At 46.6% G+C, this 461,373-nt stretch carries 379 protein-coding genes, 11 tRNA genes, 3 rRNA genes, 5 pseudogenes, 3 riboswitches and 3 other annotated features (2 of these 404 cut by a window edge); of the genes and pseudogenes, 326 read left to right on the top strand and 72 right to left on the bottom strand.

Annotated features, from left to right (window positions below; all coding sequences use genetic code 11):
- Together AC4E8D_RS25910 and AC4E8D_RS25905 are read left to right on the top strand one after the other, a co-directional pair.
- On the top strand, positions 1–1,679 hold the 3' portion of the coding sequence (locus AC4E8D_RS25910) for a M3 family oligoendopeptidase (protein WP_339305584.1). It extends 121 nt beyond the left edge of the window; only the last 1,679 of its 1,800 coding nucleotides appear in the window; its start codon lies off the left edge, out of view; the stop codon is at positions 1,677–1,679.
- 274 nt (positions 1,680–1,953) lie between these two features.
- Positions 1,954–2,364 carry an O-methyltransferase gene (locus tag AC4E8D_RS25905; protein ID WP_221823612.1) on the top strand — a complete coding sequence of 137 codons (411 nt, stop codon included), beginning with the start codon at positions 1,954–1,956 and terminating at the stop codon, positions 2,362–2,364.
- Positions 2,365–2,443: 79 nt separating this feature from the next.
- Here AC4E8D_RS25905 and AC4E8D_RS25900 read toward each other — a convergent pair whose 3' ends face one another.
- Both AC4E8D_RS25900 and AC4E8D_RS25895 read right to left on the bottom strand, forming a co-directional pair.
- Positions 2,444–2,677: an alpha/beta-type small acid-soluble spore protein gene (locus AC4E8D_RS25900; protein WP_076211017.1), complete on the bottom strand. Its 234-nt coding sequence runs from the start codon at positions 2,675–2,677 to the stop codon at positions 2,444–2,446.
- Between the two features lie 193 nt (positions 2,678–2,870).
- The gene (locus AC4E8D_RS25895; RefSeq protein ID WP_036673298.1) at positions 2,871–3,845 is read right to left on the bottom strand and encodes an aldose 1-epimerase; all 975 of its coding nucleotides are present in this window, start codon (positions 3,843–3,845) and stop codon (positions 2,871–2,873) included.
- Between the two features lie 245 nt (positions 3,846–4,090).
- Positions 4,091–4,358: a binding site (T-box leader), on the top strand.
- Between the two features lie 73 nt (positions 4,359–4,431).
- On the opposite strand from AC4E8D_RS25895, the gene trpS reads away from it, so the two are divergent.
- The gene (trpS, locus tag AC4E8D_RS25890; protein ID WP_221823610.1) at positions 4,432–5,424 is read left to right on the top strand and encodes a tryptophan--tRNA ligase; all 993 of its coding nucleotides are present in this window, start codon (positions 4,432–4,434) and stop codon (positions 5,422–5,424) included.
- Positions 5,425–5,547: 123 nt separating this feature from the next.
- Here trpS and AC4E8D_RS25885 read toward each other — a convergent pair whose 3' ends face one another.
- Positions 5,548–5,748, bottom strand: a complete 201-nt coding sequence (locus AC4E8D_RS25885; RefSeq protein WP_221823608.1) for a hypothetical protein — start codon at positions 5,746–5,748, stop codon at positions 5,548–5,550.
- A 120-nt stretch (positions 5,749–5,868) separates the two neighbouring features.
- Between AC4E8D_RS25885 and AC4E8D_RS25880 the strand changes: the two genes are divergently transcribed.
- On the top strand, positions 5,869–6,090 hold the full coding sequence (locus AC4E8D_RS25880) for an alpha/beta-type small acid-soluble spore protein (protein ID WP_056702318.1): 222 nt from the start codon (positions 5,869–5,871) through the stop codon (positions 6,088–6,090).
- A 115-nt stretch (positions 6,091–6,205) separates the two neighbouring features.
- On the opposite strand, the gene AC4E8D_RS25875 is transcribed toward AC4E8D_RS25880, so the two are convergent.
- Complete coding sequence (locus tag AC4E8D_RS25875; RefSeq protein WP_221823605.1) at positions 6,206–7,186, bottom strand: metal-dependent hydrolase; 981 nt, start codon at positions 7,184–7,186, stop codon at positions 6,206–6,208.
- A gap of 424 nt (positions 7,187–7,610) precedes the next feature.
- Between AC4E8D_RS25875 and AC4E8D_RS25870 the strand changes: the two genes are divergently transcribed.
- Complete coding sequence (locus tag AC4E8D_RS25870; protein ID WP_076319831.1) at positions 7,611–8,222, top strand: SCO family protein; 612 nt, start codon at positions 7,611–7,613, stop codon at positions 8,220–8,222.
- 68 nt (positions 8,223–8,290) lie between these two features.
- Here AC4E8D_RS25870 and AC4E8D_RS25865 read toward each other — a convergent pair whose 3' ends face one another.
- Entirely contained in the window at positions 8,291–8,638 is a 348-nt protein-coding gene (locus AC4E8D_RS25865; protein WP_062837991.1) for a toprim domain-containing protein, read from the bottom strand.
- Positions 8,639–9,169: 531 nt separating this feature from the next.
- Positions 9,170–10,345 carry an MFS transporter gene (locus tag AC4E8D_RS25860; protein ID WP_221823603.1) on the bottom strand — a complete coding sequence of 392 codons (1,176 nt, stop codon included), beginning with the start codon at positions 10,343–10,345 and terminating at the stop codon, positions 9,170–9,172.
- Between the two features lie 190 nt (positions 10,346–10,535).
- Between AC4E8D_RS25860 and AC4E8D_RS25855 the strand changes: the two genes are divergently transcribed.
- The 8 genes from AC4E8D_RS25855 to AC4E8D_RS25820 all read left to right on the top strand — a co-directional run bounded on the left by AC4E8D_RS25855 (position 10,536) and on the right by AC4E8D_RS25820 (position 20,541).
- The gene (locus AC4E8D_RS25855; protein WP_221823600.1) at positions 10,536–11,021 is read left to right on the top strand and encodes an ATPase; all 486 of its coding nucleotides are present in this window, start codon (positions 10,536–10,538) and stop codon (positions 11,019–11,021) included.
- 18 nt (positions 11,022–11,039) lie between these two features.
- Entirely contained in the window at positions 11,040–12,185 is a 1,146-nt protein-coding gene (locus tag AC4E8D_RS25850; RefSeq protein ID WP_221823598.1) for a transglutaminase domain-containing protein, read from the top strand.
- 105 nt (positions 12,186–12,290) lie between these two features.
- Positions 12,291–14,327 carry a peptidoglycan D,D-transpeptidase FtsI family protein gene (locus AC4E8D_RS25845; protein WP_221823595.1) on the top strand — a complete coding sequence of 679 codons (2,037 nt, stop codon included), beginning with the start codon at positions 12,291–12,293 and terminating at the stop codon, positions 14,325–14,327.
- A 368-nt stretch (positions 14,328–14,695) separates the two neighbouring features.
- A complete protein-coding gene (locus AC4E8D_RS25840; RefSeq protein ID WP_076211027.1) occupies positions 14,696–16,672 on the top strand; it encodes a peptidoglycan D,D-transpeptidase FtsI family protein in 1,977 nt (658 codons plus the stop codon).
- A gap of 236 nt (positions 16,673–16,908) precedes the next feature.
- Positions 16,909–17,853, top strand: coding sequence for a metal ABC transporter solute-binding protein, Zn/Mn family (locus AC4E8D_RS25835; protein ID WP_076211030.1), 945 nt, complete (start codon positions 16,909–16,911; stop codon positions 17,851–17,853).
- 31 nt (positions 17,854–17,884) lie between these two features.
- The gene (locus AC4E8D_RS25830; protein ID WP_260632921.1) at positions 17,885–18,706 is read left to right on the top strand and encodes a metal ABC transporter ATP-binding protein; all 822 of its coding nucleotides are present in this window, start codon (positions 17,885–17,887) and stop codon (positions 18,704–18,706) included.
- A gap of 3 nt (positions 18,707–18,709) precedes the next feature.
- Positions 18,710–19,669 (top strand): metal ABC transporter permease, encoded by a 960-nt coding sequence (locus tag AC4E8D_RS25825; RefSeq protein WP_221823592.1) that lies wholly within the window; start codon positions 18,710–18,712, stop codon positions 19,667–19,669.
- Positions 19,669–20,541 carry a metal ABC transporter permease gene (locus tag AC4E8D_RS25820; RefSeq protein WP_221823591.1) on the top strand — a complete coding sequence of 291 codons (873 nt, stop codon included), beginning with the start codon at positions 19,669–19,671 and terminating at the stop codon, positions 20,539–20,541. The genes AC4E8D_RS25825 and AC4E8D_RS25820 overlap by 1 nt, the downstream gene beginning before the upstream one ends.
- Positions 20,542–20,691: 150 nt before the next feature.
- Here AC4E8D_RS25820 and AC4E8D_RS25815 read toward each other — a convergent pair whose 3' ends face one another.
- The gene (locus AC4E8D_RS25815; RefSeq protein ID WP_221823589.1) at positions 20,692–21,825 is read right to left on the bottom strand and encodes an SMP-30/gluconolactonase/LRE family protein; all 1,134 of its coding nucleotides are present in this window, start codon (positions 21,823–21,825) and stop codon (positions 20,692–20,694) included.
- Positions 21,826–22,054: 229 nt separating this feature from the next.
- On the opposite strand from AC4E8D_RS25815, the gene AC4E8D_RS25810 reads away from it, so the two are divergent.
- The 4 genes from AC4E8D_RS25810 to AC4E8D_RS25795 all read left to right on the top strand — a co-directional run bounded on the left by AC4E8D_RS25810 (position 22,055) and on the right by AC4E8D_RS25795 (position 25,985).
- Positions 22,055–22,750 carry a TetR/AcrR family transcriptional regulator gene (locus tag AC4E8D_RS25810; protein ID WP_221823587.1) on the top strand — a complete coding sequence of 232 codons (696 nt, stop codon included), beginning with the start codon at positions 22,055–22,057 and terminating at the stop codon, positions 22,748–22,750.
- A 300-nt stretch (positions 22,751–23,050) separates the two neighbouring features.
- Positions 23,051–23,800: a Cof-type HAD-IIB family hydrolase gene (locus tag AC4E8D_RS25805; protein WP_076211034.1), complete on the top strand. Its 750-nt coding sequence runs from the start codon at positions 23,051–23,053 to the stop codon at positions 23,798–23,800.
- Positions 23,801–23,803: 3 nt separating this feature from the next.
- A complete protein-coding gene (locus AC4E8D_RS25800; RefSeq protein ID WP_036673315.1) occupies positions 23,804–24,295 on the top strand; it encodes a DUF456 domain-containing protein in 492 nt (163 codons plus the stop codon).
- A gap of 61 nt (positions 24,296–24,356) precedes the next feature.
- Entirely contained in the window at positions 24,357–25,985 is a 1,629-nt protein-coding gene (locus AC4E8D_RS25795) for a putative polysaccharide biosynthesis protein (protein ID WP_221823585.1), read from the top strand.
- Between the two features lie 197 nt (positions 25,986–26,182).
- On the opposite strand, the gene AC4E8D_RS25790 is transcribed toward AC4E8D_RS25795, so the two are convergent.
- Positions 26,183–27,469, bottom strand: a complete 1,287-nt coding sequence (locus tag AC4E8D_RS25790) for a DUF2515 family protein (protein WP_221823584.1) — start codon at positions 27,467–27,469, stop codon at positions 26,183–26,185.
- A 141-nt stretch (positions 27,470–27,610) separates the two neighbouring features.
- On the opposite strand from AC4E8D_RS25790, the gene AC4E8D_RS25785 reads away from it, so the two are divergent.
- From AC4E8D_RS25785 to AC4E8D_RS25760, 6 genes are all read left to right on the top strand, one after another.
- A complete protein-coding gene (locus tag AC4E8D_RS25785) occupies positions 27,611–27,955 on the top strand; it encodes a thioredoxin family protein (protein ID WP_017692403.1) in 345 nt (114 codons plus the stop codon).
- A 483-nt stretch (positions 27,956–28,438) separates the two neighbouring features.
- Entirely contained in the window at positions 28,439–29,377 is a 939-nt protein-coding gene (locus AC4E8D_RS25780; protein WP_221823582.1) for a COX15/CtaA family protein, read from the top strand.
- A gap of 191 nt (positions 29,378–29,568) precedes the next feature.
- Positions 29,569–30,285: a Cthe_2314 family HEPN domain-containing protein gene (locus AC4E8D_RS25775; protein WP_221823580.1), complete on the top strand. Its 717-nt coding sequence runs from the start codon at positions 29,569–29,571 to the stop codon at positions 30,283–30,285.
- Between the two features lie 136 nt (positions 30,286–30,421).
- A riboswitch (SAM riboswitch) is annotated at positions 30,422–30,563 on the top strand.
- A 126-nt stretch (positions 30,564–30,689) separates the two neighbouring features.
- Positions 30,690–31,724: a methionine ABC transporter ATP-binding protein gene (locus AC4E8D_RS25770; RefSeq protein WP_221823578.1), complete on the top strand. Its 1,035-nt coding sequence runs from the start codon at positions 30,690–30,692 to the stop codon at positions 31,722–31,724.
- On the top strand, positions 31,725–32,384 hold the full coding sequence (locus AC4E8D_RS25765) for a methionine ABC transporter permease (RefSeq protein WP_036673326.1): 660 nt from the start codon (positions 31,725–31,727) through the stop codon (positions 32,382–32,384). It abuts the gene before it with no gap.
- Between the two features lie 75 nt (positions 32,385–32,459).
- Positions 32,460–33,299 carry a MetQ/NlpA family ABC transporter substrate-binding protein gene (locus AC4E8D_RS25760; RefSeq protein ID WP_036605748.1) on the top strand — a complete coding sequence of 280 codons (840 nt, stop codon included), beginning with the start codon at positions 32,460–32,462 and terminating at the stop codon, positions 33,297–33,299.
- Positions 33,300–33,417: 118 nt separating this feature from the next.
- Here the strand turns inward: AC4E8D_RS25760 and AC4E8D_RS25755 are convergent, their stop codons facing one another.
- Positions 33,418–34,377, bottom strand: a complete 960-nt coding sequence (locus AC4E8D_RS25755; protein ID WP_221823576.1) for a DUF2167 domain-containing protein — start codon at positions 34,375–34,377, stop codon at positions 33,418–33,420.
- A 212-nt stretch (positions 34,378–34,589) separates the two neighbouring features.
- On the opposite strand from AC4E8D_RS25755, the gene AC4E8D_RS25750 reads away from it, so the two are divergent.
- Positions 34,590–35,369 carry an SDR family oxidoreductase gene (locus tag AC4E8D_RS25750; RefSeq protein ID WP_221823574.1) on the top strand — a complete coding sequence of 260 codons (780 nt, stop codon included), beginning with the start codon at positions 34,590–34,592 and terminating at the stop codon, positions 35,367–35,369.
- Positions 35,370–35,507: 138 nt separating this feature from the next.
- On the opposite strand, the gene AC4E8D_RS25745 is transcribed toward AC4E8D_RS25750, so the two are convergent.
- A complete protein-coding gene (locus AC4E8D_RS25745; protein WP_053783253.1) occupies positions 35,508–35,753 on the bottom strand; it encodes a NifU family protein in 246 nt (81 codons plus the stop codon).
- Positions 35,754–35,833: 80 nt separating this feature from the next.
- Between AC4E8D_RS25745 and AC4E8D_RS25740 the strand changes: the two genes are divergently transcribed.
- Positions 35,834–36,088, top strand: coding sequence for a YuzB family protein (locus AC4E8D_RS25740; protein ID WP_036605750.1), 255 nt, complete (start codon positions 35,834–35,836; stop codon positions 36,086–36,088).
- On the opposite strand, the gene AC4E8D_RS25735 is transcribed toward AC4E8D_RS25740, so the two are convergent.
- Positions 36,085–37,146, bottom strand: a complete 1,062-nt coding sequence (locus AC4E8D_RS25735) for an NAD(P)/FAD-dependent oxidoreductase (protein ID WP_036673332.1) — start codon at positions 37,144–37,146, stop codon at positions 36,085–36,087. The two genes, AC4E8D_RS25740 and AC4E8D_RS25735, sit on opposite strands and share 4 nt — an antisense overlap.
- 233 nt (positions 37,147–37,379) lie before the next feature.
- Complete coding sequence (gene mqnE, locus AC4E8D_RS25730; RefSeq protein ID WP_047841294.1) at positions 37,380–38,486, bottom strand: aminofutalosine synthase MqnE; 1,107 nt, start codon at positions 38,484–38,486, stop codon at positions 37,380–37,382.
- Between the two features lie 628 nt (positions 38,487–39,114).
- On the opposite strand from mqnE, the gene AC4E8D_RS25725 reads away from it, so the two are divergent.
- A complete protein-coding gene (locus tag AC4E8D_RS25725; RefSeq protein ID WP_036605753.1) occupies positions 39,115–39,471 on the top strand; it encodes a HesB/IscA family protein in 357 nt (118 codons plus the stop codon).
- Positions 39,472–39,947: 476 nt separating this feature from the next.
- Here AC4E8D_RS25725 and AC4E8D_RS25720 read toward each other — a convergent pair whose 3' ends face one another.
- Complete coding sequence (locus AC4E8D_RS25720; protein WP_221823572.1) at positions 39,948–40,325, bottom strand: hypothetical protein; 378 nt, start codon at positions 40,323–40,325, stop codon at positions 39,948–39,950.
- Positions 40,326–40,850: 525 nt separating this feature from the next.
- On the opposite strand from AC4E8D_RS25720, the gene AC4E8D_RS25715 reads away from it, so the two are divergent.
- The 5 genes from AC4E8D_RS25715 (at position 40,851) to AC4E8D_RS25695 (ending at position 44,645) form a co-directional block, all read left to right on the top strand.
- Positions 40,851–41,492, top strand: a complete 642-nt coding sequence (locus AC4E8D_RS25715) for an NAD(P)-dependent oxidoreductase (RefSeq protein ID WP_339185451.1) — start codon at positions 40,851–40,853, stop codon at positions 41,490–41,492.
- Between the two features lie 286 nt (positions 41,493–41,778).
- Entirely contained in the window at positions 41,779–42,144 is a 366-nt protein-coding gene (locus AC4E8D_RS25710; RefSeq protein ID WP_221823570.1) for a hypothetical protein, read from the top strand.
- A gap of 372 nt (positions 42,145–42,516) precedes the next feature.
- On the top strand, positions 42,517–43,068 hold the full coding sequence (locus tag AC4E8D_RS25705) for a hypothetical protein (RefSeq protein ID WP_339179128.1): 552 nt from the start codon (positions 42,517–42,519) through the stop codon (positions 43,066–43,068).
- Positions 43,069–43,218: 150 nt separating this feature from the next.
- Entirely contained in the window at positions 43,219–44,097 is an 879-nt protein-coding gene (gene rarD, locus AC4E8D_RS25700) for an EamA family transporter RarD (RefSeq protein WP_339305563.1), read from the top strand.
- Positions 44,098–44,303: 206 nt separating this feature from the next.
- Positions 44,304–44,645, top strand: a complete 342-nt coding sequence (locus tag AC4E8D_RS25695; protein ID WP_339305561.1) for a hypothetical protein — start codon at positions 44,304–44,306, stop codon at positions 44,643–44,645.
- 8 nt (positions 44,646–44,653) lie between these two features.
- Here the strand turns inward: AC4E8D_RS25695 and AC4E8D_RS25690 are convergent, their stop codons facing one another.
- From AC4E8D_RS25690 to AC4E8D_RS25680, 3 genes are all read right to left on the bottom strand, one after another.
- The gene (locus tag AC4E8D_RS25690; protein WP_221823564.1) at positions 44,654–45,109 is read right to left on the bottom strand and encodes a hypothetical protein; all 456 of its coding nucleotides are present in this window, start codon (positions 45,107–45,109) and stop codon (positions 44,654–44,656) included.
- A gap of 600 nt (positions 45,110–45,709) precedes the next feature.
- Complete coding sequence (locus AC4E8D_RS25685; RefSeq protein WP_490205373.1) at positions 45,710–46,759, bottom strand: glycoside hydrolase family 53 protein; 1,050 nt, start codon at positions 46,757–46,759, stop codon at positions 45,710–45,712.
- A 347-nt stretch (positions 46,760–47,106) separates the two neighbouring features.
- Positions 47,107–47,334 (bottom strand): hypothetical protein, encoded by a 228-nt coding sequence (locus AC4E8D_RS25680; protein WP_017692425.1) that lies wholly within the window; start codon positions 47,332–47,334, stop codon positions 47,107–47,109.
- Between the two features lie 248 nt (positions 47,335–47,582).
- Between AC4E8D_RS25680 and ppk1 the strand changes: the two genes are divergently transcribed.
- Positions 47,583–49,664: a polyphosphate kinase 1 gene (ppk1, locus tag AC4E8D_RS25675; RefSeq protein WP_221821024.1), complete on the top strand. Its 2,082-nt coding sequence runs from the start codon at positions 47,583–47,585 to the stop codon at positions 49,662–49,664.
- Here ppk1 and AC4E8D_RS25670 read toward each other — a convergent pair.
- Together AC4E8D_RS25670 and AC4E8D_RS25665 are read right to left on the bottom strand one after the other, a co-directional pair.
- On the bottom strand, positions 49,624–51,153 hold the full coding sequence (locus AC4E8D_RS25670) for a Ppx/GppA phosphatase family protein (RefSeq protein WP_490205372.1): 1,530 nt from the start codon (positions 51,151–51,153) through the stop codon (positions 49,624–49,626). The genes ppk1 and AC4E8D_RS25670 overlap by 41 nt on opposite strands.
- A gap of 25 nt (positions 51,154–51,178) precedes the next feature.
- Positions 51,179–51,433: a hypothetical protein gene (locus AC4E8D_RS25665; protein ID WP_017692428.1), complete on the bottom strand. Its 255-nt coding sequence runs from the start codon at positions 51,431–51,433 to the stop codon at positions 51,179–51,181.
- A gap of 238 nt (positions 51,434–51,671) precedes the next feature.
- Between AC4E8D_RS25665 and AC4E8D_RS25660 the strand changes: the two genes are divergently transcribed.
- Entirely contained in the window at positions 51,672–52,331 is a 660-nt protein-coding gene (locus AC4E8D_RS25660; RefSeq protein ID WP_221821022.1) for a YheC/YheD family protein, read from the top strand.
- A gap of 355 nt (positions 52,332–52,686) precedes the next feature.
- Entirely contained in the window at positions 52,687–52,830 is a 144-nt protein-coding gene (locus tag AC4E8D_RS25655) for a sporulation histidine kinase inhibitor Sda (protein WP_017692430.1), read from the top strand.
- A gap of 21 nt (positions 52,831–52,851) precedes the next feature.
- On the opposite strand, the gene AC4E8D_RS25650 is transcribed toward AC4E8D_RS25655, so the two are convergent.
- Both AC4E8D_RS25650 and AC4E8D_RS25645 read right to left on the bottom strand, forming a co-directional pair.
- Positions 52,852–53,103 (bottom strand): hypothetical protein, encoded by a 252-nt coding sequence (locus AC4E8D_RS25650; RefSeq protein ID WP_074096361.1) that lies wholly within the window; start codon positions 53,101–53,103, stop codon positions 52,852–52,854.
- A 76-nt stretch (positions 53,104–53,179) separates the two neighbouring features.
- Positions 53,180–54,154 carry an NAD(P)/FAD-dependent oxidoreductase gene (locus AC4E8D_RS25645; RefSeq protein ID WP_218639193.1) on the bottom strand — a complete coding sequence of 325 codons (975 nt, stop codon included), beginning with the start codon at positions 54,152–54,154 and terminating at the stop codon, positions 53,180–53,182.
- A gap of 551 nt (positions 54,155–54,705) precedes the next feature.
- On the opposite strand from AC4E8D_RS25645, the gene AC4E8D_RS25640 reads away from it, so the two are divergent.
- Both AC4E8D_RS25640 and AC4E8D_RS25635 read left to right on the top strand, forming a co-directional pair.
- On the top strand, positions 54,706–55,899 hold the full coding sequence (locus AC4E8D_RS25640) for an NAD(P)/FAD-dependent oxidoreductase (protein ID WP_036605766.1): 1,194 nt from the start codon (positions 54,706–54,708) through the stop codon (positions 55,897–55,899).
- Positions 55,896–56,150 carry a hypothetical protein gene (locus AC4E8D_RS25635; RefSeq protein ID WP_017692433.1) on the top strand — a complete coding sequence of 85 codons (255 nt, stop codon included), beginning with the start codon at positions 55,896–55,898 and terminating at the stop codon, positions 56,148–56,150. Before AC4E8D_RS25640 ends, AC4E8D_RS25635 begins: the two co-directional genes overlap by 4 nt.
- A gap of 332 nt (positions 56,151–56,482) precedes the next feature.
- Here the strand turns inward: AC4E8D_RS25635 and hemQ are convergent, their stop codons facing one another.
- On the bottom strand, positions 56,483–57,229 hold the full coding sequence (gene hemQ / locus AC4E8D_RS25630; RefSeq protein WP_036605768.1) for a hydrogen peroxide-dependent heme synthase: 747 nt from the start codon (positions 57,227–57,229) through the stop codon (positions 56,483–56,485).
- A gap of 274 nt (positions 57,230–57,503) precedes the next feature.
- On the opposite strand from hemQ, the gene AC4E8D_RS25625 reads away from it, so the two are divergent.
- Positions 57,504–57,797, top strand: coding sequence for a YuiB family protein (locus tag AC4E8D_RS25625; protein WP_215075686.1), 294 nt, complete (start codon positions 57,504–57,506; stop codon positions 57,795–57,797).
- A gap of 386 nt (positions 57,798–58,183) precedes the next feature.
- Complete coding sequence (locus AC4E8D_RS25620) at positions 58,184–59,719, top strand: replication initiation and membrane attachment family protein (protein ID WP_036605770.1); 1,536 nt, start codon at positions 58,184–58,186, stop codon at positions 59,717–59,719.
- A 128-nt stretch (positions 59,720–59,847) separates the two neighbouring features.
- On the opposite strand, the gene AC4E8D_RS25615 is transcribed toward AC4E8D_RS25620, so the two are convergent.
- Positions 59,848–60,957, bottom strand: coding sequence for a hypothetical protein (locus AC4E8D_RS25615; RefSeq protein WP_490205371.1), 1,110 nt, complete (start codon positions 60,955–60,957; stop codon positions 59,848–59,850).
- Between the two features lie 234 nt (positions 60,958–61,191).
- Between AC4E8D_RS25615 and AC4E8D_RS25610 the strand changes: the two genes are divergently transcribed.
- The 3 genes from AC4E8D_RS25610 (at position 61,192) to AC4E8D_RS25600 (ending at position 64,273) form a co-directional block, all read left to right on the top strand.
- Complete coding sequence (locus AC4E8D_RS25610) at positions 61,192–61,653, top strand: hypothetical protein (RefSeq protein ID WP_490205370.1); 462 nt, start codon at positions 61,192–61,194, stop codon at positions 61,651–61,653.
- Between the two features lie 151 nt (positions 61,654–61,804).
- A complete protein-coding gene (locus tag AC4E8D_RS25605) occupies positions 61,805–62,359 on the top strand; it encodes a hypothetical protein (protein ID WP_307416197.1) in 555 nt (184 codons plus the stop codon).
- A gap of 336 nt (positions 62,360–62,695) precedes the next feature.
- Complete coding sequence (locus AC4E8D_RS25600; protein WP_490205369.1) at positions 62,696–64,273, top strand: class I adenylate-forming enzyme family protein; 1,578 nt, start codon at positions 62,696–62,698, stop codon at positions 64,271–64,273.
- 143 nt (positions 64,274–64,416) lie between these two features.
- Here AC4E8D_RS25600 and AC4E8D_RS25595 read toward each other — a convergent pair whose 3' ends face one another.
- On the bottom strand, positions 64,417–67,239 hold the full coding sequence (locus tag AC4E8D_RS25595) for an endo-beta-N-acetylglucosaminidase (RefSeq protein ID WP_221821012.1): 2,823 nt from the start codon (positions 67,237–67,239) through the stop codon (positions 64,417–64,419).
- Positions 67,240–67,451: 212 nt separating this feature from the next.
- Here AC4E8D_RS25595 and AC4E8D_RS25590 point away from each other — a divergent pair, with 212 nt between their 5' ends.
- From AC4E8D_RS25590 to dnaI, 11 genes are all read left to right on the top strand, one after another.
- Positions 67,452–69,281: a sensor histidine kinase gene (locus AC4E8D_RS25590; protein WP_397376257.1), complete on the top strand. Its 1,830-nt coding sequence runs from the start codon at positions 67,452–67,454 to the stop codon at positions 69,279–69,281.
- A 1-nt stretch (position 69,282) separates the two neighbouring features.
- Positions 69,283–70,797 carry a response regulator transcription factor gene (locus tag AC4E8D_RS25585; RefSeq protein WP_221821010.1) on the top strand — a complete coding sequence of 505 codons (1,515 nt, stop codon included), beginning with the start codon at positions 69,283–69,285 and terminating at the stop codon, positions 70,795–70,797.
- A gap of 281 nt (positions 70,798–71,078) precedes the next feature.
- Positions 71,079–72,551 carry an ABC transporter substrate-binding protein gene (locus AC4E8D_RS25580; RefSeq protein ID WP_036605779.1) on the top strand — a complete coding sequence of 491 codons (1,473 nt, stop codon included), beginning with the start codon at positions 71,079–71,081 and terminating at the stop codon, positions 72,549–72,551.
- A gap of 77 nt (positions 72,552–72,628) precedes the next feature.
- A complete protein-coding gene (locus AC4E8D_RS25575; RefSeq protein WP_036605780.1) occupies positions 72,629–73,558 on the top strand; it encodes an ABC transporter permease in 930 nt (309 codons plus the stop codon).
- A gap of 23 nt (positions 73,559–73,581) precedes the next feature.
- Positions 73,582–74,502, top strand: a complete 921-nt coding sequence (locus AC4E8D_RS25570) for a carbohydrate ABC transporter permease (RefSeq protein ID WP_221821009.1) — start codon at positions 73,582–73,584, stop codon at positions 74,500–74,502.
- Positions 74,503–74,538: 36 nt separating this feature from the next.
- On the top strand, positions 74,539–76,893 hold the full coding sequence (locus tag AC4E8D_RS25565) for a glycoside hydrolase family 3 N-terminal domain-containing protein (RefSeq protein WP_490206510.1): 2,355 nt from the start codon (positions 74,539–74,541) through the stop codon (positions 76,891–76,893).
- A gap of 4 nt (positions 76,894–76,897) precedes the next feature.
- A complete protein-coding gene (locus AC4E8D_RS25560) occupies positions 76,898–80,113 on the top strand; it encodes an alpha-mannosidase (RefSeq protein WP_221821008.1) in 3,216 nt (1,071 codons plus the stop codon).
- A 255-nt stretch (positions 80,114–80,368) separates the two neighbouring features.
- Positions 80,369–81,688 carry a glycoside hydrolase family 125 protein gene (locus AC4E8D_RS25555; protein ID WP_074096344.1) on the top strand — a complete coding sequence of 440 codons (1,320 nt, stop codon included), beginning with the start codon at positions 80,369–80,371 and terminating at the stop codon, positions 81,686–81,688.
- Entirely contained in the window at positions 81,685–84,864 is a 3,180-nt protein-coding gene (locus AC4E8D_RS25550) for a beta-galactosidase (RefSeq protein WP_490205368.1), read from the top strand. The genes AC4E8D_RS25555 and AC4E8D_RS25550 overlap by 4 nt, the downstream gene beginning before the upstream one ends.
- Entirely contained in the window at positions 84,861–87,644 is a 2,784-nt protein-coding gene (locus AC4E8D_RS25545; protein ID WP_221821006.1) for an alpha-mannosidase, read from the top strand. The genes AC4E8D_RS25550 and AC4E8D_RS25545 overlap by 4 nt, the downstream gene beginning before the upstream one ends.
- A 264-nt stretch (positions 87,645–87,908) precedes the next feature.
- Positions 87,909–88,859, top strand: coding sequence for a primosomal protein DnaI (gene dnaI, locus AC4E8D_RS25540; RefSeq protein ID WP_076319793.1), 951 nt, complete (start codon positions 87,909–87,911; stop codon positions 88,857–88,859).
- Between the two features lie 128 nt (positions 88,860–88,987).
- Here the strand turns inward: dnaI and AC4E8D_RS25535 are convergent, their stop codons facing one another.
- The gene (locus AC4E8D_RS25535) at positions 88,988–89,143 is read right to left on the bottom strand and encodes a hypothetical protein (RefSeq protein ID WP_017692450.1); all 156 of its coding nucleotides are present in this window, start codon (positions 89,141–89,143) and stop codon (positions 88,988–88,990) included.
- Positions 89,144–89,405: 262 nt separating this feature from the next.
- Between AC4E8D_RS25535 and trxA the strand changes: the two genes are divergently transcribed.
- Together trxA and uvrC are read left to right on the top strand one after the other, a co-directional pair.
- Positions 89,406–89,723, top strand: a complete 318-nt coding sequence (gene trxA / locus AC4E8D_RS25530; protein ID WP_017692451.1) for a thioredoxin — start codon at positions 89,406–89,408, stop codon at positions 89,721–89,723.
- Positions 89,724–90,195: 472 nt separating this feature from the next.
- Positions 90,196–92,283, top strand: coding sequence for an excinuclease ABC subunit UvrC (gene uvrC / locus AC4E8D_RS25525; protein ID WP_221821005.1), 2,088 nt, complete (start codon positions 90,196–90,198; stop codon positions 92,281–92,283).
- Here the strand turns inward: uvrC and AC4E8D_RS25520 are convergent.
- The gene (locus AC4E8D_RS25520) at positions 92,252–93,949 is read right to left on the bottom strand and encodes a CPBP family intramembrane glutamic endopeptidase (protein WP_221821004.1); all 1,698 of its coding nucleotides are present in this window, start codon (positions 93,947–93,949) and stop codon (positions 92,252–92,254) included. The two genes, uvrC and AC4E8D_RS25520, sit on opposite strands and share 32 nt — an antisense overlap.
- 445 nt (positions 93,950–94,394) lie before the next feature.
- Between AC4E8D_RS25520 and AC4E8D_RS25515 the strand changes: the two genes are divergently transcribed.
- Positions 94,395–95,714 carry a TrkH family potassium uptake protein gene (locus AC4E8D_RS25515; protein WP_405132472.1) on the top strand — a complete coding sequence of 440 codons (1,320 nt, stop codon included), beginning with the start codon at positions 94,395–94,397 and terminating at the stop codon, positions 95,712–95,714.
- A gap of 54 nt (positions 95,715–95,768) precedes the next feature.
- Positions 95,769–96,440 (top strand): potassium channel family protein, encoded by a 672-nt coding sequence (locus AC4E8D_RS25510; protein ID WP_017692455.1) that lies wholly within the window; start codon positions 95,769–95,771, stop codon positions 96,438–96,440.
- Between the two features lie 61 nt (positions 96,441–96,501).
- Here the strand turns inward: AC4E8D_RS25510 and AC4E8D_RS25505 are convergent, their stop codons facing one another.
- Positions 96,502–97,425 (bottom strand): LysR family transcriptional regulator, encoded by a 924-nt coding sequence (locus AC4E8D_RS25505; RefSeq protein WP_221821003.1) that lies wholly within the window; start codon positions 97,423–97,425, stop codon positions 96,502–96,504.
- Between the two features lie 295 nt (positions 97,426–97,720).
- Between AC4E8D_RS25505 and AC4E8D_RS25500 the strand changes: the two genes are divergently transcribed.
- The 6 genes from AC4E8D_RS25500 to AC4E8D_RS25475 all read left to right on the top strand — a co-directional run bounded on the left by AC4E8D_RS25500 (position 97,721) and on the right by AC4E8D_RS25475 (position 104,138).
- Positions 97,721–98,389 (top strand): succinate dehydrogenase cytochrome b558 subunit, encoded by a 669-nt coding sequence (locus AC4E8D_RS25500; RefSeq protein ID WP_036605792.1) that lies wholly within the window; start codon positions 97,721–97,723, stop codon positions 98,387–98,389.
- 43 nt (positions 98,390–98,432) lie between these two features.
- Complete coding sequence (sdhA, locus tag AC4E8D_RS25495) at positions 98,433–100,175, top strand: succinate dehydrogenase flavoprotein subunit (RefSeq protein ID WP_221821002.1); 1,743 nt, start codon at positions 98,433–98,435, stop codon at positions 100,173–100,175.
- Between the two features lie 458 nt (positions 100,176–100,633).
- Positions 100,634–101,398 (top strand): succinate dehydrogenase iron-sulfur subunit, encoded by a 765-nt coding sequence (sdhB, locus tag AC4E8D_RS25490; RefSeq protein WP_036605794.1) that lies wholly within the window; start codon positions 100,634–100,636, stop codon positions 101,396–101,398.
- Positions 101,399–101,573: 175 nt separating this feature from the next.
- Complete coding sequence (locus AC4E8D_RS25485) at positions 101,574–102,548, top strand: metallophosphoesterase (RefSeq protein ID WP_221821001.1); 975 nt, start codon at positions 101,574–101,576, stop codon at positions 102,546–102,548.
- Positions 102,549–102,605: 57 nt separating this feature from the next.
- Positions 102,606–103,337 (top strand): metallophosphoesterase family protein, encoded by a 732-nt coding sequence (locus tag AC4E8D_RS25480; RefSeq protein WP_221821000.1) that lies wholly within the window; start codon positions 102,606–102,608, stop codon positions 103,335–103,337.
- A gap of 168 nt (positions 103,338–103,505) precedes the next feature.
- Positions 103,506–104,138 (top strand): GNAT family N-acetyltransferase, encoded by a 633-nt coding sequence (locus AC4E8D_RS25475; RefSeq protein WP_221820999.1) that lies wholly within the window; start codon positions 103,506–103,508, stop codon positions 104,136–104,138.
- 445 nt (positions 104,139–104,583) lie between these two features.
- On the opposite strand, the gene AC4E8D_RS25470 is transcribed toward AC4E8D_RS25475, so the two are convergent.
- Complete coding sequence (locus AC4E8D_RS25470) at positions 104,584–105,393, bottom strand: histidinol-phosphatase (protein ID WP_221820998.1); 810 nt, start codon at positions 105,391–105,393, stop codon at positions 104,584–104,586.
- 30 nt (positions 105,394–105,423) lie between these two features.
- Positions 105,424–106,326, bottom strand: coding sequence for a LysR family transcriptional regulator (locus AC4E8D_RS25465; RefSeq protein WP_036605798.1), 903 nt, complete (start codon positions 106,324–106,326; stop codon positions 105,424–105,426).
- A gap of 457 nt (positions 106,327–106,783) precedes the next feature.
- On the opposite strand from AC4E8D_RS25465, the gene AC4E8D_RS25460 reads away from it, so the two are divergent.
- From AC4E8D_RS25460 to AC4E8D_RS25440, 5 genes are all read left to right on the top strand, one after another.
- Positions 106,784–107,242 carry a chemotaxis protein CheX gene (locus AC4E8D_RS25460; protein ID WP_211082998.1) on the top strand — a complete coding sequence of 153 codons (459 nt, stop codon included), beginning with the start codon at positions 106,784–106,786 and terminating at the stop codon, positions 107,240–107,242.
- A 56-nt stretch (positions 107,243–107,298) separates the two neighbouring features.
- Positions 107,299–108,072 (top strand): SDR family NAD(P)-dependent oxidoreductase, encoded by a 774-nt coding sequence (locus AC4E8D_RS25455; protein WP_221820997.1) that lies wholly within the window; start codon positions 107,299–107,301, stop codon positions 108,070–108,072.
- Positions 108,073–108,468: 396 nt separating this feature from the next.
- Positions 108,469–109,842, top strand: coding sequence for a DEAD/DEAH box helicase (locus tag AC4E8D_RS25450; RefSeq protein ID WP_221820996.1), 1,374 nt, complete (start codon positions 108,469–108,471; stop codon positions 109,840–109,842).
- Positions 109,843–109,869: 27 nt separating this feature from the next.
- Positions 109,870–110,622: an ABC transporter ATP-binding protein gene (locus tag AC4E8D_RS25445; RefSeq protein ID WP_036605802.1), complete on the top strand. Its 753-nt coding sequence runs from the start codon at positions 109,870–109,872 to the stop codon at positions 110,620–110,622.
- Between the two features lie 2 nt (positions 110,623–110,624).
- Positions 110,625–111,842, top strand: coding sequence for an ABC transporter permease (locus AC4E8D_RS25440; protein ID WP_221820995.1), 1,218 nt, complete (start codon positions 110,625–110,627; stop codon positions 111,840–111,842).
- Between the two features lie 169 nt (positions 111,843–112,011).
- On the opposite strand, the gene AC4E8D_RS25435 is transcribed toward AC4E8D_RS25440, so the two are convergent.
- The 3 genes from AC4E8D_RS25435 to AC4E8D_RS25425 form a co-directional block, all read right to left on the bottom strand.
- Positions 112,012–112,137, bottom strand: a complete 126-nt coding sequence (locus tag AC4E8D_RS25435; protein WP_206759599.1) for a YjcZ family sporulation protein — start codon at positions 112,135–112,137, stop codon at positions 112,012–112,014.
- Positions 112,138–112,354: 217 nt separating this feature from the next.
- On the bottom strand, positions 112,355–113,653 hold the full coding sequence (locus AC4E8D_RS25430; RefSeq protein WP_221820994.1) for an aminotransferase class I/II-fold pyridoxal phosphate-dependent enzyme: 1,299 nt from the start codon (positions 113,651–113,653) through the stop codon (positions 112,355–112,357).
- Positions 113,654–113,831: 178 nt separating this feature from the next.
- The gene (locus AC4E8D_RS25425; protein WP_221820993.1) at positions 113,832–114,449 is read right to left on the bottom strand and encodes a pyridoxamine 5'-phosphate oxidase family protein; all 618 of its coding nucleotides are present in this window, start codon (positions 114,447–114,449) and stop codon (positions 113,832–113,834) included.
- Positions 114,450–114,603: 154 nt separating this feature from the next.
- On the opposite strand from AC4E8D_RS25425, the gene pdxR reads away from it, so the two are divergent.
- Both pdxR and AC4E8D_RS25415 read left to right on the top strand, forming a co-directional pair.
- On the top strand, positions 114,604–116,064 hold the full coding sequence (pdxR, locus tag AC4E8D_RS25420; protein WP_313771448.1) for a MocR-like pyridoxine biosynthesis transcription factor PdxR: 1,461 nt from the start codon (positions 114,604–114,606) through the stop codon (positions 116,062–116,064).
- Positions 116,065–116,433: 369 nt separating this feature from the next.
- The gene (locus AC4E8D_RS25415; RefSeq protein ID WP_036605807.1) at positions 116,434–117,219 is read left to right on the top strand and encodes an AraC family transcriptional regulator; all 786 of its coding nucleotides are present in this window, start codon (positions 116,434–116,436) and stop codon (positions 117,217–117,219) included.
- 347 nt (positions 117,220–117,566) lie between these two features.
- On the opposite strand, the gene asd is transcribed toward AC4E8D_RS25415, so the two are convergent.
- Both asd and AC4E8D_RS25405 read right to left on the bottom strand, forming a co-directional pair.
- Positions 117,567–118,358: an archaetidylserine decarboxylase gene (gene asd / locus AC4E8D_RS25410; RefSeq protein WP_047841263.1), complete on the bottom strand. Its 792-nt coding sequence runs from the start codon at positions 118,356–118,358 to the stop codon at positions 117,567–117,569.
- Between the two features lie 85 nt (positions 118,359–118,443).
- A complete protein-coding gene (locus AC4E8D_RS25405; protein ID WP_339179072.1) occupies positions 118,444–119,655 on the bottom strand; it encodes a YheC/YheD family endospore coat-associated protein in 1,212 nt (403 codons plus the stop codon).
- 295 nt (positions 119,656–119,950) lie between these two features.
- Between AC4E8D_RS25405 and AC4E8D_RS25400 the strand changes: the two genes are divergently transcribed.
- Positions 119,951–125,143, top strand: a complete 5,193-nt coding sequence (locus AC4E8D_RS25400; protein WP_221820990.1) for a WIAG-tail domain — start codon at positions 119,951–119,953, stop codon at positions 125,141–125,143.
- 170 nt (positions 125,144–125,313) lie between these two features.
- On the opposite strand, the gene AC4E8D_RS25395 is transcribed toward AC4E8D_RS25400, so the two are convergent.
- Complete coding sequence (locus tag AC4E8D_RS25395; protein WP_221820987.1) at positions 125,314–126,879, bottom strand: M4 family metallopeptidase; 1,566 nt, start codon at positions 126,877–126,879, stop codon at positions 125,314–125,316.
- A gap of 34 nt (positions 126,880–126,913) precedes the next feature.
- Between AC4E8D_RS25395 and AC4E8D_RS25390 the strand changes: the two genes are divergently transcribed.
- From AC4E8D_RS25390 to AC4E8D_RS25235, 32 genes are all read left to right on the top strand, one after another.
- A complete protein-coding gene (locus AC4E8D_RS25390) occupies positions 126,914–127,213 on the top strand; it encodes a hypothetical protein (protein WP_339305530.1) in 300 nt (99 codons plus the stop codon).
- Positions 127,214–127,649: 436 nt separating this feature from the next.
- On the top strand, positions 127,650–128,606 hold the full coding sequence (locus AC4E8D_RS25385) for a glycosyltransferase family 2 protein (protein ID WP_221820984.1): 957 nt from the start codon (positions 127,650–127,652) through the stop codon (positions 128,604–128,606).
- A 41-nt stretch (positions 128,607–128,647) separates the two neighbouring features.
- Positions 128,648–129,760: a glycosyltransferase family A protein gene (locus AC4E8D_RS25380; RefSeq protein ID WP_490205367.1), complete on the top strand. Its 1,113-nt coding sequence runs from the start codon at positions 128,648–128,650 to the stop codon at positions 129,758–129,760.
- Complete coding sequence (locus tag AC4E8D_RS25375) at positions 129,760–130,533, top strand: glycosyltransferase family 2 protein (RefSeq protein WP_449004096.1); 774 nt, start codon at positions 129,760–129,762, stop codon at positions 130,531–130,533. The genes AC4E8D_RS25380 and AC4E8D_RS25375 overlap by 1 nt, the downstream gene beginning before the upstream one ends.
- Positions 130,530–131,261, top strand: a complete 732-nt coding sequence (locus AC4E8D_RS25370; RefSeq protein ID WP_036673416.1) for a sugar phosphate nucleotidyltransferase — start codon at positions 130,530–130,532, stop codon at positions 131,259–131,261. Before AC4E8D_RS25375 ends, AC4E8D_RS25370 begins: the two co-directional genes overlap by 4 nt.
- A gap of 707 nt (positions 131,262–131,968) precedes the next feature.
- Positions 131,969–132,808, top strand: a complete 840-nt coding sequence (locus AC4E8D_RS25365; protein WP_313771447.1) for a GT-D fold domain-containing protein — start codon at positions 131,969–131,971, stop codon at positions 132,806–132,808.
- Positions 132,809–132,874: 66 nt separating this feature from the next.
- Complete coding sequence (locus AC4E8D_RS25360; protein ID WP_221820977.1) at positions 132,875–134,602, top strand: glycosyltransferase family 2 protein; 1,728 nt, start codon at positions 132,875–132,877, stop codon at positions 134,600–134,602.
- Between the two features lie 346 nt (positions 134,603–134,948).
- Positions 134,949–135,902, top strand: a complete 954-nt coding sequence (locus tag AC4E8D_RS25355) for an aminoglycoside phosphotransferase family protein (protein WP_221820975.1) — start codon at positions 134,949–134,951, stop codon at positions 135,900–135,902.
- A gap of 217 nt (positions 135,903–136,119) precedes the next feature.
- Positions 136,120–136,398 (top strand): glutaredoxin family protein, encoded by a 279-nt coding sequence (locus tag AC4E8D_RS25350; RefSeq protein ID WP_221820974.1) that lies wholly within the window; start codon positions 136,120–136,122, stop codon positions 136,396–136,398.
- 322 nt (positions 136,399–136,720) lie between these two features.
- Positions 136,721–138,064: an LLM class flavin-dependent oxidoreductase gene (locus AC4E8D_RS25345; RefSeq protein WP_490205366.1), complete on the top strand. Its 1,344-nt coding sequence runs from the start codon at positions 136,721–136,723 to the stop codon at positions 138,062–138,064.
- A 173-nt stretch (positions 138,065–138,237) separates the two neighbouring features.
- A complete protein-coding gene (locus tag AC4E8D_RS25340) occupies positions 138,238–139,881 on the top strand; it encodes an ABC transporter substrate-binding protein (RefSeq protein WP_221820969.1) in 1,644 nt (547 codons plus the stop codon).
- Between the two features lie 41 nt (positions 139,882–139,922).
- Positions 139,923–140,855 (top strand): ABC transporter permease, encoded by a 933-nt coding sequence (locus AC4E8D_RS25335; RefSeq protein ID WP_036605816.1) that lies wholly within the window; start codon positions 139,923–139,925, stop codon positions 140,853–140,855.
- A 61-nt stretch (positions 140,856–140,916) separates the two neighbouring features.
- Positions 140,917–141,834, top strand: a complete 918-nt coding sequence (locus AC4E8D_RS25330; protein ID WP_221820967.1) for an ABC transporter permease — start codon at positions 140,917–140,919, stop codon at positions 141,832–141,834.
- A gap of 123 nt (positions 141,835–141,957) precedes the next feature.
- Complete coding sequence (ssuE, locus tag AC4E8D_RS25325) at positions 141,958–142,506, top strand: NADPH-dependent FMN reductase (protein ID WP_221820966.1); 549 nt, start codon at positions 141,958–141,960, stop codon at positions 142,504–142,506.
- A gap of 69 nt (positions 142,507–142,575) precedes the next feature.
- Positions 142,576–143,448 carry a LysR family transcriptional regulator gene (locus tag AC4E8D_RS25320; RefSeq protein ID WP_449004606.1) on the top strand — a complete coding sequence of 291 codons (873 nt, stop codon included), beginning with the start codon at positions 142,576–142,578 and terminating at the stop codon, positions 143,446–143,448.
- Between the two features lie 240 nt (positions 143,449–143,688).
- Entirely contained in the window at positions 143,689–144,747 is a 1,059-nt protein-coding gene (locus AC4E8D_RS25315; protein WP_449004607.1) for an LLM class flavin-dependent oxidoreductase, read from the top strand.
- A gap of 50 nt (positions 144,748–144,797) precedes the next feature.
- On the top strand, positions 144,798–146,024 hold the full coding sequence (locus tag AC4E8D_RS25310; protein ID WP_405130779.1) for an amidohydrolase: 1,227 nt from the start codon (positions 144,798–144,800) through the stop codon (positions 146,022–146,024).
- A gap of 295 nt (positions 146,025–146,319) precedes the next feature.
- Entirely contained in the window at positions 146,320–147,180 is an 861-nt protein-coding gene (locus AC4E8D_RS25305; protein ID WP_339179045.1) for a histidine racemase CntK family protein, read from the top strand.
- A 43-nt stretch (positions 147,181–147,223) separates the two neighbouring features.
- Positions 147,224–148,018, top strand: a complete 795-nt coding sequence (locus AC4E8D_RS25300) for an SAM-dependent methyltransferase (protein WP_221820963.1) — start codon at positions 147,224–147,226, stop codon at positions 148,016–148,018.
- A 56-nt stretch (positions 148,019–148,074) separates the two neighbouring features.
- Positions 148,075–149,376: an opine metallophore biosynthesis dehydrogenase gene (locus AC4E8D_RS25295; protein WP_339179041.1), complete on the top strand. Its 1,302-nt coding sequence runs from the start codon at positions 148,075–148,077 to the stop codon at positions 149,374–149,376.
- 227 nt (positions 149,377–149,603) lie between these two features.
- Positions 149,604–151,232: a staphylopine-dependent metal ABC transporter substrate-binding lipoprotein gene (gene cntA, locus AC4E8D_RS25290; protein ID WP_490205365.1), complete on the top strand. Its 1,629-nt coding sequence runs from the start codon at positions 149,604–149,606 to the stop codon at positions 151,230–151,232.
- 13 nt (positions 151,233–151,245) lie between these two features.
- The gene (gene opp1B, locus AC4E8D_RS25285) at positions 151,246–152,178 is read left to right on the top strand and encodes a nickel/cobalt ABC transporter permease (protein ID WP_133387061.1); all 933 of its coding nucleotides are present in this window, start codon (positions 151,246–151,248) and stop codon (positions 152,176–152,178) included.
- Positions 152,178–153,074, top strand: coding sequence for a staphylopine uptake ABC transporter permease subunit CntC (gene cntC / locus AC4E8D_RS25280; protein ID WP_145325175.1), 897 nt, complete (start codon positions 152,178–152,180; stop codon positions 153,072–153,074). Before opp1B ends, cntC begins: the two co-directional genes overlap by 1 nt.
- A complete protein-coding gene (gene cntD, locus AC4E8D_RS25275) occupies positions 153,055–153,864 on the top strand; it encodes a staphylopine uptake ABC transporter ATP-binding protein CntD (RefSeq protein ID WP_221820960.1) in 810 nt (269 codons plus the stop codon). The genes cntC and cntD overlap by 20 nt, the downstream gene beginning before the upstream one ends.
- Positions 153,865–154,617: an ABC transporter ATP-binding protein gene (locus tag AC4E8D_RS25270; RefSeq protein ID WP_339179032.1), complete on the top strand. Its 753-nt coding sequence runs from the start codon at positions 153,865–153,867 to the stop codon at positions 154,615–154,617.
- 14 nt (positions 154,618–154,631) lie between these two features.
- Entirely contained in the window at positions 154,632–155,825 is a 1,194-nt protein-coding gene (gene cntE, locus AC4E8D_RS25265; protein WP_221820958.1) for a staphylopine family metallophore export MFS transporter CntE, read from the top strand.
- Positions 155,826–155,866: 41 nt separating this feature from the next.
- Positions 155,867–157,087 carry a staphylopine family metallophore export MFS transporter CntE gene (gene cntE / locus AC4E8D_RS25260; RefSeq protein ID WP_339179028.1) on the top strand — a complete coding sequence of 407 codons (1,221 nt, stop codon included), beginning with the start codon at positions 155,867–155,869 and terminating at the stop codon, positions 157,085–157,087.
- Positions 157,088–157,399: 312 nt separating this feature from the next.
- Entirely contained in the window at positions 157,400–158,596 is a 1,197-nt protein-coding gene (locus AC4E8D_RS25255) for a GTP-binding protein (protein ID WP_221820957.1), read from the top strand.
- 280 nt (positions 158,597–158,876) lie between these two features.
- Entirely contained in the window at positions 158,877–159,146 is a 270-nt protein-coding gene (rpsN, locus tag AC4E8D_RS25250; RefSeq protein ID WP_036605831.1) for a 30S ribosomal protein S14, read from the top strand.
- Positions 159,147–159,187: 41 nt separating this feature from the next.
- Positions 159,188–159,523, top strand: a complete 336-nt coding sequence (locus AC4E8D_RS25245; RefSeq protein WP_169480557.1) for a DUF3024 domain-containing protein — start codon at positions 159,188–159,190, stop codon at positions 159,521–159,523.
- Between the two features lie 208 nt (positions 159,524–159,731).
- Positions 159,732–160,208: a DUF2975 domain-containing protein gene (locus AC4E8D_RS25240; RefSeq protein ID WP_221820956.1), complete on the top strand. Its 477-nt coding sequence runs from the start codon at positions 159,732–159,734 to the stop codon at positions 160,206–160,208.
- Between the two features lie 9 nt (positions 160,209–160,217).
- Positions 160,218–160,451, top strand: coding sequence for a helix-turn-helix domain-containing protein (locus tag AC4E8D_RS25235; protein WP_076211193.1), 234 nt, complete (start codon positions 160,218–160,220; stop codon positions 160,449–160,451).
- A 79-nt stretch (positions 160,452–160,530) separates the two neighbouring features.
- Here AC4E8D_RS25235 and AC4E8D_RS25230 read toward each other — a convergent pair whose 3' ends face one another.
- Entirely contained in the window at positions 160,531–161,382 is an 852-nt protein-coding gene (locus AC4E8D_RS25230) for an AraC family transcriptional regulator (protein ID WP_221820955.1), read from the bottom strand.
- Between the two features lie 181 nt (positions 161,383–161,563).
- Between AC4E8D_RS25230 and AC4E8D_RS25225 the strand changes: the two genes are divergently transcribed.
- Positions 161,564–163,636 carry a beta-galactosidase gene (locus AC4E8D_RS25225; protein ID WP_339305522.1) on the top strand — a complete coding sequence of 691 codons (2,073 nt, stop codon included), beginning with the start codon at positions 161,564–161,566 and terminating at the stop codon, positions 163,634–163,636.
- Positions 163,637–163,777: 141 nt separating this feature from the next.
- Here AC4E8D_RS25225 and AC4E8D_RS25220 read toward each other — a convergent pair whose 3' ends face one another.
- Positions 163,778–164,821: a helix-turn-helix transcriptional regulator gene (locus tag AC4E8D_RS25220; RefSeq protein ID WP_339179014.1), complete on the bottom strand. Its 1,044-nt coding sequence runs from the start codon at positions 164,819–164,821 to the stop codon at positions 163,778–163,780.
- 237 nt (positions 164,822–165,058) lie between these two features.
- Here AC4E8D_RS25220 and modA point away from each other — a divergent pair, with 237 nt between their 5' ends.
- The 24 genes from modA to AC4E8D_RS25100 all read left to right on the top strand — a co-directional run bounded on the left by modA (position 165,059) and on the right by AC4E8D_RS25100 (position 185,886).
- Positions 165,059–165,931, top strand: coding sequence for a molybdate ABC transporter substrate-binding protein (gene modA, locus AC4E8D_RS25215; RefSeq protein WP_221820952.1), 873 nt, complete (start codon positions 165,059–165,061; stop codon positions 165,929–165,931).
- Positions 165,928–166,614 carry a molybdate ABC transporter permease subunit gene (gene modB, locus AC4E8D_RS25210; RefSeq protein ID WP_221820951.1) on the top strand — a complete coding sequence of 229 codons (687 nt, stop codon included), beginning with the start codon at positions 165,928–165,930 and terminating at the stop codon, positions 166,612–166,614. The genes modA and modB overlap by 4 nt, the downstream gene beginning before the upstream one ends.
- A gap of 273 nt (positions 166,615–166,887) precedes the next feature.
- Positions 166,888–167,220, top strand: coding sequence for a hypothetical protein (locus AC4E8D_RS25205; RefSeq protein ID WP_017692504.1), 333 nt, complete (start codon positions 166,888–166,890; stop codon positions 167,218–167,220).
- Positions 167,221–167,518: 298 nt separating this feature from the next.
- A complete protein-coding gene (locus AC4E8D_RS25200) occupies positions 167,519–168,358 on the top strand; it encodes a transporter substrate-binding domain-containing protein (RefSeq protein WP_490205364.1) in 840 nt (279 codons plus the stop codon).
- 23 nt (positions 168,359–168,381) lie between these two features.
- Positions 168,382–169,137, top strand: coding sequence for an amino acid ABC transporter permease (locus tag AC4E8D_RS25195; protein ID WP_036605839.1), 756 nt, complete (start codon positions 168,382–168,384; stop codon positions 169,135–169,137).
- A gap of 85 nt (positions 169,138–169,222) precedes the next feature.
- Positions 169,223–169,933 carry an amino acid ABC transporter permease gene (locus AC4E8D_RS25190; RefSeq protein WP_036673453.1) on the top strand — a complete coding sequence of 237 codons (711 nt, stop codon included), beginning with the start codon at positions 169,223–169,225 and terminating at the stop codon, positions 169,931–169,933.
- Entirely contained in the window at positions 169,930–170,682 is a 753-nt protein-coding gene (locus tag AC4E8D_RS25185; RefSeq protein WP_017692508.1) for an amino acid ABC transporter ATP-binding protein, read from the top strand. The genes AC4E8D_RS25190 and AC4E8D_RS25185 overlap by 4 nt, the downstream gene beginning before the upstream one ends.
- Before the next feature lie 121 nt (positions 170,683–170,803).
- Entirely contained in the window at positions 170,804–171,091 is a 288-nt protein-coding gene (locus AC4E8D_RS25180; protein WP_017692509.1) for a hypothetical protein, read from the top strand.
- A gap of 23 nt (positions 171,092–171,114) precedes the next feature.
- On the top strand, positions 171,115–171,456 hold the full coding sequence (locus tag AC4E8D_RS25175) for an alpha-helical endospore appendage domain-containing protein (protein WP_017692510.1): 342 nt from the start codon (positions 171,115–171,117) through the stop codon (positions 171,454–171,456).
- Complete coding sequence (locus tag AC4E8D_RS25170; RefSeq protein ID WP_076211204.1) at positions 171,453–171,752, top strand: hypothetical protein; 300 nt, start codon at positions 171,453–171,455, stop codon at positions 171,750–171,752. Before AC4E8D_RS25175 ends, AC4E8D_RS25170 begins: the two co-directional genes overlap by 4 nt.
- A gap of 1 nt (position 171,753) precedes the next feature.
- Positions 171,754–172,095, top strand: a complete 342-nt coding sequence (locus AC4E8D_RS25165) for a FliH/SctL family protein (protein ID WP_051446920.1) — start codon at positions 171,754–171,756, stop codon at positions 172,093–172,095.
- 251 nt (positions 172,096–172,346) lie between these two features.
- The gene (locus tag AC4E8D_RS25160; protein WP_211084627.1) at positions 172,347–173,441 is read left to right on the top strand and encodes a CgeB family protein; all 1,095 of its coding nucleotides are present in this window, start codon (positions 172,347–172,349) and stop codon (positions 173,439–173,441) included.
- 60 nt (positions 173,442–173,501) lie between these two features.
- Positions 173,502–174,641: a CgeB family protein gene (locus AC4E8D_RS25155; RefSeq protein WP_091020900.1), complete on the top strand. Its 1,140-nt coding sequence runs from the start codon at positions 173,502–173,504 to the stop codon at positions 174,639–174,641.
- A 66-nt stretch (positions 174,642–174,707) separates the two neighbouring features.
- Positions 174,708–176,333, top strand: a complete 1,626-nt coding sequence (locus tag AC4E8D_RS25150) for a glycosyltransferase family 4 protein (RefSeq protein ID WP_221820945.1) — start codon at positions 174,708–174,710, stop codon at positions 176,331–176,333.
- A 14-nt stretch (positions 176,334–176,347) separates the two neighbouring features.
- Positions 176,348–177,439 (top strand): non-hydrolyzing UDP-N-acetylglucosamine 2-epimerase, encoded by a 1,092-nt coding sequence (gene wecB / locus AC4E8D_RS25145; protein WP_406881563.1) that lies wholly within the window; start codon positions 176,348–176,350, stop codon positions 177,437–177,439.
- Positions 177,432–178,418, top strand: a complete 987-nt coding sequence (locus AC4E8D_RS25140) for a polysaccharide biosynthesis protein (protein ID WP_221820943.1) — start codon at positions 177,432–177,434, stop codon at positions 178,416–178,418. The genes wecB and AC4E8D_RS25140 overlap by 8 nt, the downstream gene beginning before the upstream one ends.
- On the top strand, positions 178,415–179,242 hold the full coding sequence (locus tag AC4E8D_RS25135; protein ID WP_036605842.1) for a dTDP-4-dehydrorhamnose reductase family protein: 828 nt from the start codon (positions 178,415–178,417) through the stop codon (positions 179,240–179,242). The genes AC4E8D_RS25140 and AC4E8D_RS25135 overlap by 4 nt, the downstream gene beginning before the upstream one ends.
- On the top strand, positions 179,224–180,165 hold the full coding sequence (locus tag AC4E8D_RS25130) for an NAD-dependent epimerase/dehydratase family protein (protein WP_221820938.1): 942 nt from the start codon (positions 179,224–179,226) through the stop codon (positions 180,163–180,165). Before AC4E8D_RS25135 ends, AC4E8D_RS25130 begins: the two co-directional genes overlap by 19 nt.
- A complete protein-coding gene (locus tag AC4E8D_RS25125) occupies positions 180,162–180,878 on the top strand; it encodes a glycosyltransferase (RefSeq protein ID WP_221820936.1) in 717 nt (238 codons plus the stop codon). The genes AC4E8D_RS25130 and AC4E8D_RS25125 overlap by 4 nt, the downstream gene beginning before the upstream one ends.
- 95 nt (positions 180,879–180,973) lie before the next feature.
- On the top strand, positions 180,974–181,690 hold the full coding sequence (locus AC4E8D_RS25120; protein WP_490205363.1) for a glycosyltransferase: 717 nt from the start codon (positions 180,974–180,976) through the stop codon (positions 181,688–181,690).
- A gap of 286 nt (positions 181,691–181,976) precedes the next feature.
- The gene (locus tag AC4E8D_RS25115; RefSeq protein WP_405130764.1) at positions 181,977–182,306 is read left to right on the top strand and encodes a hypothetical protein; all 330 of its coding nucleotides are present in this window, start codon (positions 181,977–181,979) and stop codon (positions 182,304–182,306) included.
- An 88-nt stretch (positions 182,307–182,394) separates the two neighbouring features.
- On the top strand, positions 182,395–184,431 hold the full coding sequence (locus AC4E8D_RS25110) for a hypothetical protein (protein WP_490205362.1): 2,037 nt from the start codon (positions 182,395–182,397) through the stop codon (positions 184,429–184,431).
- On the top strand, positions 184,428–185,075 hold the full coding sequence (locus AC4E8D_RS25105) for a putative bacteriocin export ABC transporter (RefSeq protein WP_405130761.1): 648 nt from the start codon (positions 184,428–184,430) through the stop codon (positions 185,073–185,075). Before AC4E8D_RS25110 ends, AC4E8D_RS25105 begins: the two co-directional genes overlap by 4 nt.
- A 280-nt stretch (positions 185,076–185,355) precedes the next feature.
- Entirely contained in the window at positions 185,356–185,886 is a 531-nt protein-coding gene (locus AC4E8D_RS25100) for a GNAT family N-acetyltransferase (RefSeq protein WP_490205361.1), read from the top strand.
- A 144-nt stretch (positions 185,887–186,030) separates the two neighbouring features.
- Here the strand turns inward: AC4E8D_RS25100 and AC4E8D_RS25095 are convergent, their stop codons facing one another.
- Both AC4E8D_RS25095 and AC4E8D_RS25090 read right to left on the bottom strand, forming a co-directional pair.
- Positions 186,031–186,201 carry a hypothetical protein gene (locus AC4E8D_RS25095; RefSeq protein WP_405130759.1) on the bottom strand — a complete coding sequence of 57 codons (171 nt, stop codon included), beginning with the start codon at positions 186,199–186,201 and terminating at the stop codon, positions 186,031–186,033.
- Positions 186,198–187,436: a glycosyltransferase family 4 protein gene (locus AC4E8D_RS25090; RefSeq protein ID WP_405130757.1), complete on the bottom strand. Its 1,239-nt coding sequence runs from the start codon at positions 187,434–187,436 to the stop codon at positions 186,198–186,200. The genes AC4E8D_RS25095 and AC4E8D_RS25090 overlap by 4 nt, the downstream gene beginning before the upstream one ends.
- A 186-nt stretch (positions 187,437–187,622) precedes the next feature.
- On the opposite strand from AC4E8D_RS25090, the gene AC4E8D_RS25085 reads away from it, so the two are divergent.
- Entirely contained in the window at positions 187,623–187,982 is a 360-nt protein-coding gene (locus AC4E8D_RS25085) for a hypothetical protein (RefSeq protein ID WP_339305506.1), read from the top strand.
- 248 nt (positions 187,983–188,230) lie between these two features.
- A complete protein-coding gene (locus AC4E8D_RS25080; RefSeq protein ID WP_339305504.1) occupies positions 188,231–189,715 on the top strand; it encodes a DHA2 family efflux MFS transporter permease subunit in 1,485 nt (494 codons plus the stop codon).
- A 65-nt stretch (positions 189,716–189,780) separates the two neighbouring features.
- Here the strand turns inward: AC4E8D_RS25080 and AC4E8D_RS25075 are convergent, their stop codons facing one another.
- Positions 189,781–190,854: a glycosyltransferase family 4 protein gene (locus AC4E8D_RS25075; protein ID WP_490205360.1), complete on the bottom strand. Its 1,074-nt coding sequence runs from the start codon at positions 190,852–190,854 to the stop codon at positions 189,781–189,783.
- 433 nt (positions 190,855–191,287) lie between these two features.
- Between AC4E8D_RS25075 and AC4E8D_RS25070 the strand changes: the two genes are divergently transcribed.
- From AC4E8D_RS25070 to AC4E8D_RS25030, 9 genes are all read left to right on the top strand, one after another.
- The gene (locus tag AC4E8D_RS25070; protein WP_237177818.1) at positions 191,288–192,421 is read left to right on the top strand and encodes an ABC transporter ATP-binding protein; all 1,134 of its coding nucleotides are present in this window, start codon (positions 191,288–191,290) and stop codon (positions 192,419–192,421) included.
- Positions 192,418–193,134 carry an ABC transporter permease subunit gene (locus AC4E8D_RS25065; RefSeq protein WP_017692528.1) on the top strand — a complete coding sequence of 239 codons (717 nt, stop codon included), beginning with the start codon at positions 192,418–192,420 and terminating at the stop codon, positions 193,132–193,134. The genes AC4E8D_RS25070 and AC4E8D_RS25065 overlap by 4 nt, the downstream gene beginning before the upstream one ends.
- Positions 193,135–193,138: 4 nt before the next feature.
- The gene (locus AC4E8D_RS25060; protein WP_490205359.1) at positions 193,139–194,533 is read left to right on the top strand and encodes a GldG family protein; all 1,395 of its coding nucleotides are present in this window, start codon (positions 193,139–193,141) and stop codon (positions 194,531–194,533) included.
- Positions 194,530–195,561, top strand: coding sequence for a DUF4340 domain-containing protein (locus tag AC4E8D_RS25055; protein ID WP_490205358.1), 1,032 nt, complete (start codon positions 194,530–194,532; stop codon positions 195,559–195,561). Before AC4E8D_RS25060 ends, AC4E8D_RS25055 begins: the two co-directional genes overlap by 4 nt.
- Before the next feature lie 253 nt (positions 195,562–195,814).
- Entirely contained in the window at positions 195,815–196,804 is a 990-nt protein-coding gene (locus AC4E8D_RS25050; protein ID WP_237177821.1) for a YhcN/YlaJ family sporulation lipoprotein, read from the top strand.
- A gap of 360 nt (positions 196,805–197,164) precedes the next feature.
- Positions 197,165–197,773 (top strand): type IV toxin-antitoxin system AbiEi family antitoxin domain-containing protein, encoded by a 609-nt coding sequence (locus AC4E8D_RS25045; RefSeq protein WP_076211329.1) that lies wholly within the window; start codon positions 197,165–197,167, stop codon positions 197,771–197,773.
- Positions 197,773–198,693 carry a nucleotidyl transferase AbiEii/AbiGii toxin family protein gene (locus AC4E8D_RS25040; RefSeq protein ID WP_100529708.1) on the top strand — a complete coding sequence of 307 codons (921 nt, stop codon included), beginning with the start codon at positions 197,773–197,775 and terminating at the stop codon, positions 198,691–198,693. Before AC4E8D_RS25045 ends, AC4E8D_RS25040 begins: the two co-directional genes overlap by 1 nt.
- A 172-nt stretch (positions 198,694–198,865) precedes the next feature.
- Positions 198,866–199,090, top strand: a complete 225-nt coding sequence (locus AC4E8D_RS25035) for a helix-turn-helix domain-containing protein (RefSeq protein WP_017692532.1) — start codon at positions 198,866–198,868, stop codon at positions 199,088–199,090.
- 231 nt (positions 199,091–199,321) lie between these two features.
- Positions 199,322–199,876, top strand: coding sequence for a DUF4303 domain-containing protein (locus AC4E8D_RS25030; protein ID WP_237177822.1), 555 nt, complete (start codon positions 199,322–199,324; stop codon positions 199,874–199,876).
- A 154-nt stretch (positions 199,877–200,030) separates the two neighbouring features.
- Here the strand turns inward: AC4E8D_RS25030 and AC4E8D_RS25025 are convergent, their stop codons facing one another.
- Positions 200,031–200,378, bottom strand: a complete 348-nt coding sequence (locus AC4E8D_RS25025; protein ID WP_490205357.1) for a hypothetical protein — start codon at positions 200,376–200,378, stop codon at positions 200,031–200,033.
- 146 nt (positions 200,379–200,524) lie between these two features.
- On the opposite strand from AC4E8D_RS25025, the gene AC4E8D_RS25020 reads away from it, so the two are divergent.
- The 4 genes from AC4E8D_RS25020 to AC4E8D_RS25005 all read left to right on the top strand — a co-directional run bounded on the left by AC4E8D_RS25020 (position 200,525) and on the right by AC4E8D_RS25005 (position 203,880).
- Positions 200,525–201,388 (top strand): MurR/RpiR family transcriptional regulator, encoded by an 864-nt coding sequence (locus AC4E8D_RS25020; protein WP_289390265.1) that lies wholly within the window; start codon positions 200,525–200,527, stop codon positions 201,386–201,388.
- 9 nt (positions 201,389–201,397) lie between these two features.
- Complete coding sequence (gene nagB / locus AC4E8D_RS25015; RefSeq protein WP_210109933.1) at positions 201,398–202,126, top strand: glucosamine-6-phosphate deaminase; 729 nt, start codon at positions 201,398–201,400, stop codon at positions 202,124–202,126.
- Complete coding sequence (gene nagA, locus AC4E8D_RS25010) at positions 202,123–203,343, top strand: N-acetylglucosamine-6-phosphate deacetylase (RefSeq protein WP_490205356.1); 1,221 nt, start codon at positions 202,123–202,125, stop codon at positions 203,341–203,343. The genes nagB and nagA overlap by 4 nt, the downstream gene beginning before the upstream one ends.
- Positions 203,344–203,508: 165 nt before the next feature.
- On the top strand, positions 203,509–203,880 hold the full coding sequence (locus AC4E8D_RS25005) for a hypothetical protein (protein WP_490205355.1): 372 nt from the start codon (positions 203,509–203,511) through the stop codon (positions 203,878–203,880).
- Positions 203,881–204,707: 827 nt separating this feature from the next.
- Here the strand turns inward: AC4E8D_RS25005 and AC4E8D_RS25000 are convergent.
- The 3 genes from AC4E8D_RS25000 to AC4E8D_RS24990 all read right to left on the bottom strand — a co-directional run bounded on the left by AC4E8D_RS25000 (position 204,708) and on the right by AC4E8D_RS24990 (position 209,393).
- Positions 204,708–206,294 carry an oleate hydratase gene (locus AC4E8D_RS25000; protein ID WP_490205354.1) on the bottom strand — a complete coding sequence of 529 codons (1,587 nt, stop codon included), beginning with the start codon at positions 206,292–206,294 and terminating at the stop codon, positions 204,708–204,710.
- Positions 206,295–206,448: 154 nt separating this feature from the next.
- A complete protein-coding gene (locus AC4E8D_RS24995; protein ID WP_490205353.1) occupies positions 206,449–207,024 on the bottom strand; it encodes a TetR/AcrR family transcriptional regulator in 576 nt (191 codons plus the stop codon).
- 1,013 nt (positions 207,025–208,037) lie between these two features.
- Positions 208,038–209,393, bottom strand: a complete 1,356-nt coding sequence (locus AC4E8D_RS24990) for a dipeptidase (RefSeq protein WP_076319745.1) — start codon at positions 209,391–209,393, stop codon at positions 208,038–208,040.
- Positions 209,394–209,707: 314 nt separating this feature from the next.
- Between AC4E8D_RS24990 and AC4E8D_RS24985 the strand changes: the two genes are divergently transcribed.
- From AC4E8D_RS24985 to AC4E8D_RS24950, 8 genes are all read left to right on the top strand, one after another.
- Complete coding sequence (locus AC4E8D_RS24985) at positions 209,708–212,014, top strand: AraC family transcriptional regulator (protein WP_490205352.1); 2,307 nt, start codon at positions 209,708–209,710, stop codon at positions 212,012–212,014.
- A 335-nt stretch (positions 212,015–212,349) separates the two neighbouring features.
- Complete coding sequence (locus AC4E8D_RS24980) at positions 212,350–213,279, top strand: ABC transporter permease (protein ID WP_221821028.1); 930 nt, start codon at positions 212,350–212,352, stop codon at positions 213,277–213,279.
- A 12-nt stretch (positions 213,280–213,291) separates the two neighbouring features.
- Entirely contained in the window at positions 213,292–214,179 is an 888-nt protein-coding gene (locus tag AC4E8D_RS24975; protein ID WP_017692544.1) for a carbohydrate ABC transporter permease, read from the top strand.
- A gap of 18 nt (positions 214,180–214,197) precedes the next feature.
- On the top strand, positions 214,198–215,703 hold the full coding sequence (locus AC4E8D_RS24970) for an extracellular solute-binding protein (protein WP_221820893.1): 1,506 nt from the start codon (positions 214,198–214,200) through the stop codon (positions 215,701–215,703).
- A 129-nt stretch (positions 215,704–215,832) separates the two neighbouring features.
- Positions 215,833–219,186, top strand: a complete 3,354-nt coding sequence (locus tag AC4E8D_RS24965) for a glycosyl hydrolase (protein ID WP_221820892.1) — start codon at positions 215,833–215,835, stop codon at positions 219,184–219,186.
- A gap of 12 nt (positions 219,187–219,198) precedes the next feature.
- Positions 219,199–220,815 (top strand): glycoside hydrolase family 43 protein, encoded by a 1,617-nt coding sequence (locus tag AC4E8D_RS24960; RefSeq protein WP_221820891.1) that lies wholly within the window; start codon positions 219,199–219,201, stop codon positions 220,813–220,815.
- 32 nt (positions 220,816–220,847) lie between these two features.
- Complete coding sequence (locus AC4E8D_RS24955) at positions 220,848–221,669, top strand: polysaccharide deacetylase family protein (RefSeq protein ID WP_490205351.1); 822 nt, start codon at positions 220,848–220,850, stop codon at positions 221,667–221,669.
- 57 nt (positions 221,670–221,726) lie between these two features.
- Entirely contained in the window at positions 221,727–223,904 is a 2,178-nt protein-coding gene (locus AC4E8D_RS24950) for a glycoside hydrolase family 88/105 protein (protein WP_490205350.1), read from the top strand.
- A 181-nt stretch (positions 223,905–224,085) separates the two neighbouring features.
- Here the strand turns inward: AC4E8D_RS24950 and AC4E8D_RS24945 are convergent, their stop codons facing one another.
- Positions 224,086–224,961 (bottom strand): DUF72 domain-containing protein, encoded by an 876-nt coding sequence (locus tag AC4E8D_RS24945; protein ID WP_339305488.1) that lies wholly within the window; start codon positions 224,959–224,961, stop codon positions 224,086–224,088.
- A gap of 232 nt (positions 224,962–225,193) precedes the next feature.
- On the opposite strand from AC4E8D_RS24945, the gene AC4E8D_RS24940 reads away from it, so the two are divergent.
- The 5 genes from AC4E8D_RS24940 (at position 225,194) to AC4E8D_RS24920 (ending at position 229,292) form a co-directional block, all read left to right on the top strand.
- Positions 225,194–225,937 (top strand): class I SAM-dependent methyltransferase, encoded by a 744-nt coding sequence (locus tag AC4E8D_RS24940; RefSeq protein WP_339305486.1) that lies wholly within the window; start codon positions 225,194–225,196, stop codon positions 225,935–225,937.
- Between the two features lie 27 nt (positions 225,938–225,964).
- Positions 225,965–226,948 (top strand): MBL fold metallo-hydrolase, encoded by a 984-nt coding sequence (locus AC4E8D_RS24935; RefSeq protein ID WP_490205349.1) that lies wholly within the window; start codon positions 225,965–225,967, stop codon positions 226,946–226,948.
- A 197-nt stretch (positions 226,949–227,145) separates the two neighbouring features.
- Positions 227,146–227,562 carry a hypothetical protein gene (locus AC4E8D_RS24930; protein WP_490205348.1) on the top strand — a complete coding sequence of 139 codons (417 nt, stop codon included), beginning with the start codon at positions 227,146–227,148 and terminating at the stop codon, positions 227,560–227,562.
- Positions 227,559–228,602 (top strand): FAD:protein FMN transferase, encoded by a 1,044-nt coding sequence (locus tag AC4E8D_RS24925; RefSeq protein ID WP_449004637.1) that lies wholly within the window; start codon positions 227,559–227,561, stop codon positions 228,600–228,602. The genes AC4E8D_RS24930 and AC4E8D_RS24925 overlap by 4 nt, the downstream gene beginning before the upstream one ends.
- Before the next feature lie 36 nt (positions 228,603–228,638).
- On the top strand, positions 228,639–229,292 hold the full coding sequence (locus tag AC4E8D_RS24920) for a ferric reductase-like transmembrane domain-containing protein (protein WP_449004638.1): 654 nt from the start codon (positions 228,639–228,641) through the stop codon (positions 229,290–229,292).
- A 161-nt stretch (positions 229,293–229,453) separates the two neighbouring features.
- Here the strand turns inward: AC4E8D_RS24920 and AC4E8D_RS24915 are convergent, their stop codons facing one another.
- The gene (locus AC4E8D_RS24915; RefSeq protein ID WP_017692570.1) at positions 229,454–230,020 is read right to left on the bottom strand and encodes a phosphatidylglycerophosphatase A family protein; all 567 of its coding nucleotides are present in this window, start codon (positions 230,018–230,020) and stop codon (positions 229,454–229,456) included.
- Between the two features lie 272 nt (positions 230,021–230,292).
- On the opposite strand from AC4E8D_RS24915, the gene AC4E8D_RS24910 reads away from it, so the two are divergent.
- The 9 genes from AC4E8D_RS24910 (at position 230,293) to AC4E8D_RS24870 (ending at position 240,499) form a co-directional block, all read left to right on the top strand.
- Complete coding sequence (locus AC4E8D_RS24910; RefSeq protein ID WP_210109903.1) at positions 230,293–231,348, top strand: GerMN domain-containing protein; 1,056 nt, start codon at positions 230,293–230,295, stop codon at positions 231,346–231,348.
- A 119-nt stretch (positions 231,349–231,467) separates the two neighbouring features.
- On the top strand, positions 231,468–232,223 hold the full coding sequence (rph, locus tag AC4E8D_RS24905) for a ribonuclease PH (RefSeq protein ID WP_017692572.1): 756 nt from the start codon (positions 231,468–231,470) through the stop codon (positions 232,221–232,223).
- A gap of 1 nt (position 232,224) precedes the next feature.
- The gene (locus tag AC4E8D_RS24900; protein WP_017692573.1) at positions 232,225–232,848 is read left to right on the top strand and encodes an XTP/dITP diphosphatase; all 624 of its coding nucleotides are present in this window, start codon (positions 232,225–232,227) and stop codon (positions 232,846–232,848) included.
- Positions 232,849–233,201: 353 nt separating this feature from the next.
- Positions 233,202–234,044 (top strand): STM4015 family protein, encoded by an 843-nt coding sequence (locus AC4E8D_RS24895; RefSeq protein WP_221820882.1) that lies wholly within the window; start codon positions 233,202–233,204, stop codon positions 234,042–234,044.
- Positions 234,045–234,065: 21 nt separating this feature from the next.
- The gene (locus AC4E8D_RS24890; protein ID WP_221820881.1) at positions 234,066–235,319 is read left to right on the top strand and encodes an STM4014 family protein; all 1,254 of its coding nucleotides are present in this window, start codon (positions 234,066–234,068) and stop codon (positions 235,317–235,319) included.
- Complete coding sequence (locus AC4E8D_RS24885) at positions 235,312–236,097, top strand: STM4013/SEN3800 family hydrolase (RefSeq protein ID WP_221820880.1); 786 nt, start codon at positions 235,312–235,314, stop codon at positions 236,095–236,097. The genes AC4E8D_RS24890 and AC4E8D_RS24885 overlap by 8 nt, the downstream gene beginning before the upstream one ends.
- A gap of 47 nt (positions 236,098–236,144) precedes the next feature.
- Positions 236,145–237,533, top strand: a complete 1,389-nt coding sequence (locus AC4E8D_RS24880) for an STM4012 family radical SAM protein (protein WP_490205347.1) — start codon at positions 236,145–236,147, stop codon at positions 237,531–237,533.
- Positions 237,530–238,390: an STM4011 family radical SAM protein gene (locus AC4E8D_RS24875; protein ID WP_221820878.1), complete on the top strand. Its 861-nt coding sequence runs from the start codon at positions 237,530–237,532 to the stop codon at positions 238,388–238,390. Before AC4E8D_RS24880 ends, AC4E8D_RS24875 begins: the two co-directional genes overlap by 4 nt.
- 411 nt (positions 238,391–238,801) lie before the next feature.
- Positions 238,802–240,499, top strand: coding sequence for a methyl-accepting chemotaxis protein (locus AC4E8D_RS24870; protein ID WP_449004639.1), 1,698 nt, complete (start codon positions 238,802–238,804; stop codon positions 240,497–240,499).
- 145 nt (positions 240,500–240,644) lie between these two features.
- On the opposite strand, the gene asnB is transcribed toward AC4E8D_RS24870, so the two are convergent.
- Complete coding sequence (gene asnB, locus AC4E8D_RS24865; protein WP_221821026.1) at positions 240,645–242,489, bottom strand: asparagine synthase (glutamine-hydrolyzing); 1,845 nt, start codon at positions 242,487–242,489, stop codon at positions 240,645–240,647.
- Positions 242,490–242,681: 192 nt separating this feature from the next.
- Between asnB and AC4E8D_RS24860 the strand changes: the two genes are divergently transcribed.
- Together AC4E8D_RS24860 and AC4E8D_RS24855 are read left to right on the top strand one after the other, a co-directional pair.
- Entirely contained in the window at positions 242,682–242,981 is a 300-nt protein-coding gene (locus AC4E8D_RS24860; protein ID WP_145325243.1) for a hypothetical protein, read from the top strand.
- Positions 242,982–243,011: 30 nt separating this feature from the next.
- Positions 243,012–243,368, top strand: coding sequence for a hypothetical protein (locus AC4E8D_RS24855; protein WP_145325244.1), 357 nt, complete (start codon positions 243,012–243,014; stop codon positions 243,366–243,368).
- A 177-nt stretch (positions 243,369–243,545) separates the two neighbouring features.
- Here AC4E8D_RS24855 and AC4E8D_RS24850 read toward each other — a convergent pair whose 3' ends face one another.
- Positions 243,546–243,839 (bottom strand): magnetosome magnetite crystal formation protein family, encoded by a 294-nt coding sequence (locus tag AC4E8D_RS24850; protein WP_449004640.1) that lies wholly within the window; start codon positions 243,837–243,839, stop codon positions 243,546–243,548.
- A 280-nt stretch (positions 243,840–244,119) separates the two neighbouring features.
- On the opposite strand from AC4E8D_RS24850, the gene AC4E8D_RS24845 reads away from it, so the two are divergent.
- The 3 genes from AC4E8D_RS24845 (at position 244,120) to AC4E8D_RS24835 (ending at position 249,525) form a co-directional block, all read left to right on the top strand.
- Positions 244,120–244,193 (top strand) — tRNA-Arg (locus AC4E8D_RS24845).
- A gap of 199 nt (positions 244,194–244,392) precedes the next feature.
- Positions 244,393–245,163 (top strand): class I SAM-dependent methyltransferase, encoded by a 771-nt coding sequence (locus AC4E8D_RS24840; RefSeq protein ID WP_490205346.1) that lies wholly within the window; start codon positions 244,393–244,395, stop codon positions 245,161–245,163.
- 393 nt (positions 245,164–245,556) lie between these two features.
- Positions 245,557–249,525, top strand: a complete 3,969-nt coding sequence (locus AC4E8D_RS24835; protein WP_490205345.1) for a S8 family serine peptidase — start codon at positions 245,557–245,559, stop codon at positions 249,523–249,525.
- Positions 249,526–249,654: 129 nt separating this feature from the next.
- Here the strand turns inward: AC4E8D_RS24835 and AC4E8D_RS24830 are convergent, their stop codons facing one another.
- On the bottom strand, positions 249,655–250,884 hold the full coding sequence (locus AC4E8D_RS24830; protein WP_036605884.1) for a CynX/NimT family MFS transporter: 1,230 nt from the start codon (positions 250,882–250,884) through the stop codon (positions 249,655–249,657).
- A gap of 633 nt (positions 250,885–251,517) precedes the next feature.
- Positions 251,518–251,591 (bottom strand) — tRNA-Arg (locus AC4E8D_RS24825).
- Positions 251,592–251,823: 232 nt separating this feature from the next.
- Here AC4E8D_RS24825 and AC4E8D_RS24820 point away from each other — a divergent pair.
- From AC4E8D_RS24820 to yajC, 66 genes are all read left to right on the top strand, one after another.
- Entirely contained in the window at positions 251,824–252,759 is a 936-nt protein-coding gene (locus AC4E8D_RS24820) for a hypothetical protein (RefSeq protein WP_076216956.1), read from the top strand.
- 138 nt (positions 252,760–252,897) lie between these two features.
- A complete protein-coding gene (gene tig, locus AC4E8D_RS24815; protein WP_490205344.1) occupies positions 252,898–254,238 on the top strand; it encodes a trigger factor in 1,341 nt (446 codons plus the stop codon).
- 379 nt (positions 254,239–254,617) lie between these two features.
- A complete protein-coding gene (clpP, locus tag AC4E8D_RS24810; RefSeq protein WP_076216932.1) occupies positions 254,618–255,208 on the top strand; it encodes an ATP-dependent Clp endopeptidase proteolytic subunit ClpP in 591 nt (196 codons plus the stop codon).
- Between the two features lie 12 nt (positions 255,209–255,220).
- Positions 255,221–256,474 carry an ATP-dependent protease ATP-binding subunit ClpX gene (clpX, locus tag AC4E8D_RS24805; RefSeq protein WP_076216933.1) on the top strand — a complete coding sequence of 418 codons (1,254 nt, stop codon included), beginning with the start codon at positions 255,221–255,223 and terminating at the stop codon, positions 256,472–256,474.
- 120 nt (positions 256,475–256,594) lie between these two features.
- Positions 256,595–257,692 carry a flavodoxin-dependent (E)-4-hydroxy-3-methylbut-2-enyl-diphosphate synthase gene (gene ispG, locus AC4E8D_RS24800; protein WP_076216934.1) on the top strand — a complete coding sequence of 366 codons (1,098 nt, stop codon included), beginning with the start codon at positions 256,595–256,597 and terminating at the stop codon, positions 257,690–257,692.
- A 167-nt stretch (positions 257,693–257,859) separates the two neighbouring features.
- The gene (gene lonB / locus AC4E8D_RS24795; RefSeq protein ID WP_221820871.1) at positions 257,860–259,614 is read left to right on the top strand and encodes an ATP-dependent protease LonB; all 1,755 of its coding nucleotides are present in this window, start codon (positions 257,860–257,862) and stop codon (positions 259,612–259,614) included.
- A gap of 86 nt (positions 259,615–259,700) precedes the next feature.
- The gene (gene lon / locus AC4E8D_RS24790; RefSeq protein ID WP_339297842.1) at positions 259,701–262,040 is read left to right on the top strand and encodes an endopeptidase La; all 2,340 of its coding nucleotides are present in this window, start codon (positions 259,701–259,703) and stop codon (positions 262,038–262,040) included.
- 157 nt (positions 262,041–262,197) lie between these two features.
- Positions 262,198–262,854, top strand: a complete 657-nt coding sequence (gene yihA / locus AC4E8D_RS24785) for a ribosome biogenesis GTP-binding protein YihA/YsxC (protein ID WP_221820869.1) — start codon at positions 262,198–262,200, stop codon at positions 262,852–262,854.
- 266 nt (positions 262,855–263,120) lie between these two features.
- Positions 263,121–263,708, top strand: coding sequence for a non-ribosomal peptide synthetase module (locus AC4E8D_RS24780; RefSeq protein WP_076216938.1), 588 nt, complete (start codon positions 263,121–263,123; stop codon positions 263,706–263,708).
- 336 nt (positions 263,709–264,044) lie between these two features.
- A complete protein-coding gene (speD, locus tag AC4E8D_RS24775) occupies positions 264,045–264,446 on the top strand; it encodes an adenosylmethionine decarboxylase (protein WP_091011877.1) in 402 nt (133 codons plus the stop codon).
- A 340-nt stretch (positions 264,447–264,786) separates the two neighbouring features.
- On the top strand, positions 264,787–266,172 hold the full coding sequence (hemA, locus tag AC4E8D_RS24770; RefSeq protein ID WP_221820868.1) for a glutamyl-tRNA reductase: 1,386 nt from the start codon (positions 264,787–264,789) through the stop codon (positions 266,170–266,172).
- Between the two features lie 14 nt (positions 266,173–266,186).
- A complete protein-coding gene (gene ccsA / locus AC4E8D_RS24765; protein ID WP_371129100.1) occupies positions 266,187–267,014 on the top strand; it encodes a cytochrome c biogenesis protein CcsA in 828 nt (275 codons plus the stop codon).
- Positions 267,015–267,019: 5 nt separating this feature from the next.
- Complete coding sequence (locus AC4E8D_RS24760) at positions 267,020–267,670, top strand: precorrin-2 dehydrogenase/sirohydrochlorin ferrochelatase family protein (RefSeq protein ID WP_221820867.1); 651 nt, start codon at positions 267,020–267,022, stop codon at positions 267,668–267,670.
- Positions 267,671–267,672: 2 nt separating this feature from the next.
- Positions 267,673–268,629 (top strand): hydroxymethylbilane synthase, encoded by a 957-nt coding sequence (gene hemC / locus AC4E8D_RS24755; protein ID WP_036605896.1) that lies wholly within the window; start codon positions 267,673–267,675, stop codon positions 268,627–268,629.
- Between the two features lie 4 nt (positions 268,630–268,633).
- Positions 268,634–270,196 carry a uroporphyrinogen-III C-methyltransferase gene (gene cobA, locus AC4E8D_RS24750; protein ID WP_221820866.1) on the top strand — a complete coding sequence of 521 codons (1,563 nt, stop codon included), beginning with the start codon at positions 268,634–268,636 and terminating at the stop codon, positions 270,194–270,196.
- Positions 270,197–270,301: 105 nt separating this feature from the next.
- Positions 270,302–271,303: a porphobilinogen synthase gene (gene hemB / locus AC4E8D_RS24745; RefSeq protein ID WP_017692601.1), complete on the top strand. Its 1,002-nt coding sequence runs from the start codon at positions 270,302–270,304 to the stop codon at positions 271,301–271,303.
- Positions 271,304–271,329: 26 nt separating this feature from the next.
- Positions 271,330–272,634 carry a glutamate-1-semialdehyde 2,1-aminomutase gene (gene hemL / locus AC4E8D_RS24740; RefSeq protein ID WP_221820865.1) on the top strand — a complete coding sequence of 435 codons (1,305 nt, stop codon included), beginning with the start codon at positions 271,330–271,332 and terminating at the stop codon, positions 272,632–272,634.
- Positions 272,631–273,539 (top strand): RluA family pseudouridine synthase, encoded by a 909-nt coding sequence (locus AC4E8D_RS24735; RefSeq protein WP_221820864.1) that lies wholly within the window; start codon positions 272,631–272,633, stop codon positions 273,537–273,539. Before hemL ends, AC4E8D_RS24735 begins: the two co-directional genes overlap by 4 nt.
- A 367-nt stretch (positions 273,540–273,906) precedes the next feature.
- Entirely contained in the window at positions 273,907–275,490 is a 1,584-nt protein-coding gene (locus AC4E8D_RS24730; RefSeq protein ID WP_221820863.1) for a LysM peptidoglycan-binding domain-containing protein, read from the top strand.
- A 155-nt stretch (positions 275,491–275,645) separates the two neighbouring features.
- Positions 275,646–275,927, top strand: a binding site (T-box leader).
- Positions 275,928–275,988: 61 nt separating this feature from the next.
- Positions 275,989–278,655 (top strand): valine--tRNA ligase, encoded by a 2,667-nt coding sequence (locus tag AC4E8D_RS24725; protein ID WP_221820862.1) that lies wholly within the window; start codon positions 275,989–275,991, stop codon positions 278,653–278,655.
- Positions 278,656–278,733: 78 nt separating this feature from the next.
- A complete protein-coding gene (locus AC4E8D_RS24720; protein WP_036673600.1) occupies positions 278,734–280,110 on the top strand; it encodes a bifunctional folylpolyglutamate synthase/dihydrofolate synthase in 1,377 nt (458 codons plus the stop codon).
- A 5-nt stretch (positions 280,111–280,115) separates the two neighbouring features.
- Positions 280,116–281,486, top strand: a complete 1,371-nt coding sequence (gene murC / locus AC4E8D_RS24715; RefSeq protein WP_036605902.1) for a UDP-N-acetylmuramate--L-alanine ligase — start codon at positions 280,116–280,118, stop codon at positions 281,484–281,486.
- 116 nt (positions 281,487–281,602) lie between these two features.
- Positions 281,603–282,832, top strand: coding sequence for an SPOR domain-containing protein (locus AC4E8D_RS24710; protein ID WP_490205343.1), 1,230 nt, complete (start codon positions 281,603–281,605; stop codon positions 282,830–282,832).
- A gap of 145 nt (positions 282,833–282,977) precedes the next feature.
- Positions 282,978–283,220, top strand: a complete 243-nt coding sequence (locus AC4E8D_RS24705) for a DUF4321 domain-containing protein (RefSeq protein WP_036605903.1) — start codon at positions 282,978–282,980, stop codon at positions 283,218–283,220.
- 94 nt (positions 283,221–283,314) lie between these two features.
- The gene (locus tag AC4E8D_RS24700) at positions 283,315–283,926 is read left to right on the top strand and encodes a Maf family protein (RefSeq protein ID WP_036673538.1); all 612 of its coding nucleotides are present in this window, start codon (positions 283,315–283,317) and stop codon (positions 283,924–283,926) included.
- 37 nt (positions 283,927–283,963) lie between these two features.
- Positions 283,964–284,653 carry a RadC family protein gene (radC, locus tag AC4E8D_RS24695; protein ID WP_036673540.1) on the top strand — a complete coding sequence of 230 codons (690 nt, stop codon included), beginning with the start codon at positions 283,964–283,966 and terminating at the stop codon, positions 284,651–284,653.
- Between the two features lie 183 nt (positions 284,654–284,836).
- A complete protein-coding gene (locus AC4E8D_RS24690; protein ID WP_017692612.1) occupies positions 284,837–285,871 on the top strand; it encodes a rod shape-determining protein in 1,035 nt (344 codons plus the stop codon).
- Positions 285,872–286,056: 185 nt separating this feature from the next.
- On the top strand, positions 286,057–286,929 hold the full coding sequence (gene mreC / locus AC4E8D_RS24685; RefSeq protein WP_210109919.1) for a rod shape-determining protein MreC: 873 nt from the start codon (positions 286,057–286,059) through the stop codon (positions 286,927–286,929).
- Positions 286,929–287,462, top strand: coding sequence for a rod shape-determining protein MreD (gene mreD / locus AC4E8D_RS24680; RefSeq protein WP_091037552.1), 534 nt, complete (start codon positions 286,929–286,931; stop codon positions 287,460–287,462). The genes mreC and mreD overlap by 1 nt, the downstream gene beginning before the upstream one ends.
- A gap of 74 nt (positions 287,463–287,536) precedes the next feature.
- Entirely contained in the window at positions 287,537–288,199 is a 663-nt protein-coding gene (gene minC, locus AC4E8D_RS24675) for a septum site-determining protein MinC (protein ID WP_017692615.1), read from the top strand.
- Positions 288,200–288,202: 3 nt separating this feature from the next.
- Positions 288,203–288,997, top strand: coding sequence for a septum site-determining protein MinD (gene minD, locus AC4E8D_RS24670; protein WP_053783092.1), 795 nt, complete (start codon positions 288,203–288,205; stop codon positions 288,995–288,997).
- A 148-nt stretch (positions 288,998–289,145) separates the two neighbouring features.
- Entirely contained in the window at positions 289,146–289,994 is an 849-nt protein-coding gene (locus AC4E8D_RS24665) for a peptidoglycan DD-metalloendopeptidase family protein (RefSeq protein ID WP_449004650.1), read from the top strand.
- On the top strand, positions 289,987–290,847 hold the full coding sequence (locus tag AC4E8D_RS24660; RefSeq protein ID WP_339178851.1) for a M50 family metallopeptidase: 861 nt from the start codon (positions 289,987–289,989) through the stop codon (positions 290,845–290,847). The genes AC4E8D_RS24665 and AC4E8D_RS24660 overlap by 8 nt, the downstream gene beginning before the upstream one ends.
- 106 nt (positions 290,848–290,953) lie before the next feature.
- Positions 290,954–292,204 carry an Rne/Rng family ribonuclease gene (locus AC4E8D_RS24655; protein ID WP_036605911.1) on the top strand — a complete coding sequence of 417 codons (1,251 nt, stop codon included), beginning with the start codon at positions 290,954–290,956 and terminating at the stop codon, positions 292,202–292,204.
- A 56-nt stretch (positions 292,205–292,260) separates the two neighbouring features.
- Positions 292,261–292,345 (top strand) — a sequence feature (ribosomal protein L21 leader region).
- A 14-nt stretch (positions 292,346–292,359) separates the two neighbouring features.
- The gene (gene rplU / locus AC4E8D_RS24650) at positions 292,360–292,671 is read left to right on the top strand and encodes a 50S ribosomal protein L21 (RefSeq protein WP_017692620.1); all 312 of its coding nucleotides are present in this window, start codon (positions 292,360–292,362) and stop codon (positions 292,669–292,671) included.
- Positions 292,672–292,685: 14 nt separating this feature from the next.
- A complete protein-coding gene (locus AC4E8D_RS24645) occupies positions 292,686–293,015 on the top strand; it encodes a ribosomal-processing cysteine protease Prp (protein ID WP_036605912.1) in 330 nt (109 codons plus the stop codon).
- 23 nt (positions 293,016–293,038) lie between these two features.
- Positions 293,039–293,350, top strand: coding sequence for a 50S ribosomal protein L27 (gene rpmA / locus AC4E8D_RS24640; RefSeq protein WP_017692622.1), 312 nt, complete (start codon positions 293,039–293,041; stop codon positions 293,348–293,350).
- Positions 293,351–293,500: 150 nt separating this feature from the next.
- Entirely contained in the window at positions 293,501–294,238 is a 738-nt protein-coding gene (locus AC4E8D_RS24635) for a Spo0B domain-containing protein (RefSeq protein WP_026081503.1), read from the top strand.
- 17 nt (positions 294,239–294,255) lie between these two features.
- A complete protein-coding gene (obgE, locus tag AC4E8D_RS24630) occupies positions 294,256–295,566 on the top strand; it encodes a GTPase ObgE (protein WP_076216952.1) in 1,311 nt (436 codons plus the stop codon).
- A 228-nt stretch (positions 295,567–295,794) separates the two neighbouring features.
- Entirely contained in the window at positions 295,795–296,232 is a 438-nt protein-coding gene (locus AC4E8D_RS24625; protein WP_017692625.1) for an ACT domain-containing protein, read from the top strand.
- Positions 296,233–296,293: 61 nt separating this feature from the next.
- On the top strand, positions 296,294–297,580 hold the full coding sequence (locus tag AC4E8D_RS24620; RefSeq protein WP_221820856.1) for a homoserine dehydrogenase: 1,287 nt from the start codon (positions 296,294–296,296) through the stop codon (positions 297,578–297,580).
- 115 nt (positions 297,581–297,695) lie between these two features.
- On the top strand, positions 297,696–298,766 hold the full coding sequence (gene thrC, locus AC4E8D_RS24615; RefSeq protein WP_036605915.1) for a threonine synthase: 1,071 nt from the start codon (positions 297,696–297,698) through the stop codon (positions 298,764–298,766).
- Entirely contained in the window at positions 298,763–299,731 is a 969-nt protein-coding gene (gene thrB, locus AC4E8D_RS24610) for a homoserine kinase (RefSeq protein ID WP_221820855.1), read from the top strand. Before thrC ends, thrB begins: the two co-directional genes overlap by 4 nt.
- Positions 299,728–300,600 (top strand): prephenate dehydratase, encoded by an 873-nt coding sequence (gene pheA / locus AC4E8D_RS24605; protein WP_221820854.1) that lies wholly within the window; start codon positions 299,728–299,730, stop codon positions 300,598–300,600. The genes thrB and pheA overlap by 4 nt, the downstream gene beginning before the upstream one ends.
- Positions 300,601–300,748: 148 nt before the next feature.
- Entirely contained in the window at positions 300,749–301,633 is an 885-nt protein-coding gene (gene ilvE, locus AC4E8D_RS24600) for a branched-chain-amino-acid transaminase (protein WP_017692630.1), read from the top strand.
- A gap of 195 nt (positions 301,634–301,828) precedes the next feature.
- Positions 301,829–303,457 carry a LysM peptidoglycan-binding domain-containing protein gene (locus AC4E8D_RS24595; RefSeq protein WP_221820853.1) on the top strand — a complete coding sequence of 543 codons (1,629 nt, stop codon included), beginning with the start codon at positions 301,829–301,831 and terminating at the stop codon, positions 303,455–303,457.
- 549 nt (positions 303,458–304,006) lie between these two features.
- Positions 304,007–305,559 (top strand): 16S ribosomal RNA (locus AC4E8D_RS24590).
- 312 nt (positions 305,560–305,871) lie between these two features.
- Positions 305,872–308,799: ribosomal RNA gene (locus AC4E8D_RS24585) — 23S ribosomal RNA — on the top strand.
- Between the two features lie 78 nt (positions 308,800–308,877).
- Positions 308,878–308,994 (top strand): 5S ribosomal RNA (rrf, locus tag AC4E8D_RS24580).
- Together the 16S, 23S and 5S rRNA genes with 9 tRNA genes alongside form the textbook arrangement of a ribosomal RNA operon.
- A gap of 84 nt (positions 308,995–309,078) precedes the next feature.
- A tRNA-Asn gene (locus AC4E8D_RS24575) sits at positions 309,079–309,154 on the top strand.
- Between the two features lie 4 nt (positions 309,155–309,158).
- Positions 309,159–309,230: transfer RNA gene (locus tag AC4E8D_RS24570), tRNA-Glu, on the top strand.
- A gap of 122 nt (positions 309,231–309,352) precedes the next feature.
- Positions 309,353–309,428 (top strand) — tRNA-Val (locus AC4E8D_RS24565).
- A gap of 17 nt (positions 309,429–309,445) precedes the next feature.
- Positions 309,446–309,519 (top strand) — tRNA-Met (locus AC4E8D_RS24560).
- A gap of 27 nt (positions 309,520–309,546) precedes the next feature.
- Positions 309,547–309,624, top strand: a tRNA-Asp gene (locus AC4E8D_RS24555).
- A gap of 23 nt (positions 309,625–309,647) precedes the next feature.
- A tRNA-Gly gene (locus AC4E8D_RS24550) sits at positions 309,648–309,722 on the top strand.
- 6 nt (positions 309,723–309,728) lie between these two features.
- A tRNA-Arg gene (locus tag AC4E8D_RS24545) sits at positions 309,729–309,805 on the top strand.
- A 16-nt stretch (positions 309,806–309,821) separates the two neighbouring features.
- A tRNA-Leu gene (locus AC4E8D_RS24540) sits at positions 309,822–309,900 on the top strand.
- A gap of 7 nt (positions 309,901–309,907) precedes the next feature.
- Positions 309,908–309,981 (top strand) — tRNA-Pro (locus AC4E8D_RS24535).
- A gap of 204 nt (positions 309,982–310,185) precedes the next feature.
- Positions 310,186–310,878, top strand: a complete 693-nt coding sequence (locus AC4E8D_RS24530) for a BofC C-terminal domain-containing protein (RefSeq protein ID WP_221824769.1) — start codon at positions 310,186–310,188, stop codon at positions 310,876–310,878.
- Positions 310,879–311,186: 308 nt separating this feature from the next.
- Complete coding sequence (gene ruvC / locus AC4E8D_RS24525; protein ID WP_017686765.1) at positions 311,187–311,690, top strand: crossover junction endodeoxyribonuclease RuvC; 504 nt, start codon at positions 311,187–311,189, stop codon at positions 311,688–311,690.
- Entirely contained in the window at positions 311,687–312,301 is a 615-nt protein-coding gene (gene ruvA / locus AC4E8D_RS24520) for a Holliday junction branch migration protein RuvA (RefSeq protein WP_036616866.1), read from the top strand. Before ruvC ends, ruvA begins: the two co-directional genes overlap by 4 nt.
- Positions 312,302–312,356: 55 nt before the next feature.
- On the top strand, positions 312,357–313,367 hold the full coding sequence (gene ruvB, locus AC4E8D_RS24515) for a Holliday junction branch migration DNA helicase RuvB (RefSeq protein ID WP_221824768.1): 1,011 nt from the start codon (positions 312,357–312,359) through the stop codon (positions 313,365–313,367).
- A 104-nt stretch (positions 313,368–313,471) separates the two neighbouring features.
- On the top strand, positions 313,472–315,559 hold the full coding sequence (locus AC4E8D_RS24510) for a SpoIID/LytB domain-containing protein (protein ID WP_339178841.1): 2,088 nt from the start codon (positions 313,472–313,474) through the stop codon (positions 315,557–315,559).
- Positions 315,560–315,565: 6 nt separating this feature from the next.
- Entirely contained in the window at positions 315,566–316,594 is a 1,029-nt protein-coding gene (queA, locus tag AC4E8D_RS24505) for a tRNA preQ1(34) S-adenosylmethionine ribosyltransferase-isomerase QueA (RefSeq protein WP_221824766.1), read from the top strand.
- Positions 316,595–316,637: 43 nt separating this feature from the next.
- Positions 316,638–317,774: a tRNA guanosine(34) transglycosylase Tgt gene (gene tgt / locus AC4E8D_RS24500; RefSeq protein ID WP_076212514.1), complete on the top strand. Its 1,137-nt coding sequence runs from the start codon at positions 316,638–316,640 to the stop codon at positions 317,772–317,774.
- Positions 317,775–317,840: 66 nt separating this feature from the next.
- Positions 317,841–318,152 (top strand): preprotein translocase subunit YajC, encoded by a 312-nt coding sequence (gene yajC, locus AC4E8D_RS24495; protein ID WP_036616875.1) that lies wholly within the window; start codon positions 317,841–317,843, stop codon positions 318,150–318,152.
- 125 nt (positions 318,153–318,277) lie between these two features.
- Here yajC and AC4E8D_RS24490 read toward each other — a convergent pair whose 3' ends face one another.
- Positions 318,278–318,670 (bottom strand): TIGR04086 family membrane protein, encoded by a 393-nt coding sequence (locus tag AC4E8D_RS24490; protein ID WP_017686772.1) that lies wholly within the window; start codon positions 318,668–318,670, stop codon positions 318,278–318,280.
- Positions 318,671–318,897: 227 nt separating this feature from the next.
- Between AC4E8D_RS24490 and AC4E8D_RS24485 the strand changes: the two genes are divergently transcribed.
- Positions 318,898–319,617, top strand: coding sequence for a YetF domain-containing protein (locus AC4E8D_RS24485; RefSeq protein WP_221824799.1), 720 nt, complete (start codon positions 318,898–318,900; stop codon positions 319,615–319,617).
- 7 nt (positions 319,618–319,624) lie between these two features.
- Here AC4E8D_RS24485 and spoVB read toward each other — a convergent pair whose 3' ends face one another.
- The gene (spoVB, locus tag AC4E8D_RS24480) at positions 319,625–321,247 is read right to left on the bottom strand and encodes a stage V sporulation protein B (protein WP_405130703.1); all 1,623 of its coding nucleotides are present in this window, start codon (positions 321,245–321,247) and stop codon (positions 319,625–319,627) included.
- Positions 321,248–321,474: 227 nt separating this feature from the next.
- On the opposite strand from spoVB, the gene AC4E8D_RS24475 reads away from it, so the two are divergent.
- The 6 genes from AC4E8D_RS24475 (at position 321,475) to AC4E8D_RS24450 (ending at position 327,989) form a co-directional block, all read left to right on the top strand.
- On the top strand, positions 321,475–321,714 hold the full coding sequence (locus AC4E8D_RS24475; RefSeq protein ID WP_036617497.1) for a post-transcriptional regulator: 240 nt from the start codon (positions 321,475–321,477) through the stop codon (positions 321,712–321,714).
- A gap of 91 nt (positions 321,715–321,805) precedes the next feature.
- A complete protein-coding gene (gene secD, locus AC4E8D_RS24470; RefSeq protein WP_405130702.1) occupies positions 321,806–323,056 on the top strand; it encodes a protein translocase subunit SecD in 1,251 nt (416 codons plus the stop codon).
- Positions 323,046–323,954 (top strand): protein translocase subunit SecF, encoded by a 909-nt coding sequence (gene secF, locus AC4E8D_RS24465; protein WP_221824764.1) that lies wholly within the window; start codon positions 323,046–323,048, stop codon positions 323,952–323,954. Before secD ends, secF begins: the two co-directional genes overlap by 11 nt.
- Positions 323,955–324,027: 73 nt before the next feature.
- Positions 324,028–324,987 (top strand): cation diffusion facilitator family transporter, encoded by a 960-nt coding sequence (locus AC4E8D_RS24460; protein WP_145150218.1) that lies wholly within the window; start codon positions 324,028–324,030, stop codon positions 324,985–324,987.
- 40 nt (positions 324,988–325,027) lie between these two features.
- Complete coding sequence (gene recJ / locus AC4E8D_RS24455) at positions 325,028–327,436, top strand: single-stranded-DNA-specific exonuclease RecJ (protein ID WP_490205342.1); 2,409 nt, start codon at positions 325,028–325,030, stop codon at positions 327,434–327,436.
- Positions 327,437–327,473: 37 nt separating this feature from the next.
- Complete coding sequence (locus tag AC4E8D_RS24450; protein WP_405130701.1) at positions 327,474–327,989, top strand: adenine phosphoribosyltransferase; 516 nt, start codon at positions 327,474–327,476, stop codon at positions 327,987–327,989.
- Positions 327,990–328,144: 155 nt separating this feature from the next.
- Here AC4E8D_RS24450 and uraA read toward each other — a convergent pair whose 3' ends face one another.
- Positions 328,145–329,461 carry a uracil permease gene (gene uraA / locus AC4E8D_RS24445; protein WP_405130699.1) on the bottom strand — a complete coding sequence of 439 codons (1,317 nt, stop codon included), beginning with the start codon at positions 329,459–329,461 and terminating at the stop codon, positions 328,145–328,147.
- Positions 329,462–329,835: 374 nt separating this feature from the next.
- Here uraA and AC4E8D_RS24440 point away from each other — a divergent pair, with 374 nt between their 5' ends.
- From AC4E8D_RS24440 to AC4E8D_RS24385, 12 genes are all read left to right on the top strand, one after another.
- Positions 329,836–332,013 carry a RelA/SpoT family protein gene (locus AC4E8D_RS24440; RefSeq protein WP_036616894.1) on the top strand — a complete coding sequence of 726 codons (2,178 nt, stop codon included), beginning with the start codon at positions 329,836–329,838 and terminating at the stop codon, positions 332,011–332,013.
- 12 nt (positions 332,014–332,025) lie between these two features.
- Complete coding sequence (gene dtd, locus AC4E8D_RS24435; protein ID WP_221824761.1) at positions 332,026–332,487, top strand: D-aminoacyl-tRNA deacylase; 462 nt, start codon at positions 332,026–332,028, stop codon at positions 332,485–332,487.
- A 76-nt stretch (positions 332,488–332,563) separates the two neighbouring features.
- The gene (locus tag AC4E8D_RS24430) at positions 332,564–332,731 is read left to right on the top strand and encodes a hypothetical protein (RefSeq protein ID WP_221824760.1); all 168 of its coding nucleotides are present in this window, start codon (positions 332,564–332,566) and stop codon (positions 332,729–332,731) included.
- A 265-nt stretch (positions 332,732–332,996) separates the two neighbouring features.
- Entirely contained in the window at positions 332,997–333,503 is a 507-nt protein-coding gene (locus AC4E8D_RS24425) for a type 1 glutamine amidotransferase domain-containing protein (protein WP_221824759.1), read from the top strand.
- Positions 333,504–333,607: 104 nt separating this feature from the next.
- Entirely contained in the window at positions 333,608–334,054 is a 447-nt protein-coding gene (locus AC4E8D_RS24420) for a hypothetical protein (RefSeq protein ID WP_221824758.1), read from the top strand.
- Positions 334,055–334,685: 631 nt separating this feature from the next.
- A complete protein-coding gene (locus tag AC4E8D_RS24415; protein ID WP_221824757.1) occupies positions 334,686–335,954 on the top strand; it encodes an SEC-C metal-binding domain-containing protein in 1,269 nt (422 codons plus the stop codon).
- Between the two features lie 784 nt (positions 335,955–336,738).
- Entirely contained in the window at positions 336,739–337,992 is a 1,254-nt protein-coding gene (gene hisS, locus AC4E8D_RS24410) for a histidine--tRNA ligase (protein WP_221824756.1), read from the top strand.
- A gap of 214 nt (positions 337,993–338,206) precedes the next feature.
- Positions 338,207–339,985 (top strand): aspartate--tRNA ligase, encoded by a 1,779-nt coding sequence (gene aspS / locus AC4E8D_RS24405; RefSeq protein ID WP_076329184.1) that lies wholly within the window; start codon positions 338,207–338,209, stop codon positions 339,983–339,985.
- A 17-nt stretch (positions 339,986–340,002) separates the two neighbouring features.
- Positions 340,003–340,761, top strand: a complete 759-nt coding sequence (locus AC4E8D_RS24400) for a tRNA threonylcarbamoyladenosine dehydratase (protein ID WP_145324006.1) — start codon at positions 340,003–340,005, stop codon at positions 340,759–340,761.
- 243 nt (positions 340,762–341,004) lie between these two features.
- Complete coding sequence (locus AC4E8D_RS24395) at positions 341,005–342,303, top strand: NCS2 family permease (RefSeq protein WP_221824755.1); 1,299 nt, start codon at positions 341,005–341,007, stop codon at positions 342,301–342,303.
- Positions 342,304–342,387: 84 nt separating this feature from the next.
- Positions 342,388–344,166 (top strand): ABC transporter ATP-binding protein, encoded by a 1,779-nt coding sequence (locus AC4E8D_RS24390; RefSeq protein WP_221824754.1) that lies wholly within the window; start codon positions 342,388–342,390, stop codon positions 344,164–344,166.
- 226 nt (positions 344,167–344,392) lie between these two features.
- On the top strand, positions 344,393–346,573 hold the full coding sequence (locus tag AC4E8D_RS24385; RefSeq protein WP_221824753.1) for a HelD family protein: 2,181 nt from the start codon (positions 344,393–344,395) through the stop codon (positions 346,571–346,573).
- A gap of 125 nt (positions 346,574–346,698) precedes the next feature.
- Here AC4E8D_RS24385 and AC4E8D_RS24380 read toward each other — a convergent pair whose 3' ends face one another.
- Both AC4E8D_RS24380 and AC4E8D_RS24375 read right to left on the bottom strand, forming a co-directional pair.
- On the bottom strand, positions 346,699–347,559 hold the full coding sequence (locus tag AC4E8D_RS24380) for a DMT family transporter (protein WP_490205341.1): 861 nt from the start codon (positions 347,557–347,559) through the stop codon (positions 346,699–346,701).
- Positions 347,560–347,597: 38 nt separating this feature from the next.
- Complete coding sequence (locus AC4E8D_RS24375) at positions 347,598–348,341, bottom strand: SDR family NAD(P)-dependent oxidoreductase (RefSeq protein ID WP_221824751.1); 744 nt, start codon at positions 348,339–348,341, stop codon at positions 347,598–347,600.
- Between the two features lie 136 nt (positions 348,342–348,477).
- Here AC4E8D_RS24375 and AC4E8D_RS24370 point away from each other — a divergent pair, with 136 nt between their 5' ends.
- From AC4E8D_RS24370 to crcB, 4 genes are read left to right on the top strand one after another with little or no spacing between them, the layout of a single operon-like run.
- The gene (locus tag AC4E8D_RS24370; protein ID WP_221824750.1) at positions 348,478–349,368 is read left to right on the top strand and encodes a LysR family transcriptional regulator; all 891 of its coding nucleotides are present in this window, start codon (positions 348,478–348,480) and stop codon (positions 349,366–349,368) included.
- Between the two features lie 42 nt (positions 349,369–349,410).
- Positions 349,411–350,718: a replication-associated recombination protein A gene (locus AC4E8D_RS24365; protein WP_091027662.1), complete on the top strand. Its 1,308-nt coding sequence runs from the start codon at positions 349,411–349,413 to the stop codon at positions 350,716–350,718.
- A gap of 33 nt (positions 350,719–350,751) precedes the next feature.
- Complete coding sequence (locus AC4E8D_RS24360) at positions 350,752–351,153, top strand: fluoride efflux transporter FluC (RefSeq protein ID WP_221824749.1); 402 nt, start codon at positions 350,752–350,754, stop codon at positions 351,151–351,153.
- Entirely contained in the window at positions 351,150–351,509 is a 360-nt protein-coding gene (gene crcB / locus AC4E8D_RS24355; RefSeq protein WP_221824746.1) for a fluoride efflux transporter CrcB, read from the top strand. The genes AC4E8D_RS24360 and crcB overlap by 4 nt, the downstream gene beginning before the upstream one ends.
- Before the next feature lie 131 nt (positions 351,510–351,640).
- Here the strand turns inward: crcB and mnmA are convergent, their stop codons facing one another.
- On the bottom strand, positions 351,641–352,765 hold the full coding sequence (gene mnmA, locus AC4E8D_RS24350) for a tRNA 2-thiouridine(34) synthase MnmA (RefSeq protein ID WP_221824745.1): 1,125 nt from the start codon (positions 352,763–352,765) through the stop codon (positions 351,641–351,643).
- Positions 352,766–353,087: 322 nt separating this feature from the next.
- Here mnmA and cymR point away from each other — a divergent pair, with 322 nt between their 5' ends.
- Positions 353,088–353,507 carry a cysteine metabolism transcriptional regulator CymR gene (gene cymR / locus AC4E8D_RS24345; RefSeq protein WP_076212458.1) on the top strand — a complete coding sequence of 140 codons (420 nt, stop codon included), beginning with the start codon at positions 353,088–353,090 and terminating at the stop codon, positions 353,505–353,507.
- 178 nt (positions 353,508–353,685) lie between these two features.
- Here cymR and AC4E8D_RS24340 read toward each other — a convergent pair whose 3' ends face one another.
- A complete protein-coding gene (locus AC4E8D_RS24340; protein ID WP_490205340.1) occupies positions 353,686–354,060 on the bottom strand; it encodes a hypothetical protein in 375 nt (124 codons plus the stop codon).
- Between the two features lie 132 nt (positions 354,061–354,192).
- Here AC4E8D_RS24340 and AC4E8D_RS24335 point away from each other — a divergent pair, with 132 nt between their 5' ends.
- The 14 genes from AC4E8D_RS24335 (at position 354,193) to AC4E8D_RS24270 (ending at position 370,218) form a co-directional block, all read left to right on the top strand.
- Positions 354,193–355,344, top strand: a complete 1,152-nt coding sequence (locus AC4E8D_RS24335) for a cysteine desulfurase family protein (RefSeq protein WP_490205339.1) — start codon at positions 354,193–354,195, stop codon at positions 355,342–355,344.
- Between the two features lie 164 nt (positions 355,345–355,508).
- Positions 355,509–356,030, top strand: a complete 522-nt coding sequence (locus AC4E8D_RS24330; protein ID WP_017686814.1) for a PRC-barrel domain-containing protein — start codon at positions 355,509–355,511, stop codon at positions 356,028–356,030.
- A 10-nt stretch (positions 356,031–356,040) separates the two neighbouring features.
- A complete protein-coding gene (locus tag AC4E8D_RS24325; protein ID WP_017686815.1) occupies positions 356,041–356,250 on the top strand; it encodes a hypothetical protein in 210 nt (69 codons plus the stop codon).
- A gap of 295 nt (positions 356,251–356,545) precedes the next feature.
- Complete coding sequence (locus AC4E8D_RS24320) at positions 356,546–357,613, top strand: AI-2E family transporter (RefSeq protein WP_074096208.1); 1,068 nt, start codon at positions 356,546–356,548, stop codon at positions 357,611–357,613.
- 435 nt (positions 357,614–358,048) lie between these two features.
- Positions 358,049–360,679 (top strand): alanine--tRNA ligase, encoded by a 2,631-nt coding sequence (gene alaS / locus AC4E8D_RS24315; RefSeq protein ID WP_105601814.1) that lies wholly within the window; start codon positions 358,049–358,051, stop codon positions 360,677–360,679.
- Positions 360,680–360,921: 242 nt separating this feature from the next.
- Positions 360,922–361,182 (top strand): IreB family regulatory phosphoprotein, encoded by a 261-nt coding sequence (locus AC4E8D_RS24310; RefSeq protein ID WP_036616950.1) that lies wholly within the window; start codon positions 360,922–360,924, stop codon positions 361,180–361,182.
- Between the two features lie 128 nt (positions 361,183–361,310).
- Complete coding sequence (gene ruvX / locus AC4E8D_RS24305; RefSeq protein ID WP_036616953.1) at positions 361,311–361,727, top strand: Holliday junction resolvase RuvX; 417 nt, start codon at positions 361,311–361,313, stop codon at positions 361,725–361,727.
- Positions 361,728–361,739: 12 nt separating this feature from the next.
- Positions 361,740–362,039, top strand: a complete 300-nt coding sequence (locus AC4E8D_RS24300; RefSeq protein WP_017686820.1) for a DUF1292 domain-containing protein — start codon at positions 361,740–361,742, stop codon at positions 362,037–362,039.
- Positions 362,040–362,354, top strand: coding sequence for a DUF1292 domain-containing protein (locus AC4E8D_RS24295; RefSeq protein ID WP_047844066.1), 315 nt, complete (start codon positions 362,040–362,042; stop codon positions 362,352–362,354).
- 76 nt (positions 362,355–362,430) lie between these two features.
- Positions 362,431–363,471: an endolytic transglycosylase MltG gene (gene mltG, locus AC4E8D_RS24290; RefSeq protein WP_490205338.1), complete on the top strand. Its 1,041-nt coding sequence runs from the start codon at positions 362,431–362,433 to the stop codon at positions 363,469–363,471.
- A 14-nt stretch (positions 363,472–363,485) separates the two neighbouring features.
- Positions 363,486–364,415: a peptidase U32 family protein gene (locus tag AC4E8D_RS24285; RefSeq protein ID WP_339305442.1), complete on the top strand. Its 930-nt coding sequence runs from the start codon at positions 363,486–363,488 to the stop codon at positions 364,413–364,415.
- A 17-nt stretch (positions 364,416–364,432) separates the two neighbouring features.
- Entirely contained in the window at positions 364,433–365,761 is a 1,329-nt protein-coding gene (locus tag AC4E8D_RS24280) for a peptidase U32 family protein (protein WP_221824739.1), read from the top strand.
- A 234-nt stretch (positions 365,762–365,995) separates the two neighbouring features.
- Positions 365,996–368,284, top strand: coding sequence for a methyl-accepting chemotaxis protein (locus tag AC4E8D_RS24275; protein ID WP_339305440.1), 2,289 nt, complete (start codon positions 365,996–365,998; stop codon positions 368,282–368,284).
- A 122-nt stretch (positions 368,285–368,406) separates the two neighbouring features.
- A complete protein-coding gene (locus tag AC4E8D_RS24270; protein WP_221824736.1) occupies positions 368,407–370,218 on the top strand; it encodes a peptidoglycan D,D-transpeptidase FtsI family protein in 1,812 nt (603 codons plus the stop codon).
- Here the strand turns inward: AC4E8D_RS24270 and AC4E8D_RS24265 are convergent.
- The gene (locus AC4E8D_RS24265) at positions 370,197–371,393 is read right to left on the bottom strand and encodes an AI-2E family transporter (RefSeq protein WP_221824734.1); all 1,197 of its coding nucleotides are present in this window, start codon (positions 371,391–371,393) and stop codon (positions 370,197–370,199) included. The genes AC4E8D_RS24270 and AC4E8D_RS24265 overlap by 22 nt on opposite strands.
- Before the next feature lie 174 nt (positions 371,394–371,567).
- On the opposite strand from AC4E8D_RS24265, the gene AC4E8D_RS24260 reads away from it, so the two are divergent.
- Positions 371,568–372,971 (top strand): polysaccharide deacetylase family protein, encoded by a 1,404-nt coding sequence (locus AC4E8D_RS24260; protein ID WP_339305436.1) that lies wholly within the window; start codon positions 371,568–371,570, stop codon positions 372,969–372,971.
- Between the two features lie 84 nt (positions 372,972–373,055).
- Here AC4E8D_RS24260 and ilvD read toward each other — a convergent pair whose 3' ends face one another.
- The 3 genes and pseudogenes from ilvD to AC4E8D_RS24245 all read right to left on the bottom strand — a co-directional run bounded on the left by ilvD (position 373,056) and on the right by AC4E8D_RS24245 (position 376,465).
- Positions 373,056–374,741, bottom strand: a complete 1,686-nt coding sequence (gene ilvD, locus AC4E8D_RS24255) for a dihydroxy-acid dehydratase (RefSeq protein ID WP_074096200.1) — start codon at positions 374,739–374,741, stop codon at positions 373,056–373,058.
- A gap of 317 nt (positions 374,742–375,058) precedes the next feature.
- A pseudogene (locus tag AC4E8D_RS24250) lies at positions 375,059–375,301 on the bottom strand (KGG domain-containing protein); the annotation flags it as partial.
- 123 nt (positions 375,302–375,424) lie between these two features.
- A complete protein-coding gene (locus AC4E8D_RS24245) occupies positions 375,425–376,465 on the bottom strand; it encodes an acyltransferase family protein (RefSeq protein ID WP_221824732.1) in 1,041 nt (346 codons plus the stop codon).
- 222 nt (positions 376,466–376,687) lie between these two features.
- On the opposite strand from AC4E8D_RS24245, the gene AC4E8D_RS24240 reads away from it, so the two are divergent.
- The 6 genes from AC4E8D_RS24240 (at position 376,688) to mgrA (ending at position 382,158) form a co-directional block, all read left to right on the top strand.
- The gene (locus tag AC4E8D_RS24240; RefSeq protein WP_221824731.1) at positions 376,688–377,653 is read left to right on the top strand and encodes a sugar kinase; all 966 of its coding nucleotides are present in this window, start codon (positions 376,688–376,690) and stop codon (positions 377,651–377,653) included.
- A gap of 87 nt (positions 377,654–377,740) precedes the next feature.
- Positions 377,741–378,406: a bifunctional 2-keto-4-hydroxyglutarate aldolase/2-keto-3-deoxy-6-phosphogluconate aldolase gene (locus tag AC4E8D_RS24235; RefSeq protein WP_017686833.1), complete on the top strand. Its 666-nt coding sequence runs from the start codon at positions 377,741–377,743 to the stop codon at positions 378,404–378,406.
- 94 nt (positions 378,407–378,500) lie between these two features.
- Positions 378,501–379,265, top strand: a complete 765-nt coding sequence (locus AC4E8D_RS24230; protein WP_221824730.1) for an alpha/beta fold hydrolase — start codon at positions 378,501–378,503, stop codon at positions 379,263–379,265.
- A gap of 64 nt (positions 379,266–379,329) precedes the next feature.
- Complete coding sequence (locus tag AC4E8D_RS24225) at positions 379,330–380,097, top strand: HAD family hydrolase (RefSeq protein ID WP_221824729.1); 768 nt, start codon at positions 379,330–379,332, stop codon at positions 380,095–380,097.
- A 234-nt stretch (positions 380,098–380,331) separates the two neighbouring features.
- Positions 380,332–381,072 carry an NAD-dependent protein deacylase gene (locus AC4E8D_RS24220; protein ID WP_221824728.1) on the top strand — a complete coding sequence of 247 codons (741 nt, stop codon included), beginning with the start codon at positions 380,332–380,334 and terminating at the stop codon, positions 381,070–381,072.
- Positions 381,073–381,150: 78 nt separating this feature from the next.
- Positions 381,151–382,158: an L-glyceraldehyde 3-phosphate reductase gene (gene mgrA, locus AC4E8D_RS24215; RefSeq protein WP_221824727.1), complete on the top strand. Its 1,008-nt coding sequence runs from the start codon at positions 381,151–381,153 to the stop codon at positions 382,156–382,158.
- Positions 382,159–382,238: 80 nt separating this feature from the next.
- On the opposite strand, the gene AC4E8D_RS24210 is transcribed toward mgrA, so the two are convergent.
- Entirely contained in the window at positions 382,239–383,213 is a 975-nt protein-coding gene (locus AC4E8D_RS24210; RefSeq protein ID WP_260632992.1) for an AraC family transcriptional regulator, read from the bottom strand.
- Positions 383,214–383,366: 153 nt separating this feature from the next.
- Here AC4E8D_RS24210 and AC4E8D_RS24205 point away from each other — a divergent pair, with 153 nt between their 5' ends.
- The 11 genes from AC4E8D_RS24205 (at position 383,367) to ptsP (ending at position 396,992) form a co-directional block, all read left to right on the top strand.
- Positions 383,367–384,548, top strand: a complete 1,182-nt coding sequence (locus tag AC4E8D_RS24205; protein ID WP_221824726.1) for a galactokinase — start codon at positions 383,367–383,369, stop codon at positions 384,546–384,548.
- A gap of 1 nt (position 384,549) precedes the next feature.
- Positions 384,550–385,539: a UDP-glucose 4-epimerase GalE gene (galE, locus tag AC4E8D_RS24200; protein ID WP_017686840.1), complete on the top strand. Its 990-nt coding sequence runs from the start codon at positions 384,550–384,552 to the stop codon at positions 385,537–385,539.
- A 14-nt stretch (positions 385,540–385,553) separates the two neighbouring features.
- On the top strand, positions 385,554–387,152 hold the full coding sequence (locus AC4E8D_RS24195) for a UDP-glucose--hexose-1-phosphate uridylyltransferase (protein WP_221824724.1): 1,599 nt from the start codon (positions 385,554–385,556) through the stop codon (positions 387,150–387,152).
- 150 nt (positions 387,153–387,302) lie between these two features.
- Complete coding sequence (locus tag AC4E8D_RS24190; RefSeq protein WP_260632990.1) at positions 387,303–387,890, top strand: MSMEG_1061 family FMN-dependent PPOX-type flavoprotein; 588 nt, start codon at positions 387,303–387,305, stop codon at positions 387,888–387,890.
- Positions 387,891–387,982: 92 nt separating this feature from the next.
- Positions 387,983–389,146, top strand: coding sequence for an iron-containing alcohol dehydrogenase (locus AC4E8D_RS24185; RefSeq protein ID WP_047844049.1), 1,164 nt, complete (start codon positions 387,983–387,985; stop codon positions 389,144–389,146).
- Between the two features lie 276 nt (positions 389,147–389,422).
- On the top strand, positions 389,423–389,959 hold the full coding sequence (locus tag AC4E8D_RS24180) for an NfeD family membrane protein (RefSeq protein WP_221824722.1): 537 nt from the start codon (positions 389,423–389,425) through the stop codon (positions 389,957–389,959).
- Between the two features lie 63 nt (positions 389,960–390,022).
- Positions 390,023–391,576: a flotillin lipid rafts scaffold protein FloT gene (floT, locus tag AC4E8D_RS24175; RefSeq protein ID WP_145323943.1), complete on the top strand. Its 1,554-nt coding sequence runs from the start codon at positions 390,023–390,025 to the stop codon at positions 391,574–391,576.
- Between the two features lie 165 nt (positions 391,577–391,741).
- On the top strand, positions 391,742–392,596 hold the full coding sequence (gene glcT / locus AC4E8D_RS24170; protein ID WP_047844046.1) for a glucose PTS transporter transcription antiterminator GlcT: 855 nt from the start codon (positions 391,742–391,744) through the stop codon (positions 392,594–392,596).
- Positions 392,597–392,882: 286 nt separating this feature from the next.
- A complete protein-coding gene (gene ptsG, locus AC4E8D_RS24165) occupies positions 392,883–394,934 on the top strand; it encodes a glucose-specific PTS transporter subunit IIBC (RefSeq protein WP_105601795.1) in 2,052 nt (683 codons plus the stop codon).
- A gap of 77 nt (positions 394,935–395,011) precedes the next feature.
- A complete protein-coding gene (locus AC4E8D_RS24160; protein ID WP_024633102.1) occupies positions 395,012–395,287 on the top strand; it encodes an HPr family phosphocarrier protein in 276 nt (91 codons plus the stop codon).
- A complete protein-coding gene (ptsP, locus tag AC4E8D_RS24155) occupies positions 395,280–396,992 on the top strand; it encodes a phosphoenolpyruvate--protein phosphotransferase (RefSeq protein ID WP_221824718.1) in 1,713 nt (570 codons plus the stop codon). Before AC4E8D_RS24160 ends, ptsP begins: the two co-directional genes overlap by 8 nt.
- Positions 396,993–397,228: 236 nt before the next feature.
- Here ptsP and gcvPB read toward each other — a convergent pair whose 3' ends face one another.
- The 3 genes from gcvPB to gcvT all read right to left on the bottom strand — a co-directional run bounded on the left by gcvPB (position 397,229) and on the right by gcvT (position 401,291).
- Complete coding sequence (gene gcvPB, locus AC4E8D_RS24150; protein ID WP_221824794.1) at positions 397,229–398,668, bottom strand: aminomethyl-transferring glycine dehydrogenase subunit GcvPB; 1,440 nt, start codon at positions 398,666–398,668, stop codon at positions 397,229–397,231.
- A 134-nt stretch (positions 398,669–398,802) separates the two neighbouring features.
- Positions 398,803–400,158 carry an aminomethyl-transferring glycine dehydrogenase subunit GcvPA gene (gene gcvPA / locus AC4E8D_RS24145; RefSeq protein WP_490205337.1) on the bottom strand — a complete coding sequence of 452 codons (1,356 nt, stop codon included), beginning with the start codon at positions 400,156–400,158 and terminating at the stop codon, positions 398,803–398,805.
- Entirely contained in the window at positions 400,155–401,291 is a 1,137-nt protein-coding gene (gene gcvT / locus AC4E8D_RS24140) for a glycine cleavage system aminomethyltransferase GcvT (RefSeq protein ID WP_339305423.1), read from the bottom strand. The genes gcvPA and gcvT overlap by 4 nt, the downstream gene beginning before the upstream one ends.
- 216 nt (positions 401,292–401,507) lie before the next feature.
- A riboswitch (glycine riboswitch) is annotated at positions 401,508–401,608 on the bottom strand.
- A gap of 3 nt (positions 401,609–401,611) precedes the next feature.
- Positions 401,612–401,734, bottom strand: a riboswitch (glycine riboswitch).
- A 344-nt stretch (positions 401,735–402,078) separates the two neighbouring features.
- Here gcvT and gcvH point away from each other — a divergent pair.
- The 5 genes from gcvH (at position 402,079) to AC4E8D_RS24115 (ending at position 408,059) form a co-directional block, all read left to right on the top strand.
- Entirely contained in the window at positions 402,079–402,471 is a 393-nt protein-coding gene (gene gcvH, locus AC4E8D_RS24135; RefSeq protein ID WP_047844042.1) for a glycine cleavage system protein GcvH, read from the top strand.
- Between the two features lie 419 nt (positions 402,472–402,890).
- The gene (locus AC4E8D_RS24130; protein WP_339178744.1) at positions 402,891–404,345 is read left to right on the top strand and encodes a PTS mannitol transporter subunit IIBC; all 1,455 of its coding nucleotides are present in this window, start codon (positions 402,891–402,893) and stop codon (positions 404,343–404,345) included.
- 38 nt (positions 404,346–404,383) lie between these two features.
- Complete coding sequence (locus AC4E8D_RS24125; protein ID WP_339305419.1) at positions 404,384–406,486, top strand: BglG family transcription antiterminator; 2,103 nt, start codon at positions 404,384–404,386, stop codon at positions 406,484–406,486.
- Entirely contained in the window at positions 406,483–406,917 is a 435-nt protein-coding gene (locus AC4E8D_RS24120) for a PTS mannitol transporter subunit IIA (protein WP_017686856.1), read from the top strand. Before AC4E8D_RS24125 ends, AC4E8D_RS24120 begins: the two co-directional genes overlap by 4 nt.
- Positions 406,914–408,059 (top strand): mannitol-1-phosphate 5-dehydrogenase, encoded by a 1,146-nt coding sequence (locus AC4E8D_RS24115; protein WP_339305417.1) that lies wholly within the window; start codon positions 406,914–406,916, stop codon positions 408,057–408,059. Before AC4E8D_RS24120 ends, AC4E8D_RS24115 begins: the two co-directional genes overlap by 4 nt.
- A gap of 60 nt (positions 408,060–408,119) precedes the next feature.
- Here AC4E8D_RS24115 and AC4E8D_RS24110 read toward each other — a convergent pair whose 3' ends face one another.
- The 3 genes and pseudogenes from AC4E8D_RS24110 to AC4E8D_RS24100 form a co-directional block, all read right to left on the bottom strand.
- Entirely contained in the window at positions 408,120–408,371 is a 252-nt protein-coding gene (locus AC4E8D_RS24110; RefSeq protein WP_076212388.1) for a cysteine-rich CWC family protein, read from the bottom strand.
- A 139-nt stretch (positions 408,372–408,510) separates the two neighbouring features.
- Positions 408,511–408,756, bottom strand: a pseudogene (locus AC4E8D_RS24105) (endonuclease MutS2); the annotation flags it as partial.
- A pseudogene (locus tag AC4E8D_RS24100) lies at positions 408,751–408,849 on the bottom strand (helix-turn-helix domain-containing protein); the annotation flags it as partial. The pseudogenes AC4E8D_RS24100 and AC4E8D_RS24105, both read right to left, overlap by 6 nt.
- A 555-nt stretch (positions 408,850–409,404) precedes the next feature.
- On the opposite strand from AC4E8D_RS24100, the gene AC4E8D_RS24095 reads away from it, so the two are divergent.
- The 7 genes from AC4E8D_RS24095 (at position 409,405) to AC4E8D_RS24065 (ending at position 424,042) form a co-directional block, all read left to right on the top strand.
- A complete protein-coding gene (locus AC4E8D_RS24095; protein ID WP_490205336.1) occupies positions 409,405–410,016 on the top strand; it encodes a BrxA family protein in 612 nt (203 codons plus the stop codon).
- Positions 409,994–410,545 carry a BREX protein BrxB domain-containing protein gene (locus AC4E8D_RS24090; RefSeq protein WP_490205335.1) on the top strand — a complete coding sequence of 184 codons (552 nt, stop codon included), beginning with the start codon at positions 409,994–409,996 and terminating at the stop codon, positions 410,543–410,545. Before AC4E8D_RS24095 ends, AC4E8D_RS24090 begins: the two co-directional genes overlap by 23 nt.
- Positions 410,546–410,557: 12 nt before the next feature.
- Positions 410,558–414,148 (top strand): BREX system P-loop protein BrxC, encoded by a 3,591-nt coding sequence (gene brxC, locus AC4E8D_RS24085; RefSeq protein ID WP_490205334.1) that lies wholly within the window; start codon positions 410,558–410,560, stop codon positions 414,146–414,148.
- Between the two features lie 48 nt (positions 414,149–414,196).
- The gene (gene pglX / locus AC4E8D_RS24080) at positions 414,197–417,580 is read left to right on the top strand and encodes a BREX-1 system adenine-specific DNA-methyltransferase PglX (RefSeq protein ID WP_490205333.1); all 3,384 of its coding nucleotides are present in this window, start codon (positions 414,197–414,199) and stop codon (positions 417,578–417,580) included.
- 173 nt (positions 417,581–417,753) lie between these two features.
- Positions 417,754–420,258 (top strand): BREX-1 system phosphatase PglZ type A, encoded by a 2,505-nt coding sequence (pglZ, locus tag AC4E8D_RS24075; RefSeq protein ID WP_490205332.1) that lies wholly within the window; start codon positions 417,754–417,756, stop codon positions 420,256–420,258.
- Positions 420,259–420,429: 171 nt separating this feature from the next.
- Positions 420,430–423,618 carry a helicase-related protein gene (locus AC4E8D_RS24070; RefSeq protein ID WP_490205331.1) on the top strand — a complete coding sequence of 1,063 codons (3,189 nt, stop codon included), beginning with the start codon at positions 420,430–420,432 and terminating at the stop codon, positions 423,616–423,618.
- Positions 423,619–423,730: 112 nt separating this feature from the next.
- Positions 423,731–424,042 (top strand): hypothetical protein, encoded by a 312-nt coding sequence (locus AC4E8D_RS24065; RefSeq protein ID WP_490205330.1) that lies wholly within the window; start codon positions 423,731–423,733, stop codon positions 424,040–424,042.
- Between the two features lie 107 nt (positions 424,043–424,149).
- Here AC4E8D_RS24065 and AC4E8D_RS24060 read toward each other — a convergent pair.
- Positions 424,150–425,712: pseudogene (locus AC4E8D_RS24060) on the bottom strand (endonuclease MutS2); the annotation flags it as partial.
- Between the two features lie 527 nt (positions 425,713–426,239).
- Here AC4E8D_RS24060 and AC4E8D_RS24055 point away from each other — a divergent pair.
- From AC4E8D_RS24055 to AC4E8D_RS23990, 14 genes are all read left to right on the top strand, one after another.
- Positions 426,240–428,576: an AraC family transcriptional regulator gene (locus AC4E8D_RS24055; RefSeq protein WP_339305413.1), complete on the top strand. Its 2,337-nt coding sequence runs from the start codon at positions 426,240–426,242 to the stop codon at positions 428,574–428,576.
- Between the two features lie 282 nt (positions 428,577–428,858).
- Entirely contained in the window at positions 428,859–429,812 is a 954-nt protein-coding gene (locus tag AC4E8D_RS24050) for an ABC transporter permease (RefSeq protein ID WP_145323915.1), read from the top strand.
- Between the two features lie 45 nt (positions 429,813–429,857).
- Positions 429,858–430,730, top strand: coding sequence for a carbohydrate ABC transporter permease (locus AC4E8D_RS24045; RefSeq protein WP_076212380.1), 873 nt, complete (start codon positions 429,858–429,860; stop codon positions 430,728–430,730).
- Between the two features lie 62 nt (positions 430,731–430,792).
- Positions 430,793–432,292, top strand: a complete 1,500-nt coding sequence (locus AC4E8D_RS24040) for an extracellular solute-binding protein (RefSeq protein WP_339297767.1) — start codon at positions 430,793–430,795, stop codon at positions 432,290–432,292.
- A gap of 24 nt (positions 432,293–432,316) precedes the next feature.
- The gene (locus AC4E8D_RS24035) at positions 432,317–433,429 is read left to right on the top strand and encodes a glycoside hydrolase family 88/105 protein (protein ID WP_405130674.1); all 1,113 of its coding nucleotides are present in this window, start codon (positions 432,317–432,319) and stop codon (positions 433,427–433,429) included.
- Positions 433,430–433,650: 221 nt separating this feature from the next.
- Entirely contained in the window at positions 433,651–435,162 is a 1,512-nt protein-coding gene (locus AC4E8D_RS24030; RefSeq protein WP_490205329.1) for an extracellular solute-binding protein, read from the top strand.
- Between the two features lie 349 nt (positions 435,163–435,511).
- Positions 435,512–436,780, top strand: a complete 1,269-nt coding sequence (locus tag AC4E8D_RS24025) for an S-layer homology domain-containing protein (protein ID WP_490205328.1) — start codon at positions 435,512–435,514, stop codon at positions 436,778–436,780.
- 164 nt (positions 436,781–436,944) lie between these two features.
- Complete coding sequence (locus AC4E8D_RS24020; protein WP_490205327.1) at positions 436,945–440,472, top strand: DUF5704 domain-containing protein; 3,528 nt, start codon at positions 436,945–436,947, stop codon at positions 440,470–440,472.
- A gap of 171 nt (positions 440,473–440,643) precedes the next feature.
- Complete coding sequence (pulA, locus tag AC4E8D_RS24015; protein ID WP_490205326.1) at positions 440,644–442,692, top strand: type I pullulanase; 2,049 nt, start codon at positions 440,644–440,646, stop codon at positions 442,690–442,692.
- 434 nt (positions 442,693–443,126) lie between these two features.
- A complete protein-coding gene (gene pulA / locus AC4E8D_RS24010) occupies positions 443,127–446,003 on the top strand; it encodes a type I pullulanase (protein ID WP_490205325.1) in 2,877 nt (958 codons plus the stop codon).
- Positions 446,004–446,282: 279 nt separating this feature from the next.
- Positions 446,283–446,912 (top strand): 50S ribosomal protein L25, encoded by a 630-nt coding sequence (locus AC4E8D_RS24005; RefSeq protein ID WP_339178710.1) that lies wholly within the window; start codon positions 446,283–446,285, stop codon positions 446,910–446,912.
- Between the two features lie 158 nt (positions 446,913–447,070).
- Positions 447,071–447,592 carry a hypothetical protein gene (locus AC4E8D_RS24000; protein ID WP_490205324.1) on the top strand — a complete coding sequence of 174 codons (522 nt, stop codon included), beginning with the start codon at positions 447,071–447,073 and terminating at the stop codon, positions 447,590–447,592.
- Between the two features lie 272 nt (positions 447,593–447,864).
- Positions 447,865–448,836: a helix-turn-helix transcriptional regulator gene (locus AC4E8D_RS23995; RefSeq protein ID WP_076212352.1), complete on the top strand. Its 972-nt coding sequence runs from the start codon at positions 447,865–447,867 to the stop codon at positions 448,834–448,836.
- A gap of 42 nt (positions 448,837–448,878) precedes the next feature.
- A complete protein-coding gene (locus AC4E8D_RS23990; protein ID WP_490205323.1) occupies positions 448,879–449,241 on the top strand; it encodes an HIRAN domain-containing protein in 363 nt (120 codons plus the stop codon).
- Positions 449,242–449,261: 20 nt separating this feature from the next.
- On the opposite strand, the gene AC4E8D_RS23985 is transcribed toward AC4E8D_RS23990, so the two are convergent.
- Positions 449,262–450,365, bottom strand: coding sequence for a glycosyltransferase family 4 protein (locus AC4E8D_RS23985; protein ID WP_490205322.1), 1,104 nt, complete (start codon positions 450,363–450,365; stop codon positions 449,262–449,264).
- Between the two features lie 214 nt (positions 450,366–450,579).
- Here AC4E8D_RS23985 and AC4E8D_RS23980 point away from each other — a divergent pair, with 214 nt between their 5' ends.
- The 6 genes from AC4E8D_RS23980 to msrA all read left to right on the top strand — a co-directional run bounded on the left by AC4E8D_RS23980 (position 450,580) and on the right by msrA (position 456,516).
- Positions 450,580–450,891, top strand: coding sequence for a DUF3817 domain-containing protein (locus AC4E8D_RS23980; protein WP_076212347.1), 312 nt, complete (start codon positions 450,580–450,582; stop codon positions 450,889–450,891).
- A 274-nt stretch (positions 450,892–451,165) separates the two neighbouring features.
- A complete protein-coding gene (locus AC4E8D_RS23975) occupies positions 451,166–451,987 on the top strand; it encodes a TerC family protein (RefSeq protein WP_083657153.1) in 822 nt (273 codons plus the stop codon).
- Positions 451,988–452,488: 501 nt separating this feature from the next.
- Positions 452,489–453,952 (top strand): RtcB family protein, encoded by a 1,464-nt coding sequence (locus tag AC4E8D_RS23970; protein WP_339305397.1) that lies wholly within the window; start codon positions 452,489–452,491, stop codon positions 453,950–453,952.
- Positions 453,952–455,256: an ATP-binding protein gene (locus tag AC4E8D_RS23965; protein ID WP_221824693.1), complete on the top strand. Its 1,305-nt coding sequence runs from the start codon at positions 453,952–453,954 to the stop codon at positions 455,254–455,256. The genes AC4E8D_RS23970 and AC4E8D_RS23965 overlap by 1 nt, the downstream gene beginning before the upstream one ends.
- A 308-nt stretch (positions 455,257–455,564) precedes the next feature.
- Complete coding sequence (locus tag AC4E8D_RS23960) at positions 455,565–455,822, top strand: GlsB/YeaQ/YmgE family stress response membrane protein (protein WP_062835823.1); 258 nt, start codon at positions 455,565–455,567, stop codon at positions 455,820–455,822.
- Between the two features lie 178 nt (positions 455,823–456,000).
- Complete coding sequence (msrA, locus tag AC4E8D_RS23955; RefSeq protein ID WP_221824692.1) at positions 456,001–456,516, top strand: peptide-methionine (S)-S-oxide reductase MsrA; 516 nt, start codon at positions 456,001–456,003, stop codon at positions 456,514–456,516.
- A 93-nt stretch (positions 456,517–456,609) separates the two neighbouring features.
- Here the strand turns inward: msrA and AC4E8D_RS23950 are convergent, their stop codons facing one another.
- The 3 genes and pseudogenes from AC4E8D_RS23950 to AC4E8D_RS23940 form a co-directional block, all read right to left on the bottom strand.
- Entirely contained in the window at positions 456,610–457,311 is a 702-nt protein-coding gene (locus AC4E8D_RS23950) for a methyltransferase domain-containing protein (protein WP_260633008.1), read from the bottom strand.
- A gap of 9 nt (positions 457,312–457,320) precedes the next feature.
- Positions 457,321–457,422, bottom strand: a pseudogene (locus AC4E8D_RS23945) (putative RNA methyltransferase); the annotation flags it as partial.
- Positions 457,423–457,774: 352 nt separating this feature from the next.
- A complete protein-coding gene (locus tag AC4E8D_RS23940; protein ID WP_405130665.1) occupies positions 457,775–459,043 on the bottom strand; it encodes a hypothetical protein in 1,269 nt (422 codons plus the stop codon).
- A gap of 262 nt (positions 459,044–459,305) precedes the next feature.
- On the opposite strand from AC4E8D_RS23940, the gene AC4E8D_RS23935 reads away from it, so the two are divergent.
- The 3 genes from AC4E8D_RS23935 to AC4E8D_RS23925 all read left to right on the top strand — a co-directional run.
- Positions 459,306–459,902: a restriction endonuclease gene (locus AC4E8D_RS23935; protein ID WP_221824687.1), complete on the top strand. Its 597-nt coding sequence runs from the start codon at positions 459,306–459,308 to the stop codon at positions 459,900–459,902.
- A gap of 120 nt (positions 459,903–460,022) precedes the next feature.
- On the top strand, positions 460,023–460,250 hold the full coding sequence (locus tag AC4E8D_RS23930) for a hypothetical protein (protein ID WP_339178692.1): 228 nt from the start codon (positions 460,023–460,025) through the stop codon (positions 460,248–460,250).
- A 121-nt stretch (positions 460,251–460,371) separates the two neighbouring features.
- A protein-coding gene (locus AC4E8D_RS23925) for a DNA glycosylase AlkZ-like family protein (protein ID WP_405130664.1) crosses the window boundary here: on the top strand, positions 460,372–461,373 show its 5' portion. It continues 246 nt past the right edge of the window; only the first 1,002 of its 1,248 coding nucleotides appear in the window; the start codon lies at positions 460,372–460,374; the stop codon falls past the right edge of the window.

Raw genomic sequence — 461,373 nt, 5'->3', positions numbered from 1 at the left:
TGTTGAACGAAACACCTGCACCGACTTCATTAGAAGAGACGGCTGCATTTGATCCGATTTTGGAACTGCTGCAAAGCTGTTATATCCGCATATCGGAAGGTTCTGCGTTTGTATCCTGCCTCTCATCGCAAAACCAGAAGGACAAAAAGGCAACCCAGCTTCAGGGCGCTATCAGTTCTATTGCAGCGATGCTGAACGGCAGCAAATCGAAGTTCGATAATACACTCAGTCAGACATCGGATTCGGTGTGGGATGCCTGGATTGCTCGGGAAGATATTAAGCCGCTGGCATTTGTACTGAACGAGAGTCGCACGCTGGCTCGTGAGAAGCTGTCGCCTGAACTGGAAGGTCTTGCTCTGGATCTGGGTGTAGATGGTTACCATGGTTGGGGCAAATTCTACAACACGATTGTCAGCAAGGTGAACATTCCATTTGAGCAAGATGGGGAAACGGTGATGCTCTCCGCAGGACAGGCTGCCAACAAGCTGAGCGATAGTGATCGGAATGTACGCGAGACGGTATTCGCAAACTGGGAGCAGGCTTGGACCGATGTCGAAGATTTCTGCGCTGACACGCTGAATCACCTCGCGGGATTCCGTCTGAAGTTATATGAGAAACGTGGCTGGGATGATATCCTCAAAGAACCTCTGGCCATCAACCGGATGTCACGTCAGACACTGGATACGATGTGGGATGTGATTAACGGTGCCAAACCTGCGCTTGTTCAATATCTGGAGCGCAAGGCAGAACTGCTGGGGGTAGACAAGCTCAGCTGGAGCGACGTAGATGCACCTGTAGGTAAATCGAGTGGCAAAATCACTTACGATGAGGCAGCCATCAATATTGTTGAGCAGTTTGCCAAGTTCAGTCCTAAACTTTCCTCGTTTGCAGAGATGGCTTTTGAGAAACGCTGGATCGAAGCAGAAGACCGTCCTGGCAAGCGTCCAGGTGGATTCTGTACGTCTTTGCCACTTAGCAAAGCAACTCGAATTTTTATGACCTTCTCTGGGACACCGTCTAATGTGTCGACCCTTGCGCATGAACTTGGTCATGGATATCATCAACACATTATGGAAGAGTTGCCTGCATTGAATCAACGTTATGCGATGAATGTGGCTGAGACAGCTTCCACGTTTGCTGAACTGATTGTAGCAGATGCCCTGGTGCAGGCGGCAACAGATGAGCAAGAGAAGCTGGCTTTGCTGGAAGACAAGATACAGCGAAGTGTGGCTTTCTTTATGAACATCCATGCCCGGTTCCTGTTTGAGAATCGTTTCTATGAACAACGCAAAAAAGGCTTGGTCAGCGCGGATGAATTATCCAAATTAATGGTGGAGGCGCAGCAGGAAGCGTTCTGCGGTGCACTTGCATCAGATCACCCTCATTTCTGGGCATCCAAACTGCACTTCTATCTAACTGGTGTACCGTTCTATAATTTCCCATACACGTTCGGTTATATGTTCAGTGCGGGAATCTATGCAAGAGCGCAGCAGGAAGGTACAGCATTTGCAGATAAATATGATGATTTGTTGCGGGATACAGGGCGTATGACGGTCGAAGAACTTGCTCAGAAACATCTGGGTACCGACCTGACACAACCGGAATTCTGGCAAAATGCTGCGGACTTGGTTATTGCCGATATTGAGCAGTTTCTACAGATGACAGCAACCCAAAAATAGGTTGAACATATATAAAAAGGCTGAAATCCCGTGTTAACAGACACTGGATTCCAGCCTTTTTTTGTACAGAATCCTCATTTTCGATTCTCGAAGATTTTGTCGTAATTAAGTGAAAAAGCTCAGTTTAAGGAAGTGAAATGGCAATTAATTGTGCAAATCATAGTTAGAAATACCCAACTTTGCCGTTCTTTGTTGAATGAGCACATATGATGTCATATAATGAGTCGTAAGTCCTTGATGTATAGGACTATAAGCATATAAGGAGAGTGTTAATATGAAAATTAATGAGCTTTCATTAGCGAGACAGTTGGATCTGGTATTCAAAGAACTTGATCATGAGTTATCAGGGTTAGATTCAGGGGGAGTTTTTGTGCAAATACGAAATAACGTAATTGGGAAATTCGGTATTCGACATAATCCGATAGCTGGACGAGATGGGCAGATGGATGTGGAGGAAGGGGGGCTAAACGAAACCCAGAGAAATTCTTTCCGGGCAATGGCATTGGAGACGTTGAAATTCAAACGCAATTGGACACATGGCGAAATATCGTACGATTTCACAGTAAGACAAGGTATGATTTTGGTAGATGCAACGATGGAGTCTAATTACAATATGGCAAGCTTGATGATTCGTTACCCTAGAACCAATACATACAAGGATTCAGATATGGAGTCGACCTCATAATTAGTTACACAAGAGAAAGCGGCACTTCCGAAGAAGGCCGCTTTTGTTTTTTAACGCTACTTAAGCATTAATTACGAGCTTACGAACGACCCGATAATTGCTGCTCAGCGATTTGTACCAGACGTTTAGTGATGTATCCACCCAGAGAACCTGTCTCACGGGAAGTATAGTTACCGTAGTAACCATCTTGTGGAATCGTTACACCCAGCTCTTGTGCTGCTTCCATTTTCAATTGTTGCAATGCAGCATTTGCTTGGGGAACGACCAGGTTGTTGGAGCGGCTACCGCTACCTTGGTTTTGACTTCCGTACATATGTGTCACCTCCTTATGGCTTGGTGATGTTAGTATGGTTAGAGAATAAGGAAATATACATGATATGGCGTAAGGGAAAATATGGATAACTACAGAGCGCAGGGCACATAAAAAAGCCGACCCAATGCGGGTCGACAAGTTGTATTTGGATATCAAAATATAGGGTGATATGCGTAAAAGATGATCAGCTCGCTTAGTCTGTAGGAGGTATAACCTCAATACGTGTAAATAACTCAACAGGCTGTTCCGGTTCCAAACGAATCAACCCGGTTTGTTCATCCGATAAAGCCAAATTAGGTGCATCCGGGAGCCAAGTGTACGGTTCAATGCACAAGAACTGATCGGATTCACCTTTGGTAAAGAGAACCCAATGTTTGAAAAATGCTTCATCTGCTGAATATTTCAATGTATATCCATCTTGCCTGCGTAAGTAAGCCGTAGCCGGTTCACCTTCGGTAGCTTTCAACAGGGTATCCCAGTTACGTCCCTGCAAATTGATGCCTTCGTTCAGAGCAGACCATTCACCCAGGGATTCCAGTTCACCTGTCGGTAGTTGTTCTTCATTCTGTCCGTATATTCCGGAAACAGGCAGTTGCAGTGTCCAGTCGGCAGGTTTGCCGTCTAACAAAAACCATGTATGATATCCCATCCCGAATGGAGCAGGTGTTGAGCTCAGATTGGTGACTCGCAGACGCTGGCTAAACACAGCGTTTTGCAGACTGAACGTCATCTCAAGTTTCAGGGGAATCGGGAATTGAGCCATCCAATGCTCTTCATTTTCGGTCAGTAATTCAGTCGTAATTGCACAGCCGTCTTCATCTTCCTCAATGTCACTGACACACCAGGATTGGGTACGGTGGAGACCGTGAATATGGTTGTCATTCGCCGTGTTCTGATCGAACTGGTAACGAACACCTTCATATTCGAATTGTCCACGATGAATGCGCCCTGGTGGAATCAGAAGAGGAACGCCAAAATGGTACGGCTTCTGCAGATAAAAGGCAAGATCGTCTTCATCCGGACGGCGGACGACATCTCTGTCCTGCACTAAATCGCGAATAGAAATAATATTATTTCCAAGACGCGGCAGCAGGGTGATTTCCAATTCACGGCTATGTAGGATATACGTGTCGTAACCATTCCATTGGCCTTTGGTCACTTGTTTCATATCGATGCTCCTTTTCCCACTTGAAATCTGTCTGCAAGCAGTCGTGATGAAGCTACTGCTGCAGGCGTGTCGTTGTGTACATGCCAGCTATTTCCTGCGCTATTTCGTGTGAAGCAGGCAACAGGATAAGCAATTCCATCATAACAGATTTTGATGTCTCGGGTAAAAAAGTTCAACTCATTTTGACATTCGCGCCTGTGCGCATTAAGATGGAACTCTGAAAGCATTTATTAGAATTGAATGACTTGAAATCGATGACAGGGATAAGTAGGCCAAGAGAATCCTCTTCAGAAAGCCGGTGGTTGATGTGAACCGGTGTGAGCTCTTTACCGAATGGACCCTTGAGTGTAGGTTTGAACAGGTTAAGCCAGAGATGGGCTTGCCCCACTAGAGTCTGCCGTATAATCCACGTTACGGAACAATGAAGGCATTTCATCGGCTTGACTTGATTCAGAGTCAGGAGCAATCGAAGAAATGCGAATAAGGGTGGCACCACGGTCTCACGTCCCTTGCGGATGTGGGGCCTTTTTGCGTTCGCAGAGAATAGCAGGAGTTTATATATATAATCAGGGAGGCGTTATGGGTAATGAAAACAGTACTTTCAGGTATTCAGCCAAGCGGTAAGCTCACATTGGGCAACTATATTGGTGCAATCAAAAATTTTGTAAAACTTCAGCATGACTATCAATGTCATTTCATGGTAGTTGATCTTCATGCCATCACCGTGGCTCAAGAGCCAGCAGCATTGCGTGAACAGTCGGAAGCAGTAGCTGCACTGTTTATTGCAGCAGGTATTGATCCGTCGAAATCTAACGTATTTTTGCAATCCCATGTACCGCAGCACGCAGAATTGGGCTGGTTGATGACAACGCTGACCTCCATGGGTGAGCTTGAACGGATGACTCAGTTTAAGGATAAATCATCCGGTAAAGATTCCGTTGGTGCGGGACTGTTCGTGTATCCATCATTAATGGCGGCTGATATTTTGTTATACAATGCTGACCTTGTGCCAGTAGGTGAGGACCAGAAGCAGCATCTGGAACTGACACGTGATCTGGCAGGCCGTTTTAATCACCGTTATGGAGAGTACTTCACCATTCCAGATCCGTATATTCCGCAGGTGGGTGCTCGGGTCATGTCACTTGATGATGCCTCTTCAAAGATGAGCAAAAGTAACCCTAACGCTGGCAGCTATATTGCCCTACTGGATCCGCCGGATGTGATTCGCAAAAAAATCAGTCGTGCCACAACGGATTCCGGGCGTGAAGTCGTATATGATCCGGCAAACAAACCGGAGGTCAGCAATCTGATGAGTATCTATGCTGAATGTGCAGGTATGACGCTTAAAGAAGTGGCTGAGCGTTATGAAGGCAAGATGTACGGTCCGTTCAAAAAGGAACTGGCTGAAGTGGTTGTATCTGTAATTGAACCGCTACAACAACGATATAATGAGATTCGTGAATCTGGCGAATTGTCGGATGTTCTGGATACGTCAGCCCGTCGTGCAGAAGAAGTTGCTGCTCAAACGTTGGATGCAGTGAAAGAACGTATGGGATTTGTTCCAAGACGTAAACAGTAGTCCTGAACAAGACCTTCATATTTCACGCAATGAATAGTTAACATGAATAAAGAGGAGCCCTATTGAAGGACTCCTCTTTATTTGTGCGTTCATTATTGAACTTTATTGAACTATATGACCCGCTTAAGAAGTGGGCTCTGAAACAGCCGATTGAACTTCCTGACGTTCTTTTTTGGCACGAATCACAAATCCCCAGCCAATGTTGGCGATGGACAGGACAAACAGTAGTGCAGCAAACCAACCGGAGTAGGAGATCATAATTGCTGAAACCGTTAACAAGATAATCGAAGAGAATGCGAACCATAGGGACAAGCCTTTACTCATTGGGAAAAACCTCCATCTACAAATTTAGTGAAATTCCGTATAACCTGAAGCCTACGAGCCATAATAATCTTGCAAGCTTGCAATACATTACAGACACAGATTGAAAGGAGATTATAAATTATGGCTCAAGGATCTCGTTCTTCAAACAACTTGGTGGTACCTCAAGCGACTGCAGCACTGCAACAATTGAAAATGGAGGCTGCACAGGAACTGGGTGTAACTATCCCACAAGACGGTTACTACGGTAACTACACTTCCCGTGAAACAGGATCTTTGGGTGGATATATCACCAAACGTCTGGTACAAATCGCTGAGCAGTCTCTGGCTGGGTCTGGCAAATAATTTATTTTAACCAACAGCAACAAACAGGATAAACAGAAAGCCCGGGGCGGAAACGCACCGGGCTTTCTCGCGTATCAGTTCCTAAGTTTGATTGTGCCTTGCCATGCTCACTTCGTCAAGGGCGTGCAGATAAAAGTTTTTTATCCATCTTCTCATCGCTTAACCAGCCTACATACGTATCAATCGTTTCAAAATTCCGATCCATCACAATCACAGCGACAAATGGATATTGTTTCCGGTGTCGATAACGTACATCTGCCCAGCGGACCTTGTACCCAGCAGGCAGTTCTTCAACCTCTGCCACTGCATAGGAGGTGAAATAGAGGAAGGCACTGACTTCCGGTGATTTGCGTGAAGCAGCAACGGCCGCATGAGTAGAAGAAGAGGCGTGCAGACTCCATACCAGATTAGAACCATCCATTTTACCGATCACATAACTGCCGTCCTCAACTCGTTTAACCACATGCCAGCGGTTCCAGGATATCGTTGGAATGACGATGTATCTTGCCTGCTCTGGGCTGTTGTCGAGACGTCTGACTTTTCTGACTGCTTGTGCACGAGCAATCGTTCGCCATATATAATATAAAGCGGTCAAACTATACAACGTAACGAAGAGTGGTGCAGGGGCGATCAGATCAAAGGCCCATAACAGGATAGCTATGACATGTGTAGTGAATAGAAACGGATCAAAAATATGAATGATGTTCCAGGCGATCCAGCGTTCCGTAAAAGGCCGGGCGGCTTGGGTTCCATAGGTGTTGAACAGATCGGTGAATACGTGAAAGCCTACGGCCACAGCGGTCCAGGTGGCAACGTGTCCAATAGGGACATCAGGGAATATCAGTGCAATGACGCCGGTGATGAGCAAAACCCATAACAGGAGAAATGGCAGAGAGTGTGACAAGCCCCGATGATTCCGGATGTAAAGCGAATTGCTTTTGAGACGTAAAGCAGTATCAATGTCAGGGGCCTGGGAACCGGCGATCGTGCCAATCATTACCGCAGCTGCAAGCATGGGACTCGCTGCGACGACAGGATCGACATAAGCCAGACCGGCTAGACCAATCCCCATGACAAAATGTGTAGAGGTATCCATAAACGTCTCCTTTGTGTGGTGTATCGTTCTAAGGCATATTACTTCTCTATCTAGGTGATACCCATATATAGTGTATAATATCCGTCTGTCAGGATGCAAAACATCCCTAATTTCAAATTTATGACAATAAACTGTATTATACCCAATAAATGTACGTAGTTTGTCAAACTATTTTGGTGTTTCCTATGATAAACTTTATATCGGATACTGAGAGAAGTTGCATCAGAGAATACGCGGTCGGATATGTTACATAAATATTTATGGGCATTGTTCCTTTTAACCGTTACAATAATATAGAATCTCATAAAAAGTAGGTTTCTTTGAATACATATGTCACAGTAGATGGATGAAGCGAAACAAAGGTGATTTTGGGTTCACATATGTATGCGTATTCATAAGAGAAGATACAGAAGGGACGAGGAAGATGCTGAAAAAGTACAAATGGACATGGATGCTGCTCGGGCTCGCACTGATAATGGCTGTGTATCTGATGTGGGGCACTGTATTTGCCAGTAAGGAAAAATTACCCGAGATTCGTGAAATCCAATCCTTTTCTATGGAAAATGTAGATGGCAGTACAGTATCACTGGAGGATACGCAAGGGAAAGTCCGCTTGTTCTACTTTTATTTCACCAGTTGTCCGGATGTCTGCCCGATTACGACCTTTACGTTATCTCAGGTGCAGGATCTGTTGAAAGAGGACGACACCTTTGGTAAAGATGTCTCATTTGTATCCATTTCATTCGACCCCAAAGTCGATACAAGAGAGAAGATTAAGACGTTTGCAGACCGTTTTCACGCGGATTATTCCGGATGGTACTTCTTGCGAGGGGATATGGACAAAACAAAACAGTTCGCCAGGGACTCATTCCAGATCTTGATCGAAGGGGAGAATAAGGACGATTTTGCCCATATGAACATGATCGGGTTGGTGGATGAGAATAACCAGCTGCGCAAGGTATATAACGCATTTAATACAGAGGACGTTGTGCCAGCTGTCATTGCTGAGGATATTCGCAATCTGATTAAGGAATAATCATCTGATACTCATATTGTAAAGGCTGCCTTGGATATCAACCCAAGGCAGCCTTTTGGTATTTCATTTTAAAAGGAAGGATGTTCAGGGTATTGGATGTATGTCTCTAACCCTGCTTTCTCCAGCTGGGCAATGATATACTCATCAGGTGTTCCTTCCACACCCGCATATCCTCGTCGTGTATACATCTGTACTGCATCCGGGAAAGCATCCCGAAGTACACCTCTAATTTTTTTGCCGGAACTGTCATTATCCATAAATAAAAAGACTTCATCGTAACCGACTTGCTTGCGCAGGGTCTCCAGCTTGAGTGAATTAAGTGTTCCAAACGTACATAGAATGTTGATCTCGGGTCCAACCAGACGTTTCAGTTTGCTTCGGTCATTCTTACCTTCCACAATGACATGAATAGGCATGATATTCACCTCTTGTTCGAGAGCTTATGTCGACATTCCCCGGGAAATGTTGCAGCGAAAATCGACTGATTATATAAAATGGACTCCTTTCTTTACACGATTGCTAACTGGAGAGAACAACCCATCAAGACAATTCTCTGAAATCTTATCTCATGTGCATCATTAGGTCAGTAATAGCTTGCAGTGGCCGTTCCGGTTACGGATCGTTCTTCCGATCGCTGTTGTCTCCATATATTTCTGATTTGCTTTTATAAAGTTAATATTTGGAGACAAAGGCGAACGCTACCGCTTCTTCAAAATCGATTACGTCCCCTTCACTACTTTTGGCTAATTGTTCAACTTTAATGATCTTCAATAAGATAAAACCTTCGGTGATTGTAAAAGATAGATTTCCCAGTTAGCTTTTATCAACGTGTAAAACGTCAGTCCATTTTATATAGTTTAGCTGTAAATGGGGGAATGATGCAAAGCTAATGAAAATACAGGCCTAATTGCTGTTATAACGGTAGGAAAGCAGAGCTTGAAACAGGCCTAATTTAATATACTTTTGGGATCGGCGAGGGAAGCTTCGCGTCTGGATGTATAGTATGGAAGCAGCAGCATACCAATCATTAATAAAACAAAGGCGATGAAATAGGGTGATAACCCGATACGAAGTTGTCCAGCTGTGATGGGACCGATGAAAGAGCCGATGGAGGTGGCAATGGATTGCAGCGAGAAAATGCGGCCCAACTTGCTTCCTCCGCTCAGACGGATAAATAGGGTAGCCATAGCTGGAAAGATGATGCCTTTGGACATCCCGAGTACAAACAATACGGTGGACAACGGAATTTGCGGAATGGCTGCCATCACAAAAAAACACAAGGACATTAACAGCACGCCCGCAACCAGACGCAGCTTGGGGGAATACCGGTTTAGAAATAACATGCTGAGGGTGAAGAGTGCCCCAATACTGATAATAGAGAACAGCAGTCCGGTAGACATGATGGACGATTGTCCTCCGCCCCGCAGGGGTAATTCGAAGAAGAGAATCCCTTGGGCACAGGCAATCACCAGAGGCAAGGCAAAGTATCGCCAAGACACCGGCAGGAATGCACTTGTGGCATCTGCTGGTGAAACAGCAGGTTTAGCAGGTTCCGTTACTCTCTCATGCTGCTTGATGATGCCACGAGGCATCGTCATGAAAGCAATAACACCAGTGAGAATAAGCAGATAGCCCAAGCCTGAAAATGTAGCTGAGAATCCCATGGAACCTACAATGATCGCACCGGCTGCTGGTGATACGACAGACGCGAGGGTATGCACTACCCCGTGACCCGACATATACTTCCCCTGTTTCACCGGATCGCTGGATAACTGTGCAAGCAGGGCGAGACATGCAGGAGACAGGAAGGCCAGTACAAACCCGCTGATGGAACGCAGCGCCAGCAGTTGCCATGGTGTCTGGACATAGGCTTGCAGGAGCAGGATGAACCCTGCACCGAGCAGACTGAATACAATGTAGCGGCGACTGCCATGTTTATCGATTTGTGTTCCAGCAATCAGATTGCCAGGAAGATGTGTTAAGGAATAGATGCCCATCATCCAGCCAATGAAGGTAGGGGCGGCTCCCAGCGAGATGGCAAAAGGAGTCAGAATGGGATACTGGGCGTGCAAATCAAATACGGCAAGGAACAAAAACAGGTATAGCCAGATGGCCGTTTTCACATAAGCCCCTCCTTGTTAAGCGATGCATGTTCAAACTACAGGTCTTGAACGTGTTCCCCGTTCTCCCGGAAGAACCTCATGGTACTACTTGTACGCCCGGCGGGACGAACTTAGACCGTTTATTTTTAAGGGAGAGGGCTTAGCTGACAGCAGCTTCGGAAATCATGTATAATATTCGGGAGTGTTACGAATGAATTCTAATACGGAAGGTGTAGTCATGAACATAGAAGTAATCAAAGAGTTTGTGATGCAGAACTGGCTGGTGATCGTGGTTGCATTGATCATATTGTTCTTTGTTCTGAATGTGGTCAAAACCGTATTGAAATGGGCGATTGCCATCATCATTATTGCGGCTCTACTGATATACAGCGGCATCTCCATTGATCAGATCAAACAGACAGTAACAGACGTACAATCCAGCACGATGGATACATTGAAGAAGGAAGCAACCAGCATGATGCTTAAGGAGGCTTCCAAAGCGAAATACGTCAAAGGACAGGATGGAGCGTTCACCATCACAAGTCCCAATGTGGAGATTAAAGGCAGAACTCAATCGGATAAAGTCGATGTGACCTTCCGCGGAATTTCACTTGGCGAATGGAAACTCGACAATGAAACGATACGTACGTTTGTCGAACAGGCACAGGAGAACAACAAAACAGCACCAGCATCGTAGTAAAGGGGGAATCGGTACGTGCTGCAGAATTGGCTGGACAGCCTGAAGGAATTGAATGGCATCACGATTATGCTGCTGCTGATTGTAGCTGCTTCATTATTGCAGGGTTGGTCCAGAGGGGCTTCGCGTTCAGCAGGCAGACTCTTTGGGTTCCTGATGGATGGCATTATGGCGGTCATTGGTATTCTGTTGTCGATCGGTTTAACGTTGTGGCTTGCGCCATATGTACAGCAGTGGCTGTCTGAGTATGCTTCAGCCATGCCTAACCGTGAGTTGAACCGGTGGGAACAGATGTATTATACGTTGGTTACGGCGATTGCAGATTTTCCGCTAATGCGGTTCGCTGTATTATTTGTACTTAGCTATGGACTCATCCGACTGATTCTCGGGTTTCTCTCATCATTTATTTTTAGCAGCAGGCAGGGGTCAGCTGAGGAAAGTGCGCCTAAAGGTATGTTTAGTCGGTTGACGGGTGCAGTCATTGGCACGATCATAGGCTCCGTCCGCGGAATGATTGTCATTGCGGTTTTGTTCATGATTGTCAGTCTTTACCCTGGAAGCATGTTCAGCCGATATGTGGAAGCATCCCCGATCTATATGCAAGGGGCCAAATCGGTTATCGAACCGTTGTCTGGCACGTTCATCAAGGACAAGCTACCCGTCTTTACGCAGGCTGTGCAGAAGGAACTGGGCGGCATCCTGCAACGTAAATATGAAGTCATCGACCACAATATTCCGACGGATATTGAATCTGCAGCGAGTGAGATTGTCAAAGGCCAATCGACAGATGAAGCCAAAGCAAAAGCGCTATACGACTGGGTAGGTTCACGTATTCAGTATGACTATGGTAAAGTGGATGACTATGAGCAAAAGGGCATATGGCATGAACAGAATCCACAGAATACATTTGACACACGCAAAGGCGTATGTATTGATTATGCCCGTCTTTATGCCGTGATGGCCCGTTCACAAGGACTTGAAGTCAAAGTGGTTACAGGACTTGGTTATAACGGCCAGGGAGGGTATGGTCCGCATGCGTGGAATGAGGTGTATTTGAGTGATTCCGAGAGCTGGGTTCCGCTTGACCCGACATGGGCAATCAGTGGAGACTGGTTTAATCCTCCGAATTTTGCCGACACCCATCTAAAGGATCAGTCAGCTTAACATTACAACGGACATGGGTCCGGAATATGACGACGTTGCCAGGTTATCATGCCGCGAAGAACCAGTTTGAGCGGTATGCATCAAGTCATGAAAGAGGTAGGATGGATGAAAAAGCATTCCAATGAGAAGGATGAACTTACAGACAAACGGCGCTTTAGTTACCGAATGAACGTATTTTTCTTCGCTTCCTTTGTTATTTTTAGCGTTATTATTGTACGCTTGGCCTTTTTGCAATTTGTGGAAGGGCCTGAACTCAGTCAGGAAGAAGCAAGTAACATTACCAAAGATGTACCACTTCCTCCTGTGAGAGGCACGATCTATGATTCTACAGGTGAGGTGAAGTTGGCTTACTCCAAGCCCATTCAGTCTCTCTACCTGACGCTTTATAAAAACTATGGGGATGTTGATGGGAAACCGAGTCCTAACATAGGAGAAGTACAGGATATTGCAACCCGGTTGCATGATGTGTTTGAACAGTACAAGCTGAAGGATTCAGAGTCACTTACGGTGGAGAAAATTATTGAAGAGATGGACTTGAACTCCCGCAAAGCGAACGGTTTTATGCCGCGTCTGATCAAGAGTGATCTGTCCGAGGAAGAAGTTGCTTATTTCCTACAGCACAAGGACGAGTTCAAAGGTATTCAGATCGTCGAGGAGAGTGTGCGATTCTACGATCCGGATACGGTAGCGGTTCAGACCATCGGTTATCTCAAGAAGTTCAGAAGTTCGAAGTCCTTGAACAAATACAAAGAGGTGGATGAGGCCAATAAAACGCAAACGGATCCGGGCCTGGTGTATACGGAGAATGAATTTGTAGGTTTTGATGGACTGGAGTTGCAATATCAGGATGCACTCCGCGGCAAAAGCGGATATACATCCGTTGATGTTGATTTGCGTAATTTGCCTGAAGGTGTAGCAGGTTCTACCCCGCCGCAGAAAGGTTACGACCTGATTTCCAGCATTAACAAGAACGTTCAGGTGAAAACAGAACAGGCTATTACAGACCAGCTGAGCTGGCTCCATCGGAATCCGGTATCCGGTAAATTGCATCCAAATGCGAAGACGGGATATGCCGTGGCGATGGAAGTGGATTCGGGAAAAATTGTAGCAGCTGCCAGTATGCCTGATTACGACACCAATGTGTGGAAAACAGGCGGTGTAAGTACAGAAGATTATGAAAAAATAAAATATATTTATCAGAATGGTACGATTCGGGGCTTCCCGCCGGATGACTCTGGTAAACGGGCGGAATCTGTTGTGTTGCTCGGTTCAACGATCAAACCACTTAGTGTATTGATCGGTTTGAAAGAAGGTTTCTTCACTACAAATACCGTATATTCGGATAGAGGTTCAACGACCTTTGGTGGAGACAATCGCAGAGTGCAGAACTCATCAGGGCATGTGTATGGTGCAATGTATCCTCGTGATGCGATTCGTCATTCCTCAAACGTGTTTATGATCGACGAGATCGGGAAGAAACTGTATTCGAAGTATGGTGCAGAGGGTGTTGACGTATGGGATAAATATATGGAGCAATTCGGTCTTGGTGTATCTACAGAGGTAGATTTGCCTAATGAGCGGCCTGGTCTCAAAGAATACATGGAAAGCTCCGAGAGTTCCTTGACCAAGTTGGTATATGCCTCCTTTGGTCAGCAAGGAAAATATACAACTATGCAGTTAGCACAGTACACCACAATGCTTGCGAACAAAGGAAAACGGATGGAACCACAACTGGTTAACGAGTTCCGGGATTCGGAAGGCAACGTGGTCAAGAAAGTAAAACCGAAGGTACTGAGCACGGTGGAGTTTAACGACGCCTACTGGAACGAAGTGCAACGAGGCATGGCTACCGAAGTTTCGGCATTTAGCGGCTTCCCTTATGATTTCGCCAGAAAAACAGGAACATCGACGCAACTCGTCGGCGGTAAACTGGTGGATAACGGGGTGTTTATCGCCTATGCCCCACGTAATAATCCAAAGCTTGCTGTCGCTGTAGTTATCCCCGAAGGGGGCTTTGGATCAAGCAGTGCGGCTCCGGTTGCACGTGCGATCTTCGATGCCTATGACGAGGAATTCGGTCTCGACGGTGTACCGAAAAAGGACAAAAATAAAGAATCAGATTCGGAATCAGGCACACAGTGATGTGAGGCATTGGTTACAGAGGGGACCCTTCGTGGGTCCTCTTTTTTGTTTTTACGCGGAGAATGGATCGTAAGAGTGAACTAATTAGTTGCATTAATATGTAACCATATGAGCTGTACCACGTTTATATAAGGGAAGGGTAAACGCGATCCGGAGAACGGGATAACGTTGATATGTCAGTGTTTACATTGAAATCCGTAGATTGGGTAGTGTAACGGTTCTGTTTACGAAAATGTAACCAAATATTGAAAGACGTGACAGCTAACCTTTGGTAGACTTGTATGAGAAAGGATTAAATATGGATTGAACACGTTCACAAGACGGATTAAATATTTTATTTTTATAGAGGAACGGGAGAGGCTTAAAACATGTTTAACCGATTGAGGAAGAAACCCATGACTGAGGAAGATACACCCGTCAACAAGCCTTCCACCGCAAGGCTGAATCTGTTTTTTTTCGCGGCATTTGTCATATTCAGTATCCTTATTTTCAGGTTGGCCTTTGTGCAATTTGTGGAGGGTCCTGAACTGACGTATATGGAAACGAGTCGTAATACCAAAGACATTCCACTCGCACCTGTTCGTGGTCCCATCTATGATGCGACAGGGGAAGTCGCGCTGGCTTATTCCGAACCTGTACAGTCCCTGTATGTGTTGTTGTACGAGGATTATCGGAATGATGAACGTAGACAGGAAGCAGAGGAGCTGGCTCATGATTTGGCGGCTGTGTTTAAGCAGTTTAATCCAGGGGACAAAGAGCAGCCGGACGCGGAAGAGATCATCAAACGATTGGATCTGGATTACCAGAAAACGTTCGGGTATGTGCCAAGATTGGTGAAGTCGGATCTATCGACTAAAGAAATTGCCTTTTTTATGGAGAAAAAAGCAGAATATCCAGGTGTTATGGTGCTGGAAGAAAACATAAGAAAATATGACCCGGATGGCGTAGCGGTTCAGGTTGTCGGTTACACAAGAGAGTTCAAACGGGCACCAGATTCCATTGCCAAATATAAGGCAATCCGCGAGGGGGCAAGTACCCAGCGTGATCCTGGTCTTGTGTACCATGAAGAAGAGAAGGTTGGCTTCGATGGGCTGGAGCTTCAATATCAGGAAGAACTCCGTGGACGAAGCGGATATCAGTCCATTGATATTGACGCACGTAATCTGCCAGATGGGACGATGTTACAAACACCACCGGAGAAAGGCTACAGTCTGGTTTCCACCATTAACAAGGAAATTCAGATGGCTGCACAAGAGGCGATAACGGACGAATTGCGCAGACTTCCCAAGGCAATTACCGGATACGCAGTAGCCATGGAAGTGGATACGGGGAATGTGGTAGCTATGGCAAGTATGCCAGATTATGATCCGAACGATTGGGATTATGACAAAATCAAATATGTATTCCGGAACGGAACCACTGAATCGTTCCCACCGAATGATGCCAAGCCTAGTCGGGCGGAATCCGTTGTACTCCTTGGATCAGTAATCAAGCCGCTAAGTGTGCTTATTGGATTAAAAGAGGGATTATTTACAGCAGGAGAGACCTATCATGATCAGGGATATGCGGTTTTGGGGAAAGACGGGCGACAAGTGAAGAACTCGCATTCTGCGTATAATGGTTCTATTACGGCGAGAAGAGCGATTGAGAAATCCTCCAATGCCTTCATGATTGATATGGTGGGTAAACGTTTGTTACGTAATTATGGCTCAGAGAAAGGCATCGATGTCTGGCACAAACACATGCAGGAATTTGGCTTGGGTGTGTCTACGGGAGTAGATTTACCAAGTGAATACCTGGGTACACTGGAATATAAAAAGGATCATGAATCAGCTCTAACACGTTTGGCATTTGCCTCCTTTGGACAACAAGCCAAGTACACCACGATGCAACTCGCCCAATATACCACGATGCTTGCGAATAAGGGTAAACGGATGGAACCACATCTGGTGAAGGAAATTCGTGACGCGGACGGTAATGTGGTGAAAGAGATCAAACCTAAGGTGCTCAATGAAGTTGATTTTGCCGATGCGCACTGGAATGAAGTGCACAAAGGTATGGTTACCAAAGTAAGTTCATTTGACGGTTTCCCATACGATTATGCACGGAAAACAGGAACATCAGAGCAGGGGACCGGACCGAACAAAAAAGAGAATGGTGTATTTATTGCCTTTGCACCACGAGATAATCCGAAGCTTGCTGTAGCTGTTGTTGTACCGGAAGGTGGATTCGGGTCAGTCAGTGCTTCACCGATTGCACGGAAAATTTTCGATGCATATGATGAAGTGTATGGTCTCGATGGAACGCCGAAAGGTAAGAAAGACGAAGGAAAAGACAAAGAGTAATGCAAAAGAACCTCGCGGAAGTTAGCTCTTTTAACATCGTGACCGAAAGGTTTATGAAGTGAATTAAATATATTTGGACAGGCAGGGGAAATAATCCCTTGCCTTTTTTTTTGGCTTCGGATAAAATTTGCACAAGGGAAACATTATTAGTCTTGATTAAAATTTAATACCTTGTACAACAAAATTAGATGTAGACAAGTATTTTAGGAGAGGGAAAGGGGACGATTGAATTGTTAATGGTGAAAATGAGGAGTATTCAGAGGGGGGTCATTACGCTAGCGGCTCTGGTTCTGGTTATTGTACTTACGGCATGTTCCAGTGATGCAGAGACGAGCAGTGGTGGCAAGTTACAAGTAACCGCTACAACGGGAATGATCGCTGATGTAGCACGTGAGGTAGGCGGGGTATATGTTGATGTTACCGGGCTAATGGGCCCGGGAGTTGATCCCCACTTGTACAAGGCATCCCAAGGTGATATTCGCAAGCTGGAACAAGCAAAAGTCATTTTCTATAATGGACTGCATCTTGAAGGCAAAATGACAGACATTTTGGAGAAAATGTCCTCAAGCAAGCTGGTTACTGCTGTTACAGAGACTATTCCAGTCGAGGAGTTACACTCAGGCAAAGATACAGGCGGCACCGAATATGATCCACACGTCTGGTTTAACGTCAGCCACTGGATGCATGCGGCAGAAGCCGTACGCGATACGCTCGTGGAGGCGGACCCGGGCCATGCGGAAGAGTACAAGGCTCAGGCAGAGGCGTATCTGGCGAAGCTCGAAGCACTGGATGCCGAGGTGCGTGAGAAGATTCTGGAGATTCCGGAAGCAAGCCGGGTATTGGTTACGGCGCATGATGCATTTGGATATTTCGGTCAGGCTTATGGCATGAAAGTGATGGGGCTTCAGGGCATCAGTACAGCAGCCGAATATGGTGCAAAAGATGTTAGCGAACTGCGGGATTATCTCGTGGATAACCATATCAAAGCAGTATTTGTTGAATCGAGTGTACCTGCAAAAGCGATGGAAGCCATCATTGCCGGAGCAGCTCAAAAAGGCCATACGGTCAGCATTGGTGGAGAACTGTTCTCGGATGCCATGGGGGCTGAGGGAACGGAAGAAGGCACATACATCGGTATGATTCGCCACAATGTTGAGACGATTGTAGAAGCCCTGAAATAATGAATCACATGAAGAGAGGAGTTACAGGATTATGGAAGATACAACTTTATTGGAACAAACTCCTAAGAAACTGAACAATAGTCACTTGCAGGGAACGCAGCCAACATCGGCTCCTCTCAGTGTGAGGGATCTGGCCGTTGCGTATCACAAAAAGCCGGTGCTTAGCAGCGTATCCTTCGATATTCCGGAAGGACAGCTCATCGGAATTCTCGGACCAAATGGTGCAGGGAAATCAACACTGATCAAAGCGGTTCTGGGACTGGTACCGAAGATGCATGGTGAGGTACGGATCTTCGGACAATCGTACAGGGAGCAACGTCGCCGCATCGGTTATGTGCCCCAACGGGAATCGGTGGACTGGGATTTCCCTACACATGCGCTCGATGTGGTGATGATGGGACGGTATGGTCATCTGGGCTGGTTCCGTCGTCCGGGGAAAAAGGAGCGGGACTTGGCGGCACACTGCCTGGAGCAAGTAGGCATGGGCGACTACATGTACCGCCAGATCAGTCAGCTGTCCGGTGGACAGCAGCAGCGTGTCTTTCTGGCACGGGCACTGGTGCAGGACGCAGATCTTTATTTCATGGATGAGCCGTTTGCAGGTGTGGATGCTACAACGGAGAAAGCTATCATTTTACTTCTGGAACAGCTGAAGAAAGAAGGAAAGACGGTACTGGTCGTTCACCATGATCTGGCGACAGTCGAGGAATACTTCGACCATGTGCTGCTGCTCAATGGACGACTCGTGGCTGGCGGACCGACAAGCGAAGTATTTGTACCGGATACACTGCAAGAGACGTACGGAGGCCGGATTGCGATGATCGGAAGCCGGACGGAGAAAGGCCAGGTGTAGTGCATGTGGAACTGGATCATTGCCATCTTATCTGACCCCAATACACGTTGGATATTGCTTGGCTGTCTGTTGTTAGGATTCAGTAGCGGAATTATTGGCTCCTTCACCTTTCTTCGTAAACAGAGCCTGATGGGGGACACCCTTGCTCATGCTGCTCTGCCCGGAATCTGTATTGCGTTTATGTTAACGGAAACGAAGTCCGTAGGCTTATTTCTGTTCGGTGCTCTGGTGGCTGGCATTGTGGCTACATTTGGAATTTCGTGGATTACACGTTACTCCCGGATCAAGCAGGATGCGGCGATGGGGATCGTGCTGACCGTATTTTTCGGGGTTGGCGTAGTCATGCTTACGCGCATTCAGCATGGGGCGAGTGGAAGCCAAAGCGGACTCGATAAATATTTGTTTGGACAGGCGGCATCCATGGTCATGACGGATGTCTATGTCATGGGGGGGGTATGTCTCGTGTTACTGATTGCCTGTCTTGCCTGGTTCAAGGAATTTAAGCTGGTGAGTTTTGACCAGGGTTTTGCACGAGGCATGGGTCTGCCAGTTGCCATGCTGGAGCAGCTCATTCTGCTCTTGACGGTGATCGCGGTGGTTGCCGGGATTCAGGCGGTGGGTGTGGTGCTTGTCGCGGCCCTGCTGGTGACTCCGGCTGCAGCGGCACGCTGCTGGACCGACTCCCTTGCACTCATGGTATTATTGGCAGGCATATTTGGTGCATTGAGCGGAGCGACGGGTACCATCTTCAGCACGCTCGTGCCCAATCTGCCGACAGGACCTGTAACGGTTCTTGCGGCTACGGTGCTGTTTGCCGGATCAGCCTTGCTCGCCCCACGTCGTGGATTGTTAGCCCGACGGTTGCGTAGTATTCAGGCAAAGTCCGCATATATGCGTGAAGAGCGAGCTACACTCCAGACTCTCGCCGCACAGCGAAATCAGCAGGAACGGGGGGAAATGTAATGGCAACGTTTTGGATTATCTTGACGGCCGTTTTGGTATCTTCTGCTTGCGCCATTCTGGGTTGTTTTCTGATTCTGCGGCGAATGGCTCTGGTCGGTGATGCGATCAGCCATGCGGTTCTCCCCGGTATTGCGATTGCTTTCCTGTGGAGCGGTTCCAGAGATTCGTTATGGATGCTACTTGGTGCAACAGTGTTTGGATTACTGACGGTGTTCTTCATACAGAGTTTGCAGGCAGGTGGACTGTCGTCTGATGCCTCGATCGGAATTGTGTTCACAGCACTCTTCGCAGTAGGAGTCATTCTGATTAGTCTGAACGCCCAGCATATTGATTTGGATCTGGACTGTGTCTTGTTCGGAGAGATCGCTTATGTACAGTGGGATACGCTAACCCTTGGAGGTACCGATGTCGGTCCGAGGGCAGTCTGGATGCTGGGTATCACTTTGCTAGTCATCCTCGTCGTTATTGGGCTGTTCTACAAACAGTTCAAGCTGTGTGCCTTCGATCCGGCGCTGGCTGCGGCCTGCGGCATTCCAGTAGTGCTGTTCCACTATCTGCTCATGGGACTTGTTTCGATGACGTCCGTAGCTTCATTTGAAAGTGTTGGTTCGATTCTCGTGGTGGGCATGCTGATCGTACCAGCGGCGACGGCTTACCTGCTCACAGATCGTCTGGGCAAAATGATACTGTATGCCGTCCTGATCGGAGCAGCATCTTCGGTTGGAGGTTACATCATGGCATACGCCCTGGATGCTTCCATTGCGGGCTGCATGGTAGCTGTTGCTGGAATTCTGTTTGTTCTTGCACTGCTTCTGTCACCGAAACATGGCATCGTATTCCGTTACGTTCGTCGCAAATTCGCGGCACGTTAATTCATAGAGATTGTTAGCCGCCTGCTTTGCAGGCGGTTTTTTATGATTGGACTGTGAACGAAGAAAAATTCAATAGCAGCCCCTCCTGCTGGAGTGAGCTGCTATTGGGATGCCTAAAGGTGGCAATGAGGTAGATGAATATAACAATCCTTACGGTTTCAAAGGCACCCGATGAACCCCTTGGCTTCCTCCCGGTGCGGTTCCGAGATACACATATTTCCCTTGGTTTACGGCCGTGGTGATGCCATACAATGTTCCTTCTGGATCATGCCAACTACGAATAAGCTCTCCTTCTGGTCCATATTCTGCAACAAGTCCGTGTTTCACCGGGGCACTGGCTCCATTTAACAAGGACTGTGGAACTTTGGACATCGTCGCTGCTAACCAAGGGTGACTATGCATGTAATCGGCAAAAGACAGACGGGTTGTGAATACCCCTACCCAGAAGTGTCCCTCTGCGTCACGGGTGATATTGTCCGGAAACCCAGCCAGATTCTCCGCAAAAATATCAGAGGTGCCTTGTTTGGGACCCTTCAACCAGTACCTGGTCAACTGGTAATGATACGATTCTGCGACTAGCACGAAGTCTTCTTCGGCAGACAGTACCACCCCATTGGCAAAATATAAATCCTTAAGCAGAACGTTCGTCTGTTTGGTCAGTGGATCATATTTCAACAATCGTCCATGCGGTTTATTCTCGGCAATTTCTTTGAACATGACTTTGCCATAGTTAGAGGTATCGGAGAAATAAATAGATCCGTCTTGCGCGATGTCCAGTTCGTTCGCCAGGTAGATCGGCCCCCCATCTACTTCAGTGGTTAGTACTTCGATGTTTCCGTTCGGGTCAATGGACAGGAGCCCTTTCTGAATATCCGCCACAATCAAATTTCCGGCAGCATCAAATTTCAGGCCGTTAGGTGTTCCATGGGTATCAGCGAATACCTCTGCTGGCTGTGCCTTGTCTTCGGCGTCAAAGGTTACTCTGTAGATTTTGCCGTCGGAGTCACCCGTATACAGTCGCCCTTCTTTGTCAAAAGTGATAAATTCCGGGAACTTCGCGCGGCCGGTAACCAATTCAGCGGAGCTAAGTTTGTTGTTCTCTTTCCAGGGACCCTCCTTCTCAAAAGAAGGAGCAGCAGGTGCAGACCAAACAGCGGGTTCTACCGGGGCGGGCATTAGCAGGAATACAACGATTCCCAGCACAATTACCCCTAGCAGAGTCAGGCTCCATTTACGAATTTGTTGACCAGTGGATCGTTTGCGTTGTTTTTGTTCTGTTGACATATTAATCCTCCTTAATACACTGTTTCTTTTGGGGAACAACGTTACCGAAACTCCAAAAAAATATAAAATGAACTCAAGACCATTTTCAGTAACATTGTTTCCTATAAGAATCATAGTAACCAAAAGAAAACGATTGTGTCAAATTCTTTTTTTTATCATGATGACTTCATTGACAACTTTTCTGCTAATGGTTAGAATGCCTGTTAGAAGTCGGAAACGTGATAACTAATTGAAGGTGATCCTTATAAGTAACGAAGACAAGCCCTCACCATCCAAGAGGCGGGCATTAAAAACATATCAGCAAGCTCGCCTGCAAAATACGGAAAATCTCCGTAAGCTTGTGGTTGATGCGGCTGCAACCATTTTGCAGGAAGAAGGTCCGGAGGCTGTTACTGTACGCAGAGTATCGCAAAAGATGGGCTGCTCCACCAAGATCATTTACAGTTTGTTTGTCAATAAAGAGGGCCTGGCCCAGCAGTTGTATCTGGAGGGCTGCAAATTGCTCGCCAAGCGTTTGGAAGAAGTGCCGCCGTCCTCTGACTTCTTGCAGCATTTACTGGATTTGGGGGAAGCCTTCTGGCAGTTTGCGCAGGATTATAGTAGCTACTATAAGCTGATGTTCGGAGGGGCTTTTGCAGAGTTCAAGCCGGATGCAGAGAGTATGCAGGGAACGATGACTGCCATACACCGCTTGCTGATTCTAATTAGCACTGCCCAGAAGCAAGGACAGATTTCGGACCAGGAAGAGACCGAAACTCTTGTTAGTACTATATGGGCATCGCTGCACGGTGTAATCCACCTGTATATGGGCGGGTTCCTTGGTGATGTAAAGGCAGCCCATACCGTATATAAACAAACCATGAATCTGATGTCCCAATCCTTGTTTGCAGTATCCAAGCAAGACAGAGGAGCGGACAGGGGATAATTGGATTTAATCTTGGCTACGGGTTAGGCAGGGAAAACAGGCAGATTGACTAAGGTTAAGCTAAAAGCGGTTCATCTGTAGGAGATGGATCGTTTTTTATTTAGGAAATTATATATTACATAAAATGTAATAACTTCGAAGTGTAATCCTGAGCGGGTTATTTTGTTGCAGGTCGACGATCTGTGGTAAAATGTCGTTAGCTGTGACGTCCGGAGCGTCCGATTTTGCGGATGCCGGGCGATCTTGTTGTGAGTTTAAAATTAGGGAGAAATAGAGAGACAACCTAGGAGGAACTACTGTATGAGTGAATTGAAATACAAATTGCTTGCATTGGATATGGATGGAACATTACTTAACGATAATCATGAAATTACACAGGAGACCGCCAAGTGGATTCAGATTGCCATTCGTCGGGGTGTACATGTGTGCCTTTCTACGGGAAGAGCTGTATTCCATGCGATGCCTTATGCGGTCCAGCTTGGGCTGGAGACACCGATGGTAACCGTTAACGGTAGTGAAGTCTGGAAAGCACCGCATGATCTGCATATGCGTCATCTGATGGATCCGGCATTGATTCGTAAAATGCAGGAGATTGGTGAGAAATATAACAGCTGGTACTGGGCATACTCCGTGGAAGAGCTGTTCAATCGTGATCGCTGGACGGACAATATTGAAGGTCTGGAATGGCTAAAATTCGGCTTTAATACCGAAGTGGATGAAGCTCGTCACCAGATCATGATGGAACTACAACAAATGGGTGGTCTGCAGATGACGAATTCTTCACCTGTTAATATCGAGATCAACCCTGCTGGAATATCCAAAGCCAGTGGTGTAGCTGAGGTTTGCAAACTGCTGGGTATCGAGATGTCCGAAGTTGTTGCTGTCGGAGACAGTCTGAATGATCTGGCTGTCATTGAGGCCGTAGGTCTGGGTGTAGCGATGGGCAATGCGCAGGAGCAGGTCAAGGAAGCGGCTGATCTGATCGTAGCGAGTAACAATGAAGACGGCATTGTTGAAGTGATCCGTGAACATATTTTGAAGGGGGAGTAACCTTTGCTCGCAACCATTGCCTGGATTTTAATTGTGCTGCTGTTTGCAGTGGGGATGGCTGGAACGGTATATCCCATATTGCCTGGTGCTGTAGCGATTTTCTTTGCGTTTCTGGTCTACGGCTGGTTCTTCAGCTTTGATCCGTTTGGTGTGTGGTTCTGGATCATTCAGATTCTGATTGTTGTTGTGTTGTTTGTGGCTGATTATGTCGTCAGCGCATGGGGTGTGAAGAAGTTTGGTGGCTCCAAGTTATCGACCACGCTGAGTACCATTGGTGTTATCATTGGTCCATTTGTCATTCCGGCATTTGGACTGGTACTAGGACCATTTATCGGTGCTTTTATCGGTGAACTGATCGGAGGTTCTTCACCTTCCAAAGCGTCGAAAGTTGGATTTGGTTCCGTCGTGGGGCTATTTACGAGTACTGTGATGAAAATTATTTTGCAAATCGTCATGATTGTTCTCTTTATTATTTGGGTGGTAAGATTCGCCTAAACGTTCAGGATTAGCTTCAACGGGATGCACGTCCGGTGTGGAGGAAAGAAGGGGAATTCGTTTGTCTAAGAAAGAAACATTCATTAGGGGTACGCTCATTCTGGCGGCCGCTGCACTGATCGCAAGAGTACTCGGATTGGTTCAACGGGTGCCGCTTGAGCATATCCTTGGAGATGTCGGTAACGCATCGTTTACGATCTCCAATACGGTATATTTAATGCTGTTAACTGTAGCAACGGCGGGCATACCGAGTACTCTGAGTAAAATGGTATCGGAACGTTATGCGCTCGGACGCGCGGGTGAAGCTCAACAGATCTACCGTGCAGCCCTGATCTTTGCAGCTGTTGCCGGGGTAGTCATGTCTGCTTTATTGTGGTTCGCGGCACCTTATTATGCTACGTATGTCTCCAAAGTACCGGAGTCGGTCAGCGCCATTCGCGCCTTGGCTCCAGCCTTGCTGCTGTTCCCGGCCATTGCGATGATGCGTGGATATTTCCAGGGACGCGGCAACATGACAGCGGGGGGTATTTCACAGATTGTTGAACAGTTCGCCCGTGTAGGTACAGCCATTATCGTGGCTTATGTCATGCTGCAATGGAATTATGATGACCAGACGATTGCTGCGGGAGCCTCATTTGGTGGGGTATTGGGAAGTGTGGGTGCCTTCGGTGTCATGCTGTACTTCACCTTGAAGCTGCGTCGTAGCGACCGTGCTGCCCAATTGAATTACGAGCGTGCAGAGCAGTTACCAATGCGAGGTATCTACAGTGATATCTTCAAGCTGTCTATTCCAATTGTGCTGTCTTCACTTGCGGTTCCAGCCATTAACTTCATCGACTCATCCCTTGTGGTACCACTGCTTAGTGGCCAGATCGGACTCGAAGAAGCGACTGGTGTACTTGCGATCCTGGGTGCGAAAGCCCAAAGTATTGCGGGTATTCCTCCGATTCTGGCTATCGCTTTGAGTCAATCATTGGTGCCTGTCATATCGGCAGCATTTGCCCGCAAGGATGAAGCTCATCTGAAAAGTCAGGTTACACTTGCCTTGCGCATTTCGATTCTGACTGGTATGCCGATTGTCATTGCACTTTGTGCGGCAGCATATTCGGTCAACGGATTGCTGTTTACCAATCTGGATGGAACGCCGATCATTGCCTTGCTGACATTCGGTACCATTTTCCAGATTACGATGATGACCACCAACTCCATTTTACTAGGGGTAGGGAAACCGCGGATTACGATGATCAGTGTCGCAGCAGGAGTTGTGATCAAACTGATCGCAAGTCTGATTCTGGCGCCGATCTTCGGCATTTACGGCATCATTATTGCAACGGCCCTCTGCTTCTTGGTCATCACGTACCTGAATCTGCGGGTCCTTCGTAAAATCGTTGATTTCTCCATCATGGGAGATCGTTGGAAAGGGTTTATCATTACAGTGTTGCTTGCAGCAGGTGTAGGATTTGCAGCGAACTGGATTGGCAATATGATCTTTGGACTCTTCCTGCCAGCACGCGTATCCTTCTTGCTTACCTGCCTTGTGGTTGGTGTGCTTGTTGTGGTGGTGTATCTGGTTCTCATGGTTGTGCTGCGTGTATTGCGCAAGGACGAACTGGGCAGTTACCCACGTATCCTGCAAAAAATTCTTCGTCCACTTATGCGTCTTCAACGTGGAGCTGGGCAAAGAGCTTAAAATGCAAGGAGTACCATTCAAGCATTACTATTTTGTGAAAATAGGATACAAGCTCTGTCTGCTGTTAAGCGGACAGGGCTTTTTGTATAGATAAGGAGAGCTGAGCGACTGAACTTTACATTAGTCCAGCAAGCGAGGATTAGCGGTACATCGGTGTTCACATCATCCGTCTTTGCCTGCTCTATATGATCTTTAGATTAGTGTGTGATGGCTTTAGCATCATGAGCCAGTGCTGTTTTCAGCATGCCATACCGGTGTTCGTGACTCATCTCGAATAGCCATGGACGCCGCGGTGCCGTCAGATAACCGAGGCAATCCCGAGTCTGAAGCCAGTCCTGTCTGGTGATCGGTTCATAAGGCGTGTCTCCCCATACGGAGAGCAGTTCCGGACTATATAATCGTTGCCCTTCTGGAAGCCATTCCTCATCCAGTAACGCCTGAGCGTATAATGTATGTTCACCCGCCTCGTCTTCACGATTGGTAAACAGGCCAGGCCAATATTCAGCGCGCGAGCCACGATGGGGAACCAAACGTGCGAACTCCAACACTTGTGTGTGTACTTGCTCCACGCCAAACAACAGAGCATATAGGCCTTTGCCAAACATGATTCGCTCATCCAACTTGCCAAAATGTTCAATGACGCGTCCTGCGAGTCCTGCTCCTCGTCCAAGAGGGAAGACGATATGATTCAGACCGGCCAGATTATGCAGATGGAATGCGGGTTTGGAAAGTACTTCTTTTTGAAAATAAGGATGCTGCACGACTCGGCTCTCGATATAGTTCTGCTCATTAATAATTAATGCCACACTTAGCAGTGAACTGCATCGTTCCAGCCAAAAGCGTTCCCAAAACGGCGTCATAAACGCCGATACGTGAAAGTGCGACAAGAGATGGAAACAGCTTCGTCCGATGCGACGGCTGTTCATATACAGCAGAAGCTGGGGATATGCATCCTGGAAAATGAGTGCATTGCATCGCTCCAGCAGCCGATACATACGCTCGCGATCGCTTTGATTCTGCAGATTATGCATCAAGTCACTCTGAAGATCTGTCATGTGATATCCGCCGTTGCGAGAGACCATATGGGCCAGCAGTGCCCAATGCAGTTCGGGATATTGCTCATAACATTCCAGATAGGCTGCCGTGCGGGTGATATTACTCCGATTGTGCTCCTGGGTCAGTGTCTTAATCTCTTCCAGAATGATGCAATCTTCTTCACAGACGAGTGCGCTTTGAACCTGGTCCGTGCGTGCAAAAGATTTGCTGCTGGCAGGTAACAAACGCTCCACCTCAGACTGTAAGGCAGCTGCCGTATCGGTATCCCACTCGATGTCACGCAAAGGGTGACGAAGCTGTGCTGAAGCTTGCCATGCAGCCTGTTTGCCACGCCATATTTCCCGGGCAGCACCCGGAATGGAACGAACCATCTGCAGGAGGGACCCGTGATGTTGTTCGCTGGAAGAATCGGTTCTGGTGGAAGTCATGATGTGACATCCTTTCATGATGTTCTGGGTTTAATTTCACAGACCATGTGGTTATTCTAAGTATGCGCTGATTATTTGACTTCCACTCGCCAATTTGCTTCACTTAGGGTAAGACAAGGTACAGAAAGGGAGATGAACCGAATGGAACAGATTACTTCCAAACCGGCTTTTGATGTAGCCATCCAATCCCCACGTTTGACGATTGCCGTATTCAAGGCAGACTGGTGTGGTGACTGCAAATACATCGATCCGTTTATGCCTGAGGTTGAAGAGAAATATGCACGTGAACTGACTTTGATTGAGGTCGATGTGGATCAGGTTGGAACTGTTAGTGAAGAACAGAATATTCTTGGCATCCCAAGCTTTGTGGCGTATACAGATGGCCGCGAACTGGTACGGTATGTGAACAAGCTGCGCAAGTCGAGAGAAGAGATTGAGCAGTTCCTGGATCGCGCAGTTGAGGTGTACAACACGATCCATAAATAATGTTATATAAGTTTGATAAATTTACATAGACACTCCGATGACAGAATAACCTTCCGATCGCTGTTATCTCCAGATTTCTTTGATCCCTTTTATAAAGGGGGAAATCTGGGGATAAAGGCGAACGCTTCGCTTCTTCTGGTTATTTCTGTCCTCTCCGCTATTGTGTAAATGTTTCATTGAACTTATATAAAAGTATGAGAGGTTCATGTTGTAAAAGGGTATAATACAAAGAACGCCATTTCTCTTGAAATAGGGAAATGGCGTTTGTGTGTTCGACTTGTTCTATATAAGAAACGTTTCTGTACATATCACCAATGACCTGTGGGTCATTATTTCACCAGACGTTAACATTTTGTCACAAAGCGCGACGTCAATGAACATTTTATCCGGTATAATGAATTTAGTTGTGAAATAAGTGTCAAAGTACCGAAACAAGCGGAGAATATTCTTCGCCATCTTAAACCAACAGCGGGTGAGAAAAAATTGAAACACTTAACTTTGTTTAAATGGTTAACCGTATTAACCTGTCTTGTCATGTTTCTGGCCACTTTTGGTGGAGGCATTGTAACCAAAACGGAATCGGGCCTTGGCTGCGGAACGGAATGGCCTTTATGTAACGGAAAACTCGTTCCCGCACATACTGTGGCTTCACTCATTGAATATTCCCATCGCGCTGTAAGTGCACTGGCTGGACTGTTGTCCATTGCCTCGTTTGTGGCTTTTCTGCGATTCGGCAAGTCACGCCGTGACCTGCAATTGTTTTCTTTCTTAACTCTGGTATTTGTTATCGTCCAGGGAATCATGGGGGCTTTTGCCGTCGTCTTCTCCCAATCTTCAGCAGTCATGGCACTGCATTTCGGCTTTGCACTGATTGCTTTTGCCAGTTCCCTAATGATGGCGCTGGGCATAAGGCAGGAGGCCAAAGATGGTGGATTGGAGCGCCTGAATAAATACCCTCGGGTCACTAAAAAATTCAGGAATCTGGTCTGGTTCTCCACCATTTACACATATCTCGTGGTATACACGGGTGCATTTGTGAGCCACACGGATTCTGCCGGCGGATGTTCCGGATTTCCGCTCTGTAACGGGCAGATTATTCCTGAGCTTTCAGGTGGGGTAGCGGTTGCTTTTGCTCACCGTGCAGCAGCTGCGTCGCTCGTGATTGTTATCGCAATCCTGGGTCACTTCGCTTACCGTAATCATCCGGACAACAAGGAAATGCGTACTCTTGGTGTGGTATCCGTTGTTCTTATTCTGATGCAAGTAGTCATTGGTATTTTCATGATGGTGACAATGAACCGTCCGGAAGTATACATGTTCGTAGCTCTTGCTCATATGCTGGATATTGCCCTATTGTTCGGAATCTTAACGTATATGAGTTTCCTGGTGTACAAGCTGCATCGCCCGGTTAATCGATTCTAAGACATAGCTCCATTCTTTTGGGCTAAACATGAAAGTCCACCACCCAGTGATGTACATCATTGGACAGGTGGACTTTGTTTGATGTCAGTGGGATCAGGGCAACCTATGGCATGCAGCAATTACACGGAATGGATGATGTTTTACGTTTACGGTGATGAATTCTTGTTGATTTGGAAAAGAGGAGGTTAGATATGCTACGAACGTTGTTGGGGGAAAAGCCACGTATAAACGAAGGTAAATTGAAGGCAGCGATGGACGCAATGGCGCATACGCTTGAGCTATTTCAGCGACAAATGCATGTAGACCATGATCCCACGCATGACTATCGAAAGCTGTATGTGTGGACGCAGGGACTCATCTCCTCACTGGATGAACTGGAGCAAAGCTGTTTCGCTGCTGCTCATTTTCGCAAAAAGGTCGTTGCAGGTTCAACGAACGATATGACGCCGACTGAAAAAGCCGAGTATGCCCGATATGTGTATTTCTACAAAGATGGCTTTATCCGCTGCTTTGCCATTCTGGATAAAGTGGGCACGGTATTAAATGAAATATTCCAGCTGAATACTTCCAATACCAAAGCGCATTTTTCTTATTTTACGGTGTTAAGGCAGTTCGATTATGCGAGGGAGCATCATGATCTTGCGTTGCAATTAATACAGATCAAGGACTCTTATCGTGAACCGATGAGCAAGCTGCGCAAACGACGTAATATGGAAATTCACTACATGAACTCTGAAATGCATGATGACCTGTGGCAGTTACATCAGACCCTGCAAGGTAAAGTGAAATTGGAGGATCTGAATCAGCATGTGCAGGAAATGCGTCAGGGCGTGGATATGGTCTGTGAAACGTTAACAGCCTCTTATAGTTATATCAACAAAATATGGAAAAGAAATAATTCCCTTTGACAAATCGGAATACTTGGAATATACTGAGTTTCAATTAGAATGTTACAGTGACAAAGATTGAACTGATATTTCAAAAGTTACGTTCACATTATAAAGCATAAACTACATGAACTTATAAAATCCTACAACAACATATTTCTTATCGAGAGCGGCGGAGGGACAGGCCCGATGAAGCCCGGCAACCGATTTGTAACGACATGATACATGTATCATTCGTTATAGATGTTAGGTGCTAATTCCTACAAAATGGTGCGAGACACGATTTTGGCAGATGAGAAGGTATATTCTTTCACGTAAAGAGCCCTCTTTGTATCTGCAAAGGGCTCTTTTTTTGTACTTTAAGGGGAGTTTTCCTTTAGATCGGGTAAAGATACATGTAGGTGGTTGGAAAGGGGCAAGTGCGATTGATTGAATTAAAAGGTTTAACGAAAACGTACGGCAAAGGGGCAAAATCTACAACAGCGTTGTCCGAGCTGAATTTAAGCATCCAAAAGGGCGAAATCTACGGAGTGATTGGCCATTCCGGAGCGGGCAAAAGCACATTGATTCGCTGTATTAATTTGCTGGAACGGCCTACGGAGGGTGAGGTATGGGTCGACGGAATCAACCTTACTGAACTAAGAAAAACCGAATTGCAGCAACAGAGACGCAAGATCGGGATGATTTTTCAACACTTTAATCTGTTATCTTCGGCAACGGTATATGACAATGTAGCTTTTCCACTAAAGCTTGTGAATACACCCAAGGAAGCCATTGATCGCAAAGTGAAGGAAATGCTTGCACTGGTTGGTCTGGAGCACCACAGCAGCAAATATCCGGCTCAATTATCGGGTGGCCAGAAACAACGTGTAGGGATTGCGAGAGCACTTGCAAGTGACCCAAATGTTCTTCTCTGTGATGAGGCTACTTCGGCACTTGATCCGCAGACGACAAATTCAATCCTTAAGTTATTACTCGACATTAATGAAAAGTACAACCTTACGATTGTGCTGATCACACATGAGATGCATGTCATTCAGAACATCTGTGACAAGGTGGCTGTCATTCATCAAGGTGGCATTGTGGAACAAGGACCTGTAACAGACGTGTTCCTGAAGCCGCAGCATGCGATTACGCGGGACTTCATGATGCGTGACCATGAAGCTGGACTTGCTCTGGAAGAGACCGCTCTGGCAAATGCAGGCGTTGAATTGCAGGCAGGTGCTGCTTCCAAACTTGTGAAGATATCATTTCTGGGTAACAAAACGTATGAAGCGATTTTGTCTAGAACGGTACGTAAAACAGGCGTGGATTTTGCCATCCTGCAAGGTACAATCTCTACGATCAAACAGGTTCCTTATGGGCAACTGACCGTTCGGTTCGAGGGTGATTCAAATGCGATTGATCGGACGATATCAGAATTAACCGCTGAGGGACTTGATGTGGAGGTGCTTCGTTAGATGGATTTTTCAACCGTACGTTGGGAAGAGGTTGGCAAAGCTTCCATAGAGACACTGCAAATTTTGGGTGTATCAGGCTTGTTTACCGTTATCTTAGGTTTACCGCTCGGAGTACTGCTATTCATGACAGCCCGATCTGCTTCGATTAAGTCACGGGCAGTGTACACTATACTATCCCTGATTGTGAATATTTTGCGCTCAGTCCCATTTATCATATTGATTGTTGCTCTTATTCCATTCACTCGTATACTCGTCGGTACAGCTACGGGGGTGCTTGGTGTTATACCACCTTTGGTTATTTCGGCAGCTCCTTACTTCGCTCGTTTGGTGGAGACGACGTTGCGAGAAGTTGATCGTGGTGTCATTGAAGCGGCACAGTCGATGGGTGCATCGACCGGACAGATTGTAAGACGGGTATTACTGCCTGAGGCACTGCCTGGACTGCTTGCTGGTATAACGATCACCATTGTTACGCTCGTCTCCTATACGGCGATGGCGGGCATGGTTGGCGGTGGAGGTCTGGGAACACTGGCAATCAACTATGGATACTTCCGTTATCAAAATGAAATTATGATCATATCCGTAGTGTCGATGATCATTCTAGTGCAAATTCTCCAGATGGCTGGAGATCGCTTGGTTACATTTTTCACCAGGAAATAACACATAGATAACATGATGGATATGCATTAATGCAGATGCCACATGACAAAAATGATTAGAGAAGGGGTTTTACACATGAAAAAATGGTCTTTTGCTCTACTTAGTCTTATGTTGATTGCGGTTCTCGCAGCTTGCGGAAACAACAAGGACGCCGATAGCGGCGCAGACAATTCAGCAGGTGCACCTCGTACAGTTGAATTGAAAGTTGGAGCTTCACCTACACCACACGCAGAGATTCTGGAAAGCATCAAGCCTGAACTGGAAGCACAAGGTATCCGTCTGCAAGTTGTCACGTTCAATGACTATGTTCAACCCAATCAGCAACTTGCTGACAAAAAATTGGATGCAAACTTCTTCCAGCACCAGCCTTATCTGGACACAGAGAATAAAGAACGTGGATTCAACCTCGTTTCTGTAACACCTGTTCATGTTGAACCTTTTGGTGGATACTCCAAAAAGATTAAGTCTTTGGATGAATTGGCAGACGGCGCAAAAGTAGCAATTCCAAATGACCCATCCAATGGTGGACGTGCACTGTTGTTGCTTGCGAAGGAAGGTATCATTACGCTGAAAGACAACACAAATATTACATCTACGATTCAAGATATCACAGCCAATCCGAAGAACCTGGATATCATCGAGCTGGATGCAGCCATGATGCCTCGTCAATTGGATGAAGCGGATCTGGTATTTATCAACGCTAACTATGCGCTCGAAGCGAACCTGAATCCGGCGAATGATGCTTTGCTGATCGAAGATCTGCAAGGTAACCCATACGCAAACATCCTCGTTTCCCGTGAGGACAACAAGGATGCAGATGCAATCCAAAAACTGGCTGCTGCTTTGCACTCCGAAGAAGTAAAAACATTCATCAAAGAACGTTATAAAGGTGCAGTTGAACCTGCAACTGAATAATTCACGATATGTATGATATGATGTGAAGCTATTAAGAATAAGCCGTATATCTCTTCTGAAGAGATATACGGCTTATTTTATGTTTCCTAATCTGTGCTGACGTGGGGATCAACATAAGTCAGAGCTTTTCCGGTTTATCCACGTCAGATTGATGTCCAGATTGGCGGTAATAGGATAATTCATTTTGATCAGCATGCTGCTGTTCATCTGCTTCTTGCAGGTACGTCCTCTCGGAGGGAGAGAGTTTCTCTTCTTCTCCGTGTGAGCTTTTGATCTTGTATCTGATCCAACCGATCAGCCCAAGGACGACAACGAGGATCAACGCCCATCCTTTTTTGATCAAAAGAAGAGCACTGAATTTCTGGGAAGCTGTGTATCCGATCCCGCCCATCAGAAGACTGTTGAGCCCTATGGTGGATGTTTTGTCAGTCGAAGCATTGTACTCCTCGTAGGTGTATCCTGCATTGATGCTAAGCTTATGAAGTACGGTTTCCTCGAATGCCTGACGGCTCTGTTGAAAGTTGGCCGTATCTGTAACCAGAATGGCTGTGACGTACCCTTCGCGTGTCAGGAGTTTTACATTGTAATTGACCATGGATTGCTGATCAGCATTCTTGAAACCAAGGGAGTAAACCAACTGATGTTTGGTACTGTCATATGCCGGTTCGATTTCCCACCCCGTTATGTACGTTCTATATTCAGGATCAAGTTCTCTGTTATCTTCTTCTGTGCCTCGGATATAACTGCTTAACAGTTCTTCAGCACTCAAATTCTGATCGTCATCATGAATATGATCTGTTTTCACGTATTCAAACACAACATACCACGAGCCGAATTCACTATTGCTGGTTAGGCTTCCGATTTCGTTCCCATTAGGTTTTCCATCACTGTTAAGTATCGAGCGTTGGGTATTGGGCTTATCCAGATAGGAATGGCTTTCAGGGACTTCCAGGGTGGCCTTACCGTCCAGAGAGACAGATGCTGGTCCAGTAATCCAATCATACTCATCAGGTGCTTGTTCAGTCTCATTTGCGGCTGATACCTGTAAGGCACTAAAGACTGTGAATAAACTCAACATTAAAAGTGTAAGAAATGCTATCCATCTTTTGTTCTTCATATTCATGTAGAGGTCCTTTCGGGTTATATCCTCGACAGTACCATAGGTGTTTGTTTTCAATCAAGATATATTTGGAATTAAAGGTGGATAATCCCTTGTGGATAAGTGAGTTGTAGGAGGACGATAAATCTTTTATACTGGATAGTGACTGCTCTTTGAAGAGGGGGATGAACGTGAAGGGAAAGATTGCCCTCATAACGGGAAGTGCCAAAGGTCTTGGTAAAATGACGGCCCTCAGTCTGGCAGATCAAGGGTGTCATATTGCCCTTAACTATGTACACAGTAGAACAGAAGCTGAGGCTTTAAAGGCTCAGATTATAGCCAAGGGTGTGCGGTGCATTGCCATCCAGGCTGATATATCCAAGGTGGAAGATATCTCTTCATTGGTTGAGCAGGTGGAAGGCAACCTGGGCAGCATTGATATTTTGGTGAATAACGCGGGTCCATTTGTCCGTGAACGACGATTATTTGCGGATTATTCTGAAGCTGAGGTCCAGATGCTTGTGCAGGGAAATCTGTTGGGACCGATGGTACTGGATCAGCGTGTATTGCCAGAGATGAGACGCAAGCAATGGGGACGCATTATCCATTTTGGCTTCAGTCATGCTGGAGAAGCAAGATCTTGGCCTCATCGCGCCGTATATGCGGCTGCCAAGGTGGGTCTGGTATCTTTTACAAAGACACTCGCGGTTGAAGAAGCCCCGTATGGAATTACGGTTAACATGGTATGTCCAGGTGACATTCGTGGTGCGAACAAAGAGAAAACGATTGATGAAATGGCAGGCATCACCGATGTCGAAACGCCAAGAGGGCGACCAGGCAGCGGTGAAGATATTGCACGAGTGATTACGTATCTGTGCCTGGATCATTCCGATTTTATAACAGGCAACATTATGGATGTATCTGGAGGACTTGATCCGATTCGTCCAACCATACAGCGCGAGGATACTTAAAAGGTGAATTGAAGGATTGTTCGTGGAAACCCGTCAAAGGGACAGATGAAATGGACTCTCTGCATATGCACACAAAAAAAGAGCCCTCCGCTTCATGCGAAGCGAAAGGCTCTTGAGGTTTATTTCGTGAAGGATTGATTAGAATACTTGTACGACTTCTTGTACACCCTCTACTTCTTCGAGAAGGGCACGTTCAATCCCGGCTTTTAAGGTAATGGTGGAGCTTGGGCAACTGCCGCAGGCACCGACCAGTTTCAGCTTAATGATGCCGTCCTCCACGTCGACCAGTTCCACGTCACCGCCATCGCGCTGCAGGAACGGACGAAGTTTATCAAGCACATCAGATACCTCATCATACATGGTGCTTTGTGCGTTTTCGCTCATATTGTTCAACTCCTTTCCTTCCTATATTATATTACAAATGGCCACAAATTAAAATGGTCAAACAAAGCAGGTGAACCTAAATGAGACCGATTATTGAATTTTGTGCCAATAATATGCATTTTGGCACAGATGAAGTCATGGATCAACTGGAAGAAAATCCAGACTATGACGTGATTGAATACGGCTGCCTCACCAACTGCGGCCAATGTTCCATGACTCCATTTGCACTGGTGAATGGTGAAGTTGTCATCACGGACAAAGTGGAAGATCTATATAACGCCATTCTGGCCAAAATTGCCGAAGCCGATGTCTGGGACGAGCTCGATCTCGACTAACCGAGATGGCGCTTGGACATCCAGAGCACACCACTTTTCAAAATACGAGGTACACGTCCCATCATGGACGTTTTGCCCATCAGCCCAAACCCAGACTTCTTGCCGAGAGCACCCAGTGTGCCACGAAGCTTGAGTGGATGTGGATTGGGCTTTTCGCCTTTCCAGAGGGCATGCTGAATATGGGCGATCTGCTCACCCTGTACTTCCGCAGCTTGACCGCTAGGTGCATAAGGTACACTGGCACAGTCACCAACGACATACACATCGGTATATTCCGGGATTTGGTAGTATTCATTCAGGACGACACGTCCTTGAGGGTCTTTGGTCACGTCCAGATCCTGTACCACTTTTACGGGCTGAATGCCTGCAGTCCACACGACAGCATCCGTTAGAATCTGTTCATCCCGGTTATAGATAGCATTAGGTTCAACACGTGAAATGGCGATATGCCCGCGTGTCTCTACCTGATGTTCGTTGAACCATTCATGCACATACACGGATAGACGTTGCGGGAAAGCGGATAATACACGTTCACCACGATCCAAAATGCTGATGTTTAGATCCGGTCTGCTCTCACGAAGTTCGGCTGCCATCTCGACACCACTTAGTCCACCGCCTACGATATGCACATTGCCATAGGCTTTGACTTCATTAAGGCGAAGGTAGGTCTCGCGTGTTTTGCTAAAGCTCTGAATGGTACAGCTATAATCTTCGGCACCTGGTGTATTGTGGAAACGGTCCGTACAACCAAGTCCAATGACAAGTTTGTCATACACGAGCGGGTCTTGGCCTTCAAATTCAATCTGACGCTGTTCCAGGTCAATCGAAGTAACTTCTCCATAACGGTAAGTGACTTTATCGCTCACTGGAAATTGGATACGCAGGTCATAATCAGATACGGTTCCTGCTGCGAGTGCGTAATATTCGGTCTTTAATCCCTGAAAGGGGCTGCGGTCCACCAAAATAATTTGTGTATCGGATGGAATTTTACCCTCCAGAAGTTCCTTGATGATGGTGAGGCCGCCATAACCGCCTCCAAGAATGACGAAATTTTTCATGACTCGGCTTCCTTTCTGCATCAGTCCCACTGAAATGGGGCTGTAAACTGTGGAGCAGCTATGCAATAACATAGCTGCTCCTTTTGTTTGGTTTTGAATAATTAAAAAGTAGACGTTGAAAATTGAAGATATTATTCAGCAGTTTGCACCACTCGAATTCAAACGTCTCCCTATAATGAAAGCTGCGTTCTGGAGTGGTGCTGGTGCAATATTGGTTGTGATGGAGTTATATCCTATTCGTACACTTGAATTTCATTGTAGAACGTATCACGTTCTACCGGAATACGTCCTGCACCCTTAATGAGCCATATGAGCTCTTTACGTGTAAGGCCTTCAGGAGTGAGTGCACCTGCCGCATGACTAATCCGTTCGCGGACGATTGTGCCGTGTGCATCCGAAGCACCGAATCCAAGGGCAACTTGAGCTAGCTGTGGACCGATATTAATGAAGTATGCTTTGATGTGATCGATGTTATCCAGCATCAGACGGCTGATCGCAATTGTTTTGAGATCCTCATAAGCCGAGTTACGACGCATAATGCTCGCGTTTTTACTTTTTGGCTGCATGGAAAGCGGGATAAAGACCATGAATCCGTTGGTCTCGTCTTGCAATTCACGGATCTGCACCATATGGTTGACCCGGTCCTCATAGGATTCAATCGATCCATACAACATCGTAGTATGTGTACGCATGCCCAGGTTATGAGCAGTACGGTGCACCTCAAGATAACGATCGACGTTCGCTTTGTCTACACGCATTTTTTTGCGATATTCATCCGACAGAATCTCAGCGCCGCCACCAGTCAATGTTTTCAGACCTGCTTTTTGCAGCTCCTGCAGAACTTCCTTAATACTGAGTCCGCTGATGCGGGTGAAGAAATCAATCTCGGCTGCCGTGTAGGCTTTCAGCGTAACATCCGGATATTTCTCGTTTAAAGCACGCAGGGAATCGACATAATACTGAAAAGGAACATGGTTATTATGTCCGCCTACAATATGGAACTCACGCACGCCCGGATGAATATGCTGTTCTACATAATCGATCATTTCCTGACCAGATAATGTATAGGAGCCTTCTTCACCCTGGTCTTTACGGAAATTACAAAAAGCGCAGTGGGCTTCGCATACGTTCGTAAAATAAAGACTCATGTTTTCGATGAAATATACTTTCTTACCATTTTTCCGCAAGTTGGCCTCATTGGCCAGCTGGCCCAAAGTCAGCAGATCATCTGTTTCATACAGATATACGCCGTCTTCTACGTTCAGCCTTACGCCGTTCTGCACTTTCTCAACGATTTCAGCCATTCTTTTGTCTGTGAACGGTGTTACCAATGTAGACATACTGTTTCCTCCTGTTCTTAACCGGATTTGAGTTGTGTGTAGGATCTGTATACAGAACTACATAGCAAAGATGCGGTCAACTGCCGCCTTCTTATATGGACTAACTCTTATTTACCCGGTGCAGCGTGTGCTGCGTACGTAAAGCTAATTTTTTCATTAAAGTGAGTCCTGTGACTCTATATGCATTGGGGACTGCGGACAGTCTCGAAATGTGAAAAAAATTACAACTCTATATATGATCGTCACCTGAATAAGTCATGACAAAATATCGACATTTCAGTGCGACCACCTATTCATTATAAACCTCGTGTCGCGGGGGTTCAATACACTGGGAAGAAAAAGGAGTAGAGGGGGAACGCGGAAAGAGGCAAACATGACTTGAGACCCTTGACGGGGTGGAGTATAATTTAAAGAAGAGTTAATGAAAGGTTGTTCAAAAAGTACGCTTTTGATTACGAAGGATGCCTAGAGGCATCTCAGCGTCGAATATGGGATTCAGCCGAAATGTCCGTTGCTACGTAGTTTTGCCTACGCTCCGCTACTCCATTTCTATCTTCATCCCATCTTCTTGGTACTGAAAAGCGCCCTTTTGAACATGATTTTATATGAAAAAGGAGAGTGACCTGGCATGATTAACATCAGCGAAACGGCTGCTGACAGATTGAAAGAGATGCTTGCACAGCAAGAGACACCTGGTATGTTCCTGCGTCTTGGCGTAGCACCGGGCGGTTGCACCGGATTTTCGTACGCCATGGGCTTTGACGATAAAGAGTCCGATGAGGACTTGTATATGGATATTCAGAGCATGAAGGTTGTAGTCGAGAAGGAAAACCTGAAATACCTGGATGGACTTGAAATTGATTTTGAAGAGTCTGGTATGACGGGTGGTTTCACTATCCATAATCCGAACGCGGTAGCCACTTGTGGTTGTGGATCTTCTTTCCGTACGAAGGAAGACGCGGGCGTACCTGATAAAGATTGTTAAACTGGCGCGGGTTTGAGCGCATTCGGTAACGGATAACGGACGCAAGCATGTAACGGTAGCCTTACCAGTGCAGATTGTGAATTGCGCAGATATTTCGGTAGGTTAACAACCCGGGAAGATGAACGTTATCAATCCTTGAAATGCCATTTCAGGGTTGTGAATCACGACCTCTATGACGTATTAGTCTCGTACTAATTACGTTGTGGAGGTCTTTCTTTTATGGTCCGAAAAAAGGAAGGGTTCCACTCTCAGGCGGAAATCACCACTATTTTTCTAATGTACATAGAAATTCGAATGATATAGATTAAAACAACCACTCAAGGTTTTTCTAATTTCAGTCCTGTTTTCTATAACAATATGTAAGTATCGCTGAAACAAAAAAAGTACTGATTGAAGTTGTAAGTTGCAATCAGTACTTTACATTAGTTAATATGTTGTTCTCCAAAATATTCTTTAGCTAATTAACTTCATTTGAATTATGGCTGCACGATTTTGTCGAGATAATAATTCTGAATCCATCCCCAGGCTTGATATTTGTAACTATAGACATAGAGGTATGTCATCCCTTCTGCAACAACACTTTCCGTTCCGCCATAAACTACATCTCCGTAAACATGCGAACCAATATTTACTCCAGTTGGTGAAGGTGTTTTTCTAAAATTAGAATAGTCATTCACTCTATAGTATGAAGATAGAGCCAGTATGGATACATCTGAATTAGGTAATTCTTGAGTGATAGATGTTGCCTGTGTAGGTTGGATTACTGTATTACTAACATCTTCAGAAGCAAAGACTCCAGAAACAGGGATTAACATCGATGCAACTACGGATGTTGCGATGAATTTTTTTAACATGGCTAAACTCTCCTTTTTTTTGAATAGATTATAATTCGCTAAAATGAGTAAAATCACCGAGTGAGATGAAATAGAGTTATCTCTGATTACAAACAAATGCAAAAGAGTAAACTTAAATTATAAAATCAATTAAACCTCCTTATATTTACTTTTTTTTCTTTTATATCCCATCCCACATATATAATGTAACATATATATGATGGAAAAATATTGTAAAATATGTGTCATTTTTTTCATATAATCTAAGGTTATCTATTCCAGATTAAAATGTCATTTTTATAGTTGTATGTGGAAAACTCTATAACTACGCTCTTTTTCATAGTCTGTAAATGGATAAAACAGGAAAAATATCGAAGTGATTTTATTCATATCTTTATAAATTAGAAGATTGAGTTCAGTTTGTGGGTATCCTTTAATAAGAATACTGTCTGAGCGAGAAGAGTTGACAAACCTAGTTGTAACAACTATAGTTACAATATAAAGTTCAAACATAAACAATATCGATAATTTAAAGGAGAGATCATGATGAACATTGCAATCATTGGTGCAACAGGCAAAGCAGGAAGTGTAATTTTGAAAGAAGCAGCAGACAGAGGGCATAAAGTAACGGCAATCGTTCGTAATGCATCCAAATTGGAAGATAAAAGCCTGAATACGCTGGAGAAAGATGTATTCGATCTTACAGCAGAAGATGTTAAAGCATTCGATGTGGTTGTAAATGCATTTGGTGCACCAGCGGGTAAAGAAAACCTTCATGTGGAAGTAGGACAAGCGTTGATCAACATCCTGAAGGATGCACCAAACACTCGTCTGATCGTTGTGGGTGGAGCAGGAAGCTTGTTCACAGACGAGTCCAAAACATTGCGTGTCTTTGAATCCCCAGGATTCCCTGATGCTTATAAAGCAACTGCAACGAACCAAGGCCAAAACTTGCAGGATCTGCAAGCATCTTCAGGTATTCAATGGACATTCTTGAGCCCGGCTGGATTCTTTAATCCAGAAGGCGTACGCACCGGCCAATATCAAGCAGGCAACGACGTTATTCTCGTGAATAGCGAAGGCAACAGCTACATCAGCTATGCAGACTATGCGATTGCTTTGGTTGATGAGATCGAAAATCCACAACACAAAAACGAGCGCTTTACCGTTGTTGGCGAAGTGAAGTAACACTTTTAGATTATAATATGGAACATACAAACGGACGCCGATCTCAACAGATCAGTGTCCGTTTTTTTTATGTTATCGAAGAGGGATGCTCTGCAATAACGTTAGACAGGTTAGATGAGTATCGTTCAACTTCCAACTACTCCTTTGAATCTATGTTATATTATTCTAAAGATGGGAAGGAAATGTGATTGGGTGAAAACCATCTTCTCTTCATTGGAATTTCTGCGAGTTCAAAAGTATAAGGGAGTGAACAGTTGTGAAGATGTATTCTAAAGGAGTCATACTATTGATATTTGTGGTTTTAATGATTAGTGTATCGAGTGGTTCAGGGTTATCCCAATATACAAACGTTAAAAATACGATGAATCAATTTCACATTACTTCTCTTTATCCGAAAAATAAGAATGGACAGACATATGGTTCTGCCGCATATGCGACTTCTCCAGAAACGGAACCTGATTTAATCTTGGCTACTGGTGTGGATGGTACAGAAGGATATCTGCTGAAAAAAGACATGGATGGCGAGCAACCAAAAACACCTGAAGAAGCTATTGCGATACAGAACAGCAGATCACCAGACGGATGGGATATTCCACTGTATGACAAAGATGGTGAAACCGTAATTGGCGTGTTTCATGTTGGAGGAAAGTGAAAGTAACCAAAATAGGATCAAATGTGATGCTACCATACATAGACGATTCTTTTCTGAATGGCTTCCTACTACAGGATATGAACAGGTCGACGGAATGGAATTTGAAATTACTGGTGGTAAAGATGGACTGAATTTTGTTGAGCTATGGTTTGCTGTAAGAAAAATATCTTAGTTTTATTTCTTTTAGATTAGTCTTGAATGGTAACTTAATAAAGACAAATGGAGCAACCAACTGTGTCCGATTGGTTGCTTCGTTGTTCATTCACCTAACGGCCAGGGGAAATGCAACATTTTTCCTGTTAAAGAGGTCAATAAAGATGTACGAATTAATGTTATGAGAAGAAGGTGGATAAACTGAAGCTTCGTATAATCATGTTGATTTTTTTTATCTCTACCGTGTTTTTTATTTCTGATGTACAAGATGTTAAAGCCTTGTCATGTGCCGAATCGGGAGGTCCCCAAGAACAGTTAGAAATATATGATGGAGCTGTTTATGGTGAAGTAAAGCAAGTAAAGGTCGACTTGAAGCAAGAGGGATTTACGGGGACCAAAGAGAAAATTAGATATATTTTAGTGGAAGTTGAGAGGAGTTGGAATACTGAAGTTGACTCTCAACTAATTATTGCAACTAACTTCACATGGGGATTTGATTTCAAGGAAGGTAACAAATACTTAATATACTTTAGCGAAGTGGATGGTGAATTAAGTAGTAGTCCGTGCAGTTCAACCATCGAAATGAACAATATTAATCAAGCAACTGAACTATTCGGGGAAGGCTTTCCACCAAAACAACAAGTAAACGTAGAACACAAAATGTGGTTTATGTTTGAGCAAGATATTGATTTGTTTATCGTAGGTGTAGTCGTATTTGCGGCGATCTTTATCTTCTTCATGAGAGTAAGAAAGAAAAAACGCAAAGTATAATTTGGTAGCGCTAAACGGGGAATTTTGCTCAAAGAAAAAGTCATTTGAACTAGGCATGGATTCCTGTATGACCTATTACCCCCTTTACTTAAACGAGGATCGAGGCGTATAATCCGTTGAGATATCAGAGCAATAAGAGGGGATACAGTTATGAATAGTGGATTAATCAACGCGATCATTGCGTATATCATGTGGGGAGTTCTCCCGCTGTATTGGAAGTTGTTTGAAAATGTACCAGCAGGTGAGATTTTATCGCACCGGGTTGTCTGGTCATTTGTCTTTATGGGGATTTTCGTTGCCGTCCAACGTCGTTGGAGTGACATGAAGCGCATTCTGGCCAGTCGTTCGACCCTGCTGTCCCTTACCGCGAGTGGGCTGCTAATTGCTATTAACTGGCTTATCTTCATTTGGGCGGTTAACAACGGTCATGTCGTTGAGACAAGTCTGGGCTATTATTTGAACCCGTTGCTGAACGTGTTACTGGCGGTTGTCTTTCTTCATGAAAAGCCAAACCGTGGACAGTGGCTCGCGATTGCCATCGCTGGTGTCGCGGTGCTTATCATCGCCATCGACTACGGACGTTTCCCATGGGTAGCGATCTCGCTGGCCGTGTCATTTGGCTTGTACGGTCTGGCTAAGAAAAAGATTAAGCAAGACGCTTCTGTGGGTTTATTTTCGGAGACAGCTGTAGTTCTACCCGTCGCACTGGGCTACTGGATCTACTTAGCCATAGTAGGAAAAGCAACGGCATGGACGTTACCTGCGCCGATGTTCTTCGAACTGCTGCTTTCCGGTGTGGTGACGGCGCTGCCGCTGCTGTTCTTTGCAAGGGCGGCTGCTCGGATGTCGTTGTCCACACTAGGCTTCGTACAGTATATTGGGCCGACAATCATGCTGATCCTGAGTGTGTTTGTGTTCAAGGAAACGGTCTCGCCAGTTCTGCTTGTTGGTTTCGCACTCATCTGGACAGCGCTTATCGTATACGCTGCCGCATCGATACGTGCTACGAGACTCGCTAAGGTAAGCTGAACAGAGGTATCTGAATCGTTATAAATGCCCTTTCTGCCAATGAGGTGGAGAGGGCAATTTTTTGTTTGTTGGGGAGCGATAGGTCGATAAAAACTAAAAAGGAAGGCTGATCAACGTTATGGTAAAATACAGGAGTAGTAATCAAAAATAGTAACTAAAAATAGTAACCAAAAAGAGTAATCGAAAAACGAGGAGGCGACAGATATATGATCGTTAATGACCGTTACCGCAAACATGATCCATTCTTTGTAAAGAATGCTGTAGTTCAGATACTATTTCAGTTTGCAGTTTCAGCGATAATCGGTATTATATATGGGTTCATGATGGTCAACGAAACGATAGGTAGATATATTAATAAACTATTACCAAGCACGGATGGTCCGGATCTTCATTTATATCTGCCCGTTGTGGTTACAGTGTTTATCTACTCGTGTTTAATTCAAAAGAGACAACGGATTTTACTTGAAAAAATCTCATTTAGTTGTCTTCATATTTTGGTTGCCCTGCTAGGCTGTATTTGTTCAGTTGTTGTGTTATTAGTGATCTAATCTAAATCCTACGTATCTACACCTTCAGCCCCATCAACTGCATCAATGACACCGACAGCGAGTGTTGTTACCGCAGCAGCAGCTAAAAGATTCTTGGCACCAAGCTTCACTCTGTCCTTATCTTCCTCTTTCATGCCCACAACAACATCTTTACCGCTGTTATATACATACTTGGCTGATATCGCTACACCTTTTGCAGTATTGGTTACAGCACCTCCAATATCGGCAAGCCCCGCGTCTATGGCGGTATCATCTTTTCGAATTGCACCACTGGCAAGATCATATGTCCCGCTAGCCAGTTGTCCAACGGTTTTGCCTGTATTAATCGTAGCTTTTTCTACGCCGTTCCCGATTTCTTTGATAAAGGGGCTTCCTGCAATTTCACCAACAACCCTCACGCTGCCGCCCAACACTTTCCCAGTAACTTCCCCAGCTAACTGACCGAATCCTTTTAAAAAACTCATCCTTATGCCTCCTCTCCAATTAGAAGTTGATCCTATGTGTTATCTCAATAAACTTATTATATTCATATGTAAGCCAAAAGAACATCAGTCTCCAGCCCGAGTGATGCACCCCTCCTCGATTGATTGCGACACGCTTTAGGAGTGCCCGATCAGGAGCAGCAAGGTAGTGGAGGGGGCGGAATCGATTCTGAAGAAGCGGAGCGTTCGCCTTTATCCCCGGATTTTCCCCTTATCAGGGAATTCATAAAATCTGGGGATAACAGCGAGCATAAGAACGATCCGCCACCGGAACGCCCACCACGCTACCCCCTCAACGCAATCCAACGTAAAAAAAGGCGCTACTCCCACCGGGAACAGCGCCTTCCGCCTTTCGGTACCCTAATAACTTGCCTACACACGGTTTTAGAAGTATCTCAAGGAGCAGCAACGTAGTGGAGGGGGCGGAATCGATTCTGAAGAAGCGGAGCGTTCGCCTTTATCCCCGGATTTTCCCCTTATCAGGGGAATTCATAAAAATCTGGGGATAACAGCGATCATAAGAACGATCCGCCACTGGAACGCCCACCACGCTGCCCACCAATTCACTTCTACCCACCGTACCTAGTCAATAAATCCTTCCATGACAACAGTCGGCATCATATTGGACTGCCATGCGCCTTTGCCGTAGCCGCCGTTGTATCCTGGTGTAGCCTGAGGCTCCCAGTAGAATACACCTTTACCTTTGCCATTAGGCAGATTACGGATTTGGTTTTTCATCGCAGCAACAAAACTTTTACCAGCTGCAGCCTGGTTATTGTCCATGCCAATTTCGGAGATGATGATCTCTTTGCCATAACGGTTAATCATATCCTTGGCGTTATTTACCGTATTTGTCACAGCGGTGTTCCAGCCGGAAGCTGAAGGATAGAGGGACATGGCAATCATGTCAAAGTTAGCTCCGTTATTGATCAAACCACCAATATTCCATACATAGAGGGCGTTATCATCCCCACCTGCCAGATGCACAATCGTTTTGGTGCCGCTGCTCAGGGATTTCACTGCGTTATGGCCTGTGTTCACCAACCACGCATAGTTTTTCATGTTGGTGGATGCTTTGCCATCTTCCCATAACATGCCGTTACTTGTTTCATTCCCGATCTGTACCCAGTCCGGGGTAACGCCTTTGCTTTGCATCGCCGTCATAACTTCACGAGTGTGGTTCCATACCGCATCCATTAGCTGTTGGAACGTATAGTTTTTCCAGGCAGCAGGTTTGGTTTGCTGACCAGGGTCTGCCCAGGAATCGCTGTAGTGCAGGGTAAGCATTACACTCATGCCAGCATTTTTGGCACGTTGTGCGAGTGCAGCCGCACGCTCCTTATTCATGTAACCGTTCCCATAATCATTCGAAGGATTAACGAATACCCGAATGCGAACGGAGTTGATTTGATAGTCTTTTTTCAAAATATCAATGATGTCGCGTTGTACGCCGTTTTTATCTTTCCATTTGTAACCTTGGGCTTCCATTCCGGGAACCCAACTGATGTCGGCTCCTTTGGCGAAACTTGGTGCTGCGCTGGCATGCTGACCTGCGGGCAACATGATGGAGGTGAATAACAAAACAAAAGCCAACATGATGGATGTCTTGAAACCCCTTACATTTTTGAACATTACAAGATGCCTCCTCGGATTTAGGTTGAGTTGCATCCTAATTATAGCCATCCTGGTTTGCTCTACTAAAGGGTCCATTTCCAATATTTTGGGTGTTTTCTCAACCTCTCTACAGAAAAAGAGAAAACAAAAAGCCGTCCGAAGACGGCTTTTCTACCCGTGGCGCTTTTTGAAACATTGATCCGTATCCCGCGCCTCCACCAGACTCTTTTAATTTGAGCTAGTGGATCGGGTAAGGGACACGTTCAACATGACATTAGAAATGTTGACGCACCTCCTTTCCTTGTGGCAAGAGTATACAACACCTTGTTTCGGAAAGCTAGTCTTTTTTACGTATTTAAGCAAAATTATTTTTCAGTCTGGAACATCGTGATATCTCGTGCATAATGGCTCTTTGTTCCGTCATTGTTTCGGATGCGCACACTGTCTTCACTGATCCGCTCCACAATGCCACAACCGACCTCGCAATAGACACCAGCCGGGTCTTCCTGCCACGCGCTTACCATACATTGGGATAGTGCAGCCGTGAAAAACTCTATATTTTTTTGTAATGTTCTAGGTTTGTTGGATTTCATTATATACTCCTTTAATCAACTATATTTGGAATGAGAACAAGCAACCGGACCAAATCACACTGTACTTCACTTTACTCTGTCTATTGACCTTTGTAAAGGGATGGAAAAAGTTGCGGCCATGAGGTATCATTTACATAAATTTTACGTAGCGTTTACACTGCGCTGACGCTTGATGTTGATTACGAATAGTACAATTATATGAGAACTTCTAACCAAGAATAGATATGCAACACATTCGGAGGCCATACATGCATAGAGACGTCAAAACAGGTAACTACGTTAATCGTGATTTGAGTTGGGTTGAATTTAATCGGCGCGTACTTCAGGAGGCCCAGGATCCAACAACGCCTCTGCTGGAACGCATGAGATTTCTCGGCATTGTCGCTAGTAATCTGGACGAGTTCGTCAGTGTAAGGGTGGCGGAGACAAAAGAGAAGATCAAGGCCGGATTCACGCAAAAAGATTTTACAGGATACACGCCTTCGGGATTGTACCGCAGATTGATCAAACGAACCGGGACCATGGTCGCCGAACAGTATAAAACGTATCGTGAACTCATTCGTATACTCGCCAAGAAAGGCGTGAACATTCAGGAATATACAGATCTTAATGTGACACAGCAGCGCGCAATGGACCAGTACTTTCATGAAATTATTTTTCCGGTACTCACACCGATGGCGATTGACCAGAGTCGTCCGTTCCCGCTGGTACACAACAAGTCTGTCTATCTGTCCGTGATGTTACAGAAGGAAGGGGAGCAAGAGGGCGAGCCGTTTATGGCTATTGTTCAGGTACCTTCCAATCTGCCGCGGGTAGTTCAGGCTCCCATTCGGGCGAATAGCAAAAAGAAGACATTCATACTGATTGAAGATCTTATCAAACATCATATCCATACGCTCTTTAGCGGATATATCTCGCTTGCTGCACAGGAATTCCGAGTGACCCGGAATGCGGATCTGTTTATTAATGAAGAAGAAGCGGAAGATCTGCTTGAGGCTATTGAGAAAGAATTGCGCCGCAGACGCCGCGGGGCTCCTGTACGACTGGAAGTCTGCAAGGATTTTCGTCCGGATGCCTTATTGGAATTGCAGGATGAATTCGATATTCAGGACCCGGTATATGAAATTGATGGACCACTTGATCTGAGTTTTCTGGCGGGATTCGTGGACAGTCTGGAAAGTTTCTCACATCTGAAATACAGTCCGGTGAAGCCAGTCTACCCCCTTGAGTTTCTGCCAAGAGAAAGTCATTTTGAGCTGCTGCGCAAACGCGATGTACTGGTGCATCATCCATATGAATCGTTTGAACCGGTCACTGATTTTATACTGGAGGCTTCGGAAGATCCAAGAGTACTGGCCATCAAGATGACATTATATCGGGTCAATGGCGATTCACGCCTTATTCCGGCACTTGCACTTGCCGCTGAGAGTGGTAAGCAGGTCACGGTGGTGGTGGAACTGAAAGCCCGGTTTGATGAAGAGCGCAACATTGCTTGGGCCCGTAAGCTGGAGAAGGCCGGATGTCACGTGGTATATGGACTGGTTGGACTGAAGACCCATGCCAAAATCATTCTCGTCGTACGCAGGGAACAGCAGGGGCTGAGACGTTATGTTCATGTAGGAACCGGTAACTATAATGAGAGTACAGCCAAAGTGTATACGGACGTGGGACTATTCACCTCTAATCCAATTATTGGGGAAGATGCATCCGAATTGTTCAATGAGATTACCGGATACTCCGGTCCGAAGGCATTGCAGGCGTTCCGCGTAGCTCCAGATGGGATGAAGGATGAGCTGTTTGCACTGATTCGAAGAGAAACAGAGCATGCGCTGAAAGGCAAACCTTCCAGAATCATTGCCAAGATCAACTCCTTATCCCATCAGGAAATGATTGATGAATTGTACGAGGCTTCTCAAGCCGGCGTTCAGATCGATCTGATTGTGCGTGGTGTATGTTGTCTGCGTCCAGGGGTGGAGGGACTCAGTGAGAACATTCGGGTCATTAGCATTGTGGATCGCTTCCTGGAGCATTCCCGGTTGTTTTATTTTGAAAACAGCGGCAATCCCGATGTATTCATCTCCAGTGCAGACTGGATGACACGTAACCTGAATCGAAGAATTGAACTGATGTGTCCCGTATTCGATCCAGAGTTGAAAAAGATGCTGGTGGATATTCTTAATCTGTCGCTTATGGATAATGTCAAAGCCAGAGAACTTATGCCTGGTGGCAATTATGTATTTGTAAAAAATGAAAAGCCCCCGCTGAGAAGTCAGACGGAGGCCATGGGTATTATCCCTTGGAAGCCTGCTGAATGGAGTGCGTTAACGTAACTCCCCAGGCTTCCTTCAGATCCTTGACGGCCTCTTCCAGGCCATCAAGTTCCAGTAACGGCTCAGCTGTACAGGTGAATTGCACCTGCAGCGAGTCGTTTTCTTTTGTTGCTTTGATCGCAGCGATGCTCTCAGATCGATTAATGGCTTCGACTACGCGCAGCAGAGAGCCAATTCGATGAGCATGCCGCTCATCCGAGTTTTTCAGAATGTCCCGGTGCTTATTCAGCAGCTGGGGCGTTCTTTTTTTGGGATGATAATCAGCTGCACTGGCACTTAGAATGGTCTCCCGATGAGAAAGTCCATAGATGCTTGCATTCATAATCCAATAGGCCGAATGCTGTGTATAACGGAAATAGTTAATCTGCTTACCTGCCATGTGCAGCATGGAGGATGCATACAGGATTCGGGCATCTGCTTGATCAGGAGGGGTACCTTGTAATGCCGTATACAGGGTAACCATATCCTGATGAATCCGTTGCAGACGTTTCTCTGGAATAGGCGGACCAAAATGGATAAAGTTGCGGATACTGTCCTTCAGCGCGTCTGGAACGACCGGCTGATCTCCAGCCATGTAATCTCGCAATAACCCGTCTCGTAGACCCGCGCCACTAACCACATAACGATCTCCCTGTATTAACTGGAAGATTGTTCGCAGGATCAGTACGCCAGGCACAATGATGTCTGCGCGATCTTTGGCGAGCCCAGGTACCTTTTTGCGTTGTGCTGAGGTGAGATGTGGCAAGGAGCGAGCGATGTTCTCCATCGCTTCCTCACTGATCTCATAATGATGGCTGACAGGCAAAGAATACTGGGTACGCTTTTGTTCCACTTTGGCGAGTGTACGCATTGTGCCGCCAAGTCCGATGAGTGGCAGACCAGGATGCTCACGAATCCAATCCTGTCCACGGAGAGCCTCAATGACTTCGTTGCATAATGCATGTGCATTAGTCTCGGTCCACTGATCTTCGCCCCCGTAACGGGCATGTGAATTCACTGCACCAATGGGGAGGGAGATGCTATGTAACCTTTTCCGATCCCGAAAGACCGTGATCTCTGTGCTGCCACCTCCAATATCCACGACGTAACCGTCTGCCAGATCAATGGATTGAGTGACACCAAGGAACCCATAATAGGCCTCCCGATCTCCCGATACACATTCAATGGTAAGTCCCGTCTCTGTCTCCAGCCATTCAATAATCTCCAGAACATTGCTTGCATTACGAATGGCAGCGGTAGCTGCTGCGCGAATCAGTTTGGTCTGATACGCTTCACAGGTCGCTTTGAATTGACGCAAGATGGTAATGGCTTTATCCAGAGAATGGCGCAGAATGGTTCCATCGGACTCAACAACGCTGCTCAGACGAGCGGCATATTTGTCTTCATGAATGATGCGATAGGCTGCGTCCTGATCCAGTTCATATATAACTAGACGAATGGAGTTCGAGCCGATATCAATAATTCCTAAGGTTTCATTAGTACGTGTCATAAGCATCTCCTTCTACAGAGTTCAACTACCCAAAGTGAAGAAGGGCAGCCATGGCTTCCGGTGAACCCGGCGGTGTGGCAGAGAAGGGCGTAGTTAACATAACAACAATGATAAAGACGATGAAACAGGCAAATATAAGACAACTCACGGCAAAGCCGCGATTACGCTTTTGCATAAACAGTCGAATACCTGTGACAAAGAGAAGTACCGTAACAGCTACCAGAACGATCGACATTGCAAAATAGGCTACGCCATAAAGTGATTTGAAAAATGCTTCCATTTGTTCTTAACGCTCCTTAGATCCTCATATTTAAGCCCTTCCAAGCCATTCCTTAGTAGCATACGACAGATTGACTTGTTTGAAAAGCAAACCGGGCGCTTGTTCCCGTTTCCGCCATCACCCCTGAGACAGGTTACATGGAAAAGGGGCCTTTGCCGTGGACAGACATCCAAGAAAGCAAGGCTTCTGTTGAGTATGTATAAGGAAGGACTATTGTTTCAAGGAAGGAGATCAACCCATGTCGAGACAACTTGCAAGCAAATGGCGGAAGACAGCGGCTCTGATGAAATACCCGATAGCTGCTGTCCATATCCCACAGACCAAGGCATTCAACCCGGGTAATCTGCTGCAAATGCTCAGTCGTTATGGAATGGTGTATGTCAAACCTATTGTCGGTGGTGGAGGTTACGGTGTCATCCGGGTATCGGCGAGCGGTGGGGCTTATCGATACACCCATATGAAAACGACCCGTTCTTTCGCCAGTTTCAGTCAGATGTATCGCTCTCTGGTGCGTGTAAAGGCTAGACGCAGGTACTTGATCCAGCAAGGCATTCATCTGGCAACGATTCAAGGGAGACCTGTTGATTACAGAGTCAAAGTTGTCAAAACCGAACGAGGCTGGGTATTCCGTTCTTTAGTAGGACGACTCGCTCGTCCCGGGCTCTGTGTGACGAATCTGAGCAAGGGTGGCACCATGTTATCAGGAAGGCGAGCTCTTGGTTTATCCCTGCCACATATATCCGGTCGGCACAAACGCCGGGAGATGCGTTCACTTACACTGACGTGTACGTACATTATGGAGAGTCAGTTCCCTGGTGTAGGTCAGCTTGGATTTGATTATGGACTGGATTATTCAGGCAAGATCTGGATTTTGGAAGTAAATACCAGACCCCAATAGAAAATGAATGGGAAAGCTCAAGAAAATCCAAGAAAAACCGATAATATATAGAAGAAAACGTTATGAAAACCGTTTGAAATTTTACATTACCGGGTAATTTACTCGCAACAAGTCTTGAAACTATGAATTTATTCCAAAAAAAATACGCTGATAAACGTTCTGACAGTAGTACAAACTTCCTGTGCATAAATATTGTCCACACTATACACGTTGATTACTCTATATATTTTCCATTTATCAACAAACTATGCACAGGATTTCCACATATCGTTGTGGATAACAAGAACGCTTGTTCTCTATATGAATCTCTGATATGATAGTTTTGAGGAAAAAAAAGGAAAGGTTGTGGCGGGAAATGGCTATGTTATCCGATGAGATGTTGTTGGATTCCTACCATAAAGCGATTGAGTTGAATCTCGAACGAGATTTCATCGCACTGCTGTTGGCAGAAATCCATAAGCGCAAACTGGGTACCGACGTATCTGCCATTCTTCACTAGAGATCCTCATTGCAGGCAATGTTACAGGTTTCCGGACAAGTCCCATAGTGAGACAGGCCATGGCGTGCTCGTCTGACAATGGTGACAGTACATCACATGATTGCAAACGTTTTCGACTTCGTCTGCCGTGTCAGAGGAAGGTTGGAATACGTAGGGGCTGTATGGTCCGGTGTAATCATCCAATTTGCCGCATTCTAACAGTCCCTGAAGGCAGTGGGGGCAAGCCTGCTCCGGTACAACCAGACCGTTACACAGCGGGCATATATAAGACAAGGGTATCCCTCCTGATATGGATTCACTCAGGAGTAAGATACCCTTTTTTGTATCAATATATGTTATTTCAGCAAAACTAGCGTTTCATGTTACTGCTGTGTCCTGGGGACAACTTGGCATCCGGATCGAAGTATACCTTCGCATTGTTGACAGCTGTTGGAGCTTCGCCGAATCCGACAGCGATCAGTTTCAGTTTACCCGGGTATGTTGTGATATCACCGGCAGCGAAGATTCCTGGAATGGATGTTTCCATGCGGGAATCAACAACGATGGAGTTACTATCAATTTCGATTCCCCACTCGGCAATTGGTCCGAGAGAAGAGACAAATCCGAAGTTAACGATCACATCATCTACTTCGATTTCCTGAGTTTCTTTGGTTTTAACATGGGAAAGGGTTACTTTGGTAATCGTGTCATCTCCGTGAAGTTCCGTGATTTCGGTCGGTGTAACGACATTTACCTTGGAATTCATCAGGTTTTCGACACTGTGCTCATGCGCACGGAACTTGTCCCGGCGATGGATCAGCGTCACTTGCTCAGCGATTGGCTCCAGCATGAGTGCCCAGTCTACCGCGGAGTCACCGCCGCCACTGATCAGTACCTTTTTGCCAGCGAAGGCATTCAGATCACTGATGAAGTAGTGCAGGTTGCTCTTCTCGAACTTGGCAGCACCTTCAAGCTCCAGGCGACGTGGTTCGAATGCACCTACACCAGCTGTAATAATGACGGCTTTGGCATGATATTCATTCTCATCCGTCTTCACGATGAAATGTTGTTCATCCTTTTTCTCCACCGATACAACCTTTTCTTCAAGGCGGATGTTCGGGTTAAAATGATTCATTTGCTCAACGAGGTTATTCACCAGTTCCTGAGCTGTTACTTTCGGGAATCCGGCTACATCATAGATGTATTTCTCCGGGTAAAGAGCGGCAAGTTGTCCGCCAAGCTGTGGCATGCTTTCAACCAGTGTAACGGATGCCTGACGCATCCCACCATAAAACGCGGCGAACAGACCCGCAGGGCCTCCACCGATAATAAGTAAATCAGTCATATCATGACTGGAATTTTGTGCAGTCAAGAATCAACAACACCTTTCATATTTTAATAGGTAGTTAACAGAAAGAATGTGCAGGCTACGGATCGTAACCGGCATGGGTGCTGAACTGTCTTTCCTATTATAAACGGTGTACTCAGGGTTGCAAAGTTAGCTACATCACGAATCAGAGAATAATTGATGAAGATCAGATGAGAATAGGATGAAATTGGAAATGAAAGGTTATGAAAAATAACAAAAAAAACCTTGATCTTTACTTGAAATACAGATATCCTTGACCTGTACTATGTGTTTTTTTGTCTAATTTAGAGTCAATATGTAATAAGAAGAGAGATCCCGTGTTTTGTAGAATCTTGTGGTTAATTTCACAACTTAAAACGATAACTTGCATACAAACGGATCAATTTTGATGCAAACGTTTAAATAAATTCGCGAAGTTAACATTTGTCGTCATAATGGGCAAGACCTCATCAATATTTGTAAGTATGTGCATTTTGCATCTCACCCAAGATCGGGCTGATGCAAGTGAAACCGGAAGGGGTATAGACATGAGCAGTATTCCCAAAATCGTCATCCTCGGCGCGGGCTATGGCGGGATTCTGACAGCCCAGCGGCTGCAGAAGGAATTGAACTATAACGAGGCCGATGTCACATTGGTGAACCGGCATGATTATCATTATATTACTACACATCTACATATGCCGGCAGCCGGCACGGATACCATTGAGCATGCAAGAGTGCCCATTTCCAAGCTGATTGATGAGTTCAAGATTGATCTGGTCAAGTCTTCCGTGAAGGAGATTCGTCTGCAGGATCGTAAAATTATTCTGGAGGATGGTACGTTATCCTATGATTATCTGATTATTGGACTAGGCGGTGAGCCTGAGACCTTCGGTATTCCGGGGATGCTCGATCACGCCATGACAATCCGCAGCATTAACTCGGTCAGACTGATTCGTGAACACATCGAATATCAATTTGCGATGTACAAAAACGATAACAAACGAAATCGTATTCGGTTTGTCGTAGGTGGAGCGGGTTTCAGTGGTGTTGAATTCGTAGCTGAACTTGCAGATCGTATTCCACAGCTGTGCAAGGAGTTCGACGTGAATCCGAAACATGTGCACATCTACAATGTAGAGGCAGCGCCTTCGGCCTTGCCTGGATTTGACCCGGAACTGGTAGAGCATGCGATGAATGTGCTCAAGAAGAAGGGCGTTACTTTCAAAATTGGTGTTCCAATCAAGCAATGTCTCCCGGACGGGGTTATTGTGGGTGAGGGTGAAAAGCTCGATGCGGCTACAGTCGTATGGACCGGCGGTATTCGCGGTAACTCACTGCTTGAACAGGCAGGTCTTGAAGTGATGCGAGGACGTGTGAAGGTAGATGATTATCTGCGTGCCCCTGGACATGAGCATGTTTATGTCATTGGTGATAATTCGCTTGTGTTCAATGCCGAAGGACGGCCTTATCCGCCAACAGCCCAGATTGCGATGCAGCAGGGTGTGAACTGCGCCAAGAACGTCGTGGCATCCATTCGCAAGAAACAGCCACAACCTTTTGTATTTACGAGCAAAGGCACAGTTGCTTCATTGGGTAAAGGGGAAGCCATTGCTGTTGTAGGCGGCAAGAAATACAAAGGCTGGAAAGCGGCTCAGTTGAAGAAGCTGGTTGATCTGCGTTATCTGTTCATCATAGGTGGTATTCCGCTAGTCCTGAAGAAAGGGCGGTTTTTTGGATGAGACATTGCAGTGTTCAGGTCCGGGGACTATTAACACGTGAAGAGCTGGATCGATACAACGCCCTGATGCAGGTCGGTGGTTATCTGGAGGAACAGGATCAGTATGATCTGGCCTATATCGTGCAGAAAGAAGTGGATATTCTCATTATGCCTGCGATTGAGCGGCTTAAAGAGAAGGGACGTGACCGTGACCGGGCCACAGCCGAGTTCCTCGAGTCGCTGAAAGCGGTAGATGAAGAGGACGAGGATTAGAGACATAACCTTCCAATCGCTGTTATCCCCAGATTTTTTGATTCCCTTTTGTTAAAGGGAAAATCCGGTGATAGCGTATGCTTCCGATGCAGCTTTCTTTCAGAAAGCTTTTAGGCGAAGTGGATGCTTTCGAAGTAGCTTTCTTTCAGAAAGCTTATAGCTTCACTTTTTTAGGTTTTTTCTGTCCTTTCCGTTTTTATGTAAATAAATAGTTCAAACAATATAGATCTAAATCAAGCTTGAGGTAGTAGAATATTGATAGATAATAAAGCACCGCAGACAATATCCTTAATAGGAGATGTCGCGGTGCTTTATTGTGCTTTGTGCTATTTTTACAGCTTAAGCATGTCTTCCAGTGTTCCTTCGTTCAACAGACTTCCCACATAGAACGAACCGAATTCGCCATAACGGGCGCTAACTTCATCGAAACGCATCTCATAGACGAGTTTCTTGAACTGAAGTGCATCATCCGCAAATAACGTAACGCCCCATTCCCAATCGTCGAAACCGACAGAGCCGGTAATGATCTGTTTCACTTTACCCGCATAGCTGCGGCCAATCATGCCGTGACTACGCATCATGGTGCGACGCTCGTCCATGGACAGCATGTACCAGTTGTCATTCAGCTCACGTTTTTTGTTCATCGGATAGAAGCAGATGTATTGTCGTTGTGGCAGAACAGGTTTCAGACGGGCGATAATATCCGGATTCTGCATCGGGTCTTCGCCTTCTTTGCCAAGGTAGTTGCTCAGTTCCACTACACTGACGTAGGAGTACGATTTGGTTGTGTATTGGGCAAACATCGTTTTGTTAAACGCGTTCTCAACAGCCTTCAGATCTTCCAGCGTTTCACGCAGGTGCATCATGACGAGGTCTGCTTTTTGACCTACAACCGTATATACAACGGTACTTCCTTTGGATGAATCCTCGACTTCTTTCCATTCTTTCCAGAATTCCTGAAGCTCGTCCAGTGCTACAGCGCGTTCTTCATCATCTGCTGCTTTCCAGGCGGCCCAGTTAATCGAGCGAAAATCATGCAGGGCATACCAGCCCTCCAGTGTTGATGCGGCTTCGTTCATTGGTTGTGTTCCTCCTGCAAGGTATATTTCCAAATCCCTATAAGAGGTTGTTCAAAAAGTCCGCTTTTGATTTTGAACACGCACTATAAGGGACGGGTGAGTGCTTTATCGTTTACATTGTATCCCAACATGAAGCAGAAGGGCAAATGAACAGAGTATAAATATAGGGAAATTTGTCCAGAAAGTTCGTTGCTTCGCCACATTTTTTGCGGTACACTAACTACTATCCAGAAGTGAAACCTGAATGTGTGAAAGAAGAGGTGAATGTCGCCCGATGCAATTTATACCTGTGTTGGTATTGATGGTATTATTTTTCGTTATGATGTTTGGTATCGGTTTCATTCTGAACATGCTGATGAAGACCACCTGGTTTCCTTCCTATCTGTTCATCATTGTGATATTGCCTGTTGTCGTGTACTCTCTATGGGATCATTCGTCATCTCTGATGTCACATCTGGGTTCTTTCCAGATTGTAGACTATATGACGGGCATCGCTGGACTGGCTGGTGCGGTAATCAGTGGCTGGACGATTCAGAAGTTACGTTTGGGTGGGTACAGAATGTTTTAGATTGATGGAAAGAGGCAACACATGTGCCACTGTAATCGCGTGAAAGTCTTGTCTTTGTCGTAAACGCTTACGAGTACAAAGGGAAGGCTTTTTTGCTGTTCATTTTTATTAGAAGGATTATTGTAGACTTGTACTTCATATACATTTGGAGAACATTCTCTTTAGATATTCCCTTGTATTCTGCGGCTACAGCTTTTATAGTATTCTAGCGGCTCTCGACATTTTTATTTTAGAATTTGCTAAATTCGGCGAAAACGTGAATGATGTCGACCTAGGACGAAACGGAGCGAGAACAGGCCATCTTTTTACCTGTTTTTGAGCATTTGATGATCTGACATTTATGATAGAATAGATAAACATACTTTTGGGGAGAAGGAGATCAGGCTATGCGCATGAAGAATCTGCACCATTATACTGAACATCATCGCTACTGCGTATACAGGGAGTTTGGACTTAGCGCCCTGGATGACCGTATGCTTACAGGAGCATATCAGCCCATGGTAGGTGCTTTTGCGGTTGGCTTGTATCGGCTGTTGTTTCAGCATCTTCCCGGTGAACAGGTCGGTTATTCGCCGCTTGAACAGCAACGGAGGCTGTTCATGACACTTGGGCTAGAGCCAAGTGAGAAAGGGCGCAAGTATTTGTTAGAGCAGACATCCAAGCTTGAGGCAGTGGGGCTACTTCAGACTTCACGGCTATATATACCGGAAAATGATGATTACATCTACGAATATGAGCTGCAACCGCCGCTCTCTCCGGCAGAGTTTTTCCGGACACAGCATTTGACACTGCTGCTTCGTGACAAGATTGGCAAATTCGCCGTCCTTTCCCTGCGTTCGGGTTTCTCGGCAGTGGAAAATGGGGACGCGCCTTATCCGGCAGCCAATAAAGAGAATATTTCGGTTCCCTTTTACGATATATTTGAATTGAATACCCATGTAATTGATTACGAGTTGGAGCAAGCATTGTCGGAAGTATCAACTACGGCTCAGCGGACAGGCACGAATGATGCAGCGGAAGAAAACAGTTTGAACTATGCCGACATTATTTTGCGTTTCCCGCGGGAGTCGGTCAATCGTCGTCATGTGGAACAATTGCGATTCGATCATGAACAACTAGGCATTGTAAATTATGTCGTGAACAAGTTTAATCTCAGTGTGCAGGATGTATGCCGTCTGCTGGATGAAGATGATATTTTCAGTCCACAGGGCCAGCTGATTCTGGATGATCTTCAGCATAAGGCGAGTATGCAGTTCAGACAGACGAAGAAGCGCCATGAGCAACAGACTGTACAGGCAGCCAAGGTCGTGGCACTGAGACAGCATATGGAGGAGCCTGAACGGAAAGAAGACTCCGGTGAACCACCCGTTGAGCATGGAGTGCAGATGGAATATTACGTCGAAGTGCCTCCACAATTTATGACCAAGTGTGATATTCATCAATATAATATGATGCTGCGCAATGAGCCATACACACGTCTGTTGCAGACATTTTTCCCGGGCGCAGTACCGGACAATCTGATCGATATATTTGAGAAAATTGATCTCAGCTACAAGTTACCTGGCGAAGTCATCAATGTACTGATTCATTATTTGATGGCATTACTTGTATCCGGCGGAGAGCAGCGGATTAACCGTAACTTCGTTGAGGCCATAGCCTCCAACATGTTGCTTAAGCAGGTAAACTCATATGAGAAAGCTGTGCAATATATTCGTGATCAGGCCAAGGTCAAAGGCAAACAGGCTGCTGGTGCAGCTGGAACCCGTACCCGTACATACGGCAAAGGAACCAAAGCCAAACCCGAAATTCCAATTGTACAAGACATAAGCACCGATGGGGACGCCGTATCCGAGGAAGAGTTCGAAGAGATGATGCGATTTGCCCAGCAGATGCAGGCGAGTAAGCAAAAAGGCACTTCTTAAATTTAATAATAAAGACAAAAAAGCGAGTCCCCGATTAATGGAGACTCGCCTTTTTGTTATATAAGTTGAACGAAAGAAACGTATTTTCCGTCCAATCCAATTTATTATTTATTTTGTAGGATATTTATCTAATTTGAACCACTGCTGAAATTCTTTTTTTGTGATTTTTTTACAGGTTTAACTTTTTTGGTTTCTGTATCATATCTGAAAAGAATCCATTGATCTGAAGGATACTCACTAATATAATCCATATTTTTTCCGTTTTTATGCCATAAAATTAAACCGGTGCTAATATAGTTGGTTGTACGAGGGAGATAAACAAAACGGTCTTTCTTAGTGTCGTATATTGCTAACGTGCTTTTCTCCGTATTTCCATAAGAAAATGCAATGATGTCTTCTTTTGGTGACCAATTATATGAGGAAATGGTTTCTACATTTTGTTTACCTGCCGTTTCAAGACGTTCGTTAATAATCGTGTACTTTCCTGTTTTAAGGTTCATGAGAATGAGGTTGCTACCAGCACTTTTTTCTACTTGGATAGCAATCCATTCATTAGATGGAGATTCAGCAACACTAGTTATATCCAATAATTTAACTTCAAAATCTCCTGTTTGTAGGGTGTGCTTTTCTTTACCATGAGTAACTACAATGGTGTCAATTATGTTTTGCTCAAAGTCGGCAGCAGCATCTTGCTTTAAGGTGTTCGCGGTTATCGTGATGTTGTCACCTTTCCAGACAATTTTATTTGAGCCGGTCGTTTTTTTTAACTTAGGTATACTCTGGTATGTCGAAGAGTTCACAGAAGTTGATTTAGCAGCAATTGGAGCTACTGACTTATCAAGAGTATGTAATGAAGCTGATGCAGTTGATAACGTGCCCAGGCTTCCTAAGACAATTACGCTTGATAATAAAACATTGGTGTATTTCATTATTATCTCTCCTTCAATTTTGGGAAGGCGGTTACATGATGTGATTCCCTCCAGATCGTTGTCACATTCCAGAAAACTAGTTAACTTAAAGGCATTACTTCTCTCTGCATGCGGAAAATCAGACAACACTGATACTCTTTCCAATAGCGAAGAACCTAGCAAGTAAACAAGACAAGCCCCACCAATCAACAATACACCAACAAACACAGAAAAACTTATTGAACCAGCAGAGAAAGAAGAAATTAAGGACATCACAGCCACCGATTTTAAAGAAGGACTTTCTATTGACTTCGATAAATATAAAGGCAACTTTTTTGACGAAAAAATTATCTCCAGTTGCCGAGAAAGCAACTGTACAATTAGACAACAAAAGAAGATTTAGATGTATCCATACTAGCCGAAGCGAAGAACTATATTAAAGGTACTGTTAGGGGGGAATAGTTGATGGATTAGTAACGGACAGGTTAGCTGAAGGAGGAGTTTCAAACCTCTCATAGAAGGTCTTTTAACTAGAGGTTCCAAACAAGGTGGTAACGAGTAGAAATGTTAAAAAATGATGAAGAGTTCGAGAGTTTATTATCAAAGAGGAATTCAGGTAAAGTTACATACGGTATAGAATTAAAAAATAATATTGAGAAAGGAAGTATATTGGAGGCATTTTTGAAGCGAATGGGCCATAATTCAGATAAGATAGCCGGTAACTGGAGAATAGTTGACAAAGATTATGCTAAAAAAATTATAGTTTATGTTCTTTCGAAAAACATGACTTATGATATTGATTTGAAGACAAAACCGATGGCAAATGAATTAAGTGAATATTTTTTAGATCAATTTCAGAAAGAAGCCTCATTCTATACAAACGCAAAGTTTGATTCGAAATCTGGTTACTTTAAGCTCTACTCTTGGACAACGATAAATAACTCACAGTGGCATACGTTTGATACGGAAATAGTTGCAATGGACAATATACATATTGGAATTCTATGGGCAACAGACCCTTTATAAGTGGATTTAAGACTGATTAATGATGAGCCAATCTAAATTCATGTTCAACTAACGGGCAGGTTAGTTCCAGTATGTGTTAAAATGAGTTTGTTAGGAGCAGTACCTTCTTATACAGGAGGTTTTTGAAATTGATTTAAGGGAGCGGAATAAAATGGGGGCAGATTTCACAGCTTTCATAGGCCATAAGTTGAATAGAGATAAAATTGAAATATTATGTCATGCACTAAATTCTAGATCATTAAAACACGTTGATGAATTTATTAACTTCCTTCTCCCACATAACTCTAAGGATGAGGATAAGCCTTTTACGGTTCATGAAGGAATTGGTGGCACTTTGGAAATCAGTGGACCTTGCGGGATGGATTTTACATTCTCGGAAAAGGTCTGTTATTTTCATCATTATATAAGATGGAGAAGCTTTCTCCTAGAGGAGGAGCTTCAGCTTTATTTAAAGAAAGTTACTTTCGATTTAGCCCGTTATTTTTCATCAGAATATGCAATTTATGTACCGGACAGTGGAGCAAGAGAGTCAGGGGTTCTAGATTTTATTTGGGAAGATGAAAATAAAGATATCCATTATATAATGAATTGGCTTCTTGGACGTTGCGGAAGACCTAAAGAGAAGATTATTGATATTTTTAAAGAATACGATGATTACTGGGATTCTGAAGGATACTACGTAGACGATTTTAGTGATTTAAAGTAGGGTCTCATCCTCAAACGGGAAACATTAGTTCATGAACGAGAAGGCATAAACGTGATAGGCCGCTGTTTTCAACTAGCGGACTGACAATAAGGATCGTTGCAAAAATGCTAACGATCTTTTTTTTCATACCTTTAGAGACGAGAATCATGATGCCTGATTAAGCTAGAGAGTAGGTAAATGGCAAGGATCGTATGTTGGCAGAACTGTAATATCAGAAGAATTTATGATTTTAATAGGGGATAATGATTACTTATTATTCCAGATATATGCTACTCTCTTTTTATTCCATAGTTTTCTTAACGGAGAAATGGAAATTTAAATGTTGGGGGTAATTGCTTGCTTCTATCCGAACGATTGCCAATTGCAGCAAGTCTGTACCCTGAGGAACCTGCGTTAATGAGACATGGGCAAACTATGAGTTATGGGGAGCTTTACGGTCTGGTTGAAAGACTCAGTCATACCCTGTATGTTGAAGGACTCCGGGCCGGTGATCGCTTTGCCCTTTTAGGTGATCCAGATCCCCAGCTCGTTGTTGCGTTTTATGCAGCAGTTGGGATCGGCGCTATACCACTCGTTCCTTCTCCTATGCTAACAGTACCTGAACTCGCTGCCATATTTCAGGATGCAGAACCACATATGGTTATTCATGATAACCAACATGCTAAAGCAGCTATTGCCACGGTAAAGCTTCTTGGGTATTGTCCAAAACTGTTCACGACAGACGAAGAAGGGACGAAGAGCAGTTCGCTCGCTGCTCTTTTACAGCAGGAACCTGCGTTCTCTCCAAAAGACCATTTCAAACGAAGTGTAGACGATACGGCAGTCCTGATTTATACGGGCGGGACAACTGGTCGGCCAAAAGGGGTAATGCATTCGCATCGTGGTATGGCTGCTTGGAATCAACTTACGCCTTCTGCAGGCTTCGGTCATGATCTCAAGCGTCGTGTGTTAGCGCTCAACTTATCCCATCTGGTGGGTCAGTTCCAGCTGTGGGCGACGATGGCTGCTGGAGGCTGTCTTGTATTTCTAGACGAATACCCGGCGGATGTACACCGCATTATGGAAGCTATTGAACGTGATCAGATTACACAACTCAGCACAGTAGGCCAACTGCTTCGTGATCTTACCCGCGAGGCATCCGTAGGAGGTAGAAACTTGAAGAGCCTGTCACTTATTGGATGCGGAGGATCCATTATTTCCCCGGATACACTACAGGAGGTCGTATCGCAATTTCCTGAAGTTATCATTGTGAACAACTACTCACAAGCGGAATGTGGAATGTCCATAAGCCGCCTTTTTCCTGCTCAGCATATGGGCGATCCTCATCGCCTTCGATCCGTAGGTCGTCCTGCTGACTTGGCTGCCCAAGGTGAGCAGGCCTTCGAAGTTCGGATATTAGATACGGACGGAAGTGAGACAGTTACGGGCGAGGCTGGAGAAATCGTTGTTCGAGGTGCACAGACCATGCTGGGGTATTGGCGCCAGTTGGAGGTTACTGCCGAGACCATGCCCGATGGCTGGATTCGAACTGGGGATGTCGGTTGTCTGGATGCCGAAGGTTACCTTTATGTGTTTGATCGCTTGAAGGATATGGTTATTGTGGGCGGTTCCAATGTGTTCTGTGCCGAAGTGGAGCATGTTATTGTGAGCCATCAGTCGGTGAGCGAGGCGGCCGTAATCGGACATTCTCTTCCTGACGAAGGCGAGGAACTCGTCGCTTTCATAGTGTTACGGGATGGTGACAGTTTGGATCTGACGCGGGTGCGGGCGTTTTGTGAGCCACACCTTGCTCCGTACAAATGGCCGACTCAACTGTTCATTGTGGATACTTTGCCGAGAACAGCCGTGGATAAAATAGACAAAAAGCAGTTGCGCAAGCATCTATCCTCAATTTCATCCGAAGGACTATGCTAACGGGAATGCTGTTTAATAGCTGTTGGGCAGAATATTTATTGTTAGATCAACAAGAACAGCCCTTCAACTTCCTTTCGGAAGTGAAGGGCTGTACGTTTTTATCTCAACTGGTATGCAGGCGGGCGCGAAAATACCTTGTAGTGTTACCTCAAAATCGTAGCGGCCTGATTGCCCGCATAATCCTCAATAACCAGCTTCAAAGAGCTGTTGCTGGATGATGGCGTGAAGGTCAGTTCACTCAGCTTTGTTCTTCCCCGAATGATATACGGGAATTTTTGCGATACGTAAGTGACTCCGAACTCGCGTGCCACCCCATTTTCATATACATAGATCTTATACCAGTCCTCCAGATCCGGGAGGGCTAATGTGTACTTTCCATCTTTTACCGTGACCTTTTCCTTGGCGTATGGTGTAATCTGAAGATCTGCCAGCTGTCCGGTATGGGTTACCGGGTTCTGCCCGCCAATGGCGATGTTCAGCACGTAATGCTCACCGTTGGTCGGAAGTCCGGTCAAGACGGCAGACTGTTTTCCTTTTTTAACCTGAAGTGACTTGGTGAAAGGTTCTTTTGTGTATTCGGCTTGTAGTGTGAGTTGAATAGACTCATTGCCTTTACCTTTGTCTTTATTTTTATCCTTGTCTTTACCGGTATTCTTATCTTTGTCTTTGCCCGAATCTTTTGCTTTTTTCGGGTTTTTCCAGCTTACGATGGCATCGCCATTCTTTTTGAATTTCACATCCATATTCTGAACGGCTGCATTCAGATCGTAAGGCAGGACGGTTGCTTCACTCTCGGTACCATCTGCACCCACCGCACGTATAGACAGTTCACCAGACGGCTGTTTTAGCGATTTGATATAAAAAGTGGAATCATACACGCCGCCTACATAGGCGCCATTTTCATATAAATTGTATTGCTTGACCTCTGAATAGTCCTTCATGTCCCATGCAACAACCAGTTCGTCGGTGTTGGTCAGTGCTTTGGCAATATGGAATCCGGTCGGTGCATCCGGTACAGCCGCTGAACCGTCGGAAATGCGGATCTCGCCAATGTTCATCTGGTAATTCTCAATTGCTTTGCCATTCGGGTCAAAAGATAATCCCATAGCGGCAATGGTTTTGCCTTGATAGGCACTCAAATCCAGCGAAGTTGTCTTCCAGCCTTCTGTATGCTGGCCTGCATTAGGCACATTTACGTTGACCACGTTGGATGGATCATCTTCGAAGATCAACCCAACATGCAGGGAGGAAGCGTCACTAGTCGACGGTTTGTTATACGTCAGTTCCAGTTTCGATTGTCCGTTGACGGACAGGTCGGTCTTGTACAGGCGCAGGAAGTTCTCCGCGTTCAGTGTGCCGTTCACCACGAGAGAGCTGCCGCCATTAAACGCGCCAATGGAGTCATAGTTGTACCTTGCGCCTTTCTCATAAGAGGGACCATAGTCAAAATCAACACTGAGCTTGTCACCTTTACTATCCATCCACCATTGCCAAGTGACAGGGATATCCTGAATGTTGATGTTCGACCATTCTTTATCGTTCGAGACAGCGCCGTCTTCATAATATTTCAGACCGTGGCCCGTATTGAAGCTGGTCGCAAAATTAGAGCCGTTGATAACGGAGCGTTCGGTCAGATACGCAGCGATTCCATCCCAATTTGCACCGGAAGCATACACATCCGACAGATCGGCAGACGCATTACGACGTGCATCTGTCGGATCTTGATTTGGACCAGACCACCACGCACGATCGCGCACAAAGGTCATCCACTGGTACTCATCCTCAGCTCTGTGATTGGTGCTGCCGTCGCCCATCTCTTCATCCAGGGCGTTGTGGGTGAAGTCGGCACCCAATGTCGCGATGCTGTTCATGGGTTGACCGTTCTCATCCAGGTTATGGCGCAGGTCATAGGATTGCTTCCAGCGGCCGAACTTGTCATGTCCACCTTCGACACCAGCAAATACGGTTTCCAATGGATCCAGTCCCAGACTAAGGGCATGATCACGGGAATCGCGGAGCATCTTGTGGTTCCATACATAATTCAGGAAGATGGAATCCGAGACTCTGCCGAGAACGGAATCTTGTACAAAGGGGCTGTTGAGCCCATTGAATTGGTTCTGGTATTGAATTTTGCCTGTTGTATTGATGGTGGAATCATACCACTGAACGTACAGGCCTTTATTTCTTAGATATTTCATGAATTTCTTGTAGGAAGCGATATCCTCAGGGGCTACACCCCGGGCAACCTCTTCCTGATTGAAGAAATATCCATCGTAGTTGTAGTATTCTGCCATCTCGGCCAGTTTCTCGGCCACAGGGAAGTTACCGTTTTCATCCTGGATCAGCATTTGTTTATAGGTTTGTGGTCCACGGTCATTGTCCGAGAAAAAGATGTTAGCAATGGACTTAACGCCGTTCTTGTGGGCTGCATTGGTGTAGGCCGGATTCGGAATGTTCAAAATGCCAAACTCGAAGTATTTCTCCGTCCACTCTTTACTCGGATCGTACAGCTCCTCAGGTACTCCCGCAGAGGCCATGCCGTGCCAATAGCTGTAGTAATCTGTATATTGCCAATAATTAAATAGATACTGGCTGAATTCATTGGTATAAGGTGTGCTATCGAAAAATGCATTGCCGTAATCACCACTCATTGTGAACAGTTGGGTGTCCGGGCTAAGCTCGGGATAAGCTTGGGTGGCGGCGAAGGCTTCATTACGGGGCTGCAAGGGAACATGGGCACGAAGTAAATCGCCATGGATATCACTTTCGGGTGTCCAGTTCAGAATCTGGGCCGAGGTGTATCCGTGTTGATAGGGCTGATTAACCCCTTTGGCACTTTCACCGGTGTAAGGGAGCGTGTCTCCGGCATAAACGGATGATGCAACAACTTGTCCAAGCAGAGCCGTGGTCAGGACCATGGCAGTGACCTTGGGAATGAGGCCTTTTGGTTTGAGTTTGCGTGTCATGCTGTTCCTCCTTCAAGTGGAATGAATGTAAGGTATTCTTTTACACAAAGCTAAACTTATGGTTAACGATAGTGGATGAAAGCGTTTTTAAATAGGGTGAAATTAAAGAAACACAGATATAAACTAAAGAAAAGTTCCAGGTGACAAGTTAATGTCAGAAGCCTGGTGATATAATTCAAGTCAGGAAAACAGCATCGGAGGGAACATGCGAATTGAAAATTGTTAGCGTTTACAATAATTTCTTCAAAAATAATATGTTTATGAAAATGCTCCTGATTTTCTCGATGATATCCATTGTCACGATCATTACATTGTCTTATATCATCTTCCTGTCGGTGTCTGACTCCACGATTCGCCGGGAACTGGCGATCCAGAAAGCGGCGATGGAACATGTGGATCGGTACATTCATCAGCAGTATGAATCGGTACAAAACATGGTGAGGGACATGCATCAGAATGAGGCGCTTTCCGCCAACATTACTTACCTGATGAATCATTCGTACGCTGAATATGTTCAGCACATGACCAATGGATATTACGCCAACCAGGACGACTATTCGGCCGATGTATTGAAACATTTTCAGAACATTATGGATCGCAATTCGCAGATTAATCAACTCATGTTGTATAGCGCCGAGCAGCAGGATCTGTCTACCTTCAATCAACACAAGCAGTTCCGCAAGCTGGACGCGAATGTGGCTCATTCCTATATTCCGGACGTGATGGCGATGGAAACGCCCAATATCAGTGCACCCAACTACTGGATTCGCAAAGAGATTAATCAATGGGACCCTGCGCTCTACTCTATCCGCGTACCAATTAACAATACACAGACTCTTCGGAATCTGGGCCAATTTCTTGTTTTCTTTGACTCAGAAGGAATCGGTAACGCGCTGGATAACTACGAGAGTAATCTCAAGGGAGAAATCGTGGTGTTATCGGCGAAGGGGACAGTGTTATTTGACTCCAACAATCATTATTACGGGAAGAAGTACCCCTACGTGAATGTGGCCGATTCGCTGTTTGATCAGACGGATATGGATTCAATGAAAAAGGAGCAGAACATGTACGTGAACAAGTTTGTCTCCGCGGATCAGGGTTATGTGGTCATTGGTACCGTTCCGGTGGAAGAGATGGCTGAAACCTATGCGGGCATTCGCAATACCATCATCTCGATCAGTATTGTGTGTATTCTGTTTGCCGTGCTGGTTCCGGCGTTTTTCATTATTAACTTTGCCAAACGAACCCGTCGAATTATTCGCTTTACGCAAAAAGTGAAATATGGCAACTTGACGGCTCGCATCGACGACGCACGTGATGATGAACTGGGGCAGATCTCACATAGCTTCAACGACATGCTGGATGAGCTGAATCTGTATATTGAACGGGTCTACAAAGCCGAGATCAAACAGAAGGAGACCGAGCTGGTCGCATTACAGGCGCGCATCAACCCTCATTTTCTCTACAATACGCTTGAAGTGATTCGGATGAGGGCGATATCCCAAGGGGCGAGAGATGTTGGCGAGATGATCTATAGTCTATCCGTATTGTTCAAGAGCCTGGTACAGCAGAAGAAAAATTATACGCTGAAGGATGAGATGGAAGCTTGTCGATTGTATCTGGAGTTATTCCGAATCCGCTACAAGGATATTTTTATATACACGATCCAGATCGACGCTGCTTATTATCAGCACCCTGTGGTCAAACTTTCGCTGCAACCTATCATTGAGAATTATGTTGTACACGGCATTCAGACAGAACGTTCGGATAACCGATTATCGATTGTTGTGGAAGAGACAGATGATGTGGTGCAAGTGGAAGTGAAAGATAATGGCAAAGGCATTGATCCGGCACGCCTGTCGGAAATCCTTGAAGAACTGGAACGTCCTGAAGAGTCTGGTCAGATGTTCGGGCTGCGCAGTGTCCATAGTCGATTGCGCTTCCTGTATGGACCAGAGTTCGGTATCACCATAGAGAGCACCCTCGGAGAAGGAACACGAATCAGGGTGCGTTATCCACATACAGAAGGGACAGGTGTGTAATATGTACAAGGTGTTTATTGTGGACGATGAGCCATTCATCATTGAAGGTTTATACGATATTGTGGATTGGTCTTCATTTGGTATGGAAATTGTGAGCCATGCAGGTAATGGGCAGGCAGCGTTACAAGCGCTCTCCACTCAGCCTGTGGACATTCTGATCACGGATATATCCATGCCACTCATGAATGGTCTTGACCTGATTCGGGAAGCAAGGCGAGTGCAACCTGAGATCAAGGTCATTATCCTGAGTGGTTTTAATGAGTTCGAATATCTGAAGGAAGGCATGCAGCTGGGGATCGAAAACTATCTGCTCAAACCGATTAATGTGGAGGAACTGGAATCCACGCTGAGCAACACGGCGTCCAAGCTGGATCATACGTTATCACCTCAAGCCGATGATGCGTATGGTATCCAGATTCTAAAAGATAACATTCTTCATCGATGGCTTACGGGACAGATTGCAGCTACCGAATTTGAAGAACGTGCCCAGTTTATGAACCTTTCGCTAGATGCACCTTACGTTGCTGTGGCTGTCTTGCGGGACAAAGGGCAGACAGCTGGCATGTTTGAACGCGTTGAGGAAATGCTGAGAGACAAACGCCATTTGAACGTATTTCATGATATCGATGGAGACATCGTCATTATTGCCAATATTCAGGGTACGAGTGACGAGGAACAGGAGCTAATGGATGGCCTTCAGGCATTATCTGATGCGATAACCCTAACCCATCCGGCGGCACGCATTGGAGCAGGCAGATTGATGAAAGGGTTATACCATGCGCCGACCAGTTATGCGGAGGCCAAAAAAGCACTCCAGTATGTGATGATTTATCCCGACCTTAAAGTCATCGACCATGCCATGCTGGAAAGGTGCGGAAATTCAACGGCGACCTTTTTCATTGAATGGAGGGAGTATGCCAAACTCATTCTATCCCGCAATACAGAACAACTTGCCGACCGGATTCGCATGGATTTTGAACAGCATCGCGATGGGCTTACACCTGGGGAGTTACAGAATACCGCATTGGAAGTTGTGATTCGCTTCAAAATGGAACTGGAGAGCATCAAACACTCGGATGAGTCTGCCATATACCAACAAGGGCTTCAACTTGTACTGGACAGTGGCACTTTTGATGAACTCGTGCGGGCACTTCAGCAGGTTGGGTCGCAGACGATCCAATCCCTATTGCAGGATCTGAAGAATCCGATTGTGAACCAGGTGCTTCAGCATATCGACAAACACTACGCAGAAGAGCTTTCCCTGAAGCTGCTGGGTGCCCATTATCATCTTCATCCGGTGTATTTGGGACAATTGTTCCATAAGGAGACCGGGGAGACATTTGCCGAATATATCAACAAATACCGGATTGAACGTGCGAAGGAGCAACTACGTAATTCCAATCTGAAGGTACATGAGATCGCCCGAAATGTAGGGTATTGGGAGACGGGGTATTTCTATAAACAGTTCCGCAAATATGTAGGGATTTCACCGACTGATTTCAAGGTGTTTGGTTAATTCGGTGACGGGTAGATCCAACCATGCGGACAGAGAGCCAAGAGACATATCGGGAACAGGAATGGCATGGATGAAAATCATGGCATACGTTACCCGGCATGTCTCTTTCATGTAAGCGATTTATTTAAATAGGTACAAAATAGATGCCCAAGGACGATTTCTCTTTAATTTGTACCTCGAAAACTTAAGTTTATCTTCTTTTTGTAAATGCTTTCATTCGATAAGGTTAAAGCAGTTAGTAAGTAGAGCCTAAGGGAACACGAAAAGGGAGGATCAAAGAAATGAGTAAACAAAGAAAACGCTTCTCACTCGTTCTTGCATTGTTAATGGCCGTTACACTTGTTCTTAGTGCCTGTGGAGGAAGCAAAGATGCTTCAGAATCCGGGGGAGCTGGAGATGACGCGGTAGAGTTGATCTGGTATACCATCGGTACCCCTCAGAAAGACGTCAATAAAGTGATGGAAGAAGTGAGCAAGTATACCAAAGAGAAAATTAATGCCACGGTAACGATGAAGATGGTTGACTGGGGTGACTACCCGCAGAAGATGCAGGTTAACGTAGCATCCGGTGAGCCAATGGACATTCTGTTCACTTCTTCTGGTGGATTCGATTATGTACAAAATGCTAGAAAAGGTGCATTCCTTGAACTGGATGACCTGCTTGCTGAATACGGTCAGGATCTTACCAAGACCATCGATCCTGCATTCCTAAGCGGTTCCAAGGTAGATGGACACAATTACGGAATTCCAGCCAACAAAGAGTTGCCACAACAAGAGGTATGGCGCTTTAACCAAATGCTGGTTGATAAATACAAGCTGGACATCTCTGGCGTTCGTACGTTAGACAGTCTGGAGCCTCTGCTCAAAACAATTAAGGAAAACGAGGCGAGTGTAACACCATTTGCCATGGATAAAAACTATGTTCCTTACGTGCCTTATGACTATGTCATTCAGAATCTGCCAATGGCAATCAAACTGGATACAACAGACTATAAGCTTGTAAACATACTGGAAACACCTGAAATGAAAGAAGCACTTACCACGATGCACAAATACTACAAGGCTGGTTATGTATCGGCAGAAGCGGCAACAACAGGTTCCACGAACGACCTGACAACATCGGGTAACTGGTTCCTGGATCGTGCACAGACTCAGCCGCTCGCGGACAATCAATGGTCTGCAAGTTACGGTTATCAAGTCGTTTCCACACCTGCAAGTGAAGCAATTATAACAAATACATCTGTACAAGGTTCCATCATGGCCATCTCGGCGAACTCGGAATATCCGGAGAAAGCGATGGAATTCCTGAACCTGCTCAATACAGATCCTGTGCTGCGTAATATGGTGGACTCCGGTATTGAGGGCACACACTACAAAAAAGTGGATGACACACATATGGAAAATCTGCCTGAATCGAAAAACTACGATATGCCTTCATACTCCCTTGGGAACAACATGCTGCTCTATCTGAACAGCAATGACCCGGATAACAAATGGGATGAGTTCAAGAAGTTTAACGCTGAAGGTGTCAATTCCCCGATCCTCAGCTTTAACTTTGATGCAAGCAATGTATCGTCCGAACTGACAGCGGTACAGAACGTGAAAGAGCAATATTGGGCAGCACTGATGACAGGTACACTGGACCCGGCAGCCAATCTGGATCAAGTGATTGAGAAGTTCAATCAAGCCGGACTGGAGAAAGTAATGGCTGAAGCCCAAAGCCAGCTGGATGCCTGGAGAGCGGAAAACAAGTAACAGTACATCGTAAGGATCGGGCGGCTGCTTATCGCGTCCGGTCCTTTTTCATTCAAGCCTGAAGGAGGATATCCACAATGACTACATTTTTGAAAAACCTGATTAGAAACCGAGTCATGCTGCTCATGGTGCTGCCAGGCGCCATCTGGTTCTTCTTCTTCTCCTACTTGCCACTTGTGGGCACAGTGGCTGCTTTCAAAGAATATCGATTCAGCCGTGAAGGGTTCTGGGCAAGTCTGATGAAGAGTGAATGGGTTGGTTGGGACAATTTCAAATTCCTGTTCAGCACAAGTGACGCATGGCTCATTACACGCAACACCCTCTTTTATAACATCGCCATTATCTTCCTGGGACTGGTATTTGCTGTGGCATTGGCAATCCTGCTCTCGGAACTAGTGAATAAACGACTCGCCAAACTGTATCAAACCGGCATGTTTCTGCCGTATTTTCTATCCTGGGTTATCGTTGGTTACTTCGCTTTCAGCTTCTTGAGCATGGACCGCGGGATGTTGAATCAGATTATCGGCTGGTTTGGGATGGAACCGATTCAGTGGTACTCTGAGGCAAAATATTGGCCGTATATTCTGGTATTCGTAGCGTTATGGAAAACCATCGGGTATAGCAGCGTTGTCTATCTGGCTTCCATACTGGGGATTGATAAATCACTCTATGAAGCAGCCATGATTGATGGAGCAAGCAAATGGCAGCAGATTCGTAATATTACGATTCCGTTGCTGTCACCCATCATCACGATTATGACCTTGCTGGCAGTAGGCCGCATTTTCTATGCCGACTTTGGACTGTTCTATCAAGTCCCAAGGGATTCGGGAACGTTATACTCCGTGACCAATGTTATTGATACGTATGTATATCGAGGTTTAAAAACTAGTGGTGAGATCGGCATGAGTACAGCAGCGGGATTGTATCAATCCGTGGTGGGCTTTGTGCTTGTTATTATCTCCAATTATGTTGTTCGCAAAGTAGATAAAGACAGTAGCCTATTCTAGGACAGGGAAAGGAGTGAACCACTATGGCTCAAGCAAGGCTCGTTAAAAAACGCGACTTCCACCACGTATCCAACGGATGGAACGTGATCATGAACATCATCGCCGGTCTATTTGCTCTGATCTGTGTATTTCCTTTTATATTTGTAGTTATCATCTCGTTTACAGACGAGAAAGCACTGGCCCGTGATGGGTATCGTCTGATTCCGGCAGAATGGAGTCTCGCGGCATATCAGTTTGTCTGGCAGAGTGGGGACACGCTGCTGCGGGCGTATGGAGTTACCATTCTGGTGACGGTACTTGGTACCATCATCAGTCTGATTCTCATGTCGCTGTATGCGTATGCGATCTCCCGCAAGAGCTTCAGGTATCGGAGATTTTTCTCCATCTTTGCAATTCTGACCATGCTGTTCAACGGCGGGATGATTCCAACCTATATGGTCGTATCCCAGCTGCTTGGATTGAAAGATACGTTATGGGCACTGATTCTGCCGCTGGCGATGAATGCCTTCTATATTATGATTCTGCGTACATTCTACTCGACTAGTGTACCGGATGCAGTCATTGAATCGGCGAAAATTGATGGCGCTGGTGAGTTCTATACCTTTATGAAAATCGTGGTTCCACTTTCCTTGCCGGGACTGGCAACCATCGGGTTGTTCAGTACACTCGGTTACTGGAATGATTGGTTCAATGCGCTGTTATACATCGATAATCCGAATCTGGTACCACTGCAATCTATGTTAATGCGGATTGAGTCGAGTATCCAATTTATCCAGCAGAACTCTGCTAACAGTTCGATGAGTCTGGCAGCCATGCAGTCCATTCCGCAGGATACGTCCCGAATGGCGATGGTTGTGCTTGCTACGTTGCCGATTATATTCGCTTATCCGTTCTTCCAGCGTTATTTCGTACAGGGTCTGACGGTGGGCGCGGTCAAAGAATAACCGGATCACGTTATAGAATTGGAGAGATGCAGATTGATGACTTATAAGGACCAAAGCAAATCCGTAGAGGAACGGGTACAACACCTGCTTAGCCTGATGACTACGGAAGAAAAGGTAGGTCAACTTACGCAGCCATTTGGCTGGCAGACCTATACGAATGATCAAGGGAACATCACGTTAAACGAATCCTTTAAACAGCAAGTGGAAAATGGGGGCGTCGGCTCCCTCTATGGTGCACTTCGCGCAGATCCGTGGACGGGCGTTACGCTGGAAAATGGACTATCCGCCAGAGAAGGCGCTGAGGCGGTCAATCTGATTCAACGTTATGCAATAGAACATTCCAGACTGGGGATTCCCATTCTGATCGGGGAAGAGTGCTCGCATGGTCATATGGCTATTGACGGAACGGTCTATCCAGTTCCTCTTTTATTGGGGAGCACCTGGAATGTGGATTTGTATCGGGAGATGTGCCAGGCAGTAGCACGAGAGACACGTGCCCAAGGTGGCGCGGTCACCTATTCTCCGGTACTGGATGTTGTGCGTGATCCGCGCTGGGGACGTACGGAGGAATGTTTTGGTGAAGATCCGTTTCTCATTGGAGAACTGGCAGTTGCTTCGGTAGAAGGACTTCAGGGTGGAAGTCTTGACCGTGGAGATACAGTAGCGGCAACGCTGAAACATTTTGTTGGTTATGGCAGCTCGGAAGGTGGACGTAATGCAGGGCCTGTACATATGGGCTGGCGCGAACTGCTGGAAGTGGATCTCTATCCATTCCGCAAAGCGGTGGAAGCTGGCGCTGCGTCGATCATGCCAGCGTACAACGAAATTGATGGCACGCCTTGCACCGTGAATACGGAATTGCTGGAAGATGTTTTGCGTAAGGATTGGGGCTTTGACGGTCTGGTCATTACGGATTGTGGTGCGATCAACATGCTGGCAAGTGGGCATGATGTCGCGGCAGATGGAATGGAAGCTTCCGTACAGGCGATTGAGGCAGGCATCGATATGGAGATGTCCGGTGAGATGTTTGGGCAATATCTGGTGCAGGCGGTGGCAGAAGGCAAGCTTGATGTGCAGGTTCTGGATCAGGCTGCTTCTCGCGTGCTGGCGTTGAAGTTCAGACTGGGCTTATTCGAACAGCCTTATGTGGATGCAGATCGTGCAGCAGAAGTGATTGGCAGTGAAACTCATGTTGAGCTGGCACGCCAGTTGGCAGCGGAAGGTGTTGTACTTCTCAAAAATGAGGCTGACACGCTACCTCTATCGATAGCAGATGTGGGCCAGATTGCCGTGATTGGTCCTAATGCAGACCAGGCTTACAATCAACTGGGCGATTACACATCTCCGCAACCGAAGTCGAAAGTGGCAACGGTACTGGATGGGATTCGCAGTAAGCTGGCTAATCATGTGGATGGGCAAACGGAGAAGAGTTCTGTTGGTGCTTTGACTGGTGACAGCAGTACAGATCAGGTTCTTTATGCACCAGGCTGCCGGATCAAAGGTGATTCGAAAGAAGGATTCGAGCGTGCCCTTGAAGTTGCCAGCCAGGCAGATACAGTCATTATGGTGGTTGGTGGCTCCAGTGCACGTGACTTTGGAGAAGGAACGATCGATCTGAAAACGGGAGCTTCCAATGTGTCCGATAACTCCTGGAATGATATGGAGTGTGGCGAAGGGATCGACCGGATGACGTTGGGTCTTGCCGGAGTACAGTTGGAACTCATTCAGGAGATTCACAAGCTCGGCAAAAAACTTGTCGTTGTTTACATTAATGGTCGTCCCATCACTGAACCTTGGGTGGATGAACATGCCGATGCAATTCTGGAGGCGTGGTATCCGGGCCAAGAGGGCGGGCATGCCATTGCAGATATTTTATTCGGTGATGTGAATCCATCGGGTAAATTGACGATCTCCATTCCGAAGCATGTCGGTCAGTTACCGATCTATTATAACGGCAAACGGTCCCGAGGCAAAAGGTATTTGGAAGAGGATTTGGAGCCACGTTATGCATTTGGATACGGACTGAGTTATACCACATATGAGTACAGCGAACCGAAGCTGAGTTCTTCGTCCATGACAACTGATGATTCAGTTAAGGTATCGGTGAATGTGACCAACACCGGCCGTTATGCAGGTGCAGAAGTTGTACAGATGTATATCTCTGACGTGGTCAGCTCACTAACTCGTCCGGCCAAGGAACTGAAGGGGTTTGCAAAAGTGAACCTGGAGCCAGGAGAGACACAGACCGTGGAATTCCGAATCGGAGCCGAGCAACTGCAGTATATTGGTCGTGATTTGAAGCCTGTCGTTGAACCGGGACAATTCCATATTCATATCGGCAGCAGCGTTAACGATACGCAAATAGCCGAACTGACCGTAAGGGAGGCGTAAGACGTTGGAACGTATCAGACGATTTATTCGCGAGTTGTCCGAACATCAGTGGCTGGAGCAATTACAGCTGCGCAGCTGGGATATTACCCGCGCTTATTATAATGTGCCAGGACAGTATGAGGATCAGGGTGAGTACCCCGAAGGGAAAGATTTTGAGCGTTTTCCGAGCAAACAGGGAACGACTTATTTTTTCAGAACACGTTTGGAGATCCCTGCTACATGGCAGCAAGCAACTTATGGGCTTGTATTTGAGACAGGCGGAGAAGGCTTGCTTCGGGTAAATGGGCACTCTTATCAGGGTCTGGACCGCAATCATACCTACGTCACGCTTGATCCATCCAAAGTTGGAACCAATCCCGAACTGGAGATCGAGATGTTTGATCCGGTACCTGAACCTATAGACCCGTTGAATCAACAGGCGGTTATTCAGCCACCGATCACATCAATTACGAGCCTGCTGGTGAGACCCAATGAAGCGGTTCGTAGTCTGATGTATACCGTCATTATTGTGCGTGATTCGGCTGTGTTGTTACCGGAAAGTGACTTTCGGCGGGTTCGCCTGTTAGAACTGGTATATCGTGCGATGGATCAATTTGTAGGCATGTCAGCAGAAGAGATTGAGCAGGGAGAGGGTATTTGTCAGATTGAGAATAATCTGAAGCATCATGTGCGTGAGATTGGCGGAAACGCGGAAGGTCTGGAGCATATGGTGGGACAGTCCCATATTGATATTGCCTGGCTGTGGCCTGTACGTGAGACGGTACGCAAAACGAGCCGTACCTTCTCCACTGTAGATGCACTCATGAATGAATATCCGGACTATGTTTATTCCCAGAGCCAACCCTTACTATATGCGTTTCTGAAGAAGCATGATCCCGAGCTGTACGCGCGGGTGAAGCAGCGGATTGTAGAAGGCCGCTGGGAACTGGTGGGCGGCATGTGGGTTGAGCCGGATCTGAACATCCCGAGCGGGGAGTCCCTCATTCGCCAGATGTTGTATGGTCAGCGTTTCTATATGGAGGAGTTTGGCAAGACATCACAGATTGAATGGCTGCCGGATACATTCGGGTATTGTGCCTCCCTGCCACAGATTTTGAAGCATGGCAATGTGGAATATTTCATGACAACAAAGCTCGGATGGAACGACACAAATGTGTTTCCATACGATCTCTTCCACTGGGTGGGCATTGACGGCACACCGATCCTGTCTTACCTCAATCATGGTGTTAACGAGCATACGTTGCCGAAGGACATTCATGATCACTGGCAGTCCTACCGTGAGAAAGCGGCTCATCCGGAGCATATGCTTCTATACGGACACGGAGATGGCGGCGGTGGCGTAACACGCGAGATGCTGGAGTATGTGAATCGCGCAGACCTGATGGTTGGACAGCCTGCGAGCCGATATAGCACAGCTGGAGCTTTCTTTGCCGGGATTGAAAAGGAGCAACCTGTACTGCCGAAGTGGCATGGGGATCTGTATCTGGAGTTACATCGGGGAACCTACACGACCCATGCGCGCAATAAGCGTAACAATCGGAAAGCGGAGGTTCTGTATCGTGAAGCCGAGCTGTGGAATACACTTGCTCTTCCAGATATGGAGGCAGATGCAGAAGCTGAAGTGCGTTCAAATCTGCATGACGGCTGGAAATTAATTTTGCTGAATCAATTCCACGATATTATTCCGGGATCGGCGATTACGGAATCCTACGTCACTTCGAATGAAGAATATGTACAGGTATTTGAATTGGGCAGAACCGGACTGGATCAAGGCATTGCAGCATTGACTACGGGTATCAACACAGAGGGACCGGAAGGTTCATTAGCCTATGTTGTATTCAACAGCCTGGGCTGGAAACGGAGTGCAGTTGTTCAATTGGCTGTGCAGGATAGCTTGGATCGCTACGGCATCGATGAAGAAGGTCAGCGCTTGCGGATGGATCGGGAGGATGGCAGCATGTCTATTCTCGTGACAGACATTCCGGCGTTTGGATATAAGACGATTTGGCTGGTACCGGAAAATACAAGGGAAACGAATGTACGGGAAATGACGACCCTTGCCGCACAACCAACCTTTAATGATACATGGGATACCGCCTTTTATCATGTGCAATTCAATGAACGTGGGGAGATCACCCGTCTGTGGGATAAGACCGCGGAGCGTGAGATGTTGAAGCCGGGTGAACGAGGCAATCAGCTTCACTTCTTCCACGATCGTCCAACCCTATGGGATGCATGGGATATCGACAGTCGTTATGAGGAACAGATTGCTGGCGAAGTGGAACTGTTGGAGAAAAAGCTGGTGCTGGCGGGTACAACGAAGGATATCCTGCGTTTCCGCTGGAATCTCCATCAATCGGAAATCACACAAGATATCGTCTTTTATCATGACTCACGGCGAATTGATTTTCAAACACAGGTGAACTGGAACGAAAATCACAAACTTCTGAAAGTTGGCTTCCCGATTGATGTGGTGACCTCCAAGGCCACATTTGAAATTCCATTTGGCGCACTGGAACGTCCAACACATCGCAACACAAGCTGGGAACAAGCGCAGTATGAAGTCTGTGGACATCGCTTCGCAGATGTGTCCGAATATGGATACGGCGTGAGCCTCCTCAATGACTGCAAGTACGGGTACGACGTGCAGGGAAGCACTATTCGTTTGTCCCTACTGCGTGCACCCAAATGGCCGGATCGCACAGCCGATCTGGGAGAACATGAATTCACGTATTCCCTATATCCGCACGACGGAGACTGGAGAACTGCACACACCGTACGTCAGGCAGCTGAGCTGAATCATGAGGTGACGGTACAGCAGGTGAACCAAAAGGGTCAGATACAACAAGAGCAACAGATAGAGCAGGTACAGCAGAGGGAAGAAGTACAGCAAAGCACAGGGACTGGAGTTGATCCAATTGCAGATGCAACTGCAATTGCGGCACCTGTACGTCCAGCAACAGGCTCCTGGATTAACTTTAATAGTAACCATGTTATTCTGGATACCGTCAAAATGGCAGAGGATGGACAAGGCACCGTGCTGCGTTTCTATGAATCCTCAGGCAAACGCGAAGACATCACATTGCAATGGCCACATGCCTTTGAGCAAGCCCATCACTCCAACGCACTCGAAGAACCGGTTCAACCACTGGCCCATACCAATGGCCAGATTACACTATCTTTTAAACCTTATGAAATACAAACCGTGCTACTGCGGTAAACCTTTTTGAAATATTTTTGAGCTATACATGTTCAACTAAAAATTTACACGATAACGGAGAGGACAGAAAGAATTCGAAGAAGCGAAGCGTTCGCCTTTATCCCCAGATTTTACCCTCTAGAAAAGGGAATCAAAAAAATCTGGGGATAACAGCGATCGGAGGATATTTCTGACCGCGCAGTGGTCCCGTGTAAATTTTTTGTTTCATCCTGTATAGCTACACCATTCAATTTGTTTAAGGAGTTGCACTCATCCATGGAACAGTTCAGATTACCCAAAATACCCATGCCGCCTGTTGCTTTGCCACAATCCATTCAGGCCGTGCTCGAAGAAGCGGAACAGAAGCTGGCTCACCGACCGAAGCTGCTTCAATTATTCAAAAACTGCTTCCCCAATACTATCGAAACAACAACCAAGTTGATGGAGGACGGTACCACTTTTGTTATCACGGGAGATATTCCGGCTTCCTGGCTGCGTGATTCCGTGGAGCAGGTAGTACATTACATTCCGTTTGCAAAAGAAGACGAGGACCTGCAACGCATTATTGGCGGGCTGATCAAACGTCATATCCAATATGTTCACATCGATCCGTATGCCAATGCCTTCAATGAGACGGCCAACGACTGGCACTGGAACACCACGGACGAGACCGAGATGTCACCTTGGGTGTGGGAACGCAAATTTGAGATTGATTCATTATGTTTCGTTGTGCGCCTGGCCTATTTATATTGGAAGGAAACCGAGCTAACTGACATTTTCGATTCAAGCTTCAAAGCAGCGATGCGTAAAATCGTTGACCTGTTCAAAGTCGAACAGCATCACATGGAACAATCTCCATATCGCTTCACTCGCAATAACGGTATCCCAACAGATTCCCTGCGCAATCACGGAAAGGGTATGCCAGTCAATTACACGGGTATGATCTGGTCCGGTTTCCGTTCCAGTGATGATGCGTGTGATTTCCACTACAATATCCCTGGCAACATGTTCGCGGTTGTAGCTCTGCGCCAAATGCAGGAGTTTGCCGAGTGGGTGTTCCGGGATATGGAACTTTTGCAGGAATTGAAGGATCTGGAGCAGGACGTGGATCACGGCATTCAGTTGTACGGGATTTATCGTCATCCGGAATTTGGACCGATCTATGCATACGAGACGGACGGTTATGGCAACCACTGTCTCATGGACGATGCCGGTACACCAGGATTGATGTCCATTCCATATCTGGGTTACGTCACAGCGGATGATCCAATCTACCAGAATACCCGCCGCTTCGCTCTGAGCAAAGAGAACCCATTCTATTATGAAGGCAAGGTTGCCAAAGGGATCGGAAGCCCGCACACACCACCAGATTATATCTGGCATATGGGCTTGTCCATGCAGGGACTGACTGCGCAGTCTGCCGAGGAGAAACTGGAGATTATTCGCATGCTTGAAGCGACAGATGCAGATACAGGTTATATGCATGAAGGCTTCCACGCTGATGATCCGACGATTTTTACACGAAAATGGTTTGCATGGTCCAACAGCCTGTTCTCCCAGTTGGTCTATAAATCCATGAAGGATGGCCTGTTATGAGTATCCAACCTAATGATAAAAAGCTGATTATCCTCGCTGACTCTACGTTTCCATTGGATGGTACTTTTCCAACTGAGCAGGCTCTGAATACATGGAAAGCAGTAGAAGAGATCACCGTTGTAAACGCCGAAGAACTCGCAGAGACTTTGAAGACTACAGCAGGTGAAGGATGTCTGGTGAATCTGCATGCACCCTATTTCCCAAAATCCGCCTGGACGGAGATTGCAGCTTACTTGCATCAGGGCGGAAGCCTGATCAGTGTTGGTGGTGCGCCCTTTAAACGTCCGGTTCGATATGAGAATGGGGCATGGGTCGTAGAGTCGGAGCAGACCGCATATCACCAGGAACTCTATATTCATGAGGCACTGAACGTATCTTCTGCCAATGTGCAATCGTACACGTCATCCGAACAGATCCCGCTTCTCACTGGGAAAGAAGGACTGTTTGAGAAGGCAGATACATGGAATCTGGTTCCACATACAACCAAAACAAGTGATCTGCCTCATCAGATGGGTTCATCCGGCCCGATGAGTACTCAGATTTACCCATTACTTCGTGGCATGAGTAAGGATGGACGCAGTGTCGCCGCTCCGGTCGTTCTGTGGGAGAATTCCCGCGGGACTTTCGTTGGTTCACGCTGGATGTTTGTGCATCTGCCGCTGACCACCTCATTCTGGACGCAGGATGGAGCTGACGAGATTGTGAAGTGGGCGCAATTCTGTGCGCAAGGTGTAACCGAGTTATCCCTGAAAACAAATTATGCTTCGTACGAACCAGATGAGCGGGCTGTTCTCACACTGCAAGGCCAGATTTTACAGCGTGCAGGCAATAGACTTACCGAGTCCGAGCTGTGGACGTTTGACATTACGGTCGAGCATGAGGATCGCACAAGTGGCATGAGAGAGAAGGTATGGAGCCATCGATTGGAGATGGAACTTTCCGGTGAGCAGTGTTTCGAACGCATACTTCTCCCGGTTTCCATTGAAAGTGGGCTGTATCGGATCATATGCCACGCGCAGGCACCTGACGGGGAAGTTCGGACCTTGCGTCAAGGCTTCTGGGGACAAGATGCAGCACTGCTGGCAGAAGGAGAAGTGATTAGCCGTAGCAGAGATTATTTTGTAAAAGACGGACGTCCTCTGCCTGTTGTGGGCATGACCTACATGACCTCCGATGTGGCACGGAAATTTCTGTTTTTGCCAAATGCGGATGTCTGGGACCGAGACATGGCTCAGATGGCAAAAGCCGGCATCAACTGGATTCGGACGGGAATCTGGACCGCCTATCGCAACATGATGCAGGTGGACGGACATATGGCAGAGGATGTGCTTCGTGCCATTGATGCATTTATTTTAACGGCGAAACGCCACGGCTTACAGGTTACGTTCACTTTCTTCTCCTTTACACCGGAGACATGGGAAGGCACGAATCCGTATTTGGACCCGCAGAGTGTCGAGGCTCAGAAACGTTTTATCCGCAGCATCGTAAGTCGTCACACGCACACAACGCATGTGGACTGGGATCTGATTAACGAGCCATCGATGTTCGATCCAGTACGTATCTTCTCAGCTGGCCCACGCTCGGCGAGGGATTCGTATGAACAGCAGGCTTTTGTCGAGTGGCTTCAGCAACGTCATGAGACGATTGAAGCGTTGCAGGAGGCATGGAACATGTCGCCGAAGCAGCTCCCCAACTTTGCAGCCGCGGTGATCCCGGAGGCGGAAGAGATTAATTTTGATGTACAGGACATGCACAAGGCCAAAAAAGGAACACGCTGGCTTGATTATTGTCTTTTCTCCATGGAAATGCACAATGTTTGGGCAAGAGAGCTTGTAGGTACGATCAAGGATCTGGTGCCGAATCATCTGGTCACCGTGGGACAGGACGAAGCCCTTGGTGCGCAGCGTCCTTCACCATTCTTCTATGAACGTGAAGTGGACTATACAACGGTGCATTCCTGGTGGTTAAACGATGATCTGATCTGGGATGGCATTTTCGCTAAAACGCCACATAAGCCAAATCTCATTCAGGAGACGGGCATCATGTATGTGGAAACCCCGGATGGACGAGCCAAACGTACGGAAGAAGAGCTTCGTGGCATTCTCGAACGCAAGTACGCCTATGCGTTCTCGACAGGCGGCGCAGGAGCGGTGCAATGGATCTGGAACACCAACTTCTATATGGATAATGCCAATGAGTCTCATATCGGAGCCCTTCGTGCAGATGGTACGGAGAAGCCAGAGGCGGATGTGTCTTATGATTTTGGCCGATTTATGCATGGCATTCGTGATCTCTTTGAAGACCGCGAGCTTGAGGATATTGCAGTGGTGTTCCCGTATTCCAATGACTTCTCCAACCGTGCCCTGGCCTATGATGCCACAACAAAGCTTACTCGTGTGATGTCCTATGATCTGAAATTGCCATTCCGTGCATTATCCGAATATCATCTGGAAGCGCTGGAGCAGCAGCCACCGAAGCTGATTATCGTGCCGAGTCCACACAATATGGACAGCGATGCACTTCAACAATTGCTCACGTTTGCAGAGAAAGAAGGCGCGAGCCTGCTCATCACTGGACCACTGGGGCTGGATGCGTACTGGAAGGCAACTGACCGTGCAGATCATATTGTAGGCAAACGCAGTCTGGGTAACGTACAGCGGGAAGAACTGCTGAATATTAATGGCGTGAATCACCGGGTGACCTATGGACGGCGTCGTATCGCCGAGGTGACAAAGGAGACGTTGCTTCATGGGGATAATGGTACAGCAGATGAAGTACACGTTCTGCCTTTGGGCAAAGGGAAATTAATCTGGACTCCACTGCCGCTTGAGTTAAACGGACGGGACGAGCCACTAGCTGAATTATATCGTTATGCGACTGAGATTTCGGGCATCGAACAGGAGTTGGAATGGATATCTGGCGGAGATATCGCTGGGATCTACGGCCGGCAGCTGAGTTTTCCAAAGGGAAATCTGTATGTATTTGTATCGGAGTTTGCCTTGAACCATGAAGTTCATGTGAGAGATCAACGTACAGGTGTATCGTACTCGTTCCAATTGGAGAAAAATCGTTCCGTGCTGTTTGCCACGGATGCTTCCGGAAAGCTGACTGCGGTGTATCGCCCGGATGAGGTTGAGATTGTACAACAAGACGAAAGAGGTGGGATAACACGATGACTAAGAAAAAGAGAGCACATATTATTTCGCATACCCACTGGGATCGGGAATGGTACTTGCCGTATGAGAAGCATCATATGCGACTCATTCAGCTTGTCGATTCACTGTTGGATCAGCTTGATGAGGGATCGGACTACAAAAGCTTTTATTTAGATGGACAAACGATTATCATCGAAGACTATCTTCAGGTTCGCCCTGAGCAGAAGGAACGACTGGAGAAACATATCCGCAATGGGCGGATTGTGATTGGACCATGGTACATTTTGCAGGATGCGTTTCTGACGAGTGGAGAAGCCAATGTGCGCAACATGCAGGTTGGACATAAGGACGCTAAACGTTACGGCACACCTTCGAAAATTGGTTATTTTCCCGATACATTTGGATTGGTCGGACAGACTCCGCAGCTGATGCAGCAATCAGGCATTGATAATGTGTTCTTTGGTCGTGGTGTGAAGCCTACGGGATTTAATAATACGGTGTCGGATGCCGGATATGAATCAAGCTTCTCGGAGTTGATGTGGGAAGGACCAGACGGATCAAAAGTGCTTGGTGTATTGTTTGCCAACTGGTACTCCAACGGAAATGAAGTTCCGGTAGACGAGGAATCGGCCCGCAAGTTCTGGGAAACCAAGCTTGCAGACGCTGAGAAATATGCATCAACGAATGAGTTGTTGTACATGAACGGATGTGATCACCAGCCGATTCAACGAGACCTGCCAGAAGCCATCCGTATGGCTGAGCAATTATATCCCGATATCGAGTTCATTCACTCCAACTTTCCAGATTATCTGGAAGCTTTGAGAGCATCGTCTGAACATGAGTTGTCCACGGTCAAAGGTGAACTGCGCAGTCAGCGTACTGATGGCTTGGGAACTCTGGTGAACACGGCCTCGGCTCGTGTGTATCTGAAACAGATGAACCAGCTAGGCCAGACTATGCTGGAAAAAGTGGCTGAACCCTTGGCATCCTACGCCTATCTGCTTGGACATGCCTATCCACATGATCAATTGACATATGCCTGGAAAACGCTGATGCAGAATCATCCGCATGACAGCATCTGTGGATGCAGTGTGGATGAGGTGCATCGCGAGATGGTGACACGGTTTGATAAGAGCCGTCATGTGGCAGAGGCGCTGATTGAAGAGAGCACCAGCCAGATTGCTACAGCTGTCGATACCTCCATATTTGAGCGCTACGGCGAAGGTGCCCGGCCTGTCGTGGTATTTAATACAACGGGGTGGGAACGCAGCGGTGTAGTTCAGATGGAACTGGACGCGGCTCGGTTGTATTTCCGGGATGGATATACATTGGAGGAAATGGCGGCACAGATGAAAGCCGTTGACCTGTCAGATCGCATACTGGTAGATGAAGATGGTAATCACATTCCATGTACGGTGGAGGATCTGGGTCTGCAATTTGGCTATGATCTGCCAGATGATCGCTTCCGTCAGCCGTATAGCTGTCGGCGCGTTCGTATTCGTTTTGAAACAGAGCATGTAGCCGCATTTGGCCTGAAAACCTATGCGTTGGTCAACGTTGCGGATGATGCTAAGAGTGGTACTCCGTCGAAAACGACTACGCTGTTGCGTGGTGAACGTGGCATGGAAAATCAACATATGATCGTCACGATTGCAGACAATGGTTCATTCACACTCACAGATAAACGAACAGGTCGGACTTTTAAAGAGCTCGGCGTGTACGAAAATGTGGGCGATATCGGCAATGAATACATGTTCAAGCAGCCAGAGAACGAAGTGGCGCGAACAACACGCGAGCTTCAGGCAGAGATTCGGGTCCTTGAGAATACATCATACTTGGCCTCATTCGAAGTGATCCATCATTGGGAAATACCGGAGTCTGCGGATGAGATGCTGGATCAGGAACAGCGGGAACTGATTTATTATCCACATCGCAAAGCCCAGCGTTCAGCGAAAATGACTCCACTTCAGATCCGTACAGTGATATCGCTTAGTCGTAGTGGAAAAGGTGTCCAGGTGGAGACAACCTTCAACAATCAGGCGAAGGATCATCGGGTGCGTGCTCTTTTCCCAACGGATCTTGTATCTGCTGTTCATCATGTGGATTCCATGTTCGAAATTGCAACACGTGATAACAAGCCTGCACCGGAGTGGCAAAATCCAAGCAATACACAGCATCAACAGAATTTTGTAGATGTAAGTGAACAAGACGTCGGATTGGTCGTTGCCAATCTGGGCCTGAATGAATATGAAGTCCTTCAAGATGGACGTAACACGGTTGCCGTAACGCTGCTTCGTGCGGTTGGCGAACTCGGAGACTGGGGTTTGTTCCCTACACCGGAAGCACAATGCCTTGGTGAACATACATTTCAGATCGAGATCATTCCGCATGATGGAAATGGTGCAGCATCAGGTGCATATATCGAGGCCTATCAGTTCCAGGTTCCTTGGACGCTGGCACAAACCGAAGTACACCCGGGTTATCTGACACCTAGTAACACACCATTTGCATGGCAAGGAGACGGATTGGCGTTTTCTTCACTCAAGGTAAATGAGGATTCCGGTGATGTGATGCTACGCTGGTTCAATATGACCACCAACTCTGCCACGTTAAATCTTGCTGCATCACAGGCGAATCCACAGCCATTCGAAACGGCATACAAGAGCAACATCTTGGAGGAAGAGGGCAAAATGCTCCATTCTCACAGCATAGAAGAGGCATCGACATTATCATTTGCCAGCAAGGAATGGAACATACAGACAGGTTCATGCGAGATCATCACTGTTGGCTTACGGCTCTAATAAAGGTTGTTCAAAAGGCCGAAAAACAGACTTTTGACCACGCACTAAAAGGTACCGGACTGCAAGTGTGCTCTAAACTAGGCATTACGTACGGTGGTGGAAGGGTTACGCTATTTACCAGATGTATCTGTTGAGTTATTGGTTGTTTTTCTATAGAATGAACAGTAGAATTGCTAATGATCGAAAGTTCCTATGCCATCAAGATGGCCATGGGTACACTTCAATTGTTCATTCTATATTGAAACATTAAGGGGGCTTGAAGCCATGGAATCCTTGGGAGGACTGCTTCAGCAGCTGAACCCTGCCTTTCGTGAGCAATCGCGGCGGATTGCGGCGGAATTGATGGAAAATCCGTACGTACGCGAATTCCGCGCAGGTCATCCTGAACTGCAAGATGCACAGCTCATGACCGATCTGAGCAAGCTGTTTCAGTACGCCAAAGACTCTAAGAACTGTGCGAATTGTCCGGGACTCGACAACTGTCCTAACGATTTTCAGGGCCACTTTTGCAAACTGGAAGTAGAACATTTTAACGGTAAACCCGAAATCATAGATATAAAAGCGCCTTGTTCCAAACATATCGCCCGGCAAAATGAACATATCATTAAGCAACGCATTCGCAGTTTCTATGTGGACGAGCGTGCGCTCAGTGCTGGATACAACGACGTGGAGATTATGGGCAAGGATCGGATGCGTGCTCCGGCAGTGAATCAGGTGCTTCGGTATATTAGGGAGACCAAGGAGAACGGATTATCTCCGCAAGGACTGTTTCTTGAGGGAACTTTCGGGACGGGTAAGACGTTCCTGATGTGTTATCTGCTGCATGAACTGGCGGTTGCAGGGCACACGGGTGTCATTATCTATATGCCTGACTTTGTGGAGGATCTGAAATCCATGATTAGTGAAGGGCAGAAGCTGAAGGAAATGACGGATATTTTGAAAAGCTGTGATCTGCTCATTTTTGATGATATTGGGGCAGAGAATCTGAACCCTTGGGTTCGGGATCATGTGATGGGGTCCATTCTGAACTATCGGATGAATCGCAAACCAACGTTCTATACGTCCAATTACAATCTGGATGGGCTTGAAAAACACCTGAGTTTCACCAATCGGGATGGCGAGGAAATGAATAAAGGTCAACGTTTGATGGACCGGATTCGTCCATTCGTGGATGTCATCTCCGTTCGGGGTGAGAATCAGCGTGGCAAACGTTAAACCGGTTAGCTTTTGGTCTGATTTACAAAATGTTCTTCTTAAACGATAAGTAGTCCCAAAAAAAGCCTGGCTTTCGCATTGTTGCGAAAACCGGGCTTTTCTGGTCCTGCGTGAGACCTGTGAGTGTCCTATTCGGTGAGGAATTTGAAGATAACCATACCGAAAAAAATCACTGTCATGAGACCGGCCATGCCGGCAACACCCGCGATCAGATCAAATAGATCGTTCCGGGGTTCCTCGTTCACATGTTCACGCGGGTCGCTGATCCGCACATTTGCATCCATGTTATTGCCTCCTTATGGGGAAACAGCTTGCCCTTATGGGGGCTGAAACCCGGAGTAATTTTAGTATACTTGGAAAAGAAAGCGTTTGTAAAGATTTTGCAGTTGGTATGCCATATCCTCTAATTGTGAAGATTTGATGTTGGGAAGATGAACATTGCAGCGTTCAATTCACAAGTTTGACGTACCTGTGTTATACTGGAAGTGTCGTTCACGACGTTACAGGTTAAAATAAACCGTAAGTATATATAAGGAGGACAATTTCATGGCTATTGTTAACGTATCCGATCAATCCTTCAACGCTGAAGTAGAAGGCGAAGGAACGGTTCTTGTTGATTTCTGGGCGCCTTGGTGTGGTCCTTGTAAAATGCTCGCTCCAATCCTGGAAGAGCTGTCCACAGAAGTTGGCGATGCAGTGAAAATTGCTAAAGTTAACGTGGATGAAAATCCGGAATCTGCTTCCCGCTTTGGCGTAATGAGCATTCCAACTTTGATCTTCTTCAAAGACGGTCAACCGGTAGATAAAGTGGTTGGTCTGAACTCGAAAGATGCGCTCAAAGGAATTATCGCAAAACACCAATAATTTACAGGCTTACACATACGCCTCCGGTTTACATGCCGGGGGCGTTTTGCGTCGAATACCTTTATATAGGGCAATATAAAGTAAAAATATTTTTTATACTTGAATGTAGAGTACAGAACCGATCTGGAGAAGCGAAGTGCTCGCGTTTATCCCGGATTCATCTCTGATATAGTTGGAACTATGTATTTACACAGTAACGGAGAGGACAGAAAAAACCTGAAGAAGCGAAGCGTTCCCCTTTATCAACAGATTTTTCCCTTGAGAAAAGGGAATGAAAAAAATCTGGGGATAACAGGGATTGGAAGGTTGTTCTGTCATCGTAGTGTCAGTGTGAATTATCTTTAGTTTCTTCTTATAGAAAAAGGTGACTCAGAGACAATACGATAACGGATTGGAAGACGGTACTGTAATCAGAATGGCTTAGTGTAACCTTTTATTTATACTTTTTTCGGGAAGGAGGATTCACCGAATTATGGATCAATTCATGAATGATTTGCAGGATCAGGAGAAGGCATTGGAGCAGATTCGCCACAAGCTCGCTTTGCTGCCAGACATGTCTGGTTGTTACCTGATGAAGAACAGTGAAGGCACCATTATCTACGTAGGTAAGGCCAAAGTGCTGAAGAACCGCGTACGCTCTTATTTTATCGGCAGTCATAATGGAAAGACTCAGCGTCTGGTGTCTGAAATCCGTGATTTTGAATATATCGTGACGGGCAGTAACATGGAAGCACTCATTCTGGAGTGTAACCTGATCAAAAAACATATGCCGCGGTATAACGTGTTGCTCAAGGATGATAAGACATTCCCATATCTTAAAATTACAAATGAAAAGCACCCCCGTCTGGAAGTAACCCGGCGTGTGCTGAAAGATAAAGCCAAATACTTCGGACCTTATCCGAACTCGTATGCGGCACACCAAACGAAAAAATTGCTCGACCGCATGTATCCACTGCGCAAATGTGGTGTAATGCCCAAAGAAGTCTGCCTGTACTATCACATGGGACAGTGTCTTGCCCCTTGTGTGAAGGAAGTGGAGAAGGAGCAGTACGACCAGATTTCACAAGAAATTGGTTCATTTCTGAGCGGCGGTCACGAAGAGATTAAGAAGGATCTGCAGCGTAAGATGCAAGAGGCTGCGGAGGATCTTTATTTTGAACGGGCCAAGGAACTGCGCGACCAGGTAATCGCCATCGATGCGATGATGGAAAAACAGAAAATTACGATGGCCGATGCCAGAGACCGTGATGTATTTGGTTTTGCCATTGATAAAGGCTGGATGTGTGTCCAGATTCTATATATGCGTCAGGGTAAAATGATTGAACGTCACGTATCAACCTTCCCGTTTTACGGTGAGGCGTACAGTGATTTCATGTCCTATGTAACACAGTATTACAGCGATAATCCGGCATTGCCACAAGAAATTTTGTTGCCGGAAATGCCCAAGGATCTTGCAACGGATAACGACAGTTTGGATACGGGTTCTGATGCTGATGGATCGGTACCTGCCGCAGTTACGGTGGAGTTCGATCAGACGGGACAAGTGGAGCACAGTTACGCTTCCCAGCCACTGGTTGCTGAGACTCGTGCAGCTTACGGAGGTTCCGCTGAGGCAGAAGGTGAACAACCTGACAGTATGCAAGAGGATGCTCCAATAACGGATACAACTGCTTCTACTGAAAAGCTTCCATCAGGACTGGAAGACCCAACTCAGGTTGCTGCTGCTTTACAGGAGTGGTTGGAGATCAAAGTGCTCATCCCGCAACGTGGATTGAAACGCCAGATGATCACCATGGCCGTGGATAACGCACGTGTGGCATTGGAAGAAAAGTTCCGTTTGATTGAGCGAAATGAAGAACGGACATCCAAAGCTGCCGAAGGGCTGGGACGTTTTATTGGATTGGATCAGCTTCACCGTATTGAAGCGTTTGATAACTCGAACATCCAGGGTACAAACCCGGTATCTGCCATGATTGTATTTACCGATGGTAAACCGGATAAGAAGGAATATCGGAAGTACAAGGTTCGTTCGGTTGAAGGGCCGGATGATTATGAAACGATGAGAGAGGTCATCCGTCGCCGTTACGAGCGAGTATTGAAAGAAAACCTGACCCAGCCTGACCTGATTGTGGTTGATGGTGGTAAAGGACAGATCTCGGCTGCGGTCGATATTTTGGAAAATGAGCTGGGGCTGTTTATTCCGGTATGTGGTCTGGTGAAGGATGCGAAGCATAAGACTTCACAGTTGATGATCGGTAATCCACCAGAAGTGATCTCCCTGCCTCGGGATAGCCAGGAATTCTACCTGTTGCAGCGGATACAGGAAGAGGTCCACCGTTTTGCGATCTCGTTCCACCGGGAACAACGTGGCAAATCGATGGTGACATCACGTTTGGATGCCATTCCGGGTATTGGAGAGAAGCGGCGTAAGTTGCTGTTGAAGCATTTTGGCTCTTTGCGCAAAATAAAAGAGGCCAGCGTCGAAGACTTCCGGCCTCTATCTATTGGTGACAAACTGGCAAATCAGATTATTGCAGCACTTCGTGATGAGGAGTCGTAACATACGGCTTCTCTTTTTGTTTTGGATTGAATTTGTAGACCACATATCCAACGATGGCCGGCAGTACAATCCAGAAGAGTCCGGCAGCCATATTCAGGGCATCGCCCATAAAGACCAAGCTGAGTCCCATCAGCAAGCTGTCGAAGATCACATGGGCAAATACAACGGCAATGAAGCCGTGACGCAGCATGATCAGACTGAACAGCAATCCAATCACCATCAGTTCAATGGGACGAGTGATTACTGGATAGATCGGATACAATGTGTGTCCAAGTGCCCAAATGATGGTTGGGATCAGACAGGCAATAAACGTGTTACGCACAATCTTTTGCATCATGCGAATGCCGAACAGTCGATAAACAGTTTCTTCACCAATACCGGCCATCCAGGCCATGATCGGGAAGAGCCAGGCATAGGTCATATTAAATGTAGATTGATCTGCTGACGTCGTTGACCATGTGCCGATGCTTCGCTCCAGAATGAAGAACAGGATGGATTGAACACCCAGTAGAATGAACGCCCACAGGTAACCAGCAACCATGCTGTGAAGTACATATTTTCCATATCCGGGTTCCTTGGCACGAGGCCATGGGTTCAGACCTATTTTACGCCACATGCCGTCACCAGCAACGAGAGACAGATAGATGGTTGCACTCATAACCAGTGTAATTCCTGCCTGCATTAACATCAGGAACGCTAACATGAAGCTGGAAAGTCCTTGTGCCTGAAAGAGTGGAATCATGTTCAGTGTACCAATTACTGAAGCTGCGAAATACACCAGCGAGAGAATGATTCCGCGTTTGAAAGATGTATGTGCTCGGGTCAGAATGCTATAGATGATTGCCAGCACGCCCAGAACAAAGGTCAGGAATGCATAGCCGCCATAAGTCATCCAATTGGCCTGACGTGTTTGATCTTTCACATAATCGGTATGGGATTCAGGGACCGAGAAGCCAGGATCGAACGATCGTACCGCACCCTCTTCAAACGTAAAGTTCAGTTCAAGCTTGGAGTCTCCGATGGCTTTTGCAGAATCTGTATACTTCAGTCCCGCTTCACCATCGCGAGTCTCCAGTTGAAGTGTAGGCACTTCATAACCGAATTCGGTCAGAACGCCAGCCGCGAGCTGTTGTTTCTCGTCCAGAGATATATTGCCTTCAGCAAGTACTTGCGATGTGGTCACTCGTCCACTAACCTGCTCCGCCTCAATGGCGGTATAGAGGGAAGAAGGCAGTTCCCGTTTGAAGCCGACTACTTTTCCTGTTTTCATATGTACGTCAACATTAAGATAACCGCCTTTGTGTTGATCAGGCAAACGAACGCGGAATACATCGTAAGGATAGCTAGTTTCCCATTTCTGGTTATAGGTATCAAGTTGTTTGGTTTTGGCCATATACCCGTAGATATCGGAATGTGTCTGGTAGGTTACCAGAGTTTTTTCATCATCATTTGGCAGTGAATAGTCATTCACAGAAGCTGCGAATGATCGTGCGGATTGCTTCGCCTGCTCCTTGGTTATGAAGGAGGTGGACGGAATTTCTGTCGTTTGTGATGAGGTAGCTGGAAAGATCTGAAATACAAAAAATAGAATCAGGCCAATCGCCGCAAGCAACCCCAGCCGCTTGAAGTTAGCCTTGAGTAGCAAAGGCTGCCCTAAGGGATTCATGTAATGGTGTTCCTCCTTAATCTAATATGGATATTAAAGTTAACATAGCACAGGGCAAGCACCGAATGCCAATGATGTAACGAAAACAGGTGTAAATCCTTGAAAATGAATGAAAAGGACCGAAAGAATCTGATCCATCCGTCGCCATATCTGAGTTCTTCCCTTTTTGGCGGAATTCGATGCTATTTACACAAAAAACGTTTTGTCTACAAACGTCGCAGCGCTTATAATTTTGAAGCAAATGTGCAATGATTCGCATGTCTTTCGCCCAACAAGGGAACGAATAGAATATATTCCAACTTCATTATATATGTCGTATTAATCTGAATCATACTTGTTTAACGTTTGGCAACAGCATTTCAAATGAAGAAGGCTCCACGGGTGTGGAGTTATTTTCATTTTAGAAGAGGTGGAAGATACTCAAGTGAAACTGAATGTTCAATGGATGCGATTATCGCCACCCCGTATTCTTGTGTTAGGATTTGCTGGCATCATATTGGTAGGTACACTATTGTTAATGCTTCCGGCATCCAACCGTAACGGTGACAGTCTTGCATTTATTGATGCGCTCTTTACAGCAACTTCGGCTGTTTGTGTCACCGGTTTGGTAGTGGTGGATACAGGGACTCATTTCTCGATGCTGGGTCAGGTTGTGATTGCGATTCTGATTCAGATTGGTGGACTGGGCTTCATGACAATGTCCACATTGGTTGCCATTGCGTTCAAACGGCGGATTTCGCTTAGAGAACGGTTGATTCTACAGGAAGCGATGAATCAGAGCACGATGGAGGGCATCGTCCGGCTGATTCGGAAAGTTGTGATCTACTCACTCATTATTGAAGGCATATGTGGCACACTGTTTGCCATCCGCTGGTCGTTCGACATGCCGGTCGGACAGGCGATCTATTATGGCTATTGGCATGCGATCTCCATGTTCAACAATGCGGGCTTTGATATGTTTGGCGATTTCCGCAGTCTGACCGGTTATGTGTATGACCCGTTGGTTAATTTTACAGCAATGTTCCTCATTGTCTCTGGCGGTATCGGTTTTGTGGTGTTGTCAGACCTGGTAGATTACCGCAAAACGCGAAAGCTGTCTCTGCACTCCAAAGTTGTACTGTTAACAACTGGATTGTTGATTGTGTTTGGTGCACTTGTCATTTTCGTATTTGAATTCAGCAATCCACGGACATTGGGTGGCCTGAACTGGGGTGGCAAAATTCTCGGTTCATTCTTCCAATCCATTACGCCGCGAACAGCAGGAGCCAATACGGTAGATATTGCGGGGCTGAGACAGGCAACACAGTTCTTTATGATCATTCTGATGTTCATTGGTGCTTCGCCGGGTTCTACCGGAGGCGGGATCAAAACAACGACATTTATGATTATGGCTGGAGCGGTCATCGCCATGATGCGTGGACGTGAAGATATCGTGTTTTTCCGCTATCGGCTCGTACAGGAACGGATTTTCAAGGCGCTTACCATTACATTGCTGGCGCTTTTGTTCATCATAGCTGTAACGATGGCACTGAGTACCACAGAAGACGCCAGTTTTATGATGATCTTATTTGAAACGACATCAGCTTTTGGTACTGTCGGATTATCGCTCGGACTGACGCTGAAGCTGACTACTTTGGGCAAACTTCTGATCTGTTTTACGATGTTTGCAGGAAGGCTTGGACCGATCACATTAGCGTATGCACTTGGGCAGAAAAAGGGTAAAGAGTTATACAGGTATCCGGAAGGCAAAATGATTATTGGATAAATCTATTATTAGTGAGTTATGAAATTGATCTGGATAAGGGGTTCGTGAAGAACAATGAAAACACAGCAGTTTGCGGTGATTGGGCTTGGGCGGTTTGGCTCCAGTCTGGCGCAGGAATTAATGGAACTCGGCTACGAGGTGCTCGGGATCGATAAAAATGAAGAAGTCGTCGAAGACATAAGTGAACTGGTCACCCATGCCGTTGTAGCTGATGCCACAGATGAGGAAGTGCTGCGCTCCCTGGGTATTCGAAATTTCGACTGTTGCATCGTAGCCATCGGGGATGATATTCAGACGAGCATTCTCACTGCCATCCTGCTGAAAGAGCTGGGTGTCAAGACGGTCGTTGCCAAGGCGATCTCCGTTCTTCACGGACGGGCACTCGACAAGCTGGGCATCGATCGTGTCGTTTATCCTGAGCGGGATATGGGCATTCGGGTTGCCCACCAGCTGGTTACCCCGAACTTGCTGGATTACATTGAATTATCCAATGATTACAGTATTGTTGAGATGAAGGTTCCCGCCTGTCTGCACAACAAAACCCTTTCAACCCTGAATGCACGCGTACGTTTTGGTTGCAGCATTGTGGCGTTACAGAAAGAAGCCGGGGTCATTATCGCTCCGACGGCATTGGACTCGCTTCAAATGGGGGATATCATGGTCATCATTGGTAATAATGCAGATATCGACCGATTTGAAGAAGAGGTTATCAGCCAGGAGAGCTGATAATTATCATAAGTTAAAATGGAAGAGCCAGGCGTTAGAGCCTGGCTGATTCAGATCAAAGCTAAGGCGTCGTAGTCCTCCGTGAGGGCAATGGCGCCTTAGCTGTAAAGAGTGCAGCCGTCTCCTTGACCCATTGTCTGGAGGTCTCGCTGAGGTCCTCTTTTTCCCCATATATCATGCAAGTTGTTCTGCGGGTCTGCTGTAATTGAGGCAAATGAACAGAAACCAGATCATTGTCCGCGAGCAATTGTGGACGAAGATATGACTTGGGCAATAGAGCAGCTGCTTTGGCGGAAGGCAGAAGTCGGATGATCGCTTCAAAGGAATCAATCTCCATGCGAATATCCGGCATCACGGCACAGCGCTGGAAGAGATCGTCCGTTAATTTGCGGTACCAGGTACCTTTGGAGAACGTGATCATCGGCAGATCCTGCAAATGCTCCATCCCGGCTTCCTTGCCGGATAAGGGGTGCGTGAGCGGTACAACCAGCTCCAGATGATCATCAAATAGCGGTACGCAGTTCAGCCCCACTTCGCTGATGGAGGAGGCGACAATGCCCACATCGGCTTTTTTGTCACGCACAAACGAGACAATCTCATGTGTTTTACCCGTCAACAGTTTCAGTTCGGCATTTGGATGTTTCTCCATAAAGGCATTGACGAGAGGTGGTAACGTAGTTTGAAGCGTCGTCAGACTGGCTCCGAGTGTAATGGCGCTCTGTTCTTCGTCTTTATACTGGGCCAGCATGGTGAGGAACTTCTGTTGCTGCTGCTTCTGTTCTACAGCGTAGGTATAGGTGAACTGGCCCACACTCGTTAACTCCAGCCGTTTGCCACGGCGGTGGAACAGTGCAACCCCGAGTTCATCCTCCAATTTGGCAATTTTACGTGAGAGTGCGGGTTGGGACAAGTTCAGTAACTTGGATGCACGGTTCAGGCTGGACTGCTCCACGACCGCTGCAAATGCATTTAACTCCTCAAACATGAACAATAACCTCTTTTCCATGAATGTGATTCTTGCCCTTGTTTAATCGTTTTCCATGTTGTATGGCCTGTAAACCCAATGTTTCACTGCTTATACCTATAGGTTATAACATTTAATAATTATATTGCAATTCCATTATAAGAAAAAAAGGAGTAACATGAACCGTGACACAAGTTGTTCACACCTGGGGAAAACGGAACAATTTGTCGAACCTTTTCAGGGAAAAGGATTCGTGTCATGATAAGTGAAATCATTTATGAAAACGTTGTATTTAGCGAAAGGGGATCGACATTTTATGAAAGGGTTTTACTCCAGAAAGCTGCACTCCTTGCTTGGCGTCATTCCGCTCAGTCTGTTTTTTGTTGAGCATTTGGTGACGAACTTCACGGCAGTTGAAGGCGGCAAAGAAGCTTTTTACGGTGCCGTTGCATTTCTGAACGGTTTGCCTCTTGTTATTGTAATTGAGGCATTACTTATCTGGCTGCCGTTGTTCTATCACGGTGTTTATGGTCTTTACATTGCCTATCAGGCCAAGCCTAACGTTGGGCGTTACGGTAATGAGCGCAACTGGCGCTACACGTTACAGAGGGTAAGCGGTATTATTACGTTTGTATTTGTCATCTGGCACGTATGGGAGACGCGAGTACAGATTGCGCTGGGTAATGTATCCCATGAAGAGATTGGCGGCGTTATACATGATGCGGTAACGAATCCGATAACCTTTGCGATATATATGATCAGTGTGGTTGCGGCGTCATATCACTTTGCCAATGGTCTGTGGTCGTTCCTCGTTAGCTGGGGAATCACAGTTGGTCCGCGTGCGCAGCGTGTATCCTCTTACGTATGTATGAGCTTGTTCGCTATTGTTTCCATCATGTTTATTGCTTCACTATTTGCTTTCCGGAGCATTGATTTCCAGACAGCTACTTCGATGATTGACGCAGTAAAAACAGTTCTAATTTAAGCATTTAGCGTATAAATGCTGACTTATAAGGGAGTGAACAGCAATGGCATCAACGAATGTAATTATTGTGGGCGGCGGTCTCGCAGGCTTGATGGCGGCGATCAAATCGGCTGAAGCCGGAGTCCATGTTCATTTATTTTCACTGGTTCCTGTTAAACGATCCCACTCTGTATGCGCACAAGGCGGCATTAACGGAGCGGTAAATACTAAGGGTGAGGGTGACTCCCCATGGGTACACTTTGACGATACGGTATACGGCGGTGACTTCCTTGCGAACCAACCTCCTGTTAAAGCGATGTGCGAAGCAGCACCTGGCATCATTCACTTGATGGACCGTATGGGCGTAATGTTCAACCGAACACCAGAAGGTTTGCTTGATTTCCGTCGTTTCGGGGGAACGAAGCATCACCGTACGGCGTTTGCCGGAGCGACAACAGGACAACAATTGCTCTATGCATTAGACGAGCAGGTACGTCGCTGGGAAGCAGCCGGACTGGTTACGAAATATGAGAACTGGGAGTTCCTGCAGGCGGTTTTGGATGATGAAGGCGTATGTCGCGGGATCGTGGCTCAGGATCTGAAAACGATGAAGGTACAGACCTTCCCGGCAGAAGCGGTTATTCTGGCGAGTGGTGGTCCGGGTATCATCTTCGGTAAAACGACCAACTCTGTAATTAACACAGGTACAGCGGCAAGTGCGGTGTATCAGCAAGGTGTAAACTACGCCAACGGGGAGTTCATTCAGATTCACCCAACAGCCATTCCAGGGGATGACAAGCTACGTCTCATGTCTGAATCCGCGCGTGGTGAAGGTGGACGGATCTGGACGTACAAAGACGGCAAACCTTGGTACTTCCTTGAAGAAAAATATCCATCCTACGGTAACCTGGTTCCACGTGATATCGCGACTCGTGAAATCTTCAGTGTCTGCGTAGACATGGGTCTGGGTGTGAACGGTGAGAACATGGTTTATCTCGATCTGTCGCACAAAGATCCGAAGGAACTGGATGTAAAACTCGGCGGAATCATTGAGATCTATGAGAAGTTCATGGGTGATGACCCGCGTAAAATCCCAATGAAAATTTTCCCGGCAGTCCACTATTCCATGGGCGGTATGTGGGTAGATTACAACCAAATGACTAACATTCCGGGGCTGTTCGCAGCTGGTGAATGTGAATATCAATACCATGGTGCGAACCGTCTGGGTGCAAACTCACTGGTATCTGCGATCTATGGTGGTATGGTGGCAGGACCAAAAGCGGCTGAATATATCAAAGGACTAAAAAAATCGTCCGCCGATATCCCATCTTCCGTATTTGAGAAACACACCAAACAACAAAGCGACAAATACGAAGGCATCTTGAAAATGCAGGGCACGGAGAATGCCTATGTCATTCATAAAGAGCTTGGCGAGTGGATGACAGCCAACATGACGGTTGTACGTTACAACGACAAGCTTGAAGCCACGATTGGCAAGATCAAGGAATTGAAAGAGCGTTATGGCAAAATCAACATGTATGACAGCTCCGGTTGGAATAACCCGAGCGCAGCATTCACTCGCCAACTGTGGAACATGATTGAATTGGCAGAAGCAATGACTCTCGGCGCACTGCTGCGTAATGAAAGCCGCGGCGCGCATTACAAACCGGAATTCACGGAACGTAATGACGAAGAGTTCCTGAAAACGACAATTGCGAGCTGGTCGAAGGAAGGCCCGAAAATCTCGTACGAGGAAGTAGACGTATCTCTGATCCCACCACGTATCCGGGATTACTCCAAGGATTAAGAAGTATCACACTATTCATGTAATGAATAGTTAAACACCTGAACGGAGAGGCAGGAGAACTTTGAAGAAGCAGAGCTTTTTCAAAGTTACTGCCATCAACGTGAGGGAAATGCCCAGAAGAAGCAAGCGCTTAGCGATGGTTCAGAACTTCAATACTGCCATCCACAATGAATTGGAGAGCAGTTTCCAGCAAAGTGACCCTGTATGCACGACGTAGCGGAGGAAGCGGAAATGCCCAGAAGAAGCGAAGCTGAAAGCTTTCTGAAAGAAAGCTACTTCGAAAGCATACTCTTCGCCTTTATCACCGGATTTTAACCCTGGGAAGGGTTGATCAAAAAAATCCGGGGATAACAGCGATCAGAGGGGCATTCCGCTGACGAAGCGTCTCCCGGGCACCAAACCAGTAACTTTGCGCATCAGCAACACCAATCATCGTCACCAGAGGAGGGGACAACGATATGGCGGAACAAGCTACAGCCAACAAAACCGTCAAGTTTATCATCACCCGTCAGGATAGCCCGGAGTCATCTTCGTACAACGAAGAATTTGAGCTTCCGTACCGTCCCAACATGAATGTGATCAGCGCCCTGATGGAGATTCAGCGGAACCCCGTCAATACAGATGGCAAATCCATTGCTCCCGTGTGCTGGGATTCCAACTGTCTCGAAGAAGTCTGCGGTGCCTGCTCTATGGTCATCAACGGCAAGCCACGTCAAGCATGTGCAGCCTTGATCGACAAGCTCGAACAGCCCGTTCGTATCGAACCGATGAAGACATTCCCGGTGGTTCGTGACTTGGTCATCGACCGTAGCCGGATGTTTAGCGCCCTGAAACGCGTAAAAGCATGGATTCCGATCGATGGTACCTATGACCTTGGTCCAGGTCCACGGATGCCTGAGAAGAAGCGTCAGTGGGCATACGAGCTGTCCAAATGCATGACATGTGGTGTATGTCTGGAAGCATGTCCGAACGTCAATGAGAAAACAGACTTTATCGGTCCAGCAGCACTGTCCCAAGTGCGTCTGTTCAATGCTCACCCTACAGGAGAGATGAACGCCGACGATCGTCTGGAAGCATTGATGGAAGACGGAGGCATTGAGGGCTGTGGTAACTCACAGAACTGCGTGCAATCCTGTCCAAAAGGCATTCCACTGACAACCTCCATTGCCGAAATGAACAAACAAACGACCAAGCATATGTTCAAACGCTGGTTGGGAGTTTAATCTCGTCATAACATGTGCAGAAGTGTAATCTGCAACTTAGAAGAAGTCGTGATCCCGTGCAGCAACATGCCGGAGATCCCGGCTTCTTTTTGTGATGAAGCAGAGGAACCGGGCTATCCATGCAGAATATGGTATACTAAGGGGATGGATTAAGAGCGTAGAAGGAGGGGGAGATATGGCAGAGACACCGCGTCAGGGCAGCAACAACTCGCCGTCCCAGCGCTCGCACAAAGCACCAGGTGCAGAAGAGTCTGTGTTTCCTGGAGAAGAAAAGGATCATGATCCCTCTCGCCGAAGTTTCTTATTGCGTATGGTTTTGATGACAGCAGGTGCCAGTTTGCTCACAGGAGGTTATGCCTGGCTTTGGGAGCCGCGTCGTCTGGAAATCAAGCAAGTGGAACTGAAACTTCCGAAGTTTCCAAAGGCATTTGACGGTTTGCGTGTAGTTCAGTTCAGTGATGCTCATCTTGGTTTTCATACTGGGGTGAAAGAGATGAAGAAGCTGGCAGCAACGATGGAGCAGTTGCAACCAGACTTGATTTGTTTTACCGGAGACATCGTCGAGAGGGAAGCAGAGCCGATGCGTGAATGTATTCCGATACTCGCCTCCATGCAAGCCAAGTATGGCAAATTTGCTGTTTTGGGGAATCATGATTATCGGGGCGGACAGCAGAATGAAGTGACAACCATGTTTCGTGAAGCCGGATTCACTTTGTTACGGAACGAACATGTGGTGATTAAACAAGGGGGCGAACGTCTGGCCATAGCTGGTCTGGATGACGCACTTACAGGCAGGCCTGATCCTGCGCAAGCCATCAAGGGATTGGATCATGATGTGTGGAAATTGTTACTTATGCATGAACCGGATTATGCCGATATTGCCACTCCCTATGGTTTCGGATTACAACTTTCCGGTCATAGTCATGGTGGACAGGTACGTTTCCCCTGGATCGGGGCACTGACAACTCCGCGAGGTTCACACAAGTATGTTCAAGGGTTGTATTACACGGATGTTCAGGGGGTATATTACACCACCCAGACACAGATGCCAGTGTATGTGAATCGTGGTTTTGGCATGACTCAACTGCCCATTCGTTTTCTGTGCAGACCAGAATTAACGGTGTTTGAGCTTAAAGGATTAACCACATAAAAGAATATAAGATGAATGTAAAACATAAAGGATTTAACATGAATGGAGGTTATCCAGATGGAACGAATTGCGATTGTATCCGACATTCATGGCAACATGACTGCCTGGGAAGCAGTGTTAGGAGATATCCGAAGTCGTGGCGTGGAGCGAATCTTTTGTCTTGGTGACCTCGTGGGCAAGGGGCCAGAACCAGTACAGGTTGTGGATCAGGTGAGAGCGACGTGTGAACTTGTTATCCGTGGCAATTGGGATGAACTGGTTGCGGTTAACCAAGACAACGAGAACTTTACGTGGCAAGCAGAGCGGCTGGGTGAGGAACGATTGGCTTACTTGGCGGGCCTACCCTTCAGTCATCAATTTCAACTGAGTGGTCGCACCATCCGTCTGGTTCATGCTTCACCTCAAAGTGTATACCATCGTGTACAGCCGTGGGACGCGATGGAAAAGAGGTTGGCAATGTTTGATCCTCCGGCTGATGAGCCTGAGCAAGGTGTTGCAGATGTTGTAGGTTATGGGGATGTGCATAACGCATACTTGCAGTATATGAACGGCAAGTTACTGTTTAATGCAGGCAGTGTTGGTAATCCACTCGATCTTCCCCAAGCTTCCTACTGTATTCTGGAGGGTGAAGACTGCAACGATAACAACACCCCATTCAATGTTCAATTTGTGCGGGTGCCTTATGATATTGAGCGAGAAGTACAGGTTGCGCAGTCGGCGAATGTTCCTGCATTGGATTTCTATATTCGTGAGATTCGTACGGGTATCTATCGTGGGCTGCAGGAGTAGTCAGCATCTGGACCTTTTAGCGTGAGAAATTGAATGATGCAATATATTAATACTAAAATGCGAATACTAAAGTTCGTGGATCAGTTCAAATGGTATTACGCCGGATCATCTTCAGAGCATGCTTGTCTTACCGGACTAGAGCCCGTTTAGGCAAAAGGAGCGATTGTCATGCTTACCCGAAAAATGCTGGTTCAAGGTCTGCCGGTTTTGTGGACAGAGCGTCTTGTCCTGCGATCATTACGTCAAAGTGATTACAGCACATTATCGGAACTCTTTTCCGATCCTCAGGTCATAAGATATGTGAATAGGGGAAGCCAGCCCACGCCAATCAGGGCGAGACGGTTATTGAACCAGATACGGAGCAGTAGTGCCAAGCTGGATTCGTTACATTATGGGATCTGCTGGAGAGGCAAGGAACAGGTGATTGGGATCACCTCATTCCAGCACTGGAATGATCAGAATGGTACCGCACAGATTGGTTATATCCTGAACAGGTCCTGTTGGGGCAAGGGTGTGGCTACCGAGGCGGTACAGCGGCTGCTGCAGTTTGGATTTGACGATCTTCATCTGGGGAGGGTGGAAGCACGTTGTTATGAGGCCAATGTATCTTCACAACGGGTGCTAAGCAAAATAGGGATGTCTTATGAGCGGTCTCTTCCCTCGTTTGGACTGCATGATGAGGATGACGAAGGATCAGAATCCCTGATGGATGTTAAAGTGTACAGTATGTACCGGGAACAATACGCCCGCCCTCTTCAGGAAAAAGACCTGCAAACCCTGGTATCTGACAAGCCGCAATGACATAGAGTAAGAGTAGTCAAACGTGAATGAATCGAACTTCAATCATTTGTTACACAATTGAAATATAGCTGCAATTGAACTCTAACAGACAGGGGGTAAACTTATCTCATGACCCCCTTTTTGATAATAGATAATGCTGTTGGGACCCGCGCGAGCGGGTTCATTTTTTTTGCCCATATAAGTTAACTGTGAAGTATTTACACTGGCCACTCCGATGACAGAATAACCCTTCGATCGCTGTTATCCCCAGATTCTTTGATTCCCTTTTGAAAAGGGTAAATCCGGGGATAAACGCGAACACTTCGTTTCTTCTGGTTATTTCTGTCCTCTCCGTTATCGTGTAAATATGTAGTTTAACTTTATATAATATTTTTTATTTAGAATTAAACCCAAAACCCCCACTGCGCTTGTTAACGCTGTGGGGGTTTCTATGTGGTCCTATATTTTACAGTGATACAACCTGCATCTGTTTCTGCTTGAAGTATACCCAGTCGGTGAATCCGATCTCCTTGAGACGTGTACGAACGTCATCCAGCTCGTCTGCAACGCGCTGTGGTTTATGAGCGTCCGATCCAAATGTCACCTTCACTCCATAATGATGGGCGCGTTCCAAAATGGCATCTGAAGGGTACCAGCCTCCGCTGAGTTTGGTTTTGCCAGATGTGTTAATCTCGATCGCTACGTTGGATTCTGCAATGACCTGCAACGTTTCATCAATAGCCTGATCAGCGATAATTTCGGAGAAAGGTGGATAATTTCCTTTCATTGCATCAATGTGTCCAAGAATCTGGAACATACCACTCTGAGCCGATTGCCGGATCAATGAATAATAACTCTCTTTCACTTCAACTTTGCGAGCATCGCTCAGTCCTTTCCACCGGGTTTTGTTGAAGATACTCACATCCTCGGTATGATGAACTGAACCGATAATATAGTCAAAAGGATACTGTCCCAGTGTGGTACGGTACAATTCTGCATAAGCAGGGAAGTAGTCGGATTCAATGCCGAGCAGTACATCGATTTTACCAGCGTACTCTTCTTTCAAAGCAAGGACTTCTTCCACATAATGCTGCAATTCCGACTTGCCCATTGCGATCCGGGGAAATGCCTGCTCAAGCTCACTGCCAAAGTATGGCGTATGATCCGAGATACCGATGGCCTGAAGTCCTGCCTTAATACCTGCCTCTATATAATCGCGGATGTTGCCGTCTGCGTGACCACAACGAAAATGATGTGTATGAAGATCAAATTTCATATGGAATCCTTCCTTTCTCATGGCTCATAGTCATTCTGAACTGATGAATTGAGTTTCCGGCATACCTTTGAGGTCACTTATGAATTGCTGCATCGCTGAATTAAGGTACCGACTGGACTTATAGATGACACCAACAGGATGACTGACCTCCAACTCACTTAAGGGTATCATTCGCAATGTACCTTGACGCAACTCATGCGCAACAGATTGTTTGGAGATGACAGCTGCTCCGAGATCAATCTCGACCATCCGTTTCACTTCTTCGCTGCTAGACAACTCCATTACAATATTAGGTTCAATGTTATGTTTCTTGAAGATGGTTTCCGTAAACCGTCGGCCTACTGTGTCAGGGGACAGCAGAATCAATGGTGTACTGCGGAGCACATCCACTGCAGCATGTTTTTTCTTCGCCAGCGGATGGGAAGGCGATACAACGAGTTCAAATGTGTCATAGTACAGCACAGATGTATTCAGGTTGGGATTACGCTCCGTGAGATAACCGATACCAATATCAACCAGACCATTCTCGACCTGGGTATAGATCTGTGATGAAGGAAGGGATTGGATACTGGTTTTGATCAGCGGGAATTGATCTTGGAAATAGGATAACACCCTTGGCAAGATCTGAATCGCAATGGAAGTTGTTGTGCCTAATACGATACGTCCCTGAGGCGTTTCATCGAGATCGGACAATTTTTGTTTCAACTCATCAACGATGTCGAGCATCCGTTCAGCGTGCTCCAGGAATACCTGTCCACGGTCTGTCAGGGTAACGGGTTGGTTCCGATCTACAAGAACGGTGCTGAATTCGTCCTCCAGACTTTTGATCTGGGCTGAGACGGCAGGCTGGGTCAGGTTCAGAAGTTCTCCCGCTTTGCGAAAGCTCATCGTTTTGGAAATGGTAATTAGTGTCTCCAGTTGGCTTATGTTCATAGGTGACCTCCTTGCAGGCAAAATAACTTGATTATGTAGTGTTTGGTGCGATGTAATCCCGTAACTGGTTATTGTTCCGTTATCTTAAATTATAGGTGATTCAGGACAGCAGAGCAATGAAGGTAATTCTCAGGATCAAAAGTAGTTCAAGAGACTGTGAAAAAAACGCGAATACAAGAATTTGATTTTTTTAACAGTTGTGAGAAAACAGTAATAAAGTCCTAAATGCCTTTTACCACGCACAATGAACGAAAATCTTTCTTCAAAAGAAGTAAAAAGCTCTGTTTATTCGCTAGAATCAGCTATAAACATTTGCCCCACGGATGACGATAAATTATAGTACACATGGTTTAACGAATTCTTAATGAATTCTTGTACGTGATAAAGTATAATAAATTTAATGAATATGGGACTTTTGGTGTGTGACCAATAACCCAGTGTGAGGGGGACATAGACAGTGAAAGCGGAAGTGATTAATCCTTTCCTGGAATCGGCACGGAACGTATTCGAACAGCTCATCCAGGTTTCGCCTTCCACCGGGAGTCTTGGCGTGAAAAACGTAGAGTACATTGCAGACCATGTCTGGATCGTGATCGGAATGACCGGACAACTTAGCGGAAACATTGTATTTGGAATCAATGAACAAGTTGCATTGAAAATTGTATCTGCGATGATGGGTGGTTTTGTCATTACAGAAATGGATGAAATGAGCAAAAGTGCGATTTCCGAACTGGGTAATATGATCAGTGGTAATGCCAGCACCATCCTGTCGAATCAGGGGGTTGTGGTCGATATTACACCTCCACAAGTAATGAAGTCCGAACACCTGACTGCATTTAGTGCAACGAAAGCACTGAGCATTCCTTTGCTGATGGACGGCATTGGTGAGATGGATATTCAGGTCATGATCTCGTAGAATAGAACCATACGCCTCAAAAGGCAATATGTGTTCAATACGGGAGGACATCACGGATGCTGAAAGATAAGGTAGTGTTTATCACAGGTGCATCGAGTGGTATCGGTGCGCTGTGTGCGCAGATGCTGATAGAAGAAGGAGCCATCCCAATTCTGGCTGCCCGTTCACGGGACAAGCTGGAAGAGATTGGTGCCTCGCTGAAAGGGCAGCATGAATTACTCACACTTGATGTTACGGATAGTGAGCAGGTTCAGGCAGCTGTGGATGCGATATTGCATAAATACGGACGAATCGACATTTTGCTGAACAACGCAGGTTACGGGAAATTCGCAGCGATGACTGAGATGTCTGTACAGGAATTCGATGAGATGATGAACGTTAATTACATGGGCATTGTCCGCTGCACCAAAGCAGTGCTTCCACAAATGCTGGAACGTGGCAAAGGTCAGATTGTGAACGTGGCCTCCATGGCTGGCAAAATTGGTACCGCCAAATCCGCTTCCTATACAGCTACGAAACATGCTGTACTCGGATTTAGTAATGCGCTGCGTCAAGAGCTTCGCAAGACTGGCGTCATGGTGACAACGATTAATCCAGGTCCGATTGATACACCATTTTTCCATCGGGCTGACCCTTCTGGCAATTATGTGAATAATGTACGCTGGATGATGTTGAAACCGGAAGACGTTGCGGGTCATATGATTCGGGCGATGAAAAAACGCAAGGAAGAAGTGAACCTGCCAAGACTTGCTTCTGCTGGCATATGGCTGTACCAGCTATTTCCTCGTCTTGCAGATCGATTGTCGCACGGTGTAATGAATCAGAAGTAAATGTGATACGAGGCATCATATACGGAATGAAAGAAAGGCTCCGCCGAGGGGCTTTTCTTTTTTTTGGCGTGTATATATACAATTCTGGAATAAGATTTGGTACACGGGCTTTTTTCGCATATAATGAAAGGTAATGTGATGACAGGCTTCGGTTTTATACAAGCAACTTATATGTTCAACTAAACTTTTTACACAATAGCGGAGAGGACAGAAATAACCTGAAGAAGTGAAGCGTGCACCTTTATCCCCGGATTTTTCCTTTTGGAAAAAAGGAATCAAAGAAATCTGGGGATAACAGTGATCGGAAGGTTGTTCTGTCCTCGTAGTGTCAGTGTAATTACTCATTAGTTGAACTTATATAACATCAAAATGAATAAATTAAAAGGATGGACATACATGACGAATCAAACATTTGCTTCAATTGGCGTGGAACAGGATCTGGAGGCCATTTTGGCGAAACATGGCATTAACGAACCTTCACCTGTACAGGCTCAGACGATCCCGGTTATTTTGGAAGGCCGTGATGTCGTATCCAAATCCCAGACGGGAACAGGAAAAACGCTGGCATATCTGCTGCCACTGTTACAATCCATCAAAATGGATATCAAAGGTACGCAGAAACTCATTATTGCACCTACGCAAGAGCTGGCGATGCAAATTGTACGTGAAGCGCAGCGTTATGCGGAAGAACGTAAGATCGGTGTATTGGGTCTAATTGGTGGTGCAGCGGCTAAACGTCAGATCGAGAAGCTGCGTGAGCATCCACAATTGGTTGTGGGTACACCGGGACGACTGAAGGAATTGATTACACTCAAAAAACTGAAAATGCACAATGTTTCCACCATTGTTATCGATGAAGCGGACCAAGTGTTCCAACTTGGCGGCGTAAGTGACGTAAACTTTGTACTCAAGAGCGCATTGCGGGACCGTCAGTTGATCTTCCTGTCAGCAACCATTGATGAGCATACGGCTGGACTCGCCAAGCGTGAGATGAAAGAGCCTGTTCAGATCGGAATTGAACCGGATCGAGCTACGGCTGCGGGCCTTGAGCATTATTATTTTGTAGAAGAAAACCGGAACAAAATTGACATGCTGCGTCGTCTGGTTAGACAGTACAATCCGGATCGGGCAATCGTATTTGTGAATGCAACCGAAGATATTGGTGAAGTTGAAGCAAAAATGAATCATCTGGGCTTGTCCGCTGCTGCGCTGTATGGGGATGCTGACAAAGTGACCCGCAGTAACGTATTGTCTGCCTTCCGTAATGGAAAACTCCAGTTGCTGATTGCCAGCGAAGTCGCTGCCAGAGGACTGGATATCGAAGGCTTGCCAATGGTCATTAACTATGACCCTGCCTTTGACTCGGAGCACTATGTTCACCGTGCAGGTCGTACAGGCCGGATGGGACGTTCGGGTATCGTTTTGTCCATTGTGGATGAAACACAGATCTTTATTATGCGTAAATTCGCACGCGAACTCGGAATTGAACTGTCAGAACGTGTACTCTTTGGTGGTAAAGTACTGGAGGCTGACCCGCGTCCGGACACGCGGCCTGAGGGACATTCGTTCTCCAGAAAACCAGGACAATCCAGAGATCGCAAACCAGGGCAGGGCAATCGTGATGGGGGAACTAGAGCTACAATCTCCAATTCGCGTCCAGCAGGTAACAAACCAACGAGTAATACAGGCCGCACGGAGCGCGACCAGGATCGTAAAAACAAAGGAGCACCCAAGTGGAGTAAAGACAAAACGCCACGCTCCGAAGAATAGAATCTGACGAAAGGGGTGCAGGGATAGATGGAAAACGTTCAATCGCCTGTTCTGCAAATTAGCGGGTTAAGCGGAGGTTATAGTGCCAAACGGCCAGTCCTTCACGGCATCGATCTGGAAGTTGGACGTGGAGAGATGGTCGGACTAATCGGCTTAAACGGTGCTGGCAAAAGCACAACCATGAAACACATCCTCGGCTTGATGACACCTCAACAGGGCGAAGTGCGAGTGATGGGCAAGAAACGGGACGAGGATGCGCAGATCTACCAATCGGCTATGGCATTTGTACCGGAATCACCCGAACTGTATGATGAGATGACGGTGATGGAGCACCTGGAGTTTACGGCAAGAGCGTACAATGTGTCGGAGGCTGATTTCAAACAACGTACGGAGAAACTGCTGGAACTGTTCCGTATGAATGAGAAAAGTACAAGTCTGTCGACTCACCTGTCTAAGGGGATGAGGCAAAAGGTCATGATCATGTGTGCTTTTGTGGCAGGACCACCACTGTACATCATTGATGAGCCTTTCCTGGGGTTGGACCCGCTGGGAATCCGCTCCTTGCTTGATTTTATGCTTGAGATGAAAGCTTCGGGATCATCCATTCTACTCAGTTCACACATTCTGTCCACGATTGAAAATTACTGTGACCGTTTTATCGTTCTGCACCGTGGGCAGGTTATTGCTCAAGGGACGCTGAATGAACTGCGCTCCCAATTCGGGGAATCGGATGCCACGCTGGAGCACATGTTCTATTCCCTCGTACAAGGCAGGGATTGAGCATGGATCTCAAGCTGCTATGGAAGCAAAGACGCACAGGATTCTGGAACGGAATTCTTCCTTATCTGGGTTATGTGATCCAGAGCGGTGTAGCTATGGTCTTTTTATTTCTCGTCATTGCGTTCTCCGCCTGGTATACATCATTTGTCCAGAACATTCCCGCGGAATTTCCGATTCGCTGGATTGCATTGCTGCTGCTGGCACCACTAGTGTTGTTTAGCAGTTATCGTACATATCTGCTTCCGGCAGATATCGTGTTCCTGCGACCACAGGAATACCGGATGCAGGAATATTTGAAGAACAGCTTTGCCCGGGGCATCATCTATAAAACTCTGGGATTGCTGCTTGTGTTTGTTACACTGTGGCCGCTCTATGTCAGAGCAGATCTGGATGCACGGCCATTTGGCTGGTTCATCGTATTCCTGCTGCTGTGGAAAGGGTTGTCCAGTTATGGAGCATGGCAAGAGCTAAGAATGGTTCAGGTTGGGGCAGCAAGAGGATATCGTCTCTTGCGATGGGCTCTGGCAGTGCTGGCGGTTGGCGCCTGGTTATGGCAACAACCGCAGCGCAGCGTCTGGTTCCTGCTGTTGCTGGCTGTTGTCTACATCGTCGCCCTGCGTATACCGGTGAAACATCGTGTAGCGTGGGAACGACTGATTCAGGTAGAGCAGGGTCAGGCTGGCAGGGTTATGCGGACGCTTGGCTGGTTTGTGGATGTACCTTCATCCGGACAGAAAGTAAGTTCGCGTCGCTGGCTTAGCAAATTGGGGAGTGGTCTTCCCTGGAATGCAGGGAAAGCTTACCGTTACTTGATCACCAAAACGTTTGTTCGAACCGAAGTGTTCTCAATCGTGTTACGCCTAGTTGTACTGGGCGTGTTACTATCCTGGTGGACAGCAGGCAGCTACTTTGGTGTCGGGGTGTATCTGTTCTTCCTGTTGCTTGCAGGTGTACAGCTTGGTGCACTGCGTCGCAGTCATAGTGAATCGTTCTGGATTATGATCTATCCAATCTCGGGTGAGAGTCGTCGTTCTCAGGTGTTGGGATTCATATTCCATCTACATGCACTGGTTGCATTACTCATGTGGTTGCCTATGCTGGCTGCCGGAGCAAGCGGACTGACTGTCACAGGAGTAGCACTTATTTTGGGTATACTGGTGATTGTGATCATGCGGCGTTCGCAAGGTAACAAGTGGTTGAAGGAAGAAGAGGACGAGTAAACGATCGGACACCTGACCAACTCGGATTATTACATTGGGTTCATCAGTGAGAGGTACAAAAGATAACAAAAGAAGGGTATGCCGGGCTGTATCCCGGTATACCCTTCTTTGTGCTGTAATGGAATCATGCAATCAGATCACTTGGTTCTTGCGCAAGTGTGTATTGGTACTAACAGAGGAACGATTTAGTGATAATTACGAGCAAGATGAACAGAACGAGAATGGCACCTGTGTTAGTAAATCCTCCGTAACCGCCGCATCCATAACCGCCTCTTGTATCTTCAACTCCAGACATGGTCATTCCCCTTTCAAGTGGTTGTTTGGCACGCCCTTGCGTACATCGTATATTATGTGCCGTGGGGGTAGGCTGATTGGGCCGATGCCCGGTAAAGCCAGAAATTAAAGCTTTTGGGCAGATAAAACACAAAAGAACCCTTCGTATGTTTAGTGACATGAAGCGTCGCCGTTATACAAAGGGTTCTTATATCATTCAGGGTACAGGTCTGTGTTAACTAAGTCGTCCGCAGATCCTGAACTCCACGATAGATGGTTTCATACAGATCTTCCAATCCGGATTCTTCAATACAGGAGAAGGCGATTCGCAGATCCGATTCACCCAGCGCGATTGTACCCACACCATATTGGTGCAGCAAATGGCTTCGAAGTTCTTCAGCGCCAACTTCTTTCAGCTTCAGGCACATGAAGTAACCGGAGTTGAACGGATAATAGTCCCATGCATCTCCATACTTGCCGCTATCGAGAATGGCTTTTACCTTGTTGGCGCGGCCTTTCATAATCTCGAACTTCTCCTGTTTCTGTGCTTCAAACTCCGGTGCTTTGAGCGCATCCAGTACAAAAGTCTGGGAAGGATGCGGGCCACTGGAGATCGTTGCCCGGATAATACCGAGTGTTTTTTGTTCCAATGCATGCAGAACGGCTGCATCTTCATGAGCATACGTAATGAATCCAACGCGGAAGCCCCATACGAATTCTTCCTTGGTTGCACCATCCACTTTTACGGTCAACACACGTGGATGAATGTTGGCAAGTTTGCCAAACAGGGATTCATGAATGGAATCTTCGAAGAACAGTCCAAAGTAGGCATCATCTGTTACAGCAACCACGTTAACACCGGCTTCAGCTGCCTGAAGAATCGTGTTAACAATGGCATCTGCTTCTTCGGCTCCAGGCGTATAACCTGTAGGGTTATTCGGGAAGTTGAGCAGAACGATGGCTTTACCTTTGTCCTTTTGATCAAGCAAAGCCTGAAGCAGACCATCACTGTTGAAGTTCAACTGATCATCGAACAGGGGATAATGAACCAACTGGCCATGACGACGAATTCCGAAGGTCAGCTCGTAATTTTCCCAGTTTTTATCTGGATATATGACAGCGTCCCCTTCATCGGCGAACAGGTCGGCTACGATACTAAGTCCATGGGTTAATGCATTGGTTACAATCGGATTGCCAAACGTTTTGCCTTCTAGAGAAGGCGTTTCCTTCAGCATCTTGTCTCTCCAAACGGTCCGCAATTCAGGTTTGCCTGCAGGTGGAGCGTAAGGATACAGATCCTTTGGTTGGAATGCAGACAGCTTCTCCTGAATAACCTGAAGATGCATCGGCACACCACCCTCCAGGGCGATACCAATCGTGGCATTATGGGTCTTGGCCAAGCTTGCTGCTTCAGCAGATTGACTCAAAATCCCCTCTTTAGGAAAATAAATTTCTTTGCCAAGCTGTGACAGCATGGAGTAGACGTGACTGCTGCCTGTCTGAATACTTTCGTTCAACTGTTCAGCCAGTGGATTCATTCTTTTCATCCTTCCAAGTCTTTGTGATTCAACTGCCTAACATTATATCACCTTGACATGCCCCCGTCACGGAAATTACGCAATATGACAGTTATATCACTTTACCGCGTTGTTGCAGAGGGTTTTGGGGTGGGTTATCGTTGTATTCGACCTTGGAGTAATCCTCAAGAAATGAAACTTATTGCTGATGAAATGGACAGTATTTCCGCATCATTTCAGCAGTTTCGGCATCTCTTCCTTCATTGCGCTGTTCCAGTTCACCACTGATATGATCGAATCGTTCACTCGAGAGGTTTTGTCCAAATTTAAACTTGGCGCTGATCCGTTCAGGACTAATTCGCACTACGGCTACAGCTTTGAGGTTTCCTGTGTAACGCGAGTCAGTAGCGTCAATGGGTACATATCCGCCTTGCGGCTGGAGTTTCTCCATGAATCGTTGCAGTACCTTACCTTTGATGTCCAGATCTTTAACCGGTTCAGCCTGACCAAAGGCCATAACACTTTTGAAGAAAGAAGTCGCCGGACAAGCCAGCTCAGGATCACTGAAATAAGATGGAATCAGGGAGAACTCTTCAGCTACCGTGAAACTGACCGACGAATCCTGCTTGATCTGTTTCATCTTCTCACCAGCCAGACTGCCGTGAAAATAAAAGCAACCGTCCATATATACGAAATTCAGCGGTGTAACCCGTGGTTGTCCGTCCGGACTGACCGTCCCCAGAAACCCGAAGGAGCACTGATCCAGAAATGCGGTAATTTCCTGTTCTTCATCTACTGTGAATTCTTTCCGTCTCATGTGTATTCCCCCATTATTGAAATGTATAATAGAACGCCATATCTTATGGATAACAATAATTCATACATTGACAATGAAATAGATCCAATTTACATTCACTTTAGTAGGCCAATTAGTCGGGGATCACATAATGAAGACAAATGAGGAGAGGTGCATGATGGAATTGTGGCTGCCGATGGATACCTATGAACTTCAGCATCGATACAAGTATGAGGCACTGTACCATGCGTTACGTGATGCCATTCATGCAGGCACATTGGTGGGAGGCACGCGGCTTCCTTCCACCCGTGAGTTGGCAAAGCAATATGAGATGTCACGTGGTTCGGTAGCTCAGGTATACGACATGCTGCTTGCGGATGGTTATGTCCATGCACATCGGGGAAGAGGTACATTTGTCACCGAAACATTATCCAATCAGGAAAATGAGAAACAGGAAGCCGTTCTCAAGCTGTCTGCCTGGGGCGAACGAGTACAGATGTTGAATACGCAACATGAAGTCCTGCGGACTCAGATGTTTTCACCGAAGCCATCCGTCATTAATTTTCAAATGCAGCGCATGCCTGCAGAACATTTCCCGTTAGGGGAGTGGAAGAGTGCACTCGCAGCGGTTCATCGTAGTGGTTGGCGAGAATCGAGCGGTGCAGCCGGTGATCCGGAACTGCGTGAGGCCATCGCCTCCCATCTCAGATGGACACGTGGTATCCAGGCTGAACCATCTCAGATTGTATTGTTCAGTGGTTCAATGCAAGGCATCACCTTGTTATCTCAATTGCTGATTACGGAGAATACAGCAGTTGTATTGGAGAATCCGGGTTATCCGGGCATCGCCCATGCCGTCAAGTCCTGTGGTGGGCATATCATCCCGGCAGAGGTGGATGCCGCAGGCATTATTCCTCTGCCTTGGGAGGCACAGACGTTATTTGTCACCCCTACCCGGCAGTTTCCAACAGGGGCCGTATTGGGATTGGATAGAAGACGTGCCTTGCTTGCGTGGGCCTCAAAGCGGAATGCAGTCATCATTGAAGATGATTATGACAGTGAATTCCGATGGGGTGGAAGGCCGATTGAACCCCTCAAAGTGCTTGATCGTGAACAGCGCGTCATCTATGTCGGTTCATTCTCACAAACGATGGTTGCTTCGTTCCGACTTGGCTATGCCGTACTGCCACCTGGTCTGGTAGAACCTCTCCTTGCCGCCAAGGCGTTGTATGAACCGGTACCTCCGGCGCTGTTAGAGCAGCGTGCACTGGCAAAATTTATGACCAGAGGGGGTTACCTGAGGCACTTACGGCGGTTAACCCGATTATACGGGGAACGGCATGATTTTTTTGTCCGAGAGATGCAGCTACAGTTGCCGGAGGCATTCAAGATGCAGCTTGGTGATGCAGGACTGCATATCTACGCTACCTGGAATGGTGATGTGGACAGTTATCAGCGGTTTAAAAAGCTTGCTGAGGAGGATGGCATACTGTTTCGTGATGCAGAGCGATATCGGCTGACTTCAGGTCATCCGGCGGCCTGTTTTGCTTTTGCACATCTGGAGAAAGAAGAGATGACAGAGGGAATCCGGCGAATGCGGCTAGCCTGGGAGAAGTGCACATTTTCGTTTCGGTGAATTCCGCTGTATAATGGGATAAGACATTTCGCTCCTGTAGGAGCAGAGATCATATATGAGCAAGTTGTATTTAATCATGCTATACAAGTTGAACTAATTATTTACACGAAAACGTAGAGGGCAGAAATAACCTGAAGAAGCGGAGCGTTCGCCTTTATCGTCAGATTTTCACCTTTGTAAAAGTGAATCAAAAAATCTGGGGATAACAGCGATCGGAAGGTTGTTCTGTCATCGAAGTGGCAAGTGTAAATGTTCTTTAGTTCAATTTCTATAGATACTGAAATACATATGGCCTGGATTGAAGAAGTGAGATTCAGATCAGAATGATGCCATATGCAGAGAGATTAACTATCAAGGGGGAGTGGCGACATGCTGCAGGCATCGCCGTCATCATTTGTTATTTTGCCCGCTGTCGCCAAAATTGTCTGTGAACCGGGCTGGAAGTGGCAGAAGCGCGAAAAACCGATGCAAAACTATGATTTATTTTATGTATGGAGTGGTGAAGGAACGCTTGTACTGAATGACCAGTCGTATGAAGTTGGCAAGGGGAGTTGTTTTCTGTTCAGGCCAGGAGATCATCCTACTGCAACACATAATAAGCAAAAACCGCTGGTACTTACGTATATTCATTTTGATGTGGACGTGCCTGTTGCTGATGTTCCCCAGTCCTATCGCGAGGTACAGGAAACGGTGGAGTTTGAGCACCTGCTGGCACGTTATGTAAGACTGTTCTTATCGGATGTGTACGGACGTGATGAAGAGAGCCGATTGATTCTGAAACAATTGATGATTCATTTGCTGCGCGCCGATACGGAAGAACCTGTGGAGAAAAAGGTGAGCAACCAGTTGTCCGATGTGATCCAGGAGGTCGCCAATTATGTGCGTCAGCATCCGGGGATTACGCATCGGGTGGAAGATCTGGCTGCGCGGGCTGGCTTATCGCCCCGATACTTCTCGATCAAGTTCAAGGAACTGGTGGGATCATCGGTGCAATCTTATATTATCCGCATGCGTATTGAACGGGCGGAACATCTGCTGGTGCATACCGGCATGAATGTGACCGAAGTGGCGGATGCTCTGGGCTACCGGGATATTTTCTTCTTCAGTCGTCAGTTCAAGCAGTATACCGGCAAAAGCCCGTCTGAGATTCGTTGAAATTCTGATGAGAATAACAGGAAACCGTTTCAAGTCTGGAACGCAAGGGTAATGATCTAGCATTCCAGATGACCAAAAGGGGGAACTTGTGATGAACGGAAAACGTCGGGTCCGCAACCGGGGATGCTCTACGAAGGGATGCAATATTTTCCGGAACCGTCTGCGTCGCTTCAAACCGGCAGAGGACTTGCAAGATGTGTGGTTTTGAGGAGAACTCAGCAGACCAATAACGACGGAGCGAAGCTTCGTATTGCATGTATACATGGATGAATATGAATGCATAAAGAGGATGGCGCAATACCTGGTTACAGGTGCTGCGCCATCCTCTTTATTTGCGTATGGACTCATTAGTTCTTCGGTTTCAAACGACCAAGCAATGCGCCCATTTTGACCGAATCGCCTGGCTGTAAGCCCGGGTTTGGTTCGAATGTGCCACTCTGCGTCAGCAGAACAACGGTGGAACCGAATTCAAAATAGGCCAGATCATCGCCTTGTGCCCAGGTACTTGTGTCCGTATCAGCATACTGTATGCTACTCACGTTCATCGCACCTACTTTGACAACCGCCACTTCACCGTAATCATGTGCGATATACGTAATGAGCCGTTCGTTTCGACTAAGCACGGATCTCATATGGGTCAGGCCAAAGTCATTCACGGGATAAACTTTGCCCTTGATGTGTTCGCTCTCTATTTTGCGGCCGCTGACTGGTGCATGAATGCGGTGATAGTCGCGAGGGCTGAGATAGAGGACGAACCCGTACCCGTGCTTGTACTTCTCCAGATGGGGAGAATGGTTTAATAATTCAGCAAGTGTATAATTTTGTCCCTTAACATTCAGGAGTGTCCCTGCAGATATTGGACCGGCTGCCGTAATCTTGGCATCTACCGGGCTGATCAGTGCATGCTCTGAAAGTTCCAACGGGCGCATGCCCGGCTTTAATTTGCGGGTAAAGAAATCGTTCAGTGAACGGTATTCCTTCCAGTCTTTCTCGGCCTCCTGAACAGGGATGTCGTAGGTCCGGACAAAATAAGGGATAAATGCCTTACTTCCCCGGCTTTTGGAGAAGGCTCCCACAGTCCGGGAGATCCATTTGCGCGAAGAAAGCTCGGTCATTAATCGCAACAGCGTTTTTGCCATGAATATCCCCCTTAGGGTTAATGCGAACTTCAAGGCCGGCAAGACCGGCCGTTCTGCATAATATTGACACAGAATGCACACGAAATCAATATAGTCTCCTATCGTATGTCTGCGGTTGTCTCGGAATCCTCGAATTCTGTTCCAGCAGCAGACGCCCATAAGCCATTGGTTTGCTATACGTGGCCTTCCAGTGTTCCGACATTCCCGCCCTGCGAAAACCGTAACGCTGATCCCGTCCATTGCATTCAATAAAATAGATCTGGCCGCTGCGCGTTATTCCGAGATCAAGGCCCAGATCAGCCAGATGTGGCAGACTGGCCGCCAGGTTCTGGGCAATTCGAAGTGCAACAAGTCCGATTCTGTATTCCAGTCGAGCCAGGTCGAAGCCAGGTTCTCCTAATCCAAGGGCCTCTGCGAGCTTCATGACTTTACCGCCCTGTGCGATATTGCTGACAAACGTATGGGCAGGAGCCGCTTTGGCAAACATGCCTGTTATTCCCCAAAGACCATCGCTGCCACGTTGTACAGATACCCGCAAATCGACCGGCCTGCCCTCATAACGTACCAGTGGGATACGCTCTTCAATGAGGTAGGCATGGCGAAAGATCCGCCTTAGGGTGGCGGAAGGAAGCTGTCCTTTGCTCAATCGGAAGGTAGCCCACCCTTTGCGTGAAGCCTTCGTCTCACAGGTTAATTTCCACTGTCCATCTCGCTCGAAGACTCGCATAATACCATGACCGATGCTACCGCTGCATGGTTTGATGACGAGGTCATCATATTGTTCCATCATATAGGCCAGAGATTCTGGCGTAGCTTTAACTGCATGGGGCAGGTGTTCTCGCAAGGCGAGGTCCTGATGAAGCATGTCATGAATGTGATCTTTACGGTACCGGTTGCGAACGTTAAATACCTGAATACCCTGCAACATCAGCTTGGTAATCTGATGCTGTTCCGTCCGGCGAAGCTGGAGTGATCGGTTATGAATGACGGAGGGCAGTGGCATGCGCTCGCGAACATATCTGCCTTCTTTTTTTACATAGGCAAGACATGTTTTTTGATCCGAGTCGATATCTTCCAGCCTCAAAAAGCAGGGGGTTAATCCATAACTGGCCGCTGCCTGTTCATAATTCGCGAGTGATTCCTGACCGGTCCTTCCGGCCGGTATCCCCCGGTACATGCGTGAATCGAACATAATGCCGATCGTTTCTTGGAGCATGACCGTTCCTCCTTCGATGTTATCGCGACCATGGATCGTCCATTCATGGAATGCCGGCCTGTCACCGCATGGCTCAGACATCGCGATAACGCAGACCGGTGTATATATGCATAGCCATGCACTGGTGCTTGCTCAGCGCGTTTTCAGACATGACCTAGACATAATATCCTATGACATGACTGGGACGGGGGCGTGGACAGCCGCCTTTCCTCTGCTGTCCTGACACGCCTATTTCCACGAAGATCATCGAACCTTCCTGTCTTGACGCCTGTATCATTCGTGCTCTGGGATCCGCAAAAGTCATAAATGAAGTGGCAGATGCCCATATGGGAGCATATGATGCCGGAGATGAACGTTAGAGGAAGGAGCAAGCTGCATGAGTAAAAATGGCAAAAAAAAGGTTCCAACGCCGAAACTGCGGCATGTGAGCCCGAAATTTAAGGAATTGGAACTGACTGATCGCCGGGCAGACAAGATGAACTCAGGTTTCACTGTGAATAGGGAAGAACGCTTGAATATGAATAAAAGGGATTCGAGAGCTGTTCAGGAGTCGGAAGAACTCCTATTCGAATCAACGGAGCTACCTGCTTCAACAAACGAGCTGGAAGAGCTAGGGATCGAAGCCAAAATCAAGCCGGAACCCGTAGAGTCTGATCGCAAGGAAGTCGAGACACAAGATAGCTCGGAAAAGCAGATTCAGGTTAGCAGCCTGGCTCCGCTTGCTCTGGAAGAAGAGCAGGATATCAACAAACAGGAGATAACAAGCAAGGACCGGCTGCAGATCCTGAACCAAAACCAGATGCCGGGTCATACCGGACAATACATCTACACGGACGATTTGAGTGAATTTGCTGTTACGGAGAGCAAGTTGGCTCCTTTCTCTGTGGATGCCTCCAAGCTGAAACCGGATGCGGTTGGTAGTGAAGCATTGCAGGATTATGCAGTGACCAGCATTCACATTGCAGATGGGGCAATTGTTTCTGCCAAACTGGCAGAAGCGTCTGTATCCGATGAGCATCTCATTGACGGCTCCGTGTCCGGTCATAAATTACGCAACGCTTCTATTGCTGGTGAGAAAATCAGAGATGGCAGCATTACCTCGCAGAAGCTGGGCAACCAGGTAATCGATTCATCCAAAATTGCCGACGGTTCCATCGGCACAAGGCATCTCAGCCGCATGCTGGTCACGGAAGATTTAATTCAGAATCATGCCGTGACCGGAGACAAAATTGCGATTAGCGGCGTGGATACACGGCATCTCACGGGAGGGGCTGTGCACACGTCCAAATTGGCCGACGATGCGGTGACTACATCCAAAATTCGTGAAGGTGCTGTCTCAGGCAGCAAAATCGAAGAACAATCCATCGAGTCTCACCATATTCAGGCAGGTGCTGTTAAACAGACACATCTGGCAGAAGGGGCCGTCGGTCGTTCACAACTATCTAATGGCAGTATTGGAAGTGACCAAATTGAGGATGGATCCATACAAACAAGACATTTAGCCGAGGGTTCGCTAACTGGAAGACATCTACTGGACGGTTCAATCGGCTCAAGCCAGATTCGCGCTCATGCAGTTGGCAAGGAGCAGATCGGCAATGGAGAAGTGGGCAGTGAACATTTGATGGAAGGTGCAGTAACCAGCAGCAAACTGGCAGACCAGTCTGTGGGAACAGCAAAATTGCTGGAACAGTCCATTACGGCCTCCAAGATTTCTGATCAGAGCGTCATTTCTTCCAAAATTGCAGATGAAGCTGTGCAGGGGAAACATCTTGCCAAAGGATCCATTCGTGCGGAACATATTGTCAATCGGGGAATTACGCCGGTACATGTAGACAATGCTGCAATTCACTCCATTCACATTGCAAGTGGAAGCATCGATGCAACACATCTGTCAACCGGTAGTGTATCCGGAGAAGCGCTTGCGGATGGCGTAGTATCCGAGCGGCATCTGGCTGAGGCGGCGGTGGGTACGTTTGAGTTACAGGATGCTGCAGTGACAGACGTCAAGCTCGCAGACGGAAGTGTGACAGAAGAAAAACTTGGAACGGCATCGGTAAGTAGCAGAGCACTCGCTCCGGGAAGTGTCGCATCCTCGCATCTTGCGGGTGGTGGTGTTACGGGTACGCATCTGGCTCCAGGCAGCGTGGGGTCCGAGGCCCTGAGACCTTATGCCGTGAAATCGGAGCATCTGACAGAACATGCCGTAGGTGTACCTCATCTTCAGCCGGGCAGTGTTGAAACAGATGCGATTGCACGGGCGGCGGTCACAACAGACAAATTGGCTCCTGGTAGTGTAACATCAACCCAACTGGCGGGCGGGTCCGTTTTTCCGCCTCATCTGACGGATCATGCGGTTACCTCCCCCAAGCTCTCACCAGAGAGTGTGGCCACGGATAAACTGGCGGATTTTGCTGTCACGTCAGCCAAACTGGCCGACGGCAGCGTGACTTCTTCCAAGATCATGGCTGAAAGCATAAATGCCAAACATATTCCAGCAGGAACCATACGCGGCTATCACCTGAAGCAGCATTCCGTATCCCTGGAACATTTATCGGAAGAAATACGCTCACCGGAATTATTTGCTGATGGCAGTATTACCGGCAACAAACTTCGGCATGGCTGCATAAGTGCGGACCATTTGACAGCAGACTCGGTATCCGGGACAGAACTGCAACAGGCTGCTGTAGGTAGCGAGCACTTGCAGCCATCCGTTGTACAATCCGTTCATCTGGCTGAAGGCAGCGTGAAGTCTGATCATTTGGGGACTCAAGTAGTGAGCTCACAGCATCTGAAGCCAGACATTATTCATGAGGAGCATATTGCTGAACAGGTGGTTACATCGCATCACTTGGCACCCGGATCTGTCGAAACAGACCATCTGGCACCTTTATCCATTACAGCAGCTCACCTTCAGCCAGGTTTGATCAGTGGTTTGCATCTTCAGGCAGAGTCGACAAGTGCTGTTCATCTGCAGCAAGGAGCTGTGCATTCCCGTCATATTCAAGATGGTGAGATTCTTCCTCATCATATCCATGAACGCAGCATCGGAACATCTCATCTGGAAGAAGAAGCGGTAAGTACGATTATTTTGCAGGATGAATCTGTAACACGCTCCAAATTAGCAACGGGTAGTGTGGATGGCAGCAAATTAGCTGCAGGAACCGTATCGGCTACTCACATTGCCAATGAAAGTGTGCAAACCCGTCATATCCAAGAAGGCGCAATCCTTGCTGATCATATTCAAGAGTGCAGTATTGGCTCAGTTCATCTGGATGAGGAGTCTGTAAGTTCGGTTCATTTGCAAAATAGATCTGTAACAAGTGCCAAACTGGCGGATGGCAGTATAAACGGCAACAAATTGCTTGAAGGAGCCGTATCGGGGGTTCATATTGCGTCCGAAAGTGTGCAAACCGGGCATATTCAGGCAGGGGCCATTCATGCTGACCATATTCAGGAGCGGAGCATCGGCACAACCCATCTGGAGGAGGAAGCAGTAAGTGCGATTCACCTGCAAAATGGGTCTGTCATCAGTGCCAAACTGGCCGACGGCAGTGTAACCGGCAGTAAGTTGATCGAAGATGCGGTGTCAGGAATCCATATCGCCTCGGAAAGTGTGCAATCCCGCCATATCCAGGCAGGAGTAATCCTTGCTGATCACATTCAGGAGCACAGCATCGGCATGCTTCACTTGGAACAGGAAGCAGTAAGTGCCATTCATCTGCAAAATGGATCTGTAACAAGTACCAAGTTGGCCGACGGCAGTGTAACCGGCAGCAAGTTGCTTGAAGGAGCAGTATCAGATATCCACATTGCAGACGATAGTGTGCAATCCCGTCATATTCAAGAGGGAACAATCCTTGCTGATCATATTCAAGAGCGGAGCATCGGCACAGCACATTTGGAAGAGGAGTCGGTAAGTGCCATTCATTTGCAAAATGGATCTGTAACGAGTGCCAAACTGGCGGATGGCAGTATAACTGGCAGCAAGTTACTCGAAGGTATGGTATCCGGGATTCATATCGCATCGGAAAGTGTGCAATCCGGGCATATTCAGGCAGGAGCTATTCATGCTGGTCATATTCAGGAACGAAGCATCGGCACCGCCCATCTGGAAGAGGAATCAGTAAGTGCGGTTCATCTGCAAAATGGGTCCGTCACAAGTGCCAAATTGGCTGATGGTAGCATTAGCGGCAGCAAATTGCTCGAAGATGCTGTATTGGGGAGCCATATCGCATCGGAAAGTGTGCAAACTCACCATATCCAGACAGGAGCGATCCTTGCTGATCATATTCAGGAGCATAGCATTGGTACGTCCCATCTGGAGGAGGAAGCAATAAGTGCGGTTCATCTGCAAAATGAATCCGTAACGGGTGCCAAACTGGCGGATGGCAGTGTGAGCAGCAGCAAACTGCTTGAAGATGCGGTGTCGGATGTTCATATTGCCAATGGAAGTGTGCAATCCCGTCATATCCAAGAGAGAGCCATACATGCTGACCATATTCAAGAGCGAAGCATTGGGATCTCCCACCTCAAAGCGGAATCGGTAAGTGCGATTCACCTGCACAATGGTTCCATAACAAGTGCCAAAATGGCTGACGGCAGTGTGAACGGTAATAAATTGCTTGAAGGTGCGGTATCGGCTATTCACATAGCAGACAAAAGTGTGCAATCTCGTCATATTCAGGATGGAACCATTCTTGCTGATCATATTCAAGAACGCAGTATTCGCACAACTCATCTGGAAGAGGAATCAGTAAGCGGGGTTCATCTGCAAAATGGGTCCGTCACAAGTGCCAAATTGGCCGATGGCAGCGTGAACGGCAGCAAACTGAGTGAGCAGAGTATTACCTCTAATCACTTGAATGTGGGGATTGTAGGTCCGGCGCATTTGAGCGAAGAGATATGGAATGCGATTCGTCAGTTCAGTGGAGAAACGCTGGAGCAACTGGCAGCTATCAAAAGACAAGAGGGATTGCTTCAACCAGAAAATAAAGGTGTACAGCAACAGCAGGTCATTGTCGAGGCATTACCAATTGCTGGTCAGGATCAACAACAAGAGCTGATATCCCAAACAGATCAGCTTGGCGAACCATCGGCAGCTTTGTTCACGACGGAGCAGGCAGATCAGGCTCAGCAACCACAGCTTGAACGGTCACAGGAGATCGCTGGAACTACGGAGTTTATGTTAAGTGAACAATCGATTACACAGGAGCATCTGTGTGATGATGCCGTGGGCAGCAGCCAGTTGCAATCGGGGGCAGTTCAAGCCAAACATCTGGCCTTCCAGCCCGTTCGCAGCGTAAGCAAACAACCGGTTGTACAACAATTCGGGATGGAAGCTTTTGTACTGCCAGAGAGTGAAGCATCCACAGAGGTAACTGTTGTTTTTGAAGAATCATTTGCTTCAGAACATTATGTGATTGTGGGCATGAGTAATGATCGGGGATTCCAGATTTCCCTGCTGTCGCAGAGTGAGGATGAAGCGGTACTTGAAGTGTCACGTACAGCAGATTGCAAGCATACGTACGGGTTGTTGTCATGGATTGCTGCGGGACCTTCGCAAGGATAGTGCAGGATTGTATCCGTAATAAACAAATGACAAAAGCGGTGTCCAGAGTTGTCCGGGACACCGCTTTTGGTTGATCTAAGCTTAATCCGTTCGGACGGTGAGGGGTGTCTGAACGTTTTGTTACCATTATGATGAGTACATTATAAGTTCAACCACAATAAAATAAGATTTTACAGGCCTACAGCTTGATACGCTTTGGTAATGGCAGTAGCTTCAGCGGAAGTTGCTCCGTACAGATCTTTGGCTGCTTGAATGGTAGCTGTTTTGGCAGCGGCAAATTTGGACGTTGGTGTCAGGTAGTTCACCAGTGTGCTGTAGAAAATCTGGATCGCTTTATCCCGACCGATTCCGGTAACAGTCACACCATTATGTGTTCCGCCTTGAGCAGCAAGGAAATAGGCTTTATTGATGATACCACTGTTGATATGGACACCGCCGTTGTCCTGTGAGCCTGTGTAGCGATCGCTGTATTTGTCAGGTTGACCATACAATGTAGGGTTGGAGAGGGAGCGCAGCGCATCTCCTGGAGTGTTAGGTGTGTAGATATCATCACCGAGCAGCCAGTTTTTGCTTTGGATCGTATTACCGAAAATATCGGCAAAAGCTTCATTGAGTGCACCTGGTTCATTGCGATATTCCAGATTGGCTGTATATTCAATGACACCATGCGTCAATTCATGACCCACAACATCAAGGTCACCAGACAGGGATCGGAACGTCGTTCCATCTCCGTCACCAAAGACAATCTGTGCCCCGTTCCAGAAGGCGTTATTGTAATTGGAGCCGTAGTGCACGGTTGATCTGATCAGCAATCCGTTACCATTAATACCGTTACGGTTGAATTTGTTTTTGTAGAAATCATACGTAGCAGCCGCATGAGCATGAGCATCTACACCTGCACGATCGGTCCATACATTATCCGAATCCGTGAGCAAGCTACCAGGCAGTGAGGAGCCATTGTTCGCCGTGTACGTTTGGATGCCATTGCCGCGAGTGGTGTCTTTCAGTTGGAAGGTGCTGCCGGATTGGGTGGTTGTCAGGGTTTTGGTATCTCCAAGTACACCTGTACCTGTTCCGGTGGCAAAGTTAATGAGGTCAAACTGGGATACGATACTGCCATCCACTGCGTTAATGAAATATTTGGTCCGTAGAGGGGCAGGTTCCAGTACGTTTACTTCGGTAATGTAAACCAGATACGTCTGACCATCTTCTTCATGATGGTAGATGTTCAATTCAGCTTGAGGTGTGATTTCCGCTGCACCAAGCTCTCCGATCCGGGAGGTTGCTTCTTCGGTTGCAATACGGATCGCGTCTTCTCCGCTGATCTCGGCTACACCATCATTCGGAATGGCCTGCTCTTCAATCGGTGGAAGATCGCCAAGTGCGGAGCTAACGGCTCCGGTTTTGTCCAGGTGGACCGTCTGTTCGGCACCATAAACCGGGATACCTTTAATATACTGTTTCAGGCGGAAGTGTCTTACGCCAGATGTGTCTGTGTTTCTTTTGACAATTTTGAGCTGGGATTTCACATCGGAATTCAGGAATTGTTCCTGCTGTCCAAGATAATTAAAGATGGTATCATCTGTTCCACTGTTCAATGGAATACCCTCCTCAGAGGCATAAGGGGCCTGAAGTGGAATGGATTGATCAGACACTGGAGCTGCAGTAGCAGAGGATACGGAAGCGAGCAAAAGAGCTCCTCCAAGAATTGTTGGCATAACTTTGGCGAATTTCATAGTAAACTCTCCCATTCTTATACTTATTTTTTGGTTGGAAAATGTTCATGCCAGTCTCGGTTGGAATTCCGTCTGCAACTTGGGCAGCGCGGAGCGTGGGGCTAGACCTGAAGCGTGGAATGAGACAAGAAACGATTGGAACAAAATCGGCTTGGCCTTAGCTCGGGAAGTGTTAGGCACGACACCAAACAAAAAGGATAACCGTTTATTCAGTTCAACCCGAAGGTTTAATCGTCTATTGTGTTCCTCTTTCAGCAAAGCCGGGGGTTGTCCAATTGCGCAGGTAGAAGATACGTTCACGGAAAACTGGGGTGTTCAATCCGGGTTTGCGTAAATGACAAATGCAGTGTGTTCTGAACGGCATCACTCCTCTCAAGAGTAAAATGTATCTGCTTAACAGGTTCTGTGAATGAGGTCATCATCTAATCAACCTAAGGTCAATAAATTGATTTAAAAAATATAGGGGAACTTATGTTCACCATAAGGTTATTTTTGTAAATAAAACTGCTTGGAACGTATATTATCACAATGTAAAACTTTGGAAAAGATACAATTTTAGATTTTTGTTAAAATTGTGTCTGAAGTAGGGGAGAGGTAGCGTTTTCCACATATTTTGACGTATTTTGTCTAAAAGCAAGGCCTGTACCCTCGTGTTCACAGGGAGAACCTGCTTAGTGCAAGGACAAACGCCGTTTCCACTGCTCCACGAATACATAGAATAACGTGTACTCCCTTGGCATGCCGATGATCGAATGCGGGAGGTGAAACTGTTGCGTAAAACCCGTGCCACAGCACGTTATGCAAGTCGATCCAATGTGACACGAAGAAAAACAGTACTGAAGAAACGAAAATGGAAGTCTGGACACAAAAAGGGTACAAAGGCCTATACGTTCGTTATTCCATCCAAACAGCTGATGTCACAGGCTGAGGATGGAGTAGAGAATGGAGCGGAAAATGGCATGAGTGATGCTCCTTCACACAGGGATGTTTCTCGGCGACCGATGCTCTCGGTCATTATTCCTGCCATGAATGAGGAGAAAAGGATTGGTGCAGTTGTCCGTGAAGCGCGGCGGATATGCCGTGATGCTGAAGTGCTTGTCGTTGTGAATGGTTCAACAGACGGTACGGCTAACGCAGCCAAACGGGCTGGAGCACGAGTGCTCACGTATGCAGAAGCGCTGGGGCATGATGGAGGACGAAAAGTAGGCGCGGCAGCGGCCTATGGTCAGGTGTTGCTATTTACTGATGCAGATATCGCAATTCCCGCAGAGCACCTTGCGCCTTACGTGAAGGCTGTGCTGAAGGGAACGGATGTGGCGCTTAACGACTACCATGGGCCGGTCACTCATCATCCCGTTCATCCGGTAGTGGAGGCCAAACACATGTTGAACAGCATACTCGCAAGATCCGATCTCCGGGGGGCATCCATGACAGCTATTCCACATGCAATAAGCCGAAAAGGACTTGAGGTCATGGGCATATCCTCACTGGAAGTTCCGCCACTCGCACAAGCCAAGGCCGTGATCGGTGGTCTTCGGGTACGCGCTGTTCATCACGTACCTGTGGGTAGAATGAATGCAGTTCGAAACAAGAAGCGAAGCGGACCTGATCCGCTAAGTCAAGTGGTACTGAATGATCATATGGCAGCGATCAAGTGGATTACGGATACACTCGGTCCCCGCGGAGGTTATACCGATCTGAAACGTGTTCGCAACCTGGCGAGGTAAGCATGTCGCATCGGATGATGCAGCATGCTGGAGGTGAGGAAATGAAGGGACGTTCAGGGGTTGTCCGCCGCAGGCGGACAACAAATAGACAAACGACAGCAGAAAAAACAGTAATGAACAAGCGTCTTAGGAACAAGAAGCATGTAGATATTCAAAAAAAAAGAAGAAGCCGAGCAAAGTCGGGCCAAGTAGATCTGCACTTGATGTGGAAAGCGGGGCAAGTTGCAGGAAGCGAGGCAAAGGCGAACAACACAGTATCAGAAAAACACGCACGTCTCGAATGGAATGCACACGCGGCGAACGTTGCGGAGCTAAGCAATTTCGAGCTAGCTCTGAAGGCAGGTAAGGCATTTATGCAGGGTTATGCTCAGGCCTCGGGACATTCATTCCAGATCGTGCCGCTACCTCTTCGTCATTCGGCTGCTGCCATTGTCTGTGCCTGTAATGAAGAACACACACTGGGGCAGGTGTTATTGCAACTCAAGCGGTTGCCTCTGACGGATATTATTGTGGTACTGAATGGAACGACAGATGACAGTTTGAAGCAGGTACTAAGGCAGTCGGGACTTACAGTAATCTATGAACCTGATCGGGCAGGACATGATGTCGGCAGGGCACTTGGAGCCAAGATGACGGATGCGGAGACGGTACTTTTTGTGGATGGAGATATGGTCGTCTCGGCTGAACAGCTTGCACCCTTTCTGTTCGCAGTTGATCGGGGACAGGATGTGGCGTTGAATAATCTGACGTCTTTGCTTCCTGCGTTTGCAGGGCAGGATGAGGTAAGCCGGATCAAAGCATATCTGAACCGAACATTAGGCAGGGCAGATCTGGGTTCCAATTCCATGACAGCCGTGCCCCATGCATTGTCTCGTCGTATGATTCAGACCGTGAAACCAGCATCACTGGCCGTTCCACCTAAGGCACAAAGTCTAGCTATTCAGCATGGAATGAACGTCTCGGCACCAAGTCAGGTGGATGTTATTCGTTCCAATCGGTTGCGTCCTGGTAACACGGGAAGTGGGAATGACGTCGCCAAATTGATCATCGGAGATCATCTGGAGGCACTGGCTACATTGCTGGGTACAGGTTGGAATCCAGCCCAGGCACATACACTCTCCCGTGTAGAAGTGGCTTACAGGAGGAACGCCTAATGACACTGACGAGTATGATTATCCCAACGTACAATGGTCTGGATCTGATCAGACCCTGCATCAATGCCATACGTCAATACTCGGGTGATCCTGCGTCATATGAAATTATCGTGGTAGATAACGGTTCGACGGATGGAACGGCTGAATATTGTGCGCTGGAGCGAATTCGATTTGTAAGGTTCCCGGACAATCGGGGGTTTCCGGCAGCGTGTAATGCTGGACTTCGTGCAGCTTGCGGGGATGAGCTGTTGCTGTTGAACAATGATGTCACGGTCACGCCCCGTTGGCTGGAGAACCTGCGAACGGCGCTGTACAGTGACGCAAGTATTGGGATCACGGGTCCTGTTACGAATTATGCAAGCGGAATCCAGCAGATTGAACTGGCGTTTCGGGACATGGAACATTTTCAGGAGTTAGCCCATTCCAATAATGTTGCGGATTCTTCAAGGTGGAGGGAAGTACGCCGGATCGTTGGTCTGTGCATGCTGATGAAACGAGATGTCGTCGAATCGGTTGGACTGCTTGACGAGGCGTACTCCCCGGGACACTATGAGGATGACGATTATTGTTATAGAGCAAGATTGCAGGGATATCGCCTGCTGGTATGTGGAGATGTTCTCGTGCATCATCAGGGAAGTGCCAGCTTCCAGAAGACAGATCCGGTAGCGTGGAAACAGCTGCTTGAGCGTAATCGTTCGATTTTTATGAACAAATGGCATGTCGATCCGCTTGAATATATGGACATATCCGATGAAGGAGGGAACGTGGAATGAAAGGTGTAATTCTTGCCGGCGGAACAGGAACTAGACTGTATCCGCTGACCCGGCTCATTAACAAACATCTGCTTCCAGTCGGTAAACATCCGATGATTATGTATGGCATCGACAGGCTCCGCCAGGCAGGCATTGATGAACTATTGATTGTGATCAACAAACATTCCGCCGGGTTATATACAGAGTATCTTGGTGGCGGAGCAGATCATGGGGTGAAGTTGACTTATCGCATTCAGGAAAAGGCAGGCGGGATTGCGGAAGCGTTGGATCTGGCGACCACTTTTATCCTTCCTGGAGAAAAATTCGTTGTGCTTCTCGGTGATAATCTCTTCAGCGATGATCTGAAGCCTTATGTGGACCGTTACATGCAGCAACCTGCTGGTACAGCGCGAGTTCTGCTCAAAGAGGTGGATGATGCACGACGTTACGGGGTGCCTGTTTTTGATCCAAAGCATCCAGAGCGAATCTCGTACATCGAGGAGAAGCCAAGCCAGCCGAAAACCTCTTATTGTGTGACGGGCATATACATGTATGACGATCATGTATTTAACCTGATTCGCAACATTGCTCCGTCTGCGCGCGGAGAACTTGAAATTACGGATGTGAATAATCACTACGCGTCTGCTGGCGGATTGGAATACGACATTTTGCAGAAATACTGGAGTGATGCAGGTACATTTGATTCGCTCCAGGAAGCAGCTGTCCGCATGAAAGGACAATTGCCCTAAAATATATGCGACTGATGCTGCCGCTGTGCGGTGCCCCATGGGAGCAGAACACTCTGCGCCGGAGCTGGAAGGATGCTCCGGCGCTTTGCGCAGCGACAATCCTCGTGCATGCCAAAGGAGGGAATGGCGTGAGAGTAGTGACACGCACCGGGGCCGCTAGGGCCTCCGTGTCGGGTAAGCCCCGGGGCATCCACCCGGCCGTATTTATGGGCAGTGGCACTCCGGCAGCAGCAGGTACAGGGTCTGCTGGAGTCAGAGGTGTGAAGTCAGGGAAACGTAGTACCCCGACCAAAGCGGGTACATCTGCCGGCGCAGCGCATAAGGCTGCTGCAAGGAAAGCGAGCAGCACAGGCAGTGTTGTTGGCAGAGCAGGCAAAGCTGGCTCTGCGAGTGCGAGCAAAGCGGCAAGAGCCAGCCGCACCGGCAAAGGCAAAGCCGGCCTGCGCCAGGCCACTGCTTGGCGCAGGTCTGCACCCGCGCGGGGCCGGCGTGCCGCTGCCCGCGCCAAGCAGCGCACGGCGATGCGCCGTGCGCCCATGCCAGCACCGCAAGCCAGCACGCCACCGGCGATGCCTGCCAGCGGTGCTGGCCCCGCCCCGCGCCAGGCGACACACCCGAAGGGTGTCGCCCCCGCGGGGCGGGGAGGCGCTGCCGGCGCGAAGGCGGGCAGCGCGAAGGGCTTGCCGCCTCCGCCTGCGGAGCACGCAGTGCAGGCGGAGGCCGTGCCCGGCGGCTACGCCGAGGGCTACCGCGACGGCGTATTCGCCGGCGGGGAGGCGCTGGTGGCGCAGCACATCCCGCCGGATCACATTCTGCCTGCCGTGGCGGCGGCAGATCTGATCGCGGCGGGATTCCGCCAATACGCGCCCAGCCTGGCCCGGCTGTCCAGCCCTCATGAGATGGCTGGACACATCACGGCGGCGCTGGATGCGCAGCGCCCCTTGTCTGTCGTTCGCCTCGGAGATGGCGAACTGCTCACGCTGGCAGCCGATACGGTGCTGCCAGGCCAGGAAGTGCAGGAGCTGGCACCGTTTCTGCCCTATGCAGGGGTGCCATGCTCAACCCCCGACATCCGCGCGATGCTTGCGGAAGCCATACAGGCCGCCGACTGGGTTGGCGTGCCGATCTCGCGGGCGCCGACCTTCCAGGGGCTGTTATTCCCGGTATTACGCCACTTCGGGATCGACTGGTCCCGGCTGAAATTGACCAGTTCCACGATCAATTACAGTCTGCATCAGTCCGGCCTGGTGTTGCCCCTGCTGCAAGGACGGCGGGTTCTGCTCATAGGCAGCCAGGCACCAGAGCTTGCGGCACTGCTGCATAGCCGAGGGATTCATGTCACAGGCATCATTGGTTCTGTGGCAGGAGTTATGGATATTCCGAGGGTGATGCAGCAAACCGCAGAACATGCTTTTGATATCGCTTTGGTGGCGGCGGGAATTCCGGCGGTCATTCTGTGTTGGCGAATTGCAGGTGAACTCGGCAAGGTCGCTCTGGATTTTGGACATTTGGCTGACAAACTGGTAACAGGAGAGCTTCAACTCTAGTGGACCGTCCGGAGGCTGGTCATGTGCGTGTTAGCCTCACGGACAAGTGGAAATGGAGGGAGCAACATGAGCACACCCGATCAACAGCGCGGGGAAGGACGTCATGGTCGTTACAACAAGGTTAATGCTCGAAACGTCGTCTGTCGAAAGGGTCATAGTCATCTGAACATCATTCCAAATATCAGCACTCACAGTGACAAGAGCCGCAGTGAAAACAACCGGAATGGCAGCATAAGCAGCGAAAAAAAAGCAAACCGATGTACCACACAGCACGATGTCTCGCGACCTGACATGGCAGTCCTGCATGCAGCAGGTCGTCGCTCAATACGGAAATCCAGACGTAAAGGCAAAGGCAGGCGCACAGCCAAAGGCGCCAGACTCTACAAACAGGGGTATACCAGAGGATACAACGAAGGTGTTCGCCAGGGACAGAGCTCGTTTGGGCTTGTTTTTGAAGGAGTTAGCATCATTATCCCCACGTACAATCAGCGAGACTATGTGCTGAAATGTGTGTCCAGTATCGAAAAGCATACCCCTGCCCCCTTCGAGATCATTGTTGTGGATAATGCCTCCAAGGATGGAACTGCCGAGGCCATGCTCCGCAAAGGCGGCATGGTGAGGGTGGCTGCCCTGGATCAGAACCGGGGGTTTGCCGGAGGTGTCAATCATGGGCTGATGATGGCGAGAGGACGACATATCATCGTGCTGAACAACGATACGCTCGTTACTCCAGGCTGGCTGGATAACATGATGACTTGTCTTGCCAGTGATCCGAAGATTGGTGTGGTGGGTCCGGTGACCAACTATATTGGCGGGGATCAGCAGATTGAGGTTCCGTACCGTGAGGTAGAAGAGATGTGGTCTTTTGCCACCACACATAATCGTCCGGATGCAGACAAACATCGAATAACCGATCGCCTGGTCGGATTCTGCTGGCTGTTCTCACGGGAGCTGCTGGAACGGGTAGGTTATCTGGACGAAGGGTACGCGGTGGGCAATTTCGAAGATGATGACTGGATCATCCGGGTGAAGCTGGCAGGATACCAGCTTGCGGTAGCCGGGGATGCTTTTATCCACCACTTCGGAAGTGTCAGTATGAAAGCCTTGGGTGAGCAGGACTTTGCTGTAGTGAATAAGGATAACGAGCAGTTTTATAGCCAAAAGTGGGGAGATCCTCATGCGCTGGTTGCCGAAACCTCTCGCTTGGCTAGACAACTAACCTCTGGTACCCCATCCGGTCAACAAGAGGATGGTGACACAACCCCAATGGATCCGCGTCAGCGAATCTCAACGCAGGGCAGCCAAGATCCAGCATTACAGTTCAGACACAGTTATGTCTTCTACCCGGAAGGTTCGTTTCTGTCCGATGCCAAAGGAGATGTCTATACTCTAACTGGCGGTCGGCGGCGTAAGCTGAACATCCCTGTACCTCGTGGAATATCTCCTGTTCAGGTTGTCAAACCGGATCTGCTCGCCATTCCTGCCGGAGAAGCACTGATATCAGCGGGGGACGTGCAAGGATGGCCGAGGGAATCACAACAGGTGCATACGACAGCGGTTCATGGTTCTCACAATGGATGGGCAGAAGGAAGTATTGTTGCCGCAGTGGATGCACCCGAGATTCGATATCAGATCAGCGGAGACAAGCGGAGACGATTTGTATCGGTCTATGCCGCAGAACGCTGGGGTGTACGTTCCGGGCATATTGTCAGCGTGTCTGCGGACCAACTGAATGCGATGGAAGAAGGCTGGCCCATTATCGCCCCACCTCAGCTCTTGAACCCAGATCTGTAATGTCAGGCAATCTAGTTATGCGAATCAGCAGCATGATGCGGAATGGAAAATGTAGCGGTGTCCTGTGTAATCGCTCTGATTCATTCCGCATCCGAATATTACATATGAGATGGTAACTATATAATTTGAACTAAAGATTATTTATACTGACACTACGATGACAGAATAACCTTCCAATCGCTGTTATCCCCAGATTTTTTCGATTCCCCTTTCTCAAGGGAAAATCCGGGGATAAAGGCGAACGCTTCGCTTTTTCAGGTTTTTTCTGTCCTCTCCGTTATCGTATAAATGATTAGTTCAACTTATATAGACCACTTAAAGTAAAGCGATTGAGGGAGGAAGCGGGATGAAGAATTCTGTAGTCAGACAAGCCGAACAGATTGCCAGTGATTTTTTGCTGGAAAAAGTAACATGCTCACATCATATCATCGGTAAAGGTTTTGTTAATCAGGTCTGCCTAGTGGAGACGGCAAGTCATAAAGTGGTTGTACGCATGAACGATCCAGATACATATTCTACCTTTGTGAAAGAAAAATGGTGCATCGAACAAGCGGCGAGTGCCAGTATTCCTGGGCCAGAGACATTGTCCGTTGGGGTCAACGCTGAACATGCCTATATGATTCAAACGGTTGTGGAAGGGGATAACGGGTTGGACACGACAGTGCCCACGTCTGTGATTTGGAGGAAACTCGGTGAGTACACACAACGTATGCAATCCATCCCGGTGGCAGGTTTCGGAAGGGAAATGCATGATCCCGTACAAAACCAATTTTACTCTCCTCCTCATGCAGGATCAGATGGCAGTTGGCAAGGATATGTGCAATACAATATCAATAGTCTCACGGAGCAAGATTCATTGATTGAGCTTGGTGTCATTACGATGAAGGAATCACAGCTCGTAAGGCAATGGTTCGAACAATTGAAATTGCAAAAGTTCCGCTTTGGTTTATGCCATGGCGATCTCTCCTTGAAGAATACAATCGTAAGTTCAACGGGTGAGATTACCCTTCTGGACTGGGGGAATGCGGAGGTCACCGTCGTGCCGTATGGCGATATCATTCAACTCATGCAATGCCAGCTACGGGGTGAAGGTCCTGACAAGGAAGAATTGAAAGCGTTTTTAGAAGGATATGGGACAGGCACACAAGAGCAAGAGCGCGAACTGAATCAAGCGAGCCGTGTGTTGTTATTGAAAGCTTTTGATACCCTGAGGTGGGCTATAGATCGAAGTCCGGATCAGATCGAGTTCTACACTGATTTAGCAAAACAAGCTTTTAACCAGGTTAGGAGGGGCCAATAGCGATTCAATCCTGTAAAATAAGCCATCTTTCAAATTTATAATTTAATCTTTCTATTTGGTTATAGGTTTATTCTATTAGCAGATCCATTGACGCAGGTAGGGCACAGGAGTACATTTAGAGCCATAATTCTTATTTAACAGATGGGAATTGAAGGTCTAGGGCGTTCATATTCAATCGCCCAGATCTTGATCTTAAAACTAATCAGGAGGTATGTCGATGTCATCATCAACCAAAAAAGTCGTGCTGTGGAGCAAAACAGGCTGTCATTTCTGCGGGGAAGTGAAAGCATTTCTGAAAGAGCGAAACCAGCCTTTTGAGAACATTGAAGTGCAGGGCAATGACGTGCTGCGTGATGTGCTTGAAGCAAAATATGGTATTCGGCATGTACCCGTCATTGAAGTGGGAGGGGACGGCAAGTTTGAAGCCTTGCTGGAACCTGATCTGGAGAAGCTGGCTGAACTTCTGGCACGAGCGGACGAAGCGGCAGCAGTCTAACGGGAGTTGATATATACCTTTGGAGCAAGCCGTTCCGGCTGCTGCATGATGCAAGATCGCATTTGTACAGCAGCTGGAACGTTCAAAAGCTATGGCTCACTTGGGATGTAAATGGTCATATTTACATCTTCAATGTTCATATAGAAAAAATCTATTAGTCGCGCTGTTGACCCTTTTACGGGGCAGTGATAAGATTTGTGAAATTAAAACAAACCAAACTCATAGGAATAGTTAACTTTTAAGTTATTTTGCATACGTAATCAGTTCAGTTGGCCCTTGATCATTCTTTTGAAGATTCTAATCCAAGGAAGGCGGAGTGCATATGACAGCGAAACGCAGTTTGAAATTTGGAGCCATTATTCATGGGGTTGGAGGAAGCAACACCACATGGAGACACCCGGAGGTTCTGTCGGATGCCAGCGTTAACTTTGGATTCTACAAACGTCAGGCACTGAAAGCGGAGGAAGGCAAGTTTGATCTGGTCTTTATCGCAGACGGTCTGTATATTACCGAGAAATCCATTCCGCATTTCCTGAATCGCTTCGAGCCAATCAGTATCCTCTCCGCTTTGGCTGCCGTTACTTCACGTATTGGACTGGTGGGTACCCTCTCGACATCCTATAGTGATCCGTTCACCGTAGCCAGACAGTTCGGTTCCCTCGATCAGATCAGTGATGGCCGTGCAGGCTGGAACGTCGTGACTTCTCCGCTGGAAGGTACAGCGAAGAACTATAGCAAGAGCAGTCACCCTTCACATCCGGAACGTTATCGCATTGCCGCGGAATATTTACAGGTAACCAAAGGGTTGTGGGACTCTTGGGAAGATGATGCCTTTGTAAGAGACAAAGAGAGCGGTGTATTCTTCGACCAATCCAAACTGCACACGCTTAATCATGAAGGAGAATTCTTCTCCGTACAGGGGCCGCTCAACATTGCCCGTTCACGGCAAGGACAGCCGGTGATTTTCCAGGCAGGTTCATCGGAAGATGGCAAAACGCTGGCGGCGCAAGAAGCGGATGCTGTCTTTACCGGACACGATACGATTGAAGATGCACAGGCATTCTATAAGGATGTCAAAACACGTGCGGCTTCCTATGGACGTTCTGCACAGGATATTGTTATTCTGCCAGGCATCAATCCTATTGTTGGACGGACGGAAGAGGAAGCTGAACAGAAATATCAGGAGATCGCGAGCCTGGTTACCATTGATAAAGCGCTGGATTATCTGGGACGTTTCTTCGAACACCATCATTTCTCCCAATATCCGCTGGATGAACCGTTCCCGGAGCTGAATGGCATTGGAAGCAACAGTTTCCGCAGTGGAACCGACAAGATCAAGAAGGATGCCAAAGAGCAGGGATTGACCTTGCGTGAAGTGGCTCTGCGGGCAGCAACACCGCGCAGCAAATTCCTGGGAACACCGGAGCAGGTCGCTGACAAGATTCAGAAATGGTTTGAGACGGAAGCAGCGGATGGTTTCATTATTGCTTCGGAACTGCCGAGTGGATTGTCTGATTTTGTGGAACTCGTTGTGCCGATTCTGCAAGAACGCGGCCTGTATCGTACGGACTATGAACACGATACATTGCGAGGTAACCTTGGGGTACAGATTCCGGTTAACCGTTATACGGCTGCGAAGAAGCAAGTTGTATCTGATTTGGCATAACTGATAGGGAGCGAACGAGCATCTGATGTTGTCTGGCTGTTTTCTCCAACCGGTAATGAAATCAATTACTACGTTTTGTACTACTTTAAAACCGACTTAACTCATAGGATATATAGAGTATTGGGTATAAACATCAATTAAATGACACCTGTATACACAGAGGGGGAAGCGATATGAACAGGTCTATCTCATGGATGAAATATATGGCATTGGCAGCAGTATTGGTGATGGTATTATCCGGTTGCGGATCGGCGGGAGGCAGCACGAACAGTACGGCACAGGCATCAGGCGGGGGGCAGGCCGGGCAAGCCGAAGGAGGTAACCTGACTTTTGCACTTGCAACTTCACCGGATACACTGGACCCTCATCGCAGTGGGCTTGCTGTAACTGTACGCGCCATCCGAACGATCTACGACAATCTGGTCGTGCAGCTGCCGGATGGTTCCATCAAACCGTGGCTTGCCACGGAATGGAGCGTATCCGAGGACGGCAAGAGTTATACATTCAAGCTGCGTGAAGGCGTGAAGTTCCATGATGGTACACCGTTTAATGCGGAAGCCGTGAAATACAATCTGGACCGGGTGATTGATCCGGCCACCAAAGCTGCCAATTCCCTTGCCCTGATTAGACCGTATAGCTCCTCCGAAGTTATTGATGAATATACCATCAAGGTAAATCTGGAATCACCATCGCAAGCCTTTCTTGGCAACTTGAGCCAGGCACTGCTGGGGATCGTATCCCCTACAGCTGCCCAAAAATATGGCGACCAGCTGGGTAAAAATCCGGTGGGCACAGGTCCGTATACCTTTGTGAAATGGGATGAAAATGCGGATATCGTCGTTGCCAAAAACAAGGATTACAACTGGGGGCCTGAGACGGTTGAAAATAAAGCTGCACCACATGTGGATACGATCACATTCAAAATTGTACCGGAAGAAGCAACGCGGATCGGAAGTGTACAGAGTAGTCAGGTACTCGCTGCCGAGACGGTTCCACCGCAAAATGTTGCTGCATTGAAAAACGATCCGAACCAGCAACTGTTGCAGGCCAACACAGTTGGGTTACCATACACACTCTTTTTCAATCTGCGCAAAGCGCCTTGGGATGATGTGAAAGTAAGGCAGGCGGTACAATCCGCCGTAGATGTGGAATCGATTGTCAAAACATTGTATCTGGGCAACTACGAACGTGCGTGGTCCGCACTGTCTCCTGGAATCCTGGGTTATAATGCATCGCTGGAAGGAAGCATCAACCCGGACATTAACAAAGCCAATCAGCTGCTGGACGAACAAGGCTGGGTGAAAGGCGCTGATGGTATTCGTGCCAAAGACGGGCAGAAGCTGACCCTGCGGTATGTTGATGGTTCGCCCAATCGGGAGAAACGCAATGACATTGCCGCCATTATCCAACAACAGTTGAAACAGATTGGCATTGCCGTTGAAGTCGAGATTACAAAAGATATCGCAACAGTCATTTATCAGAACTGGGATTATGATCTCTATGGCAACAGTCAGGTCAATTCTGATCCTAATGCCTTGTACGCTTTCTATCATACGAGTGCAGAGGGCGAGCGTCCGACATTGTCCGGTTTGTCTGATCCAAAGATCGATGAACTGTTAGAGCAGGGAGCGGTCGAGACAGATCCCGATAAACGTGTCGAGATCTACAATCAGATCCAGCAATACCTGATTGAGCAAGCGGTAATTTTGCCGATCTATGTATTCCCGTATACCGTCGCAGCATCGAAAAAGGTCGAAGGCATCAAGTTTGATTCATTGGGGTATCCACTCTTTAACGACGTCCGCATTCAGCCCTAACATGAACGGCCAATCCAGATTGAGGAAGGAGATATCCCGGTATGGTTCAAACGATACTGTCACGACTCGCAACATCGCTTCTGGTTATTTTCGGAGCTTCGGTGCTGGTGTACTGCATCATGTATCTTCTGCCGGGTGATCCGGTTCTGCTCATGCTGGACCCGTCCTCGGCTACCCCGGAGATGATCGAGAATCTGCGGGTCCAGCTAGGACTGGATCAACCGTTTTACATCCAGTTTGCGAACTATTTCGGTGATATGCTGCGTGGGGATTTCGGTAAATCAATGATCAATTCGGATCCGGTTCTGCCGAAAATACTGGAACATTTCCCAGCGACACTGGCTTTGACCGCACTCAGCTCAATCATTGCCATCACGATTGGAATTACACTTGGTGTATTGTCTGCGATTCATCGCAATGGCGTGATTGATTTTGTCGCTCGGCTAGTTGGACTTTTTGGCATCTCCATGCCAACCTTCTGGACGGGGATACTGCTCATCCTGTTATTTTCAGTACAGCTTGGCTGGTTCCCGGCGATGGGTTCCGATGGATTCAGTTCACTGGTTCTTCCGGCAGCTACGCTGGGTCTTGTGGGTGCAGGATTTATTGTACGGATGGTACGGAACAGCATGCTGGAAGTGATCAATGAACCGTTTATCGTGGCATTACGGGCCAAAGGACTTTCGGAACGTGCCATCATGTATGGTCATGCACTACGTAATGCGCTTATTCCTGCAGTAACGGTAATCGGCATGCTGATCGGTGATCTGCTTGCGGGCACCGTTGTGGTGGAAACTGTCTTCTCCAGACAAGGAATCGGCCGAATTATTGCGGATGCGCTAATGGCCAAGGATCTGCCAGTGGTGCAAGGGGTTGTCTTCTTTACATCCATTATCTATGTGGTCTTGAACCTGCTGGTGGATATCTCGTATTCGTACATTGATCCCCGGGTTCGGCGTGCAGTCCGCACATGATCATGGATAGAACAGTCAGATGTGTCCTGACGCGGAGTTATGAAAGGAGGAGTTGTTGCTCATGAGCATGAAACCTTTGGCTGGTGACAAAAAAGCATGGGCGGGCAGTGTAGGACGTATCCGTCTGTGGAATCGCCGCCCTTGGCGTTATCGCGTCTCATTCGCGGTATCCCGATTATTCTTTTATGCAGCATTGCTGGTGGTGGTATTTACCGTGGCATGTGCGATTGTACCGGGCTGGATTGCGCCCTATGATCCAACTCAGATGATGACTGATGTTATCCTGCAGGCTCCTTCTGCTGCACATCTGTTCGGGACGGACTATTTTGGCAGGGATATCTTCAGTGTGGTTGTGCATGGAAGCAGGGATTCGCTGCTCATTGGATTTGCTTCCGTTCTTGTGGGCGGTATTGTCGGTAGTGCTCTGGGTATTATCTCCGGATATGCCGGAGGATTTGTTGATACCATCACGATGCGGGCTGTCGATATTCTGATGGCTGTACCTGGTGTGCTCCTGGCATTGTCTGTTGCAGCTGCTCTCGGGCCAGGACTGATGAATATTGCACTGGCTGTTGCGGTTTCCTCCATTCCGGGGTACGCACGGGTGATGCGTGGGCAGGTCATATCAGTTAAAGGTCTTCCTTTCATTACAGCGACACGTTCACTGGGCGGTTCCAATACGCGTATTTTCTGGAAACATGTACTGCCACATTCGTTGTCACCACTGCTGGTCATGGCTACGCTTGGCGTAGGGACATCAATTCTTACGGGTTCCGGACTCAGTTTTCTGGGACTTGGGGTGTTGAAGGAAATCCCGGATTGGGGCGCATTGCTCTCGCAAGGTAGAGGGTATCTGACGGTTGCCTGGTGGATCTGTACGTTCCCGGGGCTGGCGATCACGTTGTTTGTACTGGCGGTTAATCTGATTGGAGACGACATTCGCGATCGGCTGGACCCCAAAGTAAAAGGAGCGGCTTGACCGCTATTCCAAAATATAAGAATTTATAAGTTTCACCCTATCCATTTTTATATTTCACTGCGAAACGGTAGCTGTGCCACCAGAGGACAGCGACAGCCGTTTACGCTTGAGGAGGAGAAATTCATGTCACATGTTGTCATTATTGCCGGATCACCTTCCAAGCGTTCGCGTTTGACAGGTCTGACGGATTACAGCAGCCAAAAATTAACGGAGGCAGGCATTACCGTTGAAGTCATTCATGTTGTGGATCTACCCGCTGAGGATCTGGTGCAAGCCCGGTTTGACAGCTCATTCATTCGTGATGCACTTGCTGTCGTGGAAGCCGCGGATGCAGTTATTGTGGCTACGCCGGTATATAAGGCATCGTACTCGGGAGTGCTCAAGCTGTTCCTGGATCTGATTCCGCAAGAAGGGTTACGGGGTAAGTTGATACTCCCACTTGTCATCGGTGGCTCCATTGCTCATCTGCTCGCCATTGATTATGCATTGAAGCCTGTACTGGCAGCCCTTGGTGGAAGACATATTCTGGGTGGCGTGTATGCTGTGGATCAGGGAATCGAACGACTGGATGATGAGAAATTTGTGCTCTCTGCGGATATTACTACACGTCTGGATCGGTCGCTGGATGAATTGATATTGACACTGGAAAAGGATGGGATTACGATATCGTAAAACCAAGTAAATATATTGGATAAATCAATATAAGATCAAACGTCTGCGGACGTGGATACGGAGGCGCTCATGAATATCGAGAATATTGAAGCATTTGTATATATCAATCATTATGGAAGCTTCAATAAGGCTGCCGAAGTACTCTTCTTGTCCCAACCTTCGGTCACAGCTCGCATTCAGTCACTGGAAAGGGAGCTGGGCTGCAAGTTGTTTGATCGGCTTGGCAAGCAAATCGTGCTGACAGAAGAAGGTCGGAAATTCTTGCCGTATGCGCAGCAAGTGCTGCAAGTGATTCAGCAGGGCAAGCAGAAGATTCAGCAGCGTCGGACAACACCGGATGCTCTTCGGCTCGGTAGTACAGTATCAGTATCCAATTATGTCATTCCCGATTTTCTACCCAAGATCAAGGAAGCTTACCCCGAAATTAATATCAAACTGACGACAGCAACGACGGATCAGCTGATTGCCAAACTGCTTGGTCAGGAGATCGATCTTGCTTTTGTGCGCAAGGTCATGCATCCTGCGATCCGTACGGTTGCTTTTTATGAAGATCCGATCCAGCTCTATGTGTACAAAGGGCATCCATTCATTGAGAGCGGGCATGTCAGCATGGAAGCCATCCGGAATGAGCAACTGGTCTTTTTCGAATGTGGTTCACTGGACTGGCTTCGCATTCACCGGGCTTTCGACTCGCTGGAACAACCGCCGAATATTACATATCATGTCGATAATTCGGAGACGGCGAAGAAACTGGTTATGCAAGGGGCAGGCATTGCCTTTCTCCCGGGACTCACGGTGAAGAAGGAAGTGCAGAATCAGGAGTTGTTCCCCATTCAGGTACATGAGGTAGCAGGTGTATCGTTGCAGATCAGCGTTGTCACGTTAAAGGAAGAATATTCGCCATTGGCAGAGCCCTTCGGGGAACTGCTGCGAAAGTTATAGAGCGTCTAACGATGAATCTGACTTTTACACCAAAACGGAGAGTGCAGAACCAATCTGAAGAAGCGAAGCGTGCGCATTTATCAACAGATTTTTCCCTTGAACCAAGGGAGTAAAGAAAATCTGGGGATAAGAGTGATCGGAAGATGGTACTGCAATCGGAGTGATAAAGTGTAACATCTCCAGTTCAACTTAATAGTGATTCAAGAATAGTGGTTCAGCACAATCAAGGAGGAGAAGGATATGAGTATTCGTGTTGGCATTTTGGATCAGACCCCGATCTATGAAGGGGAAACGGCAGTGGATGCTTTTCGACATACGATTGAGCTGGCACAACGGGCAGAGCAGCTGGGATTCCATCGGTTCTGGGTATCGGAGCACCATGATTCAGGGCATGTTGCAGGTTCCTCCCCGGAGGTACTCATCTCTCACTTGCTTGCGCATACGAAGCGGATTCGTCTGGGGTCCGGCGGAGTAATGCTTCAGCATTATAGTCCATACAAAGTCGCCGAGAATTTCAATATACTCGCAGCGCTCGGACCAGGAAGAGTTGACCTGGGAATGGGTCGTGCACCAGGCGGGTTACCACGTTCGACACAGGCGTTGCAGGAAGGTATTCAGGAAGCCGCATCTCTTCAAGAGAAAATCGTTCAGGTGAAACGATACATCCACAATGAGCCGCTTGAAGATCAGTCGCATCCACTTGCAGGTCTCAGCGCTTCGCCTGTGTCCGACATTCCAGCGGAGCTGTACGTACTTGGAGCAAGTGTTGATAGTGCGGGCATGGCTGCGGAACTGGGACTCCCATATGTCTTTTCGCTGTTCATTAACAGTAATATAGGGGTAGCGCTTGAAGCGATCCGTGTATATCGTGAACAATTCGATCGTTCCCAGGGACGAGAGCCTTATGCTGCACTAGCCATATCGTTAATTGTGGCCGAAAGTGAGGAAGAAGCGGAAGGACTTGCGAGCGAGCATATGCTGGTGAAGATCCATCTGGAGAGTGGGAAGGTGCTGACGGTTGGTTCTGTGGAACAGGCGGAAGAATTCGGACGTCAATCAAACGAAACCTATCGGATCGAGATTTTGGAGCCAAGTGTGACCCGGGGTACGAAGGAAAGTGTAGGTCAGGCGCTGCTGAAGTTCCAGCAGGAGTTTGCTGTGGAAGAGTTCATTGTGACTACAGCTACACGGGACTTTACCAAGCGAATTCGTTCATTCGAATTGTTGCGTGAAATTTTGGCAGAGCAGGGACTCAGTGAATTTGCACTGGAATCCAAGGAAGAAGCAGCAATCGGATAGAAGTAGGCAGTGAAAATAGCAGTGAATATATACGAATGGGAGGCCATGTGATGAAAAGTGATCTGGAACAGCCCAAGCAGCATTCTGAGCAACAAGTACAGGGCCCCGAGCATGAACTGGACGGTGAACGGGCGGAAGAATTCGCGGAACGTTTAATCACCATTCGACGACATTTGCATCGTAACCCGGAATTGTCCGGCGAGGAAAAGGAGACGACAGTTGCCATTCGCGGTTGGCTGGAAGAGGAAGGCGTTCGTATTGCAGACGAATATGTGCTGCGGACAGGGCTTGTCGCTGAAGTGGGTCAAGGGGACGGTCCTGTTGTTGCCTTAAGAGCGGACATTGATGCGCTGCCCATTCAGGAAGAGACAAAGCTGGAATTTGCCTCCCAAGTAGATGGAAAGATGCACGCTTGCGGACATGACGTGCACACGGCAATTCTGATTGGTGCTGCACGATTACTGAAACAGCGCGAGTCCATTCTACCGGGAAAAGTACGGTTGATATTCCAGCCATCGGAGGAAAAAGCAACGGGTGCTCGGCAAGTGATCCAGACTGGCGCATTATCCGATGTTCGGGCGGTATTCGGGTTACATAACAAACCTGATCTCCAGGTAGGTACGGTGGGCATTCGGGAAGGCGCATTGATGGCAGCAGCAGACGGTTTTGTTGTCAAAGTGGAAGGTGTAGGCACCCATGCAGCCGTGCCTGAAGCCGGCATTGATCCAATCGTGGTTGCCGCACATATTGTTACGGCATTACAGGCCATTGTGAGTCGCAATGTGGGAGCACAGGAGAGTGCTGTAATCAGTGTCACCAAGCTCCACAGCGGCACAGCCTGGAACGTCATTCCGGATGAAGCGATACTCGATGGCACAGTGCGTACCTTTGATGAGAAAGTGCGTGCACGGATTCGCGAGCGTTTCAATCAGGTAGTCGCCGGTGTGGCAGCAGCTTATGGCACACGGGCTACGGTTCGCTGGATTCAGGGACCACCTGCCGTGGTCAACGATGAGTCTCTCGCATCTGCGGCGGAGCAAGTTGCAAGTGAGATTGGATTGAATAGTGTTAGACCGCTACCTTCTCCAGCAGGTGAGGACTTCTCTTTTTATCAAAAAGAAGTTCCGGGCCTGTTCCTCTTCCTGGGCACCTCTGGCCCGCATGAGTGGCATCACCCTGGCTTTGATATGGATGAACGGGCTCTGCCGCTGGGAGCACATCTTCTGGCAGCACTGGCTGAACGGGCATTGCACAATGTGCAAGCACATCAGGAGTGAGGGACGCAGTTTATCCCTGGATCATATCCAGATCGAAACGGTTCCGTTCTGCGGCAACCGTTTTTCGTATTTGTTGAATCTTATCAGACGGTGTAATTATGGCTAGGGCTGGCGCAGAAGCGTCAGCTCTGTTTGAGTTTTCTTACAGGAAGAGCAGCTAAAGGTATTGTTAAATTTTATTTTTTTAATGGAAATATTTGTTGACGCTTCCCAAAAAGATGTGCTATATTTTTCTCGACGTTTAATCGTAATAATTACTATTAGATAAAAAAGGAGAACAGGAGTAGTCGCTGCGATGAAACAGGAGATCGATTTTATCAAGTTCAGTCCCACCCAAAACATGACGATTCTGGTTAAAACAGATCATGCAGCCGAGCAATACAGTCATATTGCTACCCGCCTAATGTCGTATGACAACGTTTACGCTGAGCAAGTGGGATTCATTGAACCAACGAGGAGACCGGAAGCTGCTTCTCATCTGGAAATGGCCGGAGGAGAGTTCTGTGGCAATGCCTGTATGGCACTTGCAGCACACCTCGCATCTGAAGCAGGACTGGCACATCAGGAATCTATGGATATCATGTTGGAGGTTTCCGGAACTGACCAATTGATCATGTGCCATGTGAAGAAACAGCAGAACGAATACGACTGCCAGGTAAGCATGCCGATTCCGAAGCAGATCGAACAACGAACAATCCGATACGAAGGCATCGAACTCGATATGGTGATCATCCGGTACGCTGAGTTCATCCATATCGTGATCGAAGTTGATGACTTCGACGATACGATGAAGAAGAGGGCACAGACCCTTGCAAGATTACTGGGACTAACCCTGGGGGATAAGCTGATTGGTATCTTGTTATATCAATCACACTTGGAAGAAATGGCCCCACTCATCTATGTTCCGGAGCTGGACAGTCTGATCTGGGAAAGAGGGTGTGGTTCGGGTACGGCCTCCGTAGGAGCGTATCTCGCATGGAGCCAGCAGAGAGGAATTACTCAGTACATCAAGCAGCCCGGTGGTGCAATCAAAGTGGTGGCCGAGTGGGATGGCGCAGAACTTGGGAGCATTACGATTGAGGGATCTGTTGGCATCGTGGCTCAGGGCAAAGCCTTCATAGATGCTCCAGCAGAATGGAGCGTTGTAAACGCATGAGGGACATGATACATGATCGAGACAACGTATAGGGGGAAAAGAAATGATCACATTGGTCCATTTTCAGACATGTTTGAGTGAATTTGCAGAGAAATTCGATAAGCTTGCGAACAAGTATGATCATACGATTCAGCATAGTGCAGAGCTTGAGGCTGTGATCAATGACTACTCCCGCTTTGTGACTGATCAGAACAATAAGGCAGCCTGGGAACAGTTGGAGCATTCGGAGTTGGAAGAACTGGATTCGCTTGTATGGCAGTTAAGAAATAAATCCGCCCAGTGTGTGGCGATCATGGAGAAATATCGTGCATTGAAGTTAGAGAACGGGGATGTGCAGATTGCCGATTATTTCAAAAATATAGAAGAGTGTATCGATAAAGAATTTGGTAGTTTCCATGTCACCTCCGATTCCAACGTATTGCTGGTAGGCTCCGGTTCATTCCCCATGACACCATTACTCATTGCCAAGCGAACAGGTGCACAGGTTGTCGGGATCGATATTGATGAAGAGTCCATTACACTCGGGCGAAAAGTGGTGGATACACTGGGTACGGGTTTGAAGATTCGTTTGGAGTCAACATTGCTGGAGGATCTGGATTATACCAGGGAAGCAACCCATATCATTTTCAGCTCTACGGTGGCCCCTAAATATGAGCTGCTTGATCAACTGCATGCCCTGACGAATGCGCAGGTGGTTGTAGCCATGAGATACGGTGATCAGTTGAAGTCCTTGTTCAATTATCCCATGAGAGAGACGGACAGCAACAAGTGGAAGCTGGTGGATACGATCCTGCGCCCGGATGATGTGTTCGATATTGCGTTGTATCAAAAAGCATAACCATCCAAGTCAATCCCGATGGAGTCCAGATTGAACTTTGAATATAGGAGGCATATATGAGTAATCTTCAGCGAATTCTGATACTCGGAACCGGACCTGCATCCATTCAGCTTGCGGCAACGCTCAAAGATCATCTCAACTGCAGTATAGGCATTGCGGGGAGACAATCGGTTCGTTCAGCATCCGTATTCTCAGCCCTTGAAGAGAACAATCAACGTATTCAGGTCAGCATTCAAAATGAGAAACATCAATCGCTCGCAGGTGAGTGTTACGTTGATCATGTGTTCAAGGGATATGACACCATTGAGGGTGAATGGGATACACTCATTTTGGCGGTTACCACCGATGCTTATATCGATGTATTGGAACAAATGAAAAATGAATTCATTAAACAACTGAAATGTATCATTTTGATTTCTCCAACGTTTGGGTCGAATCGACTCGTGACCCATTACATGAGAGAGCGGAATGCAGAGCCGGAAGTGATCAGCTTCTCCACCTACCTTGGAGATACCCGTTGGATGCACGAACATCCGTCCAATCATGTGATTACAACAGGGGTTAAGAAAAAGGTCTATATCGGTTCCACTCGTTACCCGTCTGAACAGGTCAGCAAGCTACGCCAAGTGTATGATCGTTTGGGTATTGTGCTGGAAGTGATGCGATCCCCACTGGAGGCGGAAACGAGAAATATCTCGTTGTACGTGCATCCACCCTTGTTCATGAATGACTTTTCATTAGAAGCCATCTTTGGAGATTCGGATATTCAGAAGTACGTATACAAGATGTATCCTGAAGGTCCGATTACACAAGTTTTGATACGGGAAATGCGGGCACAGTGGCAGGAGATTATGAATATTACGGACCGACTTGATATTCAGGGAGTCAACCTGCTTCAGTTCATGACGGATGACAACTATCCGGTTCGATTAGAGAGTATATCACGCCAGGATATCGAGAATTTCAATCAGCTGCAGGTCATTCATCAAGAGTATTTATTATACATACGGTACACCTCATTATTGATTGATCCATTCTCGGAACCCGATTCGGGAGGGAAATATTTCGACTTTTCAGCAGTCCCATTCCGTAAAACGTTTATGAACCGCGAAGGGGAATTGGACATTCCTCGTATGCCCAAGGAAGATTACTACCGCATCAAAATCATTCAGGGCATAGCCAGACACCTCGATGTGAGCTGTCCAACCATTGATCAATTTATCGCCAGGTATGAGGCGAAAATTCAGGAAGTGGTTGACGCACACCCGGACCAGCGCTTGTCCAATGCCTTTGTAATCCAATCCTTTGACGAGGATATTCGCATGATCTGCACCGGACTTGTAAGTAACAAGGTTTAATTACATCTCAAATTAATCAAGTTGAACCTGATGTTTACATCATAACGGAGAGTGTAGAACCAATCTGAAGAAGCGAAGCGGTCGCCTTTATCCCCAGATTTTCTCTATGGAAAAGAGAATCAAAAAAAATCTGGGGATAACAGCGATCGGAAGATGGTACTGCAATCGGAGTGGTCCGATGTAACCTACAAGGTCTGCTTGTAACTTAATCATCAGGAGGAAATGTTGTGAAAAAGGGTCTTACTTTTACATCCATACTATTGCTGGTGTCTGCCATTGCGCTGCTCGCCGGATGCGGACAGAGCCCAAAAGAGAAAGAGAGCGCACAAACGGAGCCTGCCAATAGCCAAGTACAAACGGAACTTATCTATGCTTCTGCCAAAGATATTAATGATATGAACCCTCATCTGTATACAGGCTCCATGCCTGCGCAAGGGATGGTATATGAGTCTCTGGTGGAAAACACCCCTGACGGAATCAAGCCATTGCTGGCTGAATCATGGGATATTTCCGAGGATGGCAAGACTTATACCTTTCATCTGCGACAAGATGTGAAATTCCATGATGGGGAGCCGTTCAACGCAGAGGCGGTTAAACAAAATATCGATGCAGTACAGGCAAATGCCGAAAAACATGCTTGGATCAAGCTGTCTACCAAAATCACGAGTGTAAAGGTAATCGATGAGCATACGGTGGAGCTGACGCTGTCGGAAGCCTATTATCCGGCACTGGTGGAATTGTCAATGACAAGACCTTACGTCTTCATATCACCCAAGGATTTCAAGTATGGTGGAACCAAAGACGGAGTAAGTGGTTTCCACGGCACAGGACCATACAAGCTTACTGCTCATAAAGTCGAAGAGAATGCCACGTTTGAAGCCAATGAAGACTATTGGGGTGGTGCACCTGCAATCAAGAAAATCACATCCAAGGTTCTTCCCGCAGGTGAAACGACATTCCTGGCACTACAAAAGGGAGAGATCAACTTTGTGTTCACCGATGACCGGGGAGCAGATAGTATCGATGTCGAAGCCATGGATCAATTGGCTGAATCTAGTGGTTATCAAGTGGTCCGAAGTGAAGCAATGAATACGAATATGATCGTAGCCAATAGCAGTCGCCAGAATAGTCCGGTTCAGGAAACGGCAGTGCGGGAAGCGTTATGGGTGGGCATTGATCGGGAAACGATCAGTAAAGATATTTTCAACGGAACGCAGACTGTAGCGGACACGCTATTTTCAGCCAATGTCAATTACGCCAAGGTAGACCTGAAGAAACGGGAGTATGATCCGGAATTGGCTAAAAATCTTCTGGACCAAGCTGGCTGGACATTGGCAGATGGTGGAGGGGTGAGAACGAAGAACGGTCAGCCTTTAGCCATGAAATTATACTATGACAGCAACTCGTCTTCACAGAAAATACAGGCCGAATTGATCCAGTACTCCATGAAAGAATTGGGAATTCAGCTTGAAATCTTGGGCGAAGAGTCCACTTCCATTGCGAATCGGAGAGCCACCGGGGAATATGACCTGCTCTTTAATCAAACCTGGGGGCTGGCCTATGATCCACAGAGTACCATTGCTGCATTTACGTCTGATTCAGCATACAAACATACGACAAGCGGAATTGCCGAAGCAGATGAACTATATCAGAAAATCGATGCGGTTATGGTCTCCACGGATGAGGCTTCACGCCAATCCCTGTATGCTGACATTATGAAGATCGTCCATGATGAAGCAGTCTTCATCCCGATTACCAACGGGCGTGTCACCGTAGTCGCTCCTGAGAATCTTGATGGAATCTCATTCAAACAGACCCAATATGAACTACCTTTTGAAAAAATGAATTTTAAATAGAGCGGAGATGGCTATGGGAAGTTATATCGTCAAAAGGATTCTGTTAACCATCCCTTTACTGATTATCATTTCATTTATAACGTTTGTTCTGATTAATCTATCTCCCTTGGACCCGGCGGTTGTGGTGTTACAGGCACAGGAAGTTCCGCAGATCACAGAGGAATTAATTGCCCAGACGAACAAGGCATTGGGGTTCGATCAGCCGTTCATGATCCAGTATGTGAACTGGATCATGGCTGTTGTGCAGTTGGACTTTGGTAACTCTTATGTATCTGGTGAACCCGTATGGTCATTGATGGGGCCGGCTTTTATGAACACATTGAAGTTAACGCTTGTCTCATCGGTATTCATTATTGCGCTGTCCATCCTGCTGGGTGTGATCTGTGCCATGAGAGAAGGCAAGCTGCTGGATCGATCGGTCAGAGGTGTATCATTTTTCCTTACCGCCATGCCATCCTACTGGCTTGCAGCCATGATGATCTGGTATTTTTCCGTCAAGCTGGACCTGTTACCTACTAGTGGCATGGACTCGTATCGAAGCTACATTCTGCCGGTGATTGTAATCACGGTGAGTTATACGGGCATTTACTTCCGAACGGTTCGAAGTTCCATGCTGAGCAATATGAATGAGGACTATGTGTTATATGCACGGGCAAGTGGTCTGAGTGAGAAGAAAGTTACTCTGCATATTCTAAGAAATTCATTACAGGTGGCTGTGTCCATCTTTTGCATGGCGATCCCGATTGTACTAGGCAGTACGGTAGTCATCGAAAATGTATTTGCCTGGCCGGGACTCGGTAGGCTCAGTGTAAAATCCATTTTAAGCAGGGATTTTCCGATTATTCAGGCGTATGTTCTGATGTTGGCTGTAACCTTTGTCTTATTTAACACGTTATCCGACATCATTAATGCGGCGATGAATCCTCGTTTGAGAAAGGAATTCTGATGCGAATATTGAAAAATCTGAGCAAAGACAAGCTGGCCATGACCTCTTTGATGGTAATTATCGTCATGATTATAGCGGGCATTTTCGCCCCTCTTATTGCGCCGCATGATCCTGGACAAGTGAATATGAAGCTTCGTTATGCCTCCTCATCCTGGGATTATCTATTAGGCAATGATCATCTGGGCAGATGTGTATTATCCCGGCTTATCTATGGTATCCGTCCAAGTGTGTTATGGGTTTTGGTTGCGTTAAGTCTGTCTGTTCTGATCGGGGCCATTGTTGGATTCATCGCAGGGTACTTCAAGGGGAAAGTGGATGCGTGGATCATGAGAGTCTGTGACATTATGCTGTCTTTCCCCGGATACGTGATGACACTGGCGGTGGTCGGTATTCTGGGTGCAGGACTGGAGAATATTTTGATTGCCTTTGTGTGGATGAAATGGGCCTGGTTTGCTCGTGTTATTCGAACATCTGTGATGCAATTCTCCGATATGGATTATGTAAAATTCGCCAAAGCCTCCGGCACACCCAATCTGAGAATTATAACCAAACATATTGTTCCAGTTACCTTTGCCGATATTGCTGTCATTGCCAGTGGTTCCATGTGTTCGATGATGTTGCAGATCTCCGGCCTTTCCTTTCTGGGGCTTGGAATCCAGGCTCCGCATGCGGAGTGGGGGATGATGCTCAATGAGGCGAGGGAAGTCATGTTCTCCAGACCTGAATTGATGTTGGCACCAGGCCTGGCCATTGTGGTGGTGGTGTCTGCTTTTAATTTTCTATCGGATGCCCTTCAAGTGGCTCTGGACCCCAAATTGATGACCTCTCAAGGTAAGTCTGACAAGTCTTACGAAAGTGAGGTGAGAAAGACGGCTTATGAATATAGTCGAGGTTGAACATTTGAAAGTATGGGATACCAATACAGGTAAAGTGATCATTCATAACAGTTCATTCGAAGTTAAGCAGGGAAGCTGTATGGCCATCGTGGGGGAAAGTGGTAGCGGGAAGTCCGTTACGTGCAGGGCTATCATGCGACTGAACAAGCCATGGATTCGCCAATCGGGCACAATGTTATTTCAGGGCGAAGACCTGAACCAGCTTTCGGAACCGGAGATGCGGCGTAAGCGGGGCAAACATCTGTGTATGATTTTGCAGAATGGCATGAGTGCATTTGATCCCTCCTGTGTCATTGGTGTCCATATTCGGGAGACGCTTCAGCAGCATTTTGGCTGGAACACCCGCGAGATTGAGCGAAAAATCATCAATGCCATGGAAAGCGTCATGCTCAGACATCCGCGCGAGATTCTGAATCAATATCCACATCAGCTGTCCGGTGGGATGCTGCAACGAATCATGATTGCACTGGCATTGGTGCTTGAGCCCGATCTCATTATTGCGGATGAGCCGACAACGGCGCTGGATACGATCTCCCAATATGAAGTGGTGGAGCAATTGATTCAATTACGCGAACGCATGGGCTGTTCCATGATGTTCATCTCCCATGATCTCGGCGTCGTTCAGAAGATTGCAGATGACGTGATGGTCATGAAAGACGGCAAGATCGTCGAGCGTGGTAGCATGCATTCTGTTTTGACAGAGCCGGAGCATGCCTATACGAAGTATCTGGTCTCTACCCGATTGGAGCTGAGCAATCATTTTAAGGCGTTGATGCAGGAGGACTTATAGATGCTAAAGGTGGAAGGTATTGAAAAATCATATAGCCAAGGCGGACTGTTCTCCAAGCACAAACAACAGGTGTTGAAACAAGTTACTTTTGAATGCCGGCATGGCGAATGTCTGGGCATCATCGGTGAAAGCGGAAGCGGCAAATCGACGTTGGGCCGTATGATCCTGGGCATTGAACGGGCGGATCGTGGAACGATCTCGCTGGATGGTAAAGACGTACAGGATCGACGTGTACGGATGGGTAACCTCAGCGCCGTTTTTCAAAATTATACGTCATCCATCAATCCATTTCTTAATGTGGAAGCTGCCATTATGGAACCTATGCAAGCGCAGCAGAAGCTACGGAAGGATCAGGGCAACTCAGAAAAGGTAGATCTGTTGCTGAATCAAGTTGGACTGGACCCTTCCTATAGATCCAAATATCCGCATGAACTATCCGGCGGGGAGGCTCAGAGAGTGTGCATTGCCAGGGCCATCTCGACAGCCCCAAAACTTATCGTGTTCGATGAAGCGATCAGCTCACTGGACGTGTCTGTTCAGATTCAGGTACTGCAATTGTTGAAAGAGCTTAAGGAAATCTACAAGCTGAGCTATGTCTTTATCACGCATGATATACAGGCGGCAGCTTATATCTGTGACAGGGTTATCATTTTCAGAGAGGGTCAGATTGAAGAGATCGTTCCTATTGAGCAGCTAAAGGATGTTCAGTCAGACTATGCGAAGAAATTATTGAAGCATTTAATTACATTTTAGGGGGAACACCCATTGTGAGTGGAGCGATGTCTTGGCCTTTTCTACGCTTGTACATACTGGTTCTTCTGTATTTTAGTGCCAATGCCATTCTTAACGTGATCATCCCATTGCAAGGGGCGTCTTTGGGCGCGAGCGGTACAACGATTGGACTGATCATGGGCGCTTATATGTTCACAACCATGTTTTTCAGACCCTGGGCAGGTCGGATTATTCAAAAGCACGGTCCGATCAAAATATTGCGTTTGATTCTGATCATCAATGGATTTGCGCTGATTTTATATACCTTTACGGGACTCGGAGGTTATTTGGTTGCTCGTATTTTACAAGGTGTATCAACAGCGTTCTTCTCCATGGCCTTGCAGATTGGCATTATTGATGCTCTTCCGGAGAAAGATCGGTCACAGGGAATTTCGTATTATTCGTTGTTCAGTTATATACCGGGGATCGTGGGGCCTGTAATCGCGTTAGGAATCTGGCAGACGGGTGGTATGGATTATTTTACAGTGGTTCTGATCGGCATTGCCGTCTGTACGGGCGTCTTCGGATATACCGCCAAAATGGAACCAAGCAAAGAGCAATCTGCTGAGAATCTTTCGGAGCAGAACGTGAGTATGTGGGAATCCTTTGCTCAGTTGGTGAAAAATCCGTTTCTGTTTCGATGCAGTGTATTGATGCTTGCGGCTTCCGTTGTATTTGGTGCAATTACAACTTTTATTCCGCTGTATGCGAGCCAAGTACCAAATGGGAATGCGGGTGTGTATCTGATGCTTCAGGCCGGGACGGTTGTGCTGGCTCGAATCATGCTCCGGAAAAGGATTCCTTCTGATGGGAGATGGCATTCTCCTTTTATCATGGGTACCCTGTTTCTTTTGGCCGTTGCTGCCCAATGTGTGAGTTTTTCGGTGACAGGAGGCGTAGTCTTTTTCTATGTCGGGGCTATATTCATGGGCATTGCTCAAGCCATTCTGTATCCGACGCTCACGACCTATTTGTCTTTTGTGTTGCCTAAGCTGAACCGGAACGTCCTGATCGGGTTATTTATCGCGATGGCTGATCTGGGGATTTCTCTGGGTGGTGTGATTATGGGACCCGTCGCTGACTTCTCTTCCTATTCATTTATGTACATGATCTGTGCTATCCTAGGAGCGGTAATGATCGTTTTTGCCTATGAACGGCGAAGACCCGTGACAGGTACATCTGTGAGTTGACTGCCAGGAGAGAAAGTGGTGACGAACGTTTGAAGGCTTCAATGACAGCAACATCCAATGGAAAATTAAATCCGGTATCCTTTTCGTTTATCCGGTTTTATATGCTGGCCTTTTTATTTTTTGCGGCAAATTCAGCTTTGACGATTATTCTGCCTCTGAGAAGCGAAGCCGCTGGATTGAATCAGGCTGAGATTGGTCTGATGATGGGGGCATATATGTTCACCTGTATGCTCTTGAGACCTTTTGCAGCGCAGCTGCTGGGTAAGCATGGGCCGCTTCGAGTGATGCAATGGCTGTTGCTTTTGCATGCGGGAACGCTGCTGCTGTTTGTTGTTTTTGGTGTGGAGACGTATCTGTGGTTGCGGGCCCTGCAAGGGGTAGCTACGGCCTTTTTCTCCATGACGATGCAGGCAGGCATTGTGGAAAAGCTGGAGGACAAAGACCGGGCACAGGGGCTGTCCATGTACACCCTGTTTACGATGGTTCCTTCTCTGGTCATTCCGATCCTCGCCATACAAATCTGGGAAAATGCCAGTGATCTGGCGTTTACGCTGCTGATGATCGGACTGGCGGCGCTGCCACTTCTGATTGGATATAATGTGGATTTGCCGCGGAGTACCGTGCAGAACAAATCGTACACCTTGGGCGATATGTTTCGTTCATTCGGCGGCATCTGGCGCAGTACGCCACTGCTGATTAGCAGTGTGGTGATGTTGTTTGCGTCCTGCGTCTTTGGGGCGACAGCGACCTTTCTTCCCCTGTATATGGTATCCACCGGAATGGCGAGTGCAGGGGTATTTCTGACGATACAGGGATTGGTTGTGATCCTGTGCAGGTTTATTTTGCGCAAAAAAATTCCGTCCGACGGTAGCTGGAATACCTGGCTGATGGCAGGGTTAATGCTGTGTGCAGCACTGGGTACCCAATTACTCAGCTTAATGGAGATCATCGGGCCATTGGTGTATCTCTCCGCGGTGTTCAGCGGCTTTGCCCTGGCACTGTTGTACCCGACATTAACCACATATCTGTCTTTTGTGCTGCCTGCGGATTCCAGATATGTACTCATGGGGATCTTCATGTCCTCGTATGACCTCGGATTCTCTCTGGGAGGACTTGCGATGGGATTCATTGTACAGGTGAGTTCTTATTCGACCATGTTTATGATCTGCACGTTGCTCTCTATTGCGGCTATGCTTCTGGTGTTGATGTTCAGGCAACGGATGGAAGCGGGGAATAAGGCTACATCTGTGGTGTCTGTATAAATTGAACTAAAGAACATTTACACGGATCACTTCAATTTCTAATTTATATTGATATAGTCCGCTGTCTAGCCTATCCCGCATGTATTGCGAACATTTACAGAGGAGGTTTATGACTCACTTCTTGCCAAAACGTATCCTCAGGATGCGAAAGTGCAAGGGCCGGTCATGAGCCTTTTTTTTGTTTTTTTGCAGCTTGAATCAAAAATAGTTTGACAACGACCGTCCAACAGGATTATAGTCATTATTATTAATCGTAATAATTACTATTAAGATCTGAATTACACAGACTGCACATATAAGGAGTAGAGATCTATGACACAAAAGCAAGTTCCGGTAACCGTACTGAGTGGTTACCTCGGTTCAGGGAAAACGACGGTTTTGAATCATGTGTTGAACAACAGACAGGGGCTTAAGGTTGCCGTAATCGTCAACGACATGAGTGAGGTGAACATTGATGCTGCGCTGGTCAAGGGGGAGGCAACCTTGTCTCGTACTGAAGAGAAGTTGGTGGAACTGTCCAACGGCTGTATCTGCTGCACCTTGCGGGATGATCTGATGCAAGAGATTGAGAAGCTGGTGAACGAAGGCAAGTATGACTATATTTTGATCGAATCCACCGGAATCAGTGAACCTGTTCCAGTTGCACAGACCTTTACATACGCCGATGAGGAGTCGGGTATTGATCTGACTCGCCTGGCCCGATTGGATTGTCTGGTAACGGTGGTGGATGCCAATCGATTCTGGCATGATTTTGGATCAGGACAGAGTCTTCTGGATCGTAACCAGGCGACCGGAGATGAGGACACCCGTGACGTCGTAGACTTGTTGATCGATCAGATCGAAACCTGTGATGTACTGCTGCTGAACAAATGTGATCTGGTCGATGACACCGAGCTGAACAAGCTCGAAGGTATCATCCGCAAGTTACAGCCTAACGCCAAGATCATTCGGACCGAGAATGGACAGGTGAATCCGTCTGAGATTCTGAATACAGGCCGCTTTGATTTCGAGAAGGTGAGCATGTCCGCTGGATGGATTCAGGAACTGGAGAAGGAGTCGCACACACCGGAAACCGAGGAATATGGCATTGGTTCCTTCGTATATCGCCGCAGAAAGCCATTCCATCCTTCCCGTCTGGCTGAGTTCATGAGTTACTGGCCGGAAGAAGTGGTACGTGCCAAAGGTTTGGTATGGCTCGCGGCTGAAGGGGACGTTGCTGCAAGCCTCAGTCAGGCAGGGCCATCCATTCAGTTCGGTCCTGCGGGACATTGGGTCGCGGCGTTGCCAGAAGCGGACAAAGAAGAGATTTTACGTAACGAACCGGATGTTCTGGAGAAATGGGATGCCCAGTGGGGAGATCGTCAGACGGAACTTGTCATGATTGGGATCGAAATGGAGCGTGAGAGCATTGAAGACGAGCTGGACCAGTGCCTGCTTAGTGATGAAGAAATGCTGGCTGACTGGGGCCATTTCGACAATCCGCTGCCATGGCCTGTGGAAGTCGTATAACTCGGAAGATGATGTTTGCATTGGGAGTAGCGTTGTATAAGCACATCTATATAAATTGAAATAAACATTTACACAAAACGGAGAGGACAGAAAGAACCTGAAGAAGCGGAGCGTTCGCCTTTATCCCCGGATTTACCCTTTGTAAAAGGAATCAAAAAAATCTGGGGATAACAGCGATCGGAAGGTTGTTCTGTCATCGGAGTGTGCAGTGTAAATATTCTTTAGTTCAATTTATATAGATAAATAAACATAAATTCAATGGATAAAGGAGCTGTCATTCATGGCTAAAAAATCTAAAGTGGTACGTGAGAAGCAACGTCAGGCAATCGTGGCAAAATATGCGGACCTGCGCCGGGAGTTGAAGGAAAAAGGGGATTATGAAGCATTGCAGAAATTGCCGCGTAATGCATCTCCGACCAGACTAAAGAACCGTTGTGAAGTGACAGGCCGCCCGCGGGGTTATCTACGTAAGTTCAAGGTGTCTCGGATTAAATTCCGTGAATTGGCTCATCAAGGACAGATTCCTGGTGTAACGAAATCCAGTTGGTAAAATGATCAAGGGTGTATTTGGCTGAAAGGATGTGCATCTTCATGCTGGACTCGTTTACGTTACGAAGAATTCAGTCCGTAATGAACGGATATATTCACGAGAAGGTTCCTGCGCCACTACGTACGATGGTGAAGTTGACATATGAGATGAATGACAATGAATTGATCTTGACCGAAGAAAGACCCGCCGAGGAACGGTATCAATGGGACAAGATGCATATTGCCCGATTTTACTGGGAAGAAAATCAGTGGAAAGTGTATGCCAGAGATGAACAGAGCAGCTGGAATCCGGTAGATGTTATTACACCTTGTTCCGATTTTGAGAATGTTCTCGAGCAGGTGGAACGGGATGAGGCTGGACTGTTCTGGCGTACATGAGCGAGTTCAAAGATAACCACATGCAGTGGCTATCTTTGGACTTTTTTTGTGTCCAAGAAACATTGAAGCAAAGAGAGGGCTATTCTTTTGGTCTTTCTTCCTTAATGGGCAAAAGAATAAATAAAATCTGTTTTGCAATAAAAATTTATTGTAAAACGATAAATATTATGATAAATTCATATCACTTAAAACAAGTGAGGTGCTTTTTGTGAAGCGAGGTACAACCATCTTTTTAAAATTGGCTGTGTTTCTTATTGGTGCTCCCATTCTTGCCTTATGTATATTCGGCATACCCTGGTTAGCAAATAACCCGGTGAATCCGAATTATGCAGGTGCACTATACCCCATAGTGATTATTATGTATGTGTCCGTTATTCCGTTTATTGTTGCACTGTACCAGGCATTTCGTCTGCTGAGCTACATCGACAAAAATGAAGCGTTCTCTCTAATGTCAGTGAAATCCTTAAAAACAATAAAATATTGTGCTATTGTAATCAGTAGTCTCTATTTTGTGATGTTGCCATTTGTTTATGTTGTCGCAGAGAAAGATGATGCCCCAGGCCTCATTCTTATGGGGATGGTTCCTGTTTTTGCTTCATTGGTCATTGCAGTATTTTCCGCTGTGCTCCAAAGATTGTTACAGGAAGCGATTGATATCAAATCAGAAAATGACCTAGTGGTCTGAGGTGAATATATGGCCATTATAATCAATATTGATGTGATGTTGGCAAAGCGGAAAATGACGGTTACCGAGCTTGCAGAGAGAGTTGAGATCACGATCGCCAATATTTCCATATTAAAAACAGGAAAAGCAAAAGCGATCCGTTTATCCACTCTGGATGCGATCTGTAAAGCACTGGATTGTCAGCCTGGAGATATATTGGAATATAAGGCTGACGAGGACGAAGATACGAATGAGCATTTATAAAAATGACCGACGAAGACTCTGCATGTTGTATGCAGAGTCTTCTTTTACGTCGTCTTGATCAAGGAATACGTCCCGTGCCCTATAACGAATGATTGTGCATCATACGGAATTGCATAGGTGTTACGTTTTCCTGGGTTTTAAAACAGCGGATGAAGTAGCTTGACTGTGAAAATCCCGTTTCCAGCGTAATTTGTTTAATGGAAAGGTTGGTTGTTGCGAGCAGCTGTTTCGCATGTAATAACCTGGATTCCAAGAGGAATTCCGGGAAGGAGATGCCAAACGTCTGACTGAATTTGCGGCTAAAGTATGTTGTACTGTATCCGGCAATCCCGGCAGCATGGTCAAGTGTGATGTGCTCATTACTATGAGAGCGAATATAATTCCCTGCTTCACGAATTCGCTCTGAAGTGTGATTTAAAGAAACATTGATTTGACTCGCTGCGGATTGCAATCGGGTCAGAAGCTCATAGAGTGTAGCTGCCACACTATGCTCGTCCTCCACTTGATAGCCTCTGCCTAGCTCCAGTAATCGATCCATGAGCGCGGTAACCACCGGAAAGTTGGAACACTGAAACAACCAGGGCTCGTCAACGCCTTTCCCATTTAACAGTTCTTCGAGACGAACACCGTAAAAATGAATCCAACGAATGCTCCAAGGATCATCTAAATCTGAGTAGTACGTTTGTCTGAGACCGGGACCATAGAGGAATCCTTGCCCACGCATTAGCTCATAACAAGCGGTTCCCGTGTCCAGAAATCCTTTACCGTCCAGGACAAGGTGCAGGTTATAACATTGATCCAAGTTAATTTCAGTGGTGCCATATTCTCGATGCACATGATGTTTCGGAAAATCACTGTACCCTCCAATAAAATCGGGAAAGCATACATGTCTGGGGAAAACCGGCTTGGGGAGAAAGATGTGTTCTTTCACGTGTATCCTCCATTTGAACGCAATATTTTTATGTAGTGAACTGAAATCGATTCAGCCTACTGTTATTCGAATCTTGGACAATGACAATATTTTATTATAAGTCGCATAATCTTGTCATTTATTATATGTGAAGGTTCCAATAGAATGGAGGCAATATGGCAGGTTAAGGGGGCAATTAAAGGTGGCAAAATCAATCCAAATGGATGAATTAAAAATGGGGGTCTGTTATTACCCTGAGCACTGGTCGGAAGCGTTGTGGGAGGACGATTTCCGTAGAATGAAAGAGATGAATATCACAGTTATTCGGATGGCTGAATTTGCATGGTCCATCTTTGAACCGGAAGAAGGCCAGTTCGATTTTAGTTTTTTCCAGAAGGCACTGGATCTGGCGCATCAATATGGTTTAAGTGTTATTTTGGGAACACCTACTGCAACTCCACCAGCGTGGTTAACATCCCAATATCCTGAAGTATTAAACGCAAATAAGGACGGGGTGTTGTATCAACACGGAATGCGGCGTCATACCAACTACAGCAGCCCAATCTTCAGACAGCAATGTGAAAAAATCGTGCGCAATATGGTGATTGCCTATAAAGATCATCCGGCTCTTATTGGCTGGCAGATCGATAACGAATTCAATTGTCATATGGATGTTTTCTACGCTGAGGCAGATCATGTCGCCTTCCGTGAATGGCTTAAGAATCGTTATGAATCGTTGGAGAATCTGAACCAGGCATGGGGAACCGTTTTTTGGAGTCAGACCTATACCGACTGGGCTCAAGTTCACCTTACCCGAAATATGGTTAGTCCATCGCCCAATCCTCACTTGGCATTGGATGAAAAGAGATTCATATCAGCCAATACGATTTCATTTGCCAAGCTTCAGGTGGACATCATTCGGGAACTGGACCCGGAACATTGGATCACAACAAACGGTACGTTTGGACATTTGGATAATCATGAAATGACAGAGGAGCTATTAGATTTCTTCTCCTATGATTCGTATCCGCAGTTTGCTACGATCTTCCCAGGGACAGACGATAACTCATTACAAGATCGGGCCTGGAGCATGAAACTGTCGAACGTACGTAACATGTCACCGAACTTCTGCGTCATGGAACAACAGTCTGGGCCAGGAGGCTGGGTTGACAGTATAGGCATGGGTACGCCAAGACCGGGCCAGATCCGATTATGGTCGTATCAATCTGTTCTTCACGGAACAGATCTACTCGTCTACTTCCGCTGGCGGACAGCAACATTTGGCACTGAGATGTACTGGCATGGCATCAATGATTACCATAATCAACCCAACAGAAGGGTACGCGAGGTTGCGCAAGTAGGGGAAGAGTTTGCCAAGATCGGGCGTGTTATTGCAGGTACTACATATCAAGCCGATGTTGCGATCCTACAGGATTACGATAACCTGTGGGACGGGGAGTTGGACGAGTGGCACGGTCCGCTTCAGCAACAGAGTGTACGCTCCTGGTATAAGCAGCTCCAGTATCGTCATATTCCGACGGACATGGTTACACTGCAACCAACGACAACACTGGAGGAGTTATCCGAATATAAGGTGATCATCTATGCTCACCCGGCCATCATGACAGACGAGACAGCAGAACTTCTCCAAGCCTATGTCAGTCAAGGAGGCACTCTGTTTTTCGGTGCTCGCACCGGATATAAGGATCTCAAGGGGCATTGTTATATGAGACCGTTCCCTGGGGCTGTCGCTGAGTTGTGTGGTGTAACCGTAGAGGACTTTACTTTAATAAAAGGAACCGTTCCAGCAGCCAAACTGCAATGGAATGGGACGAGTGAGCGGCTTCAGGAGGGAACGTCAACGGCCGGATTTAACGAAGTTCTTCATGTGGAGCATCCTGAGGTGCAGGTCATGGCTGAGTATACATCCGAATATTATGCAGGTAGTCCTGCATTGACCAAACGTACGGTAGGTCAGGGGCAAGTATGGTATTATGGAGCGGCTTACAATGAACCGGTCGTTGATGCTATTCTGGATGAAATAGGGCTATCTTCACCTGTGGGTGATCTGGTAGAGGTACCGTCCGAAGTTGAGCTTGGTATCCGTTCCGGTAAGGATAAAGCTTATGTATTTTTACTCAACTACTCGGATCAACAAGTACCCATTAAGCTTAAGAAGCAAGCAAAAGAGTTACTGTCCGGTACAACACTTCAGAATGAGATCAACATGCCCGCGTATGGTGTATTCATCCTGGAGATCGATTTACCGCAATGAGGAGCCTGTTCTTCAATATAATGAGTTATATATATAAAGAAACACCAAAAACGCCTTGCAGCCATTGCAAGGCGTTTTGTATATGCATCTGGTGTAGCATCCGTTTAGCATGGGCTGTAATGGGGTGTTTTTTTCGTAAACCTATGCTTCGTACAAAATCTCACCTGTCCGGGATACATCATATCCCTCGAATGATTGCAGTTCCTGCCTAAACTCCGGCGATTGGAGAATTCGCAGTACTGATTCAGTCCAGGCTTCATTACCTTGCTTCCTCAGCATGACCAGATCATAGCGCTCCTGAGTGAGCGGGACAAAATCAACCTGACCCACAAGTCGTGCAGCTTTTTCAATGCCAACTCCGACATCAGCTTCACCTGAACTGACTTTGGCAGCCACGCCCATGTGACTGGTTTCCTCGGTTTCATATCCGATCAGACCTGCGGCAGGAATTCCATGCAGCCGAAGTTGCTCATCCAGCAATACTCTCGCGCCAGAACCTTTCTCCCGATTAGCTAGTCTCAGTTCAGGCTTGCTCAGATCGGTCCAATTCTGTAAGTTCTGCGGATTACCACGCTGTACATATAGTCCGGCAGGACGTGACAGCAGGTTTACCACAACATAGGACCGCCCCGTCAGAATTTTGCGAATATACGGCAAGTTATATTCACCCGTATCTCCGTCGAGCAGATGGGTGCTGACCAGATCGGACTCCCCACGATACATCGAGATAAGCCCATCCAGACTACCCATGAACGAGCGTAGCGGACGAATATCCCGAGTTTGTTTTTCCATATGGCGCATTAGAATATCCAGACTGACATCCTGACCTGTTATGACCAGATGCCGTGGTACAGCAGTCATTGCATGGGCAGAACTCGCTGGAGTAATCGCATGCGCAGACCCAACGGGTGTAGTTGATTGTAAGGAAGTTCTCTGAAAATCACCCTGACCTGGGTGAGTTCCTGATGCCGAGGTCTGATGAGGAGTCGGGATACGCTGACCTGAGGACTGAAGTTGCTTGGAGCGACGTTTATATGCCTCCAGATCGGTAGCATCAATCCGCATTTGTTTACCTACACGGTATGCGACGAGGTCTCCTTTTTTGATCAGGTCATAAACTGTCAGTTTCGATATTTTGAGTAGCTTGGATATTTCTTCGGTTGTGTAGGATTGCTCCTCCGTCATAAGTGAAGATCCTCCTTCAAAGGTATAGAGCAATGATGGTTTTGTTATGAATGTTTCTTGTACTATATCATTAATTGAGGGATGCCATAAACCTGAGAACACGCAATACACGCATAGGACAGATAACAAAAGCCAAATGTGATCTTAATCACCTTCCCATTTTTTTTGTCTTGTGTATAATTAGATATAATCAATTATAACTAGTTATATCTAAAGATAACGTTGGGGGAGAAATGAATGAGAAAGAGAATTGGATATGTGTTGGGAAGTATGTCACTGGGACTGGCTCTTGTATTGGCTGGTTGCGGCGCAAACACGGGCACTACGGATACATCCACGGGTGCAGAACAAACGACCTCAACACCAGCGGCATCAGGTGAAAGTTCATCAGCAGAAAATACCGATCCGCAGGAAACGGTAGATCTGACAATCTCTGCGGCGGCAAGTCTGACCGATGCGATGAAAGAGATTGAAAACAATTATGAGCTAGCTAATCCTTATATAGAACTTAATTTTAACTTTGGCGCCTCGGGTGCCTTGCAACAGCAGATTGAACAGGGTGCCCCGGCTGATGTCTTTGTATCGGCGGCAACAAAAAATATGAATGCGCTAGTGGATGAAAACCTGATTGCATCGGGCGATCAGAAGAACTTGCTACAGAATTCACTGGTGGCGATTGTGCCAGCAGATGGGACCCACACAGTAACCAGTGAAACGGATCTCACCAGCGACTCCATCAGGACGGTAGCGATTGGGATTCCGGAAAGTGTGCCTGCGGGAACCTATGCCAAGGAAGCTCTGACCAATGCCAAGCTGTGGGATGAACTGGAAAGCAAACTTGTGCAGGGGAAAGACGTTAGACAGGTTCTTCAATATGTAGAGACAGGTAATGCAGATGCAGGATTTGTATATAAAACGGATGCTCTTACTTCGGATCAGGTGAAAATTGCGTTTGAGGTGGACAAGAATAGCTACACACCAGCCAATTATCCGGTAGGTATTATTGAAGGAACGAAACACCGTACGGAAGCCGAACAATTCTATGCGTATTTACAAACCCCTGAAGTGCTCGATATCTTCAAGAAATACGGATTCACAATTCCGGAATGAATGTGAACGCCATAGACTGGTCCGTATTCTGGTCACCGGTGCGCTTATCGCTTCAGGTTGCGTTATTATCCAGCGTAGTGGCCACGGTGCTCGGAATTGCGATAGCCTGGAAGATGTCACGTTCTTCATTTCGGGGAAAGATTCTGCTGGAAACGGCATTTATGCTGCCGCTAGTCCTTCCTCCGACGGTGGTTGGATTTCTGTTACTTGTCATACTGGGGCGTAAAAGTCTGTTTGGACAATGGATCGAAGCCCTATTCTCCGCACCGGTTATTTTCACCTGGTGGGCTGCGGTGATTGCTTCGGTGGTGGTTGCTTTTCCACTCGTGTATCAGACGATGAAATCGGGATTCAGTGGTGTGGATCGTGATCTGGAGGATGCGGGTCGTTCGATTGGAGCGAATGAGTGGCAGGTCTTTCGTTACATTTCCTTGCCGCTCGCAGGCAGAGCATTGATGACCGCCTTCATCCTGGGCTTTGCCCGGGCACTCGGTGAATTCGGTGCGACACTGATGATTGCAGGCAATATTCCGGGCAAAACACAAACGGTACCCACCGCAATCTATGTCGCTGTAGATTCGGGCAATCAGACCATGGCTTGGGCATGGACTGTTTCCATTATTATCATCTCATTTCTCATGTTACTGATGACCAGACAGCAGCGAGATGGAAAAAATGACTAATTTAGTATGTGTTAATATTATATATAAAATGATGAAAAACCCGTTTTGAGGAACAAACTTTTTTCCTTAACGCGGGTTTTTATTACCAATTTCATATGTACCAATATCAATATCCTGCCAAATTGGTCTTAATGGAAATGTAAAGCTGTTTTAACATAAAAAAATAAAAATTTTCCCGAAATTTAATCGTTCAGTACTCGCTTTCAGTGGGCTTGTTCCTGTAAGATAGAAGTAATGGATTCCAGCCAAGTACTGAAATAAGGAGAGACGACGATGAACACTAAATCTGATTGCGGCGTTTCGTTGCAAATTGATGACTATCTGGATCTTTTGCATTTTGCCATCCAAATTCAGGATCAGGAATGGCAACAATCCCTTATCCGCCAACTCAAAATATTTCAGACGGCGACGGAGCAGCAGCGCACACCTGAAGAGGAGTTATGGACACGGTTTGATTACATCAACAGCAAACTGACAGGTCTGTGCCACCAGATTCATGCCGCTCATTCCATGGACGAACGCAAGAAGTTCGAGGAACGGATCGGTCTCTTACAATTACAGCGAGTGGAAGTTGCACGTAAAATTAAATGGGCGAGTCGCAGATAGATGAGTAGTGTATACACCAAGTGATGCACCGCCAAAATGGTATAATCAGTGAGAGTCATACAAGAAGAAGCCATCCACCAATCGATATGGGGGATGGCTTTTTCTTGTGCCATAGAGAAGTTCTATAACCTTATCAGGATGTCCTATTAGTTTAGTTATTGCCCAAAGATGACTTGTAATGATATTCTTTGTTCAACCTAATTCCGAGTATACAAGTATGAATGGTTTGTTAAGAAGTTTGAGGATGGGGAGTACACATCATATTCGCTGTGATAACAGCCTGTGGAGGAGATTGGGAATGGTTAAAAAACGGGGGATTCAAAAATTCCGGACAGCACTGCTGTTCATTACAATGCTGGCGGTACTGGCTGGATGCAGCACAGGAACTGCAAGCAATGATTCAGAATCTGCTTCGGCAGCAGGCGACACCAAAGTGAAAAAGATCATTGTAGGAACAGGTACACAGTTCCCAAATGTCTGCTTCATTGATGAGAATGGCAAGTTAACAGGTTATGATGTGGAACTGATCCGGGAGATCGACAAACGTTTGCCTGAGTATGAATTCGAATTCAGCACGATGGATTTCAAAAACCTGCTGCTGAGTCTGGAAACGAAAAAAATTGACCTGATCGCTCACCAGATGGAAGTGAATGATGAGAGACAGACCAAGTTCCTGTTTAATGATGAAGCCTATAATATTTTTCCAAATAAAATTGTCGTAAGTCAGAAAAATGAGGAAGTAAAATCGATTGAGGATCTCAAAGGGAAAAAACTGATTGTTGGTGCTACAAGTAATGCGGCTGTACTTGCTGAGAAATGGAATGCAGCGAACGGTAACGGGATTGATATCGTCTATTCCGGAGCGGGTGAGGATACCAATACCCAGATCAAAACAGGCCGGGTGGATGCCACCATCAGCACTCAGTTTGCCATTGATTATCAGAATAAGGCGGTTGATGCTCAGCTGAAAACGGTAGGCGATGCCCTCTCCAACTCCAAAGTGTACTTCATTCTGAACAAAGATGAGCAGGAGCTCAAAACCAAAGTGGACGAAGCGCTCAAAGCGATCAAAGAAGACGGAACGTTAGGCAAACTGAGCACAGAGTGGCTTGGAGCTGACTATACGGTTGAAGAGTAGTCTGAGAAAGGTGTGCAGCGGTAATGGGAAAATCATTTGATCTGTCATTGGTTCTGGATTTCATCCCGGAACTGCTACGATATTTGCATATAACACTGATTGTACTGGGGGGTTCCATCGTGCTCGGACTGGTGGGCGGCGTGCTTCTGGCCGTTCCCCGGCTGTATCGGATTCCGGTACTAAGCCAGTTGGCTACCCTGTACGTCTCATTCATGCGAGGCACACCGATCCTGATCAAATTGTTCCTGGTGTATTACGGACTTCCCGAGTTGCTCAAACCCATTGGCATCGACCTGTCGAGAACCGACCCGTTGTTATTTGTCATTGTGACCTATGCACTTAGTGATGCGGCATCTTTTGCCGAGATCTTTCGCGGAGCGGTGCGCAGTGTGGATAAAGGCCAGACGGAAGCAGCCTATGCTGCGGGTATGACCACATTCCAGTCTTTTCGACGGATTGTTGTTCCGCAGGCTCTGATTGTTGCTTTTCCGAACATGGCCAATACGTTAATTGGTTCATTGAAGGATACTTCTCTGGCCTTCTCCATTGGTGTCATGGATATGGTGGGCAGAGGGCAGACGTTAATTTCGGCTACATCGCACGCACTTGAAGTGTATATCAGTCTGTCTGTGGTCTATTATGTCATTGTGATTGTGCTTGAAAAAGGATTTGCCTTTGCAGAACGCAGACTCCAGCGTCATGAACGCAAGAGAGTTGTACACAAACCGGCAATTCGAGCCAAACGCCTGAAAGAGGTTGTTCAAAAAGTCCGCTTTTGATTACGAATCATGCCTGGCGGCATCTTCTCGGTACTGAAAACCAGACTTTTTGAACTCTCACTGAAACGAATAGCGGGGTGAGCATATGTCGATTGATCTCCAGTTTATCTATACATCTTTTTTTCAAATCCTGAAGGCATTGCCACTGACACTTGTCATTACGATTGTTCCGTTGATTGCAGGCTTCGGAATCGGTCTGGCTACGGCTCTAATCCGTATCTATCGCGTGCGGTGGATTCACCGCATTGCTGACTTCTACGTTTCATTCCTGCGTGGAACACCGATGCTGATGCATCTATTCCTCATCTATTACGGCATTCCGATGATTATCGATAAGCTGGCGGAACGTTACGGTTGGGCTTTCCAATCCTCGTCGATTCCTATTCTCGTATTTGTACTGATTGCTTTCTCGCTCACTGCGGGCGCCTATATGTCCGAGATTATCCGTTCAGGCATTCTTGCTGTGGATATCGGCCAGATGGAGGCGGCTCACGCTGTAGGCATGAGCACATTTCAGGCTTTAAGACGTATCATCATCCCTCAAGCAATCGGGGCTGTATTGCCTAACCTGTGCAGTATGTTTGTTGGGTTCCTGCATGGATCAACACTCGCTTTTACCGTGTCTCAGATGGACATACTCGGTAAAGCGGATGTGGTGGCATCCGTCAGTCTGAAGTTTCTGGAGGCCTTTATCGCCGCAGCGTTTATCTATTGGGGGCTGACCATCATTGCCGAGCGGATCACTGCTCTGCTTGAGCGTCGGGTTGCCGTGTACAGCAAAGGAGGCGTGTCATGATTACACTAACCAACATACACAAAACTTTTGGCAAGCAGGAAGTATTGAAGGGAATTGATCTGACCGTGGAACAGGGTGATGTCGTAGCGATCCTTGGACCGAGCGGATCAGGTAAAACAACGCTGCTGCGCTGCGTCAATTTTCTGGAACGTGCCGATGAGGGCGAGGTTCAGATCAGTGGATTAACCGTCGATTGCAAGCATGCACGCAAACATGACATTGTGCAGTTGAGACGAAAAACAGCGATGGTGTTCCAGCATTATAATCTGTTCAAACACAAGACAGTGCTGGATAACGTCACCGAGGGATTAATTATTGCCCAAAAAATGTCCAAAGCCGATGCCCGCACTCGTGCCTTGCGTGTGCTTGAACAAGTTGGACTGTCTGCCAAAATCAATGAGTATCCAAGTATGTTGTCAGGTGGACAACAGCAACGGGTGGGCATCGCCAGAGCACTGGCACTGAATCCCGAAGTGATTTTGTTTGATGAACCGACCTCGGCGCTGGACCCCGAGCTTGTGGGTGAGGTGTTGTCTGTCATCCGCTCCATTGCTCAAGAGGGGATTACCATGATTGTAGTTACCCATGAAATGGGGTTTGCCCGTGAGGTGGCAAATCGGGTTGTATTCATGGATGGAGGTTCCGTTGTGGAGGAAGGAACCCCGGAGGAGGTGTTTGTACGTCCCAAGCAGGAACGTACTCGCCAATTCCTCAGTCGATATTCTTCCGACTGGAGTTATGTCATCTGACGATATAGGCGCAAGCTGTAGTAACTGACGATCCCGGCCCGGCATATGCTGTAACAGGCAAATGCTGATAGGCCGGGTTTTTCTATGGGTGAAGCAGGCCGTGACGGTAAGGAGGAGGACCATGCAGAGCAAAATCGATGAAATCATCACACATATTGCACACTCTCACCAGCAGATCGCACGTGTGCTGGATGCCAAACGCCAAGTCGCTGTACGCATGTCTGAAATCATCAATCATTTGCCAGATATCGAACCGGAGTTGGATGGCGTTGACGGTCTGCTGGATAGCTCTGGGCAAATCAACAAAAGCATTATCTCTTACTTGGGGGGCCTTGCAGATCTGGAAGAGGCTGTAGCCGAAACGCTGACCCAAGTCATGCGGGAGATCGCGGTTCAAGAAGAAGAATAAGCCCGGAAGGCGGGTGAAGGAACATGAGTAGAGAACAGAGCCTCATTCTGATGCTGGACGCAGCAGCCAAAATGCAGTGGAATATTGCCCTGATCCTGGAGGCAAAAGCGATTGAGGCCGAGAAGGTACGGAACTGGACGCTGAATCATTTGAATGGGGATACCTTTCTGACGCATGGGGATCAGGTAGGCGAGCCGCTCAAAATGCATGATCAGCTGGTGGAATTGCTGGAAGGTTTAACCCGGATGGAGACTGGACTGTGCAACAATCTCAAAGCGGTGATGGTACAGAACGATAGCGAAGATGGCGGCGGTATGGACGGCGGCATGTTTGGCGGCATGGATCTGGGAGACATGGGAAAATGAGTCTGATGCGGCGTGAGCAGGAAGCCAAACTGGCGCTTATCGAATCCATTGCACACAGTCAGCAGGCGCTGGCACGCATTCTGGACAGTGTAGCCAGTGTAACCGCTCATTCGGAAGTATCCGCCCGCAGTCTGGCCGAGAACATTCGTTTGCTGAGTCGCTATCAGGAAGAAATGTCTCGTATGGTTACGGGAATCAGGCTGGCCCGAATCCAGCATGGGGAGCCTGGCTTGCCGTGGCTCAAAGACCCCGGGTGTGCAATTCGTATCGTTCGGGACATACAGGAGGAATGTTGACATGTTAAAGAAGAAGAAAATACGACTGAGAACCAAAAGAGCTTTGTTAATCCGTGGAGCCCGTCTGCGCAAAATTCGCAAACTGCGTGCGCTCAGAGCCAAACGTGTTCTTCACAAACGCCCACTTAAAGGACGCAGTGCGTGGCTCAAAAAAAAGAAACGTGCGGTACGGCGGCACCGGAGTCCAAAGCCCGTACAACCAGTCGTCCCGGCTACCCCTACCGATCCGAACCCGGACGGTGCGTACAGCCAGGGATACAACGAGGCGTACAACGAGGGATTCAACGCGGGTTTCGCCAAGGGATTCGAGGACGGACATCAGCTGGCGTACAAAGCACAGTAACCGAGTAGACACGATTATTCCTGCATCGAATGATACCTGTCTAGCAGTTAGCCCGGGGGACAGATCCCTCCGGGCTATTTGCATCGCCGCAAAAGCGGACATGCCCGTACAGGCGGATGTGGAGGGCATGCGCCAATTTTGCGCCTTGCAGGACACCCGTCCATGATGCATCTGACCCCGAGGCATATCCTTTAGAGGGAAGACCAATCTCGGGGAGAGTCTGGAAGTGAGATCTCCTGAAGGAAGACAGGGTGAAGAATGTGGCAAAACGAAGGCACCGTCCGCTGACCGAAGCGGAAACGGCTTACCGCGGCGGATATGCAGAAGGCCGCAGATTCGGCGGCTGTCAAGCCATGATGGAGCGGGTGCAGATGTTTGAACCGACCCTGCGGGACATGAAGGTGTTATATATCCCGCAAGGATTCGATGCCATCGATGAAGGTGTCACCTTGGCTCTGCAGCAATCTGTACGTGAATGCGTTGTTGGATCGCCAGCAGCGATGTTGCAGGAAGCCAGTCAGCATCGGCCCGATGTTGTGCTCGTTATGAATGGTCTGCATGTATTTCCCGCAGATCATGTAGAGCAGGTGAATGGCATACGTGCACTCGGTATCCGAACTGCCGTGTGGTTTGTGGATGATCCGTATTTCACCGAAGATACAACGTCCCTTTGCCAGCACTATGATGTCGTGTTCACGCATGAAGAGGCCGCCGTACCCTTCTATCTGGGACATGGAGCGAACCAGGTCATCTATATGCCACTCGCGGTGAATCCAGGCATGTTTCAACCGCGGCGTGCGGCACCGCAGCATCAGCACGACATTTGTTTTATCGGTACCGGATTCTGGAACCGGATTGCCTTGTTTGATGAGCTGGCCCCTTTTCTTGCGGACAAAAAGGTATTCATTGCGGGTAGCCAGTGGAACCGATTGGCACGCTTTGATGTACTAGGCCGTTTCATCCACGAAGGATGGATTGCTCCTGGAGAGACAGTAGATTATTACAATGGCGCCAAGATTGTCATTAACATTCACCGGACTTGCGAGAATGGGGAAGACAATCGCAACACACATCATCTGGAAGGTCACTCGATTAATCCACGCACGTATGAGATTAGCGCATGCGGCACAATGCAGATTACGGATGCACGTGCTGATTTACCCCGTTATTATAAGCCGGGATATGACATCGAGACGTTCACCAACGCAGCGGAACTTCAGCGCAAGATCCACTATTATCTGAAGCATGAAGAAGAACGACAGGCGATGGCGTGGCGTGGACTTCTCACCACGATGAACCAGCATACATTCACTCGCCGGATCGGTCAGTTGCTGGAATATTTGTAATCCCCGTCTGAAGTGCAGCATCAACAAGAACCCTATCCCAAAAAATAAAGGAGTGGCGGTATGTCTCTCAAACACCGTAAAACCAAAAAGGTTCATGCACCCGTACTGAGCCTGGCTGATCAAGCGCGCAAAAATGGGCAACATGCCGGATATGACGCAGGTAAGGAAGAAGGATATCTGCGCGGTCGCGCCAACTATATTGTGAATTGTGCACAGGAACCGTTGCCTTTCCGACAGCTTCATGTGCTGTATGTATCCTCGGGTAAAGGCTTCCCTTATTCCCCGTTGGATGAGGCCATTATGGCCACGTTACAGGGTATGGTAGCTCAAGTAACCCTCTCTGATCCGCGTCAACCGGTTTCTGAAATTGCGCTGCAGACGCGTCCTGATCTTGTGCTGGTGCTGGATGGAATGGATATCCCCATCGAGCATATCGATGCGATTCGCCAAGCGGGCATTCAAACGGCGATCTGGCTGACGGATGACCCGTACTATACAGATATGACGCTGGATATTGTGACACATTTTGACCATGTCTTCACGCTGGAACTGAACTGTATCGATCTATATCGACAAATCGGCTGCGCGTCAGTACACTACCTCCCTTTTGCCGCATTCACTAATCATTACTTTCCAATTACAACCCCTTCCCCGTTAAAACGGGATGTCAGCTTTATCGGCTCGGCCTACTGGAACCGGGTATACTTCTTCAATCCGATCATGCCTCAGTTGATGTCACACAATACGGTATTTAACGGAATCTGGTGGGATCGCCTGCCTGACTACACTGCCTATGGCGAGAAGATTGAACTTGGTCGCTGGATGAGTCCGCCGGAGACCAATGATGTGTACAATGGCACCAAAATTGTCATCAACCTGCATCGATCCCACGAAGATGATTCCGTTAATAATAATCACCTCAAAATCCCGCCAGCCTCACCGAACCCTAGAACGTTTGAAATTGCCGCGTCCACGACGCTGCAGCTGACCGACGCCCGGGATGACATTGCGCGTTTCTACAAACCGGGTGTGGAGATTGAGACATATTCCTCGCCGCAGGAGTTACTCGACAAAGTGGAATATTATCTTACTCATGAAAAGGAACGCCGTGAGATTGCACTTCGTGGACTCGAACGTACACTGAAAGACCACACGTATGGCAAAAGAATTAATGAAATGTTAACCATCATATTCCCTTAATTCTGGCCGGGAGGAGGTGTGCACAGTACCCTGTATCGGATATCCGTGTACAGGGTCCGTGCGGCCATGGCAACGAAACCAAAGCTGATGTTATTTTCACATGTGTGTAATACTCGCAGCATTACAGGCGCCGAGAAGCTGCTGCTTCATTTTATGAGAGAGATCGGTGCGATCTTTGAATGTGTGCTCGTAGCCCCTCAGGAGGGGAAGCTTGCGGGGCTTGCGCGAAGATTCGGCATTCAGGTCAAAATATGCACTCTGCCGATGCTTCACGGTGTGTACACACCTTACTTGGGCATTGCAGATGATGCGGAGCATCTTCGCCATACACCAGCTTATCAGGAAGCGGTCTCCCTCATACGGGAGACTGCTCCCGATATGGTGTTAACGAACACCTGCGTTAATGTGCTGCCGGCTGTAGCGGCAAAGTCCCTGCAGATTCCGGTCATCTGGAAGATTACCGAGATCATTCATACGAATGAACATACAACCGAGGCGATCCAGATGATTGGCCGTTACGCGGATTGGATTATCGGTATATCCGAGACAGCTGTAGCCCCATTCCAAGAAGCCGGCATAGGTGACAAAGTGACCATTATCTCCCCAACTTGGGAACCCGCGCTACCAGCCCCGGACCGCTGGGTTCATCTGCGCGAACGCAAGCGTAAGGAGCTCGGTTTCAAATCATCACAGACCTGTATCGGTTATATTTCTTCATTTATATATGATGCCAAAGGGTTGAAACCTTTTGTGGATATGGCCTTGAGGATCTGTGAAACGCATTCGCGTTGTCGCTTCTGGATCATCGGGGCACCATCGGATAAAAAGTATTACGACGAGTGTGTATCACGGGTGAAAAAATCCGGGTATTCACGCCGGTTTACCTTCACTACGTTTGAAGAGAACGTATCTCTGGCATATACCGCGATGGATATCCTGGTCATCCCAAGCATGGTCAAAGAAGGATTTGGCATGACCGCACTGGAGGGTCTCTATTTTGCCAAACCGGTCATCGCTTTTGCTCAGGGTGGACTGAAGGAATTAATGGAATCTGTAGGTAGTGATGCATTTCTGGCCCCGCCGGGCGATACCGAAGCGCTTGTCACCTTGGCAACAACCTTGCTGAATGATGCAGAGCTGGCCTCCACTACAGGATGGCGCAATCGGACAGAAGCGGAAAGGCTCTACGGCGTTGAAACCTACCGAACAAAATTGCATACGATGGTGACACAGTGGTTATTGCGTTTTCCCGGATGGTTTGCTTATATCCAACCTCCGAATGGACCTGTGTATGCCCATGGAGAGGGCGGACTACGCACTGTACTGGTTCTGGAGCCGGCTACGGTTCGGGCACTGTTATTCCCGCTGACCGTCATCCAGGCGTTGCCACATTCTTCATTACCTCCAATCGCATTGGGTCACGATGCTCCTGTTGCCTCAGGTACTGTCCCAGCTGCAAAGCTGATTCCACGGAGGGGCAAAACACGGAAGCGTCGTCGCAAGCCACTTGCACCTCATTCTCGCCGAGACCGTGAGGGACTGAAACGTACTTCCGGAACTGGCAAACGTAAGGGGAGACTCCGTACAACGAAGGGACCGCGTCCACATATGGGGAAATCGGCTAGTCGCAGACGCAAATCTGCCAAGGCAGGACGTAGCCGAGCAGGGCGCAAGGGTTCCAATACAAGATGAAGGCAGGGATCACGATGAAGATCATGACGGTGCTGGGTACGAGACCTGAGATCATACGGCTCAGCCTGATCATCTCCAAGCTGGACCAGTATGCGTCCAAACATATTCTGGTGCACACGGGACAGAACTTCACGGAAAGTCTCAGCGGTCTCTTTTTCAAGGAAATGGGCCTGCGCGCACCGGATTACGTTCTTCAGGATGAAGCGGCCACTCTGGGACGACAGCTATCCTCGATGTTTACGCAGATGGAAGATCTGATATTGCAGGAGAAGCCCGATAAATTGCTGCTGCTCGGCGATACCAATAGCGCATTATGTGCAGTATTGGCTGAGCGCATGGGTGTTCCTGTTATTCATATGGAAGCAGGCAATCGTTGCTTCGACCTGGATGTGCCTGAAGAGAAAAATCGTAAGGTTATTGATGCCATCTCCACCGTTAATATGCCTTACACGGAACAGAGCAAGAAACATTTGGTCAGCGAAGGAGTACCAAGCAGGCGCATCGTGCTCACGGGCAATCCCATCTATGAAGTCATGCAGCACTACGACGCGCAAGTAAGTTCCAGCAAAATACTCAAAAAGCTCAAGCTGAAGTCCGGGCAATACTTCCTGGTTACTGCCCATCGAGCCGAGAATGTGGATCATGCCCCTCATTTGCTGGAGATTATGAAAGGACTGAATCAGGTCGCGGAGGAACACGGGTTGCGTGTGATCTGCAGTATTCATCCGCGTACCGCGATCCGGATTGCGGAGCATCTGCAACTGGAGATGAACCCGCTGGTGGAGTTTCACGAGCCGTTTGGATTCTTCGACTTTGTAATGCTTGAACGTCATGCACGCTGTGCACTTACGGATAGCGGTACCGTGCAGGAGGAGTGTTGCATTATGGGCGTGCCGACCGTAACGATGCGTCGAACTACCGAGCGGCCGGAAACGGTCGATTGCGGCAGTAATGTAGTCTCCGGTCTGGATGCCGCGCGCATCGCTGATTGCGTGAAAGTCATGACAAAGATGTCTAGCGACTGGGATTGCCCGCAAGGTTACAAAGCCACAGATGTATCCAGTAAAGTGGTTAAATTTCTGCTTGGAGGGAAAATGCATGTTTGAAAATAAGCGTATACTCGTGACTGGCGGTACGGGATCATGGGGTTATGAACTTGTGGCTCAACTACTGCCCCAGCAGCCCAAAGAAATTATTGTATATTCCCGGAACGAGTCCAGCCAAGTGGCTATGAGTCGTGAATTTGAAGACCCGCGTCTTCATTTCCGGATTGGAGATATTCGTGACAAGGACGCCTTGACGGCGGCTTGCCAGCATGTGGACTATGTATTTCATCTGGCTGCGCTCAAGCATGTTCCGGTGTGTGAAGACCAACCGTACGAAGCACTCAAAACCAATGTGATTGGTACACAGAACGTGATCGAGGCCGCTATTGAGAACAAGGTGGAAAAAGTAATCTATATCTCAACTGACAAGGCTGCCAATCCGTCCAACTTCTATGGCATGACAAAAGCGATCGGCGAGAAATTAATTGTGTATGCAAACTTGTTACACAGTGATACCAAATTTGTTACGGTACGGGGTGGGAATGTACTGGGAACAAACGGCAGTGTGGTACATCTGTTCAAGAATCAGATCCGCCAGAAAGGGCAGGTCTCCATCACGGATATGAGTATGACTCGATTTTTTCTTACGCTGAAGGATGCAATTACCTTGCTGTTCAAAGCTTCGGTGGAAAGTGTCGGCGGAGAGATCTTTGTCATGACGATGCCTACCTGCAAAATCGTTGATCTCGCGGAAGTGCTGATTGAGGATTCCGGTGTGGAGAATGTGAGCATTGTGGAACGTGGCATTCGTCCAGGGGAGAAAATCCATGAAATATTGATGAGTGAATTCGAGAGCATGACCACCGTTGTCTACGATGAGCAGTACCTGGTTATTCTTCCTACCCTGGGTATACCGGGTCTGCGTGAACATTATACCAATTGTCCCCCGGTCTCCTTTAACAGTTTCAGTTCTGAACACCAACTCATGAGCAAAGAGGAGATTCGTGAAATTCTGAAACGCGGAGGATTCCTGTCATGAAACTGCTGATACTTGGTGGAAACGGAATGGCCGGCCATATTCTGGTCGACTATTTCCGCCGTCAAGGTGTACACAGCGTCTTCTACACATCTCGGGATGTAACGGACCCCAATGGTCTGCTCCTGGATGTGAACGACAGCTTCATGGTTGATCGATTGGTAGAAGCTGTGCACCCGGATGTGATTATTAATGCTGTAGGTGTGTTGAACAACTTCGCAGATGAGGACAAAATTACTGCATATCATATTAACGGTTTCCTGCCACATCGTCTGCGTCGGGTTGCAGATACGATTGGTGCACGCCTGATTCATATCAGCACAGACTGTGTGTTCAGCGGAGAACGGGGAGCATATCGGGAAGATGATGTTACGGATGGGACTTCAGCTTACGCCATCACCAAAGCCCTAGGTGAAGTTCAGGATGAAGGTCATCTGACGATCCGTACGTCCATCATTGGACCCGAGATTCGCCAGGGCGGCATTGGTCTGATGCAGTGGTTTATGTCCAGCACAGGTGAAGTCGGAGGGTATACCCGCGTATTCTGGAACGGTGTGACCACACTTGAGCTGGCCAAATGGGTAGACCATTACCTGGCCTCATCGGTTAGTGGTCTGATTCACCTAGCTCATCCGGCACCTGTCAGCAAGCATGACCTGCTTGTATTGTTCAAGCAGACCTGGGATAAGCAGGATGTGACGATTGTTCGTGATGACAGTGTCGTGCAGGACCGTACGCTGGTGTCCACTCGCGAGGATGTGAAAACAGACCTGCCGGATTATTCTACAATGCTGAAGGAGTTGGCATTATGGATGGAGCAGAGCTGAGAGGCAAGAAAGTGCTGATTACAGGCGCATCCGGTTTTACCGGGCGACATGCCGTATCTTATTTTCGGGAAGTTGGTGCAGTGGTTGCGGCGGTAGTCCGGAGGCCGAATGTGTTTTCATTTGGTAAAGGTACTCAGGTCCATGTCTGTGATCTGAATGATAAACAGCAAGTGCGTCATCTGATCGGCGAGGTGCAGCCCGACTATGTGCTGCATCTCGCTGGCAAAAATTCAGTGCCTGATTCGTGGTCTGATCCGCTACTGGTCCTGGAGACCAATGTGATGGCCGTGCTGTATCTGCTGGATGCGCTTCGCAGTTGTCCGACAGCACGAACCGTTATTGTAGGATCGCGGTTAAAATATACGCCGGAACCTGGCCAGATTCCCCAGCCTCCGCATCCATACAGCCTCAGTAAAGCGCTGGAAGAGATGGTGTCCTTGTCGTGGATGTCGCTCTTCGGACAACAGATCATGCTGGCGGAGCCAGGCAATCTGATTGGTGCGGGTCCTTCCACAGGCATCTGTTCACTGCTTGCACGCCATGTTGTTGCTTGTGAGCAGGCAGGCAAAACCGAGGCATTCCGTCTGTCCGGACGGGACAATACGCGTGACTTTCTGGATGTGCGGGATGCCGTCAGAGCATATGCGACCCTCCTGGTACACGGGTCCAGCGGTACAGTATACCCGGTGGTGTCCGGAGTCGAGCGCAGTCTTGGTGAAATTGCAGATCTGCTGTTGTCCATGACAGAAGCGGAAGTCCCTGTTCGCTGGGATGGGGCATCTTCTGGTCCGGATGGTTCGGGGAAACAGGAGGAATTATCACTGCTGCGCAAGCTTGGCTGGCAGCCGATGATTCCATTTGCCACATCACTTCAGGATATCCTGAGTGATGTTCGTGTCCAGCAAGGGAGGACGACAAGTTGAATCCAAGAGTATCCATTGTCATTCCATTCTACAACTGCCCTTATGTGCCTCAGGCAATTCATAGTGCACTGAACCAGACGTATCCCCATGTGGAGATCGTTGTTGTGAATGACGGTTCAACCCGGCATGCAGAGTTGCTTCAACCCTATCTTCCTTATATTAATGTGCTTGGCAAAAGCAATGGCGGGACGGCTTCGGCACTTAATCATGGCATCCGCCATGCTTCTGGTGATTATGTGGCCTGGCTCAGTTCGGATGATTATCTGTACCCGGATAAAATTCGTTATCAGCTGGAGTTTATGCAACGCGAGAATGTGCTCGTCTCCCATACGAACTTTCATTATATCAACGAGCATTCGGCAGTTACCAGAATGCATGGTGGGCCTGAACCGATGGCCGATCTGGATTGGCTGCGAGTGTTCGTTAACAGCAATCCGGTCAACGGTTGTACTGTCATGATCCGCAAGGATCTGTTCAGCGGAGTGGGATTGTTTGATGAGCTTCTGCCCTACACCCATGATCTGGATCTCTGGATGCGGATTTTGCTAAACGGTCATCGGTTCCCATACCTGAATGAACCACTTACTGCCTATCGGTGGCATGGGGGAATGGGATCGGTACGTCATGCGGATGTCATCGGCAGAGAGGCATCCATGGTATGGTCCAGATATCGGGAACCGCTGTTGCAGCGAATAGCGACGCTTGGCGGGTAGCTTAGGGAGGGCAGTTAAGAAAGCCAAAAGATGGCTGATTAACGCCCTCTTTGCGCAGATTTCACCTAAGACAGTAAGAGGAGGGGAAGGCCCGAATGGAGCCAAAAGTATCGATCGTCATTCCTTTTTACAATTGTGCTTATATCGAGCAGGCTGTTCACAGTGCCATTCACCAGACGTATCCGCATATCGAGGTCATCGTGGTGGATGATGGGTCAACCGAGCACGTGGAGCGGCTACAGCCATTCATGGATTCCATCCGCTATATTCGCAAAGAAAACGGTGGAACCGCGACAGCATTAAATGAGGGCATCAAGCAGGCAACAGGGGATTACTTTGTTTGGCTCAGCTCAGATGATGTGATGCTGCTGGATCGGGTGGAGAAACAACTAAAGTTTATGCGAGAGGTCAAGGCTTCATTCTGCCATGGTGCCTACCATTATGTGAATGAGAAGAGTGAATGGTTGGATACGGTGCATCCGGAAGTGGGAAGTCGTCTGGAGATGTTGCAGGTACTGCTGGAAGGTTGTCCGATCAACGGCTGTACTGTCATGTTAGAGATGGAAGCATTTGAGCGGTTCGGATTGTTCGACACTGATTTTCGCTACACCCATGACTATGAGATGTGGATGAGGCTGTTTCCAATGTATGAGCTGTTCTACTACAATGAACCTCTGATGTGTTACCGATTGCATGAGTCCATGGGGACCAAACGCCATTTCAAGGAGCTGGTTGCCGAGATGGAACGGGTTCAGGCGACGCATAGACCTATTTTGCTTAATCTGCTGTATGTGGGTGGATATTGGAAATAGAGTAGTCACGACTGGTGGATTCAGAGGTTCAAATGGGAAGAAAGTACCTTTATGCTATTACTGGGTAAGGGTACTTTTTTTGTTGAAGGAGTAAGTGTTAATTGTTTCGACTACGAGATATGAAAACTGATTTAGAATTATTATACAGGAGAATAGTTACGGTATCATTTGTAAAAAAAATCAATTTATTAAAAATATTAACTAGGAATATACTGACAGTAATCTGATGGTATACTAGTATTTTACTTATAGAAGAATGGCATCCATATTTTGGGGAGGTAAAAAATTGAAAAATTTCAAACGTGGTCTGACTGCTTTATTTGCGGTAGTAGTCTTCGCATTAACATCTGTAACTGTATTTGCTGGACCGGTTGCAGGAGGAGACTTATGGTATGATGGGGGTCAAACAGGAACCCGCGTGTTCTCTGACATCTATGATAATAATAAAGATGATGGAAGATTCTATGAGGTTAAAGCTAGTGTAAAGGTATGTTCGAGTGTAACTACGTCAGGATGGCTTCCAGATAAAGCGTATATAACTGCTGAGAGAAGTCTATGGTGTAATGAATCATCTTATTATGATTATCGGCTTCTTTCTGGTGGCGGTAGTAAATAATCCACATAGTTAATGTTTGATTATACTTAGGTGCATCAAGGATGCCATTCTTCTTGTTTCATAAATGATTGCTTAAAGGTGGTAAAACATGGTAAGGGCAATTTTTATTTTCATATTAGGTCAACTATTATTATTATCAATTATATTTAATCAGACAATCTATCCAATTTTTGAACTCAACCATCTTGGAGATGATTCGTTAAGTTCCTATAGTGTGGAAAATTACAACGGAGATAATCTGAGAAAATTATATAAGAGTTTGAATGAGCAATGTAAAATCGATAACAAATGCAAATTTCAATTGATAAAAACTCCTGTATCTAACGATAACAAAATGATTTATGAAATATATCATAGCGATTTGGCAAATCTAAATTTATTGAACTCAACTTCATCTAATAAGACATTCAATTATTATGTATTAACGGAAGAAGAGTTCATAGATAGTGATGGGGCCTTTTCCACCAATCTCGATGAAGATATATTAAACGATATCTCGAGTGATATTGGAATCGCATTGAAAGCAGATTCAGCTATGATCGAATATCAGCAGATATTTCAATCTAATTCAATTAATTTTGGGATACTTTTAATACTTTCTCAACTTATCTTTTTTATTTATACCTTTACAAGAGTAAAGGTGAATGCAGTGAAAAAGGTTCTAGGGTTCTCATCTTTACGTATGGTTATGACTTCTGTAAGAAAACTTATTTTGCTACAGAGTATTCTTATTCCGATTATATTTGGTGTACATATCGTTTATTACCTGAGTCTCAATAATATTGTGACACGTTACTTTTTCATGTTGTTTTTCTACTTATTAACTATTGGGATTTTAAATCTAATGATGCTACTGATTACCCAAGTTAGCCTCAAATATATAGATATTAGTTTAATGATAAAAAATAAAGTATATTCTAGCCGATTAAATTTGAGTTTATATGCTGTGAAAATTATATTGATTTTATCAATCACAGTATCTGCCTCCATTTTTTCGCAAAATTTTGTTAAATACAAAGAGGCACTACATACGTATGATAAGTTTTCAAATCTAGAAAACTATTATACGTCCATTGGATACAATTCAGACGAGTATGAGAAAGCTCTTCAGAATAAAGATCTGCTTGTTCATTATGGGAGTTCTGTAAAAAAACTATTGCAATATTTTAGGGAATCGGATCAATTATATGTTCACAATTTTTCCAATGTATTATCTCAGCTCTCTTTTAGTTTATTAGAACGAAGAGGAACTACACGAGAAAATGTTTTGGCAGATTTCAGAGAAAATCATATCATTGTGAATGATACTTATTTAAATGCTTTTGTTGATATTCTAGACCCTCGGGGCAGACCAATTAATATGAAGAGTATCAAAGTACCAACAATTCTGGTGCCTGAAAAGCATAAGCGACATGAACAAGAAATCATTGAATACTATACAAAAAGATACAATGCATTATTAAGTTATAATGAAAATTATGAAATTGAGAACGCCAACTCTAATTTGATAAAGTCAGTGGACATTCTATATATTGCAAACGGCCTGAAACCTGAATTACTTGGTAAAGGGGACAGAGGAGAGCTTTCAGGGGAAGAGATTGAAGACCCAATTATAATCTTGGATCAGGGAGAATTTGATGAGCTATACTATTATGACCAATTAAATCAAGGAAACATCATTATCAAAGCAGACAGCAGAGAAGAATTTTCGACTCAAGTCAAAAACTTCAATTTATCGAACCTAATTATTGAAGGTTCATTGATTACACCTTTTCAAAGTCAAATAAGTTCTACAGAATTTTACATGCAACAATCCTTTATATTTGTTGTTTTGTTCTTAATTACATTAGTCTTTGTTATTTATATTTCTAATTACATTGATGTAATGTTCAATAGAAAAAATCTGGCTAACAAGTATGGTTTGGGATTTAGTGATTTTAGAATACTGAGATCACGCTTTCTAATTACACTCATTTTGTTATCTGCTACGTTTTTGAATTTCTTCATCCCATTTAATTTAATAGTATATTTATTAATTTTATTGGTAGACATTATTATTTTATTTATCCTGTATAGGTTGGTTATTGTGAGAAATATTCATAAAATATTACGGGGAGGATCATGATGCATGAAATTGAGCTTGTTAATATTGGAAAAAGTTATGAAGGTTCAGCCATACTATCTGGGATGAATCTAACCATAAATACAGGTGAAATGGTCGCCATTACAGGTGAAAGCGGAAGAGGAAAAACAACTTTATTAAATATTATCGGTTTGATTACGAGTAAAGACGAAGGAAACTTGCATCTATTTGGGCATCAGAACCCTAAAATTCATTCCAAAGAAGCAATGATGCTGAGGAGAAAGAGGATAGGGTATTTATTTCAGAATTATGGTTTGGTGGATGATGAAACTGTGCTTTGGAATCTGAGTTTGGCTCTGGAATATAAGAAGATGAACAAAAAGGCCAAGAATGAGTTGATTGATCGTTATCTGGATGAATTTGCACTCACCACACTTAAAAAAAAGATGGTGTATCAGCTAAGTGGAGGGGAACAACAAAGAATTGCCATTATAAGACTTATACTGCAAGATAGTGATCTGATTCTTGCTGATGAGCCAACTGCAAGTTTAGATGAGCAGAACGAAAAATATATATTAGAACATCTAAAAGAATTAAATAGGAAGGGAAAAACAATTGTGGTTGTTACGCATAATACCAATATACTCACTTACTTTGATAGAGTCATTCGTATTGAAGAATTATAAAGTACAAATTTAGAAAAAAATTTTTAAAAAAATGAGGAAACATATAATTGTTGTTAGAAAGGTAGGTTCCTTGTCATGTTAGGGACCTACCTTTTTTGTTATTCACTTATTTTTCAATTTTTGATTGCTATAAGGGAGGGCTCTCTTTTTGGTGAAAAAGTGGTAGCATCCTGTGGTTTTTTAATATAATGATTATAAGTTGAGAAAAGAAGGGACTGGACTATGCGCAGATATCAATATCTTAAACCCAACTATTAATAAACTAATGGAGGTAAGAGTATTGATTACAGAGTTACACACAGAACGGTTATATTTGCGAAAAATGAACGTATCGGATGCGGCCAGCTTGTTTAAAATTTGGTCTGATCCGGATGTAACTAGATTTATGAATATCACTCATTTTACGGATGAAAATCAAGCTATAGCCATGATTAATCTTCTGAATGATCTTGCTCAGGAAAACAAGGCCATTCGGTTCTCTATCCTTGTGCAAGAGTCCAACGAAATCATAGGTTCCTGTGGTTATAATTCACTGGATTTTGACAATCTCAAAGCAGAAATCGGGTATGACATTGCCAGATCACAATGGGGGAAAGGATATGCTACGGAAGCGATCTCTTCTTTATTAGCTCATGCATTCTCGACTATGAAGCTGAATCGTATTGAGGCAAAGGTTGACCCCGATAATGTGAATTCTATCAAGCTATTGCAAAAGCTCAATTTCACATACGAAGGCACCCTCAGAGCATACGAGAGGGCAGGCGAAACGTTCAGTGATCTGAATATGTATTCCAAGTTGGCGACAGATTAAAACGATCTGTAATAGCGTGTTCTCGGTCCGTTAGAACACATTTGAAGCGAGCAAGGGGTGTCCTCAGTCATTCATATGACAGATGGGACACCCCTTGTTTGATATTTCGGCATGTTATATGAAGACGGCATATCATTGGACAACTCAATCTTTTGAATTCATGATCGCCATGGATGCAGGATCGGGAAATATATATCCTTTAGGCAGCTTATTCATCAATTCATTCATTACAGCGTAATCCACGTCGATGTGAGGTGTGGAAACTGGAGTCGAAAACCAGCGATTGTATAGATCACTTGGTACAAGTAACGTCATATTGTATGTCCTCCTCTGTAGATGGCTTCTTGGTAGACTTGAAATGTACGAAATCCCATCACTTCCAGTGAACGATTTTGTTCAGCCCAAGCTTTCGCCGCCGCCCCCACTGTTCTTCGGGTAACATCATCCTCAAGTAGTGCATCCAACAGTTCACGGAGCGAGTCGACATCCTGCGGAGGAACAACCCATCCCGTACGTCCAGGTTCAACCATCTCGGGCATGCCGGCTGTGCCACTGACGATAACAGGTACACCCGCCAGTTGCGCTTCGGTAACGGAGAACGGCTGGGTGTCCTGCAGGCTGGGCTGGACATAGATATCTGCATGGCGCAGGAAGGAAGGAATATTGTCCAACTTGCCCCAGAACACAACATCGGCTCCAATACCCGTTGACGCGGCCTGTGACCGCAATTCATCGGTTAGATTGCCTTCTCCTGCGATCCAGCAGACCCAATCGGAACGTTTGTTTTTCAGACTGGCTAAGGCCTTGATTAACACATGAACGCCCTTGATGTATTCAAGTCGTCCGGTAAAGGCAATGACTTTCTTGCCCGCAGGTGGTCGCTGGCGGAACTTCACAGCTGCTGAGGCGCGGTAGGCTGGGAGATCTATAGCATAGGGAATCTGTCTGAACTTTGATTCAGGAACGGCAAACTCTGTAAGCGTACTCTTGATCCAGTGGCTTGACACGAGAATGAGCTCGGACTGTGCTGCGCTTCGCTCTTCCAATGAGAGAAAATAACGTCCACGCTTGGATTGCAAATATGAAGGGAGAGTAAGCTGTGGGTTGGAATTTTGAGCATCGTAAAAGGCTTCGCGTGCAAGAGCGCCATGATAGCTTGTAACCAGTGGGATATTGCGGTTCAAGATGCGTTTTATGGCTACCGCAGCTACCGGATCTTGAGCATGAATAACGTCATAATGGTCCACCCCCAGATAAGCGGCCGCCATCTCGAAGGCATATCTATTCAGTTCATAATAAGCGAGAAGAGGATCGGCAGTGAATTGTGGCAGATCAGTCGGATTGAGTTTGGCTTGCAGCATGGGCCACACCTTATCCTTGGAGAAAGCGCGGTTGAGATTACGAACATATACTTCGTTATTGGCACCATTTGTGCCCATGATATCAACCTCTACACCAAGTGCGATTAACCTGTCGGCCAGTTGTTTAACATATGTCCATATGCCTCCCATATGTGTAAGCTCCCAATACGTAACGAGCAGAACCTTCATAGCTACCTCCTTGTCACGGCCTGCACCGGCCGAGCTTCGATCCTTTTATTCTATGAAAAAAGAGGACCGGAAGGTCGGGCATTTCCGTGTAATTGGTCGAAAATGGGTGAATGCAAATGGCAATGGACGAGAGGAAGCATATCCTATGTACAGGAAGGTTCATGTGCTCCGAAGGAGGGATCTACAGTGGCGGTATATTTACTTGAGATTCATGAGAATCTGTTACAGACATTTGTTCCCGTCAAGTACATGGATGTGGAGTTGGCCTATGTGGGCGGCGAGGAAGGGACGGATGTATATGTTGGTGGAGCCAGTATTCACGGAGAACTGTACCGGCACCTTTTTCACCTAACGTCAAATTCAGGGGGGGCGGGCGGTAATCAGGTCATTCATAATCTGGATGTCACATCCGAGCCTTATGAACTGAGGGTTATCAGCAACAGTTCTTCACCGAATCATCTGGTTATTCGAATATATTGCAGAAGTATTCACGGTCAGACATTGGGCATACTGTCAGAATATCAGATGATGAAGCTTGCAGATTGATATGGACATCATTGCATAGTCATGATTAACCAACGTGTGGAGCAGGGAAGGTGCCTGTTCCATTTTTTTGTGAGCATCCATAGTAGAAATGCTTAAAAAAATAGCTTGACAGCAAAGGTATTTTCATTAGAATTAGATCAGTATTAAACGAAAGTTTAAAACGATAGTTTGAATTTAGTCGTCAATATAGGCTGAGTGAGACGCATGAATACGCCTGCGATCTCCTGCCGGAAAAGAGTGTGGAGAACGTGAAAGAACAAACAGCAGGACTTCAGGAGCCCGCAGAGTTTTCAATCAAAACGATTATACTGCCACTCCTGGCTATTATCGTAGGTATGATCATGGTTATACTGGACAGCACGGTGGTGAACGTGGCCATTCCCAATCTGGTTCAATATTTTGAGACGGATCTTAAAACGATCCAATGGACGGTTACGGGTTACACCTTGGCTTTGTCTGCAGTTATTCCACTGGCAGGCTGGTTAACGGACCGTTTTGGTGCCAAAAGAGTATTCCTGTTCACCATTGCCATGTTTACCTTGGGTTCAGTGTTATGCTCGATCGCTCAATCACCTGAGCAATTAATCATTTACCGTATCATTCAAGGCCTTGGTGGAGGCATGGTTGCTCCTATTGGTATGGCAATGGTCTTTCGTCTGGCTCCTCCTGAGCGAAGAGGTTCCATCATGGGGATGCTGGGAATTCCGATGCTGCTTGCCCCTGCATTGGGTCCGGTGTTGTCCGGGTGGTTTATTGAATCACTAAGCTGGCACTGGATCTTCCTGATTAACTTGCCCATTGGTATTGCAGCTTTCATTCTATGTATCAAGTTTTTGCCTGATACAGATCGTGGACGCACACCTGCACTGGATCTGCTCGGCATGATTCTGGCGCCAATTGCGTTCTCGATGCTGGCTTACGGTGTGAGTGAGGGGGGAACGAGCTGGACATCTGCAACAACCTTGACGGGTGTCATTGTGGGTGGTGTAGCGCTCATTCTGTTCATTATTGTAGAGCTTCGTCATCAAAATCCATTGCTCGAACTCCGGGTATTCAAATCATCTGATTTCTCACGGGGAATTATTCTCGCATGGGTGTCTCAAGTGGCGCTGTTCGGTGCGATGATCCTGATCCCGCTTTATTTGCAGCAGATCAAAGGATACACTGCACTGGAAACTGGATTGATTCTGCTGCCACAGGCGTTGGCTTCCGGAGTGGGTATGCCGCTTGGTGGTCGGTTGTTTGATAAAATCGGTGCTAGACCTCTGGCCTTCGTGGGTCTGGGTATTATCTCGGGAGCATTGTTTATTCTGTCCTCTATCACGGCAGAGACAGGTCTTGGCCTGATTATAACGGCTCTGGTCATGATGGGTCTGGGTATGGGCTTGTCCATGATGCCACTCAATACGCATGTATTGAATGCTGCTCCGCGTAAGTTGGTCGGACGGGTTACACCGCTCACGGCCGCTGCACAGCAAGTGGTCGTGTCCTTTGCAGTTGCAGGGCTTACAGGCTTCCTTACATCAAGAATCGCAGACAATACAACGAGTACAGAGCCGACCGCTATCGTTCATGGTTTGGTGGCTGGTTTCAATGATACGTTCTTCCTGGCCGCTTGTATTGCATTGTTCGGATGTTTGCTCAGTCTGATTCTGCGCAAACCTAAGCCGATGCAGGAAGAAGAACTTCAGAATGGCGACAAGCCTGATCCTGCGATGATGATGGGACACTAACATTCTATAAAAACCATACTAAGGCAGTTCAGAGAAATTTTTCTGAACTGCCTTTTTTGCTATGCTCAATGGAAAATTCGCAGTGCTGTCATCATTTCTCGGAAAGAAATGGCATATCGATCTGGTGAAAAAGACAAGCTCATATGCTGTCTGCCCTGAATGCGAATATACTCACGCAGTTTCTTGTTTTTCATGAGGTCCCTTGCTTCGGCTACAGCGGCCTCTACATTTCCAATTGGATAAAACTTACCAGTCTTATTATGTGTGATAAATGAACGCACACCATCCGAATCCGTGCTGAGCACCGGGCAGCCACAAGAGATGGCTTCAGCGACGGCATAACCAAATCCTTCAAGCAGGGAAGTGGACAACATGATACCTCCTGAAGCAGCGATCATGGAATAGTATGCAGGCATCTGAGAATGAGGAACATTGATGAAGATCCCAATCCGATCCTCAAGCCCGTATTCTGCCAGCATGTGCCGGAACATGACTTCATCTTCTGGATTAGCCAAAGTTGGATCGTGGAACAACCATAGTCTGACTTTTGGATTTTTTTTGACGATTTCACTTGATATGATTAGATATTCACGCCAGTTTTTGTTGTGTTCAAGTCGTCCTACCCAAGCCAGCACCGGATAGGGTGGGGTATCCACCAAGATTGGTGCGAAGGTGTCGGTATCCAGCATATTGGGAATAACAAACCGATGAAGCCAGGGACAGATATGAATGAACATATCCAGCAAGTGATCTGTGGGAGGTATAACGGCAGCATCGCAATGGGCTTGAAGGTAAGGGACACCCATCTGTATCGTTTCCAGAGCCTGATCGCGTGTTCCGAGTCCCTGCGCTTCAAAAATAATTCGCCCGGTATAACCAAGCCCTCTCAAGCGGCCGGGCATAGCGATGTCTGAAGTGGCAATGATGGCATCATAATGATGAGTATGGATGATATGATGGATATCCTCGTCACTGGACGCTGTGAAAATGGGCGTATCACTGTTGTTCTGCAATCCCGAGCCTGTGTTGAGATACAATAGGTGCGCTTCAATGCCATGGCGTTTCAGAACAGCGGTGCGCAGTCGATTTAACGTATCCACGCCACCGCTCGGAACATAAAACGTGAATAATACTTTCACACGATTCACCCTCTGACTTTTGGTCAGGAGCACATTCTCCTGTACTCTATGTTACGTTGGCTTTAAGCGCAGGGTGTGGGTGTTGATCAGAATGTTCACATTTTGGACAAATATTTTTAAGCTGTCTTTTAAGTGTCATTAAGCTGAGGCTAGGATAGCTCCCGTAATATACAAGGAACTTCCCGTGCCCATCATCTATTACATAAGTTCAATGTAACATTTACACGATTACGGAGAGGGCAGAAATAACTTGAAGAAGCGAAGCGTTCGCCTTTATCCCCGGATTTTTCCTTCTGAGAAGGAATCAAAAAAATCTGGGGATAACAGTGATCGGAAGGTTATTCTGTCATCGGAGTGTAAGTGTAACATTTTCAGTTGGATTTATATAACGAACGATGCTGCACGGGTATTTTAACGGGAAAGGATGAATGATGTGCTCGAAGTGAAACAGGTCAGCAAAGTTTACGAAGGGCAACGCGGCGTACATCAACTGGATTTCACCATGGAACGTGGTGAGATTGTTGGCTTTCTCGGACCCAATGGTGCCGGAAAAACAACAACGATGCGTATGATTACGGGCTATGTGCATCCAACCGCGGGTTCCATTATGGTGGATGGGGTATCGGTGCATGAGCAGGGTCAGCGTGTTCGTTCCAAGATTGGGTATCTGCCTGAAACGCCGCCGCTCTATCCGGATATGACGGTGCAGTCCTATCTTAAATTCGTAGCCAATTTGCGAGATGTCCCGGCACGTGAGGTTAAGCTGCGGGTCAGTGAGATGGTTAGCAGACTGGGACTTCAGGGTCGGGAAAGACAAATGGTACGTGGGTTATCCAAAGGATATAAGCAACGCCTCGGGCTGGCAGGAGCCATTATTCACAAGCCGGATCTGCTGGTCCTGGATGAGCCAACATCGGGCCTTGATCCAAACCAGATTATCGAGATCCGGGATTTAATCCGAGAATTGGGCGAGAACCATACGGTGCTGCTCAGTACGCATATTTTGCCTGAAGTGAGCACGCTCTGTAATCGAATGTTGATCATCAATCAGGGACAGCTCGTGTTGGATGGTTCACCTCAGCATTTCGGATCAGCAATGGGGGATCAGTTCAAGGTATCGATTGAAGTGAAGGCCACTGCGGAGCAATTACATAATGTGCTGACACCATGGGAGAAGGTGCGGAGTGAAGTCATTCAAGCATCGGATGTGAATACCAGCAAAGATACTTCACTTACTTCAGATTCAGCGGATACGGTTAAAATGTTGCTCACTGGAGAAAACTCGGAAGATTTCCGTGAGGAGCTGTTCTACCTTTTGTCAGGTGCAGGATTACCGATACTGGAGATGAAGAAGGAGAACCTGAGTCTGGAGCAAATCTTCCTGAAGCTGACCACAACCGAGGCAACAGACACAGACGCAAATTCGGCAGATGTGGATAAGGTTGCTGGGGCAGAGATGGATCACGACGTAACTTCGGACATCGACTCGTCGAGTATATCGGGAACATCAGTTAGTTCAGCAGCCGATACTTCGCCCCAAGCTCACAAAGGGGAGGACTCCAAATGAGACGAATGATGGCGGTATGTAATAAAGAGCTGCAAGCTTATTTTCTGTCACCAACGTCCTATTTTGCTTTTGCCGTATATGTACTGATGACCAGTTTGCTGTTCTATTCAAGCTTTGTGTATTACCAGCCGAGTATTGTCGATTATCGTCTCGTGTTGGGCGATACGTTGTCCATGCTGCTGTTTGTTGTGCCATTGTTAACGATGCGACTGGTTGCAGAGGAATTCAGACAAGGAACGGATGAATTGTTGCTGACTTCTCCGGCACGAGTAACAGAAATTATTTTTGGCAAATATCTTGCTTCTCTGGCCATTCTGGTTGTGCTCATCCTGTGTAGTCTGGTGTACCCATTCATCATGTCGTTCTATGGGACATTGGATATGACGACCGTATGGATGTCTGCGCTGGGGTTATTTTTCCTGGGCGGAAGCATGATGGCGATTGGACTGTTCGCTTCTACATTATCCCAGCATCAGATGGTGTCTGCGGTGGCGGGTTTTATTATTTTGCTCGTTTTGTGGATGCTTGATTCATTTGCAGGCAATACAGGTTCTGCTTTGCAACAGTGGCTTGACCCGTTTGCCCTGACTAACCGGTTCGACAGCTTCATGAAAGGTGTGCTTAGTGGGCCGGATATCTTGTATTATGTCACCCTTTCGGGTGTGTTTCTGCTGTTAAGCATTCAAATTGTGGAACGGAAGCGGTGGAGGTGAGAAGATGAAAAAATGGTTAAGTCATACCAACAGTACCGTGCTGTCTGTAGCGGTGATTGGCATCTTTATTTTGCTAACACTGTTCCTGAATTCACTTGGCGGCTTCCAGCTGGATCTGACCTCGAACAAACAATACACGTTATCTGACCAGTCTCTTACTGCGATCAAAAATGTGAAGGATGACGTCAACATTTTGGTGTTAACCGTCGAAAATGCCAACAACACCGTCCTGAACCGTGAGGTCACGGATATGGTCGAGGAATATACGAAACGTAATAGCAAGTTGAAAATAAAACAGTATAATCTGACGCAGGAACCTGCGCTTGCATCCAAATACGGCATAACAGGCAGCTCCATAGTGCTGGAGCAGGGAGATCAACACAAAGTGATTGATATCGCCAGTTTGTTCACCGCGACAGGTGACGGTAGTGACGGATCGTATCAGTTCACAGGTGAGGAAAAGCTTACGCAGGCGCTCATGAATATGTCATCGACCGAGATTCACAAAATGGTCTTTTTGACTGGACATGAAGAGTTGAGTCTCGCTCAGATGACCACGCTGCAATCCTCCTTGGAACAAAATAATGTGCAGACGGAAGAGTTGCAACTGAATCAAGCTGGTAAGGTTCCAGAAGATGCAGATGTGCTCGCCATTATTGGTCCGCAACGTGATCTCAGTGATACGGAAATGAAAGCCATTCGCACATATCTGAGTAATGGAGGCAAGCTGTTATTATCCCTCGGATTTGTAGAAGATATGAAATCCAGTTGGAAAAACATCGATGCTCTGATGGCTGATTATGGCGTCGTTGATGAGCATGCAGTCATGGTGGATAATCAGCAAGCCAGTACGATGGGGCCACTCTGGGTGGTGCCGGAGTATGGTACACATGCAATTACGGACAAACTTGATACAAGCCAATTGTATCCGATGTTGTCGTTGTCGATTGCGTTGACCAGCAAAGAACAGGATAAATATACCCTTTCACCTTTAATGCATTCTTCGAATGACAGTTATGGGGAGACGAACATCGGCGGTTTACTGCAGAATGAAACAACCAATGATGTCGAAGAGGACATTCAGGGTCCAGTGGAACTAGGGTATGCAGCCGATACGAAGGATGGCAAACCGAAGGCGGTTATTCTGGGCTCGTCCATTTTCATGCAGGATTCGGAAATTGCGAATGGTGGCAATCGGGACTTTATTTTGAATACGGTAAACTATCTGAGTGAGAAAGAAAATGGATTGACGATTCGCCCACGGGTACAAGCCGGGTATGAGATGGCATACCTGAATGGCGAACAGGCCAGAACGATTTTCTTCGTGGCTATAGTAGCATTCCCACTTCTCTTTGTTATCATTGGTGTACTCTTATGGTGGAGGCGCAGACGCGTATGAGAAAATGGGTCCCAACGATTCTGTTGGTCATCGTACTGATTGTGGGCTGGGTGTACGCAGCCAGTCAAAATTATTTTCGAGAAGAAGAAGCGGTACAAGCCAAATTGCTCGGTATTCAATCCGGGGTTATCCAATCTATTACAATTCATGACACAACGGAGGAGACATCCGGTACAGCAGCATCTTCAACCCTGACGCTTGAAAATGGTGTATGGCAGATGGTTGAGCCAAAAGCCTATCCTCTGAACGGTTACAGTGTTAGTAGTTGGTTAGATGCTCTGAGTGGTGCGAATCAGGAACTGGTAGTGGAAGAAGCGCCGACGGATCTGGATAAGTACGGATTGGGAACAGATGCTACACGTATGGATATCAAACTCAAAGATAATCGGGAGATCAAACTGGCGGTTGGCGGCCAGCTTCCAGCAGATGATGCACGTTATGTGCGTGTGGATTCGGGTCCTGTGGTTGCCGTGCAGACAGAGGCGATTACCAGCATAGCTTTGTCTCGTCGTGATTTGTTGGACACTACACCTTTTAACATGGATGAGACAAATGTTGGGTCTCTGGAGTGGGAAGGTGAAGCAGCTACCTGGATGTTAACATCGACATCGAAGAACGATGCGGCAGAGCAGACTTGGACACTGAATGGAAAAACGATTGAAGCCACAGATGCCAAATCTCTTATCGGCAAAATCAAAAACCTGTCGACAGCAGATGATGTGCGTAAAGCATCCGAGCTAAAGAATTCCGTTCCACGATTCACCCTGTCTGTTGAACAGACGGTCAATGGGCAACAAGCTCGAGATGTGTATCGAGGAATTACGGTGCCATCCGAACCGGATCAGATCTGGGTCATTACGCCGGATGGTCAATGGGCATATGCCATGGATGCAGCGAGTCTGACGGAAGCAGAGAAATTCCCGGATACAATTAAAGCATCCACAACTTCTTCGGAAGAGTCATCGAGTTCTGCAAATGACGAAACGACTTCCACCTCACAGACGGGAAATGAGCATGGCGCAAGATAAGTGATGTTATTGTGTTGAGATGCAAATATTATTTCGAGGCAGTGCTGCGAACAAGCAGCACTGTTTTTTTATTTTAAATAGCGAAGAAACTCGGTCCACTGATCAAAACCAAAGATCAATAAGCAAGCCCAAGAACAAAACAAGAAAACCCAAATTTACAGGGTAAGGTACCATATCCTTTCAGCATATCGGTACGTACAGAAGCGCATCCTATCTTTGTGACCAAAACCAACAAACATTGGAGGATGAGTACATGCCAGCAGTCAAAAAGGCAACAGCTATTACGTTATCATTATCTACTGCAATCTTTGTAATGGCCGGTTTGACAGGTTGTGGCACGAATCGGGATACCAACAATATGCATACGCAAAGTGCTCGTCAGCAAGCCAACGGCATTAACCGTTATGGTGTGGAAACAAATGGAATGGATGGCATCCGTGCGAAAAGTTATCGCATGCATAATGTCACTGACCTGAAATCCAGTGAAGAGCTGGCAAAACGCATCACGGAGATGAAGGAAGTAAAATCCGCCCGTGTCATGTTAACGGATCGTAATGCTTATGTGGCTGTTCGTTTGGCAGATGGTCATGCAGGCAAGTTGGAAAGCAAGTCCAATGGTCGTACGAGCATGCTGAATGGAACGATGCGTAATCATGCCAGTGATACCATGCGTGGAGGCAACATGAATCACGATATGGGTGGTATGCGTGTGAATGGTGGTACGGGCACAATGTCTCCGTACAGCACTAGTGGAATTGCTCCAGGACTGAACACAAATTCGGCAACGGATCGCAGCCATATGGGGAATGACCGCAGCATCTATGGAACCATGGGCACAGGCGCCGTTGGCATGATGCGTGGTCTGACAAACAGCGGCAAAGCACGTGGGACAGACGATGGGCATTATGGTATGAAAAGTGAAGGACAACGTGTAGATAGCACGGACGATAACACATCAGCTGAGATAAAGGGTAAGATTTCAGCCAAAATCAAGCAGTTTGCACCAAACATCGAGAATGTATATGTATCAGCCAATCCGGAGTTTGTGGAGCATGTGGAGAACTATGCCACAGATATTCGAAATGGTAAGCCGGTTAGTGGCATGATCGATACATTCCAATCGATGGTGGAGCGCATCTTCCCAACGAACGGAACAGATACGAATAACCGTGATGGTATCCTTGACGATGGCTTGATGAACCGTAATCACAACGGTGGTGTCATGAATCGAATGAATCGGTAGTTCTGAAGACAGATGAACAAGTGTGCCTTTGCGCAGATGGTAACATCCGCTGCAGAGGCATGTTTGTTTTACATGATCTCAACAGGATTCACTTTGAATGTTTCTTCAATAAATTCAGAATATTTGTCTTCCATATAGACTAAATAGACTAACGAAATGAAGTACCATCTAATATTCTTGCACTCCTAAAAGAATTATGTTCTGCTCTTAAGTCTAAGTGCAGAGTTTTTAGTGAATAATAAAGGGGATTGAAATTAGGGTGTGGAATAGTTATGGATTAGAATGAACTTGGAAAGAAAATTCTGAACAGATCCAGATCAGGCAAGAAATGCACGCGCAAATGTGAATGGTGGTGAGTGTATGAACGAGAAAATTGTAGTTGCTGCAATGCGAGTATTTGAAGAACAGCATGGTTTTGCTCGAACAAAAGATTTTATAGAAGCGGGCGTATCCCCTTACTACATAAAAAAACTGGAGTCCGCTGGTGAAATTGAACGGGTAAAACAGGGGATTTACCGACAGTCTGGTCAATTTAATGAACCGCCCCATGAAATGGTTGAGGTATCCAAACTTGTTCCCAAAGGAGTTATATGTCTTCTCTCTGCGCTCTCCTTCTATGAACTGACAACTTACAATCCATGGGAATATCAGATTGCTATTCATCGTGGCGGTAAAAAGCCAAAGCTTCCAGACTATCCTCCTATTAAAGTAATCTATTTGGCAGATGCTCAATACAAAATTGGAATTGATGAAGTCTATATTGATGGCTCGGCAGTTAAAATTTATGATCGTGAGAAAACAATTTGTGATATGGTGAGGTATCGTGAGAAAATTGGAATTGATTTGATGAAGGAAGGGCTGAGGAATTACCTTCAATCCCCCCACAAGAATATAACAAGGCTTGTCTCCTATGCTGATAAGCTACGAATTCGAACGGTTTTGCAAAAGTATCTGGAGGTGCTGATCTAATGAGTGAAATTAAAAATATTCCCGCCTCTGTTTCTGAACGTTTGAAAAATATAGCTAAAAAATCAGGAAAAGCATTTGATACCTTGCTGTTGCTTTATTTTCAGGAGCGTTTCTTATATCGTTTATCCATTTCTGAGTACAGGGATAAATTCATTTTAAAGGGCGGGTTGTTTTTGTTCTCACAAACTCAATTCAAGGCACGTCCAACCAAAGACGTTGATTTTCTCGCCAGACAGATTGCTAATGAACTGGATTTATTAAGAGAGTCGTTTGTCTCCATTTGCTCAATAGCGGTTCCTACGGATGGTATTGCATTTCAGTTGGATGAACTGACAACGGAGAGAATTAAAGAAGATGCTGATTATGAGGGAGTAAGAATTAAAGTAACTGCTCTTTTAGGGCGGATGAGAAAAAGTTTGCAGTTTGATATCGGATTTGGTGATGTGGTGGTCCCGAAGCCCCAGCTTATTGAATATCCTGTTCTCCTGGATATGACAGCACCACAAGTTCAAGCCTACTCGAGGGAATCCGTCATTTCAGAAAAATTTGAAGCCATGATCACATTATCTGTGATGAATAGTCGGATGAAGGATTTTTATGATATTTATACGCTGTTAACAACGAACAACTTTGATGGTCGAATCCTTCACGAGGCAGTGTCCGAAACCTTCCAACAACGGGGCACAATATTTGAAAAAGAGCATCCTCTGTTTCATGAAGAATTTGCTGAAAATGAAGGTCGGACAAAACAGTGGCAGGCTTTTCTGCGTCGTTTAGGGGTTGAAGAACAACTTGCATTTCAGGATGTGATGGATGCTCTTGTTTCTTTTCTTGAACCTGTTTATCATTCAATAATTGATGAGAAAGAGTTTTTTAAGCGTTGGAGTTATACCGAAAGGGCTTGGAAGAACAATAACTGATTAATACATAATTTTTTGAACTATGCACCAACTATTTTAGAGGGATGTATGCAAATTACTGCCCATTTTTCTTATAAAACTGAACCAACGCCCTTGACCTGACATAAGATGAGTTGACTGTATCCCCTTAACCTTGTTACACCAACACAACCCGAGCAAGGAGGGGTGAACATTGAAGGGTATCGATCATAAAAGCAAATTTTTGTTGACCCACCGTGAACGCGAAGTATTCGAATTACTGGTTCAAGACAAAACAACGCGTGACATCGCAGGGCAGTTATTCATCAGCGAGAAAACGGTGCGTAACCATATTTCGAATGTGATGCAGAAACTCAATGTTAAGGGTCGTTCGCAGGCAGTTGTCGAGCTGATTAAGCTTGGAGAACTGAAGATTTAGTTGCGAATTACAGTTAGGATTCAGTAGCAGCATGAAAGCCTTTCTCTATTCTTTGTCATGAAGAATGGGGCAAGGCTTTTTTGCTGTGCTGGATCATGAATTTAAGAAAGATCCGAAACGTAGCATCGCTTGTTTTCATTATTTTAGTAGACCATAATGATTACATATATGAAACAGATAAGGTAGTAAGTAAGGCTTGAAATTGAAACAATGGTAGAAAGGATGATCTAAATGGACCTTTTCTTAAATGAATTTGAAGACCATTTTCGTGCGGGTTTTCTGCCCGATCTAGAACAAACGCTGGCTAAGGTTCAGGATGAGGAAGTATATGCTTGTGCATTTGGAACGGACAGTGATTGGGTAACGCTGTTCATGGCGGTAAATACAGAGGAATCCCTTGCTGGGCATATTGTGAGTATGAAAGAGCAAGGGCTATGTGATAGTGAGGAGGACGAGATCTATTACAGATGGGGCTGCTCCGAATATCAATATGGCGAGGATACGCACTTTAACCACATCAGTCGATTGTTGTATGCAACAGAAGATGTCCAGAAGTATAAGGATGAGATCATTCGAATCATCGCCAAAGTTGTGAATGAGACAGCAGATGACGTTTTTGCCCGGTATGGACAAACCAAAGCAGACATTACGTTTTTCGTTTCTCTCACAGATGATGATCTGGCGGAGGAAATTGAAAATCAATCGGTCTATCAAATGACTGTACCCGGCTTAGCCAGCAAATTCTTAAAACGATATGATGGCATGAATCATAACGAGATGACTTGAGTTGAGACTTGAGTTGAAACTTTCTTCGAATGGAACTGAATCAAAATGAATTGAATCGTTGTACCGCGAAAGTCTTTCCTATTCTTTTATCCAAAGAAGGGGAGAGGCTTTTTTTGTTTTAGCGTGAAAAATGAAATAACGGAATTTATATCACTTATAGATTCCTATTCATTTGAATGAAACTCCTCCATCTTTTCTTCGAAAATGGCTGATAAAAGAGCTGCTCCAATTCCTCGAACTCTGCTTCGTTCAGATGAAGATGGAGTGCTCTTTTCGCAATTTTGGCGGCAGGCTGGGAAGAAGATTTCCGGCCTCCGGCTTTTCGTTTGATCGGAATATGAAATTGCAGCAAGTCTTCAAGTTGATTCCAGCCTTCCCAACTCAGCCGACCTCCGCGTTTCCAGTCGATGGCATAGAGGGCATAATAGGCATGTCCTTCTGTTTGTTTGGTAGTAATGATCCAGGTGGAAGGAATGAACTTTTTCCGTTGTCTTTGATTCATTGAATTGCTCCTTCTTTTGTTATTGCAAAAGTCATGTTAAATTCCTCTTGATTTGCAGGATCGTCTTGATTAAAATGAAGTTATAAAAATGATTTTCTTAATTTATTAAAAATAAATAAAAATAATTTTCATAAAGTGAGGTCCTCATGGCAGCCATATTACGTGCGTTGCAGCAAGAGTTGAATAACCTTCCGTCTCAGGAGCGACGTATCGCCGAAGTCATTATGCAATCTCCATCGGACATTCCAGGCTGGACGATTAGTCATCTGGCAGAGCAGAGTGGCACAAGTGCGGCGACGGTAACCCGCTTTTGCAAGTCGTTTCATTTCAAAGGCTTTCCCGATTTCAAAATGAAACTCGCTGCAGAATTGTCCCACGCATCTGATGAAACGGCGTATCAGGATATTGTAGCGGGCAATTCACTATCCAAAATTGTTGAAGCTATCGAAGCCAACCACCTTGCGTCTATTTCAGATACCACCCGTTTGTTGGATTTGGGGAGATTGGAGCAAGCCGTTCAATTATTGTGCCAGGCTCGCCGCATCGATCTGTACGGTGTGGCTACCTCTTCGATTGTTACACAGGATTTCTATCAGAAACTGGTGCGGATCGGCAAAAGCTGTACGGCTTTCTCCGACTCACACATGCAGATTACATCCGCATCTTCGCTCGCCGAGGGAGATGTGGCGATGGCCGTATCCTATTCAGGCGAAACACCAGAGACCATCGATGCCCTGCATTGTGCCAAACAGGCCGGAGCTTCTACGATTTCACTGACTTCCTATGGAAGTAACACACTCGCAACGGTATCGGATATCCCACTGTTCACCTCTTCTCTGGAAGAAGGCATGAGGCGTGGAGATATGGCTTCACGTATTGCACTGCTGCATGTAGTCGATATTTTGTTCACAGGCATGGTAAGTGCCGACTTTGACCGTTTTATCCCCAGACTGGAACAATCCTATCATAATGTGCAATCTTATCGAGTCCAACACAACGGAGGTGCCTGACAGATGAAGATGAATATACGCATTTTTGAAAATGAAGAAGATTTGAACGCCACAGGTGCTGGCCTCATTGCCAGCTTGTTGCAAACCAAACCACGGGCTGTATTGGGGCTTGCGACAGGAAGTTCTCCTGTAGGCATATATAAACAGCTTATCACGTTATATCAGAAGGGACTTGTCAGCTTCTCACAGGCTTCTTCCTTTAATCTCGATGAGTATGTTGGGCTTCCAACAGAACATCGCGAAAGTTACCGCAGTTTTATGAATGAACAATTATTCAATCATATCGATATAGATATTGCTAGAACGCAAGTGCCTGACGGTCAGGCTGCCGATCTGGAACAGGAATGTAATTCCTATGAACAACGGCTGGACGATCGTGGACCTGTAGATCTGCAACTGTTAGGCATTGGACATAATGGTCATATTGGCTTCAATGAACCGGGAACTGAACTTACAGGACGAACGCATGTCGTGGATTTGAAAGATGAGACAAGAAAGGCAAACGCGCGCTTCTTTGACAGCATCGATGAAGTTCCGGCTCAGGCGATTACGATGGGTGTCGGTACCATTTTGAAAGCCAAACAGATTCTGCTCATTGCCCGTGGCGAGGAAAAAGCCGAGATTATCCGCGAAGCGTTCATGGGCCCAATCACAACGGCCTGTCCTGCATCGCTTCTGCAATGTCATCCGAATGTGGTGGTATTGCTTGATCGTGCCGCAGGGAGGCTGGTGAGATGACCGAGGTGAATAGCCGTGAACCAGGGAGCCAGCATGATGAAAATATTTCTCTTCTTCGGGGCAAGCTGCTCCTTTCAAATGAGATATTGGAAGACGGTGTATTAGCATGGAGGGATGGGAAAATCCTCTATGCTGGGATAGCGGAAGGTCTGTCTGAACAGATTAGGAAAGAGGCCTTGCCTATACCTGTACCCGAGGGTGGTCTCATTGTGCCTGGATTTATTGATATCCATGTCCATGGTGGGAACGGAGAAGACTTTATGGACGCAAGCCCGGAGGTATTGGACAAGATCACTTCTTTTCATAGTACGCAGGGAACAACAGCGATGCTTGCGACTTCCATGACGGCTCCGAAAGAGCGCCTGGACAGCGTACTTGCCGAAGTCGACCGCTATCGTTCGAGTGAAATGCCCTATGCACAGCTTGAGGGTGTGCACCTGGAAGGTCCGTTTTTTAGTCCGAAATGGCCTGGAGCGCAAAATCCGGAACACATCATTCTGCCTGATGTATCTTGGCTCGAAGCATGGGAGAAGCAATATCCTGGCCTGATCCGTCAAGTTACGTTGGCACCGGAACGTGAAGGCGCGTTGGAAGTCATTTCATGGCTGCGAGAACAACGGATTACAGCGGCACTTGGTCACACGGATGCGACCTATGAAGAGGTGGAGCGGGCAGTTGAGGCAGGACTACATCACGCAGTACATACGTTCAATGCCATGACACCGCTGCATCACCGGCTACCCGGGGCTGCCGGAGCCGTGCTGAGTGATCCACGTATCAGTGCTGAGGTGATTGCCGACGGAATTCACGTACATCCTGCGGCGATCTCAATCTTGGCTCAGCTGAAGCAACATGATGATCAACTCGTGTTGATCACGGATGCCATGTCTGCTGCGGGATTGGATGATGGGGAGTACAAAATCGGCGACCTGCCCGTAATTGTGAAGCATGGCGAGGCCAGACTGAAGGACGGCGGCGCACTGGCGGGAAGCACACTGACGATGATTCGCGGTTTCCGTTACCTGATACAGGAAGTGGGCTTGAGTCTGAACGCTGCATCACGTGCAGCAAGTCTGACCCCGGCACGCCTGCTGGGTATTGATCACCGGACAGGTTCCCTGGCTCAAGGAAAACAGGCAGATATCGTTTTGCTGAACGCGGAGCTGGATATTGAGGGTGTGTGGGTCAAGGGCAGACGGATCGGTGAGTCATATTAGATTTAGAAAATTAGTATCGTGCTAATAACTCTCATTATGTGATGCATCGGTCTTCGGAGTTAAAACTTGGCTTCTACCTGTGTAGAGGCAACACCTTGCACAATATGTTAAAATAGATCTCAAAAAGACGGGATCTGCGGATCACGCATAACGGAGGCGTGAAACATGGAACGTAACGCTATGCTCGAACATGATCCGTTCATCACAGTGTTGGCGGAGAAGTTGCACATACACGGATATTATGCCTTTTATGGCGAGCATTACAATGAGACCGATATGGAGCTGTACCGCAGGCATCTGTTCACATCATTCAGCAACATCGTATGGGTAGAGCTGGATGCACGCAAAAAGTATATGATTGTCGATCATCGTGGACGCAACACAGTCATGAAACTGATTGAAGGTATGCTGAACACGCGCAGAACGCTGCGAGCGAACCAGGCCATGACTGGAACGGACACCGCTGGAGTCCAGCAGGAGATCGCACATTTCTCCAAGCTTGTGCACATGCTGAAGTTCACAACATTCCGCACATAAGCGAAGTGTGTTATGTAGACTGTAATAAGCGGCGTGAGTAGGAAGAGTCTAATATGTGGCTCTCATAAGCGATGAGTAACAACGAAAAATGAAAATAAACACCAAGAATAATAAGAACAATAAGAACAACCACAAGAGTATACATGAGTAACTAGGGAGAGTTATAAGTTAAGTTTCAAGAAAGAATGGACTAGGATCTCGAAAACAACATTTCACTACGATTCCATTCTCATAAGTAGTTTTCTCCGTAGGCCGCGTAGCGCTAACGAATCTGTGAAACCTTATTCCAATGATTTGGCAGTCATAGAAAATATAACGAATCTCAGACACGCTATTTAATGCAATTTAACGATATTTTGTTACTTAAACATGTCTAAAGCGCAAATAAGATGTCTACGATTCGTTAGATTTTCAAACCTGCGAAATTTTAAGTAATAAGGTTTGTGAGGTTCTTTAGACGACAGTTGGCAATCTCGATGAAAGCTATGGGTTGGACTTAGATAGTACACGAGTAAACGAAAGAGAGAGTCCTGTCTTAGCTGACGGAACTCTCTCTATTTTCTTTATACAACGACTCTTCAGTTCAGCAACAACCATATTCACTCATGGAATCGTTCAACGGGGATGCAAGCTTCTGAAGCTAACTCATGTATTAACTCTTATCTTACTAGTTTGGCACAATCAATAGAATTATGATAACAAAGCTTCCTAAAAGATCACAAAGTTACTCACCGAATCCTACAGATATCTCCAAAGATCTATCCGCATCCACAGATCCATCCAACATTCCTTCATTCATCTTATGTCTGAATCGTCATTAAAAGCAGTTATCTAAACGAAGTTACAAAACTGCTGAACAGCGTCCGAACATCATACTGATACTTGTTGATCGGCTCAATCGGCCGGTTCTCTCCGAGAAGAGTGTAGACGGCGATCCGTGCTGCCCGGACTGAATATTCTTCGGTAAATACCACGTCATCGGGAATTTCGCAGAATTGGCTAATGAAGGCCAGGTTAGTGGAGCCATCAGGCACAACCTTTGGTCGATCGCTGTTCAGTCTTGGCATGAATTGCGCTGTAATGTAAGGCATCATGCATGGAATACAGTTGGCGGTAGCCATGATGGCCTCTTGATGTTCCTGGAAATGAAGATGGCCGATTAACTCCTGCATAATCTCTTCCCCGGTACAATCGCACATTCTTTTTTTCACGTAGTCGCCCACGTTATCCGGGTATAATCCGTATCCCCAGAATACGTTGACATGCTCAGGCTGACCACGGAAATGCGGTTGGAAGGCCAGAACGACAGACATGAACCAGTTGGAATCCTTGAATGTAACCAAAGCGCCGGTACCTGCCCGGTTGCGTGTAAATTTCTCCATCAGATCAAAGAAAACCGAATCCTGGAAGGTGACCGTAAACGACTCCCATTTGGACTCATCCACATGATCATTAAAAGAAGAAGGGTTGCCTAGCAACGGTTTCTTGGCGGCAATGTTCTCCCACAGCTTCCATGAGCTGCCCTTGCCGTTCAGTTTTGGGGCGGAAGTCATGGAGCCGATATCGGCCCCTTCGGTCATCGAACCGTTTGTGACAATGACGAGATCACCTTCGAGGATGTCGATGACCTCCTCGGTACCGTCGCGTCTTACATGCATCCGACTTACCGTAATGCCCTCGCCGTCTTTGAAATCCAGATCGGTAACCGTGCATTTCAGCGTGAAATCTACGCCAAACGGCTCCAGGTAGTTATGCAATGGGAGGATGATTGAGTCATATTGGTTGAAGGGCGTGCGGGTAACACCTTCCAGCGTCTGAATTCTCGGGAATTCGTGAAAAAAGCGAAGCATGTATCTTTTGAATTCCACGGCGCTATGCCAAGGTTGGAAGGCGAAGGTGGTCGCCCACATATACCAGAAGTTCGTTTTGAAAAAATGAGGGCCAAACCAGTCGTTGATTCGCAATTTCCCCAGCGTGTCTTCAGGAGTAATAATTAGTTTGCCCATCGCCAACCTGTCCGCCATATCAAAACCCATGGAGAGCACATCTTCGACCTTGCCGTCACGGTTGATGAGCCGCGCATTGGAATGTGTGGGATTGGCATCGTCAAATTCGGTGATTTCCTGTCGGACAGATATGCCCGGACGGTCGATGGAAGGGATGGAAGCCAGCAACTCCCACAGATTCTCATAGGCCTCGTCATTGAGCATCCGTCCGCCACGGATGATATATCCTTGATCGGGATTACCAGCTCCGTCATTGCTGCCGCCAAGAATCGGCATTTCTTCGATAATGTGAATATGTTCTCCGGGAAAGTCACAATCTCTAACCAGATAAGCTGCACCCGCCAAAGATGCAATGCCGCCGCCTACAAAATAGACCTGTTTATTACCATGTTCTTTCTTCACGATCATTCGCCTCCAAAAGTTACTGTAATCACATCCCTAATGTAAACCTTGCAGGTCCCGTAAGGTATGATCAAAAGAAAGGGAGTGTCCAGTTTTTGGTCACTTTTGGAAAAGTGTCTAAAACCTAGGCTTAGATCACATACGAAAAAAGCCGCGCATCCTAATCAGATGGCAGCTTATTCTCATACTTGTGCAGTGCCCTCAGGACATTGCCTTCGATCAGCTCGCTGAGCTTCTCAATAATCTGTTTTGGCGGTTCTTGCATGTCGCCTCTCATCCACTGAATGATCAGCCCAGTAAAGGCCAGGGTATAGAAGTTGGCGACAAACTCTTTGTCTTCACTGCGGACCTTAATCCCACAGGCCAGCTCATCAATAACACCCATGATCAGATCATGAGTTACTTCATAGAGGTATACATCCAAGTGGGTGCGCCCGAGCGAGTTGAGCGTGTTGCAGCAGAACGTTTTGTTGTTCTCGATGTAACAAAAAATTTTATTGAATCCGTCCGTCCATGTGCTGTAGCTTCGGTACTCCGTAAGACTCTCCACCGCTTCAGTCTGATAGATCCACCCAAGTAGTGCGTAAATATCCTGAAAATGATAATAAAAGGTTTGCCGGTTCACGCCGCAATGGTCAACCAGATGTTTGACCGTAATCTTGTTCAGCGGGGTGTGCTCCATCAGTAATTTAAGCGAGTGAGCCAGCGCATTTTTGGTTAGGTGAGAAGCAGACACAACATTCACCTCATCATTTTGGATTAGCTTGCTGGGGCGCAACACCACGTAAAACTCATGGCAAAAGCCCCGCGCCGAAGTCGCTGAACATAAGCAAGTCAAAACGCAGGAATCCCTAAAGATCCTCCCATCCACAAAACCCCTTTAGCTATCAACATCTTCGTTACCCGATCGCAACATACTCCATAAGGGTGCATTCTAAATATCAATCGTTTCAACCAAACAGCCGAATACCACCGCTTGAGTTATCTCTATCACAACTCCTTAAAAGTTAGCCGTCGTCTAAAACCAGTCACAATAAAGCAACCACGGTAAGAGCCTGAAACCCAGTGAAGGAGACCGAATCAAAAAAGACTATAAGGTCGCGTATGTTATCTCTAATACACTAAACCATTAAAACCGAGACCCCGTCTATAAAATCAGTCATAGGAACAACGATAACGAAGTTATTGAGAAAAAAATCGAAAAAGTGTTCAGCAGCCCATCGTTAAGGTAATCTATCACACTAACCCATCAAAGTGAGACTCAATCCTTCGAAGCAGCCGCGATAAGGCTCCAACGTAACGATCGCGACAAAATCAAGAAACGTCCTATAGGGCTGCCATGTTGTTATCACTAATACACTAACCCATTTAAAAGTAAGTCTCCATCGTCTCCATCATAAAAAGAGACCATGAAAAAAAACTACAATTTCACCAAAGAACCAAAGAACAAAGAATAAAGAAACAAAATAAATAACAAAAAAACGACCCGAAGGCCGTTCTTTGTTTTCCCCATTACACTAACCAATCAATAGTTAGGCTCAATCTTTAAAATCAGTCATGCGAGAAGCTGCAACGTAGTGGAGGGGACGAAATCGATTCTGAAGAAGCGGAGCGTTCGCCTTTATCGTCGGATTTTACCCTTTGAGAAGGGGAATCCAAAAAATCCGACGATAACAGCGATCTAAAGAACGATTCGGCCCCGGAACGTCCACTCAGCACGCTCTCATGAACTGGTTTTAAACACGATGATTACAAACTCTTCAAGAACTGAACAATCGTCAACAACCCTTTATCAAAGTTCTCCAGGTTGAAGTGCTCGTTCGGTGCATGCAGGTTCTCATCCGGTAAACCAAAGCCCATCATAACAGCAGGGATTTCGAGTACACGGGAGAGCTTCTCAACAATCGGAATGGAGCCGCCATCTTTGGTAAAGAGGGCACGAACGCCATACACGTGCTCATACGCATCTGCCGCTTTTTGCAGAATTGGATTCGAAGGATCGGTATTGAAAGCGAAAGCTTTCTCGATCTGTTTCACATGCAGCGTTGCACCCGGTTGAACGTGAGCGCGCAGATGTGCTTCGATACGATCCAATACATGTTGTGGATCTTGATCCGCCACGAGGCGGCAGGTGATTTTGGCATGAGCTTCCTTTGGAATAACCGTTTTGCTACCTTCGCCTTGGAAACCACCCCATACGCCGTTCAATTCCAATGTTGGACGAGCGCCAACACGTTCCACGAACGAGTAACCTTCTTCGCCGTACAATTGCTCCAGCCCGAGGTCTTGACGAAGCTGTTCTTCATTGAAGCCCTGTTTTACAAATTCTTCTCTCATCTCAGGAGACAGTGGCAGTACGCCGTCGTAGAAACCATCTACACTTACACGGCCTTGCTCATCATGCAACGAAGCGAGCAGGGACACGAGTGCATGCAGTGCGTTGGGTACACCGCCACCAAATGAACCGGAGTGCAAGTCGGTATTGGCTGTGTTCAGATCCACATGCATGGAACATAGGCCGCGCAGGCCAGTGGAGATTGCCGGTTTTCCTTTTTCAAGCAGGGACGTATCCGAGATCAGTACCATGTCTGCACGCAGCTTGTCTGTATGTTCATTCAGATAGATGGGCAGGTTCGGGCTGGAGATTTCCTCTTCACCTTCGATACAGAACTTGATATTAACTGGAAGTTCCTTGTTTTCGGCGAGAATGGCTTCAACTGCCTTGATATGTAGGAAGATCTGTCCTTTGTCATCCGTCGCGCCGCGGGCATACAGCTTGCCATCACGAACGGTAGGTTCGAACGGAGGCGTCTCCCACAGGTTAAGCGGATCAACAGGTTGTACATCATAGTGTCCATAGATCAGAGCCGTTGGTTTGCCGGGTGCATGCAGGTGATCTGCATAGACAATCGGATGTCCAGCCGTTTGAATGACCTCAACGTTTTCCATGCCTGCACGTGTGAGCGCATCTGCTGCCCATTGTGCTGCACGATTAATATCCTCTTTATGCTCTGAAATGGCAGAGATACTTGGAATGGACAACCATTCATTCAGTTCTGCCAGGTGTTTTTCTCTATTTTGTTCAAAATAAGTCTGTTCTTTCATTAAAAAGGCCTCCTTCATGTTTGCTATATCTCATTGTAATCCATTTTGTCATGTTAATAAAACATTGGTTAAAAAAATGATCGGTTACAGATCGTTTCATTCACCTGAGGATTGTGCGTATAATACAAGAAAAGGATTTCATCCATATATTCTCAGGGGAGTTGAGGAAGTTTCCATGACAGTCAGACCCGATGCAAGCAGGCAGGTGAGCAGCGATGGAACCGACTAGGAGCGATCGAATATTTGGCAGATTCAAGCGGTTATCCGATTTGAAGGCTGGAAGGCATAAAGGACGATTTTATCGAAACAGCCTCATGCTTATTTTACTCATTGCCAGCATTCCCGGACTAATCACAGGTATCGTCATGTATCAACAGGTTGTTGGCCGGATGGAAACCGAGTTCAATCAGATGCATCAGAACCAGATCGAGAACCGGGCACGCAATGTGGATGACCAGCTGGCTTATCTGGAGATGAACTTATCCCATTGGGCTTTTGAGCCGAGGTTTGGCAATGCACTACGAACGCTGGATTTTGTGTATTATTTTAATGAAACACAGGAGATTGTGACTACCTTATACGTGTTACAAGGTTCCCATCCACTGATCAAGTCAGCACAGCTGTATTTGCAGGAACCGAAGCCAATCTTGTTTAATCGGGATTATACCGAATTGAACGATGAAGCGAAAGTACAAGCCTATGATCGTTACCTTTCCATGGGGAACCACGTGTACTGGACAGACTGGGTTTCCAGCATCAACAGTGATACCGAACCTTCGACCAACGATAGTCCACTGCATACGGATGCAGGCAATGCACTTGTTCTAGTACATAAGATACCGGGGGAGAGCATTAATCCGTTTGGTGCACTGATCATCACGCTGGATAACGAGAAAGTCGCCAGTTTATTGAAAACGCTTACTCCGTATGACGAAGGTTTAACGTTCCTTATGGATCAGGAAGGAAACACACTGGTTACCGGGAATCCGGGAACGGCGGGAGAGACTTCTGCTTTTGAGCAGCAGCTAAAAGAAGAAGTAGCCCTGCATGCGGGCAGCCGCTCATTCCTGTTCCGATATGAGGATCAGACCTATTCTGTCTCATACGGCTCATTGAGTCGGATCGATTCAGACTGGACTTACGTCTCCGCAGCACCTTTGACCTCAGTCACTTCGCCAGTAAAACTGGTATCCAAAATCATCGTCATTGCCAGTGCAGGCAGTCTCATCCTGGGATTATTGTTATCCTGGTTTGCTTCACGCCGAATCTATTCGCCTGTAGCGCGGATGCTGCATCTGCTTACGCCTGGCAGAAACGAAACAACACCAACGGATGCCAAACTGGACGAGTTTGAGCTGCTGGAGCAACAGTGGAACGAACTGACCTCCCGCAGTGTTACGGCACATCGCCAATTGCAGGAGCAGCTTCCCCATCTGCGTGACAGTTTTGTCTTACAACTTGTACAGGGCCATCTATATGCCTATAACGAGCAGGATCTTCAGCAGCGGATGTGTCATCTCGGATTTGAGCTGGAGGGTCAGCAGTATCTGCTGGTGCAGATGTATTTTACGGGGTACGAGCAGCTGCAAGGCAGATTTGGAAGCCAGGACACGGGATTAGTCACCTTTGCAGCAGTGAATATTACACAGGAAGTGGCGAAAAATTATTTCAGACAGATCAGTGTCATGAACTTTCATGACCTGTCTTCCGCCATGCTTGTGATTGCTCCTCAGGACGAACCTGTGAAGTCACAAGCGCTGTTATGGGGACAGGAACTGGTGGAAGTCATTGGACGTACGCTCAAAATGAAGGTGACCTTGATGGTCAGTCGCCCGGCAGCTTCACTTCAGGAACTGCCCGGACGATTCGTCGAGATGGAACAGGCCGTGGCTTATCGCAGTGTGGAGGAAGGAAGTCAGATTCTCGATCTGGAGGATGAGGAGTGTTTCCGCAGAAATGAAGCAGCTTCCTATCCGCTTGGGCTGGAACGGGAGTTGTTACAGGCGGTCAGGCTGGGCAAACGAGCCGAAGCCGAACGTGTGCTGGAACAATTCATGAGTGAAATTACGCGGATGGGTAGTACCGAATTTCAGGTGCAACAGATGATGCTTCAATTGCTCGGTAGCATTCAGCACATGATGCTGCAAACGGGTGTCACACCTTATAAACTGTTTGGTGGTTACAACATGTATGAGCAACTATCCGGTATTCGTGAACCTGTACAGATGAGGCAATGGATGATGAATGAGGTATTCATACCTTATATACAAGAGGTTGAAGTCCGATCGCAGGAACCGCTGAAACTGGTGGTGGAACGAACGATGTTGTATATCGATACACATTACCGCAGCGACATTTCGCTGGAAAACTGTGCTGACGAGGAACAGATGACACCCTATGCACTGAGTAAGGCTTTCAAACAGGTATCGGGCATCAATTTTATTGATTATCTGACACGTGTGAGAATGGATGCGGCGAAGCAATTGTTACGGGAGACAACGATGAAAATCAATGATGTTGCGGCGGCTGTGGGATATCAGCATAGTTATTTTAATCGGATTTTCAAGAAACAGGAGGGAGTTACACCGAGTCAGTATCGCGATCAATGGTTTGGACAATAACCGTTTATATCTTTGTCATTTGCAGACCGGCATTCAGCTTTAATGGATGTCCGGTTTTTTCTTTTTTTTACCGTGATACAAAGAAGGATAAACCCGCAAAAATGTGCAATTCTACCTGCTACGTTATGTGCAATTTCTTGTGAAAATGGCGTTATAGCGGGATTTTCGGTCATCATGCCACAGCAATGCAAAAAATGAAGGTTGCCGGAAAAAGATCGGCTGTATAGTCTGAGTATCAGGTTAATTGATAACGCTTACATCATTGAGGGAGGGGAGACATGATGAACGGGAAGACGGACTGGAATACCAACGGCACTGCAACTGCTCAAGCGGATATGGCAACAAGACCATTAAAACAGGAGTCCAATTGGAAAAGGCAGATTAAACGAAACAAGTGGTTATATGTGCTTGTGCTTCCCGGCTTTTTGTACTTTGTCATCTTTAAATACTTGCCCATGTGGGGGATCATCATTGCCTTTCAGGACTACCAGCCTTTCCTGGGCATCCGGGAGAGTAACTGGGTAGGGCTAGAGAACTTTACGAACTTTTTCTCCAATCCAGACTTCTATCGACTATTACGCAATACGCTGGTCCTTGCCCTGTATGATCTTATCTTCTTTTTCCCGGCACCAATCATTATCGCTTTGTTATTAAATGAAATTCGGGTCGCTTTCTTCAAAAGAACGATTCAAACGCTGGTCTATGTACCCCATTTTGTATCGATGGTTATTATCGCGAGTATCACGTACGTGTTCCTGACCCCGCAGGGCGGGGTGTTATACGACCTGATCGCCTGGATTACAGGCAAGCCTATTGATGTACTCTCCAGCCCGGGTTCGTTCCGCCCGCTCATTATTGTTCAGATGATGTGGAAGGAGATGGGTTGGGGCACAATCATTTTCTTGGCAGCCCTCGCAGGTGTCGATACGGAACAATATGAAGCCTCCATTGTGGATGGCGCTGGACGATTACGGCGGATGTGGCATATCACGCTTCCAGCCATTCGTACGACGATAGTCATTTTGCTCATTCTCAGACTGGGGAACTTCCTCGATACCGGCTTTGAACAGATCTATCTGATGACCAACTCCCTCAACCGGGATGTGGCCGACGTATTTGATACGTATGTGTACACGGTAGGGATTACGCAAGGTGCATTCAGTTACAGTACCGCTGTGGGACTATTCAAGTCTGTGGTGGGGATCATTCTGGTGCTTGGCAGTAATAAACTTGCGAAAAAATTCGGCCATCCCGGAATTTATTAAGGAGGAGCGCCCATGAACAGCCGTCTATACAACAGCCCTGCCGGCAAGGTATTTGATATCTTCAATTACGTCATGCTGGGGATTCTGGGCATATTAACCGTCCTTCCGTTCCTGTATATTATAGGGAATTCTTTCGCAACGGAAGCCGAGATCACCGAACGCAGTTTTTTCCTCATTCCGAAGGTGTTCTCCTTCAGTGCGTATGAGTATATTTTCTCCTCGTCCACGATCTTTCGCAGCATTGGTGTTTCCATTTTCATCACGGTGGCAGGTACATTGGTTAATCTGTTCTTCACACTAACGATGGCCTATCCACTATCCAGAAGTGACTTCTGGGGCCGTAATGTCATGATGAACATGGTGATTTTCTCGATGTTATTCGGTGGTGGCATGATTCCAACGTATCTCGTTATTCGTGGACTGGGACTGCTCGATTCTTACTGGGCCCTTATGCTTCCTGGCGCGATCAGCGCTTTTAACTTAATAGTTGTCAAAAACTTTTTTCAGCAAATGCCGCCCGGGCTGGAGGAAGCGGCCCGCATCGACGGCTGTTCGGATCTTGGGGTGCTGTGGCGAATCGTTCTGCCTTTATCGAAGCCGGTCATCGCCACATTTGCCTTGTTTTACGCCGTAGGACACTGGAACAACTTTTTCTCGGCACTGCTGTACATTTCCGACAGTGACAAATGGCCGCTGCAAGTCATGTTGAGACAGATCGTATTACTCTCGCAGGCCAGTGTCGGAGATATGGCTAACATGGACCCCAATTTTGTACAGCCACCAGAGCAGTCGATCAAAATGGCGGTGATCGTTGTGGGTACCATTCCGATTTTGCTAGTGTATCCGTTTTTGCAGAAGCATTTTGCCAAAGGTGTCATGTTAGGTTCAATCAAAGGCTAAAGCCAAGGGGGAGAACGTATGGGACAAAAAACGGGATTCAAAAAAGGTGCACTGCTACTCTCTGCTTCACTGGTACTAAGTACAATTCTGGGCGCATGCTCCACCGACAAAGAAGGTTCAGGAACCGCTGCGGGTGGCACTGATCAGATTACAATCATGCTGCCGAACTTTGAAGCGGAGAATCCGCCGGAGAATAGCCCAGTCATCCAGAAGCTTGAGGAATTGACCAAGGTGGATGTGAATCTGCAATGGGTGCCGAGCAGCTCGTACGAAGACAAATTCAACATTACACTGGCCTCGGGAAAGCTGCCTCAGATTATGGTGGTGTTAGGGAAGTCCCCAAGTTTCATTAATGCGGCACGAACCGGAGCATTCTGGGAGCTTGGTCCTTATCTGAAAGACTATCCGAATCTGAGTCAAATGAATGAGATCATCACCAACAATGCGTCAATCGATGGCAAAACCTATGGGATCTATCGGGCACGCGCCTTAGGACGTAATGGGGTCACAATCCGCAAAGATTGGCTGGAGAAGTTGGGGCTGGAAGAGCCAAAGACGATTGACGAATTTTACAATGTATTGAAAGCGTTCACGAAGGATGATCCAGACGGTAACGGCAAGGATGATACCTATGGTCTGGTTGCCAGCAAATTCACAGGCCCGTGGGATAACATGCAGGTATGGTTCGGTGCACCGAACAAATGGGGAGATGATGGCAGTGGAGGCCTGATCCCGGCGCATGAGACACCAGAATACATGGAAGCCCTGAAATTTTTCCGTCAAATTTATAGTGAGGGTCTGGTCAACAAGGACTTTGCCGTGATGGATGCGACCAAACTGCCTGATCCATTTGTGAATGGGCAAGCCGGTGTCATGGTGGATGTAGCAGATAATGCCCAGCGCATGGATCAGAAAATACTCGATAAAGACCCAAATGCGACAGGACGTGTAGACGTGCTGCAAGCGATGGAAGGTCCAAAGGGATTGCGTGATATGCCAACGTCTGGCTACTCCGGCCTGATTGCGATCTCCAAAAGCAGTGTCAAAACGGAAGAAGACCTAAAGAAGGTACTGAGCTTCCTGGATCAGCTGAATGAACCGGAATTGCAGGCATTGTTGTACAACGGACTGGAAGGTAAGCAATACGAGAAAAAAGAAGACTACATCGTACCGAGCACTGACAAGCTTGCGCTCCGCGACCTGCAGGGCTTAAATCAGATTTTGATGTTTGTGCCGGAAGACAGAACGCTTCGTGTACAACAGACACCTGTCCGTGAAAAGGTTGCACAAGTGCAGAAAGCCAACGAAGAGATTGTCATCGCCAATCCTGGCGAACCGCTGATCTCTGATGTTTATGCTCAGAAAGGACCGCAGCTGGACAATATCATTAACGATGCACGAATCAAATATATCGTAGGTCAGATTGATGAGAAAGGATTTGAAGATGCTGTTGCTCTGTGGAAGAACAACGGCGGAGACGATTATGTGAAAGAAGTCAATGAACTGTACGCAGCACTGAAGTAGTTGGAAATTATGACTTCCTGAATATGGTTTTTGATGTATAATCATAACGAAACAAACCTATATGAACTGAAATGAACGTTATTGGTAAAGTTAAACGACCACTCTTGAACATGCAGGGAGGAAGGCAATATGTGGAACGGGGATGCTTTTGAAAATCCCGAGGCGCAGTACAGGGTCCATCCCTTTTGGTTCTGGAACGGGGATATGGAAGAAGAGCAGGTTAAGCGGCAGGTGGCTGAGATGGCCACGCAAGGTGTAGGCGGATTCTTCATCTGTCCGCGTCAGGGACTACAGATTCCCTATCTCTCTGAAGCATGGTTTGATAAGGTGCGGATTGCAGTGGAAGCGGCGGCTGCTCACGGCATGCAGGTATGGTTATATGACGAATATCCATATCCAAGCGGGATGGCTGGCGGAGAAGTGACCCTTGATTTCCCTGAAGCGAAGCAGCGACAGCTCGTGCATCATCAACTGGTGGTTCAGGGTGGAGAAGCTGTGGATCTGCAGTTGCCATGGGGACGAGTGTTGGTTGCCAAGGCGATTCCCAAGGATGCGCAGGGCAAACGGTTATGGCATGAATCCATTGACTTGCGCAGTAAAATCGGCAATATCCAGACCGATCAAGTCTATCAGGAGACCGGACTCACTTCGTATAATCGTAAGCGTTTCTTCACCTATCGCACAGCGTTCCATATGTTGTGGGAAGTTCCGGCAGGTGATTGGGAGTTGATTATATTTCAGGAAAAAGAGATCGATGATTTCAAATATTACGGCAACTTTGTTGATCCTTGCCACAAGGAAGCGATGAGCCGTTTTATTGAACTGACACATGAGCGTTATAAGTCAGCGGTTGGAGATCGATTTGAAAGCGTAATCAAAGGTATGTTTTCGGATGAGATCGCACCGCTGGGCCGTATCCCCTGGTCACGACAGCTTCCCCGTTATTTCAATGAGCGTTGTGGTTATAGTCTGATCGATTCGCTACCGGCCCTGCTGTATGGTGATGTTCCGGACGCGCATCGAATTCGGTATGACTATTACCAGTCGCTGCACCTGCTTCTCCGGGAGTCCTATCACAAACAGGTGCATGATTGGTGTGAGGAAGCAGGAATCCAATATGCGGCTGAAGTGCCTGGCGTACGGATGACGACCCAGTTGTTCAGCCATATGCCAGGGGGGGATTCGGCACATGAGAAAATCGGACGATCCTTATCGTGGATTCTGGAACGATACGGTCAAAAGATGCGTGACAATCCCAAGATGGTCAGTTCGCTTGCCCGGCAATTGGGCCGAAGCCGCAATCTGATTGAATGTTTTCACAGTGTGGGCTGGTCGATGACGCTACAGGATGCCAAGTGGATGATCGATCGAATGGCCGCCATGGGTACCAATTTTTATAACTTTCACGCCTTTTTCTATACGATTGGTGGGCTGGCAAAGCATGATGCACCGCCATCTCAATTTTTGCAGAATCCCTATTGGAAGCATTTCGGGCAGTTGGGGGATTACACCGGACGTTTGAGCTATCTCATGAGCACCGGAGCAGCAGACATTCGTATTGCCGTGCTTGACCCAACGACGACATTCTGGAGTCTGATGGGTAATCCGCTGCATGGATTTGAATATAGCGGCGAAGACGAAGCAGAACGGGGACAATTGGATCGTCTAACGAAGGACTGGATGAGGATTACGACACATCTGCTCGAAAACAGACGTGACTATGATCACCTTGACCCCGAATTGTTGGCTGAAGCTGACTTAACGGATGGCATCATTCAGATCGGCGTTGCCCGTTATGACGTACTGATTCTGCCACCGATGCTGAATCTGGAGGCCGCGGCCTGGGAACAGGTGAAGCGATTTGTTCGGCAGGGAGGAACTGTCATCTCTGTTGGGATGCCTCCGTATATTGCGATCCAGCCGGGAAGTCCGGAGGGGGATGAAGCTGCCCAGTTCTTTGGTGCAGGCGAGCAGCCGCAAGAGGTGTACTGGGGCCGTAGCGGGTCAACAGATCATGATAACCGTGAAACCATGTGGCATCAGGGTGAGGGGAATGCCTATTTTCTACCCGCAGGAACGGGGCAGGGAGATGACTTTTCGCTGGAGCTAATCTCCCTCCTGCTCGATCAGGTATTGCCGGAACCCATCTGCTGGATCATGGAGGAAGAAAGTGCATCCCTGCTGATGCACACCCGTCAATTGTCCGATGGGGAGCGTATGGTTTTTTTGACCAATCAGGAGGGGCAGGACCTAAAGGGCCAATTAAAGCTGGTCGCCAGACAGCTGTGGGATGGAACGGAGCTGACAGAGAACACTTGTCTCGTGGCAGAACGACTCGATCTGGAGACAGGGCAGCTTCAGGCATTACCGTATACGAGCAGTGGCGGGGAATGGTGCATTTCACTAACGCTGGCGCCTTATGAAGCGCATGCTGTACGCCTTACTTTACAAGCTGCGAAGAAAGAGGCAGTACCAACGAAGGTGGATGTAGCAGACAAAACGGGTTCGACGTTCAGAGCGGATGTTTCGGCAGGGGCGAATCAAGCCTGTAAGATCAAAGTTCCTTCGGAAGGGCCATGGCGACTGGAAACGGTGCAGTCTAACATTTTGCGAATGGGACAATTCCATCTTCAGGCTTCCAATGCTAATGGAGTGATTCTGGAGAGTCAGCATGTAGCTGTAAAACCGTTTATTGATCAGGCGGCAGAATTATCGGAGCAGCAGCATCTGCCAGTCCAGTTTAATCAGGTATTTGGCACACCCAAGAAAGCATCCGTAGCCTATCCCATCGAATGCCGATATACGACCACATTTGAGCTGAGAACGGTATTGCCTGCATGCCTTCTATTCATGGACAGAGCGGCGATCTCAGGCATTTGGTCGATGGAGATTAATGGGCATTTGCTTGAAAAAGAACAATTCGATCCAATCGAAATAACCGACCACAATAACATCGCTTGTGATATCACGGAGTTGCTGCACAGCGGTCTCAACGAAATGACGGTGATTGTGCAGGTGACGAAAGATGAGGATGGCATCGTGGATCCCTTGTATCTACAGGGAAGATTCGGTGTGGAATTCCATCATGAAGGCATGGTTTCGCTTGTGCGAGAGTCGGATACGGCCCTTCGTATCGGGCCTGAACCTCAGCCTCTGTATCCCCATTATGCCGGGGAAATGAGTTATAAACGCACGTTCTGGCTGGATGAACCAGAGGAAGGTGTTGCCTCGTTTGAACTGGAATTTGGCGATTGGCGTGTGCAGGATGTGGTGGAAGTGCGGGTAAACGGACATAGCCTGGGTGTAAGATGCTGGTCTCCGTATCGCTGGAAGGGAGAGCCCTCCTGGTTGCGTCTGGGAGACAACGACATTGAAGTGCGGATTACCAACACATTGATCGGCCTGCTGGAAGGTACGTATTTTGATTCGGAACATCATCGATTACAGGATGCAGGTCATGTACCTGTTGAAGAATTCAGATGAAGGAGTGGAAGTATGAATACAGCTCAATCTGACCAACAAAGACTGGACCCGGTCTGGGTCGCAGATCAGGGTGACGGTACATACCGCAATCCGATTCTGCATGCAGATTATTCGGACCCGGATGTGATTCGTGTAGGAGATGACTTCTATATGACGGCCTCCAGTTTCTCGCATACACCGGGCCTACCTATTCTACATTCGAAGGATCTGGTGAATTGGAAACTTGTCCGATATGCCATAGAACGGCTTGAACTGCCAGGATACGATGTACCTCTTCATGGCAAAGGCGTATGGGCACCCAGCATTCGGTATCATGACGGAAAGTATTGGATTTTCTTCAGCACACCGGATGAGGGCATCTTCATGACTACGGCGGATCACCCTGAAGCCGAGTGGTCACCGCTGCATCTGGTTCATGAAGTGAAGGGCTGGATCGACCCTTGTCCCTTATGGGATGAGGATGGCCAAGCCTATCTTGTGCATGCTTTTGCCCATAGTCGCAGTGGAATCAAGAGCAAAATCCAAGTGTGCCGGATGGCTACGAATGGCAGGAAGCTTCTGGACGAAGGCATGATCGTCTTCGATGGGACCGAACATCATCCGACCATTGAAGGACCTAAGTTCTACAAGCGCAATGGGTATTATTATATCTTTGCTCCGGCTGGTGGTGTAAAGCCGGGGTGGCAGACGGTTTTGCGTTCCCAACAGGTATTTGGGCCATATGAGGATCGAATTGTGATGCATCAGGGATCTTCCTCTGTGAATGGGCCTCATCAGGGAGGATATGTGGAGCTGGAATCGGGGCAGTCCTGGTTTATTCATTTTCAGGATCGGGATGCGTATGGCCGAATTGTTCATCTACAGCCGATGACGTGGACGGAAGACAGCTGGCCTGTCATTGGAATTGACTCTGAGGGAACGGGAACAGGGGAACCTGTTGATGTGCACATCAAACCAGATGTAGGAGCAGCGTATCCGATCACTGTACCTGAGGTATCCGATAATTTTCAGGCTGATCGTCTGGGGCTGCAGTGGCAATGGCAGGCGAACTCCCGTCCTGAATGGGCTGAGGCAGGTACAGAAAGCGGGATCGTATTGCGTGGTCATCCATACCCGGAGGGCGTTCAGTCTTTGTTTGGTACACCTCATCTTCTCTTGCAGAAGCTGCCTGCCTCTGAATTTGAAGCGACAACCCGGCTCACGTTCCTGCCTGGACAGGAAGGGGATCAGTCAGGTCTCATCATGTTTGGTGATTCGTATGCAAGCCTGTGCCTGTTACAGACAGAAGACGGAACCATTCGGTTATCGCTGATTCGCGGAGCCAAACGCGAAGACAGCCATCTGCATGCCGAAGAATGGGAGGAAACGGGACTGGACTGGGAGGGCCAGGGTTCGCAGGCAACCGGCTGGACCATTCATCTTCGGCTTACCCTGACAGAACCTGCTTTGTGCCAGTTTAGTTGGAGTGCGGACGGAGCTGAGTTTCAGACGATGGGTACACCGTTTAGCGCAACAACAGCCCTTTGGGTTGGAGCGAAGATGGGTATCTATGCTGTAAACACACGGTTTGCGAATCGTGGAGGTCAGGGTGTTTTTCACTATTTTAATGTGAAGGAAATTCAGAAATAGGGAGCAGGAAAAGAAGCAGAAGGAGGAGCAAGATGGGACATCGTATTCAGTTTGACCGCTATCCAGGTGGTGTGATGAAAGCGTTAACGCTCAGCTATGACGATGGAGTGGTGCATGATCGCAGACTGGTGGATATCTGTAATCGGTATGGCCTACGGGGAACCTTTAATCTGAACTCCGGTACCCTGGGCAATCCAGGCCGCATCGAGCCGGGGGAAGTCGCGGAACTGTACGCTGGACATGAAGTAGCTGTTCACACCGTTACTCATCCTACACTGCCTTATGTTCCGAATGAACTGCTGACCGAAGAGATTATTGAGGACCGAAAAGCACTCGAGAAGCGTGTCGGTTATCCCGTACGAGGTATGGCTTATCCCAATGGAGGGTACGACCGTGCGTTAAGTTCGAAGCTGGAGTGGCTTGGCATTGATTATGCCCGTACCGTTGAATCACATGGCAGATACACGTTGCCAGAGCGCCCGCTTGAATGGCATCCGACGTGTCATCATAACCATGATCTGGCGGGGCATGCCAAACGTTTTATCCAACATTCCAAAACAGGTACGCCACTATTACTCTACGTCTGGGGTCACAGTTATGAGTTCAATGACAACGACAATTGGGAGATCATCGAACAGTTCGGTGAGCAGATTGGCGGCAGGGACGATATCTGGTATGTCACGAACATCGAAGTGATTGCCTATTGGAAAGCGGTACAACGACTCGAGTGTTCGGCTGATCGATCCATCATCCATAATCCGTCTGCCATCCCGGTTTGGTTCACGGCAGATCAGCAGGTTGTTGAAGTGCAGGGCGGAGAGACATTGCGGCTAAGCGAACGAATCAAGATATAAGGAAGGGAGCTGACGATCATTCGTTATTTTCATGAGAACGAGGCGATTGCAGGCAAGGTGTACGATTCAATTCCGGATATATTGACTACGGTGGCTCAGCGTTATATTGGCGATCATCCGAAACATTCATTTTTGCTCAGAGCCTATCATCAGGGAGGTTTTCGCAGGCTTGGCGATTATCGCTACGACCTGAATCTGAATGAGAAATGCGTAGAGGCGCATGCAGGGCAATACGTGTATGTATGGGGCAAGTTATGGAGCGAGCAGAATGCAACGTTAAATACGGGCCTGAACTGTTATAGTCCGGTGACAATCTATGTGAACGGCGAAGAGGTATTCAAGTCTGAGTTGTTGCAGGAATTATTTCCTGAGCGAAGAACCCAGATTCCGATTTCCATTAACTATGGCTGGAATGATGTGTTACTGTGTTTTGTCAAAACAGAAGTGGGATTCGGCGGTATCTATGGAACAGCCTCGTTCAAAAATTTCCCGCTGCACTTCCTCACTCCTGGGGCAGATCGTCAGGGTCAGGAAGGCTGGTTATATTCGGAACCCGTCGATGAACCTGTATTATCACTTCCTTGTGACGGCATGACGGAAGAAGAAACGGGTCTTACCTGGTATCCGCGCAGGGGCTGGACAGATGAGGAGCAGAGCGCAGGTTCATTTGCTCGAATCTTTGGTACGGAACAACCGGCTGTTGCCTATGCGTGGTCCAAACTGGATGTAACCTTGCCAGGATCAAAGCCAGTTATTTTAAAAGGCCGTCATGATGGTGCTTTGACCTTGTATGTGGATGGCACGGAAATATACTCTGCTGGAAGTAGCGGTAACTTTCACGTTGAACTCCCGCGACGTTACGGTTCCTCGGATTTGGTCGCAAAAGGTGAAATTCAAGCACTTGGTGGCTCCTGGGGATTCACTTTGGAAGATGCCGAGCGTTCGGGTTCCACAGGCTGGAGACTGAAACCTCCTCATCCGGTTGCGGGATGCACGGACCCCTGGCTGTACACAGGTGTGTTTGCTCTCGGCGCTGAGCCATCCTACGCCGACATCGTGCGAACAGATACCGTATTTGATGATGGCGCACAAGGTGTGTATTGGCGAGTAGATCTTCCCGATACGCATGTTCGTCCCTATCTGGAGAACACACATTACGGAAAGTGGAATTATCCGCTAGGCGTCACCCTGCTTGGACTTCTCCAAACGGGACAGGAATTGGGACGTGATGATTACATTCAGTATGTGCGGCAACATATTGAACTGAGCACTTCATTTGACCGCTATGGTCTGTGGGATCGGGAAGGGTACGGTGCGGCAGGAATCAATAATCAGCTGTCTGCCATCGACAGTCTGGATGATTGCGGTTCGTTCGGATCTACGTTGCTTGCTGCGATGGAATTCGGCGATATTCGTGGGGGAAGAGATACCGCGGATCGAATTGCGGGCTACATTACGGATGAGCAGGAACGTCTGGAGGATGGCGCCTTTTACCGGGTACGAGGCAGTGGGGAGATGCGTCAGGAGACGATGTGGTGTGATGACTTGTACATGAGTACACCTTTTCTGATGCGTTATGGTCAGTTGACAGGTGATGCGACGTATTGGGATGATGCGGTCAATCAGTTCCTGATGTTCCGTAAGTATCTCTACCTTCCCGAACAACAGATCATGTCCCATGTGTATGATTTTGTGCGTGGTCGGGCGACAGGTATTCCGTGGGGACGGGGTAACGGCTGGGTGCTATTCTCCTTAACCGAACTGTTGTCCATTCTGCCGCATGATCATGTGAAACGGCCGGAACTGTTATGTTTCTATCGTGATTTAAGTCAAGGTTATTTGGCGCTGCAAGGGGAAAATGGACTATGGCATCAGGTGTTAAACCGCTCGGATTCGTATGAAGAGACCTCCTGTACATCGATGTTCATCTACGCCTATGCCCGTGGAATTCGGGAAGGGTGGCTAGAACAACCGGAGCCTTATCTGGAGGCCGTACGCAAAGGATGGGAAGGCATGACGCGCTTGTCGATTGACTATAAAGGCAATATATACGGGGTATGCCGCGGTTCCGGTTACTCGTTTACCGCCTTGTATTATCGCGATGATCTGGGATGGAATCTGAATGATACCCATGGGATCGGCATTGTGCTCTTGGCAGGCATTGAAGTGTATAAAATGAACCAGCAGCTCTCCAAGGTGTCTATCGATTCTTCGGTTACGGCTGCGCAGCGCTAGTGCTTGACGTAACGGAACGTATATTTGCGGATGGCCTTCAATAGGTACGAGCTGAAAAAGCGGCAAAGCCCCAAGGCTTGCCGCTTTTAGTTGATTCCAATTTCGAATCCGATCTGCATGATAGCAATAACATACACGTACCTTCACCCTATAATGTGAATAACTCCGTCGTTAATACCGATCAAAATAATTCCAGCTGTTCCGGTCCTTCTTCCTGCTCAGGCTCAGAACGGTCAGGGAAAGGCTTCACCGGCTGATCCAGCAGGTCCATCATCATCTGGGCATTCGCTGCTGCATCGCCACCGGAGTTGTTATTAAAAATAACATAGACATCCTTGCTCTGTTCCTGCAACTGCTCCAGATACCCTTTCCACTCCAACAGCTCTTCCTTGTTGTAACGGTACAGGTAACGGGTCTCGCGCCAATTGGGCGCACCATTCTGATGCCACCCGGACACATTGCGTCCGTGCATGCGCACGAGCGTCATCTCCGAATCCGTGGCCTGTGGCACGATGGGAATGGAACCTGAACCCGCCTGAGGTTCGTCACAGACGCTGTGAATCCAGCCTTGCTCTTTCAGGAACGCAAGCGTGCGCTCTCGCATGTCACCTTCATACCAGCTACGATGACGGAATTCGAGGGCACACGGAATACCCTCCATTCGAAGTTTCACTTCACGAAGCTCATTGACATTGTCCTTATTGCACTCAAACCAGGGCGGATATTGAAACAAGGCTGCCTGCATCTTGCCAGCTTCAATGACGGGCTCTAGTGATTCTCGAAAAGCCTTATACATCTCCGACGTGCTGGTGAAGTAGGGTTTGCCTCGCAGATGTCCGGTCATTCCCTGATAGGCTTTGATGATAAAAGCAAAGGATTCGGGCGTCTCTGCAGCCCACCGTGCCATTCGATCCCGCGGCTGAACGGCGTAGAAGGAACTATCCACCTCCACAGTGGAGAAGTATTGTCCGTATAGACTGAGCTTGTCTTTGGCTTTGGTACGGTTTGGATAGAGATCTCCCTGATCCCCCCATCCGGTAAGTCCAATGCGAATCATAAGAACACCTCCTGTTGCTTTTTGAACAACCTCTTATAATTAACCGATTTACAGGCATATGTCTAACATTATATCGTGTGCATTTTGGCTCTTCAATGTTGGAAACTTACTGGAATTTTTTGAGTTTGCAGAATAAAGACGTTACAATACATTAAAGCTAGGGGAAATGATGAGGCCTGAACAAAGCGTACTACAGATAGAGAGCCAGTGACCAAGTGGAGGGCGAGAATGGATGACGGAATGGTATGAAAAGAGTTTTGGAGAAGATTATCTGCTCGTATACAAGCACCGGGATGTGCAGGGTGCCTATCAGGAAGTACATAAAATGATCAAATGGTTGAAGCTTGAGCCTAACTCTGAAGTATTGGATCTATGCTGCGGTATGGGACGGCACTCATTGGCACTTGCTGATGCGGGATTACGAGTGACCGGGGTCGATCTTTCTGATGTGCTTTTGCGCGAAGCCCGACTAATGGACACTGAACACCGAGTATCGTGGTGTCTTGCGGACATGCGTGAACTCCCGCTGAAAGGTGGCTTCGACGCCGTAGTCAATCTGTTCACATCGTTTGGTTATTTCCTTGAGGACGGAGAACAATTGAAAGTATTACGTGCCATTCATCGCATGCTTCGGCCGGGTGGCAGCTACATTATTGATTTTATGAATACGGCTTATGTGACTCGTCATCTGGTTCCGCACTCCGTCCGAGAGGATGAAGGACAGCGAATTGAGGAGTACCGCAAGATTGAGGATGGATTTGTGCAAAAGGAAATTCGTATTACGGATACCACATCCGGGCATGAACCACGGGTATATCAGGAGCGTGTGAAGTTGTACACACGGGAACAACTGAGTCAGATGTTAAGTGCCGCCGGACTCCGGGTAGATCAGGTACATGGCGGCTATGACGAAGAGAAATATGACGAGCAGACTTCTCCGCGCATGATTTTTGTGGGTCGTCGTCCTGTGGAGTGAACAGAGACAGTCTGGAAGGGGGATAACATGAAGCGCACAGAAGAGATGTCCATGACAGAGGGCATACACCGGGTTAAGATCAGCATGTCGTTTCCCTTACGATGGGTGAACAGTTATCTGTTATCAGAACCGGATGGGAAGATAACTATTATAGATCCGGGACCGCGTAATTCGGAAACAGAACAGGAGTGGAGTGAAGCGCTGGCAGATCTTGGCCTGACCTTTAGCGATATTCGTCAAATTGTACTCACCCACCATCACCCCGATCATCTTGGGTTGTCGGGTTGGATGCAACAGATGACGGGGGCACCCGTTCGAATGTCCACACGCTCCCGCCAAGAGGCCGACTATATGTGGGGACCTGATTCACGTATTAATACATTATTACCTGATTTTTATCGTCGTCATGGTATGCCGGAAGACAAGACTGAGCAGATACATGAACATATGAAGGCATTTACTTCGCAGATCACGCCACTTCCAAATGTGACAACCATTGAAGATGGCGAGTGGCTCGATATGGGCGGGAGACGTTGGGTTACTGTGGAGACGGGTGGACATGCCCCAGGCCATTTATCCTTTTATGCGCCGGAGTCCATGGAGATTCTGTGCGGAGATGCAGTTTTGCCACAGATTTCACCGAATATCAGTCTGCAACCCGGCAGTGACCCTCAGCCATTATTGTCTTATATGGGAGGATTGCAACGTCTCGGGGAGCTGAACGTCAAGCAGGCGTATCCGGGGCATCGGAATCCTTTTGCCCAGTTCAACGAACGGACAGTACAATTGCTGGCTCATCACGAGGAACGTCTTCAGAAGATGACGGAGCGAATTCAGGAGTCACCGGCGAATGCGTACGATATCTGTGTGCACATGTTTGGCAATCGGCTGGGTACCCATCAACTGCGGTTTGCCATGAGTGAGACGTTGGCCCATTTGCAGGAGTTAATTCGACGCGAACTAGTGAAGCAAGAGCAACAACCGGATGGCACGTTCTATTTTCGATTTTAACGGTATGATGATATGGATATGAAATGATAATACGATCTTATATAGAGGCTCGGGACAGGAAATTCAGCTGTTCTGGGCCTTTTTAGCCTCTCTTAACGGTTCATTCATCTATTTTTAAGCCAGCGCACCTATGATACATCTATGAACTTCGCTAGGGCGTGTCTTGAGACATACCCTAAAGAAAGTAGGGAAGAGCGATGACCAGAAGAAAACGGAATCAATGGAGAAAATGGCAAGCTTCAGCGGCAGCAACGTTGACTGTGGCTGCACTCTTTCAATATGTAAGAACTTCGGATGCCTTTGATGTGGCCTATGCAGCAGCGAATGGCACAGATACAAGTGTTACTGCTTCAAGCCAGGTGGATACGCATGATGATGTGATGGATGAATGGATCAACAGTACAACGGACAGCAACAACTGGAACACGCAGGACAATGACAATAATGATAGTCAATATATTGGAACAACTGATAGCACACAAGCAGCTGGGCCAGATCAGAGCACGGGTAACAAGGGGAATTATTCAGATTCTCAGCGTATCGGGCAAAATAACCAGGGTACAGACTCCGGATACAGCAGTGGCAACTATCAGTCACGCACAGGTGCATCATGAGCCGCACGGAGCAAGTTGCTCGTCCGCTCCGATTTCAATTCCGTGCGATGAACACGGATATTGAAGTGCAACTGTCCGCTGGACGGGAAGAAGCTGAACATGCAGCAACCGTGGTGAAGAATTGGTTTGAGACGCAGGAGCAGCGTTTCAGCCGATTTGTAGCAGACAGTGAACTAAATCGTCTGAATGCTTCAACCGGATGGATGCCCATCTCCGCTGCGATGGATGAAGTTTTGAGTCTGGCCTATGGATATATTGGGCTGACTGAAGGGATTTTTCAACCGGGTATCTCGCAGGCTCTTCAGGCTTCGGGATATGATCTAAGCTTCGAGAAGGTGCAGCAACGACAATTGCAACGTCCATTAATTGAACGCATATTGCGAACGAGAACACCTGAATCATCAAGCTGGATGGAAGATCGACATGACCACAGCCGTCCGAGCTGGATTCAGCGGGAAGGTAGCCGGATGGTTCATCTGGACCCCGGAGCTGAGTTAGACCTGGGAGGCATTGTTAAGGGCTGGGCAGTGGAGCGTATCGCAGACTGGTTGCAGCGAACATTGCATATTCCAGCGGGGTTGATTAACGCGGGTGGAGATATTCAAGTATGGGGTTCACCAGACCATTCCCAGTGGACCTTGCAGGTAGCAGATCCTTTGCAGAATCAGGGTGCTGTGTCGGGAGCGATCCGTATACAGCGAGGAGCTGTTGCCACTTCGGGTATTTCCCGCAGACAATGGCAGAATACGGATGGAAGCTTTGCACACCACCTCATTGACCCCCGGACGATGGAGCCTGCAGATACGGACGTATTGCAGTGTACCGTTATGGGACAGCATGCTTCGCAATGCGAGATCATTGCCAAGACGGTCTGCATTTTGGGGAGTGCCGAAGCCGTGGGCTGGTTAAACCGACATTACGATCGGCATGACGTCCTGTGGATGACACGGGATGGGAGTATTTATTTTAGAGGGAATACGGATACGCTCGCTGAGCACTGGCCTGGTTTTGATCCGGATCATCGCTTCAGTCTATTATAAACGAGGACAAGTCTAACAGATATGGGGGAGCCGGTTATGGCACAATGGATTGTAGATTACCTGCCAACGTGGAATATCATTCGAATTAGTGGAATTGCTGCTTATGTGCTGCTCTTTGCCGGTGTGTTTCTGGGCATTGCGCAAGGGATGCCTCTGGCCAAAGGCAAACCAAAAGCAGACATGTTCAAATGGCATACTCGAACGACCTGGCTCGCCTTCGGACTTGGACTCGTGCACGCATTAACGTTATATATTGATCATTACAGCCCATTTAGCTGGGGAGAACTTCTGATTCCTTTTACCGCCTCCGTGCATCCGATCGGCAGTGGTCTGGGAACGCTAGCCTTCTACGGATTAGTGATTGTCCTGTTATCCAGTGATCTGCGGAACAAGTTGGGCCGTAAATGGTGGTTCATGTTCCACATGTTGTCCTATCCAGTGTTCATTGGTCTGCTGGTTCACGGCATGGTTACCGGAACGGATTCTGGCAATATCATCATGCGGATGATGTATGTATTTACCGGACTCAGCATCCTCGGTATCACCGTGCTGCGTGGCATGTTGCGAGAGCGCAAAGGCCCGGAAATCACGATTGGACCGAAACGGGCAACATCTGGTTCATCTGCCGAGCAGAATTGGGTTGAAGGTTTTGGTTTGGTGGGAACGGTACGACCTAAACATCTGAAATAATAACATGTGGGTTATCCAATATGTATCGTTACACATGCAAAAGAAGCGGCCATCTGGCCGCTTTTTCCATGAACAGTTATTTTATTGAACAGTTATTTCACGAAGCATCCATACGCATGTCCAATGTTCCACATGGCTTCAGATATGAAACGAGTTACGCATTATACAGCGTCATCACTGACAGGTTTTTCTCCCAGTGCTTCTTCAAGCTCGGATTGTTTGCGATGGGCGATCCGACTGCTCGCTGCTGATGCAATCGCACCGACAATATCATCGAAGAACGTGTGGACAGGGCCCAGGCTCTTGTCATTCAGTCGTTCAAGCACCCCTGGTTTTAGCTTGTCCACATAACCATAATTCGTAAATCCAATGCTGCCATATACATTGACGATGGAGAATGCCAAAATCTCATCCACGCCATACAGTCCTTCATCGTTCTCAATCATCTCCTGCAAAGGAGATATGAGCTGCCCCTGTTCTGCCAGAATATCAAGCTGAATCCCGGTCAGAACAGCATTCTGTACCTCACGTTTACGGAGAACCATCTCCACATTTTCGATACATTCTTCCATCGTAAGACCTGGATAATATTTTTGCTGCAATAACATGACCAGCTCTGCGATCTCAGGGATCGTGACGCCCCGCTTATGCAGCCATTCCCTTGTGGCCTCCGCCACCTTGCGGCTATTCAGGCTGTAAGGGATTTTTTCTTGCTCAGGATGTTCCATGGGCGATTCCTCCTCTGAAGTTAGCAATGTCCCTACTCTTGCTTCCTAATACGTTATTAACCTGGTTTACGTTTCTTTAAGATAATAAAATTATAAGTTTCAGTAAAGTTGAACAATTCGATTACCACATGGAAAATTTCAGCTAAACACGGTCTGTCTTCCGTGAAAGTGCGTTGATAGACATTTTTCTTATTATCTTTTAGTTATTTTTTGGACAAAGGCTCGTATACATGGTAGTACAAACTGTAAAAATGATGAGGGGGAACGTGATCATGAGAAAGATCCAATCTTTGCGTACGGTATCGGCAGCAGCGCTGCTGAGTATTCCTATGGTATTGTCAGGCTGCGGCATGTTTGGAGCACAGTCTTCCGAAGCTGTTGATCCACCACCGCCCATTCAGGAAGCAGCCATGATTCAGGCAGCCGAAGGAAATGGTGCACTCGCAATGCTCCCATTAACGACGGTATATCTGCAAGACCAGCAGGGGCTGCTCGCTCCGGTATCCCTGACACTTCCTTCCGGAACAGACGCAAGTAGTCCGAAGACAGCACTGGATACACTTGTCACAGGCGGGGCCTATGCGGGTATGCTGCCTGAAGGATTCCAGGGCGTTCTCCCACAGGGAACGGTTGTGCAGAATGTAACGATTCACGCGGATGACAAGCTGGCGGTCGTTGAGTTCTCGGGTAATTTTGCCAAGTATGATGCGAAGGAAGAACGGAAAATGCTAGAAGCTGTCACGTGGACATTGACGGGAACACCTGATGTGGAGAATGTGCAGATCTGGGTGGATGGCAAAAAGTTAACGCAAATGCCGGTAAACAGCACGCCGCTGCCTGAACCGCTGAATCGGGCTGTGGGAATCAATCTGGATCTGGGTGATACGTTTGTGACGAATAGCAGCCCGGTCACGGTCTATTTCTCCGCTGCTTCACCAGCAGGCATCCAATATTATGTTCCGGTGACACGTCTGGTTACACCTGGTGAAGATCGGGTGCAGGCAGCATTGAATGAGCTGATCAAGGGACCTGACAAAGGTGGAGAACTGGAAGAGGTCATGACAGGCGGAACGGAGCTGCAATCGGTCAAAACGGCAGAGGATGGCACGGTAACGGTTGCCTTGAAAGATGATATGTTTGCCGAAGGGGATATCGTGCCAAGCGAGCTGTTACAGTCTGTCGTATTAACCACTGCGGAGAACACAGCCAGTAAGGATGCCAAAGTGCAGATCGAATGGAATGGCCAAAAAACGGTCATGGGTGACGATAACAGGGATTACAGTGCGCCGGTTTCCAAGCCTGAATATATCAACGAAATTCCGATTTAATGAACGAAGAAATGCTTAAGGATGCTTTTAACCGAACTCTTTGGTAAAATATAAGGGATTCGTAAAAGTGTGAATAAGTTCAACATTACAGGATGCTTAAGTCGTAGGAGGCAGAAAATATGAGATCAAACGGACGAACCAGCGAACAGCTGCGCCCGCTGAATTTAACAGTGAACACGAATAAATACGCCGAGGGCTCTGTACTGATTGAAGTTGGAGATACAAAGGTGATCTGTACAGCTACAGTGGAGGAACGTGTTCCTCCCTTTATGAAAGGGCAAGGTAAAGGCTGGGTAACAGCTGAATATTCCATGTTGCCACGTGCAACACATACCCGGAACCAACGTGAAGCCAATCGTGGCAAATTAACTGGACGCACCATGGAAATCCAGCGTCTGATTGGTCGGGCACTTCGCTCGGTAGTTAATCTGCAGGCTCTTGGCGAGCGTACGATTACCTTGGACTGTGATGTCATTCAAGCTGACGGAGGCACACGCACAACGTCCATTACCGGTGCGTTTGTAGCGCTGGCGCTTGCCGTGAACAAGATCTCCCAACAGCACAAACTGCAAGTGTTCCCGATTACGGATTTCATTGCAGCAGTAAGTGTGGGTGTTGTGGGTGAACAGCCTGTACTGGATCTGAACTATGATGAAGATTCCAAAGCCAAGGTGGATATGAACCTGGTGATGACAGGCGGCGGTAAATACGTTGAGCTTCAGGGAACAGGTGAGGAAGCACCATTTGATCGCCGTGAGCTGAACGCCATGTTGGAACTGGGCGAACAGGGAATTCTGGAGATGATCGAGCGTCAAAAAGAAGTGCTCGGACCGATTGCGCTCAAGATCGGCGCGCGTGGATTAGGGGAAGCTTAAGATGAGTTTGGACAGCCCAATCCTCATTGTTGCAACCCGCAATGCGGGTAAAGTCCGTGAATTCGCTCATGCTTTCGCACCGCTTGGCAAAGAGGTCAAGAGCATGTTTGACTATCCGGAGCTGCCGGATGTGGTAGAAGATGGCGTAACGTTTGCGGAGAATGCCTGGAAGAAAGCCAAGGCGGTTGGTGATGCGCTTGGATTGCCTGTTCTGGCAGACGATTCAGGACTTTGCGTAGACCTGTTGGATGGTGAGCCAGGGGTATATTCAGCGAGATATGCAGGCGAAGGAGCAACGGATGCACAGAATAATGCAAAGTTGCTGGAGACACTGGAATCGTTAAAATCCGGTGAGGACACCGAACAGCCGCTGCTAAGTCCGGCTCGTTTTGTCTGTGCGTTGGTACTGTACGATCCGACAACAGGTGATAAGTATGAATCGGAAGGCACTGCGGAAGGCTGGATCACGGCTCAAGCTGCAGGTGCTGGCGGTTTTGGATATGACCCACTCTTTTATGTACCTGAATACGAGATGACGATGGCAGAGCTGACGCTTGAGCAAAAGCAGGCGATTAGCCACCGTGGTCACGCGCTGAGAGCGCTTGTATCCAGACTTGAAGGCTGAGATTAAACGGAACAGAACATCTTGATTTAACTTCATGATATGTGAACATCGAAGCGTTAATGGAAGGACAGAAGCATTCCGATGGGATGGTTCATCCGCCATTAACGCTTTTTGTATGAAATGAAGTATTTGATCGGGTTTGGTGAGGTCCATCCATATACCTAATGGTGAGGGCTATTTTCTGTGACTATATAATAGAACGTATGTTCTTATACCTATATGAAAATTAGTTTACGTTGCACGATTGGGAATCTCATTGGGACTGGAGTTGGAAGAAGTTGCAAGCCTTGTGTGGTATGGGTTAACATTCAAACTAACGAATCACATATGACCTTAAACGGAGGGATCCACTCATGCAAGAAGTGAAGCTTGTTGTATCTTACGATGATTACGAGGACGGCATTCGTATGGAAAAGTTAATTAAAGAACTGGCGGCTAAACCGGAGGCCAGCTCATTGGAAAGTCTGGTCATCGGAGATTGGGGACAGGCTTATGAAAATTCGCCTGATGAGTTCATGGGTACGCTCGTCGAGTCGGCTCCAAGCTTTCCGTCATTGAAGAAACTGTTTATTGGAGATATGGGATTTGAAGAATGTGAAGTATCGTGGATTATCCAGACAAATCTCACACCACTGTTAGGTGCCTTTCCAGAATTAAAATCATTCTCTGTAATGGGCAGTAGCGGCCTCAGTCTGGAACCACTCCAGCATGCCAAGCTTGAAGAATTAATTATTATTTGTGGTGGGCTGCCGAAAGACGTGTTATCTTCAATCACCCATGCCAAGTTGCCTGAATTGCGTAAACTGGAACTGTACCTGGGTGTGGATAATTATGGTTTCGATGGATCACTTAAAGATGTACTCCCTTTGCTAGAAAAAGGATTATTTCCAAAGCTGGTTTACTTGGGTCTGAAAGACAGTGAAATTCAGGACGAGATTGCCAAAGCAGCAGCTGAAGCACCTATTCTGGATCAACTTGAAGTACTGGATCTATCGCAAGGAACGTTGTCCGATGAAGGGGCTGAAGCGTTGCTTGCCAGTGACAAGATCAAGAAACTGAAACATCTTGATCTAAGTTACCATTACATGACCAATGAAATGATCAGTCGCTGGAACCAATCGGGTATTTCTGTAGATGTTAGCGACCAGCAACAGAGTGATGAGGATGACTGGCGTTATCCATCCTTAACGGAATAGTTGATGTCAGGTGTAAAGGGAATGAATGAAAGACTGCACCAGCCAATAGATGTGTATGATCTAACGCAAGATCAGCCCTTTTTATTGATCGGAAACCCTGATAACCGACGAACACAAGGGCTGCAAGAGGCTAGGCATAGATTGGGTTTGAAACCTGCGGTTGTACTGCCATATGCTCAATTGCTCCAGAATTGGAGACAGGGTCGAACCATCGCTGATACAGTAGATTCCAATCTGCCCGTACCCCTGATTCGGATTGATGCTCCTGGTGAGGAGTGGGAAGTGGAGCGTGACCTACTGTTCCTTGGAGCTGTGAACGATACGTCATCGACAACATTAACGGGTGAAATGGGAGCAGAAGAATTTTCCGCAGAACAGGCACTTGCGCTGGAACAGGAGTGGGGAAGAATCTACGCTCCTGCTCAGTGGTTCCGTGGCTGGAAAGCATGTCTGGATCTAATCGGCCGTGAGTCTCGGGAAATATGGCCTGAAGTCCGATTCATGAATGATCCCGCCGATATCCAATTGATGTTTGACAAGAGAACATGTCAGAAGCATCTATCTTCACATGGAGTTGATGTACCTCCGGCGCTTCCATCTTCGCAGCCAATCCGCAATTATATGGACCTGCGTAGCTCAATGAAGGCTGCCGAGATGCATCGTGTGTTTGTGAAGCTTGCGTGTGGCTCCGGGGCTTCAGGAGTTGTTGCCTATCAAGTCAATCCCCGAACGGGTGATGAAATCGCTGTAACAACGATGGGGATGGAACAGAGACAGGGCAAGACGATTTTCTTCAATGAAGGACGTCTACGCAAGTATACCCGCAGTGAAGAGATTGCTACGCTGATGAACTGGTTATGTGCAGAAGGTGCACAGATTGAACGATGGATGCCCAAAGCCACGCTTGATCAGCGGGCCTACGATATTCGCCAACTGGTTGCAGGTGGACAGGCAGGTCACGCGATTATGCGGCTGAGCCGTACGCCGATTACCAATCTGCATCTGCGTAATGAACGTATGCTGCCTGCTGAAGCAGAGCTGGATGAACAGCGGATGTCGCTGGTTAGGACGGCAGCGCAAGCAGCCATGTCTGCATTTCCCAACTCGTGGTCAGCCGGGATTGATGTGATGCTTACTAGTGGTTCGAATCCGCGTGCTTATGTGCTGGATGTGAATCCGTTTGGAGATCTGTTATACAGAGTTGAGCATCATGGCCTCGGAACCTATGAGTGGGAAATGGAACTTTTACGAAAGGAGCCTATTCAACATGCCTGATATGAACACCATTGTGGGCTCCCATGATCTGTTAATGATTACGCTGGATACGTTACGATATGACGTAGCCAAGCTGGAAGAGGAGAATTGTCCTAATCTGTGTGGTTCGGGTCCGTGGGAGAAACGTCATACCCCGGGCAGTTTTACATATGCAGCACACCATGCTTTTTTTGGTGGTTTTATGCCGACTCCTGCTAATACGGACAAGGCATCTCATGTTAGGCTATTTCATTCCCGGAATTCTGGGCTCAAAACACATCCACACACCTGGCTGTTTGATACACCTGATATCGTATCCGGGTTCGCAGCTGAAGGTTACCGTACCATCTGTATTGGCGGTGTCATCTTTTTTACGAAAAAAAACCCGCTTGCGAAAGTATTGCCCGGCTATTTCCAACAGAGCTACTGGCGAATGAACTTTGGGGTAACCAACCCCAAATCAACAGAGCATCAGGTACAGCATGCATTAAAGTTGCTTGAACAGACAGCGCCGGATGAAAAGATATTTATGTTTTTGAACGTGTCTGCCATTCATGGACCCAATCGTTACTTTGTGGAAGGAGCCAAGGAGGACTCGGTGGAAACTCAAAGGGCTGCACTTCGATATGTAGATGAGGCTCTTGGACCATTGTTCGAGGCGATGAGTAAACGCGCCCGGCCTGCGTATTGCCTGGCTTTTTCCGATCATGGTACAGCTTACGGTGAAGACGGGTATCAAGGACATCGGCTCGCACATGATGTGGTGTGGACGGTACCTTACCGTGAATTTTTAGTATAGAATGTATTGATCTTATGAGGACAACAACCGGAGACAGGAGGAAACCGATGGAGAAACATATACAATATACAACAACAGGCCATTCCACACAGTCCGGATCCAATATAGCTACAAGTCTCAGTGAAGTACTGGCATTCCCTTATCGTTCTTACTTATACTCGTACCCACACAAGACCGCCTATCGGGAGCTTGACCCACCACTACCGTTGGGGCCACTGTGGGAACGAGAGAATACCGATACGTATTTTTTATATATGCACATTCCCTTTTGCGCTGCTCGTTGCGGATTCTGTAATCTGTTCACACTGCCGGATCGACGGGATGATACACATGAACGCTATGTGGATGCACTGGAGCGTCAGGCGAAGCAGTGGGCACCTATTACATCTCGAAAACCGTATTCACGGTTCGCGATTGGTGGAGGAACGCCTACATTATTAAATGAGGTTCAGTTAAATCGTCTGTTTGAAATTGCTGAACATGTGATGGGGCTGGACCCTGCGCAAGCATCGATTTCGGTGGAAACGTCGCCGGATACCGTTACGGAAGCCAAGCTGGCCATCATGAAGGAACGAAGTGTGGATCGTATCAGTATGGGCATCCAGAGTTTTATTGAAGCTGAAGCATCTGCCATCTATCGTCCACAAAAACCGCAGGAGGTCGAACGAGCGCTTGAGAAGCTTACTCGGTATGATTTCCCGTTGTTAAATCTGGATCTGATCTATGGTTTGCCAGGTCAAACGGTGGAATCGTGGATCTATTCATTGGAAAGAGTTCTGGCCTACGAACCGGGCGAGATCTTTATCTATCCCTTGTATACACGGGAAAATACAATCGTGAAGCCTGATGATATTCGCCGTCAGGGACCTGACATCCGGATGGAATTGTATAAAGCTGCACGTGAGACTTTAAAAAGTAAAGGTTATGTGCAATATTCGATGCGCAGATTTGCCAAAGAACAGTCGTCCTCCAAAGTGCTTCTGCCTTATAGCTGTCAGGAGGAGGGCGTGGTTGGTCTGGGATGTGGCGCACGCTCTTATACGAGTGAAGTACATTATGCTTCCAAGTATGGCGTGAGTTACAAGGCCACACAAAGCATCATTGCCGATTATGTGGCGACCGAGCGCTACGATGTGGCGGATTATGGCATCGTGTTAAGCCGTGAGGAACAGAGACGGCGCTTTATTCTGAAAGCCTTGCTGCATCGCGAGGGATTGACGTTGTCTGACTACCAACAGCGCTTTGGTACCGATGTGATGTCCGACTATGCCTGGTTGGCTGAACTGTTGACAGAGGGCATGGCGGAGTTGGAGAGTGATGAGGACAAGCAGGTGCTGCGTCTGACAGAAGAAGGACTAGGTTACTCCGATGCGATTGGAGATTGGCTTATATCTGCCGAAATTCGTGAACAGATGGAAGGGTTTGTTTTCTCATGAGAGCGACTTTGTATTATCGGGGGAAGTTGTCTTCCTGTAATTACGACTGTCCCTACTGTCCTTTTAGCAAAACCGTGGATTCCAAAGAGACGTTGGAAGTGGATGAACAACAATTGCGTCAATTTGTGAATTGGGTGAGCGAGCAGGAAGTTGAGGGACACCAATTTTCTATTTTCTTTAATCCCTATGGTGAAGCTTTGGTGCGTCGGTGGTACAGGGAAGCGATGGTTGAGCTGTCACATATGCCACATGTGGATAAAGTTGCAATTCAAACCAACCTGTCCGTCAAACTGGATTGGGCGAGGGAGCTGGATGCGAATAAAGCAGCCTTTTGGGCGACGTATCATCCTCGTGAGACAAAAGAGGCTTCTTTTGTAAAACAATGTCTGACCTTGCGTCAGATGGGACTTGCTTTTAGTGTCGGTACTGTCGGACTCCGTAGTGCTTTCCCCGCAATCGAGTCGATGAGACAGGCTTTACCGGATGATGTGTATATGTGGGTCAATGCCTTCAAAGATCGGCCCAAGTATTACACACCGGAAGAGATTCAGTTTTTACGTGGGCTTGATCCGCTTTTTGAAGGTAATCTGCAGGATTATGAAAGCTTGGGCAAACGATGTTCTGCCGGTTCGGAAGTATTTTATGTACAGGGGTCCGGGCATGTGAAAAGGTGTTATAAGGATCGCCGTATCATTGGACATCTGTACCGCGATGGTTTGCAGGCTTTGGCAGCGGATCGGCCCTGTCGCATGAAAAAATGTGGCTGTTACATCGGTTATATCCATATGGAGGATTCCCCGTTCAGAGAAACCTTTGGCAGCGGGCTACTTGAACGTAATCCGGTATTGATTCGTTGACCGGCATTTCATATTTAGCTATTCCACTGGGGAGCTGGAATAGGGTTATTCGTTTCTAAACCACATATCAGCGTAACTTCAAACGCATCTTTTAGTATAGGCAGGATCAGACCTTTGGTTTGGACTTGCCTTCTGGAAGGTGTTTTTTTTGTTTTACGGGACTAGAGTTAGTGTTTGTGTTCTTTATTAAAAGAGCCTTGACAATTTTGAAAAATAATATTTTTAAGTTTATGATTCAATTTTTATATTTTATGGGTTAGTATGAATAGGAAAAAAGACCCTTTTATGAATAGTATTTGTACATATAATCGCGAATTATATTTTTAATTGGGTCTAAAGTCTCAATTTAATTGAAAGGAGGGTGGATGTAGGAGTATCATGCACGTTATCTGAACTTTCGGGGGAGTACACATGAAAAAAATCTCAATTAGCCGTAAATTACTTATGGGTTTCTCATCTGTGCTGTTATTATTGGTGGCTATAACGGTTATAACATATACGCAGTTTATAGCCGTTGAGAAAACGTATACAGAATTAATTAATGATAGAACAAGCAAACTATTACTCATTAAAAATATGTCGATTGATCTTAAATCACAGCAGATTGCTTTGAGAAATTATATTCTGGAAGACAGTGCGGAGAACGAACAGGCATTTAATAAAGCTTATGAAGATTACATAGCATTAAATGAAGAATTAAAATCATCAGTTTCAAGTTCAAAGATGAAAGATTACCTTTCACGATCGGATGAAGCGATGAGCCAATATTATGAACTTGCGCAGCAGATTATGACATTGACAAGACAGGGGAATAACAGTGAAATCTCAAGATTACTGAAGGATACAGCCCCAAGTCTGATCTCTGAATTTGAAGGCATTGTGGAAGGTATGGAAACGCATCAACAAGATGCCATGAACTCAGGCGTTGTGGAGGCTAATCTTCAGATTGTGCAGGTCCTTAGGTGGATTGCAATTATTGGAGTGGCTTCTCTTCTAATCGGGGCACTTGTGACGTATGTCATTGGCAGAATGATATCCTTGCCTGTTGCTGCTATTGCCCAATCCGCGAGCCGGATTGCAGACGGAGATCTGACTGGTGAGCCTATTGTGGTCCGTAACAAGGATGAGATTGGTGATCTCGCCCAAGCCTTTAACATCATGTCTGCAAATTTGCGTACACTCATTCATCAGGTAGGAGACAGTGCAGAACGGGTAGCTGCCTCTTCAGAGGAGTTGACGGCAAGCACCGAACAGACAGCAACCGCCACAGAGCAAGTGGGCATCACAATGGGTGAGATTGCAACAGGTATGGATACACAGGTTCGAATGGCGAGTGATGGATTCCAGACGATGAATGAGTTAACGACAGGCTTTCAACAAGTTACGGAGAACACACTCCATATGTCTGAAGAAGCTACCAAAGTCTCCGTAAAAACAATATCGGGTAGCGAGTCAGTTCAGTCTGCGATAGGTCAAATGAATTCTATACAAGGGACGGTGTCGAATCTGTCGGTCGTGATCCAGGAACTGAGCAGACACTCTCAGGATATTGTTAAAATGGTGGACAGCATCTCGGAAATATCAGCACAGACGAATCTCCTATCCCTTAATGCTGCTATTGAGGCTGCACGAGCTGGCGAACAGGGAAGAGGGTTTCAGGTTGTTGCTACAGAGGTTCGGAAGCTGTCTGAGCAGTCTGCGCTTTCTGCTAATCAAATTGTTCCATTGGTGGCATCGATTGAGAAGGGAATGCGAAATGCTGCTGAATCTATGATGGTTGTATCCGCAGAGGTTCAAGAGGGGATTACACTTGTTCACCAGGCGGGAGCCACATTTGATGAAATTCGTGAGGCGGTTGGGGGCGTAGCGGGGCAAACACAGGAAGTCTCTGCTTCAATTGAGCAAATGTCAACAGGGGTAGAACAGATTAATAGGTCTATGAAAACAATCATGGAAGTGACCGAAACGGGGGCCGCCGGAACAGAAGAAGTGAGTGCATCTTCTGAGGAGCAGTTGTCTGCGATGCAGGAGATTGCTTCCGCAGCCAATGATCTCTCCTTGATGGCAGAACAGTTGCAACAGACCGTCAGTCGTTTCAAAGTGCAATAAATTGAACTGAGTGGAATGTGGATGAAGAACGAACGCATACGTACAGAGATTCTTATAAAAAAGTAATAAAGGGTGTCCAAACACAGTAGTTACTGTTTGGGCACCCTTAAATAATTCACCTTGATGAATCAATGCATAACATGATTTAACGAATAGCGACTTTATATGTCCGCAACCAGGTATTGATCTGAGTCAGATAAGCAAATAACTGGGGACCCGACATTAACTGTCCGAACCAGGGAAGATTGGAAGCTGCATCTGGTGAAGACGCAAGATTCCGGATCTGAGTTTTGTCGATCAAAGGCAAAATCGGCGAAGTGGGATCATCCAGGATATCAAGTACCTGTTGTTTGACCGCGGCCAGATATTGTGGATTATGTGTTTTCGGATACGGACTCTTTTTGCGATATAACACATCGTCAGGAAGGACACCTTCGAGTGCTTTACGCAGAATACCTTTTTCCCGTCCGCCCGTTATTTTCATTTCCCAAGGGATGTTAAACACATACTGGATCAGACGATGGTCACAGTAAGGTACCCGCACTTCCAGTCCTGCCCCCATGCTCATCCGGTCTTTGCGATCCAGAAGTGTAGGCATGAAACGTGTAATGTTCAGGTATGACATCACCCGCATTTGTGCAGCTTTACCCGTTTCCCCGTCCAACAGAGGCACTTCAGCCACTGCATCCGAATAGCGGTCTGCCAAATAATCGAGTGGCCGAATCCATTCCCGAATATCCGGGGATAACAATGCTGCTCGCATATCAGGCGCTACAGACCACGGAAACGTACCGGAGTTCAGCATATCTTCTCGATGGAACCAGGGGTAACCGCCAAACACTTCATCCGCTGCTTCGCCTGAGATGGCAACGGTGGCCCCTTTTTTGATTTCTTTACAGAACAAATAGAGCGAGGAGTCTACATCTGCCATACCTGGCAGGTCCCTGACTAGCATGGCCTGTGTCAGTGCATGAACCAGTTCTCCGTTCTCAATCTCAATCCAGTGATGGTCGGTCTTGAGTTCATCCACCATTCGCTTAATCCAGGGACCATCTGCACCCGGCTGAAAGGAATGCGCCTGGAAATGCTTGGCGTTATCCACATAATCGACAGAATACGTACTGATTTGGCCTTGCCCGGTCCGGTTGTAATAATCCACGGCTAATGCAGACAAGGCACTGGAGTCCAGTCCTCCTGATAAAAGAGAGCATACTGGAACATCCGAAGCCAACTGGCGCTCCAGTGTATCTTGCAAGAGAGAGCGTACCTCGGCTGCCGTCTCTTCCAGGTTATGTTCGTGGTTCTGGCTTTCCAGTTTCCAGTAGGCATAGGTTCGGATACCGTTTCGGTTATAGATCAGCGCGTGCGCGGGCTTGAGTTCGCTCAGTGAAGAGTATACGCCGTGTCCTGGTGTCCGTGCAGGCCCTACGATAAACACTTCGGCCAATCCTTCCGGGCCTACAGCGGCTTCCACATCAGGGTGAATAAGTAGAGCTTTGGGCTCTGAACCAAATACGAGAGTGTCTTTGGCATTACTGTAGAACAGAGGTTTCACGCCAAGGCGATCTCGTGCGATAAAAACCTGTTCGCGTCCCCCATCCCATATGGCAAAGGCAAAAATACCGTTAAACCGGTCAACACATGCCGGTCCCCACTCAATATAAGAGGCGAGCAACACTTCCGTATCACATTGCGTGCGGAACTGATGCCCCCGCTGGAGCAATTCCTTTTTCAACTCGGGTGCATTGTATAGTTCTCCGTTATACACGACGGTATAGGAGGTATCTCCCTGTAACGCATGCATGGGCTGTGCGCCGTTCTCGGGGTCCATTACACTAAGACGCCGATGTCCAAAGGCACAAGGATTGGAGATCCATGTACCTGAAGCGTCAGGCCCCCGGTTCGACAAGCTATCCGTCATACGGACCAGCAGCTCTGATTCCTGGGTCAAATCCCGATTCCACTGTATGAAGCCGGTAATACCGCACATGGTTTGTTCATCCTTTCTTGGTCGAGTCATTCATCCGTATGGCTGCTTAGTTACTGGCAACCAGCAAATGTTGTCTTTTCGTCAGAGGTCGTAACAAATATATGCCGAAAGCAGGCATAAAATGTCTGTCCTCTTCGGAAACTAGTTCTAGGGACAACGGCCTCAACATGCCTGTGAAGGAGAGAACATGCAATGGACAGTATGAAGTATTATGTGTCTGTCATGGGCCGCTCCGTTATTCCGGATCCGTCTGTAACATCGTATGAATGGATCATTCAGGCAACACCACAGGAAGCGGAGCAATTACTGGGACTGCTCAATCTCATGCAGGAAAAGGAGGAAGAGGCCTTTCCTGGCATGGTATTCCCATGGCCAGATACACCGGAGGAGTCCGTAAACCGGGCGTATGAAACGGTATTACAACAGGTGTATCGGGAGATTTATCGATTGGGTACACCAGAGACGCGATACCAGATTGAACAAAGTACATGATAAGCACAAAGGAAAAGGAGCGCGATACGAATGTATGCCATTCAAGATGCCAAAATACGCAGATTAACTGAGGTAGATGGGTTGTCCTGTGCAGAGGTTGAAGTGCAGCCTGGAAATGCCGGAGACCCGTCATTACTTGTATACGTGGCCTCCACTCAGCCCGGAAATTCGCTGGAAGTTGTTCGAATTGTACGTAATCACTCCGATTCGGCGATCGACTGGTATAACAATAATATGCATACCGCATTTGAAGAGGCGACAGAAACCGCCTTTGAGAACAGCGAAGGCATTACTGCCGAAGAAGATAAAGCTCGGTTTCAAAGTGAACTGTTTGCCTTTGGTTTGCTTGGTCCAACACTTCAGCGCTATCTGATTGGGCAGGCTTAACAGGTAACGCTCCAGCAATACATGTGGTGTTAGCGGAGTAGAGTTCGATGTTGAGTTATACGTAGATGTGATCTGTTGCTGTTGCCAGTTGCTGTGACAGCATCTGTAACTGGAAAAACCCGCCGTTGTTGAACGGCGGGGTTTGTTATGCGAGGTCAGATCCAGGTGGAGAGGTAATCAAGCATACTCACGAAGCACTTGAATCCCTTTGACCACGTTATATACAAAGCTTAATCCGTAGATCACAAAGAATAGGATGACAAACCCGACGGCGGAACCCAGGCTATGCGCTGTCACGAAGAAATAAAATAGCGGAATGGCAGCGAGAAACGGGAATACATGAGAGAATAAGGCGCGTTTGGCATGTCCCTCAATGTAAGCATCTTTGGCAATAATCCATATAATGATCGGAAACAGGAACGGGGCAAAGAAAATGCTAAAATAGGATAGGGCTGATAAAAGTTGTCTCATGACGATTCTCTCCTTCAATGGAACATTGAAATGTATGTATGCAAAAGATTACCCAGCAATCCTGACATTGAAAATGTCTGATGTTAATCCTGCTCAAGAAGTACCCATCTCCTCAATATAGCCCGGTTCAAGCTATCATATTCCGAAGGGTACTGGAGTATGATAATAACACGGAAAAGTACAGTTATAAGTGTAATTATTAATTTTTTTATAAAACTATTGAAAAATATAGAAATCAGAGTATAATAAGAACCGCGCCGAAAATTTATTATACATATTTGTCTCAGTAGCTCAGCTGGATAGAGCAACGCCCTTCTAAGGCGTCGGTCGGGGGTTCGAATCCCTCCTGGGACGTAGAGAACAAGAAGCTTCCTTCGGGAAGCTTCTTGTTTTTCGTTCAGGGGAAGAGAGTACCTGATGGTTCGTCGGAGCATCCGCTTCGTTAGCACCTTTATTGGTTATACCTATAAACAATATAGAATTTATATATTTAAATAATAAACAATTCTATGCCACAATGAGGATATCAATAACGAAAGCGACGGTGGTATTCATGAAATCATTAAATCAATGGCAAGCAGATGAGTATGACAACAAACTGGCTTTTGTGTCCGGATACGGCAAAAACCTGATCTCTTGGCTTCAACCCCAAAAAGGGGAATACATCCTTGATCTGGGTTGCGGGACGGGGGATTTGACACATGAAATTTCTCTGGCCGAAGCTGAAGTTATTGGCATGGATGCATCGACGGACATGATTCGCCGTGCGAGGAAGAAATTCCCTGAACTTGAGTTCGTGGAAGGAGTCGGTCATCAGTTTGAGACGAATAGACTGTATGATGCCGTCTTCTCCAATGCAGCCCTGCACTGGATGCGAAGCCCGCGATTAGTGGTGGATAGTATATGGGAATCTTTGAAGCCTGGAGGGCGTTTTGTAGCAGAATTTGGTGGTAAAGGGAACGTGCAGACCATTGTGAATGCATTAGAGCAGGTTATGGAGCGAAACACGGGCATTCGTGCATCGGAACGCAACCCTTGGTATTTTCCTTCGATCGGAGAATATAGCCATATTTTAGAGCAACGTGGATTTGTGGTGCGTCATGCCTATCACTATGACCGTCCAACCAGATTGGAAGATGGTGAGCAAGGTATAGTAGGCTGGTTGACTCATTTTGGAGGGGACTATTTTGAAGGGCTCAATCATGAAGAGATACAACAAATATGTCATGAAACCAGTCAGATCGTGATGTCTCACCTTTGGAAAGATGATGCGATGTATGCCGATTACAAGCGCCTGCGTATTGAAGCCGTGAAGTCAGAATAAAGTAGAATTTTGTGATGTGTAGCAATTTTATCGATGTTAAACGAATTATCGCAATTCCTTTATATGCTAACCACGCTTCACCTATACACCAGGAATCTCTTTCGGATAAAGAGGCTCTTGGTTTTTTTGATGCATTATTTTAAAAGTGGAATATTCAAACGACAAATAATTACAAATGGGTAATTTTATCATACTCAAGACCCATATAAGTAATTTCTATATCATATTTGTAAGTATTTAGAAGGAAAATGTGGTATTTTGATAGAATAATTTACCAAGGGTCAATCCTTCTTGCAGATAGGCGGTGAAATTGGAGTGTGTATTGCAGTACGCACAAACAGCAGGAACCCATCATTTGGTGAGGTATTCACATTTAAAAGGAGGGGCTAAGCCTTGAGTAAACGATTGATATCCACGTTATTAAGTGTTCTGATGGTCTTTTCCATTATTCTCCCCGCGGCTGGAGCCGCTCCCGCAGAATCAGTTATTCAGCTTGACAACTTATCCAGTACAGCCGAAGCCAAACAATGGAGAGAGATTCTTACAGGACGGGAAGCAAAACTTGCCGCAGATCCATTTTTGGATAAAAGCTTGGAAGGTCTGGGTGGAGAGAACACCCGAGTGATCGTTGAGCTTTCCACTAAACCTGTTGCAGTAGCGCAAGGTGAATCAACCCTCTCTGGAAAATCTTTTACCTCCTCTATGGAAACAAAGGCTGTGACTCAAGTTGAGCAACAACAACAGTCATTTGTACATAGCCTCACTCAGAAGAAAATCAAACATGAAGTATTGGAAGAATATGCATATGCCCTGAATGGTGTAGCAATTGAACTTAAAGGAAACCAGGTGGGACAATTGCTTCAAATACCTGGCGTGGTCAGCGTATATCCTGACCTTGAAGTTACAATAGCGCCTGAGACAGATGAAGTGAACCCGTATATGAAAGACACAGCGCCTTTTATTGGTGCACCTGAAGTATGGGATCTGGGTTACAAAGGAAATGGCATTAAAGTCGGCGTCATCGATACAGGGATTGACTATGAACATCCTAATTTGCAGGAAGCTTACAAAGGCGGATGGGACTTTGTTGGAAACGACAATGATCCGTATGAAGCGACATATCAAGAATGGAAAGCTTCGGGTGAACCTGAGTTCAATGATACTGGAAGCGCCTATTATACCTCCCACGGTACGCACGTAGCGGGTACCGTTGCTGCTCGCGAAGCAGGGGACTACGGTATTGTTGGTGTGGCTCCTGAAGCAGATATCTATGCTTACCGTGTACTTGGACCGTATGGTAGTGGTCAAACCTCATGGGTACTCGGCGGAATTGATCGTTCTGTTCAAGATGGCATGGACGTAATTAATCTCTCGTTAGGTAACGCCGCCAACGATCCGAGTTATATTACTTCAGTTGCCCTGAACAATGCCATGCTGTCTGGCGTGACAGCAGTTGTGGCAAGTGGTAACAGTGGCCCCAACCGTTATACACTCGGTTCTCCGGGTGCGTCTGCAATGGCCATTACAGTAGGTAACTCTACAGGACCTAGCCAGGTGATTACAGCCGATACCCACTTCTGGATTGGTGAGGAAGACGAAGAGGCAAAACCTGAACAACAACCGGTGCCAGAGGTTGAACAATCTCCTGAACTGGGTACGGCACCTGGAACAGAAGAGCCAGAAGGTTCGGAGCAAGGTGTACCTGCAACTGCTGATGAGGAAAGTGCAGCAGCTGTGGAGGACACAGTTTCTAACGAAGCTGAAGTTCCGAATGTAGAAGAAGTTACAACAGAAGAAAATACTGAAAATACTCCATCTGTATCACCTTCTGCACCGGTTGAAGCTTCTCCTGAAGCTGCTCCTGTGGAAGAAGAGTCTGTAATTGCTCCGACTGAAGCTCCACTGGCTGTTACAGAGTCGGTTTACCGTCTGGATCTGATGGGATGGAGCCTGTCTGCAGACCCTGAAACTGTTTTGACAGGCAAATATGAACTTGAATTTGCAGCACTGGGTAAGCCAACTGATTTTGAAGGCAAGGATTTTACAGGTAAAGTGGCATTAATACAGCGTGGTGAAATCGCATTTGTAGAGAAAATCGCCAATGCTAAAGCGGCTGGAGCCTTGGCTGTTATTGTATATAACAACATTCCCGGCCCAATCGGTGTAAGTCTGGGCGATAACTTTGAACTCATTCCAACACTGAGCATGTCCAAGGAAGATGGAGATGTGATCAAGGCTGAGCTGGACGCAGGCCAAGCCGTTGAAGTGAGCTTTAGTGATTTTGAACGTTCCCAAACTCCGGGTGATGAAATGAATTCATCCAGTTCACGTGGACCTGCAAAGGTAACACTGGACATCAAACCGGATATTGTTGCACCAGGTACAAGTATTTTGTCTACGATTCCTGCCTACGGCAAGGATGAGCCGGACGCAGATTACGCACAAGCTTATGATCGTAAATCAGGTACAAGTATGGCTACACCTCATGTAGCTGGTTTGATTGCGCTGCTGATCGAGAAACATCCGGAATGGACACCATTTGATATCAAAGTTGCACTGATGAACAATAGTAAGGTGCTGGATACAACCAAGTTTGATGTATTTGATCAAGGTGCTGGCCGTATTCAGGCTGTAAATACCATTGATCCTGCTGCTTTTGTCAAAGTGCTTGATGTAACTCAATACACAGAAAGTGGCTCTGTTGTTGAGAAGGAGAATATCACGGGAAGTATCAACTACGGTAATTTCCTGAGCACAGATGAAAAGACGATTACCAAAACGATTAAAGTTGAAGCGCTGAATGGTAGTGGAGGGGATTACACCGTAAATGTGAATCCAACTCGTAATGTCGCTGGTGTATCCGTTGCGGTAGACAAGAGTTCCTTCACACTGAATGGTGAAGAAGAACTTGCAGTGACAATCACCGTTCCACGAGGGGTTACTGCGACTACAGAAGCACAAGGATACATTGAGTTCTCGAACGGAACCAACACTTTTACTGTGCCATATGTTGCTCATTTCAACGTTACGTTGAGTGGGGTTAAATATATTGAAACCGTAAAAGGCACTGAGAAAAATCCATTCCACTATCCATTGAAGGCTGATGGTGCGTTGGATACCCTTAATGTAGCTATGGAATTCTATAATCCGATGACATTTGCCCTGATTGAGATCTATGATGGTCTTAATCCGGAAGGTGGATATTATCAAGATGGTTATATTGGCTCCATCTTTGGTAACTATTTTAATTTCAATGCCAATGCAAGATACAATCTTGCTTGGGACGGCTCCTATGCAGATTACACAACCGATGAAGTGACTGAGATCCCGGATGGTTTATATACGGTAGACATCACTACCATTGGTACAGACGGCAAAACCTATAAGGAAGACACTTCGCCATTTTTGGTGAAAAAGACAGCTCCGGCTGTAACTGCACCAGAAGCGTTGGAGTTCAAAGAGGATGAGCCTGTTGTTCTTAATGGTAGCGTGGAAGACTTGTACTTCCGTGTAGCTCCTGCGCTTGCCAGCGGATGGGACATCACGTTTGATCCGGCCGCTTCCCTGGAAGCAACGTATGTTGTGAAAAAAGAGGATGGTTCGGTTTATAAAGAAGGAGTCTTTGAAGTACAAGCTGATGGCAGCTTCAGCCTTCCTTTGGAGGGGATTGTAGCCGGTGAGTATGCTGTTGAACTTACAGTAAAAGACCAACAGGGGCTTGCGGGCACAGCCAATACGGCACTGAAATTGGAAGCCGTGGAGACTGAACCTGAAACTCCGGCAACCAAGGCCCCAGGTACGCCTGTGTTGTCTCACAATAACTGGGTAGGCAACGGCCTGCCAGAGGGCTCGTATATCGTTACCATGAACCTGTGGTGGGGTGAGAACGGAACTAGCTACAAGTTATATGAGGACGGGGTTTTGATTGATACGCAGAAGCTGACTTACAACGCACCTTGGGCGCAGTTTGCTCAGACGAAGATCACGGGCAAAGCCAATGGCACGTATACGTACGTGGCTGAGCTGACCAACGACAAGGGAACAACGCGGAGTCAGACGTTGACTGTTCGGGTTACCAACGCTACGCCAGGCAAAGCGGTTCTCTCTCAGGATAACTGGGATGGCGATGGAAAGTATAAGGTGACCATGAACCTGTGGTGGGGGACCAACGCCACAGAGTATCGTCTCTATGAAAATGATAAGTTGATCGATACGCAAGAACTCCGTTCGGCTACACCTAATGCGCAAAGTGCTGTGACTACACTGTCCGGGAAAGCATCGGGCACGTATACGTATCGGGCAGAGTTAATTAACGCAGCCGGAGTGACCAGCACAGACACGATTAAGGTAAAAGTGAAGTAAGTTTATCCCTCATTGAAATTGAATTAAAATTGATTAAATTAATGAAGGAATTTTTTTATGCATAAACAGCCTCCATCCTGATTTGCAGGATGGAGGCTGTTTTGTTTTTTTTATAAATGAATTGTATGACTAACCGATCATTCTATTTTTGCTGGCCTGAATCCCTGCGATTAGCAAAGCGATGGCCAGAATGACCTGTATTAGCAACGGCAGGGTCCATCCTTTTGTCCAGTCATGAAGCATGCCGAACAGTAGAGGTCCTACTGCCGCAAGCATATATCCGAAGGACTGGGCCATACCGGACAGGCTGGCAGCTTGTCTGGCATCTTTTGTGCGAAGGACGAAGAACATGGTTACCATGCCAAATGAAGCTCCAGCACCTATTCCTGCCAACGTGACACCAATGGTAACGAGCGAAGCGATGCCACTTAACAATAAAGCATACCCGACAATCAAAGAAGAGCACGTAATCGCGGTTAGAACACGCTGATCTCGCGTTCGGCCGGCGAGGATTGGAACGATAAAGGTAGCCGGTACACTAACCATCTGCATTAGGGAGAGCATCCACCCTGCTGAGGTGGGACTGAATCCTTGCTCAGCGAGAATCTCGGGAAGCCAGGTAATCGTTGTATAGAATATTAGAGATTGCAGACCCATAAATAAAGTAATGAACCAGGCAAGGGAAGAGGTCCGTAGACGTACAGGCGTCCCTTCACTCTGTGTGGCTATGAATAACATTCGCTGACGTCCTGCGGCGATCTGGGGGAGCCACAAGAGAAGCGCCAATATGGACAACAAGGCCCACATGCCTAACGAAGCACGCCAACCCATAGATGTGGCTCCTGCTACGGGTACACTCACACCTGAGGCGATGGCGCCAAATATGTTCATGGATACAGAGTATAATCCGGTGACGATACCTACTCGCAATGGGAAATCGCGTTTGATCAAACTTGGCAAAAGCACGTTGCTTAATGCAATGCCGCACCCCAAAATTGCGGTTCCAGCATATAAGGAGAGAACGGAAGGCAACAAGCGTAGGGCCACCCCAATGGTTACAATCATGACAGCCAATAGCAGAGCAGATTCGAGTCCTAACCGTTTGGCAAGACGTGGAGCAAAAGGGGAGACTGCTGCAAAGGCGAGCAAAGGAAGTGAGGTCAGAAGCCCGACCATTGTATGGCCGATACCTGTATCTGAGCGGATCATCTCCACTACAGGTCCGGTTGCTGTAATCGGTGACCTCATGGTAGCGGCGATGACGATAATGCCTGCTAACAACAGGCCGAATCTTTTGGATGTTGAAGAATGTTCTTCCTCGGTATGGATAGATGAGTGTTGCTGTATTGATGATGACATTGATAAAATCTCCTGTGTCCTAAGAAGTTAATATGTATGGATTGTTACATAATCCACTCCGTAAGCATAACATTCTATGTCAATATTGAGCAATGAAATGAAAAAACACCCAATGGACCGTGGGTGCCTTGACTAACCTGTGAACTCTAACGAATCCACGAGGTCTTATAATGGGTAAAACCGCTATTTTCAGATTCTAACGAACCTCAGCGACGTTAATCAGGCTATGAAGTGCAAATAAGTGAGTTAATACCCCAGAATGGTGAAATAAGCTCACTAAGATTCGTTAAAATTCCATGATGCTGAATTTGGAGCAAATAAAGTGTCCTATGTTCGTTAGAACATCGATACTGACACCTGTTGCTTATAGAGTGATCAAATGCGGGCCCTCCAATGCAGTGACATAGAGCACGTAACGAAGCGAATGCTCCGACGAACCATTGGGGTTCTCATCCCCAGAACGCAAAAAAAACTTCCCAAAGGAAGTTTTCTTTTAATACGTCCCAGGAGGGATACTCTCCTTGCAGTCGAGACTGCGAAGTGGTGCTAACGAAGCGAATGCTCCGACGAACCATTGGGGTTCTCATCCCCAGAACGCAAAAAAAGCTTCCCGAAGGAAGCTTCTTTTTAATACGTCCCAGGAGGGATTCGAACCCCCGACCGACGCCTTAGAAGGGCGTTGCTCTATCCAGCTGAGCTACTGAGACATGATTTTTTCAAGCAAAATTGATTTTATCATATGCATACAGGAATATCAAGCATTTTATTTTAAACTGTTTTTCGTATATGATATTTGGCGGCAGTAACGTTTTTTTCATTATATTTAAGGTTATGTTAGAATATCAGGAGAACTCAAAAAAATAGATCAACAATCGTTTTAATATATATCTATTTAGGTTGATGCCAACTGGAGATTCAGGATATAGAGGAGGTGCTCCCATTAAGGAATCCACGACCCCGGAAACCGAGCATAACAACAATATTGTGCTGTTTCCTAAGACGCTGGACTATTACCAGATTCAATTGACAGTTATGCTTGAAAATGAACGGTATGGTGAAGCGATGAAATTGCTTCACTTTTTGCTGCAATGTCAGGGACAGGAAGAGCGCCACTACGATGAATGGCGGGCCCTGCTCGAATGGCTTCAGGCTGCGTTTCCTCAATATGAAGAAACCTCGCCTGCCGTTCTTGAAGAACGAGAAGAGGAAGAAGAGATTAGTGAGGAGGACATGGCACGACAGCATGCCCGAATGAAGCTTGAACAGGATGATGGCTATGCAGATAAGATGCTTCGCACAGTCATGGAAGAGCCGCTGTCTGAACAGACAATGCTGGCTTTGGAGCAGCTGGCCTATCTTGATCTGCCGAAGATTGATGAGGCACTTACGAGTTGGTTAAAAGAGAAGTCACTTCACCCTTTGCTTCAATTTCGGGTGCTGCAAACCTTGCGTCGCCGAGGCGTTCAAGGTATGATCCTGTTTACGAGAGGCGAAGAGCAGGTTGAAGTCGAGATTGATACCGTGCCTCTTAAACCAGAGGAATTCCCGCTCCAGATCGTTCAGATTTTGGAACGAGTGGCAGATCAGACGGAGGTTCATGAACCTACGCTCTTTTATTTTGCTCAGGAGTTATGGATACAATATGTCATGGCCGTGTATGGAACTCGTGATTATGTATCCATGTTGGAAGAAAATGATTCCATGACAGATATATGGGCAGCAGCTCTACATATGACCGTTGCAGACAGTCTGGGTGGCTCGCATGATGAGGAAAATACTCGCTCAATGTATGCTGTGACAGGGGCAATGCGCTTTCGGCTGGAGCAGGCTTATCGTTCCATGAAGCAGTTTGTATCTGCCGGATTGGATGGCTAATAGAGGCCGGAAACGTTTTCCTTAAACCGTATCAAGGGATTCCCCTTGAAAAAGAATCTAATCTTGTTTATACTAAAATGGTTATTTTGTACGTGATTGTCTACGTGAACATGTGAATTTTGGAGGGGAAAGTATACAATGAAAGCAACTTGGGAAAAGATAGAGAAGAACCTTGGGGTTCTTGAGGTTGAAGTGGATGCAGATCGTGTAACTGTAGCACTCGACAAAGCTTTTAATAAAGTGGTTAAACAAGCAAACGTACCTGGATTCCGTAAAGGTAAAGTACCACGTTCCATCTTCGAAGCACGTTTTGGTGTAGAGAGCCTTTATCAAGAAGCAATCGACATTTTGCTTCCTGAAGCTTATACAGAAGCAATCGACCAAACGGATATCTTCCCGGTTGATCGTCCTGACGTAGATGTTGAACAATTCGCTAAAGGACAAACTTTCAAGTTCAAAGCAAAAGTAACTGTGAAACCTGAAGTTACTCTTGGTGAGTACAAAGGAATCGAAGTTGCTGTAGCAAAAGGTGAAGTAACTGAAGCAGAAGTGACTGAAGAACTTGAGCGTCTTCAACAACGTCACGCTGAACTCGTTGTAATCGATGAAGGTTCCGCTGCTAACGGCGACGTTGCAGTAATCGACTTCGATGGTTCCGTTGATGGTGTACCTTTCGAAGGTGGACAAGCTGAGCGTTATTCCCTGGAACTGGGTTCCAACACATTCATTCCTGGATTTGAAGAACAAGTTGTGGGTCTGTCCACAGGTGACTTCAAAGACGTAGAAGTGACTTTCCCAGAGAGCTACCATGCAGCAGAACTTGCTGGCAAACAAGCGGTATTTAAAGTGAAAATTCACGAAATCAAACGCAAACAGCTTCCTGCATTGGATGATGAGTTTGCTAAAGATGTTAGCGAATTCGACACTCTTGAAGAGTACAAAGCTGACCTGAAAACACAATTGGAATCCCGTAAAGCTGACGAAGCCAAAGCTGCACAAGAAAATGCAGTTGTAGAAAAAGTGGCTGAGAACGCTGAAGTGGACATTCCTGCTGCAATGGTTGAGAGCGAAGTACAAAACATGATGCGCGATTTCGATAACCGTTTGCGTAACCAAGGTATGAACCTTGAAATGTTCCTGAGCTTCTCTGGCCAGACTCAAGCTGACCTGAGAGGACAAATGCAAGAAGATGCTTCCAAACGTGTTCGCAACAACCTGGTGCTTGAAGCTGTAGGTAAAGCGGAAAACATTGAAGTATCTGACGAAGAAGTGAATCAAGAACTCGAGAAAATGGCTGAATCTTACAAGCGTCCTGCTGATGAGATCCGTGGCATCCTCGAAGGTAATGGTTCCCTGGACAGCCTTCGCGATGAAGTTAAACTGCGTAAAACGATTGACGTTCTTGTTGAGAACAGCACAGTTGTTGAACCGGTTGAAGCTCCAGCTGAAGAAGTTGTTGCAGAAGCTGACGAAAAATAAGACAAGCTGTTATCAACTTGTCAGTTGAATAAACGATAAGGCACGTGAATTATTGCGTGCCTTATTTTTAAATTATGACATCCATTTTATAGAAAATGAAGTAATTATATGGATGAACACTAATTTTATTGATCCCTGTACACTTTTTACATACCTATGTACTTCATGCAAATAAAAAAAGGCAATACGGCATAGGATGGCTTCAATTTGCACATACATAGAAAACATGGTTAAATATGATCAGGCTAAAAAAGTAAACAAACGGATGTCTGACCCTTCTTGTGAAAAATGACATTGTCACAGGAAAGTGTTAGAATGAATTTGGGTTTGCTTTACAGGTGGCCTATGTCTAATTACATGTAGAAAAGAGGTTGGTCTCATGAGTCTGGTGCCAATGGTTATAGAACAAACCAATCGAGGCGAGCGGTCTTACGATATATATTCACGTTTGCTGAAAGATCGCATTATCTTTCTAACCAGTGCGATTGATGACGATGTAGCCAATCTTGTCATAGCACAGCTTTTGTTTTTGGCAGCCGACGATCCTGAGAAGGATATCAGCTTGTACATTAACTCACCTGGTGGTTCTGTCACCGCAGGGATGGGTATATACGATACGATGCAATTTATCAAGCCGGATGTATCTACCATTTGCGTTGGGATGGCAGCAAGCATGGGCTCGTTATTGCTGACAGCCGGTGCACCTGGCAAGAGATATGCGCTGACAAATAGCGAAGTAATGATTCATCAGCCGCTTGGCGGCATTCAAGGACAGGCTGCGGATATTAAGATACACGCAGAATGGATTATTAAAACACGTCAGAAACTGAATCAAATATACGTCGATCGTACGGGTCAGTCTCTTGAGAAAATTGAGCGGGATACAGACCGTGACTTCTTCATGAGCGCTGAAGAGGCTAAGACGTACGGCATTATTGACCAGGTGCTCAGTAGACCGATCAATTCCTAAAGGGGTGGTTTCATGTTTAAATTTAACGATGAGAAAGGGCAACTGAAATGCTCTTTTTGCGGTAAATCTCAGGAGCAGGTGCGTAAGCTGGTCGCTGGACCAGGCGTGTACATTTGTGATGAATGTATCGAACTTTGCACCGAAATCGTTGAGGAAGAACTCGGTCATGACGAAGAAGTAGACCTCAAAGATATTCCAAAACCAAAAGAAATTCGTAATATCCTGGATCAATATGTTATTGGACAGGAACAAGCGAAGAAGTCATTGTCTGTTGCGGTGTATAATCACTACAAACGGATCAACACACAAAGCAAAATTGAAGACGTTGAATTGTCAAAGAGTAACATTTTGCTGTTAGGACCAACAGGTTCTGGTAAAACGTTGCTTGCGCAAACGATGGCAAAAATTTTGAATGTTCCTTTTGCTATTGCGGATGCTACGTCATTAACAGAAGCGGGTTATGTAGGTGAGGATGTAGAGAACATCCTGCTCAAACTGATTCAAGCTGCTGATTATGATGTGGAAAAAGCAGAGCGTGGCATTATTTATATCGATGAGATTGATAAAGTAGCGCGTAAATCCGAAAACCCATCCATTACTCGTGATGTGTCGGGCGAAGGTGTGCAACAGGCTCTCTTGAAAATTCTTGAAGGAACTGTGGCTTCTGTACCACCGCAAGGTGGTCGTAAACACCCTCATCAAGAATTCATTCAGATCGATACAACGAACATCCTGTTCATTTGCGGCGGTGCCTTTGATGGTCTGGAGCAAATGATCAAACGCCGGATCGGTAAAAAAGTCATCGGCTTTAATACCGTTTCTGAGCAAAAAGATCTGAAACCAGGTGAATACCTGGGTATGGTATTGCCGGAAGATTTGCTGAAATTTGGTCTGATTCCGGAATTTGTAGGCCGTCTGCCAGTCATCTCCACTTTGGAGCCATTGGATGAAGATACGTTGGTACGGATTCTTTCCGAACCAAAAAACGCGCTTACCAAACAGTACCAAAAACTGCTTGAGCTGGATAATGTGAATCTGGTATTTGAACCAGCTGCATTGCTTGCGATTGCAAAAGAAGCAATTAAACGTAACACAGGTGCACGTGGATTACGTGCCATCATTGAAGGTATCATGCTTGAAATCATGTATGAAGTGCCTTCACGTGATGATGTTACGAACTGTGTCATTACCGAAGAAGTTGTTGAGAAAAGAGTCGTGCCTGAACTAAGCCAATCGAAGGACGATAAGCAGGAAGAGAGCGCCTAATAAAGGCCTGAATCCCGTTGAACTCTGAAATATAGACTTGTCAGTTCTCCACTTTGGCAGAAGGCGAATTCATGTCTCTGTCAGGGTGGAGCTTTGACGTTGTGGGGAGAGAAATCACTCATGTATTTAAGACAGGATACACGTCCCGTGAAAGTGGGAAACGTAACGATCGGTGGCAGTAACGAAGTCATTATCCAAAGTATGTGTACAACCAAAACGGCAGACGTTGAAGCAACGGTTGCAGAGATTCTGCGACTGGAAGAAGCGGGTTGTCAAGTGGTACGTGTAACGGTGAATAATGAGGAAGCTGCCGCAGCCATCAAGGAAATCAAGAAACGCATTCATATACCGCTCGTAGCGGACATTCATTTCAACTATAAGCTGGCTTTGCTTGCGATTGAGAACGGCATCGATAAAGTTCGGATTAATCCAGGTAACATCGGTAAACGTGCGAAAGTGGAAGAAGTGGTTAAGGCTTGTAAAGACCGTGGTATTCCGATTCGGATTGGAGTAAATGCGGGGTCTTTGGAAAACCATCTCCTTGAGAAGTATGGGTATCCTACGGCAGATGCTATGGTAGAAAGTGCATTGTATCACATTGGTATTTTGGAAGAGCTTGATTTCCATGATATCATCGTGTCACTCAAAGCATCGGATGTGCCGATGGCGATTGAGGCATATACCAAAGCAGCTCAAATCATTCCGTATCCGTTGCATCTCGGGATTACCGAAGCAGGTACACTGTTCTCCGGTACGATCAAAAGCTCCGCAGGTATGGGAGCCTTATTGTCCATGGGTATTGGTTCTACGATGCGGATCTCACTGAGTGCGGACCCGGTAGAAGAAATTAAGGTCGCTCGTGATCTGCTCAAAACATTTGGACTCATTACAAATGCAGCTACATTGATCTCCTGCCCAACGTGTGGACGATTGGATATCGACCTGTTCTCCATTGCCAACGAAGTGGAAGAGTATATCTCCAAACTGAAGGTGCCGATTAAAGTATCGGTGTTGGGTTGTGCGGTTAATGGTCCAGGTGAGGCCAAAGAAGCGGATATCGGCATAGCCGGTGCTCGTGGAGAAGGTCTCTTGTTCCGTCACGGCAAGATGATTCGTAAAGTACCTGAAGAAATCATGGTTGAGGAATTAAAAAAAGAGATCGACAAAATCGTCGAAGCCTACGAAGAGACAGGGGTTATTCCTGGTCGTTCGCACTGATTGATTCATATCTTGTTACAACAAAAGCTCGCCAGCGATGGCGGGCTTTTTATTTTCTCGCATACAAATTCTGCATCGCCCGTTTACGTCGCGTTGAAAAGGCTATACTACCAAGTATTAGCATGATCTCATATGAGAATAGCGACAAAATAGGAGGATGTGAAGACATGGAATTTGGTATGGTCATCATGTTGATTCAGTTATTTTTTGGAGTGGTGATTGGTTTGTATTTCTGGAACCTGCTGCGTGGCCAGAAAACGAACCGCAGTGCCGTTGAGCGTGAATCTCGCAAGGAACTGGAGAAGCTGCGCAAGCTGCGTTCAATCTCACTCACCAAGCCGCTGTCGGAGAAGACGCGTCCAGCTACCATTAACGATATTGTTGGGCAAAAAGATGGGTTGCGTGCCCTTAAAGCTGCATTATGCAGTGCGAATCCGCAACATGTTATCATTTATGGCCCACCCGGAGTCGGGAAGACAGCTGCCGCAAGGGTTGTGTTGGAAGAGGCCAAGAAGAATCCATCTTCTCCTTTCAAGCCAGATGCGAAATTCACGGAGCTGGATGCAACAACAGCCCGTTTTGATGAACGTGGTATAGCGGACCCCTTAATTGGTTCGGTTCATGATCCGATATATCAGGGAGCAGGAGCTATGGGCGTTGCTGGTATTCCCCAACCCAAACCGGGCGCTGTGACAAAAGCGCATGGGGGAATGCTTTTTATTGATGAAATTGGTGAATTACATTCGATTCAGATGAATAAGCTGTTGAAAGTATTGGAGGATCGCAAGGTGTTTTTGGAGAGTGCGTACTATAACTCGGAAGACACGCATACTCCTGCTTATATCCACGATATTTTTCAAAATGGCCTTCCGGCCGATTTCCGCCTTGTTGGAGCAACGACTCGTTCGCCTCATGAACTGCCACCAGCTTTGCGTTCACGCTGCATGGAAGTTTATTTCCGTCCTTTGTTGCCTGAGGAGATTGGGCGAATTGCAGAGGATGCTGTTCAGAAAATAGGGTTCAGTCCATGTCCGGATGCCGTTGATGTGGTCAAGCGATATGCAACCAACGGACGCGAAGCGGTTAATATCATCCAGCTGGCTGCTGGACTTGCGCTGACAGAGAAGCGTGAGACGCTTCAGGCGTCTGATGTGGAGTGGGTGGCGGGTAGCAGCCAGATTCAGCCACGGCCTGATCGGAAGGTCCCTACACAGCCGCAGGTGGGGTTTGTTAACGGCTTGGCGGTATACGGACCGAATATGGGAACCATTTTGGAGATCGAAGTGTCTGCTGTTCCGGCTCTTAAAGATCAAGGCCGAATCAACATTACAGGCGTTGTGGATGAAGAAGAGATTGGAGGCGGTTCGCGTACACTCCGGCGAAAAAGTATGGCAAAAGGCTCGGTTGAAAATGTGTTAACCGTATTAAAAGCCATGGGGATTCGTCCGAATGATTACGATTTACACGTGAATTTCCCAGGTGGGACACCTATTGATGGTCCATCCGCCGGGATTGCCATGGCGACTGCCATTACATCAGCGATTCAGGGACGCCCTGTGGATCATGAGACAGCGATGACTGGCGAGGTCAGTATTCATGGTCGGGTTAAGCCTATTGGTGGCGTGCTGGCCAAGGTGGAGGCTGCCTTTCAGGCAGGAGCGAAGACCGTTATTATTCCCGCGGAGAACTGGCAGTCCATTTTTGAGAATCTGGATGGCTTGCGCGTTATCCCGGTAGATACCGTAGAGGATGTATTCCGTGAAGTGTTCGCCTGGGTTCCAGAATCACAACAGATGGAACAAACGAAGCTTGCAGAGGAGACAGTTGCACCTGCACCGGAGATTTTTCCGCCGGCATCCGCTTCCTATTTGCGTGCGGACGTGCCTCGCCCAGGACAGGTTACAGATTCGGGAAGCTGCTAAGCGCTTCCCTTCATTGGTTTTTTATGTGAACATTTGATAGAATAATGAATGACTACAACCTGAGAGCCATTGGAGGTGCGAAAGCGATGGGACCGAGCAAAGCGAAAGGTCGTCGTTTTCCTTTACTGCCTTTAAGAGGACTTCTCGTCTACCCGAGTATGGTACTGCATCTCGATGTGGGCCGGGAGAAATCGGTCAAGGCTTTAGAAAAAGCGATGGTAGAAGAACATCTGATTCTCCTATGTTCCCAAGCCGAAGTAAATATTGAAGAACCAACACAAGAGGACATTTTCAGAATCGGAACCGTGGCCAAGGTCAGACAGATGCTGAAGCTTCCGAACGGTACGATTCGTGTACTCGTTGAAGGCTTGGAACGGGCTGAAATTATTGAATATACGGACAACGAGGAATATTATGAAGTACTGGCTAAAGAGCTGCCTGAAGAGGAGAATACCCATCCGGAGACGGATGCCTTGATGCGTACCGTTCTGAATCAGTTCGAGAATTATATTAATCTGTCCAAAAAAGTGACACCAGAGACACTCGCAGCGGTGTCTGACATCGAAGAACCAGGGCGTCTGGCCGATGTCATCACGAGTCACCTGTCCTTGAAGATCAAGGATAAACAGGAAATTCTGGAGACCATCGATGTTCGGGAACGTCTGGAGAAATTACTGGATATCCTGAACAATGAGCGCGAAGTGCTGGAGCTTGAACGCAAGATCAGCCAACGTGTGAAGAAACAGATGGAGAAAACGCAAAAGGAATATTACTTGCGCGAGCAGATGAAAGCGATCCAGAAAGAACTGGGTGAAAAAGAAGGCCGTGCGGGTGAGGTTGAGGAACTTCGCACACAGATGGAAGAACTCGGCTTGCCGGACAAGGTGAAAGAAAAGGTCGAGAAAGAAATTGATCGACTGGAGAAAATGCCTGCAAGTTCAGCTGAGGGCGGAGTCATTCGCAACTACGTGGATTGGTTGCTTGGCCTTCCTTGGAGTCAGATGACAGCGGATGATCTGGATATCCAAAAAGCCGAAGATGTGCTGAATGCAGATCATTACGGATTGGAAAAGCCCAAAGAGCGTGTGCTTGAATATCTGGCTGTCCAGAAACTCGTCAAGAAGCTCAAAGGGCCCATTCTCTGTCTGGTTGGACCTCCAGGGGTCGGTAAAACATCACTTGCTCGTTCGATCGCGAGATCGCTGGGTCGGGAGTTTGTAAGAATATCTCTTGGCGGCGTGCGGGATGAAGCTGAGATTCGTGGTCACCGACGCACCTATGTAGGGGCCATGCCTGGGCGTATCATCCAGGGGATGAAAACGGCAGGTTCTCTGAATCCGGTATTCCTGCTGGACGAGATTGATAAGATGGCTTCAGACTTCCGCGGAGATCCTTCCGCAGCGTTACTTGAGGTACTTGATCCGGAACAGAATAATACGTTTAGTGATCATTTTGTAGAATTGCCGTTTGACTTATCCAACGTTATGTTTATAACAACTGCCAACACGGTACACAATATTCCGCGTCCATTGCTGGATCGGATGGAAATGCTCAACATCCCTGGTTACACGGAGCTGGAGAAGCTGCAAATTGCGAAAAACTATTTGTTGCCCAAACAGAAGCAGGACCATGGTCTGGAAGAAGAGCAATTGGAAATACCGGATGACGCGTTGTTGCGTGTAATTCGTGAATATACACGGGAGTCAGGTGTGCGTAATCTGGAACAGCAGATGGCTTCGTTGTGCCGGAAAGCTGCCAAGAACGTCGTATCTGGTGTGGAAGGTCAGATTAACATCTCATCAGATAAGATCAAAGACTACCTTGGACCTGGCAAATTCCGTTATGGTATGGCCGAACTGGAAGATCAGATTGGTACTGTAACGGGTCTGGCGTGGACTGAAGTGGGTGGAGATACCCTTATCATTGAAGTGACTGTTGTGCCTGGAACAGGTAAATTGACTCTCACAGGTAAACTGGGGGATGTCATGAAGGAATCGGCACAAGCCGCATTCAGTTACACCCGTTCCAAAGCTACACAGCTTGGAATTTCGCCTGACTTCCATGAGAAGAACGATATTCATATTCACGTTCCGGAAGGAGCGATTCCGAAGGATGGTCCATCTGCCGGGATTACGATGGCAACAGCGTTAATCTCAGCCTTAACAAACAAACATGTGTCCAAGGATATCGCGATGACTGGTGAAATAACACTGCGTGGACGTGTACTGCCGATTGGTGGTCTGAAAGAGAAATCACTGGCAGCCCATCGTGCCGGTTATAAAAAAATATTATTGCCTAAGGATAACGAACGGGACCTGCGTGACATTCCAGACAGCATCAAGGAAGATGTGGAGTTTGTACCTGTAGCCCATATGGATCAGGTATTGCAGCATGCACTTGTGGAGCAGACAGGCATTAACCTGTAATCCACACATCCGAAAGGTTCGTATGAAGAGTAGACCGTTCTGCGGAGGCTTCGGCGTCCGCTGGAACGGTTTTTTTGGTATGATAGAACAATCCATGGCATAATACCTTCAACAGGTGATGCATAGCATAGGCGTTCAAGAGAGGAAAGATACAAATATGAAAGTAAATCAATCTGAATTTATTATCAGTGCCGTTCGGCCTGAACAATACCCCGATGACGGTCTGCCAGAGATTGCTTTGGCGGGACGCTCCAATGTGGGGAAATCTTCCCTGATCAACCGTTTGATCAATCGTAAAAATTTGGCTCGGACGAGCTCAACACCGGGTAAGACACAGCAACTCAACTATTATAAAATTAATCAGGATCTCTACTTCGTCGATTTTCCGGGATATGGCTACGCTAAAGTTTCCAAAGAGCAACGCTTTGCCTGGGGTAAAATGATGGAGAAATACTTGTTGGGACGCGAAGAATTGAAACTGGTTATGCAGATGGTGGATATGAGACATGAACCGTCCAAAGAGGACAAGATGATGAACGAATGGCTTCGTCATAATGGACTGCCTTTGGTTGTTGTAGCAACCAAGATGGACAAGATTCCAAAAACACGCAGAGCCAAATATATCAAAGTCATTAAGGAATCACTGGGTCTTCGTTCAGGGGATTTGTTTGTGCCGTTTTCATCCGAAGAGGGATTGGGGAAAGAAGAGTTATGGGACATCATTACCCGCCATGCCCGCATAGATAAGTATGCACCAGTGCTGGATGCAGAGGGTGCTTCTGATGAGGAAGAAACCAACGGAATTAACGGATAACCGAGATAGTACACCGTTTTAGTGCAGGAAAGTGAGCATGCTAAGTGAATCTTTGATGAGATCCAGATTAATCCGGTTTTTTATGGGATTTCGTGAGAATTCATCATCTGGCTCTGGAGAAATATAACGTTAGGGTAGTGTATAATGAGCATAGGTGCATATTGCCAACAGTACCAAACATCCGGCTTAGCCGGCCTGAAGAATTTTGAGATGACTGCTACATGTGCAGGAAGACAAAACAATCGGGAAAGAATTGAGGGATTTGTATGGCTCAGCGGTTAGCCACAGAGTATGTTAAGGCCACTATGAAATTGTCAGAACCCCAGATGCATCAGTTTTTGCGCATGACAGAAGACGGCAGGCTTCATCATCGGGTTAAGGTGTTGGACAATGGTTGTCAGGAGGTCGTGCTGGGGGATGTAAGTGGAGAAGAAGTGCATTTCCCTTTTGACCGCATAGAAGGGTTCTATATCTGTGAGTTATCTTGCCGCCTGGTGAATCTGCATCTGACCAACGTTGTCCGGAAGCTCTTTGTGACTTTTAAGGGTGACGGGGTCGTTCATCGGATCTATAAAGGGTTCACCATGACGTATGTTTATGCTCAAGGCACTGTCCACAAAATTGTGGAGAAGACCGGGGAGAACACCCGAGTGATCTATGAATACAAAAATACGTTGCTTGAATTGCAACATCTGTTCCAGGCCAGAGATGTAGAACGCGAAATCAACCGTGTGTATGCCGAGATCGATTCACTGCTGGACACTAGAAAAGATGCGACTGCTGATCAGCTCCATCAGATTGATGAGACCCTTGCTCGTCATCAAAAACGGTTGTTTGAGCTTGAAGCCTATTAGCTTAAAATTGTATGTTTATAAACGTATGTGTATATAATGAATTCCCTTGTATCTTCCGGGCAGTGGCACTCGCCAATGTGGAGGTTTCAGGGGGATTTTTTGATGTGAGATCAAATATTCCGAATTGAACATATTTATTTTACAATCTTCTGGAAAAGGGTTGATTTCACTCTGATTCAATGTTATTTTTAATCTCGTTGAAAACAATATAGGAACCAGGATTCACTCAGGACATTATATGTTGCGAGAGATTTTTCCCTCGGGAAGTGAATGACGTAGGTCCTAGCGGATGAAATTTTTTCAAACATTTTATTCCTAGGAAGGGGGAACCGAAGGATGGAATATTCAACTTTCGGAAGACACGTTGCTGTTGATACTTGGGGTGTCGACTTTAATCTACTGAACAATGCAGAGTATCTGGAAGCCCAAATGGTTGAAGCAGCGGAGGCATGTGGCGCGACAGTAATGTCCGTGCAGTCCAAGCAGTTTGACCCACAGGGAGCAACCGTACTTGTACTATTGTCTGAGAGCCATCTCTCCATTCATACGTATCCTGAGAGAGGTTTTGCAGCGATTGATTGTTACACTTGTGGGGAGACCGTAGATCCACAGCTTGCTATTGACTACCTGGTATCCGTATTAAAGCCTGAAAAAACGTATGCAAAGAAGTTGGTACGTGGATTGGGCGAATTGCAAGTTGAAACACCAGAGATGAACAACCAGACGGAACGGGTTTAAATAAAAAGTATATTGCATACAATGTTCACATATCGGGATGGACACATAACCTCCCAAACTCTAATAGTCATGGAATAATTCCATGGCTATTTGTTTTAATATGCGTATCGTTATGAATATTCATAATCAACACTTTTTAACGCATAACGGTGAACTTTGGTGAGACACTACAATAAATGACAGTGCATATGATGATGAACATGGTGATTTCATAAACATTTCATAAAAATGACCCGGTCACGGCTATGATGTGTGATATAATTAACCATGTCAATCATAAATGGATAGACATATGCAGTAAGCACTTTGATTGGAAATTTATTAGGCAGGTGAACTTGCAATGCACATCGTTGTCGTTGGTTTGAATTATCGCACGGCGCCTGTAGAGGTTAGGGAACGATTCACATTTGCAGAAAAGGACTTGTCTGAAGCGCTGCAGCAGCTCAAGCTGACCAAGAGTGTATTGGAAGGTGTAATCGTAGCCACATGTAACCGTACCGAGTTGTATGTTGTGGTGGACCGTCTTCACATGTGTGGTTATTTTATTCGAACATTCATGGAACAATGGTTTAATGTACCACGGGAAGAATTTACGCAACACTTATATATATATGAAGATGATCAAGCCATGCGCCATTTGTTCCGTGTCATCTGCGGACTAGATTCCATGGTCATTGGTGAGACTCAGATTCTTGGACAGGTGAAACAGGCTTTTCTTAAAGCGCAGGAAGAAAAATCAACAGGTACCTGGTTTAATAAGTTATTTAAACAGGCCGTTACGCTGGGTAAACGGGCACATTCGGAGACTTCCATCGGGGAGAGCGCCGTATCTGTCAGTTATGCTGCTGTTGAACTCGGTAAGAGGATTTTTGGCATGTTCACAGACAAGAAGGTGCTCATTTTGGGTGCTGGCAAGATGAGTGAACTAACCGTGAAACATCTCTATGCCAACGGGGCATCCGAGGTCATCGTGGCGAATCGTACGCTCGCAAGAGCTGAAGAATTGGCAGCCAAGTTCCGGGGTACACCTTGTACGATGGAACAGGCACTAGATCGACTTAATGAAGTTGATATTGTGATTAGTTCCACTGGAGCTGAACGTTATGTCATGGATGCAGCAGTGGTACGGGAGAGCATGAAGCGTCGTCAATCTCGCCCATTGTTCCTGATTGATATTGCGGTTCCACGCGATATTGACCCAGCGATTGGTGAATTATCCAACGTATTTCTCTATGACATTGATGATCTGGAAGGAATCGTGGAGAGCAACCTCGAGATGCGTAAGGTGGAAGCTGCCAAGATTGAGAGAATGATTGAGCTTGAGATGGAGGATTATTACCATTGGCTCAAAACGTTGGGTGTGCGTCCCGTTATTCGCGCTTTGCAGGAAAAAGGTGTTTCCATTCATGAAGAAACGATGGATAGCCTGTTTAATAAACTGCCTGAGCTCGATGAACATCAACGTAAAGTCATTCGTCGTTTGACCAAGAGTATTGTGAACCAAATGACGACAGATCCGATTAATCGGATTAAGGAAATGGCAGGCACGAAGCAAGGTGATGAAGCTCTGCGCATGTTTACTCAGATTTTCGCTCTGGAAGATTCAGTAGAGATGGCCGCTGAAAAAGTGAGTCAGAGTGATGCCACAGCTCTGGCGAAGCCAGCCGCTCACCTTAACGAAAACCGGCAAGACCCCGTGCCGGCTTATGCTCCGGCAGGCGTATAAGGCGGGTGGGCAGCTTGACCCTTGCTGAACAAGTTTATGAAGCTCTAATCTATATGTATGCCCTGAGCCTACTGTTCTATTTCTCGGACTGCATTCGACGCAATGCGGGGGCGAAGCGGACAGGCACAGGGTTTCTTGTCGTTGTTTGGGGATTGCAGGTAACGCATGTCATATTGCGCATGTGGACTGAAGGTCATTTCCCCATCTATACCACCTTTGATTTTTTGTTTATATTTTCATTCAGTATTGTGCTGATGTCTCTCGTCATGACTCGCATCCAGCGTTCTGAATTTGTCATTTTGTTGCTGAATGTTGTAGGTTTTTCCGTTACGGTATTAAACCGACTGTGGTTTACGGCCGGAGAGATATCACTGCATAACTGGCAAACGGTACATGGATTACTCATTATGCATATTACCTTGGCGAATCTTGGTTTTGCGGCGTTAACCGTTGCTACGGTATTTGCCTTGTTATATCTGTTCTTGCACCGTAAGTTGAAGAAAAAAAAGTGGAATGATACGATGCGACGGCTGCCAAGCCTGGAAGTGATCGGGAAGTATATGGATGGTGCTACGTTGATAGGAACACCGTTACTTGGTGTTTCTGTGATGCTTGCCGTATTATCCATTGTGGCGGAAAGACGCTGGATTCTACTCTTGGATCTCAAAGTTATTTCGACAGGTCTTGCTATAGCCATCTATGTAGGTTACTTCGTATCCAAGAGAAGGAAACAGTTCTCTACGATTATCATGGCAAGATGGACACTGATCGGGTACGGATTTGTCATTATAAGTTTTTTATCCAATGCGTATTCAGCGTTTCATCGTTGGACGGGAGAGTGAAGGGGATGGACCGTTACACGCCGATATTTGTGAATACTTCAGGCAAGAAGTGCTGCGTGGTTGGTGGTGGACGTGTTGCCGAACGTAAAATTAAGGGATTGCTGCATGCCGAGGCACAGATTACGGTCATTAGTCCGGAGCTTACTCCCGTATTAAAACAACTGCATCATGAATCCCGAATTCAATGGATAGACCGGTCCTACCGCAATGGAGATTTGCGGGGGGCCTTTCTCGTATATGCAGCGACTGACCATTCCGAGGTCAATTCAACTGTGGTTCGGGATGCGGAGGCTGCGGGCATATTGGTGAATAATGCAATGTCTTCGGAGCACAGCAGCTTTATTACGCCAAGCGTGGTAAGGCGTGGGAGATTAAGCATAGCAATATCCACAGCAGGAGCGGGACCGGCAGCAGCTGCGGAGATACGTGCCACACTCGAACGACAGTTCGGTGATGAATATGAGACGTACCTTGAGTTTTTGCACCAGATGAGGACTGAGGTGAAGTCACGCGTATCTTCTTCAAGTCTCAGAAGTACGTTGCTTCGGCAATTAACTGAAATGCACATATTAGAAGATATTCGTACAGGCCATTTTCGGTGGTGGACCGAAGAAGAAATCGGGGACTGGATATCCCATAATCAGGAGGAAGTGTAGATATGCGTACAATTAAAGTTGGAAGTAGACAGAGCGCGCTTGCGCTAACCCAGACAGGTCATGTCATTCAGGATTTACGCGATATTTGTGAGCGGGAAGGATTAGCTTTTGACTTTGAAGTACATAAGATTGTTACCAAGGGAGATCTCATTCTGGATGTAACGTTGTCAAAAGTGGGAGGCAAAGGTTTGTTTGTCAAAGAGATTGAACAGGCGATGCTTGATCGTACGATTGATATGGCTGTTCATAGTATGAAGGATATGCCTTCCGAGTTACCCGAAGGATTAATCAATGGTGCTATTCCCCGTCGTGCAGATCCACGGGATGCGCTGATCTCCAATGGTGGACTTACTCTGGATCAACTGCCAGAAGGAGCTAGAGTCGGAACAAGCAGTCTGCGCCGGTCGAGTCAATTAAAGGCCTATCGTCCAGATTTGCAATTGGAATCGATTCGCGGCAATATTGATTCCCGTCTGCGGAAGCTGGAGACCGAAGGATTCGATGCGATTATTCTGGCAGCTGCAGGATTGTACCGTATGGGATGGGAAGACCGGATCACAGAGTACTTGACGGAAACAGCTTGCCTTCCGGCAGTGGGTCAAGGCGCGCTTGGTATCGAATGTCGTGAAGACGATGAGGAACTGTTGCACTTGCTGCAGCTGTATAACGATCCCGAGACAGCATTTCCTGTACAGGCGGAACGCCGTTTTCTCAGTGTATTGAATGGGGGTTGCCAGGTTCCCATCGGTGCTCATGCGGTGTGGGTGCCTCAGCAAGATGCAGATTCCCTGAATGGTGAAAACACGTTACAATTAACAGGTATGGTCGGCACACCGGATGGTGGACTGATTCTTAAGGAAGCTATGATCGGCAAGGACCCGGTTCGTCTGGGAGAAGAAGTGGCTTGGAGATTGATCGAACGGGGAGCAGAGCAGATACTGGCAGAAGTTAGGGGATGAAGACATGGTGGGAAAGGTCTTTTTGGTAGGGGCAGGTCCTGGGGATGCAAAGCTGATTACGGTAAAAGGGTGGGAATCCATCGGTAAAGCCGATGCTGTAGTCTATGATCGTTTGGCAAGTCCGAGATTGTTGAAACAAATGAAACCCGGCGCAGTCAAGATTTACGTGGGCAAGCGCCCGGATCGGCATACGATGAAACAGGAAGAGATCAATCAACTGTTGGTGGATCTGGCGCTTGAGGGCAAGGTTGTGGTTCGGCTTAAGGGCGGCGATCCAACTATCTTTGGACGCGTGGGCGAAGAGGCGGGTTTGCTGCACAAAAACGGGATTCCGTTTGAGATTGTACCTGGGGTTACCGCTGCTATAAGTGTACCTGCTTATGCCGGAATTCCCGTCACTCACCGTGACTATGCATCTTCCATCTCTATTATTACGGGGCATGAGAGTCCGGACAAGCTTGATCGCAGTATTCATTGGGATAAAGTGACGAATGCAACGGGCACACTTGTATTTATGATGGGGGTTGCCAAAATTGGATATATCAGCGAACAATTGATTCGTCATGGTCGTCCAGCGCAAACACCGGTAGCTCTGATTCGTTGGGGAACACGAGCGGAACAGGATACCCTTATAGGCACCCTTGAAGATATAGAAGCGAAAGTGATCGCAGCCAATTTCCAACCACCAGCTGTTATTGTGGTGGGAGATGTCGTCAATCAGCGGGAACAGTTGAAATGGGCAGAAGCGCTGCCGCTGTTTGGCAAACGAATTCTGGTAACCCGTGCTCGCAGTCAGGCGAGTGAACTGGTGAATCGCATTGAGGAACTCGGCGGCGAACCGTATGAGTTTCCGGTCATTGAGACGGTCATGCCGTCCAGTGAATCTGCGCAGCAAAGTGTCAAAGACGCCTTCAGTGCTTTAAATACCTATGACTGGGTGTTTTTCACAAGTGTGAACGGCGTGGAGTTTTTCTTCCGCCATCTGGAACAGGAAGGCAAGGACATTCGCTCGATTCATCAAGCGAGAATTGCAGCCGTAGGACCTTCCACAGCAGATGCCTTGCGCAAACATGGGATCGTTGCAGAGGTTGTCAAAGGTCCTTTCCAGGCCGAAGGCATGCTTGAGACTTTTGAAAGTGAACTGAAGGAAGGTCAGAGAGTACTGCTTCCGCACGGTGATCTTGCACGTACGTGGTTGCGGGACCAGTTGAGAGAACGAGGACTTCAGGTCACCGAAGCCATCATCTACGATACGATCCTCGCTGGTGAGGATGATGACGAATTGCTTAAGTTGCTTGAAGAAGGTGGTATTCATGCGGTGACCTTTACAAGCTCATCGACGGTTACCAACTTCATGAGTATGTTGAAACGTATGGGGTTGCAAGATCCATTGCCTTTATTGAAAGATGTGGAGGTTGCGTGTATCGGACCTGTTACAGCGAAGACGGCAGAAGCCGCTGGACTAAAGGTTACACTGATGGCAGAGGAAGCAACGATGGATAGCTTGATCACAATTCTATGCGACTGGAAACGGACAGGCACCAAAGAAGGCGCTCTTCGAAATTAATACACATGTAATCATGTCAACATATGAAGCGTGCTGAATTCGATAGGATACCAGCGCGCTTCCCTTTTTGCTCTATTTAACTTTTTTCAAGGAGGTTTTACTCGTATGAGTTTTCCAATTGTACGGCATCGCCGTTTACGCCAATCCACAGGTATTCGTAATATGGTCAGAGAGACCCATCTAACCGTGGATGACTTTATTCAACCGATCTATGTGACGTATGGAGAAAATGTAAAATCCGAAATTAAATCCATGCCTGGCGTGTTCCGCTTCTCGCTGGATCGGCTTCAGGAGGAAGTAACGGAAATTGCCGAGCTGGGAATTCCAGCCGTGTTATTGTTCGGTATTCCGGAGACGAAGGACAGTGTGGGTTCATCTGGCTTCGCTGAAGATGGCATTGTGCAGGAAGCGACAAGATTGATCAAATCCTGGTACCCGGAACTGCTGGTTGTTGCGGATACTTGTCTGTGTGAATTCACGGATCACGGTCACTGCGGTATGGTACACACCGTGGAGATTGACGGCCACATCTGCGGAGATGTATTAAATGATGAATCACTGGATCTGCTCGTGCAAACGGCAGTGTCTCAAGCCAAAGCAGGAGCGGACATTATTGCACCATCCAACATGATGGATGGATTTGTACAAGCGATCCGCGCGGGACTGGATGAGAATGGATTCAGTCATATTCCGATTATGTCTTACTCTGTTAAATATGCATCCGCATTTTATGGTCCATTCCGTGAAGCTGCGGATTCCACACCACAATTCGGAGACCGCAAGTCATATCAGATGGACCCGGCGAACGCGCGTGAAGCCTTGCGTGAAGCAGAGACGGATGTGCTCGAAGGAGCGGACATGTTGATGGTAAAACCATCCCTTTCCTATCTGGATGTTATGCGCACGATTAAGGATCAATTTGATCTTCCGCTTGTTGCCTATAATGTAAGTGGCGAGTATGCCATGGTGAAGGCGGCGGCGATTCAAGGCTGGATCGATGAGAAAAAAGTTGCCATGGAAATCCTGCTCAGCATGAAACGCGCAGGTGCAGATATGATCATTACCTACTACGGAAAAGACGCTTCACGCTGGTTGGCTGAGAAATAAAATAAATGACATTAAGGAGGATAATCATGACTGCACAACAAGGTAATCGTCGCAAGGATGAGCGCTCACGCAGCGCGTTTGAGGAAGCGAAGCAGTACATACCCGGGGGTGTGAACAGCCCTGTACGCGCATTCAAATCGGTGGGACTTACTCCGATCTATGCAGAACGCGGTGAAGGGTCCAAAATCTACGATATTGATGGCAATGTTTTTATTGACTATGTGGGATCGTGGGGCCCACTCATTATGGGACATGCACACCCTGACGTTGTAGAAGCTTTGCGTGAAACAGCTTTGAAAGGAACAAGTTTTGGTGCGCCTACCTTGCTGGAGACCGAGATGGCAAAACTGGTCTGTGAGCGTGTACCTTCTATCGATATTGTACGGATGGTCAATTCTGGTACAGAAGCAACGATGAGTGCCATTCGACTGGCACGCGGGGTAACCGGACGCAGTAAAATTCTGAAGTTTGAAGGATCATATCATGGACATGCGGACAGTTTGCTGATCAAGGCGGGTTCAGGTGTTGCAACACTGGGTCTGCCGGATAGTCCAGGTGTACCTGAAGGTGTAGCTGTGAATACAATTACGGTACCTTATAACGATCTGGAGTCCGTGAAGCTTGCTTTTGAACGTTATGGTGAAGAACTGGCCGCTGTTATAGTGGAACCTGTGGCGGGTAACATGGGGGTTGTACCTCCGGCTTCCGGTTTCCTTGAAGGCCTGCGCAGTTTGACGACCCAATATGGCAGTCTGCTTATTTTTGACGAAGTCATGACCGGCTTCCGCGTAGGGTTGAACTGTGCTCAGGGACGGTATGGGGTTACACCTGACCTTACTTGTCTGGGTAAAGTTATCGGTGGTGGACTCCCCGTTGGTGCCTATGGTGGTCGTCGGGATTTGATGGAACAGATTGCTCCTACAGGACCGATCTATCAGGCGGGTACATTGAGCGGAAATCCGCTGGCTATGGCAGCAGGGTATACCACGCTCAAATTGTTAACACCAGAGGTCTATGATCGTCTGGAGACATTGTCTACACGTTTGCAAGCCGGATTTGAGAAAAATGCAGTGGAGACGGGTATTGCGATAACCATTAACCGTGTCGGTTCCATGGTTTGTCCATTCTTCAGTGCCGTTCCCGTAACCAATTATGATATTGCCAAAGAAAGTAATCTGGATCAATTCCGTCGTTATTTTGCGGCCATGATTGATCAAGGTGTGAGTGTTGCGCCTTCGCAATACGAAGGCATGTTTGTCTCTGGTGTGCACACAGAGCAGGATATTGACGATACGATTGAGGCGAATCGTAAAGCTCTTCAATCGTTATGACCATCAAAAGTTGGAAACGCCGCGGGGAATGGCTTGAGCTGATGCCAGGAAAAGCCGTAACAGGCAGTTCGGACAAACCGATGGCTGCAGAGCAATGGCTATTGTCTGAACTTCAGTTTCCAGAGAAACTGCTTCGTCAGTTAAAAGCAAACCAAGGAATACAACTTGCAGGGGACCGGTTTCGGCTGGCCCTTTTTGCGTCCCAGCCAATCGATGTTGAGCCACGCTGGGCTGATGTGGATGTATTGTATGAGGATGATTTCTGTCTGGTTATGCACAAACCGGCAGGCATGAAACTGCATCCGGATGGAAGCCGTGTTGATCAGGCCATCACGCTGGATCATGTGGTTGCCTCCTATTATGAAATGAACGGAATTCAGGCAAGCGTACGCCATGTTCATCGACTGGATGAGGATACAACCGGACCTGTTCTGTATGCCAAAAATGCTTTTGCCCTCGCCAAATTGGATGAAGCGATGCGTCGCAAAGAGATTGGCCGCCATTATGTAGCCATTGCAGGTGGACAAATCCCCCTTGAACTCCACAAAATTGATGCTCCGATTGGCAAGGACAGACATCACAAACAGCGCAGGCGTGTCTCCGAAGGTGGACAGGAAGCGGTTACTCATGTGGAGATCGTCGAAGTATGGGAACGAGCAACCCTTGTACGATTGAAGCTGGATACAGGACGTACACACCAAATTCGTGTACACCTGAGTTACGCGGGACATCCGCTTATTGGTGATGCGTTGTATGGAGGTAGAGCGGATGCCATTGGGCGACAAGCACTTCACGGAGAGATGCTTAAGTTTAGTCATCCTTTAACCGGAGCGATGATTGAAGTGAACGACCCATGGCCGTCCGATTTCACACAATTGGCAGAGCGTGAGCGTCAAAATTATTAATACACTATATAAGTTCGACTAACTATTTACACGAAAACAGAGAGGACAGAAACAACCAGAAGAAGCAAAGCGTTCGCCTAAAAGCTTTCTGAAAGAAAGCTGCTTCGGAAGCATAAGCTATCCCCGCATTTTCCCTTTGAAGAAGGGAATCAAAAAAATCTGGGGATAACAGTGATCGGAAGGTTATTCTGTCATCGAAGTGGCTAGGTGCAACATTCTCTATTTCGCTTAATATAACAAGGTTTTTCAAAAGGTGGCATGCTCCCCTCATTCAAGGCATATAGATGGGGTAACGAAGGATTTGGACCATGGATCAGTCCCATGAGAAGGATCATGGTGAACATATGCCGAAAGGAGGACGCCACCTTTGTTGAATCAACCTTATGGTTTGCGGTTCGATATTTATGAGCGCGTTCATTTGTCTGAGGGAGTCCCTGCGATTGAGGAATTGGAGGAGATTGAACTATACCCGCGCATTCAAGTCATAGGGCAGGATGATCATGCCACCTTAAGAGGGCATCTTTTACTTACAGGTGCGTACAGAGGAGAAAATGAGGCTTCAGAGGAGCTCAAACATTTCATTCCCGTGGAGATCACAGTGCCGCTGAACCGGGTCAGATCAATTGAGGATATTTCCATCGAGATCGAAAATTTTGACGTGGATCTGTTATCCAATCGCAGTCTGAACATTACAGGCGTATTGTCGCTGCGAGGCATCGAAGGTTTTCCTGTTGAAGAGCCACAAGTGTGGTCAGCAGATGAGTTTACAGTTGTCCACTCACCTGATGCTCAGCAATCCAACCGTTCCGATGAAGCAGCACAGACAGGTAGCGACCCCAACATATTTGCACAGGAGTACCTGCTCCAGCGGAGTGAGGAAGAGAGACTTGCAAATGCAGCAGAACTTGCATATGGTGCTCCTGAATTCGCTGACCTGTCCACAAGGGAAGAGAAATTAGGGAATAGCGAAGAATCGCAGCAGGAATATGCGAATTCGTCATTGGCCGAGCCACTTCAATCCGAGGAGCAAAGTGCGGAGTACGCTAACGAAAACAGACAACCTGATGCAAACGAAGATCCCGCATCTCTGACGGCGAATGCAGATGAATTGGCATCTAATGAGCAATATAGCGAACCTTCTCCGATCTCGTCATTTATGGCTGAGACTGCTGATCGGTTAGCTTCTTACCCTGAGTCGGAACCATTGCTGCCCCTGGAAGACGAGTCTTCGGGTTGGTCCGAGCCTTCCGTGGATGTATTGCCTGCGAACTCGAGAAGTGCAGATCAAGCAGTCTCAGAGCCTACTGCTCAATCATCTAATGAGTTGGCAGCACGGGATGTACCGGACGCACCAGAGGTATGGCACTTCGAATCAGCGAGATCTGTACCTCAGCAGGAGAATCAGGCGGTTGCCGATGTCCCGGGCGAATCACAGGCGGAGAACTGGCAAGGTGTATTTGCTCCGTCCGAACCAGGCAACGCGGAGGAAGACCGGCCGTCTTTTGAAGCGACTGGGGTAGACGAGTTCGTACAGAACGAAGCATTTGTTCCTGAACCTGTGGCTGAGACGGAAGACAAGCCGGAGCTGAAGGTTGCTTTTGGCAGCAAAAAAGAATCCGCACCACGGCAAGAAGAGGGCGTAGGTATCTCTTCCTTGTTATCCTCGGGCAGAGCGGCACGCGATGCTGAAGTGGAGCGAGGTGATGAAGTTCCTGCGGGGGTGGTACAGGAAGAAACATATCCAGCTGATGATGTGGAATGGAAGAACCTGTTCCTGGGAACAATCGTGGACCAGACCCCATTCCGCAAGGTGAAACTGTGCATTGTTCAGCGAGAAGATACACTGGATGCCATTGCAGATCGTTATCAATTGAGCACGAGGGAACTTCAGTTGTATAACCGATTATCTGAGCAGGTTGTGGAAGAAGGTCAGATATTGTACATCCCTTAATCCGCAGTTAAAGCCTTCGTTACGACCCGTGATCCCCTTGAGGATTGCGGGTTTTTGCATGATTCGTCCTAAACCTGCATTCCAGCGCTCTTTATCCGCTGTTGTCAGGTTGACTATCGCGCACGAGCAAGGTATGATGTGTGTAGGTTTTTTGAAGAACAACGTGGAACGGGAGTAGTAGACAGTATGACCTTTCAGAGAGTGGAATTGCAACGCTGTGAGATTCCGCAGGAACCAACTGATCGAAGTCGCCCGGGAGTTGCCTGTTTGAATACAAGGGATGAATGAGATCTATCGTCATTTATTTCTGAGGTAGGATGGGCCGGTAGCAGCCGTTATCTGCTTGAAGTGTCACGTCATGTACAGAGGGTGAAGTCTATCTTGCTGTCGGCGTGAAACAAAGGTGGTACCGCGAAAGCTAACCTTTCGTCCTTTGATGGATGAAAGGTTTTTTTTGTTTTTTTTGGCGAAGATGATGAAGTAACGGAGGAATGACACATGTCTGAGGAAAAAAAATCAGCTGCAACAGAAATGCCGACCACTTACGATCCTAAGGCGGCAGAGGATAAATGGTACGCCACCTGGATGGAGCGTGGATATTTCAAAGCCGGTCAACGTAAAGATGCCGAGCCGTATACAATTGTAATTCCGCCCCCAAATGTGACAGGGATGCTGCACATTGGGCATGCGCTCGATTTTACACTGCAGGATATTCTGATCCGCACCAAACGGATGCAAGGTTATGATGCACTGTGGCTTCCGGGTTCCGACCATGCAGGTATTGCAACCCAAACCAAAGTGGAGCAGAAGCTGCGTGAAGAAGGTCTGACTCGTTATGATCTGGGACGTGAGAAGTTTCTGGAGAAAGTATGGGACTGGAAAGATCAATATGCCACTACCATTCGTCAGCAATGGGGCAAAATGGGATTGTCGCTTGACTACTCACGTGAACGTTTTACGCTGGATGAAGGTCTGTCCCAAGCGGTTCGCAAAGTATTTGTTCAACTGTATGAAAAAGGCCTTATTTACCGAGGGAAACGCATCATTAACTGGGACCCGGTGAACCGGACAGCTCTGTCCGACATTGAGGTTGAATATAAAGAGGTTCAGGGTCACTTGTACCATCTGCGTTACCCACTCAAAGACGGAAGTGGCTACGTTACCGTGGCAACAACGCGTCCTGAAACGATGCTGGGTGATACAGCGGTTGCTGTACATCCGAAGGATGAGCGTTATGCAGATATGATTGGTAAAGTACTTGTACTGCCAATCATTGGACGCGAAATTCCAATTATCGCTGATGATTATGTGGATAAAGAGTTCGGAAGTGGTGCAGTTAAAATCACGCCTGCGCATGATCCGAATGACTTTGAAGTAGGTCTTCGTCATGATCTGCCTCAAATTACTGTAATGGATGAGAGCGGCACAATGAATGCTGAGGCTGGCAAGTATCAGGGACTGGATCGCAGTGACTGCCGCAAGCAGATTGTTGCTGACTTGAAAGAGCAGGGCGTATTGATCAATATTGAGGATCACACGCATCAGGTTGGACACAGTGAACGTACCGGAGCTGTTGTTGAGCCGTATCTCTCTACACAGTGGTTTGTTGAGATGAAGCCACTTGCAGAGAGAGCGATCAAGAAACAACAGAGCGGCGAAGGGGTTAATTTTGTTCCAGACCGTTTTGAGAAAACCTATCTGAACTGGATCGAGAACGTTCGTGACTGGTGTATTTCCCGTCAACTGTGGTGGGGACATCGTATTCCTGCCTGGTATGATGAGGAAACGGGTGAAATCATCGTATCTGCTGAAGATCCAACAACGCTGCCAGAGTATGCTGGACGCAAGCTCAGACAGGATGAAGACGTTCTGGATACATGGTTTAGCTCCGGATTATGGCCTTTCTCCACACTAGGCTGGCCGGAAGATACGGAAGATCTGCAACGTTATTATCCAACAAGTGTACTTGTGACAGGGTATGACATCATATATTTCTGGGTTGCACGTATGATTTTCACTGCATTGGAATTCACTGATGAGATTCCGTTCAAGGATGTACTGATGCATGGTCTTGTTCGTGACGCAGATGGACGCAAAATGTCCAAATCATTGGGCAACGGTGTAGACCCGCTCGATGTGATTGAGAAATACGGCGCAGATGCAATGCGCTACATGATCTCAACCAGCAGCACGCCAGGTCAGGATCTGCGTTTCCGTTGGGAACGGGTGGAGCAGGCTCGTAATTTCGCCAACAAGATCTGGAATGCTTCGCGCTTTGCATTGATGAATCTGGAAGGATTCACCTATGAGGAACGTGACATCAGTGGAGAGCTTGGTACAGCGGATTATTGGATTTTGCACCGTCTGAACGAAACTTCCCGCGATATTACGCGTCTAATCGAAGCGTATGAATTTGGGGAAACGGGTCGTGTGTTGTATAACTTTATCTGGGATGACCTGTGTGACTGGTACATTGAGTTTGCGAAGCTGTCCTTCTATGGGGAAGATCCGGTTGCCAAGAAGAAAACACAATCGGTGCTTGCTTATGTGCTGGATCAGACCATGCGCCTGATTCATCCGTTTATGCCATACATCTCCGAAGAGATCTGGCAGCATCTGCCTCATGAAGGTGAGACGATTACGCTGGCATCATGGCCGGTATATGATCCTGCTCTTGAGAACCCAGAGGCTGTTGCCGAGATGAACCTGCTCATGGATACCATTCGTGCAGTTCGAAACATTCGTGCAGAAGTGAACGTGCCGATGAGCAAAAAGATCGAGTTGATGGTCAAAGCAAACAGTCCTGAGACGTCCAGCATCATTGAGCGTAACAGTCACTACATCAAACGTTTCTGTAATACGTCCGAGTTCGATAGTGGGCTGGATTTAAACTCACCGGACAAGGCAATGACTGCGATCATTACGGGGGCAGAACTATACTTGCCGCTCGCAGGTCTTATTGATATCGAGCAGGAAGTGGCTCGTTTGGAGAAAGAGTTGGAGAACCTTGAGGGCGAAGTTCTCCGTGTAGAGAAAAAGCTGGCGAACGAAGGCTTTGTTGCCAAAGCTCCTGCCAAAGTTATTGAGGAAGAGCGCGCCAAGCAAGCCGATTATTCCGATAAACGGGATAAAGTGATTGCACGAATCAAGGAACTTAAAGGTTAATATATTTGGGTCGGATGGAGAGCCATTATGCCATCCGGCCGCTTTTTTCACTCAAACTCGGGACCGAAGGTGAATCAGATGACGGAATTAGACGGGACAGATGCAGCAGCTCCTTTACTTACGTATAACGAGGCCGTGGACTGGATCAATGGCCTTATTCCTTTTGGCATCCGACCTGGATTGGAACGAATCGAGAGTCTGATGTCCATGTTAGGCAACCCACACCAACGTCTCAAATTTATTCATGTCGCGGGAACGAACGGCAAAGGTTCGACTTGCGCTTTTTTGACGTCAGTGCTTCTTCAGGCTGGATATGATGTGGGTACCTTTACTTCGCCTTATATCACCAAGTTTACAAACCGTTTTCAATACAACGGTGAGGATATTCCTGAAGAAATCCTGCTTAAGCTCTCGAATCGATTACATCCACTGGTCATGGAAATGGCCTCCACTCCGCTTGGATCACCCACGATGTTTGAGGTGTCCACGGCTCTGGCGCTTCTGTACTATGCAGAGGAGTGTTACCCTGACGTTGTGGTATGGGAGACGGGGCTAGGGGGAAGGATGGACGTAACGAATATTGTCGCACCTGTTGTGTCCGTCATCACCAACATTGGTATGGATCATACGGATGTGCTTGGAGATACGATTGAGCAGATTGCTGGAGAAAAGGCAGGTATTATCAAGCCGGGAGTACCCGTTGTGACTTGCGCGACTCAACCCGAAGCTGTGAAGGTGATTCAGGAGAAAGCACAGCAGCTTCAATCAAGCGTGTATTTGGCTGGAGATCAATTCTCTTATCATAGACTGGACAGCAATGAGAACGGACAATCTTTTCATTTTACAGGCCCGTTTCGTGACCTGGACGTTCGCATACGTATGCAGGGCTCACATCAATGTGACAATGCAGCGGCCGCACTTATGGTGCTTGAATTGCTTAGACAATACATGGCATTTATGCTGGATGACAACGATATTGCACTTGGACTGGAGAATGCTTTCTGGGCAGGAAGATTCGAAAAAGTCGTCGATGAACCCCGAATTGTGCTTGATGGAGCACATAATCCAGAAGGGGCAGAGTCACTGGCCAAGAGCATTATGGATGTCTATCCGCACAACAAGTTAATTTTGATGATGGGTATGTTGGCAAATAAGCATCACGAAGCGTATTTGCAGCATATACTGCCACTAGTGGATACGCTGATCCTGACCGAGCCAGATTTCCGACGCAAAATGGATGCAGCCGAATTGCTGCAGATTGTCGAACGGGTACGTCCCGCCATTGCGAAGCAGGAACTGGAAATCATCGTCGAGCCCGAATGGGCAAAGGCACTTGATCTATTGAAGTCACGGACGGAAGCGGAAGATCTGGGGGTGGTCTCCGGCACACTGTACCTGATTGCGGATGTGCGGGCAGCCCTTTTGCATCAAACCGATTCTGAAAAAGGTTGGTGAAAGTTTTGTTAAATACATCGGAACACGTTCATTTTATAGGGATTGGCGGATATGGCATGAGTGCCATCGCAAGAGTTATGTTGGAAATGGGATACACCGTTACCGGATCGGATGTCGCTTCACAGGAGTTGACCGAGAAGTTGGCAGCCAAGGGAGCGAAAATATATATCGGACATACGGCAGAGCACGTCACTGGAGCAGACCTTGTTGTCTACTCTACGGCAGCGCCTGCTGATAATGTGGAACGGGTAGCAGCTGCAGAGCTGAACATTCCGATTCTGCATCGTTCCCAGATGCTTGCACGTTTGTTGAACGAACGTAAAGGTGTGGCTGTAGCTGGGGCTCATGGTAAAACAACCACTTCATCCATGATTGCACTTGTTATGGATAAATGTGATACAGATCCGACATACATTATTGGCGGAGAAATCATGAATGTGGGTACCAACGCGAAGGCTGGTCAAGGCGATTGGGTAGTCGCTGAAGCGGACGAGAGCGATGGTTCGTTTTTGCAGTACCATCCATGGCTCGGTATTGTAACCAATATTGAGGCAGATCATCTGGAGAATTACAACAGTGATTTTGAGGAGCTCAAAAGGGCTTATGTGCAGTTCCTGAGCCAGATTCGTCCGGAAGGAACAGCGATTGTGTGTTCTGACGACGAGAATGTTCAAGCGATTTTGCCAGAACTCAAGTCACGGATTACAACCTATGGTATTGATCGTGCTGCAGATTATACGGCAACGGATATTGTACTGGGCGATCGCCGTATCTCCTTTACGATGAATCATCAGGGTGCTGCTATGGGCACGGTGGAATTATCAGTGCCGGGTAAGCATAACGTTTATAATGCGATGGCTACTGTGATTACCTGTCTGGAGGCAGGCATTCCATTTGAGAAGATTGTGGCAGCTATCATCCAGTTCCACGGAGCCAAACGCAGATTCCAGGTATTGGGCGAGGCGCGTGATATGCTGATCATCGATGATTATGCTCATCACCCGACTGAGATTGAAGCTACCATCAGTGCCGCCAAAGCAACGGGCAAACGCATTATTGCAGTATTCCAGCCACAGCGTTATACGCGGACCTTCTTCCTGCTGGATGCGTTCAGTCGTGCTTTCGCGGAAGCGGATGAGGTGCTTATTACGGATATCTATTCTCCTGCGGGCGAAAAACAGATCGAAGGGGTAACCTCAGCCAGACTGGTTGAATTGATCGTTCAAAACAGTAATGCTTCTGCACGTTACCTCCCAACGAAAGAGGAAGTTGTGGCTGATTTGCAGCATCGTCTGCAGCCAGGAGATCTTGTGATTACGATGGGTGCAGGTGATATTTGGAAAGTCGGCGATACACTTGCCAAAGGTTTGAAATAGATCAATTGAGAAATCGCCTGTCTTCGATACGAAGCAGGCGTTTTTTGCGTTATATGGAATGTATTCTCCAGTCTCTGCATATAGCTTATATAAATGGGACAAAGGAGAGGGTACGGGTGAGCAATGCTAGAATGACGTTTCGCTTCGGGGATCATGAGTCGGACAAGCCTGAAAACAAGAGGATATCTGCGTCCAGTCCATTGGTGACGTTAAGTGAAGAATTACCGCATAATCAACCGCTAACGCCTAAGCAGATGGATACAACCCCATCATGGACGCCTGAGGATATCCCCGGAGACTGGGGAGAGACGGTGCTGACAAGCTCTACTGTAGCTGAACCTGACGAACGGGTGAGTCATGATTCGAACTTGAACTTGGATGAGGCCCATTATTTTAGGAACCGTTCCAGTTCCGGTTATGTTAATCACACCGATAATCCGGAGGAAGAGCGTCGTGATCTGCCCAATTTCCATGATGATCAAGGCCACGACTGGCTTGCAGATTCGGAGAACTATTCCTATAAACGCAATCGCCCTCCAAGGGGATGGAAAATGATTGGTTCTGTCACTGGGGCACTTGTTACCGGAGCACTTTTTGGTATGGTTATTCTTTCATTTTTTAATAAAGAAGGAGCCGCGAAGCCAGGCGATCTTCTGCCCGTCAATCAGGCAGTTTCTACTGTGACGGGTCAGGAGGGGGCTGCAGGTACAGAACAGCAACTCCAGACAGCGGCGACTGGCAGCACGTATTATGCACTTCAATACGGTGTATTCAGTTCTCCTGAACGTGCTGAGCAGGCCAAGCTTGAGCTCGCTCAGGCAGGGATAGCCGCAGGTTCTGATCCTGAAGATGGCAATCGAGTATATGCAGGCATTTCGGCTGATCGTGAAGAGGCCAAGCTGCTTAGCTCCAGGCTAAAAGCCCAGGGAGTTGAACTGTATGTCAAGGAGATTGTGAACCCTGAGATCAATCCGGCTATATTCGGTGGCAAACAAGAGGATGTGCAGCTTTTCTTCACAAACAGTTCTGCACTGGTGGAACAATTATCTACCTTGTCCATTCAGCAGCTGGGACAGTCTGCTCCGGCAGCAGTCTCTTCAGAAACGATGACCGCGATCCAAAATAAGCACGAGTCATGGCTGACGGGATTGAATAGTCTTACACCTGGCCTGACCGCAGATGTACAACCTATTATTGGTGGAATGGAGAAATCAATGAACAATGCAATTACGGCTATCGCGGAGTACAACAAAAACCCGGATGATGTACACATGTGGTCCGTGCAGTCCGATCTGATGGAATATGTACTGCAGCAGAAAAAATGGCTTGAAGCGATAAAGCAGTAACATGTTCTTTCCCATAACAACGCTTGGAAATACCCATCCGGCAAGGAACTGGAAATAGTTCCCCTTGCCGGATTTGTGTTTGTATTGACGTACAAAACCCCGTATAATAATGTGGGTGTCAAAAAATGGCGAGGGAAGATTACCGATGAAAAAAAACTTCGGCATGTTATTGCTGTTTCTGCTGCTCGGCTGGATGGCCGGAGCGTGGATCGCCAAGGCACTGCAGCCTGTAAAGGCAGTAGCCTTTCTTACGAAAGCCACGACCATACGTTGGTCGCCACAGGCTGATTTGGATATTATCAGTTATAATATTTCACTTCAATTTCAAATGAGCCTTCTGAGTCTGATCGGTATGATTGCCGCTGTGTGGCTGTATCGCAGACTGTAGGAGAATGACGAGTTATGACGAAAAAAATTAAACCAGTGACATCTATTATCGTGATCCCGACAGGATGTTGCCGTGGCATAAGGAGCCGTTCATTTTGGATAACACACAACAGCGCCCTATTATTCTGGCCTCCACATCGCCTCGGCGCAAAGAACTGATCGCATCACTCCACCTAGCGTTTGATGTAATACCAAGTCATGCCAATGAAGATACACCACCAGAGTGGACACCTGAACAGACGGTACAGGAACTTGCTTTGCGCAAGGCGCTTGCCGTGTATCGCGGGCTTGAAGGCCGCGAGCAGGAAGCCATTATTGTTGGTAGTGACACCGTTGTTGTTCTGGATGGTGAGATTCTAGGCAAACCCTTAGACGAAGCGGATGCTGAACGTATGTTATCCCGGCTGCAGGGCCGCGTACATCGGGTGTTTACGGGCGTTGCTTGTATTGATGCGGGCAATGGACAGTCGTTAGTTCATTACCGCCAGACCGATGTAACGATGAAAGAGCTGTCGGATGCGACCATCCGTGCTTATGTGCAGACAGGTGAGCCTTCAGATAAGGCAGGATCATATGCCATTCAGGGCATTGGTGCTTCACTGATCGACCGCATTGAAGGATGTTATTTTAATGTGGTTGGCTTGCCGCTATCTTTGCTAAGTGATATGTTGGACGGGTTCGGCGTACATGTGTTGCCACGAACATGAATGAAGCCAAATGTTGTGAAATGAAAAGAGGGAACATATGGAGTCGCCTCAATACATGATGCGCGACATCCCCCAGGAAGAACGCCCGAGAGAACGCATGATGGAATACGGGGCGGGCGCCTTAAGCCATGCTGAATTGCTGGCAATTTTACTTCGAACAGGCACAAGACAGGAATCCGCGGTGCATATGGCACAGCGGATTCTGGCCGAAGCGGGTGGCATTCGCTCGTTGATGGATTTGAGTCTGGAAGAACTGACCGCGATGAAAGGGATTGGCAATGCCAAGGCTGTGCAATTGAAAGCTGGCATTGAGCTGGGTCATCGGATTGCCAAAAGCAGACTCACACAGTCGACTTCAATTCGTACACCGCGTGATGCAGCTGATATCCTGATGGAACAATTGCGTTATTTGCAAAAAGAACATTTTGTGTGTCTCTTTCTGAATAGCAAAAATCATATTATTGCCCAGGAAACACTCTCCATGGGCAGCCTTAACGCTTCGATTGTACATCCACGTGAAGTGTTCCGGGCTGCCATCAAATGCAGCAGCGCATCGATTGTGTGCGCACACAACCATCCGAGTGGTGATCCTACGCCCAGTCCGGAGGATATCCAAATAACCAAGAGACTGATTGAAGCAGGCGCTATTGTTGGTATTGACGTGCTTGATCATATTATTATCGGAGATGGAACGTACGTAAGTTTGAAGGAGAAGGGCTTAGTATAATATAATGGTTGGCGTTGATGTTTTCCTATGAATGTTAACGGCGTTGTCCGTAAAAGATAGGTTCACTTTACAAATGCAAAAAAACAAATGCGAATATTAGCTCCACGTATTGCGTGGGAATAAAATTATTACGCTCTGGATCAGAATGGAGCGGCTATATGAGGCAGAAAAGGAGATTATGTTATGTTTGGTGGTTTTACGAAAGATTTGGGTATTGACTTGGGGACAGCAAATACGTTGGTTTATGTACGAGGAAAAGGAATTGTGGTGCGAGAACCTTCGGTTGTCGCTATACGGACAGATACAAATAGCATCGAGGCAGTAGGTGAAGCCGCCAAAAAAATGATTGGACGTACACCAGGTAACATTCGTGCCATTCGTCCAATGAAAGATGGCGTTATTGCCGATTTTGATACAACGGCAACGATGATCAAATATTTCATCCGTGAAGCTCAGAAACAACGCTCCATGTTCCAGCGTCATCCAAACGTAATGGTATGTGTACCATCCGGGATCACGGCAGTAGAACAACGTGCGGTTGAAGATGCAACCAAACAGGCCGGAGCACGTGAAGCCTATACAATTGAAGAGCCTTTTGCAGCTGCAATCGGTGCAGATCTGCCTGTATGGGAACCAACGGGTAGTATGGTTGTAGATATCGGTGGCGGCACAACAGAAGTGGCTGTTATCTCTCTTGGTGGTATTGTTACGAGCCGTTCGGTTCGTGTTGCAGGTGACGAGATGGATGAATCCGTTATCCAGTACATCAAACGCCAATACAATCTGATGATCGGTGAGCGTACATCAGAGCAATTGAAGATGGATATTGGATCAGCTATGCCATTGGAACAAGTAGAAACGATGGAAATTCGTGGACGTGACCTTGTAACAGGTCTGCCGAAGACCATTACGATTACTTCGGACGAGATCAGTGAAGCGCTGGCTGATACGGTGAATGCAATTGTTGAAGCGGTAAAAGTAACACTGGAAAAATGCCCGCCTGAACTTGCTGCCGATATCATGGATCGGGGTATCGTTCTTACAGGTGGTGGGGCATTGCTTCGTAACCTGGACAAGCTTCTCGCTGGTGAGACAGGAATGCCTGTCATTGTGGCTGAGAACCCGCTGGATTGTGTAGCAATCGGAACAGGTAAAGCGCTAGAGAATATTCATTTGTTCAAAAGCAGAAGCAGTTCGGCAGTTCGTTCCAAACGTTAATTGGTATTTGCCTAACTTGGCATAGCGACCAAGTGGCAAGATATCTTTATAGAGGACCCGGTTAACCCCGGGGATGAGCTATTACCCGCTTAACAGGGGAGGATCGGCTGATATTCTCGCAGGGACTACAGGTCTGACAGTCTCCCCGCCGGGCATGGCTCGGAAGAGAATATGGATGTTAGAGGGTGTTCGAACTGTTTAAACTGCTAGGCAACAAAAGACTTTTTGTTTTGCTGGTGGGCCTTGTTACATTTATCGCGTTAATGGGCTTTACGCTCAGTCCGCGAACCACTCTATCCTGGCCGGAGAAATTCCTGAAGGATTCAGTTGGATTTGTACAATACGTATTTTACAAGCCCGCTTCCTATGTAGCGGGCTTTTTCAAAGATGTAGCGAACATGCGTACGGTATATGAAGAGAATGAAGAGCTCCGCATCGCGATGGGTCACTATACCCGAGATCGGCTGAAGTATAATGATATGGAGCAAGTGAATGAGCAACTTCAGAAAGCGCTCAATTTCACAGAAGAACAGAAGAATCGCTATAATTACGGTTCACGAATTGCTCAGGTTATCAGTGCCAATTCGGATCCAAACAGCAGAACCATTAACATTGATATCGGTGAAAATGCGGGAATCAAGCCGGGGATGGCCGTTACCTCCCAGGAAGGGCTGGTCGGCGTGATCAGTCATGTCAGCTCCTATACATCAACGGTTAATCTGTTAACGTCCATGGATGCCAATGATCCAACATCCAATGCCATTGCAGCAACGGCAGTAGGTAAAGAGAAAGTGTTTGGTATGATTGAGAGTTACGATCCGAAGACGGGCATGCTCAAGATGACCAAAATCTCAGAGGATTCTAATATCAAAGAGGATGATGAGATTATCTCCTCCGGAATTATTAACAATTTTCCGAAGTACATGCGGATTGGTAAAGTGGAGAAGGTTGAAGTTGGGGAATACGGTTTAACAAGGACTGCGATTATCGAACCATACGCCAGCTTCCTTGACTGGAAAGAGCTGATTGTCATTATCCCGCCTGAGGTAAAAGAATAATGGTAACACGCAAGCAAGTTTTGTTCCTGTTACTATTCGTTTTGTTCATTGCGGAAGGCACAATTTTGCCGCTGCTCATCCCTTCTGGCTGGCACATGCGTATTTCTGCCAATCTGGTCTATATCGTAATTTTGTTTATCGCTGTATATCATCATCGTCACACGGCACTAGTACTCGGTATATTTTTTGGACTATTGCATGACGTTGTATTCTACGGCGAGATGATTGGACCTTATGGATTCTCGATGGGATTATCGGCATACATGATGGGACTCATTTTTCAAGCACCACGTGCACCACTGCCGGTTATGGTATCGGTTGTCATTTTGGGAAGTCTGCTTAATGACACCATGCTATTTTTCCTGTACAAGCTCTTCCAACTTAACCACGTGACCTTTGACTGGGCGTTGATTGAATACATGATTCCTAATTTGTTCATTCATTTTGTGTTTGCCTTGATCATATATGTCCCGCTTCGGAAACAACTGGAGCGGATCGGCAAGAGACGGAGCAAGACAGAAGAAGCTTCCTAAATACATTTATGGAGCGCAAAGCAGGAACTTGGGGCCCCGGGCACGAAATGTAATGAGATGGGAGGGACAGGCTTATGACGGTAAAATCGAATCACGTAACGATTAAAGGCATCCGAGACGGCCTGGTTTTCCTGTTGGACGATCAATGTGAATTCGAGGAATTGCTCTATGAGCTCCGCTATAAGCTGGAACACAGCCATCAAAATATTTTGACCGGACCGATTGTTCATGTGGATATCAAGTTGGGTGCCCGCGAAGTGACAGAGGACCAGAAAGAAGCAATCCTCGATATATTGAAGCAAAAAGGGAATTTGCTTATTCGATCCATCGACTCACCTGCACTCCAACCGGAGGTTAAAGGACCACCGCCGATTGTAACCATGTGTGGTATGGTGCGTTCAGGTCAGGTGCTTCATCATGAAGGAAATCTCCTGTTTCTTGGGGATATCAATCCGGGGGGCACAGTGACGTGTACCGGAGATATATATGTGTTGGGTTCACTCAGAGGTATGGCTCATGCCGGAATTGGCGGGGACGAGGAAGCGATCATTGCCGCTTCGGTATTTGCACCGACGCAGCTACGGATTGCGGATATCATCAGTCGTCCTCCCGATGAATGGGAGAGCCGAGAGACCGGAATGGAATTTGCTTACTTACAGGACAATCAGATGCAGATAGACAAAATGAGCAATATCGTTCGGTTACGCCGAGATTTTAATGTGTTTAAAGGAGTGTAGCTCATGGGAGAGGCGATCGTGATCACTTCGGGTAAAGGCGGCGTGGGTAAAACAACCACCTCGGCAAACATCGGGACAGCGCTGGCGCTGCTCGGCAAAAAGGTTTGTCTGGTAGATACCGATATCGGCCTTCGTAATTTGGATGTCGTGATGGGACTCGAAAACCGTATTATTTACGATCTGTGCGACGTTGCGGACGGCCGCTGCCGTCTGAATCAGGCTTTGGTCAAAGACAAGCGTTTCGAAGAATTATACATGTTGCCTGCAGCGCAGACGAGAGACAAAAACTCAGTGTCGCCAGAACAGGTCAAGGATATTATCCTTGAATTGAAAAAAGATTTTGAGTACGTCATTATTGATTGCCCAGCCGGCATAGAGCAGGGTTTCAAAAATGCGGTAGCAGGAGCAGATCAGGCCATCGTGGTCACTACACCGGAAAATGCTGCAGTACGTGATGCGGATCGTGTCATCGGCCTACTGGAGAGTTCGCACATTCAATCACCAAAGCTGGTGGTGAATCGAATTCGCAATAATATGGTTAAATCGGGTGACATGTTAGATATCGATGGTATTTTACAAGTACTTAATATTGACTTGATCGGCATTGTGCCTGATGATGAACTGGTCATCAAAGCTGCCAATTCAGGAGAACCTACGGTCATGAATCCGGATTCACTTGCGGCGATTGCGTATCGAAATATCGCACGACGCATTCTGGGAGATACGGTCCCATTAATGCAGCTGGAGCAGAAAAAGGGAGCTTTCACTCGGTTCAAAAAGTTCTTCGGAATGGGTTAACTCGTTAAACGAACTTATTCATTAAGCAATTACATGACAGCCGTGGCATATAGCCCGGCTTTTTTTGTTACCTGCGGGCAGGCTTGTTCATATTATCAAGCGCCTCTTCATAGGATGTAGTAAACAAGCCTCGGCGGGAGGACATTTCATGAACACGAAACTCAGAATCAAGCAGAGACGAGAAGAACGCATCCGGCGATTGATGGATGGTGCCACTGTGGAGGTCTTACAGGAGCAAAAAGTAGGTTCACTTTTGGACAAGAATGAGATCATTAACCCAAAACCATTTACGCCTAGTGAGGGGATACAGGAAAGAGATCCGGAATGGTTGTGGAAAAAAGAGAATGGTCATTTTGTTCCAGGGGGGCATTCGAGATTCAACCTGTTCAAGTCACTTCTCAAACGGACGGTCATTAGCGCTTTGATATTTGGCGGAGTATGGGGTCTGTTTCAGTTGGATACATCGTGGACGACATCAACCAAAACAGTAATTGCGGATGCACTCCATCGAGATATGGATTTTGCCTCAGCAGCGGCTTGGTATGAACGGCATTTTGGAGGAACGCCTTCGTTTCTTCCAGTCCTCGGACATACGACGGATGCTGTCAATGGTTCAGGCATTCGGCAGTTATTGGGCAAACCGATCTCAGGCACAGTGGTTCAGCCATTCGCGCTGAGCATGAAGGGAATTGAGATCGTTCCGGATGCCGCAGGTGCAGAACTTATACAGGTCGCAAGTTCTGATGCAGGGCGTGTCATGGAGGTTATCGGCGATGCAGCAAGTGGATTCACAGTTGTCATCCAGCATACAGGCAATGTCACGGCAATATACGGTCGTCTGAACGAAAGTGAAGTGAGCGTGAATGACTGGGTGGAAGCAGGGAATCTGGTGGGGAGTCTCAAGGCTACGGGTGGTGAACAACCGGCCACGCTCTATTTTGCAGTCAAAGAGGGGGAGGAGTACGTAGACCCAGCGGAAGTTGTTGCCCTTGATTAGGGTGTGGGGAGTCCGCATTACGTTTCATCCGTTTTTTGTAATTATTATGATGGCCTCCCTTCTGACTGGACATTTCATTGAACTTATTACGTTGTTTGCCATCGTATTCATTCATGAATGTGGACATGCTACGGCTGCTGCCCTTCTGGGCTATCGTGTTTTGTCAATCCAGATGCTCCCTTTTGGAGGAGTAGCGGTTATCGAAGATGGAGGTACAATCACGGCCTACCGGGAAATCATGATTGCTCTGGCTGGTCCATTACAAAACATCCTGATGGTTGGCGTGGTTATGCTGTTGCAGTATGGCAATCTGGGCGATCCGGTATTTCTCAACTATATCATTCAGGGGAACCTGCTCATTGCTCTCTTTAATCTGCTGCCTGTACTTCCTCTGGACGGAGGTAAAATTGTTCAGGCGCTTGTCAGTCTGTGGGCACCCTACTACACAACTTTAATGTGGACTTACAGAATTAGCATTCTGTGTAGCGTAGGGGTTATTTTATATGCTATCAGCCGATGGTTTACTGGCGACTACGGCCTACCGCTCAACATTCTGTTAATCGGCCTTTTTTTGTTCTATTCCAACGTAACGGATTATCGAAATGTGCCCTATCGCTTCATCCGTTTTCTCATGAATCGGGAAGGCGCGTTCGCTCGTCACGCGGCTACTGGCAGTTTGGCGCAGCCAATAATCTCATTTCCGGCGAAACCTTTGGACACTATTTTGCGTCTATTAAAGAGAGAAAGATACCATATGGTATACGTGATGAACAGACAGGGGCGAATTATGGCCGTCTTGCCTGAGCAACGGATAATCGGTTCCTATTTTCAACAAAATGGTGATAAATTGTAGTGTTCTGGTGGACCTGTTCTGAAATGGGTTAATATATGTACAATGAGAATTGAAAAGATACTGAAATGGATGTGGATGATTTGAATTGTCTTCTAGAGGTGAAGCCATGAAACAAATGATAGTACATAATGAACATAACCTCATGCAAATGGCGCTTCTGGAAGAAGGCAAAGCTGTGGAATTTACGGCAGAGCGTACACGTGATCGTGGACTGCTGGGTTCCTTTTTCAAGGGACGGGTCGTGAATGTGTTACCAGGTATGCAAGCTGCTTTTGTGGATATTGGTCAGAAAAAGAATGCGTTCCTCTATGTGGACGATGTGTTGCATCCCCATCTGGAGAAACAGCCCAAGGTGAAGCCTTCCATCTCGGAGTTGCTTCGCCCGGGTCAGGAAGTCATTGTTCAGGTTCTGAAAGAACCGGTAGGAGGCAAGGGAGCCCGGGTGACGACTCATTATTCACTCCCGGGCCGTTGGCTTGTCTACATGCCTGTTGCTGACTATGTAGCGGTATCCAAGAAAATTGCCCGTGAAGGGGATCGTTCCCGTCTTAAGGCACTTGGGGAGCAACTGAGGCGGGATGAAGAAGGACTTATTATTCGGACCGTATCTGGAGAAGAGCAGCATGAAGCCATTAAGTCGGACTTGGAAACATTACGCGCGCAGTGGTATCTGATTCGTGAAAAAGCGGACAGTTTGCCTTCACCAAGCCTCTTGCATCGGGATCATAGCATGGTACAGCGAATCATCAGAGATGTGTATACGCCAGGGAGTGACGAAGTCATCACTGATAGTGAAGGACAAGCCCGTGAGGTAAAAGCATTGCTCGAAGAGATTAGTCCTGGTCACCAACCCAAAGTACAGGTGTATCGGGGAACAGAATCCATCTTTGCAGCCTATGGTGTGCAGGAACAGTTGAATAAGGATTTTGCCCGGAAAGTGTGGTTGCCCGGAGGCGGATACATTGTTATTGATCATACCGAGGCTCTGACTGTCGTGGATGTGAATACGGGGAAGTATACGGGAGCTGGCGGTGACAGTCTGGAAGAGACCGTGACAGAGACCAACATACAGGCAGCAGTAGAGATTGCCCGTCTGATGCGCCTGCGGGATATCGGTGGCATGATTATTGTCGACTTCATTGATATGGAGGAAGCCTCGAATCGGCATGAAGTCGCAGCAACCTTGGAGGGTGAGCTCAAGAAGGATCGGACCAAAGCGTTTGTAATGGGTTGGACCAAACTGGGTTTGCTCGAACTTACCCGTAAGAAAGTGCGGGAAGAAAGTACGTTGCCCTATGTGGAGCCGTGTTCTTCCTGCCATGGAACGGGAAAAAGATATATTTCACCTTTGCATTGATTTTTGATATATTGCGTGATATAATCTTCAAGTATGTGTTTAGCCTAATGGTCTTGCACATGCTGTAACCGCACTGGCCGGGTATAAGAACAGTTCCGCAAGGACACTGTCACCTGAGAACGGGCGAGTCTGAGACATGAGGAGGTGCAAGGCAAATGTACGCAATTATTGAAACAGGCGGCAAACAGTACAAAGTCCAAGAGGGCGATGTTCTGTTCATCGAGAAATTGACTGCGAACGATGGCGAAAGCGTAACGTTCGACCGTGTCCTGGCTGTATCTAACGATCAAGGTTTGACAGCAGGTACACCATTGATTTCCGGAGCTACTGTAACGGCTAAAGTGGAGAAACATGGCAAAGGACAAAAGGTTATCGTATACAAATACAAACCTAAAAAGAACTACCATGTGAAGCAAGGTCACCGTCAACCGTACACTAAAGTAACTATCGAAACAATCAAAGCGTAAAGAAGGTGCGATAAGTGATTATCGTTCAAATCTTTCGTGATGAGGACGGGAACATCGAACGTTTTTCCATTGAAGGGCATGCTAATTTTGCCAAGCGGGGAGAAGACATCGTATGTGCCGGGGTATCCGCTGTTACAGTGGGTACGGTGAACTCGATTGAAACATTGACCGGTGTCGAAATGGATGCCAAGATGAAGAATGGCTTTTTAAGCGGTTCTTTACCTTTGTTAGAGAGAGGGGAAACCTGGTCCCAGGTACAATTGTTACTCGAATCCATGGTGGTTATGCTCTCTAATATTGCAGAGTCATACGGGAAGTATATTAAAATACAGCAATTCAAATAAGCAAAGAAGGAGGACAACCAATCATGTTGAAATTAAATCTTCAGTTATTCGCATCGAAAAAAGGTGTAGGTTCCACGAAGAACGGACGTGACAGTAATGCTCAACGTCTGGGTGTTAAACGTGCTGATGGTCAAACTGTAACTGGTGGTAGCATTCTCGTTCGCCAACGCGGAACGAAAATTCACCCAGGAACTAACGTTGGCATCGGTAAAGATGACACTTTGTTCGCGAAAATCGACGGCGTTGTAAAATTCGAACGTTGGGGACGCGATCGCAAAAAAGTAAGCATCTATCCTGTTAATGTTGCTCCTGTAGCAGCAGCAGTAGAAGCGTAATATCGGCATTCCGCCTAAGGAGCCTTCGGCATTTTTGCCGAAGGTTTTTTGTATTCAACGGTTATTCGATAATGAACTGGCAGAAAAGACATGTTATACTTGGTTACGGTGGGTGTAGACCAACCGAGTTTTGTAGAACGGGGAGAAGCCATGAAATCTTGGAAAAGAGTGCCGTGGATTGCGGCATGTTCACTTCTGATTCCTTTGGTTTTCGTTATGTTGTATCCGGCGATGATCTCAAGCGTCGTGTGCGCATTGTGGTCCGTCGCAGTATTGCTCATTTCTGTGAATGCGATGAAGAAACAGGCCGAGGCGGAACGCAGAGCCATCATACAATCCATGGAAAAAACAGCAATTGCTTCATTAAATCATCATCGACACGACTGGATGAACGACCTTCAGGTGTTATATGGATATCTTCGGCTGGGCAAACTTGATAAATCCTTGCAATGTGTGGAAAGAATAAAAGAGCGGGTTACAGAAGAAAGTCGAATCTCCAGATTAGGCATTCCTTCCCTCGTATTTTATCTTCAGTCTTTTCGGGCCAGTGGAATCGCGCTGGAATTGCATGTGGAAATAGAAGATGAGTTGCAGCTTAGTGCTCTGGTCTCTCCCGAGGATGGCGAGTCACTTACCGGGGCCATTGCAGATGCAATCAGGGCCTATCAATATGGCGGCGGCCGGTCTTCTTGGGGAGAGGTTCGCAAACTGACCTTGAACTTCGGACAGGATCATGGAGATGTGGTTGTCCGACTGGACGGGGATCAAACACCCGATCCGGAAACACTGCGGCAGCTTACTGCCGTGCTCAAAGGAAAAAAAGTCAGAACGGAGCAGTTTCCGTCTGAGGATACGTTTATACAATTCAGAATGCCGTGTGGAATATAGGAAGAAGGGGTTAACCAATGTTTGTAGATAAAGCGAAGATTTATGTAAAAGCCGGAGACGGAGGGGACGGAATTATTTCTTTCCGTCGTGAGAAGTATGTACCAAACGGCGGACCTGCCGGGGGCGATGGAGGCAGAGGAGCTGACATCATTTTCCGCGTGGATGAAGGTTTGCGTACGTTGATGGATTTCCGTTACCAGCGTCACTTCAAGGCCCCACGTGGTGAGAAGGGACGTAATAAAAGTCAGCATGGTGCAAACGCGGAGAATATGATTGTGCGCATTCCACCAGGAACTATCATCTTGGATGAAGACAGTGGAGAAGTACTGGCGGATATGACACGTCACGGTCAACAGGTTGTTATTGCTCGTGGTGGTCGGGGCGGACGGGGTAACATCCGATTTGCTACACCGAACAATCCTGCACCTGAACTTGCTGAGAACGGTGAAGAAGGACAAGAGCGTTACATCGTACTCGAACTGAAAGTTATGGCAGATGTTGGTCTGGTTGGTTTCCCGAGTGTCGGGAAATCCACATTGCTTTCTGTCGTTTCGTCAGCCAAGCCAAAGATCGGGGCATACCATTTCACAACCATTACACCGAATCTGGGTGTAGTCGGTGTAGGAGAAGGCCGAAGCTTTGTTATGGCCGATTTGCCTGGACTGATTGAAGGTGCACATGAAGGAGTCGGACTGGGGCATGAGTTCCTGCGTCATGTTGAGCGTACTCGTATTATTGTTCATGTCGTAGATATGTCGGGTTCAGAAGGACGCGATCCTTTTGAAGACTGGCAGAAAATCAATGACGAATTGAAGTTATACAATCCGCTTCTCGCCGAGAGAACGCAAATTGTAGCAGCTAACAAGATGGATATGCCAGACTCTGAAGCGAACCTGGAGCAATTTTTACAGCAAGTTCGCGAAGTTCAACCTGATATTGAAGTGATGCCAATTTCATCCTTGACCCGGAAAGGTATTCAAGAACTTCTGTATCGTGCAGCTGATCTGCTGGATCAGGTTCCAGACGAGCGAGTGGTTGAAGAGGTAGCAGATGTATCTGAACGTAAAGTATACAGTCTGGACAAAAAAGAAGACGATGGTTTCAAAATTGTGCGTGAGAACGAAATGTTCGTTGTCGAAAGTGCCAAGATTGACCGCATGATGAAACGGATGCAACTGAACTCGCATGAAGCTATACTGAAACTCGCACGTACACTTCGTTATATGGGTGTGGACGCTGAGTTGCGTAAGCGCGGAGCTGTAGAAGGCACCATCGTGCGTATTGGAGACTTTGAATTCGAATTCGTGGAAGGCAGCAGTTACTATTAAGTAGCTGTCTTCCGTGGAGAGACAGATCGATATAGGAACGCAGAGAAGTGGGAAGTTGACCCGCAACTCTGCGTTTTTTTGTTTTTTCCTGACATGGGAGAGGGATAAACTTGTATACTGTGAGGAACGTATTTCAAAAAATAGGCGTGTCATGTATTGCCCTTTTGTCATAGATCCTATATAATGTCCACTATATGAATACATGAGTCTTTGAGGAGAGGACGTTCTGTGAACGAACGCTATTACTTAGTACGGGAAGATATTTTACCAGAGGCAGTGGTGAAGACCATGCAGGTAAAAGAACTACTGGCTTCTGGCGATGTTAAAACAGTGCATGAGGCGGTTGAACAGGTCGGATTAAGCCGGAGTGCCTTTTACAAGTACAAGGATGGAATACATCTGATCAACCAGCTTGAGCGCGAGAGAATTGTAACGATCTCCATTGACTTGGAGCATCAGTCGGGTATCTTGTCTCGTGTGCTTGGACATGTAGCTGGTTATGGAGCTAATGTACTCACGATTAATCAGAGTATCCCGCTTCAGGGAAGAGCCAATGTTGTCATTTCAGTGGAAACGACACATCTTCATGGTGAAATTGGTGAAATGCTGGATCGAATGCAAGATATGCCTGGAGTAAGACGCACACGTATAGTAGGCCAAGGGTAATTAGGCTTTAATAACATACAGGACTGACAGACAAGAATAGACATTAGGGGGTAGATCGTTAGTGAAACCAGTAAAAGTCGGATTGTTGGGTCTGGGAACTGTCGGAACGGGAGTCGTTCGCATTGTGGAAGGGAATCAGGAGGATCTGAGCAGTCAGGTTGGATCGCCGATTGTCATCGAGAAGATCGCAGTGAAAAATACAGAGAAAGAACGTGTTATTGCTGTAGACCGTGCCAAGCTTACGGAAGATCCTTGGGAAGTCATTCGTCATCCGGATATTGATGTCATCGTTGAAGTCATGGGCGGCATTGATCAGACGAAGGAGTATATTCTTGAAGCGTTGGAACGTGGGAAGCATATCGTAACAGCAAACAAAGATCTCATGGCACTGCATGGTACAGAGATTTTGGCGAAGGCACAGGAAAAACAATGTGACGTGTTCTATGAGGCGAGTGTTGCTGGAGGGATTCCGATCATTCGTACGCTGATTGAAGGTTTCTCTTCTGACCGGATTACCCGCATTATGGGGATTGTGAACGGAACAACGAACTTTATTCTGACCAAAATGAGTCAGGAAGGTGCATCCTATGAAGAAGTACTGACTGAAGCACAGGCTCTGGGATACGCCGAATCGGATCCAACATCCGATGTGGAGGGACTTGACGCAGCTCGCAAAATGGCGATCTTGAGTACACTCGGTTTCCGCACCAATGTGGAGTTGAAGGATGTAACCGTTAAAGGAATATCCTCCGTGACTCGTGAAGACATTATGTATGCCAAAAGACTGGGCTATGAGATGAAGTTACTTGGTATTGCGGACCGTATTGGCGATGAGATCACGATCAGCGTTCAGCCGACAATGGTTAGACAGAATCACCCGATTGCTTCAGTCAACGGTGTGTTCAACGCAGTATATGTACACGGTGAAGCTGTAGGGGAGACAATGTTCTACGGTGCGGGTGCGGGAGAACTCCCAACGGCAACTTCGGTTGTAGCTGACATTGTGGCGGTTACCAAAAACCTTAAACTTGGCGTGAACGGTCTCAAAGCAATTGTGCCTTATAAGATTAAGCGACTACAAAGCGACGAGCAGATCGTGTCGAAAAACTTTATTTTACTACACGTAGACGACAAAGCCGGGGTGTTGGCACAAATCACACAAATTTTCGCAGAGTATGATGTCAGTCTGGCGTCGGTTGTTCAACAGCCGAATGAGCACAACCCGGATGCCGAGATCATTATCGTTACACATAATGCAAGTAAGGCAAGCATGGATAAAGTGTTAAAACATTTTGAATCACTCAGCGTCATTCGCCGCATTAAGAGTGTCTACCGGGTCGAAGGATAATAGTTCTTATCCCATACGGCATCTCAATTATTTCAGTTATAACGTACAAGTTAATCATATCCGGTTCAACAGGTCATCATTTCAGATTAATAAAACATAAAGGAGTTTACCCATAATGAGATATCAAGGACTTTTGCAAACGTACAGAGAGCACCTTCCAGTTAATGAAAATACACCCCTGCTTACGCTTCAGGAAGGAAATACACCGTTGATTCATGCAGAGAATCTGTCTGAGGAACTCGGTTTAAATGTTTACTTCAAATACGAAGGTTTGAACCCTACGGGATCTTTCAAAGACCGCGGTATGGTTATGGCTGTTGCCAAAGCTATGGAAGAGGGCAGCCGTACGATCATGTGTGCATCCACAGGTAATACGTCAGCAGCTGCAGCGGCCTACGCCGCACGTGGTGGCCTCAATTGTATCGTACTGATCCCGAATAACAACATTGCACTGGGTAAACTGGCCCAAGCCATGATCTATGGAGCCAAAGTGATAGCGATCAATGGTAACTTTGACCGTGCACTGGAGATTGTGCGTGAGATCACAGCCAAACATCCGATCACGCTTGTAAACTCTGTGAATCCGTTCCGGATTGAAGGACAGAAGACAGCAGCGTTTGAAGTAATTGAACAACTTGGCGAAGCGCCTGACGTTCTGGCTATTCCAGTCGGTAATGCGGGTAATATCTCGGCTTATTGGAAAGGTTTCAAAGAATATAAAGAGGCAGGTAAATCCAACACGCTTCCACGTATGGTTGGTTTCGAAGCAGAAGGTGCGATGGCCATAGTCAAAGGTGAGCCGATCCTTGAACCTGAAACGGTAGCAACAGCAATTCGAATCGGTAATCCGGCGAGCTGGAAAACGGCAGTAGCTGCAGCTGAGGAATCTGGTGGACAGATCAACTATGTAACGGATGAACAAATCCTTACAGCGTATCGTACACTTGCTTCTCGGGAAGGAATTTTTGCTGAACCTGCTTCTGCGGCTTCCCTTGCTGGTGTATACAAACTGAAGAGTGAAGGGTACTTTAAAGGCGGAGAGACTGTAGTTTGTGTACTGACAGGTAATGGCCTGAAAGATCCTAATATTGCGATCAAAACAGTAGCGACTGAGCCACTTGTTGTTGAAGATACGGAAGAAGCGGTAATGGCGGCCATTGCACAACTGGAGCAGCAATCTGTATGAGTTTGCGTGAAAAGGTAACCGTAAAAATACCTGCAAGCACAGCCAATCTCGGTCCGGGGTTTGATACCCTGGGCATGGCATTGTCTTTGTATGCCTGGTTGGAAATGAAACCTGCCGAGCAGACGTCATTTCATCTTCACGGCAATCATTTGACAGGCCTGCCAACAGATAAATCGAATTTGATTTACGAAGTGGCACAGATGGTATTCAATGAAGCTGGGGTATCCGTCCCTGAATTGGAGATTTCCATGTATTCGGATATTCCGCTTACGCGGGGACTCGGGAGCAGTGCATCAGCCATCGTTGGGGCATTGGCAGCGGCTAATGCATTAATTGGTGCTCCTTTATCCGATGCGAAGCTTCTGGATATGGCCACATCCCTTGAGAAGCATCCTGATAATGTTGGAGCATCTCTGTATGGCGGTATTATTACGGCTGCATGGAATGGTCAACAGGTAGATCATATACGTATTGAACCACACCAGGATCTGCAGGCTTTGGTTATTGTACCTGAATTCCAGCTGTCTACTTCAAAAGCAAGGAATGTAATTCCAGAACAATTTGGCATGTCTGATGTGGTGCATAACATTAGCAGATCCTCACTGCTCGTTGCCGCTATGGCGAGTGGACGACTGGATATGATTCAGAAGGCGATGTCAGATCGAATTCACCAACCATATCGGGCATCATTGGTGCCAGGCATGGCTGAGATATTGGAACATGCCGTCGATCATGGAGCGTTGGGAGCTGCCCTGAGCGGAGCTGGACCGACCGTATTGACTTTGGTAGATCGTCATGACACCCGGAAAGCGGGATTGGAACAATATTTGCTGGACACCATGGAGCGGGAGGGCATATCTGCTTCTGCACTGTGGCTCGATCCGGATTTGGACGGTGTAACCGTGCTGCCTGATCAAGACGAACGTCCTTTTCTGGACAGAATCAAAGGGGAAGTTAATGCATGAAACGAATTGCAGTATTACCTGAAGGATCAGTTTCTCATGAGGCAATTGATTTCCTTTTCAACGGGGAACCATTAGACTTGCTTCATTCCAAGCTGATTTCGGATGTGTTTAGAGCAACGGATAGCGGGATTGCACAATACAGTGTCATTCCGATTGAAAATACCATTGAAGGCTCCGTTAGTCTTCATATGGACTGGCTTGTGAATGAAGTAGATATTCCGATGCAAGCAGAGTGGGTATATCCATCTATCCAGAATGTGATTGGACATGGCTCGGAATTTAAGACAGAGAGTGGCGAGTATGACTTTGGTAGAATTACCAAGATCATGTCTCACCCTGTGGCTATTCCACAGTGTCAGAATTTTATTCGGCTGCATTCGCCTGGGGCGGACCTTGAAGGTGTGAACAGTACGGCCGAAGCTGTAGAAATTGTGAAAAAAAATCCGGGTAAGGGCTGGGTGGCGATCGGTACCAAGCTTGCTGCTCAGAAGCATGGATTGGACATTATGGCTGAAAAGGTTACAGATCATGACAACAACTACACCCGTTTTGTGCTCATCGGCCATGAACCTGTGAACATTCCACGTGAACCGGATCATGTAAAAACCAGCTTGCTGGTGACATTGCCAGAAGATGCACCGGGTGCGTTGCATCAGGTATTGTCGGCTTTTGCATGGCGGAAGCTGAACTTGACCCGTCTCGAATCTCGTCCAACGAAGAAACGATTGGGCAGTTACTATTTTTACATTGATGTTGTGGAAACGGTCGATTCGGTATTGCTTACCGCAGCCATGGCAGAGATTGAAGCATTGAATTGTCAGGTGCGCGTTCTGGGTAGCTATCCTTGTTATACATATCCTTCAAGATAATTGACCTGGTGGTGTTTGGGAATGTTAGAAGGTTGTCATAAGTCGGGATAGAATGAGCGAGTAATGGCTTGTCATTTGGTGTACAATGGACGGGTTAATAACGTTTCGGAGTACAGTGAATGGATATTTTATGGAGGTGCAGTCATCGGTGGCAGAACAATGGATCTATTTGGATGGTCAGTATGTGACCAAGGAGAACGCAACCGTTTCGGTATATGATCATGGATTTTTGTATGGAGACGGGATTTTCGAAGGTATTCGGATCTATAACGGAAATATTTTCAGATGTAAGGCCCACTTGGATCGTTTGTATGATTCGGCGAAATCCATCAGTTTGAACATTCCGCTGTCCATTGATGAGATGCTGGAAGTCATGGCTGAAACGGTGCGCCGCAATGATATGCGTAATGGTTATATTCGTCTTATTGTATCGCGCGGCCCTGGTAATCTGGGGTTGGACCCGTTACGTTGCCCTAAGGCATCCGTAATCATCATCGTGGAGCAATTGGCGATCTATCCCGAGGAAGCGTATCTTACTGGATTGAAAGCCGTGTCGGTATCCCAACGCCGGAACATTCCGGACGCATTGAATCCAAAAATTAAATCGTTGAACTATCTCAATAACATACTGGTTAAAATCCAGTCTAACTATTCAGGTGCTGGTGAAGCAATCATGCTGAACTCCCAAGGTTACGTTACTGAGGGTTCAAGTGATAACATCTTCATCATCAAAAATGGTGTAGTGTACACGCCGCCTTGTTATCTCGGAGCACTTGAAGGGATTACACGTCAAGCGATTATCGATCTATGTGGCGAACTGGAGCTTGAATTAAAAGAAGTGCCATTCACCCTGCATGATGTGTATATCGCAGACGAAGTCTTTTTCACCGGGACAGCTGCAGAAGTTATCGCTGCATATGAAGTGGATGGAAGAACAATTGGCACGGGGGTAGCAGGTCCAGTAACGCTGAGACTGCTGGAAGCATTTCGTCAGATTGTTGACAAAGATGGATATAAAGTGTGGGAATCTTAAGTTAGAATTGCATAACATAGGGAACAGGAATCCTCCTTGTCCGATAAAATTCTGCATACCTGGTGTATGGGGATTTTAGAGACAGGAGGATTTTTTTTGTTTAGTTGATGTCATTAGCCCGGTTTCTGCATAGGATGTAGTAACGGTATGGGCGAATGTACTGCCCAAGTATGACGTCTAGGAGGTTAGTTCCCTGTGAAAATACACATGGTGAAAAAAGGCGACACATTATATCTGCTGTCCCAAAAATACAATGTAGCGCTGGACAAATTGATCGCGGCTAATCCGCAAATCACAAATCCCGACAAGCTGGATATTGGCATGAAGGTCAAAATCCCTGCAGAGCCAGTAACACCGAAGCCGGAGGGTGTGCTCCACAGTCACAAGGTGCAGCAAGGAGATTCGTTATGGAAGTTGGCACAAGCCTGGGGAGTTCCTTTAAAAGATATGGTCAATGCCAATCCACAGTTGAAAAATCCGAACGCTCTGCTGGTGGGGGAGACAGTTTACATTCCATCTATGCACGCACAAGGAAACAGCACATCTAATCCGGGTGCCGGCAACATTGCTGCTCATGAAAAGTTGTCACCTGAAGGTAAGGAATATACGGGAGTCAAAGAACCGGAGCCCCCGGCTCCAGTTACGCCAACTCCCCCTGCCCCGGTAGCAGAGGTTCCTGTTCCGGTCCCGGTGCCTGCTCCACCACCTGCCAATCCGGTAATGCCGAATGTAATGCCGGAACTGGAGGTACTGCCGCAGTTACCAGAGCTTCCTGAAGTGAAGCCGGAAAAGGAAACGCACAAAAAAGAAGAGGTTAAAACCGAAGTTCATGTAAAACCGGTAGCAGAATCCAAGAAATATACAATGCCTAATCTTTCGCCTGAAATTACGCCTTTGCCTGTAATGCCTAATACAAAGTCTCCAACTGAGGTTGCACCAGCAACGAAAAAGCCTTGTGGTTGTGGTAATAAGTTGCATCATGCGCCAGCCGAACACCCTTATGTTCAAATCCCGGTTCCTGCACAAGAGGTGTATGGTGCGCAGCAAGACATGTACACGGCAGGAGCGAGTAACAATACGTCGTTTCCGGGGATTCCGGAAGTTAGTCCTTATAGTAGCAGTGATCTGCCAAACAGTCCGTGGACTGGTGCGGAACAGGGTTATAACCACAATAACGTTATGCCGAATCTGTCCGCAGCAATGCAAAACAACTCATTTCCGATTGCGCCAGCTGCCGAAGTGAATAGTCCATTTCCGACGTATGCAGCACCTGGTCATATGAATCATCAGCCGCCTTTCATATCTCCATACTCAATGCTTCCGTACCCTCCATGCGGATGTGGCTCACATACACATATGCCTCAGTATACTTATCCTTCTCATGGTTATCAGGATCCGGCTTGGAATATGTATGGTCCTTCGTACGGTATGCCGCCTGAAATGTCCACATCCACGATGCCAAACCAGCCTATTGAGTATGCTTATCAGAATCCGTATCCTACTCAGAACATGGTTCCGCCGTCTCCGCTTGGAGCATTTGGTGAAATGTATCCTCCTCATGGGCAAGGAAAGGGTGGTAAAAAAGGGGGGCGTGAAGACGCTAACTTAAGTCAGGTAGCAATTGAAGAGGTTGGATCAGATTCGGAAGGGAAGTCCAAGCAAGCAGGGAATAAGCTGGCAGCTGCAAAACGCAGAACAACCAAGGCTCCTCTGAAGAATAAATCCAAAGTATCCGTGTCCGGGAAAACATCCAGAGAGGGTGCAGCTCCTTCTAACCAACGGAAATCCGATAAAAAGCGTCGTAATCCATGGATACAAAACTAACCTAGCGCGGATTGCGATTGATGAAAAAGTCAGGTGCATGTTTTATTTAGTGGGAAGTCTGCTCTGTAATGGAGAGAGGCTTCCCGCTTTCCTTAATAAACATTGAGTTTCGCATTACGGAGATACAGCTGTTCTGGAAATGATAAAGAGCATTTTTTTGAGAAGTTGTTGTAAACCCTTTCATAAATGTGTTAAAATATTTGTACCCTATGAGCGTAAGCTATTATGATAGGACAAGATAGGGAACGGATATGGTAGCTTTAGCTAATGCAAAACTACTAAAGAAAAGAAATGAAAAAAACTGTTGCATTACATTCAGCCGTATGATATATTATTTAAGTCGCCGCTGAAACACACGGCTGACACGGGAAACACAAGAGATAATGAAACAAGTTTGATCTTTGAAAACTGAACAACGAGTGAGTAAACATTCTGCTTGCAGAATGAACGCGAAAGTTAGAGACAAGCCTTGGCTTGAATCGACTGGAGCACAAATGAGATTTTTAATCTCGTCAGATTCAAAATGAGCTTATCGCTCTTTTCAATACTTTATTGGAGAGTTTGATCCTGGCTCAGGACGAACGCTGGCGGCATGCCTAATACATGCAAGTCGAGCGGAGTTGATAGGAAGCTTGCTTCCTTGATACTTAGCGGCGGACGGGTGAGTAACACGTAGGCAACCTGCCCTCAAGTTTGGGACAACTACCGGAAACGGTAGCTAATACCGAATAGTTGTTTTCTTCGCCTGAAGGAAACTGGAAAGACGGAGCAATCTGTCACTTGGGGATGGGCCTGCGGCGCATTAGCTAGTTGGTGGGGTAACGGCTCACCAAGGCGACGATGCGTAGCCGACCTGAGAGGGTGATCGGCCACACTGGGACTGAGACACGGCCCAGACTCCTACGGGAGGCAGCAGTAGGGAATCTTCCGCAATGGGCGAAAGCCTGACGGAGCAATGCCGCGTGAGTGATGAAGGTTTTCGGATCGTAAAGCTCTGTTGCCAGGGAAGAACGCTTGGGAGAGTAACTGCTCTCAAGGTGACGGTACCTGAGAAGAAAGCCCCGGCTAACTACGTGCCAGCAGCCGCGGTAATACGTAGGGGGCAAGCGTTGTCCGGAATTATTGGGCGTAAAGCGCGCGCAGGCGGTCATTTAAGTCTGGTGTTTAATCCCGGGGCTCAACCCCGGATCGCACTGGAAACTGGGTGACTTGAGTGCAGAAGAGGAGAGTGGAATTCCACGTGTAGCGGTGAAATGCGTAGATATGTGGAGGAACACCAGTGGCGAAGGCGACTCTCTGGGCTGTAACTGACGCTGAGGCGCGAAAGCGTGGGGAGCAAACAGGATTAGATACCCTGGTAGTCCACGCCGTAAACGATGAGTGCTAGGTGTTAGGGGTTTCGATACCCTTGGTGCCGAAGTTAACACATTAAGCACTCCGCCTGGGGAGTACGGTCGCAAGACTGAAACTCAAAGGAATTGACGGGGACCCGCACAAGCAGTGGAGTATGTGGTTTAATTCGAAGCAACGCGAAGAACCTTACCAGGTCTTGACATCCCTCTGACCGGTACAGAGATGTACCTTTCCTTCGGGACAGAGGAGACAGGTGGTGCATGGTTGTCGTCAGCTCGTGTCGTGAGATGTTGGGTTAAGTCCCGCAACGAGCGCAACCCTTATATTTAGTTGCCAGCACTTCGGGTGGGCACTCTAGATAGACTGCCGGTGACAAACCGGAGGAAGGTGGGGATGACGTCAAATCATCATGCCCCTTATGACCTGGGCTACACACGTACTACAATGGCCGGTACAACGGGCTGCGAAATCGCGAGATGGAGCCAATCCCAACAAAGCCGGTCTCAGTTCGGATTGCAGGCTGCAACTCGCCTGCATGAAGTCGGAATTGCTAGTAATCGCGGATCAGCATGCCGCGGTGAATACGTTCCCGGGTCTTGTACACACCGCCCGTCACACCACGAGAGTTTATAACACCCGAAGTCGGTGGGGTAACCGCAAGGAGCCAGCCGCCGAAGGTGGGATAGATGATTGGGGTGAAGTCGTAACAAGGTAGCCGTATCGGAAGGTGCGGCTGGATCACCTCCTTTCTATGGAGAATCGTTTCCTGCAACGGAAACATTCAAATACAAAATCTAGCCAGGTCGGCTAGTTACTCACTCGTTGCTCAGTTTTGAGAGCTCAAACTCTCAAACAGCTTGCTTTTGCATGGAGCTTGTTCTTTGAAAACTAGATATCGAAACGAAACAAACGCGAATTAGAACATTCCTTTTTAGCTGAACTTGTGTTAAACAAGTTTAAATAAAAACGGTAGATTGCACGTACGATGGTATCGGGTGAGAGCGACTTTTGGCTTTGCACAAGCAAAACAAGGGAAGCGAGCAGTCGAAACCGGAGCACGAGGTTAAGCTACTAAGAGCACACGGAGGATGCCTAGGCGCTAGGAGCCGATGAAGGACGTGGCGAACAACGAAACTGCCTCGGGGAGCTGTAAGCAAGCTTTGATCCGGGGGTGTCCGAATGGGGAAACCCAGCTGGGGTAATTTCCAGTTACTCACAACTGAATACATAGGTTGTGTAGAGGCATACCAGGGGAACTGAAACATCTAAGTACCCTGAGGAAGAGAAAACAATAGTGATTCCGTCAGTAGCGGCGAGCGAACGCGGAGAAGCCCAAACCAGAGAGCTTGCTCTTTGGGGTTGTGGGACGTCTCACATGGAGTTACAAAGGAACCGGTTAAGCGAAGAGGTCTGGAAAGGCCCGCCAAAGAAGGTAAAAGCCCTGTAGTTGAAAGTTGGTTCCCTCCGAGACGGATCCCGAGTAGTGCGGGGCACGTGAAACCCCGTATGAATCCGGCAGGACCATCTGCCAAGGCTAAATACTTCCTAGCGACCGATAGTGAAGCAGTACCGTGAGGGAAAGGTGAAAAGCACCCCGGAAGGGGAGTGAAATAGAACCTGAAACCGTGTGCTTACAAAAAGTCAGAGCCCGTTTTAGGGGTGATGGCGTGCCTTTTGTAGAATGAACCGGCGAGTTACGTTCCCGTGCAAGGTTAAGGTGAAGAGCCGGAGCCGCAGCGAAAGCGAGTCTGAATAGGGCGACTTAGTACGTGGACGTAGACCCGAAACCGGGTGATCTACCCCTGTCCAGGGTGAAGGTGCGGTAACACGCACTGGAGGCCCGAACCCACGCATGTTGAAAAATGCGGGGATGAGGTGGGGGTAGCGGAGAAATTCCAATCGAACTCGGAGATAGCTGGTTCTCCCCGAAATAGCTTTAGGGCTAGCCTCGGAAAACAGAGTCGTGGAGGTAGAGCACTGATTGGGTGCGGGGCCCGCAAGGGTTACCAAGCTCAGTCAAACTCCGAATGCCATAGACTTACTTCCGGGAGTCAGACAGTGAGTGCTAAGATCCATTGTCAAAAGGGAAACAGCCCAGACCATCAGCTAAGGTCCCCAAGTGTGTGTTAAGTGGGAAAGGATGTGGAGTTGCACAGACAACCAGGATGTTGGCTTAGAAGCAGCCACCATTGAAAGAGTGCGTAATAGCTCACTGGTCGAGTGACTCTGCGCCGAAAATGTAACGGGGCTAAACACACCACCGAAGCTATGGCTTGATGCTTTGCATCAGGGGTAGGGGAGCGTTGTATAAGGGTTGAAGGTGTACCGTAAGGAGCGCTGGACATTATACAAGTGAGAATGCCGGTATGAGTAACGAAAAGATCAGTGAGAATCTGATCCGCCGAAAGCCTAAGGGTTCCTGAGGAAGGCTCGTCCGCTCAGGGTAAGTCGGGACCTAAGGCGAGGCCGAAAGGCGTAGTCGAAGGACAACAGGTCGAAATTCCTGTACCACCGTAAGCCGTTATGAGCAATGGGGGGACGCAGTAGGGTAGTGACGCGGACTGATGGATGTCCGTCTAAGCAGTGAGGCTGATGTGTAGGCAAATCCGCACATTGTAAGGCTGAGCTGTGATGGGGAGCGAAAATTATAGTAGCGAAGGTCATGATCTCACACTGCCAAGAAAAGCCTCTAGCCAGGTGATGGTGCCCGTACCGCAAACCGACACAGGTAGGCGAGAAGAGTATTCTAAGGCGCGCGGAAGAACTCTCGTTAAGGAACTCGGCAAAATGACCCCGTAACTTCGGGAGAAGGGGTGCCCCGGTAGTGTGAATAGCACGAGGGGGCCGCAGTGAAAAGGCCCAAGCGACTGTTTAGCAAAAACACAGGTCTGTGCGAAGCCGTAAGGCGAAGTATACGGGCTGACGCCTGCCCGGTGCTGGAAGGTTAAGGGGAGTGGTTAGGGAGTAATCCCGAAGCTGTGAACCGAAGCCCCAGTAAACGGCGGCCGTAACTATAACGGTCCTAAGGTAGCGAAATTCCTTGTCAGGTAAATTCTGACCCGCACGAATGGCGTAACGACTTGGGCGCTGTCTCAACGAGAGATCCGGTGAAATTTTAATACCTGTGAAGATGCAGGTTACCCGCGACAAGACGGAAAGACCCCATGGAGCTTTACTGCAGCTTGATATTGAATTTGGGTACGATCTGTACAGGATAGGTGGGAGCCTTTGAAGTGTGAGCGCCAGCTTGCATGGAGGCAACGTTGGGATACCACCCTGATCGTATCTAGGTTCTAACCTGGTACCGTAATCCGGTGCGGGGACAGTGTCAGGTGGGCAGTTTGACTGGGGCGGTCGCCTCCTAAAGAGTAACGGAGGCGCCCAAAGGTTCCCTCAGAATGGTTGGAAATCATTCGAAGAGTGCAAAGGCATAAGGGAGCTTGACTGCGAGACCTACAAGTCGAGCAGGGACGAAAGTCGGGCTTAGTGATCCGGTGGTACCGCATGGAAGGGCCATCGCTCAACGGATAAAAGCTACCCTGGGGATAACAGGCTTATCTCCCCCAAGAGTCCACATCGACGGGGAGGTTTGGCACCTCGATGTCGGCTCATCGCATCCTGGGGCTGAAGTAGGTCCCAAGGGTTGGGCTGTTCGCCCATTAAAGCGGTACGCGAGCTGGGTTCAGAACGTCGTGAGACAGTTCGGTCCCTATCTGTCGTGGGCGTAGGAAATTTGAGAGGAGCTGTCCTTAGTACGAGAGGACCGGGATGGACGTACCGCTGGTGTACCAGTTGTTCCGCCAGGAGCACCGCTGGGTAGCTATGTACGGACGGGATAAACGCTGAAAGCATCTAAGCGTGAAGCCCCCCTCAAGATGAGATTTCCCAGTATGTAAGACCCCTTGAAGACGACGAGGTAGATAGGCTGGGGGTGGAAGTGCAGCAATGCATGGAGCTGACCAGTACTAATCGGTCGAGGGCTTATCCAATAGCAAGTGATAATTCGCATGTTTCGTTTCGAATCTAGTTTTCAGAGAACGATCTCTGAATGTAAGCTAAGCTATGCGTTTGGTGGCGATGGCGGAGGGGTTCCACACGTACCCATCCCGAACACGACCGTTAAGCCCTCTAGCGCCGATGGTACTTGGACCGCAGGGTCCTGGGAGAGTAGGACGCCGCCAAGCGAACTCTTTCATCATACATAGAAAACAGGCTCTGCATGTTGATGTTGTACGATGAATTGCATTTGCAGTGCAAATGCATATTATTCCCTGATAGCTCAGTTGGTAGAGCACTCGACTGTTAATCGAGTTGTCACAGGTTCGAGCCCTGTTCGGGGAGCCAGTAAGGCCCGTTGGTCAAGGGGTTAAGACACCTCCCTTTCACGGAGGTAACAGGGGTTCGAATCCCCTACGGGTCATAGCTATATTTATAGCTTTAACAAGGGATGAGAATCCCAAAGGTTCGTCGGAGGATATACCTCGTTAGCAACTGCTTCGCAGTCTCGAACGAAGTGAGAGTATCCCCTACGGGTCATATTATGGAGGCTTAGCTCAGCTGGGAGAGCATCTGCCTTACAAGCAGAGGGTCGGGGGTTCGATCCCCTCAGCCTCCACCATATAAACTTTATAACGACGCGGGGTGGAGCAGCCCGGTAGCTCGTCGGGCTCATAACCCGAAGGCCGCAGGTTCAAATCCTGCCCCCGCAATTATACTTTCCTTTGAGAAAGTGATCTGGAACCGTGGTGTAGTTGGCCTAACATGCCTGCCTGTCACGCAGGAGATCGCGGGTTCGAATCCCGTCGGTTCCGCCATTTTTATATTAATAATACCGTATGCGGAAGTGGCTCAGCGGTAGAGCATCGCCTTGCCAAGGCGAGGGTCGCGGGTTCGATTCCCGTCTTCCGCTCCAATATTTGCGCCCTTAGCTCAGCTGGATAGAGCGTTTGACTACGAATCAAAAGGCCGGGAGTTCGAATCTCTCAGGGCGCGCCATTATAACTTCAAATTTGCCGGCGTGGCGGAATGGCAGACGCGCTCGACTCAAAATCGAGTGGGAAACCGTGGAGGTTCGAGTCCTCTCGCCGGTATATATAACGGGATGTAGCTCAGCTTGGTAGAGCACCTGGTTTGGGACCAGGGGGTCGCATGTTCAAATCGTGTCATCCCGATCTCTAAAAACATTATCTATAATTAGATAGTGTTTTTTTTATTTATCTATATATAAGATTCTATAAATGCAGGTTCCGGTATTCACTATGACAAATTCTCTAAGCTATCACATGCGTGATCCTTCTTCAGACGACAAGTTAGTTGTGCATAAAGCCTCGTTCTTTAGGTCACAATAGGTTTAAAAAGTGATAGAAGGGGTTCATGTGAACACGTTTAACTTCAGAAAACAATTCAAGAGACGCTGGCGACGGTGGAAACGAACAGTATGGATGACGGCGGCTTTACTTGCAGTTACGATATTGGCTTACAGTGGGTTGTCTATCTCATCGGCCATAGAGCGTTTATTGACAACTAATTTTAGTGAGGCAACCAGTGTGATGGGCCCTGTTACGCAGGAAACAAGATCAGAACAGGAGATTCAGGCGTTAGTAGAGCAACTTGATTCTGATCCGGATCATTTAACGAGTGTGGTTTTGGAGATACAGTACATCTGCGGAGTGGAGACAGAGCAGTTAGGCAAGATGGCTAGACCGCAGTTGAAAATGCTACTAGCTCAACATCCGGAATGGGATGCTACCGTTGGAACATCAGATGAGTTGCATTTGAAGCAACGTGTAGATGACCTTTCACCGCTATGTAAACAACAGGCTTATATCAGCATTGATGCTGTAGGGAACCTTAATTTGTACGAGGGCAAACCTGCAGAAGAGAAGGTTATTCGTACGTTCTTTCAGTTGGATGTTGGGACGTTGGAGAGTTCTTTGCCTGATGGGGTGCTGGAGCAACTTCAGCAGGGTATTCGGATTCAGGATAAGGATGAGTATGATAGCGTAATCTCCACCTTCAGTGACTATGCCGTGGATGAAGATCACCATTTAATCCGCAATGGCGGGTAATCCAAACGCCCTCACCTACAGTATTAAGATTGTGAATTACTGAAACGATGGTGGCAATAGCAATAACATTCGTGGTTTACGTAACCAAGCGATAGAATCCAAAATACGTGGAATGTGGTGAAGGACATCGAAGAGATGTCCTTTTTGTCGTTTGAACTGAAATACATGAAAATACGCATAAACATGTAAAAAATCCGCGAATAAAGACGAGTAGTCAGTTAGACAAAGTTTTTCCTGCCGCAGGGTCTATCTTTTGTTATAATGAAATGAACGATACATATGTTCGCTTTTGTGAGGGAGAGATGGTTTTGCGTTTTTTGGGAATTGACCCGGGGATTGCGATTGTTGGTTTTGGTTTTGTGGATAAAATCGGCAGTAAGGTGGTACCCGTACAATATGGATGTATTCAGACGGAAGCTCATACCCCTGAAGAGGAACGATTGCTTCACGTATATGAAGGTATGGTGCAATTGATTGATAAATACAAACCGGACGCAGTAGCGCTGGAGAAACTTTTTTTCAATCGGAACGTTACAACAGCGATGTCTGTGAGTCAGGCTAGAGGAGTTATGGTACTCGCTGCCGCACAGAAGGGTCTGCCTATTGCAGAGTATACGCCAATGCAGATCAAGCAGGCTGTTGTGGGGTACGGTAAAGCAGAGAAGAAGCAAGTACAGGAAATGGTCAAAATGTTCTTGCGTCTTCAGGTCGTTCCTAAGCCGGATGACGTAGCGGATGCATTGGCTGTAGCCGTGTGCCACGCACACTCTTATACATTAAATTCCAAGTTGAATGAGGTATTGCGAAAATGATTGATTTTCTAAGAGGACAGTTCATTCATGTAGAGAATGATTATATTGTGCTGGATGTTCATGGTGTAGGTTATCGCGTATTCTGTCCAAATCCATTTGCGTTTGCGAAGCAAGAAGGTGAAATTACCGTGTACACTCACCATCATGTGCGTGAGGATGCGATGTTGCTGTTTGGATTTGTTACACGGGATGAGCAACGTTTGTTCCGTAAACTGATTGAAGTATCCGGTATCGGTCCAAAAGTAGCTCTGGGCATACTCGCTGGAGGTACACCAGAACATGTGGTTACGGCGATTTATCAGGAGAATCTTACGTTCTTGACCAAATTGCCAGGCATCGGCAAGAAGACTGCTCAACGCATGATTCTGGATCTTAAGGATAAGCTGGATAGTTTTGGCGCGGCAGCGTACGCAACAGGTTTGTTCGCTCCTCCATCGGAAGAGTCGGGAAGTGGTTCAGCCTGGGATGAGGCACGTGAAGGTCTCAAGGCACTTGGGTATACTGACAGTGAGCTTGATAAAGTGTGGCTCAAATTGAAAAAGGATGTTACTACAGCAGATTCCGTTGATGTGTTGATGAAAAAGGCGCTGCAAATGCTGTTTACGGGATAATACAAATTGCATATTATAATATAGCTGTAGCCTGCAAAAAAAGGTAGGGATGAACATGGATGACCGGATTATTTCCGCGAACCTGATGATGGAGGACCAAAATGTTGAGTTGAGTCTTCGTCCCCGGTATCTGAATGAGTATATCGGGCAGAATCAGGTGAAGGAAAATTTAAAGATATATATTGAAGCTGCCAAATTTCGTAATGAGGCATTGGATCACGTTTTGTTATATGGACCACCTGGACTTGGTAAAACAACACTTGCCAATATTATTGCCAACGAATTGGGTGTTAATTTACGAACCACGTCAGGCCCGGCTATTGAACGCCCGGGTGATCTTGCAGCATTGTTAACCAATCTGCAGGAAGGTGATGTCTTGTTTATTGATGAGATTCATCGTTTGCATCGTACGGTTGAAGAAGTCATGTACCCGGCTATGGAGGATTCGGCATTGGATATTATGATTGGTAAAGGTCCAAGTGCACGTTCCGTTCGGCTGGATCTGCCATCATTCACTCTAATTGGGGCTACAACGCGTGCTGGCTTGCTGTCTGCTCCACTTCGAGACCGATTTGGTGTTATCAGTCGATTGGAATTCTACACGGTTGATGAGCTGGCTTATATCGTCTCACGCTCTACCGAAATTTTGGGTGTGGAGATTGTGGGAGATGCTGCGCAAGAGATTGCATTGCGCTCACGTGGGACACCGAGGATCGCCAACCGTTTGTTAAAACGAGTACGCGACTTTGCACAGGTGCGTGGTGACGGGATTATTACGCAGACACTGGCGGAAGAAGCACTGCAACGTCTCCAGATTGATCCGCGTGGCCTGGATGAGATTGATCACAAAATGCTCAAATCGATGATCAACAGCTTCCGGGGAGGCCCGGTAGGGCTGGATACCATTGCTGCTACGATTGGTGAAGAAAGTCAGACGATAGAGGATGTCTATGAACCGTATCTGCTTCAGATTGGTATGATTCAGCGTACACCAAGGGGCAGGATCGTAACAGATCTCGCCTATCATCATTTGGGTCTACCTGTTCCACCAAGAGACGGTAAATAATCGAACCTGTTGAACATGCTCATTTGAACATTCATCATAAACATTGAAATAATCACGTTAACCCGATATAAAAGTGAAGGAAATGCATGGAGAGGAGTCTGATTGTGGGAAAAGCAATACGAACGAAGAAGTGGAGTCGTCGATTGAAGGTACTGGCGGCAGCTCTTTTGACAGTGGGTTGCCTGCAAGTGCCTGCTTATGCAGCAGGAAATGATGGACAAACGATCCGGGTAGCCATGTTTGCAAATCTGGGTAGTACGTATAAATCAACTACACCACTCATTACGCTTGAATCTACAGAAAAATGGAGCATCCAATCGGAGAGTGGCGCAAATGTAAGCCTTCCTGCAGGGCAGGTCCGTTTCAGCGCAGACGGATTTCGAGTGAAAGTGTTGGAGACAGCGGATTTCAAGACAGCATCTGCAGCAGCAAAACTGTTGCAGGCAACCGCGGATAAACCGTTGCTGTTCACAACGTCTGTGAATGGAAATGCCATTTACCAGCTCTACACAGGCAACTATGCAACGGAGGCACTGGCTGGACAAGCTGTTACACGAGTACAAAAGGTAGCAGCAGCTCAATTGGCTGGTCAAAAGCCAGCTGTAACGGGAAGTAAACGCCTGTCTGCTGGAACCTATGGTTCGATTCAGGAAGCAGAGGCAGCACAAGCCAACCTTTTATCAGCAGGGGTTAGTAGTGCCTATCCAGTCCTTCAACTGAGTGGAGGAAGCCAAGCCTATGCGGTATGGGTGGGTGAAGCTTCAACGGATGCGGAATTAACCGCATTGAAGAACAGTGTGGAAGCCAAAGCTCCAGGGGTAAGCCTTTCACCTGTCAACAATAGTGCAGGGCTCATCATCCGTCAGGATGCTGGATTAAGTACGGATGCACTGAAAACAGCTCCGCATTACACCATTGCAGGTACTGAATCCAAAGCATTGGTACAAGGGAATGACAATGGCATCAAAGTAGTGGAACGTTCCCAGCGAACGTATCGTGGAGATATGGAAATCAGCATCGTAAGTGGTGATCTGGCGTTGGTCAATGTCGTTCCACTGGAGCAATATCTGTACTCTGTCGTTGGGGCAGAGGTGTATTCCTCCTGGCCTGCTGAGGCTCTGAAAGTTCAAGCTGTAGCGGCTCGATCCTACGCGCTTCAACAGGGTGAACGTTTCAAAATTGCCAATGTCGTGGATACAACGCTCAGCCAAGCCTATAACGGGATTGGTTCGGAGAACGATAAAGTAACCAGCGCAGTGGATGCAACTACTGGAGAAGTGGTCAAGAGCGGTGGTAAAATCATCGAAGCTGTGTTCTCCTCCAATGCGGGTGGCCAGACGGCTCATCCTTCTGAGGTATGGAACGGTGGAGCAGGTGTTTTCACCAATGTAGTTAGCTCGGGTGATGCATCAGCCCAGGCAGGATTACATATGTGGTACCATGTGCTGCTCAGTTCAGGCGTTAGCGGGTACATTCGTGAGGACAACATCAAAGAATTAACGACCAAGACCAATGCGGGACTGGCAAAAGTGACGGTAACGGCTCAGAATACCAATGTGCGTTCCGTTCCGTTAATTCAATCCACCGTGGAACCTGTAGCCAAAATGAATCCAGGGAACGAAGCTGTTGTGTTGGCAAAAGTGGCTCAATCCAACGATTATGCCTGGGTGAGAGGACCTTTCACGTCTGCCCAGTTGGTTAAATCCCTTCAGGGCAAAACAACAGCATCTGTTCCTGCTTCAATCTCAACCTTGGAAGTAACCAAGCGTGGACCTTCCGGAAGAGCACTTGAAGTCACTGCCAATGGACAGGCTATGACGGTGAAATATGCCGATACATACCGCTCTGCGCTCGGTGGATTACCGAGTACTTTATTTGATATTGCAGGGACCGGAAGTTATACTGTATTAGGCGCTGACGGCAAAACAGCCAGTAAAACCGGCTCAAATGGTGCCTCTATATTGTCTTCTTCTGGCGCAGGAACATCATCCGGTAATGCACTTGTAGTTATGAGTGGTGATGGTCAAGCGAGAGCGGTAACGCAGGGTCAGACCTTCATGTTCATCGGTCAGGGCAATGGCCACGGATTGGGCTTGTCCCAATGGGGAGCCAAAGGCATGGCAGATGAAGGGTATGATTACCAGGCAATATTGAAACACTATTATCAAAATGCGACTATTGTTAAGGAATGAAACTAAATGAATGTGAACTTATATGATTTTGAATTACCAGAGCAGTTGATAGCACAGACGCCGTTGCTTGATCGCGCGGCATCCCGTTTGCTTACCTTGAACAAAGATAGCGGTGAGATTAATCATCAAACGTTTCCTGATATCATCGATTTTCTGAATCCCGGCGATACATTGATTCTGAATGATACACGTGTTCTACCAGCCCGTCTATTCGGTACAAAAGAAGATACCGGAGCAAAAGCGGAAGTGTTATTGCTCAAAAATGTGGAAGGTGACAAGTGGGAAGCACTGGTTAAGCCGGGTAAAAAGCTGAAAGCCGGTTCAGTCATCGTATTTGGTGAGGAACTCAAGGCAATCATTGAAGAAGAGGGCGAGATGGGGGCACGTACACTTACGTTTACGTATGATGGAATCTTCCAAGAGATTCTGGATCGTCTGGGTGAGATGCCGTTGCCACCTTATATCAAGGAGACATTGGATGACCGCGAACGGTATCAGACCGTGTATGCCAAGCATGAAGGATCGGCGGCTGCACCTACAGCAGGATTACATTTTACGGATGAGTTGTTGGATCAGATTCGTGCGAAAGGTGTTAATGTGGCCTTCATTACGCTTCATGTAGGACTGGGAACATTCAGACCGATGTCGGTTGACGTTGTTGAAGATCATGTCATGCATGAGGAGTATTACTCTTTGTCACAAGAAACGGCAGATCTGATTAACCAGACCAAAGAGAATGGACACCGTGTTTTTGCGGTTGGGACAACGAGCTGCCGGACTTTGGAAACGGTAGGCAGCAAATTTGAAAATGGCATACTGCAAGCGAGCAGCGGATGGACCAGCATTTTTATCTATCCGGGCTATTCCTTCAAAGTGATCGATGGGATGCTTACAAATTTTCATCTCCCGAAATCCACGTTGGTTATGTTGGTTAGTGCGCTAGCAGGCAGGGAACATATTATGCAGGCATATGAGGAAGCCATCCAAGAGAAATACCGGTTCTTCAGCTTCGGCGATGCCATGTTGATATATTAGTATAACGGTATAACGATTAACTTTTAGAGGATGATTAAAACCAATGGCAGCAATTACGTATGAACATATCAAAACTTGCAAACAATCCGGTGCACGTCTGGGACGTGTACATACACCTCACGGTGTTATTGAGACACCAACCTTTATGCCTGTAGGTACACAGGCGACTGTCAAAACAATGAGCCCTGAAGAGTTGAAAGAAATGGATGCTCAGATTATTTTGAGTAATACCTATCATCTGTTTCTGAGACCAGGACATGAAATCATCCGTGAAGCTGGCGGACTGCACAAATTCATGAACTGGGACCGTCCTATTCTGACGGACAGCGGCGGATTCCAAGTGTTTTCTCTCAGCGAGATGCGCAAAATTACGGAAGAAGGCGTTAACTTCCGTTCTCATCTGAATGGAGACAAGAAGTTCCTTTCTCCTGAAGTGGCGATGGAAATCCAGAATGCACTTGGCTCCGATATTATGATGGCTTTTGATGAATGTCCACCGTATCCGGCTGAATATGAATATGTAAAAAAATCACTCGAAAGAACAAGCCGTTGGGCAGAACGTTGTCTCGAAAGTCACGCTCGTCCGCATGACCAAGGTCTGTTTGCCATCGTACAGGGAGGCATGCATGAAGATCTTCGCCGTCAGAGCGCTGCAGATTTGACTTCCATGGATTTCCCGGGGTATGCTATTGGTGGACTGAGTGTTGGAGAACCGAAACATTTGATGTATGGTGTATTGGATTATACGTTACCTTTGTTGCCGTCCAATAAACCACGTTATTTGATGGGGGTAGGTTCGCCCGATGCGTTGATTGAGGGATCTATTCGTGGAGTGGACATGTTCGATTGTGTTCTGCCTACTCGGATTGCCCGTAACGGAACAACGATGACCAGCCAAGGACGTCTGGTAATTCGTAATGCCAAGTTTGCAACCGATTTTGGACCATTAGATCCTGAATGTGATTGCTACACTTGTCGCAACTATTCCAGAGCTTATCTGCGTCATTTGATCAAAGCAGATGAAACATTTGGCCTGCGTTTGACAACGATCCATAATCTTCATTTCTTGCAGAATTTGATGCGTAATGTACGTAAAGCCATTATGGAAGATCGTTTGCTTGATTTCCGGGATGAATTTTTCGATCAATATGGTCTTCATGACAATGACAAAGGTTTCTGATTGAGTTTTGAGGAAACCGGCGTAACAAGCAATATCTGTATGTATAGTCGATAAGGGGGAGTTTGAATGTTTCAAGGAATGCCTCTAGCAGGAGCGCAAGGCGGTGGGATCGTATCTTTGATTGTACCTTTAGTACTCATGGTTGCGATTTTCTACTTCTTAATGATTCGTCCACAGAACAAAAAGCAAAAGCAACGGAATTCCATGCTGAGCCAATTGAAAAAAGGCGATAAAATTGTAACGATTGGTGGCCTTCACGGTACGATCGCTGAGATTACGGATGATGTGGTTGTATTGCGTGTAAACGATGTAACTAAGCTTACATTTGACCGTAATGCAATCAGCACGGCTGTAGCTCGTGATACGGCTGTTGAATAGTTACTGTAACATAGAATAACGAGGGTGCGTTTGTGGCGTATTCCCTAGTAGAGAACCGGATCTCCTTGGAGAACCGGTTCTCTTTTTTGATTTATGAGGGAAGGTCGATGTTCTTTACCAGTCAGTTAGGAGCGATGCGTATTAACACCGAACATGCCACCGAGAGCTGAAATGAAGAACGCGCTAAGCAGTTGTAAACTATCCTTCCAATTAAACGAAGCATCCAGCGCGAGAAATCCGATCAATAGCACAAGGAGTCCATATACAATTCCGGTAATGCCTCCGTAGTACCATCCTTTTTCACCAGAACGTTTGCCTGCCACAAAACCACCAACCAATAATGACAAGCCATGAACAACATAGGTATAGAGTGAGAGGTCCTGTTCCCGCATTCCGCTCATCCAGAGAAACAAAGAGAGTATTAATGCCCCGATAAACATCCATACAAAAGCCTGACAGAGGCCTGACAGAATCGGATTGGACACTCGAAACGAAACCAAGCGGCGGATCAATTGCATGAAGCAACCCCCTTGTACAAGTTATAAGTTAATACAGTGTATGGTCAAGCCTTTGGACTTATGAACTGAATTTCCATTAAATGAACGGATTATTTCTGCATGAGCATATAAGGTTCAGGTCAAAATAGGGATTGCACTACAGCTAACTGTAAAAAACTCAGTTTCGAAGGAGGACCCCTGTTGTGAACTTCCCAGATGTCGGATCACATATCTTTCGAACCATTCTCATGTACTTCCTTGTGTATTGTGCTATCCGGGTTATGGGCAAACGCGAGATAGGTAAGTTATCCATGTTTGATCTGGTCGTCTCAATTATGCTCGCTGAGATGGCTGCCTTTGTGATTGAAGATATAGATAAACCATTGTCTCATGGCATTGCACCTATGTTGACGGTTATCATCGTGCAAATCGGAATGGCCTTTGTCGGTTTGAAGAGTCGGAGACTCCGTTTGATGATTGATGGCAAACCTACCGTATTGATCTCCAAAGGAGTTCTTCATCGGGATGAGATGCGCAAACAGCGATATAACCTGGATGATCTGTTATTACAGCTCCGAGAACAAAATGTAGATAGTATTGGTGAGGTTGATTTCGCAATATTGGAGACCACAGGTAAGCTGACCGTTTTTCCTAAAGATCAAAATGCTTCTAATGGCAGCAGTAACAGTTCTACTGATTCTGACTCAGAAGGGTCTTCTTCCAGCAAATCCAAAACAGGAAAAAACCAAATCGATGGATTTCCAAATATCAAATATGAAGGTCTGCCGTTGCCTCTGATAATGGATGGTAAAGTCCAGGATCAGAATCTGGAGCTCATCCAGAAAACGAGATTTTGGCTAAAAAATCAGATCCAGCATAATGGCATTTTGGATTTCAAAGATGTATTTATATGCTCCATCGATCACAATGGCAAAGTGTATGTAAGTCCAAAAGATGATAAAAAATGAATGAATATCATTTGCCTGAACGACGTTTGAACCATGAACCAATAAAAGGAGCACGGGACAGATCATGAAAGTCAATCATTTTCGTCCAGCCCATGACGATGAAATAAACGATAAGCCCTACAAAAGGAGCAAGAAGCATCCTGACCCAAAAAGGCAGTATCATGACCGTCTCTTCGTATACCAGCAGGGTCGCTGCTCCCATGATAAACATTCCGGCAACCGTCTTGACCCAATCCATGATCTTAAAGCGGAATTGTAGCAGTTTACGTACGCTTTGGGCATGTAGTAGGGTAACCACAGTAGAATTTACACAGATAGCAATAACCGCACCGAAGATGCCATACTCGGGCCGGGAAGCGAGTGTTAAAATTAAGGTGATTTTGATAACCGCACCGATAAACGTATTCAGCAGTGCTTTACCTGGACGGTCAAGAGCTTGTAACGCAGCTTGAAGAGGAGCTTGAATATAAATGAACAACGCAAAAGGAGCCATTAGCTTCAGCATGCTTCCGATCGATGCATCATTATACAGAACAAGACACATCGGTTCGGCAAGCACATACATAAACACGGAAAACGGAGCACCTGTCACAAGTGCCAAGCGTAAGGCCTGATGCATTCTTTTGTGAATCAGAGCGCGATCTCCCTGAGCAGAAGCTTCGGACAGTGAAGGCACAAGTGATGTCGCGAGCGATGAGGTTAGTGCCCCCGGCAGCAGCAGCAAAGGAATAATCATACCTTGTAATGCACCATATTGTGCTGTAGCAAGTCCCTTGGATATGCCTGCCAGAGCCAGACTCTGGGCAGTAACAATAGTTTCGGCAAGATAGGATAAGGAGCCAACCAATCGGCCTGCTGTAACAGGAATAGAGATTGCAAGCAAACGCCGGATTAATCCGGGCTGTGGAGTACCCGTTTCTTTCAGAACTGAAGGTATTGGGTTTAAAGGTTTGGTTGTGAGATTGGGCATGTTCTGATGTTTGGCGAGCGGTAACTCTTTCTTCTGCCTGTTATACTTCCACAAGAGTACAAGCATACCGCCGAATTCTCCAACGAGTGCGCCCAGCATGGCACCAGCAGCAGCTTGGGCAATACCGTGGGGGAGGAGAAGCCAGGCAAACCAAATGACACAGACGATACGAATGATGGTTTCAACAATGGATGAAATGGCAGTAGGCATCATGTTTTGCTTACCTTGGAAATACCCTCTGTAGACAGCAGATACGGCGATAATAGCAATCATGGGGCTCATACTAACGAACGTATGGTACACCCGCTCATCTGTGAGCACGTACTTGGTAACCCAGGGTGCAAACAGGATGCACAAAAACATGAATACAACACCCAGAGTCAACGTAAAGCTTAAGCTTACTTGCAGGATTCGCTGAGGGGAATAACGATTGGCACCGGTATCAGCTTCGGCTACGAGCTTGGCTACGGCGAGCGGAATGCCACCCGTAATTAATGTCACCAGTACAATAAAAAAGGGATAGCTCAATTGGTAGATGCCAACACCTTCTGCACCAATGACTCGTGGCAGCGCAATGCGCGGAATGAAACCAAGTATTCGATTAATTATGCCTGCCGCGAGCAGGATCATGGCCCCCTGGATAAATGTCTGTTTCTTCAAGACTACCCCTCTTTCCCGGTTGAAAGTACAGGCTATCAACATAAACGGGACAAAGCCGTTGTTCTTCATCCTATGCCAGTCCTTTATCTTCTCATGACAACTTGGACACGATTAACAAAAAGAACCATAATCAGCAAGAAGGAATATGATCAGGCGAAGTCGAATCATGTAATATTGATGCCGCATAAAGGCTTGGATGTACGAAGGGAGGCTCCCCGTTGGAAGAAATGAATGATGTGGAGTTGGAACAGTCAATAGAGATGCTCTGCCGTAGCAAAGCGGAGGAATTAAGGCTTGTCGGTTACGAATATGTCACCAGCAAAGATGTCTGGAATTGCGTCAGTCATAAATATGAAAAACAGGGCATTCCACCGCTTCACCAGCTGGTGAACGACATTTTGTCACTGAAAGCAACAAGCTTTATGAACTTTATGACCGTGTCTGCATACCGGGGGTCCTCTTTCTAGACGAAAGGGATCTTTTTTGTTGAAAATTGACTGCTTTTTACGGCATCGCTATAATAGGAATATTGAGAACGAAAGGGGATCTAGGAACGGCATGAAAAGAATTATCAGTTTCATTCTGGTCGTGCTTGTCACCACAGGGGTAATGGTGGGAACAAGCCCGGAACTGCTCAAAAATATACGCTTGGGCCTTGATTTAAAGGGAGGCTACGAGATCTTATATGAAGCAGAGCCGCTCGAAGCAGGTCAACAAGTCACCAAAGCATCTTTGGTGCAAACGGCCAAAAGCCTTGAAAGCCGCGCCAATGCGCTCGGAACAAGCGAACCGGAGGTAACCACTGAAGGAAGCAACCGGATTCGATTGAAGTTGGCAGGGGTTACGGATGAGGCTGAAGTTAGAGCCAAAATGAAAGAACCGGCTGTTCTGACCTTCCGTAGTAAAGCTGAGAACGACAAGGAAGGCGAATACACCAAAATTGAGCTTCGCGGAAATGAATTTGTTGAGAATGCAGCCAAAGTTGTGTTCACTCAATTGAATGAGCCTATGATTGACATTCAAGTGAAAGACAAAGCTAAGTTTTCCGAGATCACCAAACGTTTGATCGGACAACCTCTCGCCATTTATTTGGACGATGAGCTGCTCTCTGCTCCAACCGTTAGACAACAGTTGACAGATGGTTCCGCTCAGATTTCGGGTGCTTACACACGTGACGAAGCAAACCAGCTTCGTGACACCATTAACCTGGGTGCATTGCCACTGAAACTTACAGAGAAGTATTCACAAAGTGTTGGTGCAACACTTGGTAAGCTTTCTCTGGATCAGACCATTAAAGCGGGATTGATTGGTTCCGTTATTATTCTAGTGTTCATGATTGGGCTTTATCGCATTCCTGGTATTATCGCGAGTTTTGCCTTGATTACACATACGTGGCTGGTACTTGCAATCTTCTATATGGGAGAATTCGTGCTTACCCTTCCAGGTATTGCGGCGTTTATCCTGGGTATAGGGATGGCGGTGGATGCCAATATCATCACGTACGAACGGATTAAGGAAGAGATGCGCAGTGGTAAGTCGATCTTGTCATCGGTTAAAGCGGGTGGTAAACATTCCTTCCGTACAATCATTGACTCCAATGTCACAACCATTATTGCAGCCGCTGTTATGTTCTTCCTAGGTACAGGTGCGGTTAAAGGGTTTGCACTCGTGCTGATTTTTGATATTGTCACCAGCATTATCACGAATATTTTCTTCTCCCGCTTCCTGTTGACCCTGCTCGTACGGGCTAACGTGTTGAAGAAGCCTAAGTACTTCGGAGTGAAGGAGAGTGAAATTCGTGCGCTTTAATTGGAATTTTGATTATATTAAAGGAAGTAAAATTGCCTATACATTCTCGATCATTTTGACTGTAGTAGGGATTATCAGTTTGCTCTCACTTGGATTGAACTACGCCGTTGATTTCCGTTCAGGATCAAATGTGGATATCACCGTATCCAAAGCCATCACAGCGGAGCAAATCAATCCAATCGTGAATGAACTGGGTGTTGACACAAAGGAAGTCCAGATCACGACTGGATCTGATCGGGTTAATGTTCGATTCTCGAACGTACTGGATGAAAACCAAGAAAGCAAATTCAAGCAAGAATTTAGCAAACTGGATGAGACGGCTTCCTATGAAGTGAATACCGTTGATCCAGAGATGGCCAAAGAGCTTGAGCGTAATGCGATCTATGCGGTACTGATTGCTAGTATCGGAATCATGATCTATGTTGCGATTCGATTCGAATGGCGATTCGCTTTGGCAGCGGTTGTTTCCATATTCCATGATGCTTTCGTAGTTATAAGTGTATTTTCTATATTCCGTCTTGAAGTGAATCTGACCTTTATTACGGCTGTACTAACCATTGTCGGATTCTCGATCAACGATACCATCGTTATCTTTGACCGGATTCGGGAGAATCTGCGTTTCGCCAAAAAATCAACGAAAGCTGATCTACGTGAAGTGGTCAACCGGAGTTTAGCCCAAACGATGACGCGCTCGCTGAATACAACATTTACTGTATTTATTGCTTCACTCTGTTTGTTTATTTTTGGCGGAGAGTCTATTCGTATGTTCTCTCTGGCGATGGTGATCGGAACATTCTTTGGTGCCTATTCTTCAATCTATATCGCCGCTCCATTATGGTTCACGCTCAAAGGTAAACAAGTGGATAAGCCAAAAACAGTAGCTAAAGAATCTAACTAAACATCGTATTGTGAAGCCGCGTCTGCCAGGCGCGGTTTTGCAACTTTATGTACAGAATTAAGGGGGAATATTCATGACCAGAGAACATATCCCATCTGCTCAAGCTGCCACATGGAGCGGTATTGCTGGTAATATGGGACTTGCGGTGATCAAGGCTGGGGTCGGTTACATGGCAAATAGCAAATCGTTGCTCGCAGACGGCTTGTATTCTGCTTCTGAAGCTGGTTCTGCCCTGGCTGGTCTCTTTCCCTCCAAGTCTGTACGCCATAAGAGCAAGGCACGCAGGGAACGCTTTAAAGAACACTCACGTGTTGCTAGACCGGGAATTTCAGTATTGTTATCTGTGCTGATCCTTATGGGCGGCTTACAGCTTGCCATCTCCGCATTGGGGAGTCTCTCCGGAAGTGAACCGGAAGCACCCGGCAAGTCGGTACTTTTGGTGGCTGTTGCAGCTCTGGCTGTGAAAGAAGCGATTTTTCAATTTCAGTACAGATATTTCCGTAAACGAAACCAGTCTCAGGCGCTGGCCTATGCACAGCAACATCGCCGTGCACTCTATTGTTCGCTCACCGTGTTAATCGGCATTATAGGATCGATGGCTGGTGAAGAGACGGGTTTGAGCATGCTGCTCTACCTGGACCCCACGGCTGCGTTGATTGCTTCCTGTTTTGTGCTTCACAAGGGTTACCGAATGATTGTGGACACAGTCTATGGTTCACTCGTTCAGGAGCTGGAGCAGGAAGAAGCGTCAGATTTCAAAGAGACCGTACAGCGGGTATATGGCATCATTACCATTGAGCATTTGGTTGCACGTGAACAGGAACATGACGTTACGATTGAGCTGGTCATTAGTGTGAATCCGAGAATCTCAATACTGGAAGCACAGGAGATTGCTAATCGGGCCAAGACTCTACTGCTAACCCGTTTCAGTCATGTGAAAGAAGTACAGATTCAAGCGATACCTTATGATCCAGGCTATCCTTATAAATCCAATCATGAACTGCCCGATCACGAAGCGACATTAATTCAGTAGTGAAGCGCGGGTCCAGTAGATCAGGAAAGGAGCGTTATCATTGCTTTATTCGCAATACCGGTGGAATACACCGAATATCGATCTGGAGGCGGCTGCGGGACTCTCGCAGGCGCTTTCCGTTTCACCCCTTGTTGGACGTTTGCTTGTGAGTCGAGGAGTGCACAATGAGAAGGAGGCCGAACGTTTTTTGCATCCTGATCTGAATCAGATGCATGATCCGTATCTGCTACTCGGCATGAATGAAGCTGTCCCTCGAATTAAACTGGCTTTGGAGCGGGAAGAACATATTTTAATCTATGGGGACTATGACGCTGACGGCGTATCCAGTACATCGCTGATGATCCACCTGATGCGTCATCTTGGGGCCTCGTATGATATATATATCCCTCATCGCTCGAATGAAGGGTATGGATTGCACAACCATGCGTTGGATTGGGCCCATCAACAGGGCGTTTCATTGATTATTACCGTGGATACCGGAATCAGTGCTGTTGAACAGATTGCCTATGCGGCAACGCTGGGCATCGAGGTCATTGTGACAGACCACCACGAACCACCTGAAATTTTACCGGAAGCTTATACACTTATTAATCCGAAACTTCCGGGATGTCCGTATCCTTTTAAAGGTTTGGCAGGTGCGGGGGTAGCCTTAAAGCTGGCTCAGGCATTGATCGGGGAAGTGCCCGGTGAATGGATGGAGATTGCCGCTATCGGTACGGTTGCCGATCTGATGCCTTTGGAAGGTGAAAATCGGGTTATCGTCAGTTATGGAATAGAATCCATGCGTGGCTCGCGTCTTCCAGGTGTAAGTGCGTTGCTGGAAATCAGTGGTGTGGATCAGAGTCAGGTGACCTCGATTAATATTGCCTTCGCCATGGCACCACGTATTAATGCTAGTGGACGTTTGGACCATGCGGGACGGGCGGTGTCGCTGCTCACAACCGAGAATCTGGATGAAGCTCATACGCTAGCCGGTCAGCTTGATCTATTGAATCGGGAACGGCAGCAAGTCGTAGAGGGCATATTACAAGAAGCAACGGCACAGTTGGAACAAAAGATACAGCTTCGTTCTGGATCCGTTCCAGATGTAATCGTATTGGCTGGTGAAGGCTGGAATGTCGGAGTGGTTGGTATTGTGGCTTCCAAATTGCTGGACCGCTATTACCGACCTACACTTATTCTTGGGATTGATCCAGAGAGTGGAGTCTGCAAAGGCTCTGCGCGCTCCATTGAGGGCTTGGATATCTATGAGGCACTCACAGTCAACAAACACACCATGGATCATTACGGAGGACATCCGGCTGCTGCAGGGATGACCCTGCATCGGGATCAACTGGAAGAACTTGAGGTGGGGTTGAATGAGTTTGCTGCAACCGTGTTGACCGAAGAGGGCTTTGTACCTCAACGTCTTGCGGATGATGAATGCAGAATTAGTGATGTTCCGCTGAAAGTGATCCAGGAGATCGACAGATTGCAGCCTTTCGGGATGAGCAATCCTTCGCCACGGTTTGTATTGAGAAGTGTGACTGTGAAGGAAACCAGAACAATGGGACGAGAGAAACGCCATCTGAAACTGGTTCTGGAGCAGGATGGTCTGCAACTGGAAACCGTCGCTTTTGGCAAGGGAGCGTTAGCAGAGTTTCTTCTCCCGGGTTCCGTTATTGATGTGATGGGGGAACTGTCCATCAATGAATGGAATGGGATGAGAAAACCTCAATTGATGCTTCAGGACATTCATGTTCCTCAGGTCCAAGTGTTTGATTTACGCGGTAATGCCGAGCCACTAAATGCAATGAAGCATTTCTTGAGCTCACTTGAGGTGCATCTGCGATATAAATCAGGTTCTGTTGGTGCTATTGTTCGGAAAGAAACAGATGTTTCCGAGGGAAATTCATTGTATGAACCTTGCCTTTGGGTATATGATAGAAAGGTCGGGTTATTTCCGTGTAATGCTGCTGCACAGCATTATGGACAGGAACAAGTCCGGACGTTATTTGTGTTTGATACGCCGGAAACCCCGGAACAACTTGATGCCATGCTGGCTTTGTTCAGTGGAGCTGAGAATATCATCCTTCTGCACGGATCAGGCAACCGCCGAGATCGCCTTCAGATGCCTTCCAGAGAACTCTTTAAGCGTATTTATATGCAGGTGTTGAAATGGAAAGCTGAACCCGTGGAGGAACAAGAGATTACTCCTGTGCTCAGTCGTCAGTGTGGTTGTTCGCCGCGCATGATTACGATGATGTTGGATGTATTCGAAGAGTTATCCTTCATTACCCGTGATAACGGCAAAATTGCGTTTGTGGATAACCCGCCTAAGCGTGAACTAACCGCTTCACGTCACTATCAGGCGCTCGAAAATATGGCTGAGATAGAACAGGTGATGCTGGATGCAGCCACACCGCAACTGACACAATGGATGATATCCCGGATGAAGGGCGTATCTTAGATGGAAGTTTGTGTATTTATTTTAGGAGGAGATTATTTTGGATTTTAAAGATTATATTCGTGTCATTCCTGACTTTCCACAACCGGGAATCAGCTTTAAGGACATTACAACATTGTTGAAGGATGGAGAAATGTACCGCAATGCGATCAATGAACTGAAAGTGATGGTTTCTGATCTCAAAATTGACGTTATTGCTGGACCTGAAGCACGTGGTTTCGTTGTGGGCGCCCCTCTGGCATATGCTCTTGGTGTCGGTTTTGCTCCGATTCGCAAAAGTGGAAAACTGCCTGGAGAGACGATTGAAGTTGGTTATGATCTCGAGTATGGCAAGGATACACTCGCGATGCACACAGATGCGATTGAAAAAGGTCAAAATGTCCTGATCGCAGATGATCTGCTCGCAACGGGTGGAACGATTGCAACTTCCATCAACTTGATTGAACAATTGGGTGGGAACGTTGCCGGAGCTGCATTCCTGATCGAACTGTCTGATCTGAATGGTCGTGCTAAATTGCCAGAGAAAATCGATGTATTCACATTGATGAACTACTAAGTTTAAAATCTCCACTTGGAGTGTTGTGATTAAAACCTGAATTGCTTTTCCCTTTTCCCGGGAAATAATATACAGCATTAATGATTATCAAAAAGCCTGTTCTCCCTAACCTTACGGTTGGAAGAACAGGCTTTTTGATGTGTATATGATGGAAATTAATCAGGTGTTTTTTCAGTAATAGGCTGTTTTCTGGAGTCTTCATTCAACCAACCCAGCACTTCAAACAGCTTAAACAACAAGCTCATCAGGATTCCAACGATGGTTGCGAGTGCCATCCCTTTCAGATGAACGCCGTAGAAGATAACTTCTGTACCACTCAGTCCGATGACCAGTACAAGTGTAGTGAGAATCAGATTGGTTGGTTTGGCAAAGTCAACTTTCTGTTCAACCAGAATACGCAGACCGGATGCCGCAATTACCCCGAACAGAAGAAGGGATACGCCGCCCATAACAGGTACAGGGATGTTGGCTACAAGCGCCGAAAATGTTCCTGAGAAGGAGAGTACAATTGCAATAACCGCTGCGCCTCCAATAACGTATGTGGAGTATACCCGAGTCAGAGCCATAACACCGATGTTCTCACCATAGGTTGTATTCGGGGTTGATCCTACAAACCCTGACAGTATGGTGGATACGCCGTTACCAAGCAGGGAACGATGGAGGCCAGGGTCTTTCGAGAGATCTTTGCCTACAATGCTGCTCGTTACAAGCAAATGTCCAATATGTTCTACAATAACCACGAGTGCTACAGGTAAAATGGTAAAGACAACAGACCAGTCAAATGTAGGAGTGGTTACGGTTGGTAGTGAGAGGAAATCAGCATTTCCAATAGCCTGTTTATCAACCAGACCCATAGAATAACCAAGGATATAACCCACTACGATACCGATTAGAATATGAATGATTTTGGGGAATCCACGGAATGTTACGGCACCAATGACAGTGATCCCGAGCGTGGCCATGGAGAGTATAATAGGTTTCGCCTGAGGAACCCAGCTGGGATTAGCTACCGGATCGGAATTAATCAATCCGGCCATACCAGCTGCAACAGGTACAAGCTCCAGACCGATCAAAGCAACGATGGCACCCATAACTGCTGGTGGGAATACCACGTTAATCCAGCCTGTTCCGACATATTTCACAATGAGAGCTACCAGACAGAAAACAATACCTGTTATGATAAAGGCGCCAAGAGCCATCGAGTAACCGTTCTCTGGATGTTCTTTTAATATCATCGTGACAGGAGCAATAAAAGCAAAGCTGGAACCCAAATAGGCGGGGATTTTTCCTTTACACATTAGTATGTACAGCAGGGTTCCAATTCCGTTCATCAGCAATATCATACTAGGGTCGACACCGAACAGGTTCGGTACAAGCACCGTACTGCCAAACATGGCGAACAAATGCTGAAGGCTAAGCAGTGAACCTGAGCCGAGTGGCATCTTTTGATTAACCTGAATTTCGCGTTGCAATGAATTTCATCTCCTTTTCCGAAACACAAACTTTCAATAGATTACAGAGTTTCTCTTAATTAAGCAATAACATTTTTGACGTAGCAGAGCCATGGAATTTATAATTTCATGAATTTTCCTTCTATTTCAGCAAATAACGGCAATAATACATAAGAAAATAAGAAATACATCCAATCCCCTGTGAGTCATAGGGAAACGGGTTAGAAGTAATTCAGATCACCAATATAAAAATTGGATAAGCGCTCTTATTCGTCAGCAGTTGACGGGAAACGGGTGAAGCGTCATAATTATAGGAAATTACTTTTACGGGGAACCTGTGTTGCAGCACTGTCACGGGTTCCATTTGGTATAGAAAGGACACGGAACAGATCAGAATGGGCATAGAGCAATTACTCGAGAAGGCCGGGGCATATATCAAAGAACCCGATCTGGTGCGCATACGAGAAGCTTACGAATTTGCTGATCAGGCCCACCATGGACAGACGCGAAAATCGGGAGAACCGTATATTCTGCATCCGCTTGCGGTTGCCGACATTGTTGTGAACATGCAGATGGACACCATCTCCATAATAGCAGCGCTTCTTCATGATGTAGTAGAGGATACTACGGTCTCACTTGAAGAGATCCGCAATCATTTCGGCAATACGTGTGCCATGCTTGTTGACGGCTTGACGAAGCTGGAACGTATTCAGTTTCGCTCCAAGGAAGAACAGCAGAACGAGAACTACCGCAAAATGTTCATCGCCATGGCGCAGGACATCCGTGTCATCGTGATTAAATTGGCTGACCGTCTGCATAATATGCGGACACTCAAGTTTCAGTCGGAAGAAAGCCAGCGCCGGATTTCATATGAGACGCTGGAAATTTTCTGTCCGATTGCAAACCGTTTGGGTATCTCTGCAATCAAATGGGAAATGGAGGACATCGCCCTCCGTTATTTGAATCCGCAGCAGTATTACCGAATTGCAAACCTAATGCACAAAAAACGTGCGGAACGGGAGCAATATATTGATACGGTTATGGATGGAATTACGAACAAGCTCGATGAGATGGGAATTCAGGCAGACCTTTCGGGCCGCCCGAAACATATCTACAGCGTGTTCAAGAAAATGACCACCAAAAACAAGCAGTTTAACGAAATTTACGATCTGCTTGCCATTCGTATTATTGTGGATAATATCAAGGATTGTTATGCTACCCTGGGAATTATACACACGCTATGGAAACCGATGCCTGGACGCTTTAAAGACTACATTGCGATGCCAAAGGCGAATATGTATCAATCGCTGCATACAACGGTAGTTGGTCCCAATGGCGAACCAACGGAAGTACAGATCCGGACATGGGATATGCACCGGACTGCTGAATTTGGTATTGCTGCCCACTGGGCCTACAAAGAAGGCGCTGCGAACGGAAATCATTTTGAAGATAAGATTACGTTCTTCCGTGAAATTCTTGAACTTCAAAACGAAGCACAGGATGCATCAGAATTCGTAGAGTCACTCAAAATGGATTTCTTCTCGGATCTGGTATTTGTATTTACGCCAAAAGGAGAAGTCATTGAATTGCCAATCGGCTCTGTTCCTTTGGATTTTGCTTATCGAATCCATACAGAGGTTGGTAATCGTACCATTGGCGCCAAAGTAAACGGTCGGATTGTTCCGCTCGATTATCATCTGAAGACAGGTGACATCATCGAAATTTTGACGTCCAAACATTCTTACGGACCGAGCCAGGACTGGATGAAAATTGCGAAATCTTCTCATGCACGAGCGAAGATCAAGCAATGGTTCAAGAAGGAACGCCGTGAAGAAAACGTTGAAAAAGGTCGGGAGAGCTGTGAGCGTGAACTGAAACGCATGGGGCTTGATCCTTCTGCGTGGATGACGGATGACAAGTTGATGGAAGCTGCCAAAAAATATGCGTTTAATGATATTGATGACATGCTTGCGGCTGTTGGATTCGGTGGGATTACTGCTGCACAGATTGTAACCAAAGCAACCGAAAAACTGCGTAAAGAGCAGGAAGAGTCCAGTTTGCTGGAATTAAATTCCGAGATGCGCGAGCTGAAACCTGCACCTGAGCGCAGAAATCGACCAACCAACGGTATTCGTGTCAAAGGCATCGATAATCTGCTTGTTCGATTCGCAAGATGCTGTAATCCTGTACCTGGAGATGACATTATCGGATACGTTACACGCGGACGCGGCGTTTCCGTACACCGTAGTGACTGTCCGAATATCCCGACAAGTGCAGACGGTGAAGAAGCAGCACGTGTTATTGAGGTCGAGTGGGAAGAGAATATCGAAGCAAGTTACAGTGTGGATATTGAGATTACAGGCCATGATCGGAATGGCTTGCTTAACGAGGTACTTCAGGCTGTATCCGAAAGTAAAACTAATATATCTGCCGTTACAGGACGGACAGATAAAAATAAATTAGCATTGGTGCACGTCACAATTCTGATTCGTAATACGGATCATCTGCAATCCGTTGTAGAACGGATCAAACGTGTGAAAGATGTCTATTCGGTGCATCGGATTATGCAGTAAGGAGCCTGTTAGATGAGGGTGCTTGTACAACGTTGTAAAGAGGCTCAGGTGACCGTGGGAGACGAGCTTACAGGTAAGATCGAATCCGGATTAATGCTGCTCGTAGGCATTACCCATGAGGATACCGAGAAGGATGCCCAGTATCTGGCTGACAAAGTTAGTGGGTTGCGGATATTTGAGGATGATCAGGAGAAGATGAATCTCAGCCTGCTTGATGTAGGCGGTGCTGTATTGTCTGTTTCCCAGTTCACCCTGTACGGAGATTGTCGCAAAGGAAAGCGTCCGAGCTTTGCTGCTGCGGCCCGACCTGAAGCGGCAGAACTGTTATATGAAACATTTAATCAACTACTACGGGATAAAGGTATTCAGGTTGAAACCGGGCGTTTCGGAGCGATGATGGATGTAACATTTACCAACTGGGGACCCGTGACTTTGATACTTGAAAGTCCGGTTCGTCAGGAACCAGGTGCATAATTTCATAGGGTTCAGGCCATAATAAGGGATAATTCGTTGATGACTATTTCATGATCAAAGGAGTACCCATCCAATTATGCGCCAATCTGCGAAAGAAACACGTACCCGTACAGAACCTTTGTTACTCCCTGGCAACCTGTATGAATCATTGCACCTTGCCCGTTCGGCTGCAGAGTATGTTGCAACGATCTGGGCACTTCAGGATTCGGACAAAGGGAAGAAGAGTCATCTTCCGCGATCTTGAATGTTTACACAGGTATATAAATATCCGATATTTGGATTATACAGATTCTAAAAAGTCCTGATTCCTTCCCGAATCAGGACTTTTTGTCGTGAGTTGATTCTTTTAACTATTCGTTTGAGGACTTCGTCACAAAATGAAATTACACCCAATTGTTATAAATTGCTCTGGTGAGGGTAATAACAAAACGAGGCACAATGAAGTGCCAATGTACTGCAAGACCCGATTTTATAAAGAAAGTTCGAACACGGAAAGGAGAACATACGTTATGAGTAAAGTTGCTTTTTTATTGGCGAATGACTTTGAAGATTCGGAGATGCAGGTCCCGTATGACGAAGTAAAAAAAGCTGGACATGAAGTGGAGATTATCGGATTGAAAGTCGGTGAGACCCTTAAAGGTAAAGGAGGAAAGGCCTCCTATACCACAGATAAGGCGATTGGTGATGCATCCGCTTCAGATTATGATGCAGTCGTGATTCCTGGTGGATCATCCCCAGAGAATTTGCGAACGGATGCACACATCTTGAAGTTTGTCACCGAGATCAACAGTGCGAAGAAACCAATTGCAGCGATCTGCCATGGTCCGCAAATTTTGGCTAGTGCCGGTCTGTTGAAAGGCCGCACCATTACATCCTATCCACCACTTAAGGATGACATGGTAAACGCAGGAGCAGAGTTCAAGGATCATGAGGCCGTTGTGGATGGAAACTATATTACATCCCGAACACCCGAAGATGAGCCAGCGTTTGTACGTGAACTGCTAAAAGTTATATAACTTCACCCAGTTCAACTGACATACATGGATGTATCTTAACTACGTTACGTCGTGACGTTTACAAACTTCACGTTGCATTTCATTCCGAAAAAGGAGGGTTTGACATGACAAAACATATTCAGGCGTATTTTCGAACCGAAGACGAGGCAGAGGGCGCAAGAACTTCACTTCAGACGTTCCGTACAGAGCATCTGGAAGTAGGTCAGCTCGATAGTGCGATAGGTAGAGACACGCGTGTTATGGTGCCACTGGTGCCTTATAATACAGCAGGTGGCGTAGGTACCAACGGAGCAATGGGTGTAGGTGCAGCCCCGGGTGTTCCAGCCAGCGAAAATGTGATCCCTGTGGTAGCCAATGTGGACCGTGATGCAGAACGGGATACTCGTGATAGAGTGAATGAGGATGGAGACATGCTGAATGCTTCGGATGTGTCTTCGGCCGATTATGATGATCTGCATTATGTTCTGTCTGCCAAAGTAAGGGATGAGGATTATGAAGAGATTGTTCATAAACTTCGTTCCAACCATGCCTATGTGGAAGAGTTGAATTAACGTGTAGATACTTCTAGGCCCTTGCACTGCTTGACTACAGAGTCGAGTAATGTGCAAGGGTTTTTCAATTATAAATATATTAAAAAACACAATTATAAAGCGCTATCATTTTTGTAATATTACTGTAATATTAGTTACATAAGCCTTTAACATAGTGGGCTTATAATAACACACATGACCCCCTTTTTTTATATATCCTTTGAGCCTGCACACCGTGTGCAGGCTATTTTTTTTGAGCTGAGAATGTGTATGTTTTGGGCAGAGCTTACCCCTTTATTCAATTTTTGCTAGAATAGAGAGATGGGTTTATATATTCTACAGCGAATTGTTTTCATAGTTGGGCTACATTGGACGGTAATTCTAGCTCCAGCGATTGGGTTCAGGCGAATCCAATCCTATGACAGAGAGTATGAGGAACTCATCGCCAGAGTGATCCGTCATATTCCAGATGAACATATACTCGCTGAAACGGCCCCACCTTTTTTATATAAGTACAGGGCAGCCGTTTCTGCTTGATCGATGGAATTTGAAAGTTATATAGAATGCCTCGTTTGAGAAATGACACCTACAATGCTAAAGCAACAGAGTTCTCATGCGAATGGCTAGAGACAGATTTAAGGGGGAATTAGTTTTGAGTAAGGTTGGAAGAAATGATTTATGCCCATGCGGTAGTGGGAAAAAATATAAGAAATGTTGTCTGAACAAGGAGTCCTCTGCTGTAGAATCCATACTGGGGATAATATCAACGGAGCAACCGGTTCGGGAAGCCTCCATTCAGCCTGAGAGCAAACTGACCTTGACCAAGCTGAAAAAGATGGTGGCAAGCGATTTGAAATGGGAGCACCCGGCTCACGAACAGCTGGCCCTGCAGACTATTGAGAACATGAGGAACCAATACGAGCCAGAGGTAATTTTGGAAGCTCTGGTGCTATGGAACGGCTACTCCCGTCAGACCCGCCCTACTGTGAAGAAGACAGGCTCGTTCTCTGCTGCAATTGAGTATTTGCTGTCCGAGGAATACGGCTTCAATGTCTCAAAGGCTGAGCTGGCTGATAAATATGAGGTAACGACAGGCACGATCTCCCGGAAGGTTAAGGAGATGAATAGTTACATCGAAGAATACGGCATGGGCGGTGAAACGGACGAGCTATTGATGCTGAACGGTCCAGGCACATCGAAAGACAAAGCACAGGCTCTGCTGTCTAAGGCGAGGGAAGCGAGCTCTTCCAAACGGAGAGTACATCTGGCGGAAACAGCGCTGGAGATGTATCCTGACAGCTCTGATGCGTATCTTATTCTAGCTGAGGAATCGGACAGTGAGGATGATGCACGATCTTACCTCAAGGAAGGAATCGCTGCTGGCAAACGTGAACTGGGCGAACTGTTCTTTGAGGAGAACAAAGGGGACTTCTGGGGGCTTCATGAGACTCGTCCCTATATCCGGATATGTAAAAGTTATGCCGAATCCTGCTGGTTTGGTGGAGATACGAAAGAAGCAGCTCAGATCCTGGAGCATATGCTAGAGCTTAATACGGAAGACAATACCGGAGCACGTTACCTGCTCGCTGCTGTGTATTTGTACAGTAACCAATTGGAACAGGCAGAGCAATTGCTGGAGGAGTATGGAAAAGGTGACGCCGCAGCGGCCTTTGCCTATGACAAGATTATTCTGGAGTATAAGAAAAACGGAATCACCTCCCAGCTCAAAATGCTGTACCGTGTGGCGCGGGGTGTGAACAAACATGTGCCTGATTACCTGTTGGGTTTGAAGCGATTGCCGCATAACCTCCCTGACTTTGTCGGAATGGGCGACTCCGACGAAGCGATTGAATATGTCATTATGCATTCCCGTTTATGGGCGAGCGCGCCGGATCTGTTGAAGTGGATGCTGCAACAATAGAGGAATAAGAAGCGAATAGAAGTTGGAATTCATATGATGAATCCAGCTTCTATTAGCCATATTTTCTGTGGACTCCTCATACCATGCTGTGTGTGAGCAAAAATTTCTAGAGCTATCTTTTCGTGTTAACCCTTGACTTTAGCACTGCGGTTCATTACAATCAGAAAATAATACGTTGACTACAGTCAATACAAGTCGATTTTTGAACTATATTACTGATTTGATGACGGGACCAAGTACTCCGTGCCCACATGACCAGAGAGGAATCCCAAGGCTGTAAGGATTCTCTTGATGAGCGGACGAATGACTTCCCCGAGAACAGACGGCGAACACAGCAGATATGATCTGTTGACCAGTAGCTGGCCTGCGCAGGACGTGCGTTACACGTAGAGCGGAATATCTGCTTGATCAGAATGCCTTGGGCAAACCTGAATCATCAGAGATCACCTGAACGGCTAAAGTGTCAGGTTTCCGGAATGTGGGTGGTACCACGGGTGAATGTATATTACACAATCTCTCGTCCCTTTGTTTGCTGTATTTACAGCGACAGGGCGAGGGATTTTTTTGTTCTATAAGTTGATTTAAAAGAAATACACGAAAACGGAGAGGGCAGAAAAAACCTGTAAAAGCGAAGCGTTCGCCTTTATCACCGGATTTCCACATTATAAAATTAATTCGAAAAATCTGGGGATAACAGCGATTGTAAGGTTGTTCTGCCTGCGCAGTGATCACGTGTAGAATTTTTTAACTTTTAGAGAAAAAAATCAATGCTGGAGGGATCAAGATGGCTTTTCAAAAACCGACTGGAACGCAGGACTTACTGCCTGGAGTTGTCGAGAAATGGCAGTACGTAGAAGAAAAAGCACGAGATCTGTGTCGACGGTTTAATTACCGTGAGATTCGTACACCGATCTTCGAACAGACTTCTTTATTTGTACGCGGTGTAGGAGAGACTACCGATATCGTTGAGAAAGAAATGTATACCTTTGATGACAAAGGTAATCGCAGCATGACTCTTCGTCCGGAGGGAACAGCGGGTGTTGTCCGTGCGTATGTAGAGAATAAAATCTACGGTGAACCGGATGTGAGCAAGCTCTATTACATCGGTCCGATGTTCCGGTATGAGCGTCCGCAGGCAGGCCGTCAGCGTCAGTTCCACCAGTTTGGCGTAGAAGCCATCGGTGCGCTGGACCCGGCAATTGATGCCGAAGTAATCGCACTGGGCTACCAATTGTGCGTAGAGCTCGGCTTGAAGGATGTCAAAGTGGAGATCAACTCCGTGGGTAACTCAACCAGCCGTGCAGAATACCGCGAGACATTACTCGGGTTCCTCAGACCGATGAAAGACAGTCTATGCAAGGACTGCCAGTCCCGCATGGAGCGCAATCCACTGCGTGTACTTGACTGCAAAGTCGATCAGGACAAATTCGTAGGGGCACCGTCCATACTGGATAGCCTGGATGAAGAGTCTTTGAACCACTTTGCCAAGCTGCAGTCATACCTGGATGATTTCGGTGTGGATTATGCTGTGAATAATCGTCTGGTGCGGGGCTTGGATTATTACACACTGACTGCGTTTGAATTAAAAGCCCAAGGTATTGGAGCAATCGATACGGTTGGCGGCGGCGGTCGGTACAATGGTCTGGTTGGAGATATCGGCGGACCTGATCAGCCTGGCATCGGCTTCGGTATTGGTCTGGAGCGTATTCAACTGATTCTGGAGCATCAAAACATTGAGGTTACTACGCTGGCTCCACTGGATGTGTATTTTGTTGCTCTGGGAGAGGCAGCTGATCGTGAAGTGAACCGTCTGTTGTTCAAACTTCGTCAGTCTGGACTGTCTGGTGAACGCGATTATCTGGGCCGCAAGATGAAAGCACAGATGAAATCAGCTGACCGTTTCAAATCCCGCTATACTGCCATCCTTGGTGATGACGAGCTGGAGCGTGGTGAGATTGCCCTCAAGTCGATGGATACAGGTGAACAACAAACTGTGAAGCTGGATGATCTGGTAGCGGCTATACGCGAGGGTAAATAAGCACGAAGTGTTATATTAAATCTTAAAACATTCAAGTAAAACAATTGATCCGGCAAAATCACTGAGGTTCACTGACGTTTCCGACTAATTGGAAGTTGGCGAGCCAGAGGTAATATGCCTTTTCGAATACATGGTCTACACGTAACCGGACTGTTGAAGAGCAGGCACTGACTGCCCATACAGAACGGAAATTCACATAATGAGGAGTTTGGTTATGAAAAGAAGTCATCATTGCGGCGCATTAACACCCGCACACATCGGTGAAACAGTAACATTGAACGGTTGGGTTCAGACCCGCCGTGACTTGGGGGGCGTACTCTTCATCGACCTGCGTGATCGCAGCGGGATTGTACAAGTTGTCTTTAACCCGGCTTATTCCGGTGAAGCTCTGCAAATCGCAGATCGCGTACGTAGTGAGTATGTTATCGCTGTAACGGGTAAAGTTGTTAAACGTGATGCAGAAACAGTTAACAAAAACCTGCCTACAGGCGAAATTGAAGTTCAAATTACAGAAATCGAAGTGCTGAACGCGGCAAAAACACCTCCATTCTTCATTGAAGATGGTGTTGAAGTTGATGAATCCCTTCGTTTGAAATATCGTTACCTGGACCTGCGTCGTCCGGAGATGTTCGAAACACTGAAACTGCGTTCCAAAGCGTCCAAAGTGTTCCGTGACTACCTGGATGGAGAAGAATTCGTTGAAGTGGAAACACCAATCCTGACCAAGAGCTCCCCGGAAGGTGCACGTGATTATCTCGTACCGAGCCGTGTGCATGAAGGTGAATTCTTCGCCTTGCCACAATCCCCGCAAATCTACAAACAATTGCTGATGGTGGGTGGCGTTGAGCGTTATTATCAGATCGCTCGTTGTTTCCGGGATGAGGATCTGCGTGCAGACCGTCAACCAGAATTCACTCAAGTCGACATCGAGACTTCTTTCTTGCAACAGGATGACCTGCTGCCGATGATGGAAGAACTGATGGCCAAATTGCTGCGTGAAACCAAAGGCATTGAGCTGGAACTGCCTTTCCAACGGATTACGTATGCAGATGCAATGGGTAAATACGGTTCAGACAAACCAGATCTGCGCTTTGGTATGGAACTGGTTGAAATGAACGATATCGTAGCGAACAGTGGTGTGAAAGTATTTGCTTCTGTCATCGAAAAAGGTGGAGAAGTGAAAGTGCTGAACGCCAAAGGCTGTGGCACATGGAGCCGTAAAGAGATCGATGATCTCGGACCATTTGCTGCACGTTACGGTGCGAAAGGTCTGGCTTGGATTCAAGTGAAAGACGGCGAGTTCAAAGGGCCAATCGTGAAGTTCTTCACGCCTGAAGAAATCGAAGCGGTCAAAGAACGTACTGGTGCTGAAGATGGGGACTTGCTGCTCTTCTCCGCAGACACTAAAAAAGTGGTTGCTGACGTTCTTGGCGCACTGCGTCTGAAAATCGGCCGTCAACTCGGACTGATCGATGACAGCAAATTCAAATTCGCTTGGGTTGTGGACTTCCCACTCCTCGGATATGATGAAGATGCGAAACGTTATGTAGCAGAACACCATCCGTTCACACGTCCAAAAGATGAAGATGTACATCTCTTCGACACTGATCCGGGTGCAATTCGCGCTCAAGCCTATGACCTTGTTCTCAATGGTTATGAAGTAGGTGGCGGTTCGATGCGTATCTACAAACGTGATGTTCAAGAGAAGATGTTTGCTGCCCTTGGACTCTCACCAGAAGTAGCGAATGAGAAATTCGGCTATCTGTTGGAAGCATTCGAATATGGAACTCCACCGCATGGTGGTATTGCCTTTGGTCTGGACCGTCTTGTGATGTTGCTGGCGGGCCGCACGAATCTGCGTGAAACGATTGCCTTCCCGAAAACGGCAAGTGCAACGGATCTGCTCATGAATGCACCTTCCGAAGTGGATGATTCTCAATTGGAACAACTTCACATCCGTGTAGCCCGTAAACCGGTAGCGGAAAAGAAATAAGGAGGCATCGATTCTCAATGCTCCATCAATTTTCAAGAACAGAACTTGCGATCGGACCTGAAGGTCTGAACACATTGAAGAATAGTACAGTAGCCGTGCTCGGTATTGGCGGTGTAGGTGGAATTGCTGTAGAAGCTCTTGCCCGCAGCGGTGTAGGTCGCATCATCCTGATTGATAAAGACGTTGTGGACATCACCAACATTAACCGCCAGATTCATGCGCTGACCACGACAGTAGGGCAGAAAAAAGCGGATCTGATGGTGGAACGTGTGAAACTGATCAATCCGGAATGTGATGCGATTGCCCTGAATATGTTTTACACGGAAGAAACGTATGAGGAATTGTTCAAATATGAACTGGATTATGTGCTGGATGCATCCGACACGATTATCTACAAAATCCATCTCATTAAAGAGTGCCTGAAACGTAAAATTCCGATGATCTCCAGCATGGGTGCGGCGAATAAAATGGATCCAACGAAATTCCAGGTTGCGGATATTTCGAAAACGACCATGGACCCGATTGCCCGTGTTGTGCGTACCACACTTCGTAAAGACGGCATCAAAAAAGGCGTGAAAGTGGTCTTCTCGACTGAAAAACCGATGAAGCCGCGTGAGGACGTAACACAGAAAATCGTTCCCGAGAATGCTCCGGAAATTCGTAAGGCCAAACAGCCACCTGCGAGTAACTCATTTGTGCCTCCGGTAGCTGGACTGATTATGGTCAGTGTTGCGATTAAGGATTTGTTAGAAATTGCAGAGAACAAGCAGCAGTAACTTGCTGCCAACAGAACAGCGTGGATGCTGACAAGGCATCTGCGCTTTTTTGTGTGATCATACTTCGCAAGAGAGGAGCGGATGGGACGTCAATCGTCTATGATAGCTGAACTGTATTCATAGATAAATGTCAGAGTTACGTCATGTACTTCAAAGTCAAAACCGTGTATGATATTCACTGCTGCGCGAAATGATGATACATACATAATGAATTTGCGGCTAGAGAGAGGGGAATAGAACGAAATGAAACACGGATGGATGACCAGACGTCTTGGCATGGAGCCAGGAGACCAGTGGAAAAAGGAAATTGTGGCGGGAGCCATTTCCTATTTTGCCGTGGTCTATATCGTTATGGTCAATGCTACAATTCTTTCCGATGCCGGTATGCCCTTGCAGGCGGCCATGGTTGGAACCCTGCTGACGTCCATTGCAGGCTGTTTGCTCATGGCATTTGGCGGAAAATCACCGATTATCGTTGTGCCCGGCATGGGGATTAATGCATTTTTTACGTATACACTTGTACATTCCATGAAATTAAGCTGGCAAGAAGCGCTGGCCGTTGTAACCGTTACAGGTATACTGTTTGCCATTGTTGCGTTTACGTCACTATACAAAATGATCAGCGAAGCGATCCCGAAAAATCTACAGCATGGCATTACGGTCGGGATTGGTTTGTTTCTGACATTTATCGGTTTACAAAAAAGTGGAATCGTTATTGCGCACCAGACCACATTTGTCGCGATTGGGCACTTCAATGATCCAAACGTCATTACAGCCTGCGTTACACTGGTGATTGCCTTGATTTTATTTATACGTAACGTGCAGGGTGGACTTCTCATCAGTATTCTGGTCGGGACAGGTCTTGCCTATGTACTTGGAGCAGTAAACCCGGGCGAGTCCGTATCAGCGATGGATGCGCTGCGTCAATACGGTGGGTTGTTTGGCGAATTGTCTTTGATGAAGCTAGCTGATGTTGCATTTTGGATCGCGGTATTTTTGCTACTGCTGATTGTGGTGTTCGAAAATATCGGATTAATTACGGCTCAGACACAGATGATTGGTCGTCCAGAGCGGTTCAAAGGAAGTCTTCGCGCCCTATCGATTAGTACCGTGCTGGCAGGTATATTCGGAAGTAGTCCTCCAGTTGCTGCAGCCGAGACTACAGCCGGAATTGCCGCAGGCGGTCGCACAGGTTTGACTCCGCTCGTTACAGCCGTGTTATTCGGGGCTACTTTTTTCTTCATCCCGCTGCTCGGTTACATTCCGGACAGTGCAATTGCTCCCATTTTGATCATTATTGGTGGCCTGATGGTGCAAGGTGTGAAAGATATGGATTTTGGTGACTTTACAGAGGCGTTCCCGGCATTTCTGATCATGGTCATGATTCCATTTACATATAGCATCGTGGACGGTATGGCGTTTGGGTTTATTGCCTATCCACTAGCGAAGCTGGCAGCAGGTCAAGGTAAGCAGGTGCCTGTAGTCATGTATGGCATTTCCATCCTCTTTTTAGCCAATTTTGTGTTACATGGTATCTTGTAAAGCTGTGTTAACAACAAAAGGCAACGTCATGTAACTTCATACGTATGATCTCTGGTGAGCAGATGGAGAACGGGAGGAACGGGAATGGAAGAGCAGCAACAAACAGGGCAGAATGAACCGAAGGTGGGAAAAAAGGGATTCAAGGATTTCGTCAAGCTTATCGCTTCTACGAACCCGCCAAAACTGATCCTGATTCTGGCCCTCATTTTAACCCTGATTCAAACGGCGGCCGGACTGATTGTGCCACTGATGACCAAAGGTCTGATTGATGGACTTACCACTTCGGCACTGAACAAATCTGTTATTTTATTGTTACTCGGGGCATTTGTGATTCAGGCGATTGCTTCGGGTATCAGCATTTATATGTTGAATTACGCCGGACAACGCGTGGTCGCAACACTTCGCACCAAGCTGTGGAACAAGGTCTTGTCGCTGCGAATGCCATATTTCGATCGCAATCGGACAGGCGATACGATGAGCCGGATTACAAATGATACAAGCCAGATCATGACGTTGATCGCAGATTATTTGGTGTCTTTTGTATCCAACATTGTTGCCGTTGTGGGTGGTGTGGCATTACTGTTCTACTTGGATTGGGTGATGTCGCTCATTATTCTGAGTCTGGTTCCACTTACGCTGCTAATTCTTCTGCCTGTGGGTAAGAAGATGTACAAGATCTCCAAGAAACAACAGGACGAGATGGCAGGTCTTACGTCCGTGCTCAGTCAGGTTATTGGCGAGATCCGTTTGGTCAAAGCCTACGGTACGGAAAAGCAGGAAGTGGAAGCAGGGGATTCCCGGATTCGTAAAATGTTTGCTTTTGGCTTGCAGGAAGCACGCATTCTTGCTTTGATCGGTCCCTTGTTTACATTTGTCATGACTGCCGTACTGGTCGTTATTCTGGGTGTGGGGGGAATGCGTGTAGCGTCTGGCATGCTGTCACCGGGTGAACTGGTCGCGTTCATATTACTGTTGTTCCAGGTCATTATGCCAATGGGACAATTCACGACGTTATACTCCCGTTTGCAGAAAGTTGTAGGTGCAACGGAGCGCATACAAGCCATTCTTGCCGATGAGGAAGAGCCACATGACAGCACCAAGGTAGCACCAAAAGGAAATGAGACGATTGCATTCCATGATGTACACTTTTCCTATGTTACAGGTGAGGAAGTGCTGCATGGGATCAATCTGACGGTACCTACACAAAAAGTGACAGCCATTGTCGGTCCCAGCGGTAGCGGCAAATCAACACTGTTCTCTTTGATGGAGCAGTTCTATATGCCCGATTCAGGCCATATTTCATATGGGGGACAAGCGATAACGGATTATTCTTTGTCTTCTTGGCGCAGTAAGATCGGGTATGTGTCTCAGGAAAGTCCCCTCATGGCGGGTTCAATCCGAGATAATATGACCTACGGATTAAACCGTGAGGTCACGATGGATGAGATCAGAACAGCGGCAGAGATGGCGTATTCGGCAGACTTTATAGACAAGTTGCCACAGGGATATGAGACGGAAGTGGGCGAGAGAGGAATTAAGTTATCCGGGGGACAACGTCAACGGATTGCTATTGCTCGTGCCTTATTGCGCAGTCCGGATATTCTCATGTTGGATGAAGCGACATCCAGTCTGGACAGTACCTCAGAGTATGAAGTACAACAGGCTTTGTCCAACCTGATGGAAGGCAGAACTACGATCGTGATCGCGCACCGATTGTCCACTGTGGTGGATTCCGATCAGATTGTTGTATTGGAGCATGGACATGTTACCGGAACAGGAACTCATGCGGAATTGATCAGCAGTCATCCGGTATACCGTGAATTAGCGCAGAAACAGTTTGTGGCACAGGAAGGGCAAGATTGAAGTCAGAACTAGATCGATAACTGTTTTTCAAAGATAAGGTTCAAAAATAGTTCAACTTAAGACCGTTGTTCATTCGTTCAGTACGAGCGTGAGCAACGGTTTTCTTTTATGAGATTCCCAGGTTGCTGTAGCTTTTTACACATCAATATGATATAGTGGGTATCCTTTTGCGTCGTCAGTGATTGGCGATGCAGAGCAAAACATATTCTTAGGAGGTAACTGAAACATGTCAGACAGCTTTCAAAGTGCCTATCAAGAAGAAGAGTACAGGTTAGAGCGAACGATGGAGGAAGTGGACAGTCAGTTGGAACGACTGCAGAACATTCCGGTATACACCGGCCACGACTTCACAGAACAAGTGCTGGAAGCTGGACGCGAAGAGCGCCGCACCGCCTTGTCCAAGAGCGCGCAGCAACCCTATTTCGGACGCTTGGATTTCGAAGAACAGGGCAGTGGTGCACGGAAACCGCTGTATATTGGCAAAATCGGCGTAGACCGCGAAGAGGTGGGAGAGCATCCGCTCGTCATCGACTGGCGTGCTCCTGTCGCAAGCCTGTTTTACTCATTTACGGGAGGGGAAGCCTCCGCTACGTATGAAGCCCCGGAAGGGCTTATCGAAGGTCTCGTATATCTGAAACGAAACGTTGTCATTCGGCAGCGGATATTGGAACGTGTGGCGGATACATATAACCGTGACAGCGACCAACCAGCGGTATCTGATGAATTCCTCGTTTATCGTCTGGGAGAGAACAAGGATAACAAACTGCGTGACATCGTATCTACGATTCAGGCGGAGCAGGATCTGATTATTCGTGCAGCGAGAAACACTGCATTGATCATTCAGGGTGTAGCTGGATCTGGGAAAACAACGGTTGCCCTGCATCGGCTTGCCTTTTTGCTATATCAGTACAAGGAGCAGGTATCTGCAGAGAAAATGGTTATTTTTGCGCCCAACCACATGTTTCTGGATTACATCTCGGATGTGCTTCCGGAACTTGGAGTAGGGGACATTCAACAGCGGACATTCCCGGATTGGGCGATGAACCTGCTGGGGCTGGAAATGCCTTTGGCGAATACGTCGGATACATTGAACACCTGGTTCGAAACTCCAGATGCGCGGCCTGAATTAAATGATGATGTACCTGGACGTTACAAAGGATCCATCCGTTTCATGGAGCTTATTCGAGAGTGGCTCTCGGGCATGGAAGCGGATTCCGTACCGGATATGGACTTCAGTCCATGGGATGGTAAGGTGCTCAGCAAGACGGAGATCGAGAACTGGTTCGGTGAGGAATATAAGCATTATCCACTAGCCAAACGCAAAGAACGGGTCATGGCGCGGGTTCACCGCTGGATTGAGATGGAACTTAAGAAACCGATGCCAGAAGCTGTGCGCAAAGAACGCAAGAAAAAAGCGTCTACTCGTGAGAAAGCTTATGCCAAAAAATGGCCGCAATACGAGCCGCTTACGTTATATAAACAGCTGTTTAAAGCTGCAAAGGGTGGTTCTGTTCCAGCCTCGCTCAGCGGGCTCATCCCCAAAGGCGTAATGAAACAAACGGCAGCAGATCTGAAACAGGATATCGTCCGTGAAGAGGATCTGCCTGCATTGGTATACATTCATACATTGGTCCATGATATTGAGGGTTCGGAGCGGTTTGATCATGTCGTGATTGATGAAGCGCAGGACTTTTCCCCTTTTCATGTGGCGTTATTGGATCAGTTCGTCAAAGGGCATTCCTTCACCATACTGGGTGACTTGTCTCAAGGCATTCATGAGTACCGTGGTGTTCATGCGTGGGAAGAGATGAGTTCTTTATTTCCTGAGGAACAGAATGCATACTTTGCGTTAACCCGAAGTTATCGTTCGACGATGGAAATTATCGATTATGCCAATACGATTTTGGAACGTGGTGTCAAGAGCGGGATTACGGCGATTCCTGTTTTCCGTAGTGGTGATCCGGTTCGGACGTTGGCTTATGGAGGCGAAGGGCGGACGGCGAGTCTTGAAGAGGCTTTGAAGGTGTTAACCGTCAAAGACTACCGAACGGTCTCCATCCTGACTCGTACACTGCATGAAGCAGAGGAACTTCATCGTGAACTTCAGGACGCAGGCTGGGATCTGAATCTGATCGATGGTGGCAAAAAGCAGTACACGGGTGGACACTCCGTTTTACCAGTCTATCTGTCCAAAGGGTTGGAGTTTGATGCCGTTATTGTGGCAGACGTAGACCAGAAGCATTATTTGCCCAATGCGGGTGATGCAAAGCTGTTGTACGTTGGTTGTACACGGGCCTTGCACGAATTGTGGTTGTTCCACGAGGGTGATTTGCCAGAATACGCGGCTGCAACACATAATCCCGACGGCGAGCCGGTAACCGTTCAAGGTTGGCCAGAGCTTGGTTAGATAAAGTTTGTTTATACAACAAAAGGCATGACGTTCATGGGAAAGTCCCATAAGCGCATGCCTTTTTCTGCTTTTGTGCGAGAATTGCTTAATCTTCCGACGAAGGACGATGGAGGAGTTCAAGTTTATGTTACGCTATTTCTCATTCTGGATGAGCGACGGTTCACCAGGAATATGCCAACACCAATAAATAAACCACCTGCTAATGCAAACCATTGAACGTGTTCTCCTAGTAAAATCCAACTCGATAATACACCAAAGAACGGTGCCAGAAACAGATACGAACTGGTTTGGGCTGGGTCACTATTCTGAAGCAGATAAAACCAGAGTGAGAACTGAATGATGGAGCACACAAATGTTAACCAGAGCAGCGCCATAACCGAGGTGGTATTGACCATAAAGTGAGGCTGTTCAGTCCATACGCTCAGCAGAAGAAGCGCAGCACCTCCCGCGAGCATCTGATAGGCTGTTAAGACAAAAGTATCGTAGCCATCGCCCCAGCGTTTGATGAGCAATGTGGACACGGCAAAGGAGATCGCACCACCAAATCCAATCCAGGTTCCGGGACTGAAGCTCATCTGCCACCCAAAAGTTAACATAATCCCGATGAAACCGAGTATAACACCGATCCACTGACTAAAACGGTAGGTCACTCTATATAAGAGAGCACTGAGGATAATGACCAGTAGCGGATTGGTAAACGTAATAATGGCGGATTCACCGGATGTAATCCAGTTCATGCTGTAGTAGGCGCAGCCCATCACTCCTGCGGATTGGAACAGACCAATGAGGATTATTTTCAACCAAGACTGCCATCCAGTAGGCAAAGGACGTTTACGAAGGAACAAGGCCATCAAGCCACCTGCCAGTATATAACGTATGCCCATGAGCAGGAAAGGTGGGGCATATAACATGCCGATCTTGCCAACTGGAAAAGAAGTACCCATGATTAGCGTTGTCAAAATGATCAAAATTGTATACTTCAAGGGTTGTATAATCCGGGTATCTTTATCATGACTAGAGCTCATAACGTCTGTCCGCTATCTACAGTAATTAGTTGCCCGGTCATGGATTGCTGTTCCAGCGCAACACAGATCATGTGTGCGATATCTTCAGGTGAGGCAATATGCTGTAATAACACTTTTCCACCAAGACGATACATTCGCTCCTCGTTTCCAGCCCACCACCTTGTAGCAACTGCGCCAGGGACGATAGCATTCACCCGAATGTGTGGTGAGAGTGCGTGCGCAAGTGATAAGGTCAGACCGTGAACTGCCGCTTTGGAGACGGCGTATGGGAGAGAGGAGCCCGAACCCGTACTGCCTGCGATACTGCCCAAATTCACGATAGAGCCACCGCCAGCCTGTCTCATACCTTCCGTCACTGCACGAGCGCAATGAAACATGCCTTTCACATTCACATCAACCAGCTCATTCCAAATGTCATCTGTAACAGACTCCAGATCGTGCATGGGGATATGGTGTGTGATTCCGGCGTTATTTACAAGGGCAGTGATCGGGCCATAGGTTTCAGTTATTGTAGTGAACATCCGCCGGACATCAAGATCATTGGCAACATTAGCTTGAACGGCGAATGCATGGCCTCCTGTATCCAAAATGTGTTGAACAGTCTCTCTTGCTGCATCTTGTGAGCGGGAATAGTTGACAGCGACCAAGGCTCCGCGTTCAGCGAGCATCTCACTTACAGCACGACCTATACCTGTTCCACCACCTGTGATTAGAGCAACTCTATTTTTCCAGTATGTCATGCTGAACACTCCTTATCATCAACCAGTCAGATGACTGGTTTGGGATCTACATGAATTGTAGTTCGGTTTACACATGAAGTATAATGATTGGTAATGAAGCCGATATCATTTTGAATGATGTCAGAGTGGGGGGACCATGGAGAGCGGGGATCTTAGAATATTTCAGTGTGTTGCACAGGAAGGGAATCTGACCAAAGCTGCTTCTAAACTGGGGTATGTTCAATCCAACGTAACGGCACGAATCCGGCATCTGGAAGCAGAAGTAGGTACAACGTTGTTCATTCGTCATAACCGAGGCATGACGTTATCTCCAGCCGGAGAGATGCTGCTGACCTATGCAGATAAAATTATTGGTTTGCTGAATGATGCTTCCAAGGCGCTTCGGGCGAAGAGCACACCATCGGGTCCAATGCGAATAGGGTCTACACAAACCTCAGCGGCCGTGCGACTACCTGAACTTTTCGTCAGATATTATAAACAGTATCCAGATGTCTCCTTGTCACTGGTTACTGGCAATTCGCAGATGCTTATGGATCAGGTTATTGGGTATGAATTGGAAGGGGCTTTCATTGGTTGTCCCTGTGATCATCCCGACATCGTTTCTATTCCCGTATTTGATGAGGAACTATTTGTTGTTTATTCTGGTATGGGTCCTACGGATGAAGATCTTAAGAGTAAACCCATTCTTGTCTACAGCATGGGGTGTTCCTATCGTCAGGTTTTGGAGGAATGGTTAGAGGTGGGTGGTGTTACCCGCCCAGTAATTATGGAATTCGGAACCCTTGAAGCGATTATTAGTGGGGTTACGTCCGGCATGGGAATTTCCTTATTACCAGAGATTGTGATTAGGCATCAGATCAAAAATGGATTACTGCGCACGCATACACTCCCCGTAGGTATGAATCGCATGATGACTCATTTTATTACTCGCAAGGATGCCTTTGTCAGCAGTGCACTTCATGCATTTATGGCTATGTTACCGCGAGAGTATGATATGATAGAGAGTGGAGAACCATCAGAAGTGTAATTGTAATCAAGGCAAGGCAATCCGTTAAGGAAGTGATGAGCAATGGATTTATTTTCGTTTCAACAGGACTCAAAACCACAAGCTAGATTGCTCGCGGACCGCATGCGGCCAGAGCATCTGGATGAATATATTGGACAGGAACATATTATTGGACCAGGGAAATTACTCCGGCGCGCCATCGAGGCTGATCAGATTTCGTCCATCTTGTTATACGGCCCTCCGGGATGTGGCAAGACAACCTTGGCACATATCATTTCCCAGCAAACGCAAGGACAGTTCGTACGTCTGAATGCAGTGGAAGCTTCCGTCAAGGATGTGCGTGAAGTCATCGAACAGGCGCAAACGAATAAACAGCTGTATGGAACGAAAACCATTTTGTTCCTCGACGAGGTACATCGGTTTAACAGTTCACGTCAGGATGCGCTATTGCCAGCGGTAGAGAAGGGCACGATTATTTTTATCGGCGCAACAACAGAGAATCCCTTTCATTATGTCAATGGGGCCTTGATGAGCCGTTCAACTCTGTTCCAGCTAGAATCGCTAAATAAAGATCATTCCCTAATTGCAATGCGCAGAGCATTGAGTGATGCGGACAAAGGTTTGGGATTCATGGAACTACAGGCAGACGATGAGGCGCTTGAACATATTGCCACGATGGCCAACGGGGATATTCGGCGTGCGCTTAACGCCCTTGAACTGGCTGCTTTGACCACGCCACCGGAGAAAGATGGATCCATTCATATTACGCTTGGTGTGGCAGAAGAGTCTATTCGGCGACCGATTGTGAAGGCGGATGAATCCACACAGTATGATGTGTTGTCTGCATTTCACAAGAGTATTCGGGGTTCCAGTGATGCGGCGTTGTTCTGGTTTCTATACGCGGTGGAGAAGCTCGGCATGGACCCGATGACCTTCATTCGGCGCCTGATTGCAGCCAGCAGTGAAGATATTGGACTTGCGAACCCGCAAGCCATGACTCAGGCGATTGGAGCACTTGATGCGTACCGAAATAACGGCTGGCCAGAAGCCAAGCTGAACATTGCACAAGCGATTCTGTTTGCAGTCGAAAGTCCAAAATCCAACGCGGTGTACACTGCCATTTCCAAAGCCATGAACGCGATTGATGAGGTGAAATCGGCAGAAGTTCCGCTTCACTTGCGAGATACGCATTACTCGGGTGCCGTGAAGCTTGGACATGAGGGTTATCAATATCCACACAACTATCCGGGGCATTACGTGAAACAAGAATATTTGCCAAAGCAGCTCTCACGGAGAGTATTCTATGAGGCAACGGAGCAGGGTAACGAATCGAAGATCAGGCTGAACCAACAGCGGCGCAGAGATCTATAAGATCAGTCAGATCACTCGGGAGATGCACACAACATGAAAGAGCTTTTGTATATAGGGGCGGGTGGATTTCTCGGTACATTAACCCGATATGCCATACAGTTAGCGATACCCACTGTCCATGGGGGGGTCCCTTGGGCGGTGCTGTTAATCAATGCGATGGGCAGCCTTTTTTTGGGTTGGTTCTTTACCATAGCTGTCCCAGGCAAAATATCACCACAACTTCGACTGGCGATTGGTACAGGTTTTACTGGCGCATTTACGACATTCTCCACGTTTACACTGGATATTGTTCGTTTATCCGAAGGGGGCGAATGGGTCCATACGGCTATTTATATGATCGTAAGTCTGTTGGCAGGATTAATGCTATGTGCGCTGGGAATGAGCCTTGGACATCGTATGTTGGGAGCACAAAGACAAGAGGGTGATGCCTCATGATCCTGTGGATTGGTTTTGCAGGTGTGCTGGGTGCGGTACTGCGTTTCAGTCTGGGAAAATGGGTCTCTGGCTTGCTGGGAACGGCTTTTCCCTGGGGAACATGGATCATCAACGTCAGTGGTTCACTGCTGCTTGGGCTGTTATACGGGTGGCATCAATCTGCAATGATCTCAGATGGAATCTGGGTGATCTGGGGAACCGGATTTTGCGGTGCGTACACCACGTTCTCTACCTTTGGTTATGAAACGTTAGGAATTATGGGTCGACAACGATACGCAAGCGCGGCGCTCTACGTTGTCAGTTCGGTTCTAGTTGGGGTGTTGGCCGCCTGGGCAGGAGTCTGGTTAACTGCATAACGAACTATTTTTTATTTTTTTGCAAAAATAAGCAGGAAAAAAGCCATCCTTCATGGTATACATGAAAGACGGCTTTTTTAATAGGGATACACGGTATTGTGTATAATCCTTATTTTAATGGACAAGATCTATTACTGCATTGCGGGTACAGGTACTTTTTGCACCTGATCGATCGTACCCCCACCCAGGCAGACTTCTCCGTCGTAGAAAACAACGGCTTGTCCTGGCGTAATGGCTTTTTGCTGCTGGTCAAATTGTACATCCACACTTCCATCTTCCTGCCAGGTCAATGTTACACCTTGATCCGGCTGACGATAGCGGAACTTGGCAGTACAACGGTATGGTACATTAGGCACGTGCTCTGCACCAGCAATCCAGTTCACACCCGTTGCAGTAAGACCAGTGGAGTACAAGCTTGCATGGGCATCGCCCTGAACAACAAGCAGTTGATTCTTCTCCAGATTCTTGTCTGCAACAAACCAGGGTTCACCATTGCCGGAACCGCCAATGCCAAGACCTTGGCGCTGTCCAAGTGTGTAGTACATCAGACCGTCATGACGACCTTTGACTTCACCGGTTGCGATATCAACCATGTCTCCGCCTTTGGCAGGCAGATAGTTACTCAGGAACTCTTTGAAGTTGCGTTCGCCGATGAAGCAGACACCTGTACTGTCTTTTTTCTTGGCGGTATACAAGCCAGCGGCTTCTGCAATTTTGCGTACTTCCGGTTTGGGCAGGTGACCAATCGGGAACATGGCTTTGGACAACTGGTTCTGATTGAGTGCATTAAGGAAATACGTCTGATCCTTATTGTTGTCCACACCACGTAGCAGCTTGAGTGTGCCATCTTCTTCAATCAGGCGAGCATAGTGTCCTGTAGCTACATAATCTGCGCCGAGATCCAGAGCTTTGTTCAGGAATTCACCAAATTTGATCTCACGATTACACATGACATCCGGATTTGGCGTGCGGCCCGACTTATATTCATCAAGGAAATAGGTAAATACTTTATCAAAATACTCTTTCTCGAAGTTGACAGTGTAGTAAGGAATGCCGATCTGTTCGCATACACGGCGTACATCCTCTGAATCTTCTTCAGCGGTACAGTGGCCGAACTCGTCGGTGTCATCCCAGTTTTTCATGAAAATGCCGATGACATCGTACCCTTGCTCTTTCAGCAGCAGTGCGGTAACGGAAGAATCGACACCTCCGGACATGCCAACGACGACCCGTGTATTTTCAATTGTTTTGGACATCGTTATCACCACTTCTATATATAAATGTGTTTCGTTTCTTATTCTAGCATAACCGGACTCAAGATACGATACACCCGGCCAATTTTGGATAGTGTCCACCACAGGCGCACATTTTGGAATATCGTCAATCTTTCTTTTCCATAAAGCATGCAGATATGTTAACATTAGCTGAGGGTTATGATCGGAATACGGAGGATTAGAAGGTTTATGCTAATCTCTATGCATCTCCGCTGTGGACAGATCGTGAAACAGATGGTCATGGATCACAGGATAAAATATAAAAGTTTCCAATCGTTTCTGAAAATTGAAAGAGGTGACTCCTTTGAAAATATCGACAAAAGGCCGTTACGGCCTCACAATCATGATGGAGCTTGCTGCCAGAACAGGCGAAGGCCCTACATCACTTAAAAGCATTGCCGAGCGCAACCAGCTCTCGGAGCATTACCTGGAGCAACTGATTGCTCCATTACGTAATGCAGGGCTGGTGAAGAGCATTAGAGGTGCTTACGGCGGTTATATCCTTGCAGGTGATCCTGCAACCGTGACTGCAGGCGATGTAATCCGTGTACTGGAAGGGCCAATCTCTCCAGTAGATTTCACAGAGGAAGATGATCCGGCGAAACGTGATCTATGGTTGCGTATTCGTGACGGCATTGCGGAAGTGTTGGATTCCACAACACTGAAAGACCTGATCACATTCCAGGATCAGGACAAAAAAGACAGCTACATGTTCTACATTTAAGATCATTAATTCGCATCACAGAAGACACAATAAAGCCCCCAACTTGGGGGCTTTAGACATGCCAATGGGTACTTTGTTCTTCAATTTCTACAGATCATTTTAATTGAGCAGCGCTATGTATTCAGCCACGGGATTTACAAGATGGTCAAGTGTGAACTTAACTGGATCACTTGTAAAATCAGCGACTTTTTAAAGTTTCTATATCAGCTTCCATGCGTAACTGACGGCGATTCAAAATATCAATGCTGTGCTGATGGGTATTCAATTCGGTAGTTACTTTGCGTTCAGAGGCAGAGTGTGAAGCGTCAAGACGTTTCGTAACGGTCAATGTTTCCAGAACAGCTTGTTGAAGAAGCGGAATGTTTTTGGTTTGTTCCTCAATGGCATTAAGTCTGTCATCGACAGTGTCTAGTCTGCTCTCTACGGCACCGAGCCTCTCTTCCATAGCATCAAGCCGGTGGTCTATTTTTCCAAGATGTCCATCAATACTGTCGAACCGTTTGTCCATTTGTTGAAGTTGATTCAGAATCTGCCCGAGAATGGGATTACTCATGTCTCTCTCTCCTTTTTGAAATGGATATAGAACATTATACACGAAGTTGTGACAATAGAGCATCCGTTTCAGTTTCCAATTTTGACAGTTTGCCATCAAATAGAAATTTAACATATAACGGGGTGAAGATAAATGAAACGAATTTATTTGGATCACGCCGCATCGACACCTATGCATCCACAAGTCGCAGAAGCGATGATGAACGTCATGACAGGACAATTTGGCAATGCATCAAGTATCCATGCCTTTGGGCGTGAGGCCAAACGGACTGTCAGCGGAGCAAGGGATGTCATTGCGGCGTCTTTGGGCTGTTTCCCGGACGAATTGGTATTTACCGGAGGTGGTACGGAGAGCGACAATCTGGCAATCTTTGGAGCAGTCTCATCCAGGCAGGATAAGGGAAAACACGTCATTACGACCGCAATTGAGCACCATGCTGTCTTGCACGCGTGTCAGGAATTGGAGCGGCAAGGTTATGAAGTAACCTATCTATCTGTTGATCATTATGGACGAATAAATCTGGATGAGTTGCGAGAAGCCATTCGACCGGATACGGTGTTAATCACCATGATGTATGCCAACAATGAAGTAGGCACGATTCAGCCGATCCGCGAGGTGGGTGAGCTTGCCCGTCAGCATAATATCCTTTTCCATACCGATGCGGTTCAGGCTCTGGGCAGCCAGAATATTTCCTGTAAGGAACTGCCGGTGGATCTGATCAGCTTCTCTGCGCATAAAATCAACGGACCTCAGGGCGTGGGTGCACTCTATGTACGGCGAGGAATTGTGCTGGAAGCAAGAGCTCACGGTGGGTTGCAAGAGCGGCAGCGTCGCGCTGGTACGGAGAATATCGCAGGTATTACCGGATTTGCAGAGGCTCTCAAGATTGCGTCAGCACAGACGGAGGCGCATCGTCAGTATGATTTGGCATTGCGTAAACTTTTGTTGGAGCAGCTTGAAATTCATGTGGGGACGGAGCACTTTCACGTGAATGGGCACCCGGAGCATACGTTGCCAAACATCCTGAATATCAGCTTTCCGGAAGTGTCCACAGAGACGATGTTAATGAATCTGGATATGGAAGGGATTGCTGTTGCAAGCGGTTCTGCCTGCACTTCCGGTTCACTTGAAGTCTCCCATGTGCTCAAAGCGATGAAATTGCCTGAAACATTTTTACACTCTGCGATTCGATTTAGCTGGGGATTGGGTAATACTACGGAAGAAATCATGATAACCGCCGAAAAAATTGGAACCATTCTTGGACGACTGCGTAATAGACCCTAAGGGGAACTTTACACATGGAACAGAAGGAGGGAAGAAGTTCCATTTCATCGGTTGGATAGAAGCGGTTTTGATGATCGGCGTCTGATTGCCACTCATCAACTTTGGGCATACCTAGCAATAGCGCCGCGCTTATTTAATGATAAGAAGATGAGGGGGACCCAGCGATGAAGCTTCAGGAAATGATCGGACTTGCCGTTTTTGATGTTGAGGACGGGAAGCAGGTCGGTAAAATCCAGGATTTCATTGTGAATGATGATTGGGAGATCGAAGGCATTGAGCTTGAGAACAAAGGTCTGTTTACCAATCATGTCAAAATCGTGCAGTGGCAAGATATCGTTGCCTACGGCGAAGATGCCGTCATGATCCGTAATCAACAGGCTGTCCGCAAGACGGGAGCCGACGACATAAAATACACGTACCTCCTCGGTCGGTCTAAATTGAAGGAGATGTCCGTGCTCACCGAAGAAGGTTTGCTGCTTGGGCGTGTCTCCGATGTTTATTTTGACCAAGAGTTGGGAAATACAATAATAGGGATTGAAATTACGGACGGTTTTGTGTCCGATCTGATCGAGGGCCGCAAATGGCTGCCATGTACAAGTGATATGTCCATCGGGGAAAGTGCCATTATGGTGCCGTCTCTGAGTGAACAACGCTTGGAAAATGCCATTCATTCTGTTAATGGATAGGTGAATGAATATGAAATGTCCAAACTGTAGTTCCAAAGATATCGGGAAAATTGGTTCCCACCAGTTTTATTGCTGGGGATGCTTTATCGAATTAACGGTGAACGGTGAGAAAATGTCTGTATATCAGGTGGAAGAAGACGGTACGCTGAGCTCCTTGGATGATTTGTTTTTCGGGGACGAGCTGCCACAAGACTTCCCTCATCTTCACGCTTCTTCTTAATAGGCAGGATAACTTCCTCTATATGCGGTTTCATGACAATGTCTGCCATGAGAGGCTGTCGATAATTGTTGGCAGATGTATATAGATGCGGTCACATAGTGGTTCGGCTGGTGTATGTATGATTATATGCTAACCCGTACTGCAAAATGCGCTTCCTTCTCTGATGAAGGAGGCGTTTTTTTGGGTTTAAGAAAAAATGTTCGGATTGCTCCTTTCCACTTCTGCGCTGTGTTAATAAATATTACCTTTCCTACATATACTGACTCTCAGAGCCAGTCCAAAAGGAGAGATGCAAGTGGAGCAATTAACCAAAAACAAGCTGTTCCGTTACGCGATCTGGCTGCTGCTCGGATTGATCATTTTATATTTTATTTGGCTGCTGCGGCCTTTACTGCTTCACATATATGCGTTCCTGAAAACAGTGCTGGCACCCTTTATCGTAGCCCTTATCATATCCTATGTACTTAATCCGATTGTCAGCATGCTGGGAGGGCGCAAGGTGCCGCGTACGATTGCGGTACTACTCATATATGCCTTTTTCCTGACCTGCCTCGGTGTCATTCTGATGAATGTCATTCCGGTATTGATTGAACAGCTGGGGGAACTCAACGAGCATATGCCGGAACTGTCCATGCGTGCCCAGAGTCTGATGAACAATATGGATCACAAATTAATGCCGCCAAGTGTGCGAACAGGCATGAACAGTTGGTTTTTTCAGATGGAGGATCGACTAACTCAGGGAATTGCTGTGCTCATGGACAACATCGGGGCGACTATTAATGTGTTATTTAATGTGTTTATCGTGCCATTTCTGATCTTTTATATGTTAAAAGACTTTGAGGTGTTTGAACGCACCATTGTGGCGTATCTTCCGCGTTCACGTCGGAAAGCGATTGTCTCGGTAATGAAAGAGATCGATACTGCACTGGGGAACTACATTAGGGGACAGTTTATTGTCTGTGTCATTGTTGGTATCTTTGCCTACATTGGTTATATCATCATTGATATGCCGTATGCCCTGCTACTTGCAAGCATTGTAGCTGTGTTTAACATTGTGCCCTACTTGGGGCCGTTCCTTGGAGCTGCTCCTGCTGTGGTCATGGCATCAACCGTATCGTTCAAAATGGTACTACTTGTTGTCATTGTGAACACACTGTGCCAAGTGTTGGAGAGCAACGTTATTTCTCCTCAGGTGGTGGGACGTACGTTGCATCTGCATCCACTGTCGATTATATTTGCACTGCTCGTCGGAGGTGAACTGGCAGGCATTGTAGGTTTAATTCTAGCAGTACCGGTTTTTGCCGTGCTGAAGGTGATTGTGCAACACTTTTTCGCTTATTACATCAAACGAAGGACCGACTAAATAGCAGGGGTAAAACATCAACGAGGCCGCGTTGACACCCGCTTGTGCTACCGATATAATGAGTGTGTATGTTGAGAACATGAAATCGATGATGAAATAAAGTACGCCGAGGGTTCCTTTCCTCAGAGAATAGACTTCATTGGATCAGGGTGAGCCTGAACTGATGGCTGGAAGAGTCTTGAAAGATGAAGCGGCGGAAAGCTAATTTCGGAGTGCAGGACAACCCTGCCGGGAGCGACCGTTATTTCGCATGAACGAGGAGATTGTTTGTTTGTCCGGGCAGCAAGGGATGAACAGCAATAACCAGGGTGGTACCGCGATAACATCGTCCCTGATTATTCAGGGGCGTTTTTTGTGTTTATTTTTACAAAAAAAATGTTGACCAACCGGAGCGAATACGCAACGGACTATTATAATTTAATGGGGGCATCCAGTATGAAAGCCAGTGAAATCCGGTCCAAATGGATAGAGTTTTTTGCAAGTAAAGGTCACAAAATCGAGCCGAGCGCATCGCTCGTACCTCACAACGATCCTTCTCTTTTGTGGATTAATGCAGGTATGGCACCGCTCAAACCTTATTTTGACGGACGTGAGAAGCCGGAGAACCCTCGTCTTGCGAACTCCCAGAAATGTATCCGTACCAATGATATTGAGAATGTTGGTAAAACGCGTCGTCACCATACGTTCTTCGAAATGCTCGGCAACTTCTCCATTGGAGATTACTTCAAGGAAGAGACGGTTACCTGGGCATGGGAGTTCCTGACGAGCAAAGAGTGGATCGGTTTCGATCCGGAGCGTCTTTCCGTTACGGTATATCCGGAAGATGAAGAAGCTTTCAAACTGTGGAACGAAAAAGTGGGACTGCCTGCGGAGCGTATCATCAAATTGGATGAAAACTTCTGGGATATCGGCGAAGGCCCATGTGGACCTTGTACCGAGATCTTCTATGACCGCGGCGAAGCTTACGGAAACGACATGAGTGATCCTGAAATGTATCCAGGTGGGGAAAACGAACGTTATCTGGAAGTATGGAACCTGGTATTCTCCCAGTTCAACCATAACAAAGATGGCAGCTACACACCGCTTCCTAACAAAAATATTGATACAGGTGCAGGTTTGGAGCGTTTTGCTTCCATTCTGCAAAATGTGGATTCCAACTTCGACACAGACCTGTTCCAACCGATGATTCAAAGAACAGCCGCTCTTGCGGGTGTGAAATATAACGACAGCGTAGAGATTGATGTTGCATTGAAAGTCATTGCCGATCATATCCGTACGGTTGCTTTTGCAGTAGGTGATGGCGTTCTGCCAAGTAATGAAGGACGCGGATATGTCATCCGTCGCTTGCTTCGCCGTGCAGTTCGCTATGGAAAAGTACTTGGACTTGACCGTCCATTCCTGTATGAACTGACAACAACCGTTGGTGAAGTAATGGGCATGTACTACCCGGAGGTAGTAGACAAACAGGAGTTCATCGCCAAAGTAATCAAAACCGAGGAAGAGCGTTTCCACGAAACACTCACAGATGGTCTGGCTATTCTGGCTGATATCAGTGGCACTGCCAAATCCGAAGGACGCACGGTTATTAGCGGACCTGAAGCTTTCAAACTGTATGATACGTACGGTTTCCCGTTTGACCTGACAGAAGATTACGCAGCAGAGCATGGTCTGACTGTGGACCGTGAAGGTTTTGATGCTTCGATGCAGAAACAACGTGAGCTTGGACGTGCTGGGCGTCAAGAGAACGAGAGCATGAAAGTTCAAGGCGGACCACTTGCCGATCTGGAGGTTAAAAGCGAGTTTGTTGGTTATACTGACCTGTTGACGGAAGCAAAAGTGGTAGCCATCGTAGCTGGTGACGCCCTTGTTGAATCTGTAGGCGAAGGACAGACGTGTCAGGTTGTTCTGGATAAAACTCCGTTCTACGCGGAAAGTGGCGGTCAAGTGAGTGATCAGGGCTTGCTGCGAGGTGCTGGTGTAACAGCAAAAGTACAAGGTTTGTTCAAAGCTCCACTCGGACAACATGTACATCTGGTGACTGTGGAGTCTGGTGAACTGCGTGTAGGTGATGTGATCAACGCCGAAGTAGACTCTGCGAAACGTGGCGACATTATCAAAAACCATACAGCAACCCACTTGCTGCACAAGGCACTCAAAGATGTGCTCGGCACACACGTAAACCAGGCAGGATCGCTCGTAGAGCCACAGCGTCTGCGGTTTGACTTCTCTCACTTCGGCAGCATCACACCGGAAGAGTTGACAGAAATTGAGCGTCAGGTGAACGAACAGATCTGGAATCGTCTGAACGTGAACATCGAGCTGAAAGCTATTGATGAAGCTAAAGAAATGGGTGCAATGGCCCTGTTTGGCGAAAAATATGGAGATATTGTACGTGTTGTTCAAGTCGGAGACTACAGTTTGGAACTTTGTGGCGGCTGTCACGTAAATAATACTTCAGAGATCGGAATCTTCAAACTGGTGAGCGAAAGCGGAATTGGATCCGGCGTACGCCGGATCGAAGCTGTAACTGGCCGCGGCGCATATCTGTATGTGGAAAGCCAGTTGGAACTGCTCAAACAATCAGCAGCACTGCTCAAAGCCAATGTGGCTGATGTACCTAAACGGATTGAAGGTCTGAACCAACAACTGAAAGAAGCAGCCAGAGAGACTGAATCCCTGCAAAGCAAGCTGAGTGCCATGGAAGCGGGTCAATTGACGGATCAAGTGGTACAAGCAGGAAATACACAATTGCTGGCAGCACGCGTAGATGCTCCGAACATGGATGCGCTGCGTACAGTGGCAGATGAGTTGAAAGTAAAATTGCCTAACGCGGTACTCGTATTGGGTGCTCCAGCGGACGGCAAAGTGAATTTTGTTGTAGCTGTACCTGCTGAACAAGTAAAACAAGGACTGCACGCTGGTAAAATCGTCAAAGAAGTCGCAGCAGTATGCGGCGGTGGTGGCGGTGGACGTCCAGATATGGCGCAAGCCGGAGGTAAGGATGCGACCAAGCTGGATGAAGCGCTGAAACTGGCAGTTTCGCTGGTTAGCGGGCATAATGCATAAATCCATTGAGTGGCTTTCAATCGTCAAAAAATAAATCGAAATGGTTCTGTTCGTTTATTTTTTGTACCCGAGAGCGTGTGGAATCGAATGATGCATTATGCTGAAGCCAGTAAAGGACAAGCAAAAAACACAATTGCCTTATCCTTTGTTTACTTGTGGCAGTCAGAATATGTTATTATATAAACAGAAATCAATTCGGCAGGACATGGTCCCCATGTTCATGCAGGAGCGAGGTGTCATCAATGGACTCCATGGATAAGACGGTTAAATTTAATGTGAAAGGTGACGAACAGGAAGCATCATCCAAAGAGATTCTTCTCACGGTATATGATGCATTGGTCGATAAGGAGTATAATCCGATCAACCAGATTGTTGGGTATCTGATTTCTGGAGACCCGGCATACATTCCTCGTCACAACAACGCACGTAGTCTGGTCCGTAAAAAGGAGCGCGATGAGCTGATTGAAGAGCTTGTACGTTCCTATCTGGCCAATCACCGGTAATGTACGCCGCTTCCGCTGTGTTGCAGCCTTGCAGGCAGCGGGAAATGAACCGACAGAAGACAGCCTGAAGCTTGAGAAGGCGATTATTTGTAATCGACCTGAGCAGGCCCCAGGATGGGAGAGCATGGATGAAAATATTAGGTTTGGACTATGGGGACCGAAGAATCGGAGTTGCCGCGAGTGACGCCTTCGGTTGGACTGCCCAGGGATTGGAAGTGCTAGAACGCCGCCGTGATGAAGGCGAGTTCGCTCGGATTGCCGAACTTGTGCGTGAGCATGAGATTAGTGAGATCGTAGTCGGACTTCCCAAAAACATGAACGGCACCGTAGGACCGCGCGGTGAGATATGCATTGCTTTTGCCGATCGCCTGCGGGATGAACTGAATTTACCTGTTCACCTTTGGGATGAACGGCTGACAACCATGGCAGCAGAACGTACGCTGATTGAAGCGGATGTCAGTCGGAAAAAACGCAAACAGGTTGTGGACAAAATGGCCGCAAGCTTGATTTTGCAAAATTATTTGGATGCCAATAGTAGAAGGTGAGGGGGATCAACAATGGCTGAAGATCAACTGGGTATGGAAGAAGAAGCGGAAATTATTTACATTGCGGATGACGAGGGTAATGAAGAGGAATTCGAAGTCATCATGAAGTTTGAAGTAGATGGTTCGGAGGCCAAGTACATGATGGTTGCTCCGGTTGAACCTGAAGATGGCGAAACGGATGTATATGCATTCCGTTATGAAGAAGAGGGCGACGATATTAAACTTTTCGTCATCCAAGATGATGCCGAATGGGATATCGTTGAGGAGACGTTTAATACATTTCTTGCTGAAGATGAAGAGGAAGCGAACTAAATGACGGAATATAGCCGCAAAGACCTGAAATGGACAGATTCACTGCGTCTGGCATTCGGTGCTCATGTTGAGCTCGAGGAAGAGAACGGTAAATCACAACCGTATGACTTGTTGGCTGAGTTCGAAGTGAACGGTCAGCAGTACGCGGTGCTCCGCAGTTCGTTGCGACCTTATGACGAGGTTGAACTTCTGCGGGTATCACCTGGAAGTGAAGACCAGATCATGCCAGAGTTAGTTACGATCGACGATGATGATGAGTGGGAGAACATCTCGGAACTGTATGATGAGTGTACACTCCCCATTGACGAAGATTAAATCAGCTTCAAATTGAAGAAACCGGGAGGGCGGAGAAGTCCGCTCTTTTTGGTTGTGTAAAGGAGTTGTTTCTTTTTTGAAAGGGAAAGCAATTGTAGTCATACTGCTTATCATTGTAGTTCTTGTCGGAGGCGCAGGCGGTTACGTGTGGAGTATGATGCGTCCTGTGGAAGTTTCTACAGAACCGGTCGTATTCGAGATTAAGAGCGGATCGGGAACTTCGAAAATCGCGGATCAGCTTCAAGAAGAAGGCCTCATCCGAAGCGGGTTAACCTTCAAAGGGTATTTAAAGTGGAAGAAACTAGGTTCTAATTTCATGGCGGGTACATATTCAATGAATCCTGGCGTGACATATGATGAGATTGTTAGCAAGCTGAGGAGTGGCGAAGTTGTACCGGAAGAAATGGTGAAATTTACGATTCCGGAGGGTTATAACGTTCTGCAAATGGCGGGTAAGCTTTCTTATGAGCATGTTGTAGATCGGGATGAATTCATCAAGCTGGCCAATGATCCTTCGGCCTTTGATGTAGATATCATCAAAGATATTCCAGTGGATGAAGAACTTCGCTACGTATTGGAAGGGTATCTGTTCCCGGAGACGTATGAGCTGAAAAAGGGAAGTTCCACGCATGATGTGATGCAACGGATGCTGGAAGAATTCCAGACCAAGATTAATTCCATTCCTGATTTGGAAGCCAAGCTCCAGGAAAAGAACCTTTCCCTGCATGAACTGCTGACGATTGCGTCACTTGTGGAGAAAGAAGTTGTAGTGGACGAGGAACGTGCTCTGGTTGCAGGTGTAATCTACAATCGGATCAATCAGGATATGAAGCTGGAGATTGATGCTACCGTGCAATATCTGCTCGACAGACCGAAGGAACGATTGTTTTTCAAGGATCTAAAGGTGAAAAGTCCCTATAATACGTACCTGAACAAAGGCTTGCCACCAGGTCCAATTGCCAGTCCAAGTCTTCCGTCCATTGAGGCAACGCTAAATCCGGAAGCTTCGGAGTATCTGTTCTATGTGACAAAAAAGGATGGCTCGTCTGGACATCTATTTGCCAAAACGTATAAGGAACACCAGCAAAATATAGCCAAAAGTAAGGCTGCGCAATAAGCGGAGGGGATTATATGAGTAAGAAACATGAACTGCTCGTTACAGCAGCGAATGTGAAAGAGGCAGAAGTGCTGCTCCAGGCGGGAGCAGATGCTCTGGTCATTGGAGATGATCGATTCGGCATGCGTCTTCCAGGCAGCTTTAGCGTGGAAGAGACAGCAGAGGTGGTTGCCATTGCAGCCAAACATCAGGCGCGTGTGTATGTATCCATGACTAATCTGATGTCCAACGAACTGTTGAAAGAATTGCCTGAATATGTCCAAGCACTTGGCAGAATCGGTATTGATGGTGTGGAGTTTAATGATCCATCCGTGCTGGCTACCATGAAGGAATACGCGCGACATGTGAAGTTGCACTGGAATGCGGAAATGACTTCAACGAACTATGCGACGGCCAACTATTGGGGAACCAAGGGAGCTAGTCGCGTTGTACTTGCCCGAGAGTTGAATATGGACGAGTTGACGGAAATGGTTCCTTTTTTGAAGGTGGAAGCTCAGGTTCAGGTGCATGGCATGACGAATATTTATCATTCCAAGCGCAGTCTGGTGCAAAGTTATATGGCTCATCAAGGGCGGCCGGTTGAGGGACATCTGGGCAAAGAGCGGGGATTGTTCCTGATCGAGGCTGAACGTCGAGATGAGAAATTCCCGATCTACGAGGATATTAACGGTACACACATTATGAGCTCTGAGGATATATGTATCCTCGAAGACCTTCATCTGTTGATGGAGGCGGGTGTGCACAGTTTCAAAATTGAAGGTATGTTAAAATCACTCACTTACAATGAAGCTGTTGTACGTGCATATCGGACAGCGATTGACAGTTATATAGCCGATTCTGATGCATATGAGTTCTCTGAAGAGTGGCTCGCTGAGGTACGGAAGTTACAGGACCCTGAACGTGAATTGTCGTTTGGATTTTTCTATAAAGAACAAGTGTATTAATAGACGAGGTGAACAGAATGGAAACAGTGGCGGTACAGCGGAAGTTTTCGGGGAAACGTAACCGTCTGGACAAACCGGAGCTGCTAGCTCCGGCGGGTAATCTGGAAAAACTGAAATTTGCGATCCATTACGGTGCAGATGCCGTATATATCGGTGGACAAGCCTATGGACTGCGTTCCAACGCGGATAACTTCAGCTTTGAAGAGATGCGTGAAGGTGTGGAGTTTGCCAAAAAGTATGGAGCCAAGGTGTTCGTAGCGACAAACATCTATGCACATAATGAGGATGTTGAGGGTATCGAAACGTACCTGCAAAACCTCTATAATGCGGGGATCTCTGCGATCATCGTAGCCGATCCGGCTATCATTGAAGTAGCCCTTCGTGCTGTCCCAGGCCTTGAGGTACATCTAAGTACTCAACAATCCACACTCAACTGGCAAGCCGTGAAGTTCTGGAAAGATGAAGGACTTCCACGTGTTGTTCTCGGACGTGAGACCAGCTTTGAAGAGATTGAAGAGATCAAGGCCAATGTGGATATCGAAATTGAAGCCTTTATTCATGGGGCGATGTGTTCCTCGTATTCCGGACGTTGTGTGCTCTCCAATCACTTTACGGATCGGGACTCCAACCGGGGCGGCTGTTGCCAGTCTTGCCGCTGGAAGTATGATCTGTTCGAGGATGCGAGAGAAGATACGGTGTGGGTCAGCGAAGAGGACATGCAGATGAAGGCCCCTGCGACATTCAAACTGGGTGAGAACCAGCTTCCCCTGTTCGAGGAACAGGATAATTCATTCTCCATGGGATCAAAGGATCTGTGCATGATTGGCCATATTCCCGAGTTGATTGATGTGGGAGTGGACAGTTTCAAGATCGAAGGACGTATGAAATCGATCCACTACGTGGCAACTGTGGTTAACGTCTACCGTCAAGCTATTGATTCCTATATGGCAGACCCGGAAAATTATGTTCTGAAACCTGAATGGGTTGAAGAAATGAACAAAGCGGCGAATCGCCCGCTGAATACCGGATTTTTCTATGATACACCAGACCATGAAGATCATATCTATGAACCGGAAGAAAAGGCTGTACCTTTTGACTTCGCTGGCTTGGTCATGGGGTATGATGCTGAAACAGGAATGGCAACCATTCAACAGCGCAATCACTTCAAACCAGGACAGGAAATCGAATTTTTCGGTCCGGGAGGTCACTTTTTCAAACAGGTCGTCGGTGAAATACAGGATGAAGAAGGCAATGTTCTGGATGCTGCTCGTCACCCGTTGCAGCTGATTAAAATGAAGGTAGACCAACCGGTTTCGTACTTCGATATGATGAGAAAAAAGAAGTAGGCTCAAATACCTACGATGTGTCAATATTGTATTATGATTTAACAAAATAGTGTTATGAAATTTACTTAGGGACCTCCGTTTATCGGCAGATGGGGGTCTTTTTTTTATAGAAAAATAGGAATAAAGTTGTAAAATATTTCTGGGAAGTGAAAGGGGAACGAAGAAAGCTGTCGAATACTACATATTTATAGGGGAGAGAAAGAAAAATCCAACAAGTAAATTACTGGCAGGTGAATGGGATTGGTTCAAAAGAAGCAGAAAGACAGTGGGGAGCAAGTGACAAAAGCCGAGCAGGTTAATCCTGAGAAGGTTCAGAAAGTGAAGAAAGAAAAAGTAGTCAAAAGCAAAACAACAGGCACTGGCAAAAGATTGTTTAAGATTGACCGCAGCAAGCTCAAGCTGGGCTGGATCAAGACTGATTGGGTGAAGAAACAATTTAAAAACCGGGATTGGAAAAACCTTGGAGGTTCTTCTTTCCAACAGATTAAGAAGGCAAATCCGGTTAAATCCGTAGGGGTTAAACTGTTCTTGATCTTTTTTGCGGGAATTATGATTTTTGTAGTGAGTTTAGGTCTATTATCCTATTCAAAAGCCAAGGGTACGATAGAGAAAAATGCCTCACGTGCCAATCAGGAGACCATTGATCAGACCAAACAAAAAATGGACATTATTTTGGAGAGATTTGTGGATACATCCACACAGATTTTCTTTGATCCTGAAATGCAGTCCTTGCTACAAAAAATGTCAGATCAAAATCTGACTGCGTATGATACATTCATAAACTCAAGTTCCATCAACAAGCAACTGTCTAATGTTGCATTTACAAATAAATCTATGGAAGCGATTTATTTGGTACCTACGGACGATACAAAGTCCATTATGGGTACAGGCAGCAACAGTTCATCCATGGGCAACATTCGCCAGGAAGCGTGGTACAGTGAGTTGATTGAGGCGGGCGGTTATCGCTGGCTTCCAACTGAGGTCAAGGAAGATGGCTCAACCCCAACGTTTAAAATTGCACGTTCCATGAAAAACCTGCAGGGGACTACTCAGTCGTATGTTCTGGTTATTGAACTGAAACTGGAAGTTTTGGAGGAACAATTGAAATCGCTTGATCTGGGGCAAGGAGCTGTTCTTCAACTGATTGCTCCGGATAATAAAGTGGTTGCATCCTCCATCTCGGATCGTACGGGACAAGATACAGAGCTTGCATTTGTCAAAGAGTTGACCGAACCAGCAGGTAGTACGAATACGGAGTATGTGGTAGATGGCAAATCTACGGAAATGTTGGCTGTATACAGTACGATGGATACATCCAATTGGAAACTGGTTGGTATGATACCTACCTCTGTATTGGTTCAGGATGCAAAGGGCATTCTGACTCTGACCTTGTGGATGGCGCTGATTGATGCGGGGATTGCAGTATTGATCGGGATCTGGATGGTGCGTATGATCGCTCGTCCACTCGGCAAATTGAAAGACCTGATGCAGGAAGGTGCGAAAGGTAATCTTAAAGTTCGTACACCATATAGCTCCAAGGATGAAATTGGTCAGCTCTCGACCGCCTTCAATCTGATGATGGAGCAGATTACTAAGCTGGTTGAACAAACCAATCGTTCTGCGCAGGAAGTATTGGATACAGCCTCTGAGCTGAGCAGTGCATCCAAGAAAACGGCTGTATCTGCTTCGGAGATCGCCGTAGCTACAGAGGAGATCGCAGGCGGTGCAGGCAGTTTGGCAACCGAAGCGGAACGTGGTAATGAATTAACTGACAATATCTCTCGTCAGATGCAGAGTGTAATCGCTGCTAATGAACAGATGGGTGATTCTGCTCGTCATGTAGAGAAGTCCAGTCAGACAGGAACACAACATCTGAATCAGTTGATGACCAAAACCCAGAAGACAGAAGAAATGATTGGTGCACTGGTGAATAAGGTTGATTCGCTGAAAGAGAGCACGTCCTCTGTTCTGAAAGTGCTTGAAGTACTGCAAAACATAACGAAGCAGACCAATATCCTTTCCCTGAATGCAACCATTGAAGCAGCACGTGCCGGTGCAGCCGGACGCGGATTTATGGTGGTGGCTGATGAGGTTCGTCAGCTCGCGGCTCAATCCAGACAATCCATTGAGATGGTTGGAGAGATCACAGACAAAATCATGACTGAAATGAATGAGACCGTGGATGCTTTGTCGGCAGCCTATCCGTTATTCAAGGAACAGATGGATGCGGTTAAAGACACCAACGTCATCTTTGCTTCCGTACAGGAACAGATGGGTGCATTTGTGGAACGTCTGGGCATGGTGACAGGTTCTATTGGAGATTTAAACAAATCTCAAGGTACCTTGTCTGAAGCCATGAGCAATGTCAGCGCTGTAGCTGAAGAATCTTCTGCAACGTCCCAAGAAGTAGCTTCCTTGAGCAGTGAACAGCAAAATATCAGTAACCAGCTGGTCAATCTGTCTGGCAAACTGGAGAATGTGTCTACTGAACTGAAAGAAACCTTGTCACGCTTTACGGTGTAACAAGCCAAGGTTGAAATGAGGAGAACCTGTCCCGCACATGGGACAGGTTTTCTTTTTGTTTACCGGATAATTCCAAGTCATATCAGCAATAATATGTCAAAACGACAAAAGGTGAGATTGGGATGCATCTCCTTGCGAAACGGCGAATCTATATAACTTGTATTCTTCTAACTCTTGTTTTTGGATTGCTTATACTACGATTGGGTTGGGTCCAGATTGTTCAGGTGAATCAGACGATGCCCGGACTTCACCGAACGGTACGGGAAATGTCTGTATTGCAGCGTGAACGCGGGGTGATGCTTGACCCGGGGCGGGGACAATTTACGGATTACAAGGGTGAAGCGTTGACTGGTAAGCTGCAATGGGGATTGGTTCTTTTTCCACAGGCAGGACCATTAGAGACATTACGCAAGCATGGGACATTAGAAGGCTCCGAGATGATACAGTTGGCAGCTATATTACATACCGATCCGGATCAATTGAAGAAGGAATGGAATCAGGAGAATACACCTCATTTCTGGACAGCAGGTTCACATCAGCCTGTTCATTTGACCGCTGCTCAAGTGGAGCGCCTACGTAGTTTGCAGCTGCAAGGAGCTGGCATCTATCCAATGATGACAAGGTATCTCCAGGGGCATACAGGGATGCAGTGGATGGGTTATCTGGCTGAACAGCCCGAGTCCTCCAAGGTTATAACTGGGCATCAGGATGAAGTAAAACAGCCATTTGCTATGAAATCAGGGGCGGCTGGACTGGAGAGGACACTTGAACCCCTGTTAAGGGGAATTGGCCCTACGCTTGTATCACGCATGGTCTCGGGTGGTGGAGAGATTATCCCTGATATTCAGCCACATGTCATTGCACCAGCCAATACCCATTATCCTTTACGTGTAGAAACCACAGTGGATGCTGAGTTACAGCGTGGGTTGGAAGAGTTGACGCAAGAATCTGGATTACAAGAAGGGGCCATTGTTGTGTTAGATGCTGCTAACGCGGATGTTCGTGCCATGATCTCCCGCCCTTTCTATCAGCCACAACATGTGAACCCCAAGCAATCGGCCTGGGGTAATCGTGCAGTGCAGGGAGCCGTACCGGGTTCCATTTTCAAAATTGTCACTGCGGCTGCTGCTTTGGAGTATCATGCGGTTTCTAGCGGAGAAGAATTCCATTGCGGTGGTGAGTACGGAAGATATGGGCTGTCTTGCTGGAAGGAGCATGGGCATGGAGACCTGAATCAGGAGCAAGGATTCGCGGAGTCTTGCAACATCGTATTCGCGGAAACGGCGCGCAGGCTTAGTATGGAGCAACTGGAGAACACGGCTGATCGTCTGGGACTCGCGCGTCCGATTGGCTGGGAGGGGAAGCAGATGGCAGGAATGCCCGTGTTACGACACTTTGATCATGAGGATCACGGTCGTGTGAGAACAGAGACTGTTTCTTCTACTGATGAAGGTGCGAAAATACAGACAGCAATCGGCCAGCGCGATGTCTTGGTCACACCGCTGCAAGCTGCCAATCTGATCGTTACACTGTTACATGATGGAAAGGTTAGTGCACCACGTCTCGTTAAGCGCATCCGATATGCGGATGGTGGCACCATGCTGGAAATGCCCTTGCATGATTCACCTTCAGCATCAGGACAGATTGCTCCCGCAACAGCGCATAAACTGTTATCATGGATGAATAAGGTAGTACGTGAGGGAACAGGAAAATCCCTGCAGCGTGCACGGTGGCATGTTGCAGGGAAATCAGGTACAGCTCAGATACAGAAACATGGAGAGAAGCGCAACAATCAATGGTTCATTGGTTATGGACCGGTAGAACAACCCCGATATGCTGTAGCTGTTCTTGTTCAAAATGTCTCTCCTGACAGCCAACATCAAGCGACGGCTCTATTCAGGAAGGTGATGGACTATTTGGCTGAGTCCTCATGATCCTTCGCAGAAACGGGACGTTGTACAGTAGACTCGGCAGAATTCGCTGATGCCTTACTAACCGGTGGGTCCATGACCAATGGAGAGGATTCAAATTCATCTTTTGGCAGGTGAATCCACTTTTGCAGGTACCCTTGTTGTAACAGTTCTTTCAGAAGGATCAGAAGCACTGGAGATAACACGACACCAGCCAGGCCAAAGATCGAAAGGGAGATCAGCATAAACGAAAGCATCAAGTACGCCGAAGATACACCAATCGAGTTACCCGATATTTTCGGTTCCAGCAATTGTCTTGTCAGCATCGTCACTGCCAGAATCACAATCAGGCCAATCGCCAGGCTACTATTGCCAATAATGAATAAGTAGACGATCCATGGAATAAACACAACAGGAACGCCAAGCAATGGTACCAGATCAAAAACCGCACAGACTGCCGCAATGGTAAAGGCGTTAGAGGTTCCCAAAATCAACAAACCTGCATAAATCAATACAAACGTAATGAGCATCATGATCATCTGTGCCTTCAGATACGAGCGGATTGTCTTGAACACGTGATTACGCATGAATTCAATAGCTAACTTTAATGTTTTGGGCGTTTTCGCACGGGCGAACTTGCGCCAGGACTCAATCTCGATACTCAGGAAAAATGCCAGAATAATCGCAATTCCGAAGTTCGTAATAAAAGAAGAGAATGAACTGAGGAAACCTACGACGAATTGCGCGCCGCTAGTTACCCATTTGGACAGGAATCCGGTCAGTGTTGCAAAATAATCATTCGCTTTTTCCATAACTCCATCAGGGAGAGCATCTGACTTGTCCTGAATGAATAACACCAGATTGGTGAATTCACGTTGTATCATCTCAATGTATACGGGGAAATTATCTTGCAGATTGGAAATTTGTGAAATGATAATTAAGCCCACACCAAAAAAGGCAGCGACAATCAATGCAAGAAACAACAAGACGGAGATGGCGGCTCCAAGCGTCTTGGGCATTCCTTTGCGATGTAAAAATTTGGCCAGCGGTTCAATCATCCAATACACGATGAATGATAGAAAGACTGGTGCAGCCACTTGGTATAATTGACTGAAACTGTACATGATCACATACACGGTTAATATGAGCAATGCGATGTCAAAGACAGTTCGCCCGTATTTTTTGTAAAGCGGTAGCATGGACATGGCTCCTTTGATGGCAATAATTAGATTGTATTTATTGTACACGATAGCTATCTTTTTGGGAAAACAGGATTCAAGAAAAGTCTGAATTATGATAAAATTAAAGGCGGTTTATTTTAGATAGTGCCATCGTGCACCGTAATTCAGCAGGAGAAGTGGGGAGCTTGCAACATGACAATGATACTTCAGAGTATTCTACTGTGGTTATTGTATCTTTCATCTTTTTACGCCTTTATTCCAAGTTTGATTAGCAGGCTTTTTGGTTTTCGTGTATTTCGACGGGGAAGAAGTGATACACAATTTGCATTAACATTTGACGATGGGCCAGATCCACATTATACGCCGAGACTACTCGATCTGCTTCGTCTGCATCAAGCAAAAGCCACATTTTTTGTTGTTGGAGAACATGCTGCGAGTCATCCTGAACTCATTCAGCGCATACATGACGAAGGTCATCTTATTGGCATTCATAATTATATTCACAAGACGAACTGGCTCATGCGGCCGCGTACTGTTCGTGATCAGATTCAGCGAACAGGTCAGATTATTCATGAAGTAACCGGTGTGAAGACTTGTTATTATCGTCCGCCGTGGGGGATTATGAATCTGTTTGATTTTTTCAGTAAGAAAGAGCGAAAGATTGTACTGTGGTCTTCCATGTTTGAGGACTGGAGAAGCCGAGTAGGTGCCCAGAGATTGACCGAACGGATGCTGAAGGAACTGAGAGGCGGAGAGGTCATGCTGCTGCATGATCGAGGAACGACCCTTGGTGCTGATGCACGCGCGCCGGAGCAGATGCTTCAGGCGCTGGAAGTCGTCTTGCAGGAAGCTGAACGGCTAGGCCTGCAAAGCGTACGCGTTGATACGTTGATGGGAGGTATCACAGTGAGCGAATCTCAGAACAAAACGCAATTACAGACACCATTGAAGCTATGGAAACGAATCGTTGTTGCCTTATGGCTGGGCTGGGAGAAGTTGTTCCACTGGGTGTATCATCTACGGACGGCTTCGCCAGAGGACCCCATGCTGCACTTCAGATCACGTGTATATCACGGAGCACGGGTGGAGATGAATGACGGCCATGTCATTCAAAATGGAGATCCGGTGATAGAACTGCATTTTGACAATCAAAAGTTGTTTGAACTTGGAGTGACATCACGTTCCAGTATGCATTTGGCTATTCGCATGATTCGGACCATGGAACAGCAATTGCCGGATCTGGCACGCATGGTGGCACTCGAACCTGAGTTACAATCTGCCAAGGCCATATACGGTGTGAGTATGATTAACAGAGGTCCGGAAAAATTTGGATTTACCATACAAGAATTGCCTCCTGGTCCGTTCAGTGCTGCATCTAAAGTATACCTGAAACTGCTCTTAAGTGTGATCCATCCTGCCGGAACCAAACGCCTGAAACAGCGTGCAGAACAATTGGTACCCAAGATGATTGCTATGCCGCTGGATCTACTGTTGGAACGTTACGGTCAACATACTATGCAGGTGGCAGCAACGGTAGAAGAATCCAGAGATGAATCATTGTTAATTGAACAAGAGATATTGCCAGAGCGGAACTAACGGACTGATCTTACCAACCAGCAAAAGAAAAGGGTTGCCCTTCGCCAGATTTGGCAGAAGAGTAACCCTTTATTGATTAATGAATTAGATACTCAGTACGCCACCGTTGCTTGCATTGGTAACCAGTTTGGAATAACGAGCCAGGTAACCGGTTTTTACTTTCGGTTCAAAGCCTTTCCAACCTGCACGACGACGTTCAAACTCTTCGTCACTGATGTGCAATTCGATGATACGGTTGTTCAGATCCAGCTCGATGATGTCTCCTTCTTCAACAAAGGCGATTGGACCACCTTCAGCTGCTTCCGGAGAGATATGTCCGATACTGATTCCGCGGGATGCGCCAGAGAAGCGTCCATCGGTGATCAGACCGACTTTAGCACCCAACCCCATACCTACGATTTGGGAAGTAGGAGCCAACATCTCAGGCATACCTGGTCCGCCTTTTGGTCCTTCATAACGGATAACAACAACATGTCCTTCTTTTACTTTGCCGTTAGCAATGCCTTCGAGCGCTTGCTCCTGGGAGTCAAAGCAGATGGCAGGACCTTTGTGGTATCCGCCAACCGAAGCATCAACAGCACCAACCTTGATGATAGCGCCTTGTGGTGCAAGGTTACCAAACAATACAGCCAGGCCGCCTTTTTCGGAATGCGGGTTATCCAGGTGGTGAATGACATTTGTATCCTGAATTTCTTTTCCTTCAACGTTCTCACGGATCGTTTTACCCGTTACGGTAATGCAGTCACCGTGAATCGCGCCTGGTTTCTTGAGCAATTCGTTCAGCACTGCGCTTACGCCGCCTGCATTGTGAACGTCTTCGATGTGAAGATCGGAAGCAGGTGCAAGTTTCGCCAGATGCGGAACGCGGTTAGCTACTTCATTGATGCGCTCGATTGGATACTCGATGCCAGCTTCATGAGCCAGTGCCAGCGTGTGCAGTACTGTATTCGTAGATCCACCCATCGCCATATCCAGTGCAAACGCGTTATCGATCGCTTCTACAGTAACGATATCACGTGGTTTCAGATCCATTTTAATAAGTTCCATTAGTTGTTTAGCAGATTGTTTAACAAACTCACGACGCTCAGGAGCAACAGCCAGGATGGTTCCGTTACCTGGCATAGCCAGTCCCATCGCTTCAGCCAGACAGTTCATGGAGTTCGCTGTGAACATACCGGAGCATGATCCACAGGTTGGACAACCGAACTGTTCAAGCTCAAGCAAGCTCTTGTCATCGATTTTACCTGCTTGGTAAGCACCTACGCCTTCAAATACAGAGGTCAAGGACAGAGCTTTACCATTGCTGTCACGACCGGCTTTCATCGGACCACCGCTGACAAACACGGTAGGGATATTACAGCGGAGTGCACCCATCATCATGCCGGGTGTAATTTTATCGCAGTTCGGGATACATACCATGCCGTCGAACCAGTGTGCAGATACAACGGTTTCCACGGAATCCGCGATAATGTCACGGCTTGGCAGCGAGTAACGCATACCAATGTGTCCCATGGCAATTCCGTCATCTACACCGATGGTGTTGAATTCGAATGGAACGCCACCGGCTTCACGAATAGCATCCTTTACAATTTTACCGAATTCCTGCAGGTGAACGTGGCCGGGCACGATATCGATGTAAGAGTTACATACGGCAATAAATGGCTTGCCGAAATCCTCTTCTTTAACGCCCGCTGCGCGGAGCAAACTCCGGTGTGGTGCACGGTCAAAACCTTTTTTGATCATATCGGAACGCATCTTCTTGGCTGACATGGTGTATTCCCCCCAAATATATAATATTGAGCAACATGAATGGAAAAGTAAATGGCAGTGCATCTGTCGTTTAATTTCATCCGTACTCTAAAAAAAAGGACCGGCATGCCGGTGTCGAGCTCCCCGTAGTTTGTGAAATTCTTTGCTGCTTTAAACCCGTGAACACCCGGTTTTTCTATTGAGTCTATCACAACCGTCGTCATATTTCTACAATCAATAGAAAGAAGCCTCAAACCATTTTCATGGAATTAGACTTCTTGATTTGCGGAAAAGCTATGATCATGTTTCGATGTGGCGAGCGGAATTCATTAGTTGCTTCCACCTTTGCGTCCAATCTCACGATAGAATTCCTTATTATGAGTTTCGGAGGTTGCTTCGCCGCCCTTGCGACCAATCTGCTTGTAAAAGTCAGTGTCATGGGCATCTGAAGTCGCTTCTCCACCTTTTTTTCCAATCATCTGGTAGAAGCTTCGATCATGGTTCTTGGAAGTGGCTTTACCACCTAATCTGCCAGCTTCCTCACGGCTCATCTTGCGTTCTGACGTCGGTTGACGTGCCATTACAAATCACTCCTTACAACGATAAGTTGTTTTTTGTAGCGCGTATCCCTAATTTACCACCTTATTTCCAGCCTGAAACAACACAGCAGGATAGAACGGATGGTGAAGAGATCCGTCAGAGCATTAGGCCGACCGTTTAAACACCTCAGGTCGATGGAAAGAAAATCGGGATATATCCGGTTCAATTAAGGGTTTGAACGTGTGACGTACAGCCGGCAGAGCCAGGGTGACTGCGAAGAGTACGGCAATGACAAGTATGACTGGAATATACGCCGAGCTTCCCATATAACTGTAGACTCCGGACCAGACCGCGAGACGAACGAGAAACCCATGCAGCAGGAATACATAGAGTGTGCGTCGTCCAAGGTCCGTCAGTCTGGAAGTCAAGGAAGGTACCCAGGCCAAGAACAGTACTGCCGATGCGATCTCCAATAGGTAGACTCCAAGTCGGAAGATGCCGGCATACCATTCGTGGTGACCCAGTTCGGCGTACGTCATGCTGCCGAGTAACCATCCGGATGAAATATTCAAACCACCATACCCGATCCATACCAACAGTGCAGCAGAGAGGATGGCTGCGGTTTTTCGCCCCCAACCGGATAATAAATGTGAACGGATGGTTGCTCCATAGTCATAACCGATGACAAAGAACGGCAGAAATACAAACGTACGGCTGAAGCTGAGCCAGAACCCGTCGATGGGCAAATACCCGGCAATTATACCGAGCGCAATCGATCCAATCAGCCGATATATCGGTTTCCAGGAAATCGTCAGACGAAGCAGCAGTCGCCAACAGAAATGACTCGCGAGAAACCATAACAGCAAGTAAGGTGCAAAGAAGGAAAGCCGCATATGGGGTGTATGGAATACGGTAAAGTCCATCAATGCGTATAAGGACTGAAACAGTACGTACTGTAGTGCAATCTGCTTCAGGACGTTTCGCCCAGATGCACCTTGGAGTGAGTGTGTCGCAAAATACCCGGTTACCCATACAAAGAGCGGCATGTGAAACGTATATATCCACAGGAACAGAGCTTCGGCTCCTGCAAAACGTGTAATGAGTGGTTCAAGTGCATTGCCAGCAAGGACACAGACGATAAGAATAAAGCGCAGATTGTAAAAGAAAGATTCCTGATCATCCCGGATCAGTGTCTGATTTTTCATGGTGTAGCCCCCTTATAGATCCTGGTTGAAAGGTCATTTGCATCTGTAATAAGGGTAATATGGATGTGTATTCTCTATTGTGATTTAATTCACATTTGTAAGCGTTATCTTTTCTCAAAGCTGTGACAACAAAATGAACACAACGGGATTGACAACGGTTGCATAGAGGATGACAATAGTAAAAGAAGATGAGGGAATGTAAATATAAGGAGGGAAGAAATCATGTCAACGAGTCCTTATCCAAGCCCGGAAATTATTACGTTTGGGGAGAGTATGGGTTTGCTGACTGCCAAGGATACAAGAGGGCTGGAATATGCAGCCACACTGGACAAGTCTTTCGGGGGGGCTGAGAGCAATCTGGCTATTGGCGTATCACGCCTGGGGCATACCAGTGGTTGGTTTGGACGTTTGGGCAATGATCCGATCGGCAGTATGATACTGAAAGCCATTCGCGGTGAAGGCGTAGATGTATCCCGGGTAAGGTTAAGTGATCACGAGCCGACTGGTTTGATGATTCGTGAGAACGCTTCCGGGAAAGCCTCGGTGCATTATTATAGGAAGCTATCTGCTGCAAGTGCGATCACACCTGATGATCTGGATCCCGACTATATTGCCGGGGCGAAGATATTGCACGTTACGGGTATAACGGCAGCGATAAGCACGTCCGGACTTGCTACGGTAGAGGCTGCCATACATATTGCCAAACAGGCAGGGGTGAAAGTAAGCTTTGATCCAAATCTGCGTCTCAAACTATGGTCTGCGGATGAGGCCCGTCCAGTTTTACTGCGTTTAGCTGAACTGGCAGACTACTTTTTACCGGGTCTGGACGAGATGAAACTTCTATATAACGAAGAAAATGATCAAAAAGTACTTGAGCGTTTATCTGCCATGAATGCTGTGTGCATCGTGAAGGGTGGCCCTGATTTGACCTACGTATTGGCGAATGGTACCCTAACGGAAGTTCCGTACTTTAAGGCGGATTATGTTCTGGATACGGTAGGAGCAGGAGATGGTTTCTGTGCGGGATTTTTATCGGGTTTATTAAAAGGATACTCCCCGCAGGAAGCAACCCGTCTCGGCAATTTGACCGGTTCCATGGTTATACAGGCTGTTGGCGATTGGGAGGCGCTCCCGACGTGGGGGCAGGTCGAGGCCAAGCTGAACAACGTTGCCCATGTTGAGCGTTAGTCGCTCTGGAATCATATATGGCTCATCTTCGTTCTTAAATGTAAGGCTTGTATACACAACCACCACATTGACAAGGGAGAGAATGAAATGAAGAAGCTTCAGCTGTTGCAAAAGATTACGGACAATGGGGTTGTGGCAGTTCTGCGTGCAGATTCTGCTGATCAAGTCATTGCCATGGCCGAGCAAGCGATTGCGGGTGGTATTAAAGTTATCGAGATTACGATGACAGTACCCAGTGCACTCAAAGCCATTGAAAAGTTAAGCCGTGTATACCATTGGAACACACAAGATCCAGAGAAATTCGCGATTATTGGTGCGGGAACGGTGCTTGAACCGCAAACGGCGAGAGCGGCTATCATGTCGGGTGCCGAGTTTGTAGTTGGACCTTCCCTGAACCCGGATACGGTTCAGATCTGCAACCTGTATCGAATTCCGATTCTGCCTGGTGTGATGACGATTGCTGATGTTCAACGCGCATTGGAACTCGGCGTGGACATTGTGAAGTTGTTCCCGGGTAATCTGTATGATCCTTCGATTATCAAAACGATGAAGGGCCCTATGCCGCAGGCGAATTTTATGCCAACTGGCGGGGTATCCTTGTCTAATCTGGGGGATTGGATCAAGGGTGGAGCAGTGGCTGTAGGGATTGGTTCCGACTTGACATCGGAAGCTGTGAAGACGGGTGACCTGAGTCATGTCCGTCGCAAAGCGGAACAATATATGGATGCTTACCGCAAGGCCAAGGCAGAATAATATTTTTTCAATTCGGAGAAGGGGAGCCTGATGAACAAAGGCTCCCAATTCTGTGAGCCGCGGCACCTGCGGAAGTGAAGAAAGGTGATTAAAGTTGAGAAATCGGTATAATACAGGGCGCAAGAAGAGGGGCATCGGGAAATTCCTGCTCGTACTTCTGGCGCTCATTGTCATTGGATGTGGATTTGTTGCGTGGAAATTATTCACACCATACGGTCCACAGGAATCAGCTCAAACAGCCATGGAAACAGCCAATCGGGTGACGGTGAGTGAACAAGAGAACTGGATTGATTTTGTGCCAGATAAACCGATTGGAAAAAGTGTACTTTTCTACCCTGGTGGGCTGGTGAAACCGGAAAGTTATGCACCACTCGCGCATGAGCTGGCTGCTGCGGGTCATCACACCATTATTGCCAAGATGCCAGTTAACCTGGCAGTGCTTAAGCCAAACTTGGCAGATGAGATTCTGGCCGCCTATCCAGACGAACAATTCGTTATGGGTGGACACTCTCTCGGCGGGTCCATGGCTGCACGTTATGTAGCAGCACATCCAGATGCACTTCATGGGATCTTCTTCTTGGCATCTTACCCGGATGAAAAAGGGAGTGTAATGACACTGGGAATACCTGCTTTAACCATTTTGGGTACTAAAGATGAGGTTGTGAATATGACCAAGTATCAGAGTGGACGTATGTATTTGCCCGTGGAGACGGTGTACTACACCATTGAAGGTGGAAACCACGCCCAGTTCGGTGATTATGGTCATCAAAAAGGAGATGGCAAGCCGGAAGTGAGTGGAGAAGAACAGTTGAATCAGACGCTCAAGACAGTACTGGCTTGGTTAAGTACGATCAAATAGATTTTGATTATTCTGCATTAAGGGCTGTATGCATGTATAGCATAACTTGATGGAGGTGATACGGATGACCATGCTTCAAGTGTATGGAGTGCAGATCCCATGTAAAGGTATCCTGTTCGATAAAGATGGAACACTGTTGGAATTCCTCCAGCTATGGGGGCCGTGGGCAGAGACGTTGCTGAGTCAGTTACAATCACGTATGAATGAGCTTGGAGCTTCATTTACGGTTGAACGGGAGCACGTCCTGGGCACCATTCATAATGCAGAAGGTCATATTGTCGGCTATGATCCGCAAGGCCCACTGGCCATTGCGACTGTGGATGAATGTACGGGATTGCTTGCCGGCCAGCTGTATGCAGCAGGCATGCCATGGAATGAAGCGATCACAACGATACGCCAATTTTCAAGTGTGGCCATGAAATCGGTAAGGGAGCGCAAATCGGCTGAACCGATGCCAGGATTACTTGCTTTCTTAGACAGTTGCAGGGCAGCAGACATACAGCTGGCAGTCGTCACTTCAGACAGTACAGCGGCAGCAGAAACACATCTGGATTGGATGGGGATTCGTTCCTTTTTCACCTCCATTGTGGGCTGTGATCGGGTGACACAGGGCAAACCAGATGGAGAAGCAGCCCTCCTGGCTTGCCGTGAATTACATATCGATCCTGCGAAGGCCGTTGTAATTGGAGACAGTAATGGGGATATGCAGATGGGGCGGCACGCAGAGGTATCCTATACCCTCGGTTACTGTCCGCAGTTAGATCAAGGATCTCACCTGGTTGATGCCCATGCCATTATTCGTCATTATAATGAGATAAGCGTTATTTTATAAGTCACCCTGGCTTGGTTGAACGATATAAATTGAACTCAACATTTACACAAAACGGAGAGGACAGAAATAACCTGAAGAAACGGAGTGTTCGCCTTTATCCTCGGATTTTTCCCTTTAGAAAGGAATCAAAAAAATCTGTGGATAACAGCGATCGGAAGGTTGTTCTGTCATCGGAGTGGCCAGTGTAAATATTCTTTAGTTCAATTTATATAGTAAACAAAAGGAGGAGAGAGGATGAACGCAACAGAACAGCTGGCTGCCTGGATTCAGGAAAGCTCCCGGATTGTTTTTTTCGGAGGGGCCGGAACTTCAACGGAAAGCGGGATTCCCGACTTCCGCTCGGCTGCGGGTCTGTATCAGACGGAGCAGCATTCGCCTTATCCACCGGAAGAGTTATTAAGTCGACATTTTTTTGATCAACACGCCGATATTTTTTATGATTTTTATCGTGGCAAAATGCTTCATCCAGATGCTGAACCGAATGGGTGCCATCGACTATTGGCCCGTCTGGAGCAGGAAGGAAAACTTCAGGCAGTGATCACGCAAAATATCGACGGACTGCATCAGAAGGCAGGCAACAGCAATGTTTTTGAGCTTCACGGCTCAGTTCATCGTAATGCCTGCATGGATTGCAAGCAGTTTTATACGCTGAATGATATTTTACAATCCCAAGATACGGTACCTCGCTGTACCACATGTGGTGGTGTGATCAAGCCGGATGTGGTGCTGTACGAAGAGGAACTGGATCAGACGACATTGTACCGCTCCATTGATGCACTGTCTTCTGCAGACCTGTTACTCGTGGGAGGCACGTCACTGACGGTATATCCAGCGGCACAGTTAATTACGTATTTTCAGGGAAAACATACCGTTCTGCTCAACGCTACACCTACCGCTTACGACCGCAGGGCTGATTTGCTGATTACAGAGCCGATTGGCGAGGTAATGAATAATGTGGACCAGATTCTTGGTTAAACGTACGTACTGAATAACCGCATTATCCGGTATAGACCGGATACAAGAGGCGGAACCTGGGGAAAGAAGGGATTCATAATGGTCTACGTAGCAAGCGATACTCGCTATGAAACGATGAAATATAACCGCGTTGGACGTTCAGGTTTGAAACTGCCAGCGATTTCACTGGGGCTGTGGCATAATTTTGGCGGTATTAATAACGCTGAGAATGGCCGTAATATGATTACCCGATCATTTGATCTGGGCATTACACATTTTGACCTTGCCAACAATTATGGCCCACCGGCAGGTTCGGCAGAGCAGTTATTTGGACAGGTACTGGCCCAGGATCTGAAACCTTATCGTGATGAACTGGTGATCTCCACCAAAGCGGGGTATTATATGTGGCCCGGGCCCTATGGAGAGTGGGGTTCACGCAAAAATCTGGTATCCAGTCTGAATCAGAGCTTGAAGCGTATGGGCCTGGATTATGTGGATATTTTCTATTCACATCGTTATGATCCCGAAACACCTTTGGAAGAAACGATGATGGCACTGGATCATATTGTTCGCTCGGGCAAAGCCCTTTATGTAGGGATCTCCAACTATCCCGCAGAGCAGACAAGACAGGCTGCCGAAATTCTGAAAGGTCTGGGTACGCCATTGTTAATCCATCAACCGAAATACTCGCTGCTGGACCGCTGGATTGAAGATGGTTTGCAGGACGTGCTGGATGAGTATGGAACAGGCAGTATTGCATTCTGTCCATTGGCACAAGGTGTGCTTACGAACAAATACTTGAATGGTATTCCGGAAGACTCACGTGCCAAAGGACCGTCGGTATTCCTGAATGAAAACAACATCTCTCCAGAGACACTCCGCAAAGTGCGTGCGCTGAACCAGATTGCAGCAGCCCGTGGTCAGAGTTTGGCCCAATTTTCACTCTCATGGGTGCTGCGTAACGGCAGGGTAACTTCCGCGCTGATTGGCGCAAGTCGTACTTCCCAGATTGAAGAGAATGTGGCTGCGCTCAGTCAGCTGGATTTCTCTACAGAGGAATTGGAACGGATTGAATCCATCCTGTCTCCGGAGCCTGATGACAAATAAATAAAGTGCAAAAGGTGCATCTTAGCCATAATGGCGGAATGCACCTTTTTTGTCGTCCGTGGTTCCGTCCGTTATGTTGCTCACCGTTTGTTTTGTTGAGCATTCTGCTGTAACCCCTGATGTAGTGGGCGGGACAGTATTTTCTCTCGATATAAGCTGGGCGCTTCACCGTGAAATCGTTTGAACTGTTTGGAGAAGTACAGCGCGTCTGGCAGTCCGACCGATGCAGATACCTGTTCGATGGACAGATCCGGACGTTCTCTCAGGAGTTGGCGCGACTTGTCGATCCGAAGTTTTAGCAGATAAGTGACCGGTGACAGTCCGGTTTCCTGTTTGAAAATACGGGATAGATACGCACGGTTGTAACCAAGACTCGCTGACATTTGTTCAATGGAGACTGGATAAGCATATTGAGTGGACATATATTGAATCATCTGTTTCACCGTACGTCGGATGGAGGATTCACCTGGAATTAAGGTTTGGCCCTGCGAAAGGTGATTCTGTGCTTCAGCTAGAATCATATATAACGTACCCAGTGATGTGAAATGGGAGCTTTCTTTGCGCTCGGCAAAAGCATCCTGCATCACGGATAGCCAATCGGATATTCCACAGGATGGTCCAGCATGAAAAACAGACTTCTCCGGGCGGAACCCGGCTTCCTCGGTATGTTGGCCAGCCTGGCTGCCTGTGAAGGCAATCCAGCGATATTGCCATGGGTTGCGGGCGTGAGACTGGTAACTTACCAGTTGCCCGGGATGAATGAGGAAACAATCACCTGCGGATAACTCGTAGGTGTGCAGTTCGGTACGGAACGTACCCGCCCCTTTTTCTACATAATGCAGCAGATAATAATCAAACAATTTAGGACCGAGGGCGTGACCCGGAAGGGTCTGGCTTGCCCCGGCAAACAGGACATGCAGTGCGCCTTGTTCATAATAGACCGGATTGGAGGCAACCGAATAACTGAGTGCTCCGCTTTTACCGGAAGGTGATTCCTGTATTTTTTCGTTAGAAGATGCAAGGGATTCTTTCTTGGCGTTGAATTGATCTGACATGGTCGTTTCCTTCTTTCCGGGATGCTCCGATCATTATACGCCTTAAGGTCACATTTATCCATATGAAACACACATGGTTGCATTACAAGAGGCACCGCTTTCTTATATAATAACATTAAGAAAACCACAACAACGAGGCGAGGTGCACCAGCAGTGAACATAACTGAATTGAAACAAAAGTTTATTGAGAAGTACGGAGAGAGTGGAGCGGACATCCGTGTATTTCATGCCCCTGGGCGTGTGAATCTGATCGGTGAGCACATTGACTATAACGGTGGATACGTGCTTCCGGCAGCACTTGAATTCGGAACAACATTGATCATTCGTGAGCGTCAGGACAACAAGTTGCAACTGGCTTCCACGAACATGTCTTATGAAGGGGGACTAGACACTTCCTCCATCGGTAAGGAAAAAACCGGAGAATGGACCGACTATCCTGTTGGTGTCATGGTTGAACTGCAAGGCAAAGGTGTGAATGTAACAAAAGGCTACGACTTCCTGTACCACGGGGAGATTCCGAACGGGGCAGGACTTTCATCATCCGCATCTCTGGAGGTACTTACCGGATTTGCGATTCAGTCTCTGGAGGGTGTATCGGATATTGACACGGTTCAACTGGCGCTTCTGTCCCAGAAAGCGGAAAATGAGTTCGTAGGCGTCAACTGTGGAATCATGGATCAGTTCGCTGTTGCAAACGGTGCTCAGGATCACGCGATCCTGCTGATGTGTGACACACTGGAGTACGAAAAGGTTCCTTTCCGTACAGGCTCATACAAATTGGTCATCGGTAACACAAACAAACGCCGCGGTCTGGTGGATTCGGCTTACAATGAACGTCGCTCCCAATGCGAGCAGGCACTTGCCATCTTGAAGGAACAGCTGCCTGCACTGAATTACCTGGCTCAATTGACGCCAGAGCAGTTCGTAACACTACAGGATCAGATCAAGGATGAGAAAGTAAGACAGCGTGCACAACATGTTGTGGAAGAGAATGCTCGTGTGCTCGCATCGGTCGAAGCATTGCAGGGTAACGATCTGGAAACCTTCGGCAAGCTGATGAACGCTTCTCATGAATCGCTTCGCGATTTGTACGAAGTAAGCTGTGATGAGTTGGATGTTATGGTTGAAGAAGCTCAGCGGATTCCAGGCACGCTTGGTGCTCGAATGACTGGCGCAGGATTTGGCGGTTGTACCGTATCACTTGTGCATGAAGATGATGTCGAGCGTTTTGTAAGTGAAGTGGGCGCTGCATATGAAGCGCGTACCCATCTCAAAGGTGATTTTTATGTATGCGGCGTAGGCGACGGTGTTAAAGAATTGAAGGAGGCGAAGTAAAATGGCAATTTTGGTGACAGGTGGAGCAGGGTATATTGGGTCTCATACGGTAGCAGCATTGTTGGAACGTGGAGAAGAGGTTGTTGTACTGGATAACTTGCAGACAGGGCATCGTGAAGCGTTGCTCGGCGGTAAGTTGTATGAAGGGGATCTGCGTGACAAAGAAATTCTGGCGAAGCTGTTCGCTGAGAATTCAATCGATGCAGTCATTCACTTTGCAGCCAACTCACTCGTAGGCGAAAGTATGAAAGACCCGGTTAAATATTATGACAACAACGTGTTTGGTACACTCTGTCTGCTGGAAGCGATGAATGCAGCGAACGTACGCCGCATCGTCTTCTCCTCTACAGCAGCTACCTACGGTGAGCCTGAGAAAGTGCCAATCGAAGAGAGTGATCGTACAGAGCCAACCAACGTATACGGCGAAACAAAGCTGATGATGGAACGCATGATGTCATGGTTCGATAAAGTTCAGGATATCAAATACGTTTCCCTGCGTTACTTCAATGCAGCAGGTGCACATGACAGCGGCAAAATTGGTGAAGATCACCAGCCAGAGAGTCATTTGATTCCACTCGTACTGCAAACAGCATTGAAACAACGCCCGCACATCGCCGTGTTTGGTGACGACTATGCAACAGAAGATGGAACATGTATCCGTGACTATATCCACGTGAGCGACTTGGCTGATGCACATCTGCGTGCAGTAGATTATCTTCGCAAAGGTGAGAACAGTAACGTGTTTAATCTGGGTAACGGCACAGGATTCTCTGTAAAACAAGTGATCGAAACAGCCAAAAAAGTGACTGGCCTCGATATCCCGGTTGTACAGGAACCACGTCGTGCAGGTGACCCGGCTGTGCTGGTAGCTTCATCTGCAAAAGCGAGATCTGTCCTGGGCTGGAATCCAAAATGGACCAATCTGGAAGATGTCATTCAAAGCGCTTGGAGCTGGCACCAATCACGTCCTGACGGCTACGGAAAAAACTAGGAGGCGAATACCTTATGTCACAGACTCATATTGCAGCAGGTGCCACAGAGCGGACACCGGAGCAGCAGGAAGCACTGCATGCCATTGAACGTCTGGTTGCATTTGCCTTGCAGAAACAATTAATCGAGGAAGCGGATTGGGATTATAGCCGCAACCTCTTGCTGGAACAATTCGGATTCTCAGAGCCTTATGCCGGTGAGTTGGACACGACTGTGCCCGATGGTCCACAGGCTATGCTGGATACGTTGATTGATTATGGATTCACCATTGGACTCATTCCTGAAAATAGCGATACATTCCGTGATTTGCTGGATGCCAAAATCATGGGTCATCTGATGGCACGCCCATCCGAAGTGGTACGCGCATTCCGCCACACGGAGCAGACGGAAGGCATTGAGGCAGCCACATCTCAATTCTATGACTTGTCGATTAACTCCAACTATATTCGGATGGATCGGATCTCGAAGAACGTCTACTGGACACAGGACACGGCCTATGGAGACATGGAGATTACTATCAACCTGTCGAAGCCGGAGAAAAGTCCAAAGGAAATTGCCATGGCGAAATTGCTTCCGCCTCCGGTATATCCTAAATGCCAGCTGTGTCGTGAAAATGTAGGTTACGCTGGTCGGGTGAATCACCCTGCTCGCCAAAACCTGAGAGTCATTCCGTTGAAGCTTAACAACGAGCCTTGGTTGTTCCAATACTCGCCGTATGTTTACTACAACGAGCACTGCATCATTTTCCATCATGATCATGTGCCGATGAAACTGACGAAGGATACGCTTCGCAGACTGCTTGCCTTTGTCGGGGAGTACCCGCATTATTTTATCGGATCTAACGCGGATTTGCCGATCGTAGGCGGATCGATTCTGACACATGACCATTTCCAGGGCGGACGTCATACGTTCGCGATTCAAAATGCACAGCCTGAGGCTGTCTTCCGCCATGCGGATGCACCTGGACTTACACTGAGTCTCGTAAAATGGCCAATGTCTGTAATGCGTCTGGCTTCACACGATCCTGCAGAGCTGCTTGAAGCGGGTAACGCCGTATATGAAGCGTGGAAGGTCTACAGTGATTCTGCTGTGGATATCGAAGCGTTCAGTGAAGTGGACGGGGAACAAGTGCCACACAATACGGTAACACCAATCGTTCGTCGTAGTGCAGATGGTGGTTATGAGATGGATCTTGTATTACGTAACAACCGTACAAATGATGTGCATCCGGAAGGGATTTTCCATCCGCACCGTGAGATGCACCATTTGAAAAAAGAGAACATTGGTCTGATCGAAGTGATGGGACTTGCCATTCTGCCAGGTCGTTTGAAAGAAGAACTGGACAGTATCGCGGATATCCTCGCTGGAGATGCCAAGCTTGCTGAAGCGGCCAAAGCTTCCGATCATGTGTTGAACAAACATCTGGGCTGGGCGGAAGAATTGATTGAACGGTTTGGTCCTAAGCTGGACAAAGAACAAGCCGTTGCCATTGTACAGCAGGAAGTCGGCTTGAAATTCGCCGAGATTCTGGAGCATGCAGGTGTCTACAAATATGATGAAGCAGGACGCCAGGCTTTCCGTCGTTTTGTAAGCAGCATGGGATACACTGAATAATCAACATAATATCAACAAATCAAGAACACCCGCCCATTCAGGAGCGGGTGTTTCTTGTCATGAGCACGCATTGGAATGAACCTCCGAGGCAGTTATAATGGGGAGAAGTCCTAGAGTACCATGATGAATTGAGGAAATGGGGTTAATGATTTGGAAAAGAAGGCGCTGAATATTCCGTTGATTACAGATGCTGAGGAACTGCAAGGCATGGTGGGTGAACCGCATGAACATGTGCGTAACAAGGCAATTTCATTTGTGGATTCACATGTTCAGAACTTTATATCCATGTCACCATTATTTTTCCTCTCCACCTCCGATCGTGATGGAAAAAGTGATGTGTCACCTCGGGGTGATGGAGCGGGATTTGTGAAAGTGTATGATACATATCGGCTCGTTTATCCCGAACGCCCAGGCAATCGGCGGATAGACTCGTTGTTGAACATGTTGTCGAACCCTGGTGTTGGCATGCTCTTTTTGATTCCGGGTATGAATGAAGTGCTGCGTATTAATGGCACAGCATCCATTACCAAGGATGAGGAATTCATCGCCAGTATGGGCTGGAGTGGTAAAACCATAGGTGCGGCTGTCATTGTAGATGTGGAAGAGTGTTTTATCCATTGTCCGCGGGCATTCAAACAGGCTGGATTATGGGCCACAGAAACATGGGTGGATGCTGAGAATTTGCCTTCATCTAGCGAGATGTTTCGAGCTCATTTGGAGATTAACGGGTTGTTATAAAGTGAGTGACTATCGATTTGTTTTTCTATAAACAGGGTACTATAATTGGAGTTGCACAAAAATACTAAACTCCATTGGAGGCGACAATAGATATGAGATCTTTCCAATTCTATAATCCAACCCGGCTGATTTTCGGCAAAGGACAACTGGAAGCATTAAAGACAGAAGTGCCGAAATACGGTAAACGGGTTCTGCTTGTATATGGTGGCGGCAGTATCAAACGTAGTGGTCTGTACGATCAAGTGATCGGTTTGCTTAAGGAAGCCGGAGCAGAAGTGACTGAACTGGCTGGTGTGGAACCTAACCCGCGTCTTTCTACGGTGCATAAAGGGGTAGACCTCTGTAAAACAAATAACATCGACCTGATCCTGGCTGTAGGTGGCGGTAGTGTACTAGACTGCTCCAAAGCCATTGCGGTAGGTGCCAAATATGATGGCGATATGTGGGATTTTGCTCAGCGCAAAGCCGTTGCACAGGACGCTCTTCCACTCGGTACCGTATTGACGATGGCAGCAACCGGTTCGGAGATGAACTCGGGTTCGGTTATTACGAATCAGGATACACAAGAAAAATTGGGTTGGGGTAGCGCATACTCATTCCCTGCATTCTCTATCCTGGATCCGGTGAATACATACACTGTTCCGCTGGACCAAACGGTATACGGCATGGTGGATATGATGTCCCACGTACTGGAGCATTACTTCCATCTGGATGCCAATACACCGGTTCAACTCGGTTTCTGTGAGACGATTCTGCGTACTGTCATGGAAGCAGCGCCTCGTCTGGTTGAAGACCTGGAGAACTATGAACTGCGCGAAACGATTCTGTATTGCGGAACAATGGCACTGAATGGCGTGCTGAATATGGGTCTCGCAGGAGATTGGGCAACACATAATATTGAACATGCGGTTTCCGCAGTGTATGATATCCCACACGGTGGTGGACTTGCGATCTTGTTCCCACACTGGATGAAACATAACCTGGATGTGAATGTGGATCGATTCAAACGTCTGGCAATTAATGTATTCGAAGTGAACCCTGAGGGCAAGTCGGACAGACAGATTGCTGAAGAAGGTATCGATGCGCTCAGCAAATTCTGGACATCCATTGGTGCACCTAACCGTTTGGCAGATTACGATATCGATGACAGCCAGATCGACGTAATGGCTGACAAAGCGATGTTGTTTGGTCCATTCGGTAACTTCAAGAAACTGCAACGGGAAGATGTTGTATCCATCTACAAGGCTTCTCTGTAATTCTATAATCACTGCAAAGTGAAGGACACATTCTGTCGTCCAATAACCGCAAGTCTCCTTCATGGGGGCTTGCGGTTTTTTCGTGTATTCGGATCTGCACGAGAATGATGGAGGAACATGAAGCAAGGAGAACAGAATGTTGTGATAATACCCATTATCGGCTCCAGAATACATTTGAGGAAAGATTTTGAAACATTTTGATGGTAGCTACGTATTTATTTACATGTGGAATGCTCAGTTAGGATGAATTTGCGGCAGAGAGAGGAGGAACAGGGGATGGAAACAATGTATTGGGGGTGTCTAATCGGAGGGGCGATATTTGCGGTTGTCAGCCTTGTGCTGGGTGACTTGATTGATGGCTTGCTGGACGGAGCTTTTGAAATGCCAGGCCTTGATTTTTTCAAACCCGTTGTGTTAGCTGGTTCCATTACAACCTTTGGTGGTGCAGGCATAATGCTGACACGTTATAGTTCATTAAGTGCGATGTCCGGTCTAATACTATCCCTGCTTATAGGTATTGCTGCAGCCATGCTGGTATTCTTCGCATACATCAAACCGATGCGTAACAGCGATGTCTCTATTGCATTTTCAATGAAAGAGTTATCTGGGAAAATTGGGGAAATCACCATTCCGGTGCCGGAAAAAGGTTTTGGCGAAGTGATGATCCGCTTTGCATCCGGTAGTACGATTCAAACGGCATCCAGTTTTGAACACCTCCCCATTGCGGCGGGAGCACGTGTTGTTGTGGTGGATGTTGTAGATGGCGTACTGCGTGTGTCGGAATGGGATGAAAATGTACTTAAAGATTTATAAAGTATTCTAATCACCTAATTAGTTTAAGCACTCATCATGAATGAATAAGGGGAGAGATGTGGAATGGATTTAAATTTGAACTGGGATGTTTTGTTGATTCCTATAGTTGTAGTCGGAGTCATTCTAATTTTGGGTCTGGCTTTCTGGGCGAGGTACAAAACGGTTGGACCGGATGAAGCGATGATCGTTACGGGGTCATTCCTGGGTAGCAAAAATATCTCCGATGATGATTCTGGCCGAAAAATCAAAATTGTTCGTGGTGGCGGTGCATTTATCCTGCCGGTATTCCAGCAGTCCGAGTTTATCTCCTTGTTGTCCCACAAGCTGGATGTCTCCACACCTGAAGTGTACACGGAGCAAGGGGTTCCGGTTATTGCTGACGGTGTAGCTATTATCAAGGTTGGAGGCGCTGTAGAAGACGTTGCTACGGCAGCTGAGCAATTCATCGGTAAACCTGTAGAAGCGCTGAGAAGCGAAGCACAGGAGGTACTGGAGGGGCATTTGCGGGCCATCCTCGGTACTATGACGGTGGAAGAAGTATATCGGAACCGGGATCGTTTTGCCCAAGAGGTTCAAGGCGTAGCAGCTAGAGATTTGAAGAAAATGGGACTGCAAATTGTTTCATTTACCATCAAGGATGTTCGTGACAAACAGGGTTACCTGGATGCTCTCGGTAAACCGAGAATTGCCGCAGTGAAGCGTGATGCCGAGATTGCTGAAGCAGAAGCAATGCGTGATGCACGTATTCAGAAGGCTAATGCGGAGGAACAGGGGCAAAAAGCAGAGTTGCTGCGGGATACCAATATCGCCGAGGCAGCCAAAGAGAAAGAACTGAAAGTAGCCACGTTTAAGCGGGATCAGGATACAGCCAAAGCAGAAGCCGATCAGGCTTACCATATCCATGAAGCTCGCGCCAGACAGACTGTGGTGGAGGAAGAAATGAAGGTTGAACTTGTTCGTAAAGAACGTGAGATCGATCTTCAGGAAAAAGAAATCGTCGTACGTGAGAAGCAATATGATGCTGAAGTGAAGAAAAAGGCAGAAGCGGATCGTTATGCGGTGGAACAGGCAGCCGAAGCGGATAAAGCCAAGAGAATGCGTGAAGCCGATGCGGTACAGTACTCCATCGAAACACATGCCAAAGCAACAGCTGAACAGAAGCGACTTGAAGGTCAGGCCATGGCGGATGCGGAACTTGCCAAAGGTACAGCAGATGCAGAAGTTATTCGTTTGCGTGGTCTTGCTGAAGCAGAAGCGAAGGAAAAACTGGCCGAAGCATTCCAAAAGTTTGGCGAAGCGGCTGTACTCGATATCATTGTCAAAATGCTGCCTGAACTGGCTGGCAAAATTGCAGAGCCAATTGCATCCATTGATAAATTGACGGTGGTAGATACAGGTAAAGGTGAAGGTGCAGCACGAGTGAGTAACTATGTTACTGAACTTATGGCGACCGCTCCAGAGATGCTCAAAAGTGTATCCGGCATCGATGTAGAGCAGCTGATTAAAGGCCTTACGAAGTCTAAAACACCTGCGCCAGTTGCCATTCAACAGAGCGAGGCTGTTACAACTCCTTCTATAATCGACAAGATTGTGGAAAGAGCTGGAGTTGACGAGTAAGAAGCACTTCGAATCTTGCATGGTTGCTCTATTGACCTTAAGGCGAATTTTTGTTACTTTTTAAGCGAGACGTCCGGCGCGGTTTGCCCGCTCCGGGTGTCTTTTCGTTCGTAACAGGGTGTGACTTAATCACACCTAAGATGGTGTGAAAAAGAGGTGCAAACAATGAGCAGCTTGCATGTAGATAAAGCGCTAAATAATAATGTAATCATTGCACAGCATCCAGAACACGGGGAAGTCGTTGTTATTGGTAAAGGCATTGGCTTTAACCGAAAACCGAGTGATCACATTCCATTGATGGCTGTGGAGAAAATGTTTATTTTGAAAAACCAGCAGGAGCAAGAGCAGTACAAACAGCTTCTTCCACAGGTGGATGAAGCACTGATCGAGATTATTAACGAAGTTATTACGTATATTGCAGAGCGTACGGACGTTCCTCTGAATGAACATATCCATATTGCATTAACCGATCACATTTCTTTCGCGTTAAAACGCAAGGAGCAGGGCATTATCATACAAAATCCATTTTTATATGAAACCCGCGAGATTTATCCTGAAGAATATCGAATGGGAGAATACGCTGTTCGTCTGATCAAAGAGAAAATGGGTGTAGATTTGGGGATGGACGAGATTGGTTTTGTTGCCCTCCATATCTATAGCGCAATGACCAATCAAAATATATCCCAGGTACGTGAACATTCACAATTGATCACTGATTTGGTGAACCTGGTGTCCGATCAACTCGATTATTCGTTTGAAACGGAATCACTTGATTACTCTCGTTTGCTGACTCATCTTCGTTTTGCCCTTGAGCGTGTTCGCCGTGGAGACAAAGTGGAAGAGCTTCATAAGTTGGATTCCCTGCTTAAGTTGGAGTATCCCGAAATGTACTCGCTTGCATGGAAACTGACCAAAGTAATGGAGAAAAGACTGAAACTGCCGGTTTATCCTGCGGAGGTAGGTTATCTGACCATTCATCTGCAAAGACTGAATCAGCGGAAGGAAGAAGAGAATAAGTGAGGTCATTCCAGTGATGGAATGTGGAATTTATTTTTTTGGTGTAAAGGCTTGCAATAGATTAGAACTGGTGCTACAATGGTTTCCGTAATCAAGCAACTGAATAAACATAAGCGACGTGTTACTGACTCGATCAGGCATGAGTTAATTAAAGTGTGATTGTTCTTTCCTTGTACAGGGTATGCTATACCCCAAGGTTGGCACAGTTTACTTTGTTAATTCATGCCTTTTTTGTGTTCCCTTGCTTGCATCACAACATATAAATTAGACGAAAGGGAGAAACGACGCGATGTTCAAAAAGCTTTTTGGTGTATTGCAAAGAGTAGGTAAAGCTCTCATGCTGCCTGTAGCCATTCTACCTGCGGCAGGTTTGCTGCTCGGAATTGGTAACATGCTGGTTAATCCAGATTTCTTGCAATATGTAACGGCGCTCGACACCCCTTGGGTGAACTCGATCGCAACAATTATGATGAACGCAGGTCAGATCGTATTTGATAATCTGGCATTGCTGTTCGCCGTCGGCGTAGCTGTCGGATTGGCTGGTGGCGAAGGCGTTGCAGGTCTTGCAGCGATCATCGGTTACCTGGTCATGAATGTTACATTAGGATCTGCAGTAGGTGTTACTCCTGCAATGATCGGTGAAGTACCGGGTTATGCCAGCATCTTGGGTATCCCAACATTAAGTACAGGCGTGTTCGGAGGTATTATCATAGGTATTGCCGCCGCGCTGTGTTACAATCGATTTTTCAAAATCGAACTGCCGTCTTACCTCGGTTTCTTTGCAGGTAAACGATTTGTACCGATTATCACATCGGTAGTATCCCTTGTAATCGGGTTGCTTCTTGTGATTATCTGGCCTCCGATTCAAAATGGACTGAATGCTGTATCTCACTTCATGGTAGATACAAGTCCGACCTTGTCGGCATTCATCTTCGGAGTTGTGGAACGGTCATTAATTCCGTTTGGTCTTCACCACATTTTCTACTCCCCATTCTGGTTTGAGTTCGGTGAGTATGTGAATAAAGCCGGAGATGTTATTCGTGGGGATCAGAAGATTTTCTTCAGCCAGTTACGTGATGGCGTTGCTCTCACAGCAGGAACATTCCAAGTTGGTAAATTCCCGTTCATGATGTTTGGTTTGCCAGCAGCGGCACTTGCGATGTACCATGAAGCAAGACCGGAGCACAAAAAGTATGTTGCAGGTATCATGGGTTCAGCTGCACTGACCTCGTTCCTGACAGGTATCACAGAACCACTTGAATTCTCGTTCCTGTTTGTAGCACCAATCCTGTTTGCAGTACACTGTATCTTTGCAGGTTTGTCTTTCATGACCATGCAAATTCTGGGTGTAAAGATCGGTATGACCTTCTCCGGTGGGTTCATTGACTTCCTGATCTTCGGGATTATTCCGAACCGTACACCTTGGTGGGACGTTATTATTGTCGGATTGATTCTTGCGGTGATCTATTACTTCGGTTTCCGGTTTATCATTCGCAAATTTAATCTCAAGACACCTGGACGAGAGGATGCAACGCCTGAAACCGAATCTGGCGGAGGCTCTGGTTCAACGGATGATCTGCCCCATAACATTCTCGAAGCTTTTGGTGGCAAAGAGAATATCAAACATCTGGACGCTTGTATTACTCGTTTGCGGATTGAAGTTAATGAGAAATCCAATGTGAAAAAAGATCGTTTGAAACAATTGGGTGCATCTGGTGTACTTGAAGTGGGTAATAATGTTCAAGCCATCTTCGGAACACGTTCTGACACGATCAAATCTCAAATGCAGGATATTATTGCAGGAAGAACACCAGCACCAACGCCAGCAGCTGCCAAACCAACTCCTGAAGAGGAGAAGGCACAAGGTGAGCAAGGCGAGCGCATCGTTGCTGAGGATATCGTCATGCCAGTCAATGGTGAATTGCTGGACATTACAAATGTACCTGATCCGGTCTTTGCTGAGAAAATGACAGGTGATGGATTCGCAATTTTGCCACATGATGGTACGATAACTTCTCCTGTGTATGGTAAAGTGTTTAATGTATTTCCAAGCAAACATGCCGTGGGCATCATGTCCGATGGAGGCAAGGAAGTGCTTGTTCATATAGGTGTTAATACGGTGAAGCTGAAAGGTCAAGGCTTTAACGTACTGGTACAGGAAGGTGATCTGGTATCGGCAGGTCAGCCGATTATGGAAGTGGATCTGGAGTATGTCAAAGCAAACGCTCCTTCGATCATTTCACCAGTTATTTTCACCAACCTGCCAGAGGGCTCCACAGTAACTCTGAAGAAGAGCGGAGTGCTGAAAGTTGGCGAACAGCCAATCATTGAGATAAAATAAGAAGTGTTACGACAATGGCAAGCAAGTGTAAATATATGCAATGCCTAAACCAAACTACTGAAAGTGAGATGATTGTAATGCAACAAACATTCAGAATTACAGACGAAGATGGTATCCACGCACGTCCGGCGACAGCCCTGGTAAATACAGCAAACAAATTCAAAGGTGCAGAATCCTTTGCAGAAGCTAACGGTAAAAAAGTAACTTTGAAATCCATTCTGGGTGTTCTTTCTCTCGGATTGGAACAAGGCGACACCATCAACATCATCGTTGAAGGCGAAGGCGAAGCTGAAGCTCTTCAAGCTTTGACTGACGTTATGGTTAACGAAGGGTTGGGCGAAATTAATGCTTAATGTCTCCGGGATCGCGGCTTCGGCGGGTATTGCTATCGCCAAGGCGTTTATCTTGGAGCATCCTGACTACTCTGTAGAAAAACGCCAAATTAACGACGTTGACGCAGAGATCGCGAAACTCGACTCAGCTCTGGGTAAATCCCAGGCTGAGCTTGAGGCGATCAAAGAGCGCACTTTACAAGAGCTTGGCGAGAAAAAAGCAGAGATTTTTGCTTCGCATTTGCTCATTTTGAATGACCCGGAACTGATTGATCCGGTTAAAGCTAGAATTGCGGATGACATGATCAATGCAGAATTTGCTTTGAACGAAACGGCATCGCAATTTATCTCCATGTTTGAGAACATGAAGAGTGCTTACCTGCAGGAACGTGCTGCAGATATGCGTGACGTTACCAAACGTGTGCTAAATCACTTGCTTGGTATCGACTTCATGAGTCCGGCTGAGATCAACGAAGAAGTGATCGTGCTTGCGGAGGATCTAACACCTTCCGACACGGCTCAACTGAACCGTCAATTTGTTAAAGGTTTTGCAACCAACATTGGTGGTCGTACTTCTCACTCGGCGATTATGGCTCGCTCTCTTGAGATTCCAGCTGTTGTTGGAACCAAGGACATCTTGGCTCAAGCGAAACAAGGCGATATGATCATTGTTGACGGTCTGGATGGTCACGTACTGGTTAACCCTACTGATGAAGTTATTGCTGAATACCGTGCCAAACAGGAACAGTATGATGCACAACGTGCAGAGTGGAGAAAACTTCGTGATGAGCCAACGGTAACGGTGGACAACGTTCATGTTGAACTTGCAGCCAACATCGGTACACCAAATGATGTAACGGGTGTTCTGGAGAACGGTGGCGAGGCTGTAGGCCTGTACCGTACCGAGTTCTTGTACATGGGCAGAGACAAGCTCCCTTCCGAAGACATTCAGTATAATGCTTACAAAGCGGTACTGGAAAAAATGGAAGGTAAACCTGTTGTTGTTCGTACACTCGACATCGGTGGAGACAAAGAGCTTCCATACCTGGATCTGCCAAAAGAAATGAATCCATTCCTCGGCTTCCGCGCAGTTCGTCTGTGTCTGGACCGTCTGGATATCTTCCGTACACAATTGCGTGCATTGCTGCGTGCAAGCGTACATGGAAACCTGCGTGTCATGTTCCCGATGATCGCAACACTCGGTGAATTCCGTGAAGCAAAAGCTGTCTTGCTCGAAGAGAAAGACAAGCTGGTTGCTGAAGGTATTACTGTTTCTGACAGCATTCAACTCGGAATCATGGTCGAAATTCCTTCGACTGCAGTTCTGGCGGATCAATTTGCCAAAGAAGTGGATTTCTTCAGTATCGGAACAAACGATCTGATTCAATATACAATGGCTGCTGACCGTATGAACGAACGAGTGGCTTATCTGTACCAACCTTACAACCCAGCCATTTTGCGTTTGGTTAAAATGGTTATCGATGCAGCGCATCGTGAAGGCAAATGGGTTGGCATGTGTGGTGAGATGGCAGGAGACGAAACAGCAATTCCATTGTTGCTTGGTCTTGGATTGGATGAGTTCAGCATGAGCGCAACCTCCATTCTGCCAGCTCGTAGTCAGATCACCAAGTTGTCCCGTGCGGATATGCAGGAATTGGCTGCTAAAGCTCTGGATATGCAAACGGCTGAACAAGTTGTTGAATTGGTTCAAAGCATTCAAGCGTAATTTTGCCGGGGTTTCCTCCGGATTTGAGGTTTTTTCTTTTTCCGATAATGAGCTGCATTGATGCAGCGATATTGCCGGTATCCGCGATTCATTGTGGATACCGGCTTTTTTTGTTGCGTAGATGTATAGGAAATAAAGGGGAGTACGAGGGAAAAGTCCTGTAATGTTTAACCAAAAAATGCTCTCACTGGTGTAGTTAACATCAGCAAGAGCATGGACAAGAAACTCACTTAGTTTTAACTGCAAGCGCAGTTCAGTACAGGTTTGCGAGCGGCGGTGGTTTCATCCAGACGGGTGACCGGTGTTCCGTAAGGTGCGTTCAGGACTAATTCTGGTGTCTCTTCCGCTTCTTTGGCAATCCGTATCATCGTATCAATGAACCCATCCAGCGTTTCTTTACTTTCGGTTTCTGTCGGCTCGATCATGATGCATTCTTCGACGTTGAGCGGGAAGTACACGGTTGGTGGATGATATCCAAAATCAAGCAGTCGTTTGGCAACGTCAAGTGTGCGTACACCATATTGCTTCAACCCCCGTCCAGACATGACAAATTCATGTTTACATACGCCCGGATACGGAATCTCGTAGTAAGGGGCGAGACGGGCCATCATATAGTTGGCATTCAGTACCGCGCATTCAGAGACACGGCGTAAGCCTTCCGGTCCATAGGTGCGAATGTAAGCATAGGCACGTACCAATATACCGAAGTTACCGTAGTAGGCTTTCACCCGGCCAATGGATTGATCGCCTTCACGATCGAATGCATACATACCGTCATCATTTTTGATCACCATCGGCTTAGGCAGGAACGGAACCAGACGGCTCTTCACGCCGACGGGTCCGGCGCCAGGTCCACCACCGCCATGAGGCGTACTCATCGTTTTGTGCAAGTTCAGATGCACCACGTCAAAGCCCATATCACCCGGACGGGTAATGCCCATAATGGCATTGGAGTTCGCGCCATCGTAGTATAGCAAACCACCAGCCTGGTGTACGATGGATGCAATCTCCTGAATGTCTTTCTCGAACAAACCAAGTGTATTCGGATTTGTCAGCATCAATGCCGCCGTATCCGAACCGACGGCTGCACGGAGTGCATCCAGATCAACTAGTCCGTCTGCCCGGGATGGAATCGTCACAGTTTCAAATCCTGCAACGGTAGCACTTGCCGGGTTGGTCCCGTGAGATGAATCGGGCACGATGACTTTGGTACGTTGTTCGCCACGACCTTCGTGGTAGGCACGAATCATCATAAGTCCAGTCCATTCTCCATGGGCACCAGCGGCTGGTTGCAGAGTCACAGCGTCCATACCTGTCAGACCTGCAAGGTCGTTTTGCAACGTATATAACAGTTCAAGAGCACCTTGAATGCTGGATTCATGCTGGTACGGATGGATTTTGGCGAAACCGTTATAACGTGCAACATCCTCATTAATCTTTGGATTGTATTTCATCGTACAAGAGCCCAGTGGGTAGAATCCGTTATCTACACCGAAGTTGCGACGGGATAGCGCAGTATAATGTCGAATAACATCTATCTCGAACACTTCCGGCAGTGCCGCTGCTTCCGAACGGAGCATTTCCCGGGGAATCAACGTATTGGCGGCCTGACGAGGAACGTCACATTCTGGCAAGGAATAAGCGACACGCCCCGGGCTGCTGAGTTCAAAAATCAATGATTGTTCCGGAGCAGGAGATAAGGTCTGTGCACTAAATGTTGTATCCGTCTCAGGTTGAACCGAAGTGGAGACAGAGGTACCTGTTTCCGATTGTCCCTGTACCGATGTTGTCGTTGTCGTCGTTTCCTGAGTCACAGCGATCCCTCCAATGCTCGTGCGAATTCGTCAATCTCTTCCTTACTGCGTCGTTCGGTAACAGCAATCAGCATATGTCCGGCAAGCTCTGGATAATCACGTCCAAGTTCGTAACCACCAATGAAGCCCGCATCCAGCAGTTTCAATTGAAGAGCATCCACGTCTGTTCCCTCAGGAAGCTGAATAACAAACTCATTAAATGTTGGTGCATTAAAAGTAAGGCTAACTCCAGGAATCACAGTTAATGTATTCAGGGTGTAATGACTCTTTTGCAGGTTCAGATCCGCTACATCGATCATTCCTTGTTTCCCCATGATGGACATATAGACAGATGCGCTGAGTGCCAGCAAAGCCTGGTTGGAACAGATGTTGGATGTCGCCTTTTCGCGGCGGATATGCTGTTCACGTGCTTGCAGTGTGAGTACAAAACCACGTTTGCCGTTGCGATCCGTGGTCTGGCCTACAATTCGGCCAGGAATTCGGCGCATATGAGGCTGGGACACGGCGAAATATCCGCATGTCGGACCGCCGAGTGAAGCGGCGATGCCGAGGGGCTGCGCATCACCTACAACGATGTCGGCACCCAGCTTGCCTGGGGCTTCCAGCAGACCCAGCGATAGCGGGTTGGCACTTACAACGAGCAGGCCCTTGTGCGCATGCACCAGATCGGCAGCCTGCTTTACATTTTCCACGGCACCAAAGAAGTTTGGACTCTGGATCATGACAGCAGCGGTATCGTCGGATATGGCTGCTTGCAGGGCATCCCAATCAGTGACGCCATCCTTATAACCAATCTCGACAATCTCCAGACGGAGTCCGTGCGCATATGCCTGCAATACCTGACGGGCTTCCGGATGAACGGTACGGGATACGATGAGCTGTTTGCGACGAGTTGCTGCTGCGGCGAGATTACCGGCTTCCGCAAAAGCTGTTGCGCCGTCATACATGCTGGCATTGGCTACAGCCATACCGGTTAATTCACAGATGTAGGATTGAAATTCGAAAATGGCCTGTAGTTCACCTTGGCTGATCTCAGGCTGATAAGGTGTGTAGGCAGTGTAAAACTCGGAACGGGAAATGACATGATTGATGACGGAAGGAACATAATGATCATATATGCCAGCGCCGAGGAAGCTGGCGTGTGTTTCGAAATTGGCGTTGGCGCCGGCTTGTTTGGACATGTGACGTGTCAGCGCATATTCATCAAGTTTGGAGGATACGGGCAGCTCGCCCTGATAACGAATCTCCTGCGGAATGTCCTGAAACAGATCCTCCAGCGTACCCACACCAATGGTTGCGAGCATGGCGTTCTGATCTTGCTCAGTCATGGGAATGTAACGGTGCTTGCTCATGCTTGATCAGCTCCTTGAGTAGGTGTCTTCGACGTACGTGTCCGTTTATGAAAAGGGGTCTTCACGACCTCGGCTTTTAATTTCTTGCCGCGAATCTCAATCTCAAGCGGGGTTCCCAGCGCAGCGTATTTGCTGTCGATGAGGGCAAGCCCCAGATTACGCTTCAATGTAGGTGATTGCGTGCCTGTTGTCACTTCACCGATCTGTACGCCTTCGGCGTAAATCGGATAGTGGGGGCGGGGAATACCGCGCTCCAACACTTCGATGCCGACCAGTTTGCGGGCGGGCCCGTCAGTTTTTTGCTGTAACAAGGCTTCGTGTCCGATAAAAGGTCCGGCATTCAGCTTCACAAACATACCTACGCCAGCTTCGAGTGGAGAGATAGTTGCCGACAATTCCTGTCCATACAGAGGGAGCTTTGCTTCAAAGCGCAGTGTATCCCGAGCACCGAGGCCTGTGGGTACAAGTCCGTGACCTTCACCGGCTTGCATTAACCCATTCCAGACCACAGCGGCCTGATCTGCAGGAACATATAGCTCAAAGCCATCTTCACCGGTATAACCGGTACGGGACAACAGTAATTTTACTCCACATACTTCAGCATCCTGCACAAAACGAAACGGTTCAATCGAGCTTACATCCGTATCTGTAACTTTTCCGATAATGTCTACAGCCAGTGGACCTTGCAAGGCGAGTAGCGCCGTCTGCTCCGAATCGTTGGTCATGCTTACGCCGGGAATCAAGTGCTCTTGCAGCCACGCCCAATCCTTGTCGATGTTGGAGGCGTTAACCACAAGCATATAATGCTGATCTTCCAGCTTATACACGAGCAGATCATCCACCACACCGCCATCTGGATAACACATCAGGGTGTACTGGGCTTGATCGGGAACCAGCGTGGTCACATCATTGGTCATCATTTGTTGCAAAAACGCTTCAGCCTGCTCACCCTGTACCGTGAATTCGCCCATATGGGATACATCGAACAGTCCCGCGCGCTCGCGTACCGCTTCATGTTCTTTCTGGATTCCGCTAAATTGTACCGGAAGCTCCCAGCCTCCAAAATCAATGCACCGTACGCCTTCGTATTGCTGATACAGTGGGAAGAGTGGTGTTCTAAGCAAATCGGACATCAAATCACCTCGTCATGGGCCGTGAGCCGGCCGGATATACAATCGTGGATCAATGAACCAGGGTATTTTTAAATTTCCAGCTAGATAATTTCATCACATAAGTATGGTAAGGCAGCTATGGCAGCGCCGTTCTACATCCTGTTTTTCGTTTTTTGGGAAAAAGGAAAAGGACAGGCCAAAGAATCGGCATGCCAAGTAGCACGCTGTATTCTAAGGCTCTGTCCCTTGTACCTGAGAGTTACCCCGCTGCGTTGTGCAGCAGGTTTCCCCTTGGGTGATCATAACGCCCGCACAGGGCGAATAGATGCTCTCCAGAGTTGCGTCCCGTAAAAGTCCTTTTGCCTGAGAGATTCACCTCCGCTTATCGGTGGTTTACTCCTTCGGCGTTACCTCATGTACATCCCGAATCGGGTGTCACGGGTAATCTCTCCCTTTACATTCATCCGCGGGTATTACATAGTCCAATAAACATATTTACTCTTTTCATTAAAACGTGAATCCACTACCGATGTCAAGAACGATATCATAGATAACAATTTAAAACCGAATATTTAATCTGTTTTCTATGTTATTGTTCGTGTATTTATAAAGAGTGCGCTTACTATTCTAATATTCACCAGTATATGAAGAAAGAGTGTAATCCGGTTACAGGATTTAGAGGTGTTCAGTAAATAAATTGTGAGGTATATTGACATTTGATTCATAAATATCATACGCTATGTTCTGGGAAAAAGGTTAAGGTCAAAGAACGCATGCACTCATTTAATGAAAAGCGAGGCGGATATCGATGAGCGAATTGAAAAGTGATTTCCTGTACAGTGAAGAGCATGAATGGGTGCAAACCGTAGGGGAGGATACTGTACGTATTGGCATTACCGAGTTCGCACAGCATCAGCTGGGTGACATTGTGTTTGTGGAACTGCCTGACCTTGAAACCAATGTAAAAGCAGAAGATAGCATTGGAACGATCGAATCGGTCAAAACGGTTTCGGACTTGTTCTCTCCCGTCACAGGTTCAATTATTGCAGTTAATGATTCGTTGCAGGATTCCCCTGAACTTGTGAACAGCTCTCCTTACGAGGAAGGCTGGATGATTGAGATTCGTGTTGAGGGAGATCTGACAGCAGCATTGTCTACATTGATGAATGCAGACGCGTATCGGAAACATACGGAAGAATAGTTTTAACGAACTTGTACTTATTAACATATATTTTATAACCAAATGATATGAGCTTCATATTGTTTCGACCTGTGTGAGCCTGATGCTTGCACGGGTTTTTTGTGCTTTCCAAGAATGGTTTTGAATGTGGATTGAAGCAGATTGTGGATGTAAATCACCTGATTGGACCAAGCTATAGGTTAGAAAATGATTCTGGAAATGATAAAAGTCATAGGCGGAAAAAGCCTTGTGTATCAAGGGGTTGAGTCATTATGCATCGATTAAAACGATTACATAACCTAATGTTGTCATCATTGTTCATGACGAAAGTACGCTTTCATTTCATTGAACAGGAGAGCATTCTCGCTTAGGATTACAACAGGGGAGAAATGATACCCCTTTCATAAATCATAATCACTTGATCCAAGGAGGATAATACAATGAGTAATTTGGACCAATCGTCCAATTCCAAAGGTGGGCTACGGGTAGGGGTTCAGCGCTTCGGCCGATTCCTGAGTGGTATGGTCATGCCGAATATGGGCGCATTTATCGCCTGGGGATTAATTACGGCTCTGTTCATTCCAACAGGCTGGTTCCCTAACGAGACGCTTGCCCAGCTAGTCGATCCGATGATCAAATATTTGCTGCCACTGTTAATTGGTTACACCGGGGGTACGATGGTGCATGGTCAGCGCGGTGGTGTCGTGGGTGCCATTATGACCATCGGGGTCATCGTGGGTAGTGATATTCCAATGTTCCTCGGTGCCATGATTGCCGGACCACTGGCAGCATGGATCATTAAAAAGTTTGATAAATCCATTGAAGGTAAAGTTAGAGCCGGATTTGAAATGCTGGTTAACAACTTCTCAGCCGGTATTATTGGCGGGATCTTGGGGATTTTTGCGCTACTGGGCATCGGGCCTGCTGTAGAAGCGATTAGCAAAGTATTGTCTGCCGGGGTACAAGGCTTAATGAATCTGGGCTTGTTACCGCTGGTCAATCTAATCATTGAACCAGGTAAAGTATTGTTCCTGAACAATGCAATCAACCACGGGATTCTGACACCGATTGCAACAGATCAGGCAAGAGAATTAGGGCAATCCGTTTTATACATGCTTGAATCGAACCCGGGTCCGGGACTTGGTATCTTGCTTGCTTACTGTTTCTTCGGACGCGGAATGGCCAAATCTTCTGCACCGGGTGCTGTTATCATTCATTTCTTCGGGGGAATTCATGAGATCTACTTCCCTTACATTTTGATGAGACCGATTCTGATTCTTGCCGCAATTGCGGGTGGCGTCGCAGGTACATTAACATTCATGCTCACTGGAGCAGGACTTGTTTCGGCACCATCACCGGGTAGTATTATCGCGTATTTCCTCTTAACACCAAAAGGTGGATACCTGCCGATGCTCGCAGGGGTGCTTGTAGCAGCAGTTGTATCCTTCCTGGTTGCAGCAGTGTTGCTGAAAACGGGTAAACAAAAAGACGAAGATCTGGAGTCCGCATCCAGTCGGATGAAAGACATGAAGAGTCAAGGAACCGTGCCAAACGCTGGTATTACGGCTAATCAACGTGAAGCAGACAGAGTCGCAGATATGGCTTCTTCTACAGTGAAAACAGATGTGAAGAAAATTGTCTTCTCCTGTGATGCAGGCATGGGGTCGAGTGCCATGGGCGCTTCCATTCTACGTAAGAAGATGAAGGCAGAGGGGATTGACGTTACGGTGACCAATACGGCTATCAGTGATATCCCACCGGATGCAGATGTGGTAATTACACAACAAGTATTGACCGATCGTGCCCGCTCCGTAGCGCCGAACGCAGAACATATATCCATCGACAACTTCCTAAAAAGCCCGGAATACGATGCGCTCGTTGAACGTCTAAAGTAATTGCACGCATTCGTTTTCCCTGAGCCGGAGGCTGAGATATGAGTATTACCAAAAGACAACGTGAAATCGTGGAGTTTCTGCTGGAGCATCCACATGAAGTCACTGCCGGCGAAATCGCCGTTGAAGTAAAGGTCAGTACCCGAACGGTTCACCGGGAGCTGCAAATGATTGAACAATGGCTTGAACCTTTGGGCATGAGGCTGGAAAAAAAATCAGGAACCGGTATCCGAATCGATGCCAGTTCCGATGATCTGGCTGTATTGCGCAAGCAACTAGAGGGTAAAGAATATGTAGAGTTTACGCCAGAAGAGCGTAAGCTCTTCATGCTTTGCATCTTGCTGGATGAACCGGAGCCTGTAAAGTTACTCGCCTTGGCTTCGGATCTGAAAGTGACCGTATCCACCGTAACCACGGATCTGGACGATCTGGAGTCACGGATCCGTCAGGCGGGACTAAAGCTGGTTCGCAGACGTGGATATGGCGTCAAGATTAACGGAAGTGAGAAAATTCATCGCACAGCCATAGCTGCACTTGCTCTCGAATTTTTGGATGAGTCCGACCTGTTCGGAAGACAGCCAGAACAAGGGGGCTCCGTCGTAAACCAAAAACTGTTGGATATGATTGGACACGGTGATGTGCTTACGGTCGAAAATGCGTTATGGCAACCAGACATCGAATGGCTGGAGAACATCCCGGAACGCCAATACATGAAGCTGCTGATTCAATTATCCGTCGCGGTTGTACGTATTCGTAAAGGCTTTGGCATTGGCCGTATGTCTCCACAAGAGAACACGGGAGATAAAGTTGCAGAGCAAGATGAGATGAAGGTTCCACCTTATATGGCTTCCCGCTTGTGTGGTGTGTTATCCACCCAACTGGGACTGACATTCTCCCAAGATGAGCAAGCTTATTTTCACAGACTATTAATTGAGACAGAGCAGCGGATTCACTCTTCACGGCTGTTGCCAATAGACGACTTGATATTACTGGACAGGGTACATTCACTGATTGATCAGATGCAGGCGAGAACACATTATGCCTTTCATGAGGATCGGTTGCTTCGTGAAGGTCTGCTTGGTCATATGCAACCTGTAATGGAGCGAATTGAAGGGCAACAGATGATTCGTAATCCGCTACTGCAGCAGATTCGCAAGGATTATGATTCACTCTTCGAAGAAGTCAAACAATCCGTGCATCAAGCTTGGCCAGGTACTGACGTTCCGGATGAGGAAATTGGTTTCTTAGTCATGCACTTTGGCGCTTCCATCGAGAGGTTACGTGCATTGAAACGGGAGATCAGGGCCATCATCGTGTGTACAAGCGGAATCGGATCATCACGCATGCTTTCCAGCCGATTATCCAAGGAGATTCCCGAAATTCGGATCATGGACAGCGTGTCCTGGTATGAAGCTGCCCGGATGCCTACAGATCAATATGATCTGGTCTTATCCACTGTTGATCTGCCGATGGATGAGCATCAGTATTACAAAGTAAGTCCACTGCTTACGGCGGAAGAGAGCGAACGTCTGCGTCATTTTATCCGAACAACAACATTACAACAACAGCATAATAAGCCCCGTGAAATAGAGGTTCAGACGACAAGTCGTTATTCTGACCCTGACGGAATGGAAGCTATTTTAGTTGAGATCGTCCGAATTATTGGAAAGTTTCAGGTGTATCCGCTGGATAACCAAGATATCGGATTCTATAAAACGGTGTATGCGATGTGCAACGTACTCCATGGATCTGGTGTGTTGAGGGAACCGGAGGAGGTCGCAAAACGGTTGGAGGCACGTGAGGCAGTGGGGAGTCAGAAGATTCCCGGCACAAGACTTGCGCTGTTTCATACACGCAGTGAGGGGATCTACAGGCCGTCCATTAGCTTGTTTCAGCTCACTGAGCCACTCCTTCGTACGCCGGATGATCCGGCAGGAGTTACCCATGTCCTCTTGATGCTCGGTCCCAGAGAATTATCCAAGGAAAGCCTGGAGGTTCTCAGTGAGATCAGCGCCCTGTTATTACAGGAAGAAATGATTACATTGCTGGAAAAGGGAATCAGGGATGAACTCATTCATTACCTGTCCCAGGAACTCGTTGGATTTTATCGCAGTAAAACCGAAATTGGAGGTCAACCATTATGAGTATGTTAACAACAGATAAAGTCATCATGAATGCGACGGCTCAGGATAAATACGAAGCGATTCGCATGGCAGGACAGATTCTGAAGGATGCGGGACATATTACCGCTGATTACATTGAGAAGATGATTGAACGTGAAGAGATTGTCTCAACCTATGTAGGGAACGGCCTTGCGATCCCACACGGTACAAAGGAATCCAAAGCTTTCATTTTATCCACAGGTATCTCTGTCATTCAGTATCCACAAGGTGTTGATTTTGGCGAAGAAAAGGCTTATATGGTCATTGGTATCGCGGCTCAAGGCGGGGAACATATGGAGATCTTGACTAGCATTGCGGTGATCTGTGCTGAGGATGAGAATATGGAGGCCCTGCGTCTGGCGAAAACAGCCGAAGAAGTTATCGCTATTCTGGAAAGTGAAATGGAACTATGAAGGCTCTACACTTTGGCGCAGGTAACATTGGACGTGGGTTCATTGGATTGATTCTCTCCCGTGCAGGGTATGAGGTGATTTTCTCCGACGTGAATCAGGACTTGGTAGCAGCTCTTCAGGAGCAGGGACAGTACACGGTGGAACTGGCTAACGAGAGCAAGGATCAGGAGACCGTTACAGGTGTAAACGCAATCGATGGGACTCAGCTAGAAACGGTTGCCCAAACTGTGGTGGAAGCTGATCTGATTACAACCGCAGTGGGTGTGGGCGTGTTAAAACATATTGCACCAGGGATTGCGAAGGGACTTGAGAAAAGACTGAATTCCGGTCCTGCTCAAAACCCTCTTCACATTATTGCTTGCGAGAACGCCATTGGAGCCAGCACACAATTGAAAGAGCATGTATATGCTCTGCTTGATGAAAAAGTACGTTCCCTTGCAGATCAGTATGTTTATTTTCCAGATTCAGCCGTAGACCGGATAGTGCCTATTCAGCATCATGAAGATCCGTTGCATGTACAGGTTGAGCCTTTTTACGAGTGGGTAGTTGATCGTTCCCAGATGGCTCCTGCATTCAAACCGGTTGAGGGCATTGTATATGTCGATGATCTGGAGCCGTATATCGAACGGAAACTGTTCACTGTTAATACAGGACACTGCGTTGCAGCATATATCGGTAATGTGCACGGGTATGACACGATTCAAAAGGCTATTGCCAACGAGAAGGTGAAATCGATTGTCTACGGTGCTTTGCAGGAAACTGGAAAAGTTCTGGTGAAGCGTTTTGCATTCAACCCGGAAGAACATGAGCAGTATATTGTCAAAATATTGGGACGGTTTGTCAACCCGTATCTCACCGATGAGGTCACTCGTGTTGGTCGTTCCCCGCTGCGCAAGTTGTCCCCAAATGATCGTCTGGTTCGCCCGGCCCTTCAGGCATATGCGGATGGAACTGATACGACTTATCTGGCTATGGGTATGGCAGCAGCCTGCAAGTTCGATGTCTCCGATGATCCGGAAGCAGTTGAACTACAGGACATGATCCGCGAGAAGGGGATTACAGCTGCGCTCCACCATTATACGTCCATGGATGAGCATCATCCGGTGCTTGAACAGGCTGTTGCCCAGTATAACCAAATGTAAGAACAGTGGTAGCAAGCTAACAGTATTGATGAGGCATAATGAAGAAGAGCCATACAGTTATTAACTGTGTGGCTCTTCTTTTGGTTGGCGTTTATCGGCATAGTCGTCCAAACAGCGTTGACATATGCAGGATTTTCGGCGCTGCTCTGGCGGAATGCGGTCAAACACACCCTCGGGGAAAGTAGCCCGGTTACACCAGCATTCCGAATGAGGATGTCCTGCGGCATAGGAACAGCGATTAGCTTCCCCGCATAATGGGCAGACAAGAACATCGATATGGATGTGCTCTTGATCGTCTTGTTCTGCAGACATACAGTTCTTCCCTCCCTGTGGAATAGCTACGAGCTGAAGTTAAACATACTGGTCCCAGTATAACAGAAATGTGCTTCTGATTATGGATTTCACTGTGTATATATGACTTCCAGTTCACTACATCTGTTTCTCCCATCGGCTATTCTTCAGGCGGTAATTCGATTTGGAGGCCTTCCACATGTTTGCGTCCCATCAACTTACGTTTCTTTCGATTTTCCTTTGTTTCTAGCACAATGTCCAAGTCATAATCTTCACCCGGATAAAGCTCATCGGCAGATATATGCAGGGTCAGGCGTTTCTTATGGATTTTGACTTTGCGTCCCCGCAGCATGACCCCGATATTTCCACGGCTATCCTCCACATCACAGACGATGCCTGACTGATTGAATTCTTTTGCGAGGCTTCTTGAACTCTGACCTTGCCGATGGAGGATTTCGAGCTTGCTGCGCTCAATTATGCTAAGATGTCTGTAGCTCATGGTGGTTGTTGTGGTGACTTCATTCTACACGAATCCGGCATGAGCCATTTTTTATTTATTTCCAGCGGGTGTCGCACTTCATATTACAATCCGTCATATATGAATAATGATTGTGCTATACCCAGATTAAATCACCACTATTTGGGAGTTAAAACCTAAACTTATATGTGATAAATTTAATAAGCTTTATTTGAGGCATTTCACCAATTAATCCAAACCTTAACGGGGTGTTCGCTTGAAAAGAAAGATCATATATATCTTAGGCATTTTAATCGTTATCATAGTTGATCTATAGATGCAGTAATGTCAGTGATAACAGTAAGATGTACTTATAATCATTAATTTTCAAACTGATGTCCGGAATGTGTTTTGAAATGTCCTGGTTAGGAGTAAGTGACTGCACGCTCCACTTTGTTTAGATGCTTCACCAATATATGAGGTGTGCTAGTAAATTCGAGGAAGGTTTCACTCACTATTTCAGAATATTAATCAAATATCAAATTGTAAAGGCAATCGTTATACTTAAAGAAAGAATAAAACGGAGGTCAATAATATATGGAGTACTCTGCAGGAATAACAAGTGAAAGATGGTATCAGCATGACATTGAGTATGTTTTGTCCTTATTAGAAAAAGACCTAGGACGAGAAGAAATTCGAGAATTGGTACTACAAGAAAATCCATTTTTAGTGAAAACAGAGGCTGCCTTACAAAAACGATTTCAGTTAGCTTATAAAAGAGCTATTAGTTTATCTAAAGAGCTTAGAAGCTTCTATTTATCAGGAACTAAATATGATCAAAGAGCTTTAATTTTATATACATTTCTAAAAATTTATCGGTATGCATATGAAAGCTTATATGAATTAATTATTTATCGCTATCAACAAAAAAATAAGAAATTGATTTTAGCCCATTTAGAATCATTTATGGGAGAAAAGGAGCAACATTCTGAAAAAATTGCAAACTGGAGCGAAGTTTCGAAGAAAAAGGTCAATAATACACTTCTTTTGTTTTATAATTCTAGTGGTATAATTGACCTAAATGATGGGGTCTACTCAATTACACCATTACATGTAAGTCCACAATTAAAAAAATACGCAATCAAAAATGATCCATTATTAGCAGCGATGATTACGTTACAGGTAGGTGGAAATATTGACGATTTATAAACGACTAGAACAATTAGAAGTACGAATTCATCAAGAGGGCTTTACTAAGCCCACTGGTATCGGCAGTGAAATTCCACATTTCGTATTTGATTATCCAGCAGAAGACGAATTGATTGTTCGTACATTTAAAGAAGGTTTACTGAAACGTTCGCTATTAAATATCAAGGAAATCAATTTATTTCAGTTTCTGCTCACATTATTTGAAGACGATTTAGAAGAACTCATTGAATTGGCAGAAGAAGAGGGGTATGAGGAACTATCTCAAGCTATTCAAACGGTACTTGAAGACCGCACGCTGTTAGTAGATAGCTTTATAGAACAAGCTGAAGATGCCGAACTAATATTTATTACAGGGGTGGGTACAGTGCATCCATTTATTCGTTCTAGCCATCTATTAAAAAAACTGTCTAATCATGCGTATAGAAAACCGCTAATCTTGTTCTACCCAGGACATTTTACGGGCCTCGATTTACGTTTATACAATCTATTCCGTCACGAAGACGAATATCAACTTACACGAATTTCATAGGGAGTGCTTTAAATGATCATTAAAAGTATTTTTAAAGAAGATATTAATCGTCCCATTAATGGTGTCGTACAGGCAGGGCAAATAGACGAAGAAACAATTTATACGGAGTTAAGGGAATACGTTGTTACTGATGAGATTTTAAATAGTTTAAAAGATTTTTATAATAACTATGAAGGTGTTTACAAAGTACATACAAAGGATGTAGGGGTATGGATTTCTGGCTTCTTTGGATCCGGTAAATCGCACTTTTTAAAGATTCTTTCCTACTTACTAGATAACAAACAAATTAAAGGTCGTGCACCATTCGAGTATTTTGAATACAAAATTAAGGATGAAGAGTTATTAGCTGCCATGCGTCGAATTGGCGGTAAATCATCTGATGCATTACTATTCAATGTTGGCTCTGAAGCAAGTACAAATGCGACACGCGCCAGTAAAGAAAGCATCATTGAAATCATTTTACGTATTTTCAATGAGCATGTTGGGTATTCAACGACACTTTGGGTGGCTGATTTTGAACGCCAATTAGAGCGAGAAGGGAAGTACCTTGCTTTTACAAATAAAATTGAAGAACTGTACGGCGAAACGTGGTCAAACTATCGCTTAAAATTCCGTATGCGTTTTGGAAAAATGATAGCAGCATTATCAGCGGTTGGTTACGACGAAGCATCCGCTGATTTTATGGTTCGCAATGCACAAAGAGAATTTAGCATTTCAGCGAAAGAATTAGGTAAACTAATCGCTGAATATTGCCAGTCAAAGGGTGCAGATTACCGTTTAGTATTCCTAATCGATGAAGTAGGTCAGTACATCGGTATGGACAACAATTTAATGCTTGATTTACAAAATGCAGTCGAAGAAATTGGTGCTGCTACAAATGGACAAGCTTGGATTGCTATTACATCACAAGAAAGCATTAAATCTGTAGCAAACGTTGTCGATACAACGAGCTTCTCGAAAATCCAAGGCCGCTTTAAAACACGTATTAATCTATCCAGTTCCAATACAGATGAAGTATTAAAGCGTCGTCTACTTGAAAAGTCAGAAACAGCTACCAAAACATTAGAAGCGATGTATGAGCCGAATGAGCAATTAATTCGTAACCGCTTATCTTTTGATAAAGAGAAAACACAATACAACTCAGCTTACCGCACCACTGAAGAATTTGTTGCGATTTATCCATTTGTACCTTATCAAGTAGAACTATTACAAGCTGTACTTGAGAAAATCGGTATTCACGGTGAAGGAAGTTCATACGCGTCACGTGGAGAACGTTCATTATTGAAATCATTCCAAGATGCAGCGATTAAGCATAATGATGATGAGCTTGGCACATTAGTAACGATGGCAGAATTTTACCCAACGATTCGTCAGCACTTAGAGTCAACGATTGTGCAAACAATAACGAAGGCCGAAAGTAGAGCTGCTAATAATGAAGGGCTTTACGCAGCAGATGTTGATATTTTAAAAGTACTTTACTTAATTAAAGGAATTGATCATATTCAAGCAACACCAAGTAATATTACGGCTCTCCTTTTAACACGTATCGATGCTGAGCAAAACGAAACAGCCATTAAAGAATCGTTAAGTCGTTTAGAGCAAACGATGTTTATTGAAAAACATGCAGATGGTACGTACTCATTCCTTTCTGATGAGGAACAAGAAATTAATAGTGAAATTCGAAATGTAGACATAAATTTGAGTATTATCAAGGCAAACTTAGCAGAAACATTTTTCACTGAAATGTACAATAAATCGAAATTCACAAATAATAAAGGTTTTATCTTTGAATACAATAAACGCTTTGATAACTATTCAAAGTCGAATATGAAATATCCGTTAACCATGCAAGTCATTACAGGTTCTATGTCACCAGCAGAAGCAGCTTTGCAATCTGCTGAGGGACATATGGTTGTGTATTTAAACGAAGAACTAGTGGCAGAGGCGGAAGAGGCAATTCGTTTATCGGAGCAAATTCGTCGATACGTATCTTCAAAGCGTAATGCAAGTACAACACAAGCCCAGCACCGTATTTATGATGCGAAATTAGCGAGTGTCGATGATTATGATCAAAAAGCAAAAGAGCTATTGGCAAAAGCATGTGAATTAGCAATTTTTTATATACAAATGCAGGAGCGTACATTCCGTGGGAGTTTTGAAAAGAAAGTAAATGATGCATTTGAAATGCTCGTCCAAAACACATATAAGTATTTAGAATATATCGATGAGCCAATCCTGATGAAGAATGTGACATTGGAATGGAAACGTATATATGAGCAAGGAATTCAGCAAGATTTGCTAAATACAACAGGGAATATTCGTGCTTATAATGAAGTGCTTCGTTATTTAGAAGAACTGATCCGTTTACATCAAAAACCATCATTAAAAGAGGTACTAGATAAATATAGTCAAGTGCCATACGGTTGGACAGAAATTGATACGATTGGCATTTTGCTAGCGCTAATGCATGACAATAAATTGAAATTTACGATTACAGATGAACTATTTAGTCCAACTATCGCAACTGATTTCTATACAAAGTTAAATCGCACAACAGATCGCGACAAAATTCGTGTAGTACCCGAAATTGAAGTCGATCCGAATGTACGTCGAGACTTTATGGCAATTTACAAAGAATTGTTTGGTCGAATAGATGGTGGAGTTTCTTATCAAGATTTTGCAGATGCTTTAAATGAAGCAATGAACAAATACTTTAGTAATCCGCTTCAAAACATTACAAATCGTTATCAACAAGGCAATTCGGCGCAATATCCATACCCTGAATATACGAAAGTAGTCGCCATTTCAAATGCTATAAAACGCTTAATGCAAATACGTGACCCAGAGCAGCTAGTGAAGGCGTTTATAGAAGCAGAGGATGATCTGATTGACGCTCAAGAACAGCTTGAAGATTTATCGGGCTTCTACTTAAATTCACCAATTAAGCGCTTTGATGAAGCGGTACAGTTTTTAAACGCGATTCATAATGATTTAACACATACACAGTCGGACGAAGTGAATTTATTAAGAAAACAGCTTACGGATATTTTAGTAAAGACACAGCCGTACCGTGATATTCCGTTAATTCCGTCAATTATTGAAAAGCTACAGCAGACAATTGCGAATGAAGTAAATGCCCATAAGCAAGCAGTTAGTACACAAATTACTCAGCTGGAACAAAAATTAAGTGAGCTTAAAGAATACTATTCAAATAACGAGGTGGTACGTAGCTTAATTTCTGAAAGAATGCCTCAATTTACGAATGCATTGCAGCAACTATTGGAAGCTGATAGTTTAATGATGATTCAAATGAAATTAAACGAGCTACGAGATGTGACAACACAAATTCAACAAGCGGCAAAACAAAAAGAAGACGAATTGCTTCGTGTAGTGAAGAATCCTGTATATGAAACATCAACTGAACCTACACAACCGACAGTTGTACGGGAAAAAGGGACGAAGGTTATTTCATCACAGACACTACGTGGCATGTTAGTGAAAACGGAAATCCAAACACAGTCAGAATTAGATGATCTATTAGCAGGGTTAAAACAACAGCTATTAAAAGAGTTAAAAGACAATACGTTAAAATTTGATCTATAAAAGGGAGGGGGTGACCCCCTTCTTTACTTACTAGAGGTGAGCAAAATTATGAATAAAACAGCATTAAAAAACTTCGCAACTTGGTCACGTCGTAAATTAATTGAGCAAGTTCAAACAAAAGCACTCTTATATGGAATCGATGAAAAGAATGGTTTGCATATAGAAGAACAGTTTGGACAGCTATTAATTAATGGATATACGTACCCGTTATCGATGAAAAGCGCATTTACGGCTTTAAAAAAGCAATTAGATCAAAAAGGTTATAAACAACTGCTTGAAGAAGCAGCGTACACATGGTTTAACCGAATCATTGCTATTCGCTATATGGAAGTACATGAATACTTACCAGAGCGAGTGAATGTGTTATCTAGTAGTATCGGACGAGTAGATCCGGATATTTTATTTGAATATGACACGATGGATTTAGCGATTAAGCAAGAGGAAGTACGTGAACTAATAAACGCTGGGAATACAGAGGCAGCATACCGTATTTTATTTGTGGCACAATGTAATGCGCTAAATCCGATTCTCCCATTTATGTTTGAGAAAATTCAAGATTATTCAGAGTTATTATTACCGGACTTTTTACTAGATGCAGAGTCTGTCATTAAAACGCTTGTACAAAGTGAAGAGCTGACAGAGAGCTTTTCCGAAATTGAAGTGATTGGTTGGTTGTATCAATACTATATCGCAGAAGAAAAAGACCGTGTCTTCGCGCAAAAGTCCAAGTATAAAAAAGAAGAAATCCCATTTGCCACACAGCTATTTACACCAAAATGGATAGTACAATACATGGTACAAAACTCACTTGGTCGTTATTGGACAGAAGCACATCGAGAAGACGAAGATTTAATCGAGAACTGGGAATACTTCATCAAACATGAAGAAGACTTCCACGATAAAATTGCTCCATATGTGAATAAAGAATTAAAGGTAGAAGACATTAAGCTACTAGATCCGGCAATGGGAAGCGGACATATTTTAGTGTACGCTTTTGAAGTATTCTATGAAATTTACGAGAAGTGCGGTTATCCAGAACGCGATATCCCACGCCTAATTTTAGAACATAACTTATATGGTTTAGATATTGATGACCGCGCATATCAAATGGCTGCATTTGCGGTAGTAATGAAGGCCGCTTCATACTCAAAACGCTTCTTACGCAGTGTAGAACGTGAAGGCATTCAATTAAATTTAGCATCCATCCAGGAAACTAATCATATTACGGAGGATGTAATTTACTATATTGCACAACAAGAAGTTGGTAAGCAATACAGTCACGTAAAAGCCTTTTTTGACCAATATCATAATGCTAAAACATACGGATCATTAATTAATATTACGGAACGTGGAATTTCGTTTATTGAGGAACGATTTAAGCAAATCGAAAACAACCCAGTGGAAGACTTGTTTTATGTGGAGCAGCATGAAATAGCGAAACAAGTATTGTCGACATTGATTCATCAGACGAAGGTTATGCGTAATGAGTATGATGTAGTGGTAATGAATCCACCGTATATGGGTTCTAGTAATATGAGCAAAGAATTGATGGATTATTTGAAAGTATATTATAGCGATTCTAAATCGGATTTATATGCAGCATTTATGCAATTAGATTTTTATTTGAAAAGTGTGGGGCTTTATACGGCAATAAATCAGCATTCATGGATGTTTTTATCAAGTTTTGTTCAATTGAGAGAAGGGGTTTTATCAAAAAAAACTATTGATTCTATGATACACCTAGGTTCAAGAGCATTTGAAGAAATTGCTGGAGAAGTAGTTCAATCTACAACTTTTGTACTTAGAAACTATACCATTAAACAGCAACAAGGAAAATATATTCGTCTAATTGATTATAAAAATGCTGAATTAAAACGGAAAGTAGCTCTAAATAAAATTTCTAATCGTGAATATTATATTTTTGAACAAAGAGATTTTTTAAAAATTCCATCTTCCCCAATAGCTTATTGGTTAAGTGATAAAGTAGTTAATATCTTTGAAAAGTCATTGAAATTGGGAGATGTAGGGGATTCTAAAAAGGGTTTAGATACAGGAAAAAATGATAGGTACTTAAGAATGTGGTTTGAAGTCTCACCTGAAAAAGTAAACAAAAAATGGTTTCCATTAAATAAAGGGGGGGGGTATAGGAAATGGTATGGAAATCAATTATATCTTATTGATTGGGAGAATGATGGTAAAGAGTTGAAATCTATTAGTTCTTCGAATATACGAAATGAAAAATATTATTTTAAAGAATCTTTGACATGGTCGGACTTAAGTACTGCAGATTTCGGAGCTAGATACTCTCCAGAAGGTTTTATTTTTGAAGCCACTGGTCCAAGTTATTTTGGAGAAAACTTATATGAAACATTAGCCTATATGAATAGTGTTGTATTTAATTACTTTGCTCAAATAACAATGTCATCCTTACACTATACAAATGGAAGTGTTGCTAAAATGCCTGTGAAAAGGCTAGATATAAATACAAAAATAGTAAAAGAAAATATCTTCATAAGCAAAAAAGATTGGGATTCAAACGAAACTTCATGGAATTTCGATAAGCATCCATTCATAAATGGAGAAAACACCTTAGCGAATGCCTTTGCTAAATGGGAAAGTGAAAAAAGGTCAGATTTTAATAAACTAAAGCTAAATGAAATAGAATTAAATAAAACTATAATAAATAAATTTCAATTAGAAGATGAGTTGTCTCCAATAGTAGATGACTCGAAAATTTCTCTATTTAAAACGGATGTAAAAAAAGATACTATTAGTTTTCTTTCATATTTTATTGGTTGTTTGCTTGGCAGATATTCTATTAATAGCTATAAGGAAATTAAAATGGTACAATTCACGGATTCAGTTTATTTTGAATCTGATATTATTCTTCGCTTAAGAGAGTTCTTGGCAAATGCTTTTTCATTAGATAATGTTGAGGAAAACTTCCAGTGGTTAGCCGAATCCCTTGAGATGAGAAATGGTGAAGATGCAGAAACACGTATTCGTCGTTATTTCGTAGATGAATTTTTTTCAGATCATTGCAAAATGTATCAAAAACGCCCTATCTACTGGCTAGTGGACTCAGGAAAACAAAAGGGTTTACGAACATTAATCTACATGCATCGCTATCAACCCGACACAATGGCAATAATTCGCTTTGAACATTTACAGGAAATCCAAGCGAAGTATCAGCAAGAAATTGTCGATTTAGAAAATCGTTTAGTGAATCCGAATTTAAGTGCAACGGATAAAAAGAAGTTAAATGCTGAGAAAGTGGCGTTTGAGAAGAAAATTGACGAGCTTCGTGAGTTTGATAAACGTTTAGCGGCCATTGCAACAGAGGAGATTGAAATTGATTTGGATGATGGCGTGAAGGTGAATTATGAAAAGTTTTATCGTGGTGGAAGAGGAGTTTTAGCGATGATTAAATAGTTACTTAACATGAAACATTCGTTATACTATTTTATAGTATGACGAATGTTTTACTATATAAAACAAAAAAATCCTACTCCTTGCTAATGCGGTAAGGATAGATAATAGTAAGATTGTTATTATATACGCTTTGTATAAAAGTTTTAGAAATAAGTTTAGAAAGGAGCTTTACATTGAACGTATTACAGTTATTAAAAGAACGCATAGAGGATGAGTTACAAAAAAAGAACAAGCCTCGTACGGTGGTTTTTTGGTATGACGAGCAGGGGGAGTATACGGTGGAGTCGCTAAAGGAATCATTAGGAAATCAGCCGATTCATGTGCGAGCTTTGACGCGTAATAATTTCTTCTCGTTAAAAATTGAAATTGAAACAGAAAAAATAGACGATTCGTTTTTACTATATGCGAAATTTTTAAAACCTGAAAAGGAAAAAAATTATTTGCTTGATATGGAGCTGTACGGTACAGAATTCAAAGCAGATACGACGGCTTTATTTGCAGAGCAATTACAAGTGCGTGATGCGCTGCTGCGCGACATGATGCAAAAGTATCCTGAGTTTTTTAAAAGAACAGAACGTAAAGAAAAGCTGAAAAAAGTGTTGAAACCACAAGCGAGTGAGCGTGAGTTTGAATATGCAATGTTAGCTGTGCTAACTGGAGCGCAAATTGCGGAAATGGATAAGATTGCGCAATATTTATTGATGGCTGGCTTACAAGAAGATTCGAATGAATTATATAAATCCATTGCGAAGCGTTTTAGCAAAGAGCAGCTCTTTGTTTTATTAGGACAGTATTTCGGTGTTCATATTGAGACATATACATTACAACATTTAATGGAGCATATTTTGTATGCCCATTTCCAACGCTATGCGAAGTTTGAGGATACTACGTTGCAGAAAAAGTATGAAACGACACGTGCTAATGCCAGCGCGTTATTTATAGATGACTGGCTACAAACAAAAGATCGTGAAGTGTTGGAGCAATATATACAAGAAATCGAAGGGACGTTTTCGATTATTAAATTGTTAAATGAACGTCCCATTGAGCATTATGCAGATATTTCAACATTCCCTGTTATTGATGTGTTATTGATTGAAAAGCTAATGACAGAGCTACTGCATCAAACTGCTAATCTTGAAGAATGGAAAGAAATTATACAAAATCGCTTAAACATATATTGGGCAAATCGTAGTGAACGTATTCATAGACTATTAACAGTATTAGTACATGCGGTCGATTTAACGATATATAAAACGTTGTTAAAGCAATATGATACGCGTATTCCGTTATATGTACAGTATGCGAGTAGTTTATATTTAATTGATCAGGCTTATCGCCGTTTTATAGTAGGTTATAAGCAACTTGAAAATAGAGAAGTATTAGATGAGTTAGCTGAAAAGTTAACGAATTGGTATGAAAATAAGTATTTATCAAAAGTTGCGGAAGAAACGAATTATACGTTAGAATCAGGGGAAGTGGGTAAGCTTCCAAAACAAGTTGCTTTCTATAAGGAAAACATTGAGCCGATAATGCAAAAGGAATCAACTCGCGTATTTGTACTGATTTCCGATGCGTTACGTTTTGAAGCAGGTGCGGAGTTGCGTGAGCGATTAGATGCACGTGCAAATGGTAGTGCTACGATTAGTCCACTTGTAGCAAATATGCCAACCTATACACAGCTCGGTATGGCTTCACTTTTACCGCATAAAACATTAACGATTGACACAAAAGGAACAGTAGTAGCAGATGGGGAGCCGACAAATGGTTTAACGAATCGTATTAAGATTTTACAAAAATTTGAGCCAGAAGCAGTTGCTATTAGATTTGACGAAATTACGTCTTGGTCACGTGCAACAGCAGATGAGCAGTTAAAGGGTAAACGTTTAGTGTATGTATATCATGACGTGATTGACGCTACGGGTGATTCTGTTAAATCAGAGCGTGAAACATATGCAGCAGTTGCACGAGCGATGAAAGATTTAGAAAAGCTAGTAGACCTGCTTTCAAGATGGCAGGCTAAGCGGATTTTCATTACGGCAGATCATGGGTTCTTATATCAAAATTCAAAAGTTGATAATACGGAGAAAGTAGCAAGTGTTGACGGTGAAAAATTTGATAGCAATCGTCGCTTTATCATTGGTGAAAATTTAGTGATTGGTGATGGGGCAATCGCTGTACCAGAAACCTTTACGACGTTACTAGGCGCAGAGAAAGCTATAGCGAAAGGGATTAACCGTTTTGTTGGTGGTGGTGGGTTACAATTTGTTCACGGTGGAGCAACACCACAGGAGGCCATTACACCGTTAATTGATTATCGCCGTACGTCACAAGCGACACCAGTAGGAATTAGTGTAGCTATGTCATCACGTGTCATTAAAAACTTCCGTATTGAAGTACCAGTGTACCAGGAGCAAAGTATTTCAACAGAATTTATGTCACATACTGTTCGCTTTGCGTTTTATTTAGAAGGAGAACGTATTTCGAATGAAATTGATTATACGTTTGCTATGCATGGACAAAGCCATGAACGCACTGCGAAATTAGTATTTGATTTAACCGAGCAATATTATAAAGCAGGCCAAAAATGTATGCTAAAAATGGCGACAGTAGAAGGTAATAAAGTAACGCCTTATAGTGAAGCGGAATTTACGATTCATATGTATAATGCGTTGTATTAGTAAGGAAGCCCTGATAATGTAATCTTCAGGGCTTCTTTTAGTTGGATAAGAACACATACGCTCATGTTATTGACATAAGTTGTCCATTGCAATAGAACTATTCATTAACAAATGATTGGTGTTGTTCTATACTTTAGTTACAAGAAATTAACGGATGTGAGGAATTGACTTATGCTTAAAGTTGGAGAAATAATAAAAGGTTCATTCTGGCCAGAAATAGTAGAAATTAAGCACTTTGAAGAGATCGATGAAGATTTATATTTAGTAGAATCGATTGGACGTAAAACGAATAAGTATTATGAGCAGTATCTAGATAAAGTGCAACTTAGTCAGCTAGAGAACATTAAAGAAGAAGAAAGTACATTTAATGCAGAGCGTTTGCAGCATTATCTTCAATATTACATCTTAAAAACCGAAGAGAAGTACTCTCAATCCCGCTCACGTGGCAATAAAAAGGTTATTCCGCTTCCGCACCAAATTGAGGCTGTTTACAGTCGAATGCTACAGTCTCCACAAGTTCGCTATTTACTTGCCGATGATCCAGGAGCAGGGAAAACGATTATGTCTGGAATGCTCATTCGCGAATTAATGGCTAGACAAGCTGCAGAGCGAGTTTTGATCTTAGTACCTCCATTAGTATTAAAGCAATGGCAAGAGGAATTAAAGGATAAGTTCGGCGAAGAGTTTACGATTGTTAACCGTAGCCTATTGAATAGTTCGAGCGAAGTGAATCCTTTTGAAACACATGACAAAATAATCGCATCGATTTATTGGGCTGCAAGAGAAGAGGTTAAAGCGTACATAATGAAGGCTAATTTTGATTTAGTCATTGTGGATGAGGCTCATAAAATGGCTGCCTATACGCATGGTGTAAAGAAACGGAAAATTAGTCGAACGAAGATTTATCAGCTTGGTGAAGGGTTGCTTCGCCATACCGAACATTGCTTATTGTTAACTGCTACACCCCATAAGGGCGATAAAGAGAACTTCCGTCATTTGATGAGCTTAGTTGATCATGATATTTTTTCACGATTAAATACAGGAGAATCTATTTATGAGAAGAGTAATCCGTTTGTTATTCGTCGTTTAAAAGAAACGATGAAAAACTTTGATGGCACTCCATTATTCCCGAAGCGTACAACTAAAACAATAGCATTTGATTTAAGCTATGAGGAACAACAGCTCTATGAAGAAGTAACAGCATATGCACGTGATTATTTTAATAGAGCGAAGCAAAATAATAAACCTAATGTTGCGTTTGCAATGATGATTTTACAGCGTCGTTTAAGTTCATCCATAGACGCGATTTATTTATCGTTAAAACGACGAAAAGAAAAATTAGAAGAACTACTGCAGTCGGAACTATCAACAGTTAAAACGGTTGAACCTTTTGAATACGATGAACTGTCGATTGATGAAGAAGAGGAAGTTGAAGCACTAATCGAAGGTGAAACGGATGTCATTGATATTGAGGAGCTTCGTTTGGAAATAACTGTATTAAGTGGATTAGTTCAAAAGGCAGAAAGATTGGTATATCAAGACGTAGAAGTTAAGTATGCTGAACTAGAAAAAACTCTTTTTGGTGAGGGTGGATTGCTTTCTAAAGGTGAGAAAATTTTAATTTTTACAGAGTCGAAGGACACGTTGTATTATCTTGAACGAAAGCTATTATATCACGTACCTGAAATTACAAAGATCGTTGGCAATTTCTCGATGGATCAGCGCCGCGAACAAGTAGAAAAGTTCCGTAATCATGTGCAAATTATGCTGGCAACAGATGCAGGTGGGGAATCTATTAACCTTCAGTTCTGTAATCAAATGATTAACTATGACATCCCGTGGAATCCAAACCGTTTAGAGCAGCGTATGGGACGTATTCATCGTATTGGGCAAAAGAATGAAGTATTTATTTTTAATCTAGTTGCGAGTAATACACGAGAAGGTGATGTCCTCATTCGTTTATTGACAAAAATGGACCAAATGCGTAATGACTTAGGACATGATCAAGTATATGACTTTGTCGGCGAGGTACTAGAAGAAAATAATATAGATTTGGCGAATTTAATGGAACGTGCAATTAGTGGACGTGAGAATCTCGATGAGCTTGTAGCAACGATGGAAAAAACGTTATCTGACGAGCATAAACGCTTATTAGAAATTGCGAAACAAGAGCGGTTAGATGACTCTGATTTTGATTTACCTGGAGCGAGAAGGGCCTATCAAGAAATTTCAGTGAATAGTATGCCCATGCGTGTATACGGTGAATTTGCAGTAAAGCAATTTGAAACGACTCGAGTAAAATTGAATTTTTCAAGTGATAACAAAATGGTTCGAATTGATCGTTTCCCTAAAAATATTCGTGAATTAATTAAAAGAAAGAAATATGCATTGAGAACAGATGAATCGTTAAGATTTTCATTGAGTGCATTTAGACAGACGGAAGATGTGCCGCTATTGCCTAATGATCACCCCGTCAAGAAGTTAGCGATGGAACTAGCAAGCCAGGAGTTGCAACAGGTTGCGTTACCCGTTTGTCATATAAAATCGACTGTCAGCGAGCCGTTAATTATTGAATTAAGTCGTATAAATGTGGTCGATGGGAATAGTCGTGAATTGGAACAGGAATTAATGTTACTTGCTAAAAGAGAAACAGGGGAATTTATTCAAATAGATCCTTATCTCTTATTCCAACAGCCATTAAAGTATATAAATAGTGAGGCTAACGAAGATAAAACGTTTAAACGAGAGTCAATTATTCAAGCGAAAAAAGTGCTACAATCCGTTCAAATGAAGCGAGATGACTATTTAAATCGTAAAAGCACCTATTTACGTCGATCATTTGATGAACAAATACAAATATTACAGGAACGTCTAACAAACTATTTAGAAGATAACCCAAACAATAAAAATATCGCATTAATCAATCAGACATACACACAAATTGAAGATTTAGAAGAGCGCAGTAAAGAAAGATTAGAGGATATCGAACGTGAACGAAGCATCCAATTACAATCAATTAAACTGGTTGCACAATTGCATGCAAAACCGATTAGTAATGCTGCAAGGATTATACCCGGCGATTATATAGATGTTGTTAAGCGATATGAATATGATAATGGTCGATTAAAAATTCGTGAAAAGAAAGCATACGGACTAGTCGATTTTACAAGTGAAGAAGCGGATGGAAATACTCGTTTTATTTTAGTAACGCCATCATTAAAAGCATTAGATGAGCAGATGATAGTAGCGGATTACAAAGAATTAAATGGTGCAGTTTATATTTATGTATCAGCGAATGGAAAGATTATAGAGGAAATAAAAATGGAACAATTAGTGGGGCGGAGCGTAATGGCTAATTAAATAAAAAGTTGTTGAACATATCAGCGTATATATCTGAATCCATAAAAGGTTGGTACAAAGAGATAAATCGATTAGATGGAACGGCAACATGCCGAAGTAATGATATCGGTTAATGGGCGTCAAACCAGATAATCGTCCTTTTGATAATATGCTTTCGAATAGTTTTAATAAGAGAGTTGTTAACTCACTTATTTTCTTTTATTTATCCCTAGGGCTTAACCCTGCGAAATTAATCATAATTCAGGTGTCACACCAGTTGCTGGGTTGTATTATGTTGGTTTACCATGGCAAAGCTCTTGGGGTTCAGCTTTATTGGGCTGGGTTAGGTATGATGCTCAAAGAATTGTTGGACTTTTTAGAACCACAAGGAAAGGACTATTCCTTCACTTTGCCGAGCATAACGAGAGTTCTGTGCTTTAAATAATGGTATGCAACTATCGTATCAACGAGTTTTTCAGAATAATTCACCACATTTTTATACCTTCACACAACGAATGGTACTCGACATTGTTATACAGGCAGGCGATCCGAAGGAGGTGACGTGAACACGAATGTACGATCTCTTGAAATACTTTGATCGGACAGGGACTTGGATCGCTCGATAATTCGCTGTGGCATGCCCAGCTTCAATGCAATGGAATAGGCGTAACTTTCACCAGCTTCTCCGATACGCAATCGATACAGCGGCTGGAGAGATACGGTATCAAATTCCATACGGGCATTTTCGAATCCTGGCGTGGCAGCTGCAAAATGTTTGATTTCACCAAAATGTGTTGTCGCCACAACGGTTGCTCCGCGGCTGTGAAGTTCCTCCAGCATGGCGATGGACAGTCCAACGCCTTCACCGGGATCTGTGCCCGAAGCCATCTCATCAATGAGCACCAGAGTTGATGTATTGGCCTGTTCCAGTATGCCAATCATATTGCGAATATGTGCGGAAAATGTACTTAGCGCTTGTTCCAAACTCTGCCCGTCACCAATATCAACCGCTACCTCGTTATAAACAGCCATCTCGCCACCCTCCTCCACCGGAATAAGCAAACCGGATTGCATCATCAAGGTTAACAAACCAAGTGTTTTGAGTGCGACCGTTTTACCCCCGGTATTCGGGCCAGTAATAATGAGCGACGAGTACGTTTTGCCAATGGCAAAATCAAGGGGAACCATGGAAGAACCCATGAACGGATGACGTGCACGTTGAAGGTTAATGTGGCCCTGAGTATTGACTCGAACGGTACGTCCATCCATGGTGGCCGCATATTTGGCTTTGGCAAACAGGAAGTCCAGTACACCTACCGTTTCGGTGTTGAGGGCGATTTCACGGTTATACGATTCGGCCAGGGAGGTTAAATCACCGAGAATTCTCATCTCCTCTCGGGACTCCTCCGCTTGTAGAGCGGCCAATTCCATCTGTAAACTTACTAATTCAACAGGTTCGATATATACGGTTTGCCCGCTTCCGGATTCATCCAGTACACTGCCTTTCACCTGTTTACGGAACTCTTTCTTAATGGGCAGAACCGTTCTTCCTCCCCGTTGGCTGATGACATGTTCCTGCATAATGGAGCGATGTTTACTCACTAGAGAATCAAGTTTTCGTTTCATGCGTTCCGCATTCACCGTTATTTTTTTACGAATTTGAATCAGTTCCTTGCTCGCCTGATCCTGAATGCTTCCACTATGGATGCAGCGCTCAATCTCACTCAGCAAAGGTTCGATCAGAATCATGGATGCTGCATAACGACTGACGGTGGGAGCGGCCCCGGATTTACCCTCCATGTATTTCATGAGTTGTGCACAGCTCCGCAGGAACTGAGCTAGATGACTGAAGTCGCGCTCACTGAATAGATAACCCGTGCCAAGCAGATCCATAATGGTTTCCATTCCGTCGAGTGAAGGGAGGGGGATACTGGCCCCGAAGCGAATCAACGCAGCTGCTTCTGCTGTTTCTTCCAGGCGAATCTGAATCAGGTGAGCATCTGCCATCGGTTTTAGTTCTCTGGCATAACGTTTGCCCAGATAAGACAGGGCGCAGTCTGCAACGTTTTTTTGAATTTGTGGATAGCCCAAACTGTTTAATGTGTTCTCATTCATGCGTAATCTCTCCTTGAATTTGAATTGGGATTTCAGTTGACGCGCTGAAACATATTCCTGGAAAACGCAAAAAGGGCGGAGAATGAACAAACGTCATTCTCCGCCCTAAACGTATGGGAAAGCAAAGTCCACTACAGGTCTATATTAAAAAATCCGCGCTGAACATAGCGCGGAAATAGACCCGGACAATTACAATCCCGGAGGCGATTTATGATATCCGCTGTTCTTAACTAAGTACAGGGATCTGGCGCATCATGAAATACACGTATGCCATATGGGCACAAGCGCAATGAAAGGCCAAACTCCTGAATATGAAACTTGGTTAGTTAAGAACATTCACCGACATTAAAAATCTCTCCTTTGATTGAGGAATATGCAACCAATATAAACTGGAAATTGGTTTGAAGTCAACCTTTAGAATAAATGAGTGGACTTGAATAAGAATGGGTTTTAAAATAACAATAGTAAATTAATCCAATGAAAGCGATTTATTTTAATAAACATACGTATAAAGGAGGATGCTCTTCTTGCCTAAGTATTTACTGCGTTTGCTCTGTTTTACCCTGATCCTCGGAGCCCTTCCGGTCATTGTTATTGGTTCGGTCTCGTATACGATTGCATCACGTGACATTGAACAGAAAGTGCGTGAGAGCAATCTTCAGATATTGCATCAGACCCAAATGAGGGTAGAACAAGTTCTGCGCAGCCTGCAATTATCATCCATCCAGTATGTTAATTCTCCCTTGGTACTACAGGCGATGAAGAAACCACTAGACAGCAGCGAGTTTCAGGAAATTCGTGATCTGACATCCGGTTTTAACAACTTGCAAGCGGTTACGAACATTGACCAAGCCTATCTGGTTAATCTGGATGAAGATTGGGTCGTGTCGATGCGTTCTTTTGGCAAATTGGATGATTTCAGCATTCGAGACCGAATTGGCTCCTACCTAAGTTATACCAACAGCCTGTTCTGGGTCACTCAGAATGCCAGTTCAGCCAAAGAAAGTGTACCTGTGTCAGCAGGTATGGGTGAACTAACACCCGAACAGGCACCTGCCCTTATATCATCGGATAATGTGGTCAGTATGGTATTCAAAATCCCGATGATACCAACCAATGTGAAACCAAAGGGATTTCTTGTGATTGATATCGCCGATACGGAACTGAGCACCTACTTGAGCCGAAATACGAATTCTGGAGATATGTACGTTCTGGATCGGGAGCAGAAGTATTTTCTGAACGACATGCAGCAAGGCGGGAAATATGACGCGCTGAATAAGGAAATTCACGAAATGGTACAAACGACGGGGCAGCCAGAGGGTTTCTTCAGTGCGGAGGTGGAAGGTAATCAAGTGGCGGTTAGTTACAGGCAATCTCCGCTCAATGGCTGGTTATACGTGTCCGTTGTATCTCTTGGACAGATTACGGCCCAGTCGCAGAAAATTGCATTGGTTACCGGTATCGCTACACTTGTCATGTTATGTGTAACGGGATTGTTCGCCATATACGGCAGTCGGCGGATGTACTCACCGATCTCCAGACTGCTGCAATTTACGAAGGGATTGGATTCCCCAGTTGCTCCGTCAGGACGCCGACAGGATGAATTTATCTATATTGAGGAGCAATTGTCAACCTTGTTCAGCTCGGAGAAAACGATGCGTGAGCAGATGAAGGGGCAGCATGTGCACCTCCAGGAGTTTTTTATGACCAAATTGCTGACAGGCAAAATCTCGGAAGAAGATTTCAGATATCAGGGAGAATTGTACGATTTCCCGACAGGGTGGGCAAGTCTTGGCGTACTCATGCTCCAGATCGATACCTTGGAAGGGACCCGATATGAGGAACAGGATCGCGATCTGCTGCTGTTTGCTGTCAACAATATGGTAGGTGAGCTACTCCCTTCGGCAGTTCGGTTCACCCCGGTCATGCTGGATGATGCTCAGGTCACCGTTCTTGCCTCCGAACTCACGGATGAGGTGAAGCTGAAGGAATGGATGCATACTCAGGCAGACTGGATTCGTGAACGTGTCGTGACTTATCTGAATCTGCCCGTAAGTATCGGCATCAGTCGTTCTTACACTTGTATCGGAGATACGCCAAGAGCGGTTCAGGAGAGCCGCGAGGCTCTGCAAGGCCGGGTAAGTCTGGGTAGCCGTATTATTTTGCATTACGAGGATATTCAGCCACGTGGTCAGATGGAGGCCGCATTGTATACCCAACTACGCATGATTGAGGATCAGCTCGCTTCTGCGCTCAAGCAAGGAGATGAAGAAAAGACTGACGCCTATTTTAAGCAATATTTGGGATTACTTGCAGACAAAAAGCTTCATTTCAGTGAATACCCCGTCATTATGGTTCAGTTATTGTCTCGTGTATATCAGCTTGTGCAGGAGCAAGGTGGGGATGTAGCCGAAGTACTGGGTGAAAAAGCATCCATGTCACATTTGCTGAAGTTGTCCACATTGGACGAAATGACCAATTGGTTCCGCAAGCGGCTGTTCCTGCCCGTCATTCGTTTCTGGCGAGAGCAGGAAGAATCCCAATACATGAATATTGCGAGACGTATGATTCGTTTGATCGAGGAACGTTATGATCGTGAATTGTCGCTGGAAGCCTGTGCCGCTGAGCTTAATTTTCACCCTGTCTACCTTAGTCGGGTATTCAAGAAGGAAGCTGGAGTCAATTTTACGGAATATCTCGCAGAGTATCGTATGGAAAAAGCAAAGACATGGCTGCAAACAACAAATCTTAAAATATCGGAGATTGCCGAGAAATTAAACTATACCAACCCAACCGCTTTTATCCGTACGTTTCGCAAAATCACAGGAACAACCCCCGGCAAGTACCGGGAGCAGCAGCGATAAAACAAACCTGCTCTGCCCGCCATGGCAGGCAGGTTTTTTTATGTTCGGCTGAAGGAAGAAGACCACTTTCCTCCATGAAGTTAAGACAGGAATATGGAGGTTGAAAGCAGTTCATTATGCCTTTAGATTCTGTGAGGGAAATGAGCTAAACCCTTGCTACATAAGGAAAAATAAAAGGCTAAAACGAGACGATAGCCAGTCATTCGTTTATCCTCCACAATGAAGACATGAATTCAGGAAGTGATATTTTGTAATCGTTTCCAATGTGGGGAGGAAGACAATATGAAAGCCGAAACGGCGGCTCGAACACGGCCCGCTACCCGCAGTGACAAAAACCTGCTGTGGAGGGACATTATCAAAAACCGGTGGCTGTATATCATGTTAATACCGGGTGTGCTTTACTTTGTTATTTTCAAATACATACCCATGTATGGCATCACGATGGCTTTTCAGGATTACACCCCTTACAAGGGTATCTTGGGGAGTGAATGGGTAGGCTTCAAACATTTCCAGCGTTTCTTCGGAGAACCGCAGTTCTGGACATTATTTCGGAATACGTTTTTACTAGCCATTTATAACATTGTGTTCTTTTTCCCACTGCCGATTGTACTGGCACTCATGATGAATGAAGTTCGCCGTGAACGTTTCAAACGATTTGTACAAACTCTTGTTTATGTTCCACACTTTGTTTCCTGGGTTGTTGTTGTTGGTGTGTTCTACATGTTGTTCACAACCGAGGGTGGTGCGATTAATGAATTGCTCTATAACCTGACAGGACAAAAAGTGGCATTCCTGCTTGAACCTGGTTGGTTCCGAACGATGATTGTCGGACAATCCATCTGGAAAGAAGTTGGTTGGGGCACAATTATCTTCCTGGCTGCGCTTTCCGGTGTGGATACACAGCTCTATGAAGCTGCACGGATTGATGGTGCCAATCGCTGGCGCCAAACATGGCACATTACGCTGCCGGCCATTCGCAGTACAATCGTCATTTTGCTCATTCTGCGTCTGGGCAATTTCCTGGATACAGGCTTTGAACAGATCTTCCTGATGCTGACTCCGACGAACCGGGATGTGGGCGAGGTATTTGATACCTACGTGTACACGAAGGGTCTTACACAGGCACAGTACAGTTATAGTGCTGCTGTCGGGTTGTTCAAATCGGTTGTCGGGCTGGCGCTTGTCCTTGGTGCCAATACGATGGCCAAAAAATTCGGGGAGGAAGGCGTCTACTAACCTTTGGGTGCAGACGTTCTTCACCAGACAGGAGTGAACATTAAGATGCAACAGGATAAAACGTGGGGCAACCGGATCTTTGATATTCTCAATCATGGCTTGCTGCTGTTGATTGGAATCGTGACGGTCATCCCATTCATTTATATTTTGGCCGTCTCGTTTACCAGTCCGCATGAAGTGGCTAAGGGAGGATTTATTCTTTTTCCCAAAGAGTTCTCTCTGGCTGCGTACCGTTACATTTTCTCTACAGATACCTTGATTCGCAGTCTGGGCGTATCGATCTATATTACGGTGATTGGTACCTTCATTAACCTGCTGTTTACGTCACTTATGGCTTATCCGCTCTCCAGAAGATATTTGCGTGGACGTCAGCCCATTTTGCTCGGTGTATTGTTCACGATGCTCTTCAGTGGCGGGATGATTCCAACCTACTTTGTCGTAAAATCCTTGCACCTGACGGATACGTTGTGGTCGCTGATGCTACCGACCGCTATTAGTGCATTTAACTTGATTGTACTGAAAAACTTCTTCCAAGCCATTCCCGATGAACTGGAGGATGCAGCCAAAATTGATGGATGTAACGATGTCAGCGTATTGTTCCGGATTGTCCTGCCGTTGTCCATGCCAGCCATGGCGACATTTTCACTCTTTTACGCGGTGGCCCACTGGAACAGTTTCTTCAGCGCTGTTATCTATATCAACGATAGTGAGAAGTGGCCTGTCCAAGTCTGGCTACGTGAGATTGTCATTCTGGCACAGAGCCGAATCGGCGATACAAGTATCGAAGAGACCGAGATCCAGCCGCTTACCATTCGCATGGCAGTTATCGTATTCTCCACGATTCCGATTATGCTGGTATACCCATTCCTGCAAAAGCACTTTGCCAAAGGAGTGATGCTGGGTTCGGTGAAAGGTTGAGTCGTCAGATGGTTCAAAGTCAGTTCACTATGACTGCATAAAAAAAGGGAGGTTTTCATGTTATGAAAGCAACAAAAAAGAAAGCCGTAGCTGTCTTGAGCACACTAGCACTGGTGACAGGTTTGCTGGCAGGATGCGGATCAGACGAGGGTCAGGCTGCCGAGGGCGGCGTACAAAATGTGTCCATAGCCATTGCACAGGTGGGTGATGTGCCAAGCAAAGGCAATGAAGTTCAGCAAAAGATTGAAGCGTATACCAATACCAAACTGGATATCCAGTGGATTCCGGCTTCGGCCTACAATGACAAAATTAACGTAATGATCGCTTCAAGTGATATGCCGAAAATTGTGAAGGTGCAATATAATCCAACGGTGACCAGTGCAATGCGTAATGACGTGTTCTGGGAAGTGGGGCCTTTGCTGAAAGATTACAAAAATCTGTCGGCACAGAACGAGCGTTTCTTTGACAACATCAAGGTAGAGGGCAAAATCTATGGTGTTCCCGTATTCTCGGATATTGCGCGGGCTACAGTGATCTATCGCAAGGACTGGTTCGAGAAGCTGAATCTGAAGGTGCCAACGACACCGGATGAATGGTATGAAACGATTAAAACGCTGGCTACCTCCGATCCGGATGGAGATGGTCAGGATAATACATTTGGACTGATGCTTTTCAAAAAATACAATGAGGACCAATATTCCTTCACGACTCGCCTTGGCGTAAGCTTTGGTGCACCTAACAAATGGAAAGTCGAGGATGATGGCAGCTTCACGCCGGAATTCATGACACCGGAATATATGCAGGTGTTGGATCTGCTGAAACGTTTGTACGATGAGAAACTGCTGAACCAGGACTTTGCCGTATTCGACTCTACAGAAGCGGAGAAAAAGTATGATTCCGGTGTTGTCGGTATTCGTGTTGGTGTTGCTCAGAACGGAAAAAGTCAGCAAGAGCGTCTGTCCAAAAACAATCCGGATGGTGTGGTAGACATCGCTGGTTTGCTTGGACCGAACGGAGATCGTGTTGCAGGACAGACGGGTAACTCCGGAATTCTGGCATTCCCTAAATCAACGGTGAAATCGGAAGAAGAACTCAAGGATCTGCTCTCCTTCCTCGATAAATTGATGGACCCTGAGATGGCTACCCTGTTGATGCGTGGTATGGAAGACAAACATCACACCAAAGTGGGCGAAGATCAAGTGGAGATGAGTGACTTCGATGCATTCCAGCGTGAAGTGAAGCCTTACCGTGACAACCTTCCTTATGTGGAAGGATATAACGTACCGAAATTGAAGGATACCGAACTGGGTGAAAAAGGTACGACACTTGCCAAGGAACTGGCGGAGCACGCTGTGCCAAACCCTGCGCTGACGTTATATTCTCCAACGTATGGTGACCGTGGGGCGGATCTGGATCAGGTGATTGCCGATGCACAAACCAAATACATTATGGGCAAGATCGATCAAAGTGGCTGGGAAAAGGAAATCGAGAATTGGGGCAATGCTGGTGGAAACAAGATTCGTGAGGAATATGCCGAAGATTACAAAAAACAGGCTCAATAAAGAGCCGGAAGCGGAGGCTTGATCATGAAGGAAACACTGCAATTCACATCGGTGCGCATGGCACAGCAATTCATGGAGAGTTATCGCAACCATGAGCTGTACGCCACTTGGCATTACGAGAACGGCTGCTTTTTGAAAGCACTGGAGGAGCTTTATACACACACGGGGGAGCAAAAGTATTTTGACTACATCCGTGAGCTGATGGATCATTTCGTTCAGGAAGATGGCTCCATTCGCTCCTATGCGATCGAGGAATATAATCTGGATCAGATCAATCAGGGAAAATCACTGTTCCTGCTGCATGAGAAAACGGGAGAAGAGAAGTATCGCAAAGCTGCGGAGTTGCTTATGACTCAGCTTAAGGGACAGCCACATACGAGTGAAGGCGGGTTTTGGCACAAAAAGATTTACCCTTTCCAGATGTGGCTGGATGGATTGTACATGGCTACTCCGTATCTGACCCAGTATGGCGCAGTGACGGGTGAAGAGAAGTGGTTTGACAAAGCGGCTCTGCAGCTCTTGCTGGTGGAGCAACGCACACGTGATCCGCGTAGTGGTCTCTTGTACCATGCCTGGGATGAGAGCAAAGAGCAGCGCTGGAGTTCGGGAGAGACCGGATGTTCTCCACATGTCTGGAGCCGGGCAATGGGCTGGTATGTGATGGCGGTTGTGGACACATTGGATTACCTGCCAGTAGATCATCCGCAGCGCGGGCAGATTGTGGGTATCTTCGAACGAATAGCAAACGCACTAGTGCATGTGCAGGATCAGCAGACCGGACTATGGCCACATCTGTTAGATCAGCCGGGACGTGAGCGGAACTATCTGGAAGCTTCCGGTACTTCAATGTTTGTCTATGCATTGGCCAAAGGTGTGCGTAAAGGATATCTGAGTGGCAAGTTCAAAGCGGTTGCGGAAAAAGGATATCAGGGTCTGCTGCAGCATCTGCTGCAAACGGATCGTGAAGGCGTACTGTCCCTGACGCAGTGTAACGGCGGAGCCGGCCTCGGAGGAAGCCCGTATCGTGATGGGTCATACGAGTATTATGTTACCGAGTCCATTCGAATCAATGATCCGAAATCGGTTGCTCCGTTCATTTTGGCAGGAGTGGAGATTGAACTTTACAAGTCCAACTAACATGTACATGAGAACGTAGAGGACAGAAATAACTTGAGGAAGCGAAGCGTTCGCCTAAAAGCTTTCTGAAAGAAAGCTGCATCGGAAGCATAGGCTTATCCCCGGATTTTCCCCTTGTTTAGAAGGGAATCAAAAAAATCTGGGGATAACAGCGATCTGAAGGTTGTTCTGTCATCGGAGTGGTCTGTGTACATAACCTTATCCAAAAGGAGAGATGGTTCATGAGTCCAAAAGGTCCAATGTCCCGTTTAGGCGGAATCGTTGTAATTGGTGCAATGTCCGCTGGATTGCTTGCAGGTTGCGGGGGAGAAAAAGCACCTGCTGCAGGGGAAGGTAAACTTCCCATTTCCATCTCTTTAATGCAGGTAGGAGACATACCGGCCAAGGAGAACGGGATTGAAAAGAAGATTGAGGAATATACAAATACGGATGTCAATGTACAGTGGATTCCGCAGTCTGCTTTTGATGATAAGGTGAATGTTATGGTTGCTTCAGGCGAGATGCCGACCATTATGCGTGTGAATTATGTGCCGACCACATTTAATGCCGCCAAAACGGGACTGTTCTGGGAACTGGGGCCTTACTTGAAGGATTATAAAAACCTGTCTGCGCAATCCGAAGCTTATTTTAACAATATCAAAATTGAAGGCAAGGTCTACGGTATTCCGAACTTCCGGGATATTGGACGGACTGCGATCGTATATCGCAAGGACTGGTTTGATACATTAAAGCTGGATATACCCAAAACGCTGGATGATTGGTATGAAGTGATGCGCTCCATTCGTAAGGACGACCCTGACGGGAATGGTAAAGAGGATACGTATGGTGCGCTGCTGTTCAAAAAATATAATGAAGGTGTCTCGTCCCCTCTGACGCGGATCGCTGTAAGTATCGGTGGCGTTAATAAATGGGGAGTGGATGATGCCGGGAAATTGACCCCGGAATTCCTGACCACCGAATATGTGGACACAATGAAACTCTTCAAGCGACTGTTCAGCGAGGGACTGATTAATAGTGATTTCCCTGCCCTGGACCCTTCCGATGCGGACAAAAAAATGGATTCCGGCCTGGTTGGCATGAAGCTTAACGGTGTGGCCCAGAACGGAAAGTCCTCTCAGCAGCGACTTACACCTAACGCTCCGGATGGGGAGATTGACGTGGCTCCTTTCCAGGGAACCGATGGTATTCGTATCGCCGGGGAGCCAGGAAACTACGGAATGCTGGTCATCCCGAAGGCATCCGTTACGGATGAGGAGCAATTGAAGCAGGTTCTTACGTTCCTGGACCAGTTGATGGATGAGGAATTGAGCGCTTTGCAGCTCCGTGGATTGCTCGATGTGCACTACACCAAGACTGCGGATGGGAAAACCGAACTCAAAGATTTTGACGCTTATCAGCGTGAAGTGAAGCCATATCGCGATAATTTGTTAAGTATTGAAGGGTATAACGTAGCTGAACTGGTTGATGTTCCCATTGGTATGAAAGGTACAAAGATGGCGCGTGAGAATGAGCAGTATGCCATCGCCAATCCGGCACTCACCTTGTCTTCCGCAATCTATACCGAGCGTGGTCAGGAGTTGGATCAGATGATCTGGGATGCGCAGACCAAGTACATTATGGGGAAAATCGATGATGCTGGTTGGGAGCAGGAAATCGCAGGCTGGAGAAAAGCTGGTGGTGATCAATTGATCACGGAATTGGAAGCATCCTACAAGGAATTAAACGGGAAATAAAGCTCGCTGAAATAAAAAAAAAGGGTTGATCAAATGGAATGATATGGTTTATTCTATGAGTGAGTTCATTTTTCAATATCATAAGAAAGACCACACCCTTAAAGCATAAGGCTATGAATCTGCGGATTCATGGCCTTTTTTTGTGTTTTAGGCGAATGAAGTGGGTCTATGGAAGGAGGGGCGCACGCCTTGACGTGATGGGGATGGACGAAAAATAATACCAATAGCCTAGTATAACATGGTAGAATATTGATTATTATGGCAAATTTAGGTTTTGGTTATGAAGAGAAGTGACTAGGCTGACCAAGTAAAGCATCCCCATACTAAGGTACATAGGAGCGTGAGTAGATTGAAGAAGCAGATTGAAGGTCACGAGAAGAAGAAAAAACGGAACGGTTGGATTGTCGGGTTGTTAACGACAGCTGTATTGGTAGGAATACTATTGCCCGTTGGCCCCGTACATTTGACGTCAAAAGCGAATGCCGCATCGGGAACAAGTGACACTGCCCTTAGCAAGTTCAAGGATATCAAGGGCCACTGGGCTCAAGCAACAATTGCCAAAGCGTATGAAAAAAACTTGATCTCAGGTTACCAAGACGGAACGTTCCGTCCCAATGGCAAAATCACGCGTGGGGAATATGCGACCATACTTGCCCGTGCGACTGGACTGGAGAAGCTAGAGGGGCAGAATCCCTTTGCTGATCTCAAGGGACATTGGTCTGAAGCGGCGGTTAGCCAGCTTGTCGGACAAGGATTCATTAACGCTGGCGATTACGCCAAAGGGTTCAATCCGAATGCGGAACTGAAACGTTACGAGATGATGAAATGGATTGCCAATGGACTGATTAAGTCCGGAGCCAGCTTCCAGAATGCTTTTAACGATACAAAAAATACGCTTCTCCCCACACCGGAAGTGAACCGCGGCACCATTCGTGCCGAACAGATTCCGTATCTTGCCCTTGTCCGTGGGACAGGCATTGTAGGTGGATTCCAAGATGGCACATTAAAACCTGCGGATTCCACCACTCGTGCAGAAGTATCGGCCATTTTGCTGCGTTATATGGACGTAGAAGGCACGGATGCCGGGAAATATAGTGACCTGAATGAGATGAGAGAGGTCGGCACGACGGGGACGAATTTAACGACAGTATCAAATTACAAATATATTAAAGGTAACTTCGGAAATATAGTTAACACAGAGTACACGTTGAAAAATAATGTGGGGGTCGTAAGGTACCATAGATTTATCGTAGTGGATACCCGAGGGACTAAGCCCAAGGGACTGTACGCCACGTTATTTGTAGATCAAAATAACTTGACTAGGGCACAAAAGGGACGCTTCTCTACCTACGCTGAGATAACGTTTACTTCAAAACTTGATAAGTCAAATCTTTTAACTATTGCTAGAGCGAATGATAATATAGCTATTCCAATTCAACGATTATTTAACGTGAGCTATTTGAAAGAAAAAGGGTTTATTACTTTACCAGACGATTCAAACGCAATGTTGAAGCAAGGGGTATCTACCGAATTTTGGTCATCACATACTCTGGATCCTGTAAAGGGAGGATATATGTTGAAGAATGATGCTGGTAAAGAAGTTCAAATCTATCAATAGAACTTTTGGTGGTGTTTAAATTTAATATTAAACGTTATCTATTAGGTGGTTTTAAAAGTTTATATAGAATCTTAGTAATTATATTTATGATATTACCATTCTATTACTGCACTTTTGATACTCTTAAAGCTAATGCCGTAGAAGAACAATATGGTTCCAAATCCATGAAAGGGCCAGCAGTAACAGTTGATGCAAACCCAACTCAAGGAACACCGGGAGTTTACTGGTATCAACTTGATTCAGGAGAATTTAGGGCAGAATATCAAGGCACACACAAAGATGTGGATAACGGAGGAACTGATTATGATGCATACCCTGTAAAAACAGAAATTCCCGATAATGTTGATATGAGTAGATGGCCGCCACTAAGTTGGAAGCCATATAGAGGTATAGGAATTGATAAGGAAATGGTAACTGATATTAAGTTAAAGAACGATCCTGATGGTGTAAAATATCAGCAGGTAAATAGTTATGAAGGAATAGGTAGTCCAAGAGTTACAAGTGAAAAAAATGCGGATCTTAGAACATATACTGGCAAAGGGTTTGAGTTCTTTGAAAGGGAACCTTATGGGACTAGGCCAGGCAATAAACCCAAATATAAGATGGTATACCACACCCCTGTTAGCATCTTCTGGGAAGGTAAGATTCACGAAGAGAAAGAAATCGATGTAACTCCAAATAAAACCCTTACCCTAGGTCAAACTCAGCAGATGGTAGCCAAGGTGAAGACGAAGGGCTATGGTGCGACAGCCTTTGGTGAGGGCATCGACGTATCGCGAAGGGAAACGGAAATCAAATGGTTTTCCTCTGACGAGACGATTGCGAGTATAGAGCTCAAAACAGGGATGCTAACGGCCGAAAGTCCGGGCACGGTCACTGTGCGTGCGATCTGGAACAATGGTACATATCTAATCTCGGATACTGCCACCATAACTGTCACGTCTGAGCCAGGACTCGTTGTAAATCTGCCGAATGCTTGTAAAGCCAATACGACACCTCTACAGGCAGAAGCCGTTCTAAACAAACCGGATCGCTCTGTTCATAAACTGACGGCTCATCCCAAATTGACGTGGCAGAGCTCGAATTCGGCTGTGGCAACGATCGGTGCTGATGGCAGAATCACGACAAAAGGGATCGTGGGTAGCACGACCATAAAAGCTCATTTTCTTGATTCTGCTCAGCAACTGAATGAACAAGGGACTCAGGTGCTTGAGGTGAAGGACTGCACAGATAATGGAGAAGGTGGTAATGATGGTGATCCGGGGGGCGACCCTGTGAACGCTTGCCCTGTGACCATCAGCCCACCGAGTAGAGGCACGGTTATTGAAGCATCGGTTATGGACCCGTCTGTTGGAGGTGTGTTGAAGGCAGACGATCGGGGATCAGAGAAGTTTGATGTTACCCGTGGTATTCCAACTTCGGAAGATCTTTATGCCAATGTTTTGGCCAAGGAATATCTGTTTCAGCACCGTTGGGTTAACATGACAGGAACGGTGACTTACACCGTTAAAGTGAAAAGGGTTTATCATAAAACCTGGACGATCCCGGGAAGAGCGTCTAGTGGTGAGGGGGATCCAGGAACACCTCCTGAGCCCAAAGAACTTGATGTGCCCGGGGATAAAACCATGCAAGTAACACGGACATATAGCTATTGGCAGATCGATAAACTGGAGGTTTACAAGTTAAATGAAGCTAAGGTATCTAACTATGCGCTAGGCGGTTATGGTGACACCGTGACTCTGACGCCCAATGCATATACACCACCGACTTTGCAATCGGCTATGGATACTGCGATTACCAATCATGTGAAACCTGCGCCATGTCGAGAAATTGATCTTGGTATCAAAGGGGTTCCAGGGGGTTCGGTTGAACCGCCTACGCCAGATGAAACGTCATTGTTTCAATCTGAAGCTGAAGCGGAGGTTAGAGAGAACACCGTTAATAACGACAAGGTAGTCTTTAATGGAGGGATGATTATGGATCCTGCCCCGGTGGAGAAAACAACTCCAAGACCTGGCACGATCCCCCAACCTGGCATGATCGGAGACGATGTTCTGTACCAGAACCGTCTGACAATCAAGAACACATTGATGAACAAAGCTAACCAGCCAACCACGGGTGAGATTACGTATGGATTGCTCCCTGGCAATGTTAACGGAGGTCAGGATCAGAAGTTCCCCATTCTGGGAATTAACACGGTGACAGTACATACTCCAGTTGTGAACTATGCCTGGGTGTCTGATGATCAGCCTCATAATCAGAAGACTACGCCTGATCCGACCAGAGCTGCACTTATTTTAGAGCGTCCATTCATTGTGCGAATACCGACCTCAGGTCAACATTTGGATGTAGCGAGTTACCCAGGTTATGGAAACCATGATTATGCGAAATATTTCCGGATCAAACAGGTTCGTTTCCCATTCGATGTCTATAACGGTGCCAGAAGTCAGTTTATTCCGGCTATGACATGGGTGGATATTCCGGTAAATCAGTTGGACACTCCTTTTTTTCTTCCTGTATGGGTAGATGAAGGGAATTATCAGGTCGAGTTTCGAAATATCGCCGAAAATACACCTGCAAACTTCACAGAACAACAGGATGCCAATACGAATCTGACTCATCATGTCGCAGCAGATACCGTTGCTGTAGAGGTTATCGGACGATTATATGATTTTCACATCACCGATATTTCAGACTACAACTGGGAGAATGTGTTCCGTAAGCGGATGGGCAGCCCCGAACCAACGGGTGTAAGCTACTGGACCGGAGAAAACAGTATAGACGGAGATCCCCGAGGAAATTTGGCTCCCTATGTCCTGCCAGTTCGTCCTGGCAGTCATCCGGTACAGGGGTTCCGAAATGCTGCAGTGAAGACGGGTTACCATTTCAAGTTTGATCTGAAAACCAAGGGTAATATGTTTGGGAAACAGGATGGTATCCGAATCACGCCGATATTTTCTTTTGTCAGTAAAGATGGCACCACAAGGCAAGAAGTGGATCTATACTACCATCGAGGACAGGAACGACTCATTCGTATCGGATCGGCACAAGATTTAGAAAAACGCTTTGTTGTCCTGAACTCACGGTTGCGGAATGTCCCCGGTTCGGAGTTAGGTGATACAGCGCGTTATCAGTATACCTATGAACTGTCGGAGGAGGAACGCAATCAGGGTACAATGGCGGAACATATGGTTCGTTTCGTGGATCAGACCTCTCATCATATAACGTGGGTAGGTCGTTATGATTGGATGATTCTTCCTTCACAGATCCGTACACTCATTGGCCCAAAAACAGATATTCCATCTGGTGTTAATGTTGATCGGGCGAATGCAGCGATTCAGCGCTGGTATGGGGAATATAGCTTGCCAGCAGATGTATATGCAGTACCCAAAGGAACCGATTTAGAGCCACTTGCCAGACAAAAACAGTTGGATGAGAAGGCAATGGTATTTCTGAGAGACGGTTACATTGTGGTTAACTTCAATATCGAAACATTGCGCAGTGGCAATACGAGTGCGCCACATCTGCAATATATTCACGCACCGTTGATGAATCAATGGCAAATGGAAGGTTTTGATAACAGCCCGGTAGATGGTCAGGGGAGAAGCTGGCCGATGCAAGATGGGGACGTGGTTTTGTACCACGCCGATCAATCCAGCCGGAATGATTTCCAATCCCAGGTACCACATTAGAGAGAAATCGTTTTACCCATAAAGAAGGCAAGCGTCATGTGAATCTACATGACGTTTGTCTTCTTTTGTGTAATTCGGATTATGGTTGGGCAGCAGAACGGGTATAAAGGGTAAGAAGCACTCGTATCATCCATGTTCATCAATTTTCTCAACGAGAGGGGAACAACACACATGATTGAAGAGGATAAGCAGGAACTATTGATTTCAGAAGATACATACCAAGGAAGAGATTTAGGTGTCACATTAGAAGCACAAACCTGTCACTTTAAAGTCTGGTCACCGTTAGCCGTTCAGATGGAACTACTTCTATACCCACCTTTGACAGGGGGGAGCCCGGAGGAAGAGCCCAATCAACAGAAACAGCAGGCGTTACCTATGCAAAAGAAAGAACAAGGCATCTGGGTTCTGGAACTGGAGGGTGATTTAAGTAGCTATCGTTACATGTACAAGCCTACTTTCGAAGATGGACATTCAACCCATGCTGTAGATCCCTACGCACGAGCAGTGACCATGAATGGAGAAATGGGTGTAATTGTCAGACTGGAGCAGACACATCCGAATGGATGGAGTGAGGATATTCGTCCGCAATTGACCAGTCCTGTAGATGCAATCTTGTACGAACTGCATGTACGTGATTTTTCTATTCACCCATCATCTGGCATAAAGAATAAAGGCAAATACATGGCTTTCACCGAGACGGGTCTGCGTGATTCAGAGGGTAACACACTGGGGATCGATCATTTGGTTGAACTCGGGATTACACATGTGCATCTGCTGCCTGTATTTGATTTTGCGACGGTGGATGAATCCAGAGTAGATGGTGATACGTCTGATGGCTCCAACTATAACTGGGGATATGATCCGCTTCATTACAATGTCCCGGAAGGTTCCTATGCATCACGTGCAGATGAGCCGGAGACACGAATTCGTGAGTTCAAATCAATGGTGCTTGCCCTTCATAACAAGGGAATAGGTGTCATTATGGATGTGGTATATAATCATACGTTTGATACGGCAGGCAGCTCTTTTGAAAAACTTGTACCAGGGTACTACTATCGTCAAAACGCCGATGGAACCTACAGCAATGGTTCAGGTACGGGCAATGAGGTGGCTACTGAACGCACCATGGTTCGCAAGTTTATCATCGACTCGGTCCGTTACTGGGCAGAGGAGTATCATGTGGATGGTTTTCGATTTGACCTGATGGGTCTGATCGACACAACTACGATGAAACAGCTTGCAGCGGAGGTGCACACTGAAGTGTCACCTTCCATATTGTTATATGGTGAACCATGGGGCGCACTGGATTCGCCGCTTGGTGATGATATGACCCTAAAAGGAGCGCAGCGCGGGGCGGGTTTTGCTGTGTTTAACGATAATTTCCGCGGAGTGATCAAGGGAGACAGCGATGGCATGGGTACGGGCTTTGCGACGGGCGCGGACGGGAAAGAAGACGAATTGTGGACTGGCGTCCGGGGAGCCATTGAAGATTTTACGGATGGTCCATCCGAGACGATTAACTATGTAACCGTGCATGATAATCTCAATCTGTGGGATAAAGTCGCGCGTACACAAGGACTCCACGATACCCTGAATTTCCTCAGTTATAACGAGGATGGAAGTATTTGTGGTTGCGAGAGCGTGGAAGAGGCTGTAGAGAAGGCTAAGCCTTACCTGCAGATTGATCCGGAACACATTCTGGAGAATGAGACCGTTAGGCGTAGTTTGCTTGCCAATGGTATCGTTCTAACCTCCCAGGGTGTATCCCTGATCGCGGCTGGAGATGAGCTGCTTCGAAGCAAATATGGGGACGCCAACAGCCATCAGAGTGGAGACGTGGTCAATGCCATACACTGGGAGCAGAAGAAGCTGTTCAAGCCGGTATTTGATTATTATCGTGGGCTGATCCGTCTTCGGCGAGAACATCCAGCCTTTCGGCTTCGTACACGGGAAGAGATCGAGAAGTATGTTCGTCTAATAGAAAAAGGCAATGGGCTGCTAGCCTATGAACTGAACGGTACAGCAGCCAGCGATTCATGGGAACATATTGTTGTTATCTATAACGCAGCAAAAGAAAACCGTGACATCGCTGTTCCCACAGGGACATGGAATGTGATTGTAGACAAAGGACAAGCAGGCGTTGATACGATACGTACCATACAGGACGGACAGGTACATGTGAATGCGATATCCCTAACGGTGATGTATTCGAATTCCTAATGAACGCCATGCTTACCAAGAATTGAAGGGTCCAATCCAATCTAATCAAATAAATTGAGATAAAACAAATCCCCCTTTTCTGTATGAAAGGGGGATTTGTTGATGCGTCAGAAACCATTGCCTTGGTCGCAAGGCTATACCTTGTCATGTCTGACCTTCTTTATGCTGTGCACCTGTTGGTGCATTTTAATCTCAACCAAATGACATCCTGCAATTTATTCTTGTATATTCCAAATTTTTTTTGTCGGGACAGGTACAAATGCTGTCAATCTATGGCGCTTGTTTTCATATCCTATATTTTGAAAGCGATTGCTAATTGAATACGCAAATTGGACCGATATGATGAGTACAGACAACCCCGGGTTGACAAACAACGTCCCGCTCAATAACATCGGGACAACACGAAATCAATGGATATAAAGGCGGTGGGAACGATGCCGGAATGGACTTCTTTTTGTTACGAAGGCAACGATCTTGGCTTAACATATACTCGTGCAGCAAGTACTTTTAAATTGTGGGCACCTACGGCACAACAGGTTTATATATTGATTTTTGACGATGAAGGGCATTACAACGATAGTGGTAAAGTACAAGATCATGAAAATGGGCAGGAACATACTCTGACACGTGATGCGGACGGAATATGGAGTCTGAAGCTCAGCGGCGATTGGGCAGGACATTATTATATGTACCGAATTATCCATGATGATCAGCGGATTGAAGTGGTTGTTGATCCTTACGCCAGAGCGGTAACGGCTAATGGGCAACGAACAGCTATTATAGATCCTGAGACCACCAATCCGGTTGATTGGGACCTAGATTTCAAACCTGCTTTTCTGCATCCTGTTGATGCCGTGTTATATGAGTTGCATGTCCGTGATTTCTCCTCGGATCCACATGCAGATATTCCGTATAAGGGAAAATATCTGGCATTCACGGCATCCGGTCTGACAGATAGAGCGGGCAATAGTATTGGCGTAGACCATCTTGCCGAACTGGGAGTCACTCATGTACATCTTCTGCCTGTGGCGGATTATCAGACGGTGAATGAACTCGCTACAGCAGATGTGGGTTCAAACATCAGAGCACCATACAACTGGGGGTATGATCCCCAGCATTATAACGTTCCCGAAGGTTCGTATGCGACAGATCCTCGTGATCCTGCAGTTCGCATCCGGGAGCTCAAATCACTCGTTCAATCCTTGCACAGACAAGGCATTCGCGTTGTACTCGATGTTGTCTATAATCATACGTATAGCGTGGAAGAGGGACCTTTTGAACGGATTGTACCAGGCTATTATTACCGTTATCGGGAGGATGGCACCCTCAGCAATGGTTCTGGTGTAGGCAATGAATTGGCGACAGAACGTCCAATGGTGCGAAAATATATTTTGGATTCTCTCCGATATTGGGCAGAAGAATATCATGTGGACGGATTTCGATTTGACCTTATGGCCCTGATTGATACGGAAACGATGAATGAATTGACACGTGAATTGAAGGAACAGATCGATCCGGCGTTTCTGATCTATGGGGAACCCTGGATGGGTGGAGATTCACCTTTGGACCGCAAAACATTAAAAGGAACCCAGCGAGGTCAGGGGTTTGCAGTATTTAATGATCATTTTCGCAGTGCAATCAAGGGCGATAGTGATGGCAGTGGCAGAGGGTTTGTCACGGGTGCCGGAGGGCAGGAATATGAGCTTATTAGGGGATTAGCGGGAGCACTGGATGATTTCACATCTTCACCTGTGGAAGTTGTTAATTATGTAACTGCTCATGATAATCTCAATCTGTGGGATAAAATTGCGACAACAATGAACCTTAGACATGAATTAGGATTTCCCGTATGGAAGGACGGACAGCCCGTGGGTGGTGGGAGTGCTGAGTCCGCTGTAAAAGCAGCAGATCCTTATCGGTATGTGGATGCAGATGATGTTTTGAATCATGAGATGGCTCGTCGCTCTTTACTGTCTTCGGGCATTCTGCTGACTTCTCAGGGAATTCCGTTTCTGCATTCAGGGGATGAGATGCTCAGATCCAAAGCCGGTGATCATAACAGTTATCGGAGCGGGGATGCGGTGAACGCCATCACATGGGCCAACAAATCACGGTTCAGACCGGTGTTCGACTACTATCGTGGTCTTATTCATTTGCGGCGAACACATCCCGCTTTTCGTATGATTGATGCTGAACAGGTACGAAATCACCTTCGTGTTATTCGTGCGGATGGCAACGTAGTTGCCTTTATACTTCAGTATGGTGCGAATCAGGACACCTGGAATCAGATTCTGGTCATCTATAACGGAACGGAACATGAGCAGCATGTCGACCTGGGAGAAGGAGACTGGCATGTTGTAGTCAATGATCATCAGGCAGGCACAGACGTGATCGAGACTGTTCGTGGTACTGTTCAGGTAGAACGATGGTCCTTAATGGTACTGTATGACACAGAGCATGCTGGAGGCACTGAACCATCAACAGTGGAGATTAGTTTTCCTCGCCAGGTATATAGTCCGAAGGAGACCACTCAACTGCGAGCGATCGTACGGGACAGCATTGGCAATGTGGTAGAAAAAGCTCCAGTCACCTGGACTTCTTCTGATCCGGATATCATTCAGATCCAGCCTGATGGAACAATCCATGCACTGGAACGAGGGGAAGCTTCGATTACAGTCCATTGTGGGAACATAACGGCAAGCTGTATGTTACAAGTGGATTATCGTCATGCTGAACGAATCGAAATTGTGGGCGAACCTGTCATGTATATGACTCGAATCAGTTGCTTCCGTGCCTTGGTTCTGGATCAATTTGGTCAGCCGCTTCAGGATTCGAATATACGCTGGAGCTCTTCTCACCCAGAACTTGCAGCGGTGAGTGCAGCAGGGATCGTACGTGCGATGACACCTGGAGTAACCCATATTATTGCTGAAGCCGGAGGAATCCGGGCAACGCTTGGCGTAACGATTCATAAACAAATTTCGCGAACCGTCACGCTTCGATACGAACGGGAAGACCAGCACTATGAAGGTTGGGATGTCTGGGTATGGGGCACAGGTATGGAGGACGGAGCAGTACGGCTGGAACAAGTCGGAAATGCCGCCGAAGCCCGCTTCCGCGTTGCTCCGGGTCTGCATCACCTGGGATTGATCATTCGATTGAACGAATGGGAAGCTAAAGATACGTGCGGAGACCGTTACGTCGACATTGTACCTGAAGACGGGGATGTGCACATTATTGTCCGTAGCGGATCAGACGAGATGCAGATCATTCGTAAAAGCGAAAAAACAGAGGATCGTAATAGCGCATAGTTTCTTTATTTATAACGTCGAATGTAATTCGTCAAAACCTTGTTAAACCAGCAGTTGGAAGAGACTCCGACTGCTTTTTTGGTCTGATTATAAGCCGCATAACTTGCCAAAAAATAATTAATTGTCCTCTTTTGTGTTTGAGATCCTCTATCATTGGGGTAAATATAGATATGGCCCACGATTCGGCCAAAGGAAAAAGACCATCATGGTCTATGAGATAAGCCTCAGCGCTTTCCAACAAATATAATGTAGTGATCCCTTGAAGGAGGATGTTCAATCATGAAATCCAACGGAAAAATGGCTCAACTTACAGCAACGCCAAGAACGGAAAAGAAAGGTGCAGCATTGCGCCTGTTAAGACAAGGCGGACGAGTTCCTGCAGTCGTTTACGGCCCGGGACTTGAAGGTGCTTCAATACATGTAGATGAAAAAGAAATGCTGAAAGTGGCACGCACAGGCCGCTCCGAAATGTTCAACCTGAATGTTGAAGGCGGTAATACGGTTCCGGTGCTGATCAAGGATCAGCAAGAGCGTAACGGACGTTTGCTGCACGTAGACTTTTTGCAAATTTCCAAGAACAAGCCGATCAGTGTAAGTGTATCGATCGACTTCCAGGGTACAGCGGCCGGCTCGAAAGCTGGCGGTGTATTCCAGACACAGGAGACACAGCTGGAAGTAGAAGGATTGCCTGCGGATCTGCCAACGTCCATTGAAGTGGATGTTAGCGGATTGGATATTGGTGATCGCTTGACTGCTGCGGATATCAAGCTGGACAAAGGTTTGACACTCATAACATCACCTGAGTCCATCATCGCTTCCGTCATGCCGCCACAAGCCGCTGAGGAAGAGCCAACGGCTTCTGCTGAGGAAGCTGAACCGGCAGCTGAAGAAAAAGCTACAGAAGAATAAGCAAAGCTCAGGGATCTTATCAGATCGCATGTTTAGCCGAAGCCCAGTCCTGGTGACTGGGCTTTTTATACTTTCAGGACAATGGATTGGGCTAGTCGCATGAAAATTGAGAATGTACTACAATACATGTTAAAGGGTTAGAAAGTAGGTTTATTTCAATGTTTGATCCAACGGTGTATGACAATCTGAAAGTCGGGTTTGAGAATTATCTCTATGATATGGATAACCTGGATGAACGTATTCAGATTACGGGGCGTAAAGATCGGCTGGAGATGGCAGTGATGTCCAGAGAGTTCACATTACAATTCTGTCTCAGGGATCGCCCGGAAGTAACAGGGGAAGTTGTATTAAGCAACTCCCTTGAGGAGCTTGCAGCGGAGATCCTGGAGACGCCTGGTGCGAATCCGGGTTGCCGTTTGGAACTACGGTTTAGCATGGTTGTGAAGGAGCCTGAGAAGCAGTGCCCGGTTATTCGTCCAATATTACAGAAGAGCTGGCCTGAGCAGAGGATGTGCCAGAACATCCGGTATATTTTTGATGAACAGCCAATCATGTATAACGTCACGGCTCACGTTTATTTTGACCGCAGTGTGAATGAAGACCAGATGGGAGACATTGCTGAACTCTGTGAGCATATGACGAATGTGATGGATCAATTATTACAGTTGCATAACAAGTAATTTCGAGAAAAGCCTTGTCTCTTTATAGAGATCTGGGCTTTTTTTGTATTATTTTTAGAAAATTGTATAGGCTTTCAGACTTAGGTTTAAGGTCTTTCGGGTTAATGTTTTACGCAAGCAAGTAAGAGAATGTATATTAAAAGGGGGTAAAAGTGCAATTGGACTATACAAAAATGGTGAAATTGCGAAAATAAAATTGGGACTAAAGATTTAGTCCTGTACTAAAGGAACTAGTTTTCCTTGCCGATAAAATATCGAAGGGGAGAAACTACATGACAGAGAAATTAATTCGTCTGCTGCGTATACTTCAGGCTATACAAGCAAATCCTGGAATTTCGGCCAAGGAATTGGCGCTGAAATGCGGTACGACTGTACGCACGATTTATCGTGATCTCCGGATTTTGGATAGGGTCGCCCCGATTATGAATGAAGGATATGGCAAAGGTTACCGATTTATTGGTGAGTTTGCGATGTATCCATTAGATTTTACTGAACAGGAAGCAATGGTCTTCTCCTTGCTGCCGTCCGTAGTTGATACCTCCAAGTTACCTGCTGAGTTCGATTCAGCTTTTGACAAGGTCATGTCGGCTCATACCAAATTAAAATCAAGAAACAGTGATATTGTAGAAAATATTGCGGGAATTATTCGGATGGGCACGCCAGCTTATCGTGAGGAAGGAAAAGACCCTAATTTGCTGATTCCCATTATCGAATCTATTCTAAGCCAGCAAACCATTCGTACTCAATATCATACGCTGACAAGAAATGAGATTACAGTCCGGGATATCGATCCCTATTATCTCATTCCACGTGATCAACGTTTTTATTTGATTGGATACTGCCATTTGCTGCAAAAAGTTCGATTGTTTCGAATTAGCCGTTTTTTGGATGTGACACGAACAAATGCCGGTTTCGACAAGGGTGATTTCAACATAACGCAGTACATGAAGAACACATGGTCTATTGACCGTGGCGACGAAAATATCCATTTCAAGGTAAGATTCTCTGAGAAAGTGGCCCCCTACATAAAAGAAGAAGAGATGTTTGTTCGCCCGCGAATGACGAATATGTCGGATGGGGGATTGTTATTTGAAGTGACACTGAATAGCAGCAGAGAATTTTTGAAATGGTTGTATCAATTTGGGCCCGAGGCAGAGGTACTTGAACCTCGTGAGTTTCGTAGAGAGATACGCAGGCAACTTGTCGAGTGGTTGGAACATTATGAAACCGATGTATCTTTGTAAAAATTTCAATCATGGAGAAATACAGGAAAAGGAGCAGGTAATATGAGCACCAAATTATTCGCAGCTATGTATGGGATGGACCACTACCATGGCGTACAAGCTTTACATGTGGGGGATACCGTGTATCTCGTCAAAGATCCAGATAATCGGTTGGATCATCAAGCGATTAAGGTTGTTATTCCCCCGATTGGAGCCGTAGGTTATATCGTTAATGATTCGCTGGTCGTACCACATGGATGTTGGACCGGGACGGAATTCTACGATGTATTTCATCAACTAACGTGTGCCAAAGTACGATTCATGATGAGAGATATGGTTATTATGGAGTTAATTGAGATGAGTCACATTTCTGTTCCGCAGATGGATTCTTTGATTAAGGGATGGCAATTTCGTGAGAAAGCTTGATCATCGCAACAGAAGAAGGCTCATTTACGGATGAGCCTGGTATAGGTCGCTTCCAGATGCATGGCTGTTCTTGCCCAACTGAAATGTGCCCTTGCGCTGTCTCGGCCAGCCTTCCCTAACTTCTCCGCAAAAGTGGGATTGCTTGCAAGTGTGTACAGGTAAGAGGCGAAACGTTGGGGACGCTTATAAGCGGTGACAAGGTATCCATTGATACCTGATTCAATAATTTCACGAATACCTCCGTTATCCGAAGCAATGACGGGTAATCCTGAAGCCATCGCCTCAACATTAACCAGGCCAAAAGCTTCATGTTCTTGAGACGGACAGACCAGACAATCGACTGCCCGATACAACTGATCGATATGCTCATGGTTTATCTGACCACGGAAGGAAACATGGACTTTTTGTTTTTGAGCAAGTTCGCGAAGTTTACGCATGTAATACGGAGGTCCTTTGCCTGCAACAACCAGTTGAACAGGCATCTGTTGCTGAAGGAGGGCAGTTGCACGAATTAATACGTCTACCCCTTTTCCAGGGATCAGTCTGCCGACATAGAGAATAGAGAATGGTTTAGTTACTCCAAATTGTGTACGCAGATGAATCTGTTCTTCGCTGGATTCAACAGGTCTGAAGCGGCTTAGATCTGCACCCAATGGAACAACACTCATCCGGTGTTTTACCAAGGGAAATCTGCGGCCTAACCTTTGTCTGAGGGATTGACTATTGACGGCAATCCAATCGGCTTTTTTCATTAGTGTGAGTGTGGAAGGTCCGGGCTGAGCAAACGTTAACGAGTGAAGATAGAGTACAACAGGTGTACGTGGAAAAGCTCGTTTGATGGTAGCCATGCTTCGTGGCCTGTTATCCACTTGAATTACATCAAAGGGTTGTTGGGATAACAGACGTATGACTGCTTTGGTGTAACTGACAGGACTCGATGCAGGGACACGCTGAATGGTGATCCCGTCGATCTGTTCTGTGGCGGCGAGACCTTGCATTTGACGACTTATAATGGTCACCTGATGGCGGTGTGCAAGTTCACGAGCGATGCCCAGGATACATATTTCCACGGAACCATTACCAGGCAAAGGCAATTTCTCGGGTGCAACCATAGCTATTTTCATGATCCGGCTCCTCCTTGTCCGACATCTGTAACAATCTTCGTCATATATCTTATGAGAAGTTAAAGCATTTGGCTCCTGCGAAATGGTAGATGAGCCACCCATATAAGCTGCAGGAAGAATCTGCTGCATGGCATTAAGCGAGATGCTCAGCTTTTGTGATATACTGTACGGGAACAATTGAATTCGTTACATGTATAAAAGCAGGAGGAAAATAATGTTACATTCTACGCTGGGGCGCTTCCGGCTGTTGTTGTGGTTGCAGGGCATTTCGTACGTGTTGTTACTGTTTGTTGCTTTTCCGTTGAGAGATGCCGGGGTTATGCCGCAGGCTGTCACATGGTTTGGGAATCTGTACGGTTTTTTGTTTTTAATGTATTTGTTATTTATGGTGACTATGTACACCTCACAGAAATGGCGTCTGCGCCGTCCAATTGCTCTGTTCTTTGTTTCTTTCATTCCACTGGGGAATATGATCTATGATGTTGTCGTATTCCGTAAGCTGTATCGTCAACTAAATAAAGCTTGACTTTATTTAACGTTATGAAATATGATGAGTACAGGTTAAACAACCCGTTCCAACTAAAACTACATATTCCTGTTAAAGGGGAGTAGCTTTTACAGTAAAGTCGTCAGTTCGGGATCATATCCCCGGCTTTATTGGCAGCAATTTTGTTGTTAGCGAGACCTTTACCAAGTTTTCATGCTCGGTAAAGGTCTCTTTTTGTGGATATAAAAGGACCTTACCAGTGATGGTAAAGGTCCTTTTTTTTGTACATCATAAGAATATTAAGGAGGAGTCAATGTTGGATGTTTCATTATTATTAGAATATGGGTGGGTGCTTGCTGTCTTAGTGGTCCTTGAAGGATTACTCGCAGCGGATAATGCATTGGTACTCGCAATCATGGTTAAACACTTGCCTGAAGATAAGCGCAAAAAAGCGTTGTTCTATGGTCTGATGGGTGCATTTGTTTTCCGTTTAGGTTCGTTGTTCCTGATCTCTTTCCTCGTCGATGTATGGCAGGTACAAGCGATCGGTGCCCTGTATCTCCTGTATATTTCGATTAACCATATCGTTAAAAAGATACTGGGTAGTCGCAATAAAACAGATGAAGCAGCTGATTCCACGCCTAAGAAACCGAAAAAACAATCCGGTTTCTGGATGACCGTTTTCAAGGTCGAAGTAGCGGATATCGCATTTGCAGTTGATTCCATTCTGGCTGCGGTTGCTTTGGCCGTGGCGTTGCCACCAAGTGGATTGCCTGCAATTGGCGGACTTGACGGTGGACAGTTTATCGTTATCTTCCTCGGTGGATTCATCGGGCTTGTGATCATGCGTTTTGCAGCTTCATACTTTGTGAAATTGCTTCATTCCCGTCCAGGGCTTGAAGTTGCTGCCTTTGTGATCGTAGGTTGGGTAGGGGTTAAGCTGGCAGTTATTACACTCGCACACCCTTCATTGGGTGTTCTGGATGAGCATTTCCCGGAAAATAAAATTTGGAAATTCGGATTCTATATTGTACTGATCACCATTGCGGTATGTGGTTGGTTCCTGTCTTCCAAAGTTCCTGAAAAAGAAGACGAGAATCCGGTTGAAGAGTTGGAAAAACAAGCAGGTCTATAATAATCATGTTACGCTAACAACATCATTATTATTTGGAAAACAGGAGATTGTCCTAGGACAATCTCCTGTTTTTGTATATATATGAACAATGCAGCCGGGTCCAATTTCCAAGAAAAGGGTTGACACATGAATTCTAGTCCCCTTAATATAAGACTAACATTAACGAAGGGAGGCCGAGAGACATGATGCTTGGTTATGATTTGATTCAAACACGGCGCAATGTAGACACAATAGCATATCCGGCTCATCGTTTCATTGGCCTCATACGGTCGACATAGGGGATAGGCATATCGTTTAACGGGTTTATAATCGATATGCGTTCTTCGCTTATATTATAGCGATGGATGACAGACACACAGCATGTTTATGCGGATCTGTTCTCCGTTATTGTCATTCAGTAGAAGTCATGGGCGATTAGCCTATGGCTTTTTTTATTTTTATTTTACAGATGAGTCAGCAAACCGAATTTGCTGAACGTACAGGAAGGAATAATACACTTTTATGAATACAGAATTTAATTTATTTACTAATCCAGATGAAATCGCAGGCGGCTACCGGCATGAAGTAAAATTGCCTGCAGGCGACCTAACCGTATATGCGGCGCAACAGCTCTTCTCCTCGCTTGATTACAAGGTATTCGAGATGGCAAACAATAATCTGCAGATTCCGGGAATCTCTTATATGAGTTACACGCCAGACGTGCACGTCGGGGTAGGTACATGCATTGGAACGACAGCCGTGTGGGATGCGCAGAGCGGATACGTTTCTCCCTCCATCGTGGGCAGTGACATCGGCTGTGGCATGCGAGTGCATATGACGAACTTGCACAAGGACGAATTGAAAGACATCAAGCTCCGTCGCAAACTCGTCAAGGCCATTGAGAAAGTTTTGCCGATGGAGGCGAACCAGCGAGGTCATTACTCGGATATCAGATTGGAGCATATTGTTCGTAAAGGACTGCATGGTTTACCCAAAAAGTATATTCCAGACAGCTATACACCGAAAAAATCAACAGCGATGACACATGTGGAAAGCAGCAAGTTCAGTTACGATGAGGATGTGTTAAACCACGTTCCTGATATGACATGGCATCGTTCGCATCGTCAGCTCGGAACACTGGGTGGGGGGAATCATTTTGCCGAGATCCAGGCAATTGAGATCGCTGAAGAGAATCGTGAAATCGCCGAAGCTTGGGGATTGTATGATGGACAGGTCGTGGTCATGATTCATTCCGGCTCTCGTGCATGGGGTGGTTATGTAAGCCAGACGAGTTCTTCAGCGATTGCCAAAGTCATGCAGCGGCTTAACCTGGGTACATCCGATCCTAGACTGGTATTTGCTCCACTTGAGCATGCGGAAGGTCGTCATTATGTGAACATGATGTATTCTGCATTGAATTACGCTGTTGTCAATCGTCATCTGATTGCGTATGCTATTCGCGAAGCATTCCGGGATGTGTTTGGCTCCAAATGTGAATTTCGTACGTTATACGATCTGATGCACAACTATGCCTGGGAGGAATCTCACGCAGACCAAGGTTCCGTTTTTGTACATCGCAAAGGGGCGACACGTGCGTTGCCGGCAGGTCACCCGGACAATCCAAAGCCTTATCTGGCAACAGGGCATCCCGCGCTTATTCCCGGTTCCATGGGAACTGCTTCATATATCATGGTAGGTCAGCCGCAGGGTGCTGATAATTATTATTCAATATGTCACGGTGCGGGTCGAATCCGTTCACGGACGGCAACAAAACGATTGATTAGCGTGGAAGATTTTGCTACGGCACTGGGTGTGGGTACAGAAGATGAGATCGTGGTAAACCAACGCTCACTTGAATCCATTATTGATGAATCACCTCAGGCTTATAAAAATGTAGATGAAATTATAGACAGTGTTACCGGCGCAGGCCTGGCTCAAGTTGTAGCCAAATGCAAACCGCTTGTAGCGGTAAAGGGAGCGAAATAATGACAATAAGCGAAAAACAAACAGATCCAACTCAAGCGATCTATACCTATGACGAACAACATGATACCCGAATTCGAGTGGAAGGGTACGCCATCTATTCAAGGCTGATTCGTGGAATCAGTGAGGCGCTCCATAAGCGCTATGGAGTTGAGTACAAGCTTTATGCCAGTTCTGACCCGAACAATGAATACTGGGAGTTACTCCGGGAAGACTTGCAAAATGGCAGTGACGAAGTGGAATTGGTAGCCCGTATATTCGAGGATCTGGAGCTTCAGACGTTGCATTACGACGATGATGGAGATATACCCACTTATGGTGTTCATTACTCCATTCGCAATAACGTATTTGCTTATCCGAAATGGGGCGTAGCACTTGTGCGGGTTCCATTTTTCCGAGATAACGGGATCTACAGTGAAGACTTTGTCTTTGCCATCGGTGATGAGGAGATGAAGCAATTTCTGGGAAGTGTCCGGGAACGGGAACGTCAGCAAAATATGAAAAAAGTAACGGTCTACACCGATGCCCGGAATGGCAGCGATCGTCATGTGGAATCCATCACTCGTTCCGTGGGACGAGAGGATGTTGTTCTCTCGGCACAGATCAAGCAGGATATTTTCCGCTCGCTGGATCAATTTTTCGAAGCGGATCGTTCTTTTTACAGGGATTATGATATCCCGTACAAAAGAGGCATTCTATTGTATGGGCATCCGGGGAATGGCAAGACCACATTGGTAAAATCCATTGCGGGAAGTATCCCGGGCCCGGCTGCGTATTGGCAGATTACGGAGTATACCAACAGTGAATCGGTGCGTGAAGTGTTCGAGGCTGCCAAGCGGTTGGCACCCATGGTACTGATCATTGAGGACATCGATTCGATGCCGGATGAAGTCCGTTCCTTTTTCCTGAATACACTGGATGGTGCTACGTCGAAAGAAGGCATTTTCCTGATTGGGACAACGAATTATCCGGAGAAAATAGATCCTGGCCTCATGAACCGTGCTGGACGGTTCGACCGGGCTTATGAAATTCCGTTGCCCGATGAAGCGCTGCGCCTGCAATATTTGCGCCAACGAGGCTTCACCGTATTTGCGGGTGAAGAAGGCACGATAGAAGCAGCCCGCCTGACCGACACGTTTTCTCTTGCACAGCTAGGTGAGTTGTATGTGAGCGCTGCGCTGGAATGGCATCAGAATGGACAGACAGACATAGTGAAAGTCATTCAGTCGATGCGTGGCGAGCTGGACAAGAGCCATAAACATACTTGGCTGGCGCAGCCAGGTAAGGGCCGTGCAGGCTTTTATTGATCAGACCTAACCCATCCATCCTATAATATGACGCACTTTTATAAATAATCCTACCTCAATTGGTGATACTAACCTTGTCTGCTCTAACATACAATGACTTTCGGGAGGTACATAACGCAGCCCTGAGCTGGTGAGATGCCGGAAAGTAACGCGATCTGTTCCATACCTGACTAAGGCTTGTTTTGCAGAGGGAGATGCATGGGGACAAAAGGTAATATGCAAAAATTTTTATGCCAATTGTTTAAATGCTTCTGTAGCGGTTAATAGTAGACAGACAACAACAAAAACTTTAATTAGAGGTGAATGATATGGGTTGGTTATGGTCATTAATTATCGGTGGTATCATTGGATGGTTGGCAGGTTTGATCGTTGGTCGTGACATTCCAGGTGGTGTTATTGGTAACATCATTGCCGGTTTCATCGGTGGATGGTTAGGTGGAGTAATCTTGGGCGATATGGGTCCTGAGATGGGCGGATTCCACATTGTACCTGCATTGATTGGTGCGATCGTTCTTGTAGCCATCGTAAGCTTGATCTTCCGTTCGATGGGACGTAGTCGCGGGTAACTTAATCAAGATAATTTCTTGCATTAGTTGTCAGCTAAATGTTTTACCAATGAAGAGGTTGATTGAGAGCCATAACCATGGCTTTCAATCAACCTCTTGTTGTTTTAAAATATATAAAGATATGCGTAACTTAGCATCAGTATTCTATAGATCGTTTAGATAAGAGGGGATGAACCGAATGGAAAAAGCTACATTCGCCGGCGGATGTTTCTGGTGTATGGTTACACCGTTTGAAGAACAACCGGGCATTCATGGCATTATATCAGGTTATGCTGGCGGCCACGTCGAGAATCCAACATATGAGCAGGTCAAAACCGGGGAGACCGGTCATGTCGAAGTGGTTGAAATTACATTTGATCCAGATGTATTCCCTTATGAACGACTGCTGGAGCTATATTGGCCGCAGATTGATCCCACGGATGACGGAGGCCAGTTCCAGGATCGGGGGACACAGTACCGTACGGCAATCTTTGTGCATAATGAACGTCAACGTGAGCTTGCTGAACAGTCCAAACAGGAACTGGCAGCCAGCGGACGATTCACTCAACCGATTGTTACGGAAATTCGGGATGCAGCTATTTTCTATCCGGCTGAAGACTATCATCAGGATTACCACAAGAAAAACGAAAAACATTATAAGGAAGACCGTGCTTTATCCGGACGGGACGAATTTATAGACGAGAATTGGAGATAATGCATCAGATCACATGAAAAGCCGGGAAAGTTCCAGTTGGAACTTTCCCGGCTTTTTGGCTGTATGGCGGCTGAAATCAGCCATAACGGTTATCTAATTGTTCGTTCCCACCAGTATTTCTACGTCAATGGTAATCTTCGACAAGGAAGCTTGAATGCTCACCAGGGATGATCCCGACCGATGCCAGGAAAGTGGTGTCATATGGACGAGTGAATCCAGCATGCTTGCGGTGACGGGCAGCGTGTAGGTCAGTGGAATGCTGGCGATGAGATGATGATGTTTGCGGAATCGGTCCAGCGTAAGTTCCCGGCCGTCTGCTCGATCAGGTCGATTCATGAACAGCATTTCTCTCAGTTCAATTAAATATCGTTCACGGGGGATGACTTTGATGATCCATCCCCCATCCTTCAGAATTCGTCCAAATTCTTCATAGTTGGAAGGAGAAAATATATTCAGGATGATGTCCAGTTGACCTTCTGCAAACGGACTGCATGCCAGATCGCCGACAAACCAAATTTGCTGGTTGTAGGCAGAGGAAGCCATGGCAATGCCTTCTTTGGCAATGTCGATGCCCCAGCCAACGGCTGGAGTATTCTGCGTAATCTGCTGGAGAAATGTTCCCTCTCCTGTGCCTGCATCCAGAATATGCACGGGATAGTTGATGTCAACGGAATAACGTGCGATCCACCTGCGTAGTACTTCGGTCAGAGGAGCATAAATACCGGTTTCCGATAAGATATTCCTTTTGGCTGTAAATAAACGTTTGTCATAGTTGCCCTTGAAAAAACGTGTCATGAAATTGATATAGCCTTGTCTTGCAAAATCAAAGCTATGCCTGGACACACATTGAATGCTCCCTGAGTTAATGGTTGCCATAGGGCTATGACAGATGGGACAGTTCAACATATGGATGTATGGATTAATAAGCGCAGCGCTGCGTTCTCTGCGATGGACTGACATGGAATAACACCCCATTCATTCAGATTTGGATAACTGAAGAAAAGGGCATAACAAATAAACCTCTGCACGAAATTCAAAAAAAGAGGTTTATGGCTATGCCCCAAGTTATCTGTATCGAATGAACTGAATAATCATAGGAAGGTTAAGCTCCTTTGCCTATCAAGATTAGGGTGAAGCAAGAGAACGTTAATAGTATAACAGGATGAGAAGAAATGACAAGTAAGGGGAGCCAGGGGAATTTGAAATAAAAGAGCGCCCTGTCAACCGTTTAGGCGGTCATACAGAAGCGCTCTGTTCATTATTTTGCAGCAGCCTTTAATACATATTTGGACAATGTCTCATTGTTCATGGAATAGATGACATCATCGACATAGGTAGAGACACCTTCTAATGAAGGAACCGAGGCACTGGTAGTGTAGATATGCACGTCTTCCAGCTTCTGTGGATCAAGAATGTATCCTGTTTTGGCAAAATCAAGCTGGTACTGTCCATCCTGCGTCTGGTCCACACGCATAAGTGCAGGCTGTGCGTCCTTGAATGTACGCTCAGTCACTTTGCCTTTCATCGTGTACAATTCCAGCTTCTGCCCTGTAAAGACTGTATAACCGTTGCCAGCCGTCTGAATGTAGGCATCACCAGCAATGGCACGTCCCCAAGCAAGCTTGCCATCGACGCCAAAGCCCATCAGTCGGTTACCTGTGTTCTCAAAATTGGCACGCATAATGATGGAACCATCGTCCAGAATGGCCAGGGATTCACCGCCGCCATCTCCTAATGTATTTGCATTGGCAGGGAATTGGTAGAAGGACAGACGATTCAACGTACGATCATAGATCTCCACTTTGGGATTTTCAGCTTGCTGCCAGAAGTTGCCTACCTTGGTTTGTTTACTGGCATCCACCACAATTCGACCATGATCAGCCTTAAGCACGCTACCGTTAATGGTCTTCTCGGTAATCAGCTTGCCCTTTTTGTCATATAACGAGATGGCTGAGCGAACTGAACCATTCGATTGTACGCCCTGACTTGAAGCAACCATCAGCGTATCGTTATCCAATAGGGATATGCTTGCAGGTGAATTCACCGTTTTGATCCAGTTGGTTTTACCGGATGTATTGAATGAGTACAATTTTTTGGTTTTGTCCGAATATTCCATATACACATAAACCGTACCGTTGCTGGCATATACCGAATCGGAGTAGGTGGTATAAGGACCACTTTTCTCATGGAATATTGTATTCCACTTCAATTGTCCAGTCGTAACATCGAATGCTTGGAGAGAGTCCAGTTGCCAGTCGAGTGTTGTTTTGCTGCTTGTTTTGGTCACGGGCTGCGAGGCATGCACATATACAAGATTTTTGGATGGCACGGCATGGATTCCCTTGATCATGACATCTTTCTCTGTATTAGCCTCAGATAACATCAGGGAAGATGACGTCCACGCAGGTTTCGGCATGGATTCGGTTGACGCAGCGGCGTAACCAGTTGTATTCATGGTGAAGAGGAGCATGCTACTCAGAATGAGGGCAGCCCATGTTTTGGACTTGTGTTTGGTCAATGTATGCAAGTGATAAACCACCTTTCTTCTTCGGTTCAAATAGAACCGATTGTTGAATTTTACCATTAAAGTCAAGCTGAATTCAACCGAACGTACTGTAACCTTTTATCATTGGTTTGTCGAAATCACTATGTTTCGTGAAGTATAAGGGTTACAGGGAATTCATCTTCTTTCGATGAAGGTGGAAGTCTGATATATTTAGTGCGGTGACAAGCCGTATCTGCGTAAGACGTTGGATAGAATATAGGAAATGACACAAGGAGAAGAATTTATGAACTGGAGTGAAAATGTGACCCTATGGGTCATAGGAATTATTGTCATATTACTACTGCTGGCCTGGATTATTCGGCGGGTTATCGGGCGCGGGCAGCGGATCCGAAGTGAAGCCAATCCTCGTAAGATCACAATAAAGGACATCGACAAAATGGAGGATGGTTCGGAATTTGAATTATATCTCTATCATTTATTCGAAGAGCTCGGGTACGATGAAGTTCATAAGACGACGAGCAGCCGGGATTTCGGGGCAGATCTGGTGTTTGTTGATAGACTTGGCAGACGAAGTGTTATACAAGCGAAGCGATATGGTGCGAACCATCCCGTAGGGTTGAGTGCTGTGCAGGAGATATATACATCGATGCGTTATTATGAAGCCGACCGGTCGATTGTATTAACGTCCGCCCGTTACACCGAAGCCTGTCGTACGCTTGCAGCGGTTAATGGAGTGAAGCTGCTGGACCGGGAAGACCTGATAGAGTTAATTTTGTTGTTCAAAGCCAGAAGAGTAGACGAAGCATTGGAACTGATCGAAGAAGATGATCATGAGCCAATCGAGACGTGGCAGTCCCGGCGAAAGCGACAATCCCGCTAAGGTACTCGGTGGAAGTCTTCTTAATTATGTATATGCCCATTCCAGTAGGAAGCACCTTCACTTGTGTAGCTGCACATGATATATTGAGTGTATATCAACCAAAGGAGTGTGTGATCCATTATGGCACGTACACAAACACAAAAAGCATTACGCAAAGCAGAGCGGTCAGGTCAATGGTGCTTGGAACAGAGCCGAAGAGTTAACGGAGATTATGGTGCGTTATCCCAGCATGTACGGCTCATGCCTACGAAGCAGGAAAAATTGCAAAAGGTCAAACACAAGAAGCAGATCATCCAGGATGGTGGTGCTTCTTTTTATTTTGTCCATAAGGAACGGATTGCTGGATAAGTAAGACATTGAATTCTTTCTTTGGTTGGAAAGTAATCATGTGGACTGTTAAAATCAATGTATCTTGATAAATTGGACTATAAAGCCTTGTATATATGAATGAAGGGAAGAACCTATACATATGACAACAGCGCTGCGCATGAATAAAAAAATCGTTCGGCGTTTTTTGCTGCAAACGCAAGCTTTACTGGGACGTTGGCCCGCAGTTTCCTTACCTTCAGGACCGGACCAAGTTTTGAGTATGATTCGCTCACTTGGTTGCGTGCAGATCGATCCTGTGGCTGCTGTAACCGGAAACCAGCATTTGGTGTTGGGGGCTCGTGACCCTGGTTATACTGCTGACAGCTTAAATACACTGCTGAGTGATCACAAGGTGTTTGAATATTTTGCAAATGCTGCCTGTGTCATTCCAATCGAGGACTATGCTCTCTTTGAACCTGTGCGTGCTCGATTAAAGGAGCGTCTGGCTCCCTCCTTGCAAGGTTTAGAGAAAACAGTGCAGCATGTGTTACAGCGTTTGAAGGAAGAAGGACCTTTACCTTCCAGAGCCTTCCGTGCTGTTGAAAGGGTAAGTGGTTATTGGGACAGTGCAGATGTGCCAAAGACAAAGGATACCACACTTGCTCTGAATTTACTGTTGGACTCCGCTGTCATTCGTGTGGTGGCGAGGCAGGGGAATGAACGTTATTTTCATATTACCGAATCCGGATTGCAGCAACAGGGACTTACGATAAAAGAAGACATCGATGTGTTGGCCCAGAGACAGGCTCTGCTGGATAAATACATTTATGCGTATCGTGTCGTAGATGCCCGTGATCCCCGTCTGGGTTGGTTAAAATCTACAGCGGCTGAACGACGCGCCGATATTGCTGCCCGTGTGTCAGATGGGCGAATGATCCCGCTTAAGGTGGAGGACGTGGCCACGCCTTATTATATTCGTGCTGAAGATGAGGAATTGCTGCTGCACATGGAAAGGGAAGAGCCACACTATGATCCGTCCGGTCCGGTCCGTTTCTTGCCGCCGCTGGACAACCTGTTATGGAGAAGAGAGCGTATTGTGGATTTATTCGATTTTCATTATAAATGGGAGATTTATACGCCAGAGGTGAAAAGAACCTACGGT

The organism is Paenibacillus sp. SRL342 (assembly GCF_984798905.1).
This window is presented reverse-complemented; position numbering and strand designations above follow the sequence as displayed.

Coding starts and splice junctions, on each gene's coding strand:
- AC4E8D_RS25905 (WP_221823612.1), top strand. CDS start 1,954: ATGAAAATTAATGAGCTTTCATTAGCGAGACAGTTGGATCTGGTATTC.
- AC4E8D_RS25900 (WP_076211017.1), bottom strand. CDS start 2,677: ATGTACGGAAGTCAAAACCAAGGTAGCGGTAGCCGCTCCAACAACCTG.
- AC4E8D_RS25895 (WP_036673298.1), bottom strand. CDS start 3,845: ATGAAACAAGTGACCAAAGGCCAATGGAATGGTTACGACACGTATATC.
- trpS (WP_221823610.1), top strand. CDS start 4,432: ATGAAAACAGTACTTTCAGGTATTCAGCCAAGCGGTAAGCTCACATTG.
- AC4E8D_RS25885 (WP_221823608.1), bottom strand. CDS start 5,748: ATGAGTAAAGGCTTGTCCCTATGGTTCGCATTCTCTTCGATTATCTTG.
- AC4E8D_RS25880 (WP_056702318.1), top strand. CDS start 5,869: ATGGCTCAAGGATCTCGTTCTTCAAACAACTTGGTGGTACCTCAAGCG.
- AC4E8D_RS25875 (WP_221823605.1), bottom strand. CDS start 7,186: ATGGATACCTCTACACATTTTGTCATGGGGATTGGTCTAGCCGGTCTG.
- AC4E8D_RS25870 (WP_076319831.1), top strand. CDS start 7,611: ATGCTGAAAAAGTACAAATGGACATGGATGCTGCTCGGGCTCGCACTG.
- AC4E8D_RS25865 (WP_062837991.1), bottom strand. CDS start 8,638: ATGCCTATTCATGTCATTGTGGAAGGTAAGAATGACCGAAGCAAACTG.
- AC4E8D_RS25855 (WP_221823600.1), top strand. CDS start 10,536: ATGAATTCTAATACGGAAGGTGTAGTCATGAACATAGAAGTAATCAAA.
- AC4E8D_RS25845 (WP_221823595.1), top strand. CDS start 12,291: ATGAAAAAGCATTCCAATGAGAAGGATGAACTTACAGACAAACGGCGC.
- AC4E8D_RS25840 (WP_076211027.1), top strand. CDS start 14,696: ATGTTTAACCGATTGAGGAAGAAACCCATGACTGAGGAAGATACACCC.
- AC4E8D_RS25835 (WP_076211030.1), top strand. CDS start 16,909: ATGGTGAAAATGAGGAGTATTCAGAGGGGGGTCATTACGCTAGCGGCT.
- AC4E8D_RS25830 (WP_260632921.1), top strand. CDS start 17,885: ATGGAAGATACAACTTTATTGGAACAAACTCCTAAGAAACTGAACAAT.
- AC4E8D_RS25825 (WP_221823592.1), top strand. CDS start 18,710: ATGTGGAACTGGATCATTGCCATCTTATCTGACCCCAATACACGTTGG.
- AC4E8D_RS25820 (WP_221823591.1), top strand. CDS start 19,669: ATGGCAACGTTTTGGATTATCTTGACGGCCGTTTTGGTATCTTCTGCT.
- AC4E8D_RS25815 (WP_221823589.1), bottom strand. CDS start 21,825: ATGTCAACAGAACAAAAACAACGCAAACGATCCACTGGTCAACAAATT.
- AC4E8D_RS25805 (WP_076211034.1), top strand. CDS start 23,051: ATGAGTGAATTGAAATACAAATTGCTTGCATTGGATATGGATGGAACA.
- AC4E8D_RS25790 (WP_221823584.1), bottom strand. CDS start 27,469: ATGACTTCCACCAGAACCGATTCTTCCAGCGAACAACATCACGGGTCC.
- AC4E8D_RS25785 (WP_017692403.1), top strand. CDS start 27,611: ATGGAACAGATTACTTCCAAACCGGCTTTTGATGTAGCCATCCAATCC.
- AC4E8D_RS25775 (WP_221823580.1), top strand. CDS start 29,569: ATGCTACGAACGTTGTTGGGGGAAAAGCCACGTATAAACGAAGGTAAA.
- AC4E8D_RS25765 (WP_036673326.1), top strand. CDS start 31,725: ATGGATTTTTCAACCGTACGTTGGGAAGAGGTTGGCAAAGCTTCCATA.
- AC4E8D_RS25760 (WP_036605748.1), top strand. CDS start 32,460: ATGAAAAAATGGTCTTTTGCTCTACTTAGTCTTATGTTGATTGCGGTT.
- AC4E8D_RS25755 (WP_221823576.1), bottom strand. CDS start 34,377: ATGTTGAGTTTATTCACAGTCTTTAGTGCCTTACAGGTATCAGCCGCA.
- AC4E8D_RS25745 (WP_053783253.1), bottom strand. CDS start 35,753: ATGAGCGAAAACGCACAAAGCACCATGTATGATGAGGTATCTGATGTG.
- AC4E8D_RS25740 (WP_036605750.1), top strand. CDS start 35,834: ATGAGACCGATTATTGAATTTTGTGCCAATAATATGCATTTTGGCACA.
- AC4E8D_RS25735 (WP_036673332.1), bottom strand. CDS start 37,146: ATGAAAAATTTCGTCATTCTTGGAGGCGGTTATGGCGGCCTCACCATC.
- mqnE (WP_047841294.1), bottom strand. CDS start 38,486: ATGTCTACATTGGTAACACCGTTCACAGACAAAAGAATGGCTGAAATC.
- AC4E8D_RS25725 (WP_036605753.1), top strand. CDS start 39,115: ATGATTAACATCAGCGAAACGGCTGCTGACAGATTGAAAGAGATGCTT.
- AC4E8D_RS25720 (WP_221823572.1), bottom strand. CDS start 40,325: ATGTTAAAAAAATTCATCGCAACATCCGTAGTTGCATCGATGTTAATC.
- AC4E8D_RS25715 (WP_339185451.1), top strand. CDS start 40,851: ATGAACATTGCAATCATTGGTGCAACAGGCAAAGCAGGAAGTGTAATT.
- AC4E8D_RS25705 (WP_339179128.1), top strand. CDS start 42,517: ATGTTGATTTTTTTTATCTCTACCGTGTTTTTTATTTCTGATGTACAA.
- rarD (WP_339305563.1), top strand. CDS start 43,219: ATGAATAGTGGATTAATCAACGCGATCATTGCGTATATCATGTGGGGA.
- AC4E8D_RS25695 (WP_339305561.1), top strand. CDS start 44,304: ATGATCGTTAATGACCGTTACCGCAAACATGATCCATTCTTTGTAAAG.
- AC4E8D_RS25690 (WP_221823564.1), bottom strand. CDS start 45,109: ATGAGTTTTTTAAAAGGATTCGGTCAGTTAGCTGGGGAAGTTACTGGG.
- AC4E8D_RS25685 (WP_490205373.1), bottom strand. CDS start 46,759: ATGTTCAAAAATGTAAGGGGTTTCAAGACATCCATCATGTTGGCTTTT.
- AC4E8D_RS25680 (WP_017692425.1), bottom strand. CDS start 47,334: ATGAAATCCAACAAACCTAGAACATTACAAAAAAATATAGAGTTTTTC.
- ppk1 (WP_221821024.1), top strand. CDS start 47,583: ATGCATAGAGACGTCAAAACAGGTAACTACGTTAATCGTGATTTGAGT.
- AC4E8D_RS25670 (WP_490205372.1), bottom strand. CDS start 51,153: ATGACACGTACTAATGAAACCTTAGGAATTATTGATATCGGCTCGAAC.
- AC4E8D_RS25665 (WP_017692428.1), bottom strand. CDS start 51,433: ATGGAAGCATTTTTCAAATCACTTTATGGCGTAGCCTATTTTGCAATG.
- AC4E8D_RS25660 (WP_221821022.1), top strand. CDS start 51,672: ATGTCGAGACAACTTGCAAGCAAATGGCGGAAGACAGCGGCTCTGATG.
- AC4E8D_RS25655 (WP_017692430.1), top strand. CDS start 52,687: ATGGCTATGTTATCCGATGAGATGTTGTTGGATTCCTACCATAAAGCG.
- AC4E8D_RS25645 (WP_218639193.1), bottom strand. CDS start 54,154: ATGACTGATTTACTTATTATCGGTGGAGGCCCTGCGGGTCTGTTCGCC.
- AC4E8D_RS25640 (WP_036605766.1), top strand. CDS start 54,706: ATGAGCAGTATTCCCAAAATCGTCATCCTCGGCGCGGGCTATGGCGGG.
- AC4E8D_RS25635 (WP_017692433.1), top strand. CDS start 55,896: ATGAGACATTGCAGTGTTCAGGTCCGGGGACTATTAACACGTGAAGAG.
- hemQ (WP_036605768.1), bottom strand. CDS start 57,229: ATGAACGAAGCCGCATCAACACTGGAGGGCTGGTATGCCCTGCATGAT.
- AC4E8D_RS25625 (WP_215075686.1), top strand. CDS start 57,504: ATGCAATTTATACCTGTGTTGGTATTGATGGTATTATTTTTCGTTATG.
- AC4E8D_RS25620 (WP_036605770.1), top strand. CDS start 58,184: ATGCGCATGAAGAATCTGCACCATTATACTGAACATCATCGCTACTGC.
- AC4E8D_RS25610 (WP_490205370.1), top strand. CDS start 61,192: ATGTTAAAAAATGATGAAGAGTTCGAGAGTTTATTATCAAAGAGGAAT.
- AC4E8D_RS25605 (WP_307416197.1), top strand. CDS start 61,805: ATGGGGGCAGATTTCACAGCTTTCATAGGCCATAAGTTGAATAGAGAT.
- AC4E8D_RS25595 (WP_221821012.1), bottom strand. CDS start 67,239: ATGACACGCAAACTCAAACCAAAAGGCCTCATTCCCAAGGTCACTGCC.
- AC4E8D_RS25585 (WP_221821010.1), top strand. CDS start 69,283: ATGTACAAGGTGTTTATTGTGGACGATGAGCCATTCATCATTGAAGGT.
- AC4E8D_RS25580 (WP_036605779.1), top strand. CDS start 71,079: ATGAGTAAACAAAGAAAACGCTTCTCACTCGTTCTTGCATTGTTAATG.
- AC4E8D_RS25575 (WP_036605780.1), top strand. CDS start 72,629: ATGACTACATTTTTGAAAAACCTGATTAGAAACCGAGTCATGCTGCTC.
- AC4E8D_RS25570 (WP_221821009.1), top strand. CDS start 73,582: ATGGCTCAAGCAAGGCTCGTTAAAAAACGCGACTTCCACCACGTATCC.
- AC4E8D_RS25565 (WP_490206510.1), top strand. CDS start 74,539: ATGACTTATAAGGACCAAAGCAAATCCGTAGAGGAACGGGTACAACAC.
- AC4E8D_RS25555 (WP_074096344.1), top strand. CDS start 80,369: ATGGAACAGTTCAGATTACCCAAAATACCCATGCCGCCTGTTGCTTTG.
- AC4E8D_RS25550 (WP_490205368.1), top strand. CDS start 81,685: ATGAGTATCCAACCTAATGATAAAAAGCTGATTATCCTCGCTGACTCT.
- AC4E8D_RS25545 (WP_221821006.1), top strand. CDS start 84,861: ATGACTAAGAAAAAGAGAGCACATATTATTTCGCATACCCACTGGGAT.
- dnaI (WP_076319793.1), top strand. CDS start 87,909: ATGGAATCCTTGGGAGGACTGCTTCAGCAGCTGAACCCTGCCTTTCGT.
- AC4E8D_RS25535 (WP_017692450.1), bottom strand. CDS start 89,143: ATGGATGCAAATGTGCGGATCAGCGACCCGCGTGAACATGTGAACGAG.
- trxA (WP_017692451.1), top strand. CDS start 89,406: ATGGCTATTGTTAACGTATCCGATCAATCCTTCAACGCTGAAGTAGAA.
- uvrC (WP_221821005.1), top strand. CDS start 90,196: ATGGATCAATTCATGAATGATTTGCAGGATCAGGAGAAGGCATTGGAG.
- AC4E8D_RS25520 (WP_221821004.1), bottom strand. CDS start 93,949: ATGAATCCCTTAGGGCAGCCTTTGCTACTCAAGGCTAACTTCAAGCGG.
- AC4E8D_RS25515 (WP_405132472.1), top strand. CDS start 94,395: ATGCGATTATCGCCACCCCGTATTCTTGTGTTAGGATTTGCTGGCATC.
- AC4E8D_RS25510 (WP_017692455.1), top strand. CDS start 95,769: ATGAAAACACAGCAGTTTGCGGTGATTGGGCTTGGGCGGTTTGGCTCC.
- AC4E8D_RS25505 (WP_221821003.1), bottom strand. CDS start 97,425: ATGTTTGAGGAGTTAAATGCATTTGCAGCGGTCGTGGAGCAGTCCAGC.
- AC4E8D_RS25500 (WP_036605792.1), top strand. CDS start 97,721: ATGAAAGGGTTTTACTCCAGAAAGCTGCACTCCTTGCTTGGCGTCATT.
- sdhA (WP_221821002.1), top strand. CDS start 98,433: ATGGCATCAACGAATGTAATTATTGTGGGCGGCGGTCTCGCAGGCTTG.
- sdhB (WP_036605794.1), top strand. CDS start 100,634: ATGGCGGAACAAGCTACAGCCAACAAAACCGTCAAGTTTATCATCACC.
- AC4E8D_RS25485 (WP_221821001.1), top strand. CDS start 101,574: ATGGCAGAGACACCGCGTCAGGGCAGCAACAACTCGCCGTCCCAGCGC.
- AC4E8D_RS25480 (WP_221821000.1), top strand. CDS start 102,606: ATGGAACGAATTGCGATTGTATCCGACATTCATGGCAACATGACTGCC.
- AC4E8D_RS25475 (WP_221820999.1), top strand. CDS start 103,506: ATGCTTACCCGAAAAATGCTGGTTCAAGGTCTGCCGGTTTTGTGGACA.
- AC4E8D_RS25470 (WP_221820998.1), bottom strand. CDS start 105,393: ATGAAATTTGATCTTCATACACATCATTTTCGTTGTGGTCACGCAGAC.
- AC4E8D_RS25465 (WP_036605798.1), bottom strand. CDS start 106,326: ATGAACATAAGCCAACTGGAGACACTAATTACCATTTCCAAAACGATG.
- AC4E8D_RS25455 (WP_221820997.1), top strand. CDS start 107,299: ATGCTGAAAGATAAGGTAGTGTTTATCACAGGTGCATCGAGTGGTATC.
- AC4E8D_RS25450 (WP_221820996.1), top strand. CDS start 108,469: ATGACGAATCAAACATTTGCTTCAATTGGCGTGGAACAGGATCTGGAG.
- AC4E8D_RS25445 (WP_036605802.1), top strand. CDS start 109,870: ATGGAAAACGTTCAATCGCCTGTTCTGCAAATTAGCGGGTTAAGCGGA.
- AC4E8D_RS25440 (WP_221820995.1), top strand. CDS start 110,625: ATGGATCTCAAGCTGCTATGGAAGCAAAGACGCACAGGATTCTGGAAC.
- AC4E8D_RS25435 (WP_206759599.1), bottom strand. CDS start 112,137: ATGTCTGGAGTTGAAGATACAAGAGGCGGTTATGGATGCGGCGGTTAC.
- AC4E8D_RS25430 (WP_221820994.1), bottom strand. CDS start 113,653: ATGAATCCACTGGCTGAACAGTTGAACGAAAGTATTCAGACAGGCAGC.
- AC4E8D_RS25425 (WP_221820993.1), bottom strand. CDS start 114,449: ATGAGACGGAAAGAATTCACAGTAGATGAAGAACAGGAAATTACCGCA.
- pdxR (WP_313771448.1), top strand. CDS start 114,604: ATGATGGAATTGTGGCTGCCGATGGATACCTATGAACTTCAGCATCGA.
- AC4E8D_RS25415 (WP_036605807.1), top strand. CDS start 116,434: ATGCTGCAGGCATCGCCGTCATCATTTGTTATTTTGCCCGCTGTCGCC.
- asd (WP_047841263.1), bottom strand. CDS start 118,358: ATGGCAAAAACGCTGTTGCGATTAATGACCGAGCTTTCTTCGCGCAAA.
- AC4E8D_RS25405 (WP_339179072.1), bottom strand. CDS start 119,655: ATGTCTGAGCCATGCGGTGACAGGCCGGCATTCCATGAATGGACGATC.
- AC4E8D_RS25400 (WP_221820990.1), top strand. CDS start 119,951: ATGAGTAAAAATGGCAAAAAAAAGGTTCCAACGCCGAAACTGCGGCAT.
- AC4E8D_RS25395 (WP_221820987.1), bottom strand. CDS start 126,879: ATGAAATTCGCCAAAGTTATGCCAACAATTCTTGGAGGAGCTCTTTTG.
- AC4E8D_RS25380 (WP_490205367.1), top strand. CDS start 128,648: ATGAAGGGACGTTCAGGGGTTGTCCGCCGCAGGCGGACAACAAATAGA.
- AC4E8D_RS25375 (WP_449004096.1), top strand. CDS start 129,760: ATGACACTGACGAGTATGATTATCCCAACGTACAATGGTCTGGATCTG.
- AC4E8D_RS25370 (WP_036673416.1), top strand. CDS start 130,530: ATGAAAGGTGTAATTCTTGCCGGCGGAACAGGAACTAGACTGTATCCG.
- AC4E8D_RS25360 (WP_221820977.1), top strand. CDS start 132,875: ATGAGCACACCCGATCAACAGCGCGGGGAAGGACGTCATGGTCGTTAC.
- AC4E8D_RS25355 (WP_221820975.1), top strand. CDS start 134,949: ATGAAGAATTCTGTAGTCAGACAAGCCGAACAGATTGCCAGTGATTTT.
- AC4E8D_RS25350 (WP_221820974.1), top strand. CDS start 136,120: ATGTCATCATCAACCAAAAAAGTCGTGCTGTGGAGCAAAACAGGCTGT.
- AC4E8D_RS25345 (WP_490205366.1), top strand. CDS start 136,721: ATGACAGCGAAACGCAGTTTGAAATTTGGAGCCATTATTCATGGGGTT.
- AC4E8D_RS25340 (WP_221820969.1), top strand. CDS start 138,238: ATGAACAGGTCTATCTCATGGATGAAATATATGGCATTGGCAGCAGTA.
- AC4E8D_RS25335 (WP_036605816.1), top strand. CDS start 139,923: ATGGTTCAAACGATACTGTCACGACTCGCAACATCGCTTCTGGTTATT.
- AC4E8D_RS25330 (WP_221820967.1), top strand. CDS start 140,917: ATGAGCATGAAACCTTTGGCTGGTGACAAAAAAGCATGGGCGGGCAGT.
- ssuE (WP_221820966.1), top strand. CDS start 141,958: ATGTCACATGTTGTCATTATTGCCGGATCACCTTCCAAGCGTTCGCGT.
- AC4E8D_RS25320 (WP_449004606.1), top strand. CDS start 142,576: ATGAATATCGAGAATATTGAAGCATTTGTATATATCAATCATTATGGA.
- AC4E8D_RS25315 (WP_449004607.1), top strand. CDS start 143,689: ATGAGTATTCGTGTTGGCATTTTGGATCAGACCCCGATCTATGAAGGG.
- AC4E8D_RS25310 (WP_405130779.1), top strand. CDS start 144,798: ATGAAAAGTGATCTGGAACAGCCCAAGCAGCATTCTGAGCAACAAGTA.
- AC4E8D_RS25305 (WP_339179045.1), top strand. CDS start 146,320: ATGAAACAGGAGATCGATTTTATCAAGTTCAGTCCCACCCAAAACATG.
- AC4E8D_RS25300 (WP_221820963.1), top strand. CDS start 147,224: ATGATCACATTGGTCCATTTTCAGACATGTTTGAGTGAATTTGCAGAG.
- AC4E8D_RS25295 (WP_339179041.1), top strand. CDS start 148,075: ATGAGTAATCTTCAGCGAATTCTGATACTCGGAACCGGACCTGCATCC.
- opp1B (WP_133387061.1), top strand. CDS start 151,246: ATGGGAAGTTATATCGTCAAAAGGATTCTGTTAACCATCCCTTTACTG.
- cntC (WP_145325175.1), top strand. CDS start 152,178: ATGCGAATATTGAAAAATCTGAGCAAAGACAAGCTGGCCATGACCTCT.
- cntD (WP_221820960.1), top strand. CDS start 153,055: ATGAATATAGTCGAGGTTGAACATTTGAAAGTATGGGATACCAATACA.
- AC4E8D_RS25270 (WP_339179032.1), top strand. CDS start 153,865: ATGCTAAAGGTGGAAGGTATTGAAAAATCATATAGCCAAGGCGGACTG.
- cntE (WP_339179028.1), top strand. CDS start 155,867: ATGACAGCAACATCCAATGGAAAATTAAATCCGGTATCCTTTTCGTTT.
- AC4E8D_RS25255 (WP_221820957.1), top strand. CDS start 157,400: ATGACACAAAAGCAAGTTCCGGTAACCGTACTGAGTGGTTACCTCGGT.
- rpsN (WP_036605831.1), top strand. CDS start 158,877: ATGGCTAAAAAATCTAAAGTGGTACGTGAGAAGCAACGTCAGGCAATC.
- AC4E8D_RS25245 (WP_169480557.1), top strand. CDS start 159,188: ATGCTGGACTCGTTTACGTTACGAAGAATTCAGTCCGTAATGAACGGA.
- AC4E8D_RS25235 (WP_076211193.1), top strand. CDS start 160,218: ATGGCCATTATAATCAATATTGATGTGATGTTGGCAAAGCGGAAAATG.
- AC4E8D_RS25220 (WP_339179014.1), bottom strand. CDS start 164,821: ATGACGGAGGAGCAATCCTACACAACCGAAGAAATATCCAAGCTACTC.
- modA (WP_221820952.1), top strand. CDS start 165,059: ATGAGAAAGAGAATTGGATATGTGTTGGGAAGTATGTCACTGGGACTG.
- modB (WP_221820951.1), top strand. CDS start 165,928: ATGAATGTGAACGCCATAGACTGGTCCGTATTCTGGTCACCGGTGCGC.
- AC4E8D_RS25205 (WP_017692504.1), top strand. CDS start 166,888: ATGAACACTAAATCTGATTGCGGCGTTTCGTTGCAAATTGATGACTAT.
- AC4E8D_RS25200 (WP_490205364.1), top strand. CDS start 167,519: ATGGTTAAAAAACGGGGGATTCAAAAATTCCGGACAGCACTGCTGTTC.
- AC4E8D_RS25195 (WP_036605839.1), top strand. CDS start 168,382: ATGGGAAAATCATTTGATCTGTCATTGGTTCTGGATTTCATCCCGGAA.
- AC4E8D_RS25190 (WP_036673453.1), top strand. CDS start 169,223: ATGTCGATTGATCTCCAGTTTATCTATACATCTTTTTTTCAAATCCTG.
- AC4E8D_RS25185 (WP_017692508.1), top strand. CDS start 169,930: ATGATTACACTAACCAACATACACAAAACTTTTGGCAAGCAGGAAGTA.
- AC4E8D_RS25180 (WP_017692509.1), top strand. CDS start 170,804: ATGCAGAGCAAAATCGATGAAATCATCACACATATTGCACACTCTCAC.
- AC4E8D_RS25175 (WP_017692510.1), top strand. CDS start 171,115: ATGAGTAGAGAACAGAGCCTCATTCTGATGCTGGACGCAGCAGCCAAA.
- AC4E8D_RS25170 (WP_076211204.1), top strand. CDS start 171,453: ATGAGTCTGATGCGGCGTGAGCAGGAAGCCAAACTGGCGCTTATCGAA.
- AC4E8D_RS25165 (WP_051446920.1), top strand. CDS start 171,754: ATGTTAAAGAAGAAGAAAATACGACTGAGAACCAAAAGAGCTTTGTTA.
- AC4E8D_RS25155 (WP_091020900.1), top strand. CDS start 173,502: ATGTCTCTCAAACACCGTAAAACCAAAAAGGTTCATGCACCCGTACTG.
- AC4E8D_RS25150 (WP_221820945.1), top strand. CDS start 174,708: ATGGCAACGAAACCAAAGCTGATGTTATTTTCACATGTGTGTAATACT.
- wecB (WP_406881563.1), top strand. CDS start 176,348: ATGAAGATCATGACGGTGCTGGGTACGAGACCTGAGATCATACGGCTC.
- AC4E8D_RS25140 (WP_221820943.1), top strand. CDS start 177,432: ATGTTTGAAAATAAGCGTATACTCGTGACTGGCGGTACGGGATCATGG.
- AC4E8D_RS25135 (WP_036605842.1), top strand. CDS start 178,415: ATGAAACTGCTGATACTTGGTGGAAACGGAATGGCCGGCCATATTCTG.
- AC4E8D_RS25130 (WP_221820938.1), top strand. CDS start 179,224: ATGGATGGAGCAGAGCTGAGAGGCAAGAAAGTGCTGATTACAGGCGCA.
- AC4E8D_RS25120 (WP_490205363.1), top strand. CDS start 180,974: ATGGAGCCAAAAGTATCGATCGTCATTCCTTTTTACAATTGTGCTTAT.
- AC4E8D_RS25110 (WP_490205362.1), top strand. CDS start 182,395: ATGGTAAGGGCAATTTTTATTTTCATATTAGGTCAACTATTATTATTA.
- AC4E8D_RS25105 (WP_405130761.1), top strand. CDS start 184,428: ATGATGCATGAAATTGAGCTTGTTAATATTGGAAAAAGTTATGAAGGT.
- AC4E8D_RS25095 (WP_405130759.1), bottom strand. CDS start 186,201: ATGACGTTACTTGTACCAAGTGATCTATACAATCGCTGGTTTTCGACT.
- AC4E8D_RS25090 (WP_405130757.1), bottom strand. CDS start 187,436: ATGAAGGTTCTGCTCGTTACGTATTGGGAGCTTACACATATGGGAGGC.
- AC4E8D_RS25065 (WP_017692528.1), top strand. CDS start 192,418: ATGAGACGAATGATGGCGGTATGTAATAAAGAGCTGCAAGCTTATTTT.
- AC4E8D_RS25060 (WP_490205359.1), top strand. CDS start 193,139: ATGAAAAAATGGTTAAGTCATACCAACAGTACCGTGCTGTCTGTAGCG.
- AC4E8D_RS25055 (WP_490205358.1), top strand. CDS start 194,530: ATGAGAAAATGGGTCCCAACGATTCTGTTGGTCATCGTACTGATTGTG.
- AC4E8D_RS25050 (WP_237177821.1), top strand. CDS start 195,815: ATGCCAGCAGTCAAAAAGGCAACAGCTATTACGTTATCATTATCTACT.
- AC4E8D_RS25045 (WP_076211329.1), top strand. CDS start 197,165: ATGAACGAGAAAATTGTAGTTGCTGCAATGCGAGTATTTGAAGAACAG.
- AC4E8D_RS25040 (WP_100529708.1), top strand. CDS start 197,773: ATGAGTGAAATTAAAAATATTCCCGCCTCTGTTTCTGAACGTTTGAAA.
- AC4E8D_RS25030 (WP_237177822.1), top strand. CDS start 199,322: ATGGACCTTTTCTTAAATGAATTTGAAGACCATTTTCGTGCGGGTTTT.
- AC4E8D_RS25025 (WP_490205357.1), bottom strand. CDS start 200,378: ATGAATCAAAGACAACGGAAAAAGTTCATTCCTTCCACCTGGATCATT.
- AC4E8D_RS25020 (WP_289390265.1), top strand. CDS start 200,525: ATGGCAGCCATATTACGTGCGTTGCAGCAAGAGTTGAATAACCTTCCG.
- nagB (WP_210109933.1), top strand. CDS start 201,398: ATGAATATACGCATTTTTGAAAATGAAGAAGATTTGAACGCCACAGGT.
- nagA (WP_490205356.1), top strand. CDS start 202,123: ATGACCGAGGTGAATAGCCGTGAACCAGGGAGCCAGCATGATGAAAAT.
- AC4E8D_RS25005 (WP_490205355.1), top strand. CDS start 203,509: ATGGAACGTAACGCTATGCTCGAACATGATCCGTTCATCACAGTGTTG.
- AC4E8D_RS25000 (WP_490205354.1), bottom strand. CDS start 206,294: ATGATCGTGAAGAAAGAACATGGTAATAAACAGGTCTATTTTGTAGGC.
- AC4E8D_RS24990 (WP_076319745.1), bottom strand. CDS start 209,393: ATGAAAGAACAGACTTATTTTGAACAAAATAGAGAAAAACACCTGGCA.
- AC4E8D_RS24985 (WP_490205352.1), top strand. CDS start 209,708: ATGCTTATTTTACTCATTGCCAGCATTCCCGGACTAATCACAGGTATC.
- AC4E8D_RS24980 (WP_221821028.1), top strand. CDS start 212,350: ATGGCAACAAGACCATTAAAACAGGAGTCCAATTGGAAAAGGCAGATT.
- AC4E8D_RS24975 (WP_017692544.1), top strand. CDS start 213,292: ATGAACAGCCGTCTATACAACAGCCCTGCCGGCAAGGTATTTGATATC.
- AC4E8D_RS24970 (WP_221820893.1), top strand. CDS start 214,198: ATGGGACAAAAAACGGGATTCAAAAAAGGTGCACTGCTACTCTCTGCT.
- AC4E8D_RS24965 (WP_221820892.1), top strand. CDS start 215,833: ATGTGGAACGGGGATGCTTTTGAAAATCCCGAGGCGCAGTACAGGGTC.
- AC4E8D_RS24960 (WP_221820891.1), top strand. CDS start 219,199: ATGAATACAGCTCAATCTGACCAACAAAGACTGGACCCGGTCTGGGTC.
- AC4E8D_RS24955 (WP_490205351.1), top strand. CDS start 220,848: ATGGGACATCGTATTCAGTTTGACCGCTATCCAGGTGGTGTGATGAAA.
- AC4E8D_RS24945 (WP_339305488.1), bottom strand. CDS start 224,961: ATGATTCGCATTGGACTTACCGGATGGGGGGATCAGGGAGATCTCTAT.
- AC4E8D_RS24940 (WP_339305486.1), top strand. CDS start 225,194: ATGACGGAATGGTATGAAAAGAGTTTTGGAGAAGATTATCTGCTCGTA.
- AC4E8D_RS24935 (WP_490205349.1), top strand. CDS start 225,965: ATGAAGCGCACAGAAGAGATGTCCATGACAGAGGGCATACACCGGGTT.
- AC4E8D_RS24930 (WP_490205348.1), top strand. CDS start 227,146: ATGACCAGAAGAAAACGGAATCAATGGAGAAAATGGCAAGCTTCAGCG.
- AC4E8D_RS24925 (WP_449004637.1), top strand. CDS start 227,559: ATGAGCCGCACGGAGCAAGTTGCTCGTCCGCTCCGATTTCAATTCCGT.
- AC4E8D_RS24920 (WP_449004638.1), top strand. CDS start 228,639: ATGGCACAATGGATTGTAGATTACCTGCCAACGTGGAATATCATTCGA.
- AC4E8D_RS24915 (WP_017692570.1), bottom strand. CDS start 230,020: ATGGAACATCCTGAGCAAGAAAAAATCCCTTACAGCCTGAATAGCCGC.
- AC4E8D_RS24910 (WP_210109903.1), top strand. CDS start 230,293: ATGAGAAAGATCCAATCTTTGCGTACGGTATCGGCAGCAGCGCTGCTG.
- rph (WP_017692572.1), top strand. CDS start 231,468: ATGAGATCAAACGGACGAACCAGCGAACAGCTGCGCCCGCTGAATTTA.
- AC4E8D_RS24900 (WP_017692573.1), top strand. CDS start 232,225: ATGAGTTTGGACAGCCCAATCCTCATTGTTGCAACCCGCAATGCGGGT.
- AC4E8D_RS24895 (WP_221820882.1), top strand. CDS start 233,202: ATGCAAGAAGTGAAGCTTGTTGTATCTTACGATGATTACGAGGACGGC.
- AC4E8D_RS24890 (WP_221820881.1), top strand. CDS start 234,066: ATGAATGAAAGACTGCACCAGCCAATAGATGTGTATGATCTAACGCAA.
- AC4E8D_RS24885 (WP_221820880.1), top strand. CDS start 235,312: ATGCCTGATATGAACACCATTGTGGGCTCCCATGATCTGTTAATGATT.
- AC4E8D_RS24880 (WP_490205347.1), top strand. CDS start 236,145: ATGGAGAAACATATACAATATACAACAACAGGCCATTCCACACAGTCC.
- AC4E8D_RS24875 (WP_221820878.1), top strand. CDS start 237,530: ATGAGAGCGACTTTGTATTATCGGGGGAAGTTGTCTTCCTGTAATTAC.
- AC4E8D_RS24870 (WP_449004639.1), top strand. CDS start 238,802: ATGAAAAAAATCTCAATTAGCCGTAAATTACTTATGGGTTTCTCATCT.
- asnB (WP_221821026.1), bottom strand. CDS start 242,489: ATGTGCGGTATTACCGGCTTCATACAGTGGAATCGGGATTTGACCCAG.
- AC4E8D_RS24860 (WP_145325243.1), top strand. CDS start 242,682: ATGGACAGTATGAAGTATTATGTGTCTGTCATGGGCCGCTCCGTTATT.
- AC4E8D_RS24855 (WP_145325244.1), top strand. CDS start 243,012: ATGTATGCCATTCAAGATGCCAAAATACGCAGATTAACTGAGGTAGAT.
- AC4E8D_RS24850 (WP_449004640.1), bottom strand. CDS start 243,839: ATGAGACAACTTTTATCAGCCCTATCCTATTTTAGCATTTTCTTTGCC.
- AC4E8D_RS24840 (WP_490205346.1), top strand. CDS start 244,393: ATGAAATCATTAAATCAATGGCAAGCAGATGAGTATGACAACAAACTG.
- AC4E8D_RS24830 (WP_036605884.1), bottom strand. CDS start 250,884: ATGTCATCATCAATACAGCAACACTCATCTATCCATACCGAGGAAGAA.
- tig (WP_490205344.1), top strand. CDS start 252,898: ATGAAAGCAACTTGGGAAAAGATAGAGAAGAACCTTGGGGTTCTTGAG.
- clpP (WP_076216932.1), top strand. CDS start 254,618: ATGAGTCTGGTGCCAATGGTTATAGAACAAACCAATCGAGGCGAGCGG.
- clpX (WP_076216933.1), top strand. CDS start 255,221: ATGTTTAAATTTAACGATGAGAAAGGGCAACTGAAATGCTCTTTTTGC.
- ispG (WP_076216934.1), top strand. CDS start 256,595: ATGTATTTAAGACAGGATACACGTCCCGTGAAAGTGGGAAACGTAACG.
- lonB (WP_221820871.1), top strand. CDS start 257,860: ATGGAATTTGGTATGGTCATCATGTTGATTCAGTTATTTTTTGGAGTG.
- lon (WP_339297842.1), top strand. CDS start 259,701: ATGGGACCGAGCAAAGCGAAAGGTCGTCGTTTTCCTTTACTGCCTTTA.
- yihA (WP_221820869.1), top strand. CDS start 262,198: ATGAAAGTAAATCAATCTGAATTTATTATCAGTGCCGTTCGGCCTGAA.
- AC4E8D_RS24780 (WP_076216938.1), top strand. CDS start 263,121: ATGGCTCAGCGGTTAGCCACAGAGTATGTTAAGGCCACTATGAAATTG.
- speD (WP_091011877.1), top strand. CDS start 264,045: ATGGAATATTCAACTTTCGGAAGACACGTTGCTGTTGATACTTGGGGT.
- hemA (WP_221820868.1), top strand. CDS start 264,787: ATGCACATCGTTGTCGTTGGTTTGAATTATCGCACGGCGCCTGTAGAG.
- AC4E8D_RS24760 (WP_221820867.1), top strand. CDS start 267,020: ATGGACCGTTACACGCCGATATTTGTGAATACTTCAGGCAAGAAGTGC.
- hemC (WP_036605896.1), top strand. CDS start 267,673: ATGCGTACAATTAAAGTTGGAAGTAGACAGAGCGCGCTTGCGCTAACC.
- cobA (WP_221820866.1), top strand. CDS start 268,634: ATGGTGGGAAAGGTCTTTTTGGTAGGGGCAGGTCCTGGGGATGCAAAG.
- hemB (WP_017692601.1), top strand. CDS start 270,302: ATGAGTTTTCCAATTGTACGGCATCGCCGTTTACGCCAATCCACAGGT.
- hemL (WP_221820865.1), top strand. CDS start 271,330: ATGACTGCACAACAAGGTAATCGTCGCAAGGATGAGCGCTCACGCAGC.
- AC4E8D_RS24735 (WP_221820864.1), top strand. CDS start 272,631: ATGACCATCAAAAGTTGGAAACGCCGCGGGGAATGGCTTGAGCTGATG.
- AC4E8D_RS24725 (WP_221820862.1), top strand. CDS start 275,989: ATGTCTGAGGAAAAAAAATCAGCTGCAACAGAAATGCCGACCACTTAC.
- AC4E8D_RS24720 (WP_036673600.1), top strand. CDS start 278,734: ATGACGGAATTAGACGGGACAGATGCAGCAGCTCCTTTACTTACGTAT.
- AC4E8D_RS24705 (WP_036605903.1), top strand. CDS start 282,978: ATGAAAAAAAACTTCGGCATGTTATTGCTGTTTCTGCTGCTCGGCTGG.
- radC (WP_036673540.1), top strand. CDS start 283,964: ATGGAGTCGCCTCAATACATGATGCGCGACATCCCCCAGGAAGAACGC.
- AC4E8D_RS24690 (WP_017692612.1), top strand. CDS start 284,837: ATGTTTGGTGGTTTTACGAAAGATTTGGGTATTGACTTGGGGACAGCA.
- mreD (WP_091037552.1), top strand. CDS start 286,929: ATGGTAACACGCAAGCAAGTTTTGTTCCTGTTACTATTCGTTTTGTTC.
- minC (WP_017692615.1), top strand. CDS start 287,537: ATGACGGTAAAATCGAATCACGTAACGATTAAAGGCATCCGAGACGGC.
- minD (WP_053783092.1), top strand. CDS start 288,203: ATGGGAGAGGCGATCGTGATCACTTCGGGTAAAGGCGGCGTGGGTAAA.
- AC4E8D_RS24665 (WP_449004650.1), top strand. CDS start 289,146: ATGAACACGAAACTCAGAATCAAGCAGAGACGAGAAGAACGCATCCGG.
- AC4E8D_RS24655 (WP_036605911.1), top strand. CDS start 290,954: ATGAAACAAATGATAGTACATAATGAACATAACCTCATGCAAATGGCG.
- rplU (WP_017692620.1), top strand. CDS start 292,360: ATGTACGCAATTATTGAAACAGGCGGCAAACAGTACAAAGTCCAAGAG.
- rpmA (WP_017692622.1), top strand. CDS start 293,039: ATGTTGAAATTAAATCTTCAGTTATTCGCATCGAAAAAAGGTGTAGGT.
- AC4E8D_RS24635 (WP_026081503.1), top strand. CDS start 293,501: ATGAAATCTTGGAAAAGAGTGCCGTGGATTGCGGCATGTTCACTTCTG.
- obgE (WP_076216952.1), top strand. CDS start 294,256: ATGTTTGTAGATAAAGCGAAGATTTATGTAAAAGCCGGAGACGGAGGG.
- thrC (WP_036605915.1), top strand. CDS start 297,696: ATGAGATATCAAGGACTTTTGCAAACGTACAGAGAGCACCTTCCAGTT.
- thrB (WP_221820855.1), top strand. CDS start 298,763: ATGAGTTTGCGTGAAAAGGTAACCGTAAAAATACCTGCAAGCACAGCC.
- pheA (WP_221820854.1), top strand. CDS start 299,728: ATGAAACGAATTGCAGTATTACCTGAAGGATCAGTTTCTCATGAGGCA.
- ruvA (WP_036616866.1), top strand. CDS start 311,687: ATGATTGATTTTCTAAGAGGACAGTTCATTCATGTAGAGAATGATTAT.
- ruvB (WP_221824768.1), top strand. CDS start 312,357: ATGGATGACCGGATTATTTCCGCGAACCTGATGATGGAGGACCAAAAT.
- queA (WP_221824766.1), top strand. CDS start 315,566: ATGAATGTGAACTTATATGATTTTGAATTACCAGAGCAGTTGATAGCA.
- tgt (WP_076212514.1), top strand. CDS start 316,638: ATGGCAGCAATTACGTATGAACATATCAAAACTTGCAAACAATCCGGT.
- yajC (WP_036616875.1), top strand. CDS start 317,841: ATGTTTCAAGGAATGCCTCTAGCAGGAGCGCAAGGCGGTGGGATCGTA.
- AC4E8D_RS24490 (WP_017686772.1), bottom strand. CDS start 318,670: ATGCAATTGATCCGCCGCTTGGTTTCGTTTCGAGTGTCCAATCCGATT.
- AC4E8D_RS24485 (WP_221824799.1), top strand. CDS start 318,898: ATGTACTTCCTTGTGTATTGTGCTATCCGGGTTATGGGCAAACGCGAG.
- AC4E8D_RS24475 (WP_036617497.1), top strand. CDS start 321,475: ATGAATGATGTGGAGTTGGAACAGTCAATAGAGATGCTCTGCCGTAGC.
- secD (WP_405130702.1), top strand. CDS start 321,806: ATGAAAAGAATTATCAGTTTCATTCTGGTCGTGCTTGTCACCACAGGG.
- AC4E8D_RS24460 (WP_145150218.1), top strand. CDS start 324,028: ATGACCAGAGAACATATCCCATCTGCTCAAGCTGCCACATGGAGCGGT.
- AC4E8D_RS24440 (WP_036616894.1), top strand. CDS start 329,836: ATGGGCATAGAGCAATTACTCGAGAAGGCCGGGGCATATATCAAAGAA.
- dtd (WP_221824761.1), top strand. CDS start 332,026: ATGAGGGTGCTTGTACAACGTTGTAAAGAGGCTCAGGTGACCGTGGGA.
- AC4E8D_RS24430 (WP_221824760.1), top strand. CDS start 332,564: ATGCGCCAATCTGCGAAAGAAACACGTACCCGTACAGAACCTTTGTTA.
- AC4E8D_RS24425 (WP_221824759.1), top strand. CDS start 332,997: ATGAGTAAAGTTGCTTTTTTATTGGCGAATGACTTTGAAGATTCGGAG.
- AC4E8D_RS24420 (WP_221824758.1), top strand. CDS start 333,608: ATGACAAAACATATTCAGGCGTATTTTCGAACCGAAGACGAGGCAGAG.
- hisS (WP_221824756.1), top strand. CDS start 336,739: ATGGCTTTTCAAAAACCGACTGGAACGCAGGACTTACTGCCTGGAGTT.
- aspS (WP_076329184.1), top strand. CDS start 338,207: ATGAAAAGAAGTCATCATTGCGGCGCATTAACACCCGCACACATCGGT.
- AC4E8D_RS24400 (WP_145324006.1), top strand. CDS start 340,003: ATGCTCCATCAATTTTCAAGAACAGAACTTGCGATCGGACCTGAAGGT.
- AC4E8D_RS24395 (WP_221824755.1), top strand. CDS start 341,005: ATGAAACACGGATGGATGACCAGACGTCTTGGCATGGAGCCAGGAGAC.
- AC4E8D_RS24390 (WP_221824754.1), top strand. CDS start 342,388: ATGGAAGAGCAGCAACAAACAGGGCAGAATGAACCGAAGGTGGGAAAA.
- AC4E8D_RS24385 (WP_221824753.1), top strand. CDS start 344,393: ATGTCAGACAGCTTTCAAAGTGCCTATCAAGAAGAAGAGTACAGGTTA.
- AC4E8D_RS24375 (WP_221824751.1), bottom strand. CDS start 348,341: ATGACATACTGGAAAAATAGAGTTGCTCTAATCACAGGTGGTGGAACA.
- AC4E8D_RS24370 (WP_221824750.1), top strand. CDS start 348,478: ATGGAGAGCGGGGATCTTAGAATATTTCAGTGTGTTGCACAGGAAGGG.
- AC4E8D_RS24365 (WP_091027662.1), top strand. CDS start 349,411: ATGGATTTATTTTCGTTTCAACAGGACTCAAAACCACAAGCTAGATTG.
- AC4E8D_RS24360 (WP_221824749.1), top strand. CDS start 350,752: ATGAAAGAGCTTTTGTATATAGGGGCGGGTGGATTTCTCGGTACATTA.
- crcB (WP_221824746.1), top strand. CDS start 351,150: ATGATCCTGTGGATTGGTTTTGCAGGTGTGCTGGGTGCGGTACTGCGT.
- mnmA (WP_221824745.1), bottom strand. CDS start 352,765: ATGTCCAAAACAATTGAAAATACACGGGTCGTCGTTGGCATGTCCGGA.
- AC4E8D_RS24340 (WP_490205340.1), bottom strand. CDS start 354,060: ATGAGTAATCCCATTCTCGGGCAGATTCTGAATCAACTTCAACAAATG.
- AC4E8D_RS24335 (WP_490205339.1), top strand. CDS start 354,193: ATGAAACGAATTTATTTGGATCACGCCGCATCGACACCTATGCATCCA.
- AC4E8D_RS24330 (WP_017686814.1), top strand. CDS start 355,509: ATGAAGCTTCAGGAAATGATCGGACTTGCCGTTTTTGATGTTGAGGAC.
- AC4E8D_RS24325 (WP_017686815.1), top strand. CDS start 356,041: ATGAAATGTCCAAACTGTAGTTCCAAAGATATCGGGAAAATTGGTTCC.
- alaS (WP_105601814.1), top strand. CDS start 358,049: ATGAAAGCCAGTGAAATCCGGTCCAAATGGATAGAGTTTTTTGCAAGT.
- AC4E8D_RS24310 (WP_036616950.1), top strand. CDS start 360,922: ATGGACTCCATGGATAAGACGGTTAAATTTAATGTGAAAGGTGACGAA.
- ruvX (WP_036616953.1), top strand. CDS start 361,311: ATGAAAATATTAGGTTTGGACTATGGGGACCGAAGAATCGGAGTTGCC.
- AC4E8D_RS24300 (WP_017686820.1), top strand. CDS start 361,740: ATGGCTGAAGATCAACTGGGTATGGAAGAAGAAGCGGAAATTATTTAC.
- AC4E8D_RS24295 (WP_047844066.1), top strand. CDS start 362,040: ATGACGGAATATAGCCGCAAAGACCTGAAATGGACAGATTCACTGCGT.
- AC4E8D_RS24285 (WP_339305442.1), top strand. CDS start 363,486: ATGAGTAAGAAACATGAACTGCTCGTTACAGCAGCGAATGTGAAAGAG.
- AC4E8D_RS24280 (WP_221824739.1), top strand. CDS start 364,433: ATGGAAACAGTGGCGGTACAGCGGAAGTTTTCGGGGAAACGTAACCGT.
- AC4E8D_RS24275 (WP_339305440.1), top strand. CDS start 365,996: ATGGGATTGGTTCAAAAGAAGCAGAAAGACAGTGGGGAGCAAGTGACA.
- AC4E8D_RS24270 (WP_221824736.1), top strand. CDS start 368,407: ATGCATCTCCTTGCGAAACGGCGAATCTATATAACTTGTATTCTTCTA.
- AC4E8D_RS24265 (WP_221824734.1), bottom strand. CDS start 371,393: ATGCTACCGCTTTACAAAAAATACGGGCGAACTGTCTTTGACATCGCA.
- AC4E8D_RS24260 (WP_339305436.1), top strand. CDS start 371,568: ATGACAATGATACTTCAGAGTATTCTACTGTGGTTATTGTATCTTTCA.
- ilvD (WP_074096200.1), bottom strand. CDS start 374,741: ATGTCAGCCAAGAAGATGCGTTCCGATATGATCAAAAAAGGTTTTGAC.
- AC4E8D_RS24245 (WP_221824732.1), bottom strand. CDS start 376,465: ATGAAAAATCAGACACTGATCCGGGATGATCAGGAATCTTTCTTTTAC.
- AC4E8D_RS24240 (WP_221824731.1), top strand. CDS start 376,688: ATGTCAACGAGTCCTTATCCAAGCCCGGAAATTATTACGTTTGGGGAG.
- AC4E8D_RS24235 (WP_017686833.1), top strand. CDS start 377,741: ATGAAGAAGCTTCAGCTGTTGCAAAAGATTACGGACAATGGGGTTGTG.
- AC4E8D_RS24225 (WP_221824729.1), top strand. CDS start 379,330: ATGACCATGCTTCAAGTGTATGGAGTGCAGATCCCATGTAAAGGTATC.
- AC4E8D_RS24220 (WP_221824728.1), top strand. CDS start 380,332: ATGAACGCAACAGAACAGCTGGCTGCCTGGATTCAGGAAAGCTCCCGG.
- mgrA (WP_221824727.1), top strand. CDS start 381,151: ATGGTCTACGTAGCAAGCGATACTCGCTATGAAACGATGAAATATAAC.
- AC4E8D_RS24210 (WP_260632992.1), bottom strand. CDS start 383,213: ATGTCAGATCAATTCAACGCCAAGAAAGAATCCCTTGCATCTTCTAAC.
- galE (WP_017686840.1), top strand. CDS start 384,550: ATGGCAATTTTGGTGACAGGTGGAGCAGGGTATATTGGGTCTCATACG.
- AC4E8D_RS24195 (WP_221824724.1), top strand. CDS start 385,554: ATGTCACAGACTCATATTGCAGCAGGTGCCACAGAGCGGACACCGGAG.
- AC4E8D_RS24185 (WP_047844049.1), top strand. CDS start 387,983: ATGAGATCTTTCCAATTCTATAATCCAACCCGGCTGATTTTCGGCAAA.
- AC4E8D_RS24180 (WP_221824722.1), top strand. CDS start 389,423: ATGGAAACAATGTATTGGGGGTGTCTAATCGGAGGGGCGATATTTGCG.
- floT (WP_145323943.1), top strand. CDS start 390,023: ATGGATTTAAATTTGAACTGGGATGTTTTGTTGATTCCTATAGTTGTA.
- glcT (WP_047844046.1), top strand. CDS start 391,742: ATGAGCAGCTTGCATGTAGATAAAGCGCTAAATAATAATGTAATCATT.
- ptsG (WP_105601795.1), top strand. CDS start 392,883: ATGTTCAAAAAGCTTTTTGGTGTATTGCAAAGAGTAGGTAAAGCTCTC.
- AC4E8D_RS24160 (WP_024633102.1), top strand. CDS start 395,012: ATGCAACAAACATTCAGAATTACAGACGAAGATGGTATCCACGCACGT.
- ptsP (WP_221824718.1), top strand. CDS start 395,280: ATGCTTAATGTCTCCGGGATCGCGGCTTCGGCGGGTATTGCTATCGCC.
- gcvPA (WP_490205337.1), bottom strand. CDS start 400,158: ATGAGCAAGCACCGTTACATTCCCATGACTGAGCAAGATCAGAACGCC.
- gcvT (WP_339305423.1), bottom strand. CDS start 401,291: ATGTCCGATTTGCTTAGAACACCACTCTTCCCACTGTATCAGCAATAC.
- gcvH (WP_047844042.1), top strand. CDS start 402,079: ATGAGCGAATTGAAAAGTGATTTCCTGTACAGTGAAGAGCATGAATGG.
- AC4E8D_RS24130 (WP_339178744.1), top strand. CDS start 402,891: ATGAGTAATTTGGACCAATCGTCCAATTCCAAAGGTGGGCTACGGGTA.
- AC4E8D_RS24125 (WP_339305419.1), top strand. CDS start 404,384: ATGAGTATTACCAAAAGACAACGTGAAATCGTGGAGTTTCTGCTGGAG.
- AC4E8D_RS24120 (WP_017686856.1), top strand. CDS start 406,483: ATGAGTATGTTAACAACAGATAAAGTCATCATGAATGCGACGGCTCAG.
- AC4E8D_RS24115 (WP_339305417.1), top strand. CDS start 406,914: ATGAAGGCTCTACACTTTGGCGCAGGTAACATTGGACGTGGGTTCATT.
- AC4E8D_RS24110 (WP_076212388.1), bottom strand. CDS start 408,371: ATGTCTGCAGAACAAGACGATCAAGAGCACATCCATATCGATGTTCTT.
- AC4E8D_RS24095 (WP_490205336.1), top strand. CDS start 409,405: ATGGAGTACTCTGCAGGAATAACAAGTGAAAGATGGTATCAGCATGAC.
- brxC (WP_490205334.1), top strand. CDS start 410,558: ATGATCATTAAAAGTATTTTTAAAGAAGATATTAATCGTCCCATTAAT.
- pglX (WP_490205333.1), top strand. CDS start 414,197: ATGAATAAAACAGCATTAAAAAACTTCGCAACTTGGTCACGTCGTAAA.
- AC4E8D_RS24070 (WP_490205331.1), top strand. CDS start 420,430: ATGCTTAAAGTTGGAGAAATAATAAAAGGTTCATTCTGGCCAGAAATA.
- AC4E8D_RS24065 (WP_490205330.1), top strand. CDS start 423,731: ATGGGCGTCAAACCAGATAATCGTCCTTTTGATAATATGCTTTCGAAT.
- AC4E8D_RS24050 (WP_145323915.1), top strand. CDS start 428,859: ATGAAAGCCGAAACGGCGGCTCGAACACGGCCCGCTACCCGCAGTGAC.
- AC4E8D_RS24045 (WP_076212380.1), top strand. CDS start 429,858: ATGCAACAGGATAAAACGTGGGGCAACCGGATCTTTGATATTCTCAAT.
- AC4E8D_RS24040 (WP_339297767.1), top strand. CDS start 430,793: ATGAAAGCAACAAAAAAGAAAGCCGTAGCTGTCTTGAGCACACTAGCA.
- AC4E8D_RS24035 (WP_405130674.1), top strand. CDS start 432,317: ATGAAGGAAACACTGCAATTCACATCGGTGCGCATGGCACAGCAATTC.
- AC4E8D_RS24030 (WP_490205329.1), top strand. CDS start 433,651: ATGAGTCCAAAAGGTCCAATGTCCCGTTTAGGCGGAATCGTTGTAATT.
- AC4E8D_RS24020 (WP_490205327.1), top strand. CDS start 436,945: ATGAAAGGGCCAGCAGTAACAGTTGATGCAAACCCAACTCAAGGAACA.
- pulA (WP_490205326.1), top strand. CDS start 440,644: ATGATTGAAGAGGATAAGCAGGAACTATTGATTTCAGAAGATACATAC.
- pulA (WP_490205325.1), top strand. CDS start 443,127: ATGCCGGAATGGACTTCTTTTTGTTACGAAGGCAACGATCTTGGCTTA.
- AC4E8D_RS24005 (WP_339178710.1), top strand. CDS start 446,283: ATGAAATCCAACGGAAAAATGGCTCAACTTACAGCAACGCCAAGAACG.
- AC4E8D_RS24000 (WP_490205324.1), top strand. CDS start 447,071: ATGTTTGATCCAACGGTGTATGACAATCTGAAAGTCGGGTTTGAGAAT.
- AC4E8D_RS23995 (WP_076212352.1), top strand. CDS start 447,865: ATGACAGAGAAATTAATTCGTCTGCTGCGTATACTTCAGGCTATACAA.
- AC4E8D_RS23990 (WP_490205323.1), top strand. CDS start 448,879: ATGAGCACCAAATTATTCGCAGCTATGTATGGGATGGACCACTACCAT.
- AC4E8D_RS23985 (WP_490205322.1), bottom strand. CDS start 450,365: ATGAAAATAGCTATGGTTGCACCCGAGAAATTGCCTTTGCCTGGTAAT.
- AC4E8D_RS23980 (WP_076212347.1), top strand. CDS start 450,580: ATGTTACATTCTACGCTGGGGCGCTTCCGGCTGTTGTTGTGGTTGCAG.
- AC4E8D_RS23975 (WP_083657153.1), top strand. CDS start 451,166: ATGTTGGATGTTTCATTATTATTAGAATATGGGTGGGTGCTTGCTGTC.
- AC4E8D_RS23970 (WP_339305397.1), top strand. CDS start 452,489: ATGAATACAGAATTTAATTTATTTACTAATCCAGATGAAATCGCAGGC.
- AC4E8D_RS23965 (WP_221824693.1), top strand. CDS start 453,952: ATGACAATAAGCGAAAAACAAACAGATCCAACTCAAGCGATCTATACC.
- AC4E8D_RS23960 (WP_062835823.1), top strand. CDS start 455,565: ATGGGTTGGTTATGGTCATTAATTATCGGTGGTATCATTGGATGGTTG.
- msrA (WP_221824692.1), top strand. CDS start 456,001: ATGGAAAAAGCTACATTCGCCGGCGGATGTTTCTGGTGTATGGTTACA.
- AC4E8D_RS23950 (WP_260633008.1), bottom strand. CDS start 457,311: ATGACACGTTTTTTCAAGGGCAACTATGACAAACGTTTATTTACAGCC.
- AC4E8D_RS23935 (WP_221824687.1), top strand. CDS start 459,306: ATGAACTGGAGTGAAAATGTGACCCTATGGGTCATAGGAATTATTGTC.
- AC4E8D_RS23930 (WP_339178692.1), top strand. CDS start 460,023: ATGGCACGTACACAAACACAAAAAGCATTACGCAAAGCAGAGCGGTCA.